At 62.8% G+C, this 428,826-nt stretch carries 385 protein-coding genes, 2 tRNA genes, 2 rRNA genes and 2 pseudogenes; 241 read left to right on the top strand and 150 right to left on the bottom strand.

What is annotated here, in order from left to right:
* A 23S ribosomal RNA gene (locus tag GTP55_RS09125) occupies window positions 1-119 on the top strand; the annotation flags it as partial.
* Between the two features lie 156 nt (window positions 120-275).
* Window positions 276-388, top strand: a 5S ribosomal RNA gene (gene rrf, locus GTP55_RS09120).
* Window positions 389-608: 220 nt separating this feature from the next.
* Here the strand turns inward: rrf and GTP55_RS09115 are convergent.
* Window positions 609-1,154: an acyloxyacyl hydrolase gene (locus tag GTP55_RS09115; protein ID WP_161044609.1), complete on the bottom strand. Its 546-nt coding sequence runs from the start codon at window positions 1,152-1,154 to the stop codon at window positions 609-611.
* A 93-nt stretch (window positions 1,155-1,247) separates the two neighbouring features.
* Between GTP55_RS09115 and GTP55_RS09110 the strand changes: the two genes are divergently transcribed.
* Complete coding sequence (locus GTP55_RS09110) at window positions 1,248-2,144, top strand: NAD(P)-dependent oxidoreductase (protein WP_267876845.1); 897 nt, start codon at window positions 1,248-1,250, stop codon at window positions 2,142-2,144.
* Here the strand turns inward: GTP55_RS09110 and GTP55_RS09105 are convergent.
* A complete protein-coding gene (locus tag GTP55_RS09105) occupies window positions 2,136-3,329 on the bottom strand; it encodes a M20 aminoacylase family protein (protein WP_161044608.1) in 1,194 nt (397 codons plus the stop codon). The two genes, GTP55_RS09110 and GTP55_RS09105, sit on opposite strands and share 9 nt — an antisense overlap.
* A 139-nt stretch (window positions 3,330-3,468) precedes the next feature.
* Between GTP55_RS09105 and GTP55_RS09100 the strand changes: the two genes are divergently transcribed.
* From GTP55_RS09100 to GTP55_RS09085, 4 genes are all read left to right on the top strand, one after another.
* Entirely contained in the window at window positions 3,469-5,547 is a 2,079-nt protein-coding gene (locus tag GTP55_RS09100; RefSeq protein WP_161044607.1) for a molybdopterin-containing oxidoreductase family protein, read from the top strand.
* Window positions 5,548-5,556: 9 nt separating this feature from the next.
* Window positions 5,557-6,684, top strand: a complete 1,128-nt coding sequence (locus GTP55_RS09095) for an aminopeptidase (RefSeq protein ID WP_161044606.1) — start codon at window positions 5,557-5,559, stop codon at window positions 6,682-6,684.
* Between the two features lie 143 nt (window positions 6,685-6,827).
* Window positions 6,828-8,519, top strand: a complete 1,692-nt coding sequence (locus GTP55_RS09090) for a long-chain-fatty-acid--CoA ligase (protein WP_161044605.1) — start codon at window positions 6,828-6,830, stop codon at window positions 8,517-8,519.
* A gap of 2 nt (window positions 8,520-8,521) precedes the next feature.
* Window positions 8,522-10,201 carry a long-chain-fatty-acid--CoA ligase gene (locus GTP55_RS09085; protein ID WP_161044604.1) on the top strand — a complete coding sequence of 560 codons (1,680 nt, stop codon included), beginning with the start codon at window positions 8,522-8,524 and terminating at the stop codon, window positions 10,199-10,201.
* Window positions 10,202-10,288: 87 nt separating this feature from the next.
* Here the strand turns inward: GTP55_RS09085 and GTP55_RS09080 are convergent, their stop codons facing one another.
* Window positions 10,289-11,872: an alkaline phosphatase D family protein gene (locus GTP55_RS09080; RefSeq protein ID WP_161044603.1), complete on the bottom strand. Its 1,584-nt coding sequence runs from the start codon at window positions 11,870-11,872 to the stop codon at window positions 10,289-10,291.
* A gap of 13 nt (window positions 11,873-11,885) precedes the next feature.
* Entirely contained in the window at window positions 11,886-12,335 is a 450-nt protein-coding gene (locus GTP55_RS09075; RefSeq protein WP_161044602.1) for an acyl-CoA thioesterase, read from the bottom strand.
* 62 nt (window positions 12,336-12,397) lie between these two features.
* Between GTP55_RS09075 and GTP55_RS09070 the strand changes: the two genes are divergently transcribed.
* A complete protein-coding gene (locus tag GTP55_RS09070) occupies window positions 12,398-14,224 on the top strand; it encodes an ABCB family ABC transporter ATP-binding protein/permease (protein ID WP_161044601.1) in 1,827 nt (608 codons plus the stop codon).
* An 11-nt stretch (window positions 14,225-14,235) separates the two neighbouring features.
* Window positions 14,236-15,666 carry a M20/M25/M40 family metallo-hydrolase gene (locus GTP55_RS09065; protein ID WP_161044600.1) on the top strand — a complete coding sequence of 477 codons (1,431 nt, stop codon included), beginning with the start codon at window positions 14,236-14,238 and terminating at the stop codon, window positions 15,664-15,666.
* On the opposite strand, the gene GTP55_RS09060 is transcribed toward GTP55_RS09065, so the two are convergent.
* Window positions 15,663-17,228, bottom strand: coding sequence for a family 43 glycosylhydrolase (locus tag GTP55_RS09060; protein WP_161044599.1), 1,566 nt, complete (start codon window positions 17,226-17,228; stop codon window positions 15,663-15,665). The genes GTP55_RS09065 and GTP55_RS09060 overlap by 4 nt on opposite strands.
* 132 nt (window positions 17,229-17,360) lie before the next feature.
* Between GTP55_RS09060 and GTP55_RS09055 the strand changes: the two genes are divergently transcribed.
* Window positions 17,361-17,561, top strand: coding sequence for a hypothetical protein (locus tag GTP55_RS09055; protein ID WP_161044598.1), 201 nt, complete (start codon window positions 17,361-17,363; stop codon window positions 17,559-17,561).
* A gap of 41 nt (window positions 17,562-17,602) precedes the next feature.
* Here GTP55_RS09055 and GTP55_RS09050 read toward each other — a convergent pair whose 3' ends face one another.
* A complete protein-coding gene (locus GTP55_RS09050) occupies window positions 17,603-18,859 on the bottom strand; it encodes a dicarboxylate/amino acid:cation symporter (protein ID WP_161044597.1) in 1,257 nt (418 codons plus the stop codon).
* 210 nt (window positions 18,860-19,069) lie between these two features.
* Here GTP55_RS09050 and GTP55_RS09045 point away from each other — a divergent pair, with 210 nt between their 5' ends.
* Window positions 19,070-19,795, top strand: a complete 726-nt coding sequence (locus tag GTP55_RS09045) for an amino acid ABC transporter ATP-binding protein (protein ID WP_161044596.1) — start codon at window positions 19,070-19,072, stop codon at window positions 19,793-19,795.
* A gap of 168 nt (window positions 19,796-19,963) precedes the next feature.
* Here the strand turns inward: GTP55_RS09045 and GTP55_RS09040 are convergent, their stop codons facing one another.
* Window positions 19,964-20,206: a type II toxin-antitoxin system Phd/YefM family antitoxin gene (locus tag GTP55_RS09040; protein ID WP_161044595.1), complete on the bottom strand. Its 243-nt coding sequence runs from the start codon at window positions 20,204-20,206 to the stop codon at window positions 19,964-19,966.
* Window positions 20,207-20,326: 120 nt separating this feature from the next.
* Here GTP55_RS09040 and pyrC point away from each other — a divergent pair, with 120 nt between their 5' ends.
* The 4 genes from pyrC (at window position 20,327) to GTP55_RS09020 (ending at window position 24,507) form a co-directional block, all read left to right on the top strand.
* Window positions 20,327-21,379 (top strand): dihydroorotase, encoded by a 1,053-nt coding sequence (gene pyrC, locus GTP55_RS09035; RefSeq protein ID WP_161044594.1) that lies wholly within the window; start codon window positions 20,327-20,329, stop codon window positions 21,377-21,379.
* 3 nt (window positions 21,380-21,382) lie between these two features.
* Window positions 21,383-22,180, top strand: a complete 798-nt coding sequence (locus GTP55_RS09030; protein WP_161044593.1) for a DUF3025 domain-containing protein — start codon at window positions 21,383-21,385, stop codon at window positions 22,178-22,180.
* Between the two features lie 48 nt (window positions 22,181-22,228).
* A complete protein-coding gene (locus GTP55_RS09025) occupies window positions 22,229-23,224 on the top strand; it encodes a Gfo/Idh/MocA family protein (RefSeq protein ID WP_161044592.1) in 996 nt (331 codons plus the stop codon).
* Between the two features lie 71 nt (window positions 23,225-23,295).
* Window positions 23,296-24,507, top strand: coding sequence for an MFS transporter (locus tag GTP55_RS09020; RefSeq protein WP_161044591.1), 1,212 nt, complete (start codon window positions 23,296-23,298; stop codon window positions 24,505-24,507).
* Window positions 24,508-24,702: 195 nt separating this feature from the next.
* Here the strand turns inward: GTP55_RS09020 and recG are convergent, their stop codons facing one another.
* Window positions 24,703-26,769, bottom strand: coding sequence for an ATP-dependent DNA helicase RecG (recG, locus tag GTP55_RS09015; RefSeq protein WP_161044590.1), 2,067 nt, complete (start codon window positions 26,767-26,769; stop codon window positions 24,703-24,705).
* A 71-nt stretch (window positions 26,770-26,840) separates the two neighbouring features.
* Here recG and queA point away from each other — a divergent pair, with 71 nt between their 5' ends.
* From queA to GTP55_RS08960, 11 genes are all read left to right on the top strand, one after another.
* Window positions 26,841-27,866 carry a tRNA preQ1(34) S-adenosylmethionine ribosyltransferase-isomerase QueA gene (gene queA / locus GTP55_RS09010; protein WP_161044589.1) on the top strand — a complete coding sequence of 342 codons (1,026 nt, stop codon included), beginning with the start codon at window positions 26,841-26,843 and terminating at the stop codon, window positions 27,864-27,866.
* Window positions 27,867-27,869: 3 nt separating this feature from the next.
* Window positions 27,870-29,009, top strand: coding sequence for a tRNA guanosine(34) transglycosylase Tgt (gene tgt / locus GTP55_RS09005; RefSeq protein WP_110845565.1), 1,140 nt, complete (start codon window positions 27,870-27,872; stop codon window positions 29,007-29,009).
* Between the two features lie 71 nt (window positions 29,010-29,080).
* The gene (gene yajC, locus GTP55_RS09000) at window positions 29,081-29,422 is read left to right on the top strand and encodes a preprotein translocase subunit YajC (protein ID WP_161044588.1); all 342 of its coding nucleotides are present in this window, start codon (window positions 29,081-29,083) and stop codon (window positions 29,420-29,422) included.
* A gap of 59 nt (window positions 29,423-29,481) precedes the next feature.
* A complete protein-coding gene (gene secD / locus GTP55_RS08995; RefSeq protein ID WP_161044587.1) occupies window positions 29,482-31,350 on the top strand; it encodes a protein translocase subunit SecD in 1,869 nt (622 codons plus the stop codon).
* A 15-nt stretch (window positions 31,351-31,365) separates the two neighbouring features.
* Window positions 31,366-32,388: a protein translocase subunit SecF gene (gene secF, locus GTP55_RS08990; protein WP_161044586.1), complete on the top strand. Its 1,023-nt coding sequence runs from the start codon at window positions 31,366-31,368 to the stop codon at window positions 32,386-32,388.
* 63 nt (window positions 32,389-32,451) lie between these two features.
* The gene (locus tag GTP55_RS08985; RefSeq protein WP_161044585.1) at window positions 32,452-34,548 is read left to right on the top strand and encodes a tetratricopeptide repeat protein; all 2,097 of its coding nucleotides are present in this window, start codon (window positions 32,452-32,454) and stop codon (window positions 34,546-34,548) included.
* A gap of 72 nt (window positions 34,549-34,620) precedes the next feature.
* On the top strand, window positions 34,621-35,970 hold the full coding sequence (gene eat / locus GTP55_RS08980) for an ethanolamine permease (RefSeq protein WP_161044584.1): 1,350 nt from the start codon (window positions 34,621-34,623) through the stop codon (window positions 35,968-35,970).
* Window positions 35,918-37,339 (top strand): ethanolamine ammonia-lyase subunit EutB, encoded by a 1,422-nt coding sequence (locus tag GTP55_RS08975; protein WP_308494724.1) that lies wholly within the window; start codon window positions 35,918-35,920, stop codon window positions 37,337-37,339. The genes eat and GTP55_RS08975 overlap by 53 nt, the downstream gene beginning before the upstream one ends.
* Window positions 37,332-38,240 (top strand): ethanolamine ammonia-lyase subunit EutC, encoded by a 909-nt coding sequence (locus GTP55_RS08970; RefSeq protein ID WP_161044583.1) that lies wholly within the window; start codon window positions 37,332-37,334, stop codon window positions 38,238-38,240. The genes GTP55_RS08975 and GTP55_RS08970 overlap by 8 nt, the downstream gene beginning before the upstream one ends.
* Before the next feature lie 22 nt (window positions 38,241-38,262).
* Window positions 38,263-38,958, top strand: coding sequence for a helix-turn-helix transcriptional regulator (locus tag GTP55_RS08965; protein ID WP_169112046.1), 696 nt, complete (start codon window positions 38,263-38,265; stop codon window positions 38,956-38,958).
* A gap of 61 nt (window positions 38,959-39,019) precedes the next feature.
* Complete coding sequence (locus GTP55_RS08960; RefSeq protein WP_161044582.1) at window positions 39,020-39,637, top strand: glutathione S-transferase family protein; 618 nt, start codon at window positions 39,020-39,022, stop codon at window positions 39,635-39,637.
* Window positions 39,638-39,767: 130 nt separating this feature from the next.
* On the opposite strand, the gene GTP55_RS08955 is transcribed toward GTP55_RS08960, so the two are convergent.
* The 3 genes from GTP55_RS08955 to GTP55_RS08945 form a co-directional block, all read right to left on the bottom strand.
* Window positions 39,768-40,604 carry an HDOD domain-containing protein gene (locus GTP55_RS08955; RefSeq protein ID WP_161044581.1) on the bottom strand — a complete coding sequence of 279 codons (837 nt, stop codon included), beginning with the start codon at window positions 40,602-40,604 and terminating at the stop codon, window positions 39,768-39,770.
* Window positions 40,605-40,694: 90 nt separating this feature from the next.
* On the bottom strand, window positions 40,695-40,976 hold the full coding sequence (locus GTP55_RS08950) for a hypothetical protein (protein WP_161044580.1): 282 nt from the start codon (window positions 40,974-40,976) through the stop codon (window positions 40,695-40,697).
* An 18-nt stretch (window positions 40,977-40,994) separates the two neighbouring features.
* Window positions 40,995-41,414 (bottom strand): MarR family winged helix-turn-helix transcriptional regulator, encoded by a 420-nt coding sequence (locus GTP55_RS08945; protein ID WP_229257830.1) that lies wholly within the window; start codon window positions 41,412-41,414, stop codon window positions 40,995-40,997.
* Window positions 41,415-41,540: 126 nt separating this feature from the next.
* Between GTP55_RS08945 and GTP55_RS08940 the strand changes: the two genes are divergently transcribed.
* The 13 genes from GTP55_RS08940 (at window position 41,541) to GTP55_RS08880 (ending at window position 58,468) form a co-directional block, all read left to right on the top strand.
* Window positions 41,541-42,479 (top strand): GlxA family transcriptional regulator, encoded by a 939-nt coding sequence (locus tag GTP55_RS08940; protein ID WP_161044578.1) that lies wholly within the window; start codon window positions 41,541-41,543, stop codon window positions 42,477-42,479.
* 149 nt (window positions 42,480-42,628) lie between these two features.
* Window positions 42,629-43,870 carry an acetylornithine/succinyldiaminopimelate transaminase gene (locus GTP55_RS08935; RefSeq protein ID WP_161044577.1) on the top strand — a complete coding sequence of 414 codons (1,242 nt, stop codon included), beginning with the start codon at window positions 42,629-42,631 and terminating at the stop codon, window positions 43,868-43,870.
* A 118-nt stretch (window positions 43,871-43,988) separates the two neighbouring features.
* Window positions 43,989-45,026, top strand: coding sequence for an arginine N-succinyltransferase (locus GTP55_RS08930; RefSeq protein ID WP_161044576.1), 1,038 nt, complete (start codon window positions 43,989-43,991; stop codon window positions 45,024-45,026).
* Between the two features lie 14 nt (window positions 45,027-45,040).
* Window positions 45,041-46,096 carry an arginine N-succinyltransferase gene (astA, locus tag GTP55_RS08925; protein WP_161044575.1) on the top strand — a complete coding sequence of 352 codons (1,056 nt, stop codon included), beginning with the start codon at window positions 45,041-45,043 and terminating at the stop codon, window positions 46,094-46,096.
* On the top strand, window positions 46,089-47,570 hold the full coding sequence (gene astD, locus GTP55_RS08920) for a succinylglutamate-semialdehyde dehydrogenase (protein ID WP_202423627.1): 1,482 nt from the start codon (window positions 46,089-46,091) through the stop codon (window positions 47,568-47,570). Before astA ends, astD begins: the two co-directional genes overlap by 8 nt.
* A 15-nt stretch (window positions 47,571-47,585) precedes the next feature.
* Window positions 47,586-48,923: an N-succinylarginine dihydrolase gene (gene astB, locus GTP55_RS08915; RefSeq protein ID WP_161044574.1), complete on the top strand. Its 1,338-nt coding sequence runs from the start codon at window positions 47,586-47,588 to the stop codon at window positions 48,921-48,923.
* 76 nt (window positions 48,924-48,999) lie between these two features.
* On the top strand, window positions 49,000-53,712 hold the full coding sequence (locus tag GTP55_RS08910) for an NAD-glutamate dehydrogenase domain-containing protein (RefSeq protein WP_161044573.1): 4,713 nt from the start codon (window positions 49,000-49,002) through the stop codon (window positions 53,710-53,712).
* Window positions 53,713-53,716: 4 nt separating this feature from the next.
* Window positions 53,717-54,745 carry a succinylglutamate desuccinylase gene (locus GTP55_RS08905; protein WP_161044572.1) on the top strand — a complete coding sequence of 343 codons (1,029 nt, stop codon included), beginning with the start codon at window positions 53,717-53,719 and terminating at the stop codon, window positions 54,743-54,745.
* Window positions 54,746-54,833: 88 nt separating this feature from the next.
* Window positions 54,834-55,391: an EF-hand domain-containing protein gene (locus GTP55_RS08900; protein ID WP_161044571.1), complete on the top strand. Its 558-nt coding sequence runs from the start codon at window positions 54,834-54,836 to the stop codon at window positions 55,389-55,391.
* 92 nt (window positions 55,392-55,483) lie between these two features.
* Complete coding sequence (locus GTP55_RS08895) at window positions 55,484-55,729, top strand: AbrB/MazE/SpoVT family DNA-binding domain-containing protein (RefSeq protein ID WP_161044570.1); 246 nt, start codon at window positions 55,484-55,486, stop codon at window positions 55,727-55,729.
* Window positions 55,726-56,121, top strand: a complete 396-nt coding sequence (locus tag GTP55_RS08890) for a type II toxin-antitoxin system VapC family toxin (RefSeq protein ID WP_161044569.1) — start codon at window positions 55,726-55,728, stop codon at window positions 56,119-56,121. Before GTP55_RS08895 ends, GTP55_RS08890 begins: the two co-directional genes overlap by 4 nt.
* Before the next feature lie 32 nt (window positions 56,122-56,153).
* A complete protein-coding gene (locus GTP55_RS08885) occupies window positions 56,154-56,660 on the top strand; it encodes a DUF1993 domain-containing protein (RefSeq protein WP_161044568.1) in 507 nt (168 codons plus the stop codon).
* A 344-nt stretch (window positions 56,661-57,004) separates the two neighbouring features.
* Window positions 57,005-58,468, top strand: coding sequence for an APC family permease (locus tag GTP55_RS08880; RefSeq protein ID WP_161044567.1), 1,464 nt, complete (start codon window positions 57,005-57,007; stop codon window positions 58,466-58,468).
* 196 nt (window positions 58,469-58,664) lie between these two features.
* Here GTP55_RS08880 and GTP55_RS08875 read toward each other — a convergent pair whose 3' ends face one another.
* A complete protein-coding gene (locus GTP55_RS08875; protein WP_161044566.1) occupies window positions 58,665-58,886 on the bottom strand; it encodes a hypothetical protein in 222 nt (73 codons plus the stop codon).
* Between the two features lie 225 nt (window positions 58,887-59,111).
* Here GTP55_RS08875 and GTP55_RS08870 point away from each other — a divergent pair, with 225 nt between their 5' ends.
* Window positions 59,112-60,404 carry a GGDEF domain-containing protein gene (locus tag GTP55_RS08870; RefSeq protein WP_161044565.1) on the top strand — a complete coding sequence of 431 codons (1,293 nt, stop codon included), beginning with the start codon at window positions 59,112-59,114 and terminating at the stop codon, window positions 60,402-60,404.
* On the opposite strand, the gene GTP55_RS08865 is transcribed toward GTP55_RS08870, so the two are convergent.
* Window positions 60,405-61,322 carry an EamA family transporter gene (locus GTP55_RS08865; protein ID WP_161044564.1) on the bottom strand — a complete coding sequence of 306 codons (918 nt, stop codon included), beginning with the start codon at window positions 61,320-61,322 and terminating at the stop codon, window positions 60,405-60,407.
* Window positions 61,323-61,352: 30 nt separating this feature from the next.
* Window positions 61,353-62,216 (bottom strand): SDR family oxidoreductase, encoded by an 864-nt coding sequence (locus GTP55_RS08860; RefSeq protein WP_161044563.1) that lies wholly within the window; start codon window positions 62,214-62,216, stop codon window positions 61,353-61,355.
* A gap of 102 nt (window positions 62,217-62,318) precedes the next feature.
* Between GTP55_RS08860 and GTP55_RS08855 the strand changes: the two genes are divergently transcribed.
* The gene (locus GTP55_RS08855; RefSeq protein ID WP_161044562.1) at window positions 62,319-63,209 is read left to right on the top strand and encodes a LysR family transcriptional regulator; all 891 of its coding nucleotides are present in this window, start codon (window positions 62,319-62,321) and stop codon (window positions 63,207-63,209) included.
* Between the two features lie 3 nt (window positions 63,210-63,212).
* Here the strand turns inward: GTP55_RS08855 and GTP55_RS08850 are convergent, their stop codons facing one another.
* The gene (locus GTP55_RS08850; protein ID WP_161044561.1) at window positions 63,213-65,357 is read right to left on the bottom strand and encodes an FUSC family protein; all 2,145 of its coding nucleotides are present in this window, start codon (window positions 65,355-65,357) and stop codon (window positions 63,213-63,215) included.
* 78 nt (window positions 65,358-65,435) lie between these two features.
* Complete coding sequence (locus GTP55_RS08845; RefSeq protein WP_371868309.1) at window positions 65,436-67,112, bottom strand: M14 family zinc carboxypeptidase; 1,677 nt, start codon at window positions 67,110-67,112, stop codon at window positions 65,436-65,438.
* A 165-nt stretch (window positions 67,113-67,277) separates the two neighbouring features.
* Here GTP55_RS08845 and GTP55_RS08840 point away from each other — a divergent pair, with 165 nt between their 5' ends.
* Complete coding sequence (locus GTP55_RS08840) at window positions 67,278-68,009, top strand: hypothetical protein (RefSeq protein WP_161044559.1); 732 nt, start codon at window positions 67,278-67,280, stop codon at window positions 68,007-68,009.
* On the opposite strand, the gene GTP55_RS08835 is transcribed toward GTP55_RS08840, so the two are convergent.
* The 6 genes from GTP55_RS08835 to purB all read right to left on the bottom strand — a co-directional run bounded on the left by GTP55_RS08835 (window position 68,010) and on the right by purB (window position 74,124).
* Complete coding sequence (locus GTP55_RS08835) at window positions 68,010-68,579, bottom strand: NADPH-dependent FMN reductase (RefSeq protein WP_161044558.1); 570 nt, start codon at window positions 68,577-68,579, stop codon at window positions 68,010-68,012.
* A gap of 109 nt (window positions 68,580-68,688) precedes the next feature.
* Window positions 68,689-70,842: a S46 family peptidase gene (locus GTP55_RS08830; RefSeq protein WP_161044557.1), complete on the bottom strand. Its 2,154-nt coding sequence runs from the start codon at window positions 70,840-70,842 to the stop codon at window positions 68,689-68,691.
* A 71-nt stretch (window positions 70,843-70,913) separates the two neighbouring features.
* Window positions 70,914-71,480: a YceI family protein gene (locus GTP55_RS08825; RefSeq protein WP_110845536.1), complete on the bottom strand. Its 567-nt coding sequence runs from the start codon at window positions 71,478-71,480 to the stop codon at window positions 70,914-70,916.
* 24 nt (window positions 71,481-71,504) lie between these two features.
* Window positions 71,505-72,059, bottom strand: coding sequence for a YceI family protein (locus GTP55_RS08820; protein ID WP_110845535.1), 555 nt, complete (start codon window positions 72,057-72,059; stop codon window positions 71,505-71,507).
* Window positions 72,060-72,084: 25 nt separating this feature from the next.
* Window positions 72,085-72,612 carry a cytochrome b gene (locus GTP55_RS08815; protein ID WP_161044556.1) on the bottom strand — a complete coding sequence of 176 codons (528 nt, stop codon included), beginning with the start codon at window positions 72,610-72,612 and terminating at the stop codon, window positions 72,085-72,087.
* Between the two features lie 135 nt (window positions 72,613-72,747).
* Window positions 72,748-74,124: an adenylosuccinate lyase gene (gene purB / locus GTP55_RS08810; RefSeq protein ID WP_161044555.1), complete on the bottom strand. Its 1,377-nt coding sequence runs from the start codon at window positions 74,122-74,124 to the stop codon at window positions 72,748-72,750.
* Between the two features lie 105 nt (window positions 74,125-74,229).
* Here purB and GTP55_RS08805 point away from each other — a divergent pair, with 105 nt between their 5' ends.
* The 6 genes from GTP55_RS08805 (at window position 74,230) to GTP55_RS08780 (ending at window position 82,449) form a co-directional block, all read left to right on the top strand.
* Window positions 74,230-74,838, top strand: coding sequence for a glutathione S-transferase N-terminal domain-containing protein (locus GTP55_RS08805; RefSeq protein WP_161044554.1), 609 nt, complete (start codon window positions 74,230-74,232; stop codon window positions 74,836-74,838).
* Window positions 74,839-74,841: 3 nt separating this feature from the next.
* Window positions 74,842-75,876, top strand: a complete 1,035-nt coding sequence (locus GTP55_RS08800; RefSeq protein WP_161044553.1) for a LacI family DNA-binding transcriptional regulator — start codon at window positions 74,842-74,844, stop codon at window positions 75,874-75,876.
* Window positions 75,877-76,006: 130 nt separating this feature from the next.
* On the top strand, window positions 76,007-78,307 hold the full coding sequence (locus tag GTP55_RS08795) for a TonB-dependent receptor (RefSeq protein WP_161044552.1): 2,301 nt from the start codon (window positions 76,007-76,009) through the stop codon (window positions 78,305-78,307).
* 16 nt (window positions 78,308-78,323) lie between these two features.
* Complete coding sequence (locus GTP55_RS08790) at window positions 78,324-80,165, top strand: alpha-amylase family glycosyl hydrolase (protein WP_229257829.1); 1,842 nt, start codon at window positions 78,324-78,326, stop codon at window positions 80,163-80,165.
* Window positions 80,162-81,118, top strand: a complete 957-nt coding sequence (locus tag GTP55_RS08785; RefSeq protein ID WP_161044550.1) for a PfkB family carbohydrate kinase — start codon at window positions 80,162-80,164, stop codon at window positions 81,116-81,118. The genes GTP55_RS08790 and GTP55_RS08785 overlap by 4 nt, the downstream gene beginning before the upstream one ends.
* The gene (locus tag GTP55_RS08780) at window positions 81,115-82,449 is read left to right on the top strand and encodes an MFS transporter (RefSeq protein WP_161044549.1); all 1,335 of its coding nucleotides are present in this window, start codon (window positions 81,115-81,117) and stop codon (window positions 82,447-82,449) included. The genes GTP55_RS08785 and GTP55_RS08780 overlap by 4 nt, the downstream gene beginning before the upstream one ends.
* On the opposite strand, the gene bfr is transcribed toward GTP55_RS08780, so the two are convergent.
* The gene (gene bfr / locus GTP55_RS08775) at window positions 82,450-82,926 is read right to left on the bottom strand and encodes a bacterioferritin (RefSeq protein ID WP_161044548.1); all 477 of its coding nucleotides are present in this window, start codon (window positions 82,924-82,926) and stop codon (window positions 82,450-82,452) included.
* Window positions 82,927-83,156: 230 nt separating this feature from the next.
* Here bfr and GTP55_RS08770 point away from each other — a divergent pair, with 230 nt between their 5' ends.
* The gene (locus GTP55_RS08770) at window positions 83,157-83,693 is read left to right on the top strand and encodes a pyridoxamine 5'-phosphate oxidase family protein (RefSeq protein ID WP_161044547.1); all 537 of its coding nucleotides are present in this window, start codon (window positions 83,157-83,159) and stop codon (window positions 83,691-83,693) included.
* A 3-nt stretch (window positions 83,694-83,696) separates the two neighbouring features.
* Here the strand turns inward: GTP55_RS08770 and GTP55_RS08765 are convergent, their stop codons facing one another.
* Window positions 83,697-84,407 carry an energy transducer TonB gene (locus tag GTP55_RS08765; RefSeq protein ID WP_161044546.1) on the bottom strand — a complete coding sequence of 237 codons (711 nt, stop codon included), beginning with the start codon at window positions 84,405-84,407 and terminating at the stop codon, window positions 83,697-83,699.
* Window positions 84,408-84,409: 2 nt separating this feature from the next.
* Window positions 84,410-84,634 (bottom strand): (2Fe-2S)-binding protein, encoded by a 225-nt coding sequence (locus tag GTP55_RS08760; protein WP_161044545.1) that lies wholly within the window; start codon window positions 84,632-84,634, stop codon window positions 84,410-84,412.
* Window positions 84,635-84,891: 257 nt separating this feature from the next.
* On the opposite strand from GTP55_RS08760, the gene GTP55_RS08755 reads away from it, so the two are divergent.
* From GTP55_RS08755 to GTP55_RS08745, 3 genes are read left to right on the top strand one after another with little or no spacing between them, the layout of a single operon-like run.
* Window positions 84,892-85,158 carry a FeoA family protein gene (locus GTP55_RS08755; RefSeq protein ID WP_161044544.1) on the top strand — a complete coding sequence of 89 codons (267 nt, stop codon included), beginning with the start codon at window positions 84,892-84,894 and terminating at the stop codon, window positions 85,156-85,158.
* 4 nt (window positions 85,159-85,162) lie between these two features.
* Entirely contained in the window at window positions 85,163-87,067 is a 1,905-nt protein-coding gene (feoB, locus tag GTP55_RS08750; protein ID WP_161044543.1) for a ferrous iron transporter B, read from the top strand.
* A gap of 1 nt (window position 87,068) precedes the next feature.
* Window positions 87,069-87,359: a DUF6587 family protein gene (locus tag GTP55_RS08745; RefSeq protein ID WP_161044542.1), complete on the top strand. Its 291-nt coding sequence runs from the start codon at window positions 87,069-87,071 to the stop codon at window positions 87,357-87,359.
* Between the two features lie 248 nt (window positions 87,360-87,607).
* Here GTP55_RS08745 and GTP55_RS08740 read toward each other — a convergent pair whose 3' ends face one another.
* The gene (locus GTP55_RS08740) at window positions 87,608-89,221 is read right to left on the bottom strand and encodes an FMN-binding glutamate synthase family protein (RefSeq protein ID WP_202423626.1); all 1,614 of its coding nucleotides are present in this window, start codon (window positions 89,219-89,221) and stop codon (window positions 87,608-87,610) included.
* Between the two features lie 151 nt (window positions 89,222-89,372).
* Here GTP55_RS08740 and GTP55_RS08735 point away from each other — a divergent pair, with 151 nt between their 5' ends.
* From GTP55_RS08735 to GTP55_RS08725, 3 genes are all read left to right on the top strand, one after another.
* Window positions 89,373-90,044 (top strand): glutathione S-transferase, encoded by a 672-nt coding sequence (locus GTP55_RS08735; protein ID WP_161044541.1) that lies wholly within the window; start codon window positions 89,373-89,375, stop codon window positions 90,042-90,044.
* A gap of 80 nt (window positions 90,045-90,124) precedes the next feature.
* A complete protein-coding gene (locus GTP55_RS08730; RefSeq protein ID WP_161044540.1) occupies window positions 90,125-90,901 on the top strand; it encodes a 5'-3' exonuclease in 777 nt (258 codons plus the stop codon).
* Between the two features lie 13 nt (window positions 90,902-90,914).
* A complete protein-coding gene (locus tag GTP55_RS08725) occupies window positions 90,915-91,355 on the top strand; it encodes a response regulator (protein ID WP_161044539.1) in 441 nt (146 codons plus the stop codon).
* Window positions 91,356-91,359: 4 nt separating this feature from the next.
* On the opposite strand, the gene mnmA is transcribed toward GTP55_RS08725, so the two are convergent.
* Both mnmA and GTP55_RS08715 read right to left on the bottom strand, forming a co-directional pair.
* Window positions 91,360-92,460, bottom strand: coding sequence for a tRNA 2-thiouridine(34) synthase MnmA (gene mnmA / locus GTP55_RS08720; protein WP_161044538.1), 1,101 nt, complete (start codon window positions 92,458-92,460; stop codon window positions 91,360-91,362).
* A gap of 3 nt (window positions 92,461-92,463) precedes the next feature.
* Window positions 92,464-92,961: an NUDIX hydrolase gene (locus GTP55_RS08715; RefSeq protein ID WP_110845516.1), complete on the bottom strand. Its 498-nt coding sequence runs from the start codon at window positions 92,959-92,961 to the stop codon at window positions 92,464-92,466.
* Between the two features lie 221 nt (window positions 92,962-93,182).
* Between GTP55_RS08715 and GTP55_RS08710 the strand changes: the two genes are divergently transcribed.
* Genes GTP55_RS08710 through GTP55_RS08700 form a run of 3 tightly spaced genes read left to right on the top strand, consistent with a single transcriptional unit; the run spans window position 93,183 to window position 96,099 of the window.
* Window positions 93,183-94,295: a Re/Si-specific NAD(P)(+) transhydrogenase subunit alpha gene (locus GTP55_RS08710; RefSeq protein ID WP_161044537.1), complete on the top strand. Its 1,113-nt coding sequence runs from the start codon at window positions 93,183-93,185 to the stop codon at window positions 94,293-94,295.
* 14 nt (window positions 94,296-94,309) lie between these two features.
* Complete coding sequence (locus GTP55_RS08705; RefSeq protein ID WP_110845514.1) at window positions 94,310-94,624, top strand: NAD(P) transhydrogenase subunit alpha part 2; 315 nt, start codon at window positions 94,310-94,312, stop codon at window positions 94,622-94,624.
* Complete coding sequence (locus GTP55_RS08700) at window positions 94,621-96,099, top strand: NAD(P)(+) transhydrogenase (Re/Si-specific) subunit beta (protein WP_161044536.1); 1,479 nt, start codon at window positions 94,621-94,623, stop codon at window positions 96,097-96,099. The genes GTP55_RS08705 and GTP55_RS08700 overlap by 4 nt, the downstream gene beginning before the upstream one ends.
* 85 nt (window positions 96,100-96,184) lie before the next feature.
* On the opposite strand, the gene GTP55_RS08695 is transcribed toward GTP55_RS08700, so the two are convergent.
* From GTP55_RS08695 to GTP55_RS08680, 4 genes are read right to left on the bottom strand one after another with little or no spacing between them, the layout of a single operon-like run.
* Window positions 96,185-97,384, bottom strand: a complete 1,200-nt coding sequence (locus GTP55_RS08695) for a UbiH/UbiF/VisC/COQ6 family ubiquinone biosynthesis hydroxylase (protein ID WP_161044535.1) — start codon at window positions 97,382-97,384, stop codon at window positions 96,185-96,187.
* Window positions 97,381-98,712: a Xaa-Pro aminopeptidase gene (gene pepP / locus GTP55_RS08690; RefSeq protein ID WP_161044633.1), complete on the bottom strand. Its 1,332-nt coding sequence runs from the start codon at window positions 98,710-98,712 to the stop codon at window positions 97,381-97,383. Before pepP ends, GTP55_RS08695 begins: the two co-directional genes overlap by 4 nt.
* Entirely contained in the window at window positions 98,712-99,446 is a 735-nt protein-coding gene (murU, locus tag GTP55_RS08685; protein ID WP_161044534.1) for an N-acetylmuramate alpha-1-phosphate uridylyltransferase MurU, read from the bottom strand. Before murU ends, pepP begins: the two co-directional genes overlap by 1 nt.
* Window positions 99,447-99,456: 10 nt before the next feature.
* Window positions 99,457-100,500, bottom strand: coding sequence for an aminoglycoside phosphotransferase family protein (locus tag GTP55_RS08680; RefSeq protein WP_161044533.1), 1,044 nt, complete (start codon window positions 100,498-100,500; stop codon window positions 99,457-99,459).
* 108 nt (window positions 100,501-100,608) lie between these two features.
* Between GTP55_RS08680 and GTP55_RS08675 the strand changes: the two genes are divergently transcribed.
* The 4 genes from GTP55_RS08675 to rsmA all read left to right on the top strand — a co-directional run bounded on the left by GTP55_RS08675 (window position 100,609) and on the right by rsmA (window position 106,301).
* Entirely contained in the window at window positions 100,609-102,855 is a 2,247-nt protein-coding gene (locus tag GTP55_RS08675) for an LPS-assembly protein LptD (protein ID WP_229257828.1), read from the top strand.
* Between the two features lie 84 nt (window positions 102,856-102,939).
* Window positions 102,940-104,424 (top strand): peptidylprolyl isomerase, encoded by a 1,485-nt coding sequence (locus GTP55_RS08670; RefSeq protein ID WP_229257827.1) that lies wholly within the window; start codon window positions 102,940-102,942, stop codon window positions 104,422-104,424.
* A gap of 30 nt (window positions 104,425-104,454) precedes the next feature.
* On the top strand, window positions 104,455-105,534 hold the full coding sequence (gene pdxA / locus GTP55_RS08665) for a 4-hydroxythreonine-4-phosphate dehydrogenase PdxA (RefSeq protein ID WP_161044531.1): 1,080 nt from the start codon (window positions 104,455-104,457) through the stop codon (window positions 105,532-105,534).
* Window positions 105,531-106,301 (top strand): 16S rRNA (adenine(1518)-N(6)/adenine(1519)-N(6))-dimethyltransferase RsmA, encoded by a 771-nt coding sequence (gene rsmA, locus GTP55_RS08660; RefSeq protein ID WP_161044530.1) that lies wholly within the window; start codon window positions 105,531-105,533, stop codon window positions 106,299-106,301. The genes pdxA and rsmA overlap by 4 nt, the downstream gene beginning before the upstream one ends.
* Before the next feature lie 181 nt (window positions 106,302-106,482).
* On the opposite strand, the gene GTP55_RS08655 is transcribed toward rsmA, so the two are convergent.
* Entirely contained in the window at window positions 106,483-107,115 is a 633-nt protein-coding gene (locus GTP55_RS08655) for a hypothetical protein (protein WP_161044529.1), read from the bottom strand.
* Window positions 107,116-107,146: 31 nt separating this feature from the next.
* A complete protein-coding gene (locus tag GTP55_RS08650) occupies window positions 107,147-107,755 on the bottom strand; it encodes a hypothetical protein (RefSeq protein WP_161044528.1) in 609 nt (202 codons plus the stop codon).
* Window positions 107,756-107,931: 176 nt separating this feature from the next.
* Here GTP55_RS08650 and GTP55_RS08645 point away from each other — a divergent pair, with 176 nt between their 5' ends.
* On the top strand, window positions 107,932-108,648 hold the full coding sequence (locus GTP55_RS08645; RefSeq protein WP_161044631.1) for an HAD family hydrolase: 717 nt from the start codon (window positions 107,932-107,934) through the stop codon (window positions 108,646-108,648).
* 47 nt (window positions 108,649-108,695) lie between these two features.
* Window positions 108,696-109,712, top strand: coding sequence for a heat-inducible transcriptional repressor HrcA (gene hrcA / locus GTP55_RS08640; RefSeq protein WP_161044527.1), 1,017 nt, complete (start codon window positions 108,696-108,698; stop codon window positions 109,710-109,712).
* Window positions 109,713-109,789: 77 nt separating this feature from the next.
* On the opposite strand, the gene fur is transcribed toward hrcA, so the two are convergent.
* Entirely contained in the window at window positions 109,790-110,221 is a 432-nt protein-coding gene (gene fur, locus GTP55_RS08635; RefSeq protein ID WP_110845500.1) for a ferric iron uptake transcriptional regulator, read from the bottom strand.
* A gap of 182 nt (window positions 110,222-110,403) precedes the next feature.
* Between fur and GTP55_RS08630 the strand changes: the two genes are divergently transcribed.
* From GTP55_RS08630 to GTP55_RS08610, 5 genes are read left to right on the top strand one after another with little or no spacing between them, the layout of a single operon-like run.
* The gene (locus tag GTP55_RS08630) at window positions 110,404-111,048 is read left to right on the top strand and encodes an outer membrane protein assembly factor BamE (protein WP_161044526.1); all 645 of its coding nucleotides are present in this window, start codon (window positions 110,404-110,406) and stop codon (window positions 111,046-111,048) included.
* Between the two features lie 13 nt (window positions 111,049-111,061).
* Window positions 111,062-111,868: a 4-hydroxy-tetrahydrodipicolinate reductase gene (gene dapB / locus GTP55_RS08625; protein WP_161044525.1), complete on the top strand. Its 807-nt coding sequence runs from the start codon at window positions 111,062-111,064 to the stop codon at window positions 111,866-111,868.
* Window positions 111,865-112,530: a MotA/TolQ/ExbB proton channel family protein gene (locus GTP55_RS08620; RefSeq protein WP_161044524.1), complete on the top strand. Its 666-nt coding sequence runs from the start codon at window positions 111,865-111,867 to the stop codon at window positions 112,528-112,530. The genes dapB and GTP55_RS08620 overlap by 4 nt, the downstream gene beginning before the upstream one ends.
* Window positions 112,531-112,546: 16 nt before the next feature.
* Window positions 112,547-112,972, top strand: coding sequence for an ExbD/TolR family protein (locus GTP55_RS08615; RefSeq protein ID WP_161044523.1), 426 nt, complete (start codon window positions 112,547-112,549; stop codon window positions 112,970-112,972).
* Window positions 112,972-113,298, top strand: a complete 327-nt coding sequence (locus GTP55_RS08610; protein ID WP_161044522.1) for a barstar family protein — start codon at window positions 112,972-112,974, stop codon at window positions 113,296-113,298. Before GTP55_RS08615 ends, GTP55_RS08610 begins: the two co-directional genes overlap by 1 nt.
* Here the strand turns inward: GTP55_RS08610 and map are convergent.
* The 3 genes from map to GTP55_RS08595 are packed head-to-tail and all read right to left on the bottom strand — an operon-like array spanning window position 113,285 to window position 115,356.
* Window positions 113,285-114,124: a type I methionyl aminopeptidase gene (map, locus tag GTP55_RS08605; protein WP_161044521.1), complete on the bottom strand. Its 840-nt coding sequence runs from the start codon at window positions 114,122-114,124 to the stop codon at window positions 113,285-113,287. The two genes, GTP55_RS08610 and map, sit on opposite strands and share 14 nt — an antisense overlap.
* Window positions 114,125-114,168: 44 nt before the next feature.
* Window positions 114,169-114,534, bottom strand: coding sequence for a VOC family protein (locus GTP55_RS08600; RefSeq protein ID WP_161044520.1), 366 nt, complete (start codon window positions 114,532-114,534; stop codon window positions 114,169-114,171).
* Window positions 114,535-114,576: 42 nt separating this feature from the next.
* Window positions 114,577-115,356 carry a DUF6597 domain-containing transcriptional factor gene (locus GTP55_RS08595; RefSeq protein ID WP_161044519.1) on the bottom strand — a complete coding sequence of 260 codons (780 nt, stop codon included), beginning with the start codon at window positions 115,354-115,356 and terminating at the stop codon, window positions 114,577-114,579.
* A gap of 99 nt (window positions 115,357-115,455) precedes the next feature.
* Here GTP55_RS08595 and GTP55_RS08590 point away from each other — a divergent pair, with 99 nt between their 5' ends.
* From GTP55_RS08590 to GTP55_RS08500, 19 genes are all read left to right on the top strand, one after another.
* Entirely contained in the window at window positions 115,456-116,001 is a 546-nt protein-coding gene (locus GTP55_RS08590) for a PAAR domain-containing protein (RefSeq protein WP_161044518.1), read from the top strand.
* A gap of 2 nt (window positions 116,002-116,003) precedes the next feature.
* Window positions 116,004-116,927 (top strand): 3D domain-containing protein, encoded by a 924-nt coding sequence (locus GTP55_RS29530; protein WP_202423624.1) that lies wholly within the window; start codon window positions 116,004-116,006, stop codon window positions 116,925-116,927.
* Between the two features lie 2 nt (window positions 116,928-116,929).
* Window positions 116,930-117,421, top strand: a complete 492-nt coding sequence (locus GTP55_RS08580) for a hypothetical protein (protein ID WP_161044517.1) — start codon at window positions 116,930-116,932, stop codon at window positions 117,419-117,421.
* A gap of 84 nt (window positions 117,422-117,505) precedes the next feature.
* Window positions 117,506-120,127 (top strand): leucine--tRNA ligase, encoded by a 2,622-nt coding sequence (gene leuS, locus GTP55_RS08575; protein ID WP_161044516.1) that lies wholly within the window; start codon window positions 117,506-117,508, stop codon window positions 120,125-120,127.
* 8 nt (window positions 120,128-120,135) lie between these two features.
* Window positions 120,136-120,765: an LPS-assembly lipoprotein LptE gene (locus tag GTP55_RS08570; protein WP_161044515.1), complete on the top strand. Its 630-nt coding sequence runs from the start codon at window positions 120,136-120,138 to the stop codon at window positions 120,763-120,765.
* Between the two features lie 9 nt (window positions 120,766-120,774).
* Entirely contained in the window at window positions 120,775-121,791 is a 1,017-nt protein-coding gene (holA, locus tag GTP55_RS08565; protein ID WP_161044514.1) for a DNA polymerase III subunit delta, read from the top strand.
* Between the two features lie 94 nt (window positions 121,792-121,885).
* Window positions 121,886-123,151: a glutamate-5-semialdehyde dehydrogenase gene (locus tag GTP55_RS08560; protein ID WP_161044513.1), complete on the top strand. Its 1,266-nt coding sequence runs from the start codon at window positions 121,886-121,888 to the stop codon at window positions 123,149-123,151.
* 9 nt (window positions 123,152-123,160) lie between these two features.
* Window positions 123,161-123,583 carry a CopD family protein gene (locus GTP55_RS08555; protein WP_161044512.1) on the top strand — a complete coding sequence of 141 codons (423 nt, stop codon included), beginning with the start codon at window positions 123,161-123,163 and terminating at the stop codon, window positions 123,581-123,583.
* A 10-nt stretch (window positions 123,584-123,593) separates the two neighbouring features.
* Complete coding sequence (locus GTP55_RS08550; protein WP_161044511.1) at window positions 123,594-124,196, top strand: 2-hydroxychromene-2-carboxylate isomerase; 603 nt, start codon at window positions 123,594-123,596, stop codon at window positions 124,194-124,196.
* Window positions 124,197-124,304: 108 nt separating this feature from the next.
* Window positions 124,305-125,504 carry a THUMP domain-containing class I SAM-dependent RNA methyltransferase gene (locus GTP55_RS08545; protein ID WP_371868308.1) on the top strand — a complete coding sequence of 400 codons (1,200 nt, stop codon included), beginning with the start codon at window positions 124,305-124,307 and terminating at the stop codon, window positions 125,502-125,504.
* 114 nt (window positions 125,505-125,618) lie between these two features.
* Entirely contained in the window at window positions 125,619-126,899 is a 1,281-nt protein-coding gene (locus tag GTP55_RS08540) for a multidrug effflux MFS transporter (RefSeq protein WP_161044510.1), read from the top strand.
* Window positions 126,900-127,169: 270 nt separating this feature from the next.
* Window positions 127,170-129,272, top strand: a complete 2,103-nt coding sequence (locus GTP55_RS08535) for an HDOD domain-containing protein (RefSeq protein ID WP_161044509.1) — start codon at window positions 127,170-127,172, stop codon at window positions 129,270-129,272.
* Between the two features lie 7 nt (window positions 129,273-129,279).
* Window positions 129,280-131,523, top strand: coding sequence for an EAL domain-containing protein (locus GTP55_RS08530; protein ID WP_229257836.1), 2,244 nt, complete (start codon window positions 129,280-129,282; stop codon window positions 131,521-131,523).
* The gene (locus GTP55_RS08525) at window positions 131,523-133,118 is read left to right on the top strand and encodes an SEL1-like repeat protein (RefSeq protein ID WP_161044508.1); all 1,596 of its coding nucleotides are present in this window, start codon (window positions 131,523-131,525) and stop codon (window positions 133,116-133,118) included. The genes GTP55_RS08530 and GTP55_RS08525 overlap by 1 nt, the downstream gene beginning before the upstream one ends.
* 79 nt (window positions 133,119-133,197) lie before the next feature.
* Window positions 133,198-134,649 carry a flagellin N-terminal helical domain-containing protein gene (locus GTP55_RS08520; protein WP_161044507.1) on the top strand — a complete coding sequence of 484 codons (1,452 nt, stop codon included), beginning with the start codon at window positions 133,198-133,200 and terminating at the stop codon, window positions 134,647-134,649.
* Between the two features lie 43 nt (window positions 134,650-134,692).
* On the top strand, window positions 134,693-135,019 hold the full coding sequence (locus GTP55_RS08515; RefSeq protein WP_161044506.1) for a hypothetical protein: 327 nt from the start codon (window positions 134,693-134,695) through the stop codon (window positions 135,017-135,019).
* Window positions 135,020-135,117: 98 nt separating this feature from the next.
* Entirely contained in the window at window positions 135,118-135,795 is a 678-nt protein-coding gene (locus GTP55_RS08510) for a CsgG/HfaB family protein (protein WP_161044505.1), read from the top strand.
* 11 nt (window positions 135,796-135,806) lie between these two features.
* The gene (locus GTP55_RS08505; protein ID WP_110845479.1) at window positions 135,807-136,178 is read left to right on the top strand and encodes a DUF4810 domain-containing protein; all 372 of its coding nucleotides are present in this window, start codon (window positions 135,807-135,809) and stop codon (window positions 136,176-136,178) included.
* The gene (locus tag GTP55_RS08500; RefSeq protein WP_161044504.1) at window positions 136,175-136,843 is read left to right on the top strand and encodes a DUF799 domain-containing protein; all 669 of its coding nucleotides are present in this window, start codon (window positions 136,175-136,177) and stop codon (window positions 136,841-136,843) included. Before GTP55_RS08505 ends, GTP55_RS08500 begins: the two co-directional genes overlap by 4 nt.
* Here GTP55_RS08500 and GTP55_RS08495 read toward each other — a convergent pair whose 3' ends face one another.
* Window positions 136,844-138,082 carry a M28 family peptidase gene (locus GTP55_RS08495; RefSeq protein ID WP_161044503.1) on the bottom strand — a complete coding sequence of 413 codons (1,239 nt, stop codon included), beginning with the start codon at window positions 138,080-138,082 and terminating at the stop codon, window positions 136,844-136,846.
* A 174-nt stretch (window positions 138,083-138,256) separates the two neighbouring features.
* Here GTP55_RS08495 and GTP55_RS08490 point away from each other — a divergent pair, with 174 nt between their 5' ends.
* On the top strand, window positions 138,257-139,735 hold the full coding sequence (locus tag GTP55_RS08490) for a sulfatase-like hydrolase/transferase (protein ID WP_161044502.1): 1,479 nt from the start codon (window positions 138,257-138,259) through the stop codon (window positions 139,733-139,735).
* 299 nt (window positions 139,736-140,034) lie between these two features.
* Here the strand turns inward: GTP55_RS08490 and GTP55_RS08485 are convergent, their stop codons facing one another.
* Window positions 140,035-140,712: a GIY-YIG nuclease family protein gene (locus tag GTP55_RS08485; RefSeq protein WP_161044501.1), complete on the bottom strand. Its 678-nt coding sequence runs from the start codon at window positions 140,710-140,712 to the stop codon at window positions 140,035-140,037.
* A gap of 476 nt (window positions 140,713-141,188) precedes the next feature.
* Here GTP55_RS08485 and GTP55_RS08480 point away from each other — a divergent pair, with 476 nt between their 5' ends.
* From GTP55_RS08480 to GTP55_RS08470, 3 genes are all read left to right on the top strand, one after another.
* Window positions 141,189-141,962, top strand: a complete 774-nt coding sequence (locus GTP55_RS08480) for a hypothetical protein (RefSeq protein WP_202423623.1) — start codon at window positions 141,189-141,191, stop codon at window positions 141,960-141,962.
* Window positions 141,959-142,456 (top strand): PIN domain-containing protein, encoded by a 498-nt coding sequence (locus GTP55_RS08475; RefSeq protein WP_161044500.1) that lies wholly within the window; start codon window positions 141,959-141,961, stop codon window positions 142,454-142,456. Before GTP55_RS08480 ends, GTP55_RS08475 begins: the two co-directional genes overlap by 4 nt.
* A gap of 113 nt (window positions 142,457-142,569) precedes the next feature.
* Window positions 142,570-142,643, top strand: a tRNA-Gly gene (locus tag GTP55_RS08470).
* 185 nt (window positions 142,644-142,828) lie between these two features.
* Here the strand turns inward: GTP55_RS08470 and GTP55_RS08465 are convergent.
* Window positions 142,829-142,987: a hypothetical protein gene (locus GTP55_RS08465; RefSeq protein WP_161044499.1), complete on the bottom strand. Its 159-nt coding sequence runs from the start codon at window positions 142,985-142,987 to the stop codon at window positions 142,829-142,831.
* A 53-nt stretch (window positions 142,988-143,040) separates the two neighbouring features.
* Complete coding sequence (locus GTP55_RS08460; RefSeq protein WP_161044498.1) at window positions 143,041-143,487, bottom strand: MarR family winged helix-turn-helix transcriptional regulator; 447 nt, start codon at window positions 143,485-143,487, stop codon at window positions 143,041-143,043.
* Between the two features lie 145 nt (window positions 143,488-143,632).
* Here GTP55_RS08460 and GTP55_RS08455 point away from each other — a divergent pair, with 145 nt between their 5' ends.
* Entirely contained in the window at window positions 143,633-144,052 is a 420-nt protein-coding gene (locus GTP55_RS08455) for an organic hydroperoxide resistance protein (protein WP_161044497.1), read from the top strand.
* Window positions 144,049-145,035: an alpha/beta fold hydrolase gene (locus GTP55_RS08450; RefSeq protein ID WP_161044496.1), complete on the top strand. Its 987-nt coding sequence runs from the start codon at window positions 144,049-144,051 to the stop codon at window positions 145,033-145,035. The genes GTP55_RS08455 and GTP55_RS08450 overlap by 4 nt, the downstream gene beginning before the upstream one ends.
* A gap of 86 nt (window positions 145,036-145,121) precedes the next feature.
* Here the strand turns inward: GTP55_RS08450 and GTP55_RS08445 are convergent, their stop codons facing one another.
* Entirely contained in the window at window positions 145,122-146,042 is a 921-nt protein-coding gene (locus GTP55_RS08445) for a hypothetical protein (protein WP_161044495.1), read from the bottom strand.
* A 130-nt stretch (window positions 146,043-146,172) separates the two neighbouring features.
* Here GTP55_RS08445 and GTP55_RS08440 point away from each other — a divergent pair, with 130 nt between their 5' ends.
* Window positions 146,173-147,315 carry an MFS transporter gene (locus GTP55_RS08440; RefSeq protein WP_161044494.1) on the top strand — a complete coding sequence of 381 codons (1,143 nt, stop codon included), beginning with the start codon at window positions 146,173-146,175 and terminating at the stop codon, window positions 147,313-147,315.
* A 74-nt stretch (window positions 147,316-147,389) separates the two neighbouring features.
* On the opposite strand, the gene GTP55_RS08435 is transcribed toward GTP55_RS08440, so the two are convergent.
* Window positions 147,390-148,964, bottom strand: a complete 1,575-nt coding sequence (locus GTP55_RS08435; protein WP_161044493.1) for a tryptophan halogenase family protein — start codon at window positions 148,962-148,964, stop codon at window positions 147,390-147,392.
* A 233-nt stretch (window positions 148,965-149,197) separates the two neighbouring features.
* On the opposite strand from GTP55_RS08435, the gene GTP55_RS08430 reads away from it, so the two are divergent.
* The 5 genes from GTP55_RS08430 to GTP55_RS08410 all read left to right on the top strand — a co-directional run bounded on the left by GTP55_RS08430 (window position 149,198) and on the right by GTP55_RS08410 (window position 155,103).
* A complete protein-coding gene (locus GTP55_RS08430; protein WP_161044492.1) occupies window positions 149,198-151,687 on the top strand; it encodes a TonB-dependent receptor in 2,490 nt (829 codons plus the stop codon).
* Window positions 151,688-151,882: 195 nt separating this feature from the next.
* A complete protein-coding gene (locus GTP55_RS08425; RefSeq protein ID WP_161044491.1) occupies window positions 151,883-152,803 on the top strand; it encodes an alpha/beta hydrolase in 921 nt (306 codons plus the stop codon).
* Between the two features lie 22 nt (window positions 152,804-152,825).
* A complete protein-coding gene (locus tag GTP55_RS08420) occupies window positions 152,826-153,629 on the top strand; it encodes a substrate-binding periplasmic protein (RefSeq protein WP_161044490.1) in 804 nt (267 codons plus the stop codon).
* A gap of 5 nt (window positions 153,630-153,634) precedes the next feature.
* Complete coding sequence (torT, locus tag GTP55_RS08415; protein WP_161044489.1) at window positions 153,635-154,801, top strand: TMAO reductase system periplasmic protein TorT; 1,167 nt, start codon at window positions 153,635-153,637, stop codon at window positions 154,799-154,801.
* 68 nt (window positions 154,802-154,869) lie between these two features.
* Window positions 154,870-155,103, top strand: a complete 234-nt coding sequence (locus GTP55_RS08410) for a hypothetical protein (RefSeq protein WP_161044488.1) — start codon at window positions 154,870-154,872, stop codon at window positions 155,101-155,103.
* On the opposite strand, the gene GTP55_RS08405 is transcribed toward GTP55_RS08410, so the two are convergent.
* Both GTP55_RS08405 and GTP55_RS29820 read right to left on the bottom strand, forming a co-directional pair.
* Window positions 155,083-155,847: a LytR/AlgR family response regulator transcription factor gene (locus GTP55_RS08405; protein WP_229257825.1), complete on the bottom strand. Its 765-nt coding sequence runs from the start codon at window positions 155,845-155,847 to the stop codon at window positions 155,083-155,085. The two genes, GTP55_RS08410 and GTP55_RS08405, sit on opposite strands and share 21 nt — an antisense overlap.
* Window positions 155,844-157,001, bottom strand: a complete 1,158-nt coding sequence (locus GTP55_RS29820) for a sensor histidine kinase (protein WP_161044486.1) — start codon at window positions 156,999-157,001, stop codon at window positions 155,844-155,846. The genes GTP55_RS08405 and GTP55_RS29820 overlap by 4 nt, the downstream gene beginning before the upstream one ends.
* A 133-nt stretch (window positions 157,002-157,134) precedes the next feature.
* Here GTP55_RS29820 and GTP55_RS08395 point away from each other — a divergent pair, with 133 nt between their 5' ends.
* On the top strand, window positions 157,135-158,190 hold the full coding sequence (locus GTP55_RS08395) for an acyltransferase family protein (protein WP_161044485.1): 1,056 nt from the start codon (window positions 157,135-157,137) through the stop codon (window positions 158,188-158,190).
* On the opposite strand, the gene GTP55_RS08390 is transcribed toward GTP55_RS08395, so the two are convergent.
* Both GTP55_RS08390 and GTP55_RS08385 read right to left on the bottom strand, forming a co-directional pair.
* A complete protein-coding gene (locus tag GTP55_RS08390; protein WP_202423622.1) occupies window positions 158,156-159,529 on the bottom strand; it encodes an MFS transporter in 1,374 nt (457 codons plus the stop codon). The genes GTP55_RS08395 and GTP55_RS08390 overlap by 35 nt on opposite strands.
* Before the next feature lie 117 nt (window positions 159,530-159,646).
* Complete coding sequence (locus GTP55_RS08385) at window positions 159,647-160,984, bottom strand: GH1 family beta-glucosidase (RefSeq protein WP_161044484.1); 1,338 nt, start codon at window positions 160,982-160,984, stop codon at window positions 159,647-159,649.
* Between the two features lie 222 nt (window positions 160,985-161,206).
* Here GTP55_RS08385 and trmB point away from each other — a divergent pair, with 222 nt between their 5' ends.
* The gene (gene trmB / locus GTP55_RS08380; protein ID WP_161044626.1) at window positions 161,207-161,887 is read left to right on the top strand and encodes a tRNA (guanosine(46)-N7)-methyltransferase TrmB; all 681 of its coding nucleotides are present in this window, start codon (window positions 161,207-161,209) and stop codon (window positions 161,885-161,887) included.
* Between the two features lies 1 nt (window position 161,888).
* Here trmB and GTP55_RS08375 read toward each other — a convergent pair whose 3' ends face one another.
* From GTP55_RS08375 to GTP55_RS08360, 4 genes are read right to left on the bottom strand one after another with little or no spacing between them, the layout of a single operon-like run.
* The gene (locus tag GTP55_RS08375) at window positions 161,889-162,269 is read right to left on the bottom strand and encodes a hypothetical protein (protein ID WP_161044483.1); all 381 of its coding nucleotides are present in this window, start codon (window positions 162,267-162,269) and stop codon (window positions 161,889-161,891) included.
* Window positions 162,266-162,775, bottom strand: coding sequence for a hypothetical protein (locus GTP55_RS08370; RefSeq protein ID WP_161044482.1), 510 nt, complete (start codon window positions 162,773-162,775; stop codon window positions 162,266-162,268). Before GTP55_RS08370 ends, GTP55_RS08375 begins: the two co-directional genes overlap by 4 nt.
* Before the next feature lie 30 nt (window positions 162,776-162,805).
* On the bottom strand, window positions 162,806-164,596 hold the full coding sequence (locus tag GTP55_RS08365; protein WP_161044481.1) for an amidohydrolase: 1,791 nt from the start codon (window positions 164,594-164,596) through the stop codon (window positions 162,806-162,808).
* A gap of 8 nt (window positions 164,597-164,604) precedes the next feature.
* A complete protein-coding gene (locus tag GTP55_RS08360; RefSeq protein WP_161044480.1) occupies window positions 164,605-165,507 on the bottom strand; it encodes a DMT family transporter in 903 nt (300 codons plus the stop codon).
* A 111-nt stretch (window positions 165,508-165,618) separates the two neighbouring features.
* Between GTP55_RS08360 and GTP55_RS08355 the strand changes: the two genes are divergently transcribed.
* Window positions 165,619-166,545: a helix-turn-helix domain-containing protein gene (locus GTP55_RS08355; protein WP_161044479.1), complete on the top strand. Its 927-nt coding sequence runs from the start codon at window positions 165,619-165,621 to the stop codon at window positions 166,543-166,545.
* Here the strand turns inward: GTP55_RS08355 and GTP55_RS08350 are convergent.
* Entirely contained in the window at window positions 166,542-167,963 is a 1,422-nt protein-coding gene (locus GTP55_RS08350) for an FAD-dependent monooxygenase (protein ID WP_161044478.1), read from the bottom strand. The two genes, GTP55_RS08355 and GTP55_RS08350, sit on opposite strands and share 4 nt — an antisense overlap.
* A gap of 72 nt (window positions 167,964-168,035) precedes the next feature.
* On the opposite strand from GTP55_RS08350, the gene GTP55_RS08345 reads away from it, so the two are divergent.
* On the top strand, window positions 168,036-168,677 hold the full coding sequence (locus GTP55_RS08345) for a TetR/AcrR family transcriptional regulator C-terminal domain-containing protein (protein WP_161044477.1): 642 nt from the start codon (window positions 168,036-168,038) through the stop codon (window positions 168,675-168,677).
* On the opposite strand, the gene recQ is transcribed toward GTP55_RS08345, so the two are convergent.
* The 5 genes from recQ to GTP55_RS08320 form a co-directional block, all read right to left on the bottom strand.
* Complete coding sequence (recQ, locus tag GTP55_RS08340) at window positions 168,661-170,481, bottom strand: DNA helicase RecQ (RefSeq protein WP_161044476.1); 1,821 nt, start codon at window positions 170,479-170,481, stop codon at window positions 168,661-168,663. The genes GTP55_RS08345 and recQ overlap by 17 nt on opposite strands.
* Before the next feature lie 28 nt (window positions 170,482-170,509).
* Window positions 170,510-171,346: an undecaprenyl-diphosphate phosphatase gene (locus GTP55_RS08335; protein WP_161044475.1), complete on the bottom strand. Its 837-nt coding sequence runs from the start codon at window positions 171,344-171,346 to the stop codon at window positions 170,510-170,512.
* Between the two features lie 281 nt (window positions 171,347-171,627).
* A complete protein-coding gene (locus GTP55_RS08330) occupies window positions 171,628-174,018 on the bottom strand; it encodes a TonB-dependent receptor (RefSeq protein ID WP_161044474.1) in 2,391 nt (796 codons plus the stop codon).
* 109 nt (window positions 174,019-174,127) lie between these two features.
* Window positions 174,128-176,278 carry a glycoside hydrolase family 88 protein gene (locus tag GTP55_RS08325; RefSeq protein WP_161044473.1) on the bottom strand — a complete coding sequence of 717 codons (2,151 nt, stop codon included), beginning with the start codon at window positions 176,276-176,278 and terminating at the stop codon, window positions 174,128-174,130.
* Window positions 176,279-176,433: 155 nt separating this feature from the next.
* Window positions 176,434-177,255 carry an NAD-dependent epimerase/dehydratase family protein gene (locus GTP55_RS08320; protein ID WP_161044472.1) on the bottom strand — a complete coding sequence of 274 codons (822 nt, stop codon included), beginning with the start codon at window positions 177,253-177,255 and terminating at the stop codon, window positions 176,434-176,436.
* 146 nt (window positions 177,256-177,401) lie between these two features.
* Between GTP55_RS08320 and GTP55_RS08315 the strand changes: the two genes are divergently transcribed.
* The 3 genes from GTP55_RS08315 to GTP55_RS08305 all read left to right on the top strand — a co-directional run bounded on the left by GTP55_RS08315 (window position 177,402) and on the right by GTP55_RS08305 (window position 183,510).
* Entirely contained in the window at window positions 177,402-179,285 is a 1,884-nt protein-coding gene (locus GTP55_RS08315; RefSeq protein WP_161044471.1) for a hypothetical protein, read from the top strand.
* Window positions 179,286-179,398: 113 nt separating this feature from the next.
* Window positions 179,399-181,297 carry a glycoside hydrolase family 2 protein gene (locus tag GTP55_RS08310; protein WP_161044470.1) on the top strand — a complete coding sequence of 633 codons (1,899 nt, stop codon included), beginning with the start codon at window positions 179,399-179,401 and terminating at the stop codon, window positions 181,295-181,297.
* A complete protein-coding gene (locus GTP55_RS08305) occupies window positions 181,294-183,510 on the top strand; it encodes a glycoside hydrolase family 3 N-terminal domain-containing protein (protein WP_161044469.1) in 2,217 nt (738 codons plus the stop codon). Before GTP55_RS08310 ends, GTP55_RS08305 begins: the two co-directional genes overlap by 4 nt.
* Here GTP55_RS08305 and GTP55_RS08300 read toward each other — a convergent pair.
* Window positions 183,507-184,211, bottom strand: coding sequence for a substrate-binding periplasmic protein (locus GTP55_RS08300; RefSeq protein WP_161044468.1), 705 nt, complete (start codon window positions 184,209-184,211; stop codon window positions 183,507-183,509). The two genes, GTP55_RS08305 and GTP55_RS08300, sit on opposite strands and share 4 nt — an antisense overlap.
* Complete coding sequence (locus GTP55_RS08295) at window positions 184,205-185,107, bottom strand: LysR substrate-binding domain-containing protein (protein ID WP_161044467.1); 903 nt, start codon at window positions 185,105-185,107, stop codon at window positions 184,205-184,207. Before GTP55_RS08295 ends, GTP55_RS08300 begins: the two co-directional genes overlap by 7 nt.
* Window positions 185,108-185,380: 273 nt before the next feature.
* Between GTP55_RS08295 and GTP55_RS08290 the strand changes: the two genes are divergently transcribed.
* Complete coding sequence (locus GTP55_RS08290) at window positions 185,381-185,911, top strand: GNAT family N-acetyltransferase (protein ID WP_161044466.1); 531 nt, start codon at window positions 185,381-185,383, stop codon at window positions 185,909-185,911.
* Here the strand turns inward: GTP55_RS08290 and GTP55_RS08285 are convergent.
* Window positions 185,908-186,105: pseudogene (locus tag GTP55_RS08285) on the bottom strand (YkgJ family cysteine cluster protein); the annotation flags it as partial. The gene GTP55_RS08290 and the pseudogene GTP55_RS08285 sit on opposite strands and share 4 nt — an antisense overlap.
* A 224-nt stretch (window positions 186,106-186,329) precedes the next feature.
* Here GTP55_RS08285 and GTP55_RS08280 point away from each other — a divergent pair.
* The gene (locus GTP55_RS08280) at window positions 186,330-187,352 is read left to right on the top strand and encodes a toll/interleukin-1 receptor domain-containing protein (protein WP_161044464.1); all 1,023 of its coding nucleotides are present in this window, start codon (window positions 186,330-186,332) and stop codon (window positions 187,350-187,352) included.
* 1,173 nt (window positions 187,353-188,525) lie between these two features.
* Here the strand turns inward: GTP55_RS08280 and GTP55_RS08275 are convergent.
* The 6 genes from GTP55_RS08275 to GTP55_RS08250 form a co-directional block, all read right to left on the bottom strand.
* Window positions 188,526-189,476 (bottom strand): sce7725 family protein, encoded by a 951-nt coding sequence (locus GTP55_RS08275; RefSeq protein ID WP_161044463.1) that lies wholly within the window; start codon window positions 189,474-189,476, stop codon window positions 188,526-188,528.
* Window positions 189,477-189,523: 47 nt separating this feature from the next.
* Entirely contained in the window at window positions 189,524-190,345 is an 822-nt protein-coding gene (locus tag GTP55_RS08270) for a sce7726 family protein (RefSeq protein WP_229257824.1), read from the bottom strand.
* Window positions 190,346-190,636: 291 nt separating this feature from the next.
* A complete protein-coding gene (locus tag GTP55_RS08265) occupies window positions 190,637-190,894 on the bottom strand; it encodes a YkgJ family cysteine cluster protein (protein WP_161044461.1) in 258 nt (85 codons plus the stop codon).
* Between the two features lie 138 nt (window positions 190,895-191,032).
* Window positions 191,033-191,797, bottom strand: a complete 765-nt coding sequence (locus GTP55_RS08260; protein WP_161044460.1) for an alpha/beta fold hydrolase — start codon at window positions 191,795-191,797, stop codon at window positions 191,033-191,035.
* Entirely contained in the window at window positions 191,794-192,810 is a 1,017-nt protein-coding gene (locus tag GTP55_RS08255; protein ID WP_161044459.1) for a M14 family zinc carboxypeptidase, read from the bottom strand. The genes GTP55_RS08260 and GTP55_RS08255 overlap by 4 nt, the downstream gene beginning before the upstream one ends.
* Before the next feature lie 45 nt (window positions 192,811-192,855).
* Window positions 192,856-193,755, bottom strand: coding sequence for a LysR family transcriptional regulator (locus GTP55_RS08250; protein ID WP_161044458.1), 900 nt, complete (start codon window positions 193,753-193,755; stop codon window positions 192,856-192,858).
* A gap of 102 nt (window positions 193,756-193,857) precedes the next feature.
* Here GTP55_RS08250 and GTP55_RS08245 point away from each other — a divergent pair, with 102 nt between their 5' ends.
* The 4 genes from GTP55_RS08245 (at window position 193,858) to GTP55_RS08230 (ending at window position 199,591) form a co-directional block, all read left to right on the top strand.
* Complete coding sequence (locus GTP55_RS08245; protein ID WP_161044457.1) at window positions 193,858-194,874, top strand: aldo/keto reductase; 1,017 nt, start codon at window positions 193,858-193,860, stop codon at window positions 194,872-194,874.
* Between the two features lie 3 nt (window positions 194,875-194,877).
* Window positions 194,878-195,681, top strand: coding sequence for a 2,5-didehydrogluconate reductase DkgB (dkgB, locus tag GTP55_RS08240; protein ID WP_161044456.1), 804 nt, complete (start codon window positions 194,878-194,880; stop codon window positions 195,679-195,681).
* Between the two features lie 120 nt (window positions 195,682-195,801).
* Window positions 195,802-197,406, top strand: coding sequence for an ABC-F family ATP-binding cassette domain-containing protein (locus tag GTP55_RS08235; protein ID WP_161044455.1), 1,605 nt, complete (start codon window positions 195,802-195,804; stop codon window positions 197,404-197,406).
* A 94-nt stretch (window positions 197,407-197,500) separates the two neighbouring features.
* Complete coding sequence (locus GTP55_RS08230) at window positions 197,501-199,591, top strand: putative bifunctional diguanylate cyclase/phosphodiesterase (RefSeq protein WP_161044454.1); 2,091 nt, start codon at window positions 197,501-197,503, stop codon at window positions 199,589-199,591.
* Here the strand turns inward: GTP55_RS08230 and GTP55_RS08225 are convergent.
* Both GTP55_RS08225 and GTP55_RS08220 read right to left on the bottom strand, forming a co-directional pair.
* Complete coding sequence (locus GTP55_RS08225) at window positions 199,581-201,557, bottom strand: glycoside hydrolase family 97 protein (RefSeq protein ID WP_161044453.1); 1,977 nt, start codon at window positions 201,555-201,557, stop codon at window positions 199,581-199,583. The two genes, GTP55_RS08230 and GTP55_RS08225, sit on opposite strands and share 11 nt — an antisense overlap.
* 84 nt (window positions 201,558-201,641) lie before the next feature.
* Window positions 201,642-204,599 carry a sensor histidine kinase gene (locus GTP55_RS08220; protein ID WP_161044452.1) on the bottom strand — a complete coding sequence of 986 codons (2,958 nt, stop codon included), beginning with the start codon at window positions 204,597-204,599 and terminating at the stop codon, window positions 201,642-201,644.
* A 127-nt stretch (window positions 204,600-204,726) separates the two neighbouring features.
* On the opposite strand from GTP55_RS08220, the gene GTP55_RS08215 reads away from it, so the two are divergent.
* Both GTP55_RS08215 and GTP55_RS30195 read left to right on the top strand, forming a co-directional pair.
* The gene (locus GTP55_RS08215; RefSeq protein ID WP_202423621.1) at window positions 204,727-205,848 is read left to right on the top strand and encodes a serine hydrolase domain-containing protein; all 1,122 of its coding nucleotides are present in this window, start codon (window positions 204,727-204,729) and stop codon (window positions 205,846-205,848) included.
* Between the two features lie 251 nt (window positions 205,849-206,099).
* Entirely contained in the window at window positions 206,100-207,716 is a 1,617-nt protein-coding gene (locus GTP55_RS30195) for a methyl-accepting chemotaxis protein (RefSeq protein ID WP_161044450.1), read from the top strand.
* On the opposite strand, the gene GTP55_RS08205 is transcribed toward GTP55_RS30195, so the two are convergent.
* The 3 genes from GTP55_RS08205 to GTP55_RS08195 form a co-directional block, all read right to left on the bottom strand.
* Window positions 207,717-208,112 carry a VOC family protein gene (locus GTP55_RS08205; protein ID WP_161044449.1) on the bottom strand — a complete coding sequence of 132 codons (396 nt, stop codon included), beginning with the start codon at window positions 208,110-208,112 and terminating at the stop codon, window positions 207,717-207,719.
* A gap of 154 nt (window positions 208,113-208,266) precedes the next feature.
* Window positions 208,267-208,494, bottom strand: coding sequence for a hypothetical protein (locus tag GTP55_RS08200; RefSeq protein ID WP_161044448.1), 228 nt, complete (start codon window positions 208,492-208,494; stop codon window positions 208,267-208,269).
* 59 nt (window positions 208,495-208,553) lie between these two features.
* Window positions 208,554-208,760, bottom strand: coding sequence for a hypothetical protein (locus GTP55_RS08195; RefSeq protein ID WP_161044447.1), 207 nt, complete (start codon window positions 208,758-208,760; stop codon window positions 208,554-208,556).
* A 227-nt stretch (window positions 208,761-208,987) separates the two neighbouring features.
* Here GTP55_RS08195 and GTP55_RS08190 point away from each other — a divergent pair, with 227 nt between their 5' ends.
* The 6 genes from GTP55_RS08190 to GTP55_RS08165 all read left to right on the top strand — a co-directional run bounded on the left by GTP55_RS08190 (window position 208,988) and on the right by GTP55_RS08165 (window position 214,154).
* Window positions 208,988-209,632, top strand: a complete 645-nt coding sequence (locus tag GTP55_RS08190; RefSeq protein ID WP_161044446.1) for a TetR/AcrR family transcriptional regulator — start codon at window positions 208,988-208,990, stop codon at window positions 209,630-209,632.
* 169 nt (window positions 209,633-209,801) lie between these two features.
* Window positions 209,802-210,455: a protein-L-isoaspartate O-methyltransferase family protein gene (locus GTP55_RS08185; protein ID WP_161044445.1), complete on the top strand. Its 654-nt coding sequence runs from the start codon at window positions 209,802-209,804 to the stop codon at window positions 210,453-210,455.
* A gap of 12 nt (window positions 210,456-210,467) precedes the next feature.
* Window positions 210,468-210,791, top strand: a complete 324-nt coding sequence (locus tag GTP55_RS08180) for a rhodanese-like domain-containing protein (RefSeq protein WP_110845424.1) — start codon at window positions 210,468-210,470, stop codon at window positions 210,789-210,791.
* Between the two features lie 98 nt (window positions 210,792-210,889).
* Window positions 210,890-212,224: a TolC family outer membrane protein gene (locus GTP55_RS08175; RefSeq protein WP_161044444.1), complete on the top strand. Its 1,335-nt coding sequence runs from the start codon at window positions 210,890-210,892 to the stop codon at window positions 212,222-212,224.
* Between the two features lie 287 nt (window positions 212,225-212,511).
* A complete protein-coding gene (locus GTP55_RS08170; RefSeq protein ID WP_161044443.1) occupies window positions 212,512-213,246 on the top strand; it encodes an SDR family oxidoreductase in 735 nt (244 codons plus the stop codon).
* 11 nt (window positions 213,247-213,257) lie between these two features.
* Window positions 213,258-214,154 carry an SDR family oxidoreductase gene (locus GTP55_RS08165; protein WP_161044442.1) on the top strand — a complete coding sequence of 299 codons (897 nt, stop codon included), beginning with the start codon at window positions 213,258-213,260 and terminating at the stop codon, window positions 214,152-214,154.
* Here GTP55_RS08165 and gloA read toward each other — a convergent pair whose 3' ends face one another.
* Genes gloA through GTP55_RS08150 form a run of 3 tightly spaced genes read right to left on the bottom strand, consistent with a single transcriptional unit; the run spans window position 214,155 to window position 216,197 of the window.
* Window positions 214,155-214,562, bottom strand: coding sequence for a lactoylglutathione lyase (gene gloA, locus GTP55_RS08160; RefSeq protein WP_161044441.1), 408 nt, complete (start codon window positions 214,560-214,562; stop codon window positions 214,155-214,157).
* Window positions 214,563-214,600: 38 nt separating this feature from the next.
* On the bottom strand, window positions 214,601-215,941 hold the full coding sequence (locus GTP55_RS08155; RefSeq protein WP_161044440.1) for a PQQ-dependent sugar dehydrogenase: 1,341 nt from the start codon (window positions 215,939-215,941) through the stop codon (window positions 214,601-214,603).
* 16 nt (window positions 215,942-215,957) lie between these two features.
* Window positions 215,958-216,197, bottom strand: a complete 240-nt coding sequence (locus GTP55_RS08150) for a hypothetical protein (RefSeq protein WP_161044439.1) — start codon at window positions 216,195-216,197, stop codon at window positions 215,958-215,960.
* Between the two features lie 130 nt (window positions 216,198-216,327).
* Here GTP55_RS08150 and GTP55_RS08145 point away from each other — a divergent pair, with 130 nt between their 5' ends.
* The 14 genes from GTP55_RS08145 (at window position 216,328) to GTP55_RS08080 (ending at window position 231,561) form a co-directional block, all read left to right on the top strand.
* Window positions 216,328-217,434 (top strand): DUF3667 domain-containing protein, encoded by a 1,107-nt coding sequence (locus GTP55_RS08145; protein ID WP_161044438.1) that lies wholly within the window; start codon window positions 216,328-216,330, stop codon window positions 217,432-217,434.
* A gap of 133 nt (window positions 217,435-217,567) precedes the next feature.
* Window positions 217,568-218,476, top strand: coding sequence for an NAD kinase (locus tag GTP55_RS08140; RefSeq protein WP_161044437.1), 909 nt, complete (start codon window positions 217,568-217,570; stop codon window positions 218,474-218,476).
* Between the two features lie 28 nt (window positions 218,477-218,504).
* Window positions 218,505-220,157 (top strand): DNA repair protein RecN, encoded by a 1,653-nt coding sequence (gene recN, locus GTP55_RS08135; RefSeq protein ID WP_161044436.1) that lies wholly within the window; start codon window positions 218,505-218,507, stop codon window positions 220,155-220,157.
* A gap of 68 nt (window positions 220,158-220,225) precedes the next feature.
* Entirely contained in the window at window positions 220,226-220,474 is a 249-nt protein-coding gene (locus GTP55_RS08130) for a hypothetical protein (RefSeq protein ID WP_161044435.1), read from the top strand.
* Between the two features lie 32 nt (window positions 220,475-220,506).
* Window positions 220,507-221,616: a ferrochelatase gene (gene hemH, locus GTP55_RS08125; protein WP_161044434.1), complete on the top strand. Its 1,110-nt coding sequence runs from the start codon at window positions 220,507-220,509 to the stop codon at window positions 221,614-221,616.
* A 213-nt stretch (window positions 221,617-221,829) separates the two neighbouring features.
* Window positions 221,830-222,381 (top strand): nucleotide exchange factor GrpE, encoded by a 552-nt coding sequence (gene grpE / locus GTP55_RS08120; protein ID WP_161044433.1) that lies wholly within the window; start codon window positions 221,830-221,832, stop codon window positions 222,379-222,381.
* Window positions 222,382-222,457: 76 nt separating this feature from the next.
* Complete coding sequence (gene dnaK / locus GTP55_RS08115; protein WP_161044432.1) at window positions 222,458-224,401, top strand: molecular chaperone DnaK; 1,944 nt, start codon at window positions 222,458-222,460, stop codon at window positions 224,399-224,401.
* Window positions 224,402-224,564: 163 nt separating this feature from the next.
* Window positions 224,565-225,692 carry a molecular chaperone DnaJ gene (gene dnaJ / locus GTP55_RS08110; RefSeq protein ID WP_161044431.1) on the top strand — a complete coding sequence of 376 codons (1,128 nt, stop codon included), beginning with the start codon at window positions 224,565-224,567 and terminating at the stop codon, window positions 225,690-225,692.
* A gap of 102 nt (window positions 225,693-225,794) precedes the next feature.
* Complete coding sequence (can, locus tag GTP55_RS08105) at window positions 225,795-226,475, top strand: carbonate dehydratase (protein ID WP_161044430.1); 681 nt, start codon at window positions 225,795-225,797, stop codon at window positions 226,473-226,475.
* 64 nt (window positions 226,476-226,539) lie between these two features.
* The gene (locus GTP55_RS08100; RefSeq protein ID WP_161044625.1) at window positions 226,540-227,622 is read left to right on the top strand and encodes an acyltransferase family protein; all 1,083 of its coding nucleotides are present in this window, start codon (window positions 226,540-226,542) and stop codon (window positions 227,620-227,622) included.
* A 69-nt stretch (window positions 227,623-227,691) separates the two neighbouring features.
* A complete protein-coding gene (locus GTP55_RS08095) occupies window positions 227,692-228,309 on the top strand; it encodes an ANTAR domain-containing response regulator (RefSeq protein ID WP_161044624.1) in 618 nt (205 codons plus the stop codon).
* 253 nt (window positions 228,310-228,562) lie between these two features.
* A complete protein-coding gene (locus GTP55_RS08090; RefSeq protein ID WP_229257822.1) occupies window positions 228,563-229,828 on the top strand; it encodes a CmpA/NrtA family ABC transporter substrate-binding protein in 1,266 nt (421 codons plus the stop codon).
* A gap of 15 nt (window positions 229,829-229,843) precedes the next feature.
* The gene (ntrB, locus tag GTP55_RS08085) at window positions 229,844-230,743 is read left to right on the top strand and encodes a nitrate ABC transporter permease (protein WP_161044428.1); all 900 of its coding nucleotides are present in this window, start codon (window positions 229,844-229,846) and stop codon (window positions 230,741-230,743) included.
* 11 nt (window positions 230,744-230,754) lie between these two features.
* Window positions 230,755-231,561, top strand: a complete 807-nt coding sequence (locus GTP55_RS08080; protein WP_161044427.1) for an ABC transporter ATP-binding protein — start codon at window positions 230,755-230,757, stop codon at window positions 231,559-231,561.
* Here the strand turns inward: GTP55_RS08080 and GTP55_RS08075 are convergent, their stop codons facing one another.
* A complete protein-coding gene (locus GTP55_RS08075) occupies window positions 231,562-232,485 on the bottom strand; it encodes an alpha/beta hydrolase family protein (RefSeq protein WP_161044426.1) in 924 nt (307 codons plus the stop codon). It lies immediately after the preceding gene.
* Window positions 232,482-233,579: an RDD family protein gene (locus GTP55_RS08070; protein ID WP_161044425.1), complete on the bottom strand. Its 1,098-nt coding sequence runs from the start codon at window positions 233,577-233,579 to the stop codon at window positions 232,482-232,484. The genes GTP55_RS08075 and GTP55_RS08070 overlap by 4 nt, the downstream gene beginning before the upstream one ends.
* A 156-nt stretch (window positions 233,580-233,735) precedes the next feature.
* On the opposite strand from GTP55_RS08070, the gene GTP55_RS08065 reads away from it, so the two are divergent.
* The 10 genes from GTP55_RS08065 (at window position 233,736) to GTP55_RS08020 (ending at window position 247,475) form a co-directional block, all read left to right on the top strand.
* Window positions 233,736-234,587, top strand: coding sequence for a hypothetical protein (locus GTP55_RS08065; RefSeq protein WP_161044424.1), 852 nt, complete (start codon window positions 233,736-233,738; stop codon window positions 234,585-234,587).
* A 287-nt stretch (window positions 234,588-234,874) separates the two neighbouring features.
* Window positions 234,875-236,170, top strand: coding sequence for an MFS transporter (locus GTP55_RS08060; protein WP_161044423.1), 1,296 nt, complete (start codon window positions 234,875-234,877; stop codon window positions 236,168-236,170).
* Between the two features lie 12 nt (window positions 236,171-236,182).
* Window positions 236,183-238,711: a nitrite reductase large subunit NirB gene (gene nirB / locus GTP55_RS08055; RefSeq protein WP_161044422.1), complete on the top strand. Its 2,529-nt coding sequence runs from the start codon at window positions 236,183-236,185 to the stop codon at window positions 238,709-238,711.
* Window positions 238,712-238,721: 10 nt separating this feature from the next.
* On the top strand, window positions 238,722-239,069 hold the full coding sequence (gene nirD / locus GTP55_RS08050; RefSeq protein WP_161044421.1) for a nitrite reductase small subunit NirD: 348 nt from the start codon (window positions 238,722-238,724) through the stop codon (window positions 239,067-239,069).
* A gap of 100 nt (window positions 239,070-239,169) precedes the next feature.
* Window positions 239,170-240,384: an NAD(P)/FAD-dependent oxidoreductase gene (locus tag GTP55_RS08045; protein ID WP_161044420.1), complete on the top strand. Its 1,215-nt coding sequence runs from the start codon at window positions 239,170-239,172 to the stop codon at window positions 240,382-240,384.
* Window positions 240,385-240,394: 10 nt separating this feature from the next.
* Window positions 240,395-243,118: a nitrate reductase gene (locus GTP55_RS08040; RefSeq protein WP_161044419.1), complete on the top strand. Its 2,724-nt coding sequence runs from the start codon at window positions 240,395-240,397 to the stop codon at window positions 243,116-243,118.
* Between the two features lie 43 nt (window positions 243,119-243,161).
* On the top strand, window positions 243,162-244,532 hold the full coding sequence (locus GTP55_RS08035) for a glutamine synthetase family protein (RefSeq protein WP_161044418.1): 1,371 nt from the start codon (window positions 243,162-243,164) through the stop codon (window positions 244,530-244,532).
* Between the two features lie 67 nt (window positions 244,533-244,599).
* On the top strand, window positions 244,600-245,727 hold the full coding sequence (locus tag GTP55_RS08030) for an ABC transporter ATP-binding protein (protein WP_161044417.1): 1,128 nt from the start codon (window positions 244,600-244,602) through the stop codon (window positions 245,725-245,727).
* A 9-nt stretch (window positions 245,728-245,736) separates the two neighbouring features.
* Window positions 245,737-246,642: an ABC transporter permease subunit gene (locus tag GTP55_RS08025; RefSeq protein WP_161044416.1), complete on the top strand. Its 906-nt coding sequence runs from the start codon at window positions 245,737-245,739 to the stop codon at window positions 246,640-246,642.
* Window positions 246,639-247,475, top strand: coding sequence for an ABC transporter permease (locus GTP55_RS08020; protein ID WP_161044415.1), 837 nt, complete (start codon window positions 246,639-246,641; stop codon window positions 247,473-247,475). Before GTP55_RS08025 ends, GTP55_RS08020 begins: the two co-directional genes overlap by 4 nt.
* Here GTP55_RS08020 and GTP55_RS08015 read toward each other — a convergent pair.
* Window positions 247,472-248,614: an MFS transporter gene (locus GTP55_RS08015; RefSeq protein ID WP_161044414.1), complete on the bottom strand. Its 1,143-nt coding sequence runs from the start codon at window positions 248,612-248,614 to the stop codon at window positions 247,472-247,474. The two genes, GTP55_RS08020 and GTP55_RS08015, sit on opposite strands and share 4 nt — an antisense overlap.
* Before the next feature lie 80 nt (window positions 248,615-248,694).
* On the opposite strand from GTP55_RS08015, the gene GTP55_RS08010 reads away from it, so the two are divergent.
* The 9 genes from GTP55_RS08010 to tal all read left to right on the top strand — a co-directional run bounded on the left by GTP55_RS08010 (window position 248,695) and on the right by tal (window position 259,368).
* The gene (locus GTP55_RS08010) at window positions 248,695-249,447 is read left to right on the top strand and encodes a gamma-glutamyl-gamma-aminobutyrate hydrolase family protein (protein ID WP_161044413.1); all 753 of its coding nucleotides are present in this window, start codon (window positions 248,695-248,697) and stop codon (window positions 249,445-249,447) included.
* Window positions 249,448-249,465: 18 nt separating this feature from the next.
* On the top strand, window positions 249,466-250,836 hold the full coding sequence (locus tag GTP55_RS08005; protein WP_161044412.1) for a glutamine synthetase family protein: 1,371 nt from the start codon (window positions 249,466-249,468) through the stop codon (window positions 250,834-250,836).
* Between the two features lie 11 nt (window positions 250,837-250,847).
* On the top strand, window positions 250,848-252,254 hold the full coding sequence (locus GTP55_RS08000) for an aspartate aminotransferase family protein (RefSeq protein WP_161044411.1): 1,407 nt from the start codon (window positions 250,848-250,850) through the stop codon (window positions 252,252-252,254).
* Window positions 252,247-253,725 (top strand): aldehyde dehydrogenase, encoded by a 1,479-nt coding sequence (locus GTP55_RS07995; RefSeq protein WP_161044410.1) that lies wholly within the window; start codon window positions 252,247-252,249, stop codon window positions 253,723-253,725. The genes GTP55_RS08000 and GTP55_RS07995 overlap by 8 nt, the downstream gene beginning before the upstream one ends.
* Window positions 253,726-253,763: 38 nt before the next feature.
* Window positions 253,764-255,101 (top strand): glutamine synthetase family protein, encoded by a 1,338-nt coding sequence (locus GTP55_RS07990; protein ID WP_161044409.1) that lies wholly within the window; start codon window positions 253,764-253,766, stop codon window positions 255,099-255,101.
* Entirely contained in the window at window positions 255,098-256,465 is a 1,368-nt protein-coding gene (locus GTP55_RS07985) for an aspartate aminotransferase family protein (RefSeq protein WP_161044408.1), read from the top strand. Before GTP55_RS07990 ends, GTP55_RS07985 begins: the two co-directional genes overlap by 4 nt.
* Before the next feature lie 124 nt (window positions 256,466-256,589).
* Complete coding sequence (gene gnd / locus GTP55_RS07980) at window positions 256,590-257,618, top strand: phosphogluconate dehydrogenase (NAD(+)-dependent, decarboxylating) (protein ID WP_161044407.1); 1,029 nt, start codon at window positions 256,590-256,592, stop codon at window positions 257,616-257,618.
* Window positions 257,618-258,301, top strand: a complete 684-nt coding sequence (locus GTP55_RS07975) for an HAD family hydrolase (RefSeq protein WP_161044406.1) — start codon at window positions 257,618-257,620, stop codon at window positions 258,299-258,301. The genes gnd and GTP55_RS07975 overlap by 1 nt, the downstream gene beginning before the upstream one ends.
* The gene (tal, locus tag GTP55_RS07970) at window positions 258,298-259,368 is read left to right on the top strand and encodes a transaldolase (RefSeq protein WP_161044405.1); all 1,071 of its coding nucleotides are present in this window, start codon (window positions 258,298-258,300) and stop codon (window positions 259,366-259,368) included. Before GTP55_RS07975 ends, tal begins: the two co-directional genes overlap by 4 nt.
* A 93-nt stretch (window positions 259,369-259,461) precedes the next feature.
* Here the strand turns inward: tal and tkt are convergent, their stop codons facing one another.
* The 7 genes from tkt to GTP55_RS07935 form a co-directional block, all read right to left on the bottom strand.
* On the bottom strand, window positions 259,462-261,537 hold the full coding sequence (tkt, locus tag GTP55_RS07965) for a transketolase (RefSeq protein WP_161044404.1): 2,076 nt from the start codon (window positions 261,535-261,537) through the stop codon (window positions 259,462-259,464).
* An 88-nt stretch (window positions 261,538-261,625) separates the two neighbouring features.
* On the bottom strand, window positions 261,626-262,504 hold the full coding sequence (panB, locus tag GTP55_RS07960; protein ID WP_202423620.1) for a 3-methyl-2-oxobutanoate hydroxymethyltransferase: 879 nt from the start codon (window positions 262,502-262,504) through the stop codon (window positions 261,626-261,628).
* Window positions 262,505-262,519: 15 nt separating this feature from the next.
* Complete coding sequence (gene folK / locus GTP55_RS07955) at window positions 262,520-263,059, bottom strand: 2-amino-4-hydroxy-6-hydroxymethyldihydropteridine diphosphokinase (protein ID WP_161044403.1); 540 nt, start codon at window positions 263,057-263,059, stop codon at window positions 262,520-262,522.
* Window positions 263,060-263,072: 13 nt separating this feature from the next.
* Window positions 263,073-264,530, bottom strand: a complete 1,458-nt coding sequence (gene pcnB, locus GTP55_RS07950) for a polynucleotide adenylyltransferase PcnB (protein WP_161044402.1) — start codon at window positions 264,528-264,530, stop codon at window positions 263,073-263,075.
* Complete coding sequence (locus GTP55_RS07945; protein ID WP_161044401.1) at window positions 264,523-265,194, bottom strand: histidinol-phosphatase; 672 nt, start codon at window positions 265,192-265,194, stop codon at window positions 264,523-264,525. Before GTP55_RS07945 ends, pcnB begins: the two co-directional genes overlap by 8 nt.
* Window positions 265,194-265,880, bottom strand: coding sequence for a DnaA regulatory inactivator Hda (gene hda / locus GTP55_RS07940; RefSeq protein WP_161044400.1), 687 nt, complete (start codon window positions 265,878-265,880; stop codon window positions 265,194-265,196). The genes GTP55_RS07945 and hda overlap by 1 nt, the downstream gene beginning before the upstream one ends.
* Before the next feature lie 45 nt (window positions 265,881-265,925).
* Window positions 265,926-267,011, bottom strand: a complete 1,086-nt coding sequence (locus GTP55_RS07935; protein ID WP_161044399.1) for an AI-2E family transporter — start codon at window positions 267,009-267,011, stop codon at window positions 265,926-265,928.
* Between the two features lie 172 nt (window positions 267,012-267,183).
* Between GTP55_RS07935 and purM the strand changes: the two genes are divergently transcribed.
* Complete coding sequence (gene purM / locus GTP55_RS07930) at window positions 267,184-268,227, top strand: phosphoribosylformylglycinamidine cyclo-ligase (protein ID WP_161044398.1); 1,044 nt, start codon at window positions 267,184-267,186, stop codon at window positions 268,225-268,227.
* Window positions 268,228-268,455: 228 nt separating this feature from the next.
* Entirely contained in the window at window positions 268,456-269,658 is a 1,203-nt protein-coding gene (locus GTP55_RS07925; protein WP_229257821.1) for an alkaline phosphatase family protein, read from the top strand.
* 26 nt (window positions 269,659-269,684) lie between these two features.
* On the opposite strand, the gene GTP55_RS07920 is transcribed toward GTP55_RS07925, so the two are convergent.
* Both GTP55_RS07920 and GTP55_RS07915 read right to left on the bottom strand, forming a co-directional pair.
* A complete protein-coding gene (locus GTP55_RS07920; RefSeq protein WP_161044397.1) occupies window positions 269,685-269,948 on the bottom strand; it encodes a hypothetical protein in 264 nt (87 codons plus the stop codon).
* Between the two features lie 83 nt (window positions 269,949-270,031).
* Entirely contained in the window at window positions 270,032-270,364 is a 333-nt protein-coding gene (locus GTP55_RS07915) for a hypothetical protein (protein ID WP_161044396.1), read from the bottom strand.
* Between the two features lie 79 nt (window positions 270,365-270,443).
* On the opposite strand from GTP55_RS07915, the gene GTP55_RS07910 reads away from it, so the two are divergent.
* Complete coding sequence (locus GTP55_RS07910; RefSeq protein ID WP_161044395.1) at window positions 270,444-270,740, top strand: HigA family addiction module antitoxin; 297 nt, start codon at window positions 270,444-270,446, stop codon at window positions 270,738-270,740.
* A 5-nt stretch (window positions 270,741-270,745) separates the two neighbouring features.
* Here the strand turns inward: GTP55_RS07910 and GTP55_RS07905 are convergent, their stop codons facing one another.
* The 6 genes from GTP55_RS07905 to GTP55_RS07880 all read right to left on the bottom strand — a co-directional run bounded on the left by GTP55_RS07905 (window position 270,746) and on the right by GTP55_RS07880 (window position 278,686).
* A complete protein-coding gene (locus GTP55_RS07905; protein ID WP_161044394.1) occupies window positions 270,746-271,960 on the bottom strand; it encodes a 6-phosphofructokinase in 1,215 nt (404 codons plus the stop codon).
* 56 nt (window positions 271,961-272,016) lie between these two features.
* Window positions 272,017-274,035, bottom strand: coding sequence for an alpha/beta hydrolase family protein (locus GTP55_RS07900; protein WP_161044393.1), 2,019 nt, complete (start codon window positions 274,033-274,035; stop codon window positions 272,017-272,019).
* A 74-nt stretch (window positions 274,036-274,109) separates the two neighbouring features.
* On the bottom strand, window positions 274,110-276,119 hold the full coding sequence (locus tag GTP55_RS07895; protein WP_161044621.1) for a sodium:solute symporter family protein: 2,010 nt from the start codon (window positions 276,117-276,119) through the stop codon (window positions 274,110-274,112).
* 41 nt (window positions 276,120-276,160) lie between these two features.
* Window positions 276,161-276,448, bottom strand: a complete 288-nt coding sequence (locus GTP55_RS07890) for a DUF4212 domain-containing protein (RefSeq protein WP_161044392.1) — start codon at window positions 276,446-276,448, stop codon at window positions 276,161-276,163.
* Entirely contained in the window at window positions 276,441-277,961 is a 1,521-nt protein-coding gene (locus GTP55_RS07885; protein WP_161044391.1) for a sensor histidine kinase, read from the bottom strand. The genes GTP55_RS07890 and GTP55_RS07885 overlap by 8 nt, the downstream gene beginning before the upstream one ends.
* Entirely contained in the window at window positions 277,958-278,686 is a 729-nt protein-coding gene (locus GTP55_RS07880; RefSeq protein WP_161044390.1) for a response regulator, read from the bottom strand. The genes GTP55_RS07885 and GTP55_RS07880 overlap by 4 nt, the downstream gene beginning before the upstream one ends.
* A gap of 146 nt (window positions 278,687-278,832) precedes the next feature.
* On the opposite strand from GTP55_RS07880, the gene recA reads away from it, so the two are divergent.
* From recA to GTP55_RS07850, 6 genes are all read left to right on the top strand, one after another.
* Window positions 278,833-279,924, top strand: coding sequence for a recombinase RecA (recA, locus tag GTP55_RS07875; protein ID WP_161044389.1), 1,092 nt, complete (start codon window positions 278,833-278,835; stop codon window positions 279,922-279,924).
* Between the two features lie 78 nt (window positions 279,925-280,002).
* Window positions 280,003-280,455: a recombination regulator RecX gene (gene recX, locus GTP55_RS07870; RefSeq protein ID WP_161044620.1), complete on the top strand. Its 453-nt coding sequence runs from the start codon at window positions 280,003-280,005 to the stop codon at window positions 280,453-280,455.
* A 431-nt stretch (window positions 280,456-280,886) separates the two neighbouring features.
* Window positions 280,887-282,053 (top strand): ADP-forming succinate--CoA ligase subunit beta, encoded by a 1,167-nt coding sequence (sucC, locus tag GTP55_RS07865; RefSeq protein ID WP_161044388.1) that lies wholly within the window; start codon window positions 280,887-280,889, stop codon window positions 282,051-282,053.
* Window positions 282,054-282,066: 13 nt separating this feature from the next.
* Window positions 282,067-282,948 (top strand): succinate--CoA ligase subunit alpha, encoded by an 882-nt coding sequence (gene sucD, locus GTP55_RS07860; RefSeq protein WP_161044387.1) that lies wholly within the window; start codon window positions 282,067-282,069, stop codon window positions 282,946-282,948.
* Window positions 282,949-283,021: 73 nt separating this feature from the next.
* Window positions 283,022-283,600 (top strand): FHA domain-containing protein, encoded by a 579-nt coding sequence (locus tag GTP55_RS07855; RefSeq protein ID WP_161044386.1) that lies wholly within the window; start codon window positions 283,022-283,024, stop codon window positions 283,598-283,600.
* A gap of 172 nt (window positions 283,601-283,772) precedes the next feature.
* Entirely contained in the window at window positions 283,773-284,261 is a 489-nt protein-coding gene (locus GTP55_RS07850) for a pilin (RefSeq protein ID WP_161044385.1), read from the top strand.
* Between the two features lie 50 nt (window positions 284,262-284,311).
* Here the strand turns inward: GTP55_RS07850 and GTP55_RS07845 are convergent, their stop codons facing one another.
* Together GTP55_RS07845 and GTP55_RS07840 are read right to left on the bottom strand one after the other, a co-directional pair.
* Window positions 284,312-285,025 (bottom strand): flagellar brake protein, encoded by a 714-nt coding sequence (locus GTP55_RS07845; RefSeq protein WP_161044384.1) that lies wholly within the window; start codon window positions 285,023-285,025, stop codon window positions 284,312-284,314.
* A 127-nt stretch (window positions 285,026-285,152) separates the two neighbouring features.
* Window positions 285,153-286,085 (bottom strand): LysR family transcriptional regulator, encoded by a 933-nt coding sequence (locus GTP55_RS07840; RefSeq protein ID WP_161044383.1) that lies wholly within the window; start codon window positions 286,083-286,085, stop codon window positions 285,153-285,155.
* A 124-nt stretch (window positions 286,086-286,209) separates the two neighbouring features.
* On the opposite strand from GTP55_RS07840, the gene GTP55_RS07835 reads away from it, so the two are divergent.
* Entirely contained in the window at window positions 286,210-286,965 is a 756-nt protein-coding gene (locus tag GTP55_RS07835) for an SDR family NAD(P)-dependent oxidoreductase (protein WP_161044382.1), read from the top strand.
* Window positions 286,966-287,004: 39 nt separating this feature from the next.
* Here GTP55_RS07835 and GTP55_RS07830 read toward each other — a convergent pair whose 3' ends face one another.
* The 4 genes from GTP55_RS07830 to moaC all read right to left on the bottom strand — a co-directional run bounded on the left by GTP55_RS07830 (window position 287,005) and on the right by moaC (window position 289,354).
* Window positions 287,005-287,559, bottom strand: a complete 555-nt coding sequence (locus GTP55_RS07830; protein ID WP_161044381.1) for a hypothetical protein — start codon at window positions 287,557-287,559, stop codon at window positions 287,005-287,007.
* A 301-nt stretch (window positions 287,560-287,860) separates the two neighbouring features.
* Entirely contained in the window at window positions 287,861-288,307 is a 447-nt protein-coding gene (locus tag GTP55_RS07825) for an STY0301 family protein (protein WP_161044380.1), read from the bottom strand.
* Entirely contained in the window at window positions 288,307-288,720 is a 414-nt protein-coding gene (locus GTP55_RS07820; RefSeq protein ID WP_161044379.1) for a BPSL0067 family protein, read from the bottom strand. The genes GTP55_RS07825 and GTP55_RS07820 overlap by 1 nt, the downstream gene beginning before the upstream one ends.
* Window positions 288,721-288,868: 148 nt before the next feature.
* A complete protein-coding gene (gene moaC / locus GTP55_RS07815; protein ID WP_161044378.1) occupies window positions 288,869-289,354 on the bottom strand; it encodes a cyclic pyranopterin monophosphate synthase MoaC in 486 nt (161 codons plus the stop codon).
* Between the two features lie 103 nt (window positions 289,355-289,457).
* Here moaC and GTP55_RS07810 point away from each other — a divergent pair, with 103 nt between their 5' ends.
* A complete protein-coding gene (locus GTP55_RS07810; RefSeq protein ID WP_161044619.1) occupies window positions 289,458-291,155 on the top strand; it encodes a beta-barrel assembly-enhancing protease in 1,698 nt (565 codons plus the stop codon).
* On the opposite strand, the gene GTP55_RS07805 is transcribed toward GTP55_RS07810, so the two are convergent.
* The 4 genes from GTP55_RS07805 to GTP55_RS07790 are packed head-to-tail and all read right to left on the bottom strand — an operon-like array spanning window position 291,127 to window position 293,314.
* On the bottom strand, window positions 291,127-291,714 hold the full coding sequence (locus GTP55_RS07805; protein WP_161044377.1) for a DUF2946 family protein: 588 nt from the start codon (window positions 291,712-291,714) through the stop codon (window positions 291,127-291,129). The two genes, GTP55_RS07810 and GTP55_RS07805, sit on opposite strands and share 29 nt — an antisense overlap.
* The gene (locus GTP55_RS07800; RefSeq protein WP_161044376.1) at window positions 291,707-292,663 is read right to left on the bottom strand and encodes a YheT family hydrolase; all 957 of its coding nucleotides are present in this window, start codon (window positions 292,661-292,663) and stop codon (window positions 291,707-291,709) included. Before GTP55_RS07800 ends, GTP55_RS07805 begins: the two co-directional genes overlap by 8 nt.
* A gap of 8 nt (window positions 292,664-292,671) precedes the next feature.
* Window positions 292,672-293,094, bottom strand: a complete 423-nt coding sequence (locus tag GTP55_RS07795) for a YybH family protein (RefSeq protein ID WP_110845353.1) — start codon at window positions 293,092-293,094, stop codon at window positions 292,672-292,674.
* A 19-nt stretch (window positions 293,095-293,113) separates the two neighbouring features.
* Window positions 293,114-293,314: a zinc-finger domain-containing protein gene (locus GTP55_RS07790; RefSeq protein WP_161044375.1), complete on the bottom strand. Its 201-nt coding sequence runs from the start codon at window positions 293,312-293,314 to the stop codon at window positions 293,114-293,116.
* A gap of 135 nt (window positions 293,315-293,449) precedes the next feature.
* Between GTP55_RS07790 and GTP55_RS07785 the strand changes: the two genes are divergently transcribed.
* From GTP55_RS07785 to GTP55_RS07730, 12 genes are all read left to right on the top strand, one after another.
* Window positions 293,450-294,196 (top strand): AzlC family ABC transporter permease, encoded by a 747-nt coding sequence (locus GTP55_RS07785; protein ID WP_161044374.1) that lies wholly within the window; start codon window positions 293,450-293,452, stop codon window positions 294,194-294,196.
* The gene (locus tag GTP55_RS07780) at window positions 294,189-294,521 is read left to right on the top strand and encodes an AzlD domain-containing protein (RefSeq protein WP_161044373.1); all 333 of its coding nucleotides are present in this window, start codon (window positions 294,189-294,191) and stop codon (window positions 294,519-294,521) included. Before GTP55_RS07785 ends, GTP55_RS07780 begins: the two co-directional genes overlap by 8 nt.
* A 67-nt stretch (window positions 294,522-294,588) precedes the next feature.
* Complete coding sequence (locus tag GTP55_RS07775) at window positions 294,589-295,803, top strand: phosphoglycerate kinase (protein WP_161044372.1); 1,215 nt, start codon at window positions 294,589-294,591, stop codon at window positions 295,801-295,803.
* Between the two features lie 171 nt (window positions 295,804-295,974).
* Complete coding sequence (pyk, locus tag GTP55_RS07770) at window positions 295,975-297,423, top strand: pyruvate kinase (RefSeq protein WP_161044371.1); 1,449 nt, start codon at window positions 295,975-295,977, stop codon at window positions 297,421-297,423.
* A 126-nt stretch (window positions 297,424-297,549) separates the two neighbouring features.
* Window positions 297,550-298,614: a class II fructose-bisphosphate aldolase gene (fba, locus tag GTP55_RS07765; protein WP_110845347.1), complete on the top strand. Its 1,065-nt coding sequence runs from the start codon at window positions 297,550-297,552 to the stop codon at window positions 298,612-298,614.
* Window positions 298,615-298,825: 211 nt separating this feature from the next.
* Window positions 298,826-299,722, top strand: coding sequence for a phosphoribosylaminoimidazolesuccinocarboxamide synthase (locus GTP55_RS07760; protein WP_110845346.1), 897 nt, complete (start codon window positions 298,826-298,828; stop codon window positions 299,720-299,722).
* A gap of 2 nt (window positions 299,723-299,724) precedes the next feature.
* Complete coding sequence (gene purE, locus GTP55_RS07755) at window positions 299,725-300,222, top strand: 5-(carboxyamino)imidazole ribonucleotide mutase (protein WP_110845345.1); 498 nt, start codon at window positions 299,725-299,727, stop codon at window positions 300,220-300,222.
* Window positions 300,223-301,419, top strand: a complete 1,197-nt coding sequence (locus GTP55_RS07750; protein ID WP_161044370.1) for a 5-(carboxyamino)imidazole ribonucleotide synthase — start codon at window positions 300,223-300,225, stop codon at window positions 301,417-301,419.
* On the top strand, window positions 301,416-302,501 hold the full coding sequence (locus GTP55_RS07745; protein WP_161044369.1) for an L-threonylcarbamoyladenylate synthase: 1,086 nt from the start codon (window positions 301,416-301,418) through the stop codon (window positions 302,499-302,501). Before GTP55_RS07750 ends, GTP55_RS07745 begins: the two co-directional genes overlap by 4 nt.
* An 89-nt stretch (window positions 302,502-302,590) precedes the next feature.
* Window positions 302,591-304,132, top strand: a complete 1,542-nt coding sequence (locus GTP55_RS07740; RefSeq protein WP_161044368.1) for an alpha/beta hydrolase family protein — start codon at window positions 302,591-302,593, stop codon at window positions 304,130-304,132.
* Window positions 304,133-304,306: 174 nt separating this feature from the next.
* A complete protein-coding gene (locus tag GTP55_RS07735) occupies window positions 304,307-305,683 on the top strand; it encodes an SGNH/GDSL hydrolase family protein (protein ID WP_161044367.1) in 1,377 nt (458 codons plus the stop codon).
* 31 nt (window positions 305,684-305,714) lie between these two features.
* Window positions 305,715-306,395 (top strand): OmpW/AlkL family protein, encoded by a 681-nt coding sequence (locus GTP55_RS07730; protein ID WP_161044366.1) that lies wholly within the window; start codon window positions 305,715-305,717, stop codon window positions 306,393-306,395.
* A 67-nt stretch (window positions 306,396-306,462) separates the two neighbouring features.
* Here the strand turns inward: GTP55_RS07730 and GTP55_RS07725 are convergent, their stop codons facing one another.
* Together GTP55_RS07725 and GTP55_RS07720 are read right to left on the bottom strand one after the other, a co-directional pair.
* Window positions 306,463-307,647, bottom strand: a complete 1,185-nt coding sequence (locus GTP55_RS07725) for an acyl-CoA dehydrogenase (RefSeq protein WP_161044365.1) — start codon at window positions 307,645-307,647, stop codon at window positions 306,463-306,465.
* 91 nt (window positions 307,648-307,738) lie between these two features.
* Complete coding sequence (locus GTP55_RS07720; protein WP_161044364.1) at window positions 307,739-308,242, bottom strand: flavin reductase family protein; 504 nt, start codon at window positions 308,240-308,242, stop codon at window positions 307,739-307,741.
* A 95-nt stretch (window positions 308,243-308,337) separates the two neighbouring features.
* Between GTP55_RS07720 and msrA the strand changes: the two genes are divergently transcribed.
* Window positions 308,338-308,871, top strand: a complete 534-nt coding sequence (msrA, locus tag GTP55_RS07715; RefSeq protein ID WP_161044363.1) for a peptide-methionine (S)-S-oxide reductase MsrA — start codon at window positions 308,338-308,340, stop codon at window positions 308,869-308,871.
* On the opposite strand, the gene GTP55_RS07710 is transcribed toward msrA, so the two are convergent.
* From GTP55_RS07710 to GTP55_RS07700, 3 genes are all read right to left on the bottom strand, one after another.
* The gene (locus GTP55_RS07710; protein WP_161044362.1) at window positions 308,840-310,180 is read right to left on the bottom strand and encodes a class I SAM-dependent methyltransferase; all 1,341 of its coding nucleotides are present in this window, start codon (window positions 310,178-310,180) and stop codon (window positions 308,840-308,842) included. The two genes, msrA and GTP55_RS07710, sit on opposite strands and share 32 nt — an antisense overlap.
* A 72-nt stretch (window positions 310,181-310,252) precedes the next feature.
* The gene (gene pdxH, locus GTP55_RS07705; protein WP_161044361.1) at window positions 310,253-311,488 is read right to left on the bottom strand and encodes a pyridoxamine 5'-phosphate oxidase; all 1,236 of its coding nucleotides are present in this window, start codon (window positions 311,486-311,488) and stop codon (window positions 310,253-310,255) included.
* A 58-nt stretch (window positions 311,489-311,546) separates the two neighbouring features.
* Window positions 311,547-312,485, bottom strand: coding sequence for a tetratricopeptide repeat protein (locus GTP55_RS07700; RefSeq protein ID WP_161044360.1), 939 nt, complete (start codon window positions 312,483-312,485; stop codon window positions 311,547-311,549).
* A gap of 94 nt (window positions 312,486-312,579) precedes the next feature.
* Between GTP55_RS07700 and GTP55_RS07695 the strand changes: the two genes are divergently transcribed.
* The 3 genes from GTP55_RS07695 (at window position 312,580) to cysK (ending at window position 314,957) form a co-directional block, all read left to right on the top strand.
* Window positions 312,580-313,419 (top strand): tRNA threonylcarbamoyladenosine dehydratase, encoded by an 840-nt coding sequence (locus GTP55_RS07695; protein ID WP_161044359.1) that lies wholly within the window; start codon window positions 312,580-312,582, stop codon window positions 313,417-313,419.
* Window positions 313,420-313,466: 47 nt separating this feature from the next.
* Window positions 313,467-313,961, top strand: a complete 495-nt coding sequence (locus tag GTP55_RS07690) for an FKBP-type peptidyl-prolyl cis-trans isomerase (protein WP_202423618.1) — start codon at window positions 313,467-313,469, stop codon at window positions 313,959-313,961.
* Window positions 313,962-314,024: 63 nt separating this feature from the next.
* Window positions 314,025-314,957 carry a cysteine synthase A gene (gene cysK, locus GTP55_RS07685; RefSeq protein ID WP_161044358.1) on the top strand — a complete coding sequence of 311 codons (933 nt, stop codon included), beginning with the start codon at window positions 314,025-314,027 and terminating at the stop codon, window positions 314,955-314,957.
* Here cysK and GTP55_RS07680 read toward each other — a convergent pair.
* Entirely contained in the window at window positions 314,954-315,973 is a 1,020-nt protein-coding gene (locus GTP55_RS07680; RefSeq protein WP_161044357.1) for a cation diffusion facilitator family transporter, read from the bottom strand. The two genes, cysK and GTP55_RS07680, sit on opposite strands and share 4 nt — an antisense overlap.
* On the bottom strand, window positions 315,970-316,296 hold the full coding sequence (locus GTP55_RS07675; protein ID WP_110845328.1) for an ArsR/SmtB family transcription factor: 327 nt from the start codon (window positions 316,294-316,296) through the stop codon (window positions 315,970-315,972). The genes GTP55_RS07680 and GTP55_RS07675 overlap by 4 nt, the downstream gene beginning before the upstream one ends.
* Before the next feature lie 117 nt (window positions 316,297-316,413).
* On the opposite strand from GTP55_RS07675, the gene GTP55_RS07670 reads away from it, so the two are divergent.
* Genes GTP55_RS07670 through GTP55_RS07660 form a run of 3 tightly spaced genes read left to right on the top strand, consistent with a single transcriptional unit; the run spans window position 316,414 to window position 318,183 of the window.
* Window positions 316,414-317,268: a pentapeptide repeat-containing protein gene (locus tag GTP55_RS07670; RefSeq protein ID WP_161044356.1), complete on the top strand. Its 855-nt coding sequence runs from the start codon at window positions 316,414-316,416 to the stop codon at window positions 317,266-317,268.
* 2 nt (window positions 317,269-317,270) lie between these two features.
* Window positions 317,271-317,894 carry a nucleotidyltransferase domain-containing protein gene (locus GTP55_RS07665; RefSeq protein ID WP_161044355.1) on the top strand — a complete coding sequence of 208 codons (624 nt, stop codon included), beginning with the start codon at window positions 317,271-317,273 and terminating at the stop codon, window positions 317,892-317,894.
* Complete coding sequence (locus GTP55_RS07660) at window positions 317,881-318,183, top strand: hypothetical protein (RefSeq protein WP_161044354.1); 303 nt, start codon at window positions 317,881-317,883, stop codon at window positions 318,181-318,183. The genes GTP55_RS07665 and GTP55_RS07660 overlap by 14 nt, the downstream gene beginning before the upstream one ends.
* Before the next feature lie 44 nt (window positions 318,184-318,227).
* Here the strand turns inward: GTP55_RS07660 and GTP55_RS07655 are convergent, their stop codons facing one another.
* The 3 genes from GTP55_RS07655 to GTP55_RS07645 all read right to left on the bottom strand — a co-directional run bounded on the left by GTP55_RS07655 (window position 318,228) and on the right by GTP55_RS07645 (window position 320,087).
* Entirely contained in the window at window positions 318,228-318,785 is a 558-nt protein-coding gene (locus GTP55_RS07655) for a hypothetical protein (protein ID WP_161044353.1), read from the bottom strand.
* Between the two features lie 2 nt (window positions 318,786-318,787).
* Window positions 318,788-319,528, bottom strand: a complete 741-nt coding sequence (locus GTP55_RS07650; protein ID WP_161044352.1) for a P-loop NTPase family protein — start codon at window positions 319,526-319,528, stop codon at window positions 318,788-318,790.
* 70 nt (window positions 319,529-319,598) lie between these two features.
* Complete coding sequence (locus GTP55_RS07645) at window positions 319,599-320,087, bottom strand: CinA family protein (protein WP_161044351.1); 489 nt, start codon at window positions 320,085-320,087, stop codon at window positions 319,599-319,601.
* 156 nt (window positions 320,088-320,243) lie between these two features.
* On the opposite strand from GTP55_RS07645, the gene GTP55_RS07640 reads away from it, so the two are divergent.
* Window positions 320,244-322,859 carry an EAL domain-containing protein gene (locus GTP55_RS07640; RefSeq protein WP_161044350.1) on the top strand — a complete coding sequence of 872 codons (2,616 nt, stop codon included), beginning with the start codon at window positions 320,244-320,246 and terminating at the stop codon, window positions 322,857-322,859.
* Here the strand turns inward: GTP55_RS07640 and thiL are convergent.
* Both thiL and GTP55_RS07630 read right to left on the bottom strand, forming a co-directional pair.
* Window positions 322,844-323,818, bottom strand: a complete 975-nt coding sequence (gene thiL, locus GTP55_RS07635; RefSeq protein ID WP_161044349.1) for a thiamine-phosphate kinase — start codon at window positions 323,816-323,818, stop codon at window positions 322,844-322,846. The genes GTP55_RS07640 and thiL overlap by 16 nt on opposite strands.
* Window positions 323,819-323,839: 21 nt before the next feature.
* The gene (locus GTP55_RS07630; protein ID WP_161044348.1) at window positions 323,840-324,241 is read right to left on the bottom strand and encodes a hypothetical protein; all 402 of its coding nucleotides are present in this window, start codon (window positions 324,239-324,241) and stop codon (window positions 323,840-323,842) included.
* Between the two features lie 322 nt (window positions 324,242-324,563).
* On the opposite strand from GTP55_RS07630, the gene GTP55_RS07625 reads away from it, so the two are divergent.
* The 8 genes from GTP55_RS07625 (at window position 324,564) to GTP55_RS07590 (ending at window position 334,736) form a co-directional block, all read left to right on the top strand.
* Window positions 324,564-326,882: an NADP-dependent malic enzyme gene (locus tag GTP55_RS07625; RefSeq protein WP_161044347.1), complete on the top strand. Its 2,319-nt coding sequence runs from the start codon at window positions 324,564-324,566 to the stop codon at window positions 326,880-326,882.
* A 171-nt stretch (window positions 326,883-327,053) separates the two neighbouring features.
* On the top strand, window positions 327,054-328,097 hold the full coding sequence (gmd, locus tag GTP55_RS07620; RefSeq protein ID WP_161044346.1) for a GDP-mannose 4,6-dehydratase: 1,044 nt from the start codon (window positions 327,054-327,056) through the stop codon (window positions 328,095-328,097).
* A gap of 20 nt (window positions 328,098-328,117) precedes the next feature.
* Window positions 328,118-329,023 carry a GDP-mannose 4,6-dehydratase gene (locus GTP55_RS07615; protein WP_161044345.1) on the top strand — a complete coding sequence of 302 codons (906 nt, stop codon included), beginning with the start codon at window positions 328,118-328,120 and terminating at the stop codon, window positions 329,021-329,023.
* A 68-nt stretch (window positions 329,024-329,091) separates the two neighbouring features.
* Window positions 329,092-330,186, top strand: coding sequence for a glycosyltransferase family 4 protein (locus tag GTP55_RS07610; RefSeq protein WP_229257820.1), 1,095 nt, complete (start codon window positions 329,092-329,094; stop codon window positions 330,184-330,186).
* Window positions 330,187-330,191: 5 nt separating this feature from the next.
* Window positions 330,192-331,307 (top strand): glycosyltransferase family 4 protein, encoded by a 1,116-nt coding sequence (locus GTP55_RS07605; RefSeq protein WP_161044343.1) that lies wholly within the window; start codon window positions 330,192-330,194, stop codon window positions 331,305-331,307.
* A gap of 34 nt (window positions 331,308-331,341) precedes the next feature.
* Window positions 331,342-332,049, top strand: coding sequence for a winged helix-turn-helix domain-containing protein (locus GTP55_RS07600; protein WP_161044342.1), 708 nt, complete (start codon window positions 331,342-331,344; stop codon window positions 332,047-332,049).
* Entirely contained in the window at window positions 332,042-333,412 is a 1,371-nt protein-coding gene (locus tag GTP55_RS07595) for a sensor histidine kinase (RefSeq protein WP_229257819.1), read from the top strand. Before GTP55_RS07600 ends, GTP55_RS07595 begins: the two co-directional genes overlap by 8 nt.
* Before the next feature lie 103 nt (window positions 333,413-333,515).
* Entirely contained in the window at window positions 333,516-334,736 is a 1,221-nt protein-coding gene (locus tag GTP55_RS07590; protein ID WP_161044341.1) for an aminotransferase class I/II-fold pyridoxal phosphate-dependent enzyme, read from the top strand.
* On the opposite strand, the gene GTP55_RS07585 is transcribed toward GTP55_RS07590, so the two are convergent.
* Both GTP55_RS07585 and GTP55_RS07580 read right to left on the bottom strand, forming a co-directional pair.
* Window positions 334,737-335,735 (bottom strand): response regulator, encoded by a 999-nt coding sequence (locus GTP55_RS07585; RefSeq protein ID WP_161044340.1) that lies wholly within the window; start codon window positions 335,733-335,735, stop codon window positions 334,737-334,739. It lies immediately after the preceding gene.
* Window positions 335,732-339,199: an MHYT domain-containing protein gene (locus tag GTP55_RS07580; RefSeq protein WP_229257818.1), complete on the bottom strand. Its 3,468-nt coding sequence runs from the start codon at window positions 339,197-339,199 to the stop codon at window positions 335,732-335,734. Before GTP55_RS07580 ends, GTP55_RS07585 begins: the two co-directional genes overlap by 4 nt.
* Window positions 339,200-339,325: 126 nt before the next feature.
* Here GTP55_RS07580 and GTP55_RS07575 point away from each other — a divergent pair, with 126 nt between their 5' ends.
* The 3 genes from GTP55_RS07575 to GTP55_RS07565 are packed head-to-tail and all read left to right on the top strand — an operon-like array spanning window position 339,326 to window position 342,539.
* Window positions 339,326-340,564, top strand: coding sequence for an efflux RND transporter periplasmic adaptor subunit (locus tag GTP55_RS07575; protein WP_161044338.1), 1,239 nt, complete (start codon window positions 339,326-339,328; stop codon window positions 340,562-340,564).
* On the top strand, window positions 340,561-341,310 hold the full coding sequence (locus GTP55_RS07570) for an ABC transporter ATP-binding protein (protein WP_371868303.1): 750 nt from the start codon (window positions 340,561-340,563) through the stop codon (window positions 341,308-341,310). Before GTP55_RS07575 ends, GTP55_RS07570 begins: the two co-directional genes overlap by 4 nt.
* A gap of 5 nt (window positions 341,311-341,315) precedes the next feature.
* Window positions 341,316-342,539, top strand: coding sequence for an ABC transporter permease (locus GTP55_RS07565; RefSeq protein ID WP_229257817.1), 1,224 nt, complete (start codon window positions 341,316-341,318; stop codon window positions 342,537-342,539).
* Here the strand turns inward: GTP55_RS07565 and GTP55_RS07560 are convergent, their stop codons facing one another.
* A complete protein-coding gene (locus GTP55_RS07560; protein WP_202423617.1) occupies window positions 342,540-343,013 on the bottom strand; it encodes a hypothetical protein in 474 nt (157 codons plus the stop codon).
* A gap of 207 nt (window positions 343,014-343,220) precedes the next feature.
* On the opposite strand from GTP55_RS07560, the gene GTP55_RS07555 reads away from it, so the two are divergent.
* Both GTP55_RS07555 and GTP55_RS07550 read left to right on the top strand, forming a co-directional pair.
* Window positions 343,221-344,423 carry a carbohydrate porin gene (locus GTP55_RS07555; RefSeq protein WP_229257833.1) on the top strand — a complete coding sequence of 401 codons (1,203 nt, stop codon included), beginning with the start codon at window positions 343,221-343,223 and terminating at the stop codon, window positions 344,421-344,423.
* A 36-nt stretch (window positions 344,424-344,459) separates the two neighbouring features.
* Window positions 344,460-345,761: a BNR repeat-containing protein gene (locus GTP55_RS07550; protein ID WP_202423616.1), complete on the top strand. Its 1,302-nt coding sequence runs from the start codon at window positions 344,460-344,462 to the stop codon at window positions 345,759-345,761.
* Between the two features lie 7 nt (window positions 345,762-345,768).
* On the opposite strand, the gene GTP55_RS07545 is transcribed toward GTP55_RS07550, so the two are convergent.
* Window positions 345,769-346,167 (bottom strand): hypothetical protein, encoded by a 399-nt coding sequence (locus tag GTP55_RS07545; RefSeq protein ID WP_161044336.1) that lies wholly within the window; start codon window positions 346,165-346,167, stop codon window positions 345,769-345,771.
* A 333-nt stretch (window positions 346,168-346,500) separates the two neighbouring features.
* On the opposite strand from GTP55_RS07545, the gene GTP55_RS07540 reads away from it, so the two are divergent.
* From GTP55_RS07540 to GTP55_RS07530, 3 genes are all read left to right on the top strand, one after another.
* Window positions 346,501-349,578 carry a TonB-dependent receptor gene (locus GTP55_RS07540; RefSeq protein ID WP_161044335.1) on the top strand — a complete coding sequence of 1,026 codons (3,078 nt, stop codon included), beginning with the start codon at window positions 346,501-346,503 and terminating at the stop codon, window positions 349,576-349,578.
* A 75-nt stretch (window positions 349,579-349,653) separates the two neighbouring features.
* Window positions 349,654-351,285, top strand: a complete 1,632-nt coding sequence (locus tag GTP55_RS07535; protein ID WP_161044334.1) for a GH35 family beta-galactosidase — start codon at window positions 349,654-349,656, stop codon at window positions 351,283-351,285.
* A 25-nt stretch (window positions 351,286-351,310) separates the two neighbouring features.
* Window positions 351,311-352,663 (top strand): enolase C-terminal domain-like protein, encoded by a 1,353-nt coding sequence (locus tag GTP55_RS07530; RefSeq protein WP_161044333.1) that lies wholly within the window; start codon window positions 351,311-351,313, stop codon window positions 352,661-352,663.
* A gap of 10 nt (window positions 352,664-352,673) precedes the next feature.
* Here GTP55_RS07530 and GTP55_RS07525 read toward each other — a convergent pair whose 3' ends face one another.
* Window positions 352,674-353,573: a LysR family transcriptional regulator gene (locus GTP55_RS07525; RefSeq protein WP_161044332.1), complete on the bottom strand. Its 900-nt coding sequence runs from the start codon at window positions 353,571-353,573 to the stop codon at window positions 352,674-352,676.
* 104 nt (window positions 353,574-353,677) lie between these two features.
* On the opposite strand from GTP55_RS07525, the gene GTP55_RS07520 reads away from it, so the two are divergent.
* The 3 genes from GTP55_RS07520 to GTP55_RS07510 are packed head-to-tail and all read left to right on the top strand — an operon-like array spanning window position 353,678 to window position 355,416.
* Window positions 353,678-354,427 (top strand): SDR family NAD(P)-dependent oxidoreductase, encoded by a 750-nt coding sequence (locus tag GTP55_RS07520; protein ID WP_161044331.1) that lies wholly within the window; start codon window positions 353,678-353,680, stop codon window positions 354,425-354,427.
* Window positions 354,428-354,429: 2 nt separating this feature from the next.
* Window positions 354,430-354,849 (top strand): nuclear transport factor 2 family protein, encoded by a 420-nt coding sequence (locus GTP55_RS07515; protein WP_154360959.1) that lies wholly within the window; start codon window positions 354,430-354,432, stop codon window positions 354,847-354,849.
* A gap of 12 nt (window positions 354,850-354,861) precedes the next feature.
* On the top strand, window positions 354,862-355,416 hold the full coding sequence (locus GTP55_RS07510) for a VOC family protein (protein WP_161044330.1): 555 nt from the start codon (window positions 354,862-354,864) through the stop codon (window positions 355,414-355,416).
* A gap of 33 nt (window positions 355,417-355,449) precedes the next feature.
* On the opposite strand, the gene GTP55_RS07505 is transcribed toward GTP55_RS07510, so the two are convergent.
* Window positions 355,450-355,911, bottom strand: coding sequence for a glycine zipper 2TM domain-containing protein (locus GTP55_RS07505; protein ID WP_161044329.1), 462 nt, complete (start codon window positions 355,909-355,911; stop codon window positions 355,450-355,452).
* Between the two features lie 112 nt (window positions 355,912-356,023).
* Window positions 356,024-357,004: an NAD(P)H-quinone oxidoreductase gene (locus GTP55_RS07500; RefSeq protein ID WP_161044328.1), complete on the bottom strand. Its 981-nt coding sequence runs from the start codon at window positions 357,002-357,004 to the stop codon at window positions 356,024-356,026.
* Between the two features lie 200 nt (window positions 357,005-357,204).
* Here GTP55_RS07500 and GTP55_RS07495 point away from each other — a divergent pair, with 200 nt between their 5' ends.
* The gene (locus GTP55_RS07495; protein WP_161044327.1) at window positions 357,205-357,591 is read left to right on the top strand and encodes a BPSL0067 family protein; all 387 of its coding nucleotides are present in this window, start codon (window positions 357,205-357,207) and stop codon (window positions 357,589-357,591) included.
* An 11-nt stretch (window positions 357,592-357,602) separates the two neighbouring features.
* Window positions 357,603-358,043 carry an STY0301 family protein gene (locus GTP55_RS07490; protein ID WP_161044326.1) on the top strand — a complete coding sequence of 147 codons (441 nt, stop codon included), beginning with the start codon at window positions 357,603-357,605 and terminating at the stop codon, window positions 358,041-358,043.
* A gap of 54 nt (window positions 358,044-358,097) precedes the next feature.
* Here GTP55_RS07490 and GTP55_RS07485 read toward each other — a convergent pair.
* Window positions 358,098-358,182, bottom strand: a tRNA-Leu gene (locus tag GTP55_RS07485).
* 155 nt (window positions 358,183-358,337) lie between these two features.
* Between GTP55_RS07485 and GTP55_RS07480 the strand changes: the two genes are divergently transcribed.
* Both GTP55_RS07480 and GTP55_RS07475 read left to right on the top strand, forming a co-directional pair.
* Window positions 358,338-360,299, top strand: a complete 1,962-nt coding sequence (locus tag GTP55_RS07480; protein ID WP_161044325.1) for an amino acid permease — start codon at window positions 358,338-358,340, stop codon at window positions 360,297-360,299.
* Between the two features lie 64 nt (window positions 360,300-360,363).
* On the top strand, window positions 360,364-360,768 hold the full coding sequence (locus GTP55_RS07475) for a hypothetical protein (protein ID WP_161044324.1): 405 nt from the start codon (window positions 360,364-360,366) through the stop codon (window positions 360,766-360,768).
* A 95-nt stretch (window positions 360,769-360,863) separates the two neighbouring features.
* On the opposite strand, the gene GTP55_RS07470 is transcribed toward GTP55_RS07475, so the two are convergent.
* Entirely contained in the window at window positions 360,864-362,774 is a 1,911-nt protein-coding gene (locus tag GTP55_RS07470; protein ID WP_161044323.1) for an AAA family ATPase, read from the bottom strand.
* 383 nt (window positions 362,775-363,157) lie between these two features.
* On the opposite strand from GTP55_RS07470, the gene GTP55_RS07465 reads away from it, so the two are divergent.
* Complete coding sequence (locus GTP55_RS07465) at window positions 363,158-363,547, top strand: gel scht (RefSeq protein ID WP_161044322.1); 390 nt, start codon at window positions 363,158-363,160, stop codon at window positions 363,545-363,547.
* Window positions 363,548-363,632: 85 nt separating this feature from the next.
* Here the strand turns inward: GTP55_RS07465 and GTP55_RS07460 are convergent, their stop codons facing one another.
* The 6 genes from GTP55_RS07460 to hutC form a co-directional block, all read right to left on the bottom strand.
* Complete coding sequence (locus GTP55_RS07460) at window positions 363,633-365,357, bottom strand: ArnT family glycosyltransferase (protein WP_161044321.1); 1,725 nt, start codon at window positions 365,355-365,357, stop codon at window positions 363,633-363,635.
* A gap of 105 nt (window positions 365,358-365,462) precedes the next feature.
* Complete coding sequence (locus GTP55_RS07455; RefSeq protein ID WP_161044320.1) at window positions 365,463-365,732, bottom strand: type B 50S ribosomal protein L31; 270 nt, start codon at window positions 365,730-365,732, stop codon at window positions 365,463-365,465.
* 243 nt (window positions 365,733-365,975) lie between these two features.
* A complete protein-coding gene (rho, locus tag GTP55_RS07450; RefSeq protein WP_110845290.1) occupies window positions 365,976-367,238 on the bottom strand; it encodes a transcription termination factor Rho in 1,263 nt (420 codons plus the stop codon).
* Between the two features lie 127 nt (window positions 367,239-367,365).
* Entirely contained in the window at window positions 367,366-367,692 is a 327-nt protein-coding gene (trxA, locus tag GTP55_RS07445) for a thioredoxin TrxA (RefSeq protein ID WP_161044319.1), read from the bottom strand.
* A gap of 201 nt (window positions 367,693-367,893) precedes the next feature.
* Window positions 367,894-372,129, bottom strand: a complete 4,236-nt coding sequence (locus GTP55_RS07440; RefSeq protein WP_371868302.1) for a PAS domain S-box protein — start codon at window positions 372,127-372,129, stop codon at window positions 367,894-367,896.
* Between the two features lie 274 nt (window positions 372,130-372,403).
* The gene (gene hutC / locus GTP55_RS07435) at window positions 372,404-373,126 is read right to left on the bottom strand and encodes a histidine utilization transcriptional repressor HutC (protein WP_161044317.1); all 723 of its coding nucleotides are present in this window, start codon (window positions 373,124-373,126) and stop codon (window positions 372,404-372,406) included.
* Between the two features lie 127 nt (window positions 373,127-373,253).
* Here hutC and ada point away from each other — a divergent pair, with 127 nt between their 5' ends.
* Window positions 373,254-374,309, top strand: a complete 1,056-nt coding sequence (gene ada / locus GTP55_RS07430) for a bifunctional DNA-binding transcriptional regulator/O6-methylguanine-DNA methyltransferase Ada (protein WP_161044316.1) — start codon at window positions 373,254-373,256, stop codon at window positions 374,307-374,309.
* A gap of 85 nt (window positions 374,310-374,394) precedes the next feature.
* On the top strand, window positions 374,395-375,201 hold the full coding sequence (locus GTP55_RS07425; protein ID WP_161044613.1) for a 2OG-Fe(II) oxygenase: 807 nt from the start codon (window positions 374,395-374,397) through the stop codon (window positions 375,199-375,201).
* Window positions 375,202-375,208: 7 nt separating this feature from the next.
* Here the strand turns inward: GTP55_RS07425 and msbA are convergent, their stop codons facing one another.
* On the bottom strand, window positions 375,209-376,990 hold the full coding sequence (gene msbA / locus GTP55_RS07420; protein ID WP_202423615.1) for a lipid A export permease/ATP-binding protein MsbA: 1,782 nt from the start codon (window positions 376,988-376,990) through the stop codon (window positions 375,209-375,211).
* A gap of 198 nt (window positions 376,991-377,188) precedes the next feature.
* On the opposite strand from msbA, the gene GTP55_RS07415 reads away from it, so the two are divergent.
* The 9 genes from GTP55_RS07415 (at window position 377,189) to GTP55_RS07375 (ending at window position 390,431) form a co-directional block, all read left to right on the top strand.
* A complete protein-coding gene (locus GTP55_RS07415; RefSeq protein ID WP_161044314.1) occupies window positions 377,189-378,844 on the top strand; it encodes an amidohydrolase in 1,656 nt (551 codons plus the stop codon).
* Between the two features lie 77 nt (window positions 378,845-378,921).
* Complete coding sequence (gene hutU / locus GTP55_RS07410) at window positions 378,922-380,625, top strand: urocanate hydratase (RefSeq protein ID WP_161044313.1); 1,704 nt, start codon at window positions 378,922-378,924, stop codon at window positions 380,623-380,625.
* Entirely contained in the window at window positions 380,622-382,172 is a 1,551-nt protein-coding gene (gene hutH / locus GTP55_RS07405; RefSeq protein ID WP_161044312.1) for a histidine ammonia-lyase, read from the top strand. The genes hutU and hutH overlap by 4 nt, the downstream gene beginning before the upstream one ends.
* 11 nt (window positions 382,173-382,183) lie before the next feature.
* The gene (gene hutG, locus GTP55_RS07400) at window positions 382,184-382,972 is read left to right on the top strand and encodes an N-formylglutamate deformylase (protein WP_161044311.1); all 789 of its coding nucleotides are present in this window, start codon (window positions 382,184-382,186) and stop codon (window positions 382,970-382,972) included.
* A complete protein-coding gene (locus tag GTP55_RS07395; RefSeq protein ID WP_161044310.1) occupies window positions 382,969-384,330 on the top strand; it encodes a formimidoylglutamate deiminase in 1,362 nt (453 codons plus the stop codon). Before hutG ends, GTP55_RS07395 begins: the two co-directional genes overlap by 4 nt.
* Window positions 384,327-384,905 (top strand): HutD/Ves family protein, encoded by a 579-nt coding sequence (locus tag GTP55_RS07390; RefSeq protein ID WP_161044309.1) that lies wholly within the window; start codon window positions 384,327-384,329, stop codon window positions 384,903-384,905. Before GTP55_RS07395 ends, GTP55_RS07390 begins: the two co-directional genes overlap by 4 nt.
* A 12-nt stretch (window positions 384,906-384,917) precedes the next feature.
* Window positions 384,918-386,141 carry an imidazolonepropionase gene (hutI, locus tag GTP55_RS07385; RefSeq protein WP_161044308.1) on the top strand — a complete coding sequence of 408 codons (1,224 nt, stop codon included), beginning with the start codon at window positions 384,918-384,920 and terminating at the stop codon, window positions 386,139-386,141.
* Between the two features lie 61 nt (window positions 386,142-386,202).
* Complete coding sequence (locus GTP55_RS07380) at window positions 386,203-388,866, top strand: zinc-dependent metalloprotease (protein WP_161044307.1); 2,664 nt, start codon at window positions 386,203-386,205, stop codon at window positions 388,864-388,866.
* Window positions 388,867-388,868: 2 nt separating this feature from the next.
* A complete protein-coding gene (locus tag GTP55_RS07375; RefSeq protein ID WP_161044306.1) occupies window positions 388,869-390,431 on the top strand; it encodes a glycine betaine ABC transporter substrate-binding protein in 1,563 nt (520 codons plus the stop codon).
* A gap of 140 nt (window positions 390,432-390,571) precedes the next feature.
* On the opposite strand, the gene GTP55_RS07370 is transcribed toward GTP55_RS07375, so the two are convergent.
* Both GTP55_RS07370 and GTP55_RS07365 read right to left on the bottom strand, forming a co-directional pair.
* The gene (locus tag GTP55_RS07370; protein WP_161044305.1) at window positions 390,572-391,066 is read right to left on the bottom strand and encodes a GNAT family N-acetyltransferase; all 495 of its coding nucleotides are present in this window, start codon (window positions 391,064-391,066) and stop codon (window positions 390,572-390,574) included.
* Entirely contained in the window at window positions 391,066-391,974 is a 909-nt protein-coding gene (locus GTP55_RS07365) for a DMT family transporter (RefSeq protein WP_161044304.1), read from the bottom strand. The genes GTP55_RS07370 and GTP55_RS07365 overlap by 1 nt, the downstream gene beginning before the upstream one ends.
* Before the next feature lie 167 nt (window positions 391,975-392,141).
* On the opposite strand from GTP55_RS07365, the gene GTP55_RS30030 reads away from it, so the two are divergent.
* Entirely contained in the window at window positions 392,142-392,276 is a 135-nt protein-coding gene (locus tag GTP55_RS30030) for a hypothetical protein (protein WP_267876844.1), read from the top strand.
* A 3-nt stretch (window positions 392,277-392,279) separates the two neighbouring features.
* On the opposite strand, the gene GTP55_RS07360 is transcribed toward GTP55_RS30030, so the two are convergent.
* A complete protein-coding gene (locus GTP55_RS07360; protein WP_161044303.1) occupies window positions 392,280-392,717 on the bottom strand; it encodes an Mpo1 family 2-hydroxy fatty acid dioxygenase in 438 nt (145 codons plus the stop codon).
* A 90-nt stretch (window positions 392,718-392,807) separates the two neighbouring features.
* Here GTP55_RS07360 and GTP55_RS07355 point away from each other — a divergent pair.
* The 3 genes and pseudogenes from GTP55_RS07355 to GTP55_RS07345 form a co-directional block, all read left to right on the top strand.
* Window positions 392,808-392,951: pseudogene (locus tag GTP55_RS07355) on the top strand (DNA-deoxyinosine glycosylase); the annotation flags it as partial.
* Window positions 392,952-393,005: 54 nt separating this feature from the next.
* A complete protein-coding gene (locus GTP55_RS07350) occupies window positions 393,006-394,763 on the top strand; it encodes a recombinase family protein (RefSeq protein ID WP_161044302.1) in 1,758 nt (585 codons plus the stop codon).
* Entirely contained in the window at window positions 394,753-395,265 is a 513-nt protein-coding gene (locus GTP55_RS07345) for a DNA-deoxyinosine glycosylase (RefSeq protein WP_161044301.1), read from the top strand. Before GTP55_RS07350 ends, GTP55_RS07345 begins: the two co-directional genes overlap by 11 nt.
* 7 nt (window positions 395,266-395,272) lie before the next feature.
* On the opposite strand, the gene GTP55_RS07340 is transcribed toward GTP55_RS07345, so the two are convergent.
* Window positions 395,273-395,683 carry a transcriptional regulator gene (locus GTP55_RS07340; protein ID WP_161044612.1) on the bottom strand — a complete coding sequence of 137 codons (411 nt, stop codon included), beginning with the start codon at window positions 395,681-395,683 and terminating at the stop codon, window positions 395,273-395,275.
* A 152-nt stretch (window positions 395,684-395,835) separates the two neighbouring features.
* Between GTP55_RS07340 and GTP55_RS07335 the strand changes: the two genes are divergently transcribed.
* From GTP55_RS07335 to GTP55_RS07325, 3 genes are read left to right on the top strand one after another with little or no spacing between them, the layout of a single operon-like run.
* Window positions 395,836-396,594: a hypothetical protein gene (locus GTP55_RS07335; protein ID WP_161044300.1), complete on the top strand. Its 759-nt coding sequence runs from the start codon at window positions 395,836-395,838 to the stop codon at window positions 396,592-396,594.
* 11 nt (window positions 396,595-396,605) lie between these two features.
* On the top strand, window positions 396,606-396,998 hold the full coding sequence (locus tag GTP55_RS07330) for a hypothetical protein (protein WP_229257816.1): 393 nt from the start codon (window positions 396,606-396,608) through the stop codon (window positions 396,996-396,998).
* A gap of 2 nt (window positions 396,999-397,000) precedes the next feature.
* The gene (locus GTP55_RS07325) at window positions 397,001-398,458 is read left to right on the top strand and encodes a DUF4214 domain-containing protein (protein WP_161044298.1); all 1,458 of its coding nucleotides are present in this window, start codon (window positions 397,001-397,003) and stop codon (window positions 398,456-398,458) included.
* Window positions 398,459-398,638: 180 nt separating this feature from the next.
* Here the strand turns inward: GTP55_RS07325 and GTP55_RS07320 are convergent, their stop codons facing one another.
* Window positions 398,639-398,971 (bottom strand): hypothetical protein, encoded by a 333-nt coding sequence (locus tag GTP55_RS07320; RefSeq protein WP_161044297.1) that lies wholly within the window; start codon window positions 398,969-398,971, stop codon window positions 398,639-398,641.
* 219 nt (window positions 398,972-399,190) lie between these two features.
* On the opposite strand from GTP55_RS07320, the gene GTP55_RS07315 reads away from it, so the two are divergent.
* Complete coding sequence (locus tag GTP55_RS07315) at window positions 399,191-400,489, top strand: hypothetical protein (RefSeq protein ID WP_161044296.1); 1,299 nt, start codon at window positions 399,191-399,193, stop codon at window positions 400,487-400,489.
* 34 nt (window positions 400,490-400,523) lie between these two features.
* Window positions 400,524-401,651 (top strand): hypothetical protein, encoded by a 1,128-nt coding sequence (locus GTP55_RS07310; protein WP_161044295.1) that lies wholly within the window; start codon window positions 400,524-400,526, stop codon window positions 401,649-401,651.
* Between the two features lie 42 nt (window positions 401,652-401,693).
* Here the strand turns inward: GTP55_RS07310 and GTP55_RS07305 are convergent, their stop codons facing one another.
* Window positions 401,694-402,173, bottom strand: coding sequence for a DNA translocase FtsK (locus tag GTP55_RS07305; RefSeq protein ID WP_161044294.1), 480 nt, complete (start codon window positions 402,171-402,173; stop codon window positions 401,694-401,696).
* A gap of 368 nt (window positions 402,174-402,541) precedes the next feature.
* On the opposite strand from GTP55_RS07305, the gene GTP55_RS07300 reads away from it, so the two are divergent.
* Window positions 402,542-403,639, top strand: a complete 1,098-nt coding sequence (locus GTP55_RS07300; protein WP_161044293.1) for a hypothetical protein — start codon at window positions 402,542-402,544, stop codon at window positions 403,637-403,639.
* Between the two features lie 62 nt (window positions 403,640-403,701).
* Here the strand turns inward: GTP55_RS07300 and GTP55_RS07295 are convergent, their stop codons facing one another.
* Entirely contained in the window at window positions 403,702-404,205 is a 504-nt protein-coding gene (locus tag GTP55_RS07295) for a helix-turn-helix domain-containing protein (protein WP_161044292.1), read from the bottom strand.
* A 94-nt stretch (window positions 404,206-404,299) separates the two neighbouring features.
* Here GTP55_RS07295 and GTP55_RS07290 point away from each other — a divergent pair, with 94 nt between their 5' ends.
* On the top strand, window positions 404,300-404,596 hold the full coding sequence (locus tag GTP55_RS07290) for a hypothetical protein (protein WP_161044291.1): 297 nt from the start codon (window positions 404,300-404,302) through the stop codon (window positions 404,594-404,596).
* Between the two features lie 11 nt (window positions 404,597-404,607).
* On the opposite strand, the gene GTP55_RS07285 is transcribed toward GTP55_RS07290, so the two are convergent.
* From GTP55_RS07285 to GTP55_RS07275, 3 genes are all read right to left on the bottom strand, one after another.
* Window positions 404,608-406,557, bottom strand: coding sequence for a hypothetical protein (locus GTP55_RS07285; RefSeq protein ID WP_161044290.1), 1,950 nt, complete (start codon window positions 406,555-406,557; stop codon window positions 404,608-404,610).
* A 140-nt stretch (window positions 406,558-406,697) separates the two neighbouring features.
* On the bottom strand, window positions 406,698-407,177 hold the full coding sequence (locus GTP55_RS07280) for a hypothetical protein (RefSeq protein ID WP_161044289.1): 480 nt from the start codon (window positions 407,175-407,177) through the stop codon (window positions 406,698-406,700).
* A gap of 217 nt (window positions 407,178-407,394) precedes the next feature.
* Window positions 407,395-407,997: a tyrosine-type recombinase/integrase gene (locus GTP55_RS07275; RefSeq protein WP_161020709.1), complete on the bottom strand. Its 603-nt coding sequence runs from the start codon at window positions 407,995-407,997 to the stop codon at window positions 407,395-407,397.
* A gap of 220 nt (window positions 407,998-408,217) precedes the next feature.
* Here GTP55_RS07275 and GTP55_RS07270 point away from each other — a divergent pair, with 220 nt between their 5' ends.
* The 4 genes from GTP55_RS07270 to GTP55_RS07255 all read left to right on the top strand — a co-directional run bounded on the left by GTP55_RS07270 (window position 408,218) and on the right by GTP55_RS07255 (window position 412,547).
* Window positions 408,218-408,943, top strand: coding sequence for a hypothetical protein (locus tag GTP55_RS07270; RefSeq protein WP_161020708.1), 726 nt, complete (start codon window positions 408,218-408,220; stop codon window positions 408,941-408,943).
* Between the two features lies 1 nt (window position 408,944).
* Window positions 408,945-411,227: a DEAD/DEAH box helicase gene (locus tag GTP55_RS07265; RefSeq protein ID WP_202423614.1), complete on the top strand. Its 2,283-nt coding sequence runs from the start codon at window positions 408,945-408,947 to the stop codon at window positions 411,225-411,227.
* 203 nt (window positions 411,228-411,430) lie between these two features.
* Window positions 411,431-412,138, top strand: coding sequence for a DUF3800 domain-containing protein (locus GTP55_RS07260; RefSeq protein ID WP_161044288.1), 708 nt, complete (start codon window positions 411,431-411,433; stop codon window positions 412,136-412,138).
* A gap of 31 nt (window positions 412,139-412,169) precedes the next feature.
* Complete coding sequence (locus GTP55_RS07255; RefSeq protein ID WP_371868310.1) at window positions 412,170-412,547, top strand: DNA-deoxyinosine glycosylase; 378 nt, start codon at window positions 412,170-412,172, stop codon at window positions 412,545-412,547.
* On the opposite strand, the gene GTP55_RS07250 is transcribed toward GTP55_RS07255, so the two are convergent.
* The 6 genes from GTP55_RS07250 to GTP55_RS07225 form a co-directional block, all read right to left on the bottom strand.
* Window positions 412,501-412,839, bottom strand: coding sequence for a helix-turn-helix domain-containing transcriptional regulator (locus tag GTP55_RS07250; RefSeq protein WP_161044287.1), 339 nt, complete (start codon window positions 412,837-412,839; stop codon window positions 412,501-412,503). The genes GTP55_RS07255 and GTP55_RS07250 overlap by 47 nt on opposite strands.
* Complete coding sequence (locus tag GTP55_RS07245) at window positions 412,814-413,155, bottom strand: type II toxin-antitoxin system RelE/ParE family toxin (RefSeq protein WP_161044286.1); 342 nt, start codon at window positions 413,153-413,155, stop codon at window positions 412,814-412,816. The genes GTP55_RS07250 and GTP55_RS07245 overlap by 26 nt, the downstream gene beginning before the upstream one ends.
* A 142-nt stretch (window positions 413,156-413,297) precedes the next feature.
* On the bottom strand, window positions 413,298-415,907 hold the full coding sequence (locus tag GTP55_RS07240; RefSeq protein ID WP_161044285.1) for a BACON domain-containing protein: 2,610 nt from the start codon (window positions 415,905-415,907) through the stop codon (window positions 413,298-413,300).
* A 174-nt stretch (window positions 415,908-416,081) separates the two neighbouring features.
* Window positions 416,082-417,275 carry a tetratricopeptide repeat protein gene (locus GTP55_RS07235; protein ID WP_161044284.1) on the bottom strand — a complete coding sequence of 398 codons (1,194 nt, stop codon included), beginning with the start codon at window positions 417,273-417,275 and terminating at the stop codon, window positions 416,082-416,084.
* A gap of 118 nt (window positions 417,276-417,393) precedes the next feature.
* Window positions 417,394-418,581 carry a DUF2863 family protein gene (locus GTP55_RS07230; protein ID WP_161044283.1) on the bottom strand — a complete coding sequence of 396 codons (1,188 nt, stop codon included), beginning with the start codon at window positions 418,579-418,581 and terminating at the stop codon, window positions 417,394-417,396.
* 15 nt (window positions 418,582-418,596) lie between these two features.
* Window positions 418,597-419,463, bottom strand: coding sequence for an HDOD domain-containing protein (locus tag GTP55_RS07225; RefSeq protein ID WP_161044282.1), 867 nt, complete (start codon window positions 419,461-419,463; stop codon window positions 418,597-418,599).
* A gap of 184 nt (window positions 419,464-419,647) precedes the next feature.
* On the opposite strand from GTP55_RS07225, the gene GTP55_RS07220 reads away from it, so the two are divergent.
* Window positions 419,648-420,229, top strand: coding sequence for a DNA-3-methyladenine glycosylase (locus tag GTP55_RS07220; protein ID WP_161044281.1), 582 nt, complete (start codon window positions 419,648-419,650; stop codon window positions 420,227-420,229).
* Here GTP55_RS07220 and GTP55_RS07215 read toward each other — a convergent pair.
* Together GTP55_RS07215 and GTP55_RS07210 are read right to left on the bottom strand one after the other, a co-directional pair.
* Window positions 420,128-421,780 (bottom strand): methyl-accepting chemotaxis protein, encoded by a 1,653-nt coding sequence (locus tag GTP55_RS07215; protein WP_161044280.1) that lies wholly within the window; start codon window positions 421,778-421,780, stop codon window positions 420,128-420,130. The genes GTP55_RS07220 and GTP55_RS07215 overlap by 102 nt on opposite strands.
* Before the next feature lie 13 nt (window positions 421,781-421,793).
* On the bottom strand, window positions 421,794-422,240 hold the full coding sequence (locus tag GTP55_RS07210; RefSeq protein ID WP_161044279.1) for a cache domain-containing protein: 447 nt from the start codon (window positions 422,238-422,240) through the stop codon (window positions 421,794-421,796).
* 134 nt (window positions 422,241-422,374) lie between these two features.
* Here GTP55_RS07210 and GTP55_RS07205 point away from each other — a divergent pair, with 134 nt between their 5' ends.
* Genes GTP55_RS07205 through GTP55_RS07190 form a run of 4 tightly spaced genes read left to right on the top strand, consistent with a single transcriptional unit; the run spans window position 422,375 to window position 426,921 of the window.
* Window positions 422,375-423,787 carry a KamA family radical SAM protein gene (locus tag GTP55_RS07205; protein ID WP_161044278.1) on the top strand — a complete coding sequence of 471 codons (1,413 nt, stop codon included), beginning with the start codon at window positions 422,375-422,377 and terminating at the stop codon, window positions 423,785-423,787.
* A 17-nt stretch (window positions 423,788-423,804) separates the two neighbouring features.
* Window positions 423,805-425,088, top strand: a complete 1,284-nt coding sequence (locus GTP55_RS07200) for an MFS transporter (protein WP_202423613.1) — start codon at window positions 423,805-423,807, stop codon at window positions 425,086-425,088.
* A gap of 6 nt (window positions 425,089-425,094) precedes the next feature.
* The gene (locus GTP55_RS07195; protein WP_229257815.1) at window positions 425,095-426,015 is read left to right on the top strand and encodes a 2OG-Fe(II) oxygenase; all 921 of its coding nucleotides are present in this window, start codon (window positions 425,095-425,097) and stop codon (window positions 426,013-426,015) included.
* 51 nt (window positions 426,016-426,066) lie between these two features.
* Complete coding sequence (locus tag GTP55_RS07190) at window positions 426,067-426,921, top strand: fumarylacetoacetate hydrolase family protein (protein WP_161044276.1); 855 nt, start codon at window positions 426,067-426,069, stop codon at window positions 426,919-426,921.
* On the opposite strand, the gene GTP55_RS07185 is transcribed toward GTP55_RS07190, so the two are convergent.
* Window positions 426,896-428,224, bottom strand: a complete 1,329-nt coding sequence (locus GTP55_RS07185) for an aspartate aminotransferase family protein (RefSeq protein WP_161044275.1) — start codon at window positions 428,222-428,224, stop codon at window positions 426,896-426,898. The genes GTP55_RS07190 and GTP55_RS07185 overlap by 26 nt on opposite strands.
* A 98-nt stretch (window positions 428,225-428,322) precedes the next feature.
* Here GTP55_RS07185 and GTP55_RS07180 point away from each other — a divergent pair.
* A partial coding sequence (locus GTP55_RS07180) for a carboxymuconolactone decarboxylase family protein (RefSeq protein WP_161044274.1) occupies window positions 428,323-428,826 on the top strand: 504 nt, incomplete at its 3' end.

Genomic DNA, 428,826 nt, shown 5'->3' with positions numbered 1-428,826 from the left:
TTCCCAGAGCCTTGAGCTCTTTGAAGGGTCGTTCGAGACCAGGACGTTGATAGGTCAGGTGTGGAAGTGCAGTAATGCATTAAGCTAACTGATACTAATTGCCCGTACGGCTTGTCCCTATAACCTTGACGGTTATGCGCATTTACTCTGATGATGAGTGGTGCTACCCAATAAACTAAATGAGATCCCTGCCTGCGCAGGGACGACGTGAAACGTCGCTTTACTTCTCCCAGATTCGCTGCGCAGCCGTCGGCTGCGCAGCACACAAGTCAAAGCTTGATGACCATAGTAAGTCGGTCCCACCCCTTCCCATCCCGAACAGGACCGTGAAACGACTCTACGCCGATGATAGTGCTGCAACCAGTGTGAAAGTAGGTTATCGTCAAGCTAGTTATTTAGAAAAACCCCAGTTAAGCCTGAACGCGCTCAAGATCGCGTTCAGTGCAAAACTGGGGTTTTTTGCGTTCGGCGCAACGACTCGCCATAGCTGATCCAGTCGCAAATGCCATGCGACGCGCAGAATGCAGTATGGAGCGAGGGGGAAAGGTCAACGAAATGCCGAGACTAGCTCGGCACAGATCCCCGCTTGCGCGGGGATGCGGGGCAAATCAGAAGTGGTAAGCAGCGCGCAGTTCGAAGAAGTTCACGCCCGAATTTGGCTTTTTATAGCCACCGTTCGAGAAGTGCTGCAGACGGGCGGCGACTTCCCATTTGTTGTCGAACACATAGCCGGCACCGATATGGTCGCCGAACTGGAAGTGGGTCGACAGGCGGTTGTCGTCGTTGTTGTACAGCTTGGACAGCATGTGAACGCCGATGCCGCCTTCGTAGTAGATGCCTTTTTTATTGTCGTTCTGGAAGCGGAACACGGGGGTGAAGCCGATATCCCACAGCTTGCGCTCGACGCCAGGCTGGTTCATGTAGGCGTTTTCGCGCCAGATGCCGGTGCTGGCTTCCCAGTAGCCGCTCAGGTTGGTGCCGTTCGACTGGAACCATTTCACGTCCCAGTCTTTGGCTGCGCTGAAGCGTACCATTTGGACTTTGGAGCCGGTGGCCACGTCGACCGACACGGAATCAACCAGCTTGTCATCGGCAAACGCGGTTTGCGCAACGACCAGGGCGGCTGCAACCGCCATCATTTTTTTAGCGAACATAGTATCCTTGGATTGTTGAATGCTGTATCTCAGATTTGTTATACGGCTAACCCGTGATTGTACCGGGGTTCCGGAAAATATTCAGGAGCGAAATTGTCGACCCAAATTACCTTTTTAGGCATAGGCTTGATGGGGGACCCGATGGTCCGCCGTCTGCTGGCTGCGGGCCATGCGGTAACCGTCTGGAATCGTACCTCCGCCAAGGCCGAGGCGCTGGCTGGCGCCGGGGCACGCGCGATGTCGAGTTTGCAAGATGCGGTGCGAGGCGCACACATCGTTATCTCCATGCTGGAGGCTGGCCCGACCGTGCAAGAGGTGCTGCGGGCAGCATTGCCGGCGCTGGCGCCGGGCACGTTGTGGCTTGACATGAGCTCGACACAGCAGGCGGAAGCGCAAGCCTTCCACGCCCAGCTGACGGCCCAGGGCGGGCGTTTCATCGATGCGCCGGTGTCAGGCGGCGTTGGCGGCGCCGCAGCTGGCACGCTGGCGATCATGGCCGGCGGCGCGGCAGAAGACTTTGCCGAGGCCGAACCGGTGCTGGCCGCCATGGGCCGCGCCACGCTGGTGGGACCGGCCGGCGCCGGGCAGGTGGCCAAGCTGTGCAACCAGCTGATTGTTGGCGCAACGATCAATATTGTCGCGGAAGCCATGCTGCTGGCGCAGGCGGCCGGCGCCGATCCGGCGGCGATGCGCGCCGCCATACGCGGCGGCTTTGCCGAGTCGAAGATATTGGATGTGCATGGCCAGCGCATGCTGGAGCGCAATTTCGTCGCCGGCGGCAAGGTGAGCACGCAGCTGAAGGATCAGCGCAACATCCTGGCGGCAGCGCAAGCGGCCGGCATCGTGCTGCCGCTGACGGAGCTGGTGACTGCGCGCTACATGACGCTGTCGAAGACCATTCCGCAAGCCGATCACTCGGCCGCGCTGATCGGGCTGGAGCAGTTGAATCCGGGGCAGCGCGTCGGCGACTCCCCGGATAAATTAAGCTAAGGGCAGGCTGGCCTCGACCAGCTTGACCCAGAAGCTGGCGCCGATCGGCAGCAGGTTGTCGTTGAAGTCGTAGCTGCCGTTGTGCAGCACGCACGGGCCGAGGCCGTGGCCGCCGTCGCGGTGGTCGCCTTCACCGTTGCCGATGAAGATGTAGCAGCCCGGCCGCGCCTGCAGGAAGTATGAGAAGTCTTCCGCCGCCATCGACGGCTCGGTCTTGTCGTCGACCTTGTCGGCGCCGACCACCGCCTTCATGACTTCCACCGCAAAGCGCGTCGCTTCCGGATGGTTGACCAGCGGCGGGTAGTTGCGGCGGAACTTGAATTCCACTTCCGCGCCGAATGCGGCGGCCGTGTTGACGGCCACTTCTTCCATCTGCTTCTCGATCATGTCCAGCACCGTGGCGGACAGCGTGCGCACGGTGCCGGCCAGCTTGGCTTCGTCCGGGATGACGTTGGTGGCGGTGCCGGCGTGGAACTGCGTGAGCGACAGCACGGCGGTGTCGATCGGATTGGTGCGGCGGCTGACGATGGTCTGCCAGCTTTGCGCGATCTGCATGCCGATGATGACCGGGTCGATGCACTTGTGCGGTTGCGCCGCGTGGCCGCCCTTGCCCTTTACCGTCAGATAGAACTCGTTACTGGACGCCATTAACGGGCCGGGCCGCACGCTCATGTGGCCGGACGGGATGCCGGGCCAGTTGTGCATGCCGTATATGCTGTCCATCGGGCATTGCTCGAACAGGCCGTCCTCGATCATGCGTTTGGCGCCGGCGCCGCCTTCTTCGGCCGGCTGGAAAACGAGATAAACAGTTCCGTCGAAGTTGCGGTGTGCAGCCAGGTGTTTGGCGGCGCCGAGCAGCATGGCGGTGTGGCCGTCATGGCCGCAGGCGTGCATCTTGCCGGGATGGCGCGAGGCGTGGGCGAAGGTATTCACTTCCTGCATCGGCAGCGCATCCATGTCGGCGCGCAGGCCGATGGCGCGCTCCGACGTGCCGTTCTTGATGACGCCGACCACGCCGGTGAGGCCCAGGCCGCGAATGACCGGGATGCCCCATTCGGTCAGCTTGGCGGCCACCACGTCGGCGGTGCGCTGTTCTTCGTAGCAGAGCTCCGGGTGGGCGTGCAGGTCGCGCCGTATTTCCTGAATTTCGGATTGAAATGCAATGATGGGATCTACCAGTTTCATGCTGCTTCTCCAATATTCGTGTCGCTTGCTTTTTAAGCATCGAGAACAGCCATTGTAGCCCTTGTCTAAGGACTTAAGCCAGAGCGGGCGCAATGGTTTACGATACCGTTTTCCGCATCAGCTTTTTTGGATTTCCGACATGACTACCACATACGTCCGCGCCGCCTGCCCGCTTGACTGCCCCGACACCTGCGCGCTGCTGGTGACGGTGGAAGACGGCGTCGCCACCGCGGTCAAGGGCGATCCCGACCATCCCACCACGGCCGGAGTGCTGTGCACCAAGGTGTCGCGCTACACCGAGCGCACCTATCACGAGGACCGCCTGCTGCATCCGCTCAGGCGCGTCGGCAAGAAGGGCGAGGGCAAGTTCGAGCGCATCAGCTGGGACCAGGCGCTGGACATCATCGCGGCCAGACTCAAGCCCATCGCCGAGCGCGCGCCGGAAGCCATCCTGCCATACAGCTATTGCGGCACCATGGGGCTGATCCAGGGCGAGTCGATGTCGTCGCGCTTCTTCAACAAGATCGGCGCCTCGCTGCTGGACCGCACCATCTGCGCGATGGCCGGCGCCACCGGCTACAGGTACACCATCGGCGGCTCGGTCGGCACCGACATGGAGCAGTTCCAGAATTCGAAACTGCTGATTATCTGGGGCGGCAATCCGATCGCCTCCAACCTGCACTTCTGGACCCGCGCGCAGGAAGCCAAGCGACACGGCGCCAAGCTGATCGCCATCGATCCCTATCGCTCGCTGACGGCCGAGAAGTGCCACCAGCATATCGCCCTGCTGCCGGGCACCGATGCCGCGCTGGCGCTGGGCCTGATGCATGTGCTGATCAGGGAAGACCTGCTGGACCACGACTACATCGCCCAGTACACGCTGGGCTTTGAACAACTGAAGCAGCGCGCCGCCGAGTGGACGCCGGAGCGCACCGCGCAAACCTGCGGCATCACGGTGGACGAAGTGGTGGACCTGGCGCGCCTGTACGGCGGCATGGCCAAGGCCGGCGAGCCGGTGGCGATCCGCACCAACTACGGCGTGCAGCGCGTGCGCGGCGGCGGCATGGCGGTGCGGAATATCGCCTGCCTGCCGGCGCTGGTGGGGGCGTGGCGCCATGCTGCCGGCGGCGTGCAGCTGTCCTCCAGCGGCTCGTTCCCGACCAATAAGCCCAAGCTGCAGCGCACCGATTTGCTGAAGAAGATCCCGCGCACCATCAACATGACCACCATCGGCGACGACCTGCTGCGGCCGGCGTCGGCGGCGTTCGGGCCGGCGGTGGAAGCGGTCATCGTCTACAATTCCAATCCGCTGGCGGTGGCGCCGGATTCGGACAAGGTGATGCGCGGCTTCCTGCGCGAAGACCTGTTCACGGTGGTGCTCGAGCAGTTCCAGACCGACACCGCCGATTACGCCGACATCGTGCTGCCGGCCACCACGCAGCTGGAGCACATCGATGCGCATACCTCCTACGGTCATCTGTACATGATGGCAAATAACGCCGCCATCGCGCCGATGGGCGAGGCCAAGCCGAACACCGAAATCTTCCGCCTGCTGGCGGCCCGGATGGGCTTTGACGACGACTGCTTCAAGGACAGCGACGACCAGCTGGCCGCCATCGCCTTCAACGCGCAGGACGCGCGCGCGCTGGGCTTCGACTGGGACGCCTTGAAGCAGAAGGGCTGGCAGAAGCTGAACATGCCGGCCGCGCCGTTTGCGCAGGGCGGTTTCCCCACGCCGTCCGGCAAGTGCGAATTCTATTCCGCGCAGATGGAGAAGGATGGTCTCGATCCGCTGCCGGCGTATGTGCCGCCGTACGAATCGGCGGCCAGCAATCCCGCGCTGGCGGCGCGCTATCCGCTGGCGATGATCTCGCCGCCGGCGCGCAACTTCCTCAACTCCACCTTCGTCAACGTCAAGAGCCTGCGTTCGGCCGAGGGCGAGCCGCATCTGGACATGCATCCCGACGACGGCGCCGCGCGCGGCATCGCGCACGGCGACATGGTACGCATCTTCAATGACCGCGGCTCCTTTGTCTGCAAGGCGCGCTTGACGGACAAGGCGCGCGCCGGCCTGGTTGTCGGCTTGTCAGTGTGGTGGAAAAAACTAGCCACGGATGGCAAAAACGCCAATGAGGTTACCAGCCAACAGTTAACGGATATGGGCCGCGCGCCGACTTTTTACGATACACTGGTTCAAGTCGAGAGAGTCTCCGCTTGAAGGTAATGTATGCGCAATATTGCCCGCCGAATGCTCCGCGCCAGGTACTGGCTGGTGCCGGCGTGCGCGGCGGCGATGCTGGCCGGTTGCGCGCAATTCAAGTACTACATGCAGGCCGCGCAAGGCCAGTATTCGTTATGGTCGGACGCCCGGCCGATTGACGACTGGCTGGGCGATCCCACTACCGATCCGCAGCTCAAGGCGCGGCTGGAGAAGGCGCTGTTGATCCGCAAATTCGCGGTCAAGGAACTGGGCCTGCCGGATAACGCCAGCTACAAAAACTACGCCGCGCTGTCGCGTCCCTTCGTGCTGTGGAATGTGGTGGCGACGCCGGAACTGTCGCTGCGGCCGATCCAGTGGTGCTTCCCGATTGCGGGCTGCGTCAGTTATCGCGGCTACTACAGCAAGGACGACGCCATGGCCTACGCCGATGAGCTGCGCAAGGAAGGCAACGATGTGCAGGTCGGCGGCGTGCCGGCGTATTCCACGCTTGGCTGGTTTAGTGATCCGCTGCTGTCGACCTTCATCAACTATTCCGACGCCGAGCTGGCGCGCATGGTGTTCCACGAGCTGGCGCACCAGGTGGTGTACGTGCCGGGCGACACCCAGTTCAACGAAAGCTTCGCCACCGCAGTGGAGGAGGCCGGCGTGGCGCGCTGGCTGGAACTGTACGGCACCGACCCGATGCGCGACGCCTACACCCGCTACAACGCGCGCCGTCAGGACTTTCTGGCGCTGCTGGTGCGGCACCGCAAGATGCTGGCCGACCTGTACGCCGGCAAGACCAGCACCCGCCACAAACGGGCCGAAAAGGCCCGCATCTTCGCCCACCTCAAGTCCGACTACCTGAAGCTGAAGGAAAGCTGGGGCGGCTATGCCGGCTATGACCGCTGGTTTGCCGAGCCGCTGACCAACGCCCACCTGTCTTCGGTGGGGACTTACCACGATTATCTTCCCGCCTTCCGGGCCTTGTTAACGCAGGAACGAACGTTCGTGCGTTTTTATGGTGCAGTGCAAAAGATAGCGACACTTGACATAGTTCAACGCCGACAGCAGTTGGACGTCTTGGGCCGCCCGCCGATGCTCAATGCGGAGGGCGCCAAAGAGCCCTCGACCAGCGCCGAAGGCGCGCATTGATGTTGCGTTGCATCATGAAAAGCCGTTAGAACCTCCGTTCTAATTATGGTTAAATGCGCTTGCATACGGGCTTAGTGCCCGATAGCATCGCATCATCAGCAAGCTCCCCTTACAACGATAAATATTCGAGACAGAGGCACAGGATGGAGAAAATCTGGTTGAAATCGTATCCGCCGGGCATGCAGACCGAGGTCGATACGAGTCAGTACCGTTCGCTGGTGCAGTTGCTGGAAGAGTCTTTCCACAAGTTTGCCGACCGCAACGCTTATGTCTGCATGGACAAGTTTCTCACCTATGCCGAAGTCGACGCGTACTCGAAGCGCCTCGGCGCCTGGCTGCAAAGCCGTGGCCTGAAGCCGGGCACGCGGGTGGCCATCATGATGCCCAACGTGCTGCAGTATCCGATCGCGATTGCGGCGATCCTGCGCGCCGGCTACACGGTGGTTAACATTAATCCGCTGTACACGCCGCGCGAGCTGGAACATCAGCTGAACGATTCCGGCGCCGAGGCCATCATCATCCTGGAGAACTTTGCCACCACCCTGGAACAGGTGCTGGGCAAGACCCAGGTCAAGCATATCGTGGTGGCCAGCATGGGCGAGATGCTGGGCGGCGTGAAGGGCATGCTGGTGAATTTTGTGGTGCGCAACGTCAAGAAGATGGTGCCGGCGTTTTCGCTGCCCAATGCGGTGCGCTTCAAGGAGGCGCTGTCGCAGGGCGGCAGCATGAAGATGACGCCGGTCGAGCGGCAGTACAACGATCCGGCATTTTTGCAGTACACCGGCGGCACCACCGGCGTGTCGAAAGGCGCGACGCTGACGCACCAGAATATCGTCGCCAACCTGCTGCAAAGCGAGGCGTGGTCGGAGCCGGCGCTGGGTGGTTCGGACGAGCAGGTCACCATCGTCTGCGCGCTGCCGCTGTACCATATCTTTGCGCTGACCTGCTGCGCGATGTGGGGCACGCGGGTCGGCGCGCTGAATATCCTGGTGCCGAATCCGCGCGACATCGGCGGCTTTATCAAGGAACTGGCCAAGTACAAGTTCAACATGCTGCCGGCGGTGAACACGCTGTACAACGCGCTGCTGAACCATCCGGATTTCGCCCATCTGGATTTCTCGGCGCTGAAGATCTGCAACGGCGGCGGCATGGCGGTACAGCAGGCCGTCAACGACCGCTGGCTGAAGGCGACCGGCGTGTCCATCATCGAGGGTTACGGCTTGTCCGAGACCTCGCCGGTGGCCACCTGCAACCGCGCCGACAGCAAGGAATTCACGGCCACCATCGGCCTGCCGGTGCCGTCGACCGACATCGCCATCCTGGATGACGACGGCCAGGAAGTACCGCTGGGCACCGCCGGCGAGATCGCGATCCGCGGCCCGCAGGTGATGTCCGGCTACTGGAACCGTCCGGACGAAACCGCCAAGGTGATGACGCCGGACGGCTATTTCAAATCCGGCGACGTCGGCGTGATGGATGAGCACGGTTTCGTTAAAATCGTGGACCGCAAGAAGGACATGATCCTGGTGTCCGGCTTTAACGTGTACCCGAACGAGCTGGAAGGCGTGATTGCCGCCCATCCGGGCGTGCTGGAGTGCGCGGCGATCGGCGTGCCGGACGAGCATTCGGGCGAGGCCGTCAAGGTGTTCGTGGTGCGCAAGGACCCCAACCTGACGCAAGAGCAGTTGATGGCCTACTGCAAAGAACAATTTACCGGCTATAAAAAGCCGAAATACATTGAGTTCCGCGAGGAGCTACCCAAAACCAATGTCGGGAAAATTCTGCGCCGCATGTTGCGCGACGAAGTCCCCGGCGAGAAGAAAAAGGCTGCATAAAGATGGAAAAGATTTGGCTGAAGTCGTACCCGGAAGGCGTACCGGCGGAGATCGACAGCACCCAGTTCCGCTCGGTGACCCACCTGATGGAGGAATCCTTCCGCAAGTACGCGGATCGCAATGCCTTCGTGTGCATGGATAAATTCCTGACCTACGGCGAGCTGGATCATCTGTCGCAAAAAGTCGGCGCCTGGCTGCAAGCCAAGGGACTGCAACCGGGCGCGCGCGTGGCCGTCATGCTGCCGAACGTGCTGCAATATCCGGTCATCATGGCCGGCATCCTGCGCGCCGGCTACACCGTGGTCAACGTCAACCCGCTGTACACACCGCGCGAGTTGCAGCACCAGCTGACCGACTCGGGCGCCGAAGCCATCTTCGTGCTGGAAAACTTTGCCACCACGGTGCAGCAGGTGGTTGCGCAGACCGCCGTCAAGCATGTGGTGGTGGCCACCATGGGCGATCTGCTGGGCGGGCTGAAAGGCTTCATCGTCAACTTTGTGGTGCGCAATGTGAAGAAAATGGTGCCGGCGTTCTCGCTGCCGGGTTCGGTGTCGTTCAAGCAGGTGCTGGCTGACGGCTCGGGCAAGACGCTGACGCCGGCCAAGCAGGGCCATGACGACATCGCCTTCCTGCAATACACCGGCGGCACCACGGGTGTGTCGAAAGGCGCGATCCTGCTGCACCGGAATATCATCGCCAACGTGCTGCAGAACGAAGCGTGGCTGCAGATGAAGGCCGGCGGCGAGCCGATGGTGTTCGTGGCTGCGCTGCCGCTGTACCACATCTATTCGCTGACGGTCAGCGCCTTCATGAGCATCCGCACCGGCGGCTTGAGCCTGCTGATTCCGAATCCGCGCGACATTCCTGGCTTCATCAAGGAACTGGCCAAGTACAAGGTCACCGTGCTGCCGGCGGTGAACACCCTGTACAACGCGCTGCTGAACAACGCCGACTTCGCCAAGCTGGACTTCTCGTCGTACAAACTGTGCAATGGCGGCGGCATGGCGGTGCAGAAGGGCGTGGCCGAACGCTGGCTGAAGGTGACCGGCACGCCGATCATCGAAGGTTATGGCTTGTCCGAGACCTCGCCGGTGGCCACTGCCAACCGCATCGATATCAAGGAATTCACCGGCACCATCGGCCTGCCGATTCCATCGACCGAGGTGGCAATCCTGGACGACGACGGCAATCCGCTGCCGCTGGGCTCGACCGGCGAGATCGCGATTCGCGGCCCGCAGGTGATGGCAGGCTACTGGAACCGTCCGGACGAAACCGCCAAGTCGATGACGGCCGACGGCTTTTTCAAGACCGGCGACATCGGCATCATGGATGACAAGGGCTACACCAAGATCGTCGACCGCAAGAAGGACATGATCATCGTCTCCGGCTTCAACGTCTATCCGAACGAGGTGGAAGAGGTGGTGGCTTCGCATCCGGGCGTGCTGGAAGTGGCGTGCATCGGCGTGCCGGACAAGAATTCGGGCGAGGCCGTTAAGCTGTTCGTGGTGCGCAAGGATCCGAACCTGACCGCCGAGCAGATCCTCGACTACTGCAAGCACGAGCTGACCGCGTACAAGAAACCGAAGTACATCGAATTCCGCGACGAGCTGCCGAAGACCAACGTCGGCAAAATCCTGCGTCGCCAGCTGCGGGATGAAAAGACCGAAAAAACCGCCGCCTGATCCGCCGTCATCCCGGCGCAGGCCGGGATCCATAGAACGTTTCCATTATTAGCTCAGCATGGGTCCCGGCTTTCGCCGGGACAACTGTCAGGTTTTGTGCAGGCCGGGTTGGCCGTTGCGGACCACGAAGCCGGCGGCGCGGGCGATCGGGCTGGCGCTGGTGTGCACGTCGTCCAGCGCCAGGAAGTGGGCGGTGGTGTCGGCCGGCGTGATGGTCAGCAGCATAAAGCCGCGCTTGTCGCTGCGACCGTATTGGATCGCCGGATTCATTCGCACGAAGTCGTCGGTGCGTGCCTGCGAGCGTGACGGCGAGGTGATCGAGGTGCCGCAGAATTCCGTCGCCACCAGCGGATTGCCGGCGCTGCGCGGGCGCGAAGGATTGCGCGCCAGTTCGCTGGCGAAGAAGCTGTGCACATCCCCCGACAGCACCAGCGGATTGCTGGCGCGGCTGGTGTGCAGCGTGTCCATCAGGCGCTGGCGCGCCACCGGGTAGCCATCCCAGCCATCGGTCCAGAAGCGGCCGCCGCCTTCCTTGATCATCGGCAGCTGGCTGTTTTGCGCCATCAGCGTTTGCTGCGCCAGGATGTTCCAGCGCGCCGGCGATGATGACAGCCCCTGCGCCAGCCATTGTTCCTGTTCCTTGCCCAGCATGCTGCGGCTGCGGTCCAGCAGTGCCGGGCAGTCGCGCAGCAGCACCGAGCTGGAACCGCCGCGTCCCCTGGGCGGGCAGGCGTGGTAGGCGCGGTACTGGCGGTCGTCCAGCACATGAAACCGCGCCAGCTTGCCCCAGTCGTAGCGCTGGTACATGCGCAGGTGGGCGAAGTCTTTCGGCGCAATGCGCAGCGGCATGTGTTCGTAGAAGGCCTGATAGGCAGCGGCGCGGCGGTCGATGAAGCGCGGGTTGAGGCGTTCGTCGCGGTCGTTACCGTAGTCGTTGGCGACTTCGTGGTCGTCCCAGGTGACGATCCACGGCGCAGCGTGGTGCGCTGCTTGCAGGTCGGGATCGGATTTGTACTGGGCGTAGCGGGCGCGGTAGTCGGCCAGCGTGAAGCTTTCAGAGACCCGTACGGCGGCTTTTGGATGCTGGAGCTGGTATGGGCCCCACTCGTAGATGTAATCGCCCAGGAAGGCCACCAGGTCCGGCGCTGCGGCGGCGATGTGGCGATGGGCGGCATAGGTGCCAAATTCCCAGTGCTGGCAGGAGGCCACGGCCAGTTTCAGCGTGGACGGCATGGCGCCGGCAGCGGGCGCGGTGCGCGTGCGGCCGGTCGGACTGACGGCGTCGCCCAGCATGAAGCGGTACCAGTACCAGCGTTCCGGTTGCAGGCCGGTGACGTCGACGTGGACGCTGTGCGCCAGTTCGGGCGGCGCGCTGGCCGTGCCTTTGGCGACGATGCAGCGGAAGTGTTCGTCCTCCGCCATCTCCCAGCGCACGCTGAAGGCCAGCGCCGGCATGGCGGCGGCGTTGAGCGGGTCATGCAGGATGCGGGTCCAGATGATGACGGCGTTGGGCAGGGGCGAACCCGAAGCCACGCCCAGCGAGAACGGATACCCCGCAAACCGCAAGCCGGGGTCGGACCCCGTACGGGGGCCGACCCCTTGCAGTGAGGGTTGCGCATTGGTGCTGAACGCCGCCAGCGCGCCAAGAAAGATGCGGCGTTGGTGATCCATGCGCCGCTTGTGCTTATGCCTGAATCAGCGTTTCAATCGGCGGCACCTTGCGCGGCTTGCGGTCCGAGTCGGTGGCCACGTAGGTCAGCGTGGCTTCCGTCACTTTCACCGTGTCGGCCTGCAGGCGGTTGCGTTCTGCATACACTTCCACCTGCACGGTAATGGACGTATTGCCAACCTTGACAATATCAGCATAGAACGACAGCAGGTCGCCCACAAACACCGGGTTCTTGAACACGAACGAATTGACCGCAATGGTGGCCACGCGGCCATTGGCGCGGCGGGTGGCCGGCAGCGAGCCGGCGATGTCCACCTGGGCCATGATCCAGCCGCCAAACACATCGCCGTAGACGTTGGCGTCCGACGGCGACGGCATCATGCGCAGTTCCGGCATCTTCCCGGCGGGCAGGCCGCGGTTGACGGTGGTGACGGCGATCGGGGCGGGTGTTTGGGGCGTGGTCATCTTAAAATCTCTTCAGGGGCTACAATGAACGGGAATTGAACCATAAAAAGCTATTATCCGCCATGCGCCGTTACTCCGAATCTCCGCCAGCTGCCGCCAGCAAGTCCGCTTCTTCCCGCAGCGATTTTTCCACCCTGAGAACCCTGCTGCCGTATTTGTGGGTCTACAAATGGCGCGTGGCGCTGGCGCTGGGCTGCCTGGTCGGCGCCAAGCTGGCCAACGTCGGCGTGCCGGTGGTGATGAAGAAACTGATCGATTCGCTGACCATCTCGCCCTCCCATCCGCAGGCCTTGCTGGTGCTGCCGCTCGGCGCGCTGGTGGTGTACGGCATCCTGCGCGTGTCGACCACCGTGTTCACCGAACTGCGCGAGTTCCTGTTCGCGCGCGTCACGCAACGCGCCGTGCGCACCATTGCGCTGCAAGTGTTCCGCCATCTGCACGCGCTGTCGCTGCGCTTCCATCTGAACCGACAGACCGGCGGCATGACGCGCGATATCGAACGCGGCACGCGCGCGGTCGGTTCGCTGATTTCTTACACGCTGTTTAACATCCTGCCGACACTGGTGGAAATCACGCTGGTGCTGGGCTACCTGGTCACGCACTACGATATCTGGTTCTCGGTGATTACCTTTGTGGCGCTGGTGTCGTACATCACCTTCACCATCCTGGTCACCAACTGGCGCACGCACTTCCGCCGCACCATGAACGAGATGGATTCCAAGGCCAACACCAAGGCCATCGACTCGCTGATCAACTACGAAACGGTCAAGTATTTCGGCAACGAGGAGTACGAGGCGCGGCGCTATGACGAGGGCTTGCAGAGCTATGAAAGCGCGGCCGTCAAATCGCAGACGTCGCTGTCGCTGCTGAACACCGGCCAGTCGATGATTATCGCAGTGGCCGTCACGCTGATCTTGTGGCGCGCCACGGTCGGCGTCATCGACGGCAAGATGACGCTGGGCGATCTGGTGCTGGTCAACTCCTTCATGATCCAGTTGTATATTCCGCTGAACTTCCTAGGCGTGATTTACCGCGAGATCAAGCAAAGCCTGGCCGACATGGAGAAGCTGTTCTCGCTACTGGACCAGAACCGCGAAATCGCCGACGCGCCTGATGCCAAGCCGCTGCTCACGCATGGCGCCGAGGTGCGCTTCAAGCATGTGGACTTCAGCTACGATCCTAATCGCCAGATTTTGTTCGATGTGGACTTCACCATCGCGCCAGGCACCACCACGGCGGTGGTGGGCCACAGCGGTTCCGGCAAGTCGACCTTGTCGCGCCTGCTGTTCCGCTTCTACGAAGTCAACGCCGGCGGCATCACCATCGACGGCCAGGACTTGCGTGCGCTGACGCAGGACTCGGTGCGCCATGCGATCGGCATCGTGCCGCAGGATACGGTGCTGTTCAACGACACCATCGAATACAACATCGCCTATGGCAAGCCAGGCGCCACGCATGACGAGATTGTGGCGGTTGCGCGCGCCGCGTCGATCCACGACTTTATCGACAGCCTGCCGGACGGTTACAAGACCATGGTCGGTGAGCGCGGTCTGAAACTGTCCGGCGGCGAGAAGCAGCGCGTGGCGATCGCGCGCACGCTGCTGAAAAATCCTGCGGTGCTGATCTTCGACGAAGCCACGTCGGCGCTGGACTCCAAGGCGGAGCAGGCGATCCAGGCGCAGTTGAAGGAAATCTCGCGCACCCGCACCACGATGGTGATCGCGCACCGCCTGTCCACCGTGGCCGATGCGCAGCAGATCATCGTGCTGGATCATGGACGCATCGTCGAACGCGGCACACATCAATCACTGCTGGCGGCGAACGGGCTATATACTCAAATGTGGGAACGCCAGCAGGCCAAGGCGGATGAGGAAGAAGTCTTAAACTAAGGAGCTAATCGATGAAGTCTCGTTTTGTGCTGGGTGCTGTATCTGCAATGCTGGTGTGCGTGCAAAGTGCTTATGCTGCTCAAGCCGCCGATCCGACGGAACCGCAGTTCCGCGCCCTGTACAAGGAGCTGGTCGAGACCAATACCACGCTGTCTGCCGGCAGCTGCACGCTGGCCGCCGAGCGCATCGCGGCGCGCCTGAAGACGGCGGGCTTCCCGGAGTCGGACCTGCACCTGTACGCCGATCCTGCACATCCGAAGGAGGGCGGTCTGGTGGCGATTCTGCCGGGTCGCGACCCGAAGGCCAAAGCGATCCTGCTGCTGGCGCACATCGACGTGGTGGAAGCCAAGCGCGAAGACTGGGTGCGCGATCCATTCACGCTGGTGGAAGAAGACGGTAAATTCTACGCGCGCGGCGCGCTGGACGACAAAGCGCAGGCGGCCATCTGGGCCGATTCGCTGGTGCGCTTCAAGCAGGAAGGCTACAAGCCGCGCCACACGCTGAAGATGGCGCTGACCTGCGGTGAGGAGACCGCAGGCGCCTTCAATGGCGCCGAGTGGCTGACCAAGAATCGCCGTGAACTGATCGATGCGGCCTATGCGCTGAACGAAGGCGCGGGCGGCGAGTTGAATGCGGCCGGCAAGCGCGTGTCGATGACGGTGCAGGCGGGCGAGAAGGTGGCGCAGAACTATCGGCTGGAAGTGATCAACCGCGGCGGCCACAGTTCGCGTCCGGTCAAGGACAACGCCATCTATCATCTGGCCGGCGCGCTGGAGAAAATCCAGGGCTATGAATTCCCGATCCAGCTGACCGACGGCAGCAAGGGTTATCTGAATGCGATGGCGAAGATCGAGCTGGCTGCCGGTCATAAAGATGTGGCCGATGCGATGCTGACGGTGGCGAAAAATCCCAACGATGAGAAAGCCGTGTCCACGGTGTCCAACGCCAGCCCGAGCTGGGGCGCGATGCTGCACACCACCTGCGTGGCGACCATGCTGGATGCAGGCCATGCCACCAACGCGCTGCCGCAGCGCGCACGCGCCAACATCAACTGCCGCATCTTCCCGGGCATGACGCAGGAGACGGTGCGCCAGGCGCTGGTGAAGGCCATCGACGATCCGGCGGTGAAAGTGGAGACGCTGGAGATCCGTGGCGAGAACTCGCCGCCGCCGGCGCTGACGCGCGCCATCATGGAGCCGGTGGAGAAGATGACCGCCAAGCTGTGGCCCGGCGTGCCGGTGATGCCGATCCTGCAGTCCGGCGCCACCGACGGGCAGTTCCTCAACGCCGCCGGCATTCCCACCTACGGCATCAGCGGCATTTTCCTGACGCCGGATCTGGGCAACATCCACGGCCTGAATGAGTACATCGGCGTGCAGTCGCTGATGGAGGGCCGCGTATTCCTGCACGAACTGGTGAAGGTCTACGCGGAGCAGAACTAAGCCAGTGCGCGGTACTTGAAGTCGCGCAGCTTCACCACGCCTGTGCCTGCGCTGTAGACGCCCGGTTGCAGGCTGGCGAAGCCGCCGAACACGTTGTGGTGCAGGCCTGAGACTTCCATTTGCCACGGATGCTGCACCCACTGCTTGCCATCGAGCGAGTAGTGGAAAGTGACGATATGGCGGTCGTTCTTCATGCGGATATGCACGGTGGAGGCGTCCATCTTTTCGCGCATCCAGCTTTGCTCCTGCGAGTGGGCGAAGGTTTTCATCTGCGTCGGCGTGAAGCCGATGCCGACGTAGGCGCGTTCGCTGTAGTGCAGCAGTAGCCCGCCTTCCGCATCGGCGCCGATATCCATGGTGATGGTGGCTTCGTAGGCGCGGTCGCCGGCGATGAAGGTCAGTGGCGACGAGTCGACCGGCGAGCTGCCTTTACCCTGGATGGCCAGCGTGCCAGGCGTGTGCTGCACGCGTTTCATTTCGTCCGGACCCGGATTGAAGAAGCTCCACTGCACGCCGAAGCGCGTGGTCTGGAAATCGTCTGACTTGGCGAAGTTATGCGGGACTGCCTTGCCTTTCTTGGGCGTTGGCAGTGGCGTGGACAGGTCGCCGCCTTTGGCCTTGAACCAGCCGTCCCTGGTCCATTCAATCGGTTCGAGCAGGCATTGGCGTCCCAGCGTGCGGTAGCCGTTTTCGTAGCCGTGGTAGACCATCCACCAGTCGCCGGCCGGGCCCTCGACCAGCGTGGCGTGGCCGCGTGACCACCATTTTTCGTCGGCGCTTTTGGTGCGCACCAGCGGGTTGCTCGGGTGGTTTTCCCACGGGCCGTGGATGGAGCGTGAGCGGGCCGCGATGACCATGTGGCTGGTCGGCGGGCCAGAGGTACCGCCAACCGCCATCACAAGGTAAAACCATTCGCCGCGCTTGAGCAGTTTCGGGCCTTCGGGGGCGAACATCTCCACCACCCAATCTTGGGGGTAGCGCCAGGGTTCGTAGACTTTTTCCAGCTTGCCGATGGTAGCCAGGCCGTCGTCAGTCAGGCCGATGCGGCGCACGCCGTTGACGAACAGGTAGCGCTTGCCGTCTTCGCCGACTGCATGGCCTGGGTCGATGGCGCCTTCAATTTTCAGATCGACCGGATCGCTCCACGGGCCTTTGATGTTATCGGCCCAGATCACGTAGATGCTGCTGCCGGCCGGGATGTAGATGAAGTAGCGGCCGTTGTGCTTGACCAGGTCCATGGCCCAGATGCTGCCGAGCGGCTTGGTCAATGCTGGGCCGATGGGTTGCCAGTTCAGCAGGTCCTGCGAGTGCCAGATGATGACGCCGGGATAGGCCAGGAAAGACGAAAACGTCATGTAGTAATCGTCACCGTCCTTGAGGATGGTGGGATCGGGGTGGTCACCGGCGAGGATGGGATTGAGGAAGGTGCCGTTGCCCAGATCGGCCTTGCGCTGGCCTTCGACGCCGCGTCCCCAGGTCGGTTCGGCGGCAGCGGCCAGTTGCGGTGCCACGGCGGCGCCGGCCAGTAAAGTCTTCAGCGCGGTGCGTCGCGAAGCAGTCATGTCGTCTCCAGCAGAATAGAATTATCGCTAGATGGTGCAGCAACGCTTGCGCCACCGCAATTACGAAAACCGCCAAGCCGGATAACGATTCCGCGCAAGGTGTAATATTGAAGCCTCTCATTCGGAGGCGACATGAAAGATTCGCTGTTACTGCTGCTGACGGGTATTGTGTGTGCCGCCGGGGCCTGGCTGTTCTTCCGTTACTTTGGACAGGAAGCATTCGGCATCCTCATACTGATATCGCTGATCGGCGCCATCGCCGACAACGCCCGCCTGCGGCGCCGGTTGCGGGAGATGGGCGCCAGGCCTGAGGGCAAGCGCACCTGGTTATGACAAAAAAAAAGCCACCGCGAAGGTGGCTTTCTTGTTGGCACTTACGCCAGTTCGGCGTTCGCTGGCTTCGGCGGGTCCATCTCGCCTTCCCACTTGGCGACGACGGCGGTGGCGATGCCGTTGCCGATGACGTTGGTCGCGGAACGCGCCATGTCGAGGAAGTGGTCGATGCCCAGCAGCAGCAGCATGCCCGCTTCCGGAATGTTGAACTGGCCCAGCGTCGCGGCAATCACCACCAGCGATGCGCGCGGCACGCCGGCCATGCCTTTCGAGGTCAGCATCAGCACCGCCATCATGGTCATCTGCTGACCGAGCGACATTTCAATCCCGTAGGCCTGGGCGATGAACACGGTAGCGAAGGTGCAGTACATCATCGAGCCGTCCAGGTTGAACGAGTAGCCGATCGGCAGCACGAACGAGGCGATACGGTTGCGCACGCCGAAACGCTCCAGGCCTTCCAGCGTCTTCGGATACGCGGCTTCGCTCGACGCGGTCGAGAACGCCAGCAGCGCCGGGCTGCGCATTTCTTTCATCAGGTCGAAGATGCGGCCTTTGAGGAACAAGAAGCCGATGAAGATCAGCAGCGCCCACAGCAGCGCGATACCGAAGTAGAACTCGGCCATGAACACGCCATAGGTCGACAGCACGCCCAGGCCGCTCTTGGCGATGGTGCCGGCAACCGCCGCAAATACCGCGAACGGTGCAAACTTCATCACGTAGCCGGTGACTTTCAACATCACGTGGGCAACGCCGTCCAGCGCTTCGATCAGCGCATTGGCTTTCGGACCGATGGCCGCAGCGGCCGAGCCGAAGAACAGCGAGAAGATCACGATCTGCAGGATTTCGTTCTTGGCCATGCCGTCAACGATGGAGGCCGGCACCAGGTGGGTGACGAAATCCTTCAGCGTCAGGCTGGACGTCGCCAGGTCGGCCTTGGCGGCGGTCGCTGCCATGTGGCCCAGCAGCGCGTCGCCCGGACGGAACAGGTTGACCAGGATCAGGCCCAAGGTCAGCGACATCACCGAGGCGATGAAGAACCAGCCCAGCGTCTTGACGCCGACGCGGCCGACGGCGGTCGCATCGCCCATCTTGGCAATGCCGCACACCAGGGTGGAGAACACCAGCGGCGCGATAATCATCTTGATCAGCCGCAGGAACAGCGTGGTGATCAGCGCCATGGTGTCGGCAAAGCTGCCCCGGCTCGCTTCCACCAGATTGATGTTCGCGATGTAGCCGGTGATGATGCCTAGCGCCAGTCCGATCAGGATGTACGTGGTCAATCGGCTTTGTTTGTTCATATTGTTGGGTTTCCTGTGGTAGTGTCTCTCTTGGCCTGCGCAGCGTGCAGGTTGGCCGCCGCTGCGTTCTTTTCTTAGCGTGGCGACAGCCGGTGGAAGGTGCGCCGGCTGCTGAAACTAATGGCAAGTTCCGCAGTATCCTTGCGGGCAGGGACGCTGTCAAGCGCGCAGCCGTCCTGCCTGTTGCCAGACCGAATAATCTATTTTCTTATGATCGAAATCAAAAACATCAGCAAGTGGTATGGGCAATTCCAGGTTTTGAAGGATTGCAGCACCAAGGTAGACAAGGGCGACGTGATGGTGATTTGCGGCCCGTCCGGCTCCGGCAAGTCCACCCTGATCAAGACGGTCAACGGGCTGGAGCCGGTGCAGCAGGGCCAGATTATCGTCGATGGCACCTCGGTCGGCGAAAAAACCACCGATCTGCCGGCGCTGCGGGCGCGGATCGGCATGGTATTCCAGAATTTTGAGCTGTTCCCCCATTTATCGGTGCGCGACAACCTGACGCTGGGCCAGATCAAGGTGCTGGGCCGCAGTGCGGACGAGGCCACGGCGCGCGGTTTGCAGTACCTGGACCGGGTCGGCCTGCTGGCGCAGCAGGATAAATTCCCCGGCCAGCTGTCGGGCGGCCAGCAGCAGCGGGTGGCGATTGCGCGCGCGCTGTCGATGGACCCGATCGCCATGCTGTTCGACGAACCGACTTCGGCGCTGGACCCGGAAATGATCAACGAGGTGCTGGATGTGATGGTTGGCCTGGCGCAGGAAGGCATGACCATGATGGTAGTGACCCACGAAATGGGCTTCGCCCGCAAGGTGGCCAACCGCGTGGTGTTCATGGACCAGGGCGCGATTCTGGAAGATACGGCCAAGGACGAGTTCTTCCAGGCGCCGAAGACCGAGCGCGCCCGTGATTTCCTGGCACGTATAATTCATTGAAGGCAACGAATCCGGCAAACTGACCGACCAGTTTTTCAAATGGTGGTGGCCGGGCAAACGGATCGCTGGCCAGCACGTCCAGTAGCGCTTGGGTTTGTTTCTTCAAGTGAGCGGCGGCTAATTTTTTCGCGTCTTTTTCTGCTTGACGCGAATACACCAGCTGCCCGCTCACCAGCTTAATTCCTTGCTGTTGTTTTCCAGTGGCTCCGCGCGCGCTGCAAGAATCGACTCCCGCATTCCGGGCACGGAGAGCAAATGCAGCGTTTCCTGGATTGCCGCCCAATCCTCTGCCGACACCAGCACGGCGTTATTGCGCTTGCCGGTAATGGTGACCGGTGCGTGGCTGGCGGCGGTTTCGTCGATCAGGTTGTACAGCCGGGCGCGGGCTTCGCTGGCGGAAATGGTGTCCATGGCGGTTCCTTGGGATAGCGTGGTCTAAACGTACGCTGGTGCGTACGCACTGTCAAGCGACCGGCGCAACGAGGTAAAATGTCGGCTATTCGCACTTTGATAGCCTGAAAGCCCGCCGCCATGTCCGACCTCGCAAATACTCCCGACAGCATCACCATCACCCGCCCAGACGACTGGCACCTGCATCTGCGCGACGGCGCGACGCTGGCCAGCGTGCTGCCGCACAGCGCCCGCCAGTTCGCGCGCGCCATTGTGATGCCAAACTTGAAACCACCGGTGACCACCACGGCGGCCGCTGTCGCCTACCGCGAGCGCATCCTGGCCGCGCTGCCGCAAGGGATGAATTTCGAGCCGCTGATGACGCTCTACCTGACCAACAACACGCAGCCCGACGAAATCGTGCGCGCCATGGAGAGCGGCATTGTCCACGCGGTCAAGCTGTACCCGGCCGGCGCCACCACCAATTCCGACGCCGGCGTGACCGATCTGGCCAACTGCTACAAGGTGCTGGAGAAGATGCAGGAAGTCGGCATGCCGTTCCTGGTGCATGGCGAAGTCACCGACCAGGACATCGACCTGTTCGACCGCGAAGCCGTATTCATCGAACGCGTCATGCGTCCACTGCGCCGTGATTTCCCTGCGTTGAACATCGTGTTTGAGCACATCACCACCAAGCACGCCGCCCAGTACGTGGCGGAAGCCGAAGGTCCGATCGCGGCGACCATCACCGCACATCACCTGCTGTACAACCGCAACGACATCTTCAAGGGCGGCATCCGCCCGCACTACTACTGCCTGCCGGTGCTGAAGCGCGAAGAGCACCGTCTGGCGCTGGTGACGGCCGCCACCAGCGGTGACGAACGCTTCTTCCTCGGTACCGACTCGGCGCCGCACGCGCAAGGCGCCAAGGAAGCCGCTTGCGGTTGCGCCGGTTGCTACACCGCGCTGCATGCGATGGAGCTGTACGCCGAAGCCTTCGAGCGCGCCGGCGCGCTGGATAAACTGGAAGCCTTCGCCAGCTTCAACGGCCCGGCCTTCTACGGCCTGCCGCGCAACGAAGGCACCATCACGCTGAAGCGCGAGCAGTGGGCCCTGCCGGAAACCCTGCCGCTGGCCGACCAGCAAGTGGTGCCGCTCAACGCCGGTGAAACCATCAACTGGAAAATGGTGTAAGCAGTGCTGGAGACAATCGACTGGTCGCGCCCTTGGTTTGAATCGGTACGCGGCGCGGCCAGCCATTTGTCGGCGGACACGCACTTCCGCGACACGTTCTGCCAGCAGGCCGCGGCACTGGGCCTGCGCAATCATCTGGGCTTGCCCATGTCGTTCGTGCCGCAGGAGGAGCTGCCGGAGGGCACCGCCTACGAACAGCACATCGGCGCCACCGGTTGCGTGCCCACGCGCGACAACCTGCACGACTTTTTCAACGGCCTGGTATGGCTGACCTTCCCGCGCATCAAAGTTCAACTGAACGCCTTGCAGGCGGCGCAGATTGCGCTGGACGGCGTCGGCAAATCACGCGGCCCGGCGCGCGACGGCGCCACCATCTTCGACGAAAACGCCGCCCTGCTGGTGGTGCGCGATGACGCAGCAGGTCAGGCACTGATCGAGGCGCTGCAAGGGCATCGCTGGCACGATGCGTTTGTCGGCCGCCGCGCGCAATGGGGCGTGGATGCGCAAGTATGGCTGTTCGGCCACGCGCTGATGGAAAAGCTGGTGGCGCCGCGCAAGGCCATCACCGCGCACACGCGGGTGGTGCTGGCGTCCGATGATTTTTTCGCGCTGGACCACGACGGACGCCGCGCATGGCTGGACGCCAAAGTCGCGCAGCAGCTGGCCGATGAAGGTTTGACCACTGCGAGCTTCACGCCGATGCAGGCGCTGGGCGTGCCGGGCTGGTGGCCCGATCAGGACGAGGCCTTCTACGCCGACGCAACGGTGTTCCGCCCCAAGCGCATCGCCGCAGTAAAATAGGCATTCCGACACCAACCAACACGCCGCCGACGCGGCAGAAAGTACACCATGACGCAGGTAATTCGCTGGGGTATTCTGGGCACGGGCAAAATCGCCAAGGCCTTCGCCACCGCTTTGCGCGAGACGCCGGATGCCAAACTGGCAGCCGTGGCTTCGCGCTCGGTAGATAGCGCTACCAAGTTCGGCCAGGAATATGGCGCCGAGCGTTTCCATGGCAGCTACCAGGCGCTGGCCGACGATCCCGAAGTGGACGTGATCTATATCGGAACGCCACACCCGATGCACCACGAGAACGCGCTGATGTGCCTCAACGGCGGCAAGGCGGTGCTGGTGGAAAAATCGTTCACCATGAACCGGCGCCAGGCCGAGGACATCATCAACCTGGCGCGCGCCAGGAAGCTGTTCGTGATGGAGGCGATGTGGACGCGCTTTATGCCTTCCGTGGTCGAGGCGAAGCGCATTGTGGACAGCGGCGAAATCGGCAAGCCGGCCAACGTGTCGGCCGATTTCGGCTTTACTTCGGACGCCGGTCCTGAGCATCGTTTGTTCGCGCCGGAACTGGGCGGCGGCGCGCTGCTGGATCTCGGCATTTATCCGCTGTCGATGTCGTCCTTCTTCCTCGGCGCGGTGACGGGCGTGAAGGCGCAGGCCGAGATGGCCGCCACCGGCGTCGATATGCAGACTGCGTTCACGCTGACGCACGAAGGCGGCGGCGTCTCGTCCTGCGCGTGCAGCCTGCGTTCGCGCACGCCGACCGAATTGGTGATCTCGGGCGAGAAGGGCTATGTGCGCCTGCACGACCGCTTCCACAACACCGACACCATCACCGTCACGCTGGTGGACGGCTCCTCGCGCAACGAGCGAACGCTGACGCTGCCGAAGTCCGGCAACGGCTATACGCACGAAGCCCAGGAAGTCGGCCGCTGCCTTCGCGCCGGCCTGATCGAAAGCCCGGTGATGCCGCACGCTGAAACGCTGGCGCTGATGGGCACCCTGGACGAGATCCGCGCGCAGATCGGCCTGCGCTACCCGGCCGACGCATAAAGACCTTGCAAGCGCGGCCCGCGCGAACTGGTTACAATCTCCGGATACGATTTTAACAACGGGGATACACCATGTTTGTCGCGGACCGCGCACCTTCCTTGAAAACCGTGCTGCTTGCCACTGGCGTCGTGCTGACGATGGCGATGGGCGTGCGCCACGGTTTCGGCTTCTGGATGCAGCCGATTTCCCAGGCCCACGGCTGGACGCGCGAGACCTACTCGCTGGCGCAAGCCATGCAGAACCTGATGTGGGGCGCCATCGGCCCGTTCGCCGGCATGGCGGCGGACCGCTTCGGCACCATGCGCGTGGTGCTGGTCGGCGCTGTCAGCTACGCCGCCGGCCTGTTCTGGATGGCGATGGTCAAAGATCCTACCTTGTTCGTGCTGGGCACCGGTCTGTTTATTGGCCTGGGCCTGGCGTGTACCGCGTTCGGCGCGGTCAGCGGCATCATCGGCCGCGTGGCGCCGGCGGAAAAACGCTCGTGGGCGTTCGGCATCTCCGGCGCAGCCGGTTCGCTGGGCCAGTTCATGCTGATGCCGATCGAGCAGCAACTGATCTCCGCAGTCGGCTGGCAGAACGCCTTCTACATACTTGGCGCCTTGCTGGTGGCGCTGATGGTGCCGATGGCTTTCTATCTGCGCGAACCGGCGGTGACGCATGCTCACGGCCCGCAGCAAAGTATCCGAGAAGCCGCCGCCGAGGCATTGGGCAACCGCTCCTTCCTGCTGCTGGTGGCCGGCTATTTTGTATGCGGTTTCCAGCTGGTGTTCATCGGCGTGCACATGCCGGCGTATTTGAAGGACAAGGGGATTTCAAATCCTGGCGTCGCCGTGATGGCGCTGGCCTTGATTGGACTGTTCAATATCTTCGGTTCGTACTACGCCGGCAAGCTGGGTGGACGCCTGCCCAAGCGCTACCTGCTGTCGGCGATTTACTTCGCGCGCGCCTTGGCGATTACGCTGTTCCTGCTGGCGCCATTGATGCCGATCACGGTCTATCTGTTTGCGGCGGCGATGGGCGTGTTGTGGTTGTCGACGGTGCCACTCACCAATGGCATCATTGCCGGCGTGTTCGGCGTGAAGCATATGTCGATGCTGGCCGGGATCGTGTTCTTCTCGCACCAGCTGGGCAGCTTCCTTGGCGTTTGGCTGGGCGGCTATCTGTACGCGTTGCAGGGCAATTACGACGTCGTGTGGGGCATCACCATCGCGCTGGGCGTGATGGCGGGGCTGGTCAACCTGCCGATCAACGAGCGCCCGCTGGCGCGCATGCAGGCGGCATGATGAAAACCTGGCTGCTGCGCGCCGCCATCGCCATTGTGCTGGCGCTGGTGTTCGCGGCTTACTTGCGGCCGGATTTTGTGGCGGATGTCGCCAACCGGATTTACCTGTGCTTCTAGCCAGCGTCATTCCCGCGCAGGCGGGAATCCATGCTGAGCCTGCGTTCTATGGACTCGCGCCTGCGCGGGAGTGACGGTATCAGACCTTGAGGAATTCTTCGCGGCCGCCTAGCCAGCGGGCCAGGTGAGCTTCAACGGTGGCGGCTTTTTCCGGGGTGTTGGCGTGCAGGAGATCGTGGGCGACGTCGCGTGCCTGGTCCACCAGCCAGCTATCGGTTTCCAGGTCGGCGAAGCGCAGCATGGCCTGGCCGGATTGGCGGGCGCCGAGGAATTCTCCGGGTCCGCGTATCTCCAGATCGCGGCGGGCGATTTCAAAACCGTCGGTGGTTTCGCGCATCGTCATCAGGCGCTGCTTGGCGATCTGGCCCAGCGGGCTTTGATACAGCAGCAAACACACCGACGCCGCCGAGCCCCGGCCCACGCGGCCGCGCAACTGGTGCAGCTGCGACAGGCCGAAACGCTCGGCGTGTTCGATCACCATCAGCGACGCATTCGGCACGTCGACGCCGACTTCAATCACCGTGGTGGCCACCAGCACCTGCATTTCGTTGGCGATGAAGGCGTCCATCACTTCCTGTTTTTCCGCCGTCTTCAGGCGACCGTGTACCAGACCAATATTCAGGTCCGGCAGCGCTTCGGCCAGCAGCGCGTGGGTGTCGGTGGCGGTTTGCAGTTGCAGCGCTTCCGATTCTTCAATCAGCGGGCAGACCCAGTAGACCTGACGGCCTTCCTGCGCCGCCGCATGCACACGCTCGATCACTTCGTCGCGGCGATTCTGGTCGATGGTGCGGGTGACGATAGGACTGCGGCCCGGCGGCAGTTCGTCGATGACCGAGACTTCCAGGTCGGCGTAGTAGGTCATCGCCAGCGTGCGCGGGATCGGCGTGGCGGACATCATCAGCTGGTGCGGCACTTCGCCTTCGTTGCCTTTGTTGCGCAGCACGAGGCGCTGGCCGACGCCAAAGCGGTGCTGCTCGTCGACGATCACCAGCCCGAGATTCTCGAAGGTCACCACGTCTTGCAGCAGCGCGTGCGTGCCCACCACCAGCCGCGCTTCGCCGGATTCGATCAGGTCATAGGCCGCCTGCTTGTCCTTTTTCTTCAAGCTGCCGCTCAACCAGGCGACTTTCACGCCCAGAGGCTCCATCCAGGCGGCGATCTTGCGGAAGTGCTGTTCGGCCAGGATCTCGGTCGGCGCCATCAGCGCGGCCTGGTAGCCGCTGTCAATGGCCTGTGCCGCCGCCAGCGCGGACACCACGGTCTTGCCGCTGCCTACATCGCCTTGCAGCAGACGCTGCATCGGGAACGGCTGGCGCAGGTCGGCGCGGATTTCGTTCAGCACTTTTTGCTGGGCGTTGGTCAGCTTGAACGGCAGGCCGGCCTGGAAGCGTTCGGACAGTGCGCCGATCACCATCAGCGCCGGCGATCCTTTCAGGCGGCGCGCACGCTGCGCGCGTTTCAGCGACAGCTGCTGCGCCAGCAGCTCGTCAAATTTCACCCGTGTCCAGGCGGGATGCGAGCGGTCGGCCAGCGCGTGGTTGTCCACCTCCTGCGGCGGATAGTGCAGCAGCTTCACCGCCGGTTCCAGGTCGGACAACTGCAATTGCGCGCGCAGCGCGGCGGGCAGGGTGTCGCTCCAGTCCACGCGCGTCATGGCGTCGCGGATGGCTTTGCGCAGCACCGGCTGCGACAGGCCTTCACCGGATGGATACACCGGCGTCAGCGACGTTGGCAGCGGCGCGCCCTCATTGACCACTTTATAGGCCGGGTGCACCATCTCGGCGCCGAAGAAGCCGTGTTTCAACTCGCCGCGCGCGCGTATCCGCGTGCCCTCGGCCAGCTGCTTGACCTGGCTGCCGTAGAAATTCATGAAACGCAGCTGCAAATCGCCGGTGCCGTCGCTGATATGCACTAATAATTGTCGTCTTGGCTTGTAGGCGATCTCGTTTTTTACAACAACGCCCTCAACTTGGGAGGTGTCGCCGCCGTGCAGGCGTGCTTCTTCGATGGTGATGACCTGGGTTTCGTCCTCGTAGCGCATGGGTAGGTGCAGCACCAGGTCCATATCGGTGTGCAAGCCCAATTTGGCCAGTTTGGCCTCTGCGCTGACGGTTTTTTTAGCAGTTTTAGACGGTGAAACAGGCATATGGCGTAAAATAGAGGGTTGGCCGCCGCTATTGTAAGGCCTACCGTATTTTTGTTTAACAGAGTCCGCACATGTATTCGCTTTCCGATTTCGATTTTAACTTGCCGCAAGAGCGTATTGCGCAATTCCCGCTGCCTGACCGCAGCGCTTCCCGTCTGCTGCATCTGGACGGTGAGCAGATTATCGACCGCCAGTTCGCCGATATTCTCGATCTGCTGCAGCCGGGCGACCTGCTGGTGATGAACAATACCCGCGTGCTGAAGGCGCGTTTCTTCGGCATGAAGGAAAGCGGCGGCAAGGTCGAGGCGCTGGTGGAACGCGTGCTGGATAACCGCACCGTGCTGGCCCAGGTGCGCGCTTCGCGGTCGCCGCTGGCCGGTACTAAAATGCGCCTGGCGGACGCCTTTGACGTCACTGTCGGCGAGCGCGCCGGCGAGTTCTTCACGCTGCATTTCGATGCCGACGTGTTCGACCTGATCGAAGCCCACGGCCGCCTGCCGCTGCCGCCGTACATTGAGCACGATGCCGATTCATTCGACGAGAACCGCTATCAGACAGTGTTCAACAAGGTGCCGGGCGCGGTGGCCGCGCCGACCGCCGGCCTGCACTTCGACGAGCCGCTTCTGGAAAAGCTGAAAGCCAAGGGCGTCAACTTCGCCTACGTCACGCTGCACGTCGGCGCCGGCACCTTCCAGCCGGTGCGTCACGAAAAGCTGGCCGATCACCAGATGCATACCGAGTGGTACACCATGCCGCAGGAAACCGTGGATGCGGTGCGCGCCACGCGCGCCGCCGGCCGCGATGTGGTGGCGGTGGGCACTACCAGCCTGCGCGCGCTGGAATCGGCCTCGCAGGGCGGCCAGCTGGAAGCGGGTAGTGCGGATACGGCGTTGTTCATCACGCCTGGCTACCAGTTCAAGACCGTCACGCGCCTGATCACCAATTTCCACCTGCCGAAGTCGACGCTGCTGATGCTGGTGTCGGCCTTCGCCGGCTATGAAGAGATCCGCAAGGCCTACGCCCACGCGATCGCCAATGAATACCGCTTCTTCAGCTACGGCGACGCCATGCTGCTGACGACGAACAATAAGGAATAAGCAATGTTGGAATTTAAGCTGCACAAGACGGACACCACCGGCGTGACCAAGGCCCGCCGTGGCGAAGTCAAGCTGAACCACGGCGTGGTGCAAACGCCGATCTTTATGCCGGTGGGCACCTATGGCTCGGTCAAGGCGATGTCGCCGCTGGAGCTGAAGGAAATCAACGCCCAGATCATCCTCGGCAACACCTTCCACCTGTGGCTGCGTCCGGGTAATGACGTCATGGCCAAGTTTGGCGGCCTGCACGACTTCATGGGCTGGGACAAGCCGATCCTGACCGATTCCGGCGGCTTCCAGGTGTTTTCGCTGGGCGCGATGCGCAAGATTACCGAAGAGGGTGTGCACTTCAACTCGCCGATCAATGGCGACAAGCTGTTCCTGTCGCCGGAAGTATCGATGCAGATCCAGCGCGTGCTCAATTCCGACATCGTCATGCAGTTCGACGAATGCACGCCGTATGAAATCGACAAGCGCCCGGCTACGCTGGACGAAGCCGCCAAGTCGATGCGCATGTCGTTGCGGTGGGCCCAGCGTTCGCATGACGAATTCCATCGCGGCGAGAACCCGAACGCGCTGTTCGGCATCGTCCAGGGCGGCATGTTCGAGAACCTGCGCGATGAATCGCTGGCCGGCCTGGAGGAAATAGACTTCCCGGGCCTGGCCATCGGCGGCCTGTCGGTCGGCGAGCCGAAGGAAGACATGATGCGCATCTTGCAACACGTCGGCCCGAAACTGCCGGCCAACAAGCCGCACTACCTGATGGGCGTGGGTACGCCGGAAGACCTGGTGGCCGGCGTCTCCAACGGCGTTGACATGTTCGACTGCGTGATGCCGACCCGGAACGCCCGCAACGGCTGGATCTTCACCCGCTACGGCGACATCAAGATCAAGAACGCGCGTTACAAGGAAGACAAGGAGCCGTTCGATCCGACCTGTTCCTGCTACGCCTGCAAGAATTTCTCGCGCGCCTACCACCACCACCTGAACCGCACCCAGGAAATCCTCGGTGCGCGCCTGAATACCATCCACAATCTGCACTATTACCTCGACATCATGCAGCAAATGCGCGATGCGCTGGACGCCGACCGTTTCCCGGCGTGGGTGCAGCAATTCCACGCCGATCGCGCGCGCGGGGTGTAAAAGTCGTAACGCCGTTCTGCCAGTGCTAGAATACAGCGCTGTTTTTTAAACTATAGATATCGGAGTCACCAGTGTCCTTCTTCATTTCCAATGCTTATGCTCAATCCAACCCACTCGAAGCCCTGGGCGGCGGCGGTGGCTTCCTGGGCCAGTATGGTTTCCTGATTCTGATGTTCGTGGCCATGTACTTCCTGATGATCCGTCCTCAGCAGAAGCGCGCCAAGGAACAAAAAGCCATGATGGAAGCGCTGACCAAAGGCGCTGAAGTGGTCACCGCCGGCGGCGTGCTGGGCAAGATCACCAAGATCTCCGACGCCTACGTGACCCTGGAAATCTCCAGCGGCGCCGAGCTGGTGGTGCAAAAGAACTCGATCACGATGGTGCTGCCAAACGGCACGCTGAAAAGCCTGTAATTCCCCCGGGCCCGCGCTTGCGCGGGCCTTTTGACGTCTCCATTGAACGTTAGAGCTATATGAATCGTTATCCAGTCTGGAAATACATAGTGATCGTGGTGGCCATCCTGTTGGGTGCGCTGTACACGGTGCCGAACTACTTCGGTGAATCGCCGGCGGTGCAAGTCACCAGCGGCAAGTCGACCGTCAAGATGAGCTCGGACATGACCGCCAAGGTGGCCGATGTGCTGACCAAGGCCGGCATCGCCAACGACGGCATCGCCTATGACGGCACCGGCAATTACGCCTCGGTACGGGTGCGCTTCGCCACCCCGGACATTCAGTTCCACGCCAAATCGGTGCTGGAAAAGGGTCTCAACACCGATCCGGAAGATCCCACCTACCTGGTGGCGCTGAACCTGCAGGCCGATACGCCGAAGTGGATGCAAAGCCTGCACGCGCTGCCGATGTACCTCGGCCTCGACTTGCGCGGCGGTGTGCACTTCCTGATGCAGGTCGACAGCGAAGGCGTGTTGAGCAAGCGCGTGCAAGGCATGCAGTCGGCCGCCCGCGCGCTGCTGCGTGACAAGAACATCCGTCACGCCGGTATCGACAAGGTCGGCAATACCATCGAAATCAAGTTTCGCGACGATGCCACCCGCCAGAAGGCCAAGGACGTGCTGAACGGCCAGATGGCCGACCTGCTGTTCGCCGATTCCGGCGATGGCAGCGATCTGAAAACGGTGATGAGCCTGAAACCGGCCGCGCTGAAGCAAACCGTCGATGACGGCGTCAAGCAGAACATCGCCACCCTGTCGAAGCGCGTCAACGAGCTGGGCGTGGCTGAGCCGGTGATCCAGCAGCAAGGTCCGGACCGCATCGTGGTTCAGCTGCCAGGCGTGCAGGACGTGGCGCGTGCGCGCGCCGTGATCGGCCGCACCGCGACGCTGGAAGTGCGCATGGTCGACGAGTCGATCACGCCGGGCACCGAACTGTCGGCAGCGATTCCGTTCAACTCGGAATTGTTCACCTCCGGCAAAGCCGTACCAGTGGTGCTGTACAAGGACGTGGTGCTGACGGGTGATTACATCTCCAGCGCCGTGGCCAGCTTCGACAGCAACAACCAGCCGGCCGTGAGCCTGGACCTGAATGGCGACGGCGGCCGCCGCATGCGCGACGCTACCCGCGACCGCGTCGGCAAGAAAATGGCCATCGTGCTGTTCGAGAAGAAGGGCAAGCCGGGCGAAGTGCTGTCGGTGGCTACTGTCCAGTCGGAACTGGGCAGCCGCTTCCAGATCACCGGCATGGGCAACGCGGAAAACGCTGCTGAACTGGCGCTGCTGTTGCGCGCCGGCGCGTTGTCGGCGCCGATGGACATCATCGAAGAACGCACCATCGGCCCTGCACTGGGCGCCGAGAACATCAACAAGGGTATCCACTCGACCATGTACGGCTTCGCGGCCATCGCGATCTTCATGATCGTCTACTACATGATGTTCGGTTTCTTCAGCGTGTTCGCGCTGGCCTGCAACCTGCTGTTCCTGCTGGCGCTGCTGTCGCTGATGCAAGTGACCTTGACCCTGCCGGGCATGGCCGCGATCGCGCTGGCGCTGGGTATGGCGATCGACTCGAACGTGTTGATTAACGAGCGCGTGCGGGAAGAGCTGCGTTCCGGCGCCTCGCCGCAGCAGGCGATTTCCGCCGGCTTCGACCGCGCCTGGGCCACCATTATCGACTCCAACGTCACTACGCTGATCGTCGGCGTGGCGCTGTGGGTGTTCGGCTCCGGTCCGATCCGCGGCTTCGCCGTGGTGCACACGCTGGGTATCCTGACCTCGATGTTCTCCGCCGTGTTTGTTTCGCGTGGCGTGGTCAACCTCTGGTACGGCCGCAAGAAAAAGCTGCAATCGATCGCCATCGGTACCGTTTGGGTACCGGGTCAGAAATAACCAGGGGCACTGAGCATGGAATTTTTCCGCATTAAAAAAGACATTCCGTTCATGCGCCACGCGCTGGTGTTCAACGCCATTTCGGCGTTGACCTTCGTCGCAGCCGTGTTCTTCCTGATCACCCGTCCGCTGAACTTCTCCGTGGAGTTCACCGGCGGCACCGTGATGGAGTTGAAATACAAGGACGCGGCCAACCTGGAACGGATCCGCCACACGCTGGAAAGCATCGGCTACGAGCAGCCTGAAGCCACCGGCTTCGGCACCGCGCACGACGTGATGTTGCGTCTGCCGGTAGTGAAGGGCATCACCTCCAACGCCGCTTCGGCCAAGGTGTACGATGCGCTGTGCAAGGCCGAAAGCGGCGCCATGAAGCAGATCGACACCGTGACCGCCAAGGGCGAGCACGTGGTCAAGCAGGCTTGCTCCGACGCCGCCGGCGCCGAGCTGGTCGGTTTGCAGAAGGTGGAATTCGTCGGCCCGCAGGTGGGCGACGAGCTGGCCCAGAACGGCCTGAACGCGCTGGTAATGGTGATTATCGGCGTGATGATCTACCTGGCCGTGCGCTTCGAGTGGAAATTCGCGGTCGCCGCGATTATCGCCAACTTGCACGACGTGGTGATCATTCTCGGCTTCTTCGCCTTCTTCCACTGGGAATTCTCGCTGACCGTGCTGGCCGGTATCCTGGCGGTGCTGGGCTACTCGGTCAATGAGTCGGTGGTGATTTTCGACCGGATCCGCGAAAACTTCCGCAAGCAGCGCAAGGCGTCGGTGCATGAAGTGATCGACAACGCGATCACCTCGACCATCTCGCGCACCATCATCACCCACGGCTGTACGCAGATGATGGTGCTGTCGATGCTGTTCCTGGGCGGTCCGACGCTGCACTACTTCGCGATGGCGCTGACCATCGGTATCTGCTTCGGTATTTACTCGTCGGTGTTCGTGGCCGCCGCAGTCGCCATGTGGCTGGGCGTGAAGCGCGAAGACCTGATCAAGCCGATCAAGGAAAAAGACGAAACGGATGGCGCTGTAGTGTAAATCAGTGTTGTCAAATTGCTAGTAGAATCCCCCTGTGCACTTTTGCCTGGGGGATTTTTTTTTATGGGTTATCGATTACTGGCCGGCCTGCTGCTGTGCTGTTCCGCGCAGGCGGCCGAGCTGCCCTGGGATTTGAGCTACCAGTCGGCGCTGCGCGATCACCCGATCGCGGACAATGAGTTCATGCGCATCTGGCCGCAGCAGCATCCGCAGCGGCCGATCCATGACAGGCTGGCGGCCTACAAGGGCGAGCCGATCGAAGCGTCGCTGCTGATCGAGCGGCCGGATATCCATGCCGGCGATGCGCAGGCGACATGGTTCATCGTCACCCGCAGCGGCGCGCAGGCCTGCCCGTTCCATCCGCAATTGCTGAAGCAGCCGTGCCAGACGCTGGACCGCGAGCGGGTGCAGAACGCCATCCGCCAGATCATGCTCACGCCCGATCCGCGTCCGCCAGCCGGGCAGGGCACCGTGGGTGACGCTAACTACTTCGGCCAGGGCAAGCCGGTGCTGATGAATTACATGGCCTATCTGAGCGCCTACATCGACGGCAAGGTGTTGCAGCGCCCGGTCAGCCTGGCGGAACTCGATCCGGCTGCGCAGGGGCCGGAGGCGGGCCGGCTGGTGGCGATCTTGCAGCGCGCGGTGGCGGCCGATGGCGTTGCGGCCGCGCGGCCGGTGGCGTCGGAGCCGGCCGTCGCCACCGAGGTTGAGGATGAAAAGGAACGCAAGGCGCGCAGCGCGCTGATCGAGGAGGTGCAGGGCTATCTAATCAAGTCCGACTACAAGAAGCTGGATGCGCTGCGCAACAAGCTGCTCAAGTCGCAGGAGCGCACGCCCAGCGGCGTGTGGAAGCTGGCGATCTTCTATAACCAGCTCAAGGAATTCCCCGGCCGCAGCCGCGAGCCGGAGTACTGGGTCAAGAGGGAAGCGGGCGCCAAGGCCTGGGAAAAGCAGGCGCCGACGTCCGGCGCGGCGCGCATCTTCCACGCTTACGTGCTGCTGGCGCGCGGCCTGTCCTATCGCGGCAACGGCTTCTACAACACAGTTCCCAGGGAAGACATCAAGCGCTTGCTGGCCGCGATCGACGAGGGTAACGCGGTGCTGTTCTACGCGGAGAAGCAGCTGCTCAAGGACAAAGACCCGGAACTGTTCCGCGTCCGCATGACGCTCACGCCGTGGAGCGACAACTTCCGCGCGCTGAGCAACCGCACGGCGCTGGACAAGGCCATCGCGCTGTATCCCGATTATCACGAGACATACTTCACGGCGGCGCTGTATGGCAGCGCGATGTGGCATGCGTCTCCGGACGAAATCGACGAAATCGCCCGGCGCGGCAGCAGGGCCGGCGGCGCCGATGCGGCCGCGATGTATGCCCGCGTCTACTGGTACGCCAACCGCGACGTCTACGAGGACAAGCTGTTCGACGACCCGGCCAGCCCGGTGGACTGGGACACGATGAAGACCAGCTTCGAAGCATTGGTGGCGCGTTATCCGGACGCCTGGAACCTCAACGCCTACGCCAGCTTCGCCTGCCAGGCGCGCGACTATCCGACCATGGACGCGGTGCTGCGCCGCGCCGGCGACAAGCGCGTCTACCAGACCTGGCGCAACGGCGAAGGGGGCTACGCCGACTGCCTGACCCACAGCAGCGAGCCGCGCGTGCGCCCGGCCGCCGCCGACATCCGCAAGCGCGAAGACACGCTGTATCGCGGCCTGCTGTATTTCGCCAGCGCGGTCGCGCGCAAGCAGGGCTATATGGAAGAATCGCTGCGCGCGCTGGACAAGGCGGAAGCGATCGGCATGCGCATCTACACCGGCGGCCCGAATATGCCGCTGTACTACCACCGCGCGCGGGCGCTGCTGGCGCTCAAGCGCTACAACGAAGCGGTGACGGCGCTGACCACCGGCCTGCCGCACCAGCCGGATTATTTCGAAGCGTATTACTATCGCGGCCTGGCCTACGAAGGTCTCGGCCGGCTAGACGAAGCGCAGCGCGATTTCGAACAGGCGGGATCATTGTTGCAAAAGCTCAAGCGCGAGGGCAAGCTGGTCTTCACCGGCACCGACGAGCAGAAAGCGCTGTACCGCGCGGAGATGGACAAAATGGTGGCCAAGTTCAAGCAGTACAACGTGCAGGCGCCGCAGATCGACCTGTAATTGCACCACTTCTGTGCGGGCCGCTGGCATGAGGATTGCATGTTTTTCTGATCTCGGCACAGGAGGCAACGCATGCAAGCTACTTTACAGAAGACGCTGGGCACGTTTCAACTTTGGGGCATCGCGGTTGGCCTGGTGATCTCGGGCGAATATTTCGGCTGGAGTTATGGCTGGGCCTCCGCCGGCACGCTGGGCTTCACCGTGACGGCGCTGTTCATTGCTGCGATGTACACCGCGTTCATCTTCAGCTTTACCGAACTGACCACCTCCATTCCGCACGCCGGCGGCCCGTTCGCCTACAGCAAGCGCGCCTTCGGACCGCTGGGCGGCTATCTGGCCGGCGCCGCCACGCTGATCGAATTCGTGTTTGCGCCACCGGCGATTGCGCTCGCCATCGGCGCCTATCTCAATGTGCAGTTCCCGCAGGTCGAGCCGAAGACGGCGGCGGTGTGCGCTTACCTGGTCTTCATGACGCTGAATATCCTCGGGGTGCAGATTGCTGCCACCTTCGAACTGCTGGTGACGCTGCTAGCGATCTTTGAACTACTGGTGTTCATGGGCGTGGTCGCGCCGGGATTTTCGGCGGCGAACTTCGTCAAGGGCGGCTGGTCAGGACAGGACGCCTTCACGCTGGCGGCGATTCCCGGCATGTTCGCGGCGATTCCGTTTGCCATCTGGTTCTTTCTGGCGATTGAAGGTGTGGCGATGGCGGCGGAGGAAGCGCGCGATCCACAGCGCTCGGTGCCGATCGCCTACATCGCCGGGATTGCGACGCTGGTGCTGCTGGCGCTGGGCGTCATGGTGTTTGCCGGCGGCGCCGGCGACTGGACCAAGCTGGCCAACATCAACGATCCGCTGCCGCAGGCGATGAAGCTGATCGTCGGTGAGCACAGCGGCTGGCTGCACATGCTGGTGTGGCTTGGCCTGTTTGGTTTGATCGCGTCCTTCCACGGCATCATTCTGGGTTACTCGCGGCAGATTTATGCGCTGGCGCGAGAGGCGTATCTGCCGTCGTACTTCGCCAAAATCCATCCGCGCTTCAAGACACCGCATCGCGCCATCCTGGCCGGCGGCGTGGTGGGCATCGCCGCCATCTATAGCGATCAGCTGATTACTCTGGGCGGGCAGACGCTGACGGCGAATATCGTGACGCTGTCGGTGTTCGGCGCGATCACCATGTACATCATCAGCATGCTGGCGCTGTTCAAGCTGCGGCGGGATGAGCCGGCGATGGCGCGGCCGTTCCGCGCGCCATGCTATCCGTTTTTCCCGGCCGTCGCACTGGTGGGAGCGCTGGTCTGCATGGCGACCATGATCTATTACAATGGGCTGATCTTCTGTGTGTTTGTGGTGATGCTGTTGCTGGGTTATGGCGTTTTCCGAAGGGACCGTGATGGGCTACTCGCACCAGGTCGGCAGTAAGACCTATTCGTTCCGCGATCTGAAGGATGTGATGGCGAAGGCGACGCCTGCGCGCTCGGGCGACTATCTGGCCGGTGTGGCGGCCGGCAGCGCCGAGGAGCGCGTCGCTGCGCAGATGGCGTTGGCCGAGCTGCCGCTGTCTGCGTTCCTTAACGAGGCGCTGGTTCCGTACGAAGAGGACGAGGTGACGCGGCTGATCGTCGATACGCACGATGCGGCTGCCTTCGCGCGCGTGGCGCATCTGACGGTGGGCGACTTCCGCAACTGGCTGTTGAGCGATGCGGCCGATGGCGTCGCGCTGACTGCGCTGGCGCCGGGCTTGACGCCGGAGATGGTGGCGGCGGTGTCCAAGATTATGCGCGTTCAGGATCTGGTGCTGGTGGCGCGCAAGTGCAGCGTGGTCGCGCGCTTTCGCAATACGATTGGGCTGGCGGGATGCATGTCGACGCGCTTGCAGCCGAATCATCCGACCGACGACGCCAGCGGCATTGCGGCCAGTCTGCTTGATGGCCTGTTGTACGGCAGCGGCGATGCGGTGATCGGCATCAATCCGGCCACGGACAATGTGCCGCAGGTGATCAAGCTGGTGTCGATGCTGGACGAGATCATTGCGCGTTATGCGATTCCGACCCAGTCCTGCGTGCTGACGCACGTGACCAACACCATTGCGACCATCGAGCGTGGCGCGCCGGTGGATCTGGTGTTCCAGTCGATTGCCGGCACCGAGGCGGCGAATGCGGGTTTCGGCGTGACGCTGTCGCTGCTGGAAGAGGCGCGCCAGGCGGCGCTGTCGCTCGGGCGCGGCACCGTCGGCAACAATGTGATGTATTTCGAGACGGGGCAGGGCAGTGCGCTGTCGGCCAATGCGCATCATGGCGTTGATCAGCAGACCTGCGAGGCGCGCGCATATGCGGTGGCGCGGCGCTTCCAGCCGCTGCTGGTCAACTCGGTGGTGGGTTTCATCGGGCCGGAGTATCTGTATGACGGCAAGCAGATTGTGCGCGCGGGGCTGGAGGATCATTTCTGCGCCAAGCTGCTTGGTTTGCCGATGGGGTGTGATGTCTGCTACACCAATCATGCGGAGGCGGATCAGGATGATATGGATGTGCTGTTGACCATGCTGGGGGCGGCCGGCGGCACTTTTGTCATGGGCGTGCCGGGATCGGATGACATCATGTTGAATTATCAGAGTACTTCGTTCCATGATGCGCTGTATGTGCGGCGCGTGCTGGGACTGAAACCGGCGCCGGAGTTTGATGCTTGGTTGCAGGCGATGGGTATCGTTACCGGCGATGCGCGCTTTACTTTGGCGGATGCTTTGCCACCGGCTTTCAACAAGGCCTTGCTGCGGTTGGCGGCGCATGGATAAGCCGGTGACCAGCAATCCGTGGGGCGCGCTGCGGCAGTTCACGGCAGCGCGGATTGCGCTGGGGCGTAGCGGCGTCAGTCAGCCGACGGCGCCGCAACTGGAGTTCCAGCTGGCGCATGCGCGTGCCCGCGATGCCGTGCATCTGGCGCTTGATCCGGTGGCGCTGGGCGAGGCGCTGCATGCCGCCAGCGGCTTGCCGTGTGTAAGCCTGCATAGCGCCGCGCCGGACCGCAACACCTACCTGCAACGCCCGGATCTCGGCCGCCGCCTGGACGACGCCTCGCGCGTCAAGCTGGCCGCCGCCGCCACGCCGGCCGTCGCTGCCACCACGACCACGCCGGCCGACGCCGACCCTGCCGCCGCCGATGCGGTCACCGCGACGACGCCCGCCGCTGCCATCGCGCCCGCCACGCCTTCTGCCGCCGGCGCCCGCTACGACCTCGCGCTGGTGGTTGCCGATGGCCTGTCGGCGCTGTCGATTGAACAGAACGCTGTGCCGCTGATTCGCGCGTTGCTGGCTCGCCTGTCGGCCGAGCAGTGGCGCCTGGCGCCGATCACCATTGTGCAGCAAGGCCGCGTCGCCATCGGCGATGAAATTGCCCACCTGCTCGATGCGCAAGCGGTGGTGGTGCTGATCGGCGAACGTCCCGGCCTCAGCTCCCCGGACAGCATGGGCCTCTACCTCACCTGGGCGCCGCGCCCCGGTCTCACCGACGCCAGTCGCAACTGCATCTCGAATGTCCGCCCGGCGGGCTTGACCTGCGACGCGGCAGCGTTCAAGCTGCACTACCTGTTGTCCGAAGCGCGCCGCCGCCAGCTATCCGGCGTTGCACTGAAAGACGAAACCGCGAACGAGAGCGCCGACCTGGAGGCGCCACGGCGCAATTTCCTGTTGGAGTGAACGTGTTAGTGAAGCGCGCATCATGAGCCGCACCGGCCGCCTTTTCATGCTGATGGACGCCATGCGCGGCTATCGACGTCCCGTCACCGCCGCCCGTCTGGCCGAACAGCTGGGCGTTTCCGAGCGCACCATCTATCGCGACATCCAGACCCTTACCGGCCTCGGCGCACCGCTGGCCGGCGAGGCCGGCGTCGGCTACATGCTCAAGCCCGGCTTTTTCCTGCCGCCGCTGATGTTCGGCGCCGACGAGCTGGAAGCATTGGTGCTCGGCGCGCGCTGGGTACGTCGTCAAGGCGACGAGGCGCTGGCCCACGCCGCCAGCAACGCGCTGGCCAAGATCGCCGCCGCCACGCCGAAAGACCTGCGCGACGACATGGCCGACACCAGCCTGTGGGTGCCGATCGGTCCCGACCGGCAAGCCGCCAGCGACATCCACGTGCGTCCGGTACGCGAGGCGATCCGCTACCAGCACCGGCTGCGCATGGCGTATTGTGACGAGCAGGGCGCGCCGTCGGAGCGGGTGGTGTGGCCGTTCGCGCTGGCCTTCTTCGAGGGCAAGCGCCTGCTGGCCGCGTGGTGCGAATTGCGGCTGGCGTTCCGCCATTTCCGCATCGACCGCATTGCGGCGGCGGAGTCGATGCAGGAGCGCTATCCGGCGCGCCGGCACGAACTGCTGAAAACCTGGCGCGCCGAACACAATATCAGCGACGACTCCTGACAAAAACTGTCGCGGCCTGGATTTACGATGCAGTTCTCAACCACTCAACGGAGACTGCACCATGCGCTTGTATCACCACCCAATGTCGACCTGTTCCCGCCGCGTGATGCTGGCCGCCCTGCACATGGGCACGCCGCTGGAACTGACCGAAGTCAGCCTGTTGAGCCCGGACGACCGCCGCCGCCTGGTCGCGCTTAATCCCAACAACAAGCTGCCGGTGCTGCATGACGGCGAGTTCTCGCTGACCGAGTCGTGCGCCATCATGCAATACCTGGCCGACCGCACCCACGGGCAAACGCTTTATCCGGATAACATCCTGGTGCGCGCCGACATCAACCGCTGGATGTTCTGGGCAGTGCAGCACTTCGCGCCGCCGATCAGCGTGTTTTGCTTCGAGCACATCTGGAAAGGATTGATCGGCAAGGGCGGCCCGGATGCCGCGGAGCTGGAACGCGCCGGCCTGCAGGTGGCGCAGTTCGCCGCTGTGCTGGAACAGCATCTGTCCAGCCGCGAGTGGATCGTCGGCGACACGCTCACCCTGGCGGACCTGGCGATCGCGCCGTCACTGACTTACCTTCAGCAAGCCAAGCTGCCGTTGACGCAATATCCCAAGCTGCTGGCGTGGTTCGGCCGGGTAACGGAACTGGAAGCCTGGAAACACACGATGCCGGTATGGTGATTGCACAAAGCACGCGCTTATGTGAACTGGCGCACAGAGCGGGACGGTCATGCGCAGTATTCTTGAACTGTCTCCTCTGGAGGAGATCCCTAGTTTTGGACTTTGCCCGCTGCCCAGCGGGCTTTTTTTTTTACAGCATCAGCACTGCGTACAGCGACTGCACGTCCTGCGCCGACTCGGTCATGATGGCGTGCAGCGTGCCGTCGCCGACCACGAAGTCGATGGTGCGCGCGCCTTGCAAGGTGGTGGCGCCGGGCCGCTGGTACAGCGGCGAATGCACCGGCGACAGGTCGTTGGCCAGCAGCAGCGTGTCGCCCAGCGTTTCCGGCGGCAGCGCGCGCAGCCCGACCCACATCGATTCGATCGCCTTGAACACGCTGTCCGGTACGCCCAGGTGGGTCATGACGCCGCGGCCGATCTCGATTTCGCCATGCTCGACCCAGTCCTCAGGCTCGCCGTCCATTACCTCCGGATAGTCGCCGGCGCAGGACAGCATGTAAAACCCGGCCACCTCGTGCATGATGCCCGCAAACAGCGCCGTATCCGGATCAACGTGGGTGACGCGGCGCGCGATCACCTGCGCCAGCGCGGCCACGTGGGCGGTATGCTCCCACAGCTGGTTGATCTTGGCGGCCAGCGCCGGTTCGGTGACCTGGCTGCCGATCTGGCGCACGATCAGCGCCGCCACCAGCGATTGCAGGGTGCGCACGCCAAGGCGTTGCACTGCCGCGCGCACGCTGGAGATTTCGGTACCGGAACGGTTGTAGGCGACCGAGTTGGCAATCGCCACGCTACGCGCGGCCAGCAGCGGGTCTGCCTGGATCAGCTGGGCAGCTGATTCGATGTGACAATCGGGATCGTTCAGCGCCTGCTGCAAGCGCAGCGAGGCGTTGACGTTGGCCGGGAAGGTGAGTTCCCCCCGGCTCGCTTGAGCGGCGATGGTCTTGAAGGCGTCGAGTCTGTCCATTGTCAAAAATTATACTCGGAATATTGCCCTGTGGAACTTTTCCAGGTATTACTTTTTCAGACGTCTTTTTCCGCCCACAGGCTACTTTGGTTATTGCTCGCTGAAGATGGCGTCGCAGCCTTCCAGCGGTTCGTCGGTGTCCTGCAGCTCATCGCTCAGGCCCAGGTCGAACAGTTCCTCGACCGCGTTCATGAAGCTGTTGTGGGTGGAGGCGCCGATCAGGCGGTAGATTTCGCCGTCGGCATTGCGCACGCCGACGATCAGGGCTTCCTGGCGCACTTCGTCCGCAGGCGCCACGTCCAGCAACAGGTTGGCGATGATGTGTTTGTCGAATTTGGCAGGTTTAATGCCGTCCAGCAGAGAGGTTTTCAAATCTATTTCCTTGGTGTTTTAGTCGCAATCGCGGCGCGATGGGGCGGGCTCCGTCTGACCGGCCATGATCACAGTTTTAAGTTCGGACAGCGTTTTTTCAAGGCGCGCAAAGTCGTCGTCGGTGTAGGCCGCAAACATTTTGCCGCTGTGGGCGATGACTTCCGGGAACACGGTACAGAAGGTCCGTTCGCCCTCCGGGGTCAGTCGCACAAAGAAAGAACGCTTGTCGCAGTCGTTGCGCTGACGTTCGACCAGGCCTTTTTGCTCCAGCCGTTCGATCACCCCGGTCAGGGTCCCCTTGGTGATCAGCGTCTTGTCGCCCAGTTCTTTATAGGACATGCCGGGCGTATTGCCCAGCGTGGCGATAATGTCGAACTGCGCGTGCGTCAAGCCGCTCCGGCGCACGTATTCGCCGGAGAGCCGTTCATAGCCTTGCATGCATTCAGCCAGTAGCCGGATGCTTTTCAAGTATCGTTCACCCATAAGACGTGATTATAGCCGCTTCGCATCCGGCTTTCCGGCGGGGTACACTATGCCAAACGTCAAGATTGATAAGAATAGCCGATGTCCTTTGCAAATTTATCCAGCCTCGCCCAGCAGCACCCCTTGCGCATGCTGCTGGTCAACGCCGGCGAGGCGGACGCCATTACCTGGGCGGGACTGGTGCAGCCGCTGCGCCTGGCCGCCGCCCAGCTGGGGCGCGAGGTGCTGCAACTGGAGACCATGACGCCGGCCCAGGTGGTGCTGGCCCAGCCCGGCTGGCATCTGGCCCTGCTGGTGGCGGATGAACAGCAAACGCCGCTGCCGCCCGAGCAGTGCCGCGCCGTCATCGAGCGCTGCCGTTCGGCCGAATACTGGGGCGGCGTCGGCGCCGGCGTGCTGTGGCTGGCCCGGGCCGGGCTGATGGCGGGCGTGCGCATCGCGCTGCCGTGGGCGCTGTACGCGGATACCGAAGACATCACCGAGCGCGCCATCCTGACCCCGCACCTGTTCGAGCTGGATGGCCGCCACCTGAGCTGCTGCGGCGGCGCCGCCTCGATCGACTTCGCGCTGACGCTGATCGGGCAACTGTTCGGCGCCAGCATCCAGGCCACCGTCAAGGAAAGCTTGTGCGTGGAGCGCGTGCGCGGGCCGGAAGAGCGCCAGCGGGTGGCCTTGCAGGCCCGCTTCGGCGCCTTGCAGCCGCGCCTGTCGGAAGCGGTGACCTTGATGGAGACCAATATCGAGGAACCGCTGTCGACCGACGACATCGCCAACTTGGTCGGCCTGTCGCGGCGCCAGCTGGAGCGGCTGTTCAAGCAATACCTGGGCAGCCTGCCGTCGCGCTACTACCTGGAATTGCGGCTGCAACGGGCCCGCCAGCTATTGCTGGACACCAATCATTCGATCGTGCAAGTGGGGTTGATGTGCGGCTTTTCGTCCGGCTCGCACTTCTCCACCGCCTTTGGCGCGCTGTTCGGCAACACCCCGCGTGAAGAGCGCCAGCGCAAATTGCAATCTTAGATCCCCGGAGTGTTGTTCTGATAAGTTTACTTTGCGGCCAAAAGTAAAAATTCTTGTCGCCATTTGAAAAGAACTTTAGCATCCCGGTTTTTATAATGGGTCCACGCGGCGTTGTGCCGCGCATGACCCACATATTGATAGGGAATGCCATGAATGCCAAAGTAGATACGACCGCTCTCAACCGTCCTGTGACCCGTCAGACCTTTGACGAAGTCCTGGTGCCGACTTACGCACCGGCAGCGATGGTTCCGGTCCGAGGCTCGGGTCTGGACCTGTGGGACCAGACTGGCAAGCACTACCTGGACTTCACTTCCGGCATCGCCGTGGCCGCGCTGGGCCATTGCAACCCTATCGTGGTCGAGGCGCTGACCCGCCAGGCCAACACCCTGTGGCACCTGGGCAATGGCTACACCAATGAGCCCGTGCTGCGCCTGGCCCTGGCGCTGACCGAAGCCACCTTCGCCGACCGCGCCTTCTTCTGCAACTCCGGCGCTGAAGCCAATGAAGCGGCGCTGAAGCTGGCCCGTAAATACGCGCACAGCAAGTTCGGTCCGCAGAAATCGCGCATCATCTCGTGCTACCAGTCGTTCCACGGCCGCACGCTGTTTACCGTGTCGGTCGGCGGCCAGTCGAAGTACACCGAAGGCTTCGAGCCGCTGCCACCGTCGATCGACCACATCACCTACAACGATATCGAGTCGGCCCGCGCCGCCATCGGTGACGACGTCTGCGCCGTGATCGTTGAGCCGCTGCAAGGCGAAGGCGGCGTGGTGCCGGGCGACAAAGCCTTCCTGCAAGAACTGCGCGACCTGTGCAACAAGACCGGCGCTTTGCTGATCTTCGATGAAGTGCAATGCGGCATGGGCCGCACCGGCGACCTGTTCCACTACATGACGTATGGCATCACCCCCGACATCCTGACCTCGGCCAAGGCGCTGGGCAACGGTTTCCCGATCGCCGCCATGCTGACCACCCACGAACTGGCGGCCACGCTGAACGTCGGCTCGCACGGCACCACCTACGGCGGTAATCCGCTGGCGACCACCGTGGCGCTGGCGGTGCTGGAAACTGTCAATCAGCCAGCCTTCCTGGCGCGCGTGAAGGAAGCCGGCAACAAGCTGCGTTCGACCATGGAAAAGCTGATCGGCGACTACCCGCAAGTGTTCACGCAGGTGCGCGGCGCCGGCCTGCTGCTGGGCATCGTGGTGACCGATGCGTGGAAAGGCCGCTCGAAGGATATCCAGAAAGCCGCGGAAGCCAACGGCATGATGGTGCTGATCGCCGGCATGGACGTGGTGCGCCTGGCGCCGGCGCTGATCGTCAGCGACGAACAGATCGCCGAAGCGGACCGCATCCTGCGCCTGTCGCTGGATGGCCTGCTGAAAGCTTAAGTACCACTATTGCCGTCATTCCCGCGCAGGCGGGAATCCATAGAACGCGGCCGTTGTGGCTCAGTATGGATTCCCGCTTGCGCGGGAATGACGTTTTTACGTTCACTAAGGAGTTTTTATGTATGTAGTCCGTCCGGTCGAACTTGCGGATATTGCAGCGCTTGAGGCGCTGTCCGCAGTCCCTATGCCGGGAGTGCATACCTTGCCCAAGACGCGCGAAAAAATCCGCGCCATGGTCGAACTGTCGATCGCCTCCTTCGCCGCGCATGTCGACATCCCGAGCGAGGAGGGCTACCTGCTGGTGCTCGAATCGCAGGCCGACAAACAGATCGTCGGCACCGCCGCCATGTTTGCCGCCGCCGGCTCCAACGGCACCTATTTCTCCTTCCGCAACGACGTGATCCAGCAGGTTTCGCGTGACCTCAACATCAGCCACAGCGTGCACGCGCTGACGCTGTGCTCCGAGCTGACCGGCTACTCGCAGCTGTCGTCCTTCTTTGTCGGCGAGCGCGAACACGGCACGCCGGAAGCGGCGCTGCTGTCACGCGCGCGTCTGATGTTCGCGGTGCTGGCGCCGCACCGCTTCTCGGAACGCTTCTTCGTACCGCTGGCCGGCGTCACCGACAGCGAAGGCGGCTCGCCGTTCTGGGATGCGTTGGGCCGCAAATTCTTCCAGATGGATTTCCTCGACGCCGAACGCACCATCGGCGGCGCGCGTAACCGCACGCTGATCGTCGAACTGATGCCGCACTATCCGGTCTACGTGCCGCTGCTGCCGGGCGACGCGCAGGCCGCGATGGGCCAGATCCATCCATCGGGCGAGCTGGCGTTCAACCTGCTGACCGCCGAAGGCTTCGAGGCTGACGACTACATCGACATCTTCGACGGCGGCCCGATCCTGCAGGCGCACAAGAATTCGCTGCGCACCTTTACCGGCGCGCTGCAACGCCGCGTTTCCACGTCGGTCGAGACGCCGGACCGCGGCCGCGAGCCGCAGCTGCGCTACGCCGTGTCGTCCGGGTCCGAACATGACTTCCGCGCCGTCATCACGCATTGTCCGGCGCTGGAATCGCAACTCAGCGTAGCGTTGTCCCTGGATGTACAGGACGCGCTGCATGTCGCCGAAGGCGATACCGTCATCTGCGTCCGAATATAAAAACGAGAAAACCTATGCTAGTTGTACGCGCAATCCAAGCCACCGACCTCGATGCCCTGTACGTGATGGCCACCCAGGTAGGCAGCGGCATGACCACGCTCAAGCCGGACATGAAGATGATGGGCGACCGCCTGAACATCGCCGTGGCCTCGTTTGCCGAAACCATCCCGCCGGAACAGCGCGACTACATGTTCGTGATGGAGGATACCGACAGCGGCCGCCTGGCCGGCGTGTGCGCCATCAAGGGCTCGGTGGGATTGACCGAACCGTTTTACAACTACCGCATCGGCACGCTGGTGCACTCCAGCCGCGAGCTGGATGTGTTCACCCGCATGGACACGCTGTACCTGTCGAATGACCTGACCGGCAGCACCGAACTGTGTTCGCTGTTCCTGCACCCGGACTACCGCACCGGCAACAACGGCAAGCTGCTGTCGAAATGCCGTTTCCTGTTCATCGCCCAGTTCCCGCACCTGTTTACCGAAAAGCTGATCGCCGAAATGCGCGGCTACCAGGAGGAGAGCGGCCGTTCGCCGTTCTACGAGGGGCTCGGCCGCCACTTCTTCAAGATGGACTTCGACCATGTCGATGCGCTGACCGCCGTCGGCAAGAAGTCCTTCATCGCCGAACTGATGCCGCGCCAGCCGCTGTATGTGGCCTACCTGCCGGACGACGCGCAGCAAGTCATCGGCAAGGTGCATACGTCCACCGCGCCGGCGCGCCGCCTGCTGGAGCAGGAAGGCATGTACTTCGAAGGCTACGTCGATATCTTCGACGCCGGCCCGGTGCTGCAGGCGCGCGTGTCCGAGCTGCGCGCCATGCGCGACAGCACGCTGGCCGACATCGGCGCGCCGGGCGACGGCGATGCGGCCTGCGCGCCGGAGAGCGTCGCGGCCGAACCTATGCTGGTCTCCAACACCACGCTTAAAGATTTCCGCATGATTTTGTCGCAGGCGATGCCGGTCAACGGCGTCGTCGCCCTGCCGGAAGCGGAGCAGCAGCTCCTGCATTGCCACAGCGGCGACACCGTGCGCACCTTGACTCTCAATCCGAGGAAGAACAATGGCTAACTCCGTGGCAAACATCAGCAACTTCATTAACGGCGAATGGATCGCCGGCAGCGGCGCCGAACTGGTGACCATCAATCCGGCCACCGGCCAGCAGACCTGGTCCAGCAACGAATCGACCGCAGTGGATGTGGCGCAGGCCACCACCGCCGCGCGCGCCGCGTTCGACGCGTGGGCATTGGCGCCGCTGGAAGACCGCATCGCCGTCTGTACCCGCTTCCGCGACCTGCTCAAGCAGGACGCCGAAGAGCTGGCGCTGCTGATCTCCGAAGAAGTGGGCAAGCCGCTGTGGGAGTCGCGCACGGAAGTGGCCACCATGGCCAACAAGATCGATATCTCGGTGCAGGCCTACGGCGCCCGCACCGGCGAATCGCACAACAAGGTGGCCGATGGCGAAGCGGTGCTGCGTCACCGTCCGCACGGCGTGTTCGGCGTGTTCGGTCCATATAACTTCCCCGGCCACCTGCCGAATGGTCACATCGTGCCGGCGCTGATCGCCGGGAACACGCTGGTGTTCAAGCCAAGTGAATATGCACCGCGCACAGCCATCAAGACCGTGCAGCTGTGGGAAAAGGCCGGCCTGCCGTACGGCGTGCTGAATCTGGTCAACGGCGGCCGCGAAACCGGCATCGCGCTGGGCCAGAGCAAGCTGCTGGATGGCGTGCTGTTCACCGGCAGCTGCCAGACCGGCACCGCGCTCCACAAACAATTCGGCGGGCAGCCGGGCAAGATGCTGGCGCTGGAAATGGGCGGCAACAACCCGCTGGTGATCTGGGACGCCAAGGAAATCGACGCCGCCGTGTTCATGGCGATTTCGTCGGCCTTTATCTCGGCCGGCCAGCGCTGCACCTGCGCGCGCCGTCTGATCCTGCCGACCGGCGCGGCCGGCGACGCCATCGTCGCGCGCCTGGTCGATGTGGCCAGCCGTTTGACGGTCGGCGCGTCCGACGCCGAACCGGCGCCGTTCATGGGCCCAGTGGTATCGGCCGCTGTCGCCAGGCGCCTGGTGCAGGCGCAGGCCGATCTGGTCGCGCGCGGCGGCAAGCTGCTGCTGGAGATGAAACACCTGGACGTCAACAGCGGCTTCGTCTCGGCCGGCATCGTCGACGTCACCGACGCCAAAGGCATTCCGGACGAAGAGTGGTTTGGCCCTCTGCTGCAAATCATCCGCGTGGCGGACTTTGAAAGCGCCATCGACGCCGCCAACAACACCGCCTTCGGCCTGGCTGCGGCGCTGATCTCCAACGACGAAAAGCTGTGGAAGATTTTCCAGGTGCGCGCACGCGCCGGCATCGTCAACTGGAACCGCCCAACCACCGGCGCCGCCAGCAGCGCGCCGTTCGGCGGCGTGGGCCAGTCGGGCAATCACCGTCCAAGCGCGTACTACGCGGCGGACTACTGCGCCTATCCGGTCGCATCGATCGAGAACAACGTACTTGAAATGCCTGCGAAGCTTTCGCCGGGCATGCACTTCTAAAAAAGGCAGCACCTCATGTCCGCACGCGAATTCAACTTCGACGGCCTGGTAGGCCCATCGCACAACTACGCCGGCCTGTCGTTCGGTAACGTCGCCTCGTTCAGCAACGTCAAGAGCGCCTCCAATCCCAAGCTGGCCGCGCTGCAAGGCCTGGCCAAGATGCGCGCGCTGGCGGCACGCGGCTTCGGCCAGGCGCTGCTGCCGCCGCAGGACCGTCCGAACTTCCGCCTGCTGCGCAGCATCGGCTTCACCGGCACCGACGCCGAGGTGCTGGCCAAGGCGGCGAAAGAGTCGCCGGTGATCCTGGCGTGCGCATATTCGGCCTCGCCGATGTGGACCGCGAATGCGGCCACCGTGAGCCCGTCGGCCGACAGCGCCGATGGCCGCACGCACTTCACCGCCGCAAACCTGAACAACAAGCTGCATCGCGCCTTTGAACACGAGCAGTCGGCGCGTGCGCTGCGCGCCATCTTCAAGGATGAAAAACACTTCGCCGTGCACGACGCGCTGCCAGGCACGCCGGCCTTTGGCGATGAAGGCGCGGCCAATCACACGCGTTTGTGCAAGGATCACGGCAGCAGCGGCGTCGAGATGTTCGTCTACGGCCGCACCGAGTTTGACGCTTCCGCACCGGCGCCGAAGAAGTACCCGGCGCGCCAGACGCTGGAAGCTTCGCAAGCGGTGGCGCGGCTGCATGGCCTGTCGGCCGGGCGCACCGTCTACATCCAGCAGAATCCGGACGTCATCGATCAGGGCGTGTTCCATAACGACGTGATCGCGGTAGGTAACGCCAATGCCCTGTTCTACCACGAGCAGGCATTCGCCGATGAAGCAGGCGCGCTCGATCAGCTGCGTCGCGCACTCGCCGGCGTCGGCGCGGACCTGAACGCGATCCGCGTCGATACGGCGCGTGTGCCGGTGGCCGATGCCGTCGCCAGTTATCTTTTCAACAGCCAGCTGCTGAGCAAGGCCGATGGCAAGATGGCATTGGTGATTCCGCAAGAGTGCCAGGAAGTCGCTTCCGTGGCCGCGTATCTGGACGGCCTCGTGGCGGGCGGCAGCGCGATCGATGAACTGATACATTTCGACCTGCGCCAGTCGATGCGCAACGGCGGCGGTCCTGCGTGCCTGCGTTTGCGCGTGGCGTTGACCGATGCCGAAGCGGCCGCCATGCACCAGGGCGTGGTGATGACCGAGGCGCTGTATCACACGCTGGTGGCGTGGGTGGAAAAACACTACCGCGACCGTCTCGACCCTGCCGATCTGGCAGACCCGCAATTGGCGATAGAAGTGCATAATGCGTTGGAGGAGCTGAGCCGCATTCTGGGGCTGCCAGGACTCTACGATTTTTGATAATAAACGCCGCGCAGCCACAAGCCGGCGCGGCGATTGCAACACAAGATACCTATAACGTATTGGAGAAGCAAAGATGAAAGTATCCCCACAAGACTTGCGCAATCAAACACTGGATCAGGTCAAGGCAAGCATGTCGCCGGGCGATGATGCCAAGGTCGCGGAGCTGATCGCTGCCTGGCTCAAGTCCCTCGATGATGAAGACCTGGCCGGCATTGCGCCCGAGAGTCTGGCGATGGTGTTGTGGGGTGGCTTTGTGCAGGCAGCCAAGCGTACCGCCAGCGGCGCGCAAATCGCCCGCTTGCGCTACGACGATGGCCGTGGCGGCATGGCGACTGCGCTGCTGATCCTGAACGACGACATGCCGTATCTGGTGGACTCGATCGTCATGGCGATGCGCAAGCTGCGCGTGACCGCCAACAACGTACTGAATACGGTGCTGCCGGTGACGCGCGATGCGGACGGCGTGGTGACGGCGGTTGGCGAACCTGGCGCCAAGCTGGAATCGTATGTGCTGGTGCTGCTGTCGGAAGATTTGCCGGAGGCCGAAGTCGGCATGCTGGAAGAGCGCATCGTCATGGTGTCGCGCGACGCCGCCGTGGTGCGCCGCGACCGCGCCGCCATGCTGGAACACTTCAGCCGCATCGGCGCGGAAGCTGCATCGCATGGTGAAGAAGGCAAGGAAGTCGCCGCCTTCCTCGAATGGGCCAGGACTGAAGGCTTTGAGCCGTTCGGCTACGCCTACTACGCCGTCAAGCCGGGCGTGCGTGAACTGGAGCGCGACATCCCGAGCCGCATCGGCGTGCTGCAGGATACTTCGCATCCGGTGTACGGCACCTGCCTGGCCAATATCCCTGGCGATTTCGATACGCTGTCCAAGCGCGGCCACTCGCTGTCCATCGTCAAGGCCGACGTGGAAGGCACGCTGCACCGCGACCAGCAGCTGGACTTCATCGGCATCCGCCGCACCGACGCGCAAGGCGCGATCCTTGGCGAATACTGCTTCGTGGGCCTGTTTACCCGCGCCGCCACCTCGACGCCGCTGAACCGCCTGCCGTTTGCGCGTGGCCGCGTTGCGCGTGTGCTGAGCATCGCCGGCGTGCGCCAGGAAGGCTTCCGCGCCGAGAAGTTCGTCGAGATCCTCGAATCGCTGCCGCGCACCGAAGCGCTGGAAGCCGATCCGGAATGGCTGGCCGAAGTATGCGGCGCCGTGGTCTCGCTGTACAAGCAGCCGCGCGCGAAGGTGTTCGCCCGCCGCGACGTCTATGCGCGTCACCTGAACGTGCTGGTCTACCTGCCGCGCGAGCGTTACAGCGCGAGCGTCGGTTCGGCACTGGCCAAGGCACTGCAGGCCAGCTCCGGCGCCAACCATGTCAGCTCGCAGACGCTGGTGGCCGACGGTCCGCTGGCCCGCGTGTACCTGATCGCGCATGGCGCGCGCTATCCACTGGATCTGGAAACCGACATCCAGCAACCGCTGCTGGCCGTCATGGATGGCTGGCACGACCAGTTCTCCGTGCTGGCCGACGCCGTCACCGACGTGCCGCTGCGCGCCAGCCTGCGCAAGATGTGCGCCACGCTGCCGACCGATTACGTCGCCACCACCACGCCGTCGGCTGCCTTCCACGATCTGGGCGCTATCCTGCGCAATACCGATCCGTCGCGCGTCAGCGTACGCGTGGATGCGGACAACGGCCACACCAGCATTCGCCTGTATTCGGTGGACCGCGTGCCGTCGCTGTCGACCATCCTGCCGGCGCTGCATAACGCCGGCGTGACCATCGACCGCGAGCAGGCGCACTCGCTGCGCGTGAACGGCGAGCGTCATTTCGTCACCAGCCTGTCGGTGGATGCCGACAGCGCCGCCAAATTGTCCAAGCCGGAAATCGTGCCGGTGGCGGAAGAACTGTTCGCCGCGCTGTTCAACGATGCGGCGGAAGACGGCCGCCTGAATGGCCTGGTGGTCGAAGGTGGTCTGAGCGTACGCGAAGTGCAGCTGGTGCGCGCCTACATGAGCTACTGGCGTCAGGCCAGCCCGCGCTTCTCGGTGCGCTACATGGCCGAGACGCTGCGCAAGCAGCCGGCCATCGTCAAGAAACTGGTGGACGCCTTCCTGCAACGCTTCAACCCGGCCAATGACGAAGCCACGCGCGCCGCAGCGCTGGACAAGGTTGCCGACATCAAGAGCCGCCTGCCGGCCATCAACCACGCCGACAGCGAAGAAGTGCTGGGCGCGATGGCCACGCTGATCAGCGCCACGCTGCGCACCAACTACTTCCAGAACGATCAGCAGGGCGACAAGATCATCTTCAAGTTCGACACCAGCAACCTGCTGCTGGTGCCGGAGCCGCGTCCGTTCCGCGAGATCTTCGTGTTCTCGCGCCGCTTCGAAGGCGTGCACCTGCGCGGCGGCCCGGTCGCCCGTGGTGGCCTGCGCTGGTCGGACCGTATGGAAGATTACCGCACCGAGGTCCTCGGCCTGGTCAAGGCGCAGATGGTGAAGAACGCCGTCATCGTGCCGGCCGGCGCCAAGGGCGGCTTTGTCTGCAAGCAGATGCCGAAGGACGCCGTGCGCGAAACCATCGCGGCGGAAGGCGAGGCAGTGTATCGCCTGTTCATCGCCAGCCTGCTGGAAGTGACCGACAACCGCGTGCTGGGTAACATCGTGCCGCCGTCCGATACCGTGGTCTACGATCCTAACGATCCTTACCTGGTGGTGGCGGCCGACAAGGGCACTGCAACCTTCTCCGACATCGCCAACGGCATTGCCGTGCAGCGCGGCTTCTGGCTGGGCGATGCGTTTGCATCGGGCGGCTCCAACGGCTACGACCACAAGAAGATGGGCATTACCGCCAAGGGTGCGTTTGAAGCGGTCAAGCGCCACTTCTACGAAATGGACCACGACATCCACGTGCAGCCAGTGACCATGGTCGGCGTGGGCGACATGTCGGGCGATGTGTTCGGCAATGGCGCGCTGTTGTCGCGCAAGCTGAAGATCGTGGCGGCGTTCGATCACCGCCATATCTTCCTCGATCCGAATCCGGACATGGAAGCATCGTTCATCGAGCGTGAGCGCATGTTCGCACTGCCGCGCTCCTCGTGGGAAGACTACAACAAGGAACTGATTTCGAAAGGCGGCGGCGTGTTCCCGCGTAACGCCCGGTCGATCGAGCTGTCGCCGGAAATCCGCGCCGTGCTGGATATCGAAGAAACCGCGCTGGCGCCGGAAGAGCTGATGCACCGCATCCTGCTGGCGCCGGTGGACCTGTTCTACAACGGCGGCATCGGCACCTACATCAAGGCGTCGACCGAGTCGCACGCGCAGGTCAAGGACCGCGCCAACGACAATATCCGCGTGGACGGCAATCAGCTGCGCTGCAAGGTCGTCACCGAAGGCGGCAACCTGGGTGCGACGCAGGCTGGCCGTATCGAGTTTGCGCTGTCGGGCGGCCGCATCTTCACCGATGCGATCGACAACTCGGCCGGCGTGGATTGCTCCGACCATGAGGTGAACGCGAAGATGTGGCTGGACGTGGAAATGAACGCCGGCCAGTTGAGCGAAGCAGACCGCAACCGCACGCTGAACGACATGACCGACGATATCGAGCGCCTGGTCCTGCGCGACAACACGCTGCAAACGCAGCTGCTGGTGCGCGAGCTGCAGTCCCAGGTCGATCCGGAAGTGCAGGACGGTTACGCCGCGCTGATCGCGTCGCTGGAAGAAGAGGGCGCGTTGTCGCGTGAGCTGGAGCAGCTGCCGTCGGTAGCTGAACTGGCGCGCCGCAAGGCCGATGGCCGCGGCCTGACCACGCCGGAACTGGCGGTGGTGATCGCCAACGTCAAGAATCGCTACAAGCGCATTCTGTCGGCGCTGCCGCTGACTGAAAATAGCTGGGCCGAGTCGGTGCTCAAGCCGTACTTCCCGGATCTGCTGGTAGCCACGCGTCCGGCGCTGGCGCACCCGCTGGCCAACGCCATCCTGGCGACCGTGCTGGCGAATGAATCGGTCAACCGCTGCGGCCCGCTGATGCTGCGCCAACTGGCCGGCGAACATGGCGTGGATGAAGCGGATGTAATCCTGGCGTGGGGGCAGGCATGGTCCGCGCTGAATCTGGCGCCGATCTTTGATACGCTGGACGAAGATGCGCTGAAGATTCCGCGCGCGGTGTCGATCAAGGTCGATGCGCATACCCGCGTGCTGCAGAAGGCCGTAATTGAGGGGGCGCTGTCGGTGCCGGCCGAGCAGCTGCGCAATGGTGTTGGGGAGTTGACCGGCTTGTTCGCCAATCCGGAAACGCTGGCGCAGCTGACGCCTGTCAGCGGCCAGTCGGAAGCGGAGCTGACCGCCGGCCTGCGCGCAGAATTTGTGCGTGCCTGGATGGCGGTGGATGCGCTGGAAGCGGTGGCGGCGTTTGTGTTTGCGGCGCTGTCGGTACAGCGTCCGGCGGGCATGGACTTGCCGGCCTTCCTGCATGTGGGCCTGGCGCTGCGCGCGCAGGTTGGCATCGACACGCTGGAACGGGGCCTGAAGCTGCCGGCCACCAGCCGCTCGCAGGAACAGCTGCGCAGCTACGCGCAGAACGCGCTGCGCCGCACGCAGCAACGCTTGCTGTCGCAGGTGCTGAAGCATGCCACCGGCAGCCATTCGGCGCTGGAGGCGGTGGAGGTGGTCGCTAACACGCTGGGATTGTCCGGCTATTCGGTGGCGACGGATCTGGAACAGGCGATGCTGGATGTGTGGGCCTTGTCCGAGGCCGTCAACGCCAGCGTCACGGCGCAGGCGGCGTAATACCATGAGCGTCTCGCAAGGAGATTCGCCGGCAGCGTTGCCGCAGCAGTTGCCTGCGGCGGTGCGCGCGCTGGCGGAGGCGGATTTCAGCGCCATCGCGCCGCGCTTCACGGCGGCCGGTTTCGCGGTCGCCGAGCCGGCCGACGGCATCATCACGATCCGCGCGGCTGACGGTGACGCGGGCGCCGCCCGCCCGGCGGTGCTGATCTCCGTCGGCGTGCATGGCGACGAGACCGGCCCGATCGAAGTCGTGGCCTATCTGCTGGACGCCCTGTCGCATCAGCCCTCCGCGCTGGCGGTGGACCTGATGCTCTGCGTCGGCAATATCGGCGCCATCCGCGCCGGCAAGCGCTTCATCGATGCGGACCTGAACCGCATGTTCCGCGCCCAACGCGGCACGCTGGAAGGCACGGCGGAAGCCGCGCGCGCCGACGTGATGATCGCCGCCACCACCGCGTTCTTTAAAAACGCTGGCCCGGCGCGCTGGCATCTAGACCTGCACACGGCGATCCGGCCGTCGGTCTACCCCACCTTTGCTATCGTGCCGGAACTGATTGCCGATGAGTCGCGCGCACAGCTGATCGACTGGCTGGGCCTCGCCGGCATCGGCGCCATCATCATGAATCCGGCGTCGGTGGGCACCTACAGCTACTACTCGGCCGAGCACCACGCGGCGGCCGGCACCACCATAGAGCTGGGCCGCATCGGCACGCTGGGTCAGAACGACCTGGCGCAGTTCAAGGACGCATCGCAGGCATTGGATGACCTGTTGCGCGGCGCGGCCAGGCGCGAAGGCACGCAGCGGCCGCATATCTTCAACACCGCGCGCCAGATCATCAAGTTGAGCGACCAGTTCCAGATGGCGTTCGGCAAAGAGACGCATAACTTCACCGCCATGAAACAAGGAGAAGAGATAGCGCGGGATGGCGACACCGTCTACACCGTGCAGCATGCGGAAGAACTGGTGGTATTCCCCAATCCTGATGTGCGGGTCGGATTGCGCGCCGGGCTGATGGTGGTGCGCGTCGGCTGATCTTTACCCGTCTTTACACTCTGCGGGGTCATGGATACATGGTTTAGTTCGTTAATAGAATAGCGTCCTTAACCACGGAGTAAGAACCATGAGCACAGCAATCAGCAGCGTTTCCAGCACCACCACCACCGCGCCGACGTTCGATCCCGCCAAAGGCGCAGCGCGTCTGGCGACCAAGATGTTCGACGATATGGATGCCGACACCGACGGTTCTGTCAGCAAAGACGAATTCGTCAAAGGCCTGGAATCCAAAGGCGTCTCGTCCGACGACGCCACCAAGCAGTTCGACGCCATCGACAAAGAAGGTACCGGCTCGATTACCAAGGATGACCTGACCTCGGCCATCAAGAGCGGCGACTTCAAACCACCACGTCCACAAGGCGGCGGTGAAGGCGGCTCGCAAGGCGCGAGTGGCGTCAGCGGCGCCGGTGGTGCGCGTGGCGCCGGCGGAGCAGGCGGGGCAGGTGGCGCCAGCGCGGCAGGTGGCAGCAGCAGCGCCACCAAAACCTACGAAGCAGCCGACAAGAACGAAGACGGCACCGTGACCCAGCAAGAGCAACTGGTCTACGACATCGCCCAAGCCAGCAAAGCGGCCGCCGCCAGCAACACCAGCCAGATCGGCAACAACATCGACGCCCTGGCCTAAACCACTTGCGGCCGCGCAAACCACCAGCGCGGCCCGCTTGCTTTTATCACTAGTTGGCCTACAGTGAAATTCTCATACACGAGGAGTTCACCATGGCTGAGGCTTATGTTTCTTCAGATGGCGTTGTCACTATTCCAGAGAAATTCAGAGCAGCGCTCCGCTTGGAACAAGGTGGGCGTGTGGAGTTTGTGCAGTTTAAAGATGGCGAACTAACAATGATCGCCTTGACCCTGCCAGCCAAAGCGCTCCAAGGAGTCATTGCGAGAGCAGAGGACGAGCACTCGCTTGAACAAATTGACCATATCGTTGCCAGGCGAGTTGCGGAAGCAGCGAAATGATAGGGCTTGATACGAATGTGCTGGTGCAGTTTCTGCTGAAAGATGATCGTGTACAAGCGAGCAGCGCTGCCAATTTGATTATTTCGCTTCCAGGCACAGAGATGGCGTTTGTCAGTACAGTCGTTCTTGTCGAGCTTGCATGGGTTCTGCGCTATGTCTACCAAGTATCCAAAGAAGATGTTTGCGAGATCCTAAAAGGCCTCGCACGCGTGCAGTCACTAAAGATTGAGCAGGCAGAAGTATTCTTCAAGGCTGTAGAGATATCAGCTGACTCCGCCGCCGATCTTGTCGATCATCTCATTGCCGAGTTGGCGCTGGCTGCAGGTTGTCATCTCACCTATACGTTCGACCGTACCGCTTCCCGCGCAGCCGGAATGAGATTGCTGCAATAAGCTACACTCATATTTTTTCCGAGGAGCTATTAATGGCGCTATCGATGTATCAATTGACGGTGCCCGCGTTCGTGCGCGGGTTGAAGGTGATGTCGGCATTGCTGAAGAAGGCCGAGGCGCACGTCGAGCAGCATGGCTCGGTGCCGGATGCGATGATCTCGGCGCGGCTGGCCGATGATATGTTGCCGCTGACGGGCCAGGTGCAGCGCGCCAGCGATACGTCGAAGATGACGGTGGAGCGCCTGACCGGCGTGCCCGCGCCTAAGTTTGAAGATAACGAAACGTCGTTCGATCAGCTGCAACAGCGGATCGCCAACACCATCGCCTTCCTGGAAAGCGTGACGCCGGAGCAGTTCGCTGACAGCGAAGAGCGCACCATCCGCCTCAACTTCGGCGGCTTCCCGGACTTTACCGGCGCCAGCTACCTGCTGACTTTCGCGCTGCCCAATTTCTACTTCCACGTCGCCACCGCCCACGACATCCTGCGCAATCAGGGCGTCAAGATCGGCAAGCTCGACTATTTGGGCGCCTTCGCTTAGTGGTGGACGATCAGCGCCGTCAGGGTAATGGCCAGCCCAAGCAGGACCATGGCGGCGCCGGTCACGGCGGCTGGATGGATGCGGCGGGATACGGTAGGGATCTTTTGAATCGGCATGGCTGGCTCTCCTTCTTGGCTTTGAGTAACACTTAACGCAAGAGTAAGCCATGGCCTGTTTGCAATCTATACATGCCGCTGTATCAAAAGTAAGCACTTGTAACGCAGGCCATATGGAATAAGGGGCAAAGTTGTATTTGTGGCACAAAATACCTTTAGGGGAGCCGGACGGAAAGCCCTATAATCGCTGTGTTTTTGCCCGAACATCATTTCCCACAAGGATAGCCTGTGAACCAAACGCTGGTCCAGAAACTGACCCGTACCAAGCTGGTCGCTCATCAAAATGCAGAAGACCCAAGCAGCAGCAACAGTTTGCACCGCTCTGTCGGCCTGTTCCCCCTGACAATGATCGGTGTCGGCGCCACCATCGGCACCGGCATCTTCTTCACGATGGTTGAAGCCGTACCCAAGGCTGGCCCATCCGTCATCCTGTCGTTCCTGATCGCGGCGATCACCGCCGGCCTGACCGCGCTGTGCTATGCCGAGCTGTCGTTCCGCATTCCGGCCTCCGGCTCGTCGTATTCGTTCGCTTACGCCACCGTGGGCGAATTCCTGGCCTTCATCATGGCCGCCTGTCTGCTGCTGGAATATGGCCTGGCCGCCAGCGCCGTGGCGATCGGCTGGTCGGACTATCTGAACAATTTCCTGAATAATGCGATCGGCTGGCACATCCCCGAGATGCTGCGCTCGCCGACCATCGTCTCAACCGCGCACGGCATCGAGGTGCATGGCGGCCACATCAACCTGCCGCCGATTATCCTGGTGTGCCTGTGCTGCCTGCTGCTGATCCGCGGCGCCAAGGAATCGGCCACCACCAACGCGATCATGGTGATGATCAAGCTGGCGATCCTGATCTTCTTCGTGGTGATCGCGTTCAGCGGTTTCGACATCAACAATTTCCACCCGTTCTTCAGCCCGGATGGCGGCGCGCACACCACCGGCATGGCCGGCGTGACGGCGGCGGCGGCGACCGTGTTCTTCTCGTTCATCGGCCTGGACACCGTGGCCACGGCGGGCGAAGAAGTGCGCAATCCCACCCGCAACGTGCCGATCGGCATCCTGTCGGCGCTGGTGATTGTGACCGTGTTCTATATGCTGGTGGCGGTGGCCGCAATGGGCGCGCAGCCGGCGGCCAAGTTCGCCGGACAGGAAGCCGGCCTGGCCGTGATCCTGCAAAACGTCACCGGCAAGACCTGGCCTGCGCTGGTGCTGGCGGCGGGCGCTGTGATCTCGGTATTCAGCGTGACGCTGGTGACCATCTACGGCCAGACCCGCATCCTGTACGCGATTTCCAAGGACGGGCTGATTTCGCCGGCGTTCCAGAAAGTCAGCCCGCGCACCGGTTCGCCGGTGCAGAACACGCTGATCGTCTGCATCGTGGTGGGCCTGGTGGCTGGCTTTGTCGATGCGACCTTCCTGTGGGATATGGTCAGCATGGGTACGCTGACGGCATTCAGCGTGGTGTCGGTGGCGGTACCGGTCATGCGCCACAAGGAAGGTCCGTCGGCCGTCAAGGGCTTCCGCGTGCCGGGTGGTCCTTATCTGGTGCCGGGCCTGAGCATCGCGGCCTGCCTGTACCTGATGTTTGGCCTGTCGATGACGACTTACACTATTTTCGGTATCTGGATCACCGCCACGGTGCTGACGTACTTCCTGTACGGCATGCGCAACTCGCGCCTGAACCGCCAGTAAGAGCGTGACCCATTAAAAAGCCCCGGCCGCTTGCGCGTGCCGGGGCTTTTGCCATTTTGACGGTGTCGCTTATTCTGCGCTGGTGTTCTCTGGCTTGTTGCCCAGGTACAGGCGGAGCACCAGGCCGGACAGAGCGATTGCAGCAGGCAGGTTTTCGATAATGGTCAGCATAGTATTTCTCCTTGAGTGAATTCGATTAACCGCGCGATGCGAAGAAACGCAGCTCGGCGGACAGGCTAGGCGAGTGGCGCTCGCAGTCATTTGCCATTTGCGTCAGCCACCAGATGGTTTCTTCTTTGTTGCGCTGCGACATACCCGGCTGTACGGCAAACACGGCTGCGAACAGCTGGCGTACTGCGGTGGCAACATTGGCGAAGTAGCCAGTGTCGTTGGTGGTGGTGTAGGTCATTGCGCTCATCGGAAACTCCATCAATATTCGTTTGTTGCGTTGCAGTATGCGCGCAATTCAGTAATAAGAAAACTTTTGATTTATGATACGAGCCATAAGTAATGTATATAACTTAGGTTTTCCCCTATGAAGCGATGCTGCTTTTGGGCAAGTTAAAGTAGTGTAATTTTTTCGCGCAGCCACTGCCTTCAGGTATTATTACTGTCCTTTTGGCAATAATCTGATGGGGTGGGAATGTCTCTGCGCACGAAATTCATGCTGGCTTTGCTGTTCACCGGACTGGCGGCCGTGGCGATGGTGGGTGGCCTGGCCTATGCTGGCATGACCAAGAAGGTTGACAGCCTGAGGCGCGAGCGTGCGGCCGAACATTTCCATGCATCCGTCACCGCCTATCTGGCGCAATATGGCAGCTGGGAGGCCAATCGCGGCAAGCAGGGCTTCGACGCCTTCATGCGGAGCCGGGCACCGCTTGCCGGCGATCGTCCGCCGCCGCCCGATGATGAGCGCCGACCGCCGCCGCCCGGCGCGGGAAGACCGGAGCCTCGCGACGAGCCGCCTTACCACTTCATCCTGGCCGACCAGGAGTACCGCGTGCTGCTGGGCGCCGGCGTCTACAATCATGGCGAACTGCTGCCGGAAGCGGCGCGCAAGAATGCGCAGGCGGTCGAAGTGAACGGCCGCGTGGTGGCCTATGTGTCGCCGGAAGGCGTGATCACGCCGAGCAGGCAGGAACTGCAATACCTGGCGGCGATGCGCGACGCGCTGTGGTTTGGTGTCGCCGGGGCGGCGGTACTGGCGCTGGTGCTCGGCGTGTTATTAAGCCGGGGACTGGGCCGCACGCTGGGCCATCTGACCGGCGCGGTGCGCGCCATGCACGGCGGTTCGCTGCTGCAGCGCGTACCGGTGGAGGGCAAGGACGAAGTGGCCGAACTGGCCGCCGCGTTCAACGCCATGAGCGAAAAGCTGGCGCGCACGCACGAGGAGTTGAACGCGTCGCACCAGACCATTCTGACGCAGGCGGAGCAGATGCGGGAGCTGAGCGTGCGCGATGCGCTGACCAAACTGCATAACCGCCGCCATTTCGATGAACAGGCCTGTACCTTGTTCAGCCACGCGGTGCGCCACAAGCGGCCGCTGAGCGTGGTGATCGGCGATATCGATTTCTTCAAGAAGATCAACGACCAGTTCTCGCACGCCACCGGCGACGCGGTGCTGCGCCAGGTCGGCGAGATCCTGCGCAGCCATATGCGCCTGAGCGATCTGGTGGCGCGCTACGGCGGCGAGGAATTCGTCATCGCGTTTCCGGAGACCGAACTGCCGCAGGCGGCCGCGCTGTGCGACAAGCTGCGCGCGATGATCGAGGCCTTCCCGTGGCACCAGGTGCATCCGGAACTGAAGGTGACGATGAGCATGGGGGTGTACGCCGACCTGGCGGCCGGCACGGCGGAAGCGATGCTGCAAAAGGCCGACGCGTTGCTGTACCGCGCCAAGGAGACGGGCCGTAACCGCGTCTGCTTCGCCGCGTAATCAGGCCTGGCGGTCCAGCCAGCGGCCGCCGAACATGGTGCAGATCAGCGCCGCGACAATCAAGGCGGTGCCGGCCCACTGCCACGCGCCGATGGTATCGCCGAGCATCAGCATGCCGGAGGCGATGCCGACCACCGGCACGCCCAGGCTGAACGGCGCCACGCGGTTGACCGGATGGCGCTTCAGCAGGCGGGTCCACATCGCATAGCCGGCGATGGTGGAGATCCAGCCGATATACCCGACCGCCACCCAGGTGACCGGCGGCGCTGCCATCCAGGTCCAGCGCGTGGTTGGATCGTCAAACGCCAGCGACAGCAGCACGAAGGGAATAATCGGCACCGCGCCGCACCAGACGATGAAGCTGATGACGTCAAAATTCGGCGTTTCTTTCTGCGCGCGGCGCACGACGATATTCGACACGGCCCACATCGCGGCGCCGGCCAGGCATAGCACGAAGCCGCCCGGCGTGATGTCGATGGCGTGGCCGGACTGCATGGCGCTGGTGGCGAAGCAGCCCAGGCCCACGGCCGCCAGCAGCAGCCCGGCCATCAGCGCGCGGCTGGTGTGCTCCTTCAGCAGCATGAAGCCGAAGATGGCGGTAAAGAAGACCTGCGTCTGCAAAATCACCGAGGCCAGCGAGGCCGACATGCCGACCTTGAGCGACAGGAACAGCAGCCCGAATTGTCCTACGCCCTGGCTCAGGCCATAGGCGATCACCCACTTGGGCGCCAGCTTGGGCGGCCGCACGAAGAAGATCAGCGGCAGGATGGCGAACACATAGCGCGCGGCGCCCAGCTGGAACGGTGTCAGCTCGCGCAGGCCGACCTTCATCGCGACGAAGTTGGTGCCCCAGATGATGACGACCAGCAGGGCGGACAGCAGGTCGCGGGTGGTGAAGGCGGAAGGCGATGGTTTCATCGCCTCATGGTACCAGCTTGCGCGCCGTTCTCAAGCTGCAATGGCAGCGGCGAAGTCACGGTAGGCGCGCAGTGGACGGCCCAGCAGCGCGGTCAGGCGGTCCACGTCGCCGGCGCCGGGCAGCATGCCGTCGGTGAGGAAGCGCTCGCCCATCAGGCGCATGTCGTAGGCCATCCAGCCCGGCATGAACTGGCGCAGGTTCTGTTCGAAGGCGGCCGTGTCGCCGCCGCCGTAGGCGATCGCCCGGCCCAGCACCGCGGACCAGGCGGCGGCGATGTCGTTGCCGGTCAGGGTTTCCGGGCCGACCAGGTTGATGCGCTCCAGCGGCAGCGGTGTGGCCGACTGGTTGCGGCGCACCAGTTCAATGGCAGCGATCTCGCCGATGTCGTCCACGCTGATCATGGCCAGGCCCTTGTCGCCCACCGGCATCGGGTAGACGCCGTAGCCGAGCACCACGTCCTTGACGGTCAGGTCGTTGTCCATGAAGTAGGCGGGACGCAGGATGGTGGCGCTGAAGCCCATCTGCTCGATCATGCGTTCGACACCGTATTTGCCGGCGAAGTGCGGCACGTTCACATACAGGTCGCTGTGGATCACCGACAGGTAGACCACGTGCCTGACGCCGGCCTCTTTGGCGACGTTCAGCGCGATCAGCGCCTGGGTGAATTCGTCGGGCGCGACGGCGTTGAGCAGGAACAGCGTGGAGACGCCTGACAGCGCGCCGCGCAGCGAGTCGGGATCGAGCAGGTCGCCCTGGGCGACGGCGACGCCGGCCGGGAAGCTGGAGCTGGCGGGATTGCGCACCAGTGCGCGCACGTCGGCGCCGCGTTTGACGAGTTGTTCGATCACTTTAGTGCCAACTTTACCGGTGGCGCCGGTTACGAGGATAGTCATGGAAGTTCTCCGTGTGTGGTTGATGATGGTTCCCATGGTAGGCATTCCAGCGGCGGTCCGATAGATGGTATATTTGGACTCACTGTCTCATGGGTGGAACACATGGATTTACTTGCACTGACCGATTTCAACCTCGTCGCCCGCCACGGCGGCTTTGGCAAGGCGGCGCGCGCCTGCGACCGGCCCAAGGCCACCTTGTCGCGCCGGGTGGCCGAACTGGAAAGCAGCCTTGGCCTGCGGCTGTTCGAGCGCGGCGCGCGGGCGCTCAAGCTGACGCAGGAAGGGCAGGCGCTGTACGAGCGCACCGCCGCGCTGCTGGCGGAGATCGATTCGGCGGCGACCGAAATCGCGCTGGGTGGCGGCGTGCCGCACGGCCGCCTGCGGGTCAGCGCGCCGCTGCTGTTCTCGCAGACGGCGATGGGCAAGCTGGCGGCCGATTTCGCGCTCCGCTACCCGGCCGTCCGGCTGGAAGTGACCACCGAAGACCGCAGCGTCGATATGGTCGAGGAAGGTTATGACCTGGTGATCCGCGTCAATCCGGCGGTGGATGCGAATCTGGTGGGCCGCATCCTGCTGCGCGACCGCCTGGTGGTGGTGGCCAGCCCGCAGCTGGCGCGTCCGGCGGATGGCGCCGCGGTTCCTGCGGTGGTGCGCGACGCCGGCAACGTCGCCGGTGCGTGGCGCGTGCGGGCGGCGGGCGGGGTGGAGGATATTCCGTTCGAGCCGGTATTGTCGCTGTCGTCGATGATCATGGTGCCCGACGCCGTGCGGGCGGGCGTCGGCGCCGCCTGCCTGCCGATATCGCTGGTCAGCCATGACCTGGCGGCCGGCGCGCTGGTGCACTGGGGCGATGTGGACGGGCCGGAGATTGCGCTGTGGGCCCTGTATCCGTCGCGGCGCTTGCTCAGCGCGCGCGTGTCGGCGTTTCTCGCCTATCTGAAGGAGGCATTTCCGAAAGGCGCGCCGGAGGAACTGGCGGCCTATCTCGACTGAGCCTCACGCCAGGTCGCGCAGGATGGCTTCGCGGTGGACGATGATTTTGACGGCGTCCGCCTGCAGCAGCCGGATGCGGCGCTGGACCAGCGGCCAGCCGGACCACGGCACGCTGCTGGTGTCGGCCGCCATGGGCGTCATCAACGGCGCCTGGTCGGCCTTGTGCGGATCGAGCGCGCGCGTCAGCGTCTCCACCACCTGGTCATGGCTGTCGGCCAGCATGGCGTTGACCGCTGCCGCCGGCAGCTCCCTGGTATGCCGGCGCAGGATCGCGCGCAGCGCTGCCACGTGCGCCACCAGCAGGTAGTTCTGCACGATGAACAGGTTGATGTCCTCCACCGCGCGCTGCTTGCTGGACGGCTCGTCGAGCATGCGCACCAGCGCGGAGCTGAGCATGGCCAGGCTGTCCATCAGGCGTTTGCGCTCGATGCGATAGGCGAAATCGTCCTTGCCTTTGCCTTGCAGCAGATCGAAGCTGGCCTGCATGTAGCGCAGGTTCACAGCCAGCACTTCGCGCACCAGGCGTGGCAAGGTCTGGTACTCCCAGCTGGCCAGCACAAAGCTGAACACCGTCGCCACCGCCGCGCCGATGAAAGTGTCGATCAGGCGCTCCATGATCAGGTTATGGTTGCCCGGGGCGATCAGGTGCATCTGCAGCAGGATCATGATCGACACCGCAATCGCCGCATAGCGGTAGCGCAGATAAATAAAGGTGGGCGTGGCCACCGTTGACAGCACCAGGATGGCGAGAATCAGCGCCGGATAGTTGAGGAACTTGATGACCAGCGCGGTGATCACGCAGCCGATGATGGTGCCGATGATGCGGTCGCTGCGGCGCTGCTTGGTCATGCTGAACGACGGCTTGAGGATGATCACAATCGTCAGCACGATCCAGTAGCTGTGCGCCGCATACGGCAGCAGCGCCGCCACCGCCAGGCCGACCGCAATCGCCATCGCCACCCGCAGCGAGAAGCGGAAGATCGGCGAATCGAGCCGCAGGTGCGACAGGATCATGCGGAATTCGTACTTCTGCTGCGACAGGAACGGGCCCATGTCGGCATCGACCCAGAACGGCGTCGTGTCGTAGGCTTTCTGGCTGGCCTGATGCAGCTCGCCGATCATCTTGATGATGGCGCGGATCTTGTTGCGCTGCGCGCGCAGCACCGCCAGCGCTTCCTGCTGCGGCTTGCCGTCGTCAATGCGCTGCTGGATCGCCGCCAGTTCGGCTTCGATCGCGTTCATCTCCGGTTCGTAGCTGATCTCCGGATAGGACGACTTCTTGCGCGTCACGTCGTAGGCGACCGATTCGATATCGCGTGCGGCCTTGTAGGCCAGGTCGTGCAGCGTTTGCATCACCGGCGAATCGGCCAGGTGCGCGCGCAGCAGCGCGTAGTCGGTGTGGGTGGACAGGATCAGTTCATACAGGTCCAGCATGCAGACGTGGACTTGCACCACGATGGCGTCGCGGGCGTTGTTATGCGCGCGCAGGATCAGGTCACGCGAGGCTTGCTGGCGGTCGGCCAGCAGGCTTTGATGGCGGATCAGCTTATTGAATTGTTCGGTGAGGTTGTGGCGTGCGTCGTAGAAGTCGGCCTTGATGTCGATGTAGGCCGCCAGTTCGAACAGCGCTTCCGCCAGCACCTGCTGCTTGATGCGGTGACGCAGTATCCACGAGATGCCCATGGCGTAGGCCAGATAGGCCACTGCGCCGAGCGTGAACAAACCGGTGTGGATGAAGGACTGGCGCACCGTCATGTCATGTTCCATCGACATGGTCATGATGAACAGCGTGGCCAGTTGCAGCGGCATCGACTTCTTGCCGTAGACGACCATCATGCAGGCGGCGAAGCTGACCACCACCAGCATGATCATCAGCAGCCAGTGATACGGCGCGCACAGGCTGATTAACAGGGTCACGGCGCTGCACAGCAGCACCGAGGCGCTCATCTCGTTGAACTTGTGGCGCAGGGGACTGGGCATGTCCATCAGCGCGGTGCACAGCGCGCCGATGCAGACCGTCATGGCGGTGGCCATGTCGGCAAATTGCAGCGTGATCAGGGTGACGCCAACCAGACCGGCGGCAAAACGCAGGCCAAGATAAAAGTAATGGCTATAGAAGAAGGTGCGCAGATTGAGTGCGTAATGCATGGCTATGGCCTTGTGGGCAGCTTGCATGCGCACCGCAGGATCGCCACGGCGCGCATGTTGAATGACGCGGTTTAAATTTTAGAAAACGGATAGCACCGGGTAGCGGCGCCACTCCGGCTCCGCATGGCGTTTGCCGTTGGCGAAGATGAAGCCCAGCACCGCATCCTGGTCCGACAGCAGCGCCGGATTGGCGGCCTTCCATGCTTCAAACTTGGCTTTCAGTTCCGGTTCGGTTTCCAGCATGTCCAGCGCCAGGTCTTCGAACACGTAGTCCGAGTAGGCTTCTTTCTTTTCCAGCACGCTGTTGAAAAAGCCCCAGCGGAAGAAGGAGTCATGGCCTTGCGGTTCCAGCGTCTCGACGGCGTAGCGGGCATTGCCCTGCTTGAGCGGGATGAACCAGTCCCCCGGCTGCACGGTGAAGCTGGCGGTACGCGCTTCCAGCTGCACGTCGTCATGGTACATATGGCCTTCGTAGGCGTTGGTGCGCGAGGTTACGGAGACGATGTGATAGTACTGCGCTTCCACCGTCTGCGCTTCGTCGAAGCGCGCCATCTCCACGCCGTTCCATTGCAGGCGTTCGATCGCTTCGCGCCAGGCTTGCGGCACGATGTAGCCTTTTGGCGCAGGCACCGTCACGGCCGGAACAAAGCTGTTGTAGTAGGCGATGTCCTTTTCCCACGGCTTGCTGCGGTCATACGACAGGCGCTGGTAGTTGCCCAGCAGGCTGGCGCTGCGTTGCGCCGCGTAGCCTTTGAAGCGGAACGTCGATGGATTGGTTTCATCCATCTTCCAGTTGACGGTCCACTCTTTCGCGTTGGCCGCCTGCTCTTTGGCGTCGGCGCGCAGCTGTTTGATTTGCTCGCCGTGTGACACGGTGAAGGCCATGGTCACGTCCAGCAAGGCGCGCATCGAATCGTAGCGGTCCTTGAAGGGCTTGAGCATGTGCGTCTCCGGCATGAAGCCGATCACGTGGTGCAGGGCGGCGAAGCCGGTCGAGAAGCGCGGCACTTCGAGGAATTCGGCCAGGCCGTCGTCCGGCGTGTCCTTGACCGGATTGACATACGGGCAGGTCGGCCAGCCTTTGGCGTCCATCTCTTTGTAAATGTGCGGCAGCATGGTCTCGCGCAGGAAGGGGCCGAGGCCGTAGCCCAGCTTGTCCGCCTGCGTGTGGATCAGCGTCATGGTGTACGGATAGTCGGCGCCGTTGGAGGTGTGGGTGTCCACCATCACGTCCGGGTCCCAGCTGGTCAGCAGTTGATTGAACAGTTGGGCGTTGTACGTGTCGCACTTGATGAAGTCGCGGTTCAGGTCAAGATGGCGGCTGTTGCCGCGGAAGCCGAACAGCTCCGGGCCGTCCTGGTTGACGCGCGAGGTGTTGGCGCGGTTCAGCGCGCCGTCGACGTTGTACAGCGGGACGAACAGCAGCACGGTCTTGCCCAGTGCGGCCAGCCTGGCCGGATCGAAGCACAGGTCGCGCACAATGGCCATGCAGGCGTCCACGCCTTCGGGTTCGCCGGGGTGGATGCCGTTGTTGTTGAAGAAGACCGGGCGGCCTTCGGCCTTGATCTGGCTGCGGTCATGCACACCGTCGGCGCTGACCACGCCGGCGTGTACCGGAATGCCGCCGTCCGACAGGCCGATCTGCTCAAAGCGCAGCACCTGCGGGAAGCGCTTGGCGAGCTCTTCGTAGAAAGCGATGCATTCGCTCCACGTGGTGGTTTGGTTTTGATTGCCTTTTTCATAAGGCGTCAGCATCTCTGCGTGCATAGTCTGTGGATCTCAGCGGGAATAGGGGGAAGGGCGAGATTGTATCATCGTGCCCGTTTTTTGAGCGCCCTCAGGCCGGGCGTTGAGTTGCTGCAAGGTAAATCCGCGCGGCCGGTGATCTACTGGACTTCTGATCATCGAAGGGAGGCTGCGATGCGGAACAACTATGGCTTGCGGGCGGTGGGCGTGGTGTTACTGATGGCGCTGGGCTGCCGCTGGGGCGTGGCGCAGGTCGGACCGCGCTATGTGATCGAGGTGAACGGGAAGGGCGGCAGCAGCGTGTCGCAGGGGCGCATGCAGCCGGTCGGCAGGGGCTTGGTGTTGATCAGCTTCCAGGGCCTGACGGTGCTGACGGTCGATGCGGATGCCGAGGCCTACAGCCAGGATCTCGTCAGCAATTGGCCGGCGGCCGATCTGCTGTTGGTGACGCCGGCCACGGCGGGCCGCTACGACGGGCTGGCGCCGTTGCAAGCGCTGCGTGACGGCTTGCCGGTGGTGGTGGCGGAGCCGAGCGACAGCGGCGTGCCGCCCAGAACTGGCGGGCCGACGCTGTATCCGATGCAGCCTTGGAATGCGCTGGAGCTGCGCAAACAGAAAACGCGGCTGCGGGTGACCGCCATGCCGGGCACCTCCGGCACGACGGCGGTGGCCGGCTACTTGCTGGAACTCGGCGACAGCCGCGCTTCGTACCGCGTGTATCTCAGCCGGGCAGGGACGACGGACAGCGCGCTGCAACTGGCGCAGCGCCTGCCTGGCGCCGATATCGCGCTGCTGCCGGGCCGCGACGGCCCGCACCTGCTGGCGCTGAACCGTGGCGCGCCGCGCGCTTGGATGCCGGCCACGCTGAAGGCGAGCGGCTATGCCTTCACGGCGCTCCGGCGCTGATTATTTTTTCTTCGCGTTGGTCTCGACCCAGGTGGCGTAGGTGTCGATGAACTTCTTGAGGAATTCCCGCGTGCTGTCGTTGTTGAGCTTGCCGTCATCGCCCAGCAGCTTGGCGGCGCCGCCGATGTAGGCTTCCGGCTGCAACAGCGTCGGCATGTCGAGGAACACCAGCGACTGGCGCAGATGGTGGTTGGCGCCGAAGCCGCCGGTGGCGCCCGGCGACACGCTGACGATGCCGGCCGGCTTGCCGCTCCACACGCTGCTGCCGTAGGGACGCGAACCGACGTCCAGCGCGTTCTTCAGCGCGGCGGTGGTTGAGCGGTTGTATTCCGGCGTAAAGAACAGCACGCCCTCATATTCCTTGAGGCGGTCGCGGAACTGGGTCCAGGCCTGCGGCGGCGTCACGTCCTTGGCGTCCAGATCCTCGTTATAGACCGGCAATTCGCCGATCTCGACGATGTCCAATGCCAGCGAGGCTGGCGCCAGTTCCATCACCGCGTGGGCGAATTTACGGTTGAGTGAATCCTTGCGCAGGCTGCCGATGATCACGGCGATTTTCTTCGCGGACATGGAATCTCCTTACAGTGGTGAGTGGCGGGAAAAACATACTGTAACCGATCCAACAAAAAAGCCACGCCGCTTTACAGGGGCGTGGCTCTCCGGCTTAAGGATGAGGCGCTTATTCGGCGTTCATTTCCTTCAGCAGGTTGTCGGCGTGGTCGACGTATTTCATGTTCCACAGGATGTAGCGCAGGTCGACCTGGATGTCGCGGGTCATCTTCTTGTTGAAGTCCCAGTCGGAGATGATGGAATCGAGCGTGCCGTCAAACGCCAGGCCGATCCACTCGCCCTTGGCGTTCAGCGCGGCCGAACCGGAGTTGCCGCCGGTGATGTCCAGCGTGGCCAGGTAGGCGACTGGCACCGACTTCAGCTTCGGATCCATGTACTTGCCGTATTCCTTGGCCTTGATGGCTTTCAGCTGCGCGGCCGGGGCGTTGAACTCGCCCTGGCCGGTGGCCTTGGCGGCGACGCCCTCAACCGTGGTAAAGGCTTTCCAGGTGGTGCCGTCGGCGCCTGGATCGCGGCCGGCGATTTTGCCGAAGGTGACGCGCAGCGTGCTGTTGGCGTCAGGATAAACCGCCTGGCCCTTGCTGTGCATGTAGGCGATCTTGGCCTTCATGTAGTTGGCGTAGGCTTGTTGCAGCTTGCCGCCCAGCTCTTCCTCTTGCGCTTCGTCTTTCAGGTCCGGCTCGTACAGCGCCACGGCGGCCTTGATGAAGGCGTCGTCGCTGGCCTTGAAGTCGGCCGGCTTGCGGTCCAGCCAGGCTTTACGCTCGGCCAGGTCGCCCAGCTTGCTGCCGGCGTACAGCTTGTCCAGCGCGGCTTGCAGGTCGGCCTTGCTCATGCCGTCCTTGATGCCGACCACCGAATCAAACGCGGCGTTGCGTTCGGCCGCCGGCTGCGCGGCGTACTTGATCAGGCTGTTCAGCACCAGTGCCTTGTCGACCTTCTCGTCGTAGTTGCGCACCAGCGCGTCCACCGACGATTTCAGGCGCGGCACGTCGCGCACCTGGTAGCCGGCTTTGCGGTCGGCGTCCGGCTTGGTGTTTTCGTTGGCCAGGCGGTACAGCATGCGCGCGGTGTTCAGCAGGCGCGGTTTCGACGAACCGAAGTAATAGTCGCGCTTGATTTCCGCATCGCGCTGGGCGATCAGTTTTTCGACCACGTCGATGTCGCTGGCGTACTCGGCCTTGCGCTTGGCGTCGGCGTTGATCCACTGCTTCAGCGCTTCGTGCTCGGCGGTCTTACGCTGCAGCATATCGCTGCCGGCGTAGGAGTCCAGCATGCCCTGGCGGTTCTTGTAATAGTTGTTGATGCTGGCCACTTGCGACGCATATTTCAGCGCGGTGTCCTTGTTGTCCTTGGTGGTGTCGGCAATGATGGCCAGGCTTTCGGCCGATTGCTTCACAAACGCCGGATAGTTCCAGTCGAAGGTGAAACCGACTTCCGACGGCAGGCGGTGGCGGTTGGTGCGGCCCGGGTAGCCCAGCACCATGATGAAGTCGCCTTCCTTGACGCCTTCCTTGGCCAGCTTCAGGTAGTGCTGCGGCACGTACGGGACGTTGTCCTTGCTGTAGTCGGCGGCCTTGCCGTCCTTGCTGACGTAGGCGCGGTAGAAGCCGTAGTCGCCGGTGTGGCGCGGCCACATCCAGTTGTCGGTATCGCCGCCGAACTTGCCCACGCCTTCCGGCGGTGCGTGCACCAGGCGGACGTCGCGGATTTCCAGTTGCTTGATCAGGTAGTACTCCAGGCCGCCGTAGTAGGACGACACGGTGCAGCGGTGGCCGGCGTCTTTTTCGCACTCGGCCTGGATGGATTTCTGGTTCTTCTCGATCGCGTCGACGCGCGCCTTGCCGCTCAGCTTGGCCACTTCCGGCGTCACCACCTGCTTGCTGACGTCGGTCACGGCCTTGGTCACCCAGATGCGGCTGCCCGGCGAGGCCGGCAGTTCTTCACCCAGGTTGTGGGCCAGGAAACCGTTGGCCAGCAGATTGCGTTCCGGCGTCGAGTTGTGGGCGACGCTGCCGTACACGCAGTGGTGGTTGGTGGCGACCAGGCCTTGCGGCGACACGAAGGACGCCGAGCAGCCGCCCAGGCTGACGATGGCGCCCATCGGGAATTCGGTCAGCTTGGTCAGGGTGGCGGGATCCAGCTTGAGGCCGGCGGCTTTCAGTTCCTTGGCTACTTGTGGCAGCTGTTGTGGCATCCACATGCCTTCGTCCGCATAGGCGGAGGTGCTCAGGATGGCGAGCGCGATCAAAGTTTTTTTCATGTCTCTCAGGAAGTGGTTGAACGGCGCTCAGGAGTATAGCAATAAAAAAACCGGGGTTGCCCCCGGTTTTTTTAGTCAGCCTTGATGGCTTCGATCTGGATCGCCAGTTTGACTTCCGGCGAGAAGTTGGGGAGGCCGTAGTTGAGGCCGAAGTCGCTGCGCTTGAACTCGGCGCTGGCGTCGGCGCCGCAGGCTTCCTTCTTGTAGCGCGGATGCATGATGCACTTGAACTTGTTGACCTTCAGCGTCACCGGCTTGGTCACGCCCAGCATGGTCAGTTCGCCGTCCACCGCCACCAGCTGGTCGCCGTCAAACTTGAACGACTTGCTGGTGTAGGTGATGGTCGGGAACTTGGTCACGTTGAACATGTCCTCGCCACGGGCGTGCTTGTTCATCGCTTCCAGGCCGAAGTCGATCGAGGCCGGGTCGATCTTGATGTCGAGACCACCGGTCTTGGCCGCGCGATCCATGGTCACCGTGCCGCTGGTTTTGTCGAACTTGCCGCGCCATACCGACAGGCCCATGTGATCGGCCTCGAAGCTCGGGTACGTATGCGTCGGGTCGATGTTGTAGGTGGCGGCGATGGCCGACGTGGCCGAGGCGGCCAGCAGCGTGGCGATCAGGATCTGTGCTTTCATCTTCGATGGTCTCCGTGGGTAAAATTATTGTGCTGCGACGACGTGGAACTTGATGGCGACATCATCGGCCACCATGCTGGTGTCTTTCCATTCGCCTTCGCCGATGTTGTAGGTCAGGCGCTTGATCGGCAGCACGCCGTCAAATACCTGGTTCTTGCCGTCGGCCTTGACGGTCAGCGGGAAGCTGACGTCGGTGGCCTTGCCCTTGATGGTCAGTTTGCCGGTCACGGTCAGCTTGCCGGCGCCGGCGCTCTTGATCGACGACGACACGAAGGTCGCTTTCGGGAACTGGGCGGCGTTGAACCATTCTTTCTTGGTCACTTCCTTGTTGTACTCCGGATCGCCCAGGTCCATGCTGCCGGTTTCGACTTCAACCGTGGCTTTGGCGGCGTCCGGCTTGGCGGCGTCGTAGTCGATGTTGGCGGTGAATTTCTTGAACTTGGCATCGACCGGCACGTTCATTTGCTTGAAGGTGGCGGTGACGGTGCTTTTGGCCGGATCGGTTTTCAGGGCGGCGGCGCTGGCGGCAAAGGCGATACCCAGCATGGATACGAGGGCGATTTTTTTAATGGTGTTCATATAAAGCTCCAGTGGATGGGTGGGATTACAGCGGCAACATGCGTTTCAGCGTCACGTCGCGGTCGATGAAGTGATGCTTCAGGGCGGCCAGGGCATGAGCGACCACCGCGGCCGCCATGGTCATGGTCAAAATATAATGGACGTTTTGTAAGATTGGCTTAAGTTCGGGATTGGCCGCCATCACGGCCGGCATCTGCCACAGGCCCAGGTAGACCACCGGCACGCCGGCCGCATAGGTGTAGAAGTAGCCCGACAGCGGCACCGCGAAGATCAGGACGTACAGCAGGTAATGCATGCCTTCGGCGATCATGTGCTGCCAGTCCGGAATCGACGCCAGCTTGGCCGGTGGCTTGTGCGTGACCCGCCACAGCACGCGCAGCACGGCCAGCGCAAAGACTGTCACACCCATCCATTTGTGCCAGGAGAAGTATTTCAGCTTGGTCGGCGAAAAACCGTGGATCGCGACCATGGACAGGCCGAGGAAGAAGGTTGCGATGATGAGCAAGGCGACCAGCCAGTGCAGCAACATTGCGGTTTTGGTATAGCGTGGCATAAAGCGGCTCCGAGGAAATAGTACGTGTTAGGACTAAATATACCAAAGAAATCCGATGTGCGCTTGCCGAGGCGAAAAAAAGCCCCGCGACGTGAAGGTCGGCGGGGCTAGTGTAGAACAAATTTCCTGTTTACATCAGATGGCTTTGGCCAGAGCTGCGGCGATGCCGGTGTAGTTGGCCGGGGTCATGGCCAGCATCAGGTCCTTGGCTTCCTGCGGCACGGCCAGGCCGTTGATGAACTCCTGCAGCGCCACCTTCGAGATGCCTTTGCCGCGGGTCAGCTCTTTCAGCTGTTCGTACGGGTTTTCGATGCCGTAGCGGCGCATCACGGTCTGCACCGGCTCGGCCAGCACTTCCCAGTTGGCGTCGAGGTCGGCTTCCAGGCGGGCCGGATTGACTTCCAGCTTGTTCAGGCCGCGCAGGCAGCTGTCGTAGGCCAGCAGCGTGTAGCCGAAGCCGACGCCGATGTTGCGCAGCACGGTCGAATCGGTCAGGTCGCGTTGCAGGCGCGACACCGGCAGTTTTTCCGACAGGTGCTTCAGCACGGCGTTGGCCAGGCCCAGATTGCCTTCTGAGTTTTCGAAGTCGATCGGGTTGACCTTGTGCGGCATGGTCGACGAACCGATTTCGCCGGCTTTCAGCTTCTGCTTGAAGTAGCCCAGCGAGACGTAGCTCCAGATGTCGCGGTTCAGGTCCAGCAGGATGGTGTTGGCGCGCGCGAAGGCGTCGAACAGTTCAGCCATGTAGTCGTGCGGTTCGATCTGGATGGTGTACGGATTGAACACCAGGCCCAGGCGCTGCTCGATCACGGCCTTCGAGAACGCCGGCCAGTCGAACGATGGGTAGGCCGACAGGTGGGCGTTGTAGTTGCCGACCGCGCCATTCATCTTGCCGAGGATCTCGACTTGCTCGATGCGCACGATGGCGCGCTGCAGGCGGGCCACGACGTTGGCCATTTCCTTGCCCAGGGTGGTCGGGCTGGCGGTCTGGCCGTGGGTGCGCGACAGCATCGGCAGCTCGGCGTTGGCGTGGGCGATCTCGGTCAGGCGGGCGATCACCTTGCGCAGCGACGGCAGCATGACGGTGTCGCGCGCGGCCTTCAGCATCATGCCGTGCGAGGTGTTGTTGATGTCTTCCGAGGTGCAGGCGAAGTGGATGAACTCCGACGCCGCCACCAGTTCCGGCACATCCTTGACTTGCTCCTTGAGCCAGTACTCCACGGCCTTGACGTCGTGGTTGGTGACGGCTTCGATTTCCTTGATGCGGGCGGCGTCGTTTTCGGTGAAGTCGGCGGCGATCTTGTCCAGCAGCGCGGTGCCTGCGGCCGAGAACGGCTTGATTTCGTCGAAACCGGCCAGCGACAGCGCCTGCAGCCAGGAGATTTCTACTTTGACGCGGTGGTGCATGAAGCCGGCTTCGGACAGGATCGGGCGCAGCAGATCGGTTTTACCGGCGTAGCGGCCGTCCAGCGGCGACAGCGCCGACAGCGTGGAGTAAGGAGTAGTGGTCATGATGGAAAGAGCGAAGTTGAAAAAGCAGAGACCGTGATTTTACCATTGGCGGCCGTGCAAGCCGCCGATGTTATACTGGCGCCTGTTCTTCCTCTCTAAGTGTCTATGAAACTCATCGGTTCCCTCGCCAGCCCTTATGTCCGCAAGGTTCGTGTCGTGCTCGCGGAAAAAAAGCTCGATTGCCAGTTCGAACTGGAAAATGTGTGGGCGGCCGACACCATCATCAACCAGCTCAATCCGCTGGGTAAAGTGCCGAGCCTGGTCATGGAAGACGGCACGGTGATGATCGATTCGCGCGTGATGGTCGAGTATCTCGATACGCTGACGCCGGTCTGCAAGCTGCTGCCGCCCAACGGCCGCGACCGCGCCGACGTCAAGTGCTGGGAAGCACTGGCCGATGGCATGCTGGACGCCGCCGTCAGCGTGCGCCTGGAGCGCACCATGCGGCCGCCGGAGCAGCAAAGCGCGGAGTGGATGGCGCGCCAGATGCGCAAGGTCGACCTGGGCCTGAAGGCGCTGTCCGAGAAGCTGGGCGAGCAGCCGTACTGCAACGGCATCCATTACTCGCTGGCCGATGTGGCGGTCGGCTGCACGCTGGGCTGGCTGTCGTTCCGCTTCCCGGAAATCACCTGGCGCGACGACTACGCCAACCTGGCCAAGCTGTATGACAAGCTGTCCGAACGCCCGTCGTTCAAGGACACGCAGCCGGCGTAAGCCATGCCCAAGACCCCGCCGCCGGAGGCCGACAGCCGGCGCCTGCAGATGGCCGACATTGCGCGGCTGGCCGGCGTGTCCACCTCGACCGTGTCGCGCGCGCTGGCCGGCAGCAAGCTGATCAGCGAAGAGACGCGCACCCGCGTCATGGAACTGGCGCGTTCGCTCAAATACAACATCAACATCGGCGCGCAGAACCTGCGCATGAAGCAGAACCGCACGGTCGGCGTGGTGGTGCCGTACGACCCGGCCACGCGCCAGCATCTGTCCGATCCGTTTTTCCTGTCGATGCTGGGCAGCCTGGCCGATGCGCTGACCGAGCAGGGCTTCGACATGCTGGTGTCGCGCGTCGACGCCAGCGAACTGGATGCGGCCGCCGCGCCGTTCGATACCGGCCGCGTGATCGGCATTGTGCTGATCGGCCAGTGGCGCCACCATGACCAGTTGAACCAGCTGGCCGCGCGCCATGTGCCGATCGTGGTGTGGGGCGCGCAACTGCCGCAGCAGCTGTATTGCACCGTCGGCGGCGACAACCTGGCCGGTGGCCAGCTGGCCGGCGCCCATCTGCTGGCGCAGGGCCGGCAACGGATTGCCTTCTTTGGCGACATCAACCTGCCGGAAATCGGCCAGCGCTACGCCGGCCTGTGCCAGTCGCTGACGGCGGCCGGCCTGGCTGCCGATCCGGCCCTGCTGGTGCCGGCCTCGTTCGTGCCGGACGGCGGCCGCCTGGCCGCCGAGGAATTGCTGGGCCGTGGCGTGGCGTTCGACGCCGTGTTCGCCGGCAGCGACCTGATGGCGATGAGCGCGATCAACGCCTTCCGCCAGCACGGGCTGGACGTGCCGGGCCGGGTAGCGGTGGTCGGCTATGACGATATTCCGCTGGCCAGCTATTTCCACCCGCCGCTGACCACCGTCCAGCAACCGATCCAGGAGGCCGGCCGCGCGCTGGTCGCGTCGCTGCTGGAACTCACCGAAGGCCGTCCTGCGCCTTCATTGCAACTGCCGACCCAACTGATCGTCCGCGCCAGTACTGTCTGATTTATGCAACCGATTGCACGGCACGCAAAAGCCGTGCCAGAAATTTCTTTTGCAAGTTTATGCAATCGATTGCATAATGCGTCCACCTGCTCAATAAAGCAGCAGGCTCAAAAAATACTGGAGACGACACATGGAACACCGCACCCTCAAACTGGGCGGCATCGCTGCCGCTGTCGCAACTGCCCTGCTGCACATGAACGGCGCTACCGCGCAAGAAACCTCGCCGCCGGCCGACGGCCTGAACATGGAGCGGGTGGTGGTCACCGGCACCAGCGGCGCCTCGTCCAAGATGAAGACCAGCGTGTCCATCTCCACCATCGAAGGCGACGCCATCAAGAACGCCGCGCCGCTCAGCGCCGCCGAAGTGCTGCGCTCGGTGCCGGGTGTGCGCTCGGAATCGTCCGGCGGCGAGGGCAACGCCAACATCACGGTGCGCGGCGTGCCGATTTCGGCCGGCGGCGCGCGCTATGTGCAGATCCAGGAAGACGGTCTGCCGGTGCTGCAATTCGGCGACTTCAACTTCGCCACGCCGGACAGCTTCGTGCGCATCGACGGCACGCTGGACCACCTGGAAGTGGTGCGCGGCGGCTCGGCCTCCACGCTGGCGACCAATGCGCCGGGCGGCATCGTCAACTTCATCACCAAGACCGGCGAAGAGAAGGGCGGCCATATCGGCATCAGCCGCGGCCTGGGCTACGACGAAACCCGCTACGACTTCGACTACGGCGCGCCGATCTCGGACAAGACCCGCTTCTTCATCGGCGGCAGCTACCGCACCGGCGAAGGCGTGCGCAACACCGGCATGAGCACCGAGGACGGCGGCCAGATTCGCGGCAATGTCACGCATGAACTGGACAACGGCTTCATCCGCCTGTCGTTCAAGCACCTGGACGACAAGGCGCCGACCGCGCTGCCGGTACCGGTGAACGTGGTCAACCACCAGATCCAGGAAATCCCCGGCATCGATCCGCGCACGGTCAGCTTCTATTCGCCGTACTGGGTGCGCGATGTCACGCTCGGCAAGAACAACACGCCGGTTTCGACCAACATCAACGACGGCCTGCACGTCAAGAGCGATACGCTGGGCCTGGAAGGCTCATTCGATCTGGGCGACGGCTGGAACCTGAGCGACAAGTTCCGCGCCGCCAGCAACAGCGGCCGCTTCAGCGGCATTTTCGCCGGCAACAGCGGCACGCAGGGCAATTACGTGTTCGCCACCGGTCCGCAGAAGGGCCAGGCCTACAACGGCCGCGCCTTCTCCGCCGTGGTGTTCAACACCTCGATCGACGATGCCGGCAATACGCTGAACGACACCAAGCTGGCCAAGACCTTCAAGCTGGCTGATGGCAGCAAGCTGACCACCACCGCCGGCCTGTACCTGTCGACGCAAAAGCTGGCGCTGACCTGGAACTTCAACGAATACCTGATGCAGGAAACCGGCGCCAAACCGGCGCTGCTGCAAACCGCCAGCACCACGCCCGGCCTGGTGGGACCGGCCTTCGGCGGCTGCTGCTCGCGCGCGGTCGATATGGAATACAAACTGACCTCGCCCTACCTGAACGTCGGCTATGAAGCCGGCCCGCTGAACCTGGACGCCAGCGTGCGCCAGGATCGCCAGCGCGCCACCGGCACCGCCAACATCGCCACCGCCAGCGCGGCCAACGGCGGAGCGCTGCGCTACGATCCGGCCACTGAGCAACTGGTCGACTACAAGATCAACCACAACTCGTATTCGGTAGGCGGCAACTACGCGATCACGAAAAGCCTGGCGCTGTTTGCGCGCGTCAGCGACGGCGTGGCCTTCAATGCCGACCGTATCCTGTTTGGCACGCCGCTGGATGGCAGCGCGCCGATCAACATCAACACCGTCAAACAGGTCGAAGGCGGCGTCAAATGGCGCAGCGGCGGCATCAGCACCTTCGTCACGCTGTTCCAGGCCAAGACCGACGAAAGCAACTACGAAGCCACCACGCAGCGCAGCACTTCCAACAAATACGACGCCAAGGGCGTGGAACTGGAAGGCGCCTACAACCTGGGCGGCTTCCGCATCACCGGCGGCATGACCTATACCGACGCCAAGATCACCGGCACCGCTGCGGCGGATGTGGCCAACATCGGCAACACGCCGCGCCGCCAGGCCAAATACATTTACCAGATCGCGCCGACCTACACCTTCGACAAAGCGGTCGTCGGCGCCAGCTTGATCGGCACCGGCAAGTCGTGGGGCGACGATGCGCACATCATCATCCTGCCGGCGTATGAAGTGGTCAACGCCTTCGTCAACTACAGCTTGACCGAGAAAGCCACGCTGTCGCTGAGCGTGAATAATTTGTTCAACAAGATCGGCTACACCGAAGTTGAGAGCGACGGCCATGCCGCCCGTTCGATCTCCGGCCGCGCCGCGAAAGTCTCCCTGTCTTATGCCTTCTAACGTAACGTCGTCCCGCATGCTCGCGGTCCTGCCCGATCAACTGCGCCTGCAAGCATTGCCGCGCCTGGCCGCGTACGAGCCGGTGCTGCGCCGGCTGCTGGCCGGGCTGTATGGCGGGCAGCCGGACTTCGACGCATGGCTGGGCGATCTGATGGCATCGCTGGGCGAGCTGTATGCGGCGCGTCCGGCGGCGCTGCGTGCGCTCGATGAACAGCGCGCGGCGCAGCCGGAGTGGTTCCTCAGCCAGCGCATGCTGGGTTACTGCGCCTATGTGCAGAACTTCGGCGGCGATTTGAATGGGGTGGCGGAGCGCATCCCGTACCTGCAGGAGATGGGCGTCAGCTATCTGCACCTGCTGCCTTTCCTGCGCGCGCGCCAGGGCGAGAACGATGGCGGCTTTGCGGTGTCCAATTTCGACGAGGTGGAACCGGCGCTCGGCACCAATGCCGACCTGCTGGCGCTGACCACGCAGTTGCGCGAGGCCGGCATCAGCCTGTGCTCGGACTTCATCCTGAATCACGTGGCGGACGACCATGCGTGGGCCGTTGCCGCCAAAGCCGGCGACGAACAGGCGCGCGCCATGTTCCTGGTCTATCCTGATCGCGAGATGCCGGACCGTTACGAGCGCACGCTGGGCCAGGTATTCCCGCAAGTCGCGCCGGGCAATTTCGTCCCGGTGGAAGAAATGGGCGGCTGGGTGTGGAGCACTTTCTATCCCTACCAGTGGGATCTGAACTACGCCAACCCGGCGGTGTTCGCGGCGATGGCGGCCACGCTGCTGCGCCTGGCCAACCGCGGCATCGAAGTATTCCGGCTCGACTCCACCGCCTTCCTGTGGAAGCGCGAAGGCACCAACAGCATGAACCAGCCGGAGGCGCACCAGATCCTGCAGGCGCTGCGCGCGATAGTCGACATCGTGGCGCCGGGTGTGCTGCTGAAGGCGGAAGCCATCGTGCCGACGCGCGAACTGCCGGCCTACCTGGGCAGCGCCGATGCGCGCGAATGCCACATCGCCTACCACAGCAGCCTGATGGCGGCCGGCTGGCTGGCCTTGTCGGAGCAGGGCACCGGCGTGCTGCGCGAAGTGATCCGCAACACACCGGGGCTGCCGCCCGCCGCCACCTGGCTCAGTTACGTGCGCTGCCACGATGATATCGGCTGGAACGTGCTGCGCGCCGAAGCGGCGGCCGATGGCCAGGAACCGAATGCGCGGCTGGCGCGCGCGGCGCGCTTCTTCGCCGGCGCCGACGGCAGCTACGCCGCCGGCGCGGCGTTCCAGAGCACCGATCCGAACGCGGCGCACGGCAGCAACGGCATGGCCGCTTCGCTGGTGGGCCTGCAGACCGCCGTCAGCGACGAGGCGCGTGAACTGGCGATGCGACGCCTGCTGCTGCTGCATGGACTGGCGCTGAGCTTTGGCGCATTGCCGGTGCTGTACATGGGCGACGAGCTGGCGATGGAGAACGACTACACCTACCTGCATCGTCCGCAGCACGCGATGGACAGCCGCTGGCTGCAACGCCCGCAATTCGACCGCGCGCGCTGGAAGGGCCGCGACTACGCTGGCACCAGCGCCGGCCGGATGTACCAGTCGCTGATCCGCCTGGTGCGGGTGCGTCGCCAGCATGATGAACTGGCCGCCAGCGCACCGCGCACGCTGCTGGAGGATGCGCCGGACGGGATGCTGGCGCTGGCGCGTGGTGAACGTTTTCTGACCCTGATGAATTTTTCCGGCCAGCCGCAGACCTATGCGCTGCCAGGCCGCTGGACCGACTGCCTGGACGGGAGCATACTGGAAGGCGCGCTGACGCTGGCGCCATACACAATGCACTGGCTGGAACGTGGAGCGACAGCATGAGCAAACATACCGTGGCCGTCTTCGGCGAAGCGCTGGTGGACGATTTCGTCACCGAGCAGGTGGTGGGCGGCGCGCCGTTCAACGTGGCGCGCAACCTGGCGGCGTTTGGCGTCGCCACGCTGATGGTCACGCGGATTGGCGCCGACAACAACGGCGCATTGATCTGCGACGAATTTGCGCGCTTCGGCATGAGCGAAGCGGCACTGCAGGTCGACGAGCGCGGCGCCACCGGGCGCGTGGTGGTCGAGCGCAATGCTGGCGGCCACCGCTTTATCATCCTGCCCGACCAGGCCTACGATTATGTGGACACCGCGCCGGCACTGGCGGCGTTGGCCGCCGCCCAGCCGGAGGTGATTTACTTCGGCACCCTGGCGCAGCGCCACGAGCAGTCGCGCACCGCCTTGCGCGCCATGCTGGAGGCGACGCCGGCGCAGCGCTATCTGGATCTGAATGTGCGCGAAGGCCAGGTCACCGAACGGATTGCGCACGAGTCGCTGAAGCTGGCCGACATCGTCAAGGTCAACGAGGATGAACTGAAGGATCTGTTCCGCTGGTACACCCACACCCAGCCCGGCACCGGCGCCGCCGATAGTCCGGAGCTACGCGACGCCTGCCTGACGCTGATGCGCACCTTCGGCCTGCAAGGCTTGATCGTCACGCTGGGTGAGCGCGGCGCGCTGTACTTCAGCGCCGACGGCGCGGTCGCCGCCAACCATGAATGCCACCCGCCGGAACGCATCATCGACACGGTCGGCGCCGGCGACGCCTTCTCCGCCGTATTCCTGTTGGGCCAGGCGCAGGGCTGGCCGATGGCGCTGACGCTGGCGCGCGCGAATGCGTTTGCCGGCGCCATGTGCGGCGTGTCCGGCGCGGTGCCGGCCGATACCGGCTTCTACGCGCCGTGGATCGCCAGCTGGCAGCGCGGCGCGATCCGGCCGGGAGCCGCGTCATGAAAGCGCGGCTGTCGTTCTGGCAGATCGTCAACATGAACATCGGCTTCTTCGGCATCCAGTTCAGTTTCGGCCTGCAGCAGAGCAGCATGAGTCCGATCTACAAATACCTTGGCGCCGATGAGGCCAGCCTGCCGTATCTGTGGCTGGCGGGGCCGATGACCGGCCTGCTGGTGCAGCCGCTGATCGGCGCCATGAGCGACCGCACCGTCACGCGCTGGGGACGGCGCACGCCGTACTTCCTGATTGGCGCCATCCTGTGCAGCCTGGGCCTGCTGGCGATGCCGTTCAGTCCCACGCTGTGGATGGCGGCCAGCCTGCTGTGGATACTCGACGCCGCCAACAACGTGACCATGGAGCCGTACCGCGCCTTCGTCAGCGACAAGCTGCAACCGGCGCAGCATTCGATCGGCTTCCTGACGCAGAGCGCCTTCACCGGCCTGGGGCAAACGCTGGCGTATCTGACGCCGTCGCTGCTGGTGTGGCTGGGCATGAACAAGGATGCGGTCAACGGCAGCCATATTCCGCATATCGTCATCGTCGCCTTCATGATCGGCGCGGTGTTCTCGATCACGTCGGTGTTGTGGACCTTGAAGACCACCAAGGAAAATCCGCTCAGCGAGGCGGAACTGCTGGCGATGCGCGCCCGGCCGGCGGGCTGGCGCCATGCGCTGGGCGACATCGCCAGCGCGGTGCGCGAGATGCCGTCCACCATGCGCCAGCTGGCGTGGGTCAAGCTGTTCCAGTGGTACGCCATGTTCTGCTATTGGCAGTACATCATGCTGTCGCTGTCGACCACGATTTATGGCACCACCGACCAGGCTTCGCAGGGCTTCCGCGACGCCGGCCTGCTGGCCGGGCAGGTGGGGGCGTTCTACAACTTCATTGCGTTTATCGGCGCGCTGGCGCTGGTGCCGTTCACGCGCCGCTACGGGCCCAGGATCATGCACAGCGTGTGCCTGGCGCTGGCCGGCGTGGCCATGTTCAGCATCCCGCAGATCCATACGCCGGCGCTGCTGTTCGTGCCGATGGTGGGCATTGGCCTGGCGTGGGCCAGCATCATGGGCAATCCGTACGTGATGCTGGCGGGCTGTATTCCGCCGGAGCGCACCGGGGTCTACATGGGCATCTTCAATATGTTCATTGTGATACCCATGATCATCCAGATCTTCACGCTGCCGCTGTATTACCGCAGCCTGTTGGGCGGCAATCCGGAAAACGTGATCCGCCTGGCCGGGGTGCTGATGCTGTGCGGCGCGGTGGCGGTACTGGCGGTGAAAATAAAAAAGCCGCAAGCGAGCTTGCGGCCTCTGGCTGAAACGGCGACGCAGTAATCAGTCGTCGGCGCTCATCTGGCTTTGCAGGTAGTTCTGGATGCCCACTTTGCCGATCAGGTCCAGCTGGGTTTCCAGCCAGTCGATGTGCTCTTCGGTGTCTTCCAGGATCATCAGCAGCAGGTCGCGCGACACGTAGTCGGCGGCCTTCTCGGCGGCGGCGATGCCTTCCTTGACGGTGATCTGGGCGCCTTTTTCCAGCTTCAGGTCGCAGTTCAGCATCTCTTCGGTGTTCTCGCCGACCATCACTTTGTGCATGGCTTGCAGGTTGGGCAGGCCATCGAGCATCAGGATGCGGTCGATCAGCTTGTCGGCATGCTTCATCTCGCCGATCGATTCTTCGTACTCTTTCTTGCCGATCTTTTCCAGGCCCCAGTGCTTGTACATCTTGGCGTGCAGGAAGTACTGGTTGATCGCGGTGAGTTCATTGGTCAGCTGTGCGTTGAGCAAGCGGATGACTTCTTGGTCGCCCTTCATGGCATGTCTTTCTGTGATGGTTTGCGAATGGCGCCATTGTGCCACGAATTATCGATTTATGTGGCCGGAATATCTGATAATTTCGGTGATCTACCCTCTAAGTTCGGTGATTGAGAGTGCTGGCGCAAATGAAAACTATTAGCGTTCGTAGTGGGGGCAGTGTGCGTCATCTCACGGTGCCGGCGCGCGGCTGCCGCTACCATGGAAGCTCAACCTTCAGGAGCTAAGCCATGGATTCGATCAACGCCAATCAACCCGAACACAACCACCAGGACCTGATCGGCGAAGACGCCGTTCACAAGATCCGCGACTTCGTCGACAGTACGCCCGGCTGCTTCTTCTGCACCAATGATGCCGAAGGCGGTCCGGGCGATGCGCGGCCGATGACGGCGCTGCAAGTCGATGAACTGGGCAATCTGTGGTTCATCTCCGCCAGCGACAGCCTGAAGAACCAGGAACTGGCGGCCGATCCGTCGGCCACGCTGTACTTCCAGGGTTCGGCGCACTCCGAGTTCATGCACCTGGAAGGCATCGCCACGGTGTTGCGCGACCCGGTCAAAATCAAGGAGCTGTGGAGTTTTACGATGAAGACCTGGTTCACCGGCGGCGAGGACGATCCGCGTGTGACGCTGATCAAGTTTGCGCCGACCTATGGCTACTACTGGGATACCAAGCACGGCAAGGCAGTGGCCAGCGTCAAGATGCTGATCGGCGCCGTGATCGGCAAAACCCTCGATGACTCCATCGAGGGCCGGCTGGACCTGTAAGACTTAACCGAGCTGGAAGTTAATCGGCACCAGCACGTACACGGGGACGGCCTTGCCGTCCTCGATAAACGGCTTGTACAGGGCGCGCAGCACGGCCTGGCGGCCGGCTTCATCCAGATTGCTGGAACCGGACGACTTCTGCACCGTCACCTGTTCCGCATTGCCTTTTTCCCCAATCAGCACGCGCAGCATCACGGTACCGGTCTCGCCCATGCGGCGCGACATGCTCGGGTAGACCGGCGACGGTGCGCGCACGTATTCCACGCCCGACACGGTCTTTGGCGTCGATGGCGCTGGCGGCGCCGGCGGCGCGACTTGCGCGACGGTCGGCGCGGCATGCGCCGTGGTCGCTTCGGCCGGACGCGGTTGCGGCGGCGGCAGCGTGATGGTCGGCTCGGTCTGCACGATATTCACCAGCGGCAGCGGCGGCACAAAGGTTTGCTTCGGCTGCACCAGCGGCACTTCCTTCGGCTGCGGCTGCGCTTTCAGCGGTTCGGGCGAGGCCACGAACGTCACTGTCACCACCTGCGGCATGATCGCATGCGTGACCGAGCGCAGCATGCCGGAATAAGCCAGATAAAACACAACAACATGACCCAGCACAATCGCGGCAAGCGGGGTGAGCTTGCGGGTACGGCGCTTGAATTCCAGCGCGCGGCCGTGGTCATCCGCGGACAGCGGCGACGCCGTCCGGCTGTAGGTCATTGTATTCATGATTAGCTGGTCAAGACTGGGCGTTTCAGCACAGTTTCCTGGAGGTTGACGGCAGCGGCTTGCGCAGCCAGTTGTTCGGTGAGGATTTCTTCCGCGCAGGAGAAGCATTGGCCGCAGCAGGTGGCTACGCCCAGCGCGTCGCGCAGCTCGTCCATCGAGGTGATTCCCAATTCCATGGCTTGACGGATTTCGCGATCGGAGATGTTGTTGCAGACACAAACAATCATTGATGCACCTTCTGGCTAGGCTAAAAACACGAATAAGGCTTGATTAAGACTTTTCTGACATGATTGCCAGCAACTTAATGCGAATCATTATCATTAAACGTATACTGCCCGATTTTTCAACAGTATGCAAGCTAAATAGAAGTCATTCGCATTACCGTTTATAATGCTAGTATCTGATTCCGGCAGGAACGCAACGTTGCGGCCTTGCCGGTCGCGCCGCAGCCACCTTGCCAGCGGCCTCTCGACTGGACTTTGCCATGACGCACGCTGTTTCCCTGACTACCCTCGATGCCCTGACGGTCGGCGCCACCGCCACCGTGGTGCATGTCTCTCCCGGCGCGGACGCCGATGGCGGCGCCGCCCTGTCGCGTCGCCTGATGGAACTGGGCTTTGTGCCCGGCGAAAAAATTCGCATGCTCAAGCGCGGCATGCCGGGCGGCGAACCGCTGGCGATCAAAGTCGGCAGCTCCACATTTGCATTGCGCCGCTTTGAAGCCGCGCTGGTCTCGATTCAACCGGAATAAAAACATGGGTGCAGTAGATAAGCAGGTGTCGCAGGCGCCGACCACGGCGCGCACGCCGATGGTGGCCTTGCTGGGCAATCCGAATTGCGGCAAGACCGCCTTGTTCAACCGTCTGACCGGCGCGCGCCAGAAAGTGGCCAACTACGCCGGCGTGACCATCGAACGCAAGGAAGGCGCCTTCACCACCAGCGCCGGCAACGCCTTCCGTGTGCTGGACCTGCCGGGCGCCTACAGCCTGAATGCCCACACGCCGGACGAAGAAATCACCCGCGACGTGGTGGCCGGCTTGCGCAAGGGCGACGCCGCGCCGGACGTGGTGGTGTGCGTGGTCAACGCCACCAACCTGCGCCTGAACCTGCGCCTGGTATTGGAAATCAAACGACTCGGCCTGCCGATGATCCTGGCGCTGAATATGGTGGACGTGGCCAAAAAGCGCGGCATCGTTATCGACGCCGACCGCCTGGCGCAGGAGCTGGGCATGACGGTGGTGGAAACCGTGGCGGTGCAGGCCGGCGGCGAAAAGTCGCTGCTGCGCGCGCTGGACCAGATGCTGCCACTGGCCGCGGGTACGCCGCAGCCGCTGTCGGCCATCGACGCCGTCAGCGTGGAAGACACGCAGCGCGAAGTGCGCCGCATCCTCGACCTGGCCGTCAAGGCGCCGGCCGCCACCGACGATGCGCTGTCCGAGAAACTGGACAACGTGGTGCTGCATCCGGTGCTCGGTCCGATCATCCTGGCGGTGCTGATGTTCCTGGTGTTCCAGGCGGTGTTCACCTGGGCCACGCCGGTAATGGACCTGATCAAGGACAGCGTCGACCAGCTGGGCGCCGTGGTGCGCGAGGCGATGCCGGACGGCGTGCTGCGCGGCCTGCTGGTGGACGGCATATTAAGCGGCGCCGGCAGCGTGCTGGTGTTCCTGCCGCAGATCCTGATCCTGTTCTTCTTTATTCTTGTGCTGGAAGACTGCGGCTACCTGCCGCGCGCGGCCTTCCTGCTGGACCGCCTGATGGGCGGCGTCGGCCTGTCGGGCCGCGCCTTCATTCCGTTGCTGTCCAGCTTTGCCTGCGCGATTCCCGGCGTGATGGCGGCGCGGACGATTCAAAATCCGCGCGACCGCCTGGTGACCATCATGATCGCGCCGCTGATGACGTGTTCGGCGCGGCTGCCGGTGTATGCATTGATCATCGCCGCCTTCATTCCCGAGCGCGAAGTGTATGGTTTCCTCAGCCTGCAAGGGCTGGTGCTGTTCGTGCTGTACTTCGCCGGCATCTTCTCGGCGATGGCGGTGGCTTATTTCTTCAAGCGTACGCTGGGCGCCAACCAGCAGCAGCCGCTGATGCTGGAACTGCCGGCCTACCACTGGCCGCATTTGCAGAACCTGGCGCTGGGCCTGTGGGAACGCGCCAAGATCTTCCTGACCCGCGTCGGCACGGTGATCCTGACGCTGATGGTGCTGCTGTGGTTCCTGAGCTCCTTCCCGGGGGCACCGGAAGGCGCAACGCATCCGCCGATCTACTACAGCCTGGCTGGCCTGCTGGGCCGCGGCCTCGAATACATTTTTGCGCCGATCGGCTTTAACTGGCAGATCTGCATCGCGCTGGTGCCGGGCCTGGCCGCGCGGGAAGTGGCGGTCGGCGCGCTGGGCACGGTGTACGCGCTGTCGCAAAGCGGCGAGGCGCTGGCGCAGTCGCTGGAGCCGATCATCTCGGCCTCGTGGACCTTGCCGACCGCCTTGTCGCTGCTGGCGTGGTACGTGTTTGCGCCGCAGTGCCTGTCGACGCTGTCGGTGGTGCGCCGCGAGACCGGCAGCACCCGCTACGCGCTGCTGATGGCCGGCTATATGTTCGCGCTGGCTTACATCGCGTCGTTCCTGACGTACCGGATTTCGCTGGCTGTTATCGGAGGCTAATATGTGGCAAGAGATGATTGTGGCGTTGATCGTGGCGGCGGCGCTGCTGCACTTCAGCACCAAGTATCTGCCGGTGGCGTGGCGCCGGCGGATTGTCTACACGCTGGGCAAACGCGGCTTCAACGAGACCAGGCTGGCCAGGTTCTTCAAGACGCAGGGCGGCGGCGGTTGCGGCGATGACGGCGACGGCGGCTGCTCCAGCTGCGGCTCGTGCGACACCACACCGAGCAAGACCAACGCATCCTCCGGCGCAGCGCACCAGCGCGTGATCAAGCTGCACGTGCAGCGTTAAGCCGCCCGCACCGCGCTAATGCCATTCAGTCAAGCGACGTCGTTCCCGCGAAAGCGGGAACCCATACCGCGTTTGTTCAGCAGACGTGCTATGGATTCCCGCTTTCGCGGGAATGACGATGTGAAATTTCAGCTTAACTTAACAGCATTACCCGTACCGTGCCGTTTTCTCAGCAAGCGAAAGCAGGCGTTTCGCTTGCTGCTGCGTCGGAGTTTGACGGGATAACGTGGCCCTTCCCCAAGTAGCACTCAGCCGCAGTACGGATCGAACGACTCGGCTTGCGCCATCGGCCAGTACTGGCCGAACACCGGCGGCAGGCGCGACAGCTGGCTCGGGTCGAGCAGTTCGCCTTTTTCCAGGTAGGGCAGCAGCGCCGAGGCCAGCTTGACCTGGTTTTCCGAGAGGCGCCGCACCAGGTGGCGCGGCCGCAGTTGCGACGGATGGGTCATGCCGGCGGCGGCGATCAGCTGCGCCAGCGCTTCCATGGTGTTCTGGTGGAAGCTGGCCACGCGCTGGATCTTGTCCGGCACCACCAGCGCGCGCTGGCGGCCCGGGTCCTGCGTCGCCACGCCGGTCGGGCAGCGGTCGGTATGGCAGCTTTGCGACTGGATGCAGCCCAGCGCGAACATGAAGCCGCGCGCCGAGTTGCACCAGTCCGCGCCCAGCGCCAGCGTGCGGGCGATGTCGAACGCGGTGATGATCTTGCCCGAGGCGCCGATCTTGATCTTGTCGCGCAGGTTGGCGCCGACCAGGGTGTTATGCACCAGCAGCAGGCCTTCCTGCAGCGGCGTGCCGACGTGGTCGGTAAATTCCAGCGGCGCGGCGCCGGTGCCGCCTTCGCCGCCGTCGACCACGATGAAGTCCGGCACGATGCCGGTGGCCAGCATGGCCTTGACGATGCCGAAGAATTCCCACGGGTGGCCGATGGCCAGCTTGAAGCCGGTCGGCTTGCCGCCGGACAGGGTGCGCAGGCGGTCGATGAATTCCAGCATTTCAATCGGCGTGCTGAAGGCCGAGTGGCGCGATGGCGAGATGCAGTCGCGGCCGACCGGCACGCCGCGCGTCTGGGCGATTTCGATGGTGACCTTGGCGCCCGGCAGCACGCCGCCGTGGCCCGGCTTGGCGCCTTGCGACATCTTCAGTTCGATCATCTTGACCTGCGGCGCGCTGGCGTTGGCGACGAAACGCTCCTCCGAGAAGGTACCGTCGTCGTTGCGGCAGCCGAAGTAGCCGGAGCCGATTTCCCACACCAGGTCGCCGCCGTGCTGGCGGTGGTAGGGGCTGATGCTGCCTTCGCCGGTGTCGTGCATGAAGCCGCCTTGTTTGGCGCCGCCGTTGAGCGCCAGGATGGCGTTGGCCGACAGCGCGCCAAAGCTCATCGCCGAGATATTGAACACGCTGGCCGAATAGGGCTGGGCGCGCGGGCAGTCCGGGTGGTTGCCGATTTCGATGCGGAAGTCGGGATCTTGTTCCGGCGCCGGCGCGATCGAGTGGTTGATCCATTCGTAGCCGGGGGCGTAGACGTCGAGCTGGGTGCCGAACGGGCGCTTGTCGCTGTCCTGCTTGGCGCGCTGGTAGACGATGCTGCGCTGGTTGCGCGAGAACGGCTCGGCCACCGTGTCGTCTTCCAGCAGGTATTGGCGGATTTCGGGGCGGATCGATTCGAAGAAGAAGCGGAAGTGCGCCAGGATCGGATAGTTGCGGCGCAGCGCGCGCCTGGTTTGCAGCAGGTCGCTGATGCCGACGATGGTCAGGGCGGCAGCGACGGCGGTAATTTCCCACGGCGCCTTTAACGCCAGCGAGGCCAGCAGGGTGATGACGGATGCGTTGAAGGCGAGATAGCGTGGTGACAGCAAATTCATGAATACTCCGGCGGCGGCTGTTGAACTGTCGAGTGTACTGCTGTTTCCGGCTGGAATCCATCCCGATCAGGGGAGGCACACGTCGGCGCGGTTAGTGCTAAGCTAGCGGCGTTACGGCGCACGGCCGTTCTTTTTTCTCGGGATAAGTCACATGATCGTCGTTCATCACTTGAATAATTCGCGCTCGCAGCGGGTGTTGTGGTTGCTGGAGGAACTGGGCCTGGAGTATGAGATCGTGCGCTACCAGCGCGATCCCAAGACCATGCTGGCGCCGCCGGAACTGAAGGCGATCCATCCGCTGGGCAAGTCGCCGGTGATCAGCGACAACGGCATCGTGGTGGCGGAGTCCGGCGCGATCGCCGAATACCTGATCGACACCTACGGCAATGGCCGCCTGATCCCGCCGGCCGGCACCGAGGAGCGTCGCCGCTGGACGTATTTCCTGCACTACGCGGAAGGCTCGGCGATGGCGCCGCTGTTGATGAAGCTGATCTTCGACCGGGTCGAGACCAGTCCTGCGCCGTTCTTCGTCAAGCCGATCGCGCGCGCCATTGCGCAGAAGGTCAAGGGCAGCTACATCCTGCCGCAAATCGCCACCCACCTGGATTACCTCGAAGCCGAGCTGGGCAAGAGCGAATGGTTCGCCGGCAACGAGTTCACGGCGGCCGACATCCAGATGAGCTTCCCGCTGGAAGCGGCCGCGGCGCGCGGCGGCCTGGACGGCTCGCGTCCCCGGCTGATGGCCTTCCTGAAAGCCATCCACAGCCGCCCCGCCTTCCAGCGCGCCCTCGAACGCGGCGGCCCGTACGAACTGCTGAAGTAAGCCGTTGATGCGGCGCATGCCGCCGCATCAGTTCAGTCGGGTAGAATGGCGGCTTGACCAAAGCCCGGATGAAGTTGAACATGGGTAGACTCCTTGCCATCGACGGCCTCAATATTGTGCGCCGCGTCTACGAAGCCAGTCCCGAACCGGACAGCCCCGAAAAGGCCGACCTCGCGCTGCGCCACGCGCTGTCCTCGCTGCGCACGCTGGTCAACGACCATGAACCCACCCACCTGCTGCCGGCCTTCGATTTCGGCGGCAACACCTGGCGCCACGATTTGTACGCCGGCTACCGCGAAGGCCGCGCGCCGATGCCGTCGCCGCTGCGCGCGGCGCTGCCGGCCTTCTACGACAAGCTGCGCGGCTTCGGCATGCACGTGGTGTCGGTGCCCGAGGTCGAGGCCGACGATGTGATCGGCACCGTGGTGCTGCGCTGGCTGGCCGAAGGCCGCGGCGAAGCCACCATCGCCTCCACCGACAAAGACCTGCACGGCCTGATCGCCCACGGCGCCCGCGTCTGGGACCACTTCAAGAGCGAATGGCACGACCACGCCTGGGTCGAGAAGAAGTGGGGCGTGCCGGCCGAACAGCTGCCGGACCTGCTGGCGCTGATGGGCGATGTCACCGATTCGATCCCCGGCGTGTCCAAGGTGGGCGTCAAAACCGCCGCCAAACTGTTGCGTACATACGGCACTCTGGACGCCATCATGGCCGGCGCGGGCATTCTTAAAGATTCCTTGGGGGAAACGCTACGAAAAGAACGTGAAATGCTGTATCTTTCTCGACAACTGGTGGCGTTGAAAACGGACGTGCGGGTTGGCGTTACGTGGAACATGCTGGCCTGGTCCCACTTATAACAAGGTTTGCAAGATGTTAAAAGCAGTCATTATCGATCCTAGCGCCGTGGCGCGCGGCCTGCTCAATACGGTGCTGCTGGACGGCGGCTACGACGTGGTCGGCGCCACCCACACCTGCGCCAGCGCCATGGTGCAGCTGATCAAGCACCATCCGCACATTGTGTGCGTGGCCCGCGAGCAGATTGAGAAAGAGGATGAGGCGATCCGCGAAATCCGCACCAACTGGCCGAAGACCTTGATCTTCATGGTGTCCAGCGAGCTCGATGCGGCCACCATCCAGGCGGCGCACGCGATGGGCGTGAGCGGTTTTATCGTCAAGCCGTTCAAGGCCGATACGGTGCTCAATACGATCCGGAATGTGGTGATTGCGATGGTCAAGCGCCAGCGCGCGGCGATGGAAAAAGCTGCCGGCGACACCCCGCCGGCAGAGGGCGGAGAGCCGGCAGCTTCTTAACTGGTCAGGCGATGATGCCGCCGCCCAGGCAGACGTCGCCGTCATACAGCACGGCCGACTGGCCGGGCGTCACCGCCCACTGGGCTTCCATGAATTTCAACGCGAAATCCGATGCGCCTTCCGGGGCGATTTCGCACGCCACATCGGCCTGGCGGTAACGGGTCTTGGCCGACAGCGCGCGCGCCTCCGGCGCCTCGCCGGCCACCCAGCTGGCCTGGTCGGCGCGCAGCGCCGGCGACAGCAGCCACGGATGGTCATGGCCCTGCACGATGTACAGCACGTTGTTGACGATATCCTTCTTCGCCACATACCAGGCGTCGCTGCTGCCGTCCGGATTCTTGTACTCCTTCATGCCGCCGACGCCGATGCCCTTGCGCTGGCCCAGCGTGTAGAATGACAGGCCCACGTGCTCGCCCACCACCTTGCCCTCCGGCGTCATCATCGGACCTGGTTTGTACGACAGGTAGCGGTTCAAAAACTCGCGGAATGGCCGCTCGCCGATGAAGCAGATGCCGGTTGAATCCTTCTTGGCCGCATTCGGCAGCTTGAGTTTCTCGGCGATCTTGCGCACTTCGGTTTTCGGGATTTCGCCCAGCGGGAACAGCGTCTTCGACAACTGCGCCTGATTTAAACGATGCAGGAAGTAGCTCTGGTCCTTGGTGTGGTCGACCGCCTTCAGCAGCTCGCTCTTGCCGCCGTGGTGGCGCACGCGCGCATAGTGGCCGGTGGCGATCAGGTCCGCGCCCAGCGTCATCGCGTGGTCGAGGAAGGCCTTGAACTTGATTTCGGCGTTGCACAGCACATCCGGGTTGGGCGTGCGGCCGGCCTGGTATTCGCGCAGGAAGTCGGCGAACACGCGGTCCTTGTATTCGCTGGCGAAGTTGACCGCTTCGATATCCACGCCCACCACATCGGCCACCGAGGCGGCGTCGATCCAGTCCTGGCGCGTCGAGCAGTATTCGGAGTCGTCATCGTCTTCCCAGTTCTTCATGAACAGGCCGACCACGTCGTAACCCTGTTCCTTCAGCAGCCACGCCGAGACCGAGGAATCCACCCCGCCCGACATGCCGATGACGACCCGCTTTTTGCCCGACCCGTTACTCATTACTTATCCATTCGCAGTGCTAATCGCTTCCTTGTAGACAGAAGCATGTGTTTGTACCAGTTCCAGCGGGGCGCGGCGGCCCTCCAGATATTCATCGACGCATTGCAGCACCGTCGGGCTGCGGTGACGGTCGGCGCAGGCGGCCAGTTCGTCGCGCGTCAGCCACATGGTGCGCAGGATGCCTTCGTCCAGCGGACGGTCATGTTTCTCGCCCGGATAGCCGCAGAAGGTGAAGCGCAGATACGTCACTTCTTCGCCGGTGCGGTTGGAGGTGTAGCGCGACATATACATGCCCACCAGCGCGGTCGGCGTGAAGTCGTAGGCGGTTTCCTCCAGCGTTTCGCGGATCACGGCCTGCTGCAGCGATTCATACGGGTCGAGATGACCGGCAGGCTGGTTGATGCGGATGCCATCGCTGGTCTCTTCTTCGATCAGCAAGAACTTGCCATCTTTTTCGACAATTGCGGCAACAGTAACAGAGGGTTTCCAGATACGCGGCATGAGTCATCCTTGAAAGAGCCGACATTTTAGCTTGTTCCGGGCTTTTGGTTTGTGCTGGAACAAATTTAGCGGGTAATTAATGACAAATAGTTATACTTGAATTGACGAAACCATTATGTATAAGGAACGCATTGTTCCTTATGATTGTGCCCAAATGAGGGGCGTTCCGCCCAAAGTTCCATGTTAGATTGTAGTCAGTTTATTAATCGAATGGAGGCACCATGAGAATAAGCGTACCGGCCGAAACACGGCCGGGGGAGACCCGGGTAGCAGCCACCCCGGAGACCGTCAAAAAACTTGCCGCGAAGCACCAGATCCTGGTGCAGGCCGGCGCCGGCCTGGCCGCCTCCGTCACCGACGATGCCTATGTTGCAGCTGGTGCACAAATCGTGCCTGCCAGCGAGGTCTGGTCGGCCGAGGTGATCCTCAAGGTGCGTGCCCCCAATGCCGAGGAACGCGCGCAGATCAAGCCGGGCACGGTGGTCATCGGCATGCTCAATCCCTTTGATGCAGACAACAACGCCGCCATGGCGGCGGCCGGGCTGCAGGCGTTTGCGCTGGAAGCCGTGCCGCGCATCACGCGCGCGCAGTCGATGGACGTGCTGTCGTCGCAGGCCAACATCGCCGGCTACAAGGCGGTGATGGTGGCGGCCAACCTGTACCAGCGCTTCATGCCGATGCTGATGACGGCGGCCGGCACGGTGAAGGCGGCGCGGGTGCTGATCATGGGCGTCGGCGTGGCCGGCTTGCAGGCGATTGCCACCGCCAAGCGTCTTGGCGCGGTGATCGAGGCGTCCGACGTGCGGCCGCCGGTCAAGGAGCAGGTGGAGTCGCTGGGCGCCAAGTTCATCGACGTGCCGTATCTGACCGACGAAGAGAAGCAAATCGCCCAGGGCGTGGGCGGCTACGCGCGGCCGATGCCGGCCGACTGGATGCGCCGCCAGTCCGAACTGGTGCACGAGCGCGCCAAGCTGGCCGACATCATCATCACCACCGCGCTGATACCGGGCCGTCCGGCGCCGGTGCTGATTTCCGAAGAAACGGTGAAGGCGATGAAGCCCGGTTCCGTGATCGTCGACCTGGCGGTCTCGCAAGGCGGCAACTGCCCGCTGTCGGAGCTGAACAAAACGGTGGTCAAGCATGGCGTGCATATCGTCGGCGAGCCGGACCTGGCGACGCTGGTGGCGGCCGATGCCTCGGCGCTGTACGCGCGCAATGTGCTGGACTTCCTCAAGCTGATCATCGACAAGGAAGACAAGCTGGTGATCGACCGTGAGGACGAGATCATCAAGGCCACGCTGCTGAGCAGCGGCGGCGAATTGCTGCGTAAATAAAACGGGGAGTCACCATGGAAGTCAGCCACACCATCATTAATCTGATTATTTTTGTCCTGGCCATTTACGTCGGCTACCACGTGGTCTGGACCGTGACGCCGGCGCTGCATACGCCGCTGATGGCGGTCACCAATGCGGTATCGGCCATCATCATCGTTGGCGCCATGCTGGCGGCCTCGCTCACCGAAGGACTGGTCGGGCAGATCGCCGGCACGGTGGCGGTGGCGCTGGCCGCCGTCAATGTGTTCGGCGGATTTTTGGTCACGCAGCGCATGCTGGAGATGTTCAAGAAGAAGGAACCGAAAGCCAAACAAGGAGATAAAGCATGAGCTTCATCTCCATGAATCTGGTGACGATGCTGTATCTGATCGCGTCGGTGTGCTTTATCCAGGCGCTGAAAGGATTGTCGTCGCCGGCCACGGCACGCACCGGCAATGCGTTCGGCATGTCCGGGATGGCGATTGCGTTTGTGACGACGATTGCGCTGATCCTCAAGCTGCAATCGGAGGCAGCGGCCGCGGCGGCGGCGGGCCACGGCAGCGGCCTGGGACTGGGGCTGGTGGCGCTGGGCGTGATCGTCGGCGGCGGCATCGGCGCGGTGCTGGCCAAGAAGGTCGAGATGACCAAGATGCCGGAGCTGGTGGCGGCGATGCACTCGCTGATCGGTCTGGCGGCGGTGTGCATTGCGGTGGCAGCGGTGTCGGAGCCGCATGCATTTGGCATTGTGCCGGCAGGCGAACCGCTGCCGTTCGGCAATCGCATCGAGCTGTTTATCGGTACCTTTGTCGGCGCGATTACCTTCTCCGGTTCGGTGATCGCGTTCGGCAAGCTGTCGGGCAAATACAAGTTCCGCCTGTTCCAGGGCGCGCCGGTCAGCTTTGCGGGCCAGCATTGGCTCAATCTGATCCTGGCGCTGCTGATGGTTGGCCTGGGACTGGTGTTTGTGGTCGATAGCGGCAGCGCGCCGGCCTGGGTGCCGTTCCTGATCATGACGGCGATTGCGTTTGCGCTGGGGGTGCTGATCATCATCCCGATCGGCGGCGCCGATATGCCGGTGGTGGTGTCGATGCTGAACTCCTATTCCGGCTGGGCGGCGGCGGGCATCGGCTTCTCGCTGAATAACGCGATGCTGATCATCGCCGGTTCGCTGGTGGGATCGTCGGGCGCCATCCTGTCGTACATCATGTGCAAGGCGATGAACCGCTCGTTCTTCAATGTGATCCTGGGCGGCTTTGGCGGTGCGCCGGCGGAGGCAGGTGGCGGCGGCGTGCAGGAGCAGCGGCCGGTCAAGTCGGGTTCCGCGGACGATGCGGCATTCATCCTGGCGAATGCGGAGAGCGTGATCATTGTGCCGGGTTACGGCCTGGCGGTGGCGCGCGCGCAGCATGCGTTGAAGGAGCTGGTGGCCAAGCTGACCCACAACGGCGTGAACGTGAAGTATGCGATTCACCCGGTGGCGGGGCGCATGCCGGGGCATATGAACGTGCTGCTGGCGGAGGCCGAGGTGCCGTACGACCAGGTGTTCGAGATGGAGGATATCAATGGTGAGTTCGGGCAGACCGACGTGGTGCTGATTTTGGGCGCCAACGACGTGGTCAACCCGGCCGCCAAGGATCCGAAATCGCCGATCGCCGGCATGCCGATCCTGGAGGCGTACAAGGCCAAGAGCATCATCGTCAACAAGCGTTCGATGGCGTCCGGCTACGCAGGCCTGGACAATGAGCTGTTCTACCAGCCCAACACCATGATGGTCTTCGGCGACGCCAAGAAGGTCATCGAAGATATGGTGAAGGCGGTCGAGTAAACCCCGTCGTTCCCGCGCAGGCGGGAACCCATGCTGAGTCAATCAGCACGGCAGTCCATGGATGCCCGCCTGCGCGGGCATGACGTTAGCGGCGGCCGTACATCATCAGTTCGGCCAGCAGGCCGCGCGCGGGGCCGACCATGTCGATGGCGGCCAGCGACATGCCGAGCAGTCCTTGCAGCGGGGTGTCGTTGGCGAAGACGCGGGCCATGGTGTCGGTCAGGCGCACGGTGGTGCTGCGGTCGCGCTGTCGCAGTTCGGTGTATTGCGACAGCTTCTCCGGCGTGGCGCCTTGCGCCAGCAGGCGCGCCAGCACAGTGACGTCGCGCAGGCCGAGGTTCAGGCCCTGGCCTGCCACCGGATGCAAGGTCTGCGCGGCGTTGCCGATGGTGACGGTGCGCGCGGTGCTGTGCGCTGCGGCGTTTAATCCCAGTGGGAAGCCCAGGCGCGGCGTGGCGTGCGTGAACTGCCCCACGCGGTCGCCGAAGGCTTGCCCCAGCGCCGACAGGAAGTCCTTGTCGTTCAACGCCATCAGTGCATCGGCATTCTGCGGACGCACGCACCACACCAGCGAGTATTCGTCATTCTGGGGCAGCAGCGCTAGCGGGCCCTGCTCCGTAAAGCGTTCGTAGGCGCGGTGCGGCGGCGGGGTGCTGCTGCGCACTTGCGCGATGATGGCGGTTTGCTGGTAGTCGCGGTTGACGGCGCGTACCAGCTGTTCGTTGAACAGGCCACCTTCGGCTTGCACCACGATGGCGGCGCGCAGGGTTTGCGGCGCGCCGTTGGCGTCCAGGATCAGCGTGACGGCGTCGCTTTCTTCATCCAGCGTGAGCACGCGCGCGGGACGCAGCGAGACGATGCCGGCGCGTTCGCACTCGGCGCCCAGCGCGGTGACGATGTCGCCGTAGCGGGTGACGTAGCCCAGCGCCGGCAGGTCGTAGTCCTTGCGGTCGATCAGGCTGCGGCCGAATTGTCCGCGCCGTGAGACGTGGATTTGTTCGATGGCGGTGGCTGCCGTCGGCCAGGCGCTGATCTCTTCCAGTATCTGCCGGCTGCCCCAGGACAGGGCCAGCGAGCGCGGGTCGGTGCCGGCGTGCGCCAGCGTCTTGGCGTCGATCAGGGCGATGCGGTGGGCGGCCACGCCGCGCTTGACCAGCAGCGCCGCCAGCGCCATGCCGGCCGGCCCAGCGCCGCAGATGGCAATGTCGTAGTCCGGCGCGATGCTTGCCGGCCCCGCCGCTGTCGCAGCCGCGATACCCGCGCTGCGGTTGGTGGTGTCTGTCATGGTTGCTGCATCAGTTGTTCGATTTCGTCCACGGTCTTGGGCGCGGCGGCGCTCAGGATGGTGTGGCCGTCGGCGGTCACCAGCACGTCGTCTTCGATGCGGATGCCGATGTTCCAGTATGCTTCCGGCACGCCGGCGGCGGGCCGCACGTAGATGCCCGGTTCCACCGTCACCACCATGCCCGCCTGCAGCGTGCGCGATGGCTTGTCGGACTGCGTCACGTCGCGGTACTGGCCGACGTCGTGCACGTCCATGCCCAGCCAGTGGCCGGTGCCGTGCATGTAGAACTGCGTGTAGCGCTTGCCGGCGATGACCTCGTCCAAGGTGCCGCTCAGCAGGCCCAGATCCAGCATGCCTTGCGCCAGCACCTGCACCGCCGCTTCGTGTGCGCCGGCGTAGGGCAGACCGGGGCCGATAGCCTTCAAGGCCGCGGCTTGCGCGGCCAGCACCAGTTCATACAGGCGCTTTTGCGGCGCGCTGAAACGGCCGTTGACCGGGAAGGTGCGGGTGATGTCGGAGGCATAGCCATCCAGTTCGCAGCCGGCGTCGATCAGCACCAGATCGCCATCGCGCGACTGCGCGTTGTTGGCGCTGTAGTGCAGCACGCAGGCGTTGGCGCCAGCCGCCACGATGGAGTTGTAGGCTGGCGCTTGTGCGCCGTTGCGGCGGAATTCGTACAGGAGTTCCGCTTCCAGTTCGTATTCGTGGACGCCGGCGCGGGCGGCGCGCATGGCGCGGATGTGCGCTTGCGCCGAGATGTCGGCGGCGCGCTGCATGATGGCCTGTTCATGTGCGTCCTTCAGCAGGCGCATCTCGTCCAGCAGCGGCAGCACATCGGCGACGACGGCCGGCGCGGTGACGCCGGTGCGGGCCATGGCGCGCACTGCGGACAGCCAGCCGGCCACGCGTTCATGGAGCGTGCCGCCCAGCGCATAGTACAGCGCCGGCGCATTCGACAGCAGCCCGGCCATATGCCCGTCCAGCGAGTCGATGGTATGGGCTTCGTCAAAGCCGAAGGCTGCGCGCGCGGCTTCCGGCCCGTAGCGGAAGCCTTCCCAGATCTCGCGTTCGAGGTTTTTCTCGCGGCAGAACAGGATGGCGCGCGCCGGCGTATCGCCGTGCGCGGCCACCAGCACCACCGCCGCTTCCGGCTCGGTGAAGCCGGTCAGGTAATAGAAGTAGCTGTCGTGGCGATACAGGTATTCGCTGTCGGCGTTGCGCGTGACTTCCGGCGCGGTGTCCAGCACGGCCACGGCGCCGGCCGGCAGTTGTTCCAGCAGGCGCGCGCGCCGGCCGGCGTAAATGGCGCCGTCGGCGGCGGGGCGCATCACTGCAGGCCCTTGGCGGCAGCGGCCAGCGCGGCGCGCGGCGCGTTCAGCAGGTCGAGCTGCTGCACGGTGCCGACGTTATGCCATTCGCCTTCGTACACTTCGCCGCCGACCTGCCGCTTGTCGGCGTATTCGCGCAGCAGCGGGCCAAGCTTGGCGTGCTCGCCGGCGGCGATGCGGTCGAACATCTCCATGCGGTAGACACCGATGTTCCCGAAGGTCCATTTCGGCGTGCCGTCATTGGTCAGCGAGTACATGGTCATGCCGAAGTCGCCGTCCGGATGCCAGTCCGGATTGGGCACCATGTACAGCCAGCAGATGTCGCGCTTGTCGGCCGGGTAGGGATTGCCCCACATATCCTTGTCGTGCAAGACATCCTTGACCTGCGCGAAGTCGAAGTAGGGCACGTAGATGTCGCCGGAGATGGCGACGAACGGTGCTTCGCCCAGCAGCGCGCGCGCCTGGGCGACGCCGCCGGCGGTTTCCAGCGCTGTCTCTTCGCGCGAGTACAGCAGTTTGGCGCCGAACTGGCTGCCGTCGCCGAGGGTCTGTTCAATCTGCTCGCCCAGGTGGGCGTGGTTGATGACGATCTCGGTGATGCCGGCCTTGACCAGGTTGAGGATGTGCCAGACGATCAGCGGCCGGCCGCGCACTGTGAGCAGCGGCTTGGGCGTGGTGTCGGTCAGTGGACGCATGCGTTCGCCGCGTCCGGCGGCGAAGATCATCGCTTTCATGCGCGCCGCCTCAGAAGGTGTAGCCGACTTGCGGCTGGCTGTCTTCCAGCAGGTCGAGCAGCTTGACCAGCGGCCGCAGGTCCTTGTAGCGGCCGGCCGTCTTGCGCACGTAGTCCATCACGGTCGGCAGGTCGTCCAGGTATTGGGCCTTGCCGTCGCGGTAGTTGAGGCGGCAGAACAGGCCGAGGATCTTCAGGTGGCGCTGCAGGCCCATGTACTCGAAATCCTTGTAGAAGGCGTCGATGTCCTGGTTGACCGGCAGGCCCAGCGAGCGGGCGTGCTGCCAGTAGCGGATCGCCCAGTCCAGCACCAGCTCTTCGTCCCACTGCACGTAGGCGTCGCGCAGCAGCGAGGCCAGGTCGTAGGTCATCGGGCCGTACAGCGCGTCCTGGAAGTCCAGCACGCCGGGATTGTTGGCGTCCACCACCATCAGGTTGCGCGAGTGGAAGTCGCGGTGCACGAACACTTGTGCCTGGGCGGTGACGTTGGCCAGGATGGCGTCGAACACCGCTTGCAGCTCGGCGCTTTGCTGGTCGGTCAGCGTGGCTTTCAGGTGCTGGCCGATGTACCACTCGGGGAACAGGCTCATCTCGCGCTGCAGGAAGGCGCGGTCGTATTCCGGCAGCACGTCGGGACGGCTGGTGATCTGGAACTTGACCAGCGCTTCCAGCGCCTCGGCGTACATGGTCGAGGCGTTATCGTGGGTCAGCGCCGCCAGATAGGTGGTGTTGCCCAGGTCGGACAGCAGCATGAAGCCGGCTTCGTAGTCGGTGGCCACGATGCGCGGCACGGTGACGCCGGCATGCGTGAGCATTTCGTCAACCTTGACGAAGCCCAGCACGTTTTCGCGCTCGGGCGGGGCGTCCATGACGATCAGGGTCAGCCCCAGCGCCGCTTGTTGTTCAGACAAGACGTTGACGCGGAAGTAACGGCGGAAGCTGGCGTCGGCCGACGCCGGGCGAATACTGTCGACATCGACCACATTCAGGCCGCGCAGCCAGCTTGCCAGCAGTTCCAGACGTGTATCGGAAGTTAAATTCTGTAATAAAGACATTGAAGCATGCCGAGGAAACCGGCGTCAGGTGAAGATTCCCATATAATAAGGGATTCAAATCAAAAAATCGCCTTTCATGGTGCTTGGTCCCTTCTTTTCATGACACGCATGCCCAAATTGCAGCGCTTGGCGTATGCCTTGTCCGCTATCTTCACTGTATCGGCGCTGCCTTCGGTCGCCTATGCCCAGAGCGCGCCGCCCAAGCAGCGCGCGCCGCGCGTGGAAGACAAGGACGCCGTCACCATCGTCAAAGCCGAGGATCTCAGCGGCCGTCCAGAGCGGGAAGTCAACCTGGAACGGAATGCCGAGATCGTCCGGGACAAGACCAAGGTCAACGCCGACACCGCCTGTTACCGGCAAGTCGAGAACGAGGTCGAGGCCAAGAGCAACGTCAAGATCTGGCGCTTCGGCGACTATTTCACCGGCGACGAGCTCAAGCTGAACATGGACACCGGCAAGGGCTATATGCTCAACCCGACCTACAAGCTGGAAGCCAACCATGCGCAGGGCAAGGCCGAGCGCCTCGACTTCATCAACGAGGACGAGGCGGTGGTGGTCAACGGCACCTACAGCACCTGCCAGGGGTTCGATCCGGACTGGTATCTGAAGTCGGACACGCTGAACCTCGATTCCGGCCGGGACATCGGCACCGCCGGCAAGACGCTGATTTATTTCAAGGACGTGCCGATCCTGGGCACGCCGGCGATGTCGTTCTCGCTGTCGGGCGCGCGCCGCTCCGGCTGGCTGTCGCCGACGCCCGGCTTTGGCTCCAAGAACGGCGCCGAGCTGGTGGTGCCGTACTACGTCAACATCGCGCCCAACCGCGACCTGACGCTGTACCCGAAGGTGATCGCCAACCGCGGCATCCAGTTTGGCGCGCTGGGCCGCTACCTGGGCGAGACCGACGGCGGCTTCTACCGCGGCGAGACCTACCTCGAGTTCATGCCGCATGACCGCGAGTATGCGCAGGCCAACCCGAACGACAAGGCCGACCGCTGGATGGTGCGCTCCAGCCACACCCAGGACCTGACCAAGCAGTGGGATTTCAGCTGGAATTTCAACGCGGCGTCGGACGACAACTACCCGAACGACTTCTCCAAGAACGTCACCAGCTCGACCGACCGGCAGCTGCTGCGCGAGCTGCGCACCGACTACCACGGCGATTTCTGGACCCTGACCGCGCGCGTGCAGAAGTACCAGGTGCTGCAGGACCCGGAATCGGTGGTCGACTCGTCGCTGTTCGTGTCGCGTCCGTATGACCGGCTGCCGGCGATCAACTTCAGCGCCGCCCAGTATGACGTGCTGGGCGGTTTCGACTGGGCCTTCAACGCCGAGCTGACCCGCTTTTACCATCCGACGCTGATCAACGGCACCCGGCTGGTGGCGATCCCGCAGCTGAGCTACCCGATCATCGGACCGAGCTATTTCATCACGCCGAAGGTGATGCTCAACGCCGCCACCTACCAGCTCGATGCCTACGCCGGCACGGACGCGCAGAACCTGTCGCGCGCGGTGCCGACCTTCTCGCTGGACTCCGGCCTGGTGTTCGAGCGCGACATCAAGTGGGGCGGCAAGAGCATGACGCAGACGCTCGAGCCGCGCCTGTTCTACGTCAACACGCCGTACCGCGACCAGAGCAAGTTCCCGACCTTCGACACCGATGCGGCCACCTTCAACTTCAGCCAGATCTTCAGCGAAAACCGCTTCGTCGGCTCGGACCGGATCGGCGACGCCAACCAGCTGACCGCCGCGCTGACCTCGCGCTTCCTCGACGCCAACGGCGCCGAGGCGCTGCGCCTGGCGTTCGGCCAGCGCTTCTATTTCCGCGACCAGCGGGTGCAGCTCGATCAGTCGACGCCGGTGGGCGACAGCCGCTCGGACATCCTGCTGGCCGCCACCGGCCGCATCTCGGACACCTGGATGTTCGACAGCGCGGTGCAGTACAACCAGGGCGAACGCCGCGTGGTGTCGGAAAGCTATACCGCGCAATGGATACCGGGACCGAAGAAGGTGCTCAACCTGGGCTACCGCTACCTGCGCGACAACTTCAAGAATATCGAGTTGTCGAGCCAGTGGCCGATCTTCCAGCGCTGGTACGGCGTGGGCCGCATCAGCTACTCGCTGCAGGGCAAGAAAATCCTGGAAAGCCTGGCCGGCCTCGAGTACAACGCCGACTGCTGGGTGTTCCGCACCGGCGCGCAGCGCTTCGTGACCACCTCGACCAAGGCCTCGACCCAGATCTTCTTCCAGCTGGAGCTCAACGGCCTGTCGCACCTGGGCCTCGGCAGCCCGCTGGAGGCCATGAAGGCCAGCATTCCGGGCTATCAACGCCTGAATGAGGGCTATGGCCGCTAACTCGATGTACACTTGGCGTCCGCCGCGCAAAAAACGCGTCGGCGCCCCTTGCCTTTTTTACACCTGACTCTTGAGCGTTCTACCATGCGTAATGCCAGTAAGTACCAGATGAAAGTCCTCGCAGTCCTGTTGTGCACGGCCGCCCTGAGTGGTTGCAGCCTGTTCTCGTCGAAGAAGAAAACCGAGCCGGCGCCTGCGCCTGCTGCGGCCGCAACGGCGGCCTCGGCCGCCAACGCCGCCGCGCCGGCCAAGCCTGCCGCCGACAAGAAGGACGGCGCCGGCTTCCTGCCGCCGGGGGAATCGGGCAATGTGGCCATCGATTCGATCGTGGTGGTGGTCAATGACGACGTCATTACCCAGCGCGAGCTGGACAACCGCATCAAGACCGTGATCAACCGCATGAAGGCGCAGAACGCGCAGATGCCGGCCCCGGCCGACCTGCGCCGCCAGATGCTCGAGCGCATGATCGTCGAGCGCTCGCAGCTGCAACTGGCCAAGGAAATGGGCGTGCGCGTCGACGACCTGCAACTCGACCGCGCGATCCAGCGCATCGCCGAAGCGCAGAAATTGTCGGTACAGCAGCTGCGCGACCAGATGGAAAAGGACGGCACGCCGTTCGCTTCTTTCCGCGAAGAGATTCGCGAAGAAATCATCATGCAGCGCCTGCGTGAGCACGAAGTCGACGCCAAGATCCAGATCTCCGACGCCGAGGTGGACAGCTTCATCGCCGCCGAGAAAGCCGCCGCCGCCGAGCAGTTCGAGATCAACATCTCGCAGATCATGGTGCGCATCCCGGACAACGCCTCGGCCGAAGTGATCGCCCAGCGCCGCGCGCGCGCCGAAGAAGTGATGCGCCAGCTGCGCACCGGCGCCGATTTCGCCAAGATGGCCGCCACCTACTCGGACGCCAGCGATGCGCTGCAGGGCGGCGTGGTCGGCTGGCGCCAGCCGGAGCGCCTGCCGCCGGTGTTTGCCGAAGCGCTGGTCAAGCTGCAACCGGGCCAGGTGACGCCGATCATCAAGAGCGTGGGCGCGTTCCACATCCTGAAGGCGGTCGACCGCCGCAGCCTGGCCGACGCGCAAGCGGTGGCCACGGTGCAGCAGACCCATGCCCGCCACATCCTGATCAAGGTGACCCCGACCATGAGCGCGGCCGACGCCAAGCGCAAGGCGCTGGAACTGAAGGAGCGCCTGGACAATGGCGCCGCCAAGTTTGAAGACCTGGCGCGTCTGGTGTCGCAGGACGGGTCGGCCGCCAAGGGCGGCGACCTGGGCTGGCTGCAGCCGGGCGACGTCATGCCGGAATTTGAAACCGCGATGAACGCGCTGAAGATCGGCGAAGTGAGCCAGCCGGTGGAAACCAGCTTCGGTATCCACCTGATCGAGGTGCTGGAGCGCAAGACCGACGACCAGTCCAAGGAGCGCGAGCGCAATAATGCGCGCCAGGCGCTGCGCGAGCGCAAGCTGGAAGACGCCACCGACAGCTGGCAGCGCGAAGTGCGCGACCGTGCCTATGTCGAGTACCGCAACGACGACGACAAAGCCGCCAACGCCAACGCCAACAAGTAAGTGAAACAGTAAGCAGAAAGGGGAGCACGCATGAGCGCCACTTCATCCAGACGGCGCCCGGGAGTGCGCCCCGCCATTGCCGTGACGGTCGGCGAGCCGGCCGGCATCGGGCCGGAAATCTCGCTGCGCGCGGCATGGGCCCGGCGGCACGACGTCAACTGCGTGTTGCTGGGCGACGCCGCCTTCCTGGCCATGACGGCCGCCGATCTCGATCCGGCCATCCGCGTGTCGTCGCTGTCGCTGATGGCGGTGCGCAACGGCGGCCTGCCGCACTTCGGCGCCGACCGCCTCACCGTGATCGACGTGCCGCTCGACGCGCATGTCGTGCCCGGCAAGCTGGACAAGAACAACGGCCGCGCCGTGCTGGCCACGCTGGACGCCGCCATCGAAGGCGTGCAGGCCGGCTGGTTCGAGGCGGTGGTCACCGCGCCGCTGCAAAAGAGCACCATCAACGACGCCGGCGTCAAATTCTCCGGCCATACCGAATACTTCGCCGACCAGACCGCCACGCCGCAGGTGGTGATGATGCTGGCGGGGCCGCAGGCGATTGAAGGCGAGCAGCACGGCGCGCCACTGCGGGTGGCGCTGGCCACCACCCACCTGCCGCTGAAGGACGTGGCGGCGGCGCTCAGCCAGGACGGCCTGGCGCGCATCCTGGACATCATCGACGCCGACCTGCGCGCCAAGTTCGGCATCGCCGCGCCGCGCATCCTGGTCTGCGGCCTGAACCCGCATGCGGGCGAGGGCGGCTACCTGGGACGCGAGGAAATCGAGGTCATCACCCCGGCCATCGCGGCTGCGCAGGCGCGCGGCATTGATGCGCGCGGTCCGTATCCGGCCGACACGCTGTTCCAGCCGAAATACCTGAAAGACGCCGACTGCGTGCTGGCCATGTACCACGACCAGGGCTTGCCGGTGCTGAAGTACGCCACCTTCGGCCACGGCGTCAACATCACGCTGGGGCTGCCGCTGATCCGCACCTCGGTCGACCACGGCACGGCGCTGGACCTGGCCGCGCAGGGCTTCGGCCAAGCCGACTGCGGCAGCATGCAACAAGCGATCGACACCGCGCTCGCCATGGCAACTCATTCTTTGGACAATAAAATATGAAACACGTAGCCCGCAAACGCTTCGGCCAGAATTTCCTGCATGACCAGCACGTCCTGGGCAGCATTACCGACAGCATCGATCCGCAGGTCGACGACACCATGGTGGAAATCGGCCCCGGCCTGGCCGCCATGACCGACCAGCTGCTGCGCACGCTCAAGCACATGCATGTGGTCGAACTGGACCGCGACCTGGTGACGCGGCTGGAAAAAGCCTATCCGCGCAACAAGCTGACGGTGCATTCGGGCGACGCGCTGAAGTTCGACTTCAGCGCCATTCCGGTGCCGGCGGGACAGAAACTGCGCATCGTCGGCAACCTGCCGTACAACATTTCCAGCCCGCTGCTGTTCCACCTGGCGACCTTTGCGCCGCTGGTGCAGGACCAGCATTTCATGCTGCAAAAAGAGGTGGTGGAGCGGATGGTGGCGCCGCCGGGCAGCAAGGTCTACGGCCGGCTGTCGGTGATGCTGCAATGGCGTTATGACATGTCGCTGCTGTTCGTGGTGCCGCCGGAGGCGTTCGATCCGCCGCCGCGCGTGGATTCGGCCATTGTGCGCATGATTCCGGTCGCCAATCCGCTGGCCTGCGACGGCCCGACGCTGGAAGCGGTGGTGCAGAAAGCCTTCTCGCAGCGCCGCAAGGTGATCCGCAACTGCCTGGCGGGAATGTTTACCGAAGAGCAGATCATCGAAGCCGGCATCAAGCCGACCGACCGCCCGGAAGCGGTGGGCCTGGCCCAGTACGTCGCACTGGCGAATCTGCTGAAGTAAAAAAAAAAGCCCGCTAAAGCTAGCGGGCTTAAATCCATTTCCTTTGCAAGAAGTGGAGGAGACAAGTGCAGTATGGTGCGTCGCGCCATATCACGCCACTTTATTTTCCGAATATCAATTATTTCTATATCGAATATCTCATCCACATCCTGCGCCGCTGTCCGGCGGCGCAGTTTCCTTCTTACTGGCAGGTCAGCACCAGGTTGGTCACGGCGGCGTCGTGCATGACGCCGGTGCCGTTGGTCAGCGTGCAGGTCAGGCCGTTGGTTGGCGGCACGACCGTCACACCGTAGGCCTGGCCGTCGGCCACAAAGGTGCCGAAGCTGAAGTCGCCGCTCGGGGTCAGCGTGCTGGCGGTGGTCGAGGTGGCGGCGACGCCGCTGCTCAGTACGGCGGTGCCGCCGGTCGAGCCGTTCAGCAGCGTGACGGTGCGCGCGGTGCCGTCGGCGGCCGGGGTGATGCCGCTGTACTGGCCGCCCAGCGAGTAGCTGTTCTGGGTGCAGGACACCAGCGCCTGGATGGCGACGTTGTATCCGGCCGAGCCGGTGGCGCCCGAGACGGCGCAGGTCATGTGGTCAGGCTGCTTGATGATGGTGATGTTGTAGTCGGTGCCGTAGCTGATCTGCTTGGTGAAGGCGAAGCTGGTGGCGCCCGACGGCACGCTCAGCTGCTCGCCGCCGTTGCCCAGGATCAGGCCGCTGTTATTCAGGCTGCTGACCGAGCCCTGTACCACGAACTGCTGCTTGCCGCCGCAAGCGGCGATGGTGGCCACCACGGCCAGCGCCGCGACGGCGCGTACTAACGAAAATTTCATGTATTTCTCCAAAGATTAGAACGGCGGCAGCTTATTTGCAGGTAACGCCCAGGCCCAGCTGGTCGGCGTCCGGCATGGTGCCAGGATTCAGCGTCGGGTCGACGGTGCAGGTCTGGCCGGTCGGCTGGGTCAGCACGGTCACGCCATACTGGGAGGAGTTGCCGACCTTGGTCGGGAAGGTGAACTTGACGTCGGCGCCGCCGGCTGGCAGCACGGCGGTGGTGTCGGCACCGTTGGCCAGCACCAGGCCGGTGGTGGTCAGGCCCTTGACGGTGCCGCCCAGCACCCGCTGATTGGCGGTACAGGTGATGGTGACGTAATAGACGGTGTAGACGCTGGCGTTGCCGCTGTTGGAGGCGGCAACGCACTTGGCATTGGTCGGGGCGGGGGCCGCCACTTCCACGTCAAATTTTTCGTCGACGGCCAGCAGTTTGGTGAAGATGAAGCTGGTGGCGCCGGCGTCGATGGCGATTTTTTCGCCATTGCCATTGTTAATCAGCGACAGGCCGGTGATGGTGGCGGTGGCCGGCACATAGCTGATGGTGCCGGACAGTGCCAGGCTGCCATTATTGCCGCCGCACGAGCTCAGGATAACGGCACACAGCAGGGCGAAACCCGCACGCAGAAACGAACTTTTCATAAAACTCTCTCTCCAAAACGAATAGGGACCGGCAGCACGCACGGGAGGCAGCATATTACACTTGTGCGGCGTATTTTAGTGCATTTGGTAATACAGCCCATGCAAATGGATGTAACAGCGTGTGTCCCCGGCGGCTGGCCGTACAATATGCGTGTTTGCCACTTTCCCTCGCCATCATGACGCCACGCCGCCCGCTTGCCCTGCTGTTCGATCTGGACGATACCCTGTGGCCGATCGGCCCGGTCATCCTGGCCGCCGAAGTGAGCTGGCACGCCTGGCTGGCCGAGCACGCGCCGCGCGTGGCCCAGGCCTTCAGCGTGGCCGAGCTGCGGGTGCGCCGCATGGCGCTGCTGGAACGCCGGCCCGAACTGGTGGCCGACCTGTACCAGCTGCGCCGCGAGGCGCTGGCCGAGGTGTTTGCCGAAACCGGCGAGGACCCGGCCCATATCGAAGGCTCGATGCAGCATTTCGCCGCCCAGCGCAACATCGTGGCGCCGTACGCCGACGTGCTGCCGGTGCTGCCGCTGTTGCAGGGCATGCTGCGGCTGGGCGTGATCACCAACGGCAACGCCGATCTTGAAGTGATCGGCATGGACCACCATTTCGAGTACACGCTGTCGTCCTCGCAGTTCGGCCGCGCCAAGCCCGATCCCGGCATCTTCCATGCCGCCTGCGCGGCGATGGGGGTGGCGCCGCAGGATGCGGTCTATGTCGGCGACGACCTGCGGCTGGACGTGCAGGGCGCGCAAGCGGCCGGCCTGCGGGCGGTGTGGATGAACCGCCACGGCAGCCAGGCGCACCTGGCGGCGGGCGTCACGCCGGACGCCATTTGCGCCACGTTTGACGAGCTGCTGGCCTGGATTCATGGGCAGATGCAGCTTAGCCGTGCATAATAGGCACAACTCTTACCTGTAATCATTGAAAAGCACTGAAACCTAGCATGCAACTCGACACTCGCGCCCAAACCCTGCTCAAGGCCCTGGTAGAACGCTATATCGCGGACGGCCAGCCGGTGGGGTCGCGCGCGCTGTCCAAGATCTCCGGACTGGACCTGTCGCCGGCCACCATCCGCAACATCATGGCGGACCTGGAGGAGCTGGGCTATGTGGCCAGCCCGCACACCTCGGCCGGCCGGGTGCCGACGCCGCGCGGCTACCGCATCTTTGTCGACACCTTGCTGACCGTGCAGCAGCTCGACGAGCAAAGCATGGGGGCGCCGCTGCGCCTGCAGTCGCCGCAGCCGCAGAAAATGATCACCAATGCGGCGCAGATGCTGTCGTCGCTGTCGCAGTTTGCCGGCGTGGTGCTCAGTCCGCGCCGCGAGTCGGTGTTTCAGCAGATCGAATTCCTGCGGCTGGGCGAGAAACGCATTTTGCTGGTGATCGTGGCGCCGAACGGCGACGTGCAGAACCGGCTGCTGCTGACCGACGTCGACTACAGCCCGGCGCAGCTGGTGCAGTCGGCCAATTACATCAACCAGAATTACGGCGGGCTGGCATTCGACGAGGTGCACGCGCGCCTGCAGAATGAAGTGCGGCAGCTGCGCGACGACATGGGCCGCCTGATGCAGGTGGCGGTGGAGGCCGGCAGCGAGGCGATGAAGGATGATTCGGACGACATGGTCATCTCGGGCGAGCGCAACCTGCTGTCGGTCAGCGATTTGTCGTCGAACATGACGTCGCTGCGGCAGATGTTCGATATGTTCGAGCAGAAGACCGGCTTGATGCAGTTGCTGGACGTGTCGGCCAAGGCCAGCGGCGTGCAGATTTATATCGGCGGCGAATCGAGCCTGGTGCCGATGGATGATATGAGCGTGGTCACCGCGCCGTACACCGCCAACGGCAAGATCGTCGGCACGCTGGGGGTGATCGGCCCAACCCGCATGGCCTACGAGCGGGTGATACCGATTGTGGATATTACGGCTAAGTTGCTGTCGAATGCGCTGAGCAACCACTAGCGCGTCATTCCCGCGCGGGCGGGAATCCATGGAACGCACGCTCAGCATAGATTCCGGCGTGCGCCGGAATGACGTTATCAGGCTGGGCGGTGCGGGCAGGCGGTCTTGGTGCAGTTGCCGTAGATCGCCAGCGCGTGCTCGGCGATCTTGAAGCCGCGCTCATCGGCGATGGCGTGCTGGCGCTCTTCAATCGCCTCGTCGTAAAACTCTTCCACGTGGCCGCAGTCCAGGCACACCAGGTGATCGTGGTGCGAACCGGCGTTCAGCTCAAAAATCGCCTTGCCGCTTTCAAAGTGGTTGCGGTTGAGCAAGCCTGCCTGCTCGAATTGGGTCAGCACGCGGTACACGGTGGCCAGGCCCACATCCATATTGTCGGCCAGCAGGATCTTGTAGACATCCTCGGCGGTCAGGTGGCGCACTTCGCTATTCTGGAAAATATCCAGGATTTTGATGCGGGGCAGCGTGGCTTTGAGGCCGCTGGCCTTCAGATCGGTCGGATTGTTACCCATGGTCGAGACTCTTAATGTGGTTGGCGATAGCTAGGCGCTAGTTTAACGCACTCCGGGGCTGTCCGGAATTTTGCATTTACAAAGATTTGCACTTGTTTTGGCGGATAATGCCCCATCCCGCAGCGAGTGCTTTATGATATAGCGTTTTTCGGCACTTACGCTCGACCAGATTGAGGACATTTATGCGCGTCACCCAGGCTTTTTCGCAGTCTTTGTTGCACCGTTTCACTCCTATCGCCAGCGCGGCATGCGTGGCGCTGGCGCTGGGCGGCTGCGCGACCAAAACCACCCTGGGCGAGAAATCCACCGAGGTTCAAGACGCCGCCCCGACGCTGGACGCCAGCAAAGGCGCGCAAACCACCACTACCACCAAGCTGCAACGCTTCATGTGGTTCTTCTCCCCGTACCGCCCGGATATCCAGCAGGGTAACTTTGTGTCGGAAGAAATGTTGTCGCAGTTGAAAGTCGGCATGACGCAGGACCAGGTCCGCTTCATCTTCGGCACCGCGCTGCTGACCGACCCGTTCCACGGCAACCGCTGGGACTACGCTTTCCGCCTGGCGCGCGGCAATGGCGAAGTGACCACCAGCCGCGTGATCGTGTTCTTCGACAAGGACAACAAGGTCGCGCGCTGGGAAGGCGGCAACCTGCCGACCGAAAAAGAATACATCGCCCGCATCGCCGGTCCGGTGCGCAGCGCCAAGAAGGAAGCGGCTGACGAAGCCGCGCTGGCCAAGCCGGCGCCGGCCGCACCGCTGCCGTCCGGCACCGACAATCCGGCCGCTGCGGCGCCAGTGGGCGTGACGATTGGCAACGACAAGAAATAACAAGGATTTGAGCATGACCCAGATGAACATCGCCATTGCCGGCGCCGGCGGCCGCATGGGCCGTATTTTGATCGAAGCCGTGCAGAACGCCGACGACGCCCGCCTGTCCGGCGCGCTGGACCGGGCCGGCAACGAACAGGCCGACGCCGCCGCCTTCCTTGGCACGCCGGCCGGCGTGGCGGTGGAATCGGCGTTCGACAAGGGCCTGGCTGGCGCGCAATTCCTGATCGACTTCACCCGGCCGGAAGCCACGCTGGCGCATCTGAACTACTGCGCCGAGCACGGCATCAAGCTTGTGATCGGCACCACCGGTTTCGACGACGCCGGCAAGGCGGCGATTGCCGCAGCGGCCAAAAAAACCGCCATCGTGTTCGCGCCTAACTTCTCGGTCGGCGTCAACGTCACCATGAAGCTGCTGGAGCAGGCCGCCAAGGCGCTGTCGACCGGCTACGACATCGAAATCGTCGAAGCCCACCACCGCTTTAAAGTCGATGCGCCATCCGGCACCGCGCTGAAAATGGGCGAGGTGATCGCCGATGCGCTGGGCCGCGACCTGAACGAATGCGCCGTCTACGCGCGCGAAGGCGTGACCGGCGAGCGCGATCCCTCGTCGATCGGCTTCGCCACCATTCGCGGCGGCGACATCGTCGGCGACCATACCGTGCTGTTCGCCGGCATCGGCGAACGCATCGAAATCAGCCACAAGTCCAGCAGCCGCGTGACCTACGCGCACGGCGCGCTGCGCGCCTGCCGCTACCTGGCCGACAAGCCGACCGGCCTGTTCGATATGTACGATGTGCTGGGCCTGAAAGACCAATGAATCCGGCCGCCAGCCAATTCACCCTGTCCCGCTTCTGGGAGCAGGGCGACGCCATCAGCCACGCGGTGGCGTTTGTGCTGCTGGCGATGTCGCTGGTCAGCTGGTTCTTCATTCTGGCCAAGGCCTACGCCGCCTACCGCATCCGCCGCAGCGCGCCGGCGGTGCAGCGCTTCTGGGATGCGCCGACCATGCAGGATGGCGTGTCCGCATTGACGCTGGCCGATCCCGAAAAGATTTTCCTGCCGCTGGCCGAGCAGGGCGCGACGCAACTGCGCGCACCGGACCGGCCGTCGCTGGGCGGCGAGATGGACCGTGCGGCGCAAGTCACGCGGGTGCTGCGCGGCGCCATCCAGCGCTCGACCAACCGGCTGGAAGGCGGTTTGACGCTGCTGGCGTCGATTGGCGCCACGGCGCCGTTTGTCGGCCTGCTGGGCACGGTGTGGGGGATTTACCATGCGCTGGCCAATGTGTCGTCGCATGGTTCGGTGCAGATCGATAAAGTGGCCGGCCCGGTGGGCGAGGCGCTGGTGATGACCGCGATCGGCCTGACGGTGGCGATTCCCGCCGTGCTGGCGTACAACGGCTTCAACCGCGTCAACCGTTTGACGCTGGCCGAGCTGGACGCGTTTGCGCACGACCTGCACGCCTACTTAACGAAGTAAGTCACCCAATAAGCTCATGGCCTTCGGCTCCTTCAACCATCATCGCAATCCGGGCCCGATGGCTGACATCAACGTCACGCCGATGGTGGACGTGATGCTGGTCCTGCTGGTGATTTTCATTCTGGCCGCGCCGATGTTCACCGGATCGGTGCAGCTGGAACTGCCGAAGGCGCAAGCGCCGGCCACGCCGTCGGCGCCGGCCGCCACGGTCACGCTGTCGATCGACGGCAAGGGCAAGATATTCTGGAATAACGATCCGGTCGACCAGGCCGCGCTGGACGCGCGCTTTGTCGCTGCGGCCAGGCTGGACCCGCAACCGGAACTGCAACTGCGCGCCGACAAGGACACCCGCTACGAAATCGTGGCGCAGGTGATGGCCGCCGCGCAGAGCAATGGACTAACGAAATTGGGCTTCGTTACCGATCCCAAGGAGAAAAAATAATGGCAACCGCAGAACTGAATGGCGCAGCCATCACCGATTTCCCCAGCTTCCACGCCGCCTGCAAGGCCGCGATGGGCTTTCCCGACACCTATGGCAACACCATGGATGCGTGGGTCGATTGCCTGAGCTATCTGCGCGATGAAGACGGCATGAGCAAGTTCCGCCTGAAGCCGAATGAAGTGCTGGAAATCGTCATCAAGGACGCGCCGGCCATGCAGGCCGCCGTGCCCGATATTCTGGAAGAATTGACGTACTGCGTGGCCGGCCTCAACGAGCGCTATGAAGACTACGGCGAGAAGCCGGCCATGAAACTTACGCTGCGCTAGCAGGCGCCGCGCCGGCCGGCACGGCGTTCGGGATCTGCGACCTGGCGCCGGTTTCGCCCGGCGCCAGCGTCAGCACCTCGAAGCCGGTTTCGGTCACGTGCACCATGTGTTCCCATTGCGCCGACAGCGATTTGTCGCGCGTCTCGACGGTCCAGCCGTCGCTCAATTCCTTCGTCGCCGCCCTGCCGGCATTGATCATCGGCTCGATGGTGAACAGCATGCCTGGCTTGAGCACCATGCCCTGGCCGGGACGGCCGTAGTGCGTCACCTGCGGGTCTTCGTGGTAGACCATGCCGATGCCGTGGCCGCAGTAATCCAGCACCACGCTGTAGCCGGCCTTTTCGGCCACGGTCTGGATCGCAAAGCCGACATCGCCCAGCGTCGCCTTCGGCTTGACGGCGCGGATGCCGGCCCACATGGCGGCGTAGGTGGTCTCCACCAGCTTGCGGGTTGGCTTGGACGGTTCGCCGACGTAGTACATGCGACTGGTGTCGCCGTGCCAGCCATCCTTGATGACGGCGACGTCGATGTTGATGATGTCGCCATCCTTCAGCACCTGTTCGGCCGACGGAATGCCGTGGCACACCACGTGGTTGACCGAACTGCACACGGTGGCCGGGAAGCCGCCGTAGCCGACGTTGGCCGGAATCGCCTGCTGCACGTTGACGATGTAGTCGTTGCACAGCTGGTCGAGGTAGGCCGTGGTCACGCCTGGCTTGACGTGGGGGGCGATCATGGTCAGCACGTCGGCCGCCAGTTGGGCGGCGACGCGGGCCTGGACCATTTGCTCAGGCGTTTTGATGAGATTGGCGTTACGGCGGGACATGGGATGGCCTCTTTATTTGCAGAGGCAGTATTTTCCCACAATCGCTAGCGCACCGCTTTCAAATCGAAGTGGGGGTTGTAGATCAACCCCAGCACATTGCCGAACGGGTCGGCCAGTTCCACCGTTTTGATGCTCTCGCCGACATCCTGGATGGCGCCGTGGATGTTGGCGCCCAGCGCGGTGATGCGGGCGACTTCCGCCTCGATGTCATCGACGCCCCAGTAGACCGTGCTGCCGGTGGTGCCGGGTGTACCGTCCGGGATCAGGCCCAGTTCAAAGCCGCCGATGCTGAAGCCGACGTAGAACGGCTGGTCGAAATACGGCGCGGCGCCGAACACCTTGGTGTACCACTCCTTGGCGGCGGCCAGGTCTTTAACCGGATAAGCTACTGTACGCAATCCATTGATCATGAGTGTCTCCTGCAAAGTTGGTGAAAACACCATCTTGGCACATCAGGCAGCGGTTTGATTGGAAAAATGGAAACGCTCGGGCGCGCTCCCGGCGAATTCCTGGAAATCGTGAATCAGGTGCGACTGGTCGAAGTAACCGCAGTCCAGCGCCAGTTGCGCCCAGTCCGGCGCCGCGCCGCGTGCAGTCTTGATCGCAGCCGTGGCCTGGCGAAAGCGGCAAATCCGCGCAAACAGCTTGGGCGACAGGCCGACATGCTGACGGAACTGTGCCGCCAGATGCTGGCGCGACACGCCCAGCCCGGCTGCCGCCTGCTCAACGCGCACATCGCCACTGCCCTCCAGCGTTGCCAGCGCCCGCTGCACCAGCGCCAGGCCGCCCGTCGCCGCGCCTGACGCATTCACGTCGGCGGCGCGCAGCCGCCGCAACAGCTCGCGCTCGATGATGGCCAGCCGCGCCCGTTCAGGCGCGTCACTGGTCCATAGCGCATCGGCCAGCCGGTGGGCATCGCTGCGTCCCCACAGCAAATCGATATCCGCCCGCTGATCGGTCAGCGCGTGCAGCGGCGCCGCCAGAAACAATCCCGCCATCCCCGGCTTGAAGCGCACCGCCAACGTCCGCACCGGCCGCGCGCTGGGAACCAGAATGGACGAGGACATCATCCCGACCGCAAACCCCTGCTGGCCGCCATCCTGCCAAAGAATATCCACACAATTATCCGGCAACACCCGATGCGTATGCGCCGCCGCCGGCGCCAGCGCCGTCCACACGCAGTCTACATACGCGGCTAAGGCAGGGTGCGGTGGATATTCTCGGTAGTCCATCCAGATAGTATGCCACGCACGAATAGTGCACAGCCCTTTTCTCCGATGATGTAAGCTGGAAATAATGTTTATTTTTTACTGATATTGGTTAGGGCGAACGTGGGCGAGAAAGCGATCATCCGGTTAGGCGACAAAACATCGCACAATGGTACGGTGCTGGAGGGCTACCAGGACACTATCTGTATGGGCAAGCCCGTCGCGGGTATTGGTCATAAAGTCAGCTGTCCCAAGTGCTCAGGCTCACACACCATTGTCGAAGGGGTGATGAGTTTTTTTGTGATGGGGCGGAATATCGCCGTTGACGGCATGAAAACATCCTGCGGCGCGGTGCTGATCGCCAGTCAGCAGACCGATACCGTGGAGGCCGGAGGTGGCGCTGCGCCAGCCGAGGCAGCTGCAGGGAGCGCCGCAGCGGCTGCAGCTGCCAGCGCGGCCGCCGTTGCAGCTGCCGCCGCGCTGGCAGCCAGTGCCTTCGATGAGCAATTCCAGCTGGTCGACAGGCAGGGCAAGCCGCTGGCCAACGCCGCCTATAAAATCGTGGCTGCCAGCGGTCAGGAGGTGGAGGGGGTCACCGACGCCAGTGGCAAGACCCAACGCATCAAGACGGCGGCCGCCGAACAATTACAGATTTATCTGAAGAGCTGACTATGGCCGAATTCCTGCTGGTGGGCACTGCCGTCACCAATTCCGTTACCAGCTCGCTGGTCCAGGTGCAGGTCGATGACCTGTTGTGCACGATCACCATTGTGCCCAATGAACTGGGCGACAGCCTGCCGACCATTCAAAAGGCGTCGCGTACCCTGAATAACAAAGTTCTGTATCACCTCAAGTTAAAAGCCCGGCTGGTTCAGCGTGCCGGCGGCAAGCCGGCGCCAGGACATGTGCTGGCACTGAAATCGAGCCGTCCTGGCGACAAGCTGACCGTGCCGCCGAAGACCGACGACAATGGCGAGCTGGTGTTTACCATCGAGACCCGTGAAAAAGGCGAGGCGGTGATCACTACCACTACCCAAGGCGTCACGCTGGCCGAGTTCAAGGTCACTTTCAAAGAAGCCTGGTACGAGGAAAAATTCAAGATCACCGGCTATAACGTGTGCGACGAGGCCGATTTCACCGGTACCCTGGTCGACGGCACCGGGCTGGATGAAAAGCATAAGGAAGATTTTCTCTTCGGCGCGGCTGGCGTGCCGATGCAGGGCACGGGCAAGGGTACGGACGGCCGCTACATTCGCCTGCAGTCCTTTGAAGGCGGCTGGCACCGGAATGCGCGCGGCAATCGGGACCACGTCAATACGCAGTCGAGCGTGACATTCGCCTATGCCGATGGTGTGATAGGCTCATTCAATCCGGTCAGCGCCAACCATTCGATTGCGGTCGATCCGCACGTGATTCCGAAAAAAGGCAAGGTCCATATCGAAAGCGTGGGAGAGCGCTGGGCGGACGACCGCGGTAGCGCCATCCAGAATTATCATATCGATAATTTTCTCGGCGCAGGCAAGGCGGTGGTCACGGCCTGGACCAAGGGTGAAGTCAACGGCACACAGCGGCGCGTCAAGTATTTGGGAGAATAAAGATGGTCTGGATTCGTATTGCGCTGGCGGCCAGCGCGCTGGCGCTGAGCCTGCATGTCGAAGCGGCGGCGTTCAAGGACGTGTATGTCGACGATGGTGGTCAGGTACATCTGGTGACAGCGGCCGGCAAGGACCTGCGCATCGTTAGCAAGAGCGCCGCCATCAATCCGCAACTGGCCCCGGATGGCAACAGTGCCGCCTGGCTGGTGATGGCGCGCGCTGACGCCAAGGGCGAAGCCGGTGCCAATGAGGTGCGTCTGTACCGCGATGGCAAGGCCCGCGCAATCAAGTGCGAACCCTTCATCCGTGATTTCTGGTTCTGGAAAGGCGGCAGCCGGATTGCCATCGACTGCGGCGGCAGCCACTTCGCAGGCCGTGAAAACCTCTACGACAGCGCCACGCTGAAGCTACTGGAGAGCTTCGACCAAGCCACGGTGCCGACTGAAAAAAGACCTGAATGGTCATCTTCCAGTGACCGCTATCAGCCAGATTGAGGTCGCCGCAGGGTTACGCGCTCAGCGGGTGAATGAACCGGTATAATGTCCGGTTCATATTCACTATTTGGCCGCGTACCGATCATGCAAGATAAATATAGTCCCGCCGACGTAGAAAAAGCCGCGCAATCCCACTGGAAGGCGATCGACGCCTATAAAGCCGTCGAACACGACCCGCGCTTCCCGAAAGGTAAATACTATGCCTGCTCGATGCTGCCTTACCCATCGGGCAAGCTGCACATGGGCCACGTCCGCAACTATACGATCAATGACGTGATGTACCGCTACCTGCGCATGAACGGCTACAACGTGCTGATGCCGATGGGCTGGGACGCCTTCGGCATGCCGGCCGAGAATGCGGCGATGGCCAACAACGTGCCGCCGGCGCAATGGACCTACTCGAACATCGCCCACATGCGCTCGCAGATGGAGCTGATGGGCCTGGCCATCGACTGGTCGCGCGAAATGACCGCGTGCAAGCCGGAATACTACAAATGGAACCAGTGGATGTTCCTCAAGATGCTGGAAAAAGGCATCATCTACAAAAAGACCGGCACCGTGAACTGGGACCCGGTCGACCAGACCGTGCTGGCCAACGAACAGGTTATCGACGGCAAGGGCTGGCGCTCGGGCGCGGTGATCGAGAAGCGCGAGATTCCGATGTACTACGCGCGCATCACCGATTACGCCGATGAGCTGCTGGGCTATGTCGACGACAAGCTGCCAGGCTGGCCTGAGCGCGTGCGCATCATGCAGTCCAACTGGATCGGCAAATCGACCGGCGTGCGCTTCGCCTTCCCGCACCAGATCAAGGATGCCGACGGCGCGCTGATCGGCGACGGCAAGATGTACGTGTTCACCACCCGTCCGGACACCGTGATGGGCGTGACCTTCTGCGCCGTCGCTGCCGAGCATCCGCTGGCCGTGCTGGCTGCGCAGACCAATCCGGAACTGGCCGCCTTCAACGCCGAGTGCAAACTGGGCTCCGTCATCGAAGCCGACATGGCGACGATGGAGAAGAAGGGCATGCCGACCGGCCTGTTCGTCACCCATCCGATCACCGGCGACCAGGTGGAAGTCTGGGTCGGCAACTACGTGCTGATGACCTACGGCGACGGCGCCGTGATGGGCGTGCCTGCGCACGACGAACGCGATTTCGCCTTCGCCAAAAAATACAATCTGCCGATCAAGCAGGTCATCCGCGCCGAAGGTCAGGAATTCTCCACCGAAGCCTGGCAGGAATGGTACGGCGACAAAGAGATTTCGATCGTCACCAACTCCGGTAAGTACGACGGCCTGCGCTACGCCGAAGCTGTCGATGCAGTGGCCGCCGACATGGCCGCCCTCGGCCTGGGCGAGAAGAAGATCACCTTCCGCCTGCGCGACTGGGGTATCTCGCGCCAGCGCTACTGGGGCACGCCGATCCCGATGATCAACTGCGCCGATTGCGGCTCGGTGCCGGTGCCGGAAAAAGACCTGCCGGTGGTGCTGCCGGAAGACTGCGTCCCTGATGGCAGCGGCAACCCGCTGAACAAGTACGAAGCGTTCCTCAAGTGCGACTGCCCGCAGTGCGGCAAGCCTGCGCGCCGCGAAACCGACACCATGGATACCTTCGTCGATTCGTCGTGGTACTACATGCGCTATACCTCGCCAGGCTCGAACGACGCCATGGTCGATGCGCGCAACGATTACTGGATGCCGATGGACCAGTACATCGGCGGCATCGAACACGCGGTGCTGCACCTGCTGTACGCGCGCTTCTGGACCAAGGTGATGCGCGATTTCGGCCTGGTGAAATTCGACGAGCCGTTCACCAACCTGCTGACCCAGGGCATGGTGCTGAACGAGACCTACTACCGCGAAGAAGACTCCGGCAAGAAGATCTGGTTCAACCCGGCCGACGTCGACCTGACGCTGGACGACAAGGGCCGTCCGCAAGGTGCGACCCTGAAAGACGACGGCCAGCCGGTGCAGATCGGCGGCACCGAGAAGATGTCGAAGTCGAAGAACAACGGCATCGACCCGCAAGCGCAGATCGAACAATACGGCGCCGACACCGCGCGCCTGTTCACCATGTTCGCCTCGCCGCCGGAGCAGACGCTGGAATGGTCGGGCAGCGGCGTGGAAGGCGCCAACCGCTTCCTGCGCCGCGTGTGGGCCTTTGGCTACGCGCAGCGTGAAGCCATCGCCGCCGCCGGCGCGCCGCTGGCCGCTGTTGCTACTTCCGACGCCAGCAAAGCGCTGCGCCGCGAAGTGCACAAGGTGCTGCAGCAGGCCGACTACGACGTCAAGCGCATCCAGTACAACACCGTGGTATCGGCCTGCATGAAGATGCTCAACACGCTGGAATCGGCCAAGGACGTGGAAGCGGCCGTGCTGTCGGAAGGCTATGCGATCTTCCTGCGCCTGCTGAACCCCGTGGCGCCGCACATCACCCACGTGCTGTGGAAAGAGCTGGGCTACGCTGGTGATATCCTCGACGCGGCCTGGCCGCAGGTTGATCCGGCCGCGCTGGAACAATCGGAAATCGAGATGATGATCCAGGTGAACGGCAAGCTGCGTGGCAGCGTGGTGGTGGCCAAGGGCGCCGACAAGGCATCCATCGAAGCCGCCGCACTGGCCAACGAAGCGGTACAGAAGTTCATCGAGGGCACGCCGAAGAAGATCATCGTGGTGCCGGGCAAGCTGGTTAACATCGTAGTGTAAAGAGAACTATGGCGACTACTCTGAAGTTTTTCCGTCGCGGCGCGCTGTATGCCGCCGTGCTGGCCGCATCGTTGACGGTGACGGCCTGCGGTTTCCACCTGCGCGGCGACAGCGGCCATTACACGCTGCCGTTCCCGACGATTTATGTGGGACTGCCGGAGTCGTCGCCATTGGCGATTGATCTGAAGCGCAATATCCGCGCCAACGGCGGCACCACGGTGGTCGCCAGCGCCAAGGATGCCGATGGCGTGGTCGATGTCCTGAGCAATCCGGAAAAGACCAAGACCAAGACCATTCTGTCGCTGAACAACAATGGCCGCGTGCGACAGTACCTGCTGACCTACAGCATTCTGTTCCGCGTCCTCGACAAGCAGGGCAAGGAGCTGCTGGCGCCGACGCAGATCACGCTGACCCGGCCGATCGACTTTAACGAAACCCAGCTGCTGGCCAAGGAACAGGAAGAAGCCTTGCTGTACAAGGACATGCAGACCGACCTGGTACAGCAGATGATGCGCCGCATCGCCGCCGTCAAGACGTCCGGCATGTCGTTGCCGCCGCTGGCGCCGACGCCGCTGCCGGGGGGCGTGCAGCCATCGGGCCAGCCGTCGACGATTCCGCCGGCCGTGCCGATTCAGTAAAGGCGCCGCATGCAATTACGGTTGGAGGCGCTGGACGGCCATTTGAGCAAATCGCTGTCGCAGCTGTACGTCATCACCAGCGACGAGCATCTGCTGGCGCTGGAGGCTGCGGACAAGATCCGCAAGACCGCGCGCGCGCAAGGCTATTCCGAGCGTGACGTGCTGACCGTGGAGCGTAGCTTCAAGTGGGGCGAACTGCTGGCGGCCAATCAGGCGCTGTCGCTGTTCGGTGACAAGAAGCTGATCGAGCTGCGCATCCCGACCGGCAAGCCGGGCAAGGATGGCGGCGCGGCGCTGCAAAACTATGTAAAAGATCTGAGTCCGGACAACCTGACTTTGATCACACTGCCAAAGCTGGACTGGCAGACGCAGAAGGCGGCCTGGGTCGCCAGTCTGCAACAGGCGGCGGTGTATATCGACATCCCGCAGGTGGAACGGGCGCAGTTGCCCAATTGGATAGGCCAGCGCCTTGCCCAACAAGGGCAAAGCGCGGATCGGCAGAGCATTGATTTCATCGCCGATCGCGTGGAAGGCAATCTGCTTGCGGCCCATCAGGAGATTCAAAAACTGGCCTTGCTGCACGAGCCGGGCAAGCTGACCTTCGAGCAGGTGCACGAGGCGGTGCTGAATGTGGCGCGCTACGATGTGTTCAAGCTCAGTGAAGCGATGCTGGCGGGCGATCCGGCGCGGTTGATCCGCATGCTGGACGGCCTGAAAGGCGAGGGCGAAGCGCTGCCGCTGGTGCTGTGGGCGGTGTCGGAGGAAATCCGCACGCTGCTCAAGCTGAAGGCGGGCATGGCGCAAGGCCGGCCTTTGGGTGCGCTGCTGAAGGAGCATCGCATCTGGGGACCGAAGGAACGCATGATGGACCCGGCGCTGCGCCGCCTGTCGCTGCCGACGCTGGAGGCGGCAATGAAGGATGCAGCGCAAGTGGACAAGATGATTAAAGGGCTGCGCGCGAAAGCGTATGCCGGCGATGCCTGGGACGCCATGCTGCAATTGGCCCTGAAAGTCGCCCGCGGCTGATAACCGCCGTCGTCCTCGCGCAAGCGGGGACCCATAGAACGCTAGCACAGTATGGGTCCCCGCGTTCGCGAGGACGACGGCGCAGGGGATAACGATGGACATCAAGCAGTACATGGAACAACTGGGCCAGCGGGCGCGCAAGGCATCGCGCGCCATGGCCCGTGCCGACAGCGCCGCGCGCAACCGCGCGCTGACGCTGATCGCCGATGCAATTGAACGCGACGCCGACGCGCTGCGCGCCGCCAACCAGCTGGATATGGACGCCGCCGCTGCCAACGGCCTGGAACCGGCGATGCTGGACCGCCTGGCGCTGTCGGACAAGGCCATCGCCACCATGGTCGAAGGCCTGCGCCAGATCGTCGCGCTGCCGGACCCGATCGGCGAAATCTCGGGCCTCAAATTCCGCCCGACCGGCATCCAGGTCGGCCAGATGCGGGTGCCGCTGGGCGTGATCGGCATCATCTACGAATCGCGCCCGAACGTGACGGTGGATGCGGCAGGGCTGTGCATCAAGAGCGGCAACGCCACCATCCTGCGCGGCGGCTCGGAAGCGATCCACTGCAACCGCGCGCTGGCCAGGCTGGTCAAGGAAGGCCTGGAAGGCGCGGGCCTGCCGGCCGATGGCGTGCAGGTGGTGGACACCACCGACCGCGCCGCCGTCGGCGCCCTGATCACCATGCCGCAATATGTGGACGTGATCGTGCCGCGCGGCGGCAAGAGCCTGATCGCGCGCCTGATGGCCGAAGCCACGGTGCCGATGATTAAGCACCTGGACGGCATCTGCCACGTCTACATCGACGCCAAGGCCGATATGAAGAAAGCGGTGGACATCGGCTTCAACGCCAAGTGCCACCGCTACGGCACCTGCAACACGATGGAAACGCTGCTGGTGGCGCGTGCGATCGCGCCGGCGGTGCTGCCGCAACTGGCCGCGCTGTACGCGACCAAAGAAGTCGAACTGCGCGCCGATCCGGAAGCGAAAGCCATCCTGGCCGGCTACCCGCACCTGGTGGACGCGACGGAAGAGGATTGGTCGACCGAATATCTGGCGCCGATTCTGGCGGTCAAAGTGGTAGAGGATATGGACGAGGCGATGGATCACATCAGCGCTTACTCGTCCAGGCACACGGAAGCGATCATCACCGAAGACCATTCGGCGGCGATGCGCTTCCTGCGCGAAGTGGATTCGGCGTCGGTGATGATCAACGCCTCGACGCGCTTTGCGGACGGTTTTGAGTATGGCCTGGGCGCGGAGATCGGCATCTCCAACGACAAGCTGCACGCACGCGGCCCGGTCGGCCTGGAAGGTCTGACCTCGCTGAAATACGTGGTATTCGGCCACGGAGAAGTTAGACAATAAGGATCGCTCATGCTGTACCTCTGGATCAAAGCACTGCACATCTTCTTCGTCATCGCCTGGATGGCCGGCGTGTTCTACCTGCCGCGCATCTTCGTCAACCTGGCGATGGAGACCGATCGCAACACCACCGAGCGCCTGCTGCTGATGGCGCGCAAGCTGTATCGTTTTTCAATGTGGCTGTCGGTGTTTGCGGTGGTGTTCGGGGCGTACCTGATCTATCTGGCGTACGGCGCGCACATGCCGGGCTGGCTGCACGCCAAGCTGGCGCTGGTGGTGGTGGTGATCGGCTATCACCATATGTGCGGCGGCATCCTGAAGCGCTTCGAGCGCGGCGAGAATAAACGTAGTCACAAGTGGTTCCGGGTGTTTAATGAGCTGCCGGTGTTCCTGATGCTGGGCATCGTGCTGCTGGTGGTGGTCAAGCCTTTCTAAAGGAAGCATCATGAGCAAAGTGTGTCAGTACTTCTTTGCAGCGCATTCGCCGTGGGCGTATCTGGGCCACGAGCGCTTCGTCGCGCTGGCGCAGAAACATGGCGTGCAGGTGGAGTTGAAGCCTTGCGACTTGAGCAAGGTGTTTGGCGTGTCGGGTGGCCTGCCGCTGGCCAAACGCGCGCCGCAGCGGCAGGCTTACCGCCTGCTGGAGCTCGCGCGCTGGTCGGAGTATCTCGGTATTCCGCTCAAGACGCAGCCGCAGTTTTTCCCGGTGTCGCCGGAGCTGGCCAACAAGATGATCGTCGCCGCGCGCATTTCGCATGGCACCGACGTCGCCTTGACGCTGGCCGGCGCCATCATGCGCGCGCTGTGGGCGGAAGACCGGAATATCGGCGATGAAGCCACGCTGGTGCAGATTGCCGGCGGTTGCGAGCTGGATGGCAAGGCGCTGGTCAAGTCGGCGGAAACGGCCAGTGCGCAGGCCGAGTATGACCGCAATACGGACGATGCGAACGCCGCCAGCGTGTTCGGATCGCCGTGGTATGTGTTGGAAGGCGAAAGCTTCTGGGGCCAGGATCGTCTGGACTTCCTGGAGCGCGCAATGCAGAAATAACCGTCGTTCCCGCGCAGGCGGGAATCCATGCTGAGCGTGCCGGGTATGGGCTCCCGCTGTTGCGGAAGCGACGACGGCACGGTTTATTAACGGACAAAAGGTACACCTATGGCATCCTTCTTTTGCCCATGCCCGCGCGGCATGGAAGCGGCGTTAGCCGAAGAACTGCGCGAAATCGCACAACACAGCACCACCCTCAAGGTGCACAACGAAGTACCGGGCGGCGTGCATGCATCGGGCGAATTGACCGACGCTTATCTCATGAATCTGCACTCGCGCATTGCGTCGCGCGTGCTGATGCGCATGGCTGCCGGCGGCTACAAGAACGAAAACGACATCTACGACCTGACCCTGGAGCAGCCATGGGAAGAATGGTTCGGCTACGACCACACCATCCGCGTGGATCTCACGGCGGTGAAGTCCCCGCTGAAAAGCCTGGAATTCACCACGCTGAAGATCAAGGACGCGATCTGCGACCGCTTCCTCGATCAATATAAGAAGCGTCCTTCGGTCGATACCAAGGAACCGGACATGCGTATCTTCGGCTTCGTCGACGCGCACCAGTTCATCGTCTACCTGGATACCTCGGGCGAGGCGCTGTTCAAGCGCGGCTGGCGTACCGAGACCGGCGACGCGCCGCTGCGCGAAAACCTGGCCGCCGGCCTGCTGCGCGTGGCCGGCTGGAAGCCGGGCATACCGCTGTTCGACCCGATGTGCGGTTCCGGCACCATCCTGTGCGAAGCGGCGCAGATGGTGCAGGGCGTGCCGCCGGGCGCGCGCCGCCGTTTCGCGTTCGAGAAGTTCCATGACTTCGACGCCAAGGTGTGGCAGGACATGAAGGCGGCCATCAAGCCGAATCCGCTGCCGTCCGAGCCGACCATTTTCGGTTCCGATATTTCGGGCGATATGGTGGAGATGGCGCGTCACAACCTGCGCAGCGCGGGCATTCTGTTTGATGTGCCGATGAAGCAGATCGAGGCGCAGCAGGTGCAGGCGCCGACCTCGGTGCCGGGCATTTTGCTGACCAATCCTCCGTACGGCGAGCGTATCGGCGTGCGTGGCGACAGCACCTTGCCGCAGGATGAACTGGCCAACAGCTTCTATGCGGATTTCAGCAGCACGCTGAAGCAGCGCTTTGCCGGTTGGACGGTGTATCTGTTTACGGCGGATCTGGGCGTGCCCAAGCTGCTGCGCTTGAAGGAGTCGCGCAAGACGCCATTCTTCAACGGCGCGCTGGAATGCCGTTTGTTCCGCTTCGATATGGTGGCCGGCTTTAACCGCCGCGAGGCCGCCAAGCCAAAAGAGTAAGCGCGCGGCGTTCTCGCGCAGGCGGGAACCCATGCGCCGCCAGCCCTCATGCTGCGTATGGATTCCCGCTGGCGCGGGAATGACGGGGCAGGGCAAACCTGACCGGAAACCGTTATGCTGCCTACTCCTCCCGCCGACCTGCCCGACCAGGACCTCGATCACGACGTCCCGCCCCCCGAACCATCGCACCGCAAACCCCTCACCGCCGCCGCGCTGGCCGTGATGCTGGCCGGGCTGTCGATGATCGGCCCGTTCTCCATCGACGCCTACCTGCCGGCTTTCCCCAACATCCAGTCCACGCTGCACGCCACGCCGCTGGAAGTGCAGCAAAGCCTCACCTTCTATATGCTGGCCTTCGCCGGCATGGTGTTGTGGCACGGCGCATTGTCGGACGCCTTCGGCCGCCGCAACGTCATCCTGGTGTCGCTGGCGATGTTCGCCATCGGCACGCTGGGCTGCGCTTCCGCCCACACCGTCCACTACCTGTGGGTTTTCCGCATCATGCAAGGCATTTCGGCCGGCGCCGGCGTGGTGGTCGGCCGCGCCATTATCCGCGACCTGTATGCGGATGCCGCCGCCGCCCGTCTGCTGTCGCTGGTGACCATGATCTTTTCGATCGCCCCGGCTATCGCGCCGATTCTGGGCGGCTGGATCGTCACGCTGTTCGACTGGCGCGCCATCTTCCTGTCGCTGCTGGCCTACAGCACGCTGCTGTTTATTTTCTGCTATCGCCGCCTGCCGGAGACGCTGCCGCCGGAGAAGCGCCACCCGTTCAATCCGCGCTTCCTGGTCCGCAATTACAGCGAAATCCTGCGCTCGCCGCTGTTCCACCTGAAGACCGGCGTGGTGGCGCTGAATTTCGCCGGCCTGTTTATCTACATCGCCGCCGCGCCGGTGTTCCTGCCCGAGGAACTGCACCTCGGGCCGTCGCAATTCGCCTGGCTGTTCATCCCCTCGGTGAGCGGCATCTTCCTCGGCGCGCTGGCCGCCAACCGCATCGCCGGCAAGATGCCCTTCGCGCGCCAGATCGGCATCGGTTTCTGCTTCCTGCTGGCGGCATCCAGTGTCAATCTGTTGTATCACAGCTTGTTGCCGCCGGCGCTGCCGTGGACCGTGCTGCCGATGTTGTTTTATACGTTCGGGATGTCGATGGTGGCGCCGGGGGCGACGCTGCTGGCGCTGGACCTGTTCCCTCACATCCGGGGTACGGTCGCCTCGGTGCAGTCGTTCGCGGTCACCCTGCTGGGCGCCATCGTGGCGGGGGTGATTGCCCCGTTTCTCTCACATTCGGCTTTGTGGTTAGCCGCCGGACAGATGGCCTTTAGTGCCTCTGCTCTCGCTTTGTGGTTGACGTCGCGTCATTACCGGCGCATGCTAGCGCGCTATCCGGCCTGATAAACGTTAACGACAGGAAAGTGGCTTAGTTGAGAAAGAAATTTTTCCACGTGTTAAGTTATTATCAGACTTTATGCTAAGATAATTTTTTAGCGCGATTATTTTAGGTCCGAAACGCGCTTGGAACCCGCATGAAACCTAACGTTGGTGGAATTTGGCCGTTGAGTTCCGCTCTTTGATCGATGTCTACTGGCGGCAATGTTTGATACGATGCATCAACAATCTGATCATGATATTCGCAATCGACTGCTGATTGCCCGTCTGCCGGCCATGCCGCAGATACTCATCAAGTTGATTGAGCACTTGCAAGCCGACGACGCCGGCATGCCGGAGCTGGCCGCCCTCATCGCCAAGGACGCGGCGATGACCAGCAAGATCCTCACTGTCGCCAACAGCTCGGCCTACCATCGCAACCAGCGCACGGTGGGCCTGGAGCAGTCGCTGGTATCGCTCGGCACCGACATGATCAAGACGCTGGTGATCAGCGAATCGGTGTTCCAGACCTTTAACAGCTTCCCGCATTCCGCCAGCACCGACTTGCGCGGCTTCTGGAAAGGCTCGCTGACCACCGCCGTCATCGCCCGCGACGTCGCCCGCCAGATGGAATACCCGCACGTGGAAGAGGCCTACCTGGCCGGTCTGCTGCACAACGTCGGCCGCCTCGCGCTGCTGGCCACGGCGCCCAAAGAATACGCCTTCAACTTTACCGCGCGCGATGACGAAGACCTGTGCGCGGTCGAACAACGCACGCTGCAAATCACCCACTCGGAAGCCGGCGCCTGGCTGATCGAACGCTGGAACCTCGATTCCTTCTTGGCCGACAGCGTGCTGTATCACCATGAACCGATTAGCCGCCTGGAAGCGGCGCACCCGCTGATCCGCATCGTGCGCCTGGCGCACCTGCTGTGCTGCCACGAAGACCAGGAGCAGGCCATCGAGCAGGCGGCGCGCCTGTGCAACCTGGATGGCGAGAAGCTGGAGCAGATCGTCAGCAACGCCGCGCGCCAGGTGGAGAAGTCGGCCAATTACCTGGGCATCGACCTGGCCGGCGCCGACGATATCGTCGCCCCGGCGGCGTATGCGCCGCCGCTGGTCGATCCGGTGCAGCAGCGGCTGTCGGAAGAGGTCCGCAACATCATGCTGGTGTCCGAGATGGGCCAGACCTTCGCGCGCCAGCATGGCGAAGCGGGCCTGCTGGAAGCCATCACGCGCTCGGCGCGCATCCTGTTCGACCTGGAAAACGCCGTGCTGCTGCTGGAGAATCCCACCGGCCACGCGCTGCACGGCGTATCGACCGGCGAGGGCCAGCAACGGCTGGCCGAATTCGTGATCCCGCTGAACAAGGGCGGCGTGGTGGCGCAGGCGGCGCTGGAGCGCAAGCTGGCCTATATCAGCCGTGACCCCGGCCGCGAAAGCCCGGCGCTCAACGTCTCGGAAGAACAGCTGTTCCGCATTCTCGGCAGCGACAGCATGGTGTGCCTGCCGCTGGTGGCCAACCAGCGCTGCCTCGGTGTGCTGATTGGCGGCGCGCCGGCGTGGCAGCTGCAAACGCTGCAAAAGCGCGAGCGCTTCCTGCAGTCGTTCGGCACCCAGGCCGCCACCTCGCTGGAAACGGCGCTGAGCGAGCGCGGTCACGCCAGGCGCCAGATCGCCCACGTGGCGGAAGAATACCGCGAAGCCTCGCGCCGCGTGGTGCATGAGGTGAACAACCCGCTGTCCATCATCAAGAACTACCTGTCGGTGCTGGACAGCAAACTGGCGCGCCGCGAGCCGGTGGTCGGCGAGATGTCGATCCTGAACGAGGAGATCGACCGCGTCGGCCAGCTGATTAACGGGCTGGCCGATTTGCAGCCGACCGAAACCTCGCGCGTCACCGACGTCGCCAAGGTGGTGGACGACGTGCTGCGCCTGTTCCGCGCCACCGACTTCGTGCCGGCCTCGGTGCAGATCGTGGTGCGCATGCAGGAGGAGCCGGCGGAGATCGACGGCGACGCCGACATGCTCAAGCAAGTGCTGGTTAACCTGATCAAGAACGCCATCGAAGCGCTGGCCGATGGCGGCAAGATCGAGATTTCGAATCGCGGCCACGTCAACCGTGACCGCAAGCTGTATCTGGAACTGGTGGTGAGCGACACCGGTCCGGGTTTGTCGGCAGACGTGCTGGCCAACCTGTTCTCTCCTGTGCAAAGCAGCAAGGAGGGCGCTCACCATGGCCTGGGACTGTCCATCGTCCATAGCCTGGTCAAGAAACTGCAAGGCCTGATTACCTGCCGTTCCGGCAAAACGGGTACTACCTTTGAAATCCTGCTGCCAGCCAAAGGCAGTACCAGCCAACTCACCGGCGTGACAACGCGGGTGATGGATTCCGCTTAAGGCCATGATGAACCTGAACTCTTTCGACCTAGCCCCCGTCGAACCTCTGTCTTCTGATAATCGTCCCCGTCTGCTGCTTGTCGATGACGAACCGCGCCTGCTGTCGTCGTTGTATGAGTTGCTGCGAGACCGCGATTACCATCTGGTGACCGCCACCTGCGGCAGCGAGGCGCTGGCGCAGCTGACCAAGATGAAATTCGATCTGATCCTGCTCGACCTGCGCCTGCCCGATATGAGCGGCCATGAGATCATGGATTACATCAACGCCCGCGACATCGACTGCGATGTGATCATGATGAGCGGTGATGTCGGCATCGAAGCGGCCATCGGCGCGCTGAAGCGCGGCGCCTACGACTACCTGCGCAAGCCGTACAGCCGCGAGGAGTTGCTCAAGACCGTCAAGAACGCGCTGCAGAAGCGTCAGCTGGCGGTGGAGAACGAGCGCATCGCCGGCCAGCTGGAAAACTCGGAGAAAATGTACCGCTACCTGGTGGACTCGTCGCCGGACATCATCTACACGCTGAACCACGAAGGCAAATTCACGTTCGTGAACGACCGCGTGCAGCAGCTGCTAGGCTTTACGCGCGAAGAGCTGATCGGCCGCCATTACTCGGTGCTGGTGCACGATGAAGACCAGGAGCGCGCGCGCTATGCGTTCAACGAGCGCCGCGTCGATGAACGGGCTTCGCGCAACGTCGAGCTGCGCCTCAAGTGCCATCCCGGCAGCGGCGCCGGCGGTGGCGTCGAGCGCACCTTCAACAATACGCTGATGACGATTTCGCTCAACGCGATCGGCATGCACGTTCCCGACCACGACGTGAAGACGCGCGAGTTCTTCGGCACCTACGGCGTGGCGCGCGACATCACGGACCGCAAGCGCGCCGAGGAAGTGATTTCGTACCAGGCCTATCACGACATCCTGACCGACCTGCCGAACCGCATGCTGTTCAAGGACCGTCTGGGCCTGGCCGTGATCCAGGCCAAGCGCAAACTGACCGAGCTGGCGGTGATGTTCGTCGATCTGGACCGCTTCAAGCTGGTCAACGATACGCTGGGCCACGTCAAAGGCGACGAACTGCTGCAGCAGGTGGCGGCGCGCCTGAAGGATTGCCTGCGCCGCGGCGATACGCTGGCGCGCCAGGGCGGCGACGAATTCACCATCGTGCTGCCGGAGCTGCGCGACCGCCAGGACGCCAAGGCCATCGCCGACAAGTTCCTGGAAAGCCTGCAACGGCCGTTCGACCTGGATGGGCACGAGGTGCACATCTCGGCCTCGATCGGCATCGCGGTGTATCCGACCGACGGCGAAACCATCGACGAACTGCTGCGCCATGCGGACATCGCCATGTATCAGGTGAAAGCGCTGGGCAAGAATGGCCACAGCTTCTATCACAACTCGATGCTGGATGTGTCGCACCAGAAGATCGCGCTGGAACAGGCGCTGCGCAAGGCGCTGGAGCACAACGAGCTGGAAATGTATTACCAGCCGCAGCTGGACGTGGCCACCGGCCGCATCATCGGCGCCGAAGGGCTGATGCGCTGGAACCATCCGCAGCGCGGTTTGCTGTCGGCCGGCGAGTTTTTGCCGTTCGCCGAAGAGAATGGCCTGATGCTGCCGATCTCCGACTGGATGCTGGGCGCCCTGTGCCGCGACCTGCTGCAATGGAACGCGGCCGGCGGCGAGGCGATCCGCCTGTCGCTGAATCTGTCGCCGCAGTATCTGGACCGCGGCGACTTCTTCGAGAAGATGCGCGGCGCGCTGACGCGCTACGGCATTTCGCCGGCGCAGATCGAGGTCGAGATCACCGAGAATATCTGCATCCGCAATCCGCAGTATGCGATCGATCAGCTCAACAAATTGTGCCAGCTGGGGGTGTCGGTGGCGATCGACGATTTCGGCACCGGCTATTCGTCGCTGGCGTATCTGCACCGCTTCCCGATCCACACCATCAAGATCGACCAGTCCTTCGTCAAGGAGATCCACGACGAGAACGGCCACTATCCGGTGATTTTAGCGATCATCTCGATCGCGCGCGGACTGGGTCTGCACCTGGTGGCGGAAGGCGTGGAGACCGACGTGCAGTCGCGTTACCTCGAAGCCAATGGCTGCACCACGATGCAGGGCTATCTGTACCACCGCCCGATTTCGCTGGAGAGCTTTATCGATGTGCTGCACGAACAGAACCGCCGTTATGCGTCGCCGGTGACGGTGGCCGAGTATGAACCCTCAATGATCGCGATTCAGGCCTGATGACGAAGTACGGTCCCAACGACGCCGACGCCAGTAACGGCAGCACGTACACCGCAGAATTCCTGCGCGTGAAGGGACTGGCCGAGCGCGGCGTCGCCAACGCCCAGCATAGCCTGGGCTTTATGTACTTCAACGGCCAGGGCGTTGCCCAGAGCTTCGAGCTGGCGGTGGTGTGGTATCGCCAGGCCGCGCAATCGGGACTGGAACACGCGCAGTACAACCTGGGCGTGATGTATCAGAAGGGCCAGGGCGTCGAGCAGAATTTCGAGGAGGCGGCGGCGTGGTACCGCAAGGCGGCGGAGCAGGGCTATGCGGCCGCGCAGTACAACCTGGGCTGGCTGTACGCCAAGGGTCAGGGCGTGCCGAATGATACGCAGCAGGCCATGCTGTGGTTCAGCAAGGCGGCCGAGCAGGGCGACGCCGGCGCGCAGAATAACCTCGGCATGATGTACGACACCGGCAAGGGCGTGCCGCAGGACTTCAAGCAGGCCATCTTCTGGTACCGCAAGGCGGCGGAGCAGGGCTATGCGCGCGCGCAGTTCAACCTGGGCCTGCGCTATGACAATGGCCAGGGCGTGCAGCAGGATGTGGGGCAGGCGCTGTCGTGGTATCGCAAGGCCGCCGATCAGGGCTATGCAGCGGCGCAGTTCAACCTGGCGCTGCGCTTCGACAAAGGCGACGGCATCGCGCAGGATTCGCAGAAGGCCATCCTGTGGTATCGCCGCGCGGCGGAGCAGGACCATGCGAGCTCGCAGTTCAACCTGGGCCTGATCTACGATAACGGCCAGGGAGTGCCGCGCGACGAGCAGAAGGCGCTGGACTGGTATCGCAAGGCGGCCGAGCAGGGGCACGCGGCGGCGCAGAATAACCTCGGCCTGCGCTATGACCATGGCCAGGGCGTGGAGCAGGATTACGAACAGGCGCAGCTCTGGTATCGCAAGGCGGCGGAGCAGGGCTTCCCCGGCGCGCAGTACCACCTCGGCATGCTGTACGACGCCGGCCATGGCGTCATGATGGATCACCAGGAGGCGATCTTCTGGTACCGCAAGGCCGCCGACCAGGGGCATTTGCGGGCGCAGTTCGACCTCGGCCTGCGCTACGAGACGGGACGCGGCGTGCCGCAGGATTATCGCAAGGCGATGGGCTGGTACCGGCGCGCCGCCGAGCAGGATTATGCGGCGGCCCAGTACAGCCTTGGCCTGCTGTTCGATAACGACGACGGCCCGCAGCCCGACAGCGTGCAGGCCACGCAATGGTATCGCAAAGCGGCCGAGCAGAATCACACGCAGGCGCAGTTTGCACTGGGTCTGCGCTATGACAATGGCCTCGGCGTGCCGCGCGATTACGCGCAGGCGCACCACTGGTATCTGCAGGCGGCCAGCCAGGGCCACGTGCGGGCGCAGTTCAATCTGGGCCTGATGTATCTGGCCGGGCAGGGCGTGCAGACGGACGCCGGCCAGGCCTGGATGTGGCTGACCATGGCGGCCCGCGCCGGCTTCAACGCCGCCGCCCGCTACCTGCCCAACGCCGCCAGCCGCATGGAGCCGGCCCAGCTCGCGCTGCTGCGTGAGCGCATGGACGGCTCGCCGGGCTAAGCGCGCGGTTCAAGTCTTGCCCTGCTTTGCCGTTAATTAGACGACCAGCGCAATTCGGCGCTTGGAACCGCGCGCCCCCATGCAGATCAACACCAACCTCGAGTCGCTCAACGCCCAACGCAGCTACACGCGTTCGAGCGCGGATCTGGCCGTGCATGTGCAGCGGCTGTCGAGTGGGTTGCGCATCAATTCGGCCAGCGATGACGCGGCCGGACAGGCGATCGGCGATCGCATGACGGCGCAGATCAATGGCCTGCACCGGGCGACGCAAAATATCAATGATGGCATTTCGCTAGTGCAGGTCGCCGACGGCGCTGCCGGCCAGTTGACGGAAAATTATCAGCGCATGCGCGAACTGGCGGTGCAGGCGGCCAATGACACCAACAACAAACTCGACCGGCAGTCGATCCAGCAGGAGGTCGATGCGCTGGTGGCGGCCAATGTCGATATCGTCGACGACACCCGTTTCAATGACCGGCGGCTGCTGGATGGGTCGTTTTCCGACCAGTTGCAGGTGGGGTCGCAATCCGGGCAGACAGTGGCGCTGCGCATTCCGCAGGCGGTGATCCTGCCAAGCATTACGCGCGCCATGGTGAACATCGCGCCGCAGCAGTCCACCGCCACCGGCACCGCCGTGATCGGCGCGCTGCAATACGGCGACCTGGCGATCAACAATGCGGTGGTGGGCGCGTCGGTGGCCGGCGCGCTGCCGGGGCAGGGGGCGGATAGCGCTTATGCACTGGCGGCGGCGGTAAATGCCGCCAATATCCTTGATGTCTCGGCATCGGCCGTCACCACGCTGACCGGCGCGGTCGGCGCCAGCGGTTCGCTGGGCAGCGGCGCGTTCTCGGTAAACGGCGTGGCGATCGGCGCGATTGCCGGCGCCACGGCTGCGGCGCGCGCGGCTGATGCTGCAGCAGCCATCAGCGCGGCGGGCGTTGGCGTGAGCGCCAGCGCCAATGGCGGCATCCTGACCGTCACTGCCGCCGATGGCCGCGATATTGTGCTGACCGAATCGTCGGCTGGCGCGCTGGCCTCGTTGGGGCTGACGCCGGGCGCGGGTAAAGGGGCGCTGACGATTACCGGTGCGGCGGGCCCTGGCAGCCATAGCATGCGGATCGGCGGTGCCAATCCCGCCAAGGCGGGACTGGTCGCAGGCACGCAGCCTTCGGTGGTGGTCGGGCCGCCGGAACTGGTTTTGCAGAATATCTCGACCCCGGGCGAGCCGCCGATGGACTTATCGACCCACAGCGGCGCCAGCGACGCGCTGGATTATCTCGACGCCAAGCTGGCGCAGGTGGACGATGTCCGCGCGGCGCTGGGTGCGTTCAACAACCGGCTGACTGCCGCCGCGAGCAATGCCAGCAACACGGCCGACAATCTGTCGACAGCGCGCTCGCGCATCATGGACACCGACTATGCGACTGAAGCGACGCAGCTGACGCGCAGCGATGTGCTCAGCCAGGCCGGCGCGGCGATCGTCGCGCAAGCCAACGCGCTGCCGAAACAAGTGCTGCAACTGCTGCGCTAAGGCCTCCGCCGCCTCCCGCGCCGCCTACCACCGCCAGCGCGCCGTGCGCCAACGCCTGCTGCGCATAGGCCTCTTTACCGTCGCATGCCACGGCGTCCACGTCTTCACCGACGGCCAGCCGAAGGTCCGCGCCACGCCAGCAAACGCGCCGCCGCCACGCGCGCGCTGGACCAGGCAGGCATCCCGTGGCGCATCGTTTTCACCAGTCCCGGCCTGTCGGGCGTGTGGGCTGCCGCCATCATTGCGCCTGCTGGACGCGCCATCGCTGCCGCCGCTGCCCGAGATCGGCCTGCGCCTGTACCGCGCCGCGCCGCATCTGAGCCCACCGGCCCAGCACGTGCATGACATCGTCCTGCAAGCGTTGCTCTGAGTGACTATTGGATAGATTCCCAGCAGCAAAACTCTATAAAATTTCCCCTTGGAATTCTTTGTTGTTAAGCAAGAATCCAGTTCACTACAGGGAAAATAATGAAAAAGATGAAAACCATCCAGTTGCTGGCGGCAGTCATGGCCGTATCGGCGCTGGCCGGCTGCGCCACCGAAAGTTCGCAAGCGGTCGCCGTGGCCACCACGGCCAGCGCCACCAAGCCATACGCGGGTCCACGTTCGCCGATCGCGGTCGGCAAGTTCGACAACCGCTCCAGCTTCATGCGCGGCGTCTTCTCGGACGGCGTCGACCGGCTGGGCAGCCAGGCCAAGACGGTGCTGATCTCGCACCTGCAACAGAGCAACCGCTTCAACGTGCTGGACCGCGACAACCTGAGCGAAATGAAACAGGAAGCCGGCTTCAAGCAGCAGGCGCAATCGATCAAGGGCGCCGATTACATCGTCACCGGCGACGTGACCGAATTCGGCCGCAAGGAAGTGGGCGACCACCAGCTGTTCGGCATCGTCGGCCGCGGCAAGACCCAGGTGGCCTACGCCAAGGTCACGCTCAACGTGGTCAACATCGCGACCTCGGAAGTGGTGTACTCGGCGGCCGGCGCCGGCGAATACAGCCTGTCGAACCGCGAAGTGCTGGGCTTTGGCGGCACCGCCAGCTATGACGCCACGCTGAACGGCAAGGTGCTGGACCTGGCCATGCGCGAAGCAGTGGACAAACTGGTGGCTGGCGTCGACGCCGGCGCGCTCAACCTGCGTCGATAAGGCGGACCTTCATGCACATGACGAACATCAAGCGCGCCGGCCTGGTGCTGGCGCTGGCCGGCACGGCCTTCCTGACCGGCTGCGCGTCGCCGCCGAAAACCTTGTACGGCTGGGACGGCTATCAGCCGCAGGTGTATCAGCACCTGAAGGGCGAGAGCCCGGACCAGCAGATCGCTGAAATGGAAAAGGCGCTGCAAACCATCAGCGCCAAGGGCGCGTCGGTGCCGCCGGGCTTCCACGCCCACCTCGGCATGCTGTACTCGATCGCCGGCAAGTCGGACCAGATGGTGGCGCAATTCGAGGACGAGAAAAAACTGTTCCCGGAGTCGGCCACGTATATGGACTTCCTGCTGGCCAAGGTAAAGAAGGGTGACAAGATATGATCAAGCGATTCCTGAAACTGGCGGCCTGCGTGGCGCCGATGCTGCTGGCCGTCGGCTGCGCCAGCAACAAGCCGGCGGCGTACGACTACACCGCCTTCAAGGCCGCCAAGCCGCGCTCGATCCTGGTGCTGCCGCCGCTGAACAATTCGCCGGAAGTCAACGCCGGCAACAGCGTCTATGCGCAAGTGACGTATCCGCTGGCGGAAGCCGGCTACTACGTGCTGCCGGTGGGCCTGGTGGGCGAGACCTTCAAGCAGAACGGCATGACGGTGGCGCAGGATATCCACACGCTGCCGCCGGCCAAGCTGCAGGAGATCTTTGGCGCCGACGCCGGCCTGTACATCACCATCTCCAAGTACGGCGCGACCTATACCGTGCTCGATAGCGTGGTGGTGGTCTCGGTGCAGGCCAAGCTGGTCGACCTGAAAACCGGCACCGTACTGTGGACCGGCGCCGCCAGCGCCTCCAACAACGAAGGCGGCAACAACGGCGGCGGCGGTTTGATCGGCGCGCTGGTGGCGGCGGCCGTCAAGCAGGTCATCAACAGCACCACCGACCAGTCGCACCCGGTGGCCGGCGTGGCCAGCGTGCGCCTGCTGTCGGCGGGCATGAACAACAACGGCCTGCTGTACGGCCCGCGTTCGGCGCAATACGCGACGCAGTAACTACTTGCTGATGCGGGTGCCGGCCAGCTGCGCCACGCCGGACAGCGTGGTCTGCGCCGCATTCAGACCAAGCAGGAAGTCCTTGTCGGAATAGGTGTCGTAGTTGTCGGTCGGCTGGTGCCAGTTCGGGTTCCAGCCGGCGCCGATCTGCTGGCCGCGCTCATTCTCGCGCAGCGAAATCGACGGCACCAGATCCATGAACGGCGTCGAATCGGTATTCGTCATGTGGAAGCCGACGGCGGCCGGATAGTTGGTCGCATACTTGTCGTTGGCGGCGCGGAAGGCCCATGCCAGCCTGGCCGAACCCTCGGCCTGCTTCGACACCGCCTGGTACTCGATGTTGACATCCGCCTCCAGCCGCTGCTCCGGCGGCGACACATAGATGGTCTTGCCGCTGGCGTCCTGCTTTGGTATCGGCATGCCATGGTCGTACATCATCATGTCGTGCTGGATCATGCCCAGCCACTTCGGCTCCGGATACTTGCCCGAACCTTTCGGCGATTCGATGCCCTGCAAATCCTTGCGCTGCTCGACGTAGGCAGCGGCGCCATTCAAGCCGGTTTCCTCGTTGTTCCACAGGATGAAGCGGATCGAGCGATCGGTCTCCACGCCCGGCATGCTGAAGATGCGCGCCAGCTCCATCACCAGCGCGGTGCCGGAGCCGTCGTCGTTGGCCGCTTCGCCGAAGCCGATGCCGTCCATATGGGCGCTGACGATGTACATCTCTTCCGGATGCGTCTTGCCGACCTTGGTGCAGTAGACATTCTCGCGCAGCGAGGTGCCGACCGGCGTCTGCTCGGCGTTCAGCGCGCGCAGGCGCTCGTTGGGCTGGCGCATCGGATCGGCATTGACGCCGGTCGGAATGCGGTTGCCGAACAGCGTGCTACCGCCTTGCCCGGCCGGACCGCCCGCGCCGCCACTCGGAATACCGGCCGCGCGCCGGGCTGATGGCGCGCCAGGCGCCGGCTGGGTGAACTGGTATTGCAGGCGTTCCGTATTGGTGCAGCCGTAGGATTTGAGTTGCGCCTCGATCCAGTCCAGAGCATCGCGGTTGCGCTGCGTGCCCTGGCGGCGGTCGCCGAACTGGGCCAGGCTCTTGATGGTGGCCTTGTATTTGTCCAGCTCCAGCTGCTTGACCAGCACCGAGACGGGATCGGCTGGCGCAGCCTCCTGCGCCAGCGCCAGTGGGGCGGCCAGCGCCATGGCCAGGACTGCGCTCAAACCTGCAACTGCTTTCATGGGTCATCCTTTATGGTTAAAAGTGCCCGGCCATTGTGCATGAGAGGCGCGCGCCGTGTGAAGTAAATCCGTGTAAGCACAACACCACACTGCGATACAAATCGCCGAAATCCAGCAATTTTTCAGACAAACGCGCTTGGGATTATCGGTCACCACCCAAACCCCGTGCGCACCATGAGCCTATCTTCACACACCTTCAAATCGACCGCGCCACGCCTGATGCGCAGCAGTATGTACCTGCTGGGTATCTTCCTGTTCTGCTTCAGCTACTGGCTGCATCGCTCGTTCGGCAAGCCGGATATCGAGCAGATCACCTATCACATGAATTTTGGCGTGAAGCTAATGAACACGGTGGACCCGGCGGTGACGCGTCGCTTTATCCGCTGGTGCGTGGTGGCGCCGCTGATCTTCTTCGCGCTGCTCTGCTACACGGAGCGGCGCGGGCGCCGCGTGCTGGCGCGCCGTTCGCAGCGCTGCCGCGCGATCTGCTCGCGCCTGAACAAATGGGGGCCGCTGGCGGTGGTGTTCAGCGCTGCCATGTTCTGGATGTGTGACGTCTCCGCCTTCAAGTACATCACCTCGGACTTTGGCCCGGACTATTTCGGCGCCAACTACGTGCCGCCGAAATCAGTGCCGCTGGTGGCCAACAAGCCGAAGAACCTGATCCTGATCTACGTTGAAAGCCTGGAGCAGGGCTACACCGACCGCAAAGTATTCGGCCATGATCTGCTGGCGCCCCTGACCGAACTGCATGGCACGAATTTCCCCAGTTACGAACAGGTGCCGGGCACCGGCTGGACCATCGCCGCCATCGTCGCCACGCAATGCGGCGTGCCACTGGAGCGGGTGACGGTGTTCGACCCCAACACACAGGGCCAGGTGATCAACTCCTTCCTGAAGAATGCCGTGTGCCTGCCGGACCTGCTGGCGGAACAGGGCTACCGCAATGTCTTCATGGGCGGCGCCTCGACCAGCTTCGCCGGCAAGGACAAATTCCTCAGCCAGCATCACTACCACGAAGCGTACGGCCGCGAAGAGTGGCTCAAGAGCGGCGTGCCGGAAAGCGCGATGAATGGCTGGGGCTTGTACGATGGGGATCTGTTCAGCCGCGCCAAGACCAAGCTGCGCGAACTGTCGGCCGGCGGGCAGAAATTCAACCTGACGCTGCTGACGGTGGATACGCATGAACCGGAAGGGTATTTGTCGACCGGCTGCGCGCAGCGCGGCTTCAACGGCTTTGACGGCGTGATTGCCTGCACGGCGGTGGAGGTGGCGGACTTTGTGCGCTACGCCAGGGACAACGGTTACCTGGAGGACACCAACATCGTCATCCTCGGCGACCACCTGTCGCGCAAGAATCCGCTGACCGACCAGCTGACGCAGCGGCCCGACCGCACCATCTTCAACAGCTTCATCGCCAAGGACGCGCCGCTGCCGAACCGCGCGCAACTGCTGCACTTCGATCTGATGCCGACCATCCTGGAATTCACCGGCTTCTCGCTGGCGGACGGGCGCATGGGACTGGGCTACAGCGGCTTCAACCAGCACGCGCTACAGCCGCCCCCGGGGCGTTTTGCCGAGATGGACAAAAGCCTGATGAACCACTCGGATCAGTATATGGCGCTGTGGTCGGACCCGGAGTCGGACCACTAGCGGCGGGGACAAGTTGTCAATCCCGCGCAAAGCCGCGTAAAATGCGTGGCACGCGGGTGTAATTCAATGGTAGAACGGCAGCTTCCCAAGCCCCGCCGCCTTGTTAAAACCCACTGTTCATGCGGGTTTCAGACGCATTATTATGCGATCACACCAAAATCCCAAGTTAATCAACAAGTTATCTGCCAGCACATTTTCGATCCCACATCTAGCTGGAAAAGCTGCCGATACGGTGTGATGGCTAGCCATTATTTGCGTCGTCCCTTTTTCGCGGCTTTGATGTAAATCGATGCAATCAGCTATTCGGAAATGAATGCAGCGATAGCTTCGATTTCTCCTATGGTGGTATTGAACCACTCCTTGCTTGGAATGTTTTCTCGCCACTTTCCACGTGAACGCAGGACGTTGTGGATGGCGGCTTCCACGAAGCCCACACGCTTAACTGGCCAGCGCCCTAATATGACGGGATTGTCGAACATTGCGGATCCTTTGCATTGTTGACTAACACGCGCGTCCACATTGTCTAGCGTCATACCGACCTTGATCGGAAAAGGCTGGTTGCTTCTCAGAAGGATAGGAAAACTAAATGCATAAATCCAACCGTCATATTCCGCAGCTTCGGTGTCTCCGTCCTCCAATGCGGATTCTCTAACTTCATCCTCATCAATGTCCTCCGGAGCGGGTAGTCTGTACAAGCCGCCGCCGACACGAACCAACTGGCCGGTATTTTTCGCGATGAACGGGACATAGAATTTGATATCGCTTACGACGGATTCTGTCCGATCTGACTTCGCCCGTTTGATTTTGATTCCCTGTTGTTCAGACGTCAGGTATTTGTCTACAATCTGTTTAACGAAGTCAATCAGGCGAAATGGCTCCCCGCCTTTGACTTCAGACATTTCAAGTATTTCCGGAAGAGCCTGATACCGCGAGAATTTATAGCAGAACGAGGCTGTCGGTTCGAAAATGAACTGCATGGAACTTCCTTCAAGGTGAGCCGCGTGAATTGTTCTATTTATAATAGTTGATTGTCATATTTTCGTACAACAATTATTGGTCACGTAGTAGGCAAAAAGGTAACTCCTCCCATTTTTGGAGCGCGCTAAAAGTAGAGGTTAAGCGGCCAAGGCAAGCTTTATGTTTTGGGGTGATTACCGAAGTAGTAGACGCGCCAGCGTTGAGGTTGTCGGCATTCGCATTGACGGTCTAGCGACCATCAACGAACGGAAGCTCAACATGACGAACAAAAAGCTGCAAGGGAAACATCTGTCCAGTGAAGAGCCCCCTGAGCTGAAGAAGAAAATCGAGCAGTTGCTCCGGACACGCTAGAAGCAAGACCACGCGACAGCGATGGAGGAAATCTACGCCTTGCTGACGTAAGAGGGGATTTAGCATAAGATAGATGCTTGTTACCTCATTATTAAACAAATATTTAATTGCTTGTTGTTAACTTGTGAGCCCAATTGACCAGCTCCGTTTCTCAGTGCGCGATCTCATCAATAATGTTGAGGTTGGGCCTGCGCACGTCCCGTTAGCGCTGCTCGGAGAGTTCCAGAAGGATGTTACTGATTTCCTGAGAGGGGCAAGCCGCGATGTGGACCCTACGCAAGTTCAAGTTTCGATTGAATCAGGTTCACTCGCATTTGCTGCATCAGGATTGCTTGCCGCAACAACATTATGGACAGACCTAGCCCACATTACGTCTCCAGACGCATTGACCTTAATTGATCCTAAACGCGCCAGCGTATTGGAGCGCTGGCAAGCTGTCGCACGCGAAAACCCGAACCGAAGCTATACCGTTGCGGACAAGACAGGCCGGGCATTTTTTGTGGTGGACGCGCGGACCAACTTGACTAAGATTGATGATGTATGGGTGCAAGTTGAAAAGTATCTGCACGGAAAAATTGTCGATATTGGTGGGAAGACAAAGGCCAACGTACACCTTGAACTTGAAAATGGCCAGACTCTGACAGTTAGCTCCAGTCATGATCTTTTGGCGCAAGACGAACGAAATCGTCTTTACCGACCAGCATTGTTGCATGTAACAGCGGAGGAAAATTTGCTTACGGGTGAGTTGCGTAATCTGCGCTTATTGGCATTCGAGCCCCATCAGTCCAGTTATGATGATGAGGAATTTAGGTTAATGGTTGAACGAGGAACAAAGGCCTGGGAAGACGTAGTCAACGCAACGGAATGGACTGATGCGCTGCGCGGCGGTCAAGCATGACGCCCTCAGTATTGCTGGATACGAGTTTCTTGATTTCGTTGGTTGGCAGCAGTCGCCCTAATCATACTGTCGCGGCTAAATACTATCGATTGATGCTTGACCAAAATTTGGCGATGTACTTTTCCGCTATTGTGGCAGCGGAAATTTCTATCAAACAGCCGATCACCGATTTTCCGCTGAAGAATTTTCGAACAGTCCCGTTTAACATCCTCCATGCAGTAGAGGCTGGACGCGTCTGGAATGCGCTGGGATCTCGCGATAGCGGCGATGCACGCGGAGCGATTCGCGATGACGTGAAACTGATCGCTCAAGCTGACCACGAATCGATTCCCTTTATCATTACTGAAGACGCTTCGACTCTCTTCAAATATTGCGAACGGTTGCGAAGCGCCGGGAGCGTGAAGGTCCGGGCCATTAAACTGGCTGACGGGTTTGATGCCAATGCGTTTCGCTTAGATGGTCAGAAAGGGCTCGATCTGGACGATCCGAAGTGAAGTTGGAATTGCGACCATCACACCTTGGTGACATTGGCCATCAAACTTTCGATCACAGCGGCCATGCAGCAACGTTGTCAACACTGGGCAAAGCCGCGTAAAATGCGTGGCACGCGGGTGTAGTTCAATGGTAGAACGGCAGCTTCCCAAGCTTCATACGAGGGTTCGATTCCCTTCACCCGCTCCAGCCGCTTTCAGGCAATTCGATCCAGCGCTTTTTTGTAAGCGATATTCCCTTGTCGCTTTCCTGCCGATAGGACGTAGACGGTGACTGTGTCATCGATGACGCGGTAGACCAGACGATATCCCTGAGCCGCTAGCTTGATTTTGTAAAGCTCCGTACTGCCGCTGATGCATGCGTTGGGAGCAAGGTTAGAGGTCGTCCAGCGTTACCCTTATAGGTTTTTTACCGTCTGACATTCTGGCCTCGGCGATTTTCAGCAATTCCTTATCCGCCAGCGTCTCTTGGATTTTCGCCCGCGATTCGGCAGTTAGAAGATAGCCGACTAACCGGGCCAATATCGCGTCCATGATCAAGCCTCTAAAGATCTTTTAACAGGCCTTATAGTAGCACTGGCTCTCGATCATCCCTTGCCCGGCGCGGCCTTTACCAGGTTGTTGCGCAGTTTGGCGACGGCTTTTTGCAGGGCCGGGAATTCTTCGGCGGTCAGGCCGGTGGCCTCGCGCAGGTTCATGTGCAGCGCGCTTTCGCGCAGGGCGCGGCCTTCGGCGGTCAGGCCGACGCGGACGACGCGCTCGTCGGCGGGATCGCGCGCGCGGTGGACGTAGCCCATCGCTTCCAGCTTTTTCAGGATCGGCGTCAGCGTATTGGATTCCAGATACAGCTTTTCACCCAGGCCGCTCACGGTCTGGTTGTCTTCTTCCCACAACGCGATGATGGCGATGTACTGCGTGTACGTCAGCCCCAGCTTGTCCAGGATCGGCTTGTACGCCTTGCCGTAGGCCAGGTTGGCGGAATAAACCGCAAAGCATAGAAAGTCGGCCAGCTGCGGGGTGGTCGGTTTGCTCATGGTGCACCTCCTTGTTCAATGACTAGATTATACATCGCATCCGATTTAATCGGAATTGCTTGACACGCCAAAATTTTCCTGTAATATTCAACGCATGCGCTTCTATCGGATGCGATATAAATCAAACCAACCAAGGAGTTTCATCATGACCAAGCAAGTTCTGTACACCGGCAAAACCCGCACCACCGGCGGCCGCGACGGCGTCGCCCGCAGCGATGATGGTCGTCTGGATATTCAACTGTCGCGGCCCGGCAGCAGCGGCCAGGGTACCAATCCCGAGCAGCTGTTTGCCGCCGGCTGGTCGGCGTGCTTCATCGGCGCCATGGGCCTGGTGGCCGGCAAGCTGGGCGTGAAACTGCCGGCCGATCTGGCGGTCGATACGGAAGTGGACCTGAACAAGGACGACAGCGGCTTCTTCCTGGCCGCTCGCCTGAACGTCAGCCTGCCTGGCCTGGACCAAGCCACCGCGCGTGCCGTGGTCGACGGCGCCCATCAGGCCTGCCCGTATTCCAAGCTCTCACGCGGCAATATTGATGTTGAGATCAATCTGGCCGGGGAGGCATGAACATGAACCGTCAGATCTTCGCCGCCACCGCGCTGGCCATCACTACCTTGTTCGGCGCCGCCGGCGCCCACGCGGCCAGCCCGGCCGGCTTCACCAACATCAAGCAGATCAACGCCGGCGAGTTGAATGTCGGTTATGTCGACGCCGGTCCGGCCAACGGTCCGGTGGTGATCCTGCTGCACGGCTGGCCATACGACATCAACAGCTACGTCGATGTAGTGCCGAAGCTGACCGCGCAAGGCTACCGTGTGATCGTGCCGCACCTGCGCGGCTACGGCACCACGCGCTTCCTCGACGCCAAGGCGATCCGTAACGGCGAACCGGCCGCGCTGGCGACCGACGTTATCGCGCTGATGGATGCGCTGAAGATCGACCAGGCCACGTTGGCTGGCTATGACTGGGGCGCGCGCACGGCGGACATCGTCGCGGCGCTGTGGCCGGAGCGGGTCAAGGGTCTGGTGTCGGTGAGCGGTTATCTGATCGGCAGCCAGGAGGCCGGCAAGCAGCCACTGCCGCCAGCGGCGGAACTGCAATGGTGGTATCAGTTCTACTTCGCCACTGAACGTGGCAGCGTGGGCTACGAGAAGAACCACCACGACTTCGCCAAGTTGATCTGGAAGCTGGCGTCGCCGGAATGGAAGTTTGATGATGCGACCTACGAGCGCAGCGCCGTGGCGCTGGACAATCCGGACCACGCAGCGGTGACGGTCTATAACTACCGCTGGCGCCTCGGCCTGGAGCCGGGTGAAGTGAAGTATGCGGGGCTGGAAGCGAAACTGGCGGCGTCGCCGGGCATCTCGGTGCCGACCATCACGCTGGAAGGCGACGCCAATGGCGCGCCGCATCCGGAGCCGGCGAGCTACGCGAAGCGCTTCACCGGCAAGTACAAACATGAACTGATCACCGGTGGCATCGGGCACAACCTGCCACAGGAAGCGCCCGAAGCATTTGCCAACGCGGTGATCGAGGTGGGCCGTCTTTAACGCACGAACAGTGCAATCAGGATGACGATCGGCAGGGGGATGCCAAGTAACAGCAGTAAGATCGAACGCATGGTGTTCTCCTTGTTTTAGATGGTGCGCTGGGTGATCAGCACGCGAGCGTGGTCGCGGTTACGGCCGCCGGCAATGGCGGAGACGGCGGCGATGAAGGCGCCCAGCAGCAGGGCGACGAACATCCACAGTGCCGAGTGAGCGGCAGCTTTACGGGCTTCTTCGGCGGCGGCCATGGCTTTGGCTTTGGCGTCGGCAGCGGCCTGGGTGGCCTGAGCGTAGATCAGGTCGATGCGCTGTTCGGCTTCGGCCTGCGTCATGCCGGTGCGTTTGGCAACCAGTTGGGCGAGGTAGACGCGGTCTTCACCGCTGATCTTGCCCGCTGCCAGGTCGGTCAGCAGGATGCGGTTGATTTCCGAACGCTGCGCGTCGGTCGCTACGTCGCCGTTTGGCGAACGCAGGATCATGTCGGCGAAGTAGGTGTTGCTACGGCCAGCACCCGCGTTGGCGCCGGCAGTGGCACCCGCTGCGGCAGCTACCGGAGCGGCAGCGGTGGCGACAGCGGCGCCGGTGTCGATGGTGCCGCTCAGGGCAGCGCGCGCGCCGCCAGCCAGCACGGCCACGGTCACCAGGGTGGCAACCGCCCAAGCCAGCAGGCCGTGGGCGGTGTCGCGGAAGTAGACTTCATCGTTATGGATGCTGGCCCATTTCACGCGCAGACGGCCGGCCATGTAGCCGCCGATGCCGGAGGCAGCCAGCTGCATGAAGGCGATCCAGATCACGCTGGCGGTGCCCAGCGGTTTGTCGTTGTACTGGTACGGCGAAACCGACGACAGGCCGAGGCCCATGCCGAGAATCAGCAGGATGAAGGACAGCGCGGCGGCAGCGGCTGCGCCGGCCAGAATGGCGCCCCAGGAAACGCCGGAAGCGTTGCCGTCGACGGCCGGCACGGCGCCCACCGCCAGGCCTGGCCCTGCATTGAGAGGTTGTGTTTGCATGATTACTCCTTATTGTTGGTGAAGTGATCATGCGCTGCGGCGGGCCGTTGGTATGTTCGTGCTCCAACATATGCGCCACCTTGGTGCAGATTGACTATACTTGTGGCCTCATCTATGGAGGCCATCGCGCATGAACCACGTCGGACCGCAGCAGCGTTTATCTACCCGTCTCGCATTTCTGGCCGCCGGCCTGGCCATGTCGGCCTGGGCGCCGCTGGTGCCGTTCGCCAAAACGCGGCTGGCGCTGGGCGAGGCGGAACTGGGCCTGCTGCTGCTGTGCCTCGGCGCCGGTTCGCTGGTGGCGATGCCGGTGACCGGCATCCTGACGTCGCGCTACGGCTGCCGGCTGGTGGTGCTGATCTCCGGCGCCTTTACCTGTTTGTTCGTGCCCGGCCTGGCGTACGCGCCCACGCCGCTGCTGTTGGGTGCCACGCTGTTTGCGGTCGGCGCCTCGATCGGCACGCTGGATGTGGCGATGAATGTGCAGGCGGTGATCGTCGAGCGCGAAAGCGGCGGCTCGCTGATGTCCGGCTTCCATGGCCTGTTCAGCGTCGGCGGCTTTATCGGCGCCGGCTTGATGGCGCTGATGCTGTGGGCCGGCATGACGCCGACCGCCTCGGCGGCCGTGGTTGCGGCGCTGGTGGCCTTGTCATTGATCCTGTGCGCGCCGCATCTGCTGCGCGAACCGGATGCGGCGGAGCGCGATGGCCCGCTGTTCGTGGTGCCGCATGGCGCGGTGATTTTCATCGGCGCGCTGTGCTTCCTGTCCTTTCTGGCGGAAGGCGCGATCCTCGACTGGAGCGCGCTGCTGCTGACGGTGGAGCAGGGGCTGGACGCCAGCCGTGGCGGCCTCGGTTACGCGGCGTTTGCGATCGCCATGACGATCGGCCGCCTGACCGGCGACCGTGTGGTGCGCGCGCTGGGCGGCAAGCGCGTGCTGCTGTTGGGCGGCTTGTGCGGCGCGGCCGGTTTCTTCCTGTCGGTGCTGGCGTCGTCCGCGCCGCTGGCGCTGGTTGGCTTTGTGCTGATTGGACTGGGGGCGTCGAACGTGGTGCCGATCCTGTTCACGGCGGCCGGCAACCAGACCTCAATGCCGGCCAGCCTGGCGATTGCCGCCGTCACCACGCTGGGTTATGCCGGCATTCTGGCCGGGCCGGCGATGATCGGCTTCGTCGCGCATGTCTCCAGTTTGAACCTGGCCTTTGGCGGCCTGGGTTGCTTCATGCTGCTGATCGCCGCCAGCGCCCGACTGGGCGCTGCCCGCAAAGCCTGACCGCCGTCGTCATTCCCGCGCAGGCGGGAACCCATAGTCAGCATGGATTCCCGCCTGCGCGGGAATGACCGTTCTCAGGCAATTTTTCGTTCGCCGCGCTGCAGCAAGTGTTCGACCATGGCGCGGTGGTCCGGCAGGTCGGCCAGCGCGCGGTGCGACACCTGCTCGATGGTGGCGAACTCCTTGCGGGCTTCCTCCATGCGCGGCAGCGTCCTGGCGTTGGCGTACAAGTCGGTCGGATACTCCATCCCGTACAGCACATACTGCCAGCTCGATGGCGGATACATCTCGTAGTCCACCACGAAGTCCATGCGGTGCGGCGCGCGCCTGCGCCACATGGCCAGCTTGTCCTGCAATGAATCCGGAATGCTGGCCGCATCGGCGTTGTCGGTCCAGAAGGCGTGGTCCTTGCGCTGCGTCAGGCAATAGTGCAGCTTGACGAAATCGACGACGCGCTCGTAGCGCGCCTTCATCATCTCGTTGTACACCTTGGCCACCGGTTCAAAGTCGCCGTCATGCGGGAACAGGTAGCTGACCAGATAAGCCGCCGTTTCAATCAGGCCGATGCCGGAAGATTCCAGCGGCTCCAGGAAGCCGCCCGACAAACCGACCGCCACGCAGTTCTTCACCCAGTGCTGCTCGCGGTAGCCGACGTTCAGCTTGAGCTGGCGGGGATTCAGGCCGTCGGACGCCTTGCCGATGTAGCCGCGCAGGACTTCTTCGGCGCGGGTGTCGTCGGTATGGCGGCTGGAATACACATAGCCGATGCCGCGCCGCTGGTGCAGGCCGATGTCCCAGGTCCATCCCGCTTCGTGCGCGGTGGAGATGGTATAGGACGGAATCGGCGCATCCGGACGTTCGTACGGCACCTGCATCGCCAGCGCGCGGTCGACAAACAGCACGTCATTGATGTTGCGGAAGCTGGCGCCCAGCGCTTCGCCGATCAGCGCCGCGCGGAAGCCGGTGCAGTCGATGTACAGGTCGGCCGTCAGCACGCCGGCTTCCCTGGTGTGGATGGCGCCAATCGCGCCATCGTCATCCAGCGCCACCCGTTCCATCGTGGCCTGCACATGCTGCACGCCCAGCGATTGTGCGTGGGTGCAGAGCAGGGCGGCGAACTTGCCGGCGTCGAAGTGATAGGCGTAGTTCAGCGGGCCCATGAAGTCGGCATCGCTCGGGCGCTTGGGCGCGCGCGACGCATCGGCCACGCGCTTTTGCATTGTGGCGGCGGCGGCGAACGCCACGCCGGGGCCGGCCGCGCCTTGCAGCCAGTACGGCAGCAGTTCCGGACCGCCAGGGCGCTGGCTAGGCAGGCTGAAAGGGTGGAAGTAGTGGTCGGCGCCGGCCGCACCGGGTTCGCGCACCCAGTGGTTGAAGCGGATGCCCTGTTTGAAGGTGCCGTTGCACTCGCGGATAAAGCGCGCTTCGTCGATGCCGATGGTGGCCAGCGTGCCCCGTATCGACGGGAACGTGCCTTCGCCAACGCCGATGATGCCGATTTCCCTGGACTCCACCAGCGTGATGCGCACGCTGCCGGGGTCCGCGCCGGTGCCCAGTTGCTTCGCTAAAAAGCAGGCTGTCAGCCAGCCGGCGGTGCCGCCGCCGACGATCAGCACTTGTTTGACGCCATCTTTTGGTAACGTTTTCATAGCACTTTTGTCTCCCTAGTGCAGCAAAGTAACCCTATCGAAAGCAAGGGGATACAACGTTGCTACAATTTTTAAATTGACATCTCCAAACATGATTATGTACCATGAAATCGATTTCAGAAATTAAGAAAACGATTTCAGCAAAACAGAAAACGTTTTCAAGCCGCTTGAAATCGTTTTCCAAGATAAATGGTAGCACCGCCGCCCGGCGATCGCACCGCAAAAGGAGACTTATGAACCTGCACGTACCGCAATCCGGGAAGCGTCTGCTCACCCCTATCTCGCTCGCCATCTTTGCCCTGATGACCAACGCCACTGTTTATGCTGCCGATACCGCTCCAGCCGCCGCCGATGCGCAGGCAGGCTCGGCCGCACCCGCCGCTGAACAATCCGCACCTCAGGCAGCACCAGCCGCACCAGCCGATAGCGGCAAAATTACGGAAGTCTACGTTACCGCTACCAAACGCACGACCTCGCTGCAAAAAACCCCGGTAGCCGTGACCGCGCTGAACGCGGCCGCGCTGGACGACAACCACGTCCAGACCATCCAGGACGTCGTCAACCTGGTGCCGGGCTTCTCGGCCACCGGCCAGGGCGACCACGGCGTGATCACCATGACCATGCGCGGCATCGGCAACGACTCCGCCAAGACCGAATATGCCGATCCGGAAGTCGCCTCGTTCGTCGATGGCGTCTACTCGCCGCGTCCGGAAGGCGCCACCGCGCTGCTGTTCGACCTGGACGCGATCGAAGTGCTGCGCGGCCCGCAGGGCACGCTGTGGGGCCGCAACTCCACCGTCGGCGCGGTCAACATGCAGACCGTCAAACCGGAAATCGGCAGCAACGCCGGCAACTTCGAGCTGGGCTACGGCAACTACGCCCGCCTCGGCGCGCGCGGCGCGCTGAACATCCCGATCAACAGCACCATGGCGATGCGCGTTTCGGTGGTCCATGAGCAGCATGACGGCTACGTCGACTACCAGGCGCCGAACATCCCGTCGCTGGCGTCGCAGCAGGCTGCCGCCGCACCGGTGATCGCCGCCTGGAATACCGCGCACCCGACCAATCCGATCGCCTTCCAGCCGATCAATCCGAACAACTACGTGCGCATGGGCAAGAAGTACAGCGCCCAGGACCAGAGCGCGGCGCGCCTGAGCTTCCTGTGGCAGCCGTCGGCCGACCTGAAGTGGAACATCTCGTACGAGCACTACATCGACCGCGGCACCCCAAGCATCAACCTGCTGCAACAGCAGCGTCCGGGCCAGGACTTCTGGTCGGCGCTGGTGGACACCGCGCCGAGCGTGGACCGCGAATCGAACTCGGTGCGCAGCCGCGTCGACTGGCAGATCAACCCGGACATCGCGATGGCCTACATCGCCGGCTACTCGCGTTTCAACGGTTCGTCCACCTTTGACCAGGACGGCGGCGCCAATCCGGCCACCAGCTTCACCACCGCCAGCAGCAGCGCCAGCGCCGGCTACCAGGCCAACAACACCGTCGGCTCCAAGTACAAGAACTACAGCCATGAGCTGGAGTTCATGTCGACCGGCAAGCGCGAAGTCGACTGGCTGCTGGGCCTGTACTACGCCAACGAAGACAACAGCATCCGCTTCGACATCCCGATCATGAACGGTACCCAGCAGGGCACCATCAACTGGCAGGGTTCCTTCATCCAGCCGAAGGAAACCGTCGATTCGACCGCCGCCTTCGGCCAGGCCACCTGGAACATCGCCGACGCCTGGCACCTGACCGGCGGCTTCCGCTACACCTCGGACAAGCGCAAGAACATCGGCGGCACCAACAACAACTTCTCGGACTACGCCAATTCGCCGCTGGTACCGGTGAGCCCGTCGTCCGATCCGCTGTCGCCATCGTCCGGCTTCACCACCTACCAGCGCAACGACGGCGAATACAAGGACCACAAGCTGACCGGCCTGGGCCGCATCAGCTACGACATCGACAAGAACAACATGGTGTTCGCGTCGGTTTCGACCGGCTACAAGTCGGGCGGTTTGCAGGACGGCGGCCGTCCTTACGGTTCGGAAACGCTGACCAACTACGAAGTCGGCTCCAAGTCGACCTTCCTGGGCGGCAAGGTGCGGATGAACAACTCGGCGTACTACGAGAAGTTCAAGGGCTTCCAGTTCAGCGCGCCGGTGACCAATCCTGACGGCACCCGCGGCCTGGCCACCAACAACGCCGAAGGCGCCAATGTCTGGGGTCTGGAGACCGAGATCGCCGCCAAGATCACGCCGGTGGACCGCGTGCAGTTCACCGCCGCCTACACCCACGCCAAGCTGAAGAAGCTGATCGGCGGCAGTAACGACTACGTGCTGCCGAAGTGCTCGATCCCTGACATCAGCACCTGCCTGGACGTGACCGGCAACGACATGCCGCACGCGCCGAAGTTCGCCATGCAGCTGCAGTACCAGCACAGCTTCGAGCTGGCCGACGGCACGCTGATCCCGCGCATCAGCACCCACTACGAAACCGCCAGCTGGCTAAGCGTGTTCAACCTGGGTGAGCCGGACCGTCAGAAGGCCTACAACCGTACCGACATCGGCCTGCGTTACGACGCCCAGGCGAAGTGGTACTTCGACGCCTTCGTCCGCAACGTCGAAGACGGCAAGATCAAGACCAGCGCCATGAACGCCAACGGCCCGTGGCAGGCGCAGTACCTGCCGCCACGCACCTTCGGCATCAACGTGGGCCGCTCGTTCTAAGCAAAGCGTTTTTCATGTAGTCCAGTGTTGTCTGTGGTTTTAATCCCCTCGCGCCTTCACCGGCCGAGGGGTTTTTTTTTACCCCAAACGAAAGGGTCCGACCCCGTACGGGGTCGGACCCTGGCCGCAGTGGTTTGCGGGTTTGGCTGGCGCCGCACGCTATACTGGGGGCTTGTGTCTTTCGCCGAGGTCTTGATGCCTGTCCTGAGTGCCGTTGTTGCCGCCGCCCTGCTGGCCGCGCCGCCGTGCGTGGCGCCGCCGCCCGATCCGGCCAATACCTACGATGCGCCGCACACCTACGACAAGCTGGTGCGCGACTATCCGGATATCCACATCGCCACCGACGCGCTGCCGCCCGGCGTGCGCAAGACCGCCGACCAGGTCTACGCCCAATACGGCGCCCGCTGCCTGATGCTGGACCTGTATCGCCCGCCCGGCGACAAACTGCCGGTGGTGGTATTCGTCCACGGTGGCGGCTGGAAGTCCGGCTACCGTGCCGAGTTCGTGCCGATGGCGCTGCGCCTGACCGAGCACGGCTATGCGGCGGTCACGCTCAGCTATCGCCTGTCGGGCGAAGCGCGCTATCCGGCCGCCGTGCAGGACGTGCAGGATGCGGTGCGCTGGGTGCGTGCCCATGCGGCGCAGTTCGGCCTCGATCCGCAGCGCATCGCCCTGGCCGGCGGTTCGGCCGGCGGCCAGATCGCCAGCCTGGCCGGCGTCACGGCCGGCGGCGACGTCAAGGCCATCGTCAACATCGACGGCCTTTCCGACTTCACCACCGAACTGGCGCTGAAGTACGAGAACGATCCGAAGAAAAATCCGTCTGCGGCCGGGGCCTGGTTCGGCGGCCGCTACGAAGAGCAGCCCGCGCGGTGGCGCGAGGCCTCGCCCATCCAGTACGTCCACGCCGGCATGCCGCCGATTCTGTTCATCGGCAGCGCGCAGCCGCGTTTTTCCGCCGGCCGCGAAGCGATGCGGGAACAGATGACGGCGCTCGGCGTCGCCAGCGATGAGCTAATCCTGTCCGGCACGCCGCATTCGTTCTGGCTGTTCGATCCCTGGCTCCAGCCAACGGTAGACAAGACAGTCACATTCTTGCAGCAATACTTGCGATAGCTCATGCTAGTATTCAGACACGATGCGAAAGACGACCTCTCTTCTGCTGGCCCTGGCGATCGGCGCGTTTGCGCCGCAGCCGGCATATGCGGTCGAGCGTCTGGCGGTCGGCGCCACCTTCAGCAATATTTTTGAGGAGGGCCGGGACGGCCAGTGGCGCGGACTGGGCGTGGACGTACTGCGCCTGCTGGCCGCGCGCGCCGGCGACACCATCCGCTTCCAGCTGTATCCGTGGCCACGCGCGCAGGCCATGGTGGAGCGGGCCCAGGCCGATATCCTGGTCGGCCCCTACCAGTCGCCCGAGCGGCTGCTGCGGTTTGCCTTTCTCGACCAACCGTTTTACCGCGACCGCCTGGTGTTTTACGCGCGCCGCGACAGCGCGCCGCCGTGGCAGGGCGACCTGACCGCGCTGAAACCCCACCGTCTGGCCGCCGTGCGCGGCTGGCACTACGGCGCCCAGTTCGACCGGGCCCGCAAGCTGCTCGATGTCAGCGAGGTGTCGCAGCTGGAAAACGGCCTGCAGATGCTGGCCCATGGCCGCGTCGAACTGCTGGCCACCAATCAACGCAACAGCACGGCACTGATCAACAACCTCCATCTGGATGGTGCGCTGACGCTGCTGTGTCCCGACATCACGCAACTGGATGGCTACCTGGCCTTCCCGCGTGATCCCAAATTCTCTGCCGTGCGCGCGCGTTATAACGTGCTGTTTACGGAAATGGTACGCTCCGGTGAACTGGCGCGGCTGGGTGCGCGCAACGGCGTGCTGGTACCGGCCGCCGACACCGCCCGTCCCGCCGCCAGCTGTGCGGATCAACGCGGATAACGATCATGAAGATAGGTTTGTTCCCCCTGGGCTTGCTCCCCCTCGCGCTGTTGGCGACAGCCGGCTTGTGCTACGCGGCCGGGCCGACGCAGCAGGCGTCGCCGAAATCCGGGCAGCCGTTCGCCCCGATCCCGGTCAATTCCATCTTTCGCCCGGTGCAGGCCAACGGCACCGCCGACGATGCGCTGGCCAGCGGCCGCGTGGTGGCGGGTGTGTATCCGCCAGCCGCGCGCGCCGGCAAGCACTGGCGCATCGCCTTCCTGTTCCCGCACATGAAGGACCCGTACTGGGCCGGCGTGGCGTACGGCGTCATCAGCGAGGCCAGGCGGCTGGGCGTGGCGGTCGATATCCTGCCCGCCAGCGGCTACGACGACCTGCACGGCCAGTTGCAGAAAATGGACGAGGCCATCGCCGCCAGATATGACGCCATCGTGGTGTCGCCGATCAGCATGACGGCCAACAACCTGTCGATCGCCAAGGCGCGCGCGGTCGGCATTCCGGTGCTGGAGCTGGCCAACGACAGCCGCAGCGAAGAGCTGGCGGTGAAAGTCACCACGTCGCTGCGCAGCATGGGCATGGAAGCGACGCGCTGGGCCATCCGCGACGCCCAGCAGCGCGGCCTGAAGACCATCAACATCGCCTTGCTGCCGGGACCGATGGGCGCCGGCTGGGTCAAGGGCGAGGTGGATGGCACGCGCATCGCCGCGCAGGAGGCGCCGATCGAGGTCAACATCCTGGATATCCGCTACGGCGACAGCGAGCGCGGGTTGCAGGCGCAACTGACCGGCCGCATTCTCAACAAGCACGGCGCGCGGCTCGACTATATTCTGGGCTGCACCGGCTGTGCACCGGCGGCGCTGGCGCCGATCAAGGCGGCCAGGCTGAACGACAAAATCCGCGTGGTGGCGTACGACCTCACCGGCGAGATCGCGCAGTTGATTCGCAGCAAGGAAATCTCGGCGGCGGCCGATACCAAGGGCGTCAGCCAGGCGCGGGTGGCGATCAACGCCGCCGTCAATCTGCTGGAAGGCCGCGCCAGGGAACAGCCGCACACCATCCTGGTCAAGCTGGGCATGCTGGACCAGCAGAACCTGGCTAACTATCCGTTTGATACCTCGATCGCGCCGGAAGGCTACCGGCCACAGTTGTCCTACGACCCGGCCAGAGAATAAGGCTACCGGACGCGCACGCGGCCCCATCTTGCGTTAATCTATCTGGATGCAAAGGGGAGGACGCCATCATGACACCGGAACACGACAGGCGCCAACGGCCGCAGACGTCCGATACCGCGGGTTGGCATTCGTTTGATTTCATCGTGCGGCAGGCATTGCAGGTCCAGCGCGACATCGGCACGCCCGGCGCGGTGGAGATGCTGCAGAATATGGGACTCAATCCGCAAGTCATCGCCCGCGTGCTGTCCCCCGAGCGCCGCGTCCGCGAGGAAGATTTGCGTTCACTGAGCGGCGAAGCCTAGACAGGTTTTCAGTTCCGCGAGATGGCGCGCGCTGACCGCCAGTTGCGCGCCGCAGGCCAGCGTCAGCTGATAGCGGCCGTCACCCACCACCGACAGGCGCCGCACCTGATCGCGCCGCACGATGGCGGTGCGGTGCACGCGCAGGAAGTCCTCCGGCCGCAGCAGCTGCTCGACGCGGCTTAGCGGCACCCGGTGCAGCACCGTGCGCGCCGCCAGATGCAACTCCACATAATTTCCCGCCGCCTGTAGCCACAGCACGTCGCGCACGGGGATCTGTTCAATGCTGCCCACCGACCGCACGCTGAAGCTGTCCATCTGCTGAGTGTGGGTGGCGGCGGTGTAGCCTTGCAGCGCGGCGCGGTAGGCGTCGTGCTGGCGCAGCCCGAGCATGGCGTTGGCGCGCTCGATGGCTTGCGCCAGCCGGCGGTCGTCGATGGGCTTGAGCAGGTAGTCCAGCGCGTGGACCTCAAACGCGTCCACCGCGTGGGTGTTGTAGGCGGTGACGAAGACGATCAATGGCGGCGCCGGCAGGCGGCTCAGCTCACGCGCCAGTTCCAGCCCGCTTTCGCGCGGCATCTGGATATCGAGGAAGATGACGTCGGCCGGCGTGCGCGCCATGGCCTCGCGGGCGGCGGCGGCGCTGTCGCATTCGGCCAGCAGCCGCCAGCCGGCTTGCGCCTGCATGGCCAGCCGCAGGTTGGCGCGGCCGGGCGCTTCGTCGTCAACGATGATATAGCGGATCAATCCCAGTCTCCCAGCGGCAGGCGGATTTCGGCGTAGAAGCGGTCGCCGCGCGTTTCGGTGTGCAGCGAGGCGGCTGGGTTGAACATCCCCAGCCGCTCGCGCGTGTTCTTCAATCCGAGGCCGGTGCCGGGGTTGGCCGGCGCCTGCGCGCTCAGTGGGTTGGAGACGGTCATCAGCAGTTCGGACTCGTGGCGGGTGATGTGGACGCGGATGTCGCTGCGGCCGTCGTGGCCATCGAGGTCGTGGCGCAGCGCGTTTTCGATCAGCGGTTGCAGCAGCAGCGGCGGGCATTGGGCTTCGTGCAGCGCGGCGTCGTCGCAGTGGATATCGATGTGCAGGCGTTCGCCGTAGCGCAGGCGTTGCAGGTCGGTGTAGTCGTGGATGAATTGCAGTTCTTCGCCGAGGCGCACGGTGTCGCGCAGGCTGGCCGACAATGCGTAGCGCAGCAGGTCGCTCAGGCGGCTGATGCCTTGCAGTGACACGGCCTTGTCGCCATCCCGTACCAGAGCACTGATGGCGTTCAATGCGTTGAAGATGAAGTGCGGCTCCAGTTGCGCGCGCAGCGACAGCATGCGCTGCTGCTCCAGTGCCAGCGACAGTTCGAGGTTGTGCGTGTGGGTGCGCTGCAAGGCGTGTTCACGCGCGCGCGCCAGCCGCCAGTTGCCGATGCCGACGATGATGGCGAACGTGGCGCCGGTGACGAACCAGCTGAAACGGCGCATGCGCAGGCGCGCCTGGTAGATGTTTTCCAGGTTGATGCCGGCGACGTCGCCGCCATGGCGTATCCAGTCGACATACAGCCATTGCAGCGGCTGGAATACGACCATCACCACGATGAAGAAGCCGACGATGTTGCGCCATGGTTCAAACAGCGTGGGCCAGCGCAGCAGCGCGAGACACAGCGTGGCGCTGAGCAGCAGCATCGGCAGGTAGTCGATGCACCATTGCTGCCAGAGCCGCAGGAAGCTGGTGGCGTTGGCCGCGCCATAAGCACCGGCCGCGCTGATCGCGGCCCACGCCAGCGCGTTGAGCACCACCGCTTGCAGCACGGCGGCCCAGCGCGGATGCTGCGCCCCATGCGCGGCGGCGGTCGGCGGCGCGATGCTTGGCGTGGCAAGCGCGGTTGCGAGTTTGGCGTTAGGCGGGGAGGTCATCGGCGCGAGTATAGCAGGGCGTTTTGCGCTGCCGGGTGGCTGCGTCACATGGAACCGGCCTTTCGTCCCACGCCTTGCGCAAGGCCGCGCGGCGGCGGCAGAATCGCCTTTTTGCACATCTCAAAGGAACACAATGAAGGGCAGGATACACGGGCTGGATACCTTGCGCGCCGCAGCGATTGTGCTGGTGCTGATGTACCACTACGGCGTGGTGGCCGGTGGCCGCGACTTTGGCGAGGCGGGACGCATCGGCTGGGCCGGCGTGGACCTGTTCTTTGTCTTGAGCGGCTACCTGATCGGCAATCAGCTGCTGGCGCAGCGCATGCCGCTGTCGACCTTCTTCGGCCGCCGCCTGCTGCGCACCGTGCCGAACTACTACGTGGTGCTGGCCGCGTATTTCCTGCTGCCGGCGACGCTGGGCGGCAGCGCCACCGCGCCGCTATGGCGCTTCCTGAGCTTCACGCAGAACCTCGGCCTGCAATATGGCCAGACCTTCACCCATTCATGGTCGCTGTGTATCGAGGAGCAGTTCTACCTGATCCTGCCGCTGGCGCTTCTGCTGTTGCGCCGTCCGCGCTGGATCTGGGGCGGCATGGCGCTGGCCGTGGCGGGCGCCATTGCCTTCCGCATCAACGGCTGGTCGCACGGCATGCAGCCGTTTTCGCAGGAGCTGTACTATTCCACCTTCGCGCGCTTCGACGAACTGCTGCCCGGCGTGGCGATTGCCCTGCTGAAGAACCACCACGCCCCGTTGTATGAACGCATTCTACGCCATGGCAATCTGCTGCTGGCGGCGGGACTGGTGTTGGGTGGCGTGCTGCTGGCGCGCTTCGATGACGAATCGTTCTTCATGACGGCGTTCGGCTTTACGCTGCTGGCGTTGAGTTTCAGCCTGCTGCTGTTGGCGGCGCTCAGCCCTTCATCGCTGCTGGCGCGGGTGCGCGTGCCGGGCGCGGAGAGCCTGGCCTTGTGGTCGTACGCGATCTACCTGGCGCACAAGCCGCTGTTCAAAGTGGTGGGGGAGGCATTGCCGCTGGACCGTCATGCGGCGCCCGGTATTGCGTTGGTGATGCTGGCCGGCGTAGGCGGCGGGTGGCTGCTGTACCAACTGGTCGAGCAGCCCTTCATGCGCCTGCGCGCGGCCTGGTTCCCGCTTACTCCTTATTGTGGAACGGCGCGAACCACGTAACCAGGAAGGACGGAATAGTGGCCGCCATCACCAGCCAGAAGTAGTGCACATAGCCCAGCATCTGCTGCAGGTGGCCGCTGACCACACCGGTCACCATCATGCAGAGGCCCATCAGGCCGGTGCCGAAGGCGTAGTGGGTGGTGGTGTATTTGCCTGGCGCCAGTTGCTGCATCAGGTAGATCATGAAGCCCACCGAGCCGAAGCCGTAGAAGAACTTCTCGACCGCCACGCCGGCGCTGATGATCATCAGGTTATCCGGCTGGTAGATGCTCATCAACAGGAAGGTGACGTTGGGGATGTTGACCGCGCAGCACAGGATGAACAAGGTGTTCTGCAAACCGCGACGGGCCACGAAGATCCCGCCCAGCAGCGAACCAACCAGCACCGCGATCAGGCCATAGGTGCCGTAGATCAGGCCCAGCATCTCGTTCGACAGGCCAAGGCCGCCCTGCGCCACCGGATCGACCATGAAGAAGGGGCCGATCTTTTCCAGCAGGCCGATACTGAGGCGGAACACAAACGCAAAGCCCACCATCAGCCAGACGTCGCGCTTCTGGAAGAAGGTGACGAAGGAATCCTTGAGGATGAAGGCCGCTTCGGCCGCCGAGCGTGGTGCATTTTCTGCCTTGGCGCCGTCCGGCATCACGCGCATATGCCACAGCGCGGTGAGGATGGTGATGCCGGCGACGATGAAGAAGATCACGCGCCACGATTCGATCCACTCCGGTCCGAACACGCCGGCCTGGTGGTGGAAGTAATGCGTGTGCAGCCAGCCGCTCAGGTACACCATGCCGCCCGAGGCGACGATGGGGCCGATGTTCCAGCTCAGACTCTGGATGCCGCAGAACAGCGACTGGGTCTTGCCATCGAGCGCGGTGACGTAGACGCCGTCCGAGGCGATGTCCTGGGTGGCGCCAACCAGCGACAGTATGCCGAACAGGAACACCATGATGACCATGTAATCCGGCAGCGACATCGCCAGCGCCACGCCGGCAAAGCCGACGCCGACGATCAGCTGCGCGCACAGCACGAAGAACTTCTTGGTGCGGTACATTTCCACGAACGGCGCGAACAGCGGCTTGATGGTGTAGGCCAGGATCAGGTAGCTGGCGTATTGCGCGGCCTGGCCGTTGTCCATGCCCAGGTTCTTGAACATGATGGAGGTGACGCTGGTCAGCATCACATACGTCAGCGCCATGGCGAAGTAGCCGCTCGGCACCCACAGCATCGGCGTATTGCGCGCGAACATGGCGCGCAGCAGCGATGGTGGCGGCGTCGGAGTCGATGGCGCGGCGGCGGCCGGCGGTTCTTGCGGCAGGGCGGAAGGGGCGGTGCTCATAGTGTCGTCCTCGTTGTTCTCGGTGGAGTGTAGCACTGGCTCTGCGGCCATTTTTCGTAAAACATTAAAACGGGAACCGCCGGCCAGAGGCCGGCGGCGGTACTACGGTTGCGTTGCTCAGGCAGCGTGCTGTTTCTCTGCGCGCTGTTGGACCAGGTAATCGCGATACCACAGCGCGCTGTGCTTCGGCGTGCGCTTCTGGGTTTCGTAGTCGACGTGGACGATGCCGAAACGCTTGGCGTAGCCGGAGTTCCATTCAAAGTTGTCCAGCAGCGACCACAGGAAGTAGCCCTGGATGTTCACGCCTTGCAGGCGGGCGTCGTTCAGGGCCTTCAGGTGGCGCTGGACGAAATCGATGCGCGCTTCGTCCGGCACTTCGCCGTTGACGATGGTGTCCGGATTTGCCATGCCGTTTTCGGTGATGTAGATCGGCGGCAGGTCGTAATCGGCGTTCAGCTTGAGCAGCAGTTCGGTCAGGCCGTCCGGGTAGATTTCCCAGCCCATGTCGGTCTTGCCCAGTTTGCACTCCGGCTGGCGCGGCGGCGTTTCGGTCGAGCAGAAGGCGCGGAAGTAGTAGTTCACGCCGAGGAAGTCGATCTTCTGGTGTGCGGCTTCCAGGTCGCCGTCCTGCACTTCCGGCGCGTTGTCGCCGTGGACCTTGAGCGCCAGTTCCGGGTACTTGCCCTTGAAGATCGGGTCCATGAACCATTCGACCGAGCGCGAATATTCAAATTCGGCGGCGGCCTTGTCGGCGTCGCTGTCAGTGGCCGGATCGGCGGTCCACTGGTTCAGCACAATACCCAGCTGGGCCGAGCTGCCGACCTTGCGCATGGCGGTCATCGCCAGGCCGTGCGACAGCACCAGATGGTGCGAGACCTGGATCGATTGCTTCAGGTCCGCCACGCCCGGCGCGAATTGCGCGTTGCCGTAGCCCAGGTTGGCCGTGCACCATGGCTCATTGTGCGTTGCAATCGTTTTCACCCGATTGCCGAAGCGGCGCGCCACTTCCGCCGCGTATTCGGCGAAGTGGTACGCGGTGTCGCGATTGAGCCAGCCCCCTTCGTCCTGCAGGCCTTGCGGCAAATCCCAGTGGTACAGCGTGATGTGGGCGGCGATATTTTTGCTTTCCAGTTCCTTCAGCAGGCGGTCGTAGAAATCCCAGCCGGCTTCGTTCCACGCGCCTTTGCCCTGCGGCTGCACGCGCGCCCAGGCCATCGAGAAGCGGTAGGCGTCCACGCCCAGGCTGGCCATGATGGCCACGTCTTCCGGGTAGCGGTTGTAGTGGTCGCAGGCGACGTCGCCGTTGGTGCCGTCGATGACTTTGCCCGGCGTGTGGCTGAAGGTATCCCAGATCGACGGGCCTTTGCCGTCGGCGGTCGCGCCGCCTTCAATCTGGAAAGCACTGGTGGCAACGCCCCAGGTAAACGAAGGTGGGAATTGCGTGAAATCGGTCATGTGTCTTTATCGTTTTAATAGGATTAACGGGTGCGGAGGGGAGGACATAACTACGTTTGAAAACGATTTCACGCCTCAGATGATGATTAGACCTCAACTGCATGTGAGTGTCAATCGATTTGAAAAAGCGCGCAGGCAAGCCTGATATAATGCCGCCTCACTAAATTTTTGCTGAATCCGACCATGTCTTCCGATACGCCTAAAGACGCCCCAGCGCGCGCCATGCTGTACGACCCGACCGAACACCGCATCCGCAGTTTCGTCACGCGTGCCGGCCGCCTGTCGACCGCGCAGGCGCGCTCGCTGGAAGAACTTGGGCCGCAGTTCCTGATCCCGTACGAGAAAGCGCCGCTGGATTACGAGCAGGCCTTTGGCCGCAAGGCGCCGGTGGTGCTGGAGATCGGCTTTGGCATGGGCGGCACCACGGCGCACATCGCCGGCGTAATGCCGGAGAAGGACTTCATCGGCGTGGAAGTGCACACGCCGGGCGTGGGCAGTTTGCTGAAGCTGATCGGCGAGCAGAATCTGACCAACCTGAAAGCCATCCAGCACGATGCGGTGGAAGTGTTGAACTTCATGATTCCGGATGGTTCGCTGCACGGCGTGCATATCTACTTCCCGGACCCGTGGCACAAGGCGCGCCACAACAAGCGCCGCCTGATCCAGTCGCCGTTCGTCAAGCATCTGGTGCAGAAGCTGGAAGTGGGCGGCTATCTCCATCTGGCCACCGACTGGGAAGACTACGCGGTGCAGATGCTGGAAGTACTGAGTGCGGAAGAAGGCTTGCAGAATACCGCTGAAGGCTATGCCCCGCAGCCGGCGTATCGTCCGCTGACCAAGTTTGAAAACCGCGGCCTGAAGCTGGGCCATGGCGTATGGGATCTGGTCTTCACCAAGAAGTAAGTTACTTTCGCAGCGCTTTGTTCAGGCGCTGCATCACGTCATCCGGCGTCGCCTGCGTGCACCACAGGCGGCGGTCGTCATAGACTATCTCGGAGAGTTTGCCGGCGCGTTCGCGGCCCGGCAGGCCGACCCAGGCCAGCATGCAGGCTGGCTGCAAATTCGCTTTCAACAGGATCAGCTGCTGCTTGGCCGGGGTGCTGCGCAGCTGGTAGGGGATGTTCGCGGCCCGCAGCGCAACCAGCAGCTTGTCGATGCCTTCGCCTTGCGCCATGCCGCCCATGGTGTAGTGATACGGCGGCCGTTCGTTGTAGTGGATCGCCAGCGGCTCGGCGGCCAGCGCCGGCGCAGCGAACACCATCAACGCGGCCGCAAGCCTGTTCATTTCTCCAGCGGCTCCACGTCCAGCACCACGATGTACTGCAGGCGCTTGCCCTGCCACAGCGCGCCGCCGCGCACCTGCGCATCGACGGTGCTCAACTGGCCGGCGGCTTCCTTCTTGCGCAGCAGTTCGCGGAACCTGATCGACGCCTTCTGCGACAGATAGCCGACCATGCGGCCTTCGATAAACACTGCCACCGCTTCGTTCTCGTAGGCGTTGCGATCGTCCGGCATCAGCGTCGCTACATACGGTGCGGCGGCAGCGCTGTCGCCATGCGCGCCGGCCAGCGCTTGCAGCGTTGGCTGATAGCGCGACTCGTTCATCAGCTCCACCATGAAGCGGCCGCCGTCGGACCAGTGCAGCGCCGGCGCGCTATCCGGCAGCGCGGGCTCATACGGCACGCCGGACGGCAGCGGCAACGGCTGCGGCTTGACCGGATTGCTCTTGATGATGGCGTAGACCACCAGCCCCGTGGCGAGGATGATCAACAGGGAGATTATGGATGTCATGGCGTGCTTACTTAAACAAAGGCCGCCATCTTAACGCATGAATTTGGACTGGTAGACGATTTTGCCGCCCACCACCGTCAGCAGCACCTTGATGTTGGCGATGTCCTCGGCAGGTATCGTGAAGAAGTTACGGTCAAGGACAATCATGTCGGCCAGCTTGCCCACCTCTAGCGAACCGCTGTCCTTTTCCTGGCGCAGCGTGTAGGCCGCGTTCAGCGTAATTGCCCGCAGCACCTCGGCGCGCGGCATGCCCGGTTGCGCGGTCAGCCGGCCGGCGTACTCCTTGCCGGCATCCGGCGCGGCGGTGCGGGTTACGCCGACCTTCAGCGCGAACCACTCGTCCAGCGGATCGACCGGCCAATCGCTGCCATAGGCGATGCGCGCGCCGGCGTTGAGCAGCAGCGCCTGCGGTTCGACCACGGCGTAGCGGCGCGGGCCCATGTAGTCCTTGAGCGCGCCCACGGTGTCCGGCGCCGGCTTGGCCCACTGGAACGACAGCACCGGCGTCACGTCCAGCTGCGCAAAGCGCGGATAGTCGGCCGGGTCGACGATTTCGTCGTGCGCCAATGCGGGACGAACGCGCTTGCCTTCCGGCGTGGCGCGCAGGTCTTCGATGGCGTCCAGCGATTCGCGCACGGCGCGGTCGCCGTCGACGTGGATGTGCGGATCGATGTGCGCGCGCGCCAGTTCTTTCAGCGTGGTGCGCAGCGCTTCCGGCGTGAAGTAGCTCGGCGGGCCGTTGTGCGGCCCGGGCTGCCAGTCCGGTTTCTCCGGCGTGCCTTTGTTGGTGAGGTACGGCTCGATCATGGCGCCGGTGAAGGCGGGCGCCGAGATCACGCCGTCCATGAACAGCTTGGCGTGGCGCACCTGCATCGATGGCGCAACCCTGGTCGGTCCCTGGTCGAACTGCTTTTGCTGCTTGAGCAGCTCGGCCACCGCGCTTTGCGGCGTCGCGCCTTTATCGAGGTCGATCAGCACCGCGAAGTGCGCGCGCGCCGTCAGCTTGCCCTGTTTTTGCAGGTCGGTGAAGGCGGTCATGGTTTCGGGATCGGTGTAAGCGTCGAGAAAGGTGGTGATGCCTTGCTGGCGCATCGCCGCCAGTGCGGCCTTGGACGCGGCCAGGTTCTCGGCCACCGTCAGCGGCGGCAGCAGATTCATGGCCAGATCCTGCGCAGCATCTTCCAGCAGGCCGGTGGCGTTGCCCTTGGCGTCGCGGGTGATCTTGCCGCCGGCCGGATCGGGCGTGTCGCGTGTGATCTTCGCAGTCTGGACGCCTTTGGTGTTCAGCAGCGCCGAGTGGCCGAAGGATGAGCGCACGATGATCGGACGGTCGGTCTTCAGCGCGTCGAGCGTGGCGGCGGTGGTGTCCACGCCGTCCGGCAGCATCCCTTGCTGGAACCAGTTCACCACGATCATCCAGCGTTCCGGCCCTGACTTCTTGTCGCGGTCCAGGCAGGTCTGAATGCGCGACTGGAACTGCGCAACCGTCAGCGGCTCGTAATTCAGGCTGCAATTGAGCAGGCGGCTGCCGCCCGATTGCGGATGCATATGGCCGTCGATCAGGCCGGGCATCAGCATGCGGCCTTGCAGGTCGATTACTTCGGTCTTCTTGCCGGTGAGGGCTTTAACGCCGTCGTTATCGCCGACGTAGACAATGCGCCCGCCGCGCACCGCCAGCGCCTGCTGCACGCTGTCCTTGGCGTCCACCGTGTAGACGTAGCCGTTGCGGTAGACCGTGTCGGCCGGTTTGTCGGCGGCGTATGCCGTGGTGATCAGGCTCAGTGTCAGTATCAGTGCAGCGGGAAGGCCGGTGCGGATCATGCAGTCTCCTATGTGGCTCCCATCAGTCTGGCGCGCAGGGACGGCGGCAGAAACGCCAGCAGATTCCCCGCCAGTACCAGCGCCAGCCCGCACAGGGCCAGCGGCGTCCAATGGTAGCCTTCGAAAATGGTCGAAATGGTCAGCGCTACGATGGGGAATAATACCGTGGAATAGGCCGCGCGGTCAGGTCCGATGCGGCCCACCAGCATCAGGTAGGCGGTGAAGCCGATCACCGAGCCGGGAATCGCCAGATACAGCAGCGCGCCGAGATAACGCGGTGATGGATCAAGCGCAAACGGCATGCCCAATGCCAGCGCCGCTACGCCCAGCGTGGTGGAGCCGATCAGCATGGCCCAGGTGTTGGTCAGCCACGGCGTCAGCCCCAGTCCCATCGACTGCATGCGGCTCGACAGCAGATTCCCGCACGAGAAACACAGCGTACCGCCCAAGGTCAGCGCCAGGCCCCACAGCGTATGGCTGTCGTGCCAGTGGCCGGCCATCTGCGGCGCGAACAGCAGCACGATGCCGCACAGGCCGAGCAGGGCGCCGACCATCACCTGCGGCTTGATCGGTTTGCCGAGGAAGAGGCGGCCGTTGATGGCGTTCCACAGCGGCGCGGTGGAGAACACCACCGCTTCCAGCCCGCTGGTGATCCACTGGCTGGCGTAGTAAAAGCACAGGAAGTTCACGCAGAACAGCGCGATCCCTTGCGCGAACAGGTAGGGCCACGCCTGGCGCGGCGGCCACCATGGCTTGCGGCTGATGAGCAGGAACGCCATCAGCACGGCGGCGGCGATCCAGAAGCGGTAGGCGATCGACACCGGCGCCGGCACCACGCCGAGTTGAAAGGAAATGGCGATCCAGGTGGTACCCCAGATCAGGACAGTGAGTGCGTAGAGTAGTGTATTCATGCCGCCAGCATGACGTCCCCGCGTGCCGCCGGCTTGTCTGAAATTGCGCATATCCCGCTGTGGCCGGCCCTGCGGCCGGCAGCGCCGCTGGCGGCATGCTAGACTTTCTGCATGTCGCCACGTCCCGCCATCGCCAATGCTCTTGAGTCGCAGTCCATGCCGGAAGGCGCGCTGTCGCGTTCCGTTTTCAAGACCATGTCGGAGACCGATGCCAAGCTGGAGCGCTTTGCCTGGCTGGGGGATGAGCTGGCGGTCGCCATCTGGCGGCGCGATACGCTGGTGGCCGAAACCAGTTACGACAAGCCGGGGCACCACACGCTGTCGCTGTATCTTGAGGGCGGCCACCGCACCGAGCGTTCGGAACTGCCGGGCATTTACGGCGCGCCCCAGCGGCTATGCACCTTGCCGGATTGGCACGAGTCCAGCTGGACGGTGCGTGGCCATATGCACTTCGTCCATCTGTACTTCCTGCCCGAGCATTTCACGCGGCGCGCGGTGGTGGAGCTGGACCGCGAACCGCGTGAGCTGACTTTGAGCGACCGCACTTATTTCGAACATCAGCGCATCGCCCAGCTGTGCGCAACGTTGGCAGCCATGCCATGGGAAGGTCCGGACGCGCAGCTGCGCGCCAACGAGGTGGCGCATGAAACCTTGAGCCATCTGCTGCTGGCGCAATCGGTGCCGCAGCATCAGCAGCGCGTGCGGGGTGGTCTGGCGCCAGCGGTGCGCCGGCGGCTGGCGGAGTTCATCGAAGCGCACCTGTCGCAGAACATCACGCTTGGCATGCTGGCGGCTTTGGCATCGCTGTCGGAATACCATCTGGTGCGGATGTTCAAGGTATCGTTCGGCATGCCGCCATCGGCATGGATCGCCGCGCGCCGCATCGATCATGCGCGCGCACTGCTAAAGGGCAGCGATCAGCCATTGCAGCAGATCGCCGACGCCTGCGGCTATGCAGACCTGAGCCACTTCAGCCACCGCTTCCGTGCCGCCATCGGCGCTCCGCCTAGCCGTTACCGCAGCATCATTCAGGCCTAAGCCAGCGCGTAGTCCACATATCCATCCGGCCGAACCAGCAGTGCGCGCGCACCGGGTACCGCATCACTGTCGCCACGCACGGTGTGTACGCGGCCGGTGCAGGCAACGCTGAGCGGCGCCTTGTCGCTCAGACGTAAATACAGCCACTCGCCGCGGTGCAGCAAGCCGTGCACACTGCCGGCCGGCGCGATGCCGTGATCGCGCAGACGGCGGCCGCTCCATTCCGGCAGGACAGCTGCCGGCGGCGTGTTCAGCGAGGCCGGGTAGCCGATGCCGAGCCCCGAGATTTCCTGCGCCAGTTGCAGATTGGCCTGCGGTTGCATGAGCAAGGCGCTGAGCTGACTACGCAACGCCAAGCCGCGCACATCGAAAGCGGTCATCAGTACGGTTTGCGCCATGGTGTTGCGGAATAGCTGTGCACCCAGTGGATGGCGTTCGTCATGGTAGCTGTCCAGCAGCGCTTGAGGCGCCTGGCCTTGCACTACCGCCGCTAGCTTCCAACCGAGATTGAAGGCGTCCTGCATGCCCACGTTCATGCCTTGCCCTCCCGCCGGCATATGGATATGGGCAGCGTCACCTGCCAGCAGGATGCGACCCTCGCGGTAACGGCCGGCGTGGCGCGTTTCGTCGGAAAAGCGTGACAGCCAGCGGGGCGCGGTGGGCAGGTAGTCTATACCGGCGATGCGCTGCGCGCCGTCGGCCAGTTCTGCCAGCGTGACCGGTTCCGTCACAGGCAGGCGACAGCGGCGTGCATCGATTACGATCAGGCGGTGATGCAGGCCGTCGCCCAGCGGCACGATCATCAACACTCCCTCTTCGCTAACCTTCATGATGGCAGGCGCAGGCAACGGTGCCCGCAATTGAACGTCGCCGAGAATCGCGGTAGTGCTGGCAGCGTAGCCTTCAAAGTCGATGCCGGCCTGTTGACGCACCAGGCTGCGCGCACCGTCGCATCCGACCAGCCAGGCAGCGCTGGCGCTGAAGCGTTGCTGCCCGAGCTGGCCGGTGGCAACGACGCCCGCCGCATCTTGCCGTACCGTCTCCACCAGCGCGCCGCGCTGGATGCGCACCCCGAGGGCCAGCGCATGTTCTTCCAGTAGCTGTTCGGTCATCGATTGCGGAATCACCAGCTGGAACGGATAGCTGCTGTCCAGTGCTGAAAAATCCAGCATGGTTTCCAGCGCGCCGTAATGGCCGACCGCGAAAGGGCGGCCGCGTTCGATGAAGCGCGGCGCCAGCCCGCGCAGGCCCAGAGTTTCGACGGTGCGGGCATGCATGCTGAGGGCACGTGAGTGGCTGCCACGCTCGGCGCGTCGTTCCAGCAGTAGCACCTCGCAGCCTGCCAGGCGTAATTCGCACGCCAGCATCAGCCCCACCGGCCCCCCGCCAACTACGGTCACATCAGTATTCCATTTCATTTTATCTCCAAGACTAACGTTGTTAGTTTGTGTAAACTAACACCGTTAGTCTTGAGTGCAAAGGGTTTTTTAATGGGCATACAAAAAGAGCAAGTGGTTGCCAAGGCGCTGGAGCTACTGGATGAGACCGGGCTTGACGGGCTGACCATGCGCCGTCTGGCCGATGCGCTGGAGGTCAAGGCGGCCTCGTTGTACTGGCATTTCGCCAGCAAGCAGGTACTGCTCGATGCAATGGCTGATGCCCTGGTGGCGGAGGTGGCGGTACAGCCAACTACCGCAGCGCAATCATGGCGCGAACGGCTGATGGCAGTGGCGGTCGAGATGCGTGGCGCCTTGCAGTCGCGTCGCGACGGCGCGCGCGTGTTCGCCGGTACTTACGTGACCATGCCTAATGTGATGCGAGTCGGCGAAATGATGATGGCGCCGCTGCGCGAAGCCGGCGCCGATACACGGCTGGCGTCATGGGGCGCCTTCAGCGTACTGTATTTCGTGCTGGGTTTTGTGATGGAGGAAAGTGGCCTGGCGCCGGACGCCATCCCGGCTGCGGAACTGGAGCAGCGCACGACGTCGTTCCTGGTCCATGCGCTGACCATGTTCCCCCATCTGCACGCAGCGCGGCAGGACATTTTCAATCCTGATTTCGACAGCCGCTTCCAGTTTGGGCTGGATTTGATGCTGGATGGCCTGGCCGCGCGGCTTAATCCATCTCGCTGATCAGGTTGACGATTTCGTCGCCGTAGGAGGCCAGTTTTTTCTCGCCGACGCCGGAGATGCCGCGCAGGTCGTCCAGCGCGGTCGGGCGGGCCTTGGCGATTTCGCGCAGCGTGGCGTCGTTGAAGATGATGTAGGCGGCGACGTTGTGTTCGCGCGCGGTTCCCATGCGCCACGAGCGCAGGCGGTCGAACAGCCGCTGTTCGTGTTCCGACAGGTCGCTCTCGACGTAGCCCTTGGCGGCGCGGCTCGGCTTGGCCTTGACCGGTTTCTGGTACTGGCGCAGCTGCACCTTCTGGCCGCCCTTGAGCACCGGACGCGCGGCGTCGGTCAGCTTCAGCGAGCTGTATTGTTCATGGTCGACCGTCAGCAGGCCGAGCGCGATTACCTGGCGCAGGATGGCGCGCCATTCCTGTTCGCTGCGGTCGGCGCCGATGCCGAACACCGACAGCGAATCGTGGTGCCAGGTCTTGATCCGCTCCGTCTCCTGGCCGCGCAGCACGTCGATCACGTGACCGGCGGCGAAGCGCTGGTCGACCCGGTACACCGTCGACAGGATTTTCTGCACCGGCACCGTGCCGTCGAACGATACCGGCGGAATCAAGCAGGTATCGCAATTGCCGCACGGGCCGGCCTGTTCGCCGAAGTAGTCCAGCAGGCGCACGCGCCGGCAGCTCAGGGTTTCGCACAGGCCGAGCATCGCATCGAGCTTGTTGCCCAACACGCGCTTGAAGGTTTCGTCGGCTTCGGATTCGTCGATCATCCGGCGTTGCAGTACCACGTCCTGCAGGCCGTAGGCCATCCACGCATCGGCCGGGCCGCCGTCACGGCCGGCGCGGCCGGTCTCCTGGTAGTAGCCTTCGATACTTTTAGGCAGATCCAGGTGGCAGACGAAGCGCACGTCCGGTTTGTCGATGCCCATGCCGAAGGCGATGGTGGCGCACATGACGATGTTCTCTTCGCGCAGGAACTTGGCCTGGTTGGCGGCCCGCTTGGCGTGGTCCATGCCGGCATGATAGGCCAGCGCGCGCACGCCGTTCTCGTTGAGGAATTCGGCGGTCTCCTCGACCTTCTTGCGCGACAGGCAGTAGACGATGCCGCAATCGCCGCCATGTTCGGCGGTGATGAAGTCCAGCAGCTGCTTGCGGCCATTGCCCTTTTCCACGATCGAGTAGCGGATGTTGGGGCGGTCGAACGAGGAGACGAATTGCGCCGCGTCCTCCAGTTGCAGGCGGTGGACGATTTCGGCGCGGGTCTGCGGATCGGCGGTGGCGGTCAGCGCGATGCGCGGCACGTTGGGGAACTGCTCGTGCAGGATCGACAGCTTGATGTACTCGGGGCGGAAGTCGTGGCCCCATTGCGACACGCAGTGCGCCTCGTCGATCGCAAACAGCGCGATGTTCGAGTTCTGGAACAGGTTCAGGCAGCGTTCCGTCATCAGCCGCTCGGGCGCCACGTAGACCAGATCGATCTCGCCGGTGCGCACCAGGCGTTCGATGCGGCTGGCCTCTTCGTAGGTTTGCGTGGAATTGAGGAAGGCGGCGCGCACGCCGACTTCCTCCAGCGCGTCGACCTGGTCCTGCATCAGCGCGATCAGCGGCGACACCACCACGCCGACGCCGTCGCGCAGCAGCGCAGGAATCTGATAGCACAGCGACTTGCCGCCGCCGGTGGGCATCAGGACCAGCGCGTCGCCGCCGCCGGCCACATGGCCGACAATCTCCCCCTGCTGTCCGCGGAAGGCCGGATAGCCAAACACAGTTTGCAGCAAATGGAGTGCGCGTTCGTTGTTGTCCTGATGAATCATGTTACTGCGACTGCTTTACGGAAAAGTGTTATTCGGCCCAGACGATGGCGCCAGTATACGCGGTCACGAGCACCAGCAGGCCAAAAGCGATGCGATACCATGCAAAAACCGTAAAGGTATGCGAGCTGATATAGCGCAGCAGCCAGCGCACGCACAGGAACGCCGAGATAAACGCCGACACGGTACCGATGGTAAACAGCGGCAGGTCGGCGGCCGACAGCAGCGCGCGTTCCTTGTACAGCGAGTAGACGGTGGCGCCCATCAGCGTCGGAATTGCCAGGAAGAACGAAAATTCGGTGGCGACCTGGCGCGACAGGCCGAAGATCATGCTGCCCATGATGGTGGCGCCGGAGCGGCTGGTGCCGGGAATCAGGGCGAAGGCCTGGGCGATGCCGATTTTCAGCGCGTCCAGCGGCTTGAGGTCGTCGACCGAGGTGATGCGGGCCGAAGTGGGCTGGTCCTTGGCGCGTTTTTCCACCCACAGGATGACGAAGCCGCCGATGATGAAGGCCAGCGCCACCGGCACCGGCGCGAACAGCACCTGCTTGATGGCCTTGTCGAACAGCACGCCCAGCACGGCGGCCGGGATGAAGGCGATCAGCACATTGGTGGCGAAGCGTTGTTGTTTGGGATCGCCGAGACCGGTCAGCACGGCGATGATGCGGGCGCGGAATTCCCAGATCACGGCCAGCATGGCGCCGGCCTGGATGACGATCTCGAACACTTTCATTTTCTCTTCCATGCCGTGGAAACCCAGCAGGTGCTCAGTCAGGATCAGGTGACCAGTAGAGGAAATCGGCAAGAATTCCGTAAAACCTTCAACCAGGCCCATGATGAGGGCTTTCAGCGCGAGTACGATGTCCATGAATTAAGTATTTACACGTGGAGGATTGAGAAAAAGGAACGGCAAGCAGGGCGCCGGGGTCGAAGCTTACCATGCCGGACACGCAATTTTGCCAATGTGACTCAAGCGTAATCGAGCCTCTGTTAAGGCTGAATGAAAAAAAGCCCCCGCAGCAGGCTGCGAGGGCAAAATAGCGACCGCAACAGCGGAGTCGCGAGGGAGATGCCATTAATAATCCGGGGTCAGGTCTCACATTCGAACATGAGCTCGTGTAGAAATGTGAGACCTGACCCCGGAGTTGCTTAGAAGGTCACGTCGAGGCGGGCGCCGAAGTAGCGCTGGAAGTCGCGCGGCGGCATCCATTCGGTGGTGTTGACCGCCACCGGCGTGTTCGGCGCTTTCGGGCTCCAGGTGCCGTTGGCGATGGCGTTATTCAGGCCGGTCGCGTAGCGCTTGTCGAACAGGTTGTTGACCAGCAAGGTGACCTTGTAGCGGTCCTGCTTGTCCTTGACGCCAAAGCTCAGGTTGGTGATGCTGTAGGCGTCCTGGATGGTGCCTGGGTCCTGGTTCAGCGAGAACTGCGTGCGGCTCTGGTAGCGCGTGGAGCCGGACACAAAGCCGTTGAAACTGTACGACGGCAGCATCAGGTCGTACTGGCCGCCGAGGTTGACTTTGACCTTGGGCGCGTTCGGCAGGGTCTTGCCGGCCAGGTTCTGCACGAAGGTGTTGTTGAACCTGGGATTCTGCGCGCAGCCCGGTCCCGGCACGCCGGCGGTGCCGGCAGCGTTGATGACGTTGTAGCACGGGCCGTTTTCAAACGACTGGATCGTGGCTTCCGTATAAGCGAAGCTGCCGTTCAGCTGCAGTTCGCGCGTGACGCGGACGTTGCCTTCCACTTCCAGCCCTTGCGTGCGCAGGCCGCCGATGCTGTTCAGGCCGGTGCGGAAGGTGCCGTCGTCGTCAAAGAAGCTGGACGATTGCTGGAAGTGCCTGAAATTGGTGCGGAACAGCGCCACGCTGAACATCGCGCGGTTGTCCCACAGGCTTTGCTTCCAGCCCAGCTCGTAGCTCTTGGCGGTTTCCGGCGCGACCGCAGGCAAGGCGGCGGTGGCGGCGGTGAAGCCGGAGGTCAGGTCGTAGGCCTTGCCCTTGTGGCCGGTGGAGGCCATGGCGTACAGCATGGTGTCCTTGTTCAGGCGGTGCTCCAGGCCCAGCTTCCAGGTGCTGCTCTTGTCGTTGTCGGACTTGGTGTAGAACTCGGTCATGGCGTGCACTTGCGGCGGCACCGTGTAGCGGCGGAAGTTGTAGCCGGTGTCCTCGTCGTTGTAGCGGGCGCCGACGATCAGGCTGGTGTCCGGGCGGAAGTCCCACGAGCCCTGGCCGTAAATGGCTTTGCTGATGTTCCACGCATCGGCGCCGTAGGCGGTGCCGTAGGCCTGGATCAGCGGCGCCTTGGTCAGTTCGCGCGTAAGGTCGTTCTTGCCGTACCACAGGCCGGCGACGTAGCGCAGCGCGCCCTTGTCCGGCGAGGTCAGGCGGAATTCCTGCGTGGTCGAGGCGACGTCGAAGCTGCCGTACTGGTACAGGCCGCCATGCATGCCGGTCGGCTGGCCGTTCGGCAGCAGCAGGAACGGCAGGATGTCGACGTCGGTGTTGTCGTTGTCCTGGTAGTCGTCCATATGGTATTTGCCGTAGGACGAGATCGAGCTCAGTGTGTGGCCGGCCAGCGGCCCGTTGTCGTCGAACGCCCAGTCCAGCTTGACGCCGGTGCCGGCGTCGTGGAACTTGCCGCCGGTCGGGTAATCGTTGCGCACGTCGCGGTTGTCCGGACTGATGGTGATGCCTGACAGCACCACCGACGGCGGCAGCTGCGGCGCATTGCGGTACAGCGCGCCCGGCGACATCGAGGTGAAGGCGGTCGAGCAGCAGAATTTTTCGGTGCGGTTGTAGTGCGGCGTCAGCGTCAGGGTCAGCTGGTCGAGCGGTTGCCATTCCAGTTTGCCGCTGAGGTTGTCGCCCTTGCTGCCGTTGAGCTTTTTGCCGGTGGTGAGGTTGTTGAGCGTGCCGTCAAAGTTGGTCTTGCTGGCGGCGAGGCGCAGGCGCAAGGTGTCGGACACGGCGCCGCCGGTGCTGACGCCGACCCGCCATTCGTCGTCGTTGGTGACGTAGGTGGTGGCGGTGGTTTTCCACGGGCCGCCCAGCGGCTTGGTGGTGATGTTGATCGCGCCGGCAATCGAGCTCTTGCCGAACAGCGTGCTCTGCGGGCCTTTCAGCACTTCGATGCGGCCGACGTCGGCCAGATCCTTGAAGGCGCCGGCCTGCATGCCGAGCGGCACGTCGTCGACGATGACGGCCACGTCCGCCTCCACGCCGATGCCCAGCGAGAAGGTGCCGATGCCGCGCATATTGATGCTGAAGTTGCCCGGCTGGGTGCCGTAGGACAACGTCAGCGCCGGCGACAGCGACGGGATGTCTTCCAGGTCGCGCACGTTGGCGCGTTGCAGCACGGCGTCGTTCAGCACGGTGATCGAGGCGGGGACGTCCTGCAGGTTCTGGGCGCGCTTGTTGGCGGTGACGATCACCGATTCCAGCTTGCCGTTATCGGTCGCTTGTTGTGCCGCCGCGCCGCCGGCCAGCAGCGCGAGGGACACAGCGGCCGTGATGAGCCGCAGTTTGGGTTGCTTCGGTTGCATGTGGTATCTCCTGTATTTTTGATTTTGGTGCTGAAACTAGATTGTGGTACCGTTTCCACTTCGGGTTTAAAAAAATCCGCCGGCGTCTTTCGAACGGCCGGCGGGGCGTTTACTGCGTACTGACTTTGAGCGGTGCTTTCAGCTTTTGGGCGTAGTTGCGGACATAGGCGTCCCAGGCGGCGGCGTCGGCAAAGTCGCCGCTTTTGCTCCAGCCGGCACCGAAGTAGTAGACGAAGGGCTGGCCCGGTTGCGCCGTGCCCAGCGTGAACTGCTGCTTGTCGATCAATTCGTAGCCGCTGGCGCCGACCGGCAGCACCACGCCGCAGCCGATGCTGCCGTCGTCGCCGTGCGGCGGTTGCCAGTAGGCGGCCCAGCCTTCGGCCGAACCCGCGCCGTTGACGTAGTGGCCGTCGCCGTCGCGCTGGACCATGCCCACGCCGACCGTCAGCGGCCCTTTGCCGCTGGCCTTGAAGCGGGTTTCAACGCGCGTCATGTTGGAGCCGGCGTCGATCGAGTAGCGCTTCACTTCGGAGACCATGCGGCCGTTGCCGGCATCCCAGTCGCCGTAGGCCAGCTCGAAGATGGCGCGCAATGGGCCATCGGCCAGCACCTTCCACGTCTTGAAGTTGGACGAGTTATGCAGCTTGCCGTTGGCGAGGATGGTGGTGCCGCCGCAGCCGCGGCTCTGGCCCACATCGTAGAAGTCGAGGCCTTCGCCGACGTCGTGGTGATACTCGCCGCGCTTGTACCATTTATCGACCACCGGCGTGCGCACCTTCTTGACCCACACGTCCACGCCGCTGCTGATCAGGTGTTCTTTCGGATCGTTGACGATGGCCGGACCGTACACGCGGTGCGCGGTGCGGTCGCTCTCCCAGGCGAAATCGTCCAGCCGTTCCGGCACGAAGCGCGCGTGCGTCTTGACGTCGGCCGGCGGCACGGCGGCCAGATGATCGGCCGGCAGCACCAGGTAGCGGCGCGTTTCGCCCGCCGCCAGGTTGACCGGGAAGACGATCTGTTTGCCAATCACTTGTGAACTGACGATGGCCGAGGTGGCGGCGTCCATCACCACCGGCTTGCTGATGCCTTTGCCGATGGTCGCTTCGGCCAGTTCGTCGCCGCGCACGCCGCTGGTGGGATTGGCGACGCTGACCGTCTGCGGCTTCGTGTGCTCCAGCACTGCCATGCGATACACCTCGCTGCCGGCCAGCAGGAAACCGCCGACGCCGTACACCTCGGTCAGATTGTCATCGAAGACTTTCGGCGCCAGGCCTATCGGCTGCACGTGCGTCAGCTTGCCGTCCGCCTGCACGTTGGCCACCAGCGCGGTCCACGCCTTCTGCACCGCGGGCTTGTACGCTTTCGCATCCAGCAGGCCCTGATTGACGCCCCAGGCAAACGCATATGCATACAGCGCCGAGCCGCTCGACTCCTTCATCGGATAGGTCGCCGGATCGAGCAGGCTGGCGCGCCACAGGCCATCCGGCTGCTGCAACGTCAGCAGTTTTGCCGCCATCTCCTTGTACTGCTGGACGAAGCGTGGGCGCTCGGGATGATTCTCCGGCAGGTATTGCAGTACGCGCACCAGGCCACCCATCACCCAGCCGTTGCCGCGTCCCCAGTAGACCTTCTTGCCGTTGGCTTCGCGTTTGTCGAAGTAATTGGAGTCGCGGAAGTACAGGTGTTCTTCCTTGTCGTACAGGTAGTCGGAGGTCACCCACCATTCGCTGATGGCGAAGTCCAGATAACGCTGGTCGCCGGTGATGGCCCACAGGCGCAGCCAGGCCGGCGGCGCCATGTACAGCGCGTCGCACCACGACCAGCGGTCCTGGTTGCCCTTGACGGTGAATTCCAGCGTGCCGCTGCGGCGGTTGGCGAGGATGTCGTCGAAGCTGGCGCGCATCGGCGCGATCATTTTCGGATCGTGCGTTTGCAGATACAGCTCGGCGTAGGTCTGGCCGACGATGTGGTCATCCGCGTGGTAGTGATTGGGGCCGAGATTCCAGTTGTTCTTCTCGCCCATGGCGATCATCGCATCGCGGTACTTGCTGCTGCCGGAGATATTCGCCAGCGCCATGATGCCGTTGTAGCCGACCGCCTGCGTCCAGTCGTCCGGACGGTGCTTGCTGGGATTGGCCAGCTGCCAGTCGGCCACGCGCTCCATGGTGGACAGCACGGCTTTCGGATTGATGGCGGCCGATGGCGCTGCCGCCTGCACGGCGGGCATATCGGCGGCGATGGCGGGAACGGTATAGCACATGGCCGCAACAGCGGCCAATACAGCTATGCGAAGATGCGGTGATGTCATGTGTCTCCTCTTATGTTTATCGCCGTCGCTCCCGCGCAGGCGGGAGTCCATGGAACGCGTGTCGAGACGCTCGGCATGGATTCCCGCGTGCGCGGGAATGACGGTGGTTATTTGTACATCGGTCCTGCTACGACGAACGGGCCGCCCTGGTAGATGGTCGGCGCATCGCCCGCCTCTGGATAGTCGGCGCTATCGGGGAAATTGCCGGCATAGTCCTTGGCGCTGTGCTGCGGCACATAGCCCAGGTGCGAGGCGTGCTTGTTGTCCCACCACTTGACCGGATTGTCCGAGGTGCCGAAGGTGATGGTGTGGCCGACGCGCGGCGTGAACAGCGAGCAGCGGATCAGCTCCACCAGGTCGTCGTAGGCCAGGAAGGTGACCATCATGCGCGGATTCTTCGGTTCCGGGAACGAGGAGCCGATGCGCAGGCACACGGTCTCGGTGCCGAAGCGGTCGTAGTAGTAGCGCGACAGCGCTTCGCCGAAGGCCTTGGAGACGCCGTAGAAACCATCGGGACGCAGCGGCATGCTGGCGTCCACCAGGTCGGTGGTCTTGTAGAAGCCCACTACGTGGCTGGAGCTGGCGTAGATCACGCGCTTGACGCCGCACTTGTGCACCGCCTCGTACAGATGGTGCAGGCCGAGGATATTGGCGTTCATGATCGGCTCAAACTTGTCTTCGACCGAAATGCCGCCGAAGTGCAGTACGGCGTCCACGCCTTCCATCATGGCCATGACCTTGTCGCGGTCGGCCAGGTCGCCGATAACGATTTCCTCGCCATCGCGCGCGGGGCCGAGATCCTTGACGTCGTTCAGGCGGACGATATCCGCCCACGCTTTGGCGCGTTCGCGCAGCACGGTTCCCAGGCCGCCGCCGGCGCCGGTCAGGAGGATGCGTTTAAAGGGTTTCTGAGTGGTGGTGTTGGTCATTTTTAGGTGTGTTTGGTTAAACGTTTAATCGCAAGTATAACCATTTTGCTCTCTGGGTCAATGGAATAGTTGGTGACGTGGCTTTACCTGCACAGAAAAATCACATACCATCCGTAAAACGTTTTCCATAACAATTGAGACACCACATGACATCCTTGAATTCCACCGCGCTGGCGGTGCTGCTGGCCGTCGCTCCCGCCTCCGCTGCTGTCGCCCAAATTCCCGCTCAAGTCACTCCCGCCAACTACGTGCCGCCGCTGGCCACCACGTCGATGAACCGCATCGTGCAGGACAACGCGTACACGCAACTGGACTTCTTCTTCAAGAAGCTGGCGACGGAGAAGGAGGGCATCGTCATGGACGGCACCTCGCCGTTCAAAAGCGGCGACAAATTCCTGCCGGGGAAAGTGGCGGCGGGCCTGGGCCATGTGCTGCTCAATACGCCCAAGGATGATCCATCGCTGGAACAGAAGCTGAAGGACTACCGCGCGATCGCCGATATGACGGTCGGCATGGATAACCATACATGGGGCATCTACTACTACATCGGCACGCTGGTGAAGCTGAAGCAGGCCGGCCTGCTGGAGCGCGCCGTCAGCCCGGCCACGCTGGAGAAGCTGCGCAAGCAGCTGGACTGGCGCACCTTTGTCACGCCGCAGTGGGATCTGATTTCGCTGCCGACCAACTATTACGGCGTCGCCTTCAGCATCGCGCGCCTGCGCATGCTGATGGGCTGGGAGGACGATAGTGCCGGCAAGGTGCTGCTGGAGAAAATGCTCACGCATTACAAGAAGTACTCCGGCCAGTACGGTTTCTCCGATGAGACAGACGGCGAGGGGCGTTTCGACCGTTACAGCATCCTGCTGATCGCCGAGATCTGCGAGCGCTTCCTGGAAACCGGTTTGCAACCGACCGACGAGCTGAAAGGCCTGCTGCGCAAGGCGGCCGATATCGCGCTGAACGTGTCCAACACTGCCGGCGATGGTTTCAGCTTTGGCCGCAGCCTTGGCCCGTATGGCGAAACGGCGCTGGTGGAGATCCTGTCCGTGTCGGCCTACCTGAACGTACTGACGCCGGAAGAGAAGCAGTACGCCTACGCCTTCTCGTCGCGCGTGGCGGCGCGCTACATGGACTTCTGGTATGACCCGTCCATGCATTCGCTGGATATGTGGGGCAAGGGCCGCCGCACCGACACCTATCGCGGCAAGCACCGCATCCTCGGCGAGAACTTCTCGCTGCTGCATCAGCTGCTGTCCACCAACGAGATGTGGAACGAGGCCGGCTTCAAGGACGTGCAGCCGAAGGCCGATTTGCAGGCATGGCTGGACAAGAACCGTCCGCAGTTCAGCATGACTACCTTTGCGCACGGCGACTACGACCGCGCGCTGGCGATTTTCCGCGACGGTAAGCACGTGGTCAGCCTGAACATGATCAACGGCGGCATCAGCCAGCATGACAACAGCCCTTACTACCCGCTGCCGTTCGCGCAGGGCATCGTCTCCGGCGTGGCCGACAGCGGCAGCGCGCATCCGCAGCTGCTGCCGAAGTTCACCATGGCCGACGGCTCGCAGTTGATCGGCGCCGCGTGGATCAAGGACATCAAGACCGTCAAGGACGGCCAGCGCTATACCATCACCTATCGTCAGGATGAACTGGACAAACTGGGCAAGCGTTCGCCGGTCAAGGATGGCCGCATCAAGCTGCAAACCACCTACCAGCTGGAACACGGTCTGATGACCCGTACCGATGTCTACACCCCGGTTGGCGCGCAGGAAGTGGAGAAGGTGTCACTGGAATTCGCCTCTTTCTCGGATCAGGCTACCATTAAGGGTAATACCGTCACCTTCGCGCAGGGCGATGTGACGGAATACAGTGTCAGCGGCTTACAGCAATGCCAGTCCGCGCCGACCAGTGGCAGCAAGGACTTCATGGCGCCGTATGGTGCGATGAAGACGCTGGTCACGTGCAGCACCGGCAAGCTGACGTTGAAAGAACCGCTGACGATCAAGTGGAGCATCAAGTACCAGTAACCGTCGTTCCCGCGAAAGCGGGAACCCATGCGGAGCTGGCGCTCTATGGACTCCCGCCTGCGCGGGAGTGACGGTGTGGCATGCCAGCGATAAAAAAACTTCAGGAGACATGAATGCATAAAGTGTGGAAGCTGCTGTTATCAAGCTGCCTTGCCGTAACGCTGACGGCAAGCGCGCAGGACGATCAGGCGCCGGGACAGGCGCAGGCCAACAAGGGCAATGGCGCGCGCGCCGAACTGGCCAGGCAGCCGCCCACGCTGCAAAACATCTACGGCCGCCAGCATGTGCTGCTGGACGGCCGCTGGAGCTACATCATCGATCCGTACGAAACGGGTTACTACAACTATCGCCGCCAGCCGTTCGACCAGTCGCCAAGCGGCGCCGGTGGCTTCTACGATGACCGCAAGCCGAAGGACAAGGATGACGCGGTCGAATACAACTTCGACAGCTCGCCGACGCTGGCGGTGCCGGGCGACTGGAATTCGCAGAACGCCAAGCTGGAATTCTACGAAGGCACGCTGTGGATGCGGCAGAAGTTCGTCGCCGCGCCGAAGGTCGGCAAGCGCTACTTCCTCTACTTCGGCGCCGTCAATTACGAAGCGCACGTCTACCTGAACGGCAAAAAGATCGGTAGCCACAAGGGCGGCTTCACGCCGTTCCAGTTCGAGGTGACGGGCCGTTTGCTGAACGGCGAGAACAACCTCGTCGTCAAGGCCGACAACACGCGCCATCAGGACGATATCCCGACCGTGAATACTGATTGGTGGAACTACGGCGGCATCACGCGCGACGTGATCCTGGCCGAAACGCCGGACACCTACATCGAGGACTATCAGATCCAGCTGGCCAAGGGCGACATGGGCCGCATCGAAGGCCATGTGCAGCTGGCCGGCGTACAGCGCGCGCAGGACGTCACCATCTCCATTGCGGAACTAGGACTCAAGACCGTGGTGCGCACCGACGCCAATGGCCGCGCCGCAGTCAGCATCGCCCTGCCGAAGAACAAGGTGCGCTACTGGTCGCCGGAAGATCCGAAGCTGTACACGGTAACCATCGCCGGCGCCACCGATGCGCTGAACGACCGCATCGGCCTGCGCACCATCGAAACGCGCGGCCACGATATTCTGCTGAACGGGAAATCCATCTTCCTGCGCGGGATTTCGCTGCATGACGAGAACCCGCTGATCCCCGGCCGCCTGCGCGGCGAAGGCGATATGCGCATGATGCTGCAATGGGCCAAGGACATGAACTGCAACTACGTCCGTCTGGCGCACTATCCGCACAGCGAAGAGATGATCAAGCTGGCCGACGAAATGGGCATCCTGGTGTGGGCCGAGGTGCCGGTGTACTGGACCATCTCGTGGGAGAAGCCGGAAGTCTACGCCAACGCGCAGCAGCAGCTGACCGACCTGGTGGTGCGCGACAAGAATCGCGCCAGCGTCATTATCTGGTCGATCGGTAACGAGACGCCTGTGAGCCCGGTGCGCACGCAATTCATGAGCAAGCTGGCCGATACCGTGCGGACCCTGGACCGTACCCGTCTGGTTGGCGCGGCGCTGGAAGTGCATCGCAGCGGCGACGTGGTGACGGTGGAAGATCCGCTGGCAGAGAAGATTGACCTGGCCAGCTTTAACCAGTACGCCGGCTGGTACTGGTCCAACAACAAGGAGATGTTGAAGTTCTCCTTCAAGGTTAATTACAACAAGCCGGTGATTGTGACCGAGTTTGGCGCCGATGCGCTGGGCGGCTACCACGCCGACAGCGATACCAAGTGGAGCGAGGAATATCAGGACCAGTTGTACAAGAACACCTTCAAGCTGCTGGATGCGATTCCCGGCCTGCGCGGCATGACGCCATGGGTGCTGGCGGACTTCCGTTCGCCGCGTCGTCCGCATCCTTACTATCAGGACTACTGGAACCGCAAGGGCCTGATCTCCGAGACCGGCAAGAAGAAGCAAGCCTTCTACACGCTGAAGTCCTACTACGACCAGAAGCAACAACAATACAAATGAAGACAAAATACATTGCTGCCGCCATCAGCGCGGCTTTGGCTTTTTCCGCCCATGCGCAAGATGCGCAAATCGACCGCAAGGTCGCGGACCTGATGAAGCAGATGACGGTGGCCGAGAAGGTCGGGCAGCTGCATCAACTGTCCGGCCGCCAGTTCACCGGCCCCGCCAGCAGCGAATACGCTGCCAAGCTGGCCGATATCCGCGCCGGCAAGGTCGGCTCGATGCTGAATGTGATCGGTGTGGCCGACACGCGCGAGATCCAGGCGCTGGCGCTGCAATCCCGGCTGAAGATCCCGCTGCTGTTCAGCCTTGACGTCATCCACGGCTACAAGACCGTGTTCCCGGTGCCGCTGGGCGAAGCGGCTTCGTGGGATCTGGATGCGATCGAGCTGTCCGCCCACATCGCCGCCAGGGAAGCCGCCGCCGCCGGCATCCACTGGACCTTCGCGCCGATGGTGGATATCGCCCGCGACCCGCGCTGGGGCCGTGTGATGGAAGGCGCCGGCGAAGACACCTATCTTGGTTCGCAGATCGCCGCCGCGCGCGTGCATGGCTTCCAGGGCAAGAAGCTGGGCGCCACCGATTCCGTCATGGCCACCGCCAAGCACTTTGCCGCCTATGGCGCGGCGATTGCGGGCCGCGACTACAACGCGGTCGATATGAGTCCGCAGCAGCTGTATGAAGTGTATCTGCCGCCGTTCAAGGCTGCCGCCGATGCCGGCGCGGCGACCTTCATGAACTCCTTCAATACGCTGAACGGCGTGCCGGCCACCGGCAACAGCATGCTTCAGCGCGATATCCTGAAGGGCGCCTGGAAGTACAAGGGCTTCGTGGTCAGTGACTGGGGTTCGGTGCGCGAGATGGTGCCGCACGGGTATGCGGCCGATTTGTCCGACGCCGCCGTCAAGGCCATCAATGCCGGCAGTGATATGGACATGGAAGGCTACGCCTACAGCCAGCATCTGGAAGCCGCCGTCAAAGCCGGCAAGGTGAAGATGGCGACGCTGGACGATGCCGTGCGCCGCGTGCTGGTCAAGAAATTTGAACTTGGCCTGTTCGACGATCCATACCGCTACTCCGACGCTGCGCGCGAGAAGGCCGTGCTGGGAGATGCTTCGCACCGCGCCGCCGCGCTGGATGTGGCGCAGAAGTCCATCGTGCTGCTGAAGAACGACGGCAAGCTGCTGCCGCTGTCGCGTGATGCCAAACGCATTGCGGTGATTGGCCCGCTGGCCGACGCGCAGCGCGATCTGGAAGGCGGCTGGGTGGTGCAGGGCGAACGCGCCAAGGTAGTCAGCATCCTGGAAGGCATGCGCGGCCACGCCGGCAAGGCGGAGATCAGCTATGCACAAGCTTGCGCACCCGGTTGCGCATCGGCCGAAGGCTTTGCCGCCGCTGTCGCCACCGCGTCGCAATCGGACGTCATCGTGCTGGCGGTCGGTGAAACCTGGGATATGAGCGGAGAAGCCAAGTCGCGTACCGACATCTCGCTGCCCGGCCAGCAGGAAGCGCTGTTCAACGCGTTGAAGGCCACCGGCAAGCCGGTGGTGGTGGTGATGCTGGCGGGCCGTCCGCTGGTGTTCAACACCATCGCCGACAAGGCCGACGCCATCGTCTACGCCTGGTTCCCCGGCAGCGAAGGCGGCAACGCGGTGGCCAATGTGCTGTTCGGCGACTACAATCCATCCGCCAAACTGCCGATCACCTTCCCGCGCAGCGTGGGGCAGATTCCGCTGTCGTATGCGCAGTACAGCACGGGGCGTCCGGTCACCGATGAAAAGAACGTGGTCTACAAATCGGCCTACATCGATTCCGTCAACACGCCGCGCTATGCGTTCGGCCATGGCCTGAGCTACACCGACTTCAAATACTCCGGCATTACGTTGAGCAGCCCGGCCATGGGCGGCAAGGACAAGGTGACGCTGTCGTTCGACCTGGCCAACAGCGGCAAGGTGGAAGGCACGGAGATTGTGCAGCTCTACCTGCGCGATATGGTGTCGTCGGTGGTGCGGCCGCTGAAGGAATTGAAGGGCTTCCAGAAAGTGCACCTGAAACCGGGCGAGACGCGCCGCATCAGCTTCACCATCAACCGTGACACGCTGTCCTTCTTCAACAACCAGCTGGCATGGGGCGCGGAGGCGGGCGACTTCAAGCTGATGGTGGGTAGTGCTTCGGACGACATCCGCCTCGAAAGCACGCTGACCCTGCGCTAGCGCAGCTTCAGGATGCCGGCCAGTTCGCCGCTCTTCTCCATGGCATTGATCGCCGCGTTGACTTCATCGACGGTGATCTGGCCCTTGCGGGAGACGGCGCAGCGGGCTTTCACTTCGTGGACAGTGAGGACGTGAGAGCCGGGCGGCAGCTTGCCCTCGGCGATCTGCTGATTGACCACGGTGCGTTGCGTGACCAGGTAGTCGACGCGGCCGGCCTGCCATTTGCGGATCGACATCACGCTGGTCGGCGCATCGTCGCGGATATAGTCATTGCCGATGATTTTCTCCAGCTCCGGATACTGGTAGCCGAGCACCGTGCCGAGACGCAGCCCGCGCAGGTCCGCCACCATGGCCGGCGGCTTGACGTGCGGCGACGACACCACCACTTCGCTGGTCGGGATAAAGGCGCGCGTCCAGTCGACTTCACCCTGCAGCCATTCGGGCAGATAGCTGCACAGGATATCGCCCTCGCCGTTTTCCAGCGCCGCCATCAGCCGCCGGCGCGGCAGCGCGATGTATTTCACCTGTCGTCCCAGCTGATGCGCCAGTGCGGCGCCCAGCCGGTCCTGGAACACGGTGGTCTGCTGCTGGCTCGGCGTCAGCATGCCATCGACTTTTTGCAGATAGCGCAGCGGTGGTCTTTCGGCGGCGTGCAGCGGCGCTGCCGCCAGCAGCGTGACCAATATCAGTCGCGTTAACATTGATAAAACCCTTTCTGCATCACGGCGACTTCTTCGCGCAGCCAGTCGCAAAAATGCGTGATCTTGCCCATGCCGTCCTTGCCGCGGCCGACGATGATGCGGTAGCCGCGCTTGTATTCGGCATGCGCGCAGCGCACCATCTTCAGTGAACCGTTGCACAGGTCTTCGTTGGCGATGGCGTGCGACACCAGCGCCACGCCTTGCCCGGCCAACGCCGACTGTACCATCACCGCGAAATTGGTGTAGCTGCGCGAGAAGTTGTAATTGCCGTTAAGGGCATTGTTATGCCGCAGCAGCTTGATCCAGGTGTCGGTGGTCTGCTCGTGCAGCAGCGGATAGCGGTTTAGCGTCTCCAGCGTGATCTCGGTCTCGCCGGGCGCCAGCAGCGACGGGCTATAGACCGCCACCAGCTCGTCCTGGAACAGCAGGTCGGGATCGCCGGGGATGGCGTCGTAGGTGCGCACCGCGATGTCGGTGCCGCCGTCGTTCATATCGGCCAGCAGGTCGCTGGAATCGATGCGGATGTCGAGCTCCGGATGGCGCATGGTGAAGCGCGGGATGCGCGGCACCAGCCATTTGATCGCCAGCGAGTGGGTGGTCGAGATGCGCAGCACCTTTTCCTCGTCGCCGCCCTGTAGCGCGGCCACCTTGGTATTCAACTCGCCCAGCATGCGGCGCACGGTGGCGGCCAGCTCCTGGCCTTTTTCGGTCAGCGCGATATGGCGCGGATGGCGCGTGAACAGTTCGAACCCCAGCGTTTCCTCCAGCTGCTTGACTTGCAGGCTGATGGCGGCCGGCGTCTTGTGCAGCTCCTGCGCGGCCAGCTTGAAGCTGCCCCAACGCGCGGCGCAATCGAAATCAAGCAATCCGGACAGGGAGCGCAGTGGTTTGGGCATGGCTAAGTTTTTCTTATGTGAGTGACGAGAATAACTCGTTTGATAACGGTCTAAAGCCACCGCAGAATATAACGCATGCGCAGACAAAATTCCATGAACAAGTTTTTCTTGCAGGAGATAGCCATGACACAACCTGAATTCCTGATGCGCTTCAAGCGCGAGCTGGTCAGCCTGCTGTCGCAAATGGCGCTGCGCCAGTGACGTTTCTCTTGTATAGTGGATGGGATTTCCAGTATAGTGGAAATTCATCCTTCCACCACCGAGAGCTATTCCATGAGCAAGCATACCGTCGTGCAGTGCAGTTTCGAGCGGCACGCAGACGCCATCCTGGACATCTTCAACGACGCCATCCTGAACTCCACCGCGCTGTACGAATACAAGCCGCGCACGCCGGCGGTGATGACCACCTGGTTCGACACCAAGCGCAACGGCGGGTTCCCGGTGATCGGCATCGAGGATGAACACGGCGTGCTGGCCGGTTTCGGCAGCTATGGCACCTTCCGCGCCTTTCCGGCGTTCAAGTACACGGTGGAGCATTCGGTGTACATCCACAAAGACCACCGCGGCAAGGGGCTGGGCAAGCAGTTGATGCAGGAATTGATCGCCGCCGCCCGCGCCAACAACCTGCACGCCATGATGGGCGGCATCGACGCCGCCAACGCCGGCAGCATCAAGCTGCACGAAGGCCTCGGCTTCAAGCACGTCGGCACGCTGCCGCAAGTCGGCTTCAAATTCGGCAACTGGCTGGACCTGGCCTTTTACCAGCTGATCCTCGACACGCCGGCGCAGCCGGTTGATGGTTAATCCGCCAGCGCTGGCGCGGTAGCGCGCTCCAGTTCGTCCAGCCAGTGGATGGCGTGTTCGCGGCTGGCGCCGCACATGTCGGCGGCGGGTTGCAGGCCGGCGCAGAAGGCGGGGCGTTCGGGGCGGCCGAACACCAGGCACCGGTTGTCGTCCGTGAGTTGCACGCAGCGCACGCCTGCCGGTTTGGTGGTCGGGGTGTGTGGCACCTAAAGGGATAACAATAGCCGTACTGATAATATGGCCCGATACTCTTATTTGTGCACTGCCTACCTTGCTCTAGGAGCCGCATAACATGACCAATACGCAGCTGTAAGAATTTAACGAGATACACACTTCACAGCCGGAGTAGTGGCTGCCCAAACCGCACAATTGCCTGCGATAATTGACAACACCTCAACTCGATAAGGGAAATTCCCCCATGGCAAAACTGTTCTTCTCTTACTGCCATGCCGACGAGGCATTGCGAGACCGCCTCGAAGTACACCTTTCCCTACTGAAGAACCAAGGGCAGATTTCGACTTGGCATGACCGAGGTATTGTTGCTGGCTCTAATGTGGATACGGCCATTGACGAAAACTTGGAAAGTGCTGACGTAATTCTCTTACTCGTGAGCGCAGACTTTATCGCATCACGGTATTGTTATTCCATCGAAATGAAGCGAGCCATTGAGCGACATGCTGACGGCACCGCATGTGTTATTCCGGTGATTCTTGAGCCATGTGATTGGCATACCGCGCCGTTCGGCAAGCTGCTCGCCGTTCCAAAAGACGGCAAGGCTGTCACCACGTGGGCGAACCAAGCGGAAGCTTGGACCGACGTCGCGCGACAGATTCGTAAGGCTATCGAGGACTTGGGTCGTGGGCGTGCAGAAGCGCAGCCTGCGAGCGGCGGCGCGCCGCAGGGGTGGGACATGCCGCAACCAGCTGCCAGTCCGGCCCAGCCAGCCTTTGCCGGTGTCGGTGTCGGTAGCGTGCAGCCAGGCCACGAGCGCCCGAGATCAAGCAATCTTCGACTGAAGAAGGAGTTCACGGACTATGACCGCGACAAGTTCCTGCACGACTCGTTCGACTATATGGCAAAGTTTTTCGATGCATCCCTGGACGAGCTAGCAGCTAGGAACCAGGGCATCCAAGTGCGATTCCAACGCCTGGATGCACAACGCTTTTCCGCTGTAGCCTACCGGGAAGGTAAGTCGGTTGCCGAGTGCTCAGTTCGGGTTGGTGGCTTTGGCGGTAGGTCCCCCTCCCTATCCTTTTCTTACGATGCGAACGCATCTGCCAGCACGTCGAATGAGTTCATATCCGTCGAGTCCGATACGCAGTCCATGTACTTCAAACCGATGGGTATGCAGTTTCACGGTGGGCAGCAAAACTCGGGCCTGTCCGAGCAGGGCGCTTCAGAGTACTTTTGGGGATTGTTCATTGATCGCCTTCAGCGATGAGCAGCTTCGTGCGCTTGAACTAATTGCAGTTTTGATTTTTCCTCTCGCGCAATGCCCATCGCAGTTCTTTTACAAAGAATGTACATGAAAATCGTTCCGATTCTAATGGGACTTCTGCTCCTGGTTTCCATGGGAGCGTCGGCGCAAAATCCGCAGCTCCAAGAAAATTTCAGGAGCTGCGATGGTGGCTATATGGGCTGCAACCAGTCGTTATTGACTGCGGCCCAACAGGAGCAGGTACACCGGTCGACACTCCGAAGAAATTTCGTCGCTTGTGATGGTGGCTACTCTGGCTGCGTTGATTCTCTGCTGACGGAGGACCAGAAGGAACAAGTACGAAAATCCGCGCTGCGGAGAAACTTCGCTAGCTGCGATGGTGGGTACGCAGGCTGTGACCAAGCTTTGCTAACGGACGTCCAAAGGGCGCAAGCCTACACATCGGCTTTGCGGAGAAACCTGGCCAGTTGTGATGGTGGCTATTCGGGCTGCAATCAATCCTTGCTGACGGAGGCACAGCAGGCTAAGGTCCAGAAGTCCGCGCTACACAGAAACCTTGCTAGTTGCGATGGCGGTTACTCGGGCTGCAACCGAGCCCTGCTTACTCAATCACAGAAAGCCCAAGTGGCTGCCTCGGCATTGGCGCGAAACTTCAGGAACTGCGATGGGGGCTACTCGGGTTGTAACACTGGCCTTCTGACTTCGGAGCAACGTGCAGCCGTCGAGCAATCTGCAATTCGTCACAATGCTTATAATTGCGCACACGGGTTTAGTGGCTGCGCGCCGAGTACGGTCTCCACCATTGCGCCGCAGGCCAATACGCGGCCTAAACCAGCAGTTGGACAACGCGCGCTGACAGCCACGTCGCCGAGCAGCACTCTTGAAAAACCGTCAGCTAACAGCCTTGCTGCTTACGAAAGTGCAACGGAAACCGCAGCCACTCCTTCTCCGCCGGTCGTCGCTCCAATGTTTACGGGCTGCGCTGAAAACGGCTCCTGCTATGGTGATATCAGTGCGGCGACGGGACGAGCCAAAACCACCCACGTCAGCGGCTACACAAGAAGCGATGGGACCTACGTCCGAGGGCACTATCGGAGCAAGTAGGTGGTAGCGCTTCTCAGCAAGGTGCGCGATGTCCGTTGACGAAACGAGATGGTCATTGCCTCCAGTGCGCCTTCAATGACCCGTCATGAGGTAGTCGTGAACGCGCGCGATGTGATGTTGAATCTGGCGCTCTTTGTTTTTCGGCAAACCTGGGAAGTGCGAATTATTATGGTTCTGAAGATAATCGCTAAGAGCTGCGTTTGCACCGAACTCAGCTGACCGACCATGATACTCTGCAGCGAATTTTGCTATGGCTTGTAAAAATTTTTCGCCCGTGGTGCCGACTCCCATGTCCGTGTCGTCAGAAACGAAATGCTGGACCCACAAATTGCCGTCGGCCCCGCTCCTGTAGGTAATGTGGACCGCCACGGCAGCGGGCGGCCCGCCGCCCAACTGCACTTCTGAACCTGTGATGGTGTAGTCGCCGAAGCCGGCTCCATGCTCAGCGAACGAGATGTGCTTATCGGTAAAGTGCTCCTCACCGGCATAGTCGGCATTGCGCGGTTGCTTGTTGAAGTGGTCGTAGATGTAAACCCTTTTCGAATGAGGAATCAACGCAAGCTGGGAACTCGGGACTTTCCCCTGAAGGGCAATGTGGTACGAAACGTTTGGTACCGAGGCAATTGACTGAAAAACTGTATCAGGGAGGCCTGAATTGAGATAGAGGAGTGCAACTTCGCGATTGGCGTACTTGGTTAAGAACGTTGAAATCATTGCTGACGTCACGCCAGGACGGCATAAAAAACCTGGCATGATGGTAGGGTGCGCGGCAAGCGCTGCATCTACGGGGCCTGCCCAAGCTGCCACAGCCCCGCCTTTCAGTTCGCCTTGCAAAGGATTCGTAATGATGATGGCTCTTTGCGCTCGTTCGCCCATCTCTTTGATGGATTTAATGAGCGCTGCTGGTTTTGCCACGATTGGCTCGATGATGGGCGTCACTACACCGGAGGACAGGTAACTTTTACTACTGCTGCGAATGGCAAGCAACTCTGACGAACGGCCAAAAACGTATGGAAAGTACATTGACGGACTCCGGGTGGGTTAGCAACTCACCACCAGCTTCTCGTCCGTTAATGGGGGAGCTGAACGGGCCTCGCCAGTGAATCCAATAGCGAAGTGCGTTGACGTCCCGATAGGGGCGTCGCATACCCTAAAGCGCGTAGAGACGATGGTAATCTGGAAACAAAGTCTACATGAGATTTATCGGTTGTACGAGCTTTAAGGGCTTTGACAAAGGCGGTGTGGGCTTGCTCTGCCGTTAACTGTTTGAACAACGTTTCACAATATGCACTGATTAACCCATTGGGCATGGCAGGAACCGCGCCTATATTTGCTTCAATAGCGTCAATGTATTCGTCCCGGCGCATACACCGGAAGATGGTTCTGGGGTCCACGTTTTCGGCATTGGCGCTCGCCTTACGATAAGGCGTCAATGCATGTTTTTCCGAAAGGACGATTAGCCCAACGCGCGGGTCGAGCTCGCGTTCGTAACGTCCAATGTGAGCAGGGTGTGTGACAACGTACACCTTGTCGAAGGCTTTGAGGTAGTCGCTGGTCTGCGATGAGAGGCGTCGGGAGGTATCGAACTCAGTCTTGATTTCGTAGGCTGTCGTCGTACCATTCGCGATAACGACATCGGCGATTGAAGCGCCGACTCGCAACTCAACCTGGAAACTAGCGGTACGGGGGCTGTGACGCTTGAAAACCAGTCTTGTGGCGAGTTCATTTTTGTAGACGTACTCGTTACGGTATCTGGAGGCCAAGAGGCTCCAGCCGCGTTCAAACAATTCATCCAGCCGGAGCCCGGCGATATCATCGCCCACCTGACCGTGCGCGAGCAGTAGGTCCGTCACCGCTCGCGCGTCTCCCGTTCTGGCCAGTTGCGTGAGCATTGGCCTCGTGTAGGCTCGGGAGAGCAGGCGGAGAGAGTCGAGCGTCGTGGTCATGTTCGATTGCGCTTTAATGGATGTATCGTGTAGCCATCAGGTACCTGCTTTAGAGTCACCAAATGGAAACAGGGCATTTTAACAGTATGCTTCTCCACCTTACCGGGACTAATAATCTGACGCACGGCTGCACTAGGAAACGTGGCCTTCTCCAGAATAGCGTTCAAGCGTGCTGTGTGGGGCGTTTCCAATTAGCGGTCGTTACGAACAGGTCCGCCCTGTCGGACATCAAATGATTCAGGTGGGCGCCGTCGCGCTCTCCAGTTCATCCAGCCATCGGATAGCCTGTTCCCGACTGGACCCGCACATTTCTTCTGATGGCTGCAACCCGCCACAAAACGCCGGTCGCTCCGGCTTACCAAAGATGCGACAACGGTTGTCATCTGCCAACTGAACACACCTGACACCCGCAGGTTTTCCGCTAGGCATCCCAGGTATCGGACTTGTAATCGAAGGGGCGATGCAGCACGCACCGCAGTGGTCACGGCAGTTCATGGCATCCCTTTAGTTGACAACCGGCTTACCGTTCGGCATACCGGGCAGGGGGCTGGTGATGGAGGGGGCGGTGCAGCAGGCGCCGCAGTGGGGCCGGCACTCCAGCTTGGCGGTGGTTGGATTCATAGGGGCGGTATTTTACCGCGCTTCGCTGTCGGCCAGCCATTTCCCTACTTCGTGCGCTACCCATTCGCCGGCGTCCAGCGGCAGGTCGTGGCCGGCGGTAGGGTGGATCGCATGGGGCACTTGCCAGGCGTTGGCCAGGTTGGCCGAGCAGCGCGGATCGACCAGTTGATCGCCGCCGCTGCTTAACACCAGCAGCGGCGCCGTTGGCCGCACGGCCGGGGCGCGGAAGCGGGCGGCGGACCATAGCTGGCGCAGCGCGTTGGCGCGCGTGACCGGGTATTCGCGCTGGTATTCCAGCCAGCGTTTCAGCAAGCCGTCGCGCTGCTCGCTGTCGCCTTCGCGGCTGGTCAGGCGCAGGATCAGGCGTTCCTGGTTTTCCACGCCGCCTTTCAGCATCAGTTTTAAAATCGATGGATAGTTCTGCCAGCGCAGCCGCTGGTGGAAGCGGCTGTACGGACGCATGCTGGTGTTGATCAGCACACAGCGCGCGATCTCCTGCGGATAGCGGCTGGCCCATTCCACCGCCACCATGCCGCCCAGCGACAGCGCGAGCAGCGACCAGGGCGCCGGCACGCCGCGCGCGCGCAGGTCGGCGCGACAGAACTCCACCATCTCGGCCACGGTGGTGGCGCTGCGCAGCGCGTGGTGCCTGCCGTTGCCCGGCAGGTCGGGCGTGGTGATGCCGGCGTCCGGCAGCACCCGCGCCAGCTGGCCGGGGAAGCGTCCCCAGTGGCGCTGTTCGCGCATCAGGCCACGCAGCAGAACCCAGTGGCTCATGTGTGATACCACTGCGTCAGCGCGCGGCGGTGCTGGATAGTGCGCGCCATGCCTTCGGGCAGCCAGCGGCCGTGGCTGTTCGCGGCGCGCATCAGGAAGTCGAACAGGATCAGGTGACGCCGCAGCACGCGCTGCAGGCGGTGCCGCGCAGTCGGGTTGAACATGGCGATGCGGTCGAAGATTTGGCGCGGATTTTTCTTCACCCACAGCCACGAGCCCATCTCCAGCGTAAACGGCAGGAACACGCGGTCGCTGTAGCTGGTGCCGTTCAGGTACAGGTAGTCCCACAGGTCGCCGTGGGTGCGGTACTGGCGGCTCTGCGGTTCGAACACGTAGTTGTGATTCGGATAGCTCTGGCTGAACAGCTGTTCCAGCGCGCCGATGTCGGCCAGGTGCGGAATCGGCGTGGCGGTGTGCGCATGCGGGAACCACACGCGGTCGCGCAGGCCGAAGCCGGAGTGGCAGTCGAGCGCCATGCTGAATTGGCGCGTCAGCAGTTCGCGTTCCACCAGGTCGCACACGGCCTGGCTTTCCGGCTCCATCGGCGCGCCTTCTGCGCCGCGATACCACGGCAGGTGATGGCTGTAGCGCTGCCCGCCTAGCATGAACGGCACTTTCTCGACCGCGCTCAAGGGCGCGTTGCGCATCAGGTCCACGCCTTGCGGATTGCAGCGCGTGGCCTGCCACATGCCGCCCGGATTCACCAGCGGCATGAACACCAGCCGCATCGACTCCAGCTGCTGATGCAGCGTACTGTCCCAGCGCAGCCGCGCCAGCAGGCTTTCGAGGAACGACAGTACCACCTGGGTGCCGATCCGTTCCAGCCCGTGGATGCCGCCGAAGAAGCCCAGCGCCGGCACGTCCGGGCTGGGATTGCCGAGCGCGATGGTGTAGACCGGGAACTGGCGGCCGTCCATCGCCACGGTGCACGAGGTGGCGACTTCCAGATGCTTCCCGCCTTCGTCGATCAGACGTTTCAGGGTGATCAGTTCGGGCAGGTTCTTCTCAGGCATACGGGGCGGCGCAAAAAGATATGACCGCCAGTGTAGCCGATATTGCTAGCCTTTCGTCGCCAGTGCCAGCAGTGTTTCGCGGAAGGTGGCGACCAGCGGCCGCAGGTTGATGCGGTGCCACGCCGCCCACACCGCCGCGTGGTAGGTGAACCACGGCAGTTCGCGCAGGACCACGCCGGGCGGCGCCTGGTGGCGCAAGCCTTGCTGCACCAGCGCGATGCCCAGTCCCGCCGCCACCAGTCCGAGCGCGGTGGTCGGTTCGCTGGCTTCCATCTTGATGTTGGGCGTAAAGCCTGAGCGCACGCAGGCCGCCACGAACTGGTGGTGATGGTCGCCGGTTTCCTGGTGGCGCACCACGATGAATTCCTGGCCGGCCAGATCGGATGGCTGCAACGCCGCGATGGCGCACAGCGGATGGCCTTCGGGCAGGGCCAGCATCATCGGGTCGCTCAGCACCTTCACGCTTTCCAGGTCGGGATCGTCGATGGCCGGCGGATCGCAGATCAGCGCGATGTCCAGGCTGCGCTGGCGCAGTCCTTCCAGCTGCTCGGACGAGTGAAGGCTGTACAGCGCCACGTGTACGTGCGGGCGCGAGGCGCGCAGGTCGCGCAGGCCGGCCGGCAGCACGCCGGCGTGCATGGCGTTTTCGATGTAGCCGATGCACAGGCCACCTTCGTCGCCGCGCCCGAGGCGCCTGGCCAGTCCCTCCAGCCGCGAGGCATGGGTCAGGAAGGCCTGGGTCTCGGCCAGGAAGGTGCGGCCGTCGCGCGTCAGGCGGATGCGCTGCTGGCTGCGCTCGAACAGCGTCAGCCCCAGCTTTTCTTCCAGCTGGGCGATCTGCCGGCTCAGCGGCGATTGCGAGATGTGCAGCTTTTCAGCAGCGCGCCCCACATGCTCTTCCTCGGCCACAGTGACGAAGTATTGGAGTTGGCGAATGTCTAACATATCAGACCTTAAGGGACTCAAGTAGTGCAAATTATGTCTTGGACAGTCTGATGTAGTCAATCTAAACTCGCTTCACTTTCTTCATCACTTATAGGAATCAAGATGAGTATCCGTCAAAAACTGAATGGCAAACTGGGCTTTGGCACCGCGCCGCTGGGTAATATGTTCCGCAACATTCCGGACGCCGAGGCGCTGGCCACGGTGGATGCGGCCTGGGAACAGGGCATACGCCACTTCGATACCGCGCCGCTGTACGGCGCCGGCCTGGCCGAGCTGCGCCTGGGCGAAGCGCTGGCCAAGCGCAATCGCGACGACTATGTATTGGCCACCAAAGTGGGCCGCCTGATCCTCGATGAAATCGAAGATCCGTCGCAGCGCGACATGGGCGAGAAGGGTGGTGTGTTCGAGTTTGGCCGTCCGAACAAAATCGTCAACGACTACAGCGCCGACGCCACGCTGCGTTCGATTGAAGACAGTCTGAAACGCCTGAAGACCGATCACCTGGACATCGTTTACGTCCACGATGTGGCGCAGGACTTCTACGGCGATGAATGGATCGGCCAATTTGAGATCGCCCGCACCGGCGCCTTCCGCGTGCTGGACCGCCTGCGCAACGAAGGTGTGATCAAGGCCTGGGGCCTGGGCGTCAACCGCGTGGAGGCGCTGGAACTGCTGCTGGATCTGAACGAGCCGCAGCCTAACGCCACGCTGCTGGCCGGCCGCTACACGCTGCTGGATCACGAACGCGCGCTGCAACGCGCCTTGCCGGCGGCGCTCAAGCGCGGTGTTGATATCGTGGTCGGCGGTCCATACAGCTCGGGCATTCTGGCCGGCGGCGCGCACTTTGAATACCAGAAGGCGCCGGCCGACATCATCGCCAAGGTGGAACGCATCAAGGCCATCGCGCAGAAGCATGGCGTCAGCGTCAAGGCGGCGGCGTTGCAGTTCTCGCTGGCCCATCCTGCGGTGGCAGCGGTGATTCCTGGCGCCAGCCGTCCGGAACGCATCACCGAGGATCACGCGGCGCTGAACGAAGTCATTCCTTCGGCGTTCTGGCAGGAGATGCGCGCACAAAACCTGGTGGCCGCCGACGCGCCGCTGCCGACTGAGAAGGAGTAACGCATGAGCATTCCACAATTAGGTATTGGTACTTTCCGCCTGCAAGGCGAGGTGGTGATCGATTCGGTGCGCAATGGCCTGGAAGCCGGCTACCGCGTGATCGATACCGCGCAAATCTACGGTAACGAAGCGGAAGTCGGCGCGGCGATTGCGGCCAGCGGCGTGCCGCGTTCTGAGCTTTTCATCACCACCAAGATCTGGATCGCCAACTTGTCGCAGGAGAAGCTGATTCCAAGCCTGAAAGAGAGCCTGGCCAAGCTGCGCACAGATTACGTTGACCTGACCTTGATTCACTGGCCGTCGCCGGGCAGCGAGGTGCCGGTGGCGGAGTTCATGGCGGCGCTGGCGGAGGCCAAGGCGCAAGGCTTGACGCGCCAGATCGGCGTCTCCAACTTTACGGTGGAGCTGATGCAGCAGGCGATTGACGCTGTCGGCGCGCCGGCGATTGCCACCAACCAGATCGAGCTGCATCCGTATCTGCAAAACCGCAAGGTGGCGGCGTTTGCGCGCGAGCATGGGATTCACATCACGTCGTACATGACGCTGGCCTATGGCAAAGTGCTGGGCGATGCGGTGATCCAGCAGATCGCTGTGCGTCACAACGCCACGCCGGCGCAGGTGGTGCTGGCGTGGGCGATGCAGCTGGGTTACGCGGTGATTCCATCGTCGACCAAGCGCGCCAATTTGGACAGCAACCTGAAAGCGCTGGACCTGACGTTGAGCGACGACGACATGGCGCAGATCGCGACGCTGGAGCGCAACGAGCGCCTGACCAGCCCTGATGGTCTGGCGCCAGCCTGGGACTGAGCATGCTATAGTGGACGCTCTTCACCGATGAGGTATTCGTACGATGAATAAATGATGCAGCTATCTGATTAACCATGTGTCCCGCAACGGGACGGTTTTCACGCATCATTAAAGATCATCATGACGAATACCTGTCTGACGCTGGAAAGCGTCTCCTATATGCTGGCCGACGGCCGCATCCTGTTCCAGAACCTGAACGACGTATTCGACCAGCGCCGCACTGGCCTGGTGGGCCGCAATGGCGCCGGCAAGAGCGTGCTGGCGCGCCTGCTGGCCGGCGAGTTGACGCCGTCGGCGGGCCGCATCGCGTACGGCGGCGCGGTGCATTATCTGTCGCAGCAGATCGCGCAGCATGGCACGGTGGCGACGCTGGCCGGCGTCGACGCCACGCTGGCGGCATTGCAGCGCATCGAGAACGGCAGCGCCGATCCGGCCGATTTCGACGCCGTCGGCGAACGCTGGGATCTGCGTGAGCGCTTGCAGTCCGAGCTTGACCGCAGCGGCCTGCCGCACCTGCGGCCGGAGACGCCGGCTGCCTCCCTGAGTGGCGGCGAAGCGATGCGCGTATCGCTGATCGCAGCCTGGCTGTCCGACGCCGCTTTCCTGATCCTCGATGAACCCAGCAATCACCTCGATCGCGCGAATCGCCTGGCGCTGATGGCGCAGTTGCAGCGCTGGCCCAACGGTCTGCTTGTGGTCAGCCACGACCGCGAACTGCTGGAGCAGATGACGCGCATCGTCGAACTGTCGCCCCTGGGCTTGCGCAGCTACGGCGGCGGTTATGCCTTCTACGCTGAATGCAAGGAAGCGGAACGCGAGGCCGCGCAACGCCAGCTGGATCAGCGCAAACTGGAACGCAAGCGCGACACGCAGGCCATGCGCGATCAGCAGGAGAAGCAGGACCGCCGGCTGGCGAAAGGCGCCAGCGATGGACGCGACGCCAACCAGGCCAAGATCCTGCTGGGCGGACAGAAGAATCGCGCGCAAGGCACGGCCGGCAAGCTGCGGCAGCAGCACGCGGCGCAGCAGGAGGCTTTGTCGCAGCGGGTGCAGGAGGCTGCGCAGCAGGTCGCTCCCGGCGCCGCCATCGCCATGCATGCACTGGCCGCACCGCAGGCCGCGCGTTTGCGGCTGGCGGAACTGGCGGACGTGGTGCTGCCATACGCGCCGCCGGCCACGCGCCACATCAGCCTGACCATCAGCGGCCGGCAGCGCATCGGCGTGGTGGGGCCGAACGGCTGCGGCAAATCGACCTTGCTCAAACTGTTGGCCGGCCAGTTACAACCGCTGTCCGGCCGCTGCGAGGTGCGGGCGCGTGCAGCCTATCTCGATCAGCAATTAACGCAGCTGGCGCAGCAACGCTCGGCGATTGATCATCTGCTGGACGCCAACCGCGAGGCCGGCGAGTCGGCGCTGCGCACCCATCTCGCGCAAATGGGGCTGGATGCGCAACTGGCGGCGGCGCCGGTCGGCGTGCTCAGCGGCGGTGAACGCCTGAAGGTGGCGCTGGCCTGCGCGCTGTACGCGCATCCGCCGGCGCAGCTGTTGCTGCTGGATGAGCCCAGCAACCATCTGGACCTCGACTCGCTGGCGGCGCTGGAAGCCATGCTGCGCCACTACCAGGGCGCGCTGCTGGTGGTGTCGCATGATGAAGTGTTCATGCAGGCGCTGAACCTGACGCACCGTTTGCACGCTGTCGCCGACGGTTGGCGGCTCTGTGAGTAGGCGCTTACCGCCGGTTCGATTCATTACCGTATAGCGGCTTTGACCTCCGCTTATGGTACTGTCTTTTGGTAGTAGGCAGCACGCGAGGTACACGATGGATATGCATATACTGGCGGTGACGTCTGATCCAGCTGAGCGCCAGCAACTGGAACGCATGCGGGGCAGCTCGCCAACCGATGATGCCGTCATGACACTGCGGTTTGCCGGCGACCTGGCCGATATCTGCCGCGCCGCCGCGCTGGCGCCCGACCTCATCCTGGTCAATCCCCTGTTGCAAGACACCCCGGTGAGCGACGTCTGGCATGCGCTGTCGGTCGCTTGCGACCGCACCCCGGTAGTGATCCTGGCGCCCGACACCGGCCTGCCTCAGGCGCAGCAGGCGGTACGGCTCGGTGCGGTGACCTACATCGTCACCGCCTCCACCTCGCGCGAACTGTTGCGCAGGATATTGCAGTCGGTGGTGGTGGCCACGCGCTTCAGCCAGGCGCCGGCGACCGACTACCGCCGGGACGGGCTGGTGCTGGAATCGATTGCCGACGCCGTCATCAGCACAGATGAATGGGGCCGGGTCAGCTATTGCAACCTGGCCGGACGCCGTCTGCTGGGGCTGGAGATGGCGCAGCTGCTGGGACAGCCGATCAACGAACTGATGCGGCTGCAAGATCCCAAATCCCGCACCGAGATGGAGCACCCGGCGTTACAGACGCTGGCCAGCGGTGCGGTGGTGCGGATCGCGCCCGGCAGCATCCTGATCCGTCCGGACGGCAGCGAGTTGATGATCGAGGACGCCACCGCGCCGATCCACGACCGCGGCGGCCGCGTGTGCGGCGTGGTGATGGTGTTTCACGACATGACCAATGCGCGCGAGCTGCAAGCCCAGGTCGATCACCTGGCCTGGCACGATTTCCTGACCGGGCTGCCGAACCGCTTTGCCGCCCAGCGCCATCTGAACCGCATCCTCAAGGAAGCCGAGGCGGACCGTCTTCCGCTGGCGGTCATGTATCTGGACCTGGACAAGTTCAAACTGGTCAACGATACGCTGGGCCACGCCGCCGGCGATGCGCTGCTGGTATCGGTGGCGGCCCGCCTGCGCGGCTGTTTCCGCGTGGTGGACGTGATCAGCCGTCAGGGCGGCGACGAATTCGTGGTGCTGATGGCGCCCGGCAGCGACCGCGCCGACGCCACCCAGGCGGCGCAACGCATCAGCGCCGCCGTGGCGCTGCCGCACCAGCTGGACGGTGAACCGATCCACATCGGTTGCAGCATCGGCATCGCCCTGTATCCCGGCGACGGCGACGGCAGCGACGTGCTGCTGCGGCATGCCGACACCGCGCTGCACGCGGCCAAGGCGGCCGGCCGCAATGTCTGGCGCTTCTTCAATCAGGATCTGCTGAGCACCGCGATCGAGCGGCGGCAGATGGAAAACGGTCTGCGGCAGGCGCTGGGCACCGCCCAGTTCGAGCTGTTCTACCAGCCCAAGGTCCAGCTCAGCGACGGCGCCCTGTGCGGCTGCGAAGCGCTGCTGCGCTGGCAGCATCCGGTATGGGGCTGGGTCGATCCGGCGCGTTTCATCCGCAGCGCAGAAGAGTCGGGGCTGATCGTGCCGCTGGGGCGCTGGGTGCTGAGCCAGGCGCTCAGCCAGGCCAAACGCTGGGAACGGGAGGGCCGCATGCCAGGGGCGATGGCGGTCAATGTGTCGGCACTGGAAATGCGGCAGGGCGATTTTGCCGGCTACATCGGCGACCATCTGGCCGAGTCCGGACTTGATCCGGCCTGTTTGCAACTGGAGCTGACCGAGTCGGCGCTGGTGCGCGATGTGAACGGCGCCAGCGCTTTATTGCAGCGCCTGAAGAGCATCGGCGTGTCGCTGGCGATCGACGATTTCGGCACCGGCTATTCCAGCCTGAGCTACCTGGCCGATTTGCCGATCGACCTGCTCAAGGTCGACCGCAGCTTTGTGCACGGCATCGATCACGCCGCGCCGCGCCGCCAGACCCTGCTGCGCGCGGTGCTGGCGCTGGCCGACAACCTGGCCATTGCGGCCGTGGCGGAAGGAGTGGAAACCGGCCGCGAGGCCGATTTCCTGACCGAGGCGGGGTGTGTGCAGGGCCAGGGTTATTACTATAGCCGGGCGGTGGATGCCCGCACCTTCGAGCAGATGTTCCTGGCGCCGCCTAGGGGCTGATCACCGCCACCGCGCCGCCGGATGGCGCCAGCTTGAGCGTGATGGTTTGCGTGGCCGTTACCGTGCTGTCGCTGGCCGTCAGGTGGCTGGCGTCGGCGCCGTCCTGCAGCAGCTGTGCTTTATACGTGCCCTTGCCGAGGAAGGACAGTGGCACCTTCAGCGTGCGTTCGGATTCGTTGGTCATGGCGCCGATATACCAGACATCGCCCTTGCGGCGGGCCGAGACGATGTACTCGCCGATGTCGCCGGCGATGATGCGCGTCTCGTCCCAGGTGGTCGGCACGCGCTGGATGAACTCGGCGCCATCGGCCCAGCTGCCGTCGGCATTGCGGTAGGCGGCCGGACTGTCGGACACCATCTGGAACGGGCTGTCGTACACCACGTACATGGCGATGGCCTGGCCGCGCGTGGTCATCACCAGCGGCTCGTGGTTGCGCGAGACGAAACTGGACGGCGTGGCGTTGTGGAAGCCGCCCGGCGTGTAGTCCATCGGCCCCAGAATCATGCGCGTGAACGGCAGCGTGACGTTGTGGGCGGCGGTGATGCGCGCGCTCCACTTGTTGTTTTCCGCCCCCAGCACGCCTTCCTGCGTAATGTAGTTGGGCCAGGTGCGGTTGAGGCCATTCGGTGGATAGGCGCCGTGCAGGTCGACCATCAGCCTGTGCTCGGCCGCCTTGCTCAGCACCTTGTGATACCAGTCCACCATCTCCTGGTCGTTGCGGTTCATGAAGTCGACCTTGATGCCCTTGATGCCCCAGGCGGCGTATTGCCGAAACGCGGCGTCCATCTGGTTGTCCAGCTGCTGCCACTGCACCCACAGCCACACGCCCACGCCTTGCGACTGCGCGTAGTGCAGCAGCGCCGGCATGTCCAGCGCCGGCTTGGCGCGGGTGACGTCGGCCTGCGGATTCGGCTCGACGTCGCTGCCCACCGACCAGCCTTCGTCGATCAGGATATCGTCCAGCTTCATCGACTTGGAAAAGTCGACGAAGGCTTTGTAAGTGTCGGTGTTGACGCCGGCATTGGGCACGTTGACGGCCCAGTCGTTCCACCAGTCCCACGAAGTCTTGCCCGGCTTGATCCAGCTGGTGTCCTTGATCTGCGACGGCGCCGCCAGCGTCGGAATCAGTGACGAAGCGGTGAGGTCGCCCGGCGTATCGCCCAGCATCACCACCCGCCATGGCGTGCGGAAGCCCTGGCCTTTCAGCTGCACGCTGGCGACGACGGTCTTGCGGAAGCGGTAATCGCGGTTGTTGTCGAAGCGCGGCGGCAGCGTCACCATCACGCCCAGGCCGGCGTCGCCACGACCAGAGAGGTAGAAGCCGGGATAATCCTTGACGTCCGCTTCGGCGATGGCGAAGGTGGTGGCGCCGGCGCCGGTCTTGCACACCAGCGGCGCCATGTAGTTGTGGAAGTTGCGGATGCCGGAGGCCTTGGTGCGGTCGTATTCGGCCTCGAAGCTGGTGTCGAAGCGGCCCATGTTGGCGCCCCAGCAGTCGTAGTCCTTGGCGAAGTTGAACTGGGTGGCTTCGTTCATCACGTTGAAAGCCGACACACCGGCCTGCGCCGGCACCACGTAGCGCAGGGCGACGCCGTTGTCATAGGCGCGCACCACCAGCTGGAATTGCGGCTTGCCGGCGAAGCTGAGCGTCGACTGCTGGTAGTGGTCTGGCGCGCTGCGCGCCTTGCCCAGCACTATCTCGTAGGTGTCGTTGACGGTGGTTTCCGCGTGGCCGCTCAGTTTGGCGCCGGGGCCGATGGCGCCGATGTCGAGGTTGAGGCCGAGCGGCGACGGCTCGATGATGCGCTTGCCGTCGCGGCTGACGCTGTAGGTCAGCTGGTCGCTGTCGATGCTGACCGCGTTGCGGCCGTTGGGCGACTTGACCGTCACGGTGTCGGCCCAGGCGGGCGCGGCGAAGGTAGCGGCCAGCGCCAGCAGGCCGGCGGCGCGGATGGAATCTGTCATGGGGATGTCTCCTTGTCGTTTTACCCCATTCTGCAATCAGCGCGGTTGTGATGCAATTACGAAATTCACCAATCGTCCGACTGTTTATTCATCCATCGCGTAACATAACCCGGCCGCCGCCTTCAGCGAGATCACGGTGCCCTGGCCGGGCGCGCTGCTGATGTCGATCACGGCGCCGGCGTAGCGGGCCCGCTCGCGCATGCCGACCATGCCGAAATGGCGCTCCTTGAGGCGCTTGCGCACTTCGTCCTGGTCCAGGCCGCGGCCGTTGTCGGCCACCCGGAGCACCAGCGCGTCATCGTGGTATTCGATGCGCACCCTGACCTTGCTGGCGCGCGCATGCTGGAAGGCGTTGCGCAGCGCTTCCTGGGCGATCGCCGCCAGTTCATCCTGCACCGGCGGCGACAGCGGCCGCGCCGCGCCCTGGGTGGCCAGTTCGAACTGGGTAGTGCTGTGCAGCGCCGCCAGCGCCACGCCGGTCTGGTTCAGCTGCTGCGCGATATCCAGGCCGCTGCGCAACAGCAGCACCTGGTCGCGGCCTTCCTCGATGGCGCGGTCGGCGTCGTCCAGGATGGCTTCCAGGCGGGCGCGCGGTTCGCTCCCTTCCGGCAGCCGGGTCAGCACCGCGTACACCCGCAGCACCAGCGTCTGCACGCTTTGCAGGAAGGTGTCGTGCAGGGTGCGGGCGATGCGCGTGCGCTCTTCCATCCGCGCCTGCAGCCGGCCGGCGATGGCGGCCGTGGCTTTCTTCAGGCGGTACTGGTACCAGCCGGCCAGCAGCAGCGCGGCCAGCAGCACGCACAACAGCTGGAACCACCAGGTCTGCATCACGGACGGCGCGATCTCCAGCTGCAGCGCAGCCACCGTCTCGCTGGCCATGTCGTCCTCGTTGACCGCGCGCACGCTGAAGGTGTAGCGGCCGGGGCCGATGTTGGTGTAGAAGGCGGCGCGGCGGCTGCCGGAGTCCTGCCAGTGCTGGTCCACGCCTTTGAGGAAATACTGGAAGCGCATGCCTTCCGGCTTGCGCAGTCCCGGTGCGGTGAACTGGATGTTGAAGTTGCGCGTGCCGGCCGGCAGCGGCACGCGGGCGGCGGCCGGATAGCTGCGGTCGTCGGTGGCCACGCGCAGCAGTTGCACCACCGGCTTGACCGGGTTGGGGCGCAGCTGGGCGGTGTCCAGCGTGACCAGGCCGCCGGTGGCGCGGAACCACAGCCGGCCGTTGCCGGCGTTGTAGATGGTTGGCAGGCGGTTTTCCATCGCGGCGCGGCCAGGGTAGCCTTCCTGCGCGTCGATCACGGTGTAGACCAGTGGCAGCTGCGGCTGCCGCAGCGAGGCCTCCCAGTCGGCGCTGCGGATGCGCACCACGCCTTTGGCGCCGTTCAGCCAGCGGTCGCCGTCCGGCGTCACCGTCATGCCGGTGACATTGCGCAGCGGCGCCGCATCGGCCGGCGCCAGCAGCACGAACTGCTTGCCGCGCTGGACGGCGATGCCGCGCTCGCCGGCCACCACCAGCTGCGGTCCGGGAAAGATGCCGGATTCCTGGCCGACCATGCTGATGTCGTAGCGGGTCAGCTGGTCGTTGTCGTAGAAACTCAGGCCGCCGTCGTTGTGGCTCAGCCACAGCTGGCCGACGCCGCCCGGCGCCGACATGGCGATGCGCGGCGGCAGCGTGAAGCGCGCACGCGGCAGCCAGGCGGCGCCGTCCCACGCCATCAGGCCGGTCTGGATCGACGCCATCCACAGCCGCTTGCCGTCGTCGAGCAGGCCCAGCACGGTGAGGTCGACCGGCTTGCCCTCGGGCGCGGGCAGCGGGATGCGGCTCGACTGGCCGTGATAGAGACGTTCGATGGCGCGCGGTCCGGCCAGCAGCAGCGCGCCGTCGCGGTCATTGGCCACCACCAGCGCGCTGCGGTGCGGGTCGCGCACGGGCGCCGCGCCGGGCGCGATCCGCCAGACGGTGCGGGTGAGCCACTCGGCCGCCCACAGCCGGCCTTCGGTATCGCTGGCGGTGCTCAAGGAGCCGGCCGGACCGGGAATGCGCACCGGCACCAGCTTGTTCTCGCGAAAACGGTCCAGACCATTCTGGGTGGCCACCCACAGATTGCCCTCGCGGTCTTCCAGCAAGCTGTTGGTGGTCAGCGCGGTCAGTTGCCAGGGCTGGTCGAGACGGTCGTCGGCCTGGTGCGCGACGTCGATGGGGGCGGTGGCCAGGTCGCCGGCGCGCGCCAGCCGGCACAGGCCATGGGGACAGTGCAAAGCCCACAGGTTGCCGTCGCGGTCGAACTGGCCGTGGGTGCGCGACTCGGCGCTGTTGAACTCCGGCTGGCGCGGCAAGTGCACGCCCAGCGGCGGCGCCGGCACCGGCATCACCCGCGCGCCGCTGTTGACCCAGATGCGCCCGTCCGGCGACTGGATCAGATTGCCGTGCAGCGCGTCGCCGCCCACCCGCACCACCTTGTCCTGGCTGCGGTCGTACAGATACACGGCCTCGCGGTTCGCGGCCCAGACCCGGTCATACTGGTCGACCAGGAGGCTCAGTTCCTGAGTGGCCCAGTCGATGCCGCTGGCCATGGTTTGCCATTGGCCGTTGACATAGCGGTGCAGGCCGCGCACCGAGGCCGTCCACAGCGTGCCTTCGCGGTCGGTGGCCATCGAGGCGACCGGTCCCGGCTTCGGCGCGCCGGCGGCGACCAGGTCGGTCAGCCGGCCATCCGGATGCAGCACCTGCACGCCTTCCAGCTCATAGCTGATCAGCAGGTCGCCGTTGTCGCTTGCGCGCAGGCTGAAGATGCGGCTGCGCTTGAGCGGATAGCGCTCGAAGCTGACGCCGTCAAAGCGGTACAGGCCGTCCGAGGTGCCGAGCCACAGCCAGCCGTCGCGGGTCTGCGCCATGCAGCGGATATCGGACGGCACGCCATCCTTCTCGCTCCAGCTGGCACGGTTGAGGTCCTCCAGGCGGATGGCGGGATTCAGCGCGTGCGCCGCATGGCACAGCAAGAGCGCGGCCAGGCCAGCCGTCAGTTTCCATCGGTTGCTGCGCATCGGCATATCCCTGCTGGCAAAAGGTGTATTCTAAGTTGATAGCATGCTAAGGCGGCCCTATCTTTTGGCCGGGACTGGCGACGACCTGTGGTACGCTGCTGCGATCGATTTTAAGGAGAAGCTTGCTGTGGATCGTCGTCAATGTCTTGCATTGGCCGGGGCGGTGGCCCTGGGCCGTGTGGTGCCTGCTTTTGCCTCGGACCAGGGAGCGCGCTACGACGCGGTGCTGGCCGATTACTACGACTTCAACGGCACGGTGGCGGTCAGCCTGGGGCCGGAAGTGTGGTACACCAACGCGGTCGGCAGCGCCAATCCGCAGGCCAACACGCCGATGGCGCTGAACACGCGCTTTGAAACCGGCTCGGTGTCGAAATGGATCGCCGCCATGGTGGTGATGAAGCTGGTCGACATGGGCAAGCTGGCGCTGGACGAGCCGATCACGCGCTACCTGCCAGACTACCGCGCCGACACCGGTGCCCGTCTCACGCTGCGTCATCTGATGAGCCATACCAGCGGCGTGCCGAACGAGATCCTGGAAGCGCGCAAGGCGCACCCGGAAATGCGCGACCAGCCGCTGGAACAGATGGAGGCGGTGCGCCGCTACGCCAGTGGCGAACTGCGCTTCAAGCCCGGCAGCGAGTGGGACTATTCGCATTCCAACTGGCTGATCGTCAAGGCGATCGTCGAGCACGTCAGCGGCCAGGCGTACCGCGAGTGCGTGTCGGCCTGGCTGCTGGCGCCGCTCCAGCTGCACAACAGCGGCATCTTCAGCGGCGATTCCGACAAGGTGGCCGGCATGGCGCTGGGCTACACGCCGTCCGCGCAGACGCCGCCGTGGACCCGCAATGTCAGTCCGGTGCCGGATTACATGGCCATGGCCGGCGGCTTCTACAGCAGCGCCACCGACATGCTGTTCCTGATGAACGGCGTGCTGGGCGGCAGCATCCTGACGCCGGCCTCGCGCGCCACGCTGCTGCGGGTCAACCGGCAGGAGCAGCACTACGCGCTGGGCGGACGCACCCAGTTGTCGGGCATCGCCGGCCAGCCGCGCGAGTGCGCGTGGGAAGACGGCTCCAACGGCGGCTTCCGCCTGGTGGCGCGCCGTGTGCTGGCCGACGACGTCAACGTGGTGGTGTTCAACAACAGCAGCTACGACCACCGCAAGCTGGGCCTGCTGGCCAGCGCGCTGACCGAAGCCGCGTATGCGGGGTTTAATCCAATGCGTTACCGCAAGGCGCCGGGCGCTTAGTGCCGTGGCCGGTGTGGCGTCCGCGTGACGCCGCCGGCGCCATGCAGATTGCAAGTTAAGAAATTCTTTCCAATTGTCACGTGATCGGCGTAGAATTAGTTCCATACGGAAATTCATCCGCCGCTGTCGAAACCAGATCCTCGTTTCTTCTCCTCTAACGCAGCCACTACGCTGCCGTCCTGTCCGCCCGAGTTCGCCACGCGCACTCCCCATAACGCGGTTACAGTTGGCATAGGTATTGGAGCGTTATCATGAAAGTCACCATCAAATTCCGACTCATCGCAACCATGGCTCTGTTGGGGCTGTTGATTGTGATCACCGGTCTTAGCGGCCTGTACGGCATGCAGAAAGTCAACCTCAGCCTGCAGGACGCCAACGACAACACCATGCCGTCGGCCATCGCCATCGGCGAATCGCAACTGGCGCTGGCCCGTTCGCGCCTGGCGCTGGACCGCGTGACCATGCACCCGGAACTGCCGGATTCGGGCAAAACGCTGGCGCGCGCCGAAAGTTTTATGACGGCGTCCGACAAGGCCTGGGCACGCTACCTGGCGCTGCCGCAGAATGATGAAGAGAAGCGCCTGTCCGACCAGATGGACAAGGACCGCAAGGCCTTCGCCGACCAGGGCTTCCTGCCGCTGGTGCGCGCGCTCAACGCCAAGGATGCAGTGCTGGCCGACAAGATCACCATGACGGTGATGCAGCCGCTGTTTGCCAAACTGTCCGACAGCGCACAGGCGCTGAACGAATTCCAGAGCAAATCCAACACCAGGCAATACGATGCCAGCCAGGCGCTGTATGCCAGCCAGCGCTGGCTGACCGGCGGCGCGATTGCCAGCGGCCTGGTGCTGATGCTGGTGGCGGGCGTATCGCTGCTGCGCTCGATCCTGGTGCCGATCCGTGAATCGGTGACGCACTTTGCGCGCATGGCAGACGGCGACCTGTCCAACCGCATCGACGTGCGCGGCAACGACGAGATGACCGAACTGATGCGCGCGCTGGAAGGGATGCAGAGCAAGCTGGCCGCCACCGTGCTGTCGGTGCGCAACGGCGCGGCCAGCATCGCCACCGCCACCGCTGAAATCGCCACCGGCAACCTCGACCTGTCGGGCCGCACCGAAGAACAGGCGGCCAGCCTGGAAGAAACCGCTTCCTCATTGGAAGAACTGACTTCCACCGTGCGCCAGAATTCCGAGAACGCCCGCCAGTCCAACGAACTGGCGCAGGAAGCGTCGCGGGTGGCGGCGCGTGGCGGTGAAGTGGTGGGTAATGTCATCGACACCATGGAATCGATCCGCGCCGCCTCGACCCGGATTGCCGACATCATCGGCGTGATCGACGGCATCGCCTTCCAGACCAACATCCTGGCGCTGAACGCGGCGGTGGAAGCCGCCCGTGCCGGCGAACAGGGCCGCGGCTTTGCGGTGGTGGCGTCCGAAGTGCGCAGCCTGGCGCATCGCAGCGCCGACGCCGCCAAGGACATCAAGGCGCTGATCAGCGCATCGGTCACGCAGGTGGACGGCGGCGTGGCGCAAGTGCGTGAAGCCGGCGCCACCATGGGCGAGATCGTTGCCAGCATCGAGCGCGTCACCGGCATCATGGTGGAAATCAGCGCCGCCGGCCACGAGCAGGAGCTGGGCATCAGCCAGATCAACCAGGCGGTCGCCACGCTGGACGCGACCACGCAGCAGAATGCCGCCCTGGTGGAAGAGGCGGCCGCCGCGTCGGCGTCGCTGTCGGAGCAGGCTGCGCGCCTGTCCGAGTCGGTAGCCGCGTTCAAGCTGGACGGCGGTGGTGTTCAACGCAGCGCCGCACCCCGCAGCGGCGCCTCACGCCCGGTTAGCCGTCCTCGGCTGGCCCACGCGTAATCAGTGCTGCGGCGCCGTCCAGACCAGGTTCCACAGGTGGCCGTCGAGGTCTTCAAAGCCCTGGTCGTACATGAAGCCGTGGTCTTCGGGCGGATGCGGGATGCGGGCGCCGCCGGCGGCAGCCTTGGCGATCAGGCTGTCGACTTCCTCGCGGCTGTCGCACATCAGGCAGATGATGACTTCATTGGCCTCGGTGGCATTGATCACCGGCTTGTTGATCAGGGACTGGAAAAAGCCCTCGGTCATCAGCATGATGTGCACGCCGCCGACGATGTCCATGAAAGCCGCCTGCTCATTGCTGTATTGGGGATTGGTGCTGAAGCCGAGCGCGGTAAAGAAGGCCTTGGACTTGTCCAGGTTCTTGACCGGCAGGTTGAAGATGATCTCTTGTTTCATGACGTCTCCTCGTAGAAAGTTGCGGGACAATGGTCCCTTCCTCTGACGACGAATGATGACGCAAGAAATCGACACGCGGAGAATTTTTTATCGGTTGGCACAGGTCGCCATAATCGTGCACGGGACCAGAGATAGCGCCGCTTGCCGCCGCGTGTTATGCGCTTGGAGCCCGCCAAAGGTGAATCACATTCCTATAAACGTCTCGATGACTATCGTCAGTGTTGTTTTCGAGCGGCACAGCAAGCGCCATCGGGCGCCGGAGGCTGGGCTCGGCGAGTACCCGCAGGATGACCCGCTGCGGAACGTTGACGTACTTCATGTAGGCCCAAGCGTTCGCTGCGCCTTTTTTGAAGTCAATCGCAATACCGCGATTGACCGCCATAGCCATCTCCGCATCAGTTCGTGTGTACATGATTGCTCAGGTGAGATTGGTTGGGGGAGTCAGCTTTTGAAGCGCTCGACTGCCTTGAAAGCTGCGAGGGTGTTGGCGCGCGCCGCGTTGACGCGGGTGAAAAGCTCCACTGCGAGCAGTCCGTACTTTTCAATCTTGGCGCACTGGGCCAGTTCGTGCGCCATCGCGTGCTCTTCGGCCGCAGCTACTGCGTAGGCGCGAAACGCCTCGATGCCTTCGGGATTGTAGGTTTGCATGTTGGCCTCATGGTTTTGCATATCGCCTGGCATAAACCAAAGTGGCTACCGCATCAGCATGGGTGTACTCTCAGTATATGAGGCTGATTAATAATTGTGCAAGATGCGTTGCATCTTTTATAAAGAGCAGGCAGCGCCGCCGCCGCTCAGACTGACCGGCTTGCTTGACTAGACATCCCCTTGCGCTTATATTAATGACTTATAAGTAAGTTACGCTCACACCACCCATGCAAGCCCCTCAAGACACCAAGCCACGCTGGGAGCGCCGCAAGGATGCGCGGCCGCAGGAGTTGCTGGCGGCTGCGCTGGACCAGTTTGTCGAACGCGGCTATGCCGCCACCCGGCTGGAGGATGTCGCCCGCCATGCCGGCGTGTCCAAGGGCACGTTGTACCTGTATTTCGCCAACAAGGAAGAACTGTTCAAGGCGGTGGTGCGCGACAATATCGTGGTGACCATCGGCGCCGCCGAGCAGGATGCGGCCGCCTTTGACGGTCCCAGCGGCGAGCTGCTGGGCACCTTGCTGATGCGCTGGTGGACCGAAATCTGGGCCACGCCGCTGGGCGGCATCACCAAGCTGATGCTGGCAGAAGGCAATAACTTCCCGGAACTGGCGCAGTTTTACAACGATGAAGTGGTGGCGCGCGGCAGCCGGCTGATCACCCAGGTGCTGATCCGCGGCATCGAGCGCGGCGAGTTCCGTCCGGTCGATCCGGTGGTCATGACCCAGGTGCTGATCGCCCCGGTGCTGATGCTGATGATGTGGACCCACTCGTATATGCCCACCTGCGACATGCCGCCGATCACGCCGCAAGCCTTCATGGACACCTTCATCGCCACCACGGTGGCCGGCCTGCAGGCGCCCGCACCGTGACCGCGCCGCGCTCCGTTTGCGTCCAAGTTGCCGTTTTCGCAGGTTCATCCCCCGGAAAGTGCAGACTGTCGCAATTTCCCGCGATCCCGCCGTCTAATCGTTAATATGTGCCTCCATGCCAGTTCAACGATAAAATGACGGATTATTTAATCCCGACATGAGTCAACAGATGAATATCGAACAAGCCCGCTTCAACATGATCGAACAGCAAATCCGTCCCTGGGACGTCCTGGACCCGGAAGTCCTGGAGTTGCTGCACGTAGTCAAACGCGAGAATTTCGTGCCGGTCGCGCACAAGGCGCTGGCGTTTGCCGACATCGAAATCCCGCTGCCGGGCGGCGAGGCGATGCTGGCGCCGAAGATCGAAGCCCGTCTGCTGCAAGACCTGGGCCTGAAGAAGCATGAGTCGGTACTGGAAATCGGCACCGGCGCCGGTTACCTGACCGCGCTGCTGGCGCACAAGGCGCGCCATGTGACGTCGGTGGAGATTGCGCCGGAACTGAAGGCGCTGGCCGACAAAAACCTGGCCGACAACGGCGTCACCAACGCCACCGTCGAACTGGGCAATGGCGCCCAGGGCTGGACCGGCGGCGCGCCGTTCGACGTGATCGTGGTCGGCGGTTCGCTGCCGGTGCTGCCGGAAGCGTTGTTGCAGCAATTGAAAATCGGTGGCCGTCTGGCCGTCATCATCGGTCAGGCGCCGGCGATGAAGGCGCAGCTGATCACCCGTACCGGCGAAGCTGGCTACGACACCCGCACCCTGTTCGAGACCAACGTCAAGCCGTTGGAACTGGCAGTGGCGCCGTCGAAGTTCCAGTTCTGAGGCGGCCGGACCATGCAGCAGATTACTGCGCTGGAGCTGGCCGACTGGCTGGCGGACGAAGCACGGCCCAGCCCGATGTTGCTGGACGTGCGCGAGAACTGGGAATTTGAAACCTGCCGCATCGACGGCTCGGTGCAGATTCCCATGAATACCATACCGGCGCGCATCGACGACCTGGATGAGGATGCGGCGATTGTCTGCATCTGCCACCACGGTGCGCGCAGTATGCAGGTGGCCGCCTTCCTGGAGCGTAACGGCTTCGGCAAGATGGTCAACCTGACCGGCGGCATCCACGCCTGGGCGCTGCAAGTCGATAGCACGATGGCCAAGTACTAACGTGGCCGGCGCTGTCGATGGCAGCGCCGCCAGCAGGGCGCCGCGATAGCAGTGTTTTTGATTTGTTCAACTTTTTGATGACTCCAACGGAGATTGCAATGCAGAGACCCCTTATCGCCGTGCTGATCGCCAGCGCTTTCCTGACGCTCAACGCACAGGCGGCCGACCTGATCCAGGTGTACCAGCAAGCACTGGCCAATGATGCTACCTACGCCAGCGCCCGCTCTTCGCTGGCCGCCGGGGAGGAACGCATTATCCAGGGGCGCTCCGGCCTGCTGCCGAACCTCTCGGCCAGCGGCAGCAATCTGCGCAACAACAGCTACAATTCGGGCCCGGACTCGACCTTCGGCCTGTTCCTGGCCGACTCGCGCACCAAATACCACTCGAACTCCTACACGGTCTCGCTGGCCCAGCCGCTGTTCGACTGGAATGCCTGGCAGACCTACCAGCAGAGCAAGCTGGTGCAGGCCACCTCGGAAGCCACCTTTGCCCAGGCCCAGCAGGATCTAATCCTGCGTGTGGCGCAAGCGTATTTCGACGTGCTGACGGCGCAGGACAACCTGACCTCGACCCAGGCGCAGAAAGTCGCCACCACCGAACAGTTGGCCTCGGCCAAGCGCAACTTCGAGGTCGGCACCCAGACCATCACCGACACCCATGAAGCCCAGGCCGCTTACGATCTGGTGGTGGCGCAGGAATTTGCCGCCATCAACGATCTGGACAACAAGCGCACCGCGCTGGCGGTGGTGATCGGCAAAGCCTCCGGCGAACTGGCGCCGCTGCGCACCGGTGTGACCATCGAGCCGCCATCGCCTGCCGCCGTCGATCCATGGATCAGCTCGGCTGAGAGCCAGAACTTCTCGGTGGTTGCCGCCGGCCTGAACCTGGAAATCGCCAAGCGCGAGATCTCGCGCAGCCGCGCCGGCCATATGCCGACCGTCAATCTGGTGGCCAACCGTACCCACCAGTACAACACTGGCGTCAACGCGCCCGGCACCACCGCCAACAACAATGCGATCGGCGTCACCTGGAGCGTGCCACTGTTCAGCGGCTTTGCCGTGACCAGCAAGGTGCGCGAAAACATCGCGCTGGAAGACAAGGCCCGCAACGACCTGGAAGCCACCAAACGCCAGGCCACGCAGACCGCGCGCCAGGCCTTCCTCGGCATGACCAGCGGCCTGGCCCAGGTCAAGGCGCTGGAAGCGGCCGAAGTGTCGAGCAAATCGTCGCTCGATTCGAACAAGCTGGGCTACCAGGTCGGCGTGCGGATCAACATCGACGTGCTGAATGCGCAGAAACTGCTGTATTCGACCCAGAAGGATTTGTCGAAGGCGCGCTACGACACCATCATGAACGGCCTGCGCCTGAAGTCGGCAGCCGGGTCGCTGCGGGAAGAAGACCTGCAGCCGATCAACGCGCTGCTGCAGCATTAAGGAAATGCCGGTCAGGAGCCTGGCGCGGTTCAGTTAAGCTGCGTCGTTCCCGCGAAAGCGGGAACCCATGCCGTGTTTGCCCCGCAGACGTGCCATGGATTCCCGCTTTTGCGGGAATGACGATGTGATTTCAGCTTGACTGAGCGGCGTGATGGCCGAGAGCCGGCATTTTTTTGCCCTGATTATTGGTTTAAATTGCATAGTCAAAGCAAATAGCCTGGCTTTATTCCATTCGTAGGTAGGCGGATACTAGACACATCCCAACCAGACAACGAAGGAGCAAGACCATGAAACAAGTTGCTATCATCACTGGCGCATCCCGTGGCATCGGCGCCGCCGTCGCGCAACGCCTGGCCAAGGACGGCTTTGCCGTGGTCGTCAACTACGCCGGCAATGTGGTGGAGGCCGAGAAAGTGGTGACCGCCATCACGGCCGGCGGCGGCACCGCCATCGCGCTGCAAGCCGACGTGGCCGACGCCGCCGCCGTGCGCGGCCTGTTCGACCAGACCATCGCCCAGCTGGGCCGGGTGGACGTGCTGGTCAACAACGCCGGCATCATGCCCTCGCAACTGCCGCACCTGGCCGCCACCGACGACGACACTTTCGACCGCCTGGTGGCCGTCAACCTGAAAGGCAGCTTCAACACCATGCGCGAGGCTGCTACCCGCCTGGAGCACGGCGGCCGCATCATCAATTTTTCGTCCAGTCTGGTCGGCACGCTGATGCCCGGCTACGCGGCGTATGTGGCCACCAAAGCCGGCATCGAAGGCATGACCACCATCTTGGCCAAGGAACTGCGTGGCAAGAACATCACCGTCAACGCCGTCGCGCCGGGGCCGACCGCCACTGCGCTGTTCCTCGACGGTAAATCGCCGGAGCTGGTCGAGCGCCTGGCCAAGATGGCGCCGCTGGAACGCCTCGGCCTGCCCGAGGATATCGCCAGCAGCGTGTCCTTCCTGGCCGGTCCGGACGGCGGCTGGATCAACGGCCAGACGCTGCGCGCCAACGGCGGCATGGTGTAAGGAGAACGGTCATGAGCAAATCGATTGTTCTGGTCACCGGTGCGGGCACCGGTATCGGCCACCTGTCGGTCAAGGCGCTGGCGCTGGCCGGCCACACGGTGTACGCCTCGATGCGCGACATCGGCGGCCGCAACGCCGCCAAGGTACGCGAACTGCGCGACTGGGCCTTCGCCCACGGCGCCGATGTGCGGGCGGTGGAACTGGATGTGCTGTCGCAGGCGTCGGCCGACGCCGCGGTGCAGACCATCGTCGCCGAGCGCGGCCGGCTGGACGTGGTGGTGCACAATGCCGGCCACCTGGTGATCGGCCCGACCGAGGCGTTTACGCCGGAGGAAATCAGCCAGGTGTTCGACACCAACTTCCTCGGCGCGCAACGGGTCAACAAGGCGGTGTTGCCGGTGCTGCGTGGGCAGCAGCAGGGGCTGGTGCTGTGGGTCAGCAGCACCACCACGCGCGGCGGCTTCCCGCCGTTCCTCGGCCCGTACGCGGCGGCCAAGGCGGCCATGGATTCGATGGCGGTGACGATGGCGTATGAACTGGCGCGCTTCAACATCGAAACGGCGATCGTGGTGCCGGGCGCGTTCACCGCCGGCACCGACCACTTCGCCAACGCCGGCCACCCGGCCGACGCCGCGACCAGCGCCGCCTACGACGCCCGCTATCAGGGGCTGATGGATCAGGTCGGCGCGCGGCTGAGCGCGCTGATGCCGCCGGAAGCCGATCCGGCGGCGGTGGCGGCCGACATCGCCCGCATCGTCGGCCTGCCGCACGGCACCCGGCCGTTCCGCTCGATCACCGACTTTGTCGACGACGGCGCCGCGGCGGTGACCGACGTGGCCGAGCGGGTGCGCGCCGAGTTTGCCGAGCGCATCGGCATCGCCGACTTGCTCAAGCCCAGCCTGGTGTAATTACAGGCCGGCGCCCTGGCCGTCGAAGCTGCGTTCGATCAGTTCGATTTTGTAGCCGTCCGGGTCGGTGACGAAGGCGATTACGGTGTTGCCGCCCTTGACCGGGCCCGGCTCGCGGGTGACGTTGCCGCCGTTGGCTTTGACTGCGGCGGCGGTGCTGTAAATGTCATCGGCCGAAATGGCGATATGACCGTAAGCGGTGCCCAGATCGTAGCTGGTGGTGCCGTAGTTGTAGGTCAGTTCCAGCTCGGCGTGGTCCGGGTTGGCGCCGTAGCCGAGGAAGGCCAGCGTGTACTGGTATTCCGGGTTGTCGCTGGTGCGCAGCAGCTTCATGCCGAGGACGTTGGTGTAGAAGTCAATGGAACGCTGCAGGTCGCCGACCCGCAGCATGGTGTGCAAAATGCGCATGGTAAATCCTTGTAGATAAAATCCGAAGACGGATTTTATCAGCGGCTGGCGGTTTGCGCTGTCGGGGCCGCACCCGGCGCCACGCGCCAGATCACGTTGCCGACGTCATCTGCCACCAGCAGCGCGCCTTGCCTGTCGACCGCCACGCCGACCGGCCGGCCGCGCGCCTTCTCATCCTTGTCGAGGAAGCCGGTCAGGAAATCCTGCGGCGGGCCGGACGGCTTGCCGTTGCTGAATGGGATGTACACCACCTTGTAGCCGCTCAGCGGCTTGCGGTTCCACGAACCGTGCTGGCCGATGAAGACGCCGCCGCGATACGCAGGCGGGAAGGCCGTGCCTTCATAGAACGTCAGCCCCAGCGAGGCGGTGTGGCCGCCCAGCGCGTAGTCCGGCACGATGGCCTTGGCCACCAGTTCCGGCTTTTGCGGCGATACCCGCGTGTCCACATGCTGGCCGAAGTAGCTGTACGGCCAGCCGTAGAAGCCGCCTTCTTTCACCGAGGTCATGTAGTCGGGCACGAGGTCGTTGCCCAGTTCGTCGCGCTCATTGACCGTGGTCCACAGGGTCTTGGTCTGCGGTTCCCAGCCCATGCCGTTGGCGTTGCGCAGGCCGGTGGCGAACAGCTTCGATTTGCTGGTGGCGATCTCCAGCTGCCAGATGGCGGCGCGGCCGGTTTCCGCATCGATGCCGTTTTCGGCCACGTTGCTGTTGGAGCCGACCGTGACGTACAGGAATTTGCCGTCCGGGCTGGCGATCAGGTTCTTGGTCCAGTGGTGGTTGATGGTGCCGGCCGGCAGGTCCATCACCTTGGTGCCGGCGGTGGTGATGCTGGTGGCGCCGTCCTGGTAGGGGAAGCGCAGCACGGCGTCGGTGTCGGCTACGTACAGATCCTTGCCCACCAGCGCCATGCCGAATGGCGAGTTCAGTCCTTTAATAAATACGGTGCGGGTTTGCGCCACGCCCTTGGCGTCCAGCCCGCGCAGCAGCGTGATGCGGTTGGCCGATTCGGTGACCGCGCCGGCTTTCTTCTGCACCTGCTTCATCACCATGCCCTTGACGCCCTTGGCGTCGTCCGGCTTGGGCGGCGCGTTGGTCTCGGCCACCAGCACGTCGCCGTTCGGCAGCACGTAGACCCAGCGCGGATGCTCCAGCCCGCGCGCATAGGCGGTCACGCTGAAGCCGGCCGGCGCGGTCGGCTGTTCCTGTGCCGCCCACGACGACGCGGTGGCGATGTTGACGGTGGGGACCAGCTTGCGGGCCGGTTCCGGCAACTGCGGATTGGGGCCGAAGCCGACCTGGTAACTCTGGGCGGCGGCCCACAATGGTGCAAGCGCCAGGAGTGGCACCAACAAAGGTAGGGCGGTGAAGGACGGACGCATGGGTGGCAACTCCTGGTTAATCTTGTTTGGTATTGGCTTGCGGCTGGGCTTTGGCGTCCGGGCGCGGTTTTTGCACGCCTGGCTGGTTGTGCAGGTCGGTGTCGACCATGCCGCTGTCGATGTCCTTGGCGGCCTGCTCAATAATGGTGTGCTGCTTGTTGCCTTGGCCGTCCGGTGATTCATCGCGCTCGTGCGGCATGCGCTTGACGCCGTCGTTTTGTGTTTTGGCGTCGGTATTGACGTGTTGATCTTTCATGGCGGCCTCCGTGACATTGTTGTAAGTCATCTTAACGAGTTGGTTTTGCATCAGTCGCCACCTTGAATTTCGACAACTAAAGCTGGAAGTCGTTTATCATTTAGACCATATTTCTTGATCGGATACCTGGATGAGTACTGCTGTCACGCCGGAAAACTGCGCCAACTGCGACACCCCGCTGAGCGGCCATTACTGTTCCAACTGCGGCCAGGAAGCAGTGCTGCACCACGCCAGCACGCGCGAGTTCCTGCATGAATTCGTCGGTCACTACGTCGCGCTGGAAGGCAAGCTGTGGGGATCGCTGGTGCGGCTGCTGTTCCGGCCCGGCATGCTCACCAATGAATACATCCGCGGCCGCCGGGTGCGCTTTGTGCAGCCGCTGCGCCTGTATCTGTCGTTCAGCCTGCTGTTCTTCGCGCTGCTGAAGTTCGGCGGCCATGGCCTCGACAACGGCGAGGACGAGCATGACGAGGCGACCACCGCGCAAACCGCCATGGTCGAGCAGACGGTCAAACAGGTGGGCAAGCTGGGCGCGCTGACGCCGCACGATCCGGCCGAAGCCGAAGGCGCCGCAGCCGCCGAGGCCGCCATTGCCGCGATGGAGAAGGACCAGGGCGCCGAGTCCCGCGCGCGTGACAAGGCTGCCGGGATCGCGGCGCGCATTGCGGCCAGAGAGGCGGCTAAGGAAGCCGCCAAACCGGCGCCGGCCACCCCGGCCAGCGTCAGCGAACCGGGCGACCATGCCTCCTCGGCGCAGTCGAAGGCCAACGACGAGGTCGACCAATGGCTGGACGAGAAGGGCTGGCAGACGCTGCGCCACAAGTGGCAAGGACTGCAGGGGATGTCGCGCGAGCAGCAGAAGGCTGCGTTGCAGGCCGGCTTCTACCACTACGCTCCGTACGCGATCTTCTGCCTGATGCCGGTGTTTGCGCTGTTCCTGAAAATCCTCTACATGGGTTCCGGCCGCCGCTTTGGCGAACACGTGCTGTTCGCCCTGCACACCAACGCCTTTGCCTTCCTGATCTTCAGCCTGATGCTGGTGATCAGGGTCGGCGTGGTCGACTTTGCGCTGTGGTGCTGGCTGCTGGGCTATTTGCCGTGGGCGATGCGGCGCGTGTATCACAGCAGCCGCGCCGGCACGCTGCTGCGCTGGTCGGTGCTGATGTTTTTCTACTCGATTGCGGTGGGCCTGGCACTCGGCGCGGCCGGGGCGCTGGGCGCGTTGACGGCCCACTAAGGGCCCACTAAGGGTGATGCTTGCATTAAATACTGTTTAAATGTACAGTGGCGACGCTAGCGGTGATAGCCGAAGCAGGCGATATGGGTTACCCTCCTGCGTGTTCCTGCCCTAGCCTAAAGCCGAGATTTTTATGACCGCCACGCACGCCGTTTTTCACACTATCGCACTGGCCGTGCGCCCGAATACCGACGGCATCGCCGAGTCGGTGTCCAGCGTGGTCGATTTCCTGCGCCGGGGCGGCTACCAGGTGGTGTTTGAAGAACAGACCGCCGCCCACCTCGGGCCGCAATTTAACGATGTGCCGGTGATGGACGCGGCCGGCATCGGCGCCGGCTGCGACGCCGCCATCGTCATGGGCGGCGACGGCACCATGCTGGGCATCGCGCGCCAGCTGGCGCCGTTCAATGTGCCGCTGATCGGCATCAACCAGGGCCGGCTCGGCTTCATGACCGATATTCCCCTCGACGGCATGCTGGACGTACTGGCGCGCATCCTCAGCGGCAGCTACCAGGCCGAGCGCCGTACGCTGCTGGAAGGCCATGTGCTGCGCGCCGGCGAGTCGATCCATGTCGGCATGGCGGTCAACGACGTGGTGGTGATGCGCGGCACCGGCGCCGGCATGGCCGAACTGCGCGTCGATGTCGACGGCCAGTTCATGTACAACCAGCGCTCCGATGGCCTGATCATCTCCACCCCGACCGGCTCCACCGCCTACGCCCTGTCGGCCGGCGGGCCGCTGCTGCATCCGTCGCTGGGCGGCATCGTGCTGGTGCCGATCGCGCCGCATGCGCTGTCCAACCGGCCGATCGTGCTGCCGGAGTCGAGCCAGATCGTGGTGGAAATCGTGCGCGGACGCGACATCAGCGTCAACTTCGACATGCAAACCTTCGCCAGCCTGCAAGCGCAGGACCAGATCGTGATCCGGCGCTCGCCGCATGCGATCACCTTCCTGCATCCGGAAGGCTGGAGCTACTTCAACACCTTGCGCGAAAAGCTGCACTGGAATGAGTATCCGTCCGGTGAGGGCAAACTCGCTTAACCACACTAACGCCACACTAACGGTCTCCATGCTGCGTACCCTGTCCATCCGTGATTTCGTGATCGTTGAGTCGATCGAACTGGAATTCTCCGCCGGCTTTACGGTGTTCACCGGCGAGACCGGGGCCGGCAAATCGATCCTGATCGATGCGTTGACGCTGGCGCTGGGCGGCCGCGGCGACGCCAGCGTGGTGCGCGAAGGCGCGGCCAAGGCCGACATCACGGCCGATTTCGCCGTCAGCGCGCAGGCGCGCGACTGGCTGGCGGCCAATGAATTCGCGGTGGAGGAGGGTGGCGCGCTGCTGCGCCGCGTAATCGACAACGCCGGCCGCAGCAAGGCCTATATCAACGGCATCGCGGCGACGGCGGCGCAGTTGCGCGAGCTGGGCGACATGCTGGTCGATATCCACGGCCAGCACGCCCACCAGTCGCTGATGAAGACCGAGGCGCAGCGCGTGCTGCTGGACGGCCAGGCCGGCGCCGAGGGCGAAGCGCGCGCGGTGGCGGCGGCGTATCGGGCCTGGCGCGCGCTGGCCAGGCAGCTGGAGGAGTTCGAGACCAATGCCGCCAATGTGCTGTATGAGCGCGAGCGGCTGGAGTGGCAGGTCAACGAGCTGGAAAAGCTGGCGGTCAAGCCGGGCGAGTGGCTGGAGGTCAGCAATGAGCAGAGCCGTTTGTCGCACGCGGCCAGTTTGCTGGAAGGCGCGCAGGAGGCGCTGGAAGTGATTTCGGAAGCCGAGGAGCATCCGATCCTGTCGCAGCTGTCGTCGCTGAACCAGAAGCTGGGCAAGCTGGCCGATATCGACAGCGGCCTGCAGCCGATCGTCGACCTGATCGAGCCGGCGCGCATCCAGTTGCAGGAAGCGGTGTATGCGCTCAACGATTACCTGGACCGGGTGGATCTGGACCCGTCGCGCCTGCGCTCGGTGGAGGCGCGCATGGATGCGATCCATTCGGCGGCCCGCAAGTTCCGCGTGCCGGAAGAGCAACTGCCGGAGGAGCATACCAAGCTGGCCGCGCGGCTGCTGCAGCTGGCCGACGCCAGCGATCTGGAAGGCCTGCGCAAGCAGGAGGAAAAGCTGAAGGCGGCTTACATGGCCGAGGCGCACAAGCTGTCGGCCACGCGCGCCAAAGCCGCAGCGACGCTGGGCGAGGCGGTCACGCGGGCGATGCAGGAATTGAATATGACGGGCGGCCGTTTCGAGGTGGCCCTGCATGCGGCCGAGCCGGCGGTGTATGGGCTCGAGCAGGTGGAATTCCTGGTGGCCGGCCATGCCGGCGTGGCGGCGCGTTCGCTGGCCAAGGTGGCGTCGGGCGGCGAACTGGCGCGCATTTCGCTGGCCATTTCGGTGATTACTTCCAATGCGACCACGGTGCCGACCCTGATCTTCGATGAGGTGGACAGCGGCATCGGCGGCGGCGTGGCGGAAGTGGTGGGGCGCTTGCTGCGGCGCCTGGGGCAGGAGCGCCAGGTGCTGTGCGTGACGCACTTGCCGCAGGTGGCCAGCCAGGCCGGCCAGCACTTCCAGGTGGCCAAGGGCACGCTGGACAACGGCAAGACCGCCTCACGCATCGACGTGCTGGATGCCAAATCGCGGGTGGAGGAAATCGCCCGCATGCTGGGCGGGCTGGAAATCACCGCCACCACCCGCAAGCACGCCCGCGAGCTGCTGGCCTCTTGATATGGCTCAGTCCAGCGCCGGCTAAACGCGCTAAGATTGATCATTGCCCTTTACAACAGGAGGCGATGATGGATACCGAGCAACGGATTGATAAGCTGGGAGCTTCCTCCGATGAGACGAGGGAGCGGTTGGTGCGAATGGAAGTGCAGTTAAAGGAGATGGATGCGCGTGTGGCCAACAAAGAGGACATTGCCCATCTTCGTACGGATATTTACAAGCTTGAAGTCAGAATGGTGAAGTGGTTTATTTTCACCGCTTTTGGGATGACCACCGCGATGGGTGGCATTGCGGTCGCGACGATCAGGCTTATACATTAAGATACGGGCTTACGGTACAACCTAAGCCATTCATGACCTTCCAAACAGAACCTCCCCACAAGCATGGCACCACCGGCCGCAGCGCCATTGTCCTGGTCAACCTGGGCACGCCGGATGAGCCGACCCGCTCCGCCGTGCGCCGCTACCTGAAAGAATTCCTGTCCGACCCGCGCGTGGTCGAGATTCCCAGGGCGGTCTGGTGGTTTATCCTCAACCTGATCATCCTGCCGTTCCGCTCCGGCCAGTCGGCCAGGAAGTACGCCACCATCTGGACCCGCGAAGGCTCGCCGTTGCGCACCAACACCGCCGCCCAGGCGCTCGGCCTGCGCGCCGCCCTCGGCGAGCGCGGCCACGAAGACCTGACCGTGGCCATGGCCATGCGCTACGGTTCGCCGTCGTTGCCCGAAGTGCTGACCAAGCTGAAGGCCGACGGCGCCGATCGTATCCTGGTGCTGCCGGCCTATCCGCAATACTCCGGCACCACCACCGGTTCGATCTACGACGCCGTGTTCCAGCACTACGGCAGCGTGCGCAATATTCCGGAACTGCGCTTCATCCGCAACTACCACGACCACGAAGGCTATATCCGTGCCCTGCAGCAGTCGGTGCTGAACCACTGGGACCAACACGGCCGGCCGGACAAGCTGGTGATGAGCTTCCACGGCGTGCCCAAGCGCACGCTGATGCTGGGCGATCCCTACCACTGCGAGTGCCTGAAGACGGCGCGGCTGCTGGCCGCTGCCCTCCGGCTGACGCCGGACCAGTACGTGGTCACCTTCCAGTCGCGCTTCGGCAAGGCCGAGTGGCTGCAGCCATACACCGCGCCGACCGTGGCGCAGCTGGCGCGCGACGGCGTCAAGCGGCTGGACGTGATCTGCCCCGGCTTCATCAGCGACTGCCTGGAAACGCTGGAGGAAATCTCGATGGAAGTGCGGCACGACTTCGAGTCCAATGGCGGCAAAGAGTTCCACTACATCCCATGCCTGAACGACGCGCCTTCCTGGATCGCCGCGCTGACCGAAGTCGCCGAGCAGCACATCATCGGCTGGCCGACCAAGCTGGCGCCGGCCGAACGCGAACTGCTGAAAAAAGATGCAGAAGTGGCCCGCAGCGCCGCCCTGCAGCGCGGCGCCGCCGACTGAAAAGCAACATTCCCCCCGCCTTCCCACCGTCACCCGATAATCAGCACTTGCGGGTGACGAGTGCCAGCCTGTTAAAATAGCCGCCTGATGCAAACTTAACGTTGTCGAAATGGCAGGTTCAAATAACCCTTGAAATCGTAGGTTATCGCCCCATTTGATGCCACAGCGGTAATACAAGTCATATCAAACAAATACGATCGTAGGAGTCTCTAGATGCAAGATCAGGAAAACCAAGCCGTACCCCCTAATCCAGAGGCGGCAGCAGCCGCTGCGTCGGCCCCGCCATCGACCCCGGAAGGCGGTCTGCCATCGCTGGAACAGCAGCTGGCCGAGACCGAAGCCAAGCTGGCCGAAATGCATGACGCCTTCATGCGCGCCAAAGCCGACGGCGAAAACATCCGCCGCCGCGCGCAGGAAGACGTGTCCAAGGCGCATAAATTTGCCGTCGAAAGTTTTGCCGAAGCACTGGTGCCGGTCAAGGACAGCCTGGAAATGGCACTGAAAGTCGAAGCGCCGACGCTGGAATCGTTGAAGGAAGGCGTGGAAATGACGCTGAAGCAACTGTCGGCCGCCTTCGAACGCAACCGCCTGATCGCCATCGAACCGGCGCAGGGCGACAAGCTGGACCCGAACAAGCACCAGGCCGTGGCCGTGGTGCCTGCCGACCAGGAAGCCAATACCGTGGTGACCGTGTTGCAAAAGGGTTATATGATCGCCGACCGCCTGCTGCGTCCGGCCATTGTCACTGCCGCGCAAGCGAAATAATTTGCAAGCTCTTGAAACCATAGAGCTTTTCCACATATAAGAACCATCTGAACTCTAGCAAATAAGGAATAAAATCATGGGTCGAATTATCGGTATCGATTTGGGAACTACCAACTCCTGCGTTTCCGTTATGGAAAATGGTCAGCCTAAGGTCATCGAAAACGCTGAAGGCGCGCGTACCACGCCATCTATCATTGCTTACCAAGAAGATGGTGAAATTCTGGTTGGCGCGCCGGCGAAACGCCAGGCGGTCACCAATCCAAAAAACACGCTGTTCGCTGTGAAACGCCTGATCGGTCGTAAATTCGACGAGAAGGAAGTGCAGAAGGACATCGGTCTGATGCCTTACAGCATCACCAAAGCCGACAACGGCGACGCCTGGATCGGCGTGCGCGACAAAAAACTGGCGCCGCCACAAATCTCGGCGGAAGTGCTGCGCAAAATGAAGAAAACCGCGGAAGACTACCTGGGTGAAGAAGTCACCGAGGCCGTCATCACCGTGCCGGCGTACTTCAACGACTCGCAGCGTCAGGCCACCAAGGACGCCGGCCGCATCGCTGGCCTGGACGTCAAGCGCATCATCAACGAACCTACCGCAGCCGCGCTGGCTTTCGGCCTGGACAAGACCGAAAAGGGCGACCGCAAGATCGCCGTGTACGACCTGGGCGGCGGTACTTTCGACGTATCGATCATTGAAATCGCGGACGTCGATGGCGAAAAGCAGTTCGAAGTGCTGTCGACCAACGGCGATACCTTCCTGGGCGGCGAAGACTTCGACCAGCGCATCATCGATTACATCATCGAAGAGTTCAAGAAGATCAACGGCCTGGACCTGAAAAAAGATCCGATTGCCCTGCAACGCATCAAGGCTTCGGCCGAGCGCGCAAAGATCGAACTGTCGTCGTCGCAGCAGACCGAAATCAACGAGCCGTACATCGCCATGGCGAACGGCGCGCCGGTCCACCTGACGCTGAAAATGACCCGCGCCAAGCTGGAATCGCTGGTCGAAGAGCTGATCATCGCCACCATCGAGCCATGCAAAACCGCGATCAAGGACGCCGGCGTTAAAGTCACCGACATCGACGACATCATTCTGGTCGGCGGCATGACCCGTATGCCAAAGGTGCAGGAAAAGGTCAAGGAGTTCTTCGGCAAGGAGCCACGTAAAGACGTGAACCCGGACGAAGCCGTTGCAGTCGGCGCCGCCATTCAAGGTTCGGTGCTGTCGGGCGAACGCAAGGACTTGCTGCTGCTGGACGTGACCCCACTGTCGCTGGGTATCGAAACCCTGGGCGGCGTGATGACCAAGATGATTCACAAGAACACCACGATTCCGACCAAGTTCTCGCAAGTGTTCTCGACCGCTGATGACAACCAGCCTGCGGTGACCATCAAGGTCTACCAGGGCGAGCGCGAAATCGCGGCCGGCAACAAGGGCCTGGGCGAGTTCAATCTGGAAGGCATCCCGCCGGCAGCACGCGGCACGCCACAGATCGAAGTGACCTTCGACATCGACGCCAACGGCATTCTGCACGTCGGCGCCAAAGACAAGGCCACCGGCAAAGAGAACAAGATCACGATCAAGGCCAACTCCGGTCTGACCGAAGCGGAAATCCAGAAAATGGTGAAGGACGCTGAAGTCAACGCTGAAGAAGACAAGAAAGTGAAGGAACTGGCTGAGTCGCGCAATCAGGCCGACGCGCTGGTGCACTCGACCCGCAAGTCGCTGACCGAATACGGCGACAAGCTGGAAGCCGGCGAGAAAGAGAAGATCGAAGCGGCAATCACCGACCTGGAAGCCTCGATCAAGTCGGGCGACAAGGCCGAGATCGACGCCAAGGTAGCCTCGCTGTCGACCGCCTCGCAGAAACTGGGCGAGAAGATGTACGCCGACATGCAAGCGCAGCAAGCCGCGGGCGGCGAAGGTGCGGCACCCGGCGCAGGCGCCGGTGCTGAACAGGCCAAGCCACAGGACGACGTGGTGGACGCCGACTTCAAGGAAGTTAAAGACAACAAGTAATGCCGTCATCCCCGCGCAGGCGGGGATCCATGCTGAGCTGGTGATCGCTACTCAGCATGGGTTCCCGCAGGCGCGGGAACGACGCCGCCGAGCCGCGTGGTCATGCCGCCGGCTCGGCTTTTTCGCATAAATCAGTACAGAATATAAGCAGGATTCCGACACTATGGCAAAGCGTGATTTCTACGAAATACTCGGTGTGGCAAAAAGCGCTACCGAAGACGAGATCAAGAAGGCCTACCGCAAGCTGGCGATGAAATACCATCCGGACCGTAATCCGGACAGCAAAGACGCGGAAGAGAAATTCAAGGAAGTCAAAGAAGCCTACGAAATGCTGACCAATCCGGACAAGCGCGAGGCGTATGACCGTTACGGTCACGCCGGCGTCGATCCGAATGCGGGCGGCGGTGGCTTTGGCGGCGGCGCCGGCGGTTTCGGCGACGCCTTCGGCGACATCTTCGGCGACATCTTCGGTGGTGGCGGCCGCGGCCGCAGCCAGGGTCCGCAGGTGTACCGCGGCGCCGATCTGCGCTACAACCTGGAAATTACGCTGGAACAGGCGGCGCACGGCTTCGACACCACCATTCGCGTGCCGTCGTGGGACAAGTGCGACACCTGTAACGGTTCCGGTGCCAAGCCAGGCACCTCGCCGGTGACCTGCTCGACTTGCGCCGGCCACGGCCAGGTGCGCATGCAGCAGGGCTTCTTCAGCATCCAGCAGACCTGCCCGAAATGCCACGGCACCGGCAAGATCATTCCTGAACCGTGCGCCGCCTGCGCGGGCCAGGGCCGCATCAAGCGCAACAAGACGCTGGAAGTGAAGATCCCGGTCGGCATCGACAACGGCATGCGCATCCGCTCGTCCGGCAACGGCGAACCGGGCACCAACGGCGGACCATCGGGCGACCTGTACGTGGAAATCCACATCAAGCCGCACCAGGTGTTCCAGCGCGAAGGCGACGACCTGCATTGCGAAATGCCGATCTCGTTCGCCAAGGCAGCGCTGGGCGGCGAAATCGAAGTGCCGACATTGTCTGGTAAAGTATCGTTTACGATCCCGGAAGGCACCCAGTCGGGCAAGACCTTCCGCCTCAAAGGCAAGGGCATCAAGGGCGTGCGTTCCGGCTTCGCGGGCGATCTGTTCTGTCACGTGGCGGTGGAAACGCCGGTCAAGCTGACCGACAAGCAGAAAGACCTGCTGCGTGACTTTGAAAAGTCGACCACCGAGGGCGGCAACAAGCACAGCCCACAGACGAAAACCTGGCGTGACAAGGTCAAGGACTTCTTTGAGTAATGCAGTTGAGTAACTTGACGGTCACACCGGCTTGGTAATATCGGACCGCCGCGCTGCCCATTTTGGGCAGACCGGCGGTCTTCTTATGTACGAGAGGAAATCATGGAAAGTCTGAAAAACAGTACGTCCCCTTTGCGCGGCCTGCTTGAGAACAACCGTCGCTGGGCGGAATCGGAAGTCGCGCGCGACCCCGAATTCTTCAGCCGGCTGGCCAACCAGGCCGCCCCGGAATACCTGTGGATCGGTTGTTCCGACAGCCGCGTACCGGCGAACGAACTGCTGGGCCTGTTGCCGGGCGACGTCTTCGTGCACCGCAATATCGCCAACGTGGTGGTGCATTCGGACCTGAACGCGCTGTCGGTGCTGCAGTTCGCGATTGACGTGCTGAAGGTCAAGCACGTGATCATCGTCGGCCACTACGGCTGCAAGGGCGTGCATGCGGCCATGATGGGCACCCGCGTCGGCCTGGTCGACAACTGGCTGCGCCACGTGCACGACGTGCACCAGAAGCATGAGCGCTATATGGGCACCGTGGTCAACGAGCAAAAGCGCTCGGAGCGCCTGGTGGAGCTGAATGTGGTGGAGCAGGTCTCCAACGTCTGCGCCACCACCATCGTGCAGGACGCCTGGGACCGCGGCCAAGACCTGACGGTGCATGGCTGGGTCTACGGCATCAACGACGGCAAACTGCAGGACATGGGCATCGCCATCAGCGCGCTCGACCAGCTGGCCCCGGCCGTGCAGCAGCGCCTGGCCAAGTACGACACCGCTCCCGCGAGCTGATGCTTGACCGTTATGCGACACTTGTCACATAATCGTGGCTTGTGTCGCATAATCGGGAGACGTTCTGGAAACACGTTCAAACAGCAGGAATCGGCACATTGACGCCTTGCGCGGCGTGGCGATTTTATGCGTGCTGGTGCTGCATTTTGCGCTGGCCTACGATCTGAAGAACAGCCCGGTCGGCTTGCTGCCGGTGTGGCTGCGCCGCGCCGCCTATCAGGGCAATTTTGGCGTGACAATCTTTTTCACCCTGTCCGGTTACCTGATCGTGTCGATGTCGCTGCGGCGCTGGGGCGATCTGGCGCACATCAAGCTGCGCGAGTTCTATCTGTATCGTGCCGCCCGCATTCTTCCTTGCCTGTTGTTGGCGCTGGCGATCATCGTCGCGCTGGGCCTGCTGGATATCCCGTTCTTCGACAACGACGCGCTGCCGCACAGCTATTTCGTGATTGCGGTCGGCTCGATCCTGACCTTCTGGCACAACCAGCTGATGCAGAGCGCCGGCTATTTCAACTATTGCCTGAACGTGTACTGGTCCTTGTCGGTAGAGGAAATGTTTTATCTGCTGCTGCCGGTGTCCTGCCTGCTGCTGCGCAAGCGCTTGCCGATTCTGCTGCTGTGCGCCGTGGCCATCGTGGCCGGGCCGGTTTACCGCAGCCAGCATGCCGACAACGAAATCTATTTCATGTACGGCTATCTGGCCTGCTTCGACGCCATCGCCATCGGCTGTGTCACCGCCTTGCTGATGCAGCGCTGGCAGGCCACGGCGCGGCAGGCGCTGGTGTTGCGGTGGCTGTCCGGGCTGGCGCTGGCGGCACTCTACGTGCGCGGCATCCATGGCCATGAAGTGTTTGGCTTCACGCTGGTGGCGCTGGCCACCGCCGGCTGCGTGCTTGGCGCCGGCGAGGCGCGCGGCAAGCCGGGCGCGTTGCAGTGGCTGGGCCGCCACAGCTATGAGATTTACCTGTTCCACATCATCGTGCTGGCGGCGCTGCGCAATGTGGTAGACAAGACACAGCTGGGCTACGCGGCCACGCTGCCGTGGTTCCTGCTGTTTGTCTTGCTAACCGCGCTGGTGGCGGGCATCGTTGCCCGTTATGTATCCGGGCCTGCCAATGCCGCGATCCGCCGCGCCGGTCAACGCTGAAAGCAAGGCTGGCAGAATCAGTCGGTTCTGACTTAGAATCTGCGCATGACCTCCAAAACCCCGCCAGCCATGCCGAAATTGCGCATCGTTGTCGTCAATACCGTTATCCATGACGAAGACGACCAAGCGCTGCATGCGCAGGCCGAGCGCGCGCGCGTGCTGCGCATCGGGCTGCTGGAGGCGGGCTACGACATCGTCGCCTCGCTGCCGCCGGATATGTACTTGCCCGAGCGCATCGCCCAGCTGCAGCCGGACATGATCATTGTCGACGCCGAATCCGACGCGCGCGATGTGCTGGAACATATCGTCATCGCCACCCGCGACGAGCGCCGCCCGATCGTCATGTTCACCGAAGACCAGGACCCGGAAAGCATGGAGGCCGCCGTGGAAGCGGGGGTCTCGGCCTACATCGTCGCCGGCCTGCAGGGTGAGCGCATCAAGCCGGTGCTGCAAGTGGCGCTGGCGCAGTTCAAGCGCGAGCAGAAGCTGCTGGACGAACTGTCCGACACCAAGAGCAAGCTGGCCGAGCGCAAGGTCATCGAAAAGGCCAAGGGCCTGCTGATGGAGCGCCAGCGCTTCACCGAGGAGCAGGCCTACCAGAAGCTGCGCTCAATGGCCATGAGCAAAAACCTCAAGCTGTCCGAAGTCGCCCAGCGCATCCTGGACGTCGAAGACCTGCTGGGCTAAAAACGCCCCCCAAAATGATGCAGCGCGCATTTGCGGTGCATTTTTTTTGTCCGTCTATTCCTCCTTTCCCTCTGTAGCCCTGCTGGCACGGACATTGCATTGATGTAATCAAGCGCAATGCTGCGCACGATGTGCCTTGCCAACGGCGGTAGGGCCCACCAGACAATGACGTCTACCAGATCATGAATTCGTTCGTGAGGGTAGGCGTTTTTTTTGGCCCAATAGTTATAGACGACTACCAGAAGGGATAGCCATGAAGCATACTGAGCTCGCAGCAAACGACGTCGAGGTCGACGTCACACGCAGGAAAATTATTCATGGTGCAGGTCTGGTAGCGGGAGGAAGCATGTTGGGATTGGCAACAGGGGGCGTATGGGCCGCAGGGTCGGACAAGCCGGAGAAAGAGGAAGTCAAGATCGGCTTCATTCCGCTGACCGACTGCGCCTCCGTGGTGATGGCGTCGGTGCTGGGCTTCGATAAAAAATACGGCGTCAAATTCGTGCTGAGTAAAGAGGCCTCGTGGGCCGGCGTGCGCGACAAGCTGTCGAATGGCGATCTGGATGCGGCCCATGTGCTGTATGGTCTCCTTTACGGCGTGCAGATGGGGATCGGCGGCCAGAAGAAGGACATGGCGGTGCTGATGGGCCTTAATAACAACGGCCAGGCGATCACGCTGTCGAAGAAAATCGCCGACAAGGGCGGCGTCGATGGTCCATCGCTGGCAAAGCTGATGCAGACCGACAAGCGCGAGTACACCTTCGCGCAGACCTTCCCGACCGGCACCCACGCCATGTGGCTGTACTACTGGCTGGCTGCCAACGGCATCAATCCGATGAAGGACGCCAAGGTGATCACCGTGCCGCCGCCGCAGATGGTGGCCAATATGCGGGTCGGGAATATGGACGGCTTCTGCGTCGGCGAACCGTGGGGTCATCGCGCCATCATGGACGGCGTCGGCATCACCGCCACCACCACGCAGGATATCTGGAAGGACCACCCGGAGAAGGTGCTGGGCTCCACGCTGGAATTCGCCAAGAAGTATCCGAACACCTGCCGCGCGATGATGGCGGCGATTCTGGATGCCAGCAAATGGATCGACGCGTCGCTGGCCAACAAGAACAAGATGGCCGAGGTGATCGCCGACAAATCCTACGTCAACACCAGCAAGGACGCGATCGATCAGCGCATCATGGGCCGCTACCAGAATGGCCTGGGCAAGACCTGGGACGATCCGAATCACATGAAGTTCTACAACGACGGCGCGGTCAACTTCCCGTACCTGTCGGACGGCATGTGGTTCATGACGCAGCATCGCCGCTGGGGCCTGCTGAAGGACGATCCGGATTATCTGGCCGTAGCGACCTCGGTCAACCAGATCGACTTGTACAAGGATGCGGCCACCATGACCAAAACGCCCGTACCTAAAAGCCCTCTGCGTACATCGAAACTGATGGACGGTTCCGTGTGGGACGGCAAGAACCCGAAAGCGTTCGCCGCCTCGTTCAAGATCAAAGCCTGATAACAGGAGAATCTGATGAACGCCTTGCTCAAACCCGATAGCCCCGAACCGGTGGCTGCGGCGACGGATGGCGCTGCGCCAGTCCGCCGTCCGCGTCGTCCGCTGGCCGCCAACGGCACGGCGCGCGCGCGCCGGCAGGTCTCCGCCGTCGTCATGAAAATCGTCGCGCCGCTGGTGGGGGCGGCCTTGCTGGTCGCCGTGTGGCAGCTGATCACCGTGAACAACGCCACCTTCCCGACGCCGGCCGCCACGCTGGCGGAAGCGGTCAAGCTGTTCTCCGATCCGTTCTACCGCACTAGCCCGAATGACCAGGGTATCGGCTGGAACCTGCTGGCGTCCTTGCAGCGGGTGGGCGTGGGCTTCGGCCTGGCGGCGCTGGTCGGCATTCCGCTCGGCTTCCTGATCGGCCGCGTGCAGTTCGTCGGCAGCATGTTCGGGCCGATTATCAGCTTGCTCAAACCGGTGTCGCCGCTGGCGTGGCTGCCGATTGGCCTGCTGGTGTTCAAGTCCGCCAACCCGGCGGCGATCTGGTCGATCTTCATCTGCTCGATCTGGCCGATGATCATCAACACCGCCGTCGGCGTGCAGCGCGTGCCGCAGGATTACATGAACGTGGCGCGGGTGCTTAATCTGTCGGAGTGGAAGGTGCTGACCAAGATCCTGCTGCCATCGGCGCTGCCGTACATCCTGACCGGCGTGCGGCTGTCGATCGGCACCGCGTGGCTGGTGATCGTCGCGGCCGAAATGCTGACCGGTGGCGTGGGCATCGGCTTCTGGCTGTGGGACGAGTGGAACAACCTGAATGTCCCGCACATCATTATCGCCATTGTCTCGATTGGCCTGGTGGGGCTGCTGCTTGAGCAGGCGCTGATGGCGCTGGCCCGTGCCTTCACCTACGAACAAGTATCCAACTAAGGAGCGCGATCATGGACGAATCACGATTCATCGACATCGAAGGCGTGGAGATGGTTTTCCACACCAAAAAGGGCGTGTTCCATGCGCTGCGCGAGATTGACCTCAAAGTGGCCAAGGGCGAATTCATTACCCTGATCGGCCACTCGGGCTGCGGCAAGTCGACCTTGCTCAACCTGATCGCCGGCCTGCTGCAACCGAGTGACGGCGTACTGCTGTGCGCCAACCGCGAAATCGCCGGACCGTCGCCGGAGCGTTCGGTGGTGTTCCAGAACCACTCGCTGCTGCCATGGCTGACGTGCTATGAGAATGTGTATCTCGGCGTGGAGCGGGTGTTCGGCAAGGCGGAATCGAAAGCGCAGCTGCGTGAGCGCACCATGGCTGCGCTGGCGCTGGTGGGCCTGACGCATGCCGAGACCAAGCGGCCGCATGAAATTTCGGGTGGCATGAAGCAGCGCGTCGGCATCGCCCGCGCGCTGGCGATGGAGCCGAAAGTGCTGCTGATGGACGAGCCATTCGGCGCGCTGGATGCGCTGACCCGCGCGCACTTGCAGGACGAACTGCTGAAGATCGTCGCCGCCACCAAGTCCACCGTGGTGATGGTGACGCACGACGTAGACGAAGCGGTACTGCTGTCGGACCGCATCGTCATGATGACCAACGGCCCGGCCGCCACCATCGGCGAAATCGTCAACGTGCAGCTGGACCGCCCGCGCGATCGCGTGGCCCTGGCGGCGGATGCGAAGTACATGGAATACCGCACTGCGGTGCTGGAATTCCTGTACCGCAAACAGGCGCATCCTGCGAAGGAAGCGGCGTAATCAACGCGGCGCGGGCCGCTGCCGCTTGAACCAATCGGCCAGGCTGGCGACATAGTCTTGCAGATGCGGCTTGTCGGGCGCTTGCAGCGCGTGGCTGGCGTTGGGGTATTCGATGAAGGTGAAGTCCTTGTCCGGATGTTTGGCAAAGTCGTCGCGCAAGGCGCGGCCGGATTCGATCGCTTCACTCTCGTCCTTCTCGCCCATCGCCGCGATGATCGGCATGTCCAGCTGGTGATAGGTAAGCAGTGGATCGTAAAACAGGTGCGAGCTCCAGTAGCGGTAGCTGTGGCCGAAGAATTCCTTGTCGACGCTATCCGGATTGGCCTTGATGTCGGCGTAGGTTTGCAGGAGGTAAGCGCGTGAAAACGGCTTGGCATACGGCTCGACGCCGCGATTGGCAAAGATCAGAAAGCCTTCGCTTTGCGGCAGGCCGCCGCTGCCTCCAGTGGCGAGCCAGCCGATTTTCGGACTGCGCAAGGCCACCAGCGGCGCTACTGTGCCACCTTCCGAAAAGCCCAGCACCGCCAGGCTGCGCGCGGGCAGTGCTTTCAGCGCCGGAAGGCTGTCGATGAAGGCCAGGTTGTCGCTGACGCGGCGTTCCAGATAATCTACAGCGTTGTAGGCGGCGGAGCAGGTCTCGCTGTTGTCGCCTTTATTGATGCCGGTCTTCTCCAGGAAGTAGACATCCACCGGCGCCGGATAGCGCTCGAAGAAGAACGGCACGCGGCTACCGAAGTCCTTGCATCCCGAACCGCTGATCAGCAATATCGGCGTGGCCTTGCCGGTGGCCTCTGTATCGTGCAGATGATAGTAGCGGCGCGGTTGGCCATCGATGGTGATCGGCGCTTCATCCAGTACGCGCGCGGCGAATGCGGAGGTGGCCAGCAGCGCGGCGCCGGCTGCCAGGAACAGGCGGCGCATCATGGCAGTCCCGCCACGCGCCACTCCTGCGGCGTATGGGTGTAGTTTTGGCTTTGCCAGAACTGCGCAATGCCGATGTCGAAGCCGGAAGTGATTGTTACGGTAACAGTTTTCATTTGCTTGGCATTTGCGTAGTTTTCCAGCGCGAGTTTGGCGATGCGCCGCGCCAGTGCTTCGCGGTCCGGCGTTGAGGCGTCGACGATGGCATTGATGTTGAGGAGATTGAAGCCGCCGCCGTCACCCAGGTTGGCGCTGACCATGACGGTGGCGCCGGTCACGCCGGGGAGTTCTATCACCACGTGCTGGACACGCAGCATGCCGCCGAGTGCAGTGTCGGTTGCCCCCGGCCGCGCTATCCACACGCCCGCCACGCAGAAGGCCACCAGCGATGCCGCGACGACGGCGGCATGGCCACGCCAGATATGCGCTGCCGGCAGCGCCAGCGGCCCGCGCGTCGCCCTGACGACGAACGCGCCTACGGCCAGGTCGTGCAGCGACTGCCGCGTCCTGCGATTGAAGAGCAGAAGATAGAACACGCAGAAGCTCACGCCGAATAGCAGCATCGATAAGCCGGAAGCGACCGATCCATTGAGTGAGGTGAAAGCGGCAGGCAAGCCACTCAGGAAATAGGCCAGGCAGAAAATGGCAGCGCGCAGCGCCGCCGCCCCCAAGCCCAGCGGTGCACCGTCGGGCCGGATCACCCGCAGCCCCAGGATTCTCATGCCCAGCGACTGGCCGCCGCCGATACGGCTTTGCGGCACGCCAAAGTAGTAGGTGGCGATGACAAACCCCACCACGCGGCCCCACGGTCCGAGCGCCATCAACTGGTCGCGCAGGCAGGCGCCGATAATCACGCCGATCAGGGCGAGTATCAGCGAATCGATGAGGAAAGCGCCGATGCGGCGCCACACGCCGGCGACAGTCGCCGGCAATGCCGGTCCTTCTTCAACGGTGGGAATCTCGCGCGGCGCGGCGGCCAGCGAGGCGAGGCGGGCTTCGATTTCTGCGACGCGTTCCGGATAGCGGCCGGCGTCGATATGCTTGCTTATCTGGCGGAGTTCTGGTTCCGAGTATTTGCTGTAGTCCGGCTGATCCATCCAACATCCATTTAAGTATTTGGCAACTAAGTATAGCGCGCAATCGTCGTTGGAGCATAGCAAGCCGGCTGGTCCCTGGTGGGCCGCCACACAGTTGACCATCTGCTTCGTCGGTTTATGTAACAATGTTAGTCTATTTGCAAAATCACCTCGCCGATGAAAAATATTGTATTGACCTTGTTCCTGGCCGCAGGCCTGGCCGCCTGCAACCGTGAAGAAAAGCCTGTTGAACCGCCCAAGCCCGCAGCACCGGTCGCGCCGCAGCTGGCTACTGCCGCCAAAATCGACAGCGCAGAGCTGATGCAGGCCGTGTTTGGCGCTGCCTACAAGACGGCGGACAAGAAAGCCATCGCCACCCTGGCTATTGACGGTGGCGAAATGCCTCATGTGATGACGGCTGTCGCCAACACGCAGCTGCCGGATGGCCGCGTCGTCCTGATCGTCAACGGCGCAGTCGCTGCCGACGATGGCTCGAACATGGCGAGCCACGCCGACTCCGGTGTATTGAATGTCTACCTGTTGCAGCGCGCAGGTGACCATTGGACGGTACTGCAGCGCCAACAGAATGTTGCGGCGCTGGGCTCGGAAGGCTTTATCGGCAGCGTGAAATGGGTGATGCTGGCGCCGGGCAAGCCGGGATTCATTGTGTCCAATGGCGGCGTGTGGCAAGGCTATGCCATCACCCATGCCGACATTTTCGAATTGGGCGCCAATGTGCGTAGTCTCGGCGGCTTCAACGAAGCTTCCACCAATGAAGGCGCGTGCGGTCCGGCCGTGGACGAATGCTGGAAGGTGGACGGGGACATCAGCTTCGCTGCCGAAACGCAGCAGAGCGGATATAACGACATCGTGGTCAACTTCGCCGACAAGCGCTACACGGTGACGGAAGAGAAAAACGGCGATTTCGTTGAACACGTCAAGAGCAATACCAAGGCCAGCGCCCGCTACCACTTCAATGGCAAGGAATATGACCTCGTCAGCGGCGCCAACCCCGTCCCCGACATCTGAAGCACGCACCGTGAATGCGCACCGATAGTGTGCGCTGTGCACCGCAACATAGCGCTGCCCCATGGCGGCGTTCTTCCGCTTTACACGCTTTCCCTCTGTAGATGCGGCCTCCAGCCGCTGGCATGACTCTTGCGACTGTAAGCGCAAGGGATCAACGGCGATCTCCCCGAAGTACACGAATACATAGCTGGTCCAAGGACGGACTGGCAGGACAACGGCGTCCGCCCAACCCGGTCTTTGAGGCCCGGTTGCGCGGACGCCTTTTTGTTTTCTGAACGGGATAAAACATGGCCAGCAAAGCTACCAGCATCAAGCTCTTTTCGTTTTCAACGCCTCAGATGCGGGCGTTCCACTTGACCTGGATGGCGTTCTTCGTCTGCTTCTTCGCCTGGTTTGCCTGCGCGCCGCTGATGCCGGTGATTAAAGGGGAATTCGGCCTGACGCCAGGGCAGATCGCCAATATCAATATCGCCGCCGTTGCCGTCACCATCCTCGTGCGGCTGATCGTCGGCCCGCTGTGCGACCACTTCGGCCCGCGCAAAGCCTATACCGGCTTGCTGCTGCTGGGTTCCATCCCGGTGATCGGCGTCGCCTTCGCGCAGAGCTACGAGAGCTTTCTGTTCTTCCGCCTCGCCATCGGTGCAGCCGGCGCCAGCTTCGTCATCACGCAGTACCACACCTCGGTGATGTTCGCGCCCAAGGTGGTGGGCACCGCCAACGCGGCGGCCGCAGGCTGGGGCAATGCAGGCGGCGGCGTCGCGCAAGCCGCCATGCCGCTGCTGATGACCGCCATGGTCATGCTGGGCGTGAGCGAAGGCTTCGGCTGGCGCGCCGCGCTGATCGTGCCCGGCGTGCTGATGATCGTCATGGCCTTTGTCTACTACCGCTACACGCAGGACTGCCCGCAAGGCAACTTCAGCGAACTGCGCGCCGCCGGCATCACGATTGAGGGCGGCAAGAAGGGCGGCTGGGATTCGTTCAAGCTGGCCGCATCGAACTACCGCGTATGGCTGCTGTTCATCACCTACGGCGCCTGCTTCGGCATCGAGATCTTCATCCACAACATCGCCGCCATCTACTACGTCGATCACTTCCAATTGACGCTGGCGCAAGCCGGCATGGCGGCCGGCAGCTTTGGCTTGCTGGCGTTGTTTGCTCGCGCGTTGGGCGGCTGGGTATCGGACAAATTCGCCGCCGGCGGCAACCTGAATAACCGCGTCACGCTGTTGTTCGTGCTGATGCTGGGCGAAGGCGCCGGCCTGCTGATGTTCGCTCACGCCGGCAACGCCATGCTGGCAGTGGCCGCGATGCTGTTCTTTGGCCTGTTCACCCACATGGCCTGCGGCGCGACCTACGCCGTGGTGCCGTTCATCGACAAGCGCGCACTCGGCGGCGTGGCAGGCATCATCGGCGCCGGCGGGAATGTCGGCGCGGTCGCTGCCGGCTTCCTGATGAAAGGCACCGGCGACGTGCAGCGTACCCTGAGCATCCTGGGCGTGCTGGTCGCCATCTCCGCCTTGTGTGCACTGGCTGCGCGCTTCAGCAGCGCCACCGTACAAGAAACCGCCGTCGCTACCGCTTAAAGGAATCGCATCATGAAAATTATCGTTATCGGCCATGGTATGGTTGGCCACAAATTCCTGGAAAGCCTGGCCACCAGCGGCGCCGCCAACCTGCAGGTGACGGTACTGTGCGAAGAACCGCGCGCCGCCTACGACCGCGTGCACCTGTCGGAATTCTTCTCCGGTAAGTCGGCGGACGATTTGTCGCTGGTGAAGCCAGGCTTCTTCGAGCGCGACGACATGGTGCTGCGCCTGAACACCCGCGCCACCGCCATCGACACCGAAGGCAAAACCGTCACCACCGCCCAGGGCGAGGTTCTGGCGTATGACAAACTGGTAATCGCCACCGGCTCGTTCCCGTTCGTGCCGCCATTGCCGGGCAAGGAACGCAAGGACTGCTTCGTCTACCGCACCATCGAAGATCTGGAAGCGATGCTGGAATGCGGCCAGCGCGCCAGGACCGGCGTGGTGATCGGCGGCGGTCTGCTGGGCCTCGAATGCGCGAAAGCCCTGCGCGATATGAAGCTGGAGACGCACGTCGTAGAATTCTCGCCGCGCCTGATGGCGGTGCAGGTAGACGATCATGGCGGCCGGGTGCTGCGCCGTAAAATCGAAGAGCTGGGTGTGACTGTCCACACGGGCAAGAACACCACCGCCATCGTCGATGGCGTCGACGGCACCCACCGCATGGAGTTCGCAGATGGCGGCCATCTGGATGTGGATATGATCGTGTTCTCGGCAGGTATCCGTCCACGCGACATGCTGGCCAAGGAAGCCGGCCTGGCGATCGGTCCGCGCGGCGGCATCGAAATCAATAACAACTGCGTCACCTCCGATCCGGACGTCTACGCGATTGGCGAGTGCGCACTGTGGGGCGGCTTGATCTTCGGCCTGGTGGCGCCGGGCTACGAAATGGCGCGCGTCGCCGCCAAGCATATGCTGGGCGAAGCGGCGGAATTCGCCGGCGCCGACATGAGCACCAAGTTGAAGCTGATGGGCGTGGACGTGGCCTCGATCGGCGACCCGCATGGCAAGGAAGAGGGCAGCCACTCGTACCAGTTCATTGATGAGCGCAAGCAGATCTACAAGAAGATCGTGGTGTCCAGCTGCGGCAAGTACCTGCTGGGCGGCGTGATGGTGGGTGACGCCGCCGAATACGGCACGCTGCTGCAAATGATGCTGAACAAGATCGAGCTGCCGGAGTCGCCGGAATTCCTGATCCTGCCGCAGTCGGACGGCGCGGCCAGGCCGGCGCTGGGCGTGGATGCGCTGCCGGACAGCGCGCAGATCTGCTCCTGCAATAACATCTCCAAGGGCCAGCTGTGCGCCGCCGTGGCCAACGGCGCCACCACCATCGGCGCGCTGAAATCCTGCACCACCGCTGGCACCGCGTGTGGCGGCTGCGTGCCGCTGGTGACGCAGGTGATGAAGGCCGAGATGAAGAAGCAGGGCATGGAGGTGAACAACCATGTGTGCGAACACTTTGCCTACTCGCGCCAGGAGCTGTTCCACCTGATTAAAGTCGGCCAGGTCAAGACCTTCAACGACCTGCTGCACAAGCATGGCAAGGGCCTGGGCTGCGACGTTTGCAAACCACTGGCCGCCAGCATCCTGGCCACCATCAACAACGAGTTTGTGCTGAAGAAGGAACACGCCAGCCTGCAGGACACCAACGACTACTTCCTCGGAAATATCCAGAAGGACGGCACCTACTCGGTGGTGCCGCGTATGCCGGCCGGCGAAGTCACCGCCGATGGACTTATCGCGGTCGGCATGGTGGCCAAGAAGTATGGCCTGTACACCAAGATCACCGGCGGCGCGCGCGTCGACCTGTTTGGCGCGCGCGTCGAGCAGTTGCCGCTGATCTGGGAAGAACTGATCGCTGCCGGCTTCGAGTCCGGCCACGCCTACGGCAAGTCGCTGCGCACGGTGAAGTCCTGCGTCGGCTCCACCTGGTGCCGTTACGGTGTTGATGATTCAATCGGCCTGGCGATCGAACTGGAAAACCGTTACAAGGGTTTGCGTACGCCGCACAAGATCAAGTTCGGCGTGTCCGGCTGCACGCGCGAATGCGCCGAAGCGCAGGGCAAGGACGTCGGCATCATCGCTACCGAAAAAGGCTGGAACCTGTACGTGGCCGGCAACGGCGGCATGAAGCCGCGCCATGCCGAGCTGCTGGCGACGGAACTGGACAAGGAAACGCTGATCAAGTACATCGACCGCTTCCTGATGTTCTACAGCCGTACCGGCGACCGCCTGCAACGCACCAGCACCTGGCGCGAGAATCTGGAAGGCGGCCTGGATTACCTGAAGCAGGTGGTGGTGCAGGATAAGCTGGGCATCGGCGCCGAACTGGAGGCCGACATGCAGCACGTGGTCAATACCTATTCGTGCGAGTGGAAGGAAGCTGTCGAAAATCCTGAAACCCGCAAGCGCTTCCGCCACTTCGTCAACAGCGACAAGGGCGACGAGAACGTGTTGTTCATGCAGGAGCGCGGCCAGATTCGTCCGGCCACCATTGAAGAGCGCAAGCGCGTGATTCCTATCGTAGCCGCCGTTTGAGGAGAAGATAATGCATCGTGATATTCAAACCGATAACTGGATCGCCGTCTGTAACCTGGACGACATCGTCCCCAACACCGGCGTGTGCGCGCTGCTGAATGACGCGCAGGTGGCCGTATTCCACGTCGACGACGGCGGCTCGCGCGTGTTCGCCATCGATAACTACGATCCGAATTCGGAAGCGTCGGTGCTGTCGCGTGGCCTGGTCGGTTCGCTGGGCGAGCGCATCGTGGTCGCGTCGCCGATCTACAAGCAGCACTTCGACCTGCAAACCGGCGAATGCGTGGAAGCGCCGGAGCATTCGGTGGGCACCTACCCGGCCCGTATCGCCGATGGCAAAGTCTGGGTCGGCCTGTGATAGCCCTGACGTCGTTCCCGCGCAGGCGGGAACCCATGGAATGCTTGCCGGGCATGGATTTCCGCCTGCGCGGGAATGACGGCGTGCATAAGGAGGCGATATGAAGCCCTCACTGGTCGTCATCGGCAACGGTATGGCCGGCATGCGCACGGTCGAGGAATTGCACAAGCTGGCGCCGGATATGTACGACATCACCGTGTTCGGCGCCGAGCCGCATGGTAACTACAACCGCATCCTGCTGTCGCCGGTGCTGGCGGGTGAGAAGAGCATGGAGGACATCATGCTCAACACCCGCGAGTGGTATGTGCAGCATGGGATCACGCTGCATGCCGGCGATCCGGTCGAGCGTATCGACCGCCGCCAGCGCATCGTGCGTGCGAAGTCCGGGCTGGAAGTACGCTACGACCGCCTGCTGATCGCCACCGGATCCAAGCCTTTCATCATACCGGTGCCGGGGCACCAGTTGAACGGCGTGCTGGCCTTCCGCGATATCCAGGACGTGGAGAATATGCTGGCCATGGCGCGCAATCATCGCAACGCAGTGGTGATCGGCGGCGGCCTGCTTGGGCTGGAAGCGGCCAATGGCCTGCAACGCCAGGGCATGAACGTGACCGTGGTCCACGTGACCGACGCGCTGATGAACCAGCAGCTCGACAAGCCCGCCGCGTCGCTGCTGCAAAAAGCGCTGGAAGCGAAGGGCCTCAAGTTTATGATGGGTGCGCAGACCGACTCGATTCTCGGCGAGGAACGCGTGACCGGTGTACGCTTCAAGGACGGCGCCGAGATCCCGGCCGATCTGGTGGTGATGACTGCCGGTGTGCGTCCGAATATCGAACTGGCCAAGGCGGCCGGCCTGCATTGCGAACGCGCCATTGTGGTGGACGATACGCTACAAACCTACGACCCGCGCATCTACGCCGTGGGCGAATGCGTGCAGCACCGCAGCGCCACTTTCGGCCTGGTGGCGCCGATCTGGGACCAGGCGCGCGTGTGCGGCGCGCATCTGGCCGGCGCCGGCGTGCGCCGCTATGTGCAACAAACCTCGCCGACGCGGCTGAAGGTGACCGGCGTCGATCTGTATTCGGTGGGTGACTTCATCGGTGGCGAGGGCAGTGAGGACCTGGTGCTGCGCGACGCGCGCCGCGGCGTCTACAAGCGGCTGGTCATTAAGGATGGCCGCGTTACCGGCGCCGTGCTGTATGGTGACGTCAAGGACGGTCCTTGGTATTTCAATCTGATCCAGAACCGCAGCGATATCACGCCTATCCGTCAAACCCTGTTATTTGGCGAAGCCTTGTCCAGCCGGGCCGCCTGAAGGAATCGCTTTGAACCTGTCCACCGACCATCTGGCCATCCGTACCACTTGCGCATACTGCGGCGTAGGCTGCGGCGTGCAGGCCACACCCCGGGACGATGGCACGTTCGCTATCGCCGGCGACAAGCTGCACCCGGCGAACAAGGGCCGCCTGTGCGTGAAAGGCTCCACGCTGGGCGAGACCGTTGGGCTGGAAGGCCGCCTGCTGTATCCACAGGTGCGCGATGCCGATGGCCTGCACCGCGTCTCGTGGGACGACGCGCTGGGCAAGGTCGCCGACGCGTGGAAGGACATCATCGCCGAACATGGTCCTGACGCGGTGGCGCTGTACGTCTCCGGCCAGCTGCTGACGGAAGACTACTACGTCGCCAATAAGCTGATGAAGGGTTACATCGGCAGCGCCAACATCGATACCAACTCGCGCCTGTGCATGTCGTCCGCCGTGGCGGGCTACAAGCGCGCGTTCGGCGAAGACCTGGTGCCGGTCTGCTACGACGACCTGGAACTGGCCGACATGGTGGTGCTGGTCGGCTCCAACACCGCGTGGTGCCATCCGATCCTGTTCCAGCGCATCCTGAAGGCCAAGGAAGCGCGGCCCGAGATGAAGCTGGTGGTGATCGATCCGCGCCGCACCGCCACCTGCGAGCTGGCCGACCTACACCTGCCGGTCAAGGCGGGTACCGATGTGTGGCTGTTCAATGGCCTGCTGAGTTATCTGTCGCGCATCGGCGCAATCGATCCGCGCTTCATCGGCGAGCATACCAATGGCTTCGACGCCGCGCTGAACGTGGCCAACGCCGATTGCGCCGATCCCGCCGCGGTGGCGAAGATCTGCCGCATCGAACTGCCGCTGCTGCTTGAGTTCTACGAACTGTTTGCCGCCACCGCCAGGACCATCACCGCCTATTCGATGGGCGTCAACCAGTCGTCGGCCGGTACCGACAAGGCCAACGCCATCATCAACTGCCACCTGATCGGCGGCCGGATCGGCAAGCCGGGCATGGGCCCGTTCTCGATCACCGGTCAGCCGAACGCCATGGGCGGCCGCGAAGTGGGCGGCCTGGCCAACATGCTGGCCGCGCACATGGACCTGGAACGCGCCGAGCACCGCGACGTGGTACAGACCTTCTGGGAATCGCCGGCCATCGCCGACAAGGGCGGCCTGAAGGCGGTGGACCTGTTCAAGGCCATCGAAGAGGGCAAGGTCAAATCGGTGTGGGTGATCGCCACCAATCCGGTGGTCAGCATGCCAGATGCCGACCAGGTGCGCCGCGCGCTGGACAAGTGCGAACTGGTAATCTCGTCCGACATCATGCAGGATACCGACACCACCGCCTACGCCGACGTGCTGCTGCCGGCGCTGGGCTGGGGCGAGAAGGACGGCACGGTCACCAACTCCGAGCGCCGCATCTCGCGCCAGCGCGCCTTTTTGCAGGCGCCGGGCGAGGCGCTGCCGGACTGGCAGATCCTGTCGCTGTTCGCGCAGCGCATGGGCTACAGCGGTTTCGATTTCTGCGGCCAGCACGGCGTGTTCGATGAACATGCGCGCCTGAGCGGCTTCCGCAATGCTGTCAGCGACGTGCCGCGCGCGTTCGATATGTCGGGCCTGGCCGGTCTCAATCAACGTGAATACGATGACCTGGAACCGGCGCAATGGCCGGTGCGCCGCAACGCCGCCGGCAAGTTGCAGACGGAAGTGCGCCTGTTCAAGGACGGCGTGTTTGCCCATGCGGACGGCAAGGCGCGCTTCATCGCCACTGCGCCGCGCCTGCCGCGTCACGCCGTCAGCGAGGACTATCCGCTGTCGCTCAACACCGGCCGCGTGCGCGATCAGTGGCATACCATGACCCGCACCGGCAAGTCCGCCACGCTGGCCGATCACATCGCCGAATCGTTCGTCGATATGCATCCGCAGGATGCGTTACTGAGTGGCGTGAAAGAGGGGGAACTGGCGCGCGTCACCTCCGAATGGGGCGCGATGGTGGCGCGGGTGCAGCACGGCGGCGGCATCCCGCGCGGCAGCGTTTTCATCCCGATCCACTGGAGCGGCCAGACCGCGTCCGATGCGCGGGTGGGCGCGGTGGTTAATCCGGTGGTCGATCCGGTGTCCGGCGAGCCTGAGTTCAAGCATACGCCGGTGCGCGTTGAGCAGTTCCGCGTCAACTGGCATGGCTTCATCCTGAGCCGCGATGAGGTGAACCTCGACAGCATCGCCCACTGGACCCGCATCCAGGGCCGCGAGTTCGCGCGCTATGAACTGGCCGGCCGCAACACCATCAAGGACCATGCCGCATGGGCACGGGCGCTGCTGGGCGTGGAGGATCTGGATGCCGACTGGCTGGAGTATGAAGACAAGACCGCCGGCGTGTATCGCGCCGTGCACGTGGTGGACGACCGCATCGCGCAGTGCATTTTCCTGTCGCCGCGCCAGGACATGCCGTCGCGCGCGTGGCTGGCCAGCCTGTTCGCCAGGGAGCAGCTGAGCGAGATCGACCGCGTCGGCCTGCTGGTCGGCATGCCGGTGGAGAAGGGCGCCGATACCGGGCCAACCGTATGCTCGTGCTTCGGCGTCGGCCGCAACACCATCTGCAACGCCATCATCGAGAAAGACCTGAAGACGGTGCCGGAAGTGACGGTCTGCCTGAAAGCCGGCGGCAACTGCGGCTCCTGCGTACCCGAGATCAAGAAGATTCTGGTGCAGACACGCGTGGAGGCAGAGGAAGCAAGGTTGTGATTATGGTAAGCTAGGTCTGTCGACAGCAAAATGGAGTGCCCACATGTCTATCCGTGAAAACTTCTCCGATGCTGACATGGACCAGTGGCTCAACGATAACCGAGTCACCGAAATTGAATGCCTGGTGCCCGACTTGACGGGGGTGGCGCGCGGTAAGATCCTGCCGCGCGCCAAATTCACGCAGGACCGGGGCATGCGGATTCCAGAGGCCGTGCTGGGCATGACCGTCACCGGCAACTACCCGACCGAGAACGCGGCCTATGACCGCGCCATCTCCAACACCGACCGCGACATGATCCTGCGCGCGGACCCCGGCAGCATCACCACCGTCCCCTGGGCCATCGACCCGACCGCGCAGGTGATCCACGACTGCTACTTCGCCGACGGCACGCTGGTGGACTTTGCGCCGCGCTCCGTGCTGCGCCGGGTGCTCAAACTGTATGCGGACAAGGGCTGGAAGCCGGTGGTGGGGCCGGAGCTGGAGTTCTACCTCACCGAGAAGAACATCGATCCCGACCTGCCGCTGCGCGCGCCGGTGGGCCGCAGCGGCCGCGCCGAGACCACGCGCCAGGTCTACAGCATCGACGCCGTCAACGAATTCGATCCGCTGTTCGAGGACATATACGACTACTGCGCGCTGATGAATCTCGACGTCGATACGCTGATCCACGAGACCGGCGCCGGCCAGATGGGCCTCAACTTCCAGCACGGCGACGCGATGGCGCTGGCTGATAATGTGTTCTACTTCAAGCGCACCTTGCGCGAGGCGGCGCTGAAGCACCATATGTACGCCACCTTCATGGCCAAGCCGATGGCCGGCGAGCCCGGATCGGCCATGCATGTGCACCAGAGCGTGAGCGACGCCGCTACCGGCAGCAATATCTTCACCCTTGCGGATGGCTCGCCGTCGCCGCAGTTCCGCCATTACATCGGCGGTTTGCAGCGCTATACGCCGTCGGCGATGGCGATCCTGGCGCCGTATGTCAATTCGTACCGGCGCATCGTGCGCCATACGGCGGCGCCGATCAACGTCCAGTGGGGCATGGATAACCGCACCGTGGGCTTCCGCATTCCAATCTCCGGCGTCGCGCAGCGGCGGGTCGAGAACCGCATCATCGGCGCCGACGCCAATCCCTACCTGGCGATGGCCGTCACGCTGGCCTGCGGTTACCTTGGCCTGGTCGACCAGCTGGAGCCGACGCCCATGGTCACCGGCAGCGCCTATGACCACTTCTACGAACTGCCGCAAGGCCTGCCGGAGGCGCTGCAGCTGCTGCAGCGTGAAGACCGGCTGCGCGAGGTGCTGGGCGAACGCTTTATCGACGTCTACGCCGCCATCAAGGAACTGGAGCACCAGGAGTTCATGACGGTGATCTCGCCGTGGGAGCGGGAACACTTGTTGCTCCACGTTTGAATCACCTCGACCGCTGCTGGCTTTATAATCACCGGTTTGGCAAATATTATTTTACCCTTTTAATAACATGACCATAGAGCGAGCTGCTGAACCTTTCCTCCTGATCCGCAACCTGGTTAAGGAATTCGATGGCGTCCGTGCCGTCAATGACGTATCGGTGGCGATCAACAAGGGAGAAATCTTCGCACTGCTGGGCAGCTCGGGCTGCGGCAAGTCCACCCTGTTGCGCATGCTGGCCGGCTTTGAAACGCCGACGTCCGGCAGCATTACGCTGGCTGGGCAGGACATTGTCAGTGTGCCGCCTTACCAGCGTCCGATCAACATGATGTTCCAGTCGTACGCGCTGTTCCCGCACCTGTCGGTATGGGACAACATCGCCTTCGGCCTGCGCCGCGACGGTCTGCCGAAGGACGAAATCGCCGCGCGCGTGGAGAAGATGCTGGCGCTGGTCCAATTAACTGATTACGCCAAGCGCAAGCCGCACCAGCTGTCCGGCGGCCAGCAGCAGCGCGTGGCGCTGGCGCGGTCGCTGGCCAAGCGACCGCAGTTGCTGCTGCTGGATGAGCCGCTCGGCGCGTTGGATAAGAAGCTGCGTGAGCGCACGCAGATGGAACTGGTCAGCATTATCGAGGAAGTGGGCGTGACCTGTGTAATGGTCACCCACGACCAGGACGAAGCCATGAGCATGGCCACCCGCATCGCCGTCATGAGCGCGGGCCGCATCCTGCAGGTCGGCGCACCTGCCGATATTTACGAAACGCCGAACTGCCGCTTCGTTGCCGACTTTATCGGCAGCGTCAATCTGTTCAACGGCAGCGTCACGAAAGATGAGCCGGACCACGTGATTATCGATACGCCGGAAGGCCGGCATTACATCACCCACGGCATTACTGGCACCATGGGCATGCCGGTGTCGGTGGCCGTACGGCCGGAGAAGATCGCCGTGCAGGCCGAGGCGCCGACGCTGGAGCAGCGCGCCACGGCGGCCGAACACGGCTACAACTGCGTGCAAGGCGTGATCACCGGCGTTTCCTACTTCGGTAACGAGACCAGCTACCACATCACGCTGGACGGTGGCATGGTGGTGAAGGTCTCGCGCACCAACGCAGCGCGGCATGACGATGCGGCGCTCAAGCGCGACCAGCGCGTCTACGCGTGGTGGGATGGCGCCGACGTCGTCGTGCTGACCAGCTAAGGTGGTGGCATGAACTTCCTCAAGAACCTGTTCCGCCGTCCGGGCCGCAGCCTGGTGATCGGCGTGCCGTTTTTCTGGCTGACGTTTGCCTTCCTGATCCCGTTCCTGATCGTGCTGCGCATCAGCTTCGTGGATCTGGACAGCGGCGACGGCAGCCCGTTCGGCACCCTGATGACAATGGCCGACGGCGTGCTGACGCTGAAGATCAAGATCGCCAACTACCTGTTCATCGCGCAGGACGAGCTGTATGCGCTGACCTATCTGAACTCGCTCAAGTTCGCCGCGATCACGGCGGCGCTGTGCCTCTTCATCGGCTACCCGTTCGCCTACTTCATGGCGCGCGCCAAGCCGGCCGCGCGTCCGGTGCTACTGATGCTGGTGATGATGCCGTTCTGGACCTCTTTCCTGCTGCGCATCTATGCGTGGAAGGGCATCCTGGCCAACAACGGGATACTCAACAGCTTCCTGCTCAACCTCGGCGTGATCTCGGAGCCGCTGCACCTGATGAACACCCAGTTCTCGCTGATCATCGGCATGGTGTACGCCTACCTGCCGTTCATGATCCTGCCGCTGTACGCCAATCTGGTGAAGATGGACGTGCGCTACCTGGAAGCGGCGGCCGACCTGGGGGCGACGCCGTGGCAGACCTTCTGGCGCATCACCGTGCCACTGTCGAAGTCCGGCATCATCGCCGGCACCATGCTGGTGTTTATTCCGGCGGTGGGCGAGTACGTGATCCCGGAGTTGCTGGGCGGCCCGGAGACGCTGATGATCGGCCGCCAGCTGTGGGACGAGTTCTTTACCAATAACGATTGGCCGCTGGCGTCCGCCGTGACGGTGGTGGTGATCCTGTTCATTCTGGTGCCGATGGCGATCTTCAATAAATACAAGGCGGACCAGGAGGCGCGCAAATGACCCAGTTCCTGCATCGTTGGTTCGGGCGTGGCTGGTTGTCGCTGGGCTACCTGTTCCTGTACATTCCCATCGTGGTGCTGGTGGTATTTTCGTTTAACAGCTCGCGCCAGGACATGGTGTGGAGCGGTTTTTCGCTGCAATGGTATGCGGCGCTGGCCAGCGACACGGAGATCATCAGCGGTTTCGGGCTGTCGCTGCGCATTGCGCTGCTGACGGCCTGCGGTTCTGTCATCCTTGGCACCTTTGCGGCGTTTGTCTTGGACCGCTACCAGCGCTTCAAGGGGCGTACACTCTTTACCGGTATGGTGAGCGCGCCGCTGGTGATGCCGGAGGTGATCATCGGCCTGTCGCTGCTGCTGATGCTGGTGTCGGTGCAGAAGATGTTCGGCTTCCCGGAGCGCGGGCTGGTGACGATCTGGCTGGGCCACACCTTGCTGGGCATGGCCTATGCGACTGTGGTGGTGCAATCGCGTTTGCAGGAGATGAACAAGTCGCTGGAAGAAGCAGCGATGGATCTGGGCTGCCGCCCGTTCCAGGTGTTCTTCCTGGTGACGCTGCCGAACATCAAGCAGGCTTTGGGTTCGGCGTGGCTGCTGACGTTTACGCTGTCGCTGGACGACGTGGTGCTGTCGGCTTTCCTGTCCGGCCCTGGTTCGTCGACCATGCCGATCGTGATCTTCTCGCGCGCGCGCCTGGGTCTCGATCCGCGCGTGAATGCGGTGGCGGCGCTGACCATCCTGGTGGTGTCGATCGGGGTGATTGCCTCAAGCCTGTACATCGCCCGCGCTGAGCGTCTGCGCTCGAAGCAACTGGCGGCTGCGGCCAAGGGTTAGTTCCTGTTCCCGGTCCTGTCCAGAAATGCGCTGGCGATGAAGATCGCCGCGCCCACCCAAAGAACGGCCGGCAGCGCATTCACGCCGGCCGTTTGCATTAATACGCCCGTCACCAAAGGTCCGCCGGCGCTGGTGATGCCCCAGCTGGCGTTGACCACCGCGCTGGCCGCGACCAGCGACTGGCCTTCAAACCGCTCACCGCACGCCACCAGCGACAGCATGTAGATCGCGCCGGCCACCGCGCCCAGCACCAGCAGCACGGTCCACCACAGCCACGGCGTCCCCGCTGCAAACGGCAGTACCGGCAGCAGCACGCAGACCGCGATGCCGCAGCCGACATGCACCTTGCGTCGCCCCACATGGTCCGCCAGCCAGCCAAAGGCGAATTGCAGCGCGGTGTCGCCCACCAGCACCACTGTAGCCGACAGTACCGCCAGTTCGGTGGCTATGCCGTGGCGCATGGCGTACACAGGCAGCAGGCTGAGTGCCACCGTATCGAACATGGCGAAGAAGGCCGCACCGATAGCGATCATCCACATGCGCGGCAGGATGCGCTGCCAGGCCACCGGCGCTTCGTCCTCGTGGCCTTGCGCGCCGCCACCGATCAGCAGCATGCCGGGCAGCGCAAGCAGGAACAGCGCGCCGCAGGAAGCAAACGGCAGCGCCACCTTGCCCGCCAGTGCCGCCACCAGCGCAGGGCCGATCAGCTGGAACAGCGTAAAGGCAGTGGTGTAGATGGCCACCACCTTGCCGCGCGAATTCGCCGGCGCCAGGTTGTTGACCCACGCTTCGCCTATCGTGAACAGCACGCCCATGCAGGCGCCGAATACAAAGCGCAGCAGGCCCCAGGCCAGTAGGTTGTCGGTGGTTTCCATCAGGGCGGTGGATAGCGCGGCGGCGAGGATGGCGCCGATCATGCAGCCGCGCGGCCCATGTCCGGCCACCCAGCGCGAGACAAACGGCGCGGCCGCCAGGATGCCCACCGCGCTGACGGCGGTGATGATGCCGATGACATCCGTGCCGGCGCCGCGCTGATCCAATGTCAGCGCGGTGAGCGGAATTGTCGCGCCCAGCCCAAGGCCTACCACGCCGATACTGGCGACCAAAGCGACGAAATCTCGCCATGGCATGTTCTTCATGCGCTAACTCCCGATTTGAGTTCGCAATCATATCAAAATCGGATTATCATTTAATCAAATCCAAATAGATGAAAGCTTCTATGCGCAGCCCAATCGTTCTGGTTCCAGCGTGCGTCAACCGGATTGGCGCACATCCGTATCACACCGCGCAGCTCAAGTATGTGGCCGCCGTGGCGGACGGTGCGCGTTGCACGCCGCTGATCGTGCCGGCGCTCGGCGCGGCCACCGACTTCGAAGCGCTGCTGGCGCTGGCCGACGGCGTGATGCTGACCGGCTCCCCCTCCAACATCGACGCCGCCCTGTATGGCGAAGCGGTGCTCGACCCATCGCTGCCACTGGACGCGGCGCGCGACGCCACCACGCTACCGCTGATCCGCGCCGCCATCAAGCGCGGCATACCGCTGCTGGCGATCTGCCGCGGCTTCCAGGAAGTGAACGTGGCCTTGGGCGGATCGCTGCATCAGGCCGTGCATGTGGTGCCCGGCATGGCAGACCACCGCGAACGCAAGGACGATGCGCTGGACCAGCAATACGCGCCGTCGCACCGCGTGCTGCTGGACCCCGGCGGGCGCATGACGCAGATTCTCGGCGGCGCTGGCGAGATCATGGTCAATTCGCTGCACGGCCAGGGCATCAACCAGCTGGCGCCGGGCCTGGCGGTGGAAGCGCTTGCCGACGACGGTCTGGTGGAAGCCTACCGCGTGGCGGACGCCAAAGGATTCACGCTCGCGGTACAGTGGCACCCAGAGTGGCGCTTTTCCGATAATCCGGACTCCGTCAAATTATTCAGAGCCTTTGGCGACGCCTGCCGCGCCTACAAGGCCATCCGATAACTATAACGAGAGAAGCAAATGGCAATTCGAGAGAACTTTAGCTATACCGATATGGACCTGTGGCTCAACGAGAAGCGCGTCACGGAAATTGAATGCCTGGTGCCCGACCTGACCGGCGTGGCGCGCGGGAAGATTCTCCCTCGCGGAAAATTCACCCAGGAGCGCGGCATGCGCATTCCGGAAGCGGTGCTGGGCATGACCGTCACCGGCAATTATCCAACCGAAGATGCGGGTTACGACCGCGCCATCTCCAGCACCGACCGCGACATGATCCTCAAGGCCGATCCTACCACCATCACCATGGTGCCGTGGGCTACCGATCCCACCGCCCAGGTGATCCACGATTGCTATTTCGCCGATGGCCGCCTGGTCGATTTCGCGCCGCGCTCCGTGCTGCGCCGCGTGCTCAAGCTATATGCGGACAAAGGCTGGAAGCCTGTGGTGGCGCCGGAGCTGGAGTTTTACCTGACCGCCAAGAACATCGATCCGGACCTGCCGTTGAAAGCACCGGTGGGCCGCAGCGGCCGCGCCGAGACCAGCCGCCAGGTCTACAGCATCGACGCCGTCAACGAGTTCGACCCGCTGTTTGAAGACATCTACGATTATTGCGACCTGATGGGCCTTGATGTAGACACGTTGATTCACGAAATCGGCGCCGGCCAGATGGAGATCAACTTCCTGCACGGCGAGCCGCTCGGCCTTGCCGACAAGGTGTTCTTCTTCAAGCGCACCTTGCGCGAGGCGGCGCTCAAGCACGATATGTACGCCACCTTCATGGCCAAGCCGATGGCCGGCGAGCCTGGATCGGCGATGCATGTGCACCAGAGCGTGGTGGACGCCAGCACCGGCAAGAATATCTTCAGTTCCGAAGACGGTTCGGCCTCGCCGCTGTTCAAGCACTACATCGGCGGCCTGCAACGCTATATGCCGTCGGCGATGGCGATTGTGGCGCCGTATGTGAATTCGTACCGCCGTATCGTGCGCCACACGGCTGCGCCGATCAACATCCAGTGGGGCATGGACAACCGTACCGTGGGCTTCCGCGTGCCGGAATCCGGCGTGCAGGATCGCCGCGTGGAGAACCGCATCATCGGCGCCGACGCCAATCCGTATCTGGCGCTCGCGGTCACGCTGGCGTGCGGCTATCTTGGCATGGTCGACCAGCTGGACCCGACGCCGATGACCACCGACAGCGCCTACGACCTGAAGGTCGAACTGCCGCAAGGCCTGCCGGAAGCGCTGCAACTGCTGCGTGGCGAAGACCGGCTGCGCAGCATTCTGGGTGAGCGCTTCATCGACGTCTACGCCGCCATCAAGGATCTGGAACATCAGGAATTCATGACCGTCATCAGCCCGTGGGAGCGCGAGCACCTGCTGCTGCACGTTTAACCGGAGGCCTTATGAGCGACTACGATACCGCTGAAATCCAGAAGCTGGACGCGGCGCACTATATGCATCCGTTCACCGACCACAAGGCGCTCGGCGAAAAAGGCGCGCGTGTGATGGTGCGCGGCGAAGGCATCTATCTGTGGGATTCGGAGGGCAACAAGATTATCGACGGCATGTCGGGCCTGTGGTGCGTGAACGTGGGCTATGGCCGCACCAGCATTTCGAAAGCCGTCTACGACCAGATGGAAACGCTGCCTTTTTATAACAGCTTCTTCAACACCACCAATGTGCCGGCAGTGCGGCTGGCGACCAAGCTGGCGCAGATTTCGCCGCCGCAGTTCAACCACGTGTACTTTACCGGCTCCGGCTCGGAAGGCAACGACACCAATGTGCGCATGGTGCGGCGCTATTGGGATGTACTGGGATACAAGGATCGCCATACCATCATCAGCCGCCATAACGCCTACCACGGCAGCACCATGGCCGGTGCGTCGCTGGGCGGCATGTCGGGCATGCACGAGCAGGGCGGCTTGCCGATACCTGGCATTGTGCATATCGGCCAGCCGAGTTATCTGGAATCCGGCAAGGGCATGACAGAGGACGAATTCGGCATCGAGGCGGCCTCCTGGCTGGAGAAGAAGATACTGGAAGTGGGGCCGGACAAGGTGGCCGCGTTTATCGGCGAGCCGATACAAGGCGCCGGTGGCGTGATCATTCCGCCCGCCACCTACTGGCCTGAGATTCAGCGCATCTGCGACAAGTACGGCATTCTACTGATCGCCGATGAAGTGATCTGCGGCTTCGGACGGCTGGGCCGCTGGTTTGCGTCCGAGCTGTTCGGCATCAAGCCGGACCTGATCACCTTTGCCAAGGGCGTGACGTCGGGCTATGTGCCGCTGGGCGGCGTGCTGGTGGGCGACCGCGTAGCCAAGGTGCTGATCGAGCAGGGTGGCGAGTTCAATCACGGTTTCACGTATTCCGGCCATCCGGTGGCTTGCGCGGCGGCGCTGGAAAACATTCGCATCATCGAAGATGAAAAACTGATCGAGCGCCTGGCCAATGATACCGGGCCGTATCTGAAGCAAGGCTTTGCCGCGCTGGCGGACCACCCGCTGGTGGGTTATGCCGACAGCTGCGGCTTTGTCGCCGGCTTGAATCTGGTGCGCAGCAAAGGCGCCACGGTGCATGACAACGTGGCATTCGATGAGTCGCTGGCTGTCGGCATGGTATGCCGCGGCTATATGTTCAACAACGGGATGATCATGCGCGCAGTCGGCGACCGCATGATCATCGCGCCGCCGCTGGTGCTGACCAAGGCGCAGATCGATGAGATGCTGGCGCTGATCCGTCACTGCCTCGATCTGACGTATGCCGATGTGAAGGAACGCGGCTGGCTCCAAGGAGACGATAATGGGTAAATGGCACGACAAGTCGGCCGCGTTGCAGGCGGACGGCCGCGCCTTCATCGGCGGTGAGCGGGTGTGGGCGAAATCAGGACAGCAGTTCGAGAATCTGTCGCCGATCGATGGCCGCACGTTGGGCATGGTGGCGCGTTGCGATGGCGTGGATGTGGACATCGCCGTGGCAGCGGCGCGCGCGGCGTTTGAAGATCGGCGCTGGGCCGGCAAGTCACCGGCGCAGCGCAAGCGGGTGCTGATTCGCTTTGCGGACCTGATGCAGCAGAACGTCGAAGAACTGGCGCTGCTGGAGACGCTGGATATGGGCAAGCCGATCAAGTACAGCCAGACGGTGGACGTGGGCGGCGCGGCCAACTGCATCCGCTGGTACGGCGAGGCGATCGACAAGATCTACGACGAGATCGCGCCGACGGCGGCCAGCAGCCTGGCGCTGATCACGCGTGAGCCGGTCGGCGTGGTGGCGGCCATCGTGCCGTGGAATTATCCGATGCTGATGGCGTCGTGGAAGATCGCGCCGGCGCTGGCGGCGGGGAACAGCGTGGTGCTCAAGCCGTCCGAAAAATCGCCGCTGACGGCGCTGCGGCTGGCGGAACTGGCGCTGGAGGCGGGCGTGCCGCCAGGCGTGTTCAATGTGCTGCCGGGCTTTGGCGCGGAAGCCGGCGCCGCGCTGGCGCTGCATATGGACGTGGACTGCATCGGCTTCACCGGTTCCACGCGGGTGGGCAAGCAGATCATGCAGATGGCGGGACAGTCCAACCTGAAGCGGGCGTGGACGGAGTTGGGCGGCAAGTCGGCCAATATCGTCTGCGCTGATTGTCCGGATCTGGATGCGGCGGTCGAAGCGGCGATCGGATCGATCTTCTTCAACCAGGGCGAGAGCTGCAATGCGCCTTCGCGTTTGTTCGTCGAAGAGTCGATCAAGGATCGCTTCCTGGAGAAGGCGTTGGCCAAGGTGCCGGCTTACCAGCCGGGCGATCCTCTGGACGAGAACACGGTCATGGGCGCGATTGTCGATGCTACGCAGCTGAAGACCGTGATGGGCTACATCGAAGCCGGCCACGCAGGCGGTGCGCGGCTGCTCGCGGGCGGCAAGCAATCCAGGACTGATAGTGGTGGCTATTACATCGAGCCGACCCTGTTCGATCAGGTGGACAGCAGCATGGTCATCGCGCGCGAGGAAATCTTCGGACCGGTGCTGTCGGTGCTGAGCTTTACCGACGTGCAGGACGCGGTGCGGCAGGCTAACGCCACGCCCTACGGCCTGCATGCCGCCGTGTGGACGTCGGACCTGAGCAAGGCAATCCAGACTTCGCGCGCGCTGCGTGCCGGCACCGTGCACGTCAACCAGTACGACGGCGACGACATCACCGTGCCGTTCGGCGGCTACAAGCAGTCCGGCAATGGCCGCGACAAGTCGCTGCACGCCTTCGACAAGTACACGGAACTGAAAACCACGTGGATACAGATATAAACGTCAGCGGGCGGCAACGCCTCTGAAGGAGAGCGACGATGAGCCAGGCCATGAAAGACTTCCTCCGCGAGCGCAACATCCACGAAGTGGAATGCGTGATCGCGGATATGACCGGCATCGCGCGGGGCAAAATCCTGCCCAAGGACTTGTTCCTCAACGAAGGCGAGATGCGCCTGCCGAAGAGCGTCCTGCTGAACACCGTCAACGGCGAGCAGCCCAACAACCTGCCGTATGTCGGCGCGACCGATCCGGATATGATTTGCGTGCCCGATCTGGCCACGCTGCGGCAGGTGCCGTGGGCGGCGGAGAATGTCGCGCTGGTGATTCACGATTGCCAGAACTTCGACGGCACGCCGGTCGGCCTGTCGCCGCGCGCGGTGCTGCGCAAGGTGCTGCGGATGTATGAGGATCAGGGCTGGCAGCCAGTGGTGGCGCCGGAGATGGAGTTCTATTTGGTCGCTCGCAGCAGCAATCCGCATGAGCCGCTGGCGCCACCGCTGGGACGCAGCGGCAAGATCGAATCGGGAAGGCAGTCGTATTCCATCGATGCGGTGAACGACTTCGATCCCTTCTTCCTGGAGCTATCCACCTTCTGCAAGCAGCACGACCTGGGCATGGAGACCTTGATTCACGAAGCCGGTGCGGGGCAGATGGAAATCAACTTCACGCACGGCGAAGCGCTGGAGCTGGCCGACCGCGTTTTCCTGTTCAAGCGCGCGGTGCGCGAGACTGCGCTGCGGCATGGGATCTTTGCCACCTTCATGGCCAAGCCGATGGAGACGGAGCCGGGCAGCGCGATGCACATTCATCAGAGCGTGCTGGATACGACCACTGGCGAGAATATCTTCTCGCGCAAGGATGGCGATGCGAGCGATTTGTTCTTCCACTATATCGCGGGCCTGGAAAAGTACATCGCGCCGGCCACCCTGCTGTTTGCGCCGCATGTCAATTCTTATCGCCGCCTGTCGCGCTTCATGTCGGCGCCGACCAATGTGCACTGGGGCTATGACAACCGCACCTGCGGCATTCGCGTGCCGAATTCCTCGCCGCTCAACCGGCGCGTGGAGAACCGTGTGCCGGGTGTGGACGTGAATCCGTATCTGGCGATGGCGGCCACGCTGGCCTGTGGTTATCTCGGCATGACGCAAGGGCTCAAGCCATCAGCGCCGACGGCCGGCAGCGCCGAGCAGGTGCACGACCAGCTGCCGCGCAATCTGGAAGACGCCATCGTGCGGCTGCGCGAATGCAAGCCGCTTGGCGAAATGCTGGGCGAGCTGTTTGTGCAGGCGTTCTGCGAGGTGAAGGAACTGGAGTTCGCCACCTATAGCCGCGTTATCAGCTCGTGGGAACGCGAGCATCTGATGCTGCTGGTATGAGCGCGGGCGTGAACCGGCAGCGCATACAGGCGCTGGTTGCGGCGGAGCGCGAAAGCTATATCGCGCGCCATCCCGAGTCGGCGCGGCTGGCGGCGGAGGCCGGGCAGCATTTGCTGTTCGGCGTGCCGATGCACTGGATGAACGACTGGTCCACGCCATTCCCGTTGACGGTGCGCGAAGCCAGCGGCGCGCGCTTCCGCGATGCGGATGGCCATGAGTATGTGGACTTCTGCCTGGGCGACACCGGCGCCATGTTCGGCCACGCGCCGCAGCCGGTGGCGCAGGCCATTGCGCGCCAGGCCACGCGCGGCTACACCGCCATGCTGCCGTCCGAAGATGCCGGCCCGGTGGCGGCCGAACTGGCGCGGCGCTTTGGCCTGCCGTGCTGGCAGTTCGCCTTGTCCGCATCGGACGCCAACCGTTTCGTGCTGCGCTGGCTGCGCGCGGCGACGGGACGCAGCAAGGTGCTGGTCTTTAACGGCTGCTATCACGGCACGGTGGATGATGTCTTTGTCGATCTGGTCGACTGCGTGCCGACGCAGCGCGACAGCCTGCTCGGCCAGGTGCATACGCTGACGGATCACACGGTGGTGGTGGAGTTCAACGATCTGCCGGCGCTGGAGGCGGCTTTGCAGCAGGGCGACATCGCCTGTGTACTGGCGGAACCAGTGATGACCAACATCGGCATGGTGCTGCCGCAGCCTGGCTATTGGGAAGCCTCGCAGCAGCTGATTAAGCACTATGGCGCGCTGCTGGTGATCGATGAGACCCATACCATCAGCAGCGGCCCCGGAGGCTACGCCCGCGCTCACGGCATGATGCCGGACGCGCTGGTGATCGGCAAGCCAATCGGCGGCGGCATCCCATGCGCCGCGTATGGCTTTACGGAGGAACTGGCGCGCCGCGTGGAGCATGCCAAGCGCAGTGCGCCGCCCGGTCATTCCGGCATCGGCACCACGCTGAGCGCCAATATGTTCGCCATGGCGGCGATGCGCGCCAATCTGGAACAGGTAATGACGGAGCAGGCCTACCGGCAGATGTTCGCGCTGGCGGCGCAGCTGGCGCAAGGACTGCGCGATGTGATCGCGCGCCACGGCCTGCCATGGTGCGTCACGCAAATCGGCGCCCGTACCGAATTCCAGTTCACTGTCCAGCCGCCGCGCAACGGCGCCGAAGCGCACGACGTGATGGATGCGGAACTGGAGCAGGCAATTCACCTCTACCTGCTCAATCGCGGGCTGTTGATCACGCCCTTCCACAATATGCTGCTGGTTTGTCCTGATACGACCGGAGACGATGTCGCGCGCCTGCTGTCTGCCTTCGATGGCTTCCTCGCTGACACAATCCAGAAACAAATCTGCTAGCCTTGTCGAGCCGCTATGTGCTCGATCTAACCGAATTCATTTTTACCGAAGCCTAAGCTGGCGTCAGCGCGTGCCGGCTTGAGTCCTGCACGCCCATTGAACCTGTACAACACAAAGGATCTTTATGCAGATCGGAATGATAGGACTGGGGCGCATGGGCGCCAATATGGTGTGGCGCCTGGCGGCAGCGGGGCATCACAGTGTCGCCTACGCGCGCCACGCGGAGACCGTCAACGCGGTGCTGCGCGACGGCGTGACCGGCGCTTCGTCGCTGGAAGATTTGGTGTCCAAGCTGGAAACGCCGCGCGTGCTGTGGCTGATGGTGCCCGCCGGCGCGGTCGACTCCACGCTGGATATCCTGAAGCCGTTGCTGTCGCCCGGCGATATCATTATCGATGGCGGCAATTCGCATTACCACGACGATATCCGCCGTAGCGCGCAGCTGAAGGAACAGCAGCTGCACTACGTCGATGTCGGCACCAGCGGCGGCACGCACGGTCTGACGCGCGGCTACTGCCTGATGATCGGCGGCGAGCCGGAAGTGGTCAAGCATCTGGAGCCGATTTTCTCCACGCTGGCGCCGGGCCACGATGCGGCCACGCCGACGCCCGGCCGCGACAAGCCTGGCAGCAGCGCCGAACAGGGCTTCCTGCATTGCGGCCCGAATGGCGCCGGCCACTTCGTCAAGATGGTCCACAACGGTATTGAGTACGGCATTATGGCCGCGTATGCGGAAGGGCTGAACATCCTGCGCCACGCGAATATCGGCAAGCAGGAGCAGGAAGTCGATGCCGAAACAACGCCGCTGCGCCACCCGGAGCACTATCAGTACGATCTGGATCTGGGTGAGATCAGCGAGCTATGGCGGCGTGGCAGCGTGATCAGCTCGTGGCTGCTGGACCTGACGGCCGACGCGCTGCTCCAGGATCCGCATCTGGAAGCCTATGCCGGTCGGGTTTCCGATTCGGGCGAAGGCCGCTGGACCATCGCCGCCGCCATCGACGAGGGCGTGCCGGTGCCGGTGTTGAGCAACGCGCTGTTTGAGCGATTCAGTTCACGCGGCAATGCGGAATTCGCCGGCAAGGTGTTGTCGGCGATGCGCGCGGGCTTCGGCGGCCACGCCGAGAAGCCGCACAAGACTGGAACCGCGTGATGGCTGACGATATCGTTTTTCTAATTGACTGCGACAACACGCTGATGGACAACGACCGTGTCCAGAGCGATTTGCGCGAGCACATGGAAAAGGAATTCGGCGCCGAGGCGCGCGACCGTTACTGGAGCATATATACCGAGCTGTTTGCGCAACTCGGCTATGCCGATTACCTCGGTGCGCTGCAGCGCTATCGCCTCGACGCCATGAACGATCCCAAGCTGCTGCTGATGGCGGGCTGGCTGATGAATTATCGCTTTGCCGATCGCCTGTATCCCGGCGCGCTGGATGTCATCAAGCATCTGCGTCAGTGGGGCAAGGTGGTGATCGTGTCGGATGGCGACGTGGTGTTCCAGCCGCGTAAAGTAGAGTATTCGGGCCTGTGGGATGCGGTGGACGGCAATGTGCTGATCTACATCCACAAGGAGACCATGCTGGAGCAGATCGAAGTGGCGTATCCCGCGCGCCACTACGTGATGATCGACGATAAGGTACGTATTCTGGCCGCCATGAAGAAGGGCTGGGGCGACCGGCTTACCACCGTGTTTCCCCGCCAGGGCCATTACGCGTTTGCCGATGATGTCGCCGGTTATACGACGCCGGATCTGGCGGTCGACCGTATCGGCGATTTGCTGGGCTATGACTTGCCGGCTTTTACCGGCGTTGAAAAGGAGACTGTGTCATGAATCCTGCACTACATTTACGCCAGCTGGGCCAAGGCCTGTGGCTGGACAATATCACCCGTGGCCTGCTAACCAGCGGCACGCTGAAAAAGTATATCGACGAGTATGAGATCAGCGGTTTGACGTCGAATCCGAGCATCTTCGAGGCGGCCATCCAGGGCGCCGATTTCTACGATGAAGCGATCCGCACCAAAAGCGCAGCCGGCGGCAAAGGCGAAGCGCTGTTCCTGGAACTGGCGCTGGATGATTTGCAGCAGGCCGCCGATCTGTTCCTGCCGATGCACGAGGCCTCGCATGGCGTCGACGGTTGGGTGTCGATGGAGGTGTCGCCGCTGCTGGTGCATGACGCCGAAGGCACGTTGCGCGAGGCCCGTACTTTGCACGAACGCTTGCAGCGGCCGAATGCCTTCATCAAGATTCCTGGCACCGCAGAAGGTGTGAAGGCGATCGAGGAAGCGATTTTTGCCGGCATTCCGGTCAACGTGACGTTGCTGTTTTCGCGTGACCAGTATCTGGCGGCGGCCGAAGCGTATCTGCGCGGCATAGAGCGGCGCATTGATGCGGGGCTTGATCCGAAGGTGGCGTCGGTGGCGTCGCTGTTTGTCAGTCGCTGGGATGCGGGCGTCAAGGATAAGGTCCCGGATGAGCTGAAGAACAAGCTGGGGATCGCGGTGGCGCGGCAGACGTATGCTGCGTATCGCGAGTTACTGGCGTCGCAGCGCTGGCGCAAGCTGGCGGAGGCGGGGGCTTTGGCGCAGCGCTTGCTGTGGGCCAGTACCGGGACCAAGGACCCGGCGGCGTCGGACATTCTGTATGTGGAGTCGCTGACGGCGCCTAACACCATCAACACGGTGCCGGAGAAGACGCTGCTGGCGTTTGTCGATCACGGCGTGGTGAATGGCAGCATGCCGCCGGAAGGGGGCGATGCGGAGAAGGTGTTGAAGCAGTTTGCCGATGCCGGGGTTGATGTTGATGCGTTGGCCGCGCAGTTGCAGACCGAAGGCGCGGAGTCGTTCAGCAAGTCCTGGAAGAAGTTGATGGACGTGATTGCGGAGAAGGGTAAAGGCTAGTAGCACTCCGTCGTTGCCGCGCAAGCGGCAATCCATGCTTCGCGTCTTGAGCGGCGAAGCATGGATTCCCGCGTTCGCGGGAATGACGGTGCGCTATGCGTTGCGGGCGAGGACGGCGTGGGCCAGCAGGCACACGTTCTCCACGCTGAAGCCATACTCGCGCAACACGCGTTCGCCCGGCGCCGAGGCGCCGAAGCGGTCGATGCCCAGTACGTCGCCGCGCGTGCCCACATAACGATGCCAGCCCTGCGTGGCGCCGGCTTCAATCGACAGGCGCGCAGTCAGCGCCGGCGGCAGCACCTGGTCGCGGTATTCCTGCGGCTGCTGGTCGAACAGCTCCCAGCTCGGCATCGACACCACCCGCGCACGCACGTTGTCCGCGTGTAGTTTGGCTTGCGCCTCCAGCGCCAGATGCACTTCCGAGCCGGTGGCGATCAGTACGATCTGCGCTTCGCCGCCTTCTGCTTCGCTCAATACATAAGCGCCGCGTTGCAGGCTGTCGGCCGGCGCAAGCTTGGTGCGGTCCAGTGTCGGCAGATGCTGGCGCGTCAGCACCAGCGCCACCGGCTGGCCGGCCGATTGCACCGCCACGCGCCACGCCGCCGCCGTTTCGTTGGCGTCGGCCGGCCGGATCACCACCAGCCCGGGCACGGCGCGCATGCTGGCCAGGTGCTCGATTGGCTGGTGCGTCGCGCCGTCCTCGCCCAGGGCGATGCTGTCATGGGTGAAGACGTACACCACCTGCAATCCCATCATGGCGGACAAGCGCATCGCCGGTCGCATATAGTCGGCAAACACCAGGAAAGTAGCGTTGAACGGCAGCGTGCCGCCGTGCGCGGCGAGGCCGTTGCTGATCGCCGCCATGGCGTGTTCGCGCACGCCGAAGTGGATGTTGCGGCCGGCGCGGCTCCAGCCACCACCGTTGGAGCCTTGACGGTCGCCGGCTTCTTCAGCGCCGGGCGGACTGTCCGGCTGGAAGTCGCCGAAGTCTTTCAACGCGGTGAAGGTGGACGGGTCCAGGTCGGCCGAGCCGCCGATCAGCGCCGGCAGTTTGGCGGCGATGGCGTTGGCCACCTTGCCTGCCGCCGTGCGCGTTGCCACGCCCTTGGCGTCGACCGGGAACACAGGAATGTCGGCGTCCCAGCCTTCCGGCAGGCCGCTGGTGCCGCCTTCCATCAGCTGATGCAGCTCGCGCGCCAGGTCGGGAAAGGCTTGCGCATAGGCGTTGAGGCGGTCGCGCCATTCAGCTTCGTTATGGCCGCCGCGCGCGCCGGCGGTTGCATACGCCATGCGCGCTTCCTCGGGAATCAGGAAGGCCGGCTGTTCGGGCCAGCCCAGCGCGCGCTTGGTCAGCGCCACTTCGTCCGCACCCAATGGTGAACCGTGGGCGTCGATCTTGTCCTGCTTGTTCGGCGAGCCAAACCCCAGGTGACTGCGCACCAGGATCAGCGACGGCTTGTGTACTTCGGCGCGCGCGGTAGCCAGCGCCTGCTCGATAGCTTCGACGTTGTTGGCGTCGTCCACCGTCTGCGTGTGCCAGCCGTAGGCGGCGAAACGCGCGGCGCGGTCTTCGCTGAAAGTCATGTCGGCGCCGGCCGACAGCGTGACCTGATTGTCGTCGTACAGGTAAATCAGTTTGCCCAGCTTCAGGTGGCCGGCCAGCGACGCCGCTTCCGACGCGATGCCTTCCATCAGATCGCCGTCGCTGACGATGCCGTAGGTGTGGTGGTCAATCACGTTGTGGCCGGGACGGTTGTAGCGCGCCGCCAGGCTGGCTTCGGCGATGGCCATGCCGACGCCGTTGGCAAACCCTTGGCCCAGCGGACCGGTGGTCACTTCCACGCCAGGCGTGACGCCGCGCTCCGGATGGCCGGGCGTGATGCTGTCCCACTGGCGGAATTGCTGCAGCTGCTCCAGCGGCAGGTCGTAGCCGCTCAAATGCAGCAGGCTGTAAAGCAGCGCCGAGCCGTGGCCGGCCGACAGCACGAAGCGGTCGCGGTCGAACCAGTGCGGATTGGCGGGATGGTGTTTGAGGAAGCGCGTCCACAGCACGTAGGCCATGGGCGCGGCGCCGAGCGGCAGGCCGGGATGGCCGCTGTTGGCTTTTTGTACCATGTCGACACTGAGGAAGCGCAGGGTGTCGATATTCAGTTGATCGCTGGAGTTCATGCGTGAGTCCTTCAAGGGAAGTCTCTCACCACATTAGCGCCGGTGGCCGCGCCGCTCTGTGCGGCACGCCACTTAGTTGGTCAGCTTCCTAGAAGCAGTGTTCCTGCGCCGGGAAGCTGCCGTCCTTGACGGCGGTAACGTAGGCGGTGATGGCGGCGTCGATGCTGGTCTGGCCGTCCATGAAGTTTTTCACGAAGCGCGCTTTGCGGCCTGGGAAAACGCCCAGCAGGTCATGCATCACCAGCACCTGGCCGGAGCAGTCCGGACCGGCGCCGATGCCGATGGTGGGAATCGACAGCAGCTCGGTGACTTCCTTGCCCAGCGCCGAAGGAATCGCCTCCAGCACCACCAGCGAGGCGCCGGCGGCTTGCATCTTCAGGCAGTCGGCCTTCAGCAGGTCGGCGCTTTCGGTGGTTTTGCCCTGGACCTTGTAGCCGCCCAGCTGGTGCACCGATTGCGGCGTCAGGCCCAGGTGCGCGCAGACCGGAATGGCGCGGTCGGTCAGGAATTTGACGGTGTCGGCCAGCCAGGCGCCGCCTTCGATCTTGATCATGTGGGCGCCGGCCTGCATCACCTGCACGGCGTTGGCGTAAGCGGATTCCGGCGTGCCGTAGGCGCCGAACGGCAGGTCGGCCACGATCATCGCCGACTTGGCGCCGCGCGCCACGGAGGCGGTGTGGTAGGCGATGTCGTTGACGGTGACCGGCAGCGTGGAAGTGTAGCCGGCGCAGACCATGCCCAGCGAGTCGCCGATCAGCAGGATCTCTACGCCGCAGCGGTCCATCAGCGAGGCGAAGCTGGCGTCGTAGCAGGTCAGCATGGTGATTTTTTCACGCGCGGCGTGCAGCGCTTGCAGCGTGTTGACGGTGACAGCCTTGTTGACGACCGCTTTGGCCGGTGCAGGTGCGGTGGCTTCGGCGGGCTTTTGGCCGGCGGCCAGTTCGGTTCCTTGCAGGTATCCAGACATGGTAAATCCTTTACTTTAAATCGGGCGGATGCCCTGGTCGGCCACGCCGGCGGCGTACTGCGACGCCGCTCCGTGGCCGGGAATATGGATGGACGGCGCGATCTCCAGCAGCGGCACCAGCACGAAGGCGCGTTCTGTCATGCGCGGATGCGGCACCGTCAGCGTGGCGCTGTTAATCACGGCGTCGCCGTACAGCAGCAGGTCGAGGTCCAGCGTGCGCGGAGCGTTGCGGTAAGGACGTTCGCGACCGTGCGCCTGTTCGATGCCGTGCAGCGCTTGCAGCAGCGTTTCGGCGTCCAGCGTGGTGGCGATGCGGGCGACGGCGTTGATGTAGTCGTCGCCGCTGGAGTCGATCGGCGCGGTGCGGTACAGGCCCGATGCCGCCATCAGCGTGCAGCCGGGCTGGCGTTGCAGGCGTTCCAGCGCATCGAGCACGTTGGCCTGGGCGTCACCGAGGTTGGCGCCGATGCCGATGTAGGCCAGCGTGAATGCGAACGGCGCCTTGTCGTCCGGTGCGGAGGCGGGCGCCAGGCCGGCGGAAATATCGGTGTTCATGATGCAGCGGAGGTTACTCGGCGCCGCCGTCGCGCGCAGGAGCGTCGCTACCACCTTCGCCGCTGTCGCCGCCTTCACCACGGCCGCTGCGGTTGCGGCCACCACGGCGCGGGCCGCGTTTGCGTTTGGCAGGGCCGCCGGTGCTGCCGCCACCTGCGCCGCCCGAGCCACCACCGCTGCTTTCACCATCGCGCGGTGCGCGGGCGGAGGCGATCAGTTCTTCGCGGGTGATCTCGTCGCCTTCGTAAAACGCAGTCCACCAGTCGCCGATTTCGGCGTCGATTTCGCCGGAGGCGCAACGCAGCAGCAGGAAGTCGTAGCCGGCGCGGAAGCGCAGGTGTTCCAGCAGCTTGTGCGGCGCCTTGCCGGTGCGGCGCTCGAAGCGCGGCTGCATCGACCAGATGTCGCGCATGTCGGTGCCGATCTTGCGCTGCAAGGCCAGCTTTTCGGTCTGCGAGTCGAGCACGTCATCGGCCGCCAGGTGCAGCGCCGGGATGGTCTGCTCGCCGGCCGCGCGGTAGGCGGTCCACTTCTCCAGCACCTGGTGCCACAGCAGCGACGCAAACAGAAAGCCCGGCGACACGGTCTTGCCGGCATGGATGCGCGAGTCGGTCGAATCCAGCGCCAGCGTCACGAACTTGACGCCCAGCGGCTGTTCCAGCACCACGTCCAGCAGCGGCAGCAGGCCGTGATGCAGGCCTTCCTTGCGCAGCTGCTGCAGGCAGGCCAGCGCGTGGCCGCTCATCAGCAGCTTGAGCATTTCGTCGAACACGCGCGCAGCCGGCACGTTGTTGATCAGCGGCGCCATGACCTTGATCGGCGCGCCGGTTTCCGGCTCGATGGCGAATTTCAGTTTGGCGGCAAAGCGCACCACGCGCAGCATGCGCACCGGGTCTTCGCGGTAGCGCGCTTCCGGCACGCCGATGATGCGCAGCGTCTTGGCGCGGATGTCTTCAATGCCGCCGTGGTAGTCCAGCACCTGTTGGTTGGCCGGGTTGTAGTACATGGCGTTGATGGTGAAGTCGCGGCGTTCCGCGTCTTCCGCCTGTGAGCCGAAGGTGTTGTCGCGCAGGACGCGGCCATGTTCATCCTTCGGCGCGCTGTCCGAGGTGGTGCCGCGGAAGGTGGTCACCTCCAGCAGGTCCTGGCCGAACATCACGTGCACGATCTGGAAGCGCTTGCCGATGATGAAGGCGCGGCGGAACAGGCGCTTGACCTGTTCCGGTGTGGCGTTGGTGGCGATGTCGAAGTCTTTCGGCTTCACGCCCAGCAGCAGGTCGCGCACGGCGCCGCCGACCACAAAGGCTTCGTAGCCGGCTTCCTGCAGGCTGCTGGTGACGCGCACGGCGTTGTTGGACAGCAGGCGCGGATCGATGCCGTGGGCCTCAGGCCCCAGCACCACCGGGGTGTTCGTGTCGCGGACCGCTTTACTCTTGGTGCCGAGGATTTTGCGGATCAGTTTCTTAATCATTGAATAGGTCAATTAATGGCCAGCCATTCGCGGCGGCGTGCGTTTTCAGTTTTTCGTTGGGATTGGTCGCCACCGGATGGCTGACGATGGACATCAGCGGCAGGTCGTTGTGCGAGTCGCTGTAGAAGTAGACGGTGTCGAAGTCCTCCAGCGTTTTCCCCATTTTTTCCAGCCACGCCTTGGTGTGGACGATCTTGCCCGGTCCCTGGGTCGGCGTGCCAAGCAGCTTGCCGGTCAGGTTGCCGTCGGCGTCCAGTTCCGGCATGGCGGCGATCAGGTGTTCCACGCCCAGCGCCCTGGCGATCGGCGCGGTGACGAAGTGATTGGTGGCGGTGACGATGGCCACCAGGTCACCGGCGTCGGCGTGTTTTTGCAGCAGCGCGCGCGCCGCCGGGTGCAGCGCCGGCGTCACCACTTCGGCCATGTACTGCGCGTGCATTTCATCCAGCTGCGTGCGCGGGAAGCGCGCCAGCGTGCCAAGCGTGAACTCCAGATATTCTACCGGATCGAGCGTGCCGGCCTGGTATTGGGCGAAGAACTCCCGGTTGCGGCGGTCGTATTCGACGGCGTCGACGGCGCCGGTGCGCACCAGGAACTGGCCCCATTCAAAGTCGGAGTCGATCGGCAGCAGGGTGTGGTCGAGGTCAAAAAGGGCGAGGTTCATCATTCTTTCGCTTCCGCCTGCAGCCACTCGCGCAGCAGCGGCAGAGTGATCGGGCGTTGGGTTTCAAGGGAATACTGGTCCAGCGAGTCCAGGATGGTCGACAGCGACCGCATGTCGCGCTGGAAGTGCGACAGCAGGTAGGGTATCACGCCGGCCGACAGCGTCAAGCCGCGGGCGGCGGCGGCGGCGGCCAGCGCGGCGCTCTTTTCATCGTCGGTCAGGCCGTGGATCTGGTAGATCAGGCCCCAGCCCATGCGCGTGCGCAGGTCTTCGCGCACCGGCAGCACGGCCGGCGCGACATTGCCGCTGCAGACCATGAAGGCGTTGTTGGCGCGGATTTCGTTAAACAGCGCGAAGGCGTCGATCTGCGCCACCGGCGACAGCTTCTCGCAATCGTCCAGCAGGTACAGGTCTACTTCCGGCGAGTAGACGAATTCGGACTCGATCGAAAACGGCGAGATGTAGCGCGCGCGCGCCTGTTCGGCCTCGCTGCCGCTGCTGGCCAGGGCCTTGAGCAGGTGCGACTTGCCGACGCCGACCGCGCCCCACAGGTAGGCGAAGTGCTCGCGCGAGCTGCGATCGGCGAACTGCTTCATCAGCGCTGCCGATTCGGCATTCTGTCCCACCTCGAACGATGCGAGGCTGTGCGCTGGTTCCGCACCTAAATCGAGCACCAGCTGTTTCATGGCGTTCGCCTTGTGATCTTTTGCATAACGTTTATCTGTTTCACATCATGCATTATAGAAGCTGCTGCTCAGATAGTGGCGACGCAAGTGGCGGAAAGCCACCATCAGCACCGCCGACGCCGGCAACGCCAGCAGCACGCCGACAAAGCCGAACAGCTGGCCGAAGGCCAATAAGGCAAAAATGACGGCCAGCGGATTGAGGCCGATGCGTTCGCCCACCAGCCGTGGCGTCAGCACAAAACCTTCCAGCACCTGGCCGACGCCGTAGATGATGGCCACCGCGATCAGGCCGCTCCAGTCGGAAAACTGCAGCACCGCCGAAATCAGCGCCAGCACCAGGCCGAGGCCGAAGCCCAGGTACGGGATGAACACCAGCAGGCCGGTGATGATGCCGACCGGCAGGGCGACGTCGAAACCGGCGATGGCCAGCGTCACGGAATAATAAATCGCCAGCACCAGCATCACCAGCAGCTGGCCGCGCAGGTACTGGGCCAGCAGGGTGTCGACTTCGCGCGCCATGCCCATGGTCGGCTCGATATAGCGGCGCGGCACGCAGCTGGCCACGCGGCCCAGCATCGCCGGCCAGTCCAGCAGCAGGTAGAACAGCACCACCGGGATCAAGGTCAGCGTGGCCAGCCAGCCGAGAATGGCGGTGCCGCCGACGCGGGCGGAGTTCAGTACGGCGGCCCAGATGGCGTCCCCGCTGGCGGCCAGCTGTTCGGACGCCAGCTGCTTGATGCCGGCGCTGTCGACGCGCACCTTGACGCCCAGGTTAAGCAGGCGCGGCGCCAGCATGTCGTTGGCCTTGGCCAGGAAGGCCGGGATCTGCGCCTGCAGCAGCGGGATTTCCTTTTGCAGCACCGGCACCACGATCAGCACCAGCGCGATGATGGCGGCGAAGAACAGCACCACGACGATGGTCACCGACAGCGCGCGCGGCATGCTGAGGCGGCGGCCGAAGCGCACCCGGTCCAGCCAGTCCACGCCGGGATTGAGCGCGTAGGCGAAGATGGCGGCCGCCAGGAAGGGCGTCAGCACCGGGCCGAGAGTAATTAACAGGAACAGGAACGCCGCCCACACCGCCAACCAGAATGCCGTCTGCTTTTGCTCGACCGAGAGGGGAAATGGCATGGAGGTGAATTCGATGGTTAAAAAGGCGGTTGGACGGGGCAATTTTGATAAAATAGCGGATTGACCGGGTTTACGTACTAAACTTTGCGCTGATTTCTGCGCTTTTCATGCGATTTTGTCATGAAAAAGGGTCTCCGCCTTCTATTTTACCGCCTCCGCTGCGAAATACACCATGAGCCAAACTTCAAATGTTTCCCTGTCCTACCGTGACGCCGGCGTCGATATCGACGCGGGTGATGCTTTAGTCGAAGCAATCAAGCCATACGCCAAGCGCACCATGCGCGAGGGCGTGCTGGCTGGTTTGGGCGGTTTCGGCGCCATGTTCGAGATCAGCAAGAAGTACAAAGAGCCAGTGCTGGTATCCGGCACCGACGGCGTGGGCACCAAGCTGAAACTGGCGTTTGAGCTGAACCGTCACGACACCGTCGGCATCGACCTGGTGGCGATGAGCGTCAACGACATCCTGGTGCAGGGCGCCGAGCCGCTGTTCTTCCTCGACTACTTCGCTTGCGGCAAGCTGGACGTGGCCACCGCGACCAACGTCATCAAGGGCATCGCCCAGGGTTGCGAACAGGCCGGCTGCGCGCTGATCGGCGGCGAAACCGCTGAAATGCCAACCATGTACCCGGACGGCGAATACGACCTGGCCGGTTTCGCGGTCGGCGCGGTGGAAAAATCGAAGATCATCGACGGCACCAGGATTGCGCCGGGCGACGTGGTGCTGGGCCTGGCCTCGTCGGGCGTGCACTCGAACGGCTACTCGCTGGTGCGCAAGATCATTGAAGTGTCGAAGCCGGACCTGGAAGGCGACTTCCACGGCCGCAAGCTGTCGGACGTGCTGATGCAGCCGACCCGCATCTACGTCAAGCCGCTGCTGGCGCTGATGGAATCGATCGACGTCAAAGGCATGGTGCACATCACCGGCGGCGGCCTGGTGGAAAATATTCCACGCGTGCTGCAGCCTGGCCTGGTGGCCGAGCTGGATTCGAAAGGGTGGACGCTGCCGCCGCTGTTCCAGTGGCTGCAACAGCACGGCGGTGTGGCCGATTCGGAAATGCACCGCGTGTTCAACTGCGGCATCGGCATGACCGTGATCGTCTCGCAAGAGAACGCGGCAGCCGCCATCGCCCAGCTGGAAGCGGCCGGCGAAACCGTCTACACCATCGGCAAGATCCGCGCCCGCGTCGGTGACGAGCACCAGACCATCGTCGTGTAAGCGATACTTTGCGATACAAAAAAGCGGGCCGCGTGCCTAATGCCGTTAAGTTAAGCTGAAATTTCACATCGTCATTCCCGCGCAAGCGGGAATCCATAGGACGTTTGCCTGGCAAACGCGGCATGGGTTCCCGCTTGCGCGGGAACGACGGCGCTTAACTTAACGGTATTAGGCCGCGTGCCCGCTTTTTTCATGGTCGCGTCACGCACGGCTGGCATACTGCCGGCCATGAAAAAACTCCTGACCCTGTTGCTGGCGCTGGCCGCCGGCGTCGCGGCCGCGCAGCCGGCCCATCCTGTCATTCTGGTATCGCTGGACGGCTTCCGTCCGGATTACCTGGAGCGTGGCGTCACGCCCCACCTCAACCGGATGGTGGCCGCCGGCGTGCGGGCGGTGGCGATGCGGCCGTCGTTCCCGTCGATTACGTTCCCTAACCATTACACGCTGGTCACCGGCCTGCGGCCCGACCATCACGGCATCGTCGACAACACCATGATCGACAAGGCGATTTCCGACCAGCGTTTCACCCTCAGCAACGCCGAAGCGGTGGCTGACCATCGCTGGTGGGATCAGGGCGAGCCGGTGTGGGTGACGGCCGAGCGCAACGGCATCCGTAGCGGCACCATGTTCTGGCCCGGTTCGGAAGCGGCGATTCATGGCGTGCGGCCGACCCTGGCGCCCAAGTTCGACGGCAAGCTGCCGGCCAGCGAGCGGGTCGATACGTTGCTGTCGTGGCTGGACCGTCCGGCCGACCAGCGCTTCGGTTTCATGACCTTGTATTTTGATAATGTCGACCACGCCGGCCACGAGTTCGGTCCGGCTGCGCCGCAGACCACCGAGGCGGTGGCGCTGGTCGACCAGGCCATCGGCCGCCTGCTGGACGGGCTGGCCAGCCGTCACATCGACGCCAACCTGGTGATCGTCTCCGACCATGGCATGGCGGCGGTCAACCACGAGCGCGTGCTGCCGTTGTACCAGATGCTGCCGAAGGACAGTTATGAAGATGTGACCAGTGGCCCCTACGCGGGCATCAATCCATCGTCGCCGGCGCAGGCCGACCAGCTGGCGGCGGCGCTGCTGCAGCCGCACGCGCATTTCCAGTGCTGGCGCAAGGAAACGATTCCGGCGCGGCTGGCGTATGGCCACAATGCGCGCGTGCCGGCCTTCCTGTGCCTGGCCGATCCGGGCTGGAGCATTGTGTTCAGCGACAAGAGCGCGGCCAAGGTCAAGGGCGGCAAGCACGGCTACGACAATCAGTCGCCGGACATGGCGGCGACCTTCATCGCCGCCGGTCCGGCCTTCAAGCCGGGGGTGGTGCTGCCGGAATTTGACAACGTCGACGTCTATCCATTGCTGATGCGTTTGCTGGACGTGGCGCCGCTGCCGTCCGACGGCGACATCACGCCGCTGCTGCCGGCGCTGGGGCAGTAGCACCGGCGGCAGGCGACAGCAGACGATCAGCGCTGCGGCGGCGGTGGCGGTCCGCCTTCCGGCATGGCGGCGATGACGTCGCCGTGCTTGTGGCACACGCCGCTGACGGTGTCGCCGTGATGGCCGGCGAACTGCACCTTGTCGCCCTCGACCTTGCCTTTGCAGGCGGCCACCGCTTCCGGCGGTGGACCTGGCGGCGGACCGTCCGGCGGCGGATTATTCTGCGCGGACGCGCTCAGCATGCAACCGGCCAGCGCCGACCACAACATCCAATGCTTCATCAACTTCATAAAAACTCCCGTAGCGATATGAGCAGGCATTGTCGGCGCGCGCGCTGTTAGACGGCGTCAATGCACTGTAAAGCCCCGTAAATCTAGTGGCGCCGAGCACCGCCATGGCGATGCAGGTCTTCCAGATCGATGTCTGTGACGATGCCGGTATCTGCATCAATACAGTTGAAGGTGACGCGCCAGTTGGCATTTACTTCTATGCTGTAACGGCAAGCATGTCCGCTTAGTTGTTTGACGTTTTTGAGCACGCCCAAACCATCGCGGATATCATCCAGACATCTTGCTGAGTGCAAATGCAGCAAGATGTCACCCAAGGATCTGGCCCAGGAAACAGAAATGGCGCGTTTGTCGCTACCGCCGGACTGCCAGAGGCGCCGCATGCCTTTATGCACGATATCTCTGCTATGAAGAATCATGACATTGTCCTGAATGGTTGACGGGCTTAGTGTTTGCTTCTACGATAAAGAGTGAGTTCTAATCGGCGTCGGAGGAACTATGATCACTATGCATCCTGGGGAATATCTGTCTCTGTCCTATGTCGAACCGTACAAAATTAGTTCGGTCGAGTTGTCGGAGCGACTGGGGCTGCCGGTACAGACTATCGATGGTTTGCTGATGCAAGAGATAGAGTTGACGGCGGAGATGGCTGTCCGGTTTGAACTGGCGCTGGGCCGTTCTGCCGAATCATGGCTGGGGATGCAGACTGATCACAGCCTGATGCAGGCAAGAAAAAAGGTCGATCCCGCTACGGTTCGACCTTTCCTATTCCCACCGCGTAAGGACGCGGCCTGACAGGATTAGCGCTTGAGAATTTTCTCCACCGGCGCGGGGCGCAGGCGGAAGGCGTCGGGCATGCCGGCGCCGAGCAGGGGACGCAGGTACATGCGGAAGGCGTCGGTGACGTCGGTGCCGCTGGCGCTGATGAACTCGTCCTCCATCACGCGCGTCTTGCCCGCCACCGCACTCAGCGGCAGCAGTTCGTAGTCGACCGAGTAGAAGCCGGTGCGCTTGATCGCTACCGAGCCGTCGCGGTCGCCCCACATGGCGAACTGCACGGCCTTCTCGCCGACTTCGCGCGCCTCGCGCTGGTCGACGTCCGACACGCAGCCGATGAAGGAGCGCTGCAAATAGCCGAAAGTGTCGCCGCGCACGCGCTTAATGCCGAGTTTGGCCTTGATTTCATCGCACAGCAAATCGGCCAGCGCGCCGGTGCCGGACAGCTGCACATTGCCATGCGCGTCGCGCTCCACTTCCTTGGCCAGCAGGGAGGCGATCGCCTCACCACTCGCATCATGAATGCCTTCCGATACCGCGATCACGCAGCGGCCGTAGCGTTCATAGGTGGCTTTCACATCCGCCAAAAACTGCGCCAGCGAAAACACCCGCTCCGGCAGATAGATCAGGTGCGGGCCATCGTCATGGAACTTTTTTCCCAGCGCGGAGGCGGCGGTGAGGAAGCCGGCATGCCGGCCCATCACCACGCCCACATATACGCCCGGCAGGGCGGCGTTGTCCAGGTTGGCGCCGGCAAACGCCTGCGCCACAAAGCGCGCGGCCGACGGGAAGCCCGGGGTGTGGTCACTGCCGACCAGGTCGTTGTCGATAGTCTTGGGGATGTGGATGCAGCGCAGCGCGTAGTTGGCCGCCTGCGCCTGTTCGCTGACGATGCGCACGGTGTCCGATGAATCGTTGCCGCCGATGTAGTAGAACTGCTCGATGTCGTGCGCGCGCAGCACTTTGAAGATCTCGGCGCAGTAGGCCAGGTCCGGCTTGTCGCGGGTGGAGCCCAGCGCGGAGGAGGGCGTGGCCGCCACCAGCTCCAGGTTGTGGCTGGTTTCGCGCGTCAGGTCGACCAGGTCTTCGTTGACGATGCCGCGCACGCCGTGCATCGCGCCGTAGACGCGGCGACAGTCGCGGAAGCGGCGCGCTTCCAGCACCACCCCCGCCAGCGACTGGTTGATGACGGCGGTCGGCCCGCCTCCCTGTGCGACCAGAATTTTTCCCGATGCCATGCTCGCTCCTCCGTAATTGTAGAAAGGCTTGCTGCACCGAGACTATAACGCGATCTTTACTGCGCGCCGATATTCTTGTCGAGGAATTTCTCCACCTTGCCCCAGAAGTCGATGCGGTTCTTCGGCAGTTTCCAGCCGTGGCCTTCCTCCTCGTACTCGATCCATTCGACATTCGGGTTGGTTTCCTTGACCGCGTTGTAGAACTTGGTGCCATGCGGCAGCGGCACGCGGGTGTCGGCGCCGCCGTAGGCCATCAGCAGCGGCTGCTTGACTTCACTGGCGCGCAACAGCGGTGAGGTGGCTTTCAGTTGTTCCGCATCTTTCTCCCGATCTCCGATCAGCACCGGCATGCCGTAACGTTTGTAGTCGTCGGTGAAGTCGGAGGCGTAGAACCAGCTGCCGGTGTACATCAGGTTGATGTCGCTGACGCCCACCCACTCGACGCCGCATTTGTACAGGTTGGGCTCCTTGATCAATCCCATCAGCGTAGCGTAGCCGCCGTAGCTCGCGCCGGCGATACAGATACGCCTGGCGTCGGCATAGCCTTTGTCGATCGCCCAGCGGGTGCCGTCGGTGATGTCGTCCTGCATTTTCAGGCCCCATTGCTTGAAGCCGGCGCGGTACAGACGGCCACCATAGCCGGTGCTGCCGCGGTATTCCGGTTCCAGCACGGCATAGCCGCGCGAGGCCAGGAACTGGGCTTCCGGATCCCACTCCCACTTGCCGCCACGCACCCATGGGCCGCCGTGCACCAGCACGATCAGCGGCAGGTTTTTGCCTTCGCCTTTCGGCAATGTCAGCCAGGCCGGGATGCTCAAGCCATCGCGCGCTTTATAGTGCACCAGGTCCTTGCGCGCCATTTGGTTGGGATCGATGTTGGAGAACGCCGCGCCAACCAGCGTCAGCTTGTCGGTTTCGGTGTTGTACAACATGGTGCGCTTGGGCCAGATGTCGGCGAACGCGGTCACCAGCACCCACGGCGTTTCCCGCCGTGCCGGCAGCGTCAACTGGTTGACGGTGTTGGGCAGCATCTTGTCGATCTTTTCCTGCAAGGCTTTCATGGCGGGATCGGTCCAGCTGGTACCCCAGGCGTCGGTCAGGTGGTTGACGCCCAGCAGTTTGTTGTCGCGCACAATCATGTTGCCGCTGAAGTCATAGCCGTCCAGTGCCACTAGCGGCTTGTCGGACATCTTGCCGGCGGCGATGTCGTAGGTGAATACCGCCGTGGTGTCCTTGCCGGGCGCGTGACTGACCACGTAGAAGGTGCCATCCGGGCCGAACGACACCGGGCGGAAGGCGCCGCCGTGGCCGGTGTAGCGTTCGAAGTCGGTCAGCTTGCGCCACTCGTCGTTGGCGGGATCGCGGTAGTACACGCTGTTGGTGCCGCCCTTGTCGTTGGTCATGGTCAGGCGCGGTTCGCCCTTGTTGTCCAGCAGCCAGAAGTAGCTGTCGCCCGGCCGCTTGACCGAACCGTTGACGCGGCCATTGAGCGTATTCAGCTTGAGCAGATTGGTGTACAGGTATTCGCCGCTGCTGCTGAAGATGCGGTCCTGGACGTAGATGTATTCCGAATCCTGGGCGCCGGTCTGCGGCATCAGATAGGTGTGCCATGGCAGCAGCTCGCGCGAGGTCAGGCTGGAACCATTGGTGATGAAAGGCTGGCCGTTGCGCATCGCCAGCTGGCGGAACTTGCTGCCATCGCGGTTGATGGCGTACAGGCCGGGAGCATAGCGCATGTCGCCTTGCGCCAGATCGCGGTCGGTGGCGGTGAATACCAGCCGCTCGTCGTTGACCCATTGGTAGGCGCCGATGTCGGCATCGCTGAAGTTGCCGACCACCTTGACCGCGTTGGTGGTCAGGTCGACCACGCCGAGCATGTCTCGCTTGCTGCTCTTGTTGCTGACCTTGACCGCCAGGTATTTGCCGCTCGGTGACAGCACGGCGCCGGTGAATTCCGGATTGCTGAAGAAATCGGCGATCGGCGGCAGGGCCTTGGCCGTGTCGGCTGCCTGGGAGTGGCCGCACAGGAACGCGCCGGCCACAGCCAGGGCGCGCAAAAAGGGATGGAAGCGCATATACCTTGTTATAAAATAAGTAACCAAGTCACGATAGCACTAGCTTGCCAAATGCGCCACAGCATAAATGTATATTAATGTTGCTCCGGCGCGCGGATGTAGTCGACCAGCGCCGCCGCGCGCGCTCCCGGCGCCGGCGTCAGCAGGCTAACCACGACCACGGTCAGCAAACCGGACGGCACGCCGAAGATGCCGGCCGAAATCGGCGCGATGTGGAACCACTGATTGGCCGCGCCGCCGCCGAGGATCGGATTAGTGTGCAGCATGTAGTAGACGCACACCAGGAAGCCGACCGTCATGCCGGCCACCGCGCCGTGGTGGTTGGCGCGTTTCCAGAACACGCCCAGCACCAGCGCCGGGAACAGCGTCGAGCCGGCCAGCGAGAAGGCCGCGCCTACCAGCGACAAAATATCGCCCGGCTTGGTCGAGGCGGCATAGGCGGCGATGAAGGCCACCGCCAGCAACAGCAATTTGGAAATCGTCACGCGCTTTTGGGTGGAGGCGCTGCGGTCCACCAGCTTGTAATACACGTCGTGCGACAGCGCATTGGAGATGGCCAGCAGCAGGCCGTCGGCGGTGGACAGCGCCGCCGCCAGGCCGCCGGCCGCCACCAGTCCCGAGATCACATACGGCAGGCCGGCGATTTCCGGCGTGGCCAGCACCAGCACGTCGGCATCGATGGTGATTTCGGCCAGTTGCACCACGCCGTCGTGGTTGACGTCGTTGATGCTGAACAGGGGATTGAGCTTGTCCACATTGGCCCAGTACGACACCCAGTTGGGCAGGTGGTCGTAGCTGGTGCCGACCAGCGCGTTGTAGATGTCGTACTTCACCAGCACCGCCAGCGCCGGAATGGTCAGGTAGATCAGCAGGATGAAGAATAGCGTCCACAGCACCGAGACGCGGGTGTCGTGTACCGACGGCGTGGTGTAGGAGCGCATCAAAATGTGCGGCAGCGCGGCCGTGCCCAGCATCAGGCAGAACACCAGCGCCAGGAAGTTGTTGCGCTTGATGTCGGAGGTGGCCGGATCGCCGGGGTAGGGCGTGGCGTGCGGCGTGATCGGCTCGGCCCGTTGCAGGTTCTGTTCGCGTGCTTCGGTCCATACGCGTTCGGCCTCGTCGGCGTTTTTCGGATAGGCGACCAGTTCGCGTTCGGCGCTGCGGATTTCCAGCAGCGAGGCGTTGCGTGTCTTGACGTGATCCACCTTGCGCTGGGCTTCGGCGCGGCCGATCTCCCACGACGACGGCAGCGTCCTGAGGCGCTGGTCGTAGTCGGCGGCGCGCTGGCGGAAGATGGCGCGCACCTGGGCTTCTTTCGGATCTTCCTGCAGCACGTGCTCGCGTGCGCTCAGCTTGGGCAGCAGTTTGCCGTAGGCCACTTGCGGGATAGGATTGTCGGTGTGCTTGGCCGACAGCCAGATGGCCGGGATCAAAAACGCCACCAGGATAATGATGTACTGCGCCACCTGGGTCCAGGTGATGGCGCGCATGCCGCCGAGGAAGGAACACACCAGGATGCTGGCCAGGCCGAGAAAGATGCCGACCGAGAAGTCGACGCCGGTGAAGCGCGAGGCGATCAGGCCCACCGCGTAGATCTGCGCCACCACGTAGGTGAAGGAGACGATGATGGTGGCGATCACGGCCAGGATGCGCACCGCGCGACCGCCACGCTCGGCATCGTCGGCGCCGCCGTAGCGTTCGGCCAGGAAGTCGGGGATGGTGTACTGGGCGAACTTGCGCAGGTAGGGGGCAATCAGCAGCGCCACCAGGCAGTAGCCGCCAGTCCAGCCCATGATGTAGGCCAGGCCGTCGAAGCCATGCAGGTAGAGGCCGCCCGCCAGACTGATGAAGCTGGCGGCCGAGATCCAGTCGGCGGCGGTGGCCATGCCGTTGAACATGGCCGGCACGCGGCGGCCGGCCACGTAGTATTCCAGTACGTTGGAGGTGCGGCTGATAACGCCGATCAGCGCGTACAGCACGATGGTGGCGAACATGAACAGGTAGCCGATCCATACGCGCGGCATGCCTTCCTGCTCCAGCGCGGCCAGCGCGATCAGGAAGCCGCCGAAGCCGGCGGTGAACATGGCGTAGTAGCTGCGCAGGCGCTGGAAGAAGGTGCGTGGCTTCAAGCGGACGGCTCCTGTGGCGTAGCTGCGGCGCGGTCGAGCCGGCGCATGCGCCAGGCGTAAAAGGCGATGATGCCGAGATAGACCAGCGACGCGCCCTGCGCCGCCAGATAGAACGACAGCGGCCAGCCGAACACGCTCAGGCCGGCCAGCTCGCGGGCGAAGAAGGCGGCGCAGAAGCCGGTCAGCATCCACAGCGTCAGCAGCAGCGCGGTCATGCGGCGGGTCTTGTGCCAATGTTGCAGGCGCGTGAGCGGCGGCGCGGCGGGCGGTGGCGGTTTATCCATAGTACGGCGGTTCGTTTTCGTCATCGTGCTGCGCCGGCGGCAGCGGGAAGGTCAGGCGGAACAGCGCGCCCGGCAGCTTGGGTTGCGTCGCGCGCGGATTGCTGAAGATGTCGACCTCGGCGCCGTGTTGCTGCGCAATCTCGCGCACGATCGCCAGTCCCAGGCCGCTGCCCTCGGCGGTGTTGCCCAGGATGCGGTAGAAGCGCTCGAACACGCGCTCGCGTTCGCCTTGCGCGATGCCGGGGCCGGTATCTTCCACTTCCAGGTAGCCGTGCTCCAGCTCATCGCTGCGCACCCGCACGGTGACGCTGCCACCGGCCGGCGTGTAGCGCAGCGCGTTGTCGATCAGGTTGGACAGCAGTTCGCGCAGCATGGTCGGATTGCCGGTGATAAGCAGCGGCTGCGCTGGCGCTTCAAAGCCCAGGTCGATGCGGTGCGCGAACGAGGCCTGCACCCAGTCCTGCACCACCATGCGCGCCAGCTCGGACAGGTCCAGCAGCTGCATCACGCTGCCGGTCTGCGGATGGTTCTCGGCGCGCGCCAGGGCCAGCAACTGATTCACCAGCCGCGTGGCCGCTTCCGAGCTCTTGGCCAGCTGTTCCAGCGAACGGTGGATTTCGCCGCTGTCGGTCTGGCGCAGCGCCAGTTCGGACTGCATGCGCATGCCGGCCAGCGGCGTGCGCATCTGGTGGGCGGCGTCGGCGATGAAGCGCTTCTGCATATCGATCGTCAGCGACAGCCGCGACAGCATCTCGTTCAACGAGCGCACCAGCGGCGAGATTTCCTCCGGCACCTGGTTGGAGGCGATCGGACTCAAGTCTTCCGAACTGCGCGCGCGTATGCGTTCCTGCAACTGCGCCAGCGGCGAAAGGCCGCGCGACAGCGCAAACCATACCAGGGCCAGCACCACCGGCAGCACGATGAATTGCGGCAGGATCACGCCCTTGATGATGGCGTTGGCCAACTGTGCGCGCTTCTCCAGCGTCTCGGCCACCTGCACCAGCGCCAGCTGCGGCGTGCTGCCGTCATTGCGCTCGATCTGCACGTAGGCGAAGGCGACCCGCACCGGCGTGCCGTGCATGGCGTCGTTGCGGAAGCGCACGCCGCCGGCGCTGGTCTTGTCCTCGTCGTCCAGCACCGGCTGCGGCATGTCGCGGTCGCCGTCGATGTGTTCGCCTTTCGGCCCCTGGATCTGGAAGTAGACGTTGTCGATGTCGTCGGCACGCAGGATGTCGCGCGCCGAGCCGGACAGGCTTTTGATCAGCTTGCCATCGACCGAGCGCACCTGCTGCGCCAGCACGGTCACGCTGTCTTCCAGCGCATGGTCGAAGGGCTGGTTGGCGATCGACTTGGCCACCAGGTAGGTGATGGCGATGCTCATCGGCCACAGCAGCAGCAGCGGGGCCAGCATCCAGTCCAGGATTTCGCCGAACAGGGAATGCTGTATGTCCTCGTCCGCATCGGGGGCGGGCGGTTGATACTCCGGTTCGGCGGCTTCCGGGGCGGCGCTCACTTGCTGGCGTTTCCGCTGTCGGCCTTGGCCTCGGCCTCGGCGCTGGCGCGCGCGGCCTCGTTGAATTTCTCCAGGCAGTAGCCGAGGCCGCGCACGGTGGCGATGCGCACGCCGCCCACTTCGATCTTCTTGCGCAGCCGGTGCACATAGACTTCGATGGCGTTGTTGCTGACTTCCTCGCCCCATTCGCACAGGTGGTCGACCAGTTGTTCTTTCGATACCAGGCGGCCGGTGCGGGCCAGCAGGATTTCCAGCAGGCCCAGTTCGCGCGCCGACAGGTCCAGCATCTGGTCGTTGATATACGCGCTGCGGCCGACCTGGTCGTAGCTCAGCGGGCCGTGCTTGATGACGGTGGCGCCGCCGCCGGCGCCGCGCCGCACCAGCGCGCGCACCCTTGCCTCCAGTTCCGACAGGGCAAACGGTTTGGCCATATAATCGTCGGCGCCCAAGTCGAGGCCGTTGACGCGCTGTTCGATCGAATCGGCGGCGGTCAGGATCAGCACCGGCAGCAGCGAGGAGCGCGCGCGCAGGCGGCGCAGCACTTCCAGGCCGGACAGCTTGGGCAGGCCCAGGTCCAGGATCAGCAAATCGAATTCCTGGGTCGACAGGGCGGTATCCGCCTCTTGCCCGTTGCGGACGCAATCGATGGCGTAGCCGGACTGGCGCAGTGAACGGGTGAGCCCGTCGGCCAGGACGCTATCGTCTTCGGCAAGTAAAATACGCATGTGAATCTACTCCGGCTGTACAAGCCCCTATTTTGGCGAGTTTTTGTGCTTTCTCAAAGAATTAGCGCAAATCCCGCTTGCATTAAGCACTGTTTTTTTATACAGTGCTACCTGTATTGAACAACCCAACTGGCTGAAAGCACATTATGGACGACAAAAAAGGCGTAGTACCTGCATCTGAAAAAGCCAAGGCGCTGGCAGCTGCGCTGGCCCAGATCGAAAAGCAATTCGGCAAGGGTTCCGTCATGCGCATGGACGCCAGTGCCCCTATCGAAGAAGTGCAAGTGGTCTCGACCGGCTCGCTGGGCCTGGACGTGGCGCTGGGCGTCGGCGGCCTGCCGCGCGGCCGCGTCGTAGAGATCTACGGTCCGGAATCGTCGGGTAAAACCACGCTGACCCTGCAAACCATCGCCGAGATGCAAAAACTGGGCGGCACCTGCGCCTTCATCGACGCCGAGCACGCACTGGACGTCGGCTACGCGCAGAAACTGGGCGTCAACCTGCACGAGCTGCTGATTTCGCAGCCGGACACCGGCGAACAAGCGCTGGAAATCTGCGACGCGCTGGTGCGCTCCGGTTCGGTAGACATGGTGGTGGTCGACTCGGTCGCCGCCCTGACGCCGCGCGCCGAGATCGAAGGCGACATGGGCGACTCGCTGCCAGGCCTGCAAGCCCGCCTGATGTCGCAAGCGCTGCGCAAGCTGACCGGCTCGATCAACCGCACCAACACCCTGGTTATCTTCATCAACCAGATCCGCATGAAAATCGGTGTGATGTTCGGTTCGCCGGAAACCACCACCGGCGGTAACGCGCTGAAGTTCTACGCCTCCGTGCGCCTGGACATCCGCCGCACCGGCTCGATCAAATCGGGCGATGAGGTGATCGGTAACGAAACCAAGGTCAAGGTCGTCAAGAACAAGATCGCGCCACCGTTCAAGGAAGCGCACTTCGACATCCTGTACGGCGCCGGCACCTCGCGCGAAGGCGAAATCCTCGATCTGGGTGTGGAAGCCAAGATCGTCGAGAAGTCGGGCTCGTGGTACAGCTACAACGGCGAACGCGTCGGCCAGGGCAAGGACAACGCCCGCATCTTCCTGCAAGAGCGTCCGGCGCTGGCGTGGGAAATCGAAAACAAGGTGCGTGAATCGCTGGGCGTGCGCGCGCTGCCGCCACTGGGCGGCGCCGACAACACCGTGGTCAAGCTCAAGCCGGCCAAGCCGGAAGCTGACGCAGCCTAAGCATGTCGTTCCCGCGCAGGCGGGAACCCATGCTGAGCAAGAGTTCCATGGACTCCCGCCTGCGCGGGAGTGACGATGATGCCGCCACCCCAACTAAGCTTGAAAGCCCGTGCGCTGCGCTATCTCTCGATGCGCGAGCATAGCCGGCTGGAACTGGCGCGCAAGCTGTCCAAGTATGCCGAGGAGGGCGACGACGTCGACGCCCTGCTCGACCTGCTGGAAAAAAACAACTGGCTGTCGCAAGAGCGCTTTTCCGAAGCGCTGATCCACCGCCGTGCCGCCCGGTACGGCAATAGCCGCATTGTCGCCGAGCTGCAAAGCCACGGCGTCAATGGCGAAGCCCTGCAAGAACTCAAATCCAATCTGGCCGACACCGAGATCGAACGCGCCCGCGAAATCTGGCAGCGCAAGTTCGGCATCGTGGCAAATGATCCACAGGATCGTCATAAGCAAATTCGCTTTCTGTTGCAGCGAGGCTTCTCGCAACGCACTGTGCAAAAGGTCATCAAAGGCGCCGATCTCGACGACTGAGTATCCAGCCGGTGCGGGGTGTGCTAAACTTTGCGGGTTTTTGCAGCACCGCGGGTGCGGTGGTTGTCCGTAGAAGCTGCGGCAACGTGCATTTTTAGTAAGAGAAAATGCGCCAGGCTGCTAACTAATTACGCCGCGAGAGCGGTATCGATCTTATGTCCCTGTTAACTCCAGTTATCCGACGTGCGCTGCGGTCTTCGCGCGCAACCGCTATCCCCCGCCGGGATGGTGTGCGGACTATTGGCGGCACCCCCTCTGCATCAAACACCGATTTGCACTACAAGATTCCTCACCCTGCGCGGCATGGCCGGCGCAGCGGCGAAGTTTTACCCGCGCTGGGTGGACAAAGCAGCACCGGGTAGCGCGTAGCAACATTATCTGCTTAATCATTCAACCGATTTATACACATCAGCATCAGAAGGGAAGCCAGCATGAAAATCCATGAGTATCAAGGCAAAGAAATCCTCCGAAAATACGGAGTGACGGTACCGCGCGGCATTCCGTGCCTGTCCGTTGAAGAAGCAGTCAAAGCTGCTGAAACCTTGGGCGGCCCAGTCTGGGTTGTGAAAGCTCAAATCCACGCCGGTGGCCGTGGTAAAGGCGGCGGCGTGAAAGTTGCCAAGTCGCTGGAACAAGTTAAAGAATACGCTGACCAGATCCTGGGCATGCAGCTGATCACCCATCAGACCGGCCCAGAAGGCCAAAAAGTACGTCGCCTGCTGATCGAAGAAGGCGCCGACATCAAACAAGAACTGTACGTATCGCTGGTGACCGACCGCGTGACCCAGCGCGTTGTGCTGATGGCCTCGTCGGAAGGCGGCATGGACATCGAAGAAGTTGCCGAGTCCCACCCAGAAAAGATCCACTCGATCGCCATCGATCCAGCCGTCGGCCTGACCGACGCGGACGCTGCCGCCATCGCTGCGAAAATCGGCGTGCCGGAAGGTTCGATCGCTGACGCCGTCACCAACCTCAAAGGCCTGTACAAAGCCTACTGGGAAACCGACTCGTCGCTGGCCGAAATCAACCCGCTGATCGTCACCGGTTCGGGCAAGATCATCGCGCTGGACGCGAAATTCAACTTCGACGCCAATGCCCTGTTCCGTCAACCAGAAATCGTCGCCTACCGCGATCTGGATGAAGAAGATCCAGCGGAAGTGGAAGCATCGAAGTTCGACCTGGCCTACATCTCGCTGGACGGCAACATCGGCTGCCTGGTGAACGGCGCCGGTCTGGCCATGGCCACCATGGACACCATCAAGCTGTTCGGCGGCGAGCCGGCCAACTTCCTGGACGTCGGCGGTGGCGCTACGGCTGAGAAAGTCACCGAAGCCTTCAAGATCATGTTGAAAAACCCAGGCCTGAAAGCCATCCTGGTCAACATCTTCGGCGGCATCATGCGTTGCGACGTGATCGCCGAAGGCGTGATCACCGCATCGAAAGCGGTTTCGCTGCAAGTACCGCTGGTGGTCCGCATGAAGGGCACCAACGAAGATCTGGGCAAGAAGATGCTGGCTGACTCCGGTCTGCCGATCATCGCCGCCGACACGATGGAAGACGCAGCCAAGAGCGTTGTTGCCGCAGCTGCTGGTAAATAATTAAGGAACCGATATGTCTATTCTGATCAACAAAGACACCAAAGTCATCACCCAGGGTATCACCGGTAAAACCGGCCAGTTCCACACCCGCATGTGCCGCGACTACGCGAACGGCAAAAATGCCTTCGTAGCAGGCGTGAACCCGAAGAAAGCCGGCGAAGATTTCGAAGGCATTCCAATTTTCGGTTCGGTGAAAGAAGCCGCCTCGGAAACCGGCGCCACCGTGTCGGTCATCTACGTGCCGCCAGCTGGCGCCGCTGCTGCGATCTGGGAAGCTGTTGAAGCCAACCTGGACCTGGCAATTTGCATCACCGAAGGCATTCCAGTCCGCGACATGATGGAAATCAAGGACCGTATGGCTAAAGCGGGTTCGAAAACCCTGCTGCTGGGCCCTAACTGCCCAGGCCTGATCACCCCTGACGAAATCAAGATCGGCATCATGCCAGGTCACATCCACAAGAAGGGCCGTATCGGCGTGGTGTCGCGTTCGGGCACCCTGACCTATGAAGCCGTGGGTCAGCTGACCGCACTGGGCCTGGGCCAATCGTCGGCAGTTGGTATCGGCGGCGACCCGATCAACGGTCTGAAGCACATCGACGTGATGAAGATGTTCAACGACGATCCTGATACCGATGCGGTCATCATGATCGGCGAAATCGGCGGTCCGGACGAAGCCAATGCAGCCCGTTGGATCAAAGACAACATGAAAAAACCGGTGGTTGGCTTCATCGCCGGCGTTACCGCTCCTCCAGGCAAGCGCATGGGCCACGCCGGCGCGCTGATCTCGGGCGGCGCGGATACCGCACAAGCCAAACTGGAAATCATGGAAGCTTGCGGCATCACCGTGACCAAAAACCCATCGGAAATGGCGCGTCTGCTGAAAGCAATGCTGTAATTTCCATCCGCCTAGTTGTGGAATAATAAAGGGGAGCCATGTGCTCCCCTTTATTTTTTTGCCGGAGATCCGATTGGCCAAGCTCCTCATTTCGCGTGACGGACAACCAGAGCAGCAGGTACAGCTGAGCAAGGAGCGCATGAGCCTGGGCCGACATCCGCGCAACGACATCGTGCTGAACCATCCAGCCATCAGCGCCGAACATGCGGTCATCGTCACCATCCTCGACGATTCCTTTCTGGAAGACCTGCACAGCACCAATGGCACCTTCGTCAACGGCCACCGCATCGGCAAGCATTTTCTGCAACACCAGGACGCCATCAAGATGGCCAAGTTTCAGCTGGCGTTTGTGGCGGACGGCGTGCGTCCGCTGGCGGCGGCGCAGCCGGTGCTGGCCGAGTTGTCGGTGCTGAACGGCGCCAACGCTGGCAAGCATGTGGCGCTGACCAAGCCGCAGACCACGCTGGGCCGGGCCGGCGTGCAGGTGGTGGTGATCCGTCGCCACCCGCAGTTCTATACGATCACCCACACCGAAGGCGAACTGGCGCCGCTGCTCAACGGCACGGCGCTGGATCCACAGGCCGCCGAACGCCTCAGCGACGGCGACGTGATCGATCTCAGCGGCACGCAAATGACCTTCCGCGTGGCCTGACAAATTTTGTCAGTCGTGGCCTGGCTGACAAATTGCGGCGCGTCGGGCTGACAAAAAATGGCAGTTTTGGATGGGTTTTGCTGAAAATATAGGCAGAAACAGGCTGGCATACCAATTGCATTAGTAGGGATGTGTCACCCAACAATGTAATCACACCCCTAGGAGTCGCAAAATGAAATCCATGAAAATGATGAAGAAACAAGCACAAGCCGGCTTCACCCTGATCGAGCTGATGATCGTGGTTGCCATTATCGGCATCCTGGCTGCCGTCGCGATTCCACAGTACAGCGACTACACCGTAAAAACCAAGATGGCGACCGCGATGTCGTCAGTTGATTCGATCAAAACCGGCGTGGCGCTGTGCGCACAGGAAGCCGGCGGTGATTTCACCAATTGCAACAGCGGCGCAAATGGAGTACCAGTCTTCACGCCTACCAAAGAATTGAAAACCGTTACGGTCGCCGCAGGGACCATCACCGGCACCTTTAACACTGGCGTAGGCAAGGACATCGACAACACTACCGTGATCTTCACCCCGACGATTGCCACAGGTGCGTCGAACGTGAAATGGGATGTTACTACTACCGCAACCAACACCGTTGCGATTGCGGCTCTGACGAAAAACAATGCCGCTGCGTCCGCCTCCGCCAGCACCCCTTAATTTCTGAGCACTCCAAAAAACCGGCAGCTTGCCGGTTTTTTTTCGTCCGCTTAAACGATCTTCTGGCGGTCGGCGATCAGCGCTTCGTAGGTCAGGTTTTGCAGCATGGTGTAATGGACCGGATCAAGGTCGACAAACTGCACACCGTAAGTGAACACCTCCGGCTTGTCGCCGGTCGCCGGCTTGACCACATTGATATTGCGGATGGTCGCATTTGGATTGATGCGCACCTGGCGGTTGCCGGGCTGCGCGATCAAATAGAACGACAGCGCGACCTGCCCATCGCCGTCCGACAACTGCTTGGGCGACTCGATCAGCGCCCCGGACACGCTCAAATTGACCAGGAACACCGACGTGTGGCTGCCCGACGTGTTGGTGATCTGCGCCGGAATATCCACCTTCACCCGCATCGCCGCCCGCAGGCTGGTGCCCTGGATCGACACCGGAAAACTCAGGTGCGCATAAAACAGCGGCCGCGGGAACACCCGCTGCACCACGCTGGAGAACGAACACACGTTCACGCCGGAAAACACCCGGATCGTCAGCTTGTCGCCCTCATTGAGCGCGATCGGCGCGTTGTTTTCAAACGGCACCTTGACGATCATATACTCATCCTTGACCCAGCCGATCAGGGTCGAGAAGTGCTGGATGGGTTTGATGGTGCGATGGGTGATGAACTGGATCCTGCCGCCTACTTGCAGGTTCATTTGCTCAAACTCGTATTCCTGAGTCTTGGCTTCGCTCGGCGGAGGGTTGCTGCTCATGCAAACTCTTTCTATGTGGCGCAAACGACTACGGTGACAATAGCGTCAGAAAATTGTTCCTGCGACATTAATTATATGCGCGCTAATGAAATGTGACAATCAGGCAATACAACACATTGCGCATCGGTCATGTCTGCCGCGCCGTCTCATCCGCCGGCCGCACCAGCGAACGCCCGTCGAGACCCGGCGTGCTGGCAAACATCGCGGCGATGAAGTCGATGAACACGGTGGCGCGTTGCGGCAACAGGCGCTCGGCCGCATAGACGGCATTCAGCGGCGAAGGCCTGGCTGTGTAATCGGTCAGCACTGCCTGCAACTGGCCGCTGCCCAGATGCTCGGCCACCATCCAGGCTGGCAGATAGCCGATGCCGACGCCGGCCAGCACGGCGCGGCGTATCGCCTCGAGACTGTTGAGCCGCAGGCGGCCGCTCACCTGAATCTCGCCATCCAGCAGGGGCCAGCCATGGGTGTCGCCCGCCAGCAGCGTGTAGATGACACATTCGTGGCGCAGCAAGTCGGCGGGCCGCTGCGGCACGCCGTGCTGTTCCAGGTACGCGGCGCTGGCAACGCAGAGCCGCTCGGAGGTGCCGACACGGCGGGCCCTGAGCGCGCTGTCCTTCAGCACGCCGCCGCGGATCGCCAGATCCACGCCTTCCGCGACCAGGTCGACGTAGCCGTCGCTGATTTTGAGTTCCACGTCCACATCGGGATAGCGCGCCATGAACGCCGGCAGCGCGTCCATGATCTTTTCGGTGGCGAGGGCGGAAGGGCAGGCCACCCGCAGCAATCCATGCGGATTTTGCTGCCCTCGGGCCTCGGACTCCGCCTGGTGGATCACGTCCAGCGCCTGGCGCGCCAAGGCGTAGTAGCGCAGACCGTCAGCTGTGGCCACCAGCTGGCGCGTGGAGCGGTTGAGCAGGCGTGTGCCCAGCATCCGCTCGAGCGAGGCGATGTGGCGGCTGACATTCGGCTGCCCGATGCCCAGTTCGCGCGCGACAGCGGAAAAGCTGCCGGTTTCTATTGCCCTGACCAGGCAGTGCATCCATAATAATTTATTCATTTTGAGGTCAGTGTCGTCACCATCCATGCGATTAAAGCATAAATCTTATGAGCCTGGCTTGTCTTATCGCCAGCGTGCTGGCTGCGCATACTGAATCCACTTCCCAACCGTAAAGGAATTCAGCATGGCACTCAAACTCGCAAACAAAGTGGCGGTCATCACCGGTGGCAGCACCGGCATCGGACTGGCTATGGCCAAACGCTTCGTCGACGAAGGCGCCAAGGTCTACATCACTGGCCGCCGGCAGGCGGAGCTCGACGCCGCGGTCGGCGGTATCGGCGGCATGGCCGAAGGCGTGCGTGTCGATTCGGCGGATCTGGCGCAGTTGCAGTCGCTGTTCGACCATATCCGCGCCCAGCACGGCAAGCTGGACGTGCTGGTGGCGAACGCCGGGGGCGGTTCGCTGCTGCCGCTGGGCCAGATTACCGAAGCGCATTTCGACGATACCTTCTCGCGCAATGTCAAAGGCACGCTGTTCACGGTGCAGGCGGCGCTGCCGTTGCTGAGCGCGGGCGCGTCGGTCATCCTGACCGGCTCGACCGCAGCGAGCAGCGGCACCGAAGCGTTCAGCGTGTATGCCGCCTCCAAGGCGGCGGTGCGCGCGTTTGCCCGTAACTGGATACTGGACGTCAAAGGGCGGGGCATCCGCATCAACACGCTGAGCCCGGGTCCGGTCAAGACGCCGGGGCTGGTGGAACTGGTAGGCACCGATCCGGCCCAGCAGCAAGGCTTCCTCGATCATCTGGCGTCGCTGATTCCGATGGGGCGCGTGGGCGACCCGGACGAGATCGCTAAGGCGGCGGTATTCCTGGCGTCGGATGACGCCAGTTTCGTCAACGGCATTGAGTTGTTTGTGGACGGCGGCATCGCCCAAATCTGATTGCCAGCGTGTCGATCAGCGTTGCTCTGCGGAACAGGCTTAGCCGGCCTTCTTCAGGGGGATGCCGGCGGCCAGCATCGCCGCGTCGCGGGCGGCCGCAATCTCTGCCGTCATGTCGCCCAGGCCGCGCGCAGTCACTTTCGGCAGCAGCGACTGGTCCACGCTGGATGACGATTTGATGTCGCTGGCGCTGGTCTGGCCGGGCAGCGGCAGAAAATTATCGTAAATCACCGTGCCGGGCACCGCGCGCGTCAGTTCCGCCAGGCGCCGGTCGGCCAGGCTGCGGCCGGCAAAGTCTTCGGTCAGCTTCAGGCCAGGGATGTTTTGCTGGGTGACAGCGGTGCCGCTGTCGTACACCATGGCCACAACCTGACCATTCTGAACGATCTGCGCAAACACCTTGTCGGGATTGGCGGCGGCGGCTGCCTGGTTGGCTGCCAGGCGCGCCTCCACCTGCTGGTCGTGCAGGGCCAGTTCAGCCTGCAGGTGCTCGGGCAGCTTGAACGCCACCATCTTCTTTTGCTCGACCAGTTGGCCGATCGAGGTGGTTTCTCCTTGGAGCCTGAACGAATTCGAACTTTCGATGCGTGACATGACGCCTCCTGATGGACGGGGACGCCGGCGGCGCCCGCTTTACCGATGGAGCAGAGGTTATCATGAAAACCATGCTCTTCCGTCGTCAGGCTTTTCGCTTCCGATCGTCAATTAGCTGGCCGCGCTCCAGTCGCCCGACTTGCCGCCGTGTTTTTCCATCACGCGGATATCGCTCATGAAATTGAACGTCTTTTCGCAGGCAGCGATGTCTCTGTCGGTCGCATCGACAACTTGTTGGCCCAGACTAGCTGCTCAATCTAACCTCTAAGGCCCGAGAAATCGGGCTTTTTTTGTGCGGCATCTACTTGCAAGAAAATTCCAGAACCTCCTTCGTCCGTCCGTTCGTGGACTGGCTGGACAAGGTGCATTCAGTCGCGCTTTCTGTCACTTGCTGGAAGAGTTTTAACGTGGCACCACCACCGCCGTAGCCGCAGTACACCCACATCGTGTACCCGTGAGGCACGTCAAAGCTCCAGTGCTGCATTTCTCGGGTTTGCTTGCCTGCCTTACGACTTGTACTGTTGTCAGGTACGAGAAAGGCCGACTCCTCTGGTGGGCCGTGCAGCATTCCCCCTTCAGTGAGATACACCGGACGTAGCATGTGCAACTCCCAACCAGCAGGCAGGTGATTGGGCTGAATAGCATCTGGCTCTAGTCGTGCAGGGCAGGTAAGGTGCTGTTCACCGGCGAAAGCAATGCCGGTGGTGAAAATACCGCAAGCAGAGATTGTAAGAATGGAGGGCTTCATCACTCGATCACTGAGAAGGCAAGTGCGTTATCGGAGGGATTCTTGAACGAGCCATCTTTGTTGCGCTGCTGGCGTGGTGGTGGAATCCGTATCAGCCGGGCTGAGATGACACCCTTGGCCTTCCATTGGTCAAGCACCCAGATTCCACCCTTCATAACCTTTAAGACAATTGCAGCGTGGTTCCCGTGCGGATTGTTAGGATAGTGACCATCAACGAAAGTTGCGATTGCTGTTCCCTTTGCAACTTTCGTACCCAATTCAAGCACACTGCTTCCAGCCCGCCATGACGAAGTAGGGGCGCCTTTCAACCCCGGCACGTAGTACTTGACGAGGGCTACGCAGCTACCGTCTCCTACGGCAGGCGGCGGTGGGTCAGTATCCAGTGTATCAACTTCCTTGAAGATGTACGGCATACGTCCTCCATGTTGGATGGGTAGGCCTTATTGTTGGCTTCGCTGGTGCTAGATGCCTTGAGTTGGAACAAAGGGGACGACTGTCCAGCAAGTAGCCGAGCCAAGGGAGTAATCTGGTCTTCGGAAATCCCTTAGCCGAATCAAACCCTTAGCTGGTCGCGCTCCAGTCGCCCGACTTGCCGCCGTGCTTTTCCATCACGCGGATGTTGCTCATGACCATGCCGCGATCCACGGCCTTGCACATGTCGTACACAGTCAGCAAGCCGACTTGCACCGCAGTGAGTGCTTCCATCTCCACTCCGGTCTTACCGTAGGTTTCCACTTGCGCTTTGCAGTGCACCGAAGAATTCTCGACGTCGGTTTCAAAGTCCACCGCCACGCGGGTCAGGGCCAGCGGGTGGCACAGCGGGATCAGGTCGCTGGTGCGCTTGGAGGCCATGATGGCGGCGATGCGGGCAATCCCCAGCACGTCGCCTTTCTTGGCGGTGCCGCTCAGAATGATGGCCAGCGTCTCCGGTTTCATGCGGATCGAGCCGCTGGCCAGCGCGATGCGATGGGTCTCGGCTTTGGCGCCGACGTCCACCATGTGGGCTTGTCCAGTGGCGTCGAAATGGGTCAGGTGATCGGTGGTCATGGTTGCAGCTTAAAATGATTCATAATGTGTCCCTCAGTTTTCATACCCGAGTTGCGGGTATCATATCACCGTGAATGCTAAACGCTCCTCTTACTCTGGCCGCATGCGCGCCGTTGCTGCGGCACTGCTGATCGCCATGCCGATGGCCATGGCGCAGACCGGTCTCGCGCCTGCGAAGATTCCCAACCTGCCCGCGCTCGGCGGCACGGAGAGCCAGGATTTGTCGCCGCTGATGGAACGCAAGCTGGGCGAGGAGATCATGCGCGATATCCGCCGCGACCGCGATTACCTCGACGATGGCCCCATCCTCGAATACATTAACAACTTCGGCAACGTGCTGGTGGACGCCCGTCCCGGCGCGCGCGGCGAGGCCAAGTACGATTATTTCTTCTTCGTGGTGCGCGATCCGCAGCTGAATGCGTTCGCGTTGCCCGGCGGTTTCATCGCGGTGCACTCGGCGCTGCTGTTGCAGGCGCAGAGCGAGTCCGAGCTGGCCTCGGTGCTGGGCCACGAGATCGGCCACGTGGTGCAGCGCCATATCGCCCGCTCCATCGGCCAGCAGAAGCAGGATGCGCTGATTCCGCTGGCGGCGATGATCCTGGCGGCGCTGACGGCGCGCCAGGGCGGCGGCGATGCGGCCATGGGCGTGTTTCTCGGCGGCCAGGGCCTGGCGATCCAGCGGCAACTGAACTTCGGCCGCGACGCCGAGCGTGAAGCCGACCGCATCGGTTTCCAGATTATGGGCGAGGCCGGTTTCGATCCGTCCGGCATGGTGGCGTTCTTCCAGCAGATGCAGGCTTCTACCCGCAATTACAGCGATCTGGTACCGGCCTGGCTGCTGACGCACCCGCTGACCAGCGAACGTATCGCCGATATCCAGGCGCGTATCCGCGCGCAGCCGTACAAGCAGCGCCAAGACAGCCTGGACTTCTTCCTGGTGCGTTCGCGCGCGCGGGTGCTGCAAGACCAATCCGCCAACGGCTACAGCGAAACCAAACAGTTCTTCCAGGGCCAGATTTTGCAGGACAGCTGGCAGCAGAAGGCCGCCGGCCAGTACGGCATGGCGTTCCTGACCATGAAGCAGGGCGACACTGACGCGGCGCAGAAGTGGCTGGACCAGGCGCGCGAGACGGTCAACAAGCCGCCGCCGGCCGGCGTGTTCGGCGCGTCGCCGCGCAGCAAGGCGGAGTCGATTTTTGCCGCGACCTCGATCGAGATCAAGCTGGCGCAGACCGAGAACAAAGACATGCTGGCCAAGGCCGCCACCGAGGCGGAAGCGGCGCACCAGAAGTTCCCGCTGTCACGCGGCATCGCGCATCAGTATGGCGAAGCGCTGATTGCGGCCGGCAAACTGGACGAGGCGGGCGCCTATCTGCGCGACCAGGTGCAGCTGTACCGCGAAGATATCGAAGCCTACGATCTGCTGGCGCAGGTGTATTCCAAGCAGGGCAAGCTGGCGTTGCAGCACATTGCGCTGGCCGAGTCGTACAACCTGCAAGGCGGCGTGATGGCGGCGCTGGATCAGCTGGGTTATGCGCGCAAGGCGCCGGACGCGTCGTTCTACGATCAGTCGCTGATCGATGCGCGCGAGCGCGAGTGGCAGGCGCGTCGCCGTGAAGACCTGGCCGACCGCGGCAAGAAGGAGATGGCGCTGTCAGGCTCGGCCTTCAAGCTGGAGCTGAAGTCGGACAAGGACAACAAGGATAACAAGGACGATCCGTTCAACAATTCCTACACCAGTCCGTTCGACCGCCTGCGCAAGGCCACCGATCCTATGCAGCCGTCGGGGTCGGTACGCTGATGTAGCCGAAGCGCGTCGCCAGCTGACCGGCGGCGACGCGTTCCACCGCCACCCCATTCAGGCTCAGCGTGCCCGCCGCGCGGCCGTCCAGCCATGCCAGCAAGACCTCGTCCGCGACCGGCGCGCCGTCCATGCGCAACTGCGGCAGCACGTCGGCGAAATCGCGGTCATCCAGTTGCGCGACGATGTCGCCATGCCGCAGCACCAGTGCGCCGGCCTCGGTCATGAAGGCGGCTTCGGGCGTGCCCAGCGGCGCGCCGGTGTGCAGCCGCCAGCCATCCGCAGGATCGGTGCGGACGATGTATGGCGTCGCTTCCAGATCCACATACACGCGCTGCGGTCCGTTCTGGAAATACCAGCAGCCGCGCTCATCGGCCGCGTAGTTGCGCGTGATGAAGCCGACCAGCGCCACATTCGTCAGCTTGTCGCCCGGCAGGTTCAGGTGTTGCGCGCGCTCGTCGCGCATGCGCCAGTTGCCGCGCGCGTCGAGCGCCAGCCAGCCGTAGCAGTGGGGGACGTTGGGCCATTTGGCCAGCGCCTGTTTGACGATGTCATCCATGTTGTTCGAGGAAGTGAATCAGTTTGCTCGGCAGCCAGTTGATGCGTCCCGGTGGCCCGCCGACGGCAAAGCCAACATGGCCGCCCTGCTCAGGATAATCCAATACCACGCGCGATGACGCACGCTGCGGCAGGTGGCGTCCCGGCAGGAAGGGATCATTCTTCGCATTCAGCACCAGCGTCGGCACCGTGATGTCACCCAGCACGTGCTTGGCGCTGGCGCGGTTCCAGTAATCGTCGGTGTCGCGGTAGCCGTGCAGCGGTGCGGTGACGATGTTGTCGAAGGCGTACAGGTCGCGCGCGGCATGCAGGGCGTCGAGGTCGAACAGGCCGGGGAACTGCTGTAGTTTGGCTACGCATTTCGGCTTCAGCGTTTGCAGGAACATGCGCGTGTAAATCATGTTGAAGCCGCTCGACAGCGAGACGCCGCCTTGCGCCAGGTCCAGCGGCGCGGACACGGCGCAGGCCGCATCGACAAACTCGGCCTGGTGCTGCGATTCGCCCAGCCAGCGCAGCAGCGCGTTGCCGCCCAGCGAGACGCCGGTGGCGTAGAACTTGCCACTGGCGCCGGCCGCCTGGCGCCGGGCGTGCAGGCGGCGCACGATCCAGTCGATTTCGGCGGCGTCGCCGGAGTGGTAAAAGCGCGGTGCGCGGTTGGCTTCGCCGGAGCAGCCGCGAAAGTGCGGCACCGCGCCGGACCAGCCGCGTGCCTGCACGTCTGCCATCAGCGCGCGAGCATAGTGACTGTCGGACGAGCCTTCCAGTCCGTGGAACAGCACCACCAGCGGCTGGTCCGGCTGGCCGTCGACAAAGTCGATGTCGATGAAGTCGCCGTCCGGCGTGTCCCAGCGTTCGCGCCGGAAGCGTACCGCCGGCTTGCTGATGGCAATCGCCGGATAAATGGTTTGCAGGTGGCCGCTAGGCAGCCAGAACGGTGCGGTGTACTTCACGACGGCAATTAATGCAGGATCTGGCTGTGCGTATCCTGCGGCGCCGGTCCCGGTGCGATCGATACATGATGCAGGACGATGCGCCAGCCTTTCGGCGTTTTTGCGTACACATTGGTGGCGACCAGGTGCGCCGGCTCGCCGCTGGCGGCGGTGGCGCCTTCGATTACCACGTGGACCGAGCTCATTAGCGTATGGGTTTCGTGCAGCTGCGACGGCATGATGTGCAGGCCGCCGTGTTCGAGAATGGCGGCCCAGGAGGCGCGGATGGCCGCATGGCCGATCAGCCGCACGCCGCCCGGATGCACGCAGACGATCTCGTCGTCATCCGCCCACAAGGCCATCAGCGCTTCCAGGTCGGCGCGGTTGAGAGCGTCGTAGAAGGCCGTTTCGGTTTCAGCGGCGCTGCCGTTGTGCGTTTTCTTGGCTGGCATGGTGTGGGCGGGGAGGAGATTAGTGGTGGCCGACCACGGTGCCTGGCTTCAGGCGGTAGGCGGTGCCGCAGTACGGGCATTTGGCGACGCCGTGGGCGTCGAACTCCAGGAACACGCGCGGGTGCGACGACCACAGCGGCATGGCCGGGTTGGGGCAGTGGGCCGGCAGGTCCTTGCCATCGAGTTCAACTGCGGCGGCGGCGGTGTGTGGATTGGTCATTTCTTGTGGCTCCGGATGGCTAAGAGAAAACCACGATTTTAACGGATTCGCGCAGTTGACAAAAATCGTCGGTAAAATAGCGCCTCTACAACCCCGGTCCGGCCCACCCTGTGGCGGGAATGCCACAACTGTCCCATGATTGAATCCAGCCCTGCGGCCGCCGCACCCTGCGTCGCCACCCACCACGAACCGTCCTGGCGCGCCGGCGTCAAGACCGGCCTGCCGTCGCTGTTCGGCATCGGCGCCTGGGGCCTGGTGGTGGGCATCGCCATGGTCAAGTCCGGCCTGACGATCCCGCAGGCGCTGGGCATGACGCTGGTGGTGTTTGCCGGCTCGGCCCAGCTGGCGGCCTTGCCGCTGATCGCGGCGGATGCGCCGATCTGGGTCATCTTTGTGACCGCGCTGGTGGTCAATCTGCGCTTCGTGATCTTTTCGGCATTGCTGGCGCCGCACTTTTCCCACCTGCCTTGGCGGCAGCGCCTGACGCTGGGCTATGTGTCGGGCGATATTTCCGTGGCGCTGTTCCTGCAAAAATACCCGTCGCCGGCGCCGGAGGTCGGCAAACTGTCGTATCTGAAGGGTCTGCTGTATCCCAACTGGGCCTCGTGGCAGATCGGCTCGATCGCCGGTGTGCTGCTTGGCAGCGTGGTGCCGCCGGAGTGGAACCTGAGTTTTGCCGGCACCCTGGCGATTATTTGCGTCATGGTGCCCCTGACGGCGGGCCGTCCCGCGCTGTGCGGCGTGCTGGTGGCCGGCGCGGTGTCGGTGCTGGCGCACGCTCTGCCGTATAAATTGGGCCTGCTGGCGGCGGTGCTGGCCGGCATGCTGAGCGCCATGCTGGTCGGCGAAGCCGCCGAGAAATTGAGGGCTAAACATGGCTGACTGGGAAATCTGGCTGGTGATCCTGGTGCTGGCGCTGGCCACCGCCGCCACGCGCAGCGGCTTCTGGCTGGTCGGCCATCGCGTCACCATCCCCAAGCGGGTGCAGGAGATGCTGCGCTACGCGCCGGCCTGCGCCTTGGCGGCCATTATCGCGCCGGACCTGATCCTGGCGGCCGACGGCCAGCCGGTGCTGGACGCCAGCAATCTCAAACTGGTGTCCGGGATTGTGGCCACCATCTATTATTTGCTGCGACGCAATATGCTGGAGACCATCATATTCGGCATGGCTTTCTTCACAGCATTAAGGCTGATTTCTGTAATTTAATAACAGAAAAATCAACTCCGGCTTGCGGTAGAATAGCGCTCTTCCTCCAACTCGACTTTGGGTAGCCATGTCCGCTGTTCTGAACTTCATCCGTCTGCAAGACCTCATCGATCAAAATGCGCTGCAAGGCAAACGCGTTTTCATTCGCGCCGACTTGAACGTGCCACAGGACGATGCGGGCAATATCACCGAAGATACGCGCATCCGCGCTTCGGTTCCAGCCATTAAGGCGGCAGTTGCCGCCGGCGCCAAGGTCATGGTCACGTCCCACCTGGGCCGCCCGACCGAAGGCGAGTTCAAGCCGGAAGACAGCCTGGCGCCGGTCGCCAAGCGCCTGTCCGAGCTGCTGGGCCAGCCGGTTGAACTGAAGCAGAACTGGGTAGACGGCGCCGGCCTGGAAGGCCTGCAAGCCGGTCAGGTAGTGCTGCTGGAAAACGTCCGCGTCAACAAGGGCGAAAAGAAGAACAGCGATGAACTGGCGCAGAAAATGGCCGCTCTGTGCGACATCTACGTCAATGACGCCTTCGGCACCGCGCACCGCGCGGAAGCTTCGACGCACGGCATCGCCAAGTTTGCCCCTATCGCCGCCGCCGGCCCGCTGCTGGCGGCCGAGCTGGACGCGCTGGGCAAGGCGCTGGGCGCCCCGGCCCGTCCGTTGCTGGCGATTGTCGCCGGCTCGAAAGTTTCCTCCAAACTGTCGATCCTAAAGGCGCTGGCCGACAAGGTCGATAATCTGATCGTCGGCGGCGGCATTGCCAACACGTTCATGAAGGCTGTCGGCCTCAACATCGGCAAGTCGCTGGTGGAAAACGATCTGGTCGACGAAGCCAAGGCCATTATCGACATCATGGCCAAGCGCGGCGCGCAGGTGCCGATTCCGGTCGACGTGGTGTGCGCCAAGGAATTCTCGCCAACCGCCGTCGCCACCGTCAAAGACGTGGCCGACGTGGCCGACGACGACATGATCCTGGATATCGGTCCCAAGACCGCCGCCCAGCTGGCCGCGCAGATCGCTGCCGCCGGCACCGTGGTGTGGAACGGCCCGGTCGGCGTGTTCGAGTTCGACCAGTTCGGCGAAGGCACCAAGACGCTGGCGCTGGCCATCGCGCAATCGAAGGCGTTCTCGATCGCCGGCGGCGGCGACACGCTGGCCGCGATTGCCAAGTACAACATCGGCGAGCAGATCGGCTACATCTCCACCGGTGGCGGCGCCTTCCTGGAGTTCCTGGAAGGTAAGACCCTGCCGGCGGTCGAGATCCTGACCCAGCGCGCTGCCAAGTAAGGGAAATAGCACGGTCGTGCTTTGTAGCAAATTAACAGTAGAATCCAGGTAATGCCTGGGAAGGGCGTCAAATCTGTAGCAAAACCTACAGATTTGATGTCTTAACCGCAACAAACCCTGGTTTCCGCGCCGCGCGGGAACTGTTCGCATGACCTACTGCTAAGGAATACTATGTCTCGTAGCACCAAAATTGTCGCCACGATTGGCCCAGCTTCTACCGACTTCAACGTACTGGTCAAGATGATCCGTGCGGGCGTCGATGTCGTGCGCTTGAACTTCTCGCACGGCAAGGCGCAGGACCACATCGACCGCGCCCGTCTGGTGCGCGAGGCGGCTGCCGAGTGCGGCCGCGAAGTGGCGATCATGGCGGACATGCAGGGTCCGAAAATCCGCGTCGGCAAGTTTGAGCAAGGCAAGATCGAGCTGGCCAAGGGCGACAAGTTCATCCTGGACGCCAAGTGGGGCGAGAACGGCGAACTGGGCAACCAGGAACGCGTGGGCCTGGACTACAAGGCGCTGCCGCAGGACGTGCGTCCGGAAGACCAGTTGCTGCTGAACGACGGCCTGATCGTGCTGGTGGTGGAAAAAGTGGTGGGCAGCGAGATTTACACCGTCTGCAAGATCGGTGGCGAGCTGTCCAACAACAAGGGCATCAACCGTCTGGGTGGCGGCCTGACCGCGCCGGCGCTGACCGCCAAGGACATGGAAGACATCAAGACGGCCATGAGTTTCCAGGCCGATTACCTGGCGATTTCGTTCCCGAAAAGCGCAACCGATATGGAAATGGCGCGCCAGCTGGCCAATATCGCCGGTGACGCCTACGGTCACAAGCCGATGATGATCGCCAAGATCGAACGCGCCGAAGCGATCCCGCTGCTGCAGGAGATCCTCGACGCGTCCGACGGCATCATGGTGGCCCGCGGCGACCTGGCGGTGGAAGTGGGCAATGCCGCCGTGCCGGCGCTGCAGAAGCGCATGATTCGCATGGCGCGCGAGTCGAACAAGCTGGCGATCACCGCGACCCAGATGATGGAGTCGATGATCTTTAACGCCGTGCCGACCCGCGCCGAAGTATCGGACGTGGCCAACGCCGTGCTGGACGGCACCGACGCCGTGATGACGTCGGCCGAAACCGCATCGGGCCGCTATCCGATCGAAACCGTTGAAATGATGGCCGCCATTTGCGTGGAAGCCGAGCAGTCCGAGTACAACAAGCTGGACGCCGATTTCCTTAACGCGACCTTCACCCGCATCGACCAGTCGATCGCCTATGGCGCGCTGTTCACCGCGCATCACCTGGCGGTGAAGGCGATTGTGGCGCTGACCGAGTCCGGCTCGACCGCGCTGTGGATGAGCCGTCACAACATCGATACGCCGATCTTCGCGCTGACGCCGTCGGTCACCACGCTGCGTAAAGTGTCGCTGTACCGTAACGTGAAGGCATACAATTTGCTGCAGGAAGGCGGCAGCGCCGCCGTGCTGAAAAAAGCGGAAGAGTTGCTGGTCGCGCAGGGCGTAGTCAAGAAAGGTGATCTGATCGTGGTGACCTCGGGTTCCCCGATGGGCCAGGTCGGCGGCACCAACGCGCTGAAGATCGTCAAGGTCGGCGAATTTAGTTAACCCCGCCGTCGTTCCCGCGCAAGCGGGAACCCATGCGGCGCCTCACTGGCAGCCGATGTATGGGCCCCCGCCTGCGCGGGGGCGACGGGCGGTGACAGGTTTTTTTATTGTTTTTGGAGAGTTACCATGTCCCTCGTATCCATGCGTCAACTGCTGGACCATGCCGCCGAAAACGGCTATGGCATCCCTGCGTTCAACGTCAACAATCTGGAACAAGTGCAGGCCATCATGGCTGCCGCCGATGCGCTGAATTCGCCGGTGATCATGCAGGCGTCGGCCGGCGCCCGTAAATACGCCGGCGAAGCGTTCCTGCGTCACCTGATCGACGCCGCCATCGAAGCCTATCCGCATATCCCGGTCGTCATGCACCAGGACCACGGCCAGTCGCCGGCGGTCTGCATGGCCGCCATCCGCTCGGGCTTCAGCTCGGTGATGATGGACGGTTCGCTGGAAGCCGACGGCAAGTCGGTGGCGTCGTACGAGTACAACGTCGACGTCTCGAAAGAAGTGGTCAAGTTCTCGCACGCCATCGGCGTGACCGTGGAGGCCGAACTGGGCGTGCTCGGTTCGCTGGAAACCATGAAGGGCGACAAGGAAGACGGCCACGGCGCCGACGGCACCATGACCCGCGAACAGCTGCTGACCGACGTGGCGCAAGCCGCCGACTTCGTGCAGCGCACCCAGTGCGACGCCCTGGCGATCGCCATCGGCACCTCGCACGGCGCCTACAAGTTCACCCGCAAGCCAACCGGCGACATCCTGGCCATCGACCGCATCAAGGAAATCCACGCCCGCATCCCGAACACCCATCTGGTGATGCACGGCTCGTCGTCGGTACCGCAGGAACTGCTGGCCATCATCCGCGAATTCGGCGGCGACATGAAGGAAACCTACGGCGTGCCGGTGGAAGAGATCCAGGAAGGCATCCGTCACGGCGTGCGCAAGATCAACATCGACACCGACATCCGTCTGGCGATGACTGCCGCCGTGCGCCAGTACATGTTCCAGAACCCGTCGAAATTCGACCCGCGCGACTTCCTCAAGCCAGCCCGCGCGGCTGCGGAACAAGTTGTGCGTGCCCGTTTCCAGGCCTTCGGCTGCGAAGGCCAGGCGTCGAAAATCAAGCCAATTCCACTGGATAAAATGGCGGAACGCTACAAAGCCGGCGAGCTGTCCCAGATTGTGAAGTAAAATTCTGTTTTGGAACGGCTTAAGGCTTGCGCCGCTGAAGCCGTCTTCCCCGCGAAAGCGGGGATCCATGCTGACTATGCACGTAGTGTCCATGGATTCCCGCCTGCGCGGGAATGACGGGGTGGCGGTACGGTTTTGGGCCGACTCTTTCGACCGGCGATCGAGCATTCCTCTGTCGCCGGTTTTTGCTTTTTCATTACATTCCCCTGCTATGAACAGCCTCTACCAGTCTTCCATCAAGTCCCTGCCACTCCTCGGTCATGGCAAAGTCCGCGACAACTACGCTGTCGGCGATGACAAAATCCTCATCGTTACCTCCGATCGCCTGTCGGCCTTCGACGTTGTCATGAATGAACCGATTCCCGGCAAGGGCAAGGTACTGAACCAGATGACCGACTTCTGGTTCGAGAAGCTGGGCCACATCGTGCCGAACCACCTGACCGGCGTGGCGCCAGAGTCCGTGGTGGCCGCCGACGAAGTCGAGCAGGTCAAGGGCCGCGCCGTGGTCGCCAAGCGTCTGAAGCCGATCATGGTGGAAGCGGTGGTGCGCGGCTACATCATCGGTTCGGGCTGGAAAGACTACCAGGCCACCGGTTCGATCTGCGGCATCAAGCTGCCGGAAGGCCTGCAACAGGCTGAAAAGCTGCCGCAGCCGATCTTCACGCCAGCGGCCAAGGCCGATCTGGGCGAGCACGACGAGAACATCAGCTTTGAAGACATGGAATCCCGCATCGGCGCCGAACTGGCCGCCAAAATGCGCGATGTCGCCATCAAGTTGTACACCGAAGCGTCGGAATATGCCGCCTCGCGCGGCATCATCATCGCTGACACCAAGTTTGAATTCGGCCTGGACGACAACGGCGTCATGCACCTGATGGATGAAGTGCTGACCGCCGATTCGTCGCGCTTCTGGCCAGCCGATTCGTACGCGGTCGGCATCTCGCCGCCGTCGTTCGACAAGCAGTTCGTGCGCGACTACCTGGAAACCCTGACCGACTGGGGCAAGACGGCCCCGGCGCCAGCGCTGCCGGCCGACGTCATCGACAAAACCCAGGCCAAGTATTTCGAAGCCATCGAACGCCTGACCGGCGAAAAGCTGAAGGTATAAAAATGGCTGATCAAAAACCACTGGTCGGCGTCATCATGGGCTCGTCTTCGGACTGGGACGTGATGTCGAACGCAGTTGCCATCCTCAAGCAGTTCGGCGTGCCGTTTGAAGCGCAGGTGATTTCCGCGCACCGCATGCCGGACGAGATGTATGCCTACGCCAAGAGCGCCCGTGCGCGCGGCCTGCGCGCCATCATCGCCGGCGCCGGCGGTGCGGCGCACCTGCCGGGCATGGTGGCGGCCATGACCATCGTGCCGGTGCTGGGCGTGCCGGTGCCATCGAAATATCTGCGTGGCGAAGACTCCATGCTGTCGATCCTGCAAATGCCGAAAGGCGTGCCGGTCTCCACCTTCGCCATCGGCGAAGCGGGCGCCGCCAATGCAGCGCTGACCGCCGTGGCCATGCTGGCCGCCACCGACGACGCGCTGGCCGACAAGCTGGAAGCGTTCCGCGTTTCGCAAACCGAGGTCGCCAAGGCCATGACACTGCCGGTTGAATAAATGAGTGATATGAAGTTGAAACCCATCCTGCCGCAAGCCAATCCGCCAGCCTGGCTGGGCGTGATGGGCGGCGGCCAGCTGGGCCGCATGTTTGCCCAGGCCGCGCAGGCCATGGGTTATCAGGTTGCCGTGCTGGAGCCGTCGGAAGATTGCCCGGCCGGCCAGGTCGCCCAACGGCTGGTCAACGCCGGCTACAGCGACGAAGCCGGCCTCGATGCGCTGGCCGCCCAATGCGCCGCCGTTACCACCGAATTTGAAAACGTCCCTGCGGACAGCCTGTCGCGCCTGGCGCAATCGGTGTTCGTGGCGCCCAACGCGCATGGCGTGTCGGTGGCCCAGGACCGCGTGGCCGAGAAGAGTTTCTTCGTCAGCTGCGCCGACAAGTCGGGCGTGCTGCCGGCGCCGCACAAGGTGATCGCCTCGCAAGAAGATATCGACGCCATCAGCGATGACCTGCTGCCGGGAATCCTGAAAACCGTGCGCATGGGCTACGACGGCAAAGGCCAGGTACGCGTGACATCGCGCGCCGAGGTGCAGGCGGCGTTTGAATCCATGGACAAGGTGACTTGCCTGCTGGAGAAGATGCTGCCGCTGGCCTACGAAGTCTCGGTGCTGACCGCGCGCGGCCACGACGGCGAATCGGTGGTCTATCCGATCGCGGAGAACGTGCATCGCGACGGCATCCTGTTCACCACCACCGTGCCGGGCCCGAACGTATCGGAACAGAGCGCCTTGAAGGCGCAGAAGGCGGCGCAAGCCATCGTGGCCGAGCTCGGCTATGTCGGCGTGCTGTGCATCGAATTCTTCGTGCTGACCGACGGTTCGCTGGTGGTCAACGAAATGGCGCCGCGTCCGCACAACAGCGGCCACTACACCATCGACGCCTGCGTCACCAGCCAGTTTGCGCAGCAGGTACGCGCCATGGCGCAACTGCCGCTGGGCGATGTGCGCCAGCATTCGGCGGCCGTGATGCTGAATATTCTGGGCGACGTCTGGTTCACCGACGACAGCGACGCCACCCGCGAGCCGGCCTGGAATGAAATCCTGGCGCTGCCGGGCGCCAATCTGCACCTGTACGGCAAGGACGAGCCGCGACGCGCGCGCAAGATGGGCCACCTGACCTTCATCGCGCCGACCTTGGCGCAAGCGCAGCAGCAGCTCAACGCCGCCTGCGCCGTGCTCGGGATCGCACCTTGAAGCAGCCATCCGCAACCGTCGCCGACTCGGCCGCCATTGCCGAAGCGGCGGCCATTCTGGAGCAGGGCGGGCTGGTGGCTTTTCCCACCGAGACGGTCTACGGCCTCGGCGCGGACGCTGAAAATCCGGCCGCCGTGGCGCGCATCTACGAAGCCAAGGGCCGGCCGCATGACCATCCGGTGATCGTGCACGTCGCCCCCGGCGCCGACCTCGACTACTGGACCACCGACGTGCCCTACGAAGCGCGCCAGCTGGTGCAAGCCTTCTGGCCTGGCCCGCTGACGTTGATTCTCAAGCGCCATCCGCGCATCCCGGACGCCGTCTCGGCCGGTCAGGACAGCGTCGGCATGCGTTGCCCGTCGCACCCGGTCGCCATTGCGCTGTTGCGGGCATTCAAAGGCGGCAAGGGCGGCCTGGCGGCGCCGTCGGCCAACAAGTTCGGCAACGTCAGCCCGACCACCGCGCAGCACGTGCGCGACGAGTTCGGCATGGACGCGCATGACGACGGCGCGCTGAACGGCGACGACGCCTGTTCCGCAGCCGAACTGAGCCGCGTGCTGGAAGGCGGTTCGAGCGAAGTGGGGATCGAATCCACCATCGTCGATATGTCGCGCCTGGCGACGCACGGCCCGGTGCTGCTGCGTCCCGGCCACATCAGCGCGCAGCAGATTGCCGACGTGATCGGCATGCTGCCGGCGGCGCCGGACCAGGCCGCGCCGCGCGCCTCCGGCACGCTGGAATCGCATTACGCGCCGCGCACGCCGGTCACCATGCTGGCGGCCGACGGCTTTGCCGCCACCTTGTCCCAATTGCACGCCAGGGGCGTCAAGGTGGCGCTGATCGGCCACGGCTTGCCGGCCGCGCTGACCGCCTCGGCGCATGCTCAACGCGTGCTGCCTGCCGATCCGGCCGGCTACGCCTACGGCTTGTATGCCGCGCTGCGGGATATGGACCAGACCGGCGCCAGCCTGATCCTGGTCGAAACGCCGCCGCAAGACGCCGCATGGCTCGGCGTCAACGACCGCCTGCGCCGCTCGGTGTTCGGCTCGGCGGGCGTAATTGCCGCGCTGTTGCAAAAATAAGCCATCGGCTGTTGCGCGGCAGCTTCACCTGCTAAGATGAATTCGTTGCCGGCCGAAAAACTCGCCCGGCCATCTTGCAAGGAAGCGATATGCGCACTGCCCGGCTGGCACTGATTCCTTTGGTATGGACCCTGGCTTCCTGCGGCGGTGGCGGCGGTAGTGCCGACCACAGCGGCGGTACGGTCGTCACCCAACCGACGCCGCCGGCGCCGCAGCTGCGCGGCCAGATGATCGGCAGCGCCACACTGGTGCCGGTCACCGTCGGCGCAGGCAGCAGCGTCAACACGCTCGACCCGGCAGCACTGAAAACGCTGGTCGACGCCGGCACCACCTTGGGCAGCGCGGTCACCGGCACGCCCACCTGCGCCATCACCACCTACACGCTGAAGTACCACACCATCGATTCCACCGGCGCCGACACGCCCGCCAACACCGCCGTCTTTGTTCCGTCGGGCAGCAATGCCGCCTGCCAGGGCGGCCGTCCGGTGCTGTTGTACGCGCACGGCACGTCGGTACAAACAAGCACCGACATGGCCAACCTGGCCGCGACCGAGCCGCGCCTGATCGCCGCCATGTTCGCGGCGCAGGGCTACATCGTGGTGGCGCCGAATTACGTCGGTTATGCAGGCTCGACCGCCGGCTACCATCCGTATCTGGATGCGCAGCAGCAGTCGGCCGACATGATCGACGCCTTGCGCGCCGCCCGTAGTGCCTTCAGCAGCATCAACGCCGCCGCCTCCAGCCGCCTGATGGTCACCGGCTACTCGCAGGGCGGTTATGTGGCGCTGGCCACGCAGCGCGCCATGCAGACGCAATACGCGTCCGAATTTACGGTGACGGCCGCCGCGCCCTTGTCCGGCCCGTACGCGCTGATGCAGTTCGGCGACACCATCTTCAACGGCGCGCCGACCACCGGTTCGGCCGGCTTCCTGCCCATGCTGATCACCGCCGGCCAGCGCGCCGGCGCCAACCTGTACAGCAGCACCAGCGATATCTACGAACCGAAATACGCCAGCGGCATCGACACGCTGCTGCCCGGCACGCAAAGCCTGGGCGAACTGGTGGCCGCCGGCAAGCTGCCGAATGATGTCCTGTTTGCCGCCGACTCGCTGCCGCAGACAGCCGGCTACGCCAGCGCGTTCGGCGCCGATCACCTGATCAGAACCGCCTACCGCGACGCCTACCTGGCCGACCTCAAGGCCAATCCGTGCAACGCCAGCAGCGCCGCCCCGCTGGCCTGCACGCCGCAGCAGGCGCTGCGCAAGTGGTTGCTGAAGAACGATCTGCGCACCTACACGCCGAACGTACCGCTGTTCCTGTGCGGCGGCGATGAAGACCCGTTGGTCCCCTACGCCAACACCACCAGCACGGCGGCGTACTTCCGCGCGCAAAATGCGACCAGCCTGCCACTGACGGTGTTGAACGTAGACACGCTGGCGGCAGGGCCGTCGCTGACCACGCGCACCGAGTTCGCCGCCGCCAAGGAGGCGTTGCGCGCCCTGACGAAGCAGCAGACCGGCAGCGCCAGCGCCGCCGACCAGGCGGTCAAGGATGCCTACCACGCCGGACTGGTGGCGCCGTTCTGCCTGCGGGAGGCGCGCGCCTTCCTCGATTCTGCACCAACCCGGTGAATCACCCCTTGATATAGCGTAATAAATGCCGAGCAAGCGTTCTTTTTTGCTCACAAACCCCTGTTTTTAGGGGTGTTCCTCTATACAAGAGTTTCCTGTGCTGGCATATTAGTTGGGTTGCGAATAGCACGGCCGTTCGTATCACAAGACAAAAAAATATTTTTAGGAGACAACATGCGTCATACCAAACTTGCACTTGCTGCAATGACCCTGGCCGTCCTTGCGGGTTGCGGCGGCACCGATCCGGCAGCAGGCGATCAAACCACCAAAGTCAAATACAGCGCACAGGTATCGTTCGGCGACAGCCTGTCCGACGTCGGCTCTTACGCAGTCGGGACCGTTGCCGCACTGAAGGGCGGCAAATTCACCATTAACGGCAACAACACCTCGGTCAACGAAACCCTGACCGGCAAAAACTGGACCGAGCTGACCGCCGCCCAGATCGGCCTGGCCGCACCATGCGCCGCCGTGACTGGCCTGGACGGTAACGCCGCCCAGGGCTTCTCGGTGCCGGCCACCCCGCACGCCGGCTGCTACGGCTACGCCATGGGCGGTTCGCGCGTGACCAATCCTATTGGACCGAGCCACAAGGCGACCGGTAGCGCGCTGGGCGCGTTGACCTATCCGGTCGTGACCCAGATCGCCAACCACCTGAAAGCGGTGGGCGGCAAATTCAAGGGCGACGAGCTGGTGCTGGTGATGGCTGGCGGTAACGATGCACTGTTCCAGCTGGGCGCACTGAGCAGCGCAGCCACCACAGCGGGTACCACTGCCGGCAACACCGCCTACCTCACCAGCCTGATCGGCCAGCTGGCTGCCGGCGCCACCAATCCTGTTACTGCCGCCGGTGCCATCGGCGCGGCCGCGCAAACCGCTGCGGCGCAGAGCGGCGCGACGCAGACCACCATTACCCAGGCCGCCGTGGGCGCTGCTGCTGTGCAGCCAGGTAACTCGGCGGTCGCTTCCCCTGCCGTGTATGGTCCGATGGTGACCAAGGCCACCGCCGCCGGTACCGCCGCAGGTCAAAAAGCCGGCGCCGACTACGCTACCGCCCACGGTCCGGAACTGGTCGCCGCCATGGGACAGGCCGGCACCGAACTGGTGGCACTGGTGAAAAACCAGCTGATCGCTAACGGCGCCAACTACGTGGTGGTGAACAATCTGCCGGACGTGGCCACCACGCCGTCGGGCCGCACCAAGGATGCCTCGACCCAGGCCCTGATCAACGCCATGGTCAACGCCTTCAACAGCGCGCTGAGCACCGGTCTGGCCAGTGAGCCGAAAGTGCTGGTGGTGGACGTGTTTGCCGTCAGCCATGACCAGGCCACCAATCCTGGCCCATACGGCCTGACCAACGTCTCCGAAACCGCGTGCGACCTGAGCACCACCAAGAACCCGCTGGGCAGCTCGCTGGTGTGCAACGCCAGCAACCTGAAAACGGGCGACGTCAGCCACTGGTCGTTTGCCGATGACGTACACCCAACCCCTTACAACAACCTGCTGCTGGCACGTTACGTGTCCAAAGCGATGGTGACCAAGGGCTGGCTGTAATTCAGTCACATAGAAAATACCTGGAGACGATATGAATAAAACGGTAAAACTGCTGGCGCTGGCCGCCGCAATGACGGTGGCTTCGGCTGCATCGGCACAACAAAGCACCGGCACCTGGCTGGGCACGGTGGGCGTGAACAAGATTACGCCGAAAGTGGACTCGGGCGATGTTTCGGCGCCGGCGCTGCCGGGCACCAAGACCGACGTCGGTTCGGACACCAAGCCGCGCTTCACCATCGGCTACATGCTGACCGATAACATTTCGGCCGAGCTGGACCTGGGCCTGCCGTACAAGCATGAACTGTCCGGCGCCGGGTCGATCCAGGGCACCGGCAAGCTGGCGACGGCCGAAGTGCTGCCGCCGACGCTGTTCGTCCAGTACCGCTTCCTCAATGCGGACTCGGCGTTCCGTCCGTACGTCGGTGTCGGCTTTACCTACGCCATGTTCCAGAAGGAACGCGGTTCGGGCCAGCTGACGGCGATCCTGAACACCGGCGGTCCGGGCGCCACCTTCAAGCTGGATGACAAGGCTGCGGCCAGCTTCCAGATCGGCGGCACCTACAAGATCAACGAGAAATGGTTCCTGGATGCGTCGGTCATCAAGACCAAGCTGAAAACCACGGCCCACTACTCGACCGGCCAGACCCAGGAAGTGCGCCTCGATCCGCTGGCCGTCAACTTCAGCATCGGCTACGCGTTCAAAGGCTTCTAGGCGTAAAAAAACCGCCGGCACTGAATGCGCTCTGGAGCGCGTTCAGGCCGGCGGTTTTTTTTCGTCCTTACTGGAAGGCCTGGATGCCGGTCTGCGCCCGGCCGAGGATCAGCGCATGGATATCGTGCGTACCTTCGTAGGTATTCACCACTTCCAGGTTGACCATGTGGCGGATGATGCCGAACTCGTCCGAGATGCCATTACCACCCAGCATATCGCGCGCCAGGCGGGCGATGTCCAGCGACTTGCCGCACGAGTTACGCTTCATCATCGAGGTGATCTCGACCGCCGCCGTGCCTTCATCCTTCATGCGGCCCAGGCGCAGGCAGCCTTGCAGGCCCATGGTGATTTCGGTCTGCATGTCGGCCAGCTTCTTCTGGATCAGCTGGTTGGCGGCCAATGGCCGGCCGAACTGGGTACGGTCCATGACGTACTGGCGCGCGGTGTGCCAGCACGATTCGGCCGCGCCCAGCGCGCCCCAGGCGATGCCGTAGCGGGCCGAGTTCAAACAGGTGAACGGTCCCTTCAGGCCGCGCACGTCCGGGAAAGCGTTCTCTTCCGGCACGAACACATTGTCCATGACGATTTCGCCGGTGATCGAGGCGCGCAGGCCGAACTTGCCGTGAATGGCCGGCGCGCTCAGGCCCGCCATGCCTTTTTCCAGCACGAAGCCGCGAATCGCCCCTTCATCGTCCTTGGCCCACACGACGAACACATCGGCCACCGGCGAATTGGTGATCCACATCTTGGCGCCGCTCACCGAATAGCCGCCGGGCACTTTCTTGGCGCGGGTGATCATCGAGCCGGGGTCGGAGCCGTGGTTCGGCTCGGTCAGGCCGAAGCAGCCGATCCACTCGCCGCTGGCCAGCTTGGGCAGGTATTTCTGTTTTTGCGCTTCGGTGCCGAACTCGTAGATCGGCACCATCACCAGCGACGACTGCACGCTCATCATCGAGCGGTAGCCGGAATCGATGCGCTCGACTTCGCGCGCGATCAGGCCGTAGGCCACGTAATTCAGGCCGGGGCCGCCGTACTGTTCGGGAATGGTCGGGCCCAGCAGGCCGATCTCGCCCATTTCGCGGAAGATGGACGTGTCCATGGTTTCATGGCGGAAGGCTTCGAGGATGCGCGGTTGCAGCTTGTCCTGGCAATAGGCGGCAGCGGCGTCGCGCACCATGCGCTCATCGTCGGTCAGCTGCTGGTCCAGCAGCAGCGGGTCATCCCAGTGGAATTGGGCGCGGGCTTGGCTCATAGATAGTCTCTCATTATGGATGAATGCTGCCAGCATTCTATGCCTGCGACCTGGTGTGCGCTTTTCTAATGGCGACACCAATTTCCGTTTTTTACCCCAGGCCGGCGAACTGGCCGCTGTGGAAGATCAGGGGAGGGCGCGGCGAAAACGCGCAGAATTCCACTTCGCCGACAAAAATCACGTGATCGCCTTCCGGGTAGCGGCTGCGGTTATGGCACTCGAACCAGGCCGAGGCATCCTTCAGGATCGGCTGGCCGGTGCGCGACAGCTCGTACTCCACGCCTTCCCACGGGTCGATGCCGCGGGTGGCGAAGCGCTTGGCCAGATGGGCTTGCTCAGCGTTCAGCACATTGATGACGTAATGCGAGTTGCCGGTAAAGATGGGCATGCTGTTGGCGCCATTGGACAGGCTCCACAGCACCAGCGGCGGATCGAGCGACACCGAATTGAAGGAACTGGCGGTCAGGCCGCGAAACGTGCCGTCCGCCAGCCGGGTGGTGATGATGGTCACGCCGGTCGCGAACTGGCCCAGCGCCTGGCGGAAATGCGCGGTATCGAACGTGCGCTCTTCGGCGCGGGGAGAATTGGTGTTCATGCGGCCATTATGCCAAAGATTTGTAGCGTCATAGCGGATTACCCCGGTTTGCGTTACAGTGAGCAGGTGGGCAAGTCTTCTACGCAGGAGGAGTCATGGCTGGCAATGCGGAAACCGCGCTACTGGGCGGCGGCTGTTTTTGGTGCACGGAGGCGGTGTATCTGGAGGTCAAGGGCGTCACCTCGGTCGAGTCCGGCTACGCGGGCGGCGAGATGGCGCAGCCGACCTACGAACAGGTGTGCACCGGCGCCACCGGCCATGCGGAAGTGGTCAGGCTGAGCTTCGATCCCACGGTCATCAGCTACCGCGACCTGCTGGAAATCTTCTTCACCATCCACGATCCGACCACGCTCAACCGCCAGGGCAACGACGTCGGCACCCAATACCGGTCGGTCATCTATTACCAGTCGCCGCAGCAGGAAGCCACGGCGCGCCAGGTCATGGCCGAAATGGCGCACGTGTGGGATGCACCCATCGTCACCGAACTGGCGCCGGCCCCGCCGTTCTACAAGGCCGAGGACTACCACCAGGATTACTTCCGCCACCACCCGCTGCAGGGCTATTGCGCGTTCGTGGTGGCGCCCAAGGTCGACAAGTTCAGGAAGACGTATGCTGGCCGATTGAGGTAAGGGCCGGGGCGGATAATCCGGCGCCGCCATCCTCGCCCAGCACCGCAAACGCCGGTATGCCGCCCTCGTCCAGCGCATAGGAGGGCTGCACCGGCGCGCGCGCGGCCGACGGATACATATGCTTGCGCGACCACGGCAGCGCCGACGCCCGCTGGCCCGCCTTGCGGCCCACGATCTGGTACAGGCTGATCAAATCCTGCTCGAAGGCATATGCGCAGCCGGCCAGGTAGACGTGCCAGATGCGGTAGCGCTTGTCGCCGCCCAGTGCGCGCACCTTGTCGCCGTTGGCTTCAAAGTTGTCGGTCCAGATGGCGCAGGTGCGGGCGTAGTGGCGGCGCAGGCTTTCAACGTCGGTCACTTCCAGCGAACCCTGCTGCATGGCCTTCAGCACATGGCCGATGTGGGCCAGTTCGCCGTGCGGAAACACGTATTTTTCGATGAACTCGCCGCCGCCGTAAGGCGTCTCGCCGTTGTCCGGATCGGTGGAGGTAATGCCGTGGTTCATCACGATGCCTTCCGGCGCCAGCAGCTGGTTGATGGCGGCGAAGTATTCCGGCAAATGGCGGATACCCACGTGCTCGAACATGCCGACGCTGGTGATGCGGTCGAACTGGCCGCGCACGTCGCGGTAGTCCTGCAGGCGGATCTCGACCAGGTGTTCCAGCCCGGCGGCGCGCACCCGTTCCTTGGCCAGCGCATACTGGTTTTCCGACAAGGTGACGCCGACGCAGCGGGCGTGGTACTGCTGGGCCGCGCGGATCACCAGCGCGCCCCAGCCGCAGCCGATGTCGAGCAGCGTCTGGTGCGGCTGCAACTCGATCTTGCGCAGGATGTGGTCGATCTTCTTCAACTGGGCGGTGGCCAGGTCCTCGTCGCCGTTTTCAAAGTAGGCGCACGAATACACCATGTTCGGGTCGAGGAATGCCCGGTAGAAGTCGTTGGAGACGTCGTAGTGGTAGCGGATCGCTTCCGCGTCCTTCTGCTTGTTGTGGCTGATGCTGCGCACCAGGCGGGCGAACTTGCCCTCGGCCTTGAGCGAACTGCGCGCCAGCGCGTTGACCACGGCGATCATGTCCATGGCTTTGCCCTTGACCTCGATCGCCCCTTCGACATAGGCGGTGCCGAGATTGGACAGCGACGGCGTCAGCAGGTAGCGGGCGGCGCCGATGGTCGGCAGCCGTATCGTCACGCGCGGTGTTTCGCTGGACAGGTCGACCTGCTGGCCGTTCCATAGCTCGATGCGCAGCGGCAGCGTGAGCTGTTCGCGGATGCCCGCGATCCAATTGCTGAGTTGATTCTGTACGAACAAGATAACCTCCGAGTTCAGGATAAAAAGACCATCGCAAGCAATGGTCTGGTCTCCGTGCGGAGGCGGCCCTGCTTACGGTTGCAGGCGCTCCTTGACCCAGCTGCCATCAGCTTGTTTCTCGTACACGATCCGGTCATGGAAACGCGAACGGCGTCCCTGCCAGAATTCGATGCGGACCGGATCAAGGCGATAACCGCCCCAATGCGCCGGCCGCACCGGCTGCTCGCCACTGACTGCCGCGGCGGCTTCGTAATTGGCTTCCATCTGCTCGCGGCTTGCGATAGGCGCGCTCTGCTGCGAGGCGATCGCAGCGATCTGGCTTTTCACCGGCCGGCTGTAAAAATACTTGTCGCTTTCTTCGGCGGCAGTTTGCACCACACTACCTTCGATCCGCACCTGGCGTTCGAGTTCACTCCAGAAGAACAGCAAGGCCGCGCGCGGGTTGGCGCGCAGCTGCTGGCCTTTCTGGCTCTCATAATTGGTGTACCAGGTGAAGCCACGCTGGTCGTATTGCTTGATGAGGACGATGCGCGAACTGGGCTTGCCGTCCGCGTCCACCGTGGCCACGCTCATCGCGTTGGGTTCATTGACCTTCGCATGCATGGCCTCCTCAAACCATTTGCCGAACTGGGCGATCGGGTCGTCCAGCACGTCCTGCTCCGTCAGGCTGGCGCGGCCGTAGTCGAGCCGCAAGTCCGCCAGCACGACGCCATCGGCCACCGTGTGGTTGACCGGGAGCGCCTGTTGCTCCGGCACCTGGCTGTGGGGCAGGTCGGGGGTAATCCCGCGCCGTACCTGCATCGCACTGCCCAGCTGCGCCATTTGTTCTGGGGTGAACAGCCGCTTGGCCATCGTCGCGATGTGGGTTTCCTCTTGCACCATGTGGGCCGCGTAGGTGTCGCAGAAGCGCGCGACATCGCTGGCCGACAGCGTGGTGCTGGTCCCGTTGGCGATTTGCTCAAGTTGCGATTTGATTATAGTCCAGTCTCTATCCATTTGCTCGTGACCGGCCAAGATGGCGGGAACCAGCTCTGCCAGAAGAGAGGCGTCGGCGTCGCGCGCGGTCGCTTGCAGCATCGGCAGCAGGTTTTGCTCCTCGTCGTCGTGGTGCAAATGGGCGGCATGGTCGAAGTATTTCAGCACCGCTTGCGCGGCTTTCTGTGCGTCAACATCGGCGCCGTGCAGGGGCAGATGGGCCAGCAGGTTCTGTAGCGTTTGCAGCTGCTTGCGGATGCGGTCGTGGCAGTGTTTCAGCACAGCAATCGGCTGGCTGAAATCGGGGGCGGTGTCGTACAGTGCGTTGCTCATGGAAGGCGCTCTCTCTGGATTGAGCGCCCATTCTAGAATAATTCAAGCAGGCGCGGATTTAGTCGTAGGCTTCAAACGCCTGCGCGAACTGGTCGAGGTGTTGCTGGATGGGCGGGAAATTGAGTGCGGTCATGCGCACCAGCAGGGCGCGGCCGCGTTCGATCTGGCCCAGCTCCAGGCAGGCGCGCATCAGGTTGAGGCCGGTAGTGGGGCCATGCAGGTGTTCGTCGTAGACCGGGTCGATCAGGTCGAGGATCAGCTGAAGGTGGCCGGTCGAACCGAGATCGTTGGCGATCATCATCAGGGCGTGGCGGTCGAAATTGCCGGCCGCTAGCACGCCGGCGTACAGGGCCCGCGCCTGCCCGACTTCCTGCTGTTCCAGATGGTGGCGCGCCAGCCACAATTGCGGACACCAGGCGCCGGGCAGGGCGGCGGCAGTGCGCAGCGCTGCCAGATAGGCGGTTTCGCCATGTTTCTCGCGCTGGGTCGTGGCCCACCACATCAAGCCGGCTTCCAGATTGGGCGCGGCCTGCACCGCCTGCCACAGCGTCTGCTCGGACAGCGCTTCATCGCCGCGCTCGAATTGCACTTTGGCCAGGTTGGTCAGCAGGGCGCCGGTTGCGCCCGCCTTCGCCATGCCGGCGCGCAGCGTGGCTTCGGCGGCGTCCAGCTGGCCGTTGCTCAGGTGCACGATGCCCAGCGTGGTGTGGCTGCGGTCGACGTTGGCGTCGATCTCGACCAGGCGTTGGCCGGCCGCCGGCAGATCGGCCGCAAAGCCGTCGTTGATGCCGGTCAGGATTTGTCGGTAGAGTTCATCCGCGTCATCCCATGCCTGCTGCAGCGTCGGCAGGAACATTTTCTCGCGCCACTCGTTGCGGCTGATCTGCAATTCGCGGCCTTGGGCATCGTAAGCCGTGATCGGGTCGCCGGCGGCAGGGGCGTCGGTTTTGCTGTCGCGGTTACTGCCGCGTAAGGCGGAAAGGATTTTCTTGAACATGACTGGACGGAATGGTATCGATTCGGCCAGCATATCAGCTTGTCAACTTTTTCAATGTTCGGTTGGTTTGCCGCCGCTCCGTTAAAATGGCGGCATGAACAGCATCACACCCCCAGATTTCGACGACGTCGACTTTGAACGCCGCTTCGGCGGCATCGCGCGCCTGTATGGCGCCCATGCGCTCGAGCGCTTCCGCAGCGCCCACGTGTGCGTGGTCGGCGTCGGCGGCGTCGGCTCGTGGATCGTCGAGGCGCTGGCGCGCAGCGCCGTCGGCCAACTGACCTTGATCGACCTCGACAACGTGGCCGAGTCCAATATCAACCGCCAGATTCAGGCCCTCAGCAGCACCGTCGGCATGGCCAAGATCACCGCGCTGGCCGAACGCATCGCGCAGATCAATCCGTTCTGCCAGGTCAACCAGGTGGAAGATTTTGTCGAGCCGGACAACCTTGAAGCCATGCTCGGCGGCGGCAAGTTCGATTACCTGATCGATGCTACCGATTCCGTGAAGGCCAAGGCCGCCATGCTGGCGTGGGCGCGTCAGCACAACCTGCCGGTGATCACCATCGGCAGCGCCGGCGGCAAGACCGATGCGGCGCAGATTTCGGTGCGCGACCTGGCCAAGACCGAGCAGGAACCACTGCTGAAGAAGGTGCGCAAGATCATGCGCGCTCAGTACGGCTTTCCGCGCGGCGAAAAGACCAAGTTCCACATCGACGCCGTGTTCTCGATGGAGCCGCTGAAGTTCCCGGAAACCGGCGAAGTGTGCGCGGTCGACGGCGACGACCGCAGCGGCGGCGTGACCGGCCTCAACTGCGCCGGCTTCGGCTCGGCGATGGTGGTCACCGCCACCTTCGGCATGGTGGCGGCCGGCCACGCGCTGCGCCGGCTGGCCGATGACGCCTTGCCAACTAGCACCCCGGACGCCGTCTAGTTTGCTATCATGACGAGCTGTCTGCCGACCTCATTGAAAGAATCCACATGAAGCGTAGTTCCGTAGTTGTTGCGATGTTGTTGACTGTTTCGGCCGCCGCCTTCGCGCAGGCGCCACAGGCCCAGCCCGAGGCTGCCCCGGCCGCCCCGGCCGCCCCGCTGGTGGTCGGCTCCGCCACGCCAGGCCCGGCTGCCGAACAGCTGATCATCACCGACACCAAGGTCGGCACCGGCGCCGAAGCCACCGTCGGCGCCACCGTCTACATGCATTACTCGGGCTGGCTGTACCGCCCGCTGGCCAAGAATATGCACGGCAAGATGTTCGACTCGTCGATCGCGCGCGGCGAACCGCTCGACTTCGTGCTGGGCGCCGGCCGCGTCATCAAGGGCTGGGACCAGGGCATCATCGGCATGAAAGTGGGCGGCAAGCGCACCCTGATCATTCCATCGGAACTGGCCTACGGCGCCCGTCCGACGCCAGGCAGCGGCATCCCGCCGAACTCGGCGCTGATCTTCGATGTGGAACTGGTCAACGTGAAGTAAGTGGCAAGCACCGCGCGAACAGGGGTAGACTAACAACTCTCCCCCTCGTCGCCGGAGGTTGTCATGCAGGTCGCTCGCAACGTTACTGAACTGATCGGCCGTACCCCGCTCGTACGGATCAACCGGCTGGCCCAGGGCAGCACCGCCGAGGTGCTGGCCAAGCTGGAATACTGCAACCCGGCGCACAGTGTCAAGGACCGCATCGGCCTGGCCATGATCGAAGCGGCCGAAGCAGCCGGCCACATCCGCGCCGACACCATCATCCTCGAACCGACCAGCGGCAACACCGGCATCGCGCTGGCCATGGTGTGCGCGGCGCGCGGCTACCGCTGCACGCTGGTGATGCCGGACACCATGAGCCGCGAACGGCGCATGCTGCTGCGCGCCTATGGCGCCGAACTGATCCTTACACCCGGCAGCGAAGGCATGCTGGGCGCGATCCGCACCGCCGATGAACTGGCCGCCAGCGATGCGCGCTACCTGATCCCGCAGCAATTCAACAATCCCGCCAATCCCGAAGTGCACCGCCGCACCACCGCCGAAGAAATCTGGGCCGACACCGATGGCCGCGCCGACATCCTGGTGGCCGGCATCGGCACCGGCGGCACTATCACCGGCGTGGGCGAGGTGCTCAAGGCGCGCAAGCCCGGCTTCCGCTGCGTGGCGGTGGAGCCGGCGGCGTCGCCGTTTTTGTCGCAGGGAACCAAGGGACCGCATCCGATTCAGGGCATCGGCGCCGGCTTCGCGCCGGCCGTGCTGAATACCGCCATCTATGACGAAGTGGTGTGCGTGAACAACGACGATGCGTTCGAGACCGCGCGCCAGGCGGCGCGGCAGGAAGGACTGCTGGTGGGGATTTCCTCCGGCGCCGCGCTGTGGGCGGCGCTGCAGGTGGCGCGGCGGCCGGAGAGTGCCGACAAGATCATCGTCACGATCATCCCGTCGTTTGGCGAGCGCTACCTGAGTACCGCCCTGTACGCCAATCTGGCGGATTAGTGCGCGTGGGCGTGCGCGGCGGGCGCCGGGGCCGGCGCTTGCAGACAGCATTCCAGTTCGGCTTCGCCGGTGCGCACTTGTAGCGTGCTGTGCTGGATGGAGAATTCCTCGCGCAGCGCCTTGCTGATGGCGTCGATGGCGTTGTCGCCCGGATAGCCGGTCGGCGTGACCAGCTGCGCCGTCAGCGCGTTCTCGGTGGTGCTCATGGCCCAGATGTGCAGGTCGCTCACCTTGCTCACGCCCGGCTGCTGGCGCAGGAACTGTTCGATCCTGGCGCGGTCGACATTGTCCGGCACCGCCGCCATCACCATGCGCAGCGACTGCTTCAGCAGCGACCAGGTGCTGATCACGATGAACACCACGATCACCATGCTGACCAGCGGGTCGAGCCAGTTCCAGCCGCTGTAGCGCACCACCACGCCGGCAATCAGCACGCCCAGCGAGATGGCGGCGTCGGCCGCCATGTGCAGGTAGGCGCCGCGCACGTTGATGTCGTCCTTGCTGCCGGCCATGAACAGCCAGGCCGAGAAGCCATTGATCAGGATGCCGATGCCGGCCACCACCGATACCGTCAGGCCGGCCACCGGGTCCGGATGCGCCAGTTGCTGCACTGCTTCCCACGCAATGCCGCCGCAGGCCGCCATCAGCAGCATGGCGTTGAACAGCGCGGCCAGCATCGAGCTGCTGCGCAGGCCGTAGGTGTAGCGGTGGTTCGGCAGGCGCTTGGCCAGGATGGCGGCGCCCCAGGCCAGCATCAGGCCCAGCACGTCCGACAGGTTGTGGCCGGCGTCGGCCATCAGCGCGGTGGAGTTGGCCAGGAAACCGTAGAAGAACTCGACGCCGACAAACACCGTATTGAGACCGATGGCAATGGCGAAGGCGCGGCCCATGGTATTCGGATCGCCGTGATGGTGGTGATGGCCGATGCCGTGGCTGTGATCGTGGCCGCTGTGCGCGTGCTGGTCATGATCGTGGTGATCATGGTCGTGATCGTGATGGTCGTGGTGCTTGCTCATGCTTCGGTTCCGGTGGCAGGTTCGGCGATATGTTCCAGCATATCGTTGAGTACGCCGCTGATATGGGCATCGGCGGCGGAGTAGAAAACTTGCTTGCCCTGGCGCTCGGATTTGACGATGCGGGCGGCGCGCAGCAAGCGCAGATGGTGGCTCACGAGCGAGCTGCTCAATTCCAGTGTAGACGCGATCTCGGAGACCGCAATCGGCGCCGGCATGCAGGCCAGCACGATGCGCAGCCGGGTCGGATCGCCCAGCAGATGGAACAGATCGGCCAGTTGCGCGATCTGCGGATCGCACGTGGAATAGTCGTGTTGACAGCTCATGATTGCTAACATGTGAATAGGTGTTCACATGTTAGCACAAAACTTGCTGATCGATTGATGTGGATCGGATGAGACAGTTAGAAAGCGGACCAAATCCAGCTTTCTGCCTGGGCTGACATGAACAACGACGCCAACACCAAAAAGCCATATGCCGCGCTGTCGCCCGGCAACAGGGAAGTGTTGACCGATTTGTTTGCCAGCGGCAGCCTGATGAACGAACCGCAGTTGTATGCATTCAAAGTGTATGTCCGCCTGAATGCCATGAAGCAGACCCGTTTTCAGAACGTCTCGTTCCGGCATAGTATTTTTGAATCGGCCTATTTCAACCGCTGCTTTTTCAACTCTTGCGACTTTACCGGTTGCCGCTTTGTCAGCTGTAATTTCCATCAGTCGGCATTCTCGGGATGCGTCTTCGACTATGCGACCTTTGAGCGTTGCCAGATTGACGATGACATTCTGGATAACGAGGCGCCCAGCCAGGACAACTTGAAATTGCGGTTTGCCCGCACGCTCCGAATGAATTTCCAGCAGATTGGTGATGCCAAGGCCGTCAACAAAGCCATTTTGCTGGAACTGGATGCGACCGCAAACTATCTAAGAAAGTCGTGGCTTTCAAGTGAGAGCTACTATCGTGAAAAATATGCGGGCTGGAAGAAGCTTCGGCAATTCATTCGGTGGGCAGAATTCAGGATGCTCGATGCTATCTGGGGCAATGGCGAAAGTACCCTTAAGTTGCTGCGTACGCTGATGGTGGTGCATGTGCTGATTGCCATCTACGACACAGCGCAATTTCGCGATCCCTGGAGCTTGAGAGCTTACCTGGATAGTTTGGTCAGCTCGCCGGGTATATTTTTTGGCATTACCACGCCGGGATATTTTCCGGTGTGGGTGTGTTCGGCCATCGCTGCGCTGAGGTTGATCGGCTTTGCGTTTCTGACCGCGATTCTGGTAAAACGATTTGGACGGCGTTAAGCATGATGCACATCTACGCGTTTGGTTCCGTCTGCCGGGGCGAAGTGGACAATGGCTCGGATGTCGATTTGCTAGCTTGTGTCGACGAGGCGGCGCCTGAGCTGGATCACTGCAAGTATTCGATTTACCGCTATCCGCGATTGCGCGCGCTGTGGGCAGAAGGCAATCCGTTTGCGTGGCATCTTCATCTGGAGGCACGTTTGATTTTCAGCGGAGATGGCAGTGACTTCCTGCGCGAAATGGGGCCGCCCCAGCCATATGTTGCGGTGGAAAGTGACTACGCCAAGTTTCAAGACCTGTTTATGCAGTCGTGGAACGAGCTGGAGCGGGGCGCGAATAGCGCAACGTTTAATTTGTCCTGCATGTTTCTAGCGTTGAGAAACTTTGCGACCTGTCATTCGCTGGCGCAAGGTCAGCCGATTTTCTCGCGCCGTTCGCCATTGCTGGTGGCGCCGCCGTTGCCGATGAGCGTGGAAGATTTTTCAAGGCTGACGCGCGCCAGATTGCTATCGACGCGTGGCCATGGCGATCGGCTGACGTTTGAGGATATTCGCGCCGTGCTGAAGGCGGCTGCAGTGGTGCCACCATGGATGAACACTTTACGGAGCCTGCATGAACGAGTTTAACAATAGAATTGACGCTCAGCGCCGCATACTCAGCCTGGTCAATAGCCGGCCATGGCGTGAGGAGTTGTACGGTTTGTCCGGCGCGGCTATTGATCGCTGGGCACACGCCAATGGTCTCGACCCGCGCAGCGCGCTGACCGCAACTATTTACGCCTCGGCCGATAAACTTTTCTTTCTGGCAAACAAAAGCCAGGAGCAGATAACCGAGGAATACCGCCTGCTGGCCAGCGAAGTACGGCGACTCGGCGACTCTCTCGCGGCGCTGTTGCAGTCTAGCGGTCCAGTCTGACGCTGGTTCAGCGGACGATGCAAGCGTGGTCCGCCACACGCAATTTACTTCTGTAGATCGGCGGGAAGTTGCGCGCGCAGTTTGGGATCGAGGTTTTGCAGGGCTTTTTCCATTTTGTCGGCGCGCTGCAGGGCTTGCGCCTGTTCCGCGCTGAGTGCTGGCGCTGGTTTGCGGAAGGCGGCCTGGCCGCCCAGCACCACCAGCGCGCTGATCAGGGCGATGCCGGCTGCGGCCGCCAGCAGTCGCAGTTCGCGCGGCGTGATCGCCGGCGAGTGGGTGGCGATCGGCCGCACCGGGCCAGCAGCAGGCGTCGGCACATAGCCGGGCGCTTGGCCTGCGCCGTACGATCCATGGGCCGGCGCGTCGTGCGCGGCCTCGTGCGCTGCGCGCTGGCTGCAGTGCGCGACGGCGTTTGCGCCACCGGCCAGCCGCGCCTGCTGCGCCAGTTCCTGCGAGGCGGCGTCGATGCGCGCCACATGGCGCTCCACGGTCTCTTCCAGCACCGCTTCATTCAGCGCCACCAGCGCGAACACCGGGTCGTCGAGGTCGATCTTGACGCCGGTCTTTTCAAATACCAGGCTGCGCAGCTTTTGCTGGTCCATGCTTACCACTGCACTTTGTCGAGTTGCTCGAACAGGTCGCGGAACACCACCTTGATGCGCTGCTTTTCCATGACGTTGAATTTGTCGCTCTCGCGCACTTCGGCCATGGTCATGCGCGCCGTGTTCATTTTCTTGAGGTCGGCGCCGAAGGTGTCGGCGTTGCGCGCCGTCAGCACCACGCGGCCCACCACGCGCGACGCGTTGTCGGCGTAGGTCTGCGAGTCGACGAACTGCTTGCCGGACGCCGATTGCAGCAGGCCGAAGTGTTCATTTTCCCACAGCACCAGCGGCACGTTGGTGGCCTTGGCGGTGGAGACGAAACCGGTGGCGGTGTCATGCAGCGTGTCGCCGCCGCCGACGATGGTGTGGATGTAGACCTTGCGGCCGGATTCCTGCAGCAGCGCGAAGCAGTCGTTCTCGATCAGGTAGCCCATCAGCGGCGAGAAGGTGTTGGCGCCGTTGTCGATGACGCAGTTGCCGTCCTGTTCCAGCAGGTCGATCATCAGCGCATCGAAGCGCTTGGGGTCGATGGTGCGGCTGTCGGTCATCACCGGCACATGCCTGACGTTCATCGCCTTGTAGCGCGAGAAGGTCGGATTCTCCTGGTCGGTGTCGTAGCAGCGCAGCGGCTGCTGACCTTCGGCCACGTCCTTGCTGGCGACCCACTGGGCGAGGATGGTCGACACCAGCGTCTTGCCGATGCCGCCTTTACCCTGGAGAATGAAATGTACCGTGTTTTGCATTACTACTCCCGAAACGCTTTTTGAATGCGTCGAGAGTAATTGTTTTGTGCCCTGAAGGCAACCGGCTAGCTTAATTAATGAAACGCAGCAATCCCTGCAAGGCATGGATCACGGTCTGCTCGCGCACCGCGCGGCGGTCGCCGGCAAACACCAGCCGTTCGGTGTGGACCGTGTCGGCATTGGCCCAGCCGAAGCACACGGTGCCGACCGGCTTGCCCGGCACGGCGCCGGTGGGGCCGGCGATGCCGGTGGTCGAGACCGCGACATGCGCGTTGCTGGCGCCGAGCGCGCCGCTGGCCATGGCGGCCGCGACTTCTTCCGACACGCTGCCCATCTGCGCGATCAGCGCGGCCGAGACGTCCAGCATTTCAGTCTTGGAGGCGTTGGAATAGGTGATGAAGCCGCAGTCGAACCAGCCGGTGGAGCCGGCGATTTCGGTGACGGCCTGGGCCACGCCGCCGCCGGTGCACGACTCGGCGGTGGCCAGGATCAGCCCTTTGTCTTGCAGTGCTTTGCCGACCTGGGCGGCAAGATCGAGGATGGTGTCGCTATTGCTCATGGCTTGTCCTTCTCGGGATACGGGGCTACGGGGCTTGCTGCCACTGTACCATGCAGCTTGCCATCGTCGCAATCGTGCAAAAAATCGCGCAGTTGTGCGCCATTCCCTGCTGAGACTGGTAAGCTTACTGAAGAGTAAGTACCGAGCGGAGGCTCAATGATCAGCCAGACCGACATCCACCATGCACGCATCCTGATCGTGGACGATCAGCCGGTCAATATCGAACTGCTGGCATACCTGCTCACGTCCACCGGCTACCAGGACGTCCGCTCCACCACCGATCCGCGCGTGGTGGCCGGCTGGCATGCCGAACACCGCTTCGACCTGATCATCCTCGATTTGCAAATGCCCGCCATGAGCGGCTTCGACGTGATGGAGGCGCTCAAGCCGCTGGAGCCGGACGGCTGGCTGCCGGTGCTGGTGGTCACCGCCCAGCCCGACCACAAGCTGCGCGCCTTCGAGACCGGCGCGCGCGATTTCATCAGCAAGCCTTTCGATCCGATAGAGACCTTGACGCGCATCCGCAACATGCTGGAGATGCGCCTGCTGCACAACCGCGAGCGCAACTATGCGGCCCGGCTGGAGCAGACGGTGCGCGAGCGGACCGCCGAATTGCAGCGCTTCCGCAGCGCCATGGACGCCACCGCCGACGCCATCTTCCTGCTCGACGCCGCCAACGCCGACCTGCTGGACGTCAACGAGGGCGCCTGCCGCATGCTCGGCTATCCGCGCGGCGAAATGCTGGGGGCGACCGCCAGCCGGCTCGGCCTCGGTGCGCCGGCGGCCTTGCGCGCGCAGGCCGAACGGCTGGCCGACTACGCCGCCGCCATCGGTCCGGCCCGTTCGCCGGAACTGCACGAACTGGAACTGATGCGGCGCGACCTGATCGCCGTGCCGGTCGAGTTGTACTGGCAACTGCTGCAGCGGCCCGGCCAGCCGGCCGTGATGCTGGGCGTGGCGCGCGACATCAGCGAACGCCGGCAGGCGGAAGAGCTGCTGCAGCACATGGCCCACTACGACAGCCTGACCGGCCTGCCCAACCGCACGCTGTTCTTCAAGATCGTGGCCGACGCCATCAGCGTGGCGCAGGACAAGTCGCGCCGCATCATCGTGCTGATGATCGGGCTGGACCGCTTCAAGAACATCAACGATTCGCTCGGCACGGCCGGCGGCGACGATTTGCTGCGCCAGTTCAGCAACCGGCTGGTGCAGACCGCACGCATCCGCGACACCGTCGGCCGCGTCGGCGGCGACGAGTTCGCGCTGATCCTGACCATGACCCGCGACCAGCAGGACGCGGTGCACGCCGCCAACGAAGTGCGCGAAGCGCTGCGCCAGCCGTTCGAGCTGGACGGCCACCAGGCGATTCTGAGCGCCAGCATCGGCATCTCGGTCTATCCGGAAGACGCCACCGATCCGGAAACCTTGGTCAAGTACGCCGACACGGCGATGGAACGCGCCAAGCAGGCCGGCCGCGACGGCTACCGCTTCTTCACCGCCGGCATGAACGTGCAGGTGCTGGCGCGGCTGGACATGGAACTGGCGCTGCGCCGCGCACTCGACAACCACGAGCTGCGGCTGCATTTCCAGCCCAAGGTCAACCTGCACACCGGCGGCTTTGCCGGCGTCGAATCGCTGCTGCGCTGGCAGCGGCCCGGCTTTGGCCTGGTCTACCCGGCCGAGTTCGTGCCGGTGCTGGAAGATACCGGCCTGGTGGTGCGGGTCGGCGCCTGGATCATCGACGCCGCCTGCCGCCAGATCGCCACCTGGCTGGCCGACGGCACCGGACCGGTGCGGGTGGCGGTCAACGTCGCCAGCCGCCAGTTCGTCGAAGGCGACCTGGCCCAGCTGGTGCGCGACGCGCTGCTGCGCCACCAGACGCCGCCGGAACTGCTGGAGCTGGAGCTGACCGAAACCTCGCTGATGTCCAACGCCGAGCGCACCATCACCGTGCTGAAGAGCCTGAAGGCGCTGGGCATCAAGGTGGCGATCGACGACTTCGGCACCGGCTATTCGTCGCTGGCGTACCTGCAGCGCTTCCCGATCGACAAGCTGAAAATCGACATCGCCTTCGTGCGCGACATCACCACCAATCCCAACGACGCGGCGATTGCGCTGGCCATCATCAGCATGGCGCACAGCCTCAAGCTGCAGGTGGTGGCGGAGGGCGTCGAGACGCGGGCCCAGCTGGAATACCTGCGGCGCAGCCGCTGCGACGAGATCCAGGGCTACTTCTACAGCAAGGCGCTGCCGCCGGACGAGCTGAGCGCGCTGGTGCGCTCAGGCCACAGTCTGCCGCCTGCGCCGGGCGACACCAGCCAGCCGGCACAGACCCTCTTGATCGTCGACGATGATGTGAACGTGCTGGCCTCGCTGCACCGGCTGTTCCGCCGCGACGGCTACCAGATCCTGACGGCGGTCTCGCCGACCGAGGCGTTTGAATTGCTGGCGCTGCACGCGGTGCAGGTGATCGTCTGCGACCAGCGCATGCCGGCCATGAGCGGCACCGAGTTCCTCAGCAAGGTCAAGGAAATGTATCCGGAAACCATACGCATCATCCTGTCCGGCTACACCGGGCTGGAGGCGGTGCTGGATGCGATCAACCGCGGTGCCATCTACCGCTTCTATACCAAGCCGTGGGACGACACCCAGCTGCGCGACAACATCCGCCTGGCGTTCCACCATTACTGGCTGATGCATGGCAGCGGCAAGCTGGCCGGCCAGCCGGGCGACGATGTCACCGCCCTGCAGGCGCTTCAGGACGTGAAGTGATCGAAGCTGGCCAGCTGTAAATCCAGCGGCGCGCCGTCGGCGTCCACCAGCCGCAGGCCGCGGTGCGCCTCGATGCTGCCGACCCGCGTGACCGCCGTCGCCACGCTGCCGGCCGCCGCAAGAATGGCGGCGCGGGCGGCCGCCGGCGCGGTAAAGCACAGCTCGTAATCGTCGCCGCCGGCGGCAGTGTAGGCGCGGCGTAGCGCGACCTCCTGCGTGGCGAGGATGGCGCCGGCCGGCAGCGCATCCACATTCAGCGTGGCGCCCACTTGCGACAGCTTGAGGATGTGGCCGAGGTCGCCAATCAGGCCGTCCGAAATATCGATGGCGGCATGCGCCAGGCCCTGCGCGGCCAGCAGCATGCCCAGTTCCACGCGCGGCACCGGCGTGTGCATGCGCACGGCGGCGGCGCGCTGGCTGGCGGCGTCCAGCGGCTGTTTCAGTTCCAGCCGGTAGCCGGCCAGCGCCAGGCGGGCGTCGCCCAGCGTGCCGGAAATCCAGATGTCGTCGCCCGGCCGGGCCGCGCTGCGGCGCAGCGCCTGGCCCGGCGCCAGTTCGCCCAATACGGTGATGCAGATCGTCAGCGGCCCCTTGGTGGTGTCGCCGCCGATCAGTTCGATGTTGAAGGCGTCGGCCAGCGCGAACAGGCCTTGCGAAAAGCCTTGCAGCCAGGCGCGGTCAGCCGCCGGCAGCGCCAGCGCCAGCGTAAAGCCCACCGGCCGCGCGCCCATCGCCGCCAGGTCGGACAGGTTGACCGCCAGCGCCTTGTGGCCCAGCCGCAGCGCATCTTCGCCGGCGAAGAAGTGGCGGCCTTCGACCAGCATGTCGGACGAAATGGCGGTCTGCATGCCGGGCGTGGGCGCCAGCAGCGCGCAATCGTCGCCGATGCCCAGCACGGCGCGTGCGGCATGGTGGGGACGCTGGAAGTATTCTTGAATGAGGTCGAATTCGGAGAGCATGCGATATTGTATCGCTTGCCGTCAGGATTCCAGCCGCCTGATCAGGGTTTCCATGCCCAGCGGCGGCAGCGATTCGTCCGACAGGAACAGCCAGTCGCGGTTGGCCAGCCGCACCGCCACGCCGTTGACGTGGAAACGGCTCAGCAGATTGGGCGTGAAGAACAGCTGCGGCCCGGCCTCGTACGAGGCGCCGGTCAGCACGATGTACAGCTTGCTGGCGCCGGCCTCGATGGTGGTGGCGTCCAGGCTCAGCTGGTCCAGCGTGCCCTGGCCGGTGTGGATCAAGCCGCCCTGCGAGCGACTGTAGACGAACGCCAGTTGCTGGCTGCTGTCCTGCCAGTGCAACAGCTGTTGCCAGGCGGCCCCTTGCGGCGAAGCGCCGGCTGGTTCGGGAAGATGTTCGGACACGATCAAGGCGGACATGGCATTCTCCTGATGGACGGCTGATGCCTCCAGCTTAGCCGAAACGGCCCGGCTTGCGCAGCGCGCCGCTTCGCATGGTGAAATATTGATAATTTCAATCATGTTTCTTCAATTGATAGTCACAGCCAATTAGTTCGGAAAATTGATTATGTTGCGCCTATCCCGGCGGAATCTGCCCAAAAATTCGGCTAACCCCCGGCCTGGTCATAAAAAATGCTGATAACGTTTATTGCTGTTGGTGAAAATACCTAGTTAAACGCCAGAGGCGCTCTGCTAAAATCGTAGGCCTTCGATCGCACAATTTGGGAAGGCAGTAAAGCACATGGATTCGTCACCTGAGAAAAAAGAAGCAATTCGTCAACAGCTGCGGGTTGCCGCGCTGGAGTACCACGAATTTCCCACCGCAGGCAAGATCAGCGTTACGCCGACCAAGCAACTGACCAACCAGCGCGACCTGGCGCTGGCCTACTCACCGGGCGTGGCGGCGCCGTGCGAAGAGATCGTCATCGATCCGGCCAATGCCTATAAATACACGGCGCGCGGCAACCTGGTGGCGGTCATCACCAACGGCACCGCTGTGCTGGGCCTGGGCAATATCGGCCCGCTGGCCGCCAAGCCGGTGATGGAAGGCAAGGGCGTGCTGTTCAAGAAATTTGCCGGCATCGACGTCTTCGACATTGAAATCAACGAGCAAGACCCGGATAAGCTGGTCGATATCATCGCCTCGCTGGAACCGACCTTCGGCGGCGTCAACCTGGAAGACATCAAGGCGCCAGAATGCTTCACCATCGAGCGCAAGCTGCGCGAACGCATGAAGATCCCGGTGTTCCATGACGACCAGCACGGCACCGCGATCATCGTCGGCGCCGCCATCCTGAACGGCATTTCGCTGGTCGGCAAAGACATCAAGAACTGCAAGCTGGTGGTGTCCGGCGCCGGCGCGGCCGCGCTGGCCTGCCTGGACCTGATCGTCGACCTCGGCTTCCCGCTGGAAAACATCTACGTGACCGACCTGGCCGGCGTGGTGTACAAGGGCCGTGCCGAGCTGATGGACCCGGACAAGGAACGCTTCGCCCGCGAAACCGATGCCCGCACCCTGGCCGACGTTATTCCGGATGCGGATATCTTCCTCGGCGTCTCCGCCGGCGGCGTGCTCAAGCAGGACATGGTCAAGGCCATGGCGCCGAATCCGCTGATCCTGGCGCTGGCCAACCCGAATCCGGAAATCCTGCCGGAAGACGTCAAGGCGGTGCGTGGCGACGCCATCATCTGCACCGGCCGGTCGGACTATCCGAACCAGGTCAACAACGTGTTGTGCTTCCCGTACATCTTCCGCGGCGCGCTCGATTGCGGCGCCACCACCATCACCCGCGAAATGGAAATCGCCGTGGTGCACGCGATCGCCGAGCTGGCGCACGCCGAGCAGTCGGACATCGTCGCCACCACCTACGGCTTCACCAACCTGTCGTTCGGCCCGGAATACCTGATCCCGATGCCGTTCGATCCGCGCCTGCTGACCAAGATCGCGCCGGCCGTGGCCAAGGCGGCGGAAGACTCCGGCGTCGCCACCCGTCCGATCAAGGATTTGCAGGCCTACGAAGAAAGCCTGCAACAGTTCGTCTACCGTTCGGGCACCTTCATGAAACCGCTGTTCCAGGTCGCCAAGAAGGCCGGCATGGACATCAAGCGCATCGTCTACGCCGAAGGCGAAGAAGAACGCGTGCTGCGCGCGGTGCAGGTGGTGGTCGACGAGAAACTGGCGCGGCCGATCCTGGTCGGCCGTCCGGCCGTGCTGGATGCGCGCATCGCCAAGTTCGGCCTGCGCCTGAAGCAGGGCGTCGACTTCGACGTCATCAACCCGGACCACGACGAGCGCTATCGCGACTACTGGCAGTCGTATTACGAGCTGACCGCCCGCAAAGGCGTGACGCAGGAGTACGCCAAGCTGGAAATGCGCCGCCGCCACAGCCTGATCGGCGCCATGATGATCAAGAAGGGCGATGCCGACGGCATGATCTGCGGCACCTTCGGCACCACCCAACTGCACCTGCATTACATCGACCAGGTGCTGGGCCGCCGCGAAGGCGCCTGCGTGTACGCCGCCATGAACGTGCTGGTGCTGCCGCAGCGCCAGCTGGTGATGGTCGACACCCACGTCAACGAGAATCCGGACGCCAACGAGCTGGCGGCGATCACCGTGCTGGCGGCGGAAGAAATGCGCCGCTTCGGCCTGTCGCCGCGCGCCGCGCTGCTGTCGCACTCCAATTTCGGCTCGTCGGACAGCCCGTCGGCGGTGAAGATGCGCGCCGCGCTGGAACTGATCAAGCAGCGCGATCCGTCGCTGGAAGTGGACGGCGAAATGCACGGCGACACCGCGCTGGACTCGAAACTGCGCAACGCCATCATGCCGGGCTCGACCCTGACCGGCGACGCCAACCTGCTGGTGATGCCGAACATCGAATCGGCCAACATCGCCTACAACCTGGTGAAAACCTCGTCCGGCAACGGCATCGCGGTCGGTCCGATCCTGCTCGGTTGCGCCAGGCCGGTGCACATCCTGACGCCATCGGCCACGGTGCGCCGCATCGTCAACATGACCGCGCTGTGCGTGGTCGATGCGGTGGCGCAACGCAAGGCCTAAGCTGCCGCTGCGCCCGACCGGTCCTCCGCCAGCGCGGTGCGACCGGTTTTTTTTGCTGACGTAACCAGATGTAAGTGATGTAAAACGTGCATTTTCGATAGAAAGTGCGCGCAGACGCTCTGTTACAATATTGGGCTATTTAATATTACTCACGATGGATTGGCATTTATCATGCAGAAAACTAAAAAAGCCCTGATCACCGGCATTACCGGCCAAGACGGCGCATACCTGGCCGAACTGCTGCTGGAAAAGGGTTATGAAGTGACTGGCACTTATCGCCGTACCAGCTCGGTGAACTTCTGGCGCATCGAGGAACTGGGTATCCAATCGCACCCGAACCTGAAACTGGTGGAATACGATCTGACCGACCTCAGCTCCAGTATCCGCCTGATGCAAACCGTGCAGCCGGACGAGGTCTACAATCTGGCGGCGCAAAGCTTTGTCGGCGTATCGTTCGACCAGCCGCTGACCACCGCAGAAATCACCGGCGTTGGCCCGGTCAACCTGCTGGAAGCCATCCGCATCGTCAACCCGAAGATCCGCTTCTACCAGGCGTCGACTTCGGAAATGTTCGGCAAGGTGCAAGCCGTGCCGCAGAAGGAAGATACGCCATTCTATCCACGCAGCCCGTACGGCGTGGCCAAGCTGTATGCGCACTGGATGACCGTTAACTACCGCGAGTCGTACGGCATCTTCGGTTCGTCGGGCATCCTGTTCAACCACGAATCGCCACTGCGCGGCCGTGAGTTCGTCACCCGCAAGATCACCGATTCGGTCGCCAAGATCCATCTGGGCCTGCTGGACGTGCTGGAACTGGGCAATATGGACGCCAAGCGCGACTGGGGCTTCGCCAAGGAATACGTGGAAGGCATGTGGCGCATCCTGCAAGCCGACCAGCCGGACACCTATGTGCTGGCGACCAACCGTACCGAAACCGTGCGCGACTTCGTCACCATGGCGTTCAAGGCGGTCGACGTGGCGCTGGAATGGAGCGGTTCGGCTGATAACGAAATCGCTACGTGCAAGAAATCCGGCAAGGTCATGGTGCGCGTCAATCCGAAGTTCTACCGTCCTGCGGAAGTGGAACTGCTGATCGGCGATCCGGCCAAAGCCACCAAGGAGCTGGGCTGGAAACCGTCGACCACGCTGGAGCAGCTGTGCCAGATGATGGTGGAAGCCGACCTGCGCCGCAACAAAGCAGGCTTCTCGTTCTAAGTTTCACATAAGGAGTATCCATGGCTGTTGAAGACGCGGGCAAGCGTGCTCTGATCACCGGTTTGTCCGGCTTCACCGGCCAGTATGTCGCGCGCGAGTTGCGCGCGGCCGGTTATCAGGTGTTTGGCACCATCACGCCCGGCCACACGGCGGGCGAGGGGGAGTTTGCGGTTGATCTGCTGGACCGCGCCGGCCTGGCGGCCGTCATCCGCGAAGTACAGCCGGACGTGGTGGCGCACCTGGCGGCCATCGCCTTCGTCGGTCACGGCGACGTGGACCAGATTTACCGCGTCAACGTGGTGGGTACCCGCAATCTGCTGGATGCGCTGGCGGCGGCGGAGAAAAAGCCGTCGGCCGTGCTGCTGGCGTCCAGCGCCAATATCTACGGCAATACCGACGTTGGCGTGATCGGCGAAGATGTGCCGGCGGCGCCGGCCAACGACTACGCCGTCAGCAAGCTGTCGATGGAGTACGTGGCGCGGCTGTGGCAGGACAAGCTGCCGCTGATCGTGGTGCGGCCGTTTAACTACACCGGTGTCGGCCAGCATGAGAACTTCCTGCTGCCGAAAATCGTCTCGCACTTCCGCCGCAAGGCGACCGACATCGAGCTGGGCAACCTGCACGTATGGCGCGATTTTTCCGATGTGCGCATGGTGGCGCAAAGCTACCGCAAGCTGCTGGCCGCGCCGTCGGCGATCGGCCAGACCTTCAACATCTGTTCCGGCCACGGCTACTCGCTGGGCGAAGCGCTGGACATGATGAGCGAGATCGCCGGCTACAAGATCAATGTGCATGTCAATCCGGCCTTCGTGCGCGCCAATGAAGTGGTGCGCCTGGTCGGCGACAACCGCCGCCTGGTCGCCGCCACCGGTGCGCTGGACATGGTGCCGCTGGCCGACACGCTGCGCTGGATGTATTCTGCATGACAGGTGTTTCAAGCTTGCGTGTCGGACTATCTGCAACTACCACCGAGCCGGCTCTGACGGGCGGCCGCATGGACGGCATCGGCGTCTACTCGCAAGCGTTGATCGCGCATCTGCCGCAGGCCGGCGTCGAGGTGCAGCCCCTGTCCTTTGCGCCAACCGGCGATGCGCGCCGCATGACCGCCAGCCGGGCCATGCCGCTGTCGTTTCCGCTGGCGGTGCTGGGCGATTTCATCCTGCCGTCGTCGGTGCATCTGAGTACCCAGACGGCGCTCGGCAAAGGCGCGGCGCCGCTGGACCTGTTCCACGCCACCGACTACCGCATCGTGCGCATGGACTGCCCGGTGGTGGCCACGCTGCATGACGCGGTGCCGGTCTCGCATCCCGAGTGGGCCAGCCCCAAGCTGCGCAAGCTGAAGAACTGGTTGCAGATCAATGCCGCGCAAAAGGCGCAGCATGTGATCGCCAACTCGCATTTCTCGATCCGGGAACTGGTCGACTATTTCGGCGTCAATGAAAACCGCATCAGCGTGGTGAATCTCGGCGTGCCGGCCGAGTGGCTCGACCGGCCGGACGCTGCCGAGTGCGACGCCACGCTGGCGCAGTACCAGCTGCGCGCCGGCTACTTCCTGTTCGTCGGCACGCTGCAACCGCGCAAGAACGTCGAGCGCCTGCTGGCCGCGTACCTGACGCTGCCGCCGGTGCTGCGCGCCGCGCGCCAGCTGGTGATCGTCGGCAGCCCGGGCTGGCGCAGCGAAGCGCTGGTCGCGCAGATCAAGGCCGCGCAGCAGCATGGCGAGAATGTGGTCTGGCTCGACCAGCTGACCGACAACCGCCAGCTGCGCCACGTCTATGCCGGCGCCGGCGCCTTCATCTTCCCGTCGCTGCACGAGGGCTTCGGCCTGCCCTTGCTGGAGGCGTTTGCCAGCGGCGTTGCGGTGGCCTGTTCCGGCACCTCCTCGCTGCCGGAGGTGGCGTCTGGCGCCGCACTCGAATTCGATCCCATGTCGGTGGGAGAGATCGCCGCCGCCATGACCACCCTGGCGCGTGACGACGTTGCGCGTGCCCGTTACATTGCCGCCGGCGAGCGCCGCGCGCTGGAGCTCACCTGGGCAGAAACGGCCCGCCGCACGGCCGCCGTTTATCATCACGTCTTATCCCGCTGAACACTATGCGCGTCCTCCATTTTTACAAGACCTATTATCCCGACAGCTGGGGCGGTGTCGAGCAAGTGATACGCCAGCTGTGCGTGGGCACAGGCCACCTCGGCATCACCAACGAAGTGCTGACGCTGAGCCGCGGCGGTCCGTCCGAAATCGAGTTCGAAGGCCACACCGTGCACCGCGTGCCGCTGGATTTTGAAATCGCCTCGACCGGTTTTTCGTTTGCCGCCGTCCGCAAGCTGGCGCGCCTGGCGCGCAAGGCGGACGTGATCCACTATCACTTCCCGTGGCCGTTCATGGACCTGGCGCACTTCCTGGCGCGCATCGACAAGCCGAGCGTGGTGACCTACCACTCGGACATCGTGCGCCAGAAGCAGCTGCTGCGCGTGTATGGCCCGCTGAAGCGGCGCTTCCTGCACAACGTCAGCGCGGTGGTGGCGACGTCGCCCAACTACCTGGCCTCGTCGCCGGTGCTCAAGCGCTTCGCCCACAAAACCACCACCATTCCGTTCGGCCTGGATAAATCGACCTATCCGCCGGCGTCGGAAGAGCGCAAGGCCCGCTGGCGCGAACAATGCGGCGAGCGCTTCTTCCTGTTCGTCGGCGTGCTGCGCTACTACAAGGGCCTGCATATCCTGCTGGATGCGCTGGTCAATGTCGATTACCCGGTGGTGATCGTCGGCGCCGGCCCGATCGAGCAGGAGCTGAAGGCGCACGCGCAGCGCCTCGGCCTGACCCACGTGCAGTTCATCGGCGCGGTGAGTGAGGAAGACAAGGTGGCGCTGCTGGAACTGAGCTACGCCATGGTGTTCCCGTCGCACCTGCGTTCGGAAGCGTTCGGCATCTCGCTGCTGGAAGGGGCGATGTTCGGCAAGCCGATGATCTCCAGCGAGATCGGCACCGGCACCACCTACATCAACATCGACAACGACACCGGCCTGGTGGTGCCGCCGGACGATCCGGCGGCGCTGGGCGTGGCCATGCGCACGCTGTGGGACCACCCGGAACGCGCCGCCGAGATGGGCCGCCGCGCCGAAGCCCGCTACTGGGAACTGTTCACCGCCGAGAAGATGGCGCAGAGTTACCACGCGCTTTACCGTGAGCTGGTGGCGCGGCCAAGGTAAAATACGCGTCTACCCATGATTTTCGGAGACTCGCGTGCGCTGCCTGGTAATTGAAGACGAAGCCGAAACCTCCAACTATATCTGCAAGGGCCTACGCGAGGCCGGCTATGTGGTGACCGCCGCCGGCAATGGCCCGGATGGACTGGACTACGCCACCAGCGAGGAATGGGACATCATCATCCTCGACCGCATGCTGCCGGGCCGCATCGATGGCCTGTCCATCGTCGACAAGCTGCGCGCGCTGGGCAAGCAGACCCCGGTCATCATCGTCAGCGCGCTGACCACCATCGACGCCCGCGTGACCGGCTTGCGTGGCGGCGCTGACGACTACCTGTCCAAACCTTTCGCCTTTTCCGAGCTGCTGGCGCGGGTGGAAGCGCTGCTGCGCCGCAGCGCCCCCGGCGCCGACAGCACGCAGCTGCAGGTGGCCGACCTGCGGCTGGACCTGCGCACGCTGCGCGTCACGCGCGGCGCCAAAGTGATCACCCTGCAGCCGCGCGAATACCGCCTGCTGGAATACCTGATGCGCAACGAGAACCAGGTGGTCACCCGCACCATGCTGCTGGAATCGGTGTGGGACTACCACTTCGACCCGCAGACCAATGTGATCGACGTGCAGATCTCGCGCCTGCGCGCCAAGGTCGACAAGGACTTCCCGGTGATGCTGATCCATACCTTGCGCGGCGTCGGCTACCGCATGGGCGTGATGCCGCCGGAAGTGCCGGAGCTGCCGGTTGCCTAGGCTGTCCAACCCGCTAAGGACCTCGATCGTCGCCAAGCTGGTGCTGGGCTACGGCCTGCTGGGCATCGCCTCGATCGTCGCCGTGTCGGCGGTATTCTACAGCGGCACCATCGGCGTCATCGACCAGAACATCGACGGCAAGATCAAGTCGCAGACCGAGCGCCTGCTGGACAAACTCGGCGACGGCAATCGCGCGGCGCTGAAAGCGGAAGTGCACCGCCTGCTGACCGACGGCGTCGACAACGACCGTGAAATTTTCGAACTGCTGGACGAAGACGGCGTGGCAATTGCCGGCAACCTCGACTCCTGGCCCAGCGTGGCCGAGGCGCCCGATCTGGTGACGGCCACCGTGCTGCGCTACGGTCGCAGCGCGCCGGCGCGCCTGTACCTGCGGCCTTTGGTGCAGGGCGGGGTGCTGATCGTCGGCCGCGATCTGAGTGAAGAAGAAGCGGTGCGCGCAGTGATCTGGCGCGCGCTGCTGGCCGGCGCCTGCGTGTCGCTGATGCTGACCATCGCCGGCGCCATGCTGTTCCGCCGCACGATCGAGGCGCGGCTGGGCGAGATTCGCCGCACCGCCGCGCAGATCGAGGCGGGCGATCTGAGTCAGCGCATCCCGGTCACCGGCAATGACGAATTCGCGCTGCTCAACCACGACATCAACCGCATGCTGGACCGCATCGAACTGCTGATGGAAGGCATTCGCAACGTCTCCAACGCCATCGCCCACGACCTGCGCACGCCGCTGAGCCGCATCCGCGGCCGGCTGGATGACGCGCTGCGCCACGAGCCGACCGTGCCGCGCCTGTCCACCGCCGCGCATGACGCGATCGACGACATCGACGACCTGATACGGTTATTCGAGCGCCTGCTGCAGATCGCCGAAGCGGAATCCGGCATGCGCGCGCGCCTGTTCGAGCGGCTCGACCTGGGCCGGGTGGTGGCCGACATTGGCGAGATGTACGAAGCCACCGCCGAAGACAGCGGCATCACGCTGACCGTCGATGCGCCGGCCTCGCTGTATGTCGACGGCGACCGCAATCTGCTGGCCAGCGCCGTCGCCAGCCTGCTGGACAACGCCATCAAGTACGCCGGCCGTGGCGCGGTGATCCACGTGCGCGCCGGCCTGTATCAGGGCGAAGCGTCGATGTCGGTGCACGACAATGGCCCCGGCATTCCGGATACGGAACGCGACAAGGTCACCCAGCGCTTCTACCGCGTCGACAAGAGCCGCCACCTGCCGGGCAATGGCCTGGGGCTGTCGATCGTCAGCGCCACCGCCAAGGCGCACGCCGGCACGCTGGTGCTGGAGGATGGCGCGCCGGGACTGGTGGCGCGCATCGTGCTGCCGCTGGCGGTGAACTAACCGCCTATCCAATCCGTAATGTGACCGATTCGTAATGTCACCGCAAGCTTGTGGAAAGCTGCCCAGCCCTATGATGAGCTGTTCTTTTTCGGTCTTCCACATCATGCACGACTTAAGCGATATCGCCGCCTGGCTCCAGCACCACCCCATCTACCACGACTCGGCGGTGCATAGCACGCTGCCCGATCCAACCTTCGTGACCGAAGGGGAAACCGTGGTGTCCTTCAGCACCAACAACTACCTGGCGCTGGCCAACCACCCGCGCCTGGTGCAGGCCGCCAAGGATGGCCTGGACCGCTATGGCGTCGGCAATTGCGAGTCGCGCCTGCTGGGCGGCGACCTGGAAGTCTACCGTGAGCTGGAGCGCCGCCTCGGCGCTTTGAAGCACAAGAGCGACGCGGTGCTGTTCGTCACCGGCTACATGACCAACATCGGCGTGCTGTCGTCGATCGTCAAGGCGGCCACGCTGGCGCGCCTGCATGGCTTCCGCGCCAGGAAGCGCCACAAGTACGCCTACTACTCGGACGAGTTCAATCACATCTCGATCCGCGAAGGCATCCAGATGTCCGGCGCGCTGCGCTACAACTACCGCCATTGCGACATGAACCACCTGGAGTCGCTGCTGCAGGCCGGCGCCACCGAAGGCACCACGCCGATCATCGTCAGCGACGGCGTGTTCAGCATGGAAGGCACGATCGCGCCGCTGCCGGAGCTGGTGGCGCTGGCCGAACGTTTCGGCGCGCTGTTGTATGTCGATGACGCCCACGCCACCGGCATCCTCGGCGCCAACGGCGGCGGCACCTCGGAGCACTTCAACTGCTACAGCACCAACATCATGCAGATGGGGACACTGAGCAAGGCGCTCGGCTCGATCGGCGGTTTCGTCGCGGTGGAAAAGGAAGTGGGCGACGTGATCCGCCTGACCAGTTCCGCCTACGGCTTCACCTGCCCGCCGCCGCCGGACCAGGCCGCGGCGCTGCTGGCCGCGCTGGATATCCTGGAAGAAGAACCGCAGCGCCGCCAGCGCCTGTGGGACAACCAGCGCTACTTCATCGCGCAGATGGCGCCGCTGGGCTACACGATTATCTCGACCGCCACGCCGATCCTGCCGGTGCTGATCGGCGATGCGGAGACCTGCCAGCGCTATGCGATGGAGCTGCGCGCCGAAGGCGTGCACGTGGATTCGATCCAGTTCCCGGCAGCGCCGGTCGGCCAGGCGCGCCTGCGCTTCATGATGAACGCCGGCCACACCCGGGCGCAGATCGATCACGCGGTGAGCGTGATGGCGCGCCTGGCGGGACGCAGCGAACGCCTGGTGGCCTAGTTAATGCTCTGCCCAGCGCTGCTTGACCTCAAGCAGCGCGGGCATCTGTTTAATGAAGATGTCGACCAGGCGTCCTTCAAAATGCTTGTCGCGCTGCGCCAGCATATGGTCGATGGCTTTCTCCACCGGCCACGCTGCCTTGTACGGCCGCGCCGAGGTCAATGCGTCGAACACGTCGGCGATCGCCACGATGCGGCCGACCAGCGGAATCTCTTCACCTTGCAGGCCATTCGGATAGCCGCTGCCGTCCCACTTTTCATGGTGGGTGACGGCGACGTCGTAGGCCATGGCCAGCATGCCGTGCGGATGACGGCCGATGATGTCGCCGCCGATGCTGGCGTGCGACTGCATCACTTTCCATTCTTCCGCATCGAGCGGTCCGGGCTTGCGCAGGATATTGTCCGGGATGCCGATCTTGCCGACGTCGTGCATCGGCGCCGCGTGCAGCAGGTCTTCCGCTTCCGCTTCGGTCATGCCGATGGCCAGGCCCAGGATCCTGGCATAGTGGCTCATGCGGATCACGTGCAGGCCGGTTTCATTGTCCTTGAATTCCGCCGCCAGACCAAGGCGCTGGACGATTTCCAGGCGGGTCTTCTTCAGTTCATCCACACCCACCAGCGACAAATGGTTGCGCACGCGCGCCCGCACAATCGGCGGGCTGACCGGCTTGGTGATGTAGTCGACCGCGCCGGCTTCAAAGCCGATCACTTCATCGTCGGTGTCGCTCAGGGCGGTGACGAAGATCACCGGGATGTTGGCGGTGAGCGGATTGGCTTTCAAATGCCGGCAGGTTTCATAGCCGGTCATCCCCGGCATCATCACGTCCAGCAGGATGAGTTGCGGCTGTTCGGCACGCGCCAGTTCCAGCGCGCGCGGGCCGTCCTTGGCGAACAGCAGGCGGTAGTGGTCCTGCAGGATGTGGCGCAGCAGTTGCAGATTGCTGGCCTCGTCGTCGACCACGAGGATCTGCGGCTGGTTGGCTTGGTGGGTAGTGATCATGGGGTCTCCGTGGCCAGGCTGGCCTGTAATGCTTGCAGTGCGGCGTAGGCCTGCGGGAAGTCGAAATCGTTCAAGGCGTCCAGCACGGCGTTCAGTGGCTGGACGAGGTGCGGCGGCGCGCCGGTGAGGGCGGCTTGCAATGCGGTCAGGGCGGCGTCGTTCAGCGCGCCGCGTTGCAGCGAAGGCAGCAGCGCGGCAGACTTCTGGCGCGCGATGGACAGGTCGAAGACGGCAGCCGGCGGCGCTGCCAGGCGCGCGCCACGCGGCGGCGCCAGTGCGTGGATGGCGCTGAGCGCGGCGTCCAGCTGGCCGGCCAGCGTACGCTGCGCCTGCGCCAGTTCGGTCTTCAGCGCGACCGAGATACAGCGTACCGCCTGGTCCTGCAAGTCTGTGGCGCGCCTGCGCGGCATTGCGTCGGCCCCGGTACTGGCAACCACGCCATCACCCGCGCCATCGCCGCTGCCGTCGCGCAACGGCGATCCGCACAGCTTCTCGATTTGCGCCAGCGTGGCGGCCAATTGCTCCAACCCGATGTTGGCGGCCACGCCGCGCACCTTGTGGCTCCACGCCTGCGCTTCGGCCAGACGCGCCTCGCTGCCGTCGGCCAGCAACTTGGCCAGCGTGGCGGCGGCGCTGCTGTAATCGGCCACAAAGCGGTGCAGCGCCTGATGATAGGCCGCTTCCTCGTCGCCCCAGCGTTGCAGGCCGGCTTTCTGATTGAGCACGCGCTGGCGCGGCGCCTCGGCCGGCGGCGGCGCCGACGCCAGGGCCGGCAGATTGAGCACCTTCGCAATTTCGTGCGACAGCGCGTGCCAGTCCACCGGCTTGGACGCAAAACCGTCCATGCCCGCCAGCGCGGCCGCTTCGCGGTGCGCCGTCAGCACGCTGGCCGTCATCGCCACGATCGGCAGGCGCGGGTCGCCGGTGCGCTGTTCGCGCGCGCGGATGGTGCGGGTGGCCGCCAGGCCGTCCATCAGCGGCATCTGCATATCCATCAGCACCACATCGTAATGATATTCGGCCGACATGCGCACCGCCTGCGTGCCGTCCTGCGCGCGCTCCAGTGTGTGGCCGCGCTTGGCCAGCAGCAGCGACAGCAGCTCCAGATTTTGCGGCACGTCGTCCGCCGCCAGGATGTGCAGCGGCGGCAGCGGATAGTCGAACCGCTCACTGCTCTGCGCCTGGCCGTTGCGCGCCGGTTCCAGCGGCAGCAGCACATGGAAGGTGGTGCCCACGCCTGGGGTGCTCTCGGCCCAGATCTTGCCGCCCATGAGGCCGACCAGCTGGCGGCTGATGGTGGTGCCCAGGCCCGTGCCGCCGAAGCGGCGCGTCATCGAGGCATCCGCCTGCGTGAACGGATCGAAGATGGCGTGGATGCGTTCCGGCGCGATGCCGATGCCGGTATCTTCCACGGCGATATGCAACTGGCCTTGCTGTTCGGTGGCGCGCAGGCATACCTTGCCGACCGAGGTGAACTTGATGGCGTTGTCCAGCAGGTTGCCGAGGATCTGGCGCATGCGCAGCTCGTCGCCGTGCAGCCACGCCGGCAGCGCCGCGTCGTAGGCGATGTCGATCACCAGCCCCTTGCTGCGGGCGTTGCTGCCGAAGGTGGAGGCCAGTTCGTCGATCAGGCCAAGCAGGCTGTAATCGTCCGGCTCCAGTTCCACCGCGCCTTTATCCAGCTTGGCGGTATCCAGGATTTCGTTCAACAGGCGTAGCAGCGAGCGGCCTTCCTTGCGCACCGTGTCCAGGTGGCGGCGCTGATCGGAGTCCAGCGCCGTATCCAGCAGCACGTCGGTGAAGCCGAGGATGGCGTTCATCGGCGTGCGGATTTCGTGGCTCATGTTGGCGACAAAGCTGGCGCGCGCGGCGGCGGCCTTTTCCGCCGTCTCCTTGGCCTGGCGCAGCACCTGCTCCATCTCGCGGCGTTCGCTGATGTCGAGGATCACGCCGTCGATCCAGCGGACCCCGGGATTGGTTTCGTCGGCCGTCACCGCGCCGTGCTCCCACATGAAGCGCCGGCTGCCGTCGGCGTGAATCAGACACCACTCGACCTGGTAGGCCGCCAGCTCGGCGACGCTGCGCGAAATCTCGGCCGCCACGCGTTCGCGGTCTTCCTCGCAGATCAGCGAGCCGAGGGTGCGGATGCGCTGGGCGCCGACGAAATCGCTGGCGGGATAACCGGCCAGCCGCTCGATGCCGTCGCTGACGAAGACCGGCGGGGCGTCGAACGCCATGCTGCTGCGGAACGAGATGCCGGGAATATTGCCGATCAGCGAACGGAATTGCTGCTCGCTGTCGCGCAGGGCCTGCATGATGGCGCGCCGTTCGCTGATGTCGGTAATGAACAGCACAAACAGGTCGCGCCTGGCCAGCCTGGCATGGCCCAGCGCGCGCCGGATCGGCACCCTGCTGCCATCCTTGCGCAGCGCCACCACTTCGCTGCCTTTGCCGGGAACGGCGGCATCTTCAGTGCGCAGGTAGTTGAGCAGGCCGTCGCGTTCCGAGCGTTCCACATCGGCCATCAGCAGGCGGATATTGCGGCCGGTGATTTCGTCACGGCTCCAGCCGAAAATGCGTTCGGCCGAGGCGTTGAATTCCTGGATAACGCCGGCGCGGTCGACGGTGATCACGCCGTCCACGGTGGTGGTCAGCAGCGCCCGCATCCACGCTTCGCTCTCGGCCTGGCGGTGGTACATCTCGCGATAGCGCAGCATGCCGTTGGCGGCCAGGGCGAACACGGTGACCGCCACCGTGATCAGCGCCAGCGCCAGCGCCACGAAGGTGGAGTTCTGCTGCGGCGTGGCGTCGACCGGCAACTGGCCGACGAAGCGCGCCGCCGCCATGCCGGTGTAGTGCATGCCGGCGATGGCGCAACCCATCACGGCGGCGCTCAAGGCGCCGAGCACCGCGCGCGGCAGGCGCAGCGTGCGCAGGCCAAAGCGGATCCACAGCGCCAGCGTGGCCAGCACCACCGCCACCACGATCGACAGGGCGAACATGACGGGATCGTAGCGCAGCTGCAGCGCCATCTCCATCGCCGCCATGCCGGTGTAGTGCATGGCGCCGATGCCGGCGCCGACCAGCACCCCGCCCGTCATCAGCGAGACGGCGTTCAGGCGGCGCATGCTGATGATGGAGAGCGCCACCCACGAGGCGGCCAGGCTGGGCAGCACCGACAGCAGGGTCAGCGCGTGGTTGTAATCGACGTCGGTGCACAGGTTAAAGGCCAGCATGCCGATGAAGTGCATCGACCAGACGCCGCAGCCCAAGGCCAGGCTGCCGGTGGCCAGCATGGCGGCGCGCAGGCCGCGCGTGCTGGCCAGGCGGGCTTGCGCGGCGACTTGCAATCCCATCCACGATGAGAAGATGGCAACCACGATCGAGAGAACCACCAGCAGCGGCGAATAGGTGCCGAAGTGGAGCAGGGACGGATTGTCCGGCGGTGTGAAGAATTCCAGCATGATGAGGCAAACCATAGCACAGAAAAAACCGCCGAAATGCAGTTGTTGCTTTAAAGATAAATATGTTTAATACTTGTCGAGCTGATCCGCATATCGCCGGATCCCAACCTGGGACACACTGAAGAAATGGCTTTCCTGACCAAGAAGAAGATCGTGCTGGCCGTGGGCCTGCTGGTAATCGGCGGCGGCGCGGCCGCGTATTTTTCCAGGAACAAAGCGCCGGTGGTGGAACCGCCACGCTTCCGCACGGCGGCGGCCGACACCGGCAACATCACGCAGACGGTGACCGCCACCGGCACCATCAACCCGGTGGCGCTGATCAATATCGGTTCGCAGGTCTCCGGCACGGTCAGCGAGTTGAAGGCCGACTTCAACGACCACGTGACCAAGGGCCAGGTGCTGCTCAAGCTCGACCCGACCATCTTCAACGCGCAGATCCGCCAGGCCGACGCGCAACTGGCGTCGGCGCGCGCCTCGCTCAAGCTGGCGCAGGCCACGCACCAGCGCAACCAGTCCTTGCTGACGCAGAACTACATCTCGCCGCTGGCGCTGGACCAGTCCAAGCGCGAAGTCGACGTGGCGCAGGCGAATATCCAGCTGGCGCAGGCGCAGCTGGCACGGGTGCAGGCGGACCTGGACAACTCGGTGATCCGGTCGCCGATCGACGGCGTGATCATCAAGCGCACCATCGACCTGGGGCAGACCGTGGCGGCGTCGTTCACCACGCCGCAGCTGTTCCAGATCGCCCGCGATCTGACCAAGATGCAGATCGACACCAGCGTATCGGAAGCGGACGTCGGCTCGCTGAAGGAAGGGCAGCAGGCGCGCTTCGTGGTGGACGCCTATCCGGACAAGGAATTCAACGCCCGCATGCGCCAGTTCCGCCTGGCCGCCAATGTGCTCAACAACGTGGTGACGTATAACGTGGTGCTGGACGTCGACAACAAGGACGAGCTGCTCAAGCCGGGCATGACGGCGCAGGTGCGTCTGCTGGTGGGCAACCGCCAGAACGTGCTGCGCGTGCCGACCGCCGCGCTGCGCTTCCGCCTCAGCGACGAGGAAATCGAGAAGCAGAAAAAGCTGGCCGAAGCCGCCGCCGGCAAGTCCGCCTCGGCCTCCGCCGCCGCCAGCGCCGCCACCGCCACCGAGGCGCCGCAGGAAGACGACGCCTCGTTCCGCACCAAGGCCGACCTGGCGCGCACCTTCCGCATCTACACGCTGGACGCGAAAAACCAGCCGAAGGCGCTGGACGTGAATATCGGCCTGTCCAACTTCCGCTACACCGAAGTGGTGAGCGGCGATTTGAAGAAGGGCGACAAGGTCATCACCCGCGCCATCGGCAACGACAAGGAAGGTGGCATGTGAGTGGGCCGGCCAATGAACTGCTGATCGACATCCGCCAGGTCACCAAGAGCTACTTTTCCGGCAGCGTGGAAACCCAGGTCTTGCACGGCATCGACCTGGCCGTGCCGCGTGGTGACTTCCTGGCGGTGATGGGGCAGTCCGGCTCCGGCAAGTCGACGCTGATGAATATCTTCGGTTGCCTGGACCAGGCCACCGGCGGCAGCTACTTCCTCGACGGCGTCGATACGCTGACGCTGTCGCGCAACCAGCTGGCCACCATCCGCAACCGCACCATCGGCTTCGTGTTCCAGAGCTTTAACCTGATCAAGCGCATGAGCGTGGTGGAGAACGTGGCGCTGCCGCTGATCTACGCCGGCGTCTCGCGCTCCAAAGCGCACGCCAAGGCGCTGGTGGAACTGGAGCGCGTGGGACTGGCCGGCATGGCCAGGCGCACGCCGAACCAGCTGTCCGGCGGCCAGCAGCAGCGGGTGGCGATTGCGCGCGCGCTGGTGGGCGATCCGCCGCTGATCCTGGCCGACGAACCGACCGGCAATCTCGATACGCAAACCAGCGTCGAGATCATGCGCTCGTTCCAGCAGCTGAACGATGAACGCGGCATCACCATCCTGCTGGTGACGCACGAACCGGACATCGCCGCCTACAGCAAGCGCCTGATGCGCCTCAAGGACGGCCGCGTGCTGTACGACGGCCCGTCCGCCGAAGGCCTGCGCCAGATGCTGCAGAGTCACGAAAACCTAACCGTATAAACCATATGAACCTTTTACAGATCGTGGTAGAGGCGTTTCGCTCGATGCTGGCGAACCGTCTGCGCACGCTGTTGACCATGCTGGGCATCATCATCGGCATCACCTCGGTGGTGCTGCTGCTGGCGGTGGGCGACAGCATGAAGCGCTTTATCGCCAAGGAGCTGGAGCAGCTGGGCACCAATATGCTGTTCATCTCCCCCGGCGGCGACCGCGCGCAACAGCAGCGCATGCGCAGCGGCGCGCAGCCGGCGATGACCATCGCCGATGCGGCGGCGCTCAATGAGCTGCCGTCGCTGTCCGGCGCCGCGCCGGTGCTGCAAAGCGGCTTCAATCTCTCGGTGGGCAACGAGAACGCGTCGAAGACGGTGCACGGCGTCACGCCGGCCATGTTCAAGATCCGTGGCTGGAAGGTCGACAAGGGCAGCGCCTTCAGCGATGCCGACGTGCGCGCCGCCTCGCGCATGGTGGTCATCGGCCGCAAGATCGCCGACCAGTTCTTCTACAAGCAGGATCCGCTGGGCAAATACATCCGCATCGAGAACGTCTCGTTCCAGGTGGTGGGGGTGCTGTACGGCGAAGGCAAGCAGGTGGACGGCGGCGACTTGAGCGAATACGTGATCGTGCCGATCACCGCGGCGTCGGCCAACCTGATCAAGACCGCCTTCCCCGGGAATGTGCACTACGTGGTGGCGCAGGGTAAATCCGGCGGCAATTTGCAGGATGCGATCATGGACATCGGCGAAACGCTGCGCGACCGTCACCACATCAAGATCGACCAGCCGGACGACTTCCGCATCGATAACCTGGCCTCGTTCGCCGAGACGGCGCAGAAGATCAGCGCCGGCTTGGCGGCCTTGCTCGGGCTGATCGGCGCCATCTCGCTGATCGTCGGCGGCATCGGCATCATGAACATCATGCTGGTGTCGGTGACCGAGCGCACCCGCGAGATCGGCATCCGCATGGCGATCGGCGCCAAGCCGCGCGACGTGCTGCTGCAGTTCCTGACGGAGGCGGTGGTAATCTGCCTGGTGGGCGGCATCTTCGGCATCATGCTGGCCACGCTGGCGGCGCGCGGGATTACCGCCACCGGCAAGTTCGATGTGTTCATCACCCTGCAGGCGGTGGTGGTGGCGTGCGGCTTTTCCAGCCTGGTGGGCGTGTTCTTCGGCTTCTACCCGGCGCGTCGCGCATCCAAGCTGCTGCCGGTGGACTGCCTGCGCTACGAGTGATCAGTAGTCGAACTTTTTACTGGTGCCGGTGTTTTTGCCGGTGGCCTTGAAGTAGATGGAGTGCTCCGCGCGTTCCTTGCGGACCGCCTCGCGGCGTTCGCGATTGGCGCGGCGGCGCTCTTCGATGCGGGCATTGTGCTCGTCGATGCGGCGCTGGGTTTTCTGGCCTTGTTTGCTATTGTGGAGCAGGCCGAATTTCTGCCGCATGGCCGCAGCCCACAACAGGAACACCAGCACCAGCGACAGCAGGTAGGCCGATTGCCACAGACCATAATTCTGGCTGATGAAGGGGAAGATCGGCGCGGCTTTTTCCAGCCAGCCCTGGCCGAGAATGCCCAGCCCGGCCGCCAGCACACCGAGACAGGTCGTCTTGATGATCATCCAGCGGCTGGCCTTGATCCGAGACTCCCAGAAGGATTGCGGATCGTCGGTCAGTTGGTCGAGGTAGGGAGTATGGTCGTGTTGCGTAGTCATAGCGACAATTTTTTAGGGCGCCAGTATTTGCGGTGGCGATTATCTCATATTTTCCATGCGGAAACTGTAGTGGTATTGATTCAAGTCTAGTTCCGGCATCCCGCCTTTCCAAAGAGAGTGTTTGCAATGCGCATTGCACCGCATACTGGGCCCAATATTGATGGAGGCGGAGCCATGCGCGGTAGCGTTGCGGGAGTTTGCTTGAGCATGATGGTTGCCGGGGCGGCGGCGCAGGACAGCCCGCCGCCCGCGACCAGTAGCGTGATCTACGATGCCAATGGCGTGTCCAACCTGAGTGGCGGTGCGCGCCGGGGCAGCGCTTACCAGGGCATGCTGCGCTGGCAGACCAGCGTCGATGGCGAACGGGTTCTGGGCTGGCAGGATAGCAGTGCCTTTTTCAATGTGATGGCGACCCACCAGGCCGGGCCTGCCATCCTGACCGGGGACGCGCAAGGCGTCAGCAATATGGCGGCACCGCCGGGCGTGCGGCTGGAGGAGGCCTGGATCCAGAAAAACTTCTTCGACGGCCGGCTGTCGGTACTGGCCGGGCGCTATGATTTGAACAGCGAGTTTTACCACCTCAATACTTCATCGCTGTTCTTCAACAGTTCGTTTGGCATCGGCGCCGAGTTTGCCCAGAGCGGGCAGGGCGGGCCGTCGATTTTTCCTGCCACCGCCGTCGGCACCCGCATCGCGGTCAAGCCGGCGCCGAACGTCGTCCTGCGCGCCGCCATACTGGACGGCGTGCCGGTGGATCGCAGCGGCGGCGGCAGTGCGGCCTTCCGTGGCGGCGATGGTTTGTTGCTGGTTTATGAGATGGCGTGGCTGAGCCGACCGGAACCCGCCGCATCGGCACAAGATCACCACCTGCGCATTGGCCGCAATGCCGGCCTGGCGCCGGACCAGGGCAAGCTGGCTGTCGGCGGCTGGTATTACACCGCGCGGTTTGCCGAGCTGAATGCGTTCGAAGCATCCGGACAGCCGCGCCAGCAACGTGGTTCCAGCGGCGCCTATCTGGTGGCGGAGCGCAGCTTGTACCAATCGAGCACGCAGCCGCAGAAGGTGGTGTCCGGCTTCGTGCAGCTTGGGGCGGCGGATAGTCGCGTCAATCGCTTCAACGGTTACTTCGGCGCGGGTCTCACCGCGACCGGCCTGGTACCCGGCCGCGTCAGCGATGAACTGGGGCTGGCGGTGGCGATTGCGCGCAATGGCAGCGCTTATCTGCGCAGCCAGCAGATCGCCGGCGTGGTCAACCAGCGCGCCGAATCGACGGTCGAGCTGACGTATCTGAGCCAGGTCAGTCCGCGCTTGTCTTTGCAGCCCAGCTTGCAGTATGTGATGCATCCCAACACGGTGACCGGCGTCGGCAACGCGCTGACCTTGCAGCTGCGCGCCGAGGTCGCGTTCTAGGTGGACGTGGCGCTTGTGTTTGCGTAGCATGGGCGCATGATGAAACGTTTAATCTCCACGGTTTTGCTGGTGCTGTCCATCGGCGCCGCTGTTGCTGCTCCTGCCGCGCCGGTGCTAGCTGTTGTTGGCGATGGTTGGGCTAACAACTCGGTCAACGCGGTGGTGTTTCGCAAGAATTCATTGGTGACCCAGGGCGACACGCAGTATGTGGCCTATTACGATGCGCAGCGCTATCTGGTGCTGGGCAAGCGCGCGCTGGGCGCCACGCAGTGGACCGTGCGGCGCAGCTTCTGGCAAGGCAATGCGGCCGATGCGCATAACGCCATCAGCATCATGGTGGACGGCGCCGGCTATCTGCATGTGTCGTGGGACCATCACAATAATGCGCTGCGTTACGCGCGCGGCGTGGCGCCCGGATCGCTGGCGCTGGGGCCGAAGCAGGCCATGGTCGGCGTCGATGAGGCCGAGGTGTCGTATCCCGAGTTCTATCGCCTGCCCAATGGCAACCTGCTGTTCTTCTACCGGCTGGGCGGCTCGGGACGCGGCGACTTGATCATCAATCGCTACGACGTCGCCACGCAGCGCTGGACGCGGCTGCACACCAACCTGATTACCGGCGAGGGCAAGCGCAACGCCTATTGGCAGGCGTTCCTCGATCATCGCGGCACGCTGCATCTGTCGTGGGTGTGGCGCGAGTCGCCGGACGTGGCCAGCAACCATGACATGGCGTATGCGCGTTCGCGCGATGGCGGTGTGACGTGGGAGCGCTCCGATGGCACGCCGTACCAGCTGCCGATCAGCGCCGCCAGCGCCGAATACGCGCTGCACATTCCGCAGAACAGCGAATTGATTAACCAGACGTCGATGGCGGCCGATCAGGATGGCCATCCCTACATCGCCAGCTATTGGCGTGACGCCGGTTCCAGCGTGCCGCAGTATCACGTGATCTTCAACACCGGCACGGCCTGGCAGGCGCGGTCGCTGGATTTCCGCAAGACGCCGTTCTCACTGGGCGGGCAGGGCACCAAGCGGATTCCCATCGCGCGGCCGCAAATCATGGTCGGCAAGACCGGTGCGCTGCTGGTGTTTCGCGATGAGGAGCGGGGCAGCAGGGTCTCCGTGGCCAGCAGCGCCGATGTGTTGCGCGGGCCGTGGCAGGTGCAGGATCTGACCACATTTTCAGTCGGCGCCTGGGAGCCGAGTTACGACACCGAACTGTGGCGCCGCAACGGCACCCTCAGCCTGTTCGTGCAAAACGTCCAGCAGGTTGATGGCGAAGGCCAGGTCAACGTGCCGCCGCAGCCAGTGCAAGTGCTGGACTGGACGCCGGCGCCTTGATGCTGGCTCACCCAGAAATCATCTTGAGCAGCAGGGCAGACAACAGCGAGGATTGCAGGATTCCGACGCCAACCACCCAGCGGATTAACTCAGCCCGGCTATCGGCGATTTTTGCCTCCAGCCGGGCTTCGACCTGATCGATCCTGCCGTTGATCTTGATATCGACCTGATCGATCTTGCCGTTGATTCTTGTATCGACGTGATCGATTTTTGCATCGAGTTTAAATTGAACCATATCGATCTTGGCGTTGGTTTCTGCTGCGTAGTGATCGATTTTCGTATTGAGCGCACTCAGCTCGTTCATGATTTCGCCGGTGCTTTCGGCGTGAATGTCGGCCAGCGCCGGCGGCATCCCAGCATCCTGCAAGCGCTTTGCGTATTGGTGATTATCGAAAAGAATGGCCATGGCTCCCTCCGCAAGGTGAGCATCTATCTTAAAAACGCGGCCTGAGCAGCGTTTGATATATCGCAAAAGTATGCGGCTGATGAGCGCCGCCGGCGGGCGTGTCTATCTCGCCACACTCGTATTTTAATCCGGTTTTATGCCCCGCCCCTCTGTGCGCGCCATGCCGAAGATTGCTTTTTGTTACGAAATGGTAGCGTATAACATTTCAGTTATTATTTTTGTTGACAGCGACTTTTCTTAGCTTTTACACTCAAATGATCGCGCAACCATTTTCACTATAGGTTGTGACGTTTATAACAATAACCACGGTAAATTACCGAAGGAGACTGTAAAATGCTATTGAAACAACAAAAAGTTCGCCATTCCGGCCGGCAGATGGCGTTCGGCCTCACCGTCATGGCAGGTTTGATTGCGCAATCATATGCCCAGGAAGTCACGCCAGCCGCCCCGCCGGCCCCCAAGGACGACGCGCCGATGACCGTGGTGCAGGTCAACGGCTACCGCAATTCGCTGCTGTCGTCCGCCAAAGACAAGAAGGAAGCCGTCGGCTTCCAGGACTCGATCAACGCCGAAGACTTCGGTAAATTCCCTGACAAGAACATCGCCGAATCGCTGAGCCGTATTCCCGGCGTCGGCGTCTCGCGCGACATCACCGGCGAAGGTTCCACCATCCAGATTCGCGGCCTCGGTTCCAGCTTCACCAAGATCCTGCTGAACGGCGCGCCGATCGCGGTGGCCTCGTCCGGCCCAATCGACGGCGCCAACACCAACCGCGAGGTCGACCTCGACCTGTTGCCGACCGACCTGTTCACTAAGCTGACCGTCAGCAAGAGTCCGACCGCCGAGATGATCGAAGGCGGCGCCGCCGGCGTGGTCAACCTGCGCAGCGCGCGGCCGTTCGACAAGGAAGGCCGCACCATTTCCGCCAGCATCACCGCCACCAAGCAGCAGATCGCCGACAAGACCGGCGGCCGCGGCGCCTTCCTGGCCAGCCAGACCTTCGGCGACTGGGGTATCCTGGGCGGCGTGACGCTGTCGCGCCAGCAGATCCACACCACCGGCTGGGAAACCGTCGGCTATACCAACGCCAATCTGTCGGCCGCGCAGAATCCGGCCGCCAACCGCAACAACACCGGCGGCGGCAACTTCACCATTCCCGCCACGGTGCCGGTTGGCGCCGGCAACGGCCTGGTGACCGGCCAGGTGATCGACCAGGCCTGGCTGCTCGCGCACAATCCGGGCCTGACCATCCAGCAGATCGACAACGCCATCCTGCCGCGCCTGGGCCGAACCATGGACTATTTCGGCACCAAGGACAAAGGCTCGGCGATCTTCGCCGCCGAATACCGTCCGACCGAAAACCTGCACTTCTACCTGGACACCATGTATAGCAAGCGCGACGACAAGATGACGCGCATGGACTACGACTGGTCGGTCCGCAACGGCAGCATGATCCCGCTGAACATGACGGTCGATAAAAGCGATTGCAGCGACGGCTGCACCGTCACTGGCGGCACCTTCGCCAACACCCAGAACTTCTTCGAGCATGGCTACCGCCGCGACCAGGTCAGCCTGCTGGGCCTGAATCCGGGCATGGAATGGAAGCTCACGCCGCGCCTGAAACTGGACGCGCAGGTCAACTACACCCGCAGTAACTTCAGCCACGAAGCGCCGACGGTCTACCTGATCACCGCGCCCAACAGCGGCAACACGGTGACCTACAACAATAACAACGGCGGCATCCCGTCGGTGGTCGCCAGCACCGACCTGAACAACCCGAACAGCTATGTGTGGAACACCGGCCGCGTCAATATCCAGAACGAGTTCCGCAAGACCGAAACCAAGGGCTTCCACAGCGACCTGACCTGGGGCGACGACAAGTTCAACCTGAAGGGCGGCATCGCCTACGACGATATCACCCGCCGCATCAGCGCCTCCGACAACTCGGCGGCTTGGCAAGCGGCGGTGTGCGGCAACAATCCTAGCGTGTTCCTGCAAGGCCCGAACGGCGCGCCGACCTGCAACGGCGCCTCGACCCCGGGCGCCAGCGCCGCCGCGCTGTATCCAGGCTACGGCACCGGTTACACCGCCGGCGCCACCACGCCGCTGACCTACGGCGGCTCGCTGATTCCGCAGACCGCGCTGGCCAGCTACATCGTCCCCGGCCCGTATGGCCGTCCGGTCGTCGACTGGACCCGCTTCGCCAAGGATTCCAACTACCAGCAGTACTACAACACTGCACCATCCAGCGGCGCCTCCTCGACCGGCGCCAGCGCCGGCTACATCGGCGAGAAGACCACCGGCCTGTATATGGAAGCCAACGGCAAGTTCGAGCTGGCCGGCTTCCCGACCCGCTACAACGCCGGCGTGCGTTATGTGCGCACCCGCCAGTCGGTCGGTTCGCTCAACTCCGCCACCGATCCGCGCAACGCCGACCTGACGCTCAATGGCAGCAAGTATCCGAACGTCGACCAGTGGGTGTATCAGGACACCACCTACAACAACACGCTGCCATCGGGGACGCTGGCGGTCAACCTGCGCAGCGACGTGATCGCCCGCGCCGCGCTGTCGCGCAGCATGACGCGCGCCGATCCGAACGCCCTGCGTCCGGGTGTAAACTTCTCCGGCGTGTCGGCCGACACCGGCACCATCGGCAACCCGGCGCTGAAACCCTACCTGTCGGATAACATCGACCTGGGCATCGACTGGTACACCGGCCGCGAAGGCTACGTCAGCCTGACCGTGTTCCAGAAGAAGGTGGACGGCTTCACCATCAACCAGAACATCACGCTGCCATTCAGCGCGCTGGCGGCCTACGGCATCAACTACAACACGCTGATCCCGAACCAGCAGCAGGCGATCGATTCGCGCGGCGGTCCTAACGTGGCCACCGTGGTGATGACACAGGCCCGCAACGCGTCGGGTGAACTGAAAATCCGCGGCCTGGAACTGGGCTGGGTGCAACCGCTCGACAAGATCCTGCCAATCCGCGGCTTCGGCATCAACGAGACGGCCACCTTCATCACCCAGCGCGGTGATGGCGAAGGCGGCGCCGGTTTCGTGGCGCTGGGCGTCCCTAACCGCACCAACAACTTCTCGGTCTACTACGACAACCACGGTTACACGGCGCGCCTGTCGCATACTTTCTCGAAAGGCAGCCAGACCGCCACCGCGAACCAGAACGGCATCACCAATGCCGCGCTGTTCTCGGATAACTACAAGCAGCTGGACTTCTCGTCGAGCATCGACCTGGGCGAAGTGTTCGACAAGGAAAACTGGCCGACGCTGAGCTTCGACATCGTCAACCTGAACAACGATTCGCGCCGTGGCTACTTCCAGTTCAGTAACGCCAACTTTACGCAGTACTCGCCAGGCCGCACCTACTCGCTGGGTTTGCGCGCCAAGTTTTAATCGTCTGGGCCCTTGGTTCTCCAGCGGGGCCCTTTTTGCCCGCCCCTTCGGGGGCGGTTTTTTTTAAGGAATGTCATGATTGTCTCGACACGCCGATTGCGTGCTACCTGTCTGGTGCTGGCCGCGCTGCTGGGCTGCGCGCTGACTGCGGCGCACGCCGCCACGCCGCCGCATCTGCGCAAGCAGGGCAGCGCCACGCAGCTGATGGTCAACGACCAACCGTTTTTGCTGCTGGGCGGCGAGCTGCATAATTCGTCCGCCTCCAGCCTGGAATACCTGAATACCCTGTGGCCGACACTGAAGGCGGCCGAACTGAATACCGTGCTGGCGCCGGTCGAGTGGGACCAGATCGAGCCGGTCGAAGGACGCTTTGATTTCACGGTGTTGGACGGCCTGCTAAAACAGGCGCGCGCGCACGACACGCGGCTGGTGCTGCTGTGGTTTGGCGCATGGAAGAATTCCATGTCGACCTATGCGCCGGCGTGGGTGAAGACCGACACGCAGCGCTTCCCGCGTGCGCGCACCCGCGCCGGCGTGGCGCAGGAGATCCTGACGCCGTTTGCGCCGGCCACGCTGGCCGCCGATACGGCCGCCTTCCGCGCGCTGCTGGCGCACCTGAAGCAGGCCGACACCCAGCACACCGTGCTGATGATCCAGGTCGAGAATGAAATCGGCATGCTGCCGGAAGTGCGCGACTACAGCGCCGCCGCCAATGCCGCATGGCGCGCGCCGGTGCCAGCCGCGCTCACCGCGTATATGGCCGCGCACAAGGACAGCTTGCAGCCGGCGTTGAAAGCCGCATGGGAAACGCGCGGCGCCCGCGCCAGCGGCACCTGGGCCGAGGTATTCGGTGACACCATCGAGACCGAAGAGATTTTCCAGGCCTGGCACTACGCGCAGTTTGTCGAAGCGCTGACGGCGGCCGGCAAGGCGGTCTATCCGCTGCCGATGTATGTGAACGTGGCGCTGAACCGGCCGGGCAAGCGTCCCGGCGAATATCCGAGCGCCGGTCCGTTGCCGCATCTGTTTGATGTGTGGAAGCCGGGTGCTCCGTCGGTGGACGTCATCGCCATCGACACCTACTTCCCCAATTTTATCCACTGGGCCAGGCAGTTCAAGCGCCCGGACAATCCGCTGTTCATCCCCGAAGCCAATCACGCCGAGCGGCCCGATGCCGGCGCCGACGCCTTCTACGCCATCGGCGAGCATGACGCCTTCGGCTTCTCGCCGTTTGCCATCGACGATATCAAGGACGGCAAGTCGTCGCTGCCGCAAGCATATCGCGTGCTGAAGCAGCTGGCGCCGACGATCAATCGCTATCAGGGCAGCGGCAAGGTGCGCGGCTTCAAGGCGCCGTTGTCGTACGAAGGCGAGGTGGACATCGCGCCGCAGCAGGTGCGCATGGGCGGCTACACCTTGCAGGTCAGCTTTAACGCGCCGTGGGAAAAACTGACGCCAACCGAGGTGCAGACGCGCGGCGGGCTGGTGATCCAGACCGGCGAGGATGAATTTATCGTGGCAGGCAAAGGCCTGACGATTGTTTTCGGCAGCGCGGACGGCGCGCAGGTCGGCATCGAACAAGCCATCGCGGGCCTGGACAGCAAAGGCCGCTGGCTGAACGGCGACGAGACGCACCAGGGCCGCCACATTGGCTTACCGGGCGATGCGTTTACGATACAGCGCGTAAAGCTGTACCGCTATCGCTGAACCGAACTTATTTGGAGTAGAGAATATGGATAAATCCACCAGCCCAGTCATCACCGCCATGCAGGTCATTCCCGTGGCGGGCTACGACAGCATGCTGCTGAACCTGTGCGGCGCGCACGCGCCTTACTTCACGCGCAACCTGGTGCTGCTGACCGATAGCGCCGGCCATACCGGCATTGGCGAGGTGCCGGGCGGCGCCGGCATCCTGGCGGCGCTGGAGCGTTCGGTGCCGCTGGTGGTGGGCACGCAGATCGGCCGCTACAACCGCACGCTGAACGCGATCCGCACCGCCATCGGCGGCCATCATCAGGTGACGTCGGACGCCGAGGCGGCGGTGCTGAAGCAGCCGCACGAAATCAATCTGCGTCTGGATAACGTGGTGACGGCGGTGGAAGCGGCGCTGCTCGATTTGCTGGGTCAGCACTTGGGCGTGCCGGTATGCGAGCTGCTCGGCTCCGGCCAGCAGCGCGACAGCGTGCCGATGCTGGCCTACCTGTTCTACATCGGCGACCGTGCCCGCACCGACCTGCCTTACCTGAGCGGCGACGGCGCCAGCGGCTGGTATGCGCGCCGCCATCAGGAAGCGATGACGCCGGCTCAGATCGTCGAACTGGCCGAGGCCACGGTGGACAAATACGGCTTCAAGGATTTCAAGCTGAAGGGCGGCGTGATGCGCGGCGCGGAAGAAATGGAAGCCGTCACCGCGATCAAGAAGCGCTATCCGGATGCGCGCGTGACGCTGGACCCGAACGGCGCCTGGTCATTGAAGGAGGCGATTGACCTGTGCAAGGGGCAGGGCCACATCCTGGCCTATGCGGAAGACCCATGCGGGCCGGAGAACGGTTATTCTGGCCGCGAGATCATGGCCGAATTCCGCCGCGCCACCGGCATCCCGACCGCCACCAACATGGTCGCCACCGACTGGCGCCAGATGGCGCACTCGCACCTGCTGGGCGCCGTGGATATTCCGCTGGCCGATCCGCACTTCTGGACCATGCAGGGATCGGTGCGCCTGGCGCAGCTGTGCGAACAGTGGGGGCTGACGTGGGGCTCGCACTCCAACAACCACTTCGACGTGTCGCTGGCAATGTTTACCCACGCAGCCGCCGCCGCGCCGGGCAACATCACGGCGATCGACACGCACTGGATCTGGCAGGAAGGTCAGGAGCGGCTGACGCGTGAGCCGCTGCAAATCGTTGGCGGCGCAGTGCAGGTGCCGCAGAAGCCGGGCCTGGGCATCGAGCCGGACCTGGACCGCATCCAGGCCGCGCATGAGCTGTACAAAAAAGTCGCCACCACCGCCCGCGACGACGCCATGGCGATGCGCTACCTGGTGCCTGGCTTTATCTACTCGCCCAATCGTCCGAGCATGGTCTGAGGCGTCTGCGTCACAGGTGGTTGGGCAGCGTCTCGACCAGCCAGTCGATGAATACGCGCAGGCGGTGCGGCACGTGGCGGTTCTGCGGATAGACCACGTGGAACGGGTAGGGCGCCGGCCGCCACGGCTGGAGGATCTCCACCAGCGTGCCATCCGTTAGCGCCGGCCGCGCCGCATAGGCGAAGGTCTGGATGATGCCCAGCCCCGCCAGCCCGGCCGCCATGTGGCCATTGCTCTCGTTGACGCCGACGCGGTGTTCGATCTTGATTTCGCTCTTTTCGCCATCGCGCAAAAACCGGAACGGCATCGCGCGGCCGCTCTGCGCCAGCACGTAGGCCACCAGCCGGTGGCCGTTCTTCAGCTCATCGGGATAGGCCGGCACGCCGTACTGCTTCAGGTATTCCGGCGTGGCGCAGGTGACCATCTGCGCCTGTCCCAGCGGCCGCGCCACCAGCGTTGAATTATCGAGCGCGCCGCCGCGGATCACGCAGTCGACGTTATCGCTGACCATGTCCACCGCGCGGTCCGACACGCCCAGGTCGATGCGGATATCCGGATAGCGCGCCATGAAATCCGGCAGCGCCGGGATCAGCACGTCGGACGCGGTCGAACCGCCGACGTCCACCCGCAAATGCCCGCGCGGCTTGCTGCGGGCGACATTGAACGAGGTGTCGACATCTTCCAGGTTGCGCAGGATAAGACTGGTCTTTTCGTAGTACAGCTGGCCCTCCGGCGTAACCGTTACCCGGCGCGTGGTCCGCTGCAGCAGGCGCACGGCCAGATGCGCCTCCAGCTCCTGCACCAGCTTGCTCAGCGTGGCGTTGGGCATGTCCAGCGAATCCGCCGCCTTGGTAAAACTGCCTGCCTCCACCACCCGCGCAAACGCGCGTATCGCCAGTAGCTGGTTCATTGATTATTCCCGTCCATGGATAGTGATTTTAATTTTACACGGTTTATCTATAAATCGGGCGGCGTTAAAGTTCACCCATCGCAACTTACTTAACGGAGCAAATCATGAACAAGCAACTCAACGGCAAAATCGCACTGGTCACCGGCGGCACTACCGGTATCGGCCTGGCCACCGCGCAGGAACTGGCGGCACAAGGCGCGCGCGTCTTCATCACCGGCCGTCGCCAGGCGGAGCTGGATGCCGCCGTCGCCGTCATCGGCGCCGCCGCCACCGGCATCCGCGCCGACGCCTCGTCGCTGACCGACCTGGATGGCGTGTACGCCCAGATCGCCAAGAGCGCCGGCAAACTGGACATCCTGTTCGCCAACGCCGGCGGCGGCGACATGATGCCGCTCGGCGCCATCACCGAAGAACACTTCGACCGCATCTTCGGCACCAATGTGCGCGGCGTGCTGTTCACCGTGCAGAAAGCGCTGCCGCTGCTGGTGGATGGCGGCTCGGTGATCCTGACCGGTTCCACCACCTCGATCCAGGGCACGGCCGCTTTCAGCGTCTACAGCGCCAGCAAGGCCGCCGTGCGCAACCTGGCCCGTTCTTGGGTGATGGATTTGAAAGAACGCCGCATCCGCGTCAACGTCGTCAGCCCTGGTCCGATCCGCACGCCTGGCCTGGGTGGCCTGGTGCCGGACGAAGCGCGTCAAGGCCTGTTTGACTTCCTGGCGTCGCAAGTGCCACTGGCACGTCTGGGCGAGCCGGAAGAAATTGGCAAGGCCGTCGCCTTCCTGGCCTCCGACGCGGCCAGCTACGTCAACGGCATCGAGCTGTTTGTCGACGGCGGCATGGTACAGGTATAAGCATGAAAAAGTTCATCGCTATCGGGGCCATGCTGATCGCATCGCTGGCCCAGGCGCAGGCGACGGACGAGGTGGCGGTTGCGCAGCAGGCTATCAACCGCCACTTCGACATCTGGAACGATCGCAACGCCGCGCATTGGGATGCCAAGCTGCCGCAGGTCTACACGGCCGACGTGCTGGTGGCGGACTACGGCGGCCTGGCCACCGGCTATGCCGACATCCGCCGGCTGCTGGAACGGGTGCAGGCGGATCATCCCGGCTTCGTCTTCACGCCGGCGCCGGTCGCCTGGAACCATGGCTTAGGGCGGGTTACCTGGGGCTATGGGCCGAAGGATAATCCCAACCAGGTCCACGGTGAAGACATCTTCACCATCAAGGACGGCAAGCTTGCGAGTCTGCGCGTCTTCATCGACAAACAATAAAGAAAGCGCATCATGAAACTTGTAGCTGCGGTATTTGCCGCCATCGTATTGAACCTGGGCGGCGCCGCGCAGGCAGCCGGCATCAAGACGGCGGGTATCGACCATGTCGGTATCAACGTGCCGGACCTGAAACAGGCCGAGGCTTTTTTGGCCACCACCTTCGGCTGTGAAGCGGTGACGCATATCGGCCCGTTCCCGATGACGCCGCGCGCCGAGAGCCTGACGCTGGCGATGGTCCGCTGTGGCGCCGGCGCCAACATCGAGCTGTTTGAGTACAAGAACCCGGCCGGCGCCAGCGTCATGCCGAAGAGCGAAGACATCGGCGCCTCGCACATCGCCTTTTATACCAACGACGTGAAAGCCGGCGTGGCTTACCTGAAATCGCAAGGCATCACGGTGCTGGGCGAACCGATGACCATGACCAGCGGCGACACCGAAGGCGAAACCTGGGTGCACTTCCTGTCGCCGTGGGGCTCGGAGATGGAGCTGGTGGGCTACCCCAACGGCAAAGGCTACGAGAAGAAGTCCAGCATCAAGCTGTGGAATCCTAAGCATCCAGCCAAATGATGCAATGGCCCGGTGAGCACCGGGCCATTTTTTTTACTGCTGCTGATTGCGCTTGGCGATTTCGTTACCGGCGTAACCGCCGCCGATCGCGCCAGCGATGGTCGCCAGCTTGCGGCCATTGCCGCTGCCTACCTGGTTACCCAGCAAGCCACCGACGACCGCGCCGAGACCCATGCCGACCACACTGTTCTGCGCCACTGGGGCAGGGGCGGGAGCTTGTGCAACCTGTTGCGGCGCATAGGTATGATGAACAATGGTTTTATGTTCTACCACGCGGCGTGGCTCAGGTGCGGGAGCGACGGTTTGCACTGGCGCCGCAACCGGTGCAGGCGCTACTGCCGCGATGGGAATCGGCGCATCGTTCGGCGCATTCGTCGCGTGCGAAGTTGGCAGCAGACCGGCGATGGACGCTGCGCCTACCAGGCTAACCAAGGCCACCGAGCCGGCGGCGAAAGCCATCATCGGATGAATGCGGGTGCGTGCGGTATGTTCCATTTTTTCTCTCCTGAAGATCGCCATGAGTGGCGCTTGTTCATATAACGGAGAGCCGGCGACGATGGCTGACCTGGAAAGTGTATCCTGCGTAAGCAGATGTTACTGCCCGTGGCTACATAGTCAACACAATCTTGCCGACATTGAGGCCATCCTCCATGCGCTGCTGCGCGGCCCCGGCCTGCGCCAGCGGATAGACACTGTCGATCACAGGCGTCAAACCATCTTTGACGAAGTGCGCCAGCCAACGCTCCTTGAAGCGGCGCGACATGGCATGTTTAACCTCTTGTGTGCGCGACTTCATCACCGTGCCGATGATTTGCAGATGGCGGTACAGCAGGCGGTCCAGTGGTATGCTGGCGTTCTCGATACCGCCCATGATGCCGATCTGTATCAGCCGGCCGCCGAACGCCAACGAATTCACATTGCGCTCAAAATAAGGCGCGCCGATAAAGTCGAGGATCAGGTCAACGCCACGCTGCTCGGTCAGCCGATCCACCACCTCGGCGAAATCTTCGTTCACATAATCGATAGGATGATCGGCGCCGAGGCGGCGCACAAGTTCATGCGCGCTGGCCTGCGCAGTGGCGAACACCGTCGCGCCGGTGGCATGCGCCAGCTGCACCGCCGCGCCGCCCACGCCGCCAGCGCCGGCATGAATCAACACCGTCTCGCCGGGTTGCAGCTTACCGAGATGGATCAGCGCCTCATGCGCGGTGACGAATACCTCGGTAATGGCGGCAGCGTGCACATAGTCCAGGCCATCGGGAATCGGCATCGCCATGCGGTAATCGATGCGCGCCACCTCGGCATAGGCGCCGCCGCCGACAATGCCCATCACGCGGTCGCCCACCGCATAGCCTTCCACATTCTCGCCCACGGCGATGACTTCGCCGGCGATTTCCAGCCCCATGATGGTGGAGTCGCCGAAGTCCGGCCAGCCGTAGCCGCCGCGCCGGTGCGTCAGGTCGGCGCGATTGACGCCGGCGGCGCGGGTGCGCACCAGCAGGTCGTTGGGACGCAGCACCGGCTCCGGCGCTTCGCCGATTTGCAGGACGTCGGCGGCGCCGAATTTGTCAAAGATAATGGCTTGCATGGTTGCCTCTGTGCTTCCCGAGTGATCAATGGGAGCAGGGTAAGTCAAACCTCGGCTGCTGATAATCCGTTCAAGCTCGTCAACGGCTGTGCAGGAATTGCATAGGTGGATGGTGCGGATGCTTGTCGCGCTTCAATATGCGGCCAAAGAGCCTTGGTTAGAGTGAAAGATCTTTCACTACCTTAGCAAGGAGGCTCAAAGTGCCGTATATCTATACGAAAGTCGAGGAACTGGAGGGGACAGAGCTCGTTGGAACGCATCAATGCGTGGCGCTCATCCAGCACTACGCGAAAGTGCCTGCATCGTCCGCTTGGCGACAAGGAGAGCATGCCGTTGACGCTACCACGCTTAAAAAAGGAACCGCTATTGCGACCTTTGTGAATGGGCGATATCCCAGTAGGAATCACGGCAATCACGCTGCCTTCTTCCTCCGGTATGGCCCGAATGGCATCTGGATTATGGATCAATGGAAGCATGAGAAAAAGACCGAGGTATCATCCAGGTTCATTCCGTGCCGAGGCAAAACGAAAAGCGGAGTTTACATTCGTGCAAGCGATAACGCCGATGCGTTTTACGTTATCGAGTGATGGGAGTGAGTATGCTTACCAAAACATGGGTGTATCCAGTACCGCTTGTATTACTCGCCTTACCAATCATGCTCAAAGCTGCGCCACTGCAATCGCTGGAGTGTCCCGAACTGATTCCCAGCGCCTCTGTGGAGGTTACCGAGGTACCGGACGACTGGGTGCCGTATGTTGCGTCACCGCTGTATTTGCATGCGGCTGCACCGATGTATGGACCACCTGAACTGAAGGGGGATCTAGCGGACTTCAAGGAGGCGCGCACGAAGAACGAGTGGTCATACACCTATGCGCTGGACGGCGCATTCCCCGAAGGGAAGTGGTTGCAATGCGCATATGGCGAGCGCAATCAGATCACCCTGTCTCGCCGCCTGCCGGATGAAGTCCAAGAGTGCAGGTTCACTTACCGAAAAGGCGCTAAGGCGGGGCAGCATGCAATAAAGATTCAATGCAAGTAAAGCCGGAAACAAAAAAGCCGCATAGTCCGAAAAGACATGCGGCTTTCAATGTTCTGGTGCCCCGGGCCGGAATCGAACCGGCACGCCTTGCGGCGGCGGATTTTGAGTCCGCTGCGTCTACCAATTCCACCACCGAGGCAGGTGTGTAGCAATGCGACCCGCATTATCACCGATTTGCAACCCCACCGCAACCCTGCTCCGTAATTTTTATATTTCAATAAGTTTCCTGCCGTCCGAAGCGGGTATCATCGCGCCTACCGCCAGACTTTGCCGGTCCCGCCGGCGCCGAGACGCATGAAAAATAATAAGATTCGCGAAATGATCCTGGGCAAGCCGCTCGATCCGCTGAAGAGCGAGACCCGCCACTCCATGGCACTGGTGGCTTTTTTGGCCTGGGTCGGCCTCGGGGCGGATGGCTTGTCGTCCTCGGCCTATGGTCCCGAGGAAACCTTCCGCGCGCTCGGCGGGCATACGCATCTCGGCCTGTACATGGCGATCGCCACGGCGGTGACGGTGTTCGTCATCGCGCTGGCCTACAACCAGGTGATCGAACTGTTCCCGACTGGCGGCGGCGGCTACCGCGTTTCCACCAAGCTGGTGGGGCCCTACATGGGCCTGATCTCCGGCTGCGCGCTGATCCTCGATTATGTGCTGACGATTGCGATTTCCATCGCCTCCGGCGTGGATGCGCTGGCGTCGTTTCTGCCGCTGGGCTTTCAGCCGTACAAGCTGTGGGCCGAGGTGTTTTTCATCGGACTGCTGATTGTGATGAATCTGCGCGGGCTGAAGGAGGCGATCCAGATTCTGCTGCCGATCTTCCTCGGCTTTGTGGTCACGCACCTGGTGCTGATCGTGTACGGGATTTGTGCGCACGCCTCGCATTTGCCGGAGCTGATTCCCAGCACGATGGCGGAGACCACCGACCTGGCCAGTCATATCGGCTGGGCCGGCGTGGCGGGCATGCTGTTGCTGGCGTATTCGCAGGGCGGCGGTACCTACACGGGGCTGGAGGCGGTGTCCAACAACGTCAATCTGCTGGCCGAGCCGCGCGTGCGCACCGGCAAGGTCACGATGATTTACATGGCCTTGTCGCTGGCGTTCACGGCGGGCGGGATCATCCTGCTATATCTGCTGTGGGGCGCGCAACCGGTGCCGGGCGAGACGCTGAATGCGTCAACCTTCAAGACCATCATCGCCAGCATGGGTTTGGGCGGCGAGGTGGTCAATCAAATCCTGCTGGTGATCGTGCTGGCGTTCGAGGCCGGCCTGCTGTTTGTGGCGGCCAATACCGGTTTCCTCGGCGGGCCGTCGGTGCTGTCGAATATGGCGGCCGACTCGTGGGTGCCGCACAAGTTCCGCTACCTGTCGACGCGGCTGGTTACGCAGAACGGTATCCTGGTGATGGGCGTGGCGGCGCTGGCGATTGTATGGGGCACCGGCGGTAGCGTGACTTTGCTGGTGGTGCTGTATTCGATTTCGGTGTTTTTGACGTTTGCCATTTCGCTGTTCGGGCTGGTGCTGTACTGGTCGCGCAATCGCAACAAGGGCACGCACTGGAAGCGGCGCTGGTTGCTGTCGGCGCTGGGCTTTGTGATTTGCGCGGGGATTCTGGCGGTGCTGCTGGTGGAGCGCTTTGCCGAAGGGGGCTGGGTGACGGCGCTGATCATCGCGGCGATTGCGGCGTTGTGCATTTATATCCGCAACCATTATCGTCAGACCAAGCAGGCGATTCATTCGGTGGACGAGGTGTTTGCGTCGCAGCCGTTCGGGCCGAATACCGAGCCGGTGGAGCCGAATCCGGAGGAGCAGACGGCCGTGTTCATTGTAGGGAATTCACGGGGCGGCGGTTTGCATGCGTTGCTGTGGGTGCTGCGGATGTTCCCGAATCATTTCAAGAATTTTTTGTTCGTCAATGCGCGCACGGTGGATTACCAGGCTTACGGCGGCGAGGGCGCGCTGGAGCAGATGCGCGTGGAGGCGGAGAAGACGCTGGAGTTCTTTGTCGACTTTTGTCACAGCCATGGCATGGCGGCGTCGTCGTATCTGGGCTTTGGCACCGATGCGGTGGATGAGGTGACCCGCATGTGCGAGGAGATCAGCCACGAGTTTCCGCATTCGATTTTCTTCACCAGCAAGCTGATCTTCGCTTCCGATAACTGGTTCACGCGGCTGCTGCACAATCAGGCGGCATTGGCCGCCCAGCGCCGCCTGCATCTGGAGGGTTTGCAGATGGTGATTTTGCCGATGAAGGTGTGAGGTAGATCAAGCGGGACGTGGCTGGCAGGGGCGGATAATGGAAGCCTCACGCATGGAGGCTGCCATGGAACTGGTCGCACGGGTGGAGGCGCTGGAGGAAGAGGTTGATGAGCTGAAGAGACTCGTCAAGGATAAGCATGACGGCTTGATCGACAGTCATAGCGAGCAGCTGCGGGATCTGCGCAAGGACGTGGCGATGCTGATCGTCAAGGTCGCTGTGCTGGAGGAGCGTGTGAATGCGCTCACTGCCAGGGTGGAGGCTCTGGAGAAGCGGGTGGAGGCGCTGGAGAGACGCGTTGAAGCGCTTGAAAAACGGGTGGAGGCACTTGAGCGGCGCATTGAAGCGCTGGAGAACAAGGTCGAGAAAATGGATGTGCGGCTGCGGCGTGTCGAGGTTCTGCAGTGGGTGATCCTGGCCCTGCTCGCGCCGCAAGCGCTATCGTTTTATTTCCGTCTGCTCACTCCGTGACGCTGGTTGCTGGCGCTGCGTTAATTTCAGCAGCAGATAGGTTTGCAGACGACGCGCGCCTTGCTGCTGAGTGCGCTGCAGGATGTGGTGACCGGTCAGCATAGTGCCTCCTTGTGAGTCGTTGCATGTTGCTGCTGCTCCAGCAGCGCGAAGATGGCGTCTTTCGACAGCACGTATTGGTCCATCAGGACGCCTTTCAGTTCAGTGATCTGGTCGCGGTAATCGGCGATCGCGGTCAGCGTGTAGCTGTAGAGCTCGTCGGCTTTGGCTTCCACCTGGCCGAGGTCGGTCTCGTGGTCTTTGAAGTGGCTGTGGTCGATCTTCGAGCGCGAGTACATCGACAGTTTGTTGACCATCAGGTCCAGCATCGAGGTGGCTTTTTGGATGTCGTTCTGGCTGCCGACCGAGATGCCGCGCGCGCCGTAGAACAGTTCTTCCGCCGCCACGCCGCCATACAGCTGGATCACGTCGCGTTCCAGTTCTTCCAGCGTGCGCAGCGCCACGTCGTCCGACGCCGACAGCACGTAACCCAGCGCCCCCAGCTTGGACACCGATTCGGTGGAAATCTTCAGCAGCGGCGAGCGCTCTTTTACTTCCGCCAGCGACAGCCCCTGGCGCAGCCACGGGTCGATCTGCATGAAGAAGTGGCCCAGCTCGTGCAGGGCGACCCGTTCGCGCTGGCGGGTTTTCTCGGCGGTGGTGGCGCGGTCGGTCAGGCCGATGGTGGCGCGTTCGAAGGCGCGGAACATCAGGTCGGTGTTGATGATGCACTTCTCTTGTATGGCCAGCATGCTGGCGCGCTCGACCACGGTTTGCAGCACCGCCGGACTGAGGTTGGCGGTGATCTCGGCCACGTGGTCCAGGTTCAAGTCTTCCCAGTCGACGCAGCCATTGGCCTTGCGCGCCAGGAAGGAGCGCAGCAGTTCGCGCCGTTCCGTCTTGTTCGGCAGGCGGAAGTTGATCTTGACCGAGAAGCGGCGCAGCATCGCTTCGTCCATGCTGGTCGAGGCGTCGTCGAAGTTGGAGGCCACCACCCAGATCACGCCTTCGCCCTTGTCGCTGCGCACGCCGTCGAGCAGGCCCAGCAGGGTGTTGGCGGTGTCGTCTTCCCATTTCTTTTCGCCGCGGCCGCGCGGCATGAACAGGCCCTGCGCTTCGTCGAGGAAGATGATGCACTTGCCGCGCGCGCAGGCCTTGCGGTGCAGCGCATGCAGCGCCTTGGAGCCGCCGCCGATGTAGCCCGATTCCAGCGCCGAGGCCGAGGCCTGGATCAGCGGGATATCGAGCTTCTTGGCCAGGTAGCCGGCCAGCTTGGTCTTGCCGGTGCCCGCCGGCCCGGTCAGCATGACGTTGAACGGCTTGTCGATGTCATGCTCTTTGTACAAGGCGCGGTTGCGTATCATGTCTTCCAGGTGCAGCACTTCCTGTTTGATGTCTTCCATGCCGATCAGGTCGTCCATGCTGCCGCCCAACTGGTCCGGCGTCAGCACGGTGGCGCTGACGCCCATGCCCGGCAAGCCATTTTTCAGCAGGAACAGCGCTAGCACCACCAGCACGATGTCCACCAGGTGGCGCACCACGAAGGCGCCGGCGCGCGCCAGCAGACTGACGTCGTCGTCCTGCATTACGGCCTTGTGCGAGGCGAGGAAATCGTCACGGGCGATGGCGTAGGGCAGGTTGTTGCGCAGCAGGACCTCACGCTCCAGGCTCAAGTGGGTGGTGCCCGGCACTTTGACGACGTACAGCTTGTTGTCGTTTTTCAGCTTGAACACATAGCGCGGCGCGTCCGACTGCGGCGCGGCGATCAGCAGGTATTCCAGCTGGGCGCGCTTGGCCGGCAGCGCCGTGATCTGGGCAATGTCCTGGGTGCGCAGGATCGGGCTGGGATCCTGCGGCACGTCGGCCCGCAAGCCCAGCAGCAGGGCCAGTGAGAGCGTCAGGACCAGCAAGGCGGCACGGACGGTGGTTTTGCGCAGCGCGGTTTGAAGTTTGTAAAGAGTGAACATAATGCACCATCGGGAGCATGATGCCGGGGCTGAGCGCGAGGATGGGGCGCAGCAGCCAGGGCCGCCGTGACCGGTACGCAGACTGGGGGCGCAACCGGAAGATATCGAAAATTTCGCTGCCGTAGGGCAACTGATTCAATGCGCCACTATAGCCCGGCCGGCGCGGTTTGTATCACATGGCCCGCAGAAAAAGCCGCACCACACAACAGTGGCGGCCTGGGTGCCGTTTATCCCCGGCTTTTGACATCTGGGGCCCGCGCTTTTACCGCTCGTCGCATTCGTCGGATATTTGCTTACGGCTTTGATAATCTGCTCCTGTCCGCCGCTGAATAACAAACCCCAGCGGTGACTCCCGCAGTTCATCTTACTTACCGGAGCTCACCATGAAAACCATCCTGCTTGGCGTTGTCGCCGCACTTGCCCTGTCTTCCCTGCCTGCCGCGTATGCCGACGACACCACCGTCAGCGTGTCCGCTGCGCGTGCCCAGCAATACCAGATGCAGCCTGACGAATTCAGCACATTCCGCAATACCTATGTGCTGCAAAACGGTCAACGTATCGCCTTCGACAACCGCCTGACCAAGCTGTACGCCTCGCTCGACAAAGGGCGTCCGGTGCGCATCTACGCCACCTCGCCAACCAGCTTTGTGACCGAGAACGGCGCCCGCTTCGACTTCCACGAGGAAGGTGAAGCGCTGTCGATCAGCGACTTCCAGAAGCTGCCGCTGGCGCGCAACGCCCCGGCCAACGGCCTGATGATGGCGCGCCGCTAAGCTGGCTGCGGTTTATTTGCTCCAGTGCTCGTACTGGCGGTCGATGCGCGCCAGCAATGCCCGGCCAGCGACAACCGTGTTTGTATCAGTCGGCGCGGCGATACAGGCGGAAGCGTTCTTCACGGTCGGCCGGCCGGCGGCCTTCCCATAGCAGCACCCACTGCTTGCCGCGGAACTGCGCCTGGATCTCGCGGTCGTCGCGCACTCTGATGCTATCTTGCAACAGCAGCAGGTTGCAGCGGCCGCCTTCGACGCCGGCAAACGGCAGTTCGGCGTAATACGCGAACGACGCGCGCTGGGCGGCGCCGACGTTGGTGTCGATGCAGCGCGTGTCCGCCGGCAGCTTGTCGGCGATCTGGCGGGCCACGCCGGCGTAGCTCTTGCCGTAATTGAAATCCGGCAGGAACAACGTCATCATCAGAATCCAGATCAGGATCAGGCCGCCCGACGACAGCACCACGGCGCGCCACAGCACCGCCGGCTGGCGCGAGATGCGCCAGTACACCAGCACAAACCAGCCCAGCGTGGCGGCCAGCGCGACGAAGAAGGCGACCCAGCCCAGTTCGGGCGTAAAGCCGGGCACCAGCTTGAGCACGTTGCGGGCGGCCTTTTCCGGCCAGCCGGTCAGCTTGGCGAACCAGAAGATCCAGATCACCGCCGCGCACAGCGTCAGCGCCATCACCGAGAACCAGTCGATGGCGTTGATGGCGCCGCGCTTGACCGTCAGCAGGCCGAACGCGGCCATGACGGCCAGCGGCGGCAGCAGCACCAGCAGCTGGCCTTGTTCCGGTTGCGGATGGCACAGCGTCAGCAGCACGCCCATGCCGACGAAGGCCAGCGGCACCACGATGTGCAGCACGCCGCGCTGGCGCCGCCAGGCCCACACCGCCCAGGCGGCGAACGGCCAGGCCGGCCAGAAGAACCAGCCGCCGACGCGGAAGAAGAATTTGACCGAGGCCCAGCTGGGCCAGCCCAGTTGCAGCCAGTTCCAGGCCATCCAGGCGTTCAGCGGCTGCTGGTGATACGGCGCCAGCAGTTGCGCCGGCAGCAGCCAGATGGCGGTCACCGCGGCGCCGACGGCGATCATGGCGCCAAGGTCGCGCATGGCGCGGATCGCCGGCTGCGCCAGGAAACGGGTGCAGGCGACCAGGGCCAGCATCAGGCACACCGGCGTCAGCCAGCCGCGCGCCAGCGTCAGCAGGCCGATCGCCAGGCCGCTGAGGGCGGCGTTGCGCAGCGACGGTTTTTCCACGTAACGCACGGTGCGGTACAGCAGCAGCGCGGTCAGCGCCACCTGCAGCGCTTCCGGCGTGGTTTCGTGGCTGTGCAGCAGCAGGCCGAGGCAGCCGAGGTAGATCAGCACGGCGGCGTCGGCCAGCGTGCGGCCGAAGTCGTCCGGCTCGGGCTGGCCGCCGAAGGCCAGCCGCAGCGGCTGCGCATCCTGGCGCCGGCCGAGGTGGAAGGTGGCGTACCACAGCGACAGCACGCCGACCAGGAAGGCGCCGATGGTGCCCACGCGCGCGGCCAGCACGTCGCCCAGCAGCCAGCCGAACAGCTTCATGCCCAGCGCGCCGAGCCAGAACGCCAGCGGGCCTTCATCCGGCCACGACAGGCCGGCGATATTCGGCCACAGCCAGTCCTGCCAGCTGCCGTGCACCATGGTCCACATGATGCCGAAACTGGCGGCGTCGTCGTTCTTCCAGGGGTCGCGGCCGATCAGGCCAGGCAGGATGTACAACAGGCCCAGGGCGAACAGCGCCCAGCGCGGCAAGGCCAAAGTAGCGGCAGCGGGAAGACGAACTGGCTTCATCGATCAGTGTGTTTTTAAGAGTAGAACCGGAGTATGAGGGCAATAAACAAAAAAAGCAGCCCGAGGCTGCTTTTTTTATCGAAGCGGCAAGAATGCCGGCTGCGATTAACCAGCTGCGACAGCGGTTTTCGAACCGACCGAACCGAACTTCTGGCGGAATTTCTCAACGCGGCCAGCGGTGTCGACGATTTTGTGCTTACCGGTGTAGAACGGGTGCGATTCGGCCGATACCTCGATCTTCACCAGTGGGTATTCTTTACCGTTGAATTCGGTTTTTTCACGGGTGCTGATGGTCGAACGGGTGACGAATTTGAAGTCGCACGACAGATCGTGGAAAACGACTTCGCGGTATTCTGGGTGACCTTCTGCTTTCATTGGGAGCCTCAATAGTTAGGTAGCCAAACAGCACTTCGTCGGTCGATACCACTTCGTGACCCGATTGCCGCTCACTTGCCAGGTTAAAAAATAATGCGATCGGCGATTATACCGGTGTAAACGCAAACAGGCAACCGAGGTTGCCTGTTTGTTATCGTCATTCCGGCGCAAGCCGGAATCCATGCTGCGCCGCTTGGCCAGGACTGTATGGGTACCGGCCTGCGCCGGTACGACGGGCGGGGTTTAGCCGCCGCGGCGCATCATGTCGAAGAACTCGGTGTTGTTCTTCGTGGCGCGCATCTTGTCGAGGATGAACTCCATCGCTTCGATCTCGTCCATCGAGTACAGCAGCTTGCGCAGGATCCAGATCTTCTGCAGCTGGTCCGGCTTGATCAGCAGCTCTTCGCGGCGGGTGCCCGATTTGTTCAGGTTGATCGACGGGTAGACGCGCTTCTCGGCCAGGCGGCGCTCCAGGTGCACCTCCATATTGCCGGTACCCTTGAATTCTTCGTAGATCACGTCATCCATGCGCGAACCGGTTTCGATCAGCGCGGTGGCGATGATGGTCAGCGAACCGCCTTCCTCGATGTTGCGGGCGGCGCCGAAGAAGCGTTTCGGACGTTGCAGCGCGTTGGCGTCGACACCACCGGTGAGCACCTTGCCGGAGGCCGGGATCACGGTGTTGTAGGCGCGCGCCAGGCGGGTGATCGAGTCCAGCAGGATGACCACGTCTTTTTTCATTTCGACCAGGCGCTTGGCTTTTTCCAGCACCATCTCGGCGACCTGCACGTGGCGGGTGGCCGGTTCGTCGAAGGTCGAGGCGACCACTTCGCCGCGCACCGAACGCTGCATCTCGGTCACTTCCTCCGGGCGTTCGTCGATCAGCAGCACGATCAGCGTGACGTCCGGGTGGTTCGAGGTGATCGCGTGGGCGATGTGCTGCAGCATGACCGATTTACCGGACTTCGGCGACGCCACCAGCAGGCCGCGCTGGCCTTTGCCGATCGGCGCGATCAGGTCGATGATGCGGCCGGTGATGTTTTCGGTGCCGTTGATGTCCCGTTCCAGGCGCAGCGGTTCGTTCGGGTGCAGCGGCGTCAGGTTCTCAAACAATATGCGGTGTTTCGACGCTTCCGGCGATTCGCCGTTGACCTTGTCGACCTTGACCAGCGCGAAATAGCGCTCGCCGTCTTTCGGGGTGCGCACTTCGCCCTCGATCGAGTCGCCGGTGTGCAGGTTGAAGCGGCGGATCTGCGATGGCGAGATGTAGATGTCGTCGGTGGACGCCATGTAGCTGGCGTCCGGCGAGCGCAGGAAGCCGAAGCCGTCCGGCAGCACTTCCAGGGCGCCGTCGCCGAAGATCTGCTCGCCCGATTTGGCGCGTTTTTTCAGGATGGCGAACATCAACTCTTGCTTGCGCAGACGCGCCGCATTGTCGATATCCAGTCCGATGGCCATTTCCAACAACGCCGAAACGTGTAAGGCCTTCAATTCAGATAGATGCATATTGTTGAGTATCCCGTGACGGGAAAGTAAAGGTAGGGGAGGGGACTACGTGGGTGTCTCGTATTATTCAGCGGCGGCCGCGGGCGCGGCGCCGCTGGTACAACGTAACGACATCTTACTATATTACTTAGATATTGCTGTCGATGAAAGAGGTCAGCTGACCTTTTGCCATTGCGCCAACTTTTTGCGCAGCGGCGACGCCGTTCTTGAACAGGATCAGGGTCGGGATGCCGCGCACGCCGAACTTGCTCGGGATCTGCTGGTTCGAATCGACGTCCATCTTGGTGATCTGGATCTTGCCTTCGTATTCCTTGGCCACTTCTTCCAGGATCGGGGCGATGCTCTTGCATGGACCGCACCATTCAGCCCAGAAGTCGACCAGCACAGGACGGTCGGACTTCAGCACGTCGGCTTCAAAGGAGGCATCGGTAATGTGTTTGATATTTTCGCTCATAGTTTCCTCAATCGAGGTAGATGTAAGTAATAACGCCTGGGGACGGGCCTCAAACGCTGCCATAGGCAGCACATGGGTGCCATTCGCGCGATTTCAATGTCTCGGAGGGGATAGCAACAAGGTCGGCAGGCAGGGATGGCGTAAATAATAACCCATTTTTCAGAAATGTGCGGTGGTTTGTCAAAACCCGCCACATTCTGTTCAATTATCGTCGGCGAAGGTGGTGTTGTTCATGATCTGTTCAGTGATCTGTTCCAGCAGCGGCCACAGTTTTTGCAGAAGCGCCTGGGCCTGCTGCTGGTTGTCGGCGTCGCTGCGGTCGGCCGGCAGCTGTTCCAGCTGCAGCAGCAGTTCGCCCATGCCGAGCGCGCCGACGGTGCGGGCCGGCGATTTCAGCTTGTGGCCGAGGTCGCGCAGCGCGCCCAGGTCGCCGCGCCGCAGCGCCGCCTCCATCCGGGTCAGGCCGTCCTGGGTGTTGTGCAGGAACTTGAAGGCGAACTTGCGCACCTTGTGCGGATGGTAACCCAGCAGCTTGGCCAGGATCGACAGGTCGATCACCGCCGGGTCGCCGCCCAGCGTGGTGGTGAAGGCCGGCCGTTGCGGCCGCGCCGGCGGCGTCTCGCGCAGCGTGTCGCCGGCGCGCTCCGGCAGCCAGTTGGCGATGGTCTGGTACATCAGCGCCGGCTGGATCGGCTTGGAGATGAAATCGTCCATGCCGGCCTCGATGCAGCGCACCCGGTCCTCGCTGGTGGCGGTGGCGGTCATGGCCAGCACCCGCAGCTCGGCCAGGCGCGGGTCGGCGCGGATGCGGCGGGTCGCTTCCAGGCCGTCCATCAGCGGCATCTGCACATCCATCAGCACGCAGTCGAAGGCGGCCTGGCGCAGCAGTTCCAGCGCCTCCATGCCGTTGGCGGCCAGGCATACCGAGGAGCCGACCTCCTCCAGCATCTCCAGCGCGATCTGCTGGTTGAAGGTGTTGTCCTCCACCAGCAGGATGCGGGCGTTCTTCAGCGCCGCCATCACCGCCGCGCTGCGCGACGACGCCAGCAGTTCGGCGGCGGCGTCCTGGACGCGGTCGATCAGCTGCGGCAGCGCGGCGCTGGAGATGCCGAGGCGCGCGGTGAACCAGAACGTGCTGCCCTGGCCGGGGCGGCTGTGCACGCCCACTTCGCCGCCCATCAGCTGCGCCAGCTGCTTGCAGATCGACAGACCGAGGCCGGTGCCGCCGTATTCGCGGGTGGTGGAGGTGTCGGCCTGCTGGAACGACTGGAACAGCTTGCCGATTTCCGCTTCCGACAGGCCGATGCCGCAGTCGCTCACTTCAAAGCGCAGCAGGCAGCCGTGGACGTCGCCCACCACCTGCCGCACGCGCACCTCGATGCGGCCTTTTTCACTGAACTTGATGGCGTTGTTGGCGTAGTTGATCAGCACCTGGCCCAGGCGCAGCGGGTCGCCGCGCAGCACCCGGGGCAAGGTGGGATCGAGGTCGTACACCAGTTCCAGTTCGCGGCTGGCGGCCTTCGGCGCCACCACCGTGTTGAGCGTTTGTATGACATGGTCGAGCGCGAAGTCGACCTGCTCGATTTCCAGCTTGCCGGCTTCGATCTTGGAGATGTCGAGGATGTCGTCGATGATGCCCAGCAGGTGCTCGCCGGCGAAGCGGATCTTTTCCAGATAGTCGCGCTGGCGCGGATCGAGTTCGGTCTTCAGCGCCAGGTAGGCCATGCCGATCACGCCGTTCATCGGCGTGCGGATCTCGTGGCTCATATTGGCCAGGAACTGGCCCTTGGTCTGGCTGGCTTCCTCGGCCACCATGCGCGCCTGATCCAGCTCGCGGGTGCGCATCGCCACCCGTTCCTCCAGGTGTTCATTGAGCTCGCGCAGCGCGTCCTCGCCGCGTTTGCGGTCGGTGATCTCGGTCAGGCTGGCCACCACCAGGTGTACCGCGCCGCTGTCGTCCGGAATCGGCTCGACGTTGACCGACAGCCAGCAACGGCTGCCGTCCGGCTGCGTCAGGCCCATCACCACGTCGCGCACCGGCATGCCGAGCGCCAGCGCCAGTTGCACCGGATGGCTGCTGGCGTCGAACGGCGTGCCGTCCTCGCGCACGCCGGCCCACAGGCCGCCCGGACTCAGTTCCGCCGTGTGCGCCAGCAGGCGCGCGGCAGCGGCGTTGCGTTCGATGATGGCGCCGCCGGCGTCGATCATCGCCAGACCATTGGTGACGGCGTTGAAGATCGACGCCAGCCGCTGGCTGGAATCGTGCAGCGCGTCTTCGGCCTGGCGGCGCGCGGTGATGTCGGTCAGCATTGCCAGCATGCCGGCGTAGTGGCCGGCGCCGGGTCCCGACTCGGCGTTCATCACGGTGGTCGACAGCAGGCACCAGACGATGCTGCCGTCGCGCCGCTGGAAGCAGACGTCGCCCTGGCTGGCCTGGCCGGACAGGCGCCGCTGCAGGTGCTGCTTGAGCAGCGCGCGGCCGCTGTCGTCCATGAAGTCGGTCATGGCGCGGCCCATGATCTGCTCGATATCGTAGTCCAGCATCTGCGCCAGCGTCGGATTGACGAAGGTGGTGCGGTCGTCGGCGTTGGTCATCCAGATGCCTTCGGCGGCGGTCTGCACGATCTGGCGATAGCGTTCGGAGCTGGCCTGCAGCGCTTCCTCGGCGCGCTGGCGCTGGGTCATGTCGCGCAGCGCCACGATCACCAGCGGCTGGCCGGCCAGCGTCACCGGCGTCAGATGCACCATGGCCGGGAAGCTGCTGCCGTCGGCGCGCGTGGCGCACAGCACGCGGCCCGGCAGGTTGGCGCGCACGAACAGCTCGCGCACGCGGCCATTGCTGCGCATGGCTTCCGGCGCCAGCTGTTCGAGCGAGCGGCCGGCCAGGTCGCCCTCGTAGCCGAAGCTGTGCGCGCAGGCCGGATTGGCGTGGCGCACCTTGCCGCTGCGGTCGGCCACCAGCAACGCGCCGGGCGTGGCGTCGATCACCGCCCACATGCGCTGTTCCTCGGCCAGCGCGCGCTCGCCGATATCGGCCATGGTGCCGGCCGCGCGCAGCGGCAGGCCGCTGGCGTCGCGCTGCAGGATCATGCCGCGCGCCAGCACCCACTTCCAGTCGCCGCTTTTGGTGCGCAGCCGGTGTTCGCTGCGGATCTGGCCGGTGGCGTCGCCGGTGCTGGCCAGATGCAGCTGGACGCCGCGCTCGATGCGCGGGCGGTCGTCCGGGTGCACATACGTCAGCCATTCTTCCAGCGTCGGGTGGAATTCCTCCGCACTGTAGCCCAGCAGCTGGCAGTAGCGCGGCGACAGCGCCAGCGTGCCGCTGTCGAGCCGCCACTCCCAGCTGCCTTCGCCCGACCCTTCCAGCGCCAGGCTGGCCAGGCGTTCGGCGTTGCCCAGTTGCGCGCGCGCGCTGCGCAGCGCCCGGGCTTGCACGCGCAGGCGCCAGGCGAAGCCGAAGGAGGTGAGCAGCAGCAGCGCGCCGATCAAGGCGGCGCCATAGCGCAGCAACGGATTGGCGTCCGGCGGCTGGTACAGGAAGCCGTCGAGCTTGAAATTGGCCGGCAACATGCCTTGCGCGACGTAGGCCTGGGCCAGCGCGCGCCAGCGTTCCGGGTTGCTGTACCCGAGTTCGATCAGCGGCTGCTCCAGCAACTGGGCCACGCCCTGCGCTTCAGCCATCAGGTGTTCGCGGCTGTGGCGCTCCGGGTAGCGGGCGCGTATCAGGTCGGCGATCTCGCCGGGATGGCGCATGGCGTAGACCCAGCCGCGCAGCGTCGCCGCGCGCAGCGCCTGCGCGCGCGCCGGATGCTCGCGCAATTCGCTCTCGGTGGTGTACAGCACGTCGCCGTAGAAATCCAGCCCCACGCTGCGCGGCGACAGCAGCTCGTAGCGCAGGTTGAGGCGGTTCAGCACATACGGGGCTTCAGTCTGGTAGACCGACATGGCGTCCACCCGGCCCTCGGCCAGGTCGTCGAAGTTGTAGCTGTGCGGGATCTGCAGCAGCGACTCCATGCGCACGCCGGATTTTTTCAGAAAGACGGTCAGCTCTTCATTGTTCGGCGCCAGCATCAGGCGGGTGCCGGGCCAGGCGCGCGGCTTGCCGTCGGCTTCCATCCGCCGCAGCAGGGTGGCGCCGGAATGCTGGAACACCGACGCCAGCACCACCACCGGCTGGCCGAGGCCGCGCGCCAGCAGCAGTGTGGTGTTGCCGACGCCGTACTGGGCCTGGCCCTGCATCACCGTCTGCAAAGGATCGGCGCCGGGGCGGGCTTCCAGCAGCGTGACATCGAGGCCGGCGTCGCGGTAGTAGCCCTGGTCCTGGGCGGCGTAATAGCCGGCGAACTGGAACTGGTGCAGCCATTTGAGCTGGATGGTGACTTTTTCGGCCGCCGCCGCCGGCAGCAGTATCAGGGCGAACGTCAGGGAGGCGAACACGCATGTCGCCACCCTGTGCGACAGACGTTGCCAGCGGGACTGGCGCAAGCGCGGACGGCTGAAAAACAAGTGATCCCCTTCGGTGGACTGGAGCATGCTGTACCGAGGAAACTATAGCATTGAAGGCTTTGTCGTAGATATCGGCGTGGCCAGTGGACGATTGCTTCCTCATCACGCACAAAATCGCGCCAAATTTAACAATTTCAGCTAATTTTCGTGACAATCGGTGAGAAAGCGGCGCGGTCGGCGGATTGCGGCTTGCTAGCCACGGCTTCTACTGGTTGAAGCTGCCGGCGAACTGGTAGCGGTGGCCGGGGTGCCACATGGTCACCAGCGAGGCGGTCAGGCCGCCGGAGCGGGTCTGGCGGCGCAGCACCAGGCACGGTTGGCGGGTGTCGATGGCCAGCATGTCGGCGATGTCGCGCGGCGCCGCCAGCGCCTCAATGCTGTAGGTGGCGCCTTGCAGCGGCGCGGCCTGCATCAGGTATTCGTTGGGCGTGAGGTGGGCAAAGTCCTGCTCCATGTAATCCGGCGCGCACTGCGGGTTGACCCAGCGGTCCTCGACCTGGATCGGCACGCCGTTTTCAAAGTGCACGATTACCGAATGGAACAGCGGGTGGCCGGGCGGCAGCTCGAACTGCTTGGCCATCAGGTCGCTGGCGCGCACCCGCTCCAGCTGCTGCAGGCTGCTGCGGTGGGCGTGGCCGCGCGCGCGCACTTCGTCGGCGATGGATCTGATCTCCAGCAGCGTGGCCTGGTATTTTTGCTGGGCGACGTAGGTGCCGGCGCCCTGGCGGCGCGTCAGCACCTGCTCGGCGGTGAGTTCGCGCACGGCGCGGTTGACGGTCATGCGCGAGACGCCGAACTGCTTGACCAGCGCCTGTTCGGACGGGATCACATCGCCTTCCTTCCAGGTGCCGGCGGCGATTTCGGCCAGCAGGTAGTCCTTGATGCGCTGGAAAATGGGCGTGCTGTCGTGCGTAACTTGGTCGTCCAAACGGCTGTCTCCTGGTGAGGTGTCATTCTAGCATCGCCTGCTTGTACAATTCAAAAGCAAGAGGCGGAGTGCGCGGCGCTGCGGCGCTGGCTAGCATGGCATCATTCCACCTGTGACGGAGTCTGAGATGAACAAGTACGCGAACGATACGCGGCGCTGGGCCGCAGTGCAGCAGCGCGACGCCGGCGCCGACGGCGCATTCTGGTACTCGGTGCGCAGCACCGGGGTGTACTGCCGGCCGTCGTGCGGCGCGCGGCCGGCCCTGCGCAAGAACGTGGCTTTCCACGACAGCCGCGAGGCGGCCGAGCAGGCCGGCTTTCGTCCGTGCCTGCGCTGCAAGCCGGACCAGCCGCCGCTGGCCGAGCGCCAGGCGGCGCTGGTGGCGCAGGCCTGCCGCCTGATCGACGAGGCGGAAGCGGCGCCGGATCTGGACAGCCTGGCGGTGGCGGTGGGCGTCAGCCGTTTCTACTTCCACCGCATGTTCAAGACGGTGACCGGGATTACGCCCAAGGCGTATGCCAATGCGACGCGGGCGCGGCGGGTGCAGGCCGGGCTGGCCGGGCAGGCGTCGGTGACGGCGGCGATGTATGCGGCCGGCTTCAATTCCAGCGGGCGGTTTTATGCGCAGTCGCCGGCGGTACTGGGCATGACGCCGAGCGCCTTCCGCGCCGGCGGCGCGGGCGAGCAGATTCGCTTTGCCATCGCCGAGTGTTCGCTGGGGCCGATTCTGGTGGCCAGCACGGTGCAGGGCATTTGTGCGATCCTGATCGACGACGATCCGGATTTTCTGGTGCGGGATTTGCAGGACCGCTTTCCCAGGGCGGAGTTGATCGGCGCCGAGCCTGAATATGAGCAGGTGGTGTCGCGCGTGGTGGGCATGGTCGAGCAACCGTCGGCGGGGCTGGACTTGCCGCTCGATGTGCGCGGCACGGCGTTCCAGCAGCGCGTGTGGCAGGTGCTGCGGGCGATCCCGTCCGGGCGGCGGGTGACGTATGCCGAACTGGCGCAATTGGCCGGCGTGCCGCGCGGTGCGCGGGCGGTGGCGTCGGCCTGCGCGGCGAATGCGATTGCGGTGGCGATACCGTGCCACCGCGTGGTGCGCAACGATGGCTCGCTCTCCGGCTACCGCTGGGGCGTGGACCGCAAGGCGGCGTTGTTGAACCGGGAGGCGGGCGGTGAGTAACAGCGAACTTGATTTCGGCGATGCGGCGGCAGAGCGCCAGCCGCGCAGCGTGCCGCCGCTGGCGGGAGCGCCGCGCGCCGCTGCCATGCCCTCCGGGCAGCAGGGCGGCGCGCTGCCGGGGGATGTCGCAGCTGCAGATGCCGCGCAGGCCGCGCAGGCGGCGCGGCGCGCGGTCGGGGCGGCGGCGGGGATTGCGGTGCACGTGGCGGGCCTCGACTGGCAGTCGATTGCCGACGAGCTCAATGCACGCGGCTACGCCATCCTCCCCTGCCTGCTGACCGCCGACGAATGCGCGGCGACGGCGGCGCAGTACGCGCAGCCGCAGTTGTTCCGCAGCCGCGTGGTGATGTCGCAGCACGGTTTCGGCAGCGGCGAGTACCAGTACTTCCGCTATCCGCTGCCGTCGCTGATCGCGGCGCTGCGCAACGCGCTGTACGGCCCGCTGGCGCAGATCGCCAACCGCTGGCACGAGCTGATGGAGCTGCCGGACCGCTTCCCGGCCGAGCATACCGACTTTCTGGCCCGTTGCCACGCCGCCGGCCAGCAGCGTCCCACGCCGCTGCTGTTGCAGTACACCGCCGGCGACTACAACTGCCTGCACCAGGACCTGTACGGCGAGCACGTTTTTCCATTGCAAGCCGCCGTGCTGCTCAGCGAACCGGGGAAAGACTTCGACGGCGGCGAATTCGTGCTGACCGAACAACGCCCGCGCATGCAGTCGCGGGTGGAAGTAGTACCGCTGAAACGCGGCGACATGGTCATCTTCGCCGTCAACCACCGTCCCGTGCAGGGCACGCGTGGCATCTACCGCGTCAACCTGCGGCATGGCGTGAGCCGGCTGCGGACCGGCGCCCGCCACACGCTGGGCGTCATCTTCCACGACGCCAGCTAGACCTGGGTCAGGCCTGCACGCTTTTCTGGGTTTGATAAAGACGGGAGTAGATGCCGTTCTGCGCCAGCAGCGCCGCGTGCGTGCCCGCTTCGGCGATGCGGCCGCGATCCAGCACCACGATGCGGTCGGCGTTTTCAATCGTCGACAGGCGGTGGGCGATCACCACCGTGGTGCGGCCCGCCATCAGCACTTCCAGGGCCTGCTGCACCAGCCGCTCGGATTCCGTATCCAGCGCGCTGGTGGCTTCGTCCAGGATCAGGATCGGCGCGTTCTTGTACAGCGCGCGCGCAATCGCCAGCCGCTGGCGCTGGCCGCCCGACAGGCGCAGGCCGTTCTCGCCCACTGGCGTTTGATAGCCGCCCGGCTGGCGCACGATGAATTCATGCGCATGCGCGGCGCGCGCCGCCGCTTCCACCCGTTCCATCGAGGGCGCCGGATCGCCATACGCGATGTTGGCCGCCAGCGTGTCGTTAAACAGCACCACGTCCTGCGACACCAGCGCGATCTGCTGGCGCAGCGAGGCGATGGTGTAGTCGCGCAGGTCAAATCCGTCCAGCCGGATGCTGCCGCCGCTGACATCGTAGAAGCGCGGCAGCAGGGCCGCCAGCGTGGTCTTGCCGCTACCCGAACTGCCCACCAGCGCCACGGTTTCGCCGGCGGCGATCTCCAGCGACACATGGTCGAGCGCCGGACGCGCGTCCGGATCGAGCGGCCGGCCATCGGCGCCGCGATAGTGGAAGCTGACGTCCTGCACCGACAGCCGACCTTCGGCGCGGGCGATGGTCTGCTTGCCGGTATCGGCTTCCGCCTCCAGGTCGATCAGGCCGAACACCGATTCGGCCGCCGCCAGGCCGCGCTGCATCGGCTCGTTAATCTTGGTCAGGTTCTTGATCGGCGACTGCATCGCCATCAGCGCGGTCAGGAAGCCGACGAAGCCGCCGGCCGACAGCGCGCCGGCCTGGGCGCGGATCAGCGCGAAATAAATCACCGACGACAGCGTGACGCCGATCAGCAGCATGATCAGGCCGGAGTTGAAGGCCGAAGTGGCGGCGTGCTTGACCGCCAGCTGGCGGTTCCGTTTGACCACCTTGGCAAAGCGCTCCTGCTCGTACTGCTGGCCGCCGAAAATCTTCACCACGCGCTGGCCGCTGATGCTCTCGTCGAGCACATTGGTCAGGTCGCCCATGGCGGCCTGGGCGCTGTTGCTGAGCACGCGCATGCGGCGGCCGGCGAACACCACCACCGTCGCCACCAGCGGCAGCAGGGCCAGGCAAAACAGCGCCAGCTGCCAGTCCACCACGAACAGGGTAATCAGGTAGCCGGTGGTGGCCACCGAGTCGCGCACCGCGACGTTGACCACGGTCAGGCCGGCCTGCGCCACCTGGGCGGCGTCGAACGCCACCCGCGACAGCGTGGTGCCGGTCGAGGACTGGTCGAAATAGTCGTTCGGCAGCCGCATGATGCGGGCGAACATGGTTTCGCGCAGGTTGGCCTGCACCCGGCTGTTGAGCCAGGCCGCACCGTATTCGCCGGCAAAGCTGGACACCATGCGCAGCAGGGCCAGCGCGAAGATCAGGGCCGGAATGGTCCACAGCGCGGCCTTGGAGGGATCGCGCGGCAGCAAATCGCCCAGCGCCTGCTTCATGGCCGCCATCATGCCGGTGGACGGGGTCTTGATCACGCCCAGCGCGTTGGCCGGGGTCAGCGCGTCGACCACATTCTGCAGCTGGCCCAGCAGCAGTACGTCGGTGGCCGCCGCCACCGCGACCGCCAGCAGCGTGACGAGCATGATTCCGCCGTAGGGCAGGAATTCCTTGATGAGACGAAGATAGAGTTGGCGGCTGGACACTGGCTAGTCACGCTAATAAACACGGGAAGCCCGCATTGTACCCGTCCGGCCACTCGGCCAGCCCAGTTCTGCACGCTTCGGTTGACCAAAACGCAAACTTCGCTACACTCTGAATCTTGCTGCTGAATGGAGAACCCGATGCGCCCGACCTTTTTGACCGCCGCCTTGCTGGCAGCCTTCGCCGTGCCGGCCCACGCCGACACCATCATCGACCGCGCCAACGGCTATACGCTGAACGCGGCCGGCCAGTTGCAGCGGTTTACGTCGCTGGCGTTCGATGACCTGGGCCGCATCATCGCGGTCGGCAGCGAGCAGGAGACGGCGGCGGCGCTGCCGCGCGCGGAGCATATCGACGTCCAGGGCAAAACCCTGCTGCCAGGACTGATCGACGCCCACGGCCACGTGTTCGAGCTGGGCGAGATCGCCTCCGGCGTCGAGCTGTATAGCCCTGCCTCGCTCAACGGCGCGGTCAGGGCGGTGGCCGATTTCGCCCGTGCGCACCCGAAAAACGCCTGGATCATCGGCTTTGGCTGGAACCAGGAGATCTGGAAGCTGGGCCGTTTCCCCACCGCCGCCGAGCTGGATGTGGTGGTCAGGGACCGGCCGGTGCTGCTGCACCGGGTCGACGGCCACGCCATCTGGGTCAACACCAAGGCGCTGGAAATGGCCGGCGTGACGCGCGAAACGCCCGATCCGGCCGGCGGCAAGATCGAGCGTGACGTCAGCGGCAAGCCGACCGGCGTCCTGGTCGATGCGGCCATGGAGCTGGTCAACAAGGTAGTGCCGCTGCCAACGCCGGCCGAAGCGCGCGCCACGCTGGATGTGGCGCTGGCGTCGCTGGCCAAAGTGGGCCTGACCAGCGTGCACGACGCCGGCATCAAGGTGGTGCAGGACGATATCTACCGCGACTACGCCGACCACGGCAAGCTGACCACCCGCGTCTACGCCATGATCGGCGACACCACGGCCGATTTCGACGAGCTGTCCAAGGACGGCCCGCTGAAGTCCTACGCCAACGACGTGTATGCGCTGGCGGCGGTCAAGCTGTACTCGGACGGCGCGCTGGGCAGCCGCGGCGCGGCGCTGCTGGCGCCTTACTCCGATATGCCGTCCACCAAGGGCCTGCTGTTCTATCCGGACGCCGAAATGCGCGCCAAGATGAACAAGGCGATGAAGGCCGGCTACCAGGTCAACATCCACGCCATCGGCGACGCCGGCAATCACCAGATCCTGGATGCCTACGCGCAGCTGATCCCGCAGTACAAAAACGTCGAGCTGCGCCACCGCATCGAGCATGCGCAGGTGGTGGCGCCGGAGGATATCCCGCGCTTCAAGCAGCTGGGCATCATCCCGTCGATGCAGCCGACCCACGCCACCTCGGACCAGAACATGGCCGAGCAGCGCGTCGGCCATGAGCGCATCAAGGGCGCCTACGCGTGGCGCACCTTCCTCGACCAGGGCTCGAAGATCGCCTGCGGTTCGGACTTCCCGATCGAGTCGCCCAATCCGTTCGAGGGCCTGCACGCGGCGGTGACGCGCCAGAACAACGCCAACGTGCCGGTCGGCGGCTGGTACAAGAACCAGGCAATGACGCTGACCGAGGCATTTCGCTGCTTCACGCTGGACGCCGCCTGGGCCGCGCACCAGGAAAACGTCATCGGTTCGCTGGAGCAGGGCAAGTGGGCCGACTTCATTGTGGTCGATCGCGACATCTTCAAAATTTCGCCTGAGCAACTGGGCAAGACGCAGGTGCTGCAAACCTGGATGGGCGGCAAGCGGGTGTATAAAAAATAGGCAACGCTATGGGTTGACTTGGTTGTCTATACAACCTATGCTGCGGTTATTCCATTGACCGCCGCAGGAGACTTCCCATGACCAGCCAATTCGACGCCGACCCACGTTACGACGCCAGCCGCGACATCCGCGCGCCGCGCGGCCCGGAGCGCACCTGCAAGAACTGGGGCGCGGAAGCGGCCTACCGCATGATCCAGAATAATCTGGACAAGGAAGTGGCCGAGAATCCGAAGCATCTGGTGGTGTATGGCGGCATCGGCCGCGCCGCCCGCAACTGGGAATGCTACGACCAGATCCTGGCGTCGCTGCGCGAGCTGGAAGACAACCAGACCTTGCTGATCCAGTCCGGCAAGCCGGTTGGCGTGTTCCAGACCCACGAAGATGCGCCGCGCGTGCTGATCGCCAATTCCAACCTGGTGCCGAAGTGGGCCAACTGGGAGCACTTCAATGAACTGGACCGCAAGGGCCTGTTCATGTACGGCCAGATGACGGCCGGCTCGTGGATCTACATCGGCACCCAAGGCATTGTGCAGGGCACCTTCGAGACCTTTGCGGAAGCGGGGCGCCAGCATTTCGGCGGCGACCTGAAAGGCCGCTGGGTGCTGACCGCAGGCCTGGGCGGCATGGGCGGCGCGCAGCCGCTGGCCGCGACCATGGCCGGCGCGGTGTCGCTGACCGTCGAGTGCCAGCAGAGCAGCATCGACTTCCGCCTGCGCACCCGCTATCTGGACAAGCAGGCGGCGTCGATCGACGAGGCGCTGGAGATGATCAAGCAGCACAAGGCGGCCGGCGACGCGATTTCCATCGGCCTGCTGGGCAACGCCGCCGATGTGCTGCCGGAGCTGGTGCGCCGCGCCAGGGCCGGCGGTCTGGTGCCGGACATGGTGACCGACCAGACCTCGGCCCATGACCTGATCAACGGCTACCTGCCGCAGGGCTGGAACGTGGCCGACTGGAAGGCGGCGCAGCAGGATGTGGCGCGCCACGCGGAACTGAAGGCCGCCGCCACCGCATCGTGCGCGGTGCATGTGCAGGCGATGCTGGACTTCCAGGCGCTGGGCGCCAAGGTGGTCGACTACGGCAACAACATCCGCCAGGTGGCGTTTGACCACGGCGTGCAGAACGCCTTCGATTTCCCGGGCTTCGTGCCGGCCTATATCCGCCCGCAGTTCTGCGAAGGTCGCGGCCCGTTCCGCTGGGTGGCGCTGTCCGGCGACCCGGAAGATATCTACAAGACCGACGCCAAGATCAAGGAGCTGTTCCCGCACCACGCGCAGGTGCACCGCTGGCTGGACATGGCGCGCGAGCGCATCGCCTTCCAGGGCCTGCCGGCGCGCATCTGCTGGCTGGGACTGGGCGAGCGTCACATCGCCGGCCTGGCCTTCAATGAGATGGTGCGCAACGGCGAACTGAAAGCGCCGGTGGTGATTGGCCGCGACCACCTGGATACCGGCTCGGTCGCCAGCCCGAATCGCGAAACCGAGGCGATGAAGGACGGCACCGACGCCGTCTCCGACTGGCCGCTGCTGAACGCCTTGCTCAACACCGCCGGTGGCGCGACCTGGGTGTCGCTGCACCATGGCGGTGGTGTCGGCATGGGATACTCGCAGCATTCCGGCGTGGTGATCGTGGCCGATGGCACCGACGCCGCCGCCAGGCGCCTGGCGCGGGTGTTGGTCAACGACAGCGGCTCGGGCGTGATGCGTCACGCCGATGCCGGCTACGAAACCGCTGTTGCCTGCGCCAAGCGCAATGGCCTGAATTTACCTATGATTAAATGAGTAACGCTATGACCCTGATTCTCAAACCCGGCGCGATGACGCTGTCCGAACTGCGCGGCGTGTGGAGCGCTGCTGCGCCGCTGTCGCTGGCCGCCGAAGCCTATCCGGTGATCGAAGCCGCCGCCGCCGCCGTGCAGGCGATTGTCGCCAAGGGCGACGCCGCCTACGGCATCAACACCGGTTTCGGCCTGCTGGCCAAGACCCGCATCCCGGACGAAAAGCTGGAGCAGTTGCAGCGCAACCTGATCCTGTCGCATTCGGTCGGCACCGGTGAGCTGATGTCGGACGCCGTCTGCCGCCTGATCCTGCTGATGAAAATCGGCAGCCTGGCGCGCGGCTACTCGGGCGTGCGTCCGCTGATCGTCGATACGCTGATCAAGTTGTACAACGCCGGCATCATGCCGGCCATTCCGGCCAAAGGCTCGGTCGGCGCTTCAGGCGACCTGGCGCCGCTGTCGCATATGACGCTGGCGATGCTGGGCGTGGGCCAGGTACGCGTCAACGGCGTGCTGACCGACGCGCTGGATGCGCTGAAGGCCGCCGGCATCGCGCCGGTGGTGCTGGCCGCAAAAGAAGGCCTGGCGCTGATCAACGGTACCCAGGTGTCGACCGCGCTGGCGCTGCATGGCCTGTTCATGGCCGAGCGCCTGCTGGAAGCGGGCATGGTGTCCGGCGCGCTGTCGCTGGATGCGGCCAAGGGTTCCGATTCGCCGTTCGACGCGCGCGTGCACGAAGTGCGCGGCCAGCCGGGCCAGATCGCTGCCGCATCGATTTATCGCCAACTGGTGTCCGACAGCGCGATCCGCGCCTCGCACCTGGTGGGCGACGAGCGCGTGCAAGACCCTTACTGCCTGCGCTGCCAGCCGCAAGTCATGGGCGCCTGCTGGGACATCATCAACAACGCTGCGCGCACGCTGCTGATCGAAGCCAATGCGGTGACCGACAACCCGCTGCTGTTCAAGGACGGCGAGCTGTCGGTAGTGGTCTCGGGCGGTAATTTCCACGCCGAGCCGGTGGCGTTTGCCGCCGACACGCTGGCGCTGGCGATTGCGGAAATCGGCTCGATCTCGGAGCGCCGCGTGTCGCTGCTGATCGACGCCACCTTGTCCGGCTTGCCGCCGTTCCTGGTGCGCGATCCGGGCGTCAACTCGGGCTTCATGATCGCCCACGTGACCGCTGCCGCGCTGGCGTCGGAGAACAAGTCGCTGGCGCATCCGGGCAGCGTGGACACCATTCCAACCTCGGCCAACCAGGAAGACCATGTCAGCATGGCGACTTACGCGGCGCGCCGTCTGGACGATATGGCACAGAATACGGCGGTCATCATCGGCATCGAGCTGCTGGCGGCGGCGCAGGGGATCGATTTCCATCGTCCGCTGACCACCTCGCCGCATCTGGAGCATGTGCATGCGCAGCTGCGCCAGAAGGTGTCGTTCTACGAGGAAGACCGCTTCTTCGCACCGGACGTCGAGGCGGCCAAGGGCATGGTGATGCGCGGCGAGTTGAGCGCGTCGTGCAAAGAGTTGTTCACGACGCTGCATCCGTAAGGAGAAACGGCATGGATTATCAGTTCAAAGCAGGCAGCATTCCCTTGCTGGTGTCCATGCCGCACGTGGGCACCGATATTCCCGACGAGGTGATGGCGGCGATGACGCCGGCCGCCATCGACAAGCAGGACACCGATTGGCATCTGGTGCGCCTGTATGAGTTTTTGGATGAGATGGGCGCTTCGACTCTGTCGGCGCGCTGGTCGCGTTATGCGATCGACCTGAATCGTCCGCCGGAGAATACCAATCTGTATCCGGGCCAGGACACCACGGGCCTGTGCCCGGTCGATACCTTCCACCGCGAGCCTCTCTACCTGGAGGGCCGCGTGCCGGATCAGGCGGAAGTGCAGCGCCGCCTGCAGGCGTACTGGAAGCCGTATCACAATCAACTGCGCGCGGAGCTGGATCGACTGCTGGCGCTGCACGGTCGCGTGGTGCTGTGGGATGCGCATTCGATTGCGTCGCATGTGCCGCGCTTCTTTGAAGGCAAGCTGCCTGACCTGAATTTCGGGACGGCGGACGACAAGAGCTGTGCGCTGGACCTGAGCAACGCCATCGTGTCGCGCGCGCTGATGCAGGACCGTTACAGCATTGCCGTCAATGGCCGCTTCAAGGGCGGGCATATCACCCGCTTTTATGGCGAGCCGGCGCGTGGCGTGCATGCGATCCAGCTGGAAATGTGCCAGTCCACGTATATGGATGAAGAGGCGCCGTATGGTTATCGCGCCGATCTGGCGGCACAGGTGCAGCCGCCGTTGCGGGCGATGATGCAGGCCGCTGTCGACTGGGTGCGCGCATGAGCAAGCTGTTTGCGCGCCATGCATTGCTGCCGGATGGCTGGGCCAGTGATGTGCTGATCGAATGGGATGCAGCTGGCGCGGTTACCGCCGTCACGCCCGGCGCTGCGGCTGCGGGTGTGGAGTCGATCGAATACGCGCTGCCAGGCATGATCAACCTGCATTCGCACAGCTTCCAGCGTGCGCTGGGCGGCCGCACCGAAAAGGCGGGTGACAGCAAAGACAGTTTCTGGACCTGGCGCGATCTGATGTACCGCTTTGCGCGCAACATCATGCCTGAGCATATCGAAGCCATCGCCGCGCAGCTGTTCAGCGAATGCCTGCGCCATGGCTATACCTCGCTGTGCGAATTTCACTACGTGCAGCGGGCGCCGGACGGCGCCATGTACGCGCGGCCGGCGGAAACGGCGGAGCGCGTCATCGCCGCCGCACGGTTGACCGGAATCGGCGTGACCATGCTGCCGGTGTTGTATAGTTATTCCGGCTTTGGCGAATTGGCGCTGAAACCGGAACAGCAGCGTTTCAAGACCGACGCGCAGGATGTGTTGCGCATTGTGGAAGCGCTGGAACCGCAGCGCGACGCGCAGGTGGAAGTCGGCGTGGCGCCGCATTCGCTGCGCGCGGCGTCGGTGACGCAGATCGGCGAGGTGCTGGCGGCGCTGCCGGCGACCCGCCCGGTGCATATCCATATCGCCGAGCAGCAGGGCGAAGTGCAGCAGTCGCTGAGCTGGAGCGGACGCCGTCCGGTGCAGTGGCTGCTGGAGAATGCGGCGGTGGACCAGCGCTGGTGCCTGATTCACGCGACGCACCTCAGCGATGATGAAGTCAGCGGCATCGCCGCTAGCGGCGCGGTGGCGGGTTTGTGTCCGACCACGGAAGCGAATCTCGGCGACGGCTTGTTCCCGCTGGAGAGCTTTGTGGCGCAGGGCGGCCGCTTTGGTATCGGCAGCGACAGCCATGTGTCGCAAAGCGCGGTGGAAGAATTGCGCTGGCTGGAGTATGGTCAGCGCTTGCAGCACCAGCGCCGCAATATCGCGGTATCGGCGACGGAACGCAATGTCGGCGACTTCCTCTGGCAGCGCGCCTTGCAGGGCGGCGCGCAGGCGGCGGGGCGGCCGGTCGGCGCACTGGCGCCGGGCCATCGCGCGGACATCGTGGTGCTGGATGATGCGCATCCGAATATGTTTGGGTTGGCGCTGGACGAAGTGCTCGGCAGCTTTGTCTTCAGCGGCAACGACAATTTGGTCAAGGACGTCATGGTCGGCGGCCAGTGGGTAGTGCGCAATCAGCAGCACGTGGCGCAGCAGGCGATTGCTGCGCGCTTTAAGCAGACCTTGGCCGAACTGAGGGAGTTCCGATGACCCAGCTGATCCAGTATGCAAGCCTGCACCCCGCGCCGTGGAAAAACGGCGGCGGCAGCACCACGGAAATCGCCGTCTCGCCAGCCGGCGCCACGCTCGATAATTTCGACTGGCGCGTGAGCCTGGCCACGATTGCGCAGGATGGCCCATTCTCTTCTTTTCCCGGCATCGACCGTTCGCTGGCGCTGGTCCACGGCGACGGCGTGCTGCTGGATTTCGGCGACGAGCGCTTTGTGCTCAGCCCGAGCGAACCGCTGATCGAATTCGCCGGGGAGGATGAGGTGCACGCCACTGTCACCGGTTTGCAGACCACCGACTTCAATGTGATGACGCGGCGCGGCCAGTGCCGCCACCGGCTGGAACTGCTGACGGTGCGCGGCAAGCAGACGCTCAAGCGCCGCAGCGCCACCACGCTGCTGTTCCTGGCCGACGGTGAGAGCCTGAGCCTGGGCAGCGCGCGCGAACGCATCGCCATGGTGCGCTACGACACGCTGGTGATGGCGGAAGGCGAAGAGGATTGGACGCTGGAGGCGCAACAGGCCACCGTGCTGGTGGTCGATATTATCCGCAATTAAGAAAGCAAAAGCATGTGGGACGTGTTGTTTACGAACGTGCATCTGGCCACGATGGCCGGTGACGAGGGCTATGGGGAAATCCGCGATGCCGCCATCGCCGTCAAGGATGGCCGCATTGCGTGGCTGGGGCCACAGGCCGATATGCCACCAGGCCTGGCCGCGCAGGCGGTCACCGTGCACGATGGCGGCGGCAGCTGGCTGACGCCGGGCCTGATCGACTGCCACACCCACATTGTCCACGCCGGCAACCGCAGCGATGAATTCGAGGCGCGCCTGAACGGCGCCACCTATGAAGACATCGCCCGCGCCGGCGGCGGCATCATGTCCACCGTGCGCGCCACGCGTGCGGCGTCGGAAGATGAACTGCTGCGTCAAAGCCTGCCGCGCGTGCGCAGCCTGCTGGCGGAAGGCGTGACCACCATCGAGATCAAATCCGGCTACGGCCTGACGCTGGAATCGGAAGCGAAGATGCTGCACGCGGTGCGCCGCATCGGCCGCGAACTGCCGGTGCGCGTGGCCACCACCTTCCTCGGCGCGCATGCGCTGCCGCCGGAGTTTGCCGGCCGCGCCGATGATTACGTCGATGAAGTCATCAAGATGATTGCGCCGCTGGCAGCCGAGGGGCTGGTCGATGCGGTGGATGCGTTCTGCGAGCGCATCGGCTTTTCGCATGAACAGACGGAGCGCGTGTTTCAGGCCGCGCAGGCGCAAGGCTTGCCGGTCAAGCTGCATGCGGAGCAGTTGTCCGATCAGCGCGGCGCCGAACTGACGGCGCGCTATAACGGCTTGTCGGCCGACCATCTGGAGCATCTGAGCGCGGCCGGCGTGGCCGCCATGGCGGCTGCCGGCACGGTGGCGGTGCTGCTGCCCGGCGCCTACTACTTCCTGCGCGATACCACGCCGCCGCCGGTCGCCGCGCTGCGCGAAGCTGGCGTATCGATGGCGGTCGCCACCGACTGCAATCCCGGCACCTCGCCAATGACGTCCCTGCTGCTGGCGATGAACATGGCCTGCACCTTGTGGCGTTTGACGCCGCAAGAAGCGCTGGCCGGCGTAACGCGCCATGCGGCGCGCGCGCTCGGTCTCCAGAAGGAGATCGGCACCCTGGCAGTGGGCAAGCGCGCCGACTTTGCGCTGTGGCGCATCGCGCGTCCGGCCGACCTTTCGTATGCGATTGGTCTCAATCCGTGCCGCGGTGTCGCCAACGCAGGCATTTTGCGCTCTCCGGCAGTGTAAAAATCTGTTTGCTGCCTTATGCTTTCGGTTACATTATCCGAATGTCATCCAAGGAAGCCCTATGTTCGTCTTGAATTCCGTACGCGCCGCTGTGCTGGCGGCGCTGAGTGTCCAGGCGCTGGCGCAAGAGCCGGTGCCGCCAACTCCTCCTGTTCCCCACGCGCCGGAAGTGCCGGTGGTGGCCACCACGCCGCTGCAACCTGGGGCCGCGCCAACGCCGGCGATTGTGCTGCCAAGCGCCGCGCCACGGCCATTCGTCGACGTGGTGCGCGGCGCGCAGCATTTGCCGGGCTTCCTGGGGCTGTACCAGAAAGAGGAAAAGGTCTGGATCGAACTGCGGCCGGAGCAGTTTGACCGTCCGCTGTTCATGTCGGTGAATATGCCGAACGGGATCGGCGAGCGAGGCATCTACGGCAGCCAGATGGGCACGAGCCAGGTGGTGATCTTCCACCGCATCGGCAACCTGGTGCAGATGATCGCCAAGAATACCGAGTACAGCGCCAGGGCCGGCACGCCGCAGGCGCTGACGGTGCAGCAGGCGTTCTCGGATAGCCTGCTGGCGGTGGCGCCGGTGGCCAGCGGGCCGAATGTGCTGACCAAGTCCGTGCTGGTGGAGGCCAACGCGCTGCTGTTCGGCGATATTCCCGCGATGTCCACGCGGCTGGAGACGGCGTTCCGCATGCCCTATGCGATGGACCCGCGCAACAGCAGCTTCCTCACCCTGCGTTCCGACGAAGCGATGACCGGCTTGCAGGTCAACGCCCACTTCTTCGTGCCGCGCATTGCTGCGCGTCCGGCAGTGGTGCCGACAGTGCCATTGGCGCTGCTGTCTTTGCCCACGCCGCCGTCCACGCTGCCGGACCCGCGCAGCATGTTCCTCGGTTTCTACTACAGCTTCATGCCGCTGCCGGCGCAGGCCATGCATGGGCGTCCGGCGGATGACCGTATCGGCCACTTCGTCAGTACCAGCCAGGATTATTCGGACGACGTGACGCCAACCACCGCCGTGCATCTGGTGGACCGCTGGCGTCTGGAGAAGCAGGACCCGGCGGCGGCGCTGTCGGAGCCGAAGCAGCCGATCGTCTACTGGATCGACGCCAACGTGCCGGAAAAGTACCGCGAATCGGTGCGGCAGGGCGTGCTGGCCTGGAACGAGGCGTTTGAGCGCATCGGCTTCAAGAACGCCATCCTGGTCAAGCAGCAGACCGACAAGGATAAATTTGACACCATGGATGCGCGTCATGCGTCGATCCGCTGGTTCGTCGGCAGCGACGTGGGCTTTGCCATCGGCCCGAGCCAGGTCGATCCGCGCAGTGGCGAGATTCTGGATGCGGACATCGGCATGTCCGACGTGTTTGCGCGCGGCGCCCGGCGCATGGTGGGCGAGGACAGCTTCGACCTGTCGCCGCCGCCGACCGGCGAGGACCGCTGCGACTACATGGCCGAATCGGCGCCGGAAATGGGCTTTGCGCTGGACGTGCTGGAGTCGCGCGGCACCATGGATATGGGGAGCCCGCAGTCCGATGCGGTGGCGCAGGCTTACGTCAAGTCGGTGATCATGCATGAAGTGGGACACACGCTGGGACTGCGGCACAACTTCCGCTCGTCGACCATCTACACGCTGAAGCAGTTGCAGGACCCGGAGTTCACCAAAAAGAACGGCATGGCCGGTTCGGTGATGGATTACACGCCGTTCAATCTGTCGCTGAAAGACGAGAAGCAGGGCGAGTATGTGACGTCCGCGCTCGGTCCTTACGATTACTGGGCCATCGAGTACGCGTATAAACCGATCGAGCCGGCGCAGGAGAAGGAAGAACTGGCGAAGATCGCCGCGCGCTCTAATGAACCGCTGCTGGCCTTCGGCACCGACCAGGATGCGAACGGTTTCAATATGGACCCGGACGTGAACGTGTTCGACCTCGGTAGCGATCCGCTGGCGTACTTCCAGCGCCGTTTGACCATCTCGCGCGAACTGTGGGACCGGGTGCAGAACCGCACGCTGAAGCCGGGCGAGAGCTACGAGGTGCTGCGCCGCAGTTTCGATTACGGCTTCCAGCAGTTTGCACGCACGCTGCCGGTGGTGGCGAAGTATGTGGGCGGCGTGACGTATCTGCGCGACCACGCCGGCACGGGAAGGGCGACCTTTACGCCGGTGCCGCTGCCGCGCCAGCGCGAGGCGTTGCTGATGCTGACCAATAGCTTGTTCAAGGTGGACAGCTTCAAGTTTTCGCCGGAGATGATCAGCCGTCTCGGCTCGGATCATTTCAACACGCGCGGCCGGCCGGATGTGTCGGTGGGTGGACGCGTGCTGTCCTTGCAGGCGTCGGCGCTGGATCAGCTGATGTCCGATGCGGTGGCGATCCGCCTGATCGACTCGCAGGAGAAGGTGGAGAACCGCAAGCAGGCGTTAGGTCTGCCCGAGCTGTATGTGACGGTGCAGGATTCGGTATGGAGTGAGCTCAAGTCCGGCAAGGATATCAACGGCATGCGGCGCAATCTGCAACGCGAGCATCTGAAGCGGCTGGTGGCGTCACTGTTGCGCGTGTCGGCCGGCATGCCGGCGGATGTGCGCAGCCTGCAGCGCGAGAATGCCTTGCGCCTGCAGCGTGATCTGCGTAGCGCCATGGCGCGGCCGGTGAGCATCGAGGCCAAGGCGCATTTGTCGGAAAGCTATGAGACGCTGGGGCAGGCATTGAAGGCGTCCATGCTGCGCGCGGGCGCCTGATGATGGCGGTGCGACGATGGCTGGCCGGTCTGGCGCTGCTGTGCGCCGGGCCGGCGGCGGTAGCGGCGGGCGATACGCTGCATATCGGCTCCAAGCGCTTTACCGAGTCCTATATTTTGGGCGAGGTGCTGAAGCAGACGGCGGCGCCGCATGCGAAGGTCGAGCATCTGCAAGGCCTGGGCAATACGGCGATTGTGCTGGCGGCGTTGCAGGCGGGGCGGATCGATGTGTATCCCGAATATGTGGGCACGCTGGATCTGGAGATCCTCAAGCACGCCAAGCCGGCATCGATGGAGCAGATACGCAAGGAGCTGGCTGTGATGGGCCTGGGCGTGGCGGTGCCGCTGGGCTTTAACAATACCTATGCGCTGGCGATGCGCGGCGATGCGGATGCGCCGCACAAGTTGAGCGAACTGGCGGGACGCGACCGCTTGCGCTTTGGGCTGTCGCATGAATTCATCGGTCGCGCCGATGGCTGGCAGGGACTGGCGGCGCGCTACGGCCTGACGCAGCGACCGGAGGGGCTGGATCACGGCATCGCCTATGAGGCGCTGCGGCGTGAGCAGGTCGATGTGATCGATATTTATTCGACCGAGGCGCGTATCAGCCAGTATGGCTTGCGGGTGCTGGAGGACGATCGCGCCTACTTCCCGCGCTACGATGCAGTGCTGCTGTACCGGCTCGATGCGGCCAGGCGTTTTCCGGCGGCGTGGAAGGCCATCAGTCAGCTGGAAGGTCGCATCAGCGAGAAGGACATGATTGCGATGAATGCGGCGGCGGAGATCGATGGCGAGAGCTTCGACCGCGTGGCGCATGACTGGCTGGCGGCGCATCCGCTGGGCGCTACTGCGGCTGGCGCGGTGGGTACGCGGCCCGGCGCCACTGCACCCGGCACGACTACGTCCGCGCCGTCCGCTCGCGCCAGCCTGCTGGAAAAAATCTTCGACCAGAATCTGGCGCGCATGACGCAGCAGCATCTGACGCTGGTGCTGCTGTCGGTGGCGCTGGCGTGCGTGATCGGCATTCCGCTGGGCGTGCTGGCGGCGTCGCTGCCGCGTTTGCGGCAAGTGGTGCTGGGCCTGGCCGGTGTGTTGCAGACCATCCCGTCGCTGGCCTTGCTGGCCTTGCTGATCCCGTTGCTGGGCATGATCGGCACCGTGCCGGCACTGGTGGCGCTGGTGGTGTACGCGCTGCTGCCCATCGTGCGCAACACCTGTACCGGCCTGTTGCAAGTGTCGCCCGGCCTGAAGCTGGCGGCGCAGGCGCTGGGACTGCGGCCGATGCAGCGGCTGGTGCATATCGATTTGCCATTGGCGCTGCCGGTGATCCTGGCCGGCGTGAAGACGGCTGCGGTGTTGAGCGTGGGCACGGCCACCATCGCGGCCTTCATCGGCGCCGGCGGATATGGTGAGCGCATCACCATCGGTCTGGCGTTGAATGACAACGATATGTTGCTGGCGGGAGCTATCCCTGCGGCAATGTTGGCACTGCTGACACAGGGCATTTTCGAGCTGCTGGAGCGGGCCGTAACGAACAGGCATCGCTTTTCTGTAAAGCCGGTGTAAGCGTCTTTAAGCGGCCGTAATGATTTGTAAGGGCTGCGGCGGGTGCGGGAGGCGAAGGCTATAGTGAATCCGTTGATTCAATCTCCCTCCCACTGACAACGGGTTGCCCCATCCAGCGCCAGGCGCTGGGTGGGATTTTTTTATGCCTGGGCCGACAGCTGGGCCAGCGCCTCGCCGGTGACGCGGCAGATGCGCCAGTCCGGCATGACGGTCGCGCCCATCCCTTCGTAAAACTTGATGGCGTTGGCGTTCCAGTCCAGCACCGACCACTCGAAGCGGCCGCAGTCGCGCTCCACCGCCAGTTGGGCCAGCGCCACCAGCATCTGCTTGCCGTAGCCCTTGCCGCGCTGCGACTGCTGCACGTACAAGTCTTCCAGGTACAGGCCCTTCTTGCACAGGAAGGTGGAGAAGTTGTGGAAGAACAGCGCGAAGGTGACCACCTCGCCGCCATTGGTTTCGCCGACCAGCGCTTCGCACACCGGCTTGTCGCAGAACAGGCTGTCGTGCAGCATGGCTTCGTTGGCGACCACCATGTGCTCCAGCTTTTCAAACACGGCCAGCTCGAAAATCATGCTGAAGATGGCGGGGACGTCGGCCGGCGTGGCCGGGCGGATGCTCAGTTCGGAAGTGCTCATCAGGTTTTGGCAGTAGTAGTAGAAGTTGGTTGCAGCGCCCAGACCACGCTGGACAGGCAGAGTACCATGCCGATCCACTCCATGGCTCCGGGCCGGTAATGTTCCAGCTGGATCGACAACAATACGGAAATCACCGGCGTGACAACGCCGATGTAGACCGCCTTGTCGGAGCCGATGCGGTGGATCAGGGTGAAATAGGCGGCAAACGCGATCACCGAGCCCAGCAGGGACAGCCACAGCAGGCCGCCCCAGTATTTCGCCGTCGTCGGCAGGCTGAAGTGCTGGCCGCTGAGGATCACCCACAGCGCCACCAGCGTGGTGCCCCACAGCATGGACCAGGCCATGGTCAGCAGCACATTGTCGGATTGCTGGCGCACCTTGATCACCACCACGTTACCGACCGAGCTGGCCAGCGTGGCGGTGGTGGCCAGGATCAGTCCCAGCAGGAAGTGGCCGCTGCCGCCGTTGCGGATCTCGCCCCAGGCGTCGCCGATGGAATGGAAGAACAGCAGGGTGACGCCGCAGATGGCGACGCCGCCGGCGGCCCAGGTGCGCCAGGCGAGCGGGCTGCCGAAGACCAGGCGGTTGAGAATCGGATTCCAGAACACCATCAGCGCGAACAGTACGGCCACCAGGCCGGACACCAGATATTGCTCTGAGGTATAAGTGCAGATGTAGCTGAGGGCAAAGGTGGCGGCGCCTTGCAGCATCATCCAGCGCTGGGCGCGCCATGGCAGCAGCAGGCGGTCGCCGCGCGCCGCGCACCAGGCAAACAGCACGGCCGAAGCCAGCGCAAAGCGGTAGACCACGGAGACGGCCGGCGCCACCGCGCCCAGTTGCAGCGTGATGGCGAAGAAGGTGGAGCCCCAGATCAAACAGGCGGTGAGGAATAACAGTGGAGAGGACATCGAACGAGTATAGCTGGCCCTGGCAGGTCTTGCCTAGCGGCTAGTATTTTGTTGCGGCGCAACAGATGGTGTAAGAAGTTGTATCGGGCGTGTAAATTCAACGGTGCTGGTGAAAAGACCAAGTATAGTGAAATAACACTTCACTCGTTTGCCAACCGGAGGGCGCCATGAGTACCGCGCTGCAAATCAAGGTCGTTACCCTGCTGGGCTACGTCGCCCTGAGCACGGCATTGGTGCTGATGCTGGCCGACGAAGAGATGCAGGGCGCGGCCACGGCCATGTTCTACGCCCTGCTGCGCTAAGTGTCAGTAGGCGACGTGCAGGCGGCGGTACAGGAAGCTGAGCACGAACAGCGGGCCGATCAGCAGGAAGCGCAGGTCGTCGAAGAAGGACGGCTTCTTGCCCTCGATCTTGTGGCCGATGAACTGGCCGATCCACGCCAGCACGAAAATCGCAATCGACAGCGGCAGGATGGTTGACTGCGGCAGCGCCGCCAGGATGGCCAGCATCAATGCCGCCATCAGCAGCATGCCCACCGCGAACGGTTTCGACAGCCGGAAGTAGTAGCCCATCGCCGCCGCCGTCACCGCCAGCGCCACCAGCGGGTGTAGCGACCATAGCAATCCCAGCAGCGTGAAGACGATCACGGGCACGCAGACGAAGTGGATCAGTTCGTTGGTGGGGTTGAGATGGCTTTCGCTGTACTTGGCCAGCAGCGTATCGATCGCGCGGTGTTGCGGCATGGTTGGTCTCCTGTTGTGTGGGTGCGGTCTGTGCCGCCTGCAAATTCTACACCCGAACGTGGCGCTGTCGGGCATCCGCTACAATGGGTGATGCTTTCCCCATCCTCTTCGGCCCTGACCGGCCTGGCGCCGGTGATCGATGCGCAGACCCGCATCTTGATACTCGGTAGTTTTCCCGGCGCCGCGTCGCTGGCGGCGCAGCAATACTATGCCCATCCGCGCAAGATCTTTTGGTTAATTTGACACCCGACTGAGTATAATTGAATTTTCTCCTAGGAAACTTCAAGAATGCCTGTAGCTTATTCATACATCCGCTTTTCCACGGTTGAGCAAATCAAAGGTGATTCGCTTCGCAGGCAGACGACGGCGTCGGCGCAATATGCAGCCGCTAACGGCTTAGAACTGGATAGCAGCCTGAATGCGCAGGATTTAGGTGTCTCCGCTTTCAGCGGAGCAAATTTCGAGAGTGGGGCGCTGGGCAAGTTCATCACGGCGATTGATGAGGGACGAGTCGCTCGCGGCTCCTATCTATTAGTCGAGTCACTGGACCGTTTGTCCCGTTTGCCAGTACCTGATGCGTTAGCTATTTTCCAAGCAATAATCGGCCGTGGTGTAGTAATTGTCACTCTGACTGATATGGCCGTCTATAGCCAAGAGCGACTCAAGACCGATTGGACGCCATTGCTAATCGCCTTGGTCAGCATGTCACGGGCCCACGAAGAATCCGCAGTGAAATCGCAACGTGTCAAGGCCGCCTGGGATGCTAAAAAGGAGCGGGTCAAAAAGAACAAAGAAGTTATGTCTACACGCTGTCCTTGGTGGCTGAAACCCTCAGACGACAAGACGAAGTACGAAATCATCGAAGCGAATGCGGAGACGGTAAGGCTGATGTATGCGCTGTCGAAGGACGGGATGGGGAGCTGGTCAATCAGTCGCTATCTGAATGCCTTGGAAATTCCCACACCGCAGCATTCACAACGCTGGCAAAACAGTACTGTTCAGTTCAATTTGCGTAATATCGCTACCATTGGAATTCTCCAAATGGATCAGGATCACAACGGCAGAACGACAACGAACACTTTTGTTGAGGGCTACTATCCTCCGATTATCGACAAGACGTTGTTCTATGAAGTGCAGGCGGGCAAAGCGGAACGCCGGCGGCTGCCTGCGTCAGGCGGTGGTCGTGCAGGACAGTGCCACAACATTTTCAAAGGGACTGCAAAATGTGGTTACTGCGGTAGCCCAATGCATATTCGCCGCAAGCCTGGCATCAATACCGGATTCCTTTACTGCGCCAAGTCTCTGCAGAGTGCTAGCTGCGTGGGTGTGTCTTACAATGTGCGGCAACTTGAGGCTGAGTTCATAAACTTCACTCGTGAGCTCGATTTGAAACAGGTGCTTGGGGATGGTGCTGGCAAGGGATCAGTGCAAGCAAAAAAGAGCGAGCTTGCTGCTTGTGCTGGAGAGTTGGAAGCAACCGAAGCCAAATTTAATAATCTTCTCAAAGCCGTGGAGCTTGGCGGCGATGTAAGCATGTTGGTGCAGCGAATGCGAGAAATGGAGTACGCAACGGTCGAGCTTAGAAAGCGCAATCATGCCCTTAAGGCTGAACTCGAATCTTTGATCAACGTTGAGCAAATTGAATCGTCGTCCTACGAGAACATGAATGCATTGATGGAACAATTGGAATCCAAATCAACAGGCTTGGATGAAAAACTGAGATTGAGATTTCGAATGCTCACGGAGGTGCAGCGGATAGTGAAGCGCCTGGATCTCTTCCCTGGCGGTCTATGGCACAGCATCGACAAGCTAGACGCCATGGCCGCAGGATTACGTGAAGCAGGATACGATGAGGAACGAATTGAGGACTACATTTCCTCACTTCCGACTAAGCCAAATCGGGACGAACGATACTTTGTCGCCAGCATGCGTAATGGTATGTTTCGGATGGTCAAAGCCGGAGACGTTATCGAGGTAGATACAGAATGGACTAGCAAGGCGCTTGAACTTCTGAAGACTCGTCGGGAGTTCGCTAATGAACAGTAAGCAGTGTTTTCCTCCGGTGGTAAATGAGAACACAACGCTGTTGATCCTCGGTAGTCTTCCAGGTGACAGATCGCTCGCTCAGGGCGAGTATTACGCCAACAAACAAAATTCGTTTTGGTACTTGATGTCTCAATTGCTTCGAACGGATCTAGTTCACTTGAATTATCAAGACCGTCTCGCCACCCTACTGGGTAACGGCGTCGGCTTATGGGATGTAGTCGCCGATGCTATGAGAGACGGTAGTTTAGACAGCAGAATTAAGGAGCATCGTAGTAACGATTTGCTTGGCCTCATCGCCACACTGCCAAAATTAAAAGCGGTTGCATTTAATGGGAAGACTGCGGCACGACTCGGCCAAAAGCAGTTAGTCTTTGCTCGTGAGGCAATAACGACGATCGAGCTCCCTTCCTCCAGCCCCGCATATACGTTGGCGGTCCATAAAAAGGTGGATCGCTGGCAGGAATTGCAGCCCTTTCTTTCGACCGAAATCACGGTGGAATAGCATTTGGCTACGCCAGGTCTTGGTCTACACGGTCAACTAATTCCTCAACAAGATACCGCCATCTCGCTGGCATATTTTGAATTTTCACAGCAAGCCTAATCGTCTCAGGTGATGGCTTCGCTGCGATCTTCTTATCCGATTGCCCCTTGGTTGAAGCTCGCTTGGTTGGTGAGTCGCCATAGTGCAGCCAATGCTGATCGACCTTGAGCCACTTGGCCAAAACTAGCAACTTGTCATCGGTAGGTATGGTGCGGCCAGCAAGCCAGTTATGTGCCGTTTGCGCTGATACTGGATCACCTCCGAAGCGAAGATTAAATCTCAAGGCAAGTTCAGTTGGCCCGCTCACTGGCTCCGGACTTCGACGTAATGCAAGCACCAAGCGTTGAGCAAAGGCGGCTTTTTCTTCATTTGTAGGCATGATCGCATTTTGTGACAGGGGTATCAACCTCATATCAATCAAATAAGCGAAATAATTGCTTAAATGATTTAAAAAATTGCTCTTTTGAGATAAGATTAAATTGCAAATAAGAAATTTTTGGTTGCCAATTTTTTGATCAAAATAGAGAGGAAATGATGGACGATGGTACGAGCACAAAGCTTCGTATTCCGCTCAGTGCGGTACAGGTTGCGGAAGCTGCTAAGCATATCCAAGATGAGTTCGATTCGACGGGAGAGTTACGCTTTGCCCAACTAAGCCACTCCGAACCCTTATTCGGCGGAGACTTCAACGGCCCGTCGTCGTGGGTCTATCACATTCGAGTTTTCGGAAATGATGTTGTTCGGGTGCCGCAGCTCTACATGACCGTGAGCAACCGTAGTGAGCATCGACTGGTGCGATACGACACGGCGACATTGCCGGGCGGTGTTGCGCTGGACTTAAAGCACATAAATTTTGAACGTGAAAGCAATGTGTTCGATAAGTCCATCACAGCCTACACAGAGCATTTGGGAATTGGGTTGACGCCGAAGGTGCTGGCAGAATACATCGATAAGCCAATGCGGATTAAGGTATCGAATCCACGGGAAGGCGTGCAGTTCGTCGTTGAGGTGCCATCACATTACATCGCCGGTGTCCTTTATCGACTGGTCCCGGAAAAGTACGATGTGGAAGCAGCACCTGTGGCAGTGGCGAACGATCCCAGCTCAGGATCAACGGAGCCGGTAGATATCGTTTGGCTCAAAAAGGCTGGATGGATAGGACTAGCTACAGGTGTCGTCAGCAGCTTCGTCTTCGGCGTCGGCGCAGGCGTTGCCATAGGCGGGTTCGTGGCCGTGATCGCAGCCATCGCTTTGCACAAGCCGACTAAGAACACGTCGCCTGATACCTGACACCTGCGCAAATGTATACGCTTATCCTGACGGGACTAATGTTGTATGTCTACGGCTTCGCTCGTACCCTTGCGATTTACGTGGGCATCATTCTGACGATCTTCACGCTCGTCTTGGAGATGGTCTGCGGCGGCGGATTTACGTATCTGTTTTGGCCGGAATGGATGCGTACATTTGAGATAGGGGAATTTTGGTCGAGTGCCTTCACGGAGCGACCCAGCTTTCAGCTATGGGAAGCGGGGGCGGTTCCGGTGATCTTTGCTGCTGACCTTTTCCGTGTGGCTCTGAGACTGGTGACGACTCGCTGCACCATTTTCACTCTTGGATTTTTTGCGTTCTGGCTGTACTGCATGTGCCTGATGTGGTCGATAATTTTTGCGCTTGCGAAGCGCATGGGAAAATAAAAATGAAGAGAATACAAATTGCAAATTTGACGTTGAGCCTTGTGGTGTTAGCCGTCCTTGCTGCGTGTGGTGGCACTACAGAGGACGCGCCACAGAAAAAGAATATCGCAATGGGGAGTCTAGCCAGAGAAAGCGTCGCCTCGTCCTCTGTTATTTCGATCCTTGGATATCGGACTGATTATGCTGTGACTCGTTCAAATGATGGCGTGGTCACTGTGACCAAAAAACAGACCGGCGAAGTCAGTACGTACACGGGGATTCAGCTAATCAAATTTTTTGACAAGTACGTGTCGTTCGATGTGGATGGTCCATCGGGGCAAATATATCGGCTGTACCAAGCTGCGTTCAATCGGCAACCTGATTTGCCGGGTCTAGGATTCTGGATATGGCATAACCAAAATGGATTGGGAATGCTGGACATATCAGCTGACTTTATCGCATCGGACGAGTTCCAAAAGATGTACGGGCCGGGCGTAACGAATCCTACGTTCGTGAGCCTACTTTACAACAATATCCTGCATCGAGATGGCGAAAAAGCTGGCGTCGATTGGTGGGTTGGGAACCTAAATAATGGGGCATCACAGGCTGGTGTCTTGTATGGCTTCAGTGACAGCGCCGAAAACAAAACTAATTTGATTGCGACCGTTGCTAACGGATTTGACTATGTGCCGTTCGATCCATCGCCGTCCCAAAGTATTTGCAAACATACGCCAGCAGATAAGCCTCTAGTCTTCGCAGGGTATAACGTTTCGACCAACGAATGGAACATTGTGGACGCCGCTGGCAACCTAAAGCCGCTGCCATTCGTCTACACTGAGTGCGCCACCGGCAAGAACCTTGCGGACAATGCGATCAGCGCCGCATGGAACTGGTCTCTGCCTCAAGCAGACTGGCGCTACCCAGAGAGCGCCACCAATACCGCTGGCTACGTTAAGGCGTTCCCTGAAATTATCTATGGACGTCAGTTGTACGGGGCGACCTCGACTGGTTCTGTATTGCCTATGCTGGTTTCGCAGGTTAACTTGATTGTGAACCATGATGCTACTGTTGAATCCGATGGCATCGATCAGAATTTCATCCAGGGCACCTATATCGCTACACACGATACGAACGAGTGGCTATCGTCGGTGACGGTCATGCTTCGACCCACGAAGGTCTGCATGGAAGAGTGCGGCAATCCCCACAAGTTCATTGAGACCGCCATGATTGACGGCATCACCTACTACGTCTACATGCAGGTGGAAATGGATGAGCAAAAAAATATCCCTCGCTACAACGTGGAGCTTCTCGTTAAGGAAGAGCATTTGCATGGCAGTATGAAGATGAAGTCTATCAACGACTACCTTATCAGCAAAGGCTGGCTGAAGCCGGACAACTACATGAACTCGATTGAGATGGGAACGGAAATAATTTCAGGCACCGGAAAAACGACTGTCAGCCACTTCAGTGTAACCCAATAGCTTTGAGCCTCCAGATGAGGCCCAGAGATGATCTGTTAAATTGGGTATATGGTTTATATAGTTTAGCTAATTTCTGTCTCTGGGCCTCACCGGTTTGACCGGAGGCGGAGAATGAAAAAGGGCCGCAGCTAAGACTGCGGCCCTTTTTTTTCTCGGGGAGGAAGCCGAGTAGGAGGTTGTTTATTTAGCGATTTTCAGCTTCACCAGCTTGTCGATCATTTCGAGTGCTGCCTGATCGCCGCTTTCCATCAGCAGACCGATGCGGCGCATCACGAGCTTTGCCTTCTGAGCGTTGGCACGAGACAGCTCACGCAGGACGTTGCCGGGGATAGCTGCGTTTACTGCAAGCTTGCTCTTGACGGTGTCGGAATGGTTCTTGATGGTCTTCTCGCATTCGCTCAAGCTCTTGTCCACCTCGGCGAAAGCCAGACGACCAATCGGCGTCTGCTTTACTTTTTCCTGCTGCTGCGTTTGAGGGGCGTTGTCTACGATCTGTTGGATAGCGTCGGTCATGTATTCTCCTTGTCTTTTTCGCTGCTGAAGTAGCGATATGGCAAATTTATACAGACCGGCGGGGATGTACACAGTGAAATTGTAACGATCAGCGGTTACAATTTTATGCTCGATTATTTGTGTGTGATATTTTGCGTATCTTTCACATTGACAAGAATGCTATCCTCTCATCAATCGGCTGAGTTCTGCCAGTAGTTGCAAACTAAAAGAGGGATTTTAATGGATCAGGAAGCTATCGGACGGAGGGCCCAAGACGTGCAGTCTGGCCTTCGAGACGTTTCAGATTTGCGGGTGTCAGCCACCATACCGATCACGCGACAGATCGGCATGGCTGCTCAACTCGCTGTTCACATCCGTGGTCTGGACTCCATCGAGAACATCGTCGGATTCCACGGCTTTTGCAGCAATCTCGGAATCTCGTCTGATTCGCTGCCTACCGTGCTGGGCACACTGGAGCAGATTGGTTGGATACGCGTCGTTCCAAATATCTATGCGCCGACCCGAATTGAAGAGACCATCCCGTATTTTCAAGAAGTCTACGGCGCGCTTGGCGAGCAGTGGTCATTGCGCAGACCCGGTGAATTAGAGCAAGCGACGATGGCCATTATTGATCGCCTCACCGTAGCGCCGGTGCCGCTCGAAACATTGGCGTCCGAACTGGGTCTGAAGGCGGCTGAAATCCAAACGATCGTGGACATCGGCGACCTCGGCGGTTACCTGCGCCAGTACGACTCGCCCAAGGACCGAGTGCCGATTCTGTACGCGCCTCTCTTCACCGAAGAGAACCCGGAGACTTTGCTAAATTTTATTGCCAAAAATCCAGGCGCGCACCAAGAGATCGAGGCAGTCTTTCGTGCGGCAAAGTCACATCCTGGTGCGCCGATCAGCACACTGGAACAAACCAATCCATTGGTCCTCGAATTGGTCAACGAGAACATCTTGCGCGCACCTGCCATCGTCTCATCGGGTGGAGCGCAGTCGTTTGCATTCGCACCATTCAAGACGACCCATCCTCGTGCCATCTTGGAAAAGGCGCGGATCATCTTATCGTGCGTTCGCTATGGTGAAGGTTATTCGTCCATCACCAAGATTTCGGACCCTAGCGCGATCCTTAAAGGGCTGAGAGATAGAAAGATGATCGGCCGCACCCCCCATTCAAATATTCAATCGCAATATGCAGCTGCGGCAAACATGGGAGTAGGGTGGATTGAGCCTGAAAACGGGCGCTTCCGATTCCGTCTCTACGACACCGAGGATAACTTAGCTGCGGTAGATCTGGCGATTGCCATGTGTTCCGGCCAGAGCGAGGATGTGTCGTCGTCACTGCTCCTTCCGGCTGAGGTGAAAGGGTATTTCTCCAGGTCTGAGCCTGGCGGACTGCTTCTACCTGAAGCAAATAGAACGCGTGCCCGTGGTGTAATTGCCACGCGCAAGTTGGACCCTAAAACCAGCACCGCTTCCCGGCTTGGTCGCGCGCTGCTCGACGACTTGCGAGGAATTCATCGTGTCATCAAGTGATCAAGACCACTCCTATAAGTTGTTGGGCAAACGCATGGCGTGGGCATTGGGCTACATACCATTGCTTAATGTCCCGGTGACTCTTCCAGCGGATACCAACTCGCGGGCCGGTACGGACTTAACGGATGCAGACGTGTTTGGATTCCGCTTCAGTGCCAGCGGTGGTGTGTCGCGGCTCCTGATCGATTGTAAGACTGCCAGCGGTCGCGCAGTTGATCGCGTGCTGTGGGTCAGGGGTTTACAGGATGTGCTTCACCTTGAGGAGCTCTATCTCTTCAAAAAGAAAATTCCTGAAAGTGCACGGTGGCTAGCGCGTGAACTAAAAGTGAACTGCATCGACGATACTGAATTGTATGAACTCGACGCTCGACTCGGATTAAGTCGCTTGAAGGGACCTTATTTTGATGGAGTCGGGTACGACAGTATCGACACGCTGCTCAGCTTTCCAAAGGGTAGCGAATACCGCGCTTTGGCGCAGTTTCTCACAACAACTCTTTGGACCCTAAGTCCTGCGCACAGGGTCCTAACCTTGCTGAACCTCGGGCAGCAAAATCATTTGCACAGTAAGCTTAGGCCGGACGATCGGGCACACGTTGGGCTTATCCTTCTTGCGACTCGTTCGCTTGCAATAAGTCTCGGCTTACTGATAAGTGAGTTGAACGTTCTGGACGTGCTCAAAATCGAAGACCGGCTTCGTGAAGAGCTTCATGGAGGGGCTGAGTCTCTAGCGCAAAAAGTACGTTTTGCAGATGCCATTCACCGCCTTACCGGCGAAGTAGATTCCGAACAAGCCATAGATCACAAAGGGTTCCCGCTACTTCTTGAGGAGGTCAACCGACTTTTAATCAGGCGCTATGCCCTGAACGATGCCATTCGGATTACCGATTTGGCACTACATTACTTTGCTGCGGGCGCAGGATCCTTACCTCGCCACTTGAGTGGGAGTGATTCTAATCTCTCAGCGAAGATGGCATCTGACATTCTTGCGCTGTTCGTGAAGAGCAATTCACTCGACACCAGCTTTTCCCGGGCTATCATCGGATTATTGGCGACTGCGCCAGAAGCCAACGCTGATGCCTCTGATGAACGGCGCACGGAAAGCAAAGAAATCGGAGGGCAGATTCCACTGCTAGCGCCGCTGCCTCCGTTGGACGGGAACTAACCTCGGGGCTAAATCCATGATGAGAGAATCGCGGACGGCACTTCAATCATCAATCACTGACTTGCAATAAGCTGCGTTGGCCGCAGGAACAACTACTCCTGTACGCTCCAGTTCATCTTTCAGCAGCGTCGCCATGCGGAAGTCGAGGCGGAAATGGCGCTGGAGTAGGGAGACTGACAGCTCACGCTCACGCTCGACGAGTTCCACGGCGTCGCTGTAGAGAAGTGACGAGACGCGGCGATATTCGCTGATGGCATCGGGCTCGCTGCGGATTGCCTGAAGGACGTACGATGTAATACGTCGCATAGCGTGACTGCGGCTGATGTCCTCCTGTCGTGCCAGGCTGTCCACTTGGCTGACTAAATCCTTCGGCATGCGCAGGGTGATCGTTTTGGTTGTGCTGTAGTCGTCTTCCACGGGCGGCTGCGGAACTGAAATACTGGTCGCTGCGGGTGGCTCGTAAGGGAGTTGCAGATCGTCAAGCGGGTCATACGGCGGAAGGTCGAAGGTGAATGATGTCATGGGCGGCCCCTTTAAATACGTGCTGTATTTATATGTATTCCGTGGAAATACGGGGTCTTGCGCTGACGAGGTAGGCCTTGTGCTGTCTGGCTCTGTAAGAACGGTGATTACAGGTTGATGAAGGATAGGATGAGTGATGATATGCGCCGCAGACAGAGAGCATAATGGTGTTCACTTCTCGTCTCGCTGCGAGTGCTACGGCCTCCTGATATCCGGTCGGCCAGACAGGGCCGTACATCGAGTTTTCTTTTCCAAAAAATTGTGGCATGCTACCGCCACGCTAACCGTTGTGGGTAATTGGATTCCCCACGCCTTCCTTGTTGGCATAAACCCCTCCGTTACTTTTATTCCTTATCTGGGAAGGTTTTATGACGACTACACTTTGCCTGAACACCTACGCTCCCAACATCAAAAATGCACGGGTCTTAAATCGTATCAAGGACGTACTGGACTGGTGCGGCCATTTGCTGCTGCGGAAGAAGAAGCCACGCTCTATCCACCATAGCGAAATTCGTAAGGTGTTCGGAAACGCCAGCAAGCCGCTGGGCCGTTGGCTTTACTCGAATTTGCTGATGCAGACGGGCGATTACGCAGCAGGTCATCACTCATACTCTTATGCGCTCAATGAGGGCGGGTACGAACGGTTACGCAATATGGTGGGCCTGAGCACCGTCACGTCTGCCGAAATTGCGATGGAGCTGTATGGTCCGATCATTCGTGGCGAGCTGACGCCTGTTTACACGGACAAGGGCGGGCGACGTTACCACCCCATCCAGAATATTCGGAGGGATGACAAGAAAGTCGTCTTCAGTGGATGGTGGGATTACGACATCGACTCGTGCGCCGCCACACTGGTCCACCAATATGCACGACAGCACTATCGGTGGGTCAACCCAGAAACTACAGAGGAACCATTCCCAGCGGTTGCCCGTTTCGTAGAGGAGAAGGCCTCAGTGCGTCAGCGCCTTGCGACCGTCGCTGGCATCCCTTTAGAAAAAGCGAAGGAGTTAAGCCAAAGCTTGCTGTTCCTTGCGCCATTAACGCCGCACCACCGATGCTCGATTTTCAGCTTGCTCGGTGACGACCGGATACGCCTGCAACGCCTGAAGCAGGACACATTTGTCAAACAGCTCATCGTTGATCTGAAGAAGATGTGGCACTATGCGATGGGGGGCGATCAACGTGAGAGGGGGCTGCGACAATTTGCCGGTGTGGGCGTCGCTAGTCCTCCCGATAGTAAGTCAAAATATCGCCAAGCGATCTTCATTGCGTTGGAGCGAAAAGTGATGGATGTCATTCACGATTGGTTCGGCACAGAACAGTTCCCTGGCGTCCTCATGCATGACGGTTTTATTAGTCGTCGTGATGTTGACACGCACGCTCTTGAGTCGTACTTACTAGACACCACCGGATACGAAATCCGACTAAAAAAAGAGCTACTCGGTTTAGCTGGCGCTGGCGCCTGAATTATCGGCTGGCGGAACCCGTGTTGGGATGTCTGTAAAATCCCAACACAGGCCCAGCGTATCTAATACCTTGGCCGATTAGGTAGTTCGAACGTCGCCACCTCTCTCCAATTTGGATCTAGCACCCACTTGAACACGTCAATTGGCTCGCATGACCCGTAGAATGGCCAAGGTGTCTGGAGCACACTGAAATGCCGCCATGTGGACTGAGCCTTGTTGGACGTAGCTGCATAATAGTTTGCAGCCGCCATGCTTAAGTGGTCTTCTTCTTTAGGAAGTGGGCTGCCATGTGCTGCTACGAACCAACCATGCTGTTCAAGCAGTGCCGTGTAATCCTGAACCGTTTTAAAAAATTCTGAGGGCCAGACTTGGCAAGCAGTACAAGCAGTCAACAGATGTTCGAGCGTTAGCGGCGTGTCCCCAGATTCAACTTTGCTCCAAGAGCTTGTTGATGCCTTACCTAACAAATGGCTGATATGCGCTTGCTGAATGTTGCGTTCTTGGCGCAGTTCACGGAGCAGAATCCTTGAAATGGTGTGGACAGACGTACCTTTTTCGTGGATCATTTGAGTTTCCCAATGTTCAATCGTGTTTCTCTATTTTAAAGCACGAGGCTCAAAAAGGAAATTGTCAAATTGCAACAGTTTAAAAGGAGTCAACATGACTACTCAACGTGATGAGATGTTTCAAGCAATTCTGCCCTCCCTGAAAGTTGCTTTTGATGCGGGCTTTGCGCAGGGCTTCGAGGCCGGGCGTGCAATTGGGCTTGTCGAAGGCATCAATGCCATGACGCCTGCGGTATCTGACGGCCTCCGTCATGGCTCGGGCGCGTGTGGCCGTGCCATGCAAAGCTTGAAGAATTTGGGCCTCGATACTGGCGAGAACACGAACGAAGCCGACGACGAAGACGAAGACGACGAAGACGAAGACGACGAAGACGGCTCCGTTGTCATCTAGCGCTAACCCTATCATTCACCAAGGCAGAGGCTATTTTTTTTCTTTGTCCGATGGTGTCGCACATTTTTTGCGACTCTTGCCCTATTTGCATCATCTTTTGCCGCCCGTCTCGCATTGGCCGCTGCGTCGGCATGTTCAGCGAGCCATGCATCAAAATGTTGTCTTTGCCGTTCCGGCAGACGCTCAGCGACTCGCTGAGCGTCTGCTGATAAACCGAAACTCTCAAACTGGCTGATGAGTTCGAGAAGGCGACGCTCAAGCGGCGACTGTTCGGCGGAGAAGCTGAGAGCGGCTAGCGCCGATTTTTTGGATGTCTTCTTGTTGTACTTCGGCAGTTTGGAACTCCACGGCGTGAGCTGATATCGAAGCAGGTTGTTGCTGATGATCTTGCCGTAGTACTTCGGATCAATCAGCATGATGGCCTGCCGCCCTTTGAAGCGAAAACCTTGGTTGCGGCCTAGTGCTTGGTTGCCCAGGTCTGCCAACTCGGTAGCAATCATAAGATCATAGTCCGGCTTTTCCACATCGGAGAAGTGTGCGCCGATGGTTGCGTTGACGCTCGGATGCGGCCATGACAACTTTATGATCGAGGTTTTGCCGGTCAGGTCATTGCGCCCTTTGTTGTTGGACAGGTTGAGTTCGCAGCCGAGGGCGTTAGCGATGAGCGTAACGTCCTCATCTGGAAACTCTTCCTTCAATAGCTCAATGATGGGAAGCAGCACGGCGTGATTTTGTTTGCGCGTGATAGTGGTAGATATGGACGTGACTTTGCACTCGACCGAATGGAAGAGGTCGAGATGATCATGAGGGTTCAGGTCGCTACGCTTCAACGTCTGTAGTGCGTAGTAGCCTGTCAGCCATTCTGTCGTAGTTACGATGACAGCAGGGGTAACGGAGCCACCTTTCAAATGATTGCCGATACGTAGTCCGACTGGCCGTTCCAAGTAGCAGGTGTTTTTGTGTTCAATAATTTTGTGATGCGGCAAACTGCGGCGGATGTCCTGTAGCGCTTTATGCTGTGCCGCTAAAAGGTCGGCATGTGCAAATGCTTCATCTTGCCAGTACTCAGGCGACTCCGTTTTGTCTTCACGTGCTGCTAGACGATCATTGATCTCTTTTAATTTCTCTAGTTCTTCCTGAGTGATTGGACGCAACCAATCAACGTCTGACCTGTCAGGATCATCGTAGATGATGGCAATTTTTTTGAAGGGAATTTTCTTCTCTGGTTTGCCTGTATCTTCGTTGGCGGGGATTATTTTCTCGATGAGACCGAGCCCTTTCCACCAGCTCGTCTTGTAAATTGCGGTGACAGCCTGAAAGGATGCAAACGTGATGAGGGTTACGTCAGCATCGTTCAGAAGCGGGTTCATGATGTCAGGGACAAATTCGACGTAGTGCTCCTGGAAAAAGTCCTCAGCATTATGTGCGCAAGAATGCTTCACGAAAAGATCATCGAGTGCACGAATCGATTCTTGCTGTTTAACCTTAGGCATGGCGTAAGGATTGATCGTGGCTGTTTCGGCGAATTTGAAATCGTTTGGTGGAATTCCTAAAAGCTCCAACTGCGAGCGGAAATTCTGACGCTTCGACCTGAAGCGTTTGACGTTCAAGTCGTATTGATGTCGGAAGCCAAATTCTTTTTCGTCAAGCTGGGCGTGCGATTTAGCGCAGAACACGACTTTGAAGCCCCGCTTGATGAGGTCGATCACCAGGTGGCTTTTGCCATAGCCCTCTGGCATAACAAGAACGAGCGAATCCGGCGATGGCTTGCCGAAGTAGGTGCGTGATTTCTTCCATTGGTCGATCTCACCGGCAAGCTGTTTAAGAGTGCTAGCACGTTCGCTGCTGCTGACCATTTTATGGTCAAGGTCGAAGAAGTCCGCTGCGCCCTCGCAGTAGTCATCAGGTGGAAGGCGTGCTGGTGCTTCGCTGTCGTCGTGGTCGGCCGGTAAGGTGCGCATGTGTGTCTGTAAGAACGGTGATTACAGGTTGATGAAGTGATGAGAGATGAGTAATGAATACAGGCGGCAAGCAAAGAGCATAATGATGTTCACTTCTTGCGCTAAAAAAGGCGGCACTGTGCCGCCTTTTTTTAGCGCTTTTATTTGAGAGGGAAGATCGGCTCTGCCGCTCGGCCCGAGTCGTAATCACCGTTCAAAGCGCCAATCGCCGTAAGGACACGCTGGCAATCACGTGGACTCAATACTATGGCTACTTTTTCGATGTCGAAATTGATGATCGGCTCCACGTCGTTGTTGATTGCCTCATTAAGGAACTGCTCGAAGTTCTCCTCGGAGCGCCGAACATGGTAGACACGAGTTAGGTACAAGTAGATTATTTCCATGAGATCGACTTTGATACCATTGCCCGGCCAAGCCTCATCGTGGTTCAACGTTTCCTCCACTTCGTACCATCGTGCTAAGCCATCGATTTTTCCGGTTAACGTGAGTCCACGGAATGGGTTCTGATGCCGAATCGTCAGAACGGGATGCAGCATAGGGTTGAGAGGTAGCAGCGCTGCTTGAGCAAAGGTGCACTGGTTACATTCGATATGCGTTTCGTAGGAGCGAGCAGTGTCCATCAGGAATTCTTCCTTTTCAAGTTAAACAAACGGGATGGGAAGCATCGTGCCAGAAAGATCGCTCAACAAAAACTCGATTTCTTAGTCGACCTTTGAGAGTCAGAACTAAATGTAGTGTTTTTAAAATAAACGATTGAAAAAATTATTTTTATGGTTCTATAATTTTGCAGATGGTTGTATAAACCATGTAAAATTCTTTTGTCTTGGCGCCTTTAGCCTAAATTCCTAACTGAACGTCTTCGCACATCCGGCGCAGTCGGACAGGGTTGTCCTCAATGTAGCGTGCCGTCATCGCAACTGATGCATGACCCATTAGCGTTGACACGGCCTTGATGTCAGCGCCATGCTCGATCAATGAGGTCGCAAATGTGCGCCTGCCCGAATGGCTCGACGCCTGATCCAGACCAGCCCAGATATACATTCGCTTAAACAGCATTTGCATGGTGTTGGGGCTGAAGCCGCTGCCTTTCCTCGACTTGAACAGTGGAGCACCTGGGTTTAGGCTGGTGCCGTTTTGACCCCGCTCTTTTAGGTATGCGGTCAATGCCTTGCGCACGTCCTTGTTCGTCAGGTAGATGAGGCGCTGTTTGCGCCCCTTGGTCGTGCTGCGAGTCAGCAGCACTTCGTCCTTGATGGTGCCGTTCGGGGCCAGAACGTCTTGCAGCTTTAGCTGGCTGAGTTCTTTAGCTCGCAAGCCTAAAGCGACGGAAAAGTAGAGCAGGGCAACATTTCTGTTGGCGTTGTCGTGCGTCCGACTAGCGGCAACTACCTGGCGGAATTCCTGCACTGACAGGACCGGAGCTTTCTTTTCGGAAGTCATTCAATCTCCAATGTGTTAAAAGTATTGCTAATTTAAATTGCAACACATTGGGTGTACACAGATCGTTGTGAATGCTCTAAGTGATTGAATCCATTAGGAATGTTTTACAAATGCAATTTGTAAACATGACTATTTTTAGAACACTTCGTTGGTAGCTAGACAATTTAGTGATTCTGGGTCATGCTTATCGGAAATGTTGGTTACTTTGTCGGGCTGTACAATGAAAATCACTTTCTCACCACCTCAAGATGACGCTGTATGGGGCTGCACATACCAGCATGTCACTAGCTCTGCTGCCGACAAAAATATAAAACTATGCTTCGTAGAGGTGAAGGATCTTCATGCCTTCGCCACGGCACTTGTGGAGGTGGTTCTTGATAACTCATGGATAACTAATTTGGACGATAGGTACCGGCGCGCCTATAGTAAAACTGTCAGTCAAACGGCGGCAAAGCTAGTCAATACATTCAATAAAACAGCCAGTGGGGGAAATGTAGAGTCGGATTTCGGTGAAACTATGGTGTCAATGGGTTCGTCTCGTGCTTTAGAAATGCTCTTCACACACTTGAGAATTCCTCTCGCAGAATTATGGAAACCACAAATCAGCCAAAATGGTGGCTTCGATTTTCATACGACATGCCTTGAGAAATTCATCAATTTCGGCGAAGCGAAATATTCCAGCTCGGCGAACCCGTATACCGATGCTATAAGTCAGGCTCAAGACTTCCTCAATGACGATAAGCATTTGAGGGACGCTCCCGACCTAGAAAATTTGGTTGATAAACAATCTATGTCCTACCTGGATAAAGACGACTTTGGTGTTATTGCTGCATTTTCTGTTAATGCGCAAAAACCAGAACTAATACTGGCGAATGCCTTCTTAGCCGCACAAGAAATGATGAAGGTAAAAAAGATTAAGAATTTCTACTTGGTAGGAGTTCGTTAATATGATGTTCTCAGTTGAGCAGGTAAAGAACTCGGCAGATCCTCACCGAGACATCTCGGGGCTACTTGCTCTGATCCATAAGAACGGGCCTAATAGTTCAGAGATTTTACAGTTGGTATCATTGTATAAAGAGTTTCATGGAGAAATATTTTCAAAAATAGAAGAGAAAATTATATCCTCTATGGGGCTTTTTTATAAGGTCTCAACGCCAAAAAATCTATACTCTTTCATCCTATCAGGAATTGGGGATGAGTATAAAGAAGCTTTTGGTAAAACCTTAACCCCTGTTCAGGCGAGTGTACGCTGGGCCCTAGAAGAAAACCAATTTATCTCAATTTCTGCACCCACAAGTGCGGGGAAATCATTTTCCATACGAGATTTCATTGCTCAACAAACTGGTGATGCAGTTGTTGTGGTTCCATCTCGTGCATTGATAGCTGAGTATATCAATACTATGAGAGCTGTGTTCGGCGTAGATAAAGGCGTCATGGTGTCTGCATTTGTGGATGACGTATTCAAAAAACGCAAGTTACGTCATATATTTGTGCTAACGCCTGAGCGCGCCCGTGAGTTATTTTTGATAAAGGCAGAACTAAACGTAGACGTTTTTTTCTTCGATGAGGCTCAAATGTCCGAAGAGCCACAGCGAGGTGTTGTATTTGACGTTCTGGTTCGTAGGGTAAGAAAATTATTTCCTTTAGCAAAATTAATTTTTGCACATCCTTTTGTCGAAAACCCTGAAGCCCAATTCAAAAAACATGGCATTGAAGAATCTAAATATGCCCGTTCCTATAATCATGGAGCTGTAGGAAAGATATGTATTTTTCGTCATGCAAACAAAAAGGATTTCTACTTCTCCCCCTTTGGCGAAGGTGGGTACTTGCTGGATAATTGTATAAAATTTGACGGCGGATTCGAGAAGTTTGCATTTACGAATAAGCATTCAATATTAATTTATGTCTCAAAGGCATCGATTTACAATGGGAAATTCGTTGCTCCTTTTCAGGATTACATAGATGGATTTCCGGCAGTTGTAGATACCGACGCCCTCGAAATGATCAGTACAATCGAGCAAATGCTGGGTGCCGACGAAAAGGAACACCGGTCGGCAATGGTCATGCTGCTTAAAAAGGGTGTTGTTATTCATCATGGCTCTGTCCCCCTAGATGTAAGATTTTTGATAGAGGATTTTATTCGACAGGGGCATGCGAGAATTTGCTTTGCGACGAGTACCTTGGCTCAAGGCATCAACATGCCATTTGATATTGTGTGGCTGGAGAGCATGCGTATCATTGGTAAAACTGAAGCCGAACGTGCACTTGCTTTTAAGAATCTAATTGGCCGGGCTGGACGTCTATCCGAGAAGAAAAAATTTGACTACGGATACGTTTATACTAAAAGCGCAGACCTATTTTCACAAAGAATTAACGAGACATTCGAGTTGTCGGAAATATCTGTGGTAGATAACTTGCCGACTGAGGTGCAAGATGATAGCCAGGAGTTAGTAGACTCAATAAGGGATGATACTTTTGATGATGAGCACAATCTGCCAAGATCGAAGATTGGTCGTTTATCGGAGGACCCGATATTTTCTGCATGTCTGCGTATTTTAGACGTTGTTTATCTAACGGAAAATATATCAGATACGGTAGTCGGAAAGGATAACGAGCCGAATCGCTTAGTTTTGATTTCTGATTTTAAAATGATATTTGAAGCATCACTTGGCAGAGAACTTTATGATGGTGAGGGGGCGATATTTGAACAGGCTATTAGAATATTGTTGTTGACTCTTGGTGGTAAAACTTTTCGTGAGATAGTTGGTCAAAGGTTTAGCTATATTTCAAATAGGGATGGAAATAGAACGGGAGGTGCTAAATTCTCGCAGAAAGCTGAAAAATTACCCGATAGTTCAATAAAGAAAAAATATCCATTTTTTACGAACACTTTGGCAAAAGATGTTAGCTATGACGCGATTGTATTCGATACTTATGATTATATGGATCAAGTGATCTCGTTTTCTCTTTCGGACGTTTTTTCTGCTGCATTCAAAATATACGGGGAGAAAAGTAAGGACGTTAGATCGCTAAAAATGTTGGAGTTGTTAAGGTTTGGGACGAATAATGACACCTACATGTTATTAATGCGATACGGATTCGCTCCGGAAATCGTGGCTGAAATAGCGCCGTATATTTTAAGAATAAATGAGAGAGAGATAGTTTTCTCTCCAAATATTAAGCAAGCACCTAATCATATTCAAGAAATTGTTGAATGGTACCTACCTTAGCACTTATTACGGCGGAAAGTGGGGACGAAGCTTTTTTTGCTTTGGTCGCCTGGTTGTCCAAGGCAGGCTCATCAGGTAAGTGATGCTTCTCCTCGAATCGACGAATTTGATGTGGGGGTAAAGCAACTGGTTTGCACTCCATCGGTGGATTTGCGTTCGGTGTTCTGCGGTATTTTAAAAAATATTGATGAAACGATTAGCCAATGTATCTTATCTTCTTTGATGAAGCAAAGAACGACCCGGACTATCCCCACTACCATCTCGCTGCGATCGGCATCAAAGAAGAAAATTTTGCGTCTATCGAACAGCGGGTAAATGAACTTTCATCGCAAGCATTTGGCACGGCACAGTTAAGCGCCGCAACAGAATTTCATGCTGCTGAGATTTACCACAGGAAAAAAAATTTCAAGGAATGGACTGACGTGGGACGCCGTATCTCGTTGATAGGGGAATTCATCGATATCCTTTCTTTAGGGGAAGTAGAGCTAATCGACATACAGATCAACTGCGCAAACCTCCATGCAGAACAATCCCCTGAGGATATCGCTTTTATGTTTATGGTTGAGCGCACGAGTTCTCTGATGCGGAGTAAATCAGCCCTTGGCATGCTGATCGGGGACCGTGAAAGCGACAGGCATGCTGACAGGTTTGGGCAGAGCCTTTCTCGTTACCGAATCGAAGGAACAGATTTCGCGTTTGGAAAACAAATCACGAATATGGTGGACTCTGTTCACTTCACTCAATCTCACCTTAGTCGATTCCTACAACTCGCCGACGTGTATGTATGGCTCTGCCAGTACCGCAATCGGCATCGAGGCTCTAAGGAAGACCGCCATAGGGCAGTCCTGGAACTCCTACAGCGTGAGCATGTAGATCTATTTCCTAGCAAGTACAAAACCTGGCCGAAGTAACCCTCTACTTATTGGTTCGGATGGGTGTCAAATTAACCAAAACATCAACTTGCTGTGGCCGATATTGTCGGCGCTGACCGGCGAGCCGCTGGCTGATTTGCCGTATGCAGAGCGCTTGCCGCGCCTGTTGGCGCATGGCTTCGGCCTGTGGGATGTACTGGGTGCGTGCGAGCGCGAAGGCAGCCTCGATTCCGCCATCCGCAAACCGGCCGCCAACGACTTCGCCCGCCTGCGCGAGTTGTGCCCGCTGCTGCATACGGTCGGCTTCAACGGCCAGACCTCCGGCAAGTTTGCGCCGCAGTTTGCCGCTGAAGGCTACCGCACCCTGGTGCTACCCTCGACTTCCCCTGCCCACGCCTCGCTCACATTGGCACAGAAGCTGGAGCATTGGAAACTGCTGCTTGGTTAATCGGCTGCACGGCCAAGCGCAGGCCCATGGCGTTGAGGATGGCCAGCAACGTCTTTAGCGATGGATTGCCATTTTCCGACAAGGTTAGGTACATCGTGTTGGGATTGGCGTTGGCTTGACGCGCTATTTCCTGGATGCCACCGAATGCATTGCTCAGATAACGCAGCGCGAGCACCAGATCCACTTCGTCGCCGGTGGCTAAAACATCATTCAGATATTCTGTCGCCAGCGCCGGGTCGTTGCGGAACATCTCGATAGTGGCTTCCTCATGAGAGCGGTCTGTTTTTTGCATTTCGTATCTTCCAGTCTTGAAGCATATTGATAGCGGCCGTGATGTTACGATTTTGTGATCGTTTGTTGCCGCCGCAAGCCAGCAGAACGACATTGCTACCAATGAAAGCGTAATACACGCGGTAGCCGCTGCCGACGTCAATCCGCAGTTCCTGAATACCATCCCTCAATGGCTTGTGGTCGCCAGGGAGTTCAGCTTCCAGACGAGCGACACGGCGCAGGATAGCGACTTTGGCCTGACGGTCTCGTAAGGTATCCAGCCACTCTTGATAGTGGTCTCTGCCATGAGAATCCAGGTAATGGATGATCTGATACATGTTAGCTTATAAGCGAATATCCGCAAGCGGCACGTATATCAGGATTGCCTTTCCAGCGAGCTTTGCTTTGCGCTAACTCATAAAAACAAAACGCCGCCGCAGCGCGGGGCTGACGGCGGCGTGGGCGCGGCGCGCGGGTGGCTTACGGGCCGACCGGCAGGAAGGTGACGGTGCCGTCTTCGGTGATGCCGACCAGGATCCAGCCGTCGCCCGAGGCCGCCAGTTGGCGCGGCAGCAGGGCCTTGCCGGCGGTGTTCAGCTTGTATTGCTGGATCAGGCGGGCGCCGGTGCTGTCGTACAGGTAGATATCGTTGGTGTTGCCGCGCGCGGCGCCGGCGCAGACGATGCTGCCGTCCAGCAGCACGGTCACGTTGTTGGGGGCGGCGTCGCCAATCGGCATGTAGCCGAGGATGCCGAGGCTGTCGCCATCCATCAGCGTGCACGATTTCGGCGTGCTGGCGGCGTAGATCACGCGCTTGCCGTCGGCGCTGACCCACAGGTCCTGGCCCAGCGTGCCGGGACTGCCGTGGCTGGCGCTGGCCAGCTTGGCGGCAAACAGTGTGCCGCCGGACAGCGCCGCATAGTCGACCTTGGCGGTGGTGTGCTGGATCGTCGCGGCCCCCTCGGTTTGCTGCACCACGCGGGTGCCGTCGGCGCTGGCTTCGACGGTGCCGCTGCTCAGCGGCAGGCTGGTCAGGCGGGCGTTGGTGGCGGTCAGGTACAGCTGGCCGTCGCTCAGCACCAGCATGCCGACGCCGTTCGGGTGGATCAGCTTGATGCGGGTGGCGGCGCTACCGGCCGCCGCCAACGGCAGCTGGCCGCTGATGGCGCGCGTGGCCAGGCTGACGGTGGTGATGCGGCTGTTGTCGATGTCGACCACGTACAGCGCGTCGCCGTTGGGGCTGATCGCCATGTCGCCCAGGTGGGCCGAGAAGCCGGTGATGCTGGCTTCCTTGAGGCCGGTATAGATGTTGTAGACGTCGATGTAGGCACCGCCGTTGTGCACATAGGCGTACGGCCGCAGCGGGTCGGTGGCGACGGTGGTGTACGGCAGCGCGGTGCTGGCGGACGCGCTCGGCGCGGCCGTGCCCTTCCACAGCGCCACGCGGATCACCTCGGGCGCCACCACGTCCGGATCCGACGGCTTCAGCGTGATGGTGGCGGTGGCCACGGTATCGGTCAGTTGCTGGCTGGCGTCGGCCGTCAGGGTCAGCTGGTTGCCGCTGACGCCGGCCACCAGCCATGACTGGTCGCTGGTGGCGCTCATGCCGGCAAAGCTGTTGAAGTTGTCGTTGACCGTGATGGTGCGGGTCATGCGGCTCCAGGTCGGCGTGCTGACCAGGGCCACGGCGGTTTCGGCCGGCAGCAGCTTGTGCAGGTCTTTGTTAATCACGAACAGCACCGAGTTCTTGACGCTGTCGCCGTTGACCTGGGCCACGGCGGTGACTATCCCAGTGCTGGAGCCGGTCGGCGCGTTGGCGGCGATGCCCTTGAAGCTGGTGCTGGCGCCGGCGGCGTTGACGGTGCCGCCGGTGGAGGTGGCGCTGGCCCACAGCGGCACGTTGTTGAGTGTCCACGGCCAGCTGTTGGTGCTGGTGTTGAGCGTCAGCTTGAGCGGCTGCGCCGCCTGGGTGGTGCTGAAGTCGCGGCCGTAGGTGCCGCCCAGCGTCATCGTGCTGACCGAGCTCAGCAGTGTGGCCGGGGTCAGGTTAAGCGTGACCGGCAGCGTGCGGTCGGCCAGGCCGGTGGGCTTGATGGTGATCGAGCCGGGGTAGCTGCCGCTGGCCAGCGTGCCGACCGTGGCGTCGACCGCCAGGATGGTGGTGGCCGGCGTGGTGCCGCTGGTTGGCGACACGCTCAGCCAGGCGGTGTTGCTGGCGGCGCTCCAGGTGGTGGTGAGCTTGTTGTCGATGTCCAGGCTGACGATCTGGCTCGGGATCGGCGCGCCGTTGATGGCGTTGAAGGTGACGCTGTTGCTGCCCAGGACCAGGCCGGGCTGCAGCACCGTCAGCGTGGCCGGCAGCGTGATGGTGTTGCCGGCGCTGGTGACGCTGAGGTTGGTGGTATAGGTGCCGGCGGCCAGTCCGCTGGCGTCGTAGCTGACGGTCAGGCTGCCGTTGCCGGCGCCGCTGGTGGCGCTCAGCTTGAGCCAGCTGGCGCCGCTGTCGGCGCTCCAGCTGTCGCCGCCGGTGGCGATGGCGACCGCCGCACCGGCCGCCACCGGGTCGCCGCTCTTGACGCTGGCGGTCAGCGGCATGGCCGGCACGGCGCTGAAGCTGCCGCTGCCGCTGCCGGCCGGCAGCACGGTAATGTCATACGGCAGCGCCACCGGCGACCCGGGGAACTGGCTGGCGCAGCCGCTGTCGCGGCACAGGCGCACGCTGAAGCTGCCTTTGTAGTTGCCGGCGGCCAGCGTCGGCGCGGTTTGCAGCACGGCGTGGTATTGGGTGTTGCTGTCCTGCACCAGCTGGACATTCGGCAGCAGGATGCCGGCGCTGTCGACCACCAGAGCGGTGACCTTGGTGGTATTGCTGAAGTCGTTCGGGCGGGTGACGCTGGCGATGACGCTGGCGGTCAGCGTCAGGCCGGCCGGGACGTTGCCGGTGACGGTGGACGGGCTGAAGGTGAGGGCGGGACTGGTGTCCGGCGTGGTGGCGCCGCCGGTGCCGCCACCGCCGCCTCCGCCGCCGCAGCCGGCCAGCAGCGCGGCAATCAGGAAGGGGGCGGCGTGGGCGGGCCTGAATTTCAGCATGACAAAATCCTTGTGGTAGATGCGGCGCAAAGCGGCTTCAAATAACTTGAGAGCGCTTAATTTACTTGCAATTGTTGCGCGACCGCAACTTAGTGTCAAGTAAATGGCCAATGAGGTCTGCTCAGCCTACCACCGTCATGCTGTTCCGGATGTCATTCCGGCAAAGGTGTCAGGCTATTTGGCCCGCAACTGGGCGGCATAGGCGCGCAGATGGTCGAGCTTGGCCGAATAGATGTCGTGGTCGCTGCGGGTGGTGCTGTTTTCCATCGCCAGCGCCAAGTGGCGGTCCGCCGCGTGCAGGTTGCCCAGCTGGTAGTTGGCGAGCGCCAGCCAGAAGTGCAGTTCGTGGTAGTCCGGCACCCGGTCCAGCTCGCGCTCGAACAGCGTGCGGGCGCGCGCGTAGTCGCCCAGCTTCATGGCCTCCTGGCCCTGCACGAAGAAATAGAACGGCGGATAGGGTTCCAGCTGCGCCAGCCGCGCGCGCAGCACGGCGGCCTCGTCGAGCTTGTTGGCGCTTTCCAGCGTCTGCGCCAGGTTGGACAGGTAGATGGTGTTGTCGGGCAGCTGGCTGTGCGCGTAGCGCAGCGCCGCTTCTGCCTGCGGCTGGTCGCCGTGGTGCTGGTAGATCACGCCCAGCGTGTTGTAGGCGTTGATGAACAGCGGGTCGGCCTCGGCTGCCTGGCGCGCGGCCCAGTAGGCGTCGTCGACCTGGCCGGCCGACAGCAGCTCGGCGGCGCGGTTGTTGAGGAACATGGCCAGCACGGTTTTCTCGGTCAGCGGCCGGGCGTTCTCGCGCGCCTTGGGCGGGATGGGGATGAAGTCCACGGTCAGCGAATTGGCGACGTCGACGGCGGTCAGCAGGTAGGGGTTCTGTCCGGCCAGCGGCCGGCCCAGCGACAGGTTGACATGGTTGCTGGCGAAGTACAGGTTGCCGGCGCGGCTCCACACCTCGTCGATCTGCACTTGCTGGAAGATCACCGGCATCTTCAGTTCGCGCGCCAGCGCGGCGGTCATGATGGCCAGCGACAGGCAGTTGCCGGAGCGGGCGGCAAAGGTTTCGGCGGCGGTGCGGGTCAGGGCGGCGTCGTATTCCAGTTGCAGCTTGTCGCGCCGGTACAGGGCGTCGAACAGCATGCGGCGCACATCGCGGCCGGGGCCGGGCGTGCCGAGCTCGTGCTTGACGTAGTCGCGCATTTCCGGGGTCAGGGCGAACACGCTGGCGGTGTCGATCGGCGCGGCGGGGGGCTGGAACAGCTGGTCGTGAAATAACTGCTGGGCCGGCGCCACGCGCGGCGTTTGGCTGGCGCAGCCGCTGAGGAATGCGGCGGTGGCAAGGACCAGGCTCAGAATGCGGACCCATGGTGTCATGACGTGTCTCCCTTTGCTGCGGAGCACAAGCCGGCGCCGCACCAGGCAGCGGAATCTGCGTTCCGCGTGCAGGAAAGTATCCTCGGCTAAACCAGGACTGTCAAACTGGAAATCGCTTTCAGGCCAGTGGATCTTCCGATACCGAAATATCGGTGATGCCCAGGCTGGCCAGGGCGTCGCCCAGGTCTTCCAGCGCCAGTTCCAGCTCGGCGGCCGGATCGAGCGGCTTGTCGGCGCTGGCCAGCACGCTGCCGCCGTGCGACAGCTGCACCCGCAGCGCCGGCTCGTCGTCATCGTCGGTGGGCGCGATCACGGCTTGCAGTGTGGCGGGATCATGGCCTTCCAGCGCCTGGTTCAGTGTCGACAGCAGGCTCAGCATGTCGTATTCCGACTGGCCCTGGGCGCGGGCGCCGAAGAACAGGTCCTGGTACAGGAAGTTCAGCGTCAGCGCCGGATCGGCGCCGCGCGCGCGGCCCAGGCAGCGCGCCACCAACGGCGCAAATTGCTCGGTCCACTTCTGATAGGTTTCGGCGCGCTTGGCGAAGTAGGCGTCGGCCGCTTTTTCGCTGGCCGGTACTTTGTAGAAGGCGTCGTCGGCGCGCTTGAGCGAGAAGCCCAGCAGGAAGCGCAGTTCGATCGCCGTGTCGTCGCTGCTGAAGCTGGTCGGCGACCAGCCGGCCGCCATGCTGCGCTCCAGCGCCGGCGCGGCGGCGATTTTCTTGTCGGTCAGCGACTGCGCTGCTTCGCGCAGCATGGCGTGCAGCAGGCCGTAGTTGATGCGTTCGATTTCGTCCAGGTCGTAGGCGTGGCTGACCAGCACCACCTTGGCTTGCGGGCTTTCCAGGCCGGCGTCGGTGAAGCTGTTGAGCAGCGCCTCGTAGGCGTCGGCGTCCTGGAAGTCGGCGGCCGGATCGAGGCCGCCCTGGCTGTGCACGAACACCGGAATGGCGAAGGCATCGATTTCCAGTTCGGGCGCACCCTCGCGCCGCACGATCAGGTTGGCGGCGCCTTCTTCGACGGCGTTGCGCAGGTAGCGGTAGGCGTCGGTGGATTCTTCGCGCGCCAGCTCGATGGCGCCGTACAGCACTTCGTTCTTGCCCTGCGCCAGCAGGCGGCGCAGCAGGCGCTGGAATTCGATGTGCTTCTGCGCCAGCTCGTCGCGGGTGGCGGCGGCGACGATGTCGGCGCCGGCTGATTCATCGGCCAGGTCGAGCGCCAGCGCGCACAGTTCGTTGGTTTGCTGTTCGTCCTTGACTTCGGGCGAGTTGGCGGATTTGCGCGGTACGGGGCGCTTATTCTTAGGCATGCGTGTGGACTTCTGTTAGCGTTCGGTGTGGAAGGTTTCGTTCAGCTCGTCGAGCAGATCTTCGGTTTCATCCTCGGTCAGGCCGAGGTGGCGGCAGGCGCTTGCGCCGCCTTTTTCCCATTCGTACGAGGTGCTGTGGTTGTGCAGGCGCTGGATGCCTTTTTCGGCCAGCAGCGACAGCGCCACCAGCGAGCGGATGGCGTCGTCGGTGGCGGCGTCTTCCAGTACGCGGTAATCGTGGTGGTGCAGGATGGCCCAGGAGACATCCGGCGACAGGCCCCAGTTGCGCGCCAGCAGGCAGCCGATGGCGGCATGGTTGGTGCTGTAGCGTTCATCTTCGATGGCGGTGAACACGCCGTGCGGGTCGTTGCAGGCGCGTTCGTAGGTGTCGGTGTAGTCGGCGAAGCGGTTCATCAGCAGCGGCACGCCGATGTCGCAGAACAGGCCGAAGGTGTGGGCGATGTCGGGCGGCGCCACGCGCAATTTGCGCGAGGTGAACACCAGCGCCTGGGCGCGGCGCGCCGAGATTTCCCAGAAAGCGCTGAGGTCGGCGTCCTTGCCGTCGATGGCCTGGCGCGCCAGCAGCCCGGTCAGCAGCGCCGCGCACTGGTTGATGCCGAGGAAGTTGATCGCCTGTTCGACCGACTTGGCCTTGCGGGCGGCGCCGAAGAACGGCGAGTTGGCCAGCTTCAGCAGCGCGCCGGACATGCCGACGTCGTTGGCGATGATGCGGGCGATCTGGCGCGGCGACGGATCGGGCGCGGCCAGTTCGCGCTGCAGGTCGACGAGCAGGCTGGGCCGGGGCGGAATCCGGATGGAGCGCATCAGCGCGTCTTCCACCGCGTTTTCTGTTGGCAAGGCTGGGGCAGCAACTGTCGTCATTGGGGTCTTCAAGGCAAAAGGCAATCTTACCCTCGATTATCGCCGCAAGCGGCGGCGGATTGCGCGAATTTGCGATGAAATTCTGACTTATGGACGGTATTTTGTCGTGGATTGCCGGATTTTGATAATGATTTGTCACCAATTGTGTGGGCAGACGGTCCAGATTGGCATTTACAATAGACGCATGATAAGCAATCTTGCAGGCATTGATTTCGATGCGCCGTCGCATGTGGTGGCGCCCCAGCTGATCGGCGTGACGCTGCTGTTCAACGGCGTCGGCGGCCGTATCGTGGAGACCGAGGCGTATGACCGCGAGGAGCCGGCCTCGCATTGCTACGGCGGCGAGACGCCGCGCAATTTCGCCATGTTCGGGCCGGCGGGGCGCAGCTATGTGTACCAGTCGCACGGCATCCACTGGTGTCTGAATTTCGTCTGCCGCGAGCCCGGTCACGGCGCCGGGGTGCTGCTGCGCGCGCTGGAACCGCTGGACGATGAGGAAGGGCTGGCGCTGATGCGCGCGCGGCGCAAGCTGGACGAGGTGCGCTTGCTGTGCTCGGGCCCGGGACGCTTGTGTCAGGCGCTGGGCGTGTCGCGCGCGCATAACAACCTGCCGCTGGACGCGCCGCCGTTTATGCTGCTGCCGCGCGACCGCGAGGTGGAGGTGCTAGCCGGCCCGCGCATCGGCATTTCCAAAGCGGTGGACCTGCCGTGGCGTTTCGTCGAAGCCGATTCGCGGTTTCTGAGCAAGCCCCTGCGGCGAGTTTGAGCTGTGCTCTAATTTGAACACCGACACCGCCTGCGACAGGTGGCCGGCCTGGTCCTGCAGGCTGGCGGCAGCAGCGGCGGCTTGTTCCACCAGCGCGGCGTTCTGCTGCGTCACATCATCCATCTGACCGACCGCCTGATTGACTTCGGCGATGCCCTGCGCCTGTTCGGCGCTGGCGGCGCTGATGCGGGCGATGATGTCGTTGACCTGCTGCACGGCGGCGACGATGCCGCCCATCCGTTCGCCGGCCTGCTGCACCGAGGCGCTGCCGCTGTCGATGGTGGCCACGGAGGCGGCGATGAGCGTCTTGATTTCTTTGGCGGCAGCGGCCGAGCGCTGCGCCAGCGTGCGCACTTCGGCGGCGACGACGGCAAAGCCGCGTCCCTGTTCGCCGGCGCGTGCCGCCTCGACGGCGGCGTTGAGCGCCAGGATATTGGTCTGGAACGAGATGCCGTCGATGACGGCGATGATGTCGACGATCTGGCGCGAGCTGGCGCGGATCGAGGCCATGGTCTGTACCGCGTCCTCCATCGCGGCGCCGCCGTGCTGCGCCAGGTCGCTGGCGCCGGCCGCCAGCTGGCAGGCCTGGCGCGCGTTGGCGGCGTTGGCCTGCACCGCTTGCGTCAGGCTGTTCATGGCGCTGGCGGTTTGCTCCAGCGAGCTGGCTTGCATCTCGGTGCGGGTCGACAGGTCCAGGTTGCCGGAGGCGATTTCGCGCGCGGCGGTGTCGATCGAGCGCACCGCGCCGAGGATGGTGGTCAGGGTTTGCGTCAGGTTGGCCATGGTCTGGTCCAGCATGCGCGCGGTGTCGGCGATCTCGTCCCGGCCCTGGGTGCTGCGGCCGGCGGCCAGACGGCCGGCGGCCAGCGCGATCACCACGTCGGCAATGGCGCGGATGTCGCGCAGCATGGCGCCGCGCACCATCATGGTCACGCCGACCGACAGCGCGATCGACAGCAGCACCATGATAGCCATGGTGGCGTTCAGCGTGCGGAAGTCGGCCTTGGCCTGGGCGTGGGCGGCTTCGCTGAGCCGTTTTTCCAGCGCCGAGAGTTGCGCCAGCTGGTCGTTCAGCAGCAGGAATTGTTTTTCTGCGATGGCCATGGCGTTGGTGGCGATGCTCTGGTCCATCTGCGCCATGTCCATGGTTTCGAGGACGGCCTTGCGGTAGGCGGCCAGCGCCTGCAGCGACTGGGCGGCGATCTTGCGTTCGGCGTCGTCGGTGGCGTCGGCGTTCAGTTGGCGCAGCAGGGTGTCGGTGGTGGCGTGGCGCGCCTTGATGTCGCGCGACAGGGCGTCCAGCCGCGCCTGGGCGAAGCTGCCGTTGACCCACGCCAGCAGCTGGTAGATGTGGGCGTGGGCGTAGCGCGCTTCGCCGGAGACGTCGGCGGCGGTCTTGAGGCGGGCGGCGCGCACTTGCACCAGGTTTTCCAGCGAGGCGTTCTGGCGCACCATGCCGACATAGGCCGCGCCGGCGGTGGCGATCAGCAGTACCAGCACCAGCATCGGTGCGAGCAGCAGTTTGGGTCCGATACGCAGTTTGTTCAGCATGGTGGGCCTCGCGTCATTTCTTGTAGATGCCCGCTTCCAGCACGACATCGTTGACGCGCAGGATGTAGGTGGTCTTGGGTTCGATCTTGCCGGTGGTGGGATTTTTGTATTGGTAGTCCACCCAGCCGTGGCCTTTTTTGGCGGCCAGGTCGATGATCTCGCGGCGGTATTTTTTGCCGCTGGCGTCGGGGATGTCGGTCAGGTCCTTGCCGACGATGGACGGGTTGACCGGGTGCGCCAGCACGATGCCGGTCTTGATGTCACGCACGTCCACATACAGCGAGCCTTGCAGGTAGTCGGGATCCTTGGCGGCGATCTTCTTGAGGAAGGCGTCCTGGCCGTTGGCCTTGATGAAGGCGGCGCCTTTTTCGGCCATGGCGATGGCGTCTTTTTCGGTCGGTTCTGCAGCCTGCGCGGACAGCGCCAGGCCAGCCAGCACAATGCTAACGAGGGTTTTCATGAGCAATCTCCTGTCGGGTGGTTGACGCCATCAACTGTAACCGTCAGGAAATTTAAAGAGTTGCGATGCCGCAAGACTGAGTGGCGGCGCGCGGCCTAGCATGGTGCTTCCGACCCTCAACCCAGGACTTCGTGATGGATACGCCCAAATTCAAACCGTTTATTCGCCAGACCATTTCGCACGCGCGGCAGTGGGAATGGATACCGCCCGATTTGCAGGAGGCGGTGCAGGTGGTGTCGCATGTGCTGCCGTTCCGCACCAACGAGTATGTGCTCGATCATCTGATCGACTGGAACAATATCCCCGACGATCCGATCTACCGCCTGACCTTTCCGCACCGGGACATGCTGGCGCCGGACGACTATGCGCGGCTGAAGGAGCTGGTGCTGGGCAAGGCCGACCAGCCGGCGCTGGTGGAACTGGTGCGGCGCATCCGCTTGCGCATGAATCCCCATCCGGCCGGGCAGATGACGCACAACGTGCCGCGCGTGAACGATGCGCCGCTCAAGGGCTTGCAGCACAAGTACAAGGAGACGGTGCTGTTTTTCCCCAGTTCGGGGCAGACCTGTCACGCCTACTGCACGTTCTGTTTCCGCTGGCCGCAGTTCGTCGGCATGGAGGACATGAAGTTCGACGCGAAGGAGTCGCACGAGCTGGCGGCCTATCTGCGCATGCATCCGGAGGTGACCGATGTGCTGATCACCGGCGGCGATCCGCTGATCATGAATACGCGCTCGCTGGAGGCCTACATCGAGCCGCTGCTGGCGCCGGAGCTGGCGCATATCCAGAATATCCGCATCGGCACCAAGTCGGTGGCGTATTGGCCGCAGCGCTTTGTTTCGGACCGCGATGCGGATGATCTTTTGCGCTTGTTTGAGCGGGTGGTCAAGGCCGGCAAGAATATGGCGATCATGGGGCACTACAACCATGCAGTGGAGCTGCGGCAGGAGGTTGCGCAGCAGGCGGTCAAGCGTATTGTCGGCACCGGCGCCACCCTGCGCATGCAGGGGCCGTTGATCCGGCATATCAATGAGGACCCGGCGTCGTGGGCGGAGTTGTGGCAGACCGGCGTGCGGCTGGGGGCGATTCCGTACTATATGTTCGTGGAGCGCGATACCGGGCCGCGCGAGTATTTCCAGCTGCCGCTTGCGCGCGCGCATGCGATCTTCCAGGCGGCGTACCAGATGGTGTCCGGCTTGTCGCGCACGGTGCGCGGGCCGTCGATGAGCGCTTTTCCCGGCAAGGTGGTGATCGACGGGATTGCGACCATCGGCGGCGAGAAGGTGTTCGCCTTGCAGTTCCTGCAGGCGCGCAATGCGGACTGGGTGCGCAAGCCGTTTTATGCGAAGTTTGATCCGCAGGCGACCTGGATGGACGAGCTGAAACCGGCGTTCGGCAAGGAGAAGTTCTTCTTTGAGGAGGAGGGCGGCAGCCGCAGCGAGTATGGCGCCGAGCCGCCGGGATCGCGCAAGGTGATTCCATTGTTGTCGGCGCGTGCGGACAGCAGCGCGCCTGCCGCCGGTTGCGATTCGCACAGCGCGGCGTAGGCGACCCGGCGGCGATGATGCGCGATCCGCTCCCGCTGGCCACGCCGCCTGCCGCACCGCCGCTGTCGGGCCGCGCGGTGTTCGTGCTGGTGTTTCTGCCGTTCGCGCTGGGGCACTTTTTATCCAGCTTGATGCGCACGGTGAATGCGACGCTGGCGCCGCAGCTGGTGGCGGCGCTGGCGCTGACCCCCGGCCAGCTTGGCCTGCTGACCAGCGCTTTCTTCCTGGCCTTCGCGCTGGCGCAGCTGCCGGTCGGGATGGCGCTGGACCGCTGGGGGCCGGCCAAGGTGCAACTGCCGATGCTGCTGCTGGCCGGCGTCGGCGCGCTGGCGTTTGCCGGCGGCCAGACCTTCGGCCAGCTGCTGGTGGCGCGCGCGGTCATCGGGCTGGGGCTGGGCGGCTGCTTCATGTCGGCGGTGAAGGCCATCTCCAGCTGGATCGCGCCGGCGCGCCTGCCATCGGTGCAGGGCTATCTGATCGCGGTCGGCGGCCTCGGTGCGGCGGCGGCCACGCTGCCGGTGCGGCTGGCGCTGCACTATATGGACTGGCGCGGCCTGTTTCTGTGGCTGGCGGCGGCGGCGGCCATCATCGGGCTGCTGATCCGCGCGCTGTCGCCGCCGCAGCCACCGGCCGCCGGCAAGGCCGGGCTGCGCGAGGCGATGCGTGCGGTGTACCGCCATCCGGCATTCCGCGAGGTGGCGACGCTGGTGCTGATTCCGCACACGGTGTTCTTCGGCATCCAGGGCTTGTGGATCAGCCGCTGGCTGAGCGACGTGGCGCGCTATCCGGAGGACGCGGTGACGTATCTGCTGTATCTGGGCATGGCGGCGGTGATCTTCGGCGCCATCGCGGTCGGCATGATTACCGAGTGGGCCGGGCGGCGCGGGATTGCGCCGATCACGGTGGCGGCGGCCGGCGTGGCGCTGTTCCTCGCGGTGCAGCTGGCGTTTGTGTGCAACTGGCGGCCCAGCTATCAATTGCTATCGGTACTCTTCACGCTGGTGGGCACGGTGACCGGCATCGAGTACACCATCGTTGCGCAACGCTTGCCGGGCGCGTTGACCGGGCGCGCGGCCACCTGTCTGAACCTGCTGATTTTCCTCGGCGCGTTTGCGGTGCAGGCGGGCTTTGGGCTGGTGGTGGGCTGCTGGCGGCCGGATTTGCTGGGACATTATCCGGCGCCGGCGTATCAGGTGGCGTTCGGCGCGCTGGTGCTGTTGCAGCTGCCGGGATTGATCTGGTTTATGCGGCGGCGCAGGCGCAATCCGGTAAAATTGAACTCCTGTCCGACTATCTCCTGATACGCGATGACTCAAGATCAAACCGTTTTTGCCTCCCTGCCGCAGACCTGGCGCGTTTGGATCATGGAAAACCTGGAACGCGCATGCAGTCCGCTGGACATGGCCAACAGCATGGCACGCTCCGGCCAGTACAGCATGACCGCTGCGCGCGCGGCGATCGACGATGCAGTGCGCATTCGCGCCGGCGGCGGCAGCGGTGGCAGCGGCATTGATGGCGCCAGCGCGGCAGCGGCAGCATCGGCGCAGGTAGCCAGCGCGTTTTCGTCGCCGCGCGAGATGCCGTTCATTGACCTCACCAGCAACCGCATCGCCGCGCCGGACCGCGAGATCGATGTGCTGTTTGTGCTGAAAAAGCCGCAGGTGATCCTGCTGGGGAATGTGCTGAGCGACGAGGAGTGCGACGCCATCGTGGCCCATTGCGGCAGCCGCTACACCCGCTCGACGGTGACGGCGGAAGCCGATGGCGCCAGCGTGGTGCACGAAGGCCGCACCAGCGAGATGGCCTTCATTCAGCGCGGCGAGGCCGAGGTGGCCGAGCGCATCGACCGCCGGCTGGCCGCCATCGCGCACTGGACGCCGGAATGCAGCGAGCCGTTCCAGCTGCAAAAATACGACAAGACGCAGGAGTACCGCCCGCATTACGACTGGCTCGATCCGGACAGCGCCGGCCATCGCTCGCACCTGGCGCGCGGCGGCCAGCGGCTGGCGACCTTTGTGCTGTACCTGTCCGATGTGGCGCAGGGTGGCGGCACGGTGTTCCCTTCGCTGGGGCTGGAGGTCTTCCCGAAGAAGGGCAACGCGCTGTGGTTCCTCAACACCGACAGCAATCACCAGCCGGACGCGCAGACGCTGCACGGCGGCGCGCCGGTGGTCAAAGGTACCAAGATCATCGCCAACAAATGGCTGAGGCAAGAGCGCTACGGTTAAACGGCGCCGAATGGTCTACAATTCGTCGCAACTGTTTAACCAAGGATTAGTATGCGACTCGTACGTTACGGCCGTCCAGGCAAAGAAAAACCAGGCTTGATCGATGATGAAGGCAAGTTGCGCGACCTGTCCGGCGTGATCGGCGATGTCGATGCGGCGGCGCTGGCGCCGAAAGCGCTGCGCAAGCTGGAGAAGATTGCGCAGGCGTCGCTGCCGCTGGTGCGCGGCACTCCGCGCTTTGGCGTGCCGCTGGCGCGGGTTGGCAAGTTCATTTGCATCGGCCTCAATTACTCCGATCACGCGGCCGAAGCGGGCATGCCGATTCCAAAGCATCCGATCATCTTCCTGAAGGCCAATACGGCGCTGTCGGGTCCCGACGACGCGATCATGATGCCGCCGGGTTCGAAGAAGATGGACTGGGAGGTGGAGCTGGGGATCGTGATCGGCACCCGCGCGCAGGCAGTCAGCGAGGCTGATGCGCTCAAGTACGTGGCCGGCTATACGGTGGTGCACGATGTGTCGGAGCGCGAGTATCAGCTGGAGCGCGGCGGCCAGTGGAGCTCGGGCAAAAGCTTCGACACCTTCGGCCCGGTCGGCCCGTGGCTGGTGACGCCGGAGGACATCTACGACGTGCAGGATCTGGATTTGTACCTGGACGTCAACGGCAAGCGGATGCAGACCGGGAATACCTCGACCATGATTTTCTCGGCCGCGCAGATCGTCAGCTATGTGTCGACGCTGATGACGCTGGAGCCGGGCGACGTGATCGCCACCGGCACGCCGCCGGGCGTGGGCATGGGCCGCAAGCCGCAGCGCTTCCTCAAGAAGGGCGACGTGGTGCGCCTGGGGATCGCCGGCCTGGGCGAGCAGCAGCAGGAAGTCATCGCCTGGAAAGCGACGAAGTAACGGCGTCCGCCAGGCGGCTGGTGATGTCCGCCAGCTCCGCCTCGGTGGCGATGAACGGCGGCGCCAGCAAAATATGGTCGCCGCAGCGGCCGTCGATGGTGCCGCCCATCGGGTAGACCATCAGGCCGCGCGCCATGGCTTCGTCCTTGATCACCGCGTGCAGGCGCCGGGCCGGATCGAACGGCGCCTTGCTGGCGCGGTCCGCCACCAGTTCCAGTCCAATCAGCAGGCCGCGGCCGCGGATGTCGCCCACATGCGGGTGTTCGCCGAACGCCAGGCGCAGCATGCGCCGCAGCGCCGCGCCGCGCACCGTGACGGCGCCCAGCAGGTTGTCACGCTGGATGACCTTCTGCACCGCCAGCGCGGCGGCGGCGGCCACCGGGTGGCCCATATACGTGTGCCCATGCTGGAAGGCGCCGCTGCCGTCGCGCAGGCGCTGGACGATGGGGGCGCGCGCCAGCACCGCGCCGATTGGCTGGTAGCCGGCGCCCAGGCCTTTGCCCAGCACCACCAGGTCCGGCAGCACGCCTTCCTGTTCAAACGCATACAGCGTGCCGCAGCGGCCCATGCCGCACATGACTTCATCGAGGATCAACAGCACCCCGTACTGGTCGCACAAGCGTCGCACGCCCCGGAAGTAGCCGGGCGTGGGGGGCACCGCGCCGGCGGTGGCGCCGACCACGGTTTCGGCGACGAAGCCGATCACTTTGTCGGCGCCGGCGGCGAGGATGGCGTCTTCCAGTTCCTGCAGCAGGGCGGCGGTGTAGTCGTCGGTGCTCTGGCCGTCGGCGCGGCCGCGGTATTCGTAGCAGGGCGCCACGCGCGGAACGTCGATCAGCAGCGGCGCGAAGGGCTGGCGGCGCCATTCGTTGCCCCCCACCGCCAGCGCGCCCAGCGTGTTGCCGTGGTAGCTCTGGCGGCGGGCGATGAAGGTGGTGCGCTGCGGCTGGCCGGCTTCCAGCCAGTACTGGCGCGCCAGTTTGAGCGCGGTCTCCATGGCTTCCGAGCCGCCCGAGACCAGGTAGACCTGATCGAGGTCGCCCGGGGCGTCGGCCGCCAGCCGCGCGGCCAGCTGCTCGGCGGCGTCGCAGGTGAAGAAGGCAGTGTGGGCGTAGGCGTTGCGGTCGATCTGGGCGTGCATGGCGGCCAGCACGTCGGGATGGGCGTGGCCCAGCGAGGAGACGGCGGCGCCGCCGCTGGCGTCGAGGTAGGTGCGGCCGTCACGGTCGGTGATGGTGATGCCGGCGGCGTGCGCGGCGAGCGGCGGCACGCGGCGCAGGTTGCGGTGGATGATGTGGCTCATGGCGTCCTTTCGTGGTGAGGTGCAGACTGCCGACGATAGCCGGGTTTGGCCGGGGACTTTTTGATGTATGCCATGATGAGGTCTTTGAGGGAGGCAGCATGGAGGATCGCAGTGTGGATCGGCTGGGGCCGATCGCGTTTGCCGACATGAGCGCGGCGCAGCAGGTGGCGGCGCAGGCGGTGATCGACGGGCCGCGCGGGGCGCTGTATGGGCCGTTCGTGCCCTTGATCCGCTCGCCGGAGCTGATGGCGGCGGCGCAGAAGATGGGCGAGTATCTGCGCTACCGCAGTGCGATCGGCACGCGCTTGACGGAGCTGGCGATTTTGGTGACGGCGCGGCAGTGGAGCCAGCCGGTGGAGTGGGCGATCCATGCGCCGATCGCGCGCGATTACGGCATCGGCGAGGCGGTGATCGCGGCGATTGCGGCGCGCCAGCGGCCGGACGGGTTATTGGCGGATGAGGCGCTGGTGTATGCCTTTTGCATGCAGCTGCACCGGCAGCAGCGGGTCGATGACGCCACCTACGCGGCGGCGCTGGCGGCGTTCGGCGAGCAGGGCGTGGTGGACCTGATGGGCATCAACGGCTATTACACGTTGCTGGCG

Source organism: Duganella margarita, assembly GCF_009857535.1.
Taxonomy (GTDB): Bacteria; Pseudomonadota; Gammaproteobacteria; order Burkholderiales; family Burkholderiaceae_D; genus Rugamonas; species Rugamonas margarita.
Note: the sequence above shows the minus strand (reverse complement) of the source record. Positions and strands in the feature narration are given on the sequence as shown.

Excerpts from the sequence above, each read along its gene's own strand:
- GTP55_RS07580 (WP_229257818.1), bottom strand. The coding sequence starts at position 339,199 with ATGCTGGAATTCTTCACACCGCCGGACAATCCGTCCCTGCTCCACTTC.
- GTP55_RS08245 (WP_161044457.1), top strand. The coding sequence starts at position 193,858 with ATGAGTATCCGTCAAAAACTGAATGGCAAACTGGGCTTTGGCACCGCG.
- eat (WP_161044584.1), top strand. The coding sequence starts at position 34,621 with ATGCAAGCTACTTTACAGAAGACGCTGGGCACGTTTCAACTTTGGGGC.
- GTP55_RS07360 (WP_161044303.1), bottom strand. The coding sequence starts at position 392,717 with ATGCCGCAACACCGCGCGATCGATACGCTGCTGGCCAAGTACAGCGAA.
- GTP55_RS07830 (WP_161044381.1), bottom strand. The coding sequence starts at position 287,559 with ATGTCACGCATCGAAAGTTCGAATTCGTTCAGGCTCCAAGGAGAAACC.
- GTP55_RS08675 (WP_229257828.1), top strand. The coding sequence starts at position 100,609 with ATGCCCAAATTGCAGCGCTTGGCGTATGCCTTGTCCGCTATCTTCACT.
- GTP55_RS08305 (WP_161044469.1), top strand. The coding sequence starts at position 181,294 with ATGAAGACAAAATACATTGCTGCCGCCATCAGCGCGGCTTTGGCTTTT.
- GTP55_RS09045 (WP_161044596.1), top strand. The coding sequence starts at position 19,070 with ATGATCGAAATCAAAAACATCAGCAAGTGGTATGGGCAATTCCAGGTT.
- GTP55_RS08255 (WP_161044459.1), bottom strand. The coding sequence starts at position 192,810 with ATGCCTGAGAAGAACCTGCCCGAACTGATCACCCTGAAACGTCTGATC.
- msrA (WP_161044363.1), top strand. The coding sequence starts at position 308,338 with ATGGCTGGCAATGCGGAAACCGCGCTACTGGGCGGCGGCTGTTTTTGG.
- GTP55_RS07845 (WP_161044384.1), bottom strand. The coding sequence starts at position 285,025 with ATGAGCAGCAACCCTCCGCCGAGCGAAGCCAAGACTCAGGAATACGAG.
- GTP55_RS07680 (WP_161044357.1), bottom strand. The coding sequence starts at position 315,973 with ATGAGCAAGCACCACGACCATCACGATCACGACCATGATCACCACGAT.
- GTP55_RS08205 (WP_161044449.1), bottom strand. The coding sequence starts at position 208,112 with ATGAAACAAGAGATCATCTTCAACCTGCCGGTCAAGAACCTGGACAAG.
- nirB (WP_161044422.1), top strand. The coding sequence starts at position 236,183 with ATGAAAATTATCGTTATCGGCCATGGTATGGTTGGCCACAAATTCCTG.
- GTP55_RS07565 (WP_229257817.1), top strand. The coding sequence starts at position 341,316 with ATGAACCTTTTACAGATCGTGGTAGAGGCGTTTCGCTCGATGCTGGCG.
- GTP55_RS07740 (WP_161044368.1), top strand. The coding sequence starts at position 302,591 with ATGCGCACTGCCCGGCTGGCACTGATTCCTTTGGTATGGACCCTGGCT.
- GTP55_RS08730 (WP_161044540.1), top strand. The coding sequence starts at position 90,125 with ATGGGTAGACTCCTTGCCATCGACGGCCTCAATATTGTGCGCCGCGTC.
- GTP55_RS08650 (WP_161044528.1), bottom strand. The coding sequence starts at position 107,755 with ATGAAAAGTTCGTTTCTGCGTGCGGGTTTCGCCCTGCTGTGTGCCGTT.
- GTP55_RS07555 (WP_229257833.1), top strand. The coding sequence starts at position 343,221 with ATGATGGTTGCCGGGGCGGCGGCGCAGGACAGCCCGCCGCCCGCGACC.
- GTP55_RS07665 (WP_161044355.1), top strand. The coding sequence starts at position 317,271 with ATGATGCACATCTACGCGTTTGGTTCCGTCTGCCGGGGCGAAGTGGAC.
- GTP55_RS07785 (WP_161044374.1), top strand. The coding sequence starts at position 293,450 with ATGATTGAATCCAGCCCTGCGGCCGCCGCACCCTGCGTCGCCACCCAC.
- GTP55_RS08725 (WP_161044539.1), top strand. The coding sequence starts at position 90,915 with ATGTTAAAAGCAGTCATTATCGATCCTAGCGCCGTGGCGCGCGGCCTG.
- GTP55_RS08170 (WP_161044443.1), top strand. The coding sequence starts at position 212,512 with ATGAAACAAGTTGCTATCATCACTGGCGCATCCCGTGGCATCGGCGCC.
- GTP55_RS07910 (WP_161044395.1), top strand. The coding sequence starts at position 270,444 with ATGATCACTATGCATCCTGGGGAATATCTGTCTCTGTCCTATGTCGAA.
- GTP55_RS07670 (WP_161044356.1), top strand. The coding sequence starts at position 316,414 with ATGAACAACGACGCCAACACCAAAAAGCCATATGCCGCGCTGTCGCCC.
- GTP55_RS08780 (WP_161044549.1), top strand. The coding sequence starts at position 81,115 with ATGAAAGCGCGGCTGTCGTTCTGGCAGATCGTCAACATGAACATCGGC.
- GTP55_RS08935 (WP_161044577.1), top strand. The coding sequence starts at position 42,629 with ATGAATGCCAAAGTAGATACGACCGCTCTCAACCGTCCTGTGACCCGT.
- GTP55_RS07335 (WP_161044300.1), top strand. The coding sequence starts at position 395,836 with ATGATGGACGATGGTACGAGCACAAAGCTTCGTATTCCGCTCAGTGCG.
- GTP55_RS08735 (WP_161044541.1), top strand. The coding sequence starts at position 89,373 with ATGATCGTCGTTCATCACTTGAATAATTCGCGCTCGCAGCGGGTGTTG.
- GTP55_RS08165 (WP_161044442.1), top strand. The coding sequence starts at position 213,258 with ATGAGCAAATCGATTGTTCTGGTCACCGGTGCGGGCACCGGTATCGGC.
- GTP55_RS07470 (WP_161044323.1), bottom strand. The coding sequence starts at position 362,774 with ATGTTCACTCTTTACAAACTTCAAACCGCGCTGCGCAAAACCACCGTC.
- GTP55_RS08495 (WP_161044503.1), bottom strand. The coding sequence starts at position 138,082 with ATGAAAGCAGTTGCAGGTTTGAGCGCAGTCCTGGCCATGGCGCTGGCC.
- GTP55_RS08805 (WP_161044554.1), top strand. The coding sequence starts at position 74,230 with ATGAAACTCATCGGTTCCCTCGCCAGCCCTTATGTCCGCAAGGTTCGT.
- GTP55_RS08070 (WP_161044425.1), bottom strand. The coding sequence starts at position 233,579 with ATGGATCAGCCGGACTACAGCAAATACTCGGAACCAGAACTCCGCCAG.
- GTP55_RS07455 (WP_161044320.1), bottom strand. The coding sequence starts at position 365,732 with ATGAAAGCAGAAGGTCACCCAGAATACCGCGAAGTCGTTTTCCACGAT.
- GTP55_RS08045 (WP_161044420.1), top strand. The coding sequence starts at position 239,170 with ATGAAGCCCTCACTGGTCGTCATCGGCAACGGTATGGCCGGCATGCGC.
- GTP55_RS08865 (WP_161044564.1), bottom strand. The coding sequence starts at position 61,322 with ATGAAACCATCGCCTTCCGCCTTCACCACCCGCGACCTGCTGTCCGCC.
- GTP55_RS08795 (WP_161044552.1), top strand. The coding sequence starts at position 76,007 with ATGGAACACCGCACCCTCAAACTGGGCGGCATCGCTGCCGCTGTCGCA.
- GTP55_RS08000 (WP_161044411.1), top strand. The coding sequence starts at position 250,848 with ATGAGCGACTACGATACCGCTGAAATCCAGAAGCTGGACGCGGCGCAC.
- GTP55_RS08150 (WP_161044439.1), bottom strand. The coding sequence starts at position 216,197 with ATGAAAGATCAACACGTCAATACCGACGCCAAAACACAAAACGACGGC.
- GTP55_RS07615 (WP_161044345.1), top strand. The coding sequence starts at position 328,118 with ATGGCTGTTGAAGACGCGGGCAAGCGTGCTCTGATCACCGGTTTGTCC.
- dnaK (WP_161044432.1), top strand. The coding sequence starts at position 222,458 with ATGGGTCGAATTATCGGTATCGATTTGGGAACTACCAACTCCTGCGTT.
- GTP55_RS07545 (WP_161044336.1), bottom strand. The coding sequence starts at position 346,167 with ATGGCCATTCTTTTCGATAATCACCAATACGCAAAGCGCTTGCAGGAT.
- tal (WP_161044405.1), top strand. The coding sequence starts at position 258,298 with ATGAATCCTGCACTACATTTACGCCAGCTGGGCCAAGGCCTGTGGCTG.
- feoB (WP_161044543.1), top strand. The coding sequence starts at position 85,163 with ATGGGTGCAGTAGATAAGCAGGTGTCGCAGGCGCCGACCACGGCGCGC.
- dnaJ (WP_161044431.1), top strand. The coding sequence starts at position 224,565 with ATGGCAAAGCGTGATTTCTACGAAATACTCGGTGTGGCAAAAAGCGCT.
- GTP55_RS08075 (WP_161044426.1), bottom strand. The coding sequence starts at position 232,485 with ATGATGCGCCGCCTGTTCCTGGCAGCCGGCGCCGCGCTGCTGGCCACC.
- GTP55_RS07645 (WP_161044351.1), bottom strand. The coding sequence starts at position 320,087 with ATGAGCAATAGCGACACCATCCTCGATCTTGCCGCCCAGGTCGGCAAA.
- GTP55_RS07900 (WP_161044393.1), bottom strand. The coding sequence starts at position 274,035 with ATGCGCTTCCATCCCTTTTTGCGCGCCCTGGCTGTGGCCGGCGCGTTC.
- GTP55_RS07370 (WP_161044305.1), bottom strand. The coding sequence starts at position 391,066 with ATGAGCACTTCCGAACTGAGCATCCGCCCGGCCACGCCGGCCGACGTC.
- GTP55_RS08465 (WP_161044499.1), bottom strand. The coding sequence starts at position 142,987 with ATGGACGCGATATTGGCCCGGTTAGTCGGCTATCTTCTAACTGCCGAA.
- holA (WP_161044514.1), top strand. The coding sequence starts at position 120,775 with ATGCAATTACGGTTGGAGGCGCTGGACGGCCATTTGAGCAAATCGCTG.
- ada (WP_161044316.1), top strand. The coding sequence starts at position 373,254 with ATGAACAAGTACGCGAACGATACGCGGCGCTGGGCCGCAGTGCAGCAG.
- GTP55_RS07850 (WP_161044385.1), top strand. The coding sequence starts at position 283,773 with ATGAAATCCATGAAAATGATGAAGAAACAAGCACAAGCCGGCTTCACC.
- GTP55_RS09085 (WP_161044604.1), top strand. The coding sequence starts at position 8,522 with ATGGAAAAGATTTGGCTGAAGTCGTACCCGGAAGGCGTACCGGCGGAG.
- recQ (WP_161044476.1), bottom strand. The coding sequence starts at position 170,481 with ATGATTCATCAGGACAACAACGAACGCGCACTCCATTTGCTGCAAACT.
- GTP55_RS07500 (WP_161044328.1), bottom strand. The coding sequence starts at position 357,004 with ATGCAAGCCATTATCTTTGACAAATTCGGCGCCGCCGACGTCCTGCAA.
- map (WP_161044521.1), bottom strand. The coding sequence starts at position 114,124 with ATGTCCCGCCGTAACGCCAATCTCATCAAAACGCCTGAGCAAATGGTC.
- GTP55_RS08550 (WP_161044511.1), top strand. The coding sequence starts at position 123,594 with ATGAGCAAAGTGTGTCAGTACTTCTTTGCAGCGCATTCGCCGTGGGCG.
- GTP55_RS08345 (WP_161044477.1), top strand. The coding sequence starts at position 168,036 with ATGGGCATACAAAAAGAGCAAGTGGTTGCCAAGGCGCTGGAGCTACTG.
- GTP55_RS08335 (WP_161044475.1), bottom strand. The coding sequence starts at position 171,346 with ATGGACATCGTACTCGCGCTGAAAGCCCTCATCATGGGCCTGGTTGAA.
- pepP (WP_161044633.1), bottom strand. The coding sequence starts at position 98,712 with ATGCGCCCCGCCGCCGACGGCGCCATTTACGCCGGCCGGCGCGCGCGC.
- GTP55_RS08630 (WP_161044526.1), top strand. The coding sequence starts at position 110,404 with ATGCGCGTCACCCAGGCTTTTTCGCAGTCTTTGTTGCACCGTTTCACT.
- murU (WP_161044534.1), bottom strand. The coding sequence starts at position 99,446 with ATGAAAGCGATGATCTTCGCCGCCGGACGCGGCGAACGCATGCGTCCA.
- GTP55_RS07585 (WP_161044340.1), bottom strand. The coding sequence starts at position 335,735 with ATGATCACTACCCACCAAGCCAACCAGCCGCAGATCCTCGTGGTCGAC.
- GTP55_RS09040 (WP_161044595.1), bottom strand. The coding sequence starts at position 20,206 with ATGGACACCATTTCCGCCAGCGAAGCCCGCGCCCGGCTGTACAACCTG.
- torT (WP_161044489.1), top strand. The coding sequence starts at position 153,635 with ATGAAGATAGGTTTGTTCCCCCTGGGCTTGCTCCCCCTCGCGCTGTTG.
- GTP55_RS08395 (WP_161044485.1), top strand. The coding sequence starts at position 157,135 with ATGAAGGGCAGGATACACGGGCTGGATACCTTGCGCGCCGCAGCGATT.
- GTP55_RS07510 (WP_161044330.1), top strand. The coding sequence starts at position 354,862 with ATGAAACTTGTAGCTGCGGTATTTGCCGCCATCGTATTGAACCTGGGC.
- GTP55_RS08130 (WP_161044435.1), top strand. The coding sequence starts at position 220,226 with ATGGATACCGAGCAACGGATTGATAAGCTGGGAGCTTCCTCCGATGAG.
- GTP55_RS08835 (WP_161044558.1), bottom strand. The coding sequence starts at position 68,579 with ATGTCCGCGAAGAAAATCGCCGTGATCATCGGCAGCCTGCGCAAGGAT.
- mnmA (WP_161044538.1), bottom strand. The coding sequence starts at position 92,460 with ATGAGTAACGGGTCGGGCAAAAAGCGGGTCGTCATCGGCATGTCGGGC.
- GTP55_RS07350 (WP_161044302.1), top strand. The coding sequence starts at position 393,006 with ATGCCTGTAGCTTATTCATACATCCGCTTTTCCACGGTTGAGCAAATC.
- GTP55_RS07215 (WP_161044280.1), bottom strand. The coding sequence starts at position 421,780 with ATGCTGAACAAACTGCGTATCGGACCCAAACTGCTGCTCGCACCGATG.
- GTP55_RS08535 (WP_161044509.1), top strand. The coding sequence starts at position 127,170 with ATGCCGCAGATACTCATCAAGTTGATTGAGCACTTGCAAGCCGACGAC.
- GTP55_RS08825 (WP_110845536.1), bottom strand. The coding sequence starts at position 71,480 with ATGAAAGCACAGATCCTGATCGCCACGCTGCTGGCCGCCTCGGCCACG.
- GTP55_RS07560 (WP_202423617.1), bottom strand. The coding sequence starts at position 343,013 with ATGACTACGCAACACGACCATACTCCCTACCTCGACCAACTGACCGAC.
- GTP55_RS08350 (WP_161044478.1), bottom strand. The coding sequence starts at position 167,963 with ATGAAATGGAATACTGATGTGACCGTAGTTGGCGGGGGGCCGGTGGGG.
- GTP55_RS07250 (WP_161044287.1), bottom strand. The coding sequence starts at position 412,839 with ATGCAAAAAACAGACCGCTCTCATGAGGAAGCCACTATCGAGATGTTC.
- GTP55_RS07905 (WP_161044394.1), bottom strand. The coding sequence starts at position 271,960 with ATGGCATCGGGAAAAATTCTGGTCGCACAGGGAGGCGGGCCGACCGCC.
- GTP55_RS07750 (WP_161044370.1), top strand. The coding sequence starts at position 300,223 with ATGAGTGATATGAAGTTGAAACCCATCCTGCCGCAAGCCAATCCGCCA.
- GTP55_RS08855 (WP_161044562.1), top strand. The coding sequence starts at position 62,319 with ATGGATTTACTTGCACTGACCGATTTCAACCTCGTCGCCCGCCACGGC.
- GTP55_RS08765 (WP_161044546.1), bottom strand. The coding sequence starts at position 84,407 with ATGAATACAATGACCTACAGCCGGACGGCGTCGCCGCTGTCCGCGGAT.
- GTP55_RS08905 (WP_161044572.1), top strand. The coding sequence starts at position 53,717 with ATGAGCGTCTCGCAAGGAGATTCGCCGGCAGCGTTGCCGCAGCAGTTG.
- GTP55_RS07820 (WP_161044379.1), bottom strand. The coding sequence starts at position 288,720 with ATGCCGTACATCTTCAAGGAAGTTGATACACTGGATACTGACCCACCG.
- GTP55_RS07780 (WP_161044373.1), top strand. The coding sequence starts at position 294,189 with ATGGCTGACTGGGAAATCTGGCTGGTGATCCTGGTGCTGGCGCTGGCC.
- GTP55_RS08065 (WP_161044424.1), top strand. The coding sequence starts at position 233,736 with ATGAAAAATATTGTATTGACCTTGTTCCTGGCCGCAGGCCTGGCCGCC.
- GTP55_RS09080 (WP_161044603.1), bottom strand. The coding sequence starts at position 11,872 with ATGGATCACCAACGCCGCATCTTTCTTGGCGCGCTGGCGGCGTTCAGC.
- GTP55_RS08155 (WP_161044440.1), bottom strand. The coding sequence starts at position 215,941 with ATGCGTCCGTCCTTCACCGCCCTACCTTTGTTGGTGCCACTCCTGGCG.
- GTP55_RS08615 (WP_161044523.1), top strand. The coding sequence starts at position 112,547 with ATGGCCTTCGGCTCCTTCAACCATCATCGCAATCCGGGCCCGATGGCT.
- GTP55_RS08520 (WP_161044507.1), top strand. The coding sequence starts at position 133,198 with ATGCAGATCAACACCAACCTCGAGTCGCTCAACGCCCAACGCAGCTAC.
- GTP55_RS08360 (WP_161044480.1), bottom strand. The coding sequence starts at position 165,507 with ATGAATACACTACTCTACGCACTCACTGTCCTGATCTGGGGTACCACC.
- GTP55_RS08965 (WP_169112046.1), top strand. The coding sequence starts at position 38,263 with ATGAGCCGCACCGGCCGCCTTTTCATGCTGATGGACGCCATGCGCGGC.
- GTP55_RS07590 (WP_161044341.1), top strand. The coding sequence starts at position 333,516 with ATGCACGACTTAAGCGATATCGCCGCCTGGCTCCAGCACCACCCCATC.
- GTP55_RS07925 (WP_229257821.1), top strand. The coding sequence starts at position 268,456 with ATGAAAAAACTCCTGACCCTGTTGCTGGCGCTGGCCGCCGGCGTCGCG.
- GTP55_RS08600 (WP_161044520.1), bottom strand. The coding sequence starts at position 114,534 with ATGATCAATGGATTGCGTACAGTAGCTTATCCGGTTAAAGACCTGGCC.
- GTP55_RS08295 (WP_161044467.1), bottom strand. The coding sequence starts at position 185,107 with ATGCCCAAACCACTGCGCTCCCTGTCCGGATTGCTTGATTTCGATTGC.
- GTP55_RS08265 (WP_161044461.1), bottom strand. The coding sequence starts at position 190,894 with ATGAACTGCCGTGACCACTGCGGTGCGTGCTGCATCGCCCCTTCGATT.
- GTP55_RS08645 (WP_161044631.1), top strand. The coding sequence starts at position 107,932 with ATGACGCCACGCCGCCCGCTTGCCCTGCTGTTCGATCTGGACGATACC.
- GTP55_RS07640 (WP_161044350.1), top strand. The coding sequence starts at position 320,244 with ATGATCAGCCAGACCGACATCCACCATGCACGCATCCTGATCGTGGAC.
- GTP55_RS08540 (WP_161044510.1), top strand. The coding sequence starts at position 125,619 with ATGCTGCCTACTCCTCCCGCCGACCTGCCCGACCAGGACCTCGATCAC.
- GTP55_RS07895 (WP_161044621.1), bottom strand. The coding sequence starts at position 276,119 with ATGTTCACCGCCGGCTTCGGCGGCTTCCTGATCGCGCTGGCCGCGCTG.
- GTP55_RS07550 (WP_202423616.1), top strand. The coding sequence starts at position 344,460 with ATGATGAAACGTTTAATCTCCACGGTTTTGCTGGTGCTGTCCATCGGC.
- GTP55_RS08025 (WP_161044416.1), top strand. The coding sequence starts at position 245,737 with ATGAACTTCCTCAAGAACCTGTTCCGCCGTCCGGGCCGCAGCCTGGTG.
- GTP55_RS08310 (WP_161044470.1), top strand. The coding sequence starts at position 179,399 with ATGCATAAAGTGTGGAAGCTGCTGTTATCAAGCTGCCTTGCCGTAACG.
- GTP55_RS08770 (WP_161044547.1), top strand. The coding sequence starts at position 83,157 with ATGGATTCGATCAACGCCAATCAACCCGAACACAACCACCAGGACCTG.
- GTP55_RS07810 (WP_161044619.1), top strand. The coding sequence starts at position 289,458 with ATGCGCGCCGTTGCTGCGGCACTGCTGATCGCCATGCCGATGGCCATG.
- GTP55_RS07230 (WP_161044283.1), bottom strand. The coding sequence starts at position 418,581 with ATGCCTAAGAATAAGCGCCCCGTACCGCGCAAATCCGCCAACTCGCCC.
- GTP55_RS08365 (WP_161044481.1), bottom strand. The coding sequence starts at position 164,596 with ATGATCCGCACCGGCCTTCCCGCTGCACTGATACTGACACTGAGCCTG.
- GTP55_RS07835 (WP_161044382.1), top strand. The coding sequence starts at position 286,210 with ATGGCACTCAAACTCGCAAACAAAGTGGCGGTCATCACCGGTGGCAGC.
- GTP55_RS07325 (WP_161044298.1), top strand. The coding sequence starts at position 397,001 with ATGAAGAGAATACAAATTGCAAATTTGACGTTGAGCCTTGTGGTGTTA.
- GTP55_RS08955 (WP_161044581.1), bottom strand. The coding sequence starts at position 40,604 with ATGGACAGACTCGACGCCTTCAAGACCATCGCCGCTCAAGCGAGCCGG.
- GTP55_RS07920 (WP_161044397.1), bottom strand. The coding sequence starts at position 269,948 with ATGAAGTTGATGAAGCATTGGATGTTGTGGTCGGCGCTGGCCGGTTGC.
- GTP55_RS08430 (WP_161044492.1), top strand. The coding sequence starts at position 149,198 with ATGAACCTGCACGTACCGCAATCCGGGAAGCGTCTGCTCACCCCTATC.
- GTP55_RS08220 (WP_161044452.1), bottom strand. The coding sequence starts at position 204,599 with ATGCGCAGCAACCGATGGAAACTGACGGCTGGCCTGGCCGCGCTCTTG.
- GTP55_RS08985 (WP_161044585.1), top strand. The coding sequence starts at position 32,452 with ATGGGTTATCGATTACTGGCCGGCCTGCTGCTGTGCTGTTCCGCGCAG.
- GTP55_RS08460 (WP_161044498.1), bottom strand. The coding sequence starts at position 143,487 with ATGAGCAAACCGACCACCCCGCAGCTGGCCGACTTTCTATGCTTTGCG.
- trmB (WP_161044626.1), top strand. The coding sequence starts at position 161,207 with ATGCTGTACGACCCGACCGAACACCGCATCCGCAGTTTCGTCACGCGT.
- GTP55_RS07540 (WP_161044335.1), top strand. The coding sequence starts at position 346,501 with ATGCTATTGAAACAACAAAAAGTTCGCCATTCCGGCCGGCAGATGGCG.
- GTP55_RS07190 (WP_161044276.1), top strand. The coding sequence starts at position 426,067 with ATGCGACTCGTACGTTACGGCCGTCCAGGCAAAGAAAAACCAGGCTTG.
- GTP55_RS07655 (WP_161044353.1), bottom strand. The coding sequence starts at position 318,785 with ATGGACCAGCAAAAGCTGCGCAGCCTGGTATTTGAAAAGACCGGCGTC.
- recA (WP_161044389.1), top strand. The coding sequence starts at position 278,833 with ATGGACGACAAAAAAGGCGTAGTACCTGCATCTGAAAAAGCCAAGGCG.
- GTP55_RS07915 (WP_161044396.1), bottom strand. The coding sequence starts at position 270,364 with ATGATTCTTCATAGCAGAGATATCGTGCATAAAGGCATGCGGCGCCTC.
- GTP55_RS08610 (WP_161044522.1), top strand. The coding sequence starts at position 112,972 with ATGGCAACCGCAGAACTGAATGGCGCAGCCATCACCGATTTCCCCAGC.
- leuS (WP_161044516.1), top strand. The coding sequence starts at position 117,506 with ATGCAAGATAAATATAGTCCCGCCGACGTAGAAAAAGCCGCGCAATCC.
- GTP55_RS07260 (WP_161044288.1), top strand. The coding sequence starts at position 411,431 with ATGTATCTTATCTTCTTTGATGAAGCAAAGAACGACCCGGACTATCCC.
- GTP55_RS08440 (WP_161044494.1), top strand. The coding sequence starts at position 146,173 with ATGAACCACGTCGGACCGCAGCAGCGTTTATCTACCCGTCTCGCATTT.
- hrcA (WP_161044527.1), top strand. The coding sequence starts at position 108,696 with ATGCAACTCGACACTCGCGCCCAAACCCTGCTCAAGGCCCTGGTAGAA.
- tgt (WP_110845565.1), top strand. The coding sequence starts at position 27,870 with ATGTTGGAATTTAAGCTGCACAAGACGGACACCACCGGCGTGACCAAG.
- GTP55_RS08580 (WP_161044517.1), top strand. The coding sequence starts at position 116,930 with ATGGTCTGGATTCGTATTGCGCTGGCGGCCAGCGCGCTGGCGCTGAGC.
- GTP55_RS09075 (WP_161044602.1), bottom strand. The coding sequence starts at position 12,335 with ATGACCACGCCCCAAACACCCGCCCCGATCGCCGTCACCACCGTCAAC.
- hda (WP_161044400.1), bottom strand. The coding sequence starts at position 265,880 with ATGAAACAGCTGGTGCTCGATTTAGGTGCGGAACCAGCGCACAGCCTC.
- GTP55_RS07290 (WP_161044291.1), top strand. The coding sequence starts at position 404,300 with ATGACTACTCAACGTGATGAGATGTTTCAAGCAATTCTGCCCTCCCTG.
- rho (WP_110845290.1), bottom strand. The coding sequence starts at position 367,238 with ATGCATCTATCTGAATTGAAGGCCTTACACGTTTCGGCGTTGTTGGAA.
- GTP55_RS09095 (WP_161044606.1), top strand. The coding sequence starts at position 5,557 with ATGCGCAATATTGCCCGCCGAATGCTCCGCGCCAGGTACTGGCTGGTG.
- GTP55_RS08035 (WP_161044418.1), top strand. The coding sequence starts at position 243,162 with ATGTCTATCCGTGAAAACTTCTCCGATGCTGACATGGACCAGTGGCTC.
- astB (WP_161044574.1), top strand. The coding sequence starts at position 47,586 with ATGTCCGCACGCGAATTCAACTTCGACGGCCTGGTAGGCCCATCGCAC.
- recN (WP_161044436.1), top strand. The coding sequence starts at position 218,505 with ATGCTGCGTACCCTGTCCATCCGTGATTTCGTGATCGTTGAGTCGATC.
- bfr (WP_161044548.1), bottom strand. The coding sequence starts at position 82,926 with ATGAAGGGCGACCAAGAAGTCATCCGCTTGCTCAACGCACAGCTGACC.
- GTP55_RS08230 (WP_161044454.1), top strand. The coding sequence starts at position 197,501 with ATGGATATGCATATACTGGCGGTGACGTCTGATCCAGCTGAGCGCCAG.
- GTP55_RS07345 (WP_161044301.1), top strand. The coding sequence starts at position 394,753 with ATGAACAGTAAGCAGTGTTTTCCTCCGGTGGTAAATGAGAACACAACG.
- GTP55_RS09100 (WP_161044607.1), top strand. The coding sequence starts at position 3,469 with ATGACTACCACATACGTCCGCGCCGCCTGCCCGCTTGACTGCCCCGAC.
- GTP55_RS09065 (WP_161044600.1), top strand. The coding sequence starts at position 14,236 with ATGAAGTCTCGTTTTGTGCTGGGTGCTGTATCTGCAATGCTGGTGTGC.
- hemH (WP_161044434.1), top strand. The coding sequence starts at position 220,507 with ATGACCTTCCAAACAGAACCTCCCCACAAGCATGGCACCACCGGCCGC.
- GTP55_RS08280 (WP_161044464.1), top strand. The coding sequence starts at position 186,330 with ATGGCAAAACTGTTCTTCTCTTACTGCCATGCCGACGAGGCATTGCGA.
- GTP55_RS07380 (WP_161044307.1), top strand. The coding sequence starts at position 386,203 with ATGTTCGTCTTGAATTCCGTACGCGCCGCTGTGCTGGCGGCGCTGAGT.
- GTP55_RS08870 (WP_161044565.1), top strand. The coding sequence starts at position 59,112 with ATGTCTCTGCGCACGAAATTCATGCTGGCTTTGCTGTTCACCGGACTG.
- pyrC (WP_161044594.1), top strand. The coding sequence starts at position 20,327 with ATGTCCGACCTCGCAAATACTCCCGACAGCATCACCATCACCCGCCCA.
- GTP55_RS07795 (WP_110845353.1), bottom strand. The coding sequence starts at position 293,094 with ATGCCAGCCAAGAAAACGCACAACGGCAGCGCCGCTGAAACCGAAACG.
- GTP55_RS07805 (WP_161044377.1), bottom strand. The coding sequence starts at position 291,714 with ATGGATGACATCGTCAAACAGGCGCTGGCCAAATGGCCCAACGTCCCC.
- GTP55_RS09070 (WP_161044601.1), top strand. The coding sequence starts at position 12,398 with ATGCGCCGTTACTCCGAATCTCCGCCAGCTGCCGCCAGCAAGTCCGCT.
- GTP55_RS08860 (WP_161044563.1), bottom strand. The coding sequence starts at position 62,216 with ATGACTATCCTCGTAACCGGCGCCACCGGTAAAGTTGGCACTAAAGTG.
- GTP55_RS07530 (WP_161044333.1), top strand. The coding sequence starts at position 351,311 with ATGGATAAATCCACCAGCCCAGTCATCACCGCCATGCAGGTCATTCCC.
- GTP55_RS07490 (WP_161044326.1), top strand. The coding sequence starts at position 357,603 with ATGCTTACCAAAACATGGGTGTATCCAGTACCGCTTGTATTACTCGCC.
- GTP55_RS08270 (WP_229257824.1), bottom strand. The coding sequence starts at position 190,345 with ATGCTCACGCAACTGGCCAGAACGGGAGACGCGCGAGCGGTGACGGAC.
- can (WP_161044430.1), top strand. The coding sequence starts at position 225,795 with ATGGAAAGTCTGAAAAACAGTACGTCCCCTTTGCGCGGCCTGCTTGAG.
- GTP55_RS07310 (WP_161044295.1), top strand. The coding sequence starts at position 400,524 with ATGGCGTGGGCATTGGGCTACATACCATTGCTTAATGTCCCGGTGACT.
- GTP55_RS07300 (WP_161044293.1), top strand. The coding sequence starts at position 402,542 with ATGACGACTACACTTTGCCTGAACACCTACGCTCCCAACATCAAAAAT.
- dkgB (WP_161044456.1), top strand. The coding sequence starts at position 194,878 with ATGAGCATTCCACAATTAGGTATTGGTACTTTCCGCCTGCAAGGCGAG.
- GTP55_RS07320 (WP_161044297.1), bottom strand. The coding sequence starts at position 398,971 with ATGACCGACGCTATCCAACAGATCGTAGACAACGCCCCTCAAACGCAG.
- GTP55_RS07465 (WP_161044322.1), top strand. The coding sequence starts at position 363,158 with ATGAAAACCATCCTGCTTGGCGTTGTCGCCGCACTTGCCCTGTCTTCC.
- GTP55_RS07425 (WP_161044613.1), top strand. The coding sequence starts at position 374,395 with ATGCCCTCCGGGCAGCAGGGCGGCGCGCTGCCGGGGGATGTCGCAGCT.
- GTP55_RS08525 (WP_161044508.1), top strand. The coding sequence starts at position 131,523 with ATGACGAAGTACGGTCCCAACGACGCCGACGCCAGTAACGGCAGCACG.
- GTP55_RS08080 (WP_161044427.1), top strand. The coding sequence starts at position 230,755 with ATGGACGAATCACGATTCATCGACATCGAAGGCGTGGAGATGGTTTTC.
- GTP55_RS07295 (WP_161044292.1), bottom strand. The coding sequence starts at position 404,205 with ATGATCCACGAAAAAGGTACGTCTGTCCACACCATTTCAAGGATTCTG.
- GTP55_RS07700 (WP_161044360.1), bottom strand. The coding sequence starts at position 312,485 with ATGTTCAAGAAAATCCTTTCCGCCTTACGCGGCAGTAACCGCGACAGC.
- GTP55_RS08090 (WP_229257822.1), top strand. The coding sequence starts at position 228,563 with ATGAAGCATACTGAGCTCGCAGCAAACGACGTCGAGGTCGACGTCACA.
- GTP55_RS07525 (WP_161044332.1), bottom strand. The coding sequence starts at position 353,573 with ATGAACCAGCTACTGGCGATACGCGCGTTTGCGCGGGTGGTGGAGGCA.
- GTP55_RS08695 (WP_161044535.1), bottom strand. The coding sequence starts at position 97,384 with ATGACAGACACCACCAACCGCAGCGCGGGTATCGCGGCTGCGACAGCG.
- GTP55_RS07605 (WP_161044343.1), top strand. The coding sequence starts at position 330,192 with ATGCGCGTCCTCCATTTTTACAAGACCTATTATCCCGACAGCTGGGGC.
- GTP55_RS07330 (WP_229257816.1), top strand. The coding sequence starts at position 396,606 with ATGTATACGCTTATCCTGACGGGACTAATGTTGTATGTCTACGGCTTC.
- GTP55_RS08620 (WP_161044524.1), top strand. The coding sequence starts at position 111,865 with ATGAATCCGGCCGCCAGCCAATTCACCCTGTCCCGCTTCTGGGAGCAG.
- GTP55_RS07690 (WP_202423618.1), top strand. The coding sequence starts at position 313,467 with ATGAAGCGTAGTTCCGTAGTTGTTGCGATGTTGTTGACTGTTTCGGCC.
- GTP55_RS08505 (WP_110845479.1), top strand. The coding sequence starts at position 135,807 with ATGCACATGACGAACATCAAGCGCGCCGGCCTGGTGCTGGCGCTGGCC.
- GTP55_RS07305 (WP_161044294.1), bottom strand. The coding sequence starts at position 402,173 with ATGACATCATTCACCTTCGACCTTCCGCCGTATGACCCGCTTGACGAT.
- GTP55_RS07210 (WP_161044279.1), bottom strand. The coding sequence starts at position 422,240 with ATGAAAACCCTCGTTAGCATTGTGCTGGCTGGCCTGGCGCTGTCCGCG.
- GTP55_RS08760 (WP_161044545.1), bottom strand. The coding sequence starts at position 84,634 with ATGATTGTTTGTGTCTGCAACAACATCTCCGATCGCGAAATCCGTCAA.
- gloA (WP_161044441.1), bottom strand. The coding sequence starts at position 214,562 with ATGCGCATTTTGCACACCATGCTGCGGGTCGGCGACCTGCAGCGTTCC.
- purE (WP_110845345.1), top strand. The coding sequence starts at position 299,725 with ATGGCTGATCAAAAACCACTGGTCGGCGTCATCATGGGCTCGTCTTCG.
- GTP55_RS08680 (WP_161044533.1), bottom strand. The coding sequence starts at position 100,500 with ATGTCTTTATTACAGAATTTAACTTCCGATACACGTCTGGAACTGCTG.
- GTP55_RS08820 (WP_110845535.1), bottom strand. The coding sequence starts at position 72,059 with ATGAACACCATTAAAAAAATCGCCCTCGTATCCATGCTGGGTATCGCC.
- GTP55_RS07775 (WP_161044372.1), top strand. The coding sequence starts at position 294,589 with ATGTCCGCTGTTCTGAACTTCATCCGTCTGCAAGACCTCATCGATCAA.
- ntrB (WP_161044428.1), top strand. The coding sequence starts at position 229,844 with ATGAACGCCTTGCTCAAACCCGATAGCCCCGAACCGGTGGCTGCGGCG.
- GTP55_RS07460 (WP_161044321.1), bottom strand. The coding sequence starts at position 365,357 with ATGAAGCCAGTTCGTCTTCCCGCTGCCGCTACTTTGGCCTTGCCGCGC.
- gnd (WP_161044407.1), top strand. The coding sequence starts at position 256,590 with ATGCAGATCGGAATGATAGGACTGGGGCGCATGGGCGCCAATATGGTG.
- GTP55_RS08185 (WP_161044445.1), top strand. The coding sequence starts at position 209,802 with ATGAATATCGAACAAGCCCGCTTCAACATGATCGAACAGCAAATCCGT.
- hutU (WP_161044313.1), top strand. The coding sequence starts at position 378,922 with ATGACCAGCCAATTCGACGCCGACCCACGTTACGACGCCAGCCGCGAC.
- astA (WP_161044575.1), top strand. The coding sequence starts at position 45,041 with ATGCTAGTTGTACGCGCAATCCAAGCCACCGACCTCGATGCCCTGTAC.
- GTP55_RS30030 (WP_267876844.1), top strand. The coding sequence starts at position 392,142 with ATGAGTACCGCGCTGCAAATCAAGGTCGTTACCCTGCTGGGCTACGTC.
- GTP55_RS08145 (WP_161044438.1), top strand. The coding sequence starts at position 216,328 with ATGAGTACTGCTGTCACGCCGGAAAACTGCGCCAACTGCGACACCCCG.
- GTP55_RS07760 (WP_110845346.1), top strand. The coding sequence starts at position 298,826 with ATGAACAGCCTCTACCAGTCTTCCATCAAGTCCCTGCCACTCCTCGGT.
- GTP55_RS07245 (WP_161044286.1), bottom strand. The coding sequence starts at position 413,155 with ATGTATCAGATCATCCATTACCTGGATTCTCATGGCAGAGACCACTAT.
- GTP55_RS09060 (WP_161044599.1), bottom strand. The coding sequence starts at position 17,228 with ATGACTGCTTCGCGACGCACCGCGCTGAAGACTTTACTGGCCGGCGCC.
- GTP55_RS07315 (WP_161044296.1), top strand. The coding sequence starts at position 399,191 with ATGGATCAGGAAGCTATCGGACGGAGGGCCCAAGACGTGCAGTCTGGC.
- GTP55_RS07270 (WP_161020708.1), top strand. The coding sequence starts at position 408,218 with ATGAAAATCACTTTCTCACCACCTCAAGATGACGCTGTATGGGGCTGC.
- GTP55_RS08330 (WP_161044474.1), bottom strand. The coding sequence starts at position 174,018 with ATGCAACCGAAGCAACCCAAACTGCGGCTCATCACGGCCGCTGTGTCC.
- GTP55_RS08275 (WP_161044463.1), bottom strand. The coding sequence starts at position 189,476 with ATGTACTTTCCATACGTTTTTGGCCGTTCGTCAGAGTTGCTTGCCATT.
- GTP55_RS08710 (WP_161044537.1), top strand. The coding sequence starts at position 93,183 with ATGAGAATAAGCGTACCGGCCGAAACACGGCCGGGGGAGACCCGGGTA.
- GTP55_RS08260 (WP_161044460.1), bottom strand. The coding sequence starts at position 191,797 with ATGAGCCACTGGGTTCTGCTGCGTGGCCTGATGCGCGAACAGCGCCAC.
- recG (WP_161044590.1), bottom strand. The coding sequence starts at position 26,769 with ATGCCTGTTTCACCGTCTAAAACTGCTAAAAAAACCGTCAGCGCAGAG.
- GTP55_RS08895 (WP_161044570.1), top strand. The coding sequence starts at position 55,484 with ATGGCTGAGGCTTATGTTTCTTCAGATGGCGTTGTCACTATTCCAGAG.
- GTP55_RS08140 (WP_161044437.1), top strand. The coding sequence starts at position 217,568 with ATGACCGCCACGCACGCCGTTTTTCACACTATCGCACTGGCCGTGCGC.
- GTP55_RS07275 (WP_161020709.1), bottom strand. The coding sequence starts at position 407,997 with ATGACTTCCGAAAAGAAAGCTCCGGTCCTGTCAGTGCAGGAATTCCGC.
- GTP55_RS08670 (WP_229257827.1), top strand. The coding sequence starts at position 102,940 with ATGCGTAATGCCAGTAAGTACCAGATGAAAGTCCTCGCAGTCCTGTTG.
- GTP55_RS07725 (WP_161044365.1), bottom strand. The coding sequence starts at position 307,647 with ATGAGCCAAGCCCGCGCCCAATTCCACTGGGATGACCCGCTGCTGCTG.
- GTP55_RS07265 (WP_202423614.1), top strand. The coding sequence starts at position 408,945 with ATGATGTTCTCAGTTGAGCAGGTAAAGAACTCGGCAGATCCTCACCGA.
- GTP55_RS08790 (WP_229257829.1), top strand. The coding sequence starts at position 78,324 with ATGCTCGCGGTCCTGCCCGATCAACTGCGCCTGCAAGCATTGCCGCGC.
- GTP55_RS08095 (WP_161044624.1), top strand. The coding sequence starts at position 227,692 with ATGCCGAAATTGCGCATCGTTGTCGTCAATACCGTTATCCATGACGAA.
- GTP55_RS08020 (WP_161044415.1), top strand. The coding sequence starts at position 246,639 with ATGACCCAGTTCCTGCATCGTTGGTTCGGGCGTGGCTGGTTGTCGCTG.
- cysK (WP_161044358.1), top strand. The coding sequence starts at position 314,025 with ATGCAGGTCGCTCGCAACGTTACTGAACTGATCGGCCGTACCCCGCTC.
- GTP55_RS08910 (WP_161044573.1), top strand. The coding sequence starts at position 49,000 with ATGAAAGTATCCCCACAAGACTTGCGCAATCAAACACTGGATCAGGTC.
- GTP55_RS08705 (WP_110845514.1), top strand. The coding sequence starts at position 94,310 with ATGGAAGTCAGCCACACCATCATTAATCTGATTATTTTTGTCCTGGCC.
- GTP55_RS07375 (WP_161044306.1), top strand. The coding sequence starts at position 388,869 with ATGGCGGTGCGACGATGGCTGGCCGGTCTGGCGCTGCTGTGCGCCGGG.
- pdxA (WP_161044531.1), top strand. The coding sequence starts at position 104,455 with ATGAGCGCCACTTCATCCAGACGGCGCCCGGGAGTGCGCCCCGCCATT.
- GTP55_RS07610 (WP_229257820.1), top strand. The coding sequence starts at position 329,092 with ATGGACGGCATCGGCGTCTACTCGCAAGCGTTGATCGCGCATCTGCCG.
- GTP55_RS07240 (WP_161044285.1), bottom strand. The coding sequence starts at position 415,907 with ATGCTGAAATTCAGGCCCGCCCACGCCGCCCCCTTCCTGATTGCCGCG.
- GTP55_RS08940 (WP_161044578.1), top strand. The coding sequence starts at position 41,541 with ATGTCCTTTGCAAATTTATCCAGCCTCGCCCAGCAGCACCCCTTGCGC.
- GTP55_RS08445 (WP_161044495.1), bottom strand. The coding sequence starts at position 146,042 with ATGCAAACACAACCTCTCAATGCAGGGCCAGGCCTGGCGGTGGGCGCC.
- GTP55_RS07985 (WP_161044408.1), top strand. The coding sequence starts at position 255,098 with ATGAGCGCGGGCGTGAACCGGCAGCGCATACAGGCGCTGGTTGCGGCG.
- moaC (WP_161044378.1), bottom strand. The coding sequence starts at position 289,354 with ATGACCACCGATCACCTGACCCATTTCGACGCCACTGGACAAGCCCAC.
- GTP55_RS08975 (WP_308494724.1), top strand. The coding sequence starts at position 35,918 with ATGGCGTTTTCCGAAGGGACCGTGATGGGCTACTCGCACCAGGTCGGC.
- GTP55_RS08890 (WP_161044569.1), top strand. The coding sequence starts at position 55,726 with ATGATAGGGCTTGATACGAATGTGCTGGTGCAGTTTCTGCTGAAAGAT.
- rsmA (WP_161044530.1), top strand. The coding sequence starts at position 105,531 with ATGAAACACGTAGCCCGCAAACGCTTCGGCCAGAATTTCCTGCATGAC.
- GTP55_RS08745 (WP_161044542.1), top strand. The coding sequence starts at position 87,069 with ATGTGGCAAGAGATGATTGTGGCGTTGATCGTGGCGGCGGCGCTGCTG.
- tkt (WP_161044404.1), bottom strand. The coding sequence starts at position 261,537 with ATGAACTCCAGCGATCAACTGAATATCGACACCCTGCGCTTCCTCAGT.
- GTP55_RS08190 (WP_161044446.1), top strand. The coding sequence starts at position 208,988 with ATGCAAGCCCCTCAAGACACCAAGCCACGCTGGGAGCGCCGCAAGGAT.
- GTP55_RS08545 (WP_371868308.1), top strand. The coding sequence starts at position 124,305 with ATGGCATCCTTCTTTTGCCCATGCCCGCGCGGCATGGAAGCGGCGTTA.
- GTP55_RS09115 (WP_161044609.1), bottom strand. The coding sequence starts at position 1,154 with ATGTTCGCTAAAAAAATGATGGCGGTTGCAGCCGCCCTGGTCGTTGCG.
- GTP55_RS08885 (WP_161044568.1), top strand. The coding sequence starts at position 56,154 with ATGGCGCTATCGATGTATCAATTGACGGTGCCCGCGTTCGTGCGCGGG.
- thiL (WP_161044349.1), bottom strand. The coding sequence starts at position 323,818 with ATGCTCTCCGAATTCGACCTCATTCAAGAATACTTCCAGCGTCCCCAC.
- GTP55_RS07935 (WP_161044399.1), bottom strand. The coding sequence starts at position 267,011 with ATGCCATTTCCCCTCTCGGTCGAGCAAAAGCAGACGGCATTCTGGTTG.
- GTP55_RS08960 (WP_161044582.1), top strand. The coding sequence starts at position 39,020 with ATGCGCTTGTATCACCACCCAATGTCGACCTGTTCCCGCCGCGTGATG.
- GTP55_RS08840 (WP_161044559.1), top strand. The coding sequence starts at position 67,278 with ATGCGGAACAACTATGGCTTGCGGGCGGTGGGCGTGGTGTTACTGATG.
- GTP55_RS08455 (WP_161044497.1), top strand. The coding sequence starts at position 143,633 with ATGACCAAGCAAGTTCTGTACACCGGCAAAACCCGCACCACCGGCGGC.
- GTP55_RS07730 (WP_161044366.1), top strand. The coding sequence starts at position 305,715 with ATGAATAAAACGGTAAAACTGCTGGCGCTGGCCGCCGCAATGACGGTG.
- GTP55_RS07735 (WP_161044367.1), top strand. The coding sequence starts at position 304,307 with ATGCGTCATACCAAACTTGCACTTGCTGCAATGACCCTGGCCGTCCTT.
- GTP55_RS08010 (WP_161044413.1), top strand. The coding sequence starts at position 248,695 with ATGCGCAGCCCAATCGTTCTGGTTCCAGCGTGCGTCAACCGGATTGGC.
- GTP55_RS07695 (WP_161044359.1), top strand. The coding sequence starts at position 312,580 with ATGAACAGCATCACACCCCCAGATTTCGACGACGTCGACTTTGAACGC.
- GTP55_RS08005 (WP_161044412.1), top strand. The coding sequence starts at position 249,466 with ATGGCAATTCGAGAGAACTTTAGCTATACCGATATGGACCTGTGGCTC.
- msbA (WP_202423615.1), bottom strand. The coding sequence starts at position 376,990 with ATGCTCGTCACGCTGCTGGCGGTCGCGGTGGCGGCGGCCACCGACGTA.
- GTP55_RS07185 (WP_161044275.1), bottom strand. The coding sequence starts at position 428,224 with ATGAGCCACATCATCCACCGCAACCTGCGCCGCGTGCCGCCGCTCGCC.
- GTP55_RS08195 (WP_161044447.1), bottom strand. The coding sequence starts at position 208,760 with ATGCAAACCTACAATCCCGAAGGCATCGAGGCGTTTCGCGCCTACGCA.
- GTP55_RS07840 (WP_161044383.1), bottom strand. The coding sequence starts at position 286,085 with ATGAATAAATTATTATGGATGCACTGCCTGGTCAGGGCAATAGAAACC.
- GTP55_RS07650 (WP_161044352.1), bottom strand. The coding sequence starts at position 319,528 with ATGCAAAACACGGTACATTTCATTCTCCAGGGTAAAGGCGGCATCGGC.
- GTP55_RS07945 (WP_161044401.1), bottom strand. The coding sequence starts at position 265,194 with ATGAACCTCGCCCTTTTTGACCTCGACCACACCCTGCTGCCGATCGAC.
- GTP55_RS07720 (WP_161044364.1), bottom strand. The coding sequence starts at position 308,242 with ATGAACACCAATTCTCCCCGCGCCGAAGAGCGCACGTTCGATACCGCG.
- GTP55_RS07415 (WP_161044314.1), top strand. The coding sequence starts at position 377,189 with ATGCGCCCGACCTTTTTGACCGCCGCCTTGCTGGCAGCCTTCGCCGTG.
- hutI (WP_161044308.1), top strand. The coding sequence starts at position 384,918 with ATGTGGGACGTGTTGTTTACGAACGTGCATCTGGCCACGATGGCCGGT.
- GTP55_RS09105 (WP_161044608.1), bottom strand. The coding sequence starts at position 3,329 with ATGAAACTGGTAGATCCCATCATTGCATTTCAATCCGAAATTCAGGAA.
- pcnB (WP_161044402.1), bottom strand. The coding sequence starts at position 264,530 with ATGATTAAGAAACTGATCCGCAAAATCCTCGGCACCAAGAGTAAAGCG.
- GTP55_RS07280 (WP_161044289.1), bottom strand. The coding sequence starts at position 407,177 with ATGGACACTGCTCGCTCCTACGAAACGCATATCGAATGTAACCAGTGC.
- GTP55_RS08785 (WP_161044550.1), top strand. The coding sequence starts at position 80,162 with ATGAGCAAACATACCGTGGCCGTCTTCGGCGAAGCGCTGGTGGACGAT.
- GTP55_RS07200 (WP_202423613.1), top strand. The coding sequence starts at position 423,805 with ATGCGCGATCCGCTCCCGCTGGCCACGCCGCCTGCCGCACCGCCGCTG.
- gmd (WP_161044346.1), top strand. The coding sequence starts at position 327,054 with ATGCAGAAAACTAAAAAAGCCCTGATCACCGGCATTACCGGCCAAGAC.
- GTP55_RS30195 (WP_161044450.1), top strand. The coding sequence starts at position 206,100 with ATGAAAGTCACCATCAAATTCCGACTCATCGCAACCATGGCTCTGTTG.
- GTP55_RS07515 (WP_154360959.1), top strand. The coding sequence starts at position 354,430 with ATGAAAAAGTTCATCGCTATCGGGGCCATGCTGATCGCATCGCTGGCC.
- GTP55_RS07675 (WP_110845328.1), bottom strand. The coding sequence starts at position 316,296 with ATGAGCTGTCAACACGACTATTCCACGTGCGATCCGCAGATCGCGCAA.
- purB (WP_161044555.1), bottom strand. The coding sequence starts at position 74,124 with ATGACCACTACTCCTTACTCCACGCTGTCGGCGCTGTCGCCGCTGGAC.
- GTP55_RS09055 (WP_161044598.1), top strand. The coding sequence starts at position 17,361 with ATGAAAGATTCGCTGTTACTGCTGCTGACGGGTATTGTGTGTGCCGCC.
- GTP55_RS08225 (WP_161044453.1), bottom strand. The coding sequence starts at position 201,557 with ATGACAGATTCCATCCGCGCCGCCGGCCTGCTGGCGCTGGCCGCTACC.
- purM (WP_161044398.1), top strand. The coding sequence starts at position 267,184 with ATGAGCCAAACTTCAAATGTTTCCCTGTCCTACCGTGACGCCGGCGTC.
- GTP55_RS08800 (WP_161044553.1), top strand. The coding sequence starts at position 74,842 with ATGCCCAAGACCCCGCCGCCGGAGGCCGACAGCCGGCGCCTGCAGATG.
- GTP55_RS07880 (WP_161044390.1), bottom strand. The coding sequence starts at position 278,686 with ATGCGTATTTTACTTGCCGAAGACGATAGCGTCCTGGCCGACGGGCTC.
- fba (WP_110845347.1), top strand. The coding sequence starts at position 297,550 with ATGTCCCTCGTATCCATGCGTCAACTGCTGGACCATGCCGCCGAAAAC.
- GTP55_RS08180 (WP_110845424.1), top strand. The coding sequence starts at position 210,468 with ATGCAGCAGATTACTGCGCTGGAGCTGGCCGACTGGCTGGCGGACGAA.
- GTP55_RS08420 (WP_161044490.1), top strand. The coding sequence starts at position 152,826 with ATGCGAAAGACGACCTCTCTTCTGCTGGCCCTGGCGATCGGCGCGTTT.
- GTP55_RS08030 (WP_161044417.1), top strand. The coding sequence starts at position 244,600 with ATGACCATAGAGCGAGCTGCTGAACCTTTCCTCCTGATCCGCAACCTG.
- GTP55_RS07890 (WP_161044392.1), bottom strand. The coding sequence starts at position 276,448 with ATGGATAAACCGCCACCGCCCGCCGCGCCGCCGCTCACGCGCCTGCAA.
- GTP55_RS08450 (WP_161044496.1), top strand. The coding sequence starts at position 144,049 with ATGAACATGAACCGTCAGATCTTCGCCGCCACCGCGCTGGCCATCACT.
- GTP55_RS08500 (WP_161044504.1), top strand. The coding sequence starts at position 136,175 with ATGATCAAGCGATTCCTGAAACTGGCGGCCTGCGTGGCGCCGATGCTG.
- GTP55_RS07520 (WP_161044331.1), top strand. The coding sequence starts at position 353,678 with ATGAACAAGCAACTCAACGGCAAAATCGCACTGGTCACCGGCGGCACT.
- queA (WP_161044589.1), top strand. The coding sequence starts at position 26,841 with ATGTATTCGCTTTCCGATTTCGATTTTAACTTGCCGCAAGAGCGTATT.
- GTP55_RS07235 (WP_161044284.1), bottom strand. The coding sequence starts at position 417,275 with ATGACACCATGGGTCCGCATTCTGAGCCTGGTCCTTGCCACCGCCGCA.
- pdxH (WP_161044361.1), bottom strand. The coding sequence starts at position 311,488 with ATGAGCAACGCACTGTACGACACCGCCCCCGATTTCAGCCAGCCGATT.
- GTP55_RS07340 (WP_161044612.1), bottom strand. The coding sequence starts at position 395,683 with ATGCCTACAAATGAAGAAAAAGCCGCCTTTGCTCAACGCTTGGTGCTT.
- GTP55_RS08060 (WP_161044423.1), top strand. The coding sequence starts at position 234,875 with ATGGCCAGCAAAGCTACCAGCATCAAGCTCTTTTCGTTTTCAACGCCT.
- GTP55_RS08200 (WP_161044448.1), bottom strand. The coding sequence starts at position 208,494 with ATGGCGGTCAATCGCGGTATTGCGATTGACTTCAAAAAAGGCGCAGCG.
- GTP55_RS08015 (WP_161044414.1), bottom strand. The coding sequence starts at position 248,614 with ATGAAGAACATGCCATGGCGAGATTTCGTCGCTTTGGTCGCCAGTATC.
- GTP55_RS08410 (WP_161044488.1), top strand. The coding sequence starts at position 154,870 with ATGACACCGGAACACGACAGGCGCCAACGGCCGCAGACGTCCGATACC.
- GTP55_RS08930 (WP_161044576.1), top strand. The coding sequence starts at position 43,989 with ATGTATGTAGTCCGTCCGGTCGAACTTGCGGATATTGCAGCGCTTGAG.
- GTP55_RS08475 (WP_161044500.1), top strand. The coding sequence starts at position 141,959 with ATGACGCCCTCAGTATTGCTGGATACGAGTTTCTTGATTTCGTTGGTT.
- GTP55_RS08530 (WP_229257836.1), top strand. The coding sequence starts at position 129,280 with ATGAACCTGAACTCTTTCGACCTAGCCCCCGTCGAACCTCTGTCTTCT.
- GTP55_RS29820 (WP_161044486.1), bottom strand. The coding sequence starts at position 157,001 with ATGACCTCCCCGCCTAACGCCAAACTCGCAACCGCGCTTGCCACGCCA.
- GTP55_RS07505 (WP_161044329.1), bottom strand. The coding sequence starts at position 355,911 with ATGGAACATACCGCACGCACCCGCATTCATCCGATGATGGCTTTCGCC.
- GTP55_RS07825 (WP_161044380.1), bottom strand. The coding sequence starts at position 288,307 with ATGAAGCCCTCCATTCTTACAATCTCTGCTTGCGGTATTTTCACCACC.
- GTP55_RS08435 (WP_161044493.1), bottom strand. The coding sequence starts at position 148,964 with ATGAAAACGTTACCAAAAGATGGCGTCAAACAAGTGCTGATCGTCGGC.
- folK (WP_161044403.1), bottom strand. The coding sequence starts at position 263,059 with ATGAACACCGATATTTCCGCCGGCCTGGCGCCCGCCTCCGCACCGGAC.
- GTP55_RS08235 (WP_161044455.1), top strand. The coding sequence starts at position 195,802 with ATGACGAATACCTGTCTGACGCTGGAAAGCGTCTCCTATATGCTGGCC.
- GTP55_RS08320 (WP_161044472.1), bottom strand. The coding sequence starts at position 177,255 with ATGACCAACACCACCACTCAGAAACCCTTTAAACGCATCCTCCTGACC.
- GTP55_RS08945 (WP_229257830.1), bottom strand. The coding sequence starts at position 41,414 with ATGCAAGGCTATGAACGGCTCTCCGGCGAATACGTGCGCCGGAGCGGC.
- GTP55_RS08175 (WP_161044444.1), top strand. The coding sequence starts at position 210,890 with ATGCAGAGACCCCTTATCGCCGTGCTGATCGCCAGCGCTTTCCTGACG.
- recX (WP_161044620.1), top strand. The coding sequence starts at position 280,003 with ATGCCGCCACCCCAACTAAGCTTGAAAGCCCGTGCGCTGCGCTATCTC.
- GTP55_RS08740 (WP_202423626.1), bottom strand. The coding sequence starts at position 89,221 with ATGAATTTGCTGTCACCACGCTATCTCGCCTTCAACGCATCCGTCATC.
- GTP55_RS08375 (WP_161044483.1), bottom strand. The coding sequence starts at position 162,269 with ATGAACAGGCTTGCGGCCGCGTTGATGGTGTTCGCTGCGCCGGCGCTG.
- GTP55_RS07205 (WP_161044278.1), top strand. The coding sequence starts at position 422,375 with ATGGATACGCCCAAATTCAAACCGTTTATTCGCCAGACCATTTCGCAC.
- GTP55_RS08385 (WP_161044484.1), bottom strand. The coding sequence starts at position 160,984 with ATGACCGATTTCACGCAATTCCCACCTTCGTTTACCTGGGGCGTTGCC.
- GTP55_RS07195 (WP_229257815.1), top strand. The coding sequence starts at position 425,095 with ATGACTCAAGATCAAACCGTTTTTGCCTCCCTGCCGCAGACCTGGCGC.
- GTP55_RS09050 (WP_161044597.1), bottom strand. The coding sequence starts at position 18,859 with ATGAACAAACAAAGCCGATTGACCACGTACATCCTGATCGGACTGGCG.
- GTP55_RS09025 (WP_161044592.1), top strand. The coding sequence starts at position 22,229 with ATGACGCAGGTAATTCGCTGGGGTATTCTGGGCACGGGCAAAATCGCC.
- GTP55_RS07395 (WP_161044310.1), top strand. The coding sequence starts at position 382,969 with ATGAGCAAGCTGTTTGCGCGCCATGCATTGCTGCCGGATGGCTGGGCC.
- GTP55_RS08555 (WP_161044512.1), top strand. The coding sequence starts at position 123,161 with ATGCTGTACCTCTGGATCAAAGCACTGCACATCTTCTTCGTCATCGCC.
- GTP55_RS08315 (WP_161044471.1), top strand. The coding sequence starts at position 177,402 with ATGACATCCTTGAATTCCACCGCGCTGGCGGTGCTGCTGGCCGTCGCT.
- GTP55_RS08845 (WP_371868309.1), bottom strand. The coding sequence starts at position 67,112 with ATGCTGACGCCTTATGAAAAAGGCAATCAAAACCAAACCACCACGTGG.
- GTP55_RS29530 (WP_202423624.1), top strand. The coding sequence starts at position 116,004 with ATGGCCGAATTCCTGCTGGTGGGCACTGCCGTCACCAATTCCGTTACC.
- pyk (WP_161044371.1), top strand. The coding sequence starts at position 295,975 with ATGTCTCGTAGCACCAAAATTGTCGCCACGATTGGCCCAGCTTCTACC.
- GTP55_RS07285 (WP_161044290.1), bottom strand. The coding sequence starts at position 406,557 with ATGCGCACCTTACCGGCCGACCACGACGACAGCGAAGCACCAGCACGC.
- GTP55_RS08290 (WP_161044466.1), top strand. The coding sequence starts at position 185,381 with ATGAGCAAGCATACCGTCGTGCAGTGCAGTTTCGAGCGGCACGCAGAC.
- trxA (WP_161044319.1), bottom strand. The coding sequence starts at position 367,692 with ATGAGCGAAAATATCAAACACATTACCGATGCCTCCTTTGAAGCCGAC.
- GTP55_RS08755 (WP_161044544.1), top strand. The coding sequence starts at position 84,892 with ATGACGCACGCTGTTTCCCTGACTACCCTCGATGCCCTGACGGTCGGC.
- GTP55_RS08830 (WP_161044557.1), bottom strand. The coding sequence starts at position 70,842 with ATGAAAAAAACTTTGATCGCGCTCGCCATCCTGAGCACCTCCGCCTAT.
- secF (WP_161044586.1), top strand. The coding sequence starts at position 31,366 with ATGGAATTTTTCCGCATTAAAAAAGACATTCCGTTCATGCGCCACGCG.
- GTP55_RS08510 (WP_161044505.1), top strand. The coding sequence starts at position 135,118 with ATGAAAAAGATGAAAACCATCCAGTTGCTGGCGGCAGTCATGGCCGTA.
- GTP55_RS08300 (WP_161044468.1), bottom strand. The coding sequence starts at position 184,211 with ATGTTAACGCGACTGATATTGGTCACGCTGCTGGCGGCAGCGCCGCTG.
- GTP55_RS07390 (WP_161044309.1), top strand. The coding sequence starts at position 384,327 with ATGACCCAGCTGATCCAGTATGCAAGCCTGCACCCCGCGCCGTGGAAA.
- GTP55_RS08325 (WP_161044473.1), bottom strand. The coding sequence starts at position 176,278 with ATGTGCTATACCGTTCCCGCCATCGCCGCCGATATGCCCGCCGTGCAG.
- GTP55_RS08850 (WP_161044561.1), bottom strand. The coding sequence starts at position 65,357 with ATGCATTACGCACTCAATCTGCGCACCTTCTTCTATAGCCATTACTTT.
- nirD (WP_161044421.1), top strand. The coding sequence starts at position 238,722 with ATGCATCGTGATATTCAAACCGATAACTGGATCGCCGTCTGTAACCTG.
- GTP55_RS07660 (WP_161044354.1), top strand. The coding sequence starts at position 317,881 with ATGAACGAGTTTAACAATAGAATTGACGCTCAGCGCCGCATACTCAGC.
- GTP55_RS07630 (WP_161044348.1), bottom strand. The coding sequence starts at position 324,241 with ATGTCCGCCTTGATCGTGTCCGAACATCTTCCCGAACCAGCCGGCGCT.
- panB (WP_202423620.1), bottom strand. The coding sequence starts at position 262,504 with ATGTCTGGATACCTGCAAGGAACCGAACTGGCCGCCGGCCAAAAGCCC.
- GTP55_RS09090 (WP_161044605.1), top strand. The coding sequence starts at position 6,828 with ATGGAGAAAATCTGGTTGAAATCGTATCCGCCGGGCATGCAGACCGAG.
- GTP55_RS08715 (WP_110845516.1), bottom strand. The coding sequence starts at position 92,961 with ATGCCGCGTATCTGGAAACCCTCTGTTACTGTTGCCGCAATTGTCGAA.
- GTP55_RS07535 (WP_161044334.1), top strand. The coding sequence starts at position 349,654 with ATGATTGTCTCGACACGCCGATTGCGTGCTACCTGTCTGGTGCTGGCC.
- GTP55_RS08490 (WP_161044502.1), top strand. The coding sequence starts at position 138,257 with ATGAGCCTATCTTCACACACCTTCAAATCGACCGCGCCACGCCTGATG.
- hutG (WP_161044311.1), top strand. The coding sequence starts at position 382,184 with ATGGATTATCAGTTCAAAGCAGGCAGCATTCCCTTGCTGGTGTCCATG.
- GTP55_RS07480 (WP_161044325.1), top strand. The coding sequence starts at position 358,338 with ATGAAAAATAATAAGATTCGCGAAATGATCCTGGGCAAGCCGCTCGAT.
- hutH (WP_161044312.1), top strand. The coding sequence starts at position 380,622 with ATGAGTAACGCTATGACCCTGATTCTCAAACCCGGCGCGATGACGCTG.
- GTP55_RS07990 (WP_161044409.1), top strand. The coding sequence starts at position 253,764 with ATGAGCCAGGCCATGAAAGACTTCCTCCGCGAGCGCAACATCCACGAA.
- GTP55_RS07575 (WP_161044338.1), top strand. The coding sequence starts at position 339,326 with ATGGCTTTCCTGACCAAGAAGAAGATCGTGCTGGCCGTGGGCCTGCTG.
- dapB (WP_161044525.1), top strand. The coding sequence starts at position 111,062 with ATGACCCAGATGAACATCGCCATTGCCGGCGCCGGCGGCCGCATGGGC.
- GTP55_RS07975 (WP_161044406.1), top strand. The coding sequence starts at position 257,618 with ATGGCTGACGATATCGTTTTTCTAATTGACTGCGACAACACGCTGATG.
- GTP55_RS08250 (WP_161044458.1), bottom strand. The coding sequence starts at position 193,755 with ATGTTAGACATTCGCCAACTCCAATACTTCGTCACTGTGGCCGAGGAA.
- GTP55_RS07790 (WP_161044375.1), bottom strand. The coding sequence starts at position 293,314 with ATGACCAATCCACACACCGCCGCCGCCGCAGTTGAACTCGATGGCAAG.
- grpE (WP_161044433.1), top strand. The coding sequence starts at position 221,830 with ATGCAAGATCAGGAAAACCAAGCCGTACCCCCTAATCCAGAGGCGGCA.
- GTP55_RS08815 (WP_161044556.1), bottom strand. The coding sequence starts at position 72,612 with ATGCCACGCTATACCAAAACCGCAATGTTGCTGCACTGGCTGGTCGCC.
- sucD (WP_161044387.1), top strand. The coding sequence starts at position 282,067 with ATGTCTATTCTGATCAACAAAGACACCAAAGTCATCACCCAGGGTATC.
- GTP55_RS08595 (WP_161044519.1), bottom strand. The coding sequence starts at position 115,356 with ATGGACTACCGAGAATATCCACCGCACCCTGCCTTAGCCGCGTATGTA.
- GTP55_RS07220 (WP_161044281.1), top strand. The coding sequence starts at position 419,648 with ATGATAAGCAATCTTGCAGGCATTGATTTCGATGCGCCGTCGCATGTG.
- GTP55_RS08900 (WP_161044571.1), top strand. The coding sequence starts at position 54,834 with ATGAGCACAGCAATCAGCAGCGTTTCCAGCACCACCACCACCGCGCCG.
- GTP55_RS07365 (WP_161044304.1), bottom strand. The coding sequence starts at position 391,974 with ATGTCCTCTCCACTGTTATTCCTCACCGCCTGTTTGATCTGGGGCTCC.
- GTP55_RS08655 (WP_161044529.1), bottom strand. The coding sequence starts at position 107,115 with ATGAAATTTTCGTTAGTACGCGCCGTCGCGGCGCTGGCCGTGGTGGCC.
- GTP55_RS08370 (WP_161044482.1), bottom strand. The coding sequence starts at position 162,775 with ATGACATCCATAATCTCCCTGTTGATCATCCTCGCCACGGGGCTGGTG.
- GTP55_RS08355 (WP_161044479.1), top strand. The coding sequence starts at position 165,619 with ATGTCGCCACGTCCCGCCATCGCCAATGCTCTTGAGTCGCAGTCCATG.
- sucC (WP_161044388.1), top strand. The coding sequence starts at position 280,887 with ATGAAAATCCATGAGTATCAAGGCAAAGAAATCCTCCGAAAATACGGA.
- GTP55_RS08425 (WP_161044491.1), top strand. The coding sequence starts at position 151,883 with ATGCCTGTCCTGAGTGCCGTTGTTGCCGCCGCCCTGCTGGCCGCGCCG.
- GTP55_RS07625 (WP_161044347.1), top strand. The coding sequence starts at position 324,564 with ATGGATTCGTCACCTGAGAAAAAAGAAGCAATTCGTCAACAGCTGCGG.
- GTP55_RS08560 (WP_161044513.1), top strand. The coding sequence starts at position 121,886 with ATGGACATCAAGCAGTACATGGAACAACTGGGCCAGCGGGCGCGCAAG.
- secD (WP_161044587.1), top strand. The coding sequence starts at position 29,482 with ATGAATCGTTATCCAGTCTGGAAATACATAGTGATCGTGGTGGCCATC.
- GTP55_RS07995 (WP_161044410.1), top strand. The coding sequence starts at position 252,247 with ATGGGTAAATGGCACGACAAGTCGGCCGCGTTGCAGGCGGACGGCCGC.
- astD (WP_202423627.1), top strand. The coding sequence starts at position 46,089 with ATGGCTAACTCCGTGGCAAACATCAGCAACTTCATTAACGGCGAATGG.
- GTP55_RS08485 (WP_161044501.1), bottom strand. The coding sequence starts at position 140,712 with ATGCAGTTCATTTTCGAACCGACAGCCTCGTTCTGCTATAAATTCTCG.
- GTP55_RS07475 (WP_161044324.1), top strand. The coding sequence starts at position 360,364 with ATGGAACTGGTCGCACGGGTGGAGGCGCTGGAGGAAGAGGTTGATGAG.
- GTP55_RS07225 (WP_161044282.1), bottom strand. The coding sequence starts at position 419,463 with ATGACGACAGTTGCTGCCCCAGCCTTGCCAACAGAAAACGCGGTGGAA.
- GTP55_RS08700 (WP_161044536.1), top strand. The coding sequence starts at position 94,621 with ATGAGCTTCATCTCCATGAATCTGGTGACGATGCTGTATCTGATCGCG.
- GTP55_RS08875 (WP_161044566.1), bottom strand. The coding sequence starts at position 58,886 with ATGAGCGCAATGACCTACACCACCACCAACGACACTGGCTACTTCGCC.
- fur (WP_110845500.1), bottom strand. The coding sequence starts at position 110,221 with ATGGGTAACAATCCGACCGATCTGAAGGCCAGCGGCCTCAAAGCCACG.
- GTP55_RS08970 (WP_161044583.1), top strand. The coding sequence starts at position 37,332 with ATGGATAAGCCGGTGACCAGCAATCCGTGGGGCGCGCTGCGGCAGTTC.
- GTP55_RS09020 (WP_161044591.1), top strand. The coding sequence starts at position 23,296 with ATGTTTGTCGCGGACCGCGCACCTTCCTTGAAAACCGTGCTGCTTGCC.
- GTP55_RS08390 (WP_202423622.1), bottom strand. The coding sequence starts at position 159,529 with ATGAGCACCGCCCCTTCCGCCCTGCCGCAAGAACCGCCGGCCGCCGCC.
- GTP55_RS08570 (WP_161044515.1), top strand. The coding sequence starts at position 120,136 with ATGGCGACTACTCTGAAGTTTTTCCGTCGCGGCGCGCTGTATGCCGCC.